Annotated in this window: 434 protein-coding genes, 10 pseudogenes, 1 riboswitch and 1 other annotated feature (2 of these 446 running past the window's edge); of the genes and pseudogenes, 106 read left to right on the top strand and 338 right to left on the bottom strand. The window is 43.7% G+C overall.

From position 1 onward, the window contains the following. Together OKX00_RS04260 and OKX00_RS04255 are read right to left on the bottom strand one after the other, a co-directional pair. A protein-coding gene (locus OKX00_RS04260; protein WP_265409566.1) for a glycohydrolase toxin TNT-related protein crosses the window boundary here: on the bottom strand, positions 1–719 show its 5' portion. The gene continues 490 nt to the left of window position 1, outside the view; only the first 719 of its 1,209 coding nucleotides appear in the window; it begins with the start codon at positions 717–719; its stop codon lies beyond the left edge, outside the window. After that, the gene (locus tag OKX00_RS04255; RefSeq protein ID WP_265409565.1) at positions 700–1,017 is read right to left on the bottom strand and encodes a hypothetical protein; all 318 of its coding nucleotides are present in this window, start codon (positions 1,015–1,017) and stop codon (positions 700–702) included. Before OKX00_RS04255 ends, OKX00_RS04260 begins: the two co-directional genes overlap by 20 nt. 444 nt (positions 1,018–1,461) lie before the next feature. Here OKX00_RS04255 and OKX00_RS04250 point away from each other — a divergent pair, with 444 nt between their 5' ends. Continuing rightward, a complete protein-coding gene (locus OKX00_RS04250) occupies positions 1,462–3,315 on the top strand; it encodes an acyltransferase family protein (RefSeq protein WP_265409564.1) in 1,854 nt (617 codons plus the stop codon). Positions 3,316–3,401: 86 nt separating this feature from the next. On the opposite strand, the gene OKX00_RS04245 is transcribed toward OKX00_RS04250, so the two are convergent. The 5 genes from OKX00_RS04245 to OKX00_RS04225 form a co-directional block, all read right to left on the bottom strand. Then, positions 3,402–3,752 (bottom strand): flagellar protein FliT, encoded by a 351-nt coding sequence (locus tag OKX00_RS04245; RefSeq protein WP_265409563.1) that lies wholly within the window; start codon positions 3,750–3,752, stop codon positions 3,402–3,404. Between the two features lies 1 nt (position 3,753). Then, positions 3,754–4,155, bottom strand: coding sequence for a flagellar export chaperone FliS (fliS, locus tag OKX00_RS04240; RefSeq protein ID WP_265409562.1), 402 nt, complete (start codon positions 4,153–4,155; stop codon positions 3,754–3,756). 30 nt (positions 4,156–4,185) lie between these two features. Then, positions 4,186–5,745: a flagellar hook-associated protein 2 gene (locus OKX00_RS04235; RefSeq protein WP_265409561.1), complete on the bottom strand. Its 1,560-nt coding sequence runs from the start codon at positions 5,743–5,745 to the stop codon at positions 4,186–4,188. Positions 5,746–5,761: 16 nt separating this feature from the next. Further along, complete coding sequence (gene flaG, locus OKX00_RS04230) at positions 5,762–6,097, bottom strand: flagellar protein FlaG (protein ID WP_265409560.1); 336 nt, start codon at positions 6,095–6,097, stop codon at positions 5,762–5,764. A gap of 150 nt (positions 6,098–6,247) precedes the next feature. Further along, positions 6,248–6,598 (bottom strand): hypothetical protein, encoded by a 351-nt coding sequence (locus OKX00_RS04225; protein WP_265409559.1) that lies wholly within the window; start codon positions 6,596–6,598, stop codon positions 6,248–6,250. A gap of 298 nt (positions 6,599–6,896) precedes the next feature. On the opposite strand from OKX00_RS04225, the gene OKX00_RS04220 reads away from it, so the two are divergent. Then, the gene (locus OKX00_RS04220; protein WP_265409558.1) at positions 6,897–7,847 is read left to right on the top strand and encodes an endonuclease; all 951 of its coding nucleotides are present in this window, start codon (positions 6,897–6,899) and stop codon (positions 7,845–7,847) included. A 372-nt stretch (positions 7,848–8,219) separates the two neighbouring features. Here the strand turns inward: OKX00_RS04220 and OKX00_RS04215 are convergent. From OKX00_RS04215 to OKX00_RS04145, 14 genes and pseudogenes are all read right to left on the bottom strand, one after another. Next, a pseudogene (locus OKX00_RS04215) lies at positions 8,220–8,336 on the bottom strand (flagellin); the annotation flags it as partial. 340 nt (positions 8,337–8,676) lie between these two features. Then, on the bottom strand, positions 8,677–10,113 hold the full coding sequence (locus tag OKX00_RS23200) for a flagellin N-terminal helical domain-containing protein (RefSeq protein ID WP_322114348.1): 1,437 nt from the start codon (positions 10,111–10,113) through the stop codon (positions 8,677–8,679). Between the two features lie 147 nt (positions 10,114–10,260). Next, a complete protein-coding gene (gene csrA, locus OKX00_RS04200; RefSeq protein ID WP_265409557.1) occupies positions 10,261–10,485 on the bottom strand; it encodes a carbon storage regulator CsrA in 225 nt (74 codons plus the stop codon). A gap of 3 nt (positions 10,486–10,488) precedes the next feature. Beyond that, complete coding sequence (gene fliW, locus OKX00_RS04195; RefSeq protein ID WP_265409556.1) at positions 10,489–10,932, bottom strand: flagellar assembly protein FliW; 444 nt, start codon at positions 10,930–10,932, stop codon at positions 10,489–10,491. Between the two features lie 12 nt (positions 10,933–10,944). Then, positions 10,945–11,523 carry a DUF6470 family protein gene (locus OKX00_RS04190; RefSeq protein WP_322114347.1) on the bottom strand — a complete coding sequence of 193 codons (579 nt, stop codon included), beginning with the start codon at positions 11,521–11,523 and terminating at the stop codon, positions 10,945–10,947. Between the two features lie 47 nt (positions 11,524–11,570). Further along, a complete protein-coding gene (flgL, locus tag OKX00_RS04185) occupies positions 11,571–12,485 on the bottom strand; it encodes a flagellar hook-associated protein FlgL (RefSeq protein ID WP_265409555.1) in 915 nt (304 codons plus the stop codon). A 10-nt stretch (positions 12,486–12,495) separates the two neighbouring features. Beyond that, a complete protein-coding gene (gene flgK / locus OKX00_RS04180) occupies positions 12,496–14,013 on the bottom strand; it encodes a flagellar hook-associated protein FlgK (protein ID WP_265409554.1) in 1,518 nt (505 codons plus the stop codon). Positions 14,014–14,028: 15 nt separating this feature from the next. Further along, positions 14,029–14,487 (bottom strand): flagellar protein FlgN, encoded by a 459-nt coding sequence (locus tag OKX00_RS04175; protein WP_265409553.1) that lies wholly within the window; start codon positions 14,485–14,487, stop codon positions 14,029–14,031. 9 nt (positions 14,488–14,496) lie between these two features. Then, positions 14,497–14,757 (bottom strand): flagellar biosynthesis anti-sigma factor FlgM, encoded by a 261-nt coding sequence (gene flgM, locus OKX00_RS04170; RefSeq protein ID WP_265409552.1) that lies wholly within the window; start codon positions 14,755–14,757, stop codon positions 14,497–14,499. Positions 14,758–14,860: 103 nt separating this feature from the next. Continuing rightward, positions 14,861–15,253, bottom strand: coding sequence for a TIGR03826 family flagellar region protein (locus tag OKX00_RS04165; RefSeq protein WP_265409551.1), 393 nt, complete (start codon positions 15,251–15,253; stop codon positions 14,861–14,863). Positions 15,254–15,353: 100 nt separating this feature from the next. Next, on the bottom strand, positions 15,354–16,067 hold the full coding sequence (locus OKX00_RS04160; RefSeq protein ID WP_265409550.1) for a ComF family protein: 714 nt from the start codon (positions 16,065–16,067) through the stop codon (positions 15,354–15,356). Next, complete coding sequence (locus tag OKX00_RS04155; protein ID WP_265409549.1) at positions 16,064–17,563, bottom strand: ATP-dependent helicase ComFA; 1,500 nt, start codon at positions 17,561–17,563, stop codon at positions 16,064–16,066. Before OKX00_RS04155 ends, OKX00_RS04160 begins: the two co-directional genes overlap by 4 nt. Positions 17,564–17,868: 305 nt before the next feature. Next, positions 17,869–18,717 (bottom strand): DegV family protein, encoded by an 849-nt coding sequence (locus tag OKX00_RS04150; RefSeq protein WP_265409548.1) that lies wholly within the window; start codon positions 18,715–18,717, stop codon positions 17,869–17,871. Positions 18,718–18,845: 128 nt separating this feature from the next. Continuing rightward, complete coding sequence (locus OKX00_RS04145; protein ID WP_265409547.1) at positions 18,846–19,820, bottom strand: ROK family protein; 975 nt, start codon at positions 19,818–19,820, stop codon at positions 18,846–18,848. Between the two features lie 215 nt (positions 19,821–20,035). Between OKX00_RS04145 and OKX00_RS04140 the strand changes: the two genes are divergently transcribed. Further along, positions 20,036–21,838 (top strand): ATP-binding protein, encoded by a 1,803-nt coding sequence (locus tag OKX00_RS04140; RefSeq protein WP_265409546.1) that lies wholly within the window; start codon positions 20,036–20,038, stop codon positions 21,836–21,838. A 296-nt stretch (positions 21,839–22,134) separates the two neighbouring features. Here OKX00_RS04140 and OKX00_RS04135 read toward each other — a convergent pair whose 3' ends face one another. Both OKX00_RS04135 and OKX00_RS04130 read right to left on the bottom strand, forming a co-directional pair. Further along, positions 22,135–22,875: a response regulator gene (locus tag OKX00_RS04135; RefSeq protein ID WP_053356968.1), complete on the bottom strand. Its 741-nt coding sequence runs from the start codon at positions 22,873–22,875 to the stop codon at positions 22,135–22,137. After that, positions 22,872–24,032 carry a sensor histidine kinase gene (locus tag OKX00_RS04130; protein ID WP_053356967.1) on the bottom strand — a complete coding sequence of 387 codons (1,161 nt, stop codon included), beginning with the start codon at positions 24,030–24,032 and terminating at the stop codon, positions 22,872–22,874. Before OKX00_RS04130 ends, OKX00_RS04135 begins: the two co-directional genes overlap by 4 nt. A 346-nt stretch (positions 24,033–24,378) precedes the next feature. On the opposite strand from OKX00_RS04130, the gene OKX00_RS04125 reads away from it, so the two are divergent. Both OKX00_RS04125 and OKX00_RS04120 read left to right on the top strand, forming a co-directional pair. Next, positions 24,379–25,014, top strand: a complete 636-nt coding sequence (locus tag OKX00_RS04125; protein WP_265409545.1) for a YigZ family protein — start codon at positions 24,379–24,381, stop codon at positions 25,012–25,014. Positions 25,015–25,118: 104 nt separating this feature from the next. Next, positions 25,119–26,201 carry an LCP family protein gene (locus OKX00_RS04120; protein WP_265409544.1) on the top strand — a complete coding sequence of 361 codons (1,083 nt, stop codon included), beginning with the start codon at positions 25,119–25,121 and terminating at the stop codon, positions 26,199–26,201. A 431-nt stretch (positions 26,202–26,632) separates the two neighbouring features. Here OKX00_RS04120 and OKX00_RS04115 read toward each other — a convergent pair whose 3' ends face one another. From OKX00_RS04115 to OKX00_RS04060, 12 genes are all read right to left on the bottom strand, one after another. Further along, positions 26,633–27,715, bottom strand: a complete 1,083-nt coding sequence (locus OKX00_RS04115) for a glycosyltransferase family 4 protein (RefSeq protein WP_265409543.1) — start codon at positions 27,713–27,715, stop codon at positions 26,633–26,635. 224 nt (positions 27,716–27,939) lie between these two features. Beyond that, entirely contained in the window at positions 27,940–28,608 is a 669-nt protein-coding gene (locus OKX00_RS04110; protein ID WP_265409542.1) for a hypothetical protein, read from the bottom strand. Between the two features lie 12 nt (positions 28,609–28,620). Continuing rightward, a complete protein-coding gene (locus OKX00_RS04105) occupies positions 28,621–30,105 on the bottom strand; it encodes an O-antigen ligase family protein (protein ID WP_265409541.1) in 1,485 nt (494 codons plus the stop codon). Positions 30,106–30,176: 71 nt separating this feature from the next. Then, positions 30,177–30,899, bottom strand: coding sequence for an N-acetyltransferase (locus tag OKX00_RS04100; RefSeq protein ID WP_053356961.1), 723 nt, complete (start codon positions 30,897–30,899; stop codon positions 30,177–30,179). Between the two features lie 26 nt (positions 30,900–30,925). Beyond that, entirely contained in the window at positions 30,926–32,074 is a 1,149-nt protein-coding gene (locus OKX00_RS04095; protein ID WP_265409540.1) for a DegT/DnrJ/EryC1/StrS family aminotransferase, read from the bottom strand. A gap of 166 nt (positions 32,075–32,240) precedes the next feature. Beyond that, entirely contained in the window at positions 32,241–33,503 is a 1,263-nt protein-coding gene (locus tag OKX00_RS04090) for a glycosyltransferase family 4 protein (protein WP_265409539.1), read from the bottom strand. Further along, complete coding sequence (locus OKX00_RS04085; RefSeq protein WP_265409538.1) at positions 33,445–34,704, bottom strand: glycosyltransferase family 4 protein; 1,260 nt, start codon at positions 34,702–34,704, stop codon at positions 33,445–33,447. The genes OKX00_RS04090 and OKX00_RS04085 overlap by 59 nt, the downstream gene beginning before the upstream one ends. A 262-nt stretch (positions 34,705–34,966) precedes the next feature. Further along, positions 34,967–36,307, bottom strand: coding sequence for a nucleotide sugar dehydrogenase (locus tag OKX00_RS04080; RefSeq protein ID WP_265409537.1), 1,341 nt, complete (start codon positions 36,305–36,307; stop codon positions 34,967–34,969). Then, the gene (locus tag OKX00_RS04075; RefSeq protein ID WP_265409536.1) at positions 36,307–37,341 is read right to left on the bottom strand and encodes a Gfo/Idh/MocA family protein; all 1,035 of its coding nucleotides are present in this window, start codon (positions 37,339–37,341) and stop codon (positions 36,307–36,309) included. The genes OKX00_RS04080 and OKX00_RS04075 overlap by 1 nt, the downstream gene beginning before the upstream one ends. Positions 37,342–37,951: 610 nt before the next feature. Beyond that, on the bottom strand, positions 37,952–38,869 hold the full coding sequence (locus OKX00_RS04070) for an NAD-dependent epimerase/dehydratase family protein (RefSeq protein ID WP_265409535.1): 918 nt from the start codon (positions 38,867–38,869) through the stop codon (positions 37,952–37,954). 14 nt (positions 38,870–38,883) lie between these two features. Then, entirely contained in the window at positions 38,884–40,212 is a 1,329-nt protein-coding gene (locus tag OKX00_RS04065; RefSeq protein WP_265409534.1) for a flippase, read from the bottom strand. Position 40,213: 1 nt separating this feature from the next. Then, positions 40,214–41,491: a glycosyltransferase gene (locus OKX00_RS04060; protein ID WP_265409533.1), complete on the bottom strand. Its 1,278-nt coding sequence runs from the start codon at positions 41,489–41,491 to the stop codon at positions 40,214–40,216. Positions 41,492–41,944: 453 nt separating this feature from the next. Between OKX00_RS04060 and OKX00_RS04055 the strand changes: the two genes are divergently transcribed. Continuing rightward, complete coding sequence (locus OKX00_RS04055; protein ID WP_265409532.1) at positions 41,945–43,012, top strand: LCP family protein; 1,068 nt, start codon at positions 41,945–41,947, stop codon at positions 43,010–43,012. Between the two features lie 487 nt (positions 43,013–43,499). On the opposite strand, the gene OKX00_RS04050 is transcribed toward OKX00_RS04055, so the two are convergent. From OKX00_RS04050 to tagD, 6 genes and pseudogenes are all read right to left on the bottom strand, one after another. Beyond that, positions 43,500–46,853 carry a CDP-glycerol glycerophosphotransferase family protein gene (locus OKX00_RS04050; RefSeq protein ID WP_265409531.1) on the bottom strand — a complete coding sequence of 1,118 codons (3,354 nt, stop codon included), beginning with the start codon at positions 46,851–46,853 and terminating at the stop codon, positions 43,500–43,502. 216 nt (positions 46,854–47,069) lie between these two features. Beyond that, a pseudogene (gene tagH, locus OKX00_RS04045) lies at positions 47,070–47,858 on the bottom strand (teichoic acids export ABC transporter ATP-binding subunit TagH); the annotation flags it as partial. Between the two features lie 15 nt (positions 47,859–47,873). Beyond that, positions 47,874–48,692 carry an ABC transporter permease gene (locus tag OKX00_RS04040; RefSeq protein ID WP_053356949.1) on the bottom strand — a complete coding sequence of 273 codons (819 nt, stop codon included), beginning with the start codon at positions 48,690–48,692 and terminating at the stop codon, positions 47,874–47,876. Positions 48,693–48,721: 29 nt separating this feature from the next. Then, positions 48,722–51,043 (bottom strand): CDP-glycerol glycerophosphotransferase family protein, encoded by a 2,322-nt coding sequence (locus OKX00_RS04035; protein WP_265409530.1) that lies wholly within the window; start codon positions 51,041–51,043, stop codon positions 48,722–48,724. Continuing rightward, positions 51,027–52,103, bottom strand: coding sequence for a CDP-glycerol glycerophosphotransferase family protein (locus OKX00_RS04030; protein ID WP_234293319.1), 1,077 nt, complete (start codon positions 52,101–52,103; stop codon positions 51,027–51,029). The genes OKX00_RS04035 and OKX00_RS04030 overlap by 17 nt, the downstream gene beginning before the upstream one ends. Before the next feature lie 115 nt (positions 52,104–52,218). After that, positions 52,219–52,617, bottom strand: a complete 399-nt coding sequence (tagD, locus tag OKX00_RS04025) for a glycerol-3-phosphate cytidylyltransferase (protein ID WP_265409529.1) — start codon at positions 52,615–52,617, stop codon at positions 52,219–52,221. 551 nt (positions 52,618–53,168) lie between these two features. Between tagD and OKX00_RS04020 the strand changes: the two genes are divergently transcribed. Continuing rightward, positions 53,169–53,918 carry a WecB/TagA/CpsF family glycosyltransferase gene (locus tag OKX00_RS04020; protein ID WP_256224645.1) on the top strand — a complete coding sequence of 250 codons (750 nt, stop codon included), beginning with the start codon at positions 53,169–53,171 and terminating at the stop codon, positions 53,916–53,918. Positions 53,919–54,175: 257 nt separating this feature from the next. Then, positions 54,176–55,219, top strand: coding sequence for a glycosyltransferase family 4 protein (locus tag OKX00_RS04015; RefSeq protein WP_265409528.1), 1,044 nt, complete (start codon positions 54,176–54,178; stop codon positions 55,217–55,219). Positions 55,220–55,659: 440 nt separating this feature from the next. Here OKX00_RS04015 and OKX00_RS04010 read toward each other — a convergent pair whose 3' ends face one another. From OKX00_RS04010 to OKX00_RS03980, 7 genes are all read right to left on the bottom strand, one after another. Further along, positions 55,660–56,853, bottom strand: a complete 1,194-nt coding sequence (locus OKX00_RS04010) for a DHHW family protein (RefSeq protein ID WP_053356942.1) — start codon at positions 56,851–56,853, stop codon at positions 55,660–55,662. A gap of 32 nt (positions 56,854–56,885) precedes the next feature. Then, complete coding sequence (locus tag OKX00_RS04005; protein ID WP_265409527.1) at positions 56,886–58,310, bottom strand: MBOAT family O-acyltransferase; 1,425 nt, start codon at positions 58,308–58,310, stop codon at positions 56,886–56,888. 322 nt (positions 58,311–58,632) lie between these two features. After that, positions 58,633–60,165, bottom strand: coding sequence for a glycosyltransferase family 2 protein (locus tag OKX00_RS04000; protein ID WP_265409526.1), 1,533 nt, complete (start codon positions 60,163–60,165; stop codon positions 58,633–58,635). A 123-nt stretch (positions 60,166–60,288) separates the two neighbouring features. Beyond that, a complete protein-coding gene (gene wecB / locus OKX00_RS03995) occupies positions 60,289–61,434 on the bottom strand; it encodes a non-hydrolyzing UDP-N-acetylglucosamine 2-epimerase (RefSeq protein WP_265409525.1) in 1,146 nt (381 codons plus the stop codon). Between the two features lie 283 nt (positions 61,435–61,717). Beyond that, complete coding sequence (locus OKX00_RS03990) at positions 61,718–61,852, bottom strand: hypothetical protein (protein ID WP_265409524.1); 135 nt, start codon at positions 61,850–61,852, stop codon at positions 61,718–61,720. Positions 61,853–61,981: 129 nt separating this feature from the next. Continuing rightward, the gene (locus tag OKX00_RS03985) at positions 61,982–63,778 is read right to left on the bottom strand and encodes a SpoIID/LytB domain-containing protein (protein WP_265409523.1); all 1,797 of its coding nucleotides are present in this window, start codon (positions 63,776–63,778) and stop codon (positions 61,982–61,984) included. Positions 63,779–63,872: 94 nt separating this feature from the next. After that, on the bottom strand, positions 63,873–64,241 hold the full coding sequence (locus OKX00_RS03980; RefSeq protein ID WP_265409522.1) for a peptidoglycan-binding domain-containing protein: 369 nt from the start codon (positions 64,239–64,241) through the stop codon (positions 63,873–63,875). A gap of 395 nt (positions 64,242–64,636) precedes the next feature. Between OKX00_RS03980 and secA2 the strand changes: the two genes are divergently transcribed. Then, on the top strand, positions 64,637–67,015 hold the full coding sequence (gene secA2, locus OKX00_RS03975) for an accessory Sec system translocase SecA2 (protein ID WP_265409521.1): 2,379 nt from the start codon (positions 64,637–64,639) through the stop codon (positions 67,013–67,015). Beyond that, positions 67,015–67,920: an accessory Sec system S-layer assembly protein gene (locus tag OKX00_RS03970; protein ID WP_265409520.1), complete on the top strand. Its 906-nt coding sequence runs from the start codon at positions 67,015–67,017 to the stop codon at positions 67,918–67,920. The genes secA2 and OKX00_RS03970 overlap by 1 nt, the downstream gene beginning before the upstream one ends. Positions 67,921–67,960: 40 nt before the next feature. Here the strand turns inward: OKX00_RS03970 and OKX00_RS03965 are convergent, their stop codons facing one another. Next, a complete protein-coding gene (locus OKX00_RS03965; RefSeq protein WP_265409519.1) occupies positions 67,961–68,737 on the bottom strand; it encodes a hypothetical protein in 777 nt (258 codons plus the stop codon). A 310-nt stretch (positions 68,738–69,047) separates the two neighbouring features. Between OKX00_RS03965 and OKX00_RS03960 the strand changes: the two genes are divergently transcribed. Then, positions 69,048–69,752, top strand: a complete 705-nt coding sequence (locus tag OKX00_RS03960; protein ID WP_265409518.1) for a polysaccharide deacetylase family protein — start codon at positions 69,048–69,050, stop codon at positions 69,750–69,752. 86 nt (positions 69,753–69,838) lie between these two features. On the opposite strand, the gene OKX00_RS03955 is transcribed toward OKX00_RS03960, so the two are convergent. Further along, positions 69,839–71,323, bottom strand: coding sequence for a C40 family peptidase (locus tag OKX00_RS03955; protein ID WP_265409517.1), 1,485 nt, complete (start codon positions 71,321–71,323; stop codon positions 69,839–69,841). A gap of 335 nt (positions 71,324–71,658) precedes the next feature. Between OKX00_RS03955 and OKX00_RS03950 the strand changes: the two genes are divergently transcribed. Further along, positions 71,659–72,327 carry a hypothetical protein gene (locus tag OKX00_RS03950; protein ID WP_265409516.1) on the top strand — a complete coding sequence of 223 codons (669 nt, stop codon included), beginning with the start codon at positions 71,659–71,661 and terminating at the stop codon, positions 72,325–72,327. A gap of 150 nt (positions 72,328–72,477) precedes the next feature. Here OKX00_RS03950 and OKX00_RS03945 read toward each other — a convergent pair whose 3' ends face one another. The 5 genes from OKX00_RS03945 to OKX00_RS03925 all read right to left on the bottom strand — a co-directional run bounded on the left by OKX00_RS03945 (position 72,478) and on the right by OKX00_RS03925 (position 82,604). Beyond that, positions 72,478–76,008, bottom strand: a complete 3,531-nt coding sequence (locus OKX00_RS03945; protein WP_265409515.1) for a S8 family serine peptidase — start codon at positions 76,006–76,008, stop codon at positions 72,478–72,480. A gap of 274 nt (positions 76,009–76,282) precedes the next feature. After that, complete coding sequence (locus OKX00_RS03940; protein WP_265409514.1) at positions 76,283–78,169, bottom strand: S8 family serine peptidase; 1,887 nt, start codon at positions 78,167–78,169, stop codon at positions 76,283–76,285. Positions 78,170–78,371: 202 nt separating this feature from the next. Continuing rightward, positions 78,372–78,947, bottom strand: a complete 576-nt coding sequence (locus OKX00_RS03935) for a transposase (RefSeq protein ID WP_265409513.1) — start codon at positions 78,945–78,947, stop codon at positions 78,372–78,374. Between the two features lie 178 nt (positions 78,948–79,125). After that, on the bottom strand, positions 79,126–80,835 hold the full coding sequence (locus OKX00_RS03930) for an N-acetylmuramoyl-L-alanine amidase family protein (protein WP_265409512.1): 1,710 nt from the start codon (positions 80,833–80,835) through the stop codon (positions 79,126–79,128). A gap of 173 nt (positions 80,836–81,008) precedes the next feature. Beyond that, positions 81,009–82,604 carry a S8 family peptidase gene (locus OKX00_RS03925; RefSeq protein ID WP_265409511.1) on the bottom strand — a complete coding sequence of 532 codons (1,596 nt, stop codon included), beginning with the start codon at positions 82,602–82,604 and terminating at the stop codon, positions 81,009–81,011. Positions 82,605–82,897: 293 nt separating this feature from the next. Here OKX00_RS03925 and OKX00_RS03920 point away from each other — a divergent pair, with 293 nt between their 5' ends. Next, a complete protein-coding gene (locus OKX00_RS03920) occupies positions 82,898–83,539 on the top strand; it encodes a LysE family translocator (RefSeq protein ID WP_265409510.1) in 642 nt (213 codons plus the stop codon). Positions 83,540–83,680: 141 nt separating this feature from the next. Then, positions 83,681–83,977 carry a hypothetical protein gene (locus OKX00_RS03915; protein WP_265409509.1) on the top strand — a complete coding sequence of 99 codons (297 nt, stop codon included), beginning with the start codon at positions 83,681–83,683 and terminating at the stop codon, positions 83,975–83,977. 59 nt (positions 83,978–84,036) lie between these two features. Here the strand turns inward: OKX00_RS03915 and OKX00_RS03910 are convergent, their stop codons facing one another. Next, positions 84,037–84,702, bottom strand: a complete 666-nt coding sequence (locus tag OKX00_RS03910; RefSeq protein WP_265409508.1) for a DUF975 family protein — start codon at positions 84,700–84,702, stop codon at positions 84,037–84,039. Positions 84,703–84,769: 67 nt separating this feature from the next. Continuing rightward, positions 84,770–85,678, bottom strand: coding sequence for an alpha/beta fold hydrolase (locus tag OKX00_RS03905; RefSeq protein ID WP_265409507.1), 909 nt, complete (start codon positions 85,676–85,678; stop codon positions 84,770–84,772). Between the two features lie 196 nt (positions 85,679–85,874). On the opposite strand from OKX00_RS03905, the gene OKX00_RS03900 reads away from it, so the two are divergent. The 3 genes from OKX00_RS03900 to OKX00_RS03890 all read left to right on the top strand — a co-directional run bounded on the left by OKX00_RS03900 (position 85,875) and on the right by OKX00_RS03890 (position 89,395). Further along, positions 85,875–86,753 carry an AraC family transcriptional regulator gene (locus tag OKX00_RS03900; RefSeq protein ID WP_265409506.1) on the top strand — a complete coding sequence of 293 codons (879 nt, stop codon included), beginning with the start codon at positions 85,875–85,877 and terminating at the stop codon, positions 86,751–86,753. Positions 86,754–86,953: 200 nt separating this feature from the next. Continuing rightward, positions 86,954–87,985, top strand: coding sequence for an acyltransferase family protein (locus tag OKX00_RS03895; protein ID WP_265409505.1), 1,032 nt, complete (start codon positions 86,954–86,956; stop codon positions 87,983–87,985). 156 nt (positions 87,986–88,141) lie between these two features. After that, a complete protein-coding gene (locus tag OKX00_RS03890; protein WP_265409504.1) occupies positions 88,142–89,395 on the top strand; it encodes a CDP-glycerol glycerophosphotransferase family protein in 1,254 nt (417 codons plus the stop codon). Between the two features lie 93 nt (positions 89,396–89,488). On the opposite strand, the gene OKX00_RS03885 is transcribed toward OKX00_RS03890, so the two are convergent. The 5 genes from OKX00_RS03885 to OKX00_RS03865 form a co-directional block, all read right to left on the bottom strand. After that, entirely contained in the window at positions 89,489–91,498 is a 2,010-nt protein-coding gene (locus OKX00_RS03885; protein ID WP_265409503.1) for a lipoteichoic acid synthase, read from the bottom strand. Between the two features lie 184 nt (positions 91,499–91,682). Continuing rightward, positions 91,683–93,044, bottom strand: coding sequence for a sensor histidine kinase (locus tag OKX00_RS03880; protein ID WP_265409502.1), 1,362 nt, complete (start codon positions 93,042–93,044; stop codon positions 91,683–91,685). Then, positions 93,034–93,705 carry a response regulator transcription factor gene (locus OKX00_RS03875; protein ID WP_265409501.1) on the bottom strand — a complete coding sequence of 224 codons (672 nt, stop codon included), beginning with the start codon at positions 93,703–93,705 and terminating at the stop codon, positions 93,034–93,036. Before OKX00_RS03875 ends, OKX00_RS03880 begins: the two co-directional genes overlap by 11 nt. 278 nt (positions 93,706–93,983) lie before the next feature. Then, positions 93,984–94,814 carry a GNAT family N-acetyltransferase gene (locus OKX00_RS03870; RefSeq protein WP_265409500.1) on the bottom strand — a complete coding sequence of 277 codons (831 nt, stop codon included), beginning with the start codon at positions 94,812–94,814 and terminating at the stop codon, positions 93,984–93,986. A 582-nt stretch (positions 94,815–95,396) separates the two neighbouring features. Continuing rightward, complete coding sequence (locus OKX00_RS03865; RefSeq protein WP_265409499.1) at positions 95,397–96,377, bottom strand: bile acid:sodium symporter family protein; 981 nt, start codon at positions 96,375–96,377, stop codon at positions 95,397–95,399. Between the two features lie 275 nt (positions 96,378–96,652). Next, positions 96,653–96,760: riboswitch (SAM riboswitch) on the top strand. Positions 96,761–96,902: 142 nt separating this feature from the next. On the opposite strand from OKX00_RS03865, the gene OKX00_RS03860 reads away from it, so the two are divergent. Further along, entirely contained in the window at positions 96,903–97,715 is an 813-nt protein-coding gene (locus tag OKX00_RS03860) for an alpha/beta hydrolase (RefSeq protein WP_062237652.1), read from the top strand. 456 nt (positions 97,716–98,171) lie between these two features. After that, entirely contained in the window at positions 98,172–99,050 is an 879-nt protein-coding gene (locus OKX00_RS03855; RefSeq protein ID WP_265409498.1) for a thermonuclease family protein, read from the top strand. Positions 99,051–99,116: 66 nt separating this feature from the next. On the opposite strand, the pseudogene OKX00_RS03850 reads toward OKX00_RS03855, so the two are convergent. From OKX00_RS03850 to OKX00_RS03840, 3 genes and pseudogenes are all read right to left on the bottom strand, one after another. Then, positions 99,117–99,916: pseudogene (locus tag OKX00_RS03850) on the bottom strand (putative protein N(5)-glutamine methyltransferase). Between the two features lie 108 nt (positions 99,917–100,024). Further along, entirely contained in the window at positions 100,025–101,356 is a 1,332-nt protein-coding gene (locus tag OKX00_RS03845) for a TIGR00366 family protein (protein WP_062237646.1), read from the bottom strand. A 179-nt stretch (positions 101,357–101,535) separates the two neighbouring features. Then, complete coding sequence (locus tag OKX00_RS03840) at positions 101,536–102,516, bottom strand: quinone oxidoreductase family protein (RefSeq protein WP_265410463.1); 981 nt, start codon at positions 102,514–102,516, stop codon at positions 101,536–101,538. A gap of 207 nt (positions 102,517–102,723) precedes the next feature. On the opposite strand from OKX00_RS03840, the gene OKX00_RS03835 reads away from it, so the two are divergent. Both OKX00_RS03835 and OKX00_RS03830 read left to right on the top strand, forming a co-directional pair. Next, positions 102,724–103,689: a D-2-hydroxyacid dehydrogenase gene (locus OKX00_RS03835; protein WP_265409497.1), complete on the top strand. Its 966-nt coding sequence runs from the start codon at positions 102,724–102,726 to the stop codon at positions 103,687–103,689. Between the two features lie 137 nt (positions 103,690–103,826). Next, positions 103,827–104,054 (top strand): hypothetical protein, encoded by a 228-nt coding sequence (locus tag OKX00_RS03830; protein WP_265409496.1) that lies wholly within the window; start codon positions 103,827–103,829, stop codon positions 104,052–104,054. Positions 104,055–104,131: 77 nt separating this feature from the next. Here OKX00_RS03830 and OKX00_RS03825 read toward each other — a convergent pair whose 3' ends face one another. Beyond that, complete coding sequence (locus OKX00_RS03825) at positions 104,132–104,485, bottom strand: YkgJ family cysteine cluster protein (protein WP_091002740.1); 354 nt, start codon at positions 104,483–104,485, stop codon at positions 104,132–104,134. Between the two features lie 234 nt (positions 104,486–104,719). Here OKX00_RS03825 and OKX00_RS03820 point away from each other — a divergent pair, with 234 nt between their 5' ends. Continuing rightward, on the top strand, positions 104,720–108,598 hold the full coding sequence (locus OKX00_RS03820) for a bifunctional 2',3'-cyclic-nucleotide 2'-phosphodiesterase/3'-nucleotidase (RefSeq protein WP_265409495.1): 3,879 nt from the start codon (positions 104,720–104,722) through the stop codon (positions 108,596–108,598). A 79-nt stretch (positions 108,599–108,677) separates the two neighbouring features. On the opposite strand, the gene OKX00_RS03815 is transcribed toward OKX00_RS03820, so the two are convergent. Beyond that, positions 108,678–109,157 carry a hypothetical protein gene (locus tag OKX00_RS03815; RefSeq protein WP_265409494.1) on the bottom strand — a complete coding sequence of 160 codons (480 nt, stop codon included), beginning with the start codon at positions 109,155–109,157 and terminating at the stop codon, positions 108,678–108,680. 338 nt (positions 109,158–109,495) lie between these two features. Beyond that, complete coding sequence (locus OKX00_RS03810; RefSeq protein ID WP_265409493.1) at positions 109,496–109,660, bottom strand: hypothetical protein; 165 nt, start codon at positions 109,658–109,660, stop codon at positions 109,496–109,498. 198 nt (positions 109,661–109,858) lie between these two features. Here OKX00_RS03810 and OKX00_RS03805 point away from each other — a divergent pair, with 198 nt between their 5' ends. Beyond that, positions 109,859–110,296, top strand: a complete 438-nt coding sequence (locus OKX00_RS03805) for a dual specificity protein phosphatase family protein (RefSeq protein ID WP_265409492.1) — start codon at positions 109,859–109,861, stop codon at positions 110,294–110,296. Between the two features lie 245 nt (positions 110,297–110,541). Here OKX00_RS03805 and OKX00_RS03800 read toward each other — a convergent pair whose 3' ends face one another. The 6 genes from OKX00_RS03800 to OKX00_RS03775 form a co-directional block, all read right to left on the bottom strand. Further along, entirely contained in the window at positions 110,542–111,561 is a 1,020-nt protein-coding gene (locus OKX00_RS03800) for an HD-GYP domain-containing protein (RefSeq protein ID WP_265409491.1), read from the bottom strand. A gap of 35 nt (positions 111,562–111,596) precedes the next feature. Next, complete coding sequence (locus tag OKX00_RS03795; RefSeq protein WP_265409490.1) at positions 111,597–112,667, bottom strand: GGDEF domain-containing protein; 1,071 nt, start codon at positions 112,665–112,667, stop codon at positions 111,597–111,599. Between the two features lie 36 nt (positions 112,668–112,703). Then, positions 112,704–115,139 (bottom strand): bifunctional diguanylate cyclase/phosphodiesterase, encoded by a 2,436-nt coding sequence (locus tag OKX00_RS03790; protein ID WP_265409489.1) that lies wholly within the window; start codon positions 115,137–115,139, stop codon positions 112,704–112,706. 162 nt (positions 115,140–115,301) lie between these two features. Next, the gene (locus OKX00_RS03785; protein WP_265409488.1) at positions 115,302–116,951 is read right to left on the bottom strand and encodes a methyl-accepting chemotaxis protein; all 1,650 of its coding nucleotides are present in this window, start codon (positions 116,949–116,951) and stop codon (positions 115,302–115,304) included. Between the two features lie 21 nt (positions 116,952–116,972). Then, positions 116,973–117,956 (bottom strand): BMP family lipoprotein, encoded by a 984-nt coding sequence (locus OKX00_RS03780; RefSeq protein ID WP_265409487.1) that lies wholly within the window; start codon positions 117,954–117,956, stop codon positions 116,973–116,975. A gap of 362 nt (positions 117,957–118,318) precedes the next feature. Continuing rightward, positions 118,319–118,771: a hypothetical protein gene (locus OKX00_RS03775; RefSeq protein WP_265409486.1), complete on the bottom strand. Its 453-nt coding sequence runs from the start codon at positions 118,769–118,771 to the stop codon at positions 118,319–118,321. A 62-nt stretch (positions 118,772–118,833) separates the two neighbouring features. Here OKX00_RS03775 and OKX00_RS03770 point away from each other — a divergent pair, with 62 nt between their 5' ends. Then, positions 118,834–119,844 (top strand): trypsin-like serine peptidase, encoded by a 1,011-nt coding sequence (locus OKX00_RS03770; protein WP_265409485.1) that lies wholly within the window; start codon positions 118,834–118,836, stop codon positions 119,842–119,844. Positions 119,845–120,063: 219 nt separating this feature from the next. Here the strand turns inward: OKX00_RS03770 and OKX00_RS03765 are convergent, their stop codons facing one another. From OKX00_RS03765 to rfbA, 6 genes are all read right to left on the bottom strand, one after another. Next, the gene (locus tag OKX00_RS03765; protein WP_265409484.1) at positions 120,064–121,911 is read right to left on the bottom strand and encodes a glycosyltransferase family 2 protein; all 1,848 of its coding nucleotides are present in this window, start codon (positions 121,909–121,911) and stop codon (positions 120,064–120,066) included. Next, positions 121,908–123,032, bottom strand: a complete 1,125-nt coding sequence (locus OKX00_RS03760; protein WP_265409483.1) for a DegT/DnrJ/EryC1/StrS family aminotransferase — start codon at positions 123,030–123,032, stop codon at positions 121,908–121,910. Before OKX00_RS03760 ends, OKX00_RS03765 begins: the two co-directional genes overlap by 4 nt. A gap of 1 nt (position 123,033) precedes the next feature. Continuing rightward, on the bottom strand, positions 123,034–124,320 hold the full coding sequence (locus tag OKX00_RS03755; RefSeq protein WP_265409482.1) for an ATP-grasp domain-containing protein: 1,287 nt from the start codon (positions 124,318–124,320) through the stop codon (positions 123,034–123,036). Between the two features lie 242 nt (positions 124,321–124,562). Next, on the bottom strand, positions 124,563–126,569 hold the full coding sequence (locus tag OKX00_RS03750) for a CDP-glycerol glycerophosphotransferase family protein (protein ID WP_265409481.1): 2,007 nt from the start codon (positions 126,567–126,569) through the stop codon (positions 124,563–124,565). A gap of 91 nt (positions 126,570–126,660) precedes the next feature. Next, the gene (gene rfbB / locus OKX00_RS03745) at positions 126,661–127,713 is read right to left on the bottom strand and encodes a dTDP-glucose 4,6-dehydratase (RefSeq protein WP_265409480.1); all 1,053 of its coding nucleotides are present in this window, start codon (positions 127,711–127,713) and stop codon (positions 126,661–126,663) included. A gap of 16 nt (positions 127,714–127,729) precedes the next feature. Beyond that, a complete protein-coding gene (gene rfbA, locus OKX00_RS03740; RefSeq protein ID WP_265409479.1) occupies positions 127,730–128,620 on the bottom strand; it encodes a glucose-1-phosphate thymidylyltransferase RfbA in 891 nt (296 codons plus the stop codon). 613 nt (positions 128,621–129,233) lie between these two features. Between rfbA and OKX00_RS03735 the strand changes: the two genes are divergently transcribed. The 3 genes from OKX00_RS03735 to OKX00_RS03725 all read left to right on the top strand — a co-directional run bounded on the left by OKX00_RS03735 (position 129,234) and on the right by OKX00_RS03725 (position 131,149). Continuing rightward, entirely contained in the window at positions 129,234–129,569 is a 336-nt protein-coding gene (locus tag OKX00_RS03735) for a hypothetical protein (protein WP_053356895.1), read from the top strand. 77 nt (positions 129,570–129,646) lie between these two features. Next, positions 129,647–130,594 carry an O-antigen ligase family protein gene (locus OKX00_RS03730; protein WP_265409478.1) on the top strand — a complete coding sequence of 316 codons (948 nt, stop codon included), beginning with the start codon at positions 129,647–129,649 and terminating at the stop codon, positions 130,592–130,594. Positions 130,595–130,618: 24 nt separating this feature from the next. Further along, on the top strand, positions 130,619–131,149 hold the full coding sequence (locus OKX00_RS03725; RefSeq protein WP_265409477.1) for an SH3 domain-containing protein: 531 nt from the start codon (positions 130,619–130,621) through the stop codon (positions 131,147–131,149). A 71-nt stretch (positions 131,150–131,220) separates the two neighbouring features. Here the strand turns inward: OKX00_RS03725 and OKX00_RS03720 are convergent, their stop codons facing one another. Both OKX00_RS03720 and OKX00_RS03715 read right to left on the bottom strand, forming a co-directional pair. Further along, positions 131,221–132,504 carry a glycoside hydrolase family 3 N-terminal domain-containing protein gene (locus OKX00_RS03720; protein WP_265409476.1) on the bottom strand — a complete coding sequence of 428 codons (1,284 nt, stop codon included), beginning with the start codon at positions 132,502–132,504 and terminating at the stop codon, positions 131,221–131,223. Then, positions 132,501–132,638 (bottom strand): hypothetical protein, encoded by a 138-nt coding sequence (locus OKX00_RS03715; protein WP_265409475.1) that lies wholly within the window; start codon positions 132,636–132,638, stop codon positions 132,501–132,503. Before OKX00_RS03715 ends, OKX00_RS03720 begins: the two co-directional genes overlap by 4 nt. 210 nt (positions 132,639–132,848) lie before the next feature. On the opposite strand from OKX00_RS03715, the gene OKX00_RS03710 reads away from it, so the two are divergent. Both OKX00_RS03710 and OKX00_RS03705 read left to right on the top strand, forming a co-directional pair. Next, a complete protein-coding gene (locus tag OKX00_RS03710; RefSeq protein ID WP_265409474.1) occupies positions 132,849–133,070 on the top strand; it encodes a hypothetical protein in 222 nt (73 codons plus the stop codon). A 213-nt stretch (positions 133,071–133,283) separates the two neighbouring features. After that, positions 133,284–134,705 (top strand): hypothetical protein, encoded by a 1,422-nt coding sequence (locus OKX00_RS03705; RefSeq protein WP_265409473.1) that lies wholly within the window; start codon positions 133,284–133,286, stop codon positions 134,703–134,705. Between the two features lie 111 nt (positions 134,706–134,816). On the opposite strand, the gene gvpA is transcribed toward OKX00_RS03705, so the two are convergent. From gvpA to gvpO, 9 genes are read right to left on the bottom strand one after another with little or no spacing between them, the layout of a single operon-like run. Next, on the bottom strand, positions 134,817–135,080 hold the full coding sequence (gene gvpA / locus OKX00_RS03700; RefSeq protein WP_265409472.1) for a gas vesicle structural protein GvpA: 264 nt from the start codon (positions 135,078–135,080) through the stop codon (positions 134,817–134,819). Between the two features lie 27 nt (positions 135,081–135,107). Continuing rightward, a complete protein-coding gene (gvpU, locus tag OKX00_RS03695; protein WP_265409471.1) occupies positions 135,108–135,461 on the bottom strand; it encodes a gas vesicle accessory protein GvpU in 354 nt (117 codons plus the stop codon). An 18-nt stretch (positions 135,462–135,479) separates the two neighbouring features. Beyond that, positions 135,480–135,770 carry a gas vesicle protein gene (locus tag OKX00_RS03690; RefSeq protein WP_265409470.1) on the bottom strand — a complete coding sequence of 97 codons (291 nt, stop codon included), beginning with the start codon at positions 135,768–135,770 and terminating at the stop codon, positions 135,480–135,482. A gap of 35 nt (positions 135,771–135,805) precedes the next feature. Further along, on the bottom strand, positions 135,806–136,090 hold the full coding sequence (locus OKX00_RS03685; RefSeq protein ID WP_265409469.1) for a gas vesicle protein K: 285 nt from the start codon (positions 136,088–136,090) through the stop codon (positions 135,806–135,808). Beyond that, a complete protein-coding gene (locus tag OKX00_RS03680; protein WP_265409468.1) occupies positions 136,062–136,331 on the bottom strand; it encodes a gas vesicle protein in 270 nt (89 codons plus the stop codon). The genes OKX00_RS03685 and OKX00_RS03680 overlap by 29 nt, the downstream gene beginning before the upstream one ends. Before the next feature lie 19 nt (positions 136,332–136,350). Next, complete coding sequence (locus OKX00_RS03675; protein ID WP_265409467.1) at positions 136,351–137,160, bottom strand: GvpL/GvpF family gas vesicle protein; 810 nt, start codon at positions 137,158–137,160, stop codon at positions 136,351–136,353. A 57-nt stretch (positions 137,161–137,217) separates the two neighbouring features. Beyond that, positions 137,218–137,493 carry a gas vesicle protein GvpG gene (locus OKX00_RS03670; RefSeq protein WP_265409466.1) on the bottom strand — a complete coding sequence of 92 codons (276 nt, stop codon included), beginning with the start codon at positions 137,491–137,493 and terminating at the stop codon, positions 137,218–137,220. Further along, on the bottom strand, positions 137,490–138,224 hold the full coding sequence (locus OKX00_RS03665) for a GvpL/GvpF family gas vesicle protein (protein ID WP_265409465.1): 735 nt from the start codon (positions 138,222–138,224) through the stop codon (positions 137,490–137,492). The genes OKX00_RS03670 and OKX00_RS03665 overlap by 4 nt, the downstream gene beginning before the upstream one ends. Then, the gene (gene gvpO, locus OKX00_RS03660; RefSeq protein ID WP_062237593.1) at positions 138,224–138,481 is read right to left on the bottom strand and encodes a gas vesicle protein GvpO; all 258 of its coding nucleotides are present in this window, start codon (positions 138,479–138,481) and stop codon (positions 138,224–138,226) included. Before gvpO ends, OKX00_RS03665 begins: the two co-directional genes overlap by 1 nt. A gap of 437 nt (positions 138,482–138,918) precedes the next feature. Between gvpO and OKX00_RS03655 the strand changes: the two genes are divergently transcribed. Both OKX00_RS03655 and OKX00_RS03650 read left to right on the top strand, forming a co-directional pair. Beyond that, entirely contained in the window at positions 138,919–139,110 is a 192-nt protein-coding gene (locus OKX00_RS03655) for an MBL fold metallo-hydrolase (RefSeq protein ID WP_265409464.1), read from the top strand. Between the two features lie 222 nt (positions 139,111–139,332). Further along, positions 139,333–139,485 carry a DUF3006 domain-containing protein gene (locus OKX00_RS03650; RefSeq protein WP_265409463.1) on the top strand — a complete coding sequence of 51 codons (153 nt, stop codon included), beginning with the start codon at positions 139,333–139,335 and terminating at the stop codon, positions 139,483–139,485. Between the two features lie 315 nt (positions 139,486–139,800). Here the strand turns inward: OKX00_RS03650 and OKX00_RS03645 are convergent. Continuing rightward, positions 139,801–140,148: pseudogene (locus OKX00_RS03645) on the bottom strand (IS21 family transposase); the annotation flags it as partial. A gap of 201 nt (positions 140,149–140,349) precedes the next feature. Here OKX00_RS03645 and lepB point away from each other — a divergent pair. Both lepB and OKX00_RS03635 read left to right on the top strand, forming a co-directional pair. Next, positions 140,350–140,754 (top strand): signal peptidase I, encoded by a 405-nt coding sequence (gene lepB, locus OKX00_RS03640; RefSeq protein WP_265409462.1) that lies wholly within the window; start codon positions 140,350–140,352, stop codon positions 140,752–140,754. A gap of 319 nt (positions 140,755–141,073) precedes the next feature. Next, positions 141,074–141,820, top strand: coding sequence for a glycoside hydrolase family 16 protein (locus tag OKX00_RS03635; protein ID WP_265409461.1), 747 nt, complete (start codon positions 141,074–141,076; stop codon positions 141,818–141,820). 26 nt (positions 141,821–141,846) lie between these two features. Here OKX00_RS03635 and OKX00_RS03630 read toward each other — a convergent pair whose 3' ends face one another. The 5 genes from OKX00_RS03630 to OKX00_RS03610 all read right to left on the bottom strand — a co-directional run bounded on the left by OKX00_RS03630 (position 141,847) and on the right by OKX00_RS03610 (position 146,790). Beyond that, a complete protein-coding gene (locus tag OKX00_RS03630) occupies positions 141,847–143,169 on the bottom strand; it encodes a nucleotide sugar dehydrogenase (protein ID WP_416054328.1) in 1,323 nt (440 codons plus the stop codon). Positions 143,170–143,184: 15 nt separating this feature from the next. Continuing rightward, on the bottom strand, positions 143,185–144,486 hold the full coding sequence (locus OKX00_RS03625; protein WP_322114346.1) for a glycosyltransferase: 1,302 nt from the start codon (positions 144,484–144,486) through the stop codon (positions 143,185–143,187). Between the two features lie 951 nt (positions 144,487–145,437). Further along, complete coding sequence (locus tag OKX00_RS03620) at positions 145,438–145,710, bottom strand: immunoglobulin-like domain-containing protein (RefSeq protein WP_265409459.1); 273 nt, start codon at positions 145,708–145,710, stop codon at positions 145,438–145,440. 237 nt (positions 145,711–145,947) lie between these two features. After that, on the bottom strand, positions 145,948–146,226 hold the full coding sequence (locus OKX00_RS03615; RefSeq protein WP_265409458.1) for a hypothetical protein: 279 nt from the start codon (positions 146,224–146,226) through the stop codon (positions 145,948–145,950). A gap of 321 nt (positions 146,227–146,547) precedes the next feature. Then, positions 146,548–146,790: a hypothetical protein gene (locus OKX00_RS03610; RefSeq protein WP_265409457.1), complete on the bottom strand. Its 243-nt coding sequence runs from the start codon at positions 146,788–146,790 to the stop codon at positions 146,548–146,550. A 139-nt stretch (positions 146,791–146,929) separates the two neighbouring features. Between OKX00_RS03610 and OKX00_RS03605 the strand changes: the two genes are divergently transcribed. Further along, complete coding sequence (locus tag OKX00_RS03605; RefSeq protein ID WP_265409456.1) at positions 146,930–147,904, top strand: hypothetical protein; 975 nt, start codon at positions 146,930–146,932, stop codon at positions 147,902–147,904. Between the two features lie 301 nt (positions 147,905–148,205). On the opposite strand, the pseudogene OKX00_RS03600 reads toward OKX00_RS03605, so the two are convergent. The 3 genes and pseudogenes from OKX00_RS03600 to OKX00_RS03590 form a co-directional block, all read right to left on the bottom strand. Continuing rightward, a pseudogene (locus OKX00_RS03600) lies at positions 148,206–148,439 on the bottom strand (IS21 family transposase); the annotation flags it as partial. A 229-nt stretch (positions 148,440–148,668) separates the two neighbouring features. Beyond that, the gene (locus tag OKX00_RS03595; protein ID WP_265409455.1) at positions 148,669–149,034 is read right to left on the bottom strand and encodes a hypothetical protein; all 366 of its coding nucleotides are present in this window, start codon (positions 149,032–149,034) and stop codon (positions 148,669–148,671) included. A gap of 431 nt (positions 149,035–149,465) precedes the next feature. Next, positions 149,466–150,146, bottom strand: coding sequence for a hypothetical protein (locus OKX00_RS03590; RefSeq protein ID WP_265409454.1), 681 nt, complete (start codon positions 150,144–150,146; stop codon positions 149,466–149,468). 52 nt (positions 150,147–150,198) lie between these two features. On the opposite strand from OKX00_RS03590, the gene OKX00_RS03585 reads away from it, so the two are divergent. Continuing rightward, complete coding sequence (locus OKX00_RS03585; RefSeq protein ID WP_265409453.1) at positions 150,199–150,477, top strand: hypothetical protein; 279 nt, start codon at positions 150,199–150,201, stop codon at positions 150,475–150,477. Positions 150,478–150,702: 225 nt separating this feature from the next. On the opposite strand, the gene OKX00_RS03580 is transcribed toward OKX00_RS03585, so the two are convergent. Further along, a complete protein-coding gene (locus OKX00_RS03580; protein ID WP_265409452.1) occupies positions 150,703–151,095 on the bottom strand; it encodes a hypothetical protein in 393 nt (130 codons plus the stop codon). A 153-nt stretch (positions 151,096–151,248) separates the two neighbouring features. On the opposite strand from OKX00_RS03580, the gene OKX00_RS03575 reads away from it, so the two are divergent. Continuing rightward, entirely contained in the window at positions 151,249–151,755 is a 507-nt protein-coding gene (locus OKX00_RS03575; protein WP_265409451.1) for a hypothetical protein, read from the top strand. A gap of 205 nt (positions 151,756–151,960) precedes the next feature. Here the strand turns inward: OKX00_RS03575 and OKX00_RS03570 are convergent, their stop codons facing one another. The 8 genes from OKX00_RS03570 to OKX00_RS03530 form a co-directional block, all read right to left on the bottom strand. Continuing rightward, complete coding sequence (locus OKX00_RS03570) at positions 151,961–154,147, bottom strand: hypothetical protein (RefSeq protein WP_265409450.1); 2,187 nt, start codon at positions 154,145–154,147, stop codon at positions 151,961–151,963. A 1,064-nt stretch (positions 154,148–155,211) separates the two neighbouring features. After that, positions 155,212–155,310, bottom strand: a complete 99-nt coding sequence (locus OKX00_RS03565; RefSeq protein ID WP_416054327.1) for a flagellin — start codon at positions 155,308–155,310, stop codon at positions 155,212–155,214. 358 nt (positions 155,311–155,668) lie between these two features. Further along, positions 155,669–156,937: a flagellin N-terminal helical domain-containing protein gene (locus OKX00_RS23195; RefSeq protein ID WP_322114345.1), complete on the bottom strand. Its 1,269-nt coding sequence runs from the start codon at positions 156,935–156,937 to the stop codon at positions 155,669–155,671. Positions 156,938–157,005: 68 nt separating this feature from the next. Further along, on the bottom strand, positions 157,006–157,170 hold the full coding sequence (locus OKX00_RS03550) for a carbon storage regulator (RefSeq protein ID WP_265409449.1): 165 nt from the start codon (positions 157,168–157,170) through the stop codon (positions 157,006–157,008). A 287-nt stretch (positions 157,171–157,457) separates the two neighbouring features. Next, the gene (locus OKX00_RS03545; RefSeq protein WP_265409448.1) at positions 157,458–158,297 is read right to left on the bottom strand and encodes a tyrosine-type recombinase/integrase; all 840 of its coding nucleotides are present in this window, start codon (positions 158,295–158,297) and stop codon (positions 157,458–157,460) included. A 14-nt stretch (positions 158,298–158,311) separates the two neighbouring features. Further along, complete coding sequence (xerA, locus tag OKX00_RS03540) at positions 158,312–159,202, bottom strand: site-specific tyrosine recombinase/integron integrase (protein WP_265409447.1); 891 nt, start codon at positions 159,200–159,202, stop codon at positions 158,312–158,314. A 77-nt stretch (positions 159,203–159,279) separates the two neighbouring features. Beyond that, positions 159,280–160,116: a site-specific tyrosine recombinase/integron integrase gene (xerA, locus tag OKX00_RS03535; RefSeq protein ID WP_265409446.1), complete on the bottom strand. Its 837-nt coding sequence runs from the start codon at positions 160,114–160,116 to the stop codon at positions 159,280–159,282. A gap of 12 nt (positions 160,117–160,128) precedes the next feature. Beyond that, positions 160,129–161,016, bottom strand: coding sequence for a tyrosine-type recombinase/integrase (locus OKX00_RS03530; protein ID WP_265409445.1), 888 nt, complete (start codon positions 161,014–161,016; stop codon positions 160,129–160,131). A gap of 883 nt (positions 161,017–161,899) precedes the next feature. On the opposite strand from OKX00_RS03530, the gene OKX00_RS03525 reads away from it, so the two are divergent. Then, the gene (locus OKX00_RS03525) at positions 161,900–162,736 is read left to right on the top strand and encodes a helix-turn-helix domain-containing protein (protein ID WP_265409444.1); all 837 of its coding nucleotides are present in this window, start codon (positions 161,900–161,902) and stop codon (positions 162,734–162,736) included. Positions 162,737–163,100: 364 nt separating this feature from the next. Here OKX00_RS03525 and OKX00_RS03520 read toward each other — a convergent pair whose 3' ends face one another. The 7 genes from OKX00_RS03520 to OKX00_RS03490 form a co-directional block, all read right to left on the bottom strand. After that, entirely contained in the window at positions 163,101–163,967 is an 867-nt protein-coding gene (locus OKX00_RS03520; RefSeq protein WP_265409443.1) for an HNH endonuclease, read from the bottom strand. Then, entirely contained in the window at positions 163,967–165,529 is a 1,563-nt protein-coding gene (locus tag OKX00_RS03515) for an AAA family ATPase (RefSeq protein ID WP_265409442.1), read from the bottom strand. The genes OKX00_RS03520 and OKX00_RS03515 overlap by 1 nt, the downstream gene beginning before the upstream one ends. Before the next feature lie 391 nt (positions 165,530–165,920). Then, the gene (locus OKX00_RS03510) at positions 165,921–166,238 is read right to left on the bottom strand and encodes a hypothetical protein (protein WP_265409441.1); all 318 of its coding nucleotides are present in this window, start codon (positions 166,236–166,238) and stop codon (positions 165,921–165,923) included. Between the two features lie 275 nt (positions 166,239–166,513). Next, positions 166,514–166,789 (bottom strand): hypothetical protein, encoded by a 276-nt coding sequence (locus tag OKX00_RS03505; protein ID WP_265409440.1) that lies wholly within the window; start codon positions 166,787–166,789, stop codon positions 166,514–166,516. A gap of 267 nt (positions 166,790–167,056) precedes the next feature. Further along, the gene (locus OKX00_RS03500) at positions 167,057–170,371 is read right to left on the bottom strand and encodes a hypothetical protein (protein WP_265409439.1); all 3,315 of its coding nucleotides are present in this window, start codon (positions 170,369–170,371) and stop codon (positions 167,057–167,059) included. Between the two features lie 468 nt (positions 170,372–170,839). After that, on the bottom strand, positions 170,840–172,447 hold the full coding sequence (locus OKX00_RS03495; RefSeq protein ID WP_265409438.1) for a M14 family metallopeptidase: 1,608 nt from the start codon (positions 172,445–172,447) through the stop codon (positions 170,840–170,842). A 388-nt stretch (positions 172,448–172,835) separates the two neighbouring features. Beyond that, positions 172,836–174,212, bottom strand: coding sequence for a M14 family metallopeptidase (locus OKX00_RS03490; RefSeq protein WP_265409437.1), 1,377 nt, complete (start codon positions 174,210–174,212; stop codon positions 172,836–172,838). Between the two features lie 76 nt (positions 174,213–174,288). Here OKX00_RS03490 and OKX00_RS03485 point away from each other — a divergent pair, with 76 nt between their 5' ends. After that, positions 174,289–174,999, top strand: a complete 711-nt coding sequence (locus tag OKX00_RS03485) for a L,D-transpeptidase family protein (RefSeq protein ID WP_265409436.1) — start codon at positions 174,289–174,291, stop codon at positions 174,997–174,999. A 76-nt stretch (positions 175,000–175,075) separates the two neighbouring features. Further along, positions 175,076–175,510, top strand: coding sequence for a hypothetical protein (locus OKX00_RS03480; protein WP_265409435.1), 435 nt, complete (start codon positions 175,076–175,078; stop codon positions 175,508–175,510). A 50-nt stretch (positions 175,511–175,560) separates the two neighbouring features. Here OKX00_RS03480 and OKX00_RS03475 read toward each other — a convergent pair whose 3' ends face one another. Both OKX00_RS03475 and OKX00_RS03470 read right to left on the bottom strand, forming a co-directional pair. Beyond that, the gene (locus OKX00_RS03475) at positions 175,561–175,701 is read right to left on the bottom strand and encodes a hypothetical protein (RefSeq protein ID WP_265409434.1); all 141 of its coding nucleotides are present in this window, start codon (positions 175,699–175,701) and stop codon (positions 175,561–175,563) included. 84 nt (positions 175,702–175,785) lie between these two features. Next, positions 175,786–176,286, bottom strand: coding sequence for a VanZ family protein (locus OKX00_RS03470; protein ID WP_265409433.1), 501 nt, complete (start codon positions 176,284–176,286; stop codon positions 175,786–175,788). 160 nt (positions 176,287–176,446) lie between these two features. On the opposite strand from OKX00_RS03470, the gene cls reads away from it, so the two are divergent. Beyond that, a complete protein-coding gene (gene cls, locus OKX00_RS03465) occupies positions 176,447–177,646 on the top strand; it encodes a cardiolipin synthase (RefSeq protein WP_265409432.1) in 1,200 nt (399 codons plus the stop codon). 28 nt (positions 177,647–177,674) lie between these two features. On the opposite strand, the gene OKX00_RS03460 is transcribed toward cls, so the two are convergent. Further along, positions 177,675–178,022, bottom strand: coding sequence for a hypothetical protein (locus OKX00_RS03460; protein ID WP_265409431.1), 348 nt, complete (start codon positions 178,020–178,022; stop codon positions 177,675–177,677). 295 nt (positions 178,023–178,317) lie between these two features. Here OKX00_RS03460 and OKX00_RS03455 point away from each other — a divergent pair, with 295 nt between their 5' ends. Beyond that, positions 178,318–178,848 (top strand): DUF2179 domain-containing protein, encoded by a 531-nt coding sequence (locus OKX00_RS03455; protein WP_062237578.1) that lies wholly within the window; start codon positions 178,318–178,320, stop codon positions 178,846–178,848. A gap of 60 nt (positions 178,849–178,908) precedes the next feature. Here the strand turns inward: OKX00_RS03455 and OKX00_RS03450 are convergent, their stop codons facing one another. The 17 genes from OKX00_RS03450 to OKX00_RS03370 form a co-directional block, all read right to left on the bottom strand. After that, positions 178,909–180,330 carry a zinc ribbon domain-containing protein gene (locus OKX00_RS03450; protein ID WP_265409430.1) on the bottom strand — a complete coding sequence of 474 codons (1,422 nt, stop codon included), beginning with the start codon at positions 180,328–180,330 and terminating at the stop codon, positions 178,909–178,911. 33 nt (positions 180,331–180,363) lie between these two features. Then, on the bottom strand, positions 180,364–182,001 hold the full coding sequence (locus OKX00_RS03445) for a zinc ribbon domain-containing protein (RefSeq protein WP_265409429.1): 1,638 nt from the start codon (positions 181,999–182,001) through the stop codon (positions 180,364–180,366). 12 nt (positions 182,002–182,013) lie between these two features. Then, positions 182,014–182,502, bottom strand: coding sequence for a zinc ribbon domain-containing protein (locus OKX00_RS03440; protein ID WP_256224735.1), 489 nt, complete (start codon positions 182,500–182,502; stop codon positions 182,014–182,016). Positions 182,503–182,745: 243 nt separating this feature from the next. Continuing rightward, on the bottom strand, positions 182,746–184,311 hold the full coding sequence (locus OKX00_RS03435) for a hypothetical protein (protein ID WP_265409428.1): 1,566 nt from the start codon (positions 184,309–184,311) through the stop codon (positions 182,746–182,748). A 140-nt stretch (positions 184,312–184,451) separates the two neighbouring features. Further along, positions 184,452–185,600, bottom strand: coding sequence for a DegT/DnrJ/EryC1/StrS family aminotransferase (locus OKX00_RS03430; RefSeq protein WP_265409427.1), 1,149 nt, complete (start codon positions 185,598–185,600; stop codon positions 184,452–184,454). Positions 185,601–185,616: 16 nt separating this feature from the next. Beyond that, the gene (locus tag OKX00_RS03425; RefSeq protein ID WP_265409426.1) at positions 185,617–186,261 is read right to left on the bottom strand and encodes an acetyltransferase; all 645 of its coding nucleotides are present in this window, start codon (positions 186,259–186,261) and stop codon (positions 185,617–185,619) included. Then, positions 186,258–186,848, bottom strand: a complete 591-nt coding sequence (locus OKX00_RS03420; protein WP_265409425.1) for a sugar transferase — start codon at positions 186,846–186,848, stop codon at positions 186,258–186,260. The genes OKX00_RS03425 and OKX00_RS03420 overlap by 4 nt, the downstream gene beginning before the upstream one ends. Further along, positions 186,832–188,031 carry a glycosyltransferase family 4 protein gene (locus OKX00_RS03415; protein WP_265409424.1) on the bottom strand — a complete coding sequence of 400 codons (1,200 nt, stop codon included), beginning with the start codon at positions 188,029–188,031 and terminating at the stop codon, positions 186,832–186,834. Before OKX00_RS03415 ends, OKX00_RS03420 begins: the two co-directional genes overlap by 17 nt. Continuing rightward, complete coding sequence (locus OKX00_RS03410; RefSeq protein ID WP_265409423.1) at positions 188,032–189,177, bottom strand: glycosyltransferase family 4 protein; 1,146 nt, start codon at positions 189,175–189,177, stop codon at positions 188,032–188,034. Between the two features lie 32 nt (positions 189,178–189,209). Beyond that, a complete protein-coding gene (locus tag OKX00_RS03405) occupies positions 189,210–190,538 on the bottom strand; it encodes a hypothetical protein (RefSeq protein ID WP_265409422.1) in 1,329 nt (442 codons plus the stop codon). A 5-nt stretch (positions 190,539–190,543) separates the two neighbouring features. Beyond that, positions 190,544–191,854 (bottom strand): lipopolysaccharide biosynthesis protein, encoded by a 1,311-nt coding sequence (locus tag OKX00_RS03400; RefSeq protein WP_265409421.1) that lies wholly within the window; start codon positions 191,852–191,854, stop codon positions 190,544–190,546. Positions 191,855–191,867: 13 nt separating this feature from the next. Then, a complete protein-coding gene (locus OKX00_RS03395; RefSeq protein ID WP_265409420.1) occupies positions 191,868–193,694 on the bottom strand; it encodes a polysaccharide biosynthesis protein in 1,827 nt (608 codons plus the stop codon). A gap of 50 nt (positions 193,695–193,744) precedes the next feature. Beyond that, on the bottom strand, positions 193,745–194,506 hold the full coding sequence (locus tag OKX00_RS03390) for a tyrosine-protein phosphatase (protein ID WP_265409419.1): 762 nt from the start codon (positions 194,504–194,506) through the stop codon (positions 193,745–193,747). Between the two features lie 22 nt (positions 194,507–194,528). Further along, the gene (locus tag OKX00_RS03385; protein WP_265409418.1) at positions 194,529–195,218 is read right to left on the bottom strand and encodes a CpsD/CapB family tyrosine-protein kinase; all 690 of its coding nucleotides are present in this window, start codon (positions 195,216–195,218) and stop codon (positions 194,529–194,531) included. Beyond that, on the bottom strand, positions 195,208–195,945 hold the full coding sequence (locus OKX00_RS03380) for a YveK family protein (protein WP_248254066.1): 738 nt from the start codon (positions 195,943–195,945) through the stop codon (positions 195,208–195,210). Before OKX00_RS03380 ends, OKX00_RS03385 begins: the two co-directional genes overlap by 11 nt. Positions 195,946–196,420: 475 nt before the next feature. Then, on the bottom strand, positions 196,421–197,185 hold the full coding sequence (locus OKX00_RS03375; RefSeq protein ID WP_265409417.1) for an alpha/beta hydrolase: 765 nt from the start codon (positions 197,183–197,185) through the stop codon (positions 196,421–196,423). A 69-nt stretch (positions 197,186–197,254) separates the two neighbouring features. Next, positions 197,255–198,466: an FtsW/RodA/SpoVE family cell cycle protein gene (locus tag OKX00_RS03370; RefSeq protein WP_265409416.1), complete on the bottom strand. Its 1,212-nt coding sequence runs from the start codon at positions 198,464–198,466 to the stop codon at positions 197,255–197,257. 259 nt (positions 198,467–198,725) lie between these two features. On the opposite strand from OKX00_RS03370, the gene OKX00_RS03365 reads away from it, so the two are divergent. Together OKX00_RS03365 and OKX00_RS03360 are read left to right on the top strand one after the other, a co-directional pair. Then, a complete protein-coding gene (locus OKX00_RS03365) occupies positions 198,726–198,926 on the top strand; it encodes a hypothetical protein (RefSeq protein ID WP_248254069.1) in 201 nt (66 codons plus the stop codon). A 154-nt stretch (positions 198,927–199,080) separates the two neighbouring features. Next, positions 199,081–199,527 carry a hypothetical protein gene (locus OKX00_RS03360; RefSeq protein WP_062237568.1) on the top strand — a complete coding sequence of 149 codons (447 nt, stop codon included), beginning with the start codon at positions 199,081–199,083 and terminating at the stop codon, positions 199,525–199,527. A 27-nt stretch (positions 199,528–199,554) separates the two neighbouring features. Here the strand turns inward: OKX00_RS03360 and OKX00_RS03355 are convergent, their stop codons facing one another. Further along, the gene (locus tag OKX00_RS03355; protein WP_265409415.1) at positions 199,555–199,935 is read right to left on the bottom strand and encodes an avidin-fold protein; all 381 of its coding nucleotides are present in this window, start codon (positions 199,933–199,935) and stop codon (positions 199,555–199,557) included. A gap of 796 nt (positions 199,936–200,731) precedes the next feature. Here OKX00_RS03355 and OKX00_RS03350 point away from each other — a divergent pair. After that, positions 200,732–202,273 carry an MFS transporter gene (locus tag OKX00_RS03350; RefSeq protein ID WP_265409414.1) on the top strand — a complete coding sequence of 514 codons (1,542 nt, stop codon included), beginning with the start codon at positions 200,732–200,734 and terminating at the stop codon, positions 202,271–202,273. Positions 202,274–202,689: 416 nt separating this feature from the next. On the opposite strand, the gene OKX00_RS03345 is transcribed toward OKX00_RS03350, so the two are convergent. The 3 genes from OKX00_RS03345 to OKX00_RS03335 are packed head-to-tail and all read right to left on the bottom strand — an operon-like array spanning position 202,690 to position 205,179. Next, a complete protein-coding gene (locus OKX00_RS03345) occupies positions 202,690–204,066 on the bottom strand; it encodes a dipeptidase (protein WP_265409413.1) in 1,377 nt (458 codons plus the stop codon). Between the two features lie 26 nt (positions 204,067–204,092). Further along, positions 204,093–204,476 (bottom strand): MmcQ/YjbR family DNA-binding protein, encoded by a 384-nt coding sequence (locus OKX00_RS03340; protein ID WP_322114344.1) that lies wholly within the window; start codon positions 204,474–204,476, stop codon positions 204,093–204,095. 1 nt (position 204,477) lies between these two features. Then, a complete protein-coding gene (locus OKX00_RS03335; protein WP_265409412.1) occupies positions 204,478–205,179 on the bottom strand; it encodes an ArsR/SmtB family transcription factor in 702 nt (233 codons plus the stop codon). 92 nt (positions 205,180–205,271) lie between these two features. Between OKX00_RS03335 and OKX00_RS03330 the strand changes: the two genes are divergently transcribed. Then, entirely contained in the window at positions 205,272–205,883 is a 612-nt protein-coding gene (locus OKX00_RS03330; protein WP_265409411.1) for a flavin reductase family protein, read from the top strand. A 1-nt stretch (position 205,884) separates the two neighbouring features. On the opposite strand, the gene OKX00_RS03325 is transcribed toward OKX00_RS03330, so the two are convergent. The 3 genes from OKX00_RS03325 to OKX00_RS03315 all read right to left on the bottom strand — a co-directional run bounded on the left by OKX00_RS03325 (position 205,885) and on the right by OKX00_RS03315 (position 207,982). Then, positions 205,885–206,235, bottom strand: coding sequence for a DUF3147 family protein (locus OKX00_RS03325; RefSeq protein WP_053356850.1), 351 nt, complete (start codon positions 206,233–206,235; stop codon positions 205,885–205,887). Continuing rightward, a complete protein-coding gene (locus tag OKX00_RS03320; protein ID WP_265409410.1) occupies positions 206,219–206,635 on the bottom strand; it encodes a MarR family winged helix-turn-helix transcriptional regulator in 417 nt (138 codons plus the stop codon). The genes OKX00_RS03325 and OKX00_RS03320 overlap by 17 nt, the downstream gene beginning before the upstream one ends. 78 nt (positions 206,636–206,713) lie before the next feature. Continuing rightward, positions 206,714–207,982: an MDR family MFS transporter gene (locus OKX00_RS03315; RefSeq protein WP_416054326.1), complete on the bottom strand. Its 1,269-nt coding sequence runs from the start codon at positions 207,980–207,982 to the stop codon at positions 206,714–206,716. 112 nt (positions 207,983–208,094) lie between these two features. On the opposite strand from OKX00_RS03315, the gene OKX00_RS03310 reads away from it, so the two are divergent. Beyond that, entirely contained in the window at positions 208,095–209,861 is a 1,767-nt protein-coding gene (locus OKX00_RS03310) for an ABC transporter substrate-binding protein (RefSeq protein ID WP_265409408.1), read from the top strand. 41 nt (positions 209,862–209,902) lie between these two features. On the opposite strand, the gene OKX00_RS03305 is transcribed toward OKX00_RS03310, so the two are convergent. Then, a complete protein-coding gene (locus OKX00_RS03305; RefSeq protein ID WP_265409407.1) occupies positions 209,903–211,345 on the bottom strand; it encodes an amino acid permease in 1,443 nt (480 codons plus the stop codon). Between the two features lie 244 nt (positions 211,346–211,589). Here OKX00_RS03305 and OKX00_RS03300 point away from each other — a divergent pair, with 244 nt between their 5' ends. Further along, positions 211,590–212,861 carry an ATP-binding protein gene (locus OKX00_RS03300; protein ID WP_322114343.1) on the top strand — a complete coding sequence of 424 codons (1,272 nt, stop codon included), beginning with the start codon at positions 211,590–211,592 and terminating at the stop codon, positions 212,859–212,861. Between the two features lie 155 nt (positions 212,862–213,016). On the opposite strand, the gene glpX is transcribed toward OKX00_RS03300, so the two are convergent. The 6 genes from glpX to OKX00_RS03270 all read right to left on the bottom strand — a co-directional run bounded on the left by glpX (position 213,017) and on the right by OKX00_RS03270 (position 218,862). Next, positions 213,017–213,982: a class II fructose-bisphosphatase gene (gene glpX, locus OKX00_RS03295; RefSeq protein ID WP_416054296.1), complete on the bottom strand. Its 966-nt coding sequence runs from the start codon at positions 213,980–213,982 to the stop codon at positions 213,017–213,019. Between the two features lie 91 nt (positions 213,983–214,073). Further along, entirely contained in the window at positions 214,074–214,724 is a 651-nt protein-coding gene (dhaL, locus tag OKX00_RS03290; RefSeq protein ID WP_265409406.1) for a dihydroxyacetone kinase subunit DhaL, read from the bottom strand. Between the two features lie 12 nt (positions 214,725–214,736). Next, entirely contained in the window at positions 214,737–215,741 is a 1,005-nt protein-coding gene (locus tag OKX00_RS03285; protein WP_265409405.1) for a dihydroxyacetone kinase subunit DhaK, read from the bottom strand. After that, entirely contained in the window at positions 215,722–216,204 is a 483-nt protein-coding gene (gene rpiB / locus OKX00_RS03280) for a ribose 5-phosphate isomerase B (RefSeq protein WP_265409404.1), read from the bottom strand. Before rpiB ends, OKX00_RS03285 begins: the two co-directional genes overlap by 20 nt. Before the next feature lie 204 nt (positions 216,205–216,408). After that, positions 216,409–217,656 carry an MFS transporter gene (locus tag OKX00_RS03275; RefSeq protein ID WP_062238009.1) on the bottom strand — a complete coding sequence of 416 codons (1,248 nt, stop codon included), beginning with the start codon at positions 217,654–217,656 and terminating at the stop codon, positions 216,409–216,411. A 96-nt stretch (positions 217,657–217,752) separates the two neighbouring features. Further along, positions 217,753–218,862: an MDR/zinc-dependent alcohol dehydrogenase-like family protein gene (locus OKX00_RS03270; protein WP_062238007.1), complete on the bottom strand. Its 1,110-nt coding sequence runs from the start codon at positions 218,860–218,862 to the stop codon at positions 217,753–217,755. Positions 218,863–219,188: 326 nt separating this feature from the next. Here OKX00_RS03270 and OKX00_RS03265 point away from each other — a divergent pair, with 326 nt between their 5' ends. Further along, positions 219,189–219,962 carry a DeoR/GlpR family DNA-binding transcription regulator gene (locus OKX00_RS03265; RefSeq protein WP_265410457.1) on the top strand — a complete coding sequence of 258 codons (774 nt, stop codon included), beginning with the start codon at positions 219,189–219,191 and terminating at the stop codon, positions 219,960–219,962. A gap of 41 nt (positions 219,963–220,003) precedes the next feature. Here OKX00_RS03265 and OKX00_RS03260 read toward each other — a convergent pair whose 3' ends face one another. The 4 genes and pseudogenes from OKX00_RS03260 to OKX00_RS03245 form a co-directional block, all read right to left on the bottom strand. After that, a complete protein-coding gene (locus tag OKX00_RS03260; RefSeq protein ID WP_062237540.1) occupies positions 220,004–220,774 on the bottom strand; it encodes an SDR family NAD(P)-dependent oxidoreductase in 771 nt (256 codons plus the stop codon). A gap of 62 nt (positions 220,775–220,836) precedes the next feature. Then, positions 220,837–221,823, bottom strand: coding sequence for a nuclease-related domain-containing protein (locus tag OKX00_RS03255; RefSeq protein WP_265409403.1), 987 nt, complete (start codon positions 221,821–221,823; stop codon positions 220,837–220,839). 250 nt (positions 221,824–222,073) lie between these two features. Continuing rightward, positions 222,074–223,770: pseudogene (locus OKX00_RS03250) on the bottom strand (ribulokinase). A gap of 78 nt (positions 223,771–223,848) precedes the next feature. Continuing rightward, complete coding sequence (locus OKX00_RS03245) at positions 223,849–224,721, bottom strand: LysR family transcriptional regulator (protein ID WP_265409402.1); 873 nt, start codon at positions 224,719–224,721, stop codon at positions 223,849–223,851. 144 nt (positions 224,722–224,865) lie between these two features. Between OKX00_RS03245 and OKX00_RS03240 the strand changes: the two genes are divergently transcribed. The 3 genes from OKX00_RS03240 to OKX00_RS03230 all read left to right on the top strand — a co-directional run bounded on the left by OKX00_RS03240 (position 224,866) and on the right by OKX00_RS03230 (position 228,721). Further along, positions 224,866–225,891, top strand: coding sequence for a YeiH family protein (locus OKX00_RS03240; RefSeq protein WP_265409401.1), 1,026 nt, complete (start codon positions 224,866–224,868; stop codon positions 225,889–225,891). Positions 225,892–226,119: 228 nt separating this feature from the next. Beyond that, entirely contained in the window at positions 226,120–227,322 is a 1,203-nt protein-coding gene (locus OKX00_RS03235; protein WP_265409400.1) for an MFS transporter, read from the top strand. A gap of 619 nt (positions 227,323–227,941) precedes the next feature. After that, the gene (locus tag OKX00_RS03230) at positions 227,942–228,721 is read left to right on the top strand and encodes an HAD-IIA family hydrolase (RefSeq protein WP_265409399.1); all 780 of its coding nucleotides are present in this window, start codon (positions 227,942–227,944) and stop codon (positions 228,719–228,721) included. Between the two features lie 67 nt (positions 228,722–228,788). Here OKX00_RS03230 and OKX00_RS03225 read toward each other — a convergent pair whose 3' ends face one another. Continuing rightward, positions 228,789–229,733, bottom strand: coding sequence for a nucleoside hydrolase (locus OKX00_RS03225; RefSeq protein WP_265409398.1), 945 nt, complete (start codon positions 229,731–229,733; stop codon positions 228,789–228,791). A gap of 563 nt (positions 229,734–230,296) precedes the next feature. On the opposite strand from OKX00_RS03225, the gene OKX00_RS03220 reads away from it, so the two are divergent. Both OKX00_RS03220 and OKX00_RS03215 read left to right on the top strand, forming a co-directional pair. Next, positions 230,297–230,425 (top strand): hypothetical protein, encoded by a 129-nt coding sequence (locus OKX00_RS03220; protein WP_265409397.1) that lies wholly within the window; start codon positions 230,297–230,299, stop codon positions 230,423–230,425. Between the two features lie 340 nt (positions 230,426–230,765). Further along, positions 230,766–231,239 carry a hypothetical protein gene (locus OKX00_RS03215; RefSeq protein WP_265409396.1) on the top strand — a complete coding sequence of 158 codons (474 nt, stop codon included), beginning with the start codon at positions 230,766–230,768 and terminating at the stop codon, positions 231,237–231,239. On the opposite strand, the gene OKX00_RS03210 is transcribed toward OKX00_RS03215, so the two are convergent. Next, on the bottom strand, positions 231,218–232,183 hold the full coding sequence (locus tag OKX00_RS03210; protein ID WP_062237518.1) for a nuclease-related domain-containing protein: 966 nt from the start codon (positions 232,181–232,183) through the stop codon (positions 231,218–231,220). The two genes, OKX00_RS03215 and OKX00_RS03210, sit on opposite strands and share 22 nt — an antisense overlap. Before the next feature lie 246 nt (positions 232,184–232,429). Next, positions 232,430–233,287: a tryptophan 2,3-dioxygenase gene (gene kynA / locus OKX00_RS03205; RefSeq protein ID WP_265409395.1), complete on the bottom strand. Its 858-nt coding sequence runs from the start codon at positions 233,285–233,287 to the stop codon at positions 232,430–232,432. A gap of 149 nt (positions 233,288–233,436) precedes the next feature. On the opposite strand from kynA, the gene larC reads away from it, so the two are divergent. Then, a complete protein-coding gene (gene larC, locus OKX00_RS03200; protein WP_265409394.1) occupies positions 233,437–233,919 on the top strand; it encodes a nickel pincer cofactor biosynthesis protein LarC2 in 483 nt (160 codons plus the stop codon). A gap of 15 nt (positions 233,920–233,934) precedes the next feature. Here larC and OKX00_RS03195 read toward each other — a convergent pair whose 3' ends face one another. From OKX00_RS03195 to OKX00_RS03070, 26 genes are all read right to left on the bottom strand, one after another. Then, positions 233,935–234,561 (bottom strand): urease accessory protein UreH domain-containing protein, encoded by a 627-nt coding sequence (locus OKX00_RS03195; protein ID WP_265409393.1) that lies wholly within the window; start codon positions 234,559–234,561, stop codon positions 233,935–233,937. A 26-nt stretch (positions 234,562–234,587) separates the two neighbouring features. Beyond that, positions 234,588–235,481, bottom strand: a complete 894-nt coding sequence (locus tag OKX00_RS03190; RefSeq protein ID WP_265409392.1) for a fumarylacetoacetate hydrolase family protein — start codon at positions 235,479–235,481, stop codon at positions 234,588–234,590. A gap of 100 nt (positions 235,482–235,581) precedes the next feature. Continuing rightward, positions 235,582–235,731, bottom strand: coding sequence for a hypothetical protein (locus OKX00_RS03185; RefSeq protein WP_265409391.1), 150 nt, complete (start codon positions 235,729–235,731; stop codon positions 235,582–235,584). Between the two features lie 114 nt (positions 235,732–235,845). Further along, entirely contained in the window at positions 235,846–237,312 is a 1,467-nt protein-coding gene (gene gucD, locus OKX00_RS03180; RefSeq protein WP_265409390.1) for an alpha-ketoglutaric semialdehyde dehydrogenase GucD, read from the bottom strand. Between the two features lie 276 nt (positions 237,313–237,588). Next, entirely contained in the window at positions 237,589–238,764 is a 1,176-nt protein-coding gene (locus tag OKX00_RS03175) for a UxaA family hydrolase (protein ID WP_265409389.1), read from the bottom strand. After that, entirely contained in the window at positions 238,748–239,056 is a 309-nt protein-coding gene (locus OKX00_RS03170; protein ID WP_265409388.1) for a UxaA family hydrolase, read from the bottom strand. The genes OKX00_RS03175 and OKX00_RS03170 overlap by 17 nt, the downstream gene beginning before the upstream one ends. 163 nt (positions 239,057–239,219) lie before the next feature. Continuing rightward, positions 239,220–240,122 (bottom strand): fumarylacetoacetate hydrolase family protein, encoded by a 903-nt coding sequence (locus tag OKX00_RS03165; protein ID WP_265409387.1) that lies wholly within the window; start codon positions 240,120–240,122, stop codon positions 239,220–239,222. Between the two features lie 82 nt (positions 240,123–240,204). Beyond that, complete coding sequence (locus tag OKX00_RS03160) at positions 240,205–240,978, bottom strand: IclR family transcriptional regulator (protein WP_265409386.1); 774 nt, start codon at positions 240,976–240,978, stop codon at positions 240,205–240,207. Positions 240,979–241,059: 81 nt separating this feature from the next. Further along, positions 241,060–241,734, bottom strand: coding sequence for a bifunctional 4-hydroxy-2-oxoglutarate aldolase/2-dehydro-3-deoxy-phosphogluconate aldolase (locus OKX00_RS03155; RefSeq protein ID WP_265409385.1), 675 nt, complete (start codon positions 241,732–241,734; stop codon positions 241,060–241,062). A gap of 18 nt (positions 241,735–241,752) precedes the next feature. Continuing rightward, positions 241,753–242,691, bottom strand: coding sequence for a sugar kinase (locus tag OKX00_RS03150; RefSeq protein WP_265409384.1), 939 nt, complete (start codon positions 242,689–242,691; stop codon positions 241,753–241,755). Then, on the bottom strand, positions 242,679–243,629 hold the full coding sequence (locus OKX00_RS03145) for a U32 family peptidase (protein WP_053356817.1): 951 nt from the start codon (positions 243,627–243,629) through the stop codon (positions 242,679–242,681). Before OKX00_RS03145 ends, OKX00_RS03150 begins: the two co-directional genes overlap by 13 nt. Positions 243,630–243,952: 323 nt before the next feature. Next, on the bottom strand, positions 243,953–246,142 hold the full coding sequence (locus tag OKX00_RS03140; protein ID WP_265409383.1) for a dihydroxy-acid dehydratase domain-containing protein: 2,190 nt from the start codon (positions 246,140–246,142) through the stop codon (positions 243,953–243,955). A gap of 25 nt (positions 246,143–246,167) precedes the next feature. Beyond that, entirely contained in the window at positions 246,168–247,319 is a 1,152-nt protein-coding gene (gene dgoD, locus OKX00_RS03135; protein ID WP_091002594.1) for a galactonate dehydratase, read from the bottom strand. Between the two features lie 30 nt (positions 247,320–247,349). Further along, positions 247,350–248,696, bottom strand: coding sequence for a hypothetical protein (locus OKX00_RS03130; protein ID WP_265409382.1), 1,347 nt, complete (start codon positions 248,694–248,696; stop codon positions 247,350–247,352). Then, positions 248,693–249,955, bottom strand: coding sequence for a nickel pincer cofactor-dependent isomerase, group 22 (locus tag OKX00_RS03125; RefSeq protein ID WP_265409381.1), 1,263 nt, complete (start codon positions 249,953–249,955; stop codon positions 248,693–248,695). Before OKX00_RS03125 ends, OKX00_RS03130 begins: the two co-directional genes overlap by 4 nt. Positions 249,956–249,984: 29 nt before the next feature. Then, positions 249,985–251,037, bottom strand: a complete 1,053-nt coding sequence (locus OKX00_RS03120; protein WP_062237486.1) for a TRAP transporter substrate-binding protein — start codon at positions 251,035–251,037, stop codon at positions 249,985–249,987. A 25-nt stretch (positions 251,038–251,062) separates the two neighbouring features. Further along, a complete protein-coding gene (locus OKX00_RS03115) occupies positions 251,063–252,088 on the bottom strand; it encodes a C-terminal binding protein (protein ID WP_265409380.1) in 1,026 nt (341 codons plus the stop codon). 19 nt (positions 252,089–252,107) lie between these two features. Next, the gene (locus OKX00_RS03110; protein ID WP_265409379.1) at positions 252,108–253,382 is read right to left on the bottom strand and encodes a TRAP transporter large permease subunit; all 1,275 of its coding nucleotides are present in this window, start codon (positions 253,380–253,382) and stop codon (positions 252,108–252,110) included. Next, positions 253,379–253,933 carry a TRAP transporter small permease gene (locus OKX00_RS03105; RefSeq protein ID WP_265409378.1) on the bottom strand — a complete coding sequence of 185 codons (555 nt, stop codon included), beginning with the start codon at positions 253,931–253,933 and terminating at the stop codon, positions 253,379–253,381. Before OKX00_RS03105 ends, OKX00_RS03110 begins: the two co-directional genes overlap by 4 nt. A gap of 38 nt (positions 253,934–253,971) precedes the next feature. Then, on the bottom strand, positions 253,972–254,997 hold the full coding sequence (locus OKX00_RS03100; protein ID WP_265409377.1) for a TRAP transporter substrate-binding protein: 1,026 nt from the start codon (positions 254,995–254,997) through the stop codon (positions 253,972–253,974). A 432-nt stretch (positions 254,998–255,429) separates the two neighbouring features. Next, positions 255,430–256,305: a nickel pincer cofactor biosynthesis protein LarC gene (locus OKX00_RS03095; protein ID WP_265409376.1), complete on the bottom strand. Its 876-nt coding sequence runs from the start codon at positions 256,303–256,305 to the stop codon at positions 255,430–255,432. Then, positions 256,286–256,981: a nickel pincer cofactor biosynthesis protein LarB gene (gene larB / locus OKX00_RS03090; protein ID WP_053356806.1), complete on the bottom strand. Its 696-nt coding sequence runs from the start codon at positions 256,979–256,981 to the stop codon at positions 256,286–256,288. The genes OKX00_RS03095 and larB overlap by 20 nt, the downstream gene beginning before the upstream one ends. Before the next feature lie 15 nt (positions 256,982–256,996). Next, positions 256,997–257,767 (bottom strand): ATP-dependent sacrificial sulfur transferase LarE, encoded by a 771-nt coding sequence (larE, locus tag OKX00_RS03085; RefSeq protein ID WP_416054325.1) that lies wholly within the window; start codon positions 257,765–257,767, stop codon positions 256,997–256,999. 31 nt (positions 257,768–257,798) lie between these two features. Further along, a complete protein-coding gene (gene larA / locus OKX00_RS03080; protein ID WP_265409374.1) occupies positions 257,799–259,085 on the bottom strand; it encodes a nickel-dependent lactate racemase in 1,287 nt (428 codons plus the stop codon). A 35-nt stretch (positions 259,086–259,120) separates the two neighbouring features. Next, positions 259,121–260,251: a 2-keto-3-deoxygluconate permease gene (locus OKX00_RS03075; RefSeq protein ID WP_053356803.1), complete on the bottom strand. Its 1,131-nt coding sequence runs from the start codon at positions 260,249–260,251 to the stop codon at positions 259,121–259,123. Further along, the gene (locus tag OKX00_RS03070) at positions 260,241–261,410 is read right to left on the bottom strand and encodes a glycerate kinase (RefSeq protein WP_265410456.1); all 1,170 of its coding nucleotides are present in this window, start codon (positions 261,408–261,410) and stop codon (positions 260,241–260,243) included. The genes OKX00_RS03075 and OKX00_RS03070 overlap by 11 nt, the downstream gene beginning before the upstream one ends. A gap of 147 nt (positions 261,411–261,557) precedes the next feature. Between OKX00_RS03070 and OKX00_RS03065 the strand changes: the two genes are divergently transcribed. Beyond that, complete coding sequence (locus OKX00_RS03065; RefSeq protein ID WP_265409373.1) at positions 261,558–262,664, top strand: CdaR family transcriptional regulator; 1,107 nt, start codon at positions 261,558–261,560, stop codon at positions 262,662–262,664. Positions 262,665–262,964: 300 nt separating this feature from the next. Beyond that, a complete protein-coding gene (locus OKX00_RS03060) occupies positions 262,965–263,426 on the top strand; it encodes a universal stress protein (RefSeq protein WP_265409372.1) in 462 nt (153 codons plus the stop codon). A gap of 63 nt (positions 263,427–263,489) precedes the next feature. Here the strand turns inward: OKX00_RS03060 and OKX00_RS03055 are convergent, their stop codons facing one another. Continuing rightward, positions 263,490–264,053, bottom strand: a complete 564-nt coding sequence (locus tag OKX00_RS03055) for a peptidoglycan-binding domain-containing protein (protein WP_053356800.1) — start codon at positions 264,051–264,053, stop codon at positions 263,490–263,492. A gap of 163 nt (positions 264,054–264,216) precedes the next feature. Here OKX00_RS03055 and OKX00_RS03050 point away from each other — a divergent pair, with 163 nt between their 5' ends. Continuing rightward, positions 264,217–264,735 (top strand): hypothetical protein, encoded by a 519-nt coding sequence (locus tag OKX00_RS03050; protein WP_265409371.1) that lies wholly within the window; start codon positions 264,217–264,219, stop codon positions 264,733–264,735. Positions 264,736–264,955: 220 nt separating this feature from the next. Here OKX00_RS03050 and OKX00_RS03045 read toward each other — a convergent pair whose 3' ends face one another. After that, entirely contained in the window at positions 264,956–266,713 is a 1,758-nt protein-coding gene (locus OKX00_RS03045; RefSeq protein ID WP_265409370.1) for a glycoside hydrolase family 3 protein, read from the bottom strand. 20 nt (positions 266,714–266,733) lie between these two features. Next, entirely contained in the window at positions 266,734–267,582 is an 849-nt protein-coding gene (locus tag OKX00_RS03040; RefSeq protein WP_265409369.1) for an endonuclease/exonuclease/phosphatase family protein, read from the bottom strand. Between the two features lie 359 nt (positions 267,583–267,941). Between OKX00_RS03040 and OKX00_RS03035 the strand changes: the two genes are divergently transcribed. Beyond that, the gene (locus tag OKX00_RS03035) at positions 267,942–268,073 is read left to right on the top strand and encodes a hypothetical protein (RefSeq protein WP_265409368.1); all 132 of its coding nucleotides are present in this window, start codon (positions 267,942–267,944) and stop codon (positions 268,071–268,073) included. A 239-nt stretch (positions 268,074–268,312) separates the two neighbouring features. Then, positions 268,313–269,419: a response regulator aspartate phosphatase gene (locus OKX00_RS03030; RefSeq protein WP_265409367.1), complete on the top strand. Its 1,107-nt coding sequence runs from the start codon at positions 268,313–268,315 to the stop codon at positions 269,417–269,419. Positions 269,420–269,448: 29 nt separating this feature from the next. On the opposite strand, the gene OKX00_RS03025 is transcribed toward OKX00_RS03030, so the two are convergent. From OKX00_RS03025 to OKX00_RS02960, 14 genes are all read right to left on the bottom strand, one after another. After that, positions 269,449–269,763 (bottom strand): hypothetical protein, encoded by a 315-nt coding sequence (locus tag OKX00_RS03025; protein WP_265409366.1) that lies wholly within the window; start codon positions 269,761–269,763, stop codon positions 269,449–269,451. Positions 269,764–270,318: 555 nt separating this feature from the next. Next, entirely contained in the window at positions 270,319–271,671 is a 1,353-nt protein-coding gene (locus tag OKX00_RS03020) for an amino acid permease (protein ID WP_265409365.1), read from the bottom strand. A 122-nt stretch (positions 271,672–271,793) separates the two neighbouring features. Next, positions 271,794–273,383, bottom strand: a complete 1,590-nt coding sequence (locus OKX00_RS03015; RefSeq protein WP_265409364.1) for a long-chain-fatty-acid--CoA ligase — start codon at positions 273,381–273,383, stop codon at positions 271,794–271,796. Between the two features lie 578 nt (positions 273,384–273,961). Beyond that, complete coding sequence (locus OKX00_RS03010) at positions 273,962–274,141, bottom strand: 2-hydroxymuconate tautomerase family protein (protein WP_265409363.1); 180 nt, start codon at positions 274,139–274,141, stop codon at positions 273,962–273,964. A 2-nt stretch (positions 274,142–274,143) separates the two neighbouring features. After that, a complete protein-coding gene (locus tag OKX00_RS03005; RefSeq protein WP_265410455.1) occupies positions 274,144–274,902 on the bottom strand; it encodes a 2-keto-4-pentenoate hydratase in 759 nt (252 codons plus the stop codon). 33 nt (positions 274,903–274,935) lie between these two features. Then, the gene (dmpG, locus tag OKX00_RS03000) at positions 274,936–275,961 is read right to left on the bottom strand and encodes a 4-hydroxy-2-oxovalerate aldolase (protein ID WP_265409362.1); all 1,026 of its coding nucleotides are present in this window, start codon (positions 275,959–275,961) and stop codon (positions 274,936–274,938) included. After that, on the bottom strand, positions 275,948–276,856 hold the full coding sequence (locus tag OKX00_RS02995) for an acetaldehyde dehydrogenase (acetylating) (protein WP_091002532.1): 909 nt from the start codon (positions 276,854–276,856) through the stop codon (positions 275,948–275,950). The genes dmpG and OKX00_RS02995 overlap by 14 nt, the downstream gene beginning before the upstream one ends. 15 nt (positions 276,857–276,871) lie before the next feature. After that, positions 276,872–277,651, bottom strand: a complete 780-nt coding sequence (locus OKX00_RS02990; protein WP_265409361.1) for a 2-keto-4-pentenoate hydratase — start codon at positions 277,649–277,651, stop codon at positions 276,872–276,874. Positions 277,652–278,009: 358 nt separating this feature from the next. After that, positions 278,010–279,479 (bottom strand): aldehyde dehydrogenase, encoded by a 1,470-nt coding sequence (locus OKX00_RS02985; protein WP_265409360.1) that lies wholly within the window; start codon positions 279,477–279,479, stop codon positions 278,010–278,012. Between the two features lie 12 nt (positions 279,480–279,491). Continuing rightward, positions 279,492–279,950 carry a RidA family protein gene (locus OKX00_RS02980; protein ID WP_053356786.1) on the bottom strand — a complete coding sequence of 153 codons (459 nt, stop codon included), beginning with the start codon at positions 279,948–279,950 and terminating at the stop codon, positions 279,492–279,494. Beyond that, positions 279,922–280,965, bottom strand: a complete 1,044-nt coding sequence (locus OKX00_RS02975; RefSeq protein ID WP_091002523.1) for an amidohydrolase family protein — start codon at positions 280,963–280,965, stop codon at positions 279,922–279,924. The genes OKX00_RS02980 and OKX00_RS02975 overlap by 29 nt, the downstream gene beginning before the upstream one ends. After that, positions 280,950–281,498, bottom strand: coding sequence for a 3-hydroxyanthranilate 3,4-dioxygenase (gene nbaC / locus OKX00_RS02970; RefSeq protein ID WP_053356784.1), 549 nt, complete (start codon positions 281,496–281,498; stop codon positions 280,950–280,952). The genes OKX00_RS02975 and nbaC overlap by 16 nt, the downstream gene beginning before the upstream one ends. Positions 281,499–281,530: 32 nt before the next feature. Next, positions 281,531–282,277, bottom strand: a complete 747-nt coding sequence (locus tag OKX00_RS02965) for an IclR family transcriptional regulator (protein ID WP_062237431.1) — start codon at positions 282,275–282,277, stop codon at positions 281,531–281,533. A 55-nt stretch (positions 282,278–282,332) separates the two neighbouring features. Then, positions 282,333–283,862, bottom strand: a complete 1,530-nt coding sequence (locus OKX00_RS02960) for a 4-hydroxyphenylacetate 3-hydroxylase family protein (protein ID WP_265409359.1) — start codon at positions 283,860–283,862, stop codon at positions 282,333–282,335. A 463-nt stretch (positions 283,863–284,325) separates the two neighbouring features. Here OKX00_RS02960 and OKX00_RS02955 point away from each other — a divergent pair, with 463 nt between their 5' ends. Beyond that, positions 284,326–285,054: a Bax inhibitor-1/YccA family protein gene (locus tag OKX00_RS02955; RefSeq protein ID WP_265409358.1), complete on the top strand. Its 729-nt coding sequence runs from the start codon at positions 284,326–284,328 to the stop codon at positions 285,052–285,054. Positions 285,055–285,153: 99 nt separating this feature from the next. Continuing rightward, positions 285,154–285,336, top strand: a complete 183-nt coding sequence (locus OKX00_RS02950; RefSeq protein ID WP_265409357.1) for a hypothetical protein — start codon at positions 285,154–285,156, stop codon at positions 285,334–285,336. Positions 285,337–285,379: 43 nt separating this feature from the next. Here OKX00_RS02950 and OKX00_RS02945 read toward each other — a convergent pair whose 3' ends face one another. The 5 genes from OKX00_RS02945 to OKX00_RS02925 all read right to left on the bottom strand — a co-directional run bounded on the left by OKX00_RS02945 (position 285,380) and on the right by OKX00_RS02925 (position 290,660). Further along, positions 285,380–288,427: an efflux RND transporter permease subunit gene (locus OKX00_RS02945; RefSeq protein ID WP_265409356.1), complete on the bottom strand. Its 3,048-nt coding sequence runs from the start codon at positions 288,425–288,427 to the stop codon at positions 285,380–285,382. Positions 288,428–289,047: 620 nt separating this feature from the next. Continuing rightward, positions 289,048–289,242: a hypothetical protein gene (locus tag OKX00_RS02940; RefSeq protein WP_265409355.1), complete on the bottom strand. Its 195-nt coding sequence runs from the start codon at positions 289,240–289,242 to the stop codon at positions 289,048–289,050. Positions 289,243–289,263: 21 nt separating this feature from the next. Beyond that, a complete protein-coding gene (locus tag OKX00_RS02935) occupies positions 289,264–289,965 on the bottom strand; it encodes a Cof-type HAD-IIB family hydrolase (protein ID WP_265410454.1) in 702 nt (233 codons plus the stop codon). A 289-nt stretch (positions 289,966–290,254) separates the two neighbouring features. After that, the gene (locus OKX00_RS02930) at positions 290,255–290,404 is read right to left on the bottom strand and encodes a hypothetical protein (protein WP_265409354.1); all 150 of its coding nucleotides are present in this window, start codon (positions 290,402–290,404) and stop codon (positions 290,255–290,257) included. Between the two features lie 73 nt (positions 290,405–290,477). Then, on the bottom strand, positions 290,478–290,660 hold the full coding sequence (locus tag OKX00_RS02925; protein ID WP_265409353.1) for a hypothetical protein: 183 nt from the start codon (positions 290,658–290,660) through the stop codon (positions 290,478–290,480). 207 nt (positions 290,661–290,867) lie between these two features. On the opposite strand from OKX00_RS02925, the gene OKX00_RS02920 reads away from it, so the two are divergent. The 5 genes from OKX00_RS02920 (at position 290,868) to OKX00_RS02900 (ending at position 297,247) form a co-directional block, all read left to right on the top strand. Beyond that, complete coding sequence (locus OKX00_RS02920; RefSeq protein ID WP_265409352.1) at positions 290,868–292,265, top strand: sigma-54 interaction domain-containing protein; 1,398 nt, start codon at positions 290,868–290,870, stop codon at positions 292,263–292,265. Between the two features lie 153 nt (positions 292,266–292,418). Further along, positions 292,419–293,759 (top strand): aminotransferase family protein, encoded by a 1,341-nt coding sequence (locus tag OKX00_RS02915; RefSeq protein WP_265409351.1) that lies wholly within the window; start codon positions 292,419–292,421, stop codon positions 293,757–293,759. An 18-nt stretch (positions 293,760–293,777) separates the two neighbouring features. Beyond that, entirely contained in the window at positions 293,778–295,154 is a 1,377-nt protein-coding gene (locus OKX00_RS02910) for an NAD-dependent succinate-semialdehyde dehydrogenase (protein WP_265409350.1), read from the top strand. 99 nt (positions 295,155–295,253) lie between these two features. Beyond that, a complete protein-coding gene (locus OKX00_RS02905; protein WP_265410453.1) occupies positions 295,254–296,600 on the top strand; it encodes an amino acid permease in 1,347 nt (448 codons plus the stop codon). Positions 296,601–296,719: 119 nt separating this feature from the next. Further along, entirely contained in the window at positions 296,720–297,247 is a 528-nt protein-coding gene (locus OKX00_RS02900) for a DinB family protein (protein ID WP_265409349.1), read from the top strand. Between the two features lie 185 nt (positions 297,248–297,432). On the opposite strand, the gene OKX00_RS02895 is transcribed toward OKX00_RS02900, so the two are convergent. The 9 genes from OKX00_RS02895 to OKX00_RS23300 all read right to left on the bottom strand — a co-directional run bounded on the left by OKX00_RS02895 (position 297,433) and on the right by OKX00_RS23300 (position 305,125). Beyond that, on the bottom strand, positions 297,433–297,966 hold the full coding sequence (locus OKX00_RS02895) for a helix-turn-helix domain-containing protein (protein ID WP_062237413.1): 534 nt from the start codon (positions 297,964–297,966) through the stop codon (positions 297,433–297,435). 12 nt (positions 297,967–297,978) lie between these two features. Next, complete coding sequence (locus OKX00_RS02890) at positions 297,979–298,920, bottom strand: oligopeptide/dipeptide ABC transporter ATP-binding protein (RefSeq protein WP_265409348.1); 942 nt, start codon at positions 298,918–298,920, stop codon at positions 297,979–297,981. Next, positions 298,917–299,882: an ABC transporter ATP-binding protein gene (locus tag OKX00_RS02885; RefSeq protein ID WP_265409347.1), complete on the bottom strand. Its 966-nt coding sequence runs from the start codon at positions 299,880–299,882 to the stop codon at positions 298,917–298,919. Before OKX00_RS02885 ends, OKX00_RS02890 begins: the two co-directional genes overlap by 4 nt. Before the next feature lie 12 nt (positions 299,883–299,894). Next, entirely contained in the window at positions 299,895–300,776 is an 882-nt protein-coding gene (locus OKX00_RS02880; protein WP_053356772.1) for an ABC transporter permease, read from the bottom strand. 10 nt (positions 300,777–300,786) lie between these two features. After that, the gene (locus OKX00_RS02875; protein WP_265409346.1) at positions 300,787–301,791 is read right to left on the bottom strand and encodes an ABC transporter permease; all 1,005 of its coding nucleotides are present in this window, start codon (positions 301,789–301,791) and stop codon (positions 300,787–300,789) included. Between the two features lie 22 nt (positions 301,792–301,813). After that, positions 301,814–303,403 carry an ABC transporter substrate-binding protein gene (locus OKX00_RS02870; RefSeq protein ID WP_265409345.1) on the bottom strand — a complete coding sequence of 530 codons (1,590 nt, stop codon included), beginning with the start codon at positions 303,401–303,403 and terminating at the stop codon, positions 301,814–301,816. Between the two features lie 57 nt (positions 303,404–303,460). Continuing rightward, entirely contained in the window at positions 303,461–304,126 is a 666-nt protein-coding gene (locus tag OKX00_RS02865) for a M15 family metallopeptidase (protein WP_265409344.1), read from the bottom strand. A gap of 298 nt (positions 304,127–304,424) precedes the next feature. Continuing rightward, positions 304,425–304,994: a DEAD/DEAH box helicase family protein gene (locus tag OKX00_RS02860; RefSeq protein WP_265409343.1), complete on the bottom strand. Its 570-nt coding sequence runs from the start codon at positions 304,992–304,994 to the stop codon at positions 304,425–304,427. 80 nt (positions 304,995–305,074) lie between these two features. Next, a complete protein-coding gene (locus OKX00_RS23300) occupies positions 305,075–305,125 on the bottom strand; it encodes a hypothetical protein (RefSeq protein ID WP_416054324.1) in 51 nt (16 codons plus the stop codon). A 219-nt stretch (positions 305,126–305,344) separates the two neighbouring features. Between OKX00_RS23300 and OKX00_RS02855 the strand changes: the two genes are divergently transcribed. Continuing rightward, entirely contained in the window at positions 305,345–306,088 is a 744-nt protein-coding gene (locus OKX00_RS02855) for a DUF4145 domain-containing protein (protein ID WP_265409342.1), read from the top strand. A gap of 12 nt (positions 306,089–306,100) precedes the next feature. Then, positions 306,101–306,628: a hypothetical protein gene (locus OKX00_RS02850; RefSeq protein ID WP_265409341.1), complete on the top strand. Its 528-nt coding sequence runs from the start codon at positions 306,101–306,103 to the stop codon at positions 306,626–306,628. Between the two features lie 38 nt (positions 306,629–306,666). Here the strand turns inward: OKX00_RS02850 and OKX00_RS02845 are convergent, their stop codons facing one another. Together OKX00_RS02845 and OKX00_RS02840 are read right to left on the bottom strand one after the other, a co-directional pair. Then, positions 306,667–308,142 (bottom strand): recombinase family protein, encoded by a 1,476-nt coding sequence (locus OKX00_RS02845; protein WP_265409340.1) that lies wholly within the window; start codon positions 308,140–308,142, stop codon positions 306,667–306,669. 93 nt (positions 308,143–308,235) lie between these two features. Beyond that, complete coding sequence (locus OKX00_RS02840) at positions 308,236–308,451, bottom strand: acyl-CoA thioester hydrolase (protein WP_265409339.1); 216 nt, start codon at positions 308,449–308,451, stop codon at positions 308,236–308,238. A gap of 201 nt (positions 308,452–308,652) precedes the next feature. Here OKX00_RS02840 and OKX00_RS02835 point away from each other — a divergent pair, with 201 nt between their 5' ends. Beyond that, positions 308,653–309,486: a hypothetical protein gene (locus tag OKX00_RS02835; protein WP_265409338.1), complete on the top strand. Its 834-nt coding sequence runs from the start codon at positions 308,653–308,655 to the stop codon at positions 309,484–309,486. A gap of 66 nt (positions 309,487–309,552) precedes the next feature. Beyond that, complete coding sequence (locus OKX00_RS02830; protein ID WP_265409337.1) at positions 309,553–309,903, top strand: hypothetical protein; 351 nt, start codon at positions 309,553–309,555, stop codon at positions 309,901–309,903. 39 nt (positions 309,904–309,942) lie between these two features. On the opposite strand, the gene OKX00_RS02825 is transcribed toward OKX00_RS02830, so the two are convergent. From OKX00_RS02825 to OKX00_RS02735, 19 genes are all read right to left on the bottom strand, one after another. After that, positions 309,943–311,634 (bottom strand): phage major capsid protein, encoded by a 1,692-nt coding sequence (locus OKX00_RS02825; RefSeq protein WP_265409336.1) that lies wholly within the window; start codon positions 311,632–311,634, stop codon positions 309,943–309,945. Beyond that, positions 311,634–312,875, bottom strand: a complete 1,242-nt coding sequence (locus OKX00_RS02820; protein ID WP_265409335.1) for a phage portal protein — start codon at positions 312,873–312,875, stop codon at positions 311,634–311,636. The genes OKX00_RS02825 and OKX00_RS02820 overlap by 1 nt, the downstream gene beginning before the upstream one ends. A gap of 19 nt (positions 312,876–312,894) precedes the next feature. Then, a complete protein-coding gene (locus tag OKX00_RS02815; RefSeq protein WP_265409334.1) occupies positions 312,895–313,158 on the bottom strand; it encodes a hypothetical protein in 264 nt (87 codons plus the stop codon). Next, positions 313,155–313,700, bottom strand: coding sequence for a P27 family phage terminase small subunit (locus tag OKX00_RS02810; protein WP_265409333.1), 546 nt, complete (start codon positions 313,698–313,700; stop codon positions 313,155–313,157). The genes OKX00_RS02815 and OKX00_RS02810 overlap by 4 nt, the downstream gene beginning before the upstream one ends. 130 nt (positions 313,701–313,830) lie before the next feature. Next, the gene (locus tag OKX00_RS02805; protein WP_265409332.1) at positions 313,831–314,118 is read right to left on the bottom strand and encodes a peptidase M23; all 288 of its coding nucleotides are present in this window, start codon (positions 314,116–314,118) and stop codon (positions 313,831–313,833) included. 343 nt (positions 314,119–314,461) lie between these two features. Beyond that, the gene (locus OKX00_RS02800) at positions 314,462–315,511 is read right to left on the bottom strand and encodes a short-chain dehydrogenase (RefSeq protein ID WP_265409331.1); all 1,050 of its coding nucleotides are present in this window, start codon (positions 315,509–315,511) and stop codon (positions 314,462–314,464) included. A 360-nt stretch (positions 315,512–315,871) separates the two neighbouring features. Beyond that, positions 315,872–316,072, bottom strand: a complete 201-nt coding sequence (locus tag OKX00_RS02795; protein ID WP_265409330.1) for a peptide ABC transporter substrate-binding protein — start codon at positions 316,070–316,072, stop codon at positions 315,872–315,874. A gap of 95 nt (positions 316,073–316,167) precedes the next feature. Further along, a complete protein-coding gene (locus OKX00_RS02790; protein ID WP_265409329.1) occupies positions 316,168–317,949 on the bottom strand; it encodes a DEAD/DEAH box helicase family protein in 1,782 nt (593 codons plus the stop codon). Positions 317,950–317,972: 23 nt separating this feature from the next. Further along, positions 317,973–318,149, bottom strand: coding sequence for a DUF5659 domain-containing protein (locus OKX00_RS02785; protein ID WP_265409328.1), 177 nt, complete (start codon positions 318,147–318,149; stop codon positions 317,973–317,975). 159 nt (positions 318,150–318,308) lie between these two features. Beyond that, the gene (locus OKX00_RS02780; RefSeq protein ID WP_265409327.1) at positions 318,309–318,626 is read right to left on the bottom strand and encodes a hypothetical protein; all 318 of its coding nucleotides are present in this window, start codon (positions 318,624–318,626) and stop codon (positions 318,309–318,311) included. A 178-nt stretch (positions 318,627–318,804) separates the two neighbouring features. After that, on the bottom strand, positions 318,805–319,311 hold the full coding sequence (locus OKX00_RS02775; RefSeq protein WP_265409326.1) for a hypothetical protein: 507 nt from the start codon (positions 319,309–319,311) through the stop codon (positions 318,805–318,807). Between the two features lie 208 nt (positions 319,312–319,519). Then, entirely contained in the window at positions 319,520–319,786 is a 267-nt protein-coding gene (locus tag OKX00_RS02770; protein WP_265409325.1) for a hypothetical protein, read from the bottom strand. A 506-nt stretch (positions 319,787–320,292) separates the two neighbouring features. Then, positions 320,293–320,841, bottom strand: a complete 549-nt coding sequence (hxlB, locus tag OKX00_RS02765; RefSeq protein WP_091002495.1) for a 6-phospho-3-hexuloisomerase — start codon at positions 320,839–320,841, stop codon at positions 320,293–320,295. Continuing rightward, complete coding sequence (gene hxlA / locus OKX00_RS02760) at positions 320,834–321,475, bottom strand: 3-hexulose-6-phosphate synthase (RefSeq protein ID WP_265409324.1); 642 nt, start codon at positions 321,473–321,475, stop codon at positions 320,834–320,836. The genes hxlB and hxlA overlap by 8 nt, the downstream gene beginning before the upstream one ends. Further along, positions 321,472–322,761, bottom strand: coding sequence for an MFS transporter (locus OKX00_RS02755; RefSeq protein ID WP_265409323.1), 1,290 nt, complete (start codon positions 322,759–322,761; stop codon positions 321,472–321,474). The genes hxlA and OKX00_RS02755 overlap by 4 nt, the downstream gene beginning before the upstream one ends. A gap of 38 nt (positions 322,762–322,799) precedes the next feature. Further along, on the bottom strand, positions 322,800–323,558 hold the full coding sequence (locus OKX00_RS02750) for a sugar phosphate isomerase/epimerase family protein (protein ID WP_265409322.1): 759 nt from the start codon (positions 323,556–323,558) through the stop codon (positions 322,800–322,802). 22 nt (positions 323,559–323,580) lie between these two features. Then, the gene (locus tag OKX00_RS02745) at positions 323,581–324,582 is read right to left on the bottom strand and encodes a LacI family DNA-binding transcriptional regulator (protein WP_265409321.1); all 1,002 of its coding nucleotides are present in this window, start codon (positions 324,580–324,582) and stop codon (positions 323,581–323,583) included. Between the two features lie 82 nt (positions 324,583–324,664). Continuing rightward, positions 324,665–325,312, bottom strand: coding sequence for a bifunctional 2-keto-4-hydroxyglutarate aldolase/2-keto-3-deoxy-6-phosphogluconate aldolase (locus tag OKX00_RS02740; protein WP_265409320.1), 648 nt, complete (start codon positions 325,310–325,312; stop codon positions 324,665–324,667). 21 nt (positions 325,313–325,333) lie between these two features. Continuing rightward, positions 325,334–326,290, bottom strand: coding sequence for a sugar kinase (locus OKX00_RS02735; RefSeq protein ID WP_265409319.1), 957 nt, complete (start codon positions 326,288–326,290; stop codon positions 325,334–325,336). Positions 326,291–326,463: 173 nt separating this feature from the next. Here OKX00_RS02735 and OKX00_RS02730 point away from each other — a divergent pair, with 173 nt between their 5' ends. Then, positions 326,464–326,691 (top strand): hypothetical protein, encoded by a 228-nt coding sequence (locus OKX00_RS02730; protein ID WP_265409318.1) that lies wholly within the window; start codon positions 326,464–326,466, stop codon positions 326,689–326,691. 83 nt (positions 326,692–326,774) lie between these two features. On the opposite strand, the gene OKX00_RS02725 is transcribed toward OKX00_RS02730, so the two are convergent. After that, entirely contained in the window at positions 326,775–327,167 is a 393-nt protein-coding gene (locus OKX00_RS02725) for a hotdog fold thioesterase (RefSeq protein ID WP_265409317.1), read from the bottom strand. Positions 327,168–327,409: 242 nt separating this feature from the next. Between OKX00_RS02725 and OKX00_RS02720 the strand changes: the two genes are divergently transcribed. The 3 genes from OKX00_RS02720 (at position 327,410) to OKX00_RS02710 (ending at position 330,067) form a co-directional block, all read left to right on the top strand. Continuing rightward, the gene (locus OKX00_RS02720; protein ID WP_265409316.1) at positions 327,410–329,152 is read left to right on the top strand and encodes an ABC transporter ATP-binding protein; all 1,743 of its coding nucleotides are present in this window, start codon (positions 327,410–327,412) and stop codon (positions 329,150–329,152) included. A gap of 107 nt (positions 329,153–329,259) precedes the next feature. After that, positions 329,260–329,709 carry a hypothetical protein gene (locus tag OKX00_RS02715; protein WP_265409315.1) on the top strand — a complete coding sequence of 150 codons (450 nt, stop codon included), beginning with the start codon at positions 329,260–329,262 and terminating at the stop codon, positions 329,707–329,709. Between the two features lie 34 nt (positions 329,710–329,743). Next, positions 329,744–330,067 (top strand): hypothetical protein, encoded by a 324-nt coding sequence (locus OKX00_RS02710; protein ID WP_265409314.1) that lies wholly within the window; start codon positions 329,744–329,746, stop codon positions 330,065–330,067. Here the strand turns inward: OKX00_RS02710 and OKX00_RS02705 are convergent. After that, positions 330,052–330,698: pseudogene (locus OKX00_RS02705) on the bottom strand (polysaccharide deacetylase family protein). The gene OKX00_RS02710 and the pseudogene OKX00_RS02705 overlap by 16 nt on opposite strands. A gap of 483 nt (positions 330,699–331,181) precedes the next feature. Beyond that, complete coding sequence (poxB, locus tag OKX00_RS02700; protein WP_265409313.1) at positions 331,182–332,906, bottom strand: ubiquinone-dependent pyruvate dehydrogenase; 1,725 nt, start codon at positions 332,904–332,906, stop codon at positions 331,182–331,184. Between the two features lie 319 nt (positions 332,907–333,225). Here poxB and OKX00_RS02695 point away from each other — a divergent pair, with 319 nt between their 5' ends. The 3 genes from OKX00_RS02695 (at position 333,226) to OKX00_RS02685 (ending at position 335,397) form a co-directional block, all read left to right on the top strand. Then, positions 333,226–334,119: a PdaC/SigV domain-containing protein gene (locus tag OKX00_RS02695; RefSeq protein ID WP_265409312.1), complete on the top strand. Its 894-nt coding sequence runs from the start codon at positions 333,226–333,228 to the stop codon at positions 334,117–334,119. A gap of 226 nt (positions 334,120–334,345) precedes the next feature. Further along, positions 334,346–334,567: a hypothetical protein gene (locus OKX00_RS02690; RefSeq protein WP_265409311.1), complete on the top strand. Its 222-nt coding sequence runs from the start codon at positions 334,346–334,348 to the stop codon at positions 334,565–334,567. A gap of 275 nt (positions 334,568–334,842) precedes the next feature. Continuing rightward, entirely contained in the window at positions 334,843–335,397 is a 555-nt protein-coding gene (locus OKX00_RS02685) for an MEDS domain-containing protein (protein WP_265409310.1), read from the top strand. A gap of 112 nt (positions 335,398–335,509) precedes the next feature. Here OKX00_RS02685 and ilvA read toward each other — a convergent pair whose 3' ends face one another. Then, positions 335,510–336,778, bottom strand: a complete 1,269-nt coding sequence (gene ilvA, locus OKX00_RS02680; RefSeq protein WP_091002470.1) for a threonine ammonia-lyase IlvA — start codon at positions 336,776–336,778, stop codon at positions 335,510–335,512. A gap of 75 nt (positions 336,779–336,853) precedes the next feature. Continuing rightward, positions 336,854–337,076, bottom strand: a binding site (T-box leader). 198 nt (positions 337,077–337,274) lie between these two features. Beyond that, on the bottom strand, positions 337,275–338,621 hold the full coding sequence (locus tag OKX00_RS02675; protein ID WP_265409309.1) for an MFS transporter: 1,347 nt from the start codon (positions 338,619–338,621) through the stop codon (positions 337,275–337,277). Positions 338,622–339,059: 438 nt separating this feature from the next. Here OKX00_RS02675 and OKX00_RS02670 point away from each other — a divergent pair, with 438 nt between their 5' ends. Beyond that, the gene (locus tag OKX00_RS02670; protein ID WP_265409308.1) at positions 339,060–339,530 is read left to right on the top strand and encodes a DinB family protein; all 471 of its coding nucleotides are present in this window, start codon (positions 339,060–339,062) and stop codon (positions 339,528–339,530) included. 167 nt (positions 339,531–339,697) lie between these two features. On the opposite strand, the gene OKX00_RS23295 is transcribed toward OKX00_RS02670, so the two are convergent. After that, positions 339,698–339,814 carry a hypothetical protein gene (locus tag OKX00_RS23295; protein WP_416054293.1) on the bottom strand — a complete coding sequence of 39 codons (117 nt, stop codon included), beginning with the start codon at positions 339,812–339,814 and terminating at the stop codon, positions 339,698–339,700. A 172-nt stretch (positions 339,815–339,986) separates the two neighbouring features. Between OKX00_RS23295 and OKX00_RS02665 the strand changes: the two genes are divergently transcribed. Beyond that, positions 339,987–340,346: a GNAT family N-acetyltransferase gene (locus OKX00_RS02665; RefSeq protein ID WP_265409307.1), complete on the top strand. Its 360-nt coding sequence runs from the start codon at positions 339,987–339,989 to the stop codon at positions 340,344–340,346. Positions 340,347–340,727: 381 nt separating this feature from the next. On the opposite strand, the gene OKX00_RS02660 is transcribed toward OKX00_RS02665, so the two are convergent. From OKX00_RS02660 to OKX00_RS02630, 7 genes are all read right to left on the bottom strand, one after another. Beyond that, positions 340,728–341,099 carry a cyclic-phosphate processing receiver domain-containing protein gene (locus OKX00_RS02660; RefSeq protein ID WP_265409306.1) on the bottom strand — a complete coding sequence of 124 codons (372 nt, stop codon included), beginning with the start codon at positions 341,097–341,099 and terminating at the stop codon, positions 340,728–340,730. Positions 341,100–341,467: 368 nt separating this feature from the next. Continuing rightward, positions 341,468–341,848: a VOC family protein gene (locus tag OKX00_RS02655; RefSeq protein WP_265409305.1), complete on the bottom strand. Its 381-nt coding sequence runs from the start codon at positions 341,846–341,848 to the stop codon at positions 341,468–341,470. A 375-nt stretch (positions 341,849–342,223) separates the two neighbouring features. After that, a complete protein-coding gene (locus OKX00_RS02650; protein ID WP_265409304.1) occupies positions 342,224–343,192 on the bottom strand; it encodes a Gfo/Idh/MocA family protein in 969 nt (322 codons plus the stop codon). After that, complete coding sequence (locus OKX00_RS02645) at positions 343,189–344,145, bottom strand: Gfo/Idh/MocA family protein (protein WP_265409303.1); 957 nt, start codon at positions 344,143–344,145, stop codon at positions 343,189–343,191. The genes OKX00_RS02650 and OKX00_RS02645 overlap by 4 nt, the downstream gene beginning before the upstream one ends. 238 nt (positions 344,146–344,383) lie before the next feature. Continuing rightward, positions 344,384–345,352, bottom strand: coding sequence for a nuclease-related domain-containing protein (locus OKX00_RS02640; RefSeq protein ID WP_265409302.1), 969 nt, complete (start codon positions 345,350–345,352; stop codon positions 344,384–344,386). A gap of 436 nt (positions 345,353–345,788) precedes the next feature. Continuing rightward, positions 345,789–346,355: a GNAT family N-acetyltransferase gene (locus OKX00_RS02635; protein ID WP_265409301.1), complete on the bottom strand. Its 567-nt coding sequence runs from the start codon at positions 346,353–346,355 to the stop codon at positions 345,789–345,791. A gap of 139 nt (positions 346,356–346,494) precedes the next feature. Then, on the bottom strand, positions 346,495–347,412 hold the full coding sequence (locus tag OKX00_RS02630; protein ID WP_265409300.1) for a phytanoyl-CoA dioxygenase family protein: 918 nt from the start codon (positions 347,410–347,412) through the stop codon (positions 346,495–346,497). A gap of 282 nt (positions 347,413–347,694) precedes the next feature. Between OKX00_RS02630 and OKX00_RS02625 the strand changes: the two genes are divergently transcribed. Together OKX00_RS02625 and OKX00_RS02620 are read left to right on the top strand one after the other, a co-directional pair. Further along, positions 347,695–348,567 carry an AraC family transcriptional regulator gene (locus OKX00_RS02625; RefSeq protein ID WP_265409299.1) on the top strand — a complete coding sequence of 291 codons (873 nt, stop codon included), beginning with the start codon at positions 347,695–347,697 and terminating at the stop codon, positions 348,565–348,567. A gap of 28 nt (positions 348,568–348,595) precedes the next feature. Then, positions 348,596–348,817 carry a hypothetical protein gene (locus OKX00_RS02620; protein ID WP_265409298.1) on the top strand — a complete coding sequence of 74 codons (222 nt, stop codon included), beginning with the start codon at positions 348,596–348,598 and terminating at the stop codon, positions 348,815–348,817. On the opposite strand, the gene OKX00_RS23290 is transcribed toward OKX00_RS02620, so the two are convergent. The 12 genes from OKX00_RS23290 to fdhF all read right to left on the bottom strand — a co-directional run bounded on the left by OKX00_RS23290 (position 348,755) and on the right by fdhF (position 360,336). Further along, positions 348,755–349,201, bottom strand: coding sequence for a DUF2690 domain-containing protein (locus tag OKX00_RS23290; RefSeq protein WP_416054292.1), 447 nt, complete (start codon positions 349,199–349,201; stop codon positions 348,755–348,757). The genes OKX00_RS02620 and OKX00_RS23290 overlap by 63 nt on opposite strands. Positions 349,202–349,372: 171 nt before the next feature. Beyond that, positions 349,373–349,801 (bottom strand): ASCH domain-containing protein, encoded by a 429-nt coding sequence (locus tag OKX00_RS02615; RefSeq protein ID WP_265409297.1) that lies wholly within the window; start codon positions 349,799–349,801, stop codon positions 349,373–349,375. A gap of 243 nt (positions 349,802–350,044) precedes the next feature. Further along, the gene (locus tag OKX00_RS02610) at positions 350,045–350,437 is read right to left on the bottom strand and encodes a hypothetical protein (protein ID WP_265409296.1); all 393 of its coding nucleotides are present in this window, start codon (positions 350,435–350,437) and stop codon (positions 350,045–350,047) included. Beyond that, entirely contained in the window at positions 350,427–351,941 is a 1,515-nt protein-coding gene (locus OKX00_RS02605; protein WP_416054291.1) for an FTR1 family iron permease, read from the bottom strand. Before OKX00_RS02605 ends, OKX00_RS02610 begins: the two co-directional genes overlap by 11 nt. Before the next feature lie 216 nt (positions 351,942–352,157). Then, positions 352,158–353,237, bottom strand: a complete 1,080-nt coding sequence (locus tag OKX00_RS02600) for a Ger(x)C family spore germination protein (RefSeq protein WP_265409295.1) — start codon at positions 353,235–353,237, stop codon at positions 352,158–352,160. Between the two features lies 1 nt (position 353,238). Beyond that, positions 353,239–354,360 carry a GerAB/ArcD/ProY family transporter gene (locus OKX00_RS02595; protein ID WP_265409294.1) on the bottom strand — a complete coding sequence of 374 codons (1,122 nt, stop codon included), beginning with the start codon at positions 354,358–354,360 and terminating at the stop codon, positions 353,239–353,241. Next, positions 354,350–355,852, bottom strand: coding sequence for a spore germination protein (locus OKX00_RS02590; protein WP_265410451.1), 1,503 nt, complete (start codon positions 355,850–355,852; stop codon positions 354,350–354,352). Before OKX00_RS02590 ends, OKX00_RS02595 begins: the two co-directional genes overlap by 11 nt. A gap of 472 nt (positions 355,853–356,324) precedes the next feature. Beyond that, positions 356,325–356,447 (bottom strand): hypothetical protein, encoded by a 123-nt coding sequence (locus OKX00_RS02585; protein ID WP_265409293.1) that lies wholly within the window; start codon positions 356,445–356,447, stop codon positions 356,325–356,327. Positions 356,448–356,487: 40 nt separating this feature from the next. Next, positions 356,488–356,622: a hypothetical protein gene (locus OKX00_RS02580; protein ID WP_256224861.1), complete on the bottom strand. Its 135-nt coding sequence runs from the start codon at positions 356,620–356,622 to the stop codon at positions 356,488–356,490. 29 nt (positions 356,623–356,651) lie between these two features. Further along, complete coding sequence (locus tag OKX00_RS02575; protein WP_265409292.1) at positions 356,652–356,873, bottom strand: heavy-metal-associated domain-containing protein; 222 nt, start codon at positions 356,871–356,873, stop codon at positions 356,652–356,654. Positions 356,874–356,888: 15 nt separating this feature from the next. Next, on the bottom strand, positions 356,889–357,386 hold the full coding sequence (locus OKX00_RS02570) for a helical membrane plugin domain-containing protein (RefSeq protein WP_265409291.1): 498 nt from the start codon (positions 357,384–357,386) through the stop codon (positions 356,889–356,891). Continuing rightward, entirely contained in the window at positions 357,361–360,336 is a 2,976-nt protein-coding gene (gene fdhF, locus OKX00_RS02565) for a formate dehydrogenase subunit alpha (protein WP_265409290.1), read from the bottom strand. Before fdhF ends, OKX00_RS02570 begins: the two co-directional genes overlap by 26 nt. Positions 360,337–360,480: 144 nt before the next feature. Between fdhF and OKX00_RS02560 the strand changes: the two genes are divergently transcribed. Next, positions 360,481–360,699, top strand: coding sequence for a hypothetical protein (locus tag OKX00_RS02560; protein ID WP_265409289.1), 219 nt, complete (start codon positions 360,481–360,483; stop codon positions 360,697–360,699). Positions 360,700–360,776: 77 nt separating this feature from the next. Here the strand turns inward: OKX00_RS02560 and OKX00_RS02555 are convergent, their stop codons facing one another. The 3 genes from OKX00_RS02555 to OKX00_RS02545 all read right to left on the bottom strand — a co-directional run bounded on the left by OKX00_RS02555 (position 360,777) and on the right by OKX00_RS02545 (position 363,270). Then, positions 360,777–362,024: a CynX/NimT family MFS transporter gene (locus OKX00_RS02555; RefSeq protein WP_265409288.1), complete on the bottom strand. Its 1,248-nt coding sequence runs from the start codon at positions 362,022–362,024 to the stop codon at positions 360,777–360,779. Between the two features lie 258 nt (positions 362,025–362,282). Next, on the bottom strand, positions 362,283–362,663 hold the full coding sequence (locus tag OKX00_RS02550) for a PaaI family thioesterase (RefSeq protein WP_053356717.1): 381 nt from the start codon (positions 362,661–362,663) through the stop codon (positions 362,283–362,285). Between the two features lie 139 nt (positions 362,664–362,802). Then, positions 362,803–363,270 carry a hypothetical protein gene (locus tag OKX00_RS02545; protein ID WP_265409287.1) on the bottom strand — a complete coding sequence of 156 codons (468 nt, stop codon included), beginning with the start codon at positions 363,268–363,270 and terminating at the stop codon, positions 362,803–362,805. Between the two features lie 285 nt (positions 363,271–363,555). Here OKX00_RS02545 and OKX00_RS02540 point away from each other — a divergent pair, with 285 nt between their 5' ends. After that, entirely contained in the window at positions 363,556–363,933 is a 378-nt protein-coding gene (locus OKX00_RS02540) for a VOC family protein (RefSeq protein ID WP_265409286.1), read from the top strand. A gap of 250 nt (positions 363,934–364,183) precedes the next feature. Here OKX00_RS02540 and OKX00_RS02535 read toward each other — a convergent pair whose 3' ends face one another. The 11 genes from OKX00_RS02535 to OKX00_RS02485 all read right to left on the bottom strand — a co-directional run bounded on the left by OKX00_RS02535 (position 364,184) and on the right by OKX00_RS02485 (position 375,943). Then, a complete protein-coding gene (locus OKX00_RS02535; RefSeq protein WP_322114341.1) occupies positions 364,184–364,456 on the bottom strand; it encodes a helix-turn-helix domain-containing protein in 273 nt (90 codons plus the stop codon). Positions 364,457–364,543: 87 nt separating this feature from the next. Then, the gene (locus OKX00_RS02530; RefSeq protein WP_265409284.1) at positions 364,544–365,917 is read right to left on the bottom strand and encodes a sugar transferase; all 1,374 of its coding nucleotides are present in this window, start codon (positions 365,915–365,917) and stop codon (positions 364,544–364,546) included. Positions 365,918–366,014: 97 nt separating this feature from the next. Then, entirely contained in the window at positions 366,015–367,070 is a 1,056-nt protein-coding gene (locus OKX00_RS02525; RefSeq protein WP_265409283.1) for a glycosyltransferase family 4 protein, read from the bottom strand. Beyond that, a complete protein-coding gene (locus tag OKX00_RS02520) occupies positions 367,067–368,302 on the bottom strand; it encodes an O-antigen ligase family protein (RefSeq protein WP_265409282.1) in 1,236 nt (411 codons plus the stop codon). The genes OKX00_RS02525 and OKX00_RS02520 overlap by 4 nt, the downstream gene beginning before the upstream one ends. Then, positions 368,292–369,743: an oligosaccharide flippase family protein gene (locus OKX00_RS02515; protein WP_265409281.1), complete on the bottom strand. Its 1,452-nt coding sequence runs from the start codon at positions 369,741–369,743 to the stop codon at positions 368,292–368,294. Before OKX00_RS02515 ends, OKX00_RS02520 begins: the two co-directional genes overlap by 11 nt. 25 nt (positions 369,744–369,768) lie before the next feature. Next, positions 369,769–370,416, bottom strand: a complete 648-nt coding sequence (locus tag OKX00_RS02510) for a CpsD/CapB family tyrosine-protein kinase (RefSeq protein WP_265409280.1) — start codon at positions 370,414–370,416, stop codon at positions 369,769–369,771. After that, positions 370,409–371,146, bottom strand: a complete 738-nt coding sequence (locus OKX00_RS02505; protein WP_265409279.1) for a YveK family protein — start codon at positions 371,144–371,146, stop codon at positions 370,409–370,411. Before OKX00_RS02505 ends, OKX00_RS02510 begins: the two co-directional genes overlap by 8 nt. 354 nt (positions 371,147–371,500) lie before the next feature. Continuing rightward, a complete protein-coding gene (locus OKX00_RS02500; RefSeq protein WP_265409278.1) occupies positions 371,501–372,433 on the bottom strand; it encodes a glycosyl hydrolase family 28-related protein in 933 nt (310 codons plus the stop codon). A 9-nt stretch (positions 372,434–372,442) separates the two neighbouring features. Next, complete coding sequence (locus OKX00_RS02495; RefSeq protein WP_265409277.1) at positions 372,443–373,246, bottom strand: hypothetical protein; 804 nt, start codon at positions 373,244–373,246, stop codon at positions 372,443–372,445. 70 nt (positions 373,247–373,316) lie between these two features. Continuing rightward, positions 373,317–374,699, bottom strand: coding sequence for a sugar phosphate nucleotidyltransferase (locus OKX00_RS02490; protein WP_265409276.1), 1,383 nt, complete (start codon positions 374,697–374,699; stop codon positions 373,317–373,319). A 32-nt stretch (positions 374,700–374,731) separates the two neighbouring features. Then, positions 374,732–375,943, bottom strand: coding sequence for a glycosyltransferase (locus tag OKX00_RS02485; RefSeq protein ID WP_265409275.1), 1,212 nt, complete (start codon positions 375,941–375,943; stop codon positions 374,732–374,734). A gap of 564 nt (positions 375,944–376,507) precedes the next feature. Between OKX00_RS02485 and OKX00_RS02480 the strand changes: the two genes are divergently transcribed. After that, positions 376,508–376,687 (top strand): hypothetical protein, encoded by a 180-nt coding sequence (locus tag OKX00_RS02480; RefSeq protein WP_265409274.1) that lies wholly within the window; start codon positions 376,508–376,510, stop codon positions 376,685–376,687. 313 nt (positions 376,688–377,000) lie between these two features. Next, on the top strand, positions 377,001–377,432 hold the full coding sequence (locus OKX00_RS02475; RefSeq protein ID WP_265409273.1) for a hypothetical protein: 432 nt from the start codon (positions 377,001–377,003) through the stop codon (positions 377,430–377,432). A 172-nt stretch (positions 377,433–377,604) separates the two neighbouring features. On the opposite strand, the gene OKX00_RS02470 is transcribed toward OKX00_RS02475, so the two are convergent. The 7 genes from OKX00_RS02470 to OKX00_RS02440 all read right to left on the bottom strand — a co-directional run bounded on the left by OKX00_RS02470 (position 377,605) and on the right by OKX00_RS02440 (position 384,316). Continuing rightward, positions 377,605–378,423 (bottom strand): M23 family metallopeptidase, encoded by an 819-nt coding sequence (locus tag OKX00_RS02470; protein ID WP_265410450.1) that lies wholly within the window; start codon positions 378,421–378,423, stop codon positions 377,605–377,607. A gap of 269 nt (positions 378,424–378,692) precedes the next feature. Continuing rightward, on the bottom strand, positions 378,693–378,839 hold the full coding sequence (locus OKX00_RS02465) for a hypothetical protein (RefSeq protein WP_156418804.1): 147 nt from the start codon (positions 378,837–378,839) through the stop codon (positions 378,693–378,695). 128 nt (positions 378,840–378,967) lie between these two features. After that, on the bottom strand, positions 378,968–380,725 hold the full coding sequence (locus OKX00_RS02460; protein ID WP_265409272.1) for a glycoside hydrolase family 2 protein: 1,758 nt from the start codon (positions 380,723–380,725) through the stop codon (positions 378,968–378,970). Positions 380,726–380,746: 21 nt separating this feature from the next. Further along, the gene (locus OKX00_RS02455) at positions 380,747–381,166 is read right to left on the bottom strand and encodes a hypothetical protein (protein WP_265409271.1); all 420 of its coding nucleotides are present in this window, start codon (positions 381,164–381,166) and stop codon (positions 380,747–380,749) included. 12 nt (positions 381,167–381,178) lie between these two features. After that, positions 381,179–382,015, bottom strand: coding sequence for a carbohydrate ABC transporter permease (locus tag OKX00_RS02450; RefSeq protein ID WP_322114340.1), 837 nt, complete (start codon positions 382,013–382,015; stop codon positions 381,179–381,181). Positions 382,016–382,028: 13 nt separating this feature from the next. After that, a complete protein-coding gene (locus tag OKX00_RS02445; protein WP_234293333.1) occupies positions 382,029–382,874 on the bottom strand; it encodes a carbohydrate ABC transporter permease in 846 nt (281 codons plus the stop codon). Positions 382,875–383,050: 176 nt separating this feature from the next. Next, positions 383,051–384,316, bottom strand: a complete 1,266-nt coding sequence (locus tag OKX00_RS02440) for an extracellular solute-binding protein (RefSeq protein WP_265409270.1) — start codon at positions 384,314–384,316, stop codon at positions 383,051–383,053. Positions 384,317–384,660: 344 nt separating this feature from the next. On the opposite strand from OKX00_RS02440, the gene OKX00_RS02435 reads away from it, so the two are divergent. Then, positions 384,661–385,587 carry an ArsR/SmtB family transcription factor gene (locus tag OKX00_RS02435; protein WP_265409269.1) on the top strand — a complete coding sequence of 309 codons (927 nt, stop codon included), beginning with the start codon at positions 384,661–384,663 and terminating at the stop codon, positions 385,585–385,587. A 250-nt stretch (positions 385,588–385,837) separates the two neighbouring features. On the opposite strand, the gene OKX00_RS02430 is transcribed toward OKX00_RS02435, so the two are convergent. The 10 genes from OKX00_RS02430 to hpaI form a co-directional block, all read right to left on the bottom strand. Then, positions 385,838–386,224, bottom strand: coding sequence for a 5-carboxymethyl-2-hydroxymuconate Delta-isomerase (locus OKX00_RS02430; protein ID WP_265409268.1), 387 nt, complete (start codon positions 386,222–386,224; stop codon positions 385,838–385,840). 61 nt (positions 386,225–386,285) lie between these two features. After that, entirely contained in the window at positions 386,286–387,083 is a 798-nt protein-coding gene (locus tag OKX00_RS02425) for a fumarylacetoacetate hydrolase family protein (protein WP_265409267.1), read from the bottom strand. Continuing rightward, positions 387,080–387,751, bottom strand: coding sequence for a fumarylacetoacetate hydrolase family protein (locus OKX00_RS02420; protein ID WP_265410448.1), 672 nt, complete (start codon positions 387,749–387,751; stop codon positions 387,080–387,082). Before OKX00_RS02420 ends, OKX00_RS02425 begins: the two co-directional genes overlap by 4 nt. Before the next feature lie 43 nt (positions 387,752–387,794). Further along, positions 387,795–389,345 (bottom strand): solute symporter family protein, encoded by a 1,551-nt coding sequence (locus OKX00_RS02415; protein WP_265409266.1) that lies wholly within the window; start codon positions 389,343–389,345, stop codon positions 387,795–387,797. A gap of 4 nt (positions 389,346–389,349) precedes the next feature. Then, positions 389,350–389,688 (bottom strand): DUF485 domain-containing protein, encoded by a 339-nt coding sequence (locus tag OKX00_RS02410; protein WP_265409265.1) that lies wholly within the window; start codon positions 389,686–389,688, stop codon positions 389,350–389,352. A gap of 26 nt (positions 389,689–389,714) precedes the next feature. Then, the gene (locus OKX00_RS02405; RefSeq protein WP_265409264.1) at positions 389,715–390,602 is read right to left on the bottom strand and encodes an FAD synthetase family protein; all 888 of its coding nucleotides are present in this window, start codon (positions 390,600–390,602) and stop codon (positions 389,715–389,717) included. Positions 390,603–390,875: 273 nt separating this feature from the next. After that, positions 390,876–391,859 (bottom strand): 3,4-dihydroxyphenylacetate 2,3-dioxygenase, encoded by a 984-nt coding sequence (hpaD, locus tag OKX00_RS02400; protein WP_265409263.1) that lies wholly within the window; start codon positions 391,857–391,859, stop codon positions 390,876–390,878. A 153-nt stretch (positions 391,860–392,012) separates the two neighbouring features. Beyond that, positions 392,013–393,488, bottom strand: coding sequence for a 4-hydroxyphenylacetate 3-monooxygenase, oxygenase component (gene hpaB / locus OKX00_RS02395; RefSeq protein ID WP_265409262.1), 1,476 nt, complete (start codon positions 393,486–393,488; stop codon positions 392,013–392,015). Between the two features lie 25 nt (positions 393,489–393,513). After that, positions 393,514–395,031 (bottom strand): 5-carboxymethyl-2-hydroxymuconate semialdehyde dehydrogenase, encoded by a 1,518-nt coding sequence (gene hpaE, locus OKX00_RS02390; RefSeq protein WP_265409261.1) that lies wholly within the window; start codon positions 395,029–395,031, stop codon positions 393,514–393,516. Positions 395,032–395,052: 21 nt separating this feature from the next. Continuing rightward, on the bottom strand, positions 395,053–395,979 hold the full coding sequence (hpaI, locus tag OKX00_RS02385) for a 2,4-dihydroxyhept-2-ene-1,7-dioic acid aldolase (protein ID WP_265409260.1): 927 nt from the start codon (positions 395,977–395,979) through the stop codon (positions 395,053–395,055). A 150-nt stretch (positions 395,980–396,129) separates the two neighbouring features. Between hpaI and OKX00_RS02380 the strand changes: the two genes are divergently transcribed. Beyond that, entirely contained in the window at positions 396,130–397,002 is an 873-nt protein-coding gene (locus OKX00_RS02380; protein WP_265409259.1) for a LysR family transcriptional regulator, read from the top strand. Positions 397,003–397,091: 89 nt separating this feature from the next. Here OKX00_RS02380 and OKX00_RS02375 read toward each other — a convergent pair whose 3' ends face one another. The 4 genes and pseudogenes from OKX00_RS02375 to OKX00_RS02360 all read right to left on the bottom strand — a co-directional run bounded on the left by OKX00_RS02375 (position 397,092) and on the right by OKX00_RS02360 (position 400,542). Further along, complete coding sequence (locus tag OKX00_RS02375) at positions 397,092–397,457, bottom strand: DUF805 domain-containing protein (RefSeq protein WP_265409258.1); 366 nt, start codon at positions 397,455–397,457, stop codon at positions 397,092–397,094. Between the two features lie 951 nt (positions 397,458–398,408). Then, positions 398,409–398,840, bottom strand: a complete 432-nt coding sequence (locus OKX00_RS02370; protein WP_265409257.1) for an SMI1/KNR4 family protein — start codon at positions 398,838–398,840, stop codon at positions 398,409–398,411. A 3-nt stretch (positions 398,841–398,843) separates the two neighbouring features. Then, positions 398,844–399,502 (bottom strand): annotated as a pseudogene (locus OKX00_RS02365) (pre-toxin TG domain-containing protein); the annotation flags it as partial. Positions 399,503–399,693: 191 nt separating this feature from the next. Next, positions 399,694–400,542, bottom strand: coding sequence for a hypothetical protein (locus OKX00_RS02360; protein ID WP_265409256.1), 849 nt, complete (start codon positions 400,540–400,542; stop codon positions 399,694–399,696). 425 nt (positions 400,543–400,967) lie between these two features. Here OKX00_RS02360 and OKX00_RS02355 point away from each other — a divergent pair, with 425 nt between their 5' ends. After that, positions 400,968–401,813: a hypothetical protein gene (locus OKX00_RS02355; protein ID WP_265409255.1), complete on the top strand. Its 846-nt coding sequence runs from the start codon at positions 400,968–400,970 to the stop codon at positions 401,811–401,813. Between the two features lie 3 nt (positions 401,814–401,816). On the opposite strand, the gene OKX00_RS02350 is transcribed toward OKX00_RS02355, so the two are convergent. From OKX00_RS02350 to OKX00_RS02255, 20 genes and pseudogenes are all read right to left on the bottom strand, one after another. Beyond that, positions 401,817–402,248, bottom strand: coding sequence for a YkyB family protein (locus tag OKX00_RS02350; protein ID WP_265409254.1), 432 nt, complete (start codon positions 402,246–402,248; stop codon positions 401,817–401,819). Between the two features lie 42 nt (positions 402,249–402,290). Beyond that, positions 402,291–402,722: a VanZ family protein gene (locus OKX00_RS02345; RefSeq protein WP_265409253.1), complete on the bottom strand. Its 432-nt coding sequence runs from the start codon at positions 402,720–402,722 to the stop codon at positions 402,291–402,293. 24 nt (positions 402,723–402,746) lie between these two features. Beyond that, positions 402,747–403,772 (bottom strand): annotated as a pseudogene (gene galE, locus OKX00_RS02340) (UDP-glucose 4-epimerase GalE). Continuing rightward, positions 403,760–404,875: a glycosyltransferase gene (locus OKX00_RS02335; protein ID WP_265409252.1), complete on the bottom strand. Its 1,116-nt coding sequence runs from the start codon at positions 404,873–404,875 to the stop codon at positions 403,760–403,762. The pseudogene galE and the gene OKX00_RS02335 overlap by 13 nt, the downstream one beginning before the upstream one ends. Before the next feature lie 51 nt (positions 404,876–404,926). After that, positions 404,927–406,312: a sugar phosphate nucleotidyltransferase gene (locus OKX00_RS02330; RefSeq protein ID WP_265409251.1), complete on the bottom strand. Its 1,386-nt coding sequence runs from the start codon at positions 406,310–406,312 to the stop codon at positions 404,927–404,929. A 41-nt stretch (positions 406,313–406,353) separates the two neighbouring features. Further along, the gene (locus tag OKX00_RS02325) at positions 406,354–407,685 is read right to left on the bottom strand and encodes a UDP-glucose dehydrogenase family protein (RefSeq protein WP_265409250.1); all 1,332 of its coding nucleotides are present in this window, start codon (positions 407,683–407,685) and stop codon (positions 406,354–406,356) included. 29 nt (positions 407,686–407,714) lie between these two features. Then, entirely contained in the window at positions 407,715–408,962 is a 1,248-nt protein-coding gene (locus tag OKX00_RS02320; RefSeq protein WP_265409249.1) for a glycosyltransferase family 4 protein, read from the bottom strand. 28 nt (positions 408,963–408,990) lie between these two features. After that, the gene (locus tag OKX00_RS02315) at positions 408,991–410,076 is read right to left on the bottom strand and encodes a glycosyltransferase (protein ID WP_265409248.1); all 1,086 of its coding nucleotides are present in this window, start codon (positions 410,074–410,076) and stop codon (positions 408,991–408,993) included. Between the two features lie 3 nt (positions 410,077–410,079). Then, positions 410,080–411,012 (bottom strand): glycosyltransferase family protein, encoded by a 933-nt coding sequence (locus tag OKX00_RS02310; protein ID WP_265409247.1) that lies wholly within the window; start codon positions 411,010–411,012, stop codon positions 410,080–410,082. Positions 411,013–411,029: 17 nt separating this feature from the next. Next, complete coding sequence (locus OKX00_RS02305) at positions 411,030–412,157, bottom strand: glycosyltransferase (RefSeq protein WP_265409246.1); 1,128 nt, start codon at positions 412,155–412,157, stop codon at positions 411,030–411,032. A 147-nt stretch (positions 412,158–412,304) separates the two neighbouring features. Then, entirely contained in the window at positions 412,305–413,537 is a 1,233-nt protein-coding gene (locus tag OKX00_RS02300; protein ID WP_265409245.1) for a hypothetical protein, read from the bottom strand. A 78-nt stretch (positions 413,538–413,615) separates the two neighbouring features. Beyond that, a complete protein-coding gene (locus OKX00_RS02295) occupies positions 413,616–415,064 on the bottom strand; it encodes an oligosaccharide flippase family protein (RefSeq protein WP_265409244.1) in 1,449 nt (482 codons plus the stop codon). Continuing rightward, a complete protein-coding gene (locus tag OKX00_RS02290; RefSeq protein ID WP_265409243.1) occupies positions 415,061–415,870 on the bottom strand; it encodes a hypothetical protein in 810 nt (269 codons plus the stop codon). The genes OKX00_RS02295 and OKX00_RS02290 overlap by 4 nt, the downstream gene beginning before the upstream one ends. Before the next feature lie 61 nt (positions 415,871–415,931). Next, on the bottom strand, positions 415,932–417,011 hold the full coding sequence (gene gmd / locus OKX00_RS02285; RefSeq protein ID WP_265409242.1) for a GDP-mannose 4,6-dehydratase: 1,080 nt from the start codon (positions 417,009–417,011) through the stop codon (positions 415,932–415,934). A 13-nt stretch (positions 417,012–417,024) separates the two neighbouring features. Then, a complete protein-coding gene (gene fcl, locus OKX00_RS02280; protein ID WP_265409241.1) occupies positions 417,025–417,981 on the bottom strand; it encodes a GDP-L-fucose synthase in 957 nt (318 codons plus the stop codon). A 15-nt stretch (positions 417,982–417,996) separates the two neighbouring features. Then, entirely contained in the window at positions 417,997–418,641 is a 645-nt protein-coding gene (locus OKX00_RS02275; protein ID WP_265410447.1) for a sugar transferase, read from the bottom strand. 212 nt (positions 418,642–418,853) lie between these two features. Next, positions 418,854–419,738, bottom strand: coding sequence for a UTP--glucose-1-phosphate uridylyltransferase GalU (galU, locus tag OKX00_RS02270; protein ID WP_265409240.1), 885 nt, complete (start codon positions 419,736–419,738; stop codon positions 418,854–418,856). Positions 419,739–419,765: 27 nt separating this feature from the next. Continuing rightward, a complete protein-coding gene (locus OKX00_RS02265; protein ID WP_265409239.1) occupies positions 419,766–420,530 on the bottom strand; it encodes a tyrosine-protein phosphatase in 765 nt (254 codons plus the stop codon). Between the two features lie 149 nt (positions 420,531–420,679). After that, positions 420,680–421,381 (bottom strand): CpsD/CapB family tyrosine-protein kinase, encoded by a 702-nt coding sequence (locus OKX00_RS02260; protein WP_265409238.1) that lies wholly within the window; start codon positions 421,379–421,381, stop codon positions 420,680–420,682. A gap of 20 nt (positions 421,382–421,401) precedes the next feature. Then, a complete protein-coding gene (locus OKX00_RS02255; RefSeq protein WP_265409237.1) occupies positions 421,402–422,115 on the bottom strand; it encodes a YveK family protein in 714 nt (237 codons plus the stop codon). A 355-nt stretch (positions 422,116–422,470) separates the two neighbouring features. Between OKX00_RS02255 and OKX00_RS02250 the strand changes: the two genes are divergently transcribed. Further along, on the top strand, positions 422,471–422,773 hold the full coding sequence (locus OKX00_RS02250; RefSeq protein ID WP_265409236.1) for a DUF3846 domain-containing protein: 303 nt from the start codon (positions 422,471–422,473) through the stop codon (positions 422,771–422,773). A gap of 75 nt (positions 422,774–422,848) precedes the next feature. Here the strand turns inward: OKX00_RS02250 and OKX00_RS02245 are convergent, their stop codons facing one another. Next, the gene (locus OKX00_RS02245) at positions 422,849–423,073 is read right to left on the bottom strand and encodes a hypothetical protein (protein WP_265409235.1); all 225 of its coding nucleotides are present in this window, start codon (positions 423,071–423,073) and stop codon (positions 422,849–422,851) included. Between the two features lie 702 nt (positions 423,074–423,775). On the opposite strand from OKX00_RS02245, the gene OKX00_RS02240 reads away from it, so the two are divergent. Together OKX00_RS02240 and OKX00_RS02235 are read left to right on the top strand one after the other, a co-directional pair. Further along, positions 423,776–424,246 carry a DinB family protein gene (locus OKX00_RS02240; RefSeq protein ID WP_265409234.1) on the top strand — a complete coding sequence of 157 codons (471 nt, stop codon included), beginning with the start codon at positions 423,776–423,778 and terminating at the stop codon, positions 424,244–424,246. Positions 424,247–424,515: 269 nt separating this feature from the next. Beyond that, positions 424,516–425,991 carry a protein adenylyltransferase SelO gene (locus OKX00_RS02235; RefSeq protein ID WP_265409233.1) on the top strand — a complete coding sequence of 492 codons (1,476 nt, stop codon included), beginning with the start codon at positions 424,516–424,518 and terminating at the stop codon, positions 425,989–425,991. Positions 425,992–426,090: 99 nt separating this feature from the next. On the opposite strand, the gene OKX00_RS02230 is transcribed toward OKX00_RS02235, so the two are convergent. Next, on the bottom strand, positions 426,091–427,095 hold the full coding sequence (locus tag OKX00_RS02230) for a Slp family lipoprotein (protein WP_265409232.1): 1,005 nt from the start codon (positions 427,093–427,095) through the stop codon (positions 426,091–426,093). 507 nt (positions 427,096–427,602) lie between these two features. After that, positions 427,603–427,788 (bottom strand): annotated as a pseudogene (locus OKX00_RS23285) (glycosidase); the annotation flags it as partial. Between the two features lie 555 nt (positions 427,789–428,343). Between OKX00_RS23285 and OKX00_RS02220 the strand changes: the two are divergent. Then, positions 428,344–429,531 (top strand): Ig-like domain-containing protein, encoded by a 1,188-nt coding sequence (locus tag OKX00_RS02220; RefSeq protein ID WP_265409231.1) that lies wholly within the window; start codon positions 428,344–428,346, stop codon positions 429,529–429,531. 210 nt (positions 429,532–429,741) lie between these two features. Here the strand turns inward: OKX00_RS02220 and OKX00_RS02215 are convergent, their stop codons facing one another. The 6 genes from OKX00_RS02215 to OKX00_RS02190 all read right to left on the bottom strand — a co-directional run bounded on the left by OKX00_RS02215 (position 429,742) and on the right by OKX00_RS02190 (position 435,054). Then, the gene (locus OKX00_RS02215; protein WP_265409230.1) at positions 429,742–429,945 is read right to left on the bottom strand and encodes a hypothetical protein; all 204 of its coding nucleotides are present in this window, start codon (positions 429,943–429,945) and stop codon (positions 429,742–429,744) included. 61 nt (positions 429,946–430,006) lie between these two features. Further along, a complete protein-coding gene (locus tag OKX00_RS02210) occupies positions 430,007–431,065 on the bottom strand; it encodes a BtaManbiosPhlase (protein ID WP_265409229.1) in 1,059 nt (352 codons plus the stop codon). Between the two features lie 12 nt (positions 431,066–431,077). Beyond that, a complete protein-coding gene (locus tag OKX00_RS02205; RefSeq protein WP_265409228.1) occupies positions 431,078–432,019 on the bottom strand; it encodes an MTP-1 family protein in 942 nt (313 codons plus the stop codon). A 14-nt stretch (positions 432,020–432,033) separates the two neighbouring features. Then, positions 432,034–432,864: a carbohydrate ABC transporter permease gene (locus tag OKX00_RS02200; protein WP_053356626.1), complete on the bottom strand. Its 831-nt coding sequence runs from the start codon at positions 432,862–432,864 to the stop codon at positions 432,034–432,036. Continuing rightward, positions 432,851–433,732 carry a carbohydrate ABC transporter permease gene (locus tag OKX00_RS02195; RefSeq protein WP_053356625.1) on the bottom strand — a complete coding sequence of 294 codons (882 nt, stop codon included), beginning with the start codon at positions 433,730–433,732 and terminating at the stop codon, positions 432,851–432,853. The genes OKX00_RS02200 and OKX00_RS02195 overlap by 14 nt, the downstream gene beginning before the upstream one ends. After that, the gene (locus OKX00_RS02190; protein ID WP_265409227.1) at positions 433,732–435,054 is read right to left on the bottom strand and encodes an ABC transporter substrate-binding protein; all 1,323 of its coding nucleotides are present in this window, start codon (positions 435,052–435,054) and stop codon (positions 433,732–433,734) included. The genes OKX00_RS02195 and OKX00_RS02190 overlap by 1 nt, the downstream gene beginning before the upstream one ends. A 310-nt stretch (positions 435,055–435,364) precedes the next feature. On the opposite strand from OKX00_RS02190, the gene OKX00_RS02185 reads away from it, so the two are divergent. Together OKX00_RS02185 and OKX00_RS02180 are read left to right on the top strand one after the other, a co-directional pair. Beyond that, positions 435,365–436,378: a substrate-binding domain-containing protein gene (locus tag OKX00_RS02185; protein ID WP_265409226.1), complete on the top strand. Its 1,014-nt coding sequence runs from the start codon at positions 435,365–435,367 to the stop codon at positions 436,376–436,378. A gap of 70 nt (positions 436,379–436,448) precedes the next feature. Beyond that, positions 436,449–436,607, top strand: coding sequence for a hypothetical protein (locus OKX00_RS02180; RefSeq protein WP_265409225.1), 159 nt, complete (start codon positions 436,449–436,451; stop codon positions 436,605–436,607). Here the strand turns inward: OKX00_RS02180 and OKX00_RS02175 are convergent. From OKX00_RS02175 to OKX00_RS02140, 8 genes are all read right to left on the bottom strand, one after another. Beyond that, positions 436,604–437,344, bottom strand: coding sequence for an STAS domain-containing protein (locus OKX00_RS02175; protein WP_062237202.1), 741 nt, complete (start codon positions 437,342–437,344; stop codon positions 436,604–436,606). The two genes, OKX00_RS02180 and OKX00_RS02175, sit on opposite strands and share 4 nt — an antisense overlap. A 318-nt stretch (positions 437,345–437,662) precedes the next feature. Further along, positions 437,663–438,883 (bottom strand): NO-inducible flavohemoprotein, encoded by a 1,221-nt coding sequence (hmpA, locus tag OKX00_RS02170; RefSeq protein ID WP_265409224.1) that lies wholly within the window; start codon positions 438,881–438,883, stop codon positions 437,663–437,665. A gap of 413 nt (positions 438,884–439,296) precedes the next feature. Beyond that, positions 439,297–440,223, bottom strand: a complete 927-nt coding sequence (gene rbsB, locus OKX00_RS02165; RefSeq protein WP_416054288.1) for a ribose ABC transporter substrate-binding protein RbsB — start codon at positions 440,221–440,223, stop codon at positions 439,297–439,299. A gap of 102 nt (positions 440,224–440,325) precedes the next feature. Continuing rightward, positions 440,326–441,270 carry a ribose ABC transporter permease gene (gene rbsC, locus OKX00_RS02160; protein ID WP_265409223.1) on the bottom strand — a complete coding sequence of 315 codons (945 nt, stop codon included), beginning with the start codon at positions 441,268–441,270 and terminating at the stop codon, positions 440,326–440,328. Position 441,271: 1 nt separating this feature from the next. Further along, entirely contained in the window at positions 441,272–442,768 is a 1,497-nt protein-coding gene (locus OKX00_RS02155; RefSeq protein ID WP_265409222.1) for a sugar ABC transporter ATP-binding protein, read from the bottom strand. Continuing rightward, complete coding sequence (gene rbsD / locus OKX00_RS02150; RefSeq protein WP_062237193.1) at positions 442,768–443,160, bottom strand: D-ribose pyranase; 393 nt, start codon at positions 443,158–443,160, stop codon at positions 442,768–442,770. The genes OKX00_RS02155 and rbsD overlap by 1 nt, the downstream gene beginning before the upstream one ends. A gap of 48 nt (positions 443,161–443,208) precedes the next feature. Beyond that, complete coding sequence (gene rbsK, locus OKX00_RS02145) at positions 443,209–444,087, bottom strand: ribokinase (protein ID WP_265409221.1); 879 nt, start codon at positions 444,085–444,087, stop codon at positions 443,209–443,211. 130 nt (positions 444,088–444,217) lie between these two features. After that, positions 444,218–445,201 carry a LacI family DNA-binding transcriptional regulator gene (locus OKX00_RS02140; RefSeq protein ID WP_265409220.1) on the bottom strand — a complete coding sequence of 328 codons (984 nt, stop codon included), beginning with the start codon at positions 445,199–445,201 and terminating at the stop codon, positions 444,218–444,220. Positions 445,202–445,700: 499 nt separating this feature from the next. Here OKX00_RS02140 and OKX00_RS02135 point away from each other — a divergent pair, with 499 nt between their 5' ends. The 4 genes from OKX00_RS02135 (at position 445,701) to OKX00_RS02120 (ending at position 450,421) form a co-directional block, all read left to right on the top strand. Continuing rightward, the gene (locus tag OKX00_RS02135; protein ID WP_265409219.1) at positions 445,701–446,999 is read left to right on the top strand and encodes an MFS transporter; all 1,299 of its coding nucleotides are present in this window, start codon (positions 445,701–445,703) and stop codon (positions 446,997–446,999) included. Between the two features lie 18 nt (positions 447,000–447,017). Beyond that, positions 447,018–448,001 carry a 2-hydroxyacid dehydrogenase gene (locus OKX00_RS02130; protein ID WP_265409218.1) on the top strand — a complete coding sequence of 328 codons (984 nt, stop codon included), beginning with the start codon at positions 447,018–447,020 and terminating at the stop codon, positions 447,999–448,001. A gap of 182 nt (positions 448,002–448,183) precedes the next feature. After that, positions 448,184–448,801, top strand: coding sequence for a cell wall hydrolase (locus OKX00_RS02125; RefSeq protein WP_265409217.1), 618 nt, complete (start codon positions 448,184–448,186; stop codon positions 448,799–448,801). A gap of 186 nt (positions 448,802–448,987) precedes the next feature. Next, on the top strand, positions 448,988–450,421 hold the full coding sequence (locus OKX00_RS02120) for a S8 family serine peptidase (RefSeq protein WP_265409216.1): 1,434 nt from the start codon (positions 448,988–448,990) through the stop codon (positions 450,419–450,421). A gap of 72 nt (positions 450,422–450,493) precedes the next feature. Here OKX00_RS02120 and OKX00_RS02115 read toward each other — a convergent pair whose 3' ends face one another. After that, positions 450,494–450,829, bottom strand: a complete 336-nt coding sequence (locus OKX00_RS02115) for a YolD-like family protein (RefSeq protein WP_265409215.1) — start codon at positions 450,827–450,829, stop codon at positions 450,494–450,496. A gap of 270 nt (positions 450,830–451,099) precedes the next feature. On the opposite strand from OKX00_RS02115, the gene OKX00_RS02110 reads away from it, so the two are divergent. The 5 genes from OKX00_RS02110 to OKX00_RS02090 all read left to right on the top strand — a co-directional run bounded on the left by OKX00_RS02110 (position 451,100) and on the right by OKX00_RS02090 (position 454,865). Next, positions 451,100–452,041: an LCP family glycopolymer transferase gene (locus tag OKX00_RS02110; RefSeq protein WP_265409214.1), complete on the top strand. Its 942-nt coding sequence runs from the start codon at positions 451,100–451,102 to the stop codon at positions 452,039–452,041. 88 nt (positions 452,042–452,129) lie between these two features. Continuing rightward, positions 452,130–452,345 carry a hypothetical protein gene (locus tag OKX00_RS02105; RefSeq protein WP_265409213.1) on the top strand — a complete coding sequence of 72 codons (216 nt, stop codon included), beginning with the start codon at positions 452,130–452,132 and terminating at the stop codon, positions 452,343–452,345. A 129-nt stretch (positions 452,346–452,474) separates the two neighbouring features. Beyond that, positions 452,475–452,903 carry a hypothetical protein gene (locus OKX00_RS02100; protein WP_265409212.1) on the top strand — a complete coding sequence of 143 codons (429 nt, stop codon included), beginning with the start codon at positions 452,475–452,477 and terminating at the stop codon, positions 452,901–452,903. 58 nt (positions 452,904–452,961) lie between these two features. Next, positions 452,962–454,569 carry an ABC transporter permease subunit gene (locus OKX00_RS02095; RefSeq protein WP_265409211.1) on the top strand — a complete coding sequence of 536 codons (1,608 nt, stop codon included), beginning with the start codon at positions 452,962–452,964 and terminating at the stop codon, positions 454,567–454,569. Beyond that, positions 454,551–454,865 (top strand): hypothetical protein, encoded by a 315-nt coding sequence (locus tag OKX00_RS02090; protein ID WP_265409210.1) that lies wholly within the window; start codon positions 454,551–454,553, stop codon positions 454,863–454,865. Before OKX00_RS02095 ends, OKX00_RS02090 begins: the two co-directional genes overlap by 19 nt. A gap of 460 nt (positions 454,866–455,325) precedes the next feature. Here OKX00_RS02090 and OKX00_RS02085 read toward each other — a convergent pair whose 3' ends face one another. The 4 genes from OKX00_RS02085 to OKX00_RS02070 form a co-directional block, all read right to left on the bottom strand. Beyond that, a complete protein-coding gene (locus OKX00_RS02085) occupies positions 455,326–455,604 on the bottom strand; it encodes a DUF4176 domain-containing protein (RefSeq protein ID WP_053356604.1) in 279 nt (92 codons plus the stop codon). Positions 455,605–455,760: 156 nt separating this feature from the next. Then, positions 455,761–456,306 carry a GNAT family N-acetyltransferase gene (locus OKX00_RS02080; RefSeq protein WP_265409209.1) on the bottom strand — a complete coding sequence of 182 codons (546 nt, stop codon included), beginning with the start codon at positions 456,304–456,306 and terminating at the stop codon, positions 455,761–455,763. Positions 456,307–456,415: 109 nt separating this feature from the next. Continuing rightward, on the bottom strand, positions 456,416–457,132 hold the full coding sequence (locus OKX00_RS02075) for an SH3 domain-containing protein (protein ID WP_265409208.1): 717 nt from the start codon (positions 457,130–457,132) through the stop codon (positions 456,416–456,418). A 173-nt stretch (positions 457,133–457,305) separates the two neighbouring features. Beyond that, positions 457,306–457,767, bottom strand: a complete 462-nt coding sequence (locus OKX00_RS02070) for a hypothetical protein (protein WP_062237177.1) — start codon at positions 457,765–457,767, stop codon at positions 457,306–457,308. A 161-nt stretch (positions 457,768–457,928) separates the two neighbouring features. Between OKX00_RS02070 and OKX00_RS02065 the strand changes: the two genes are divergently transcribed. Both OKX00_RS02065 and OKX00_RS02060 read left to right on the top strand, forming a co-directional pair. Continuing rightward, positions 457,929–458,495 carry a DUF2238 domain-containing protein gene (locus tag OKX00_RS02065; protein ID WP_265409207.1) on the top strand — a complete coding sequence of 189 codons (567 nt, stop codon included), beginning with the start codon at positions 457,929–457,931 and terminating at the stop codon, positions 458,493–458,495. 111 nt (positions 458,496–458,606) lie between these two features. Further along, complete coding sequence (locus OKX00_RS02060; protein ID WP_265409206.1) at positions 458,607–459,338, top strand: ZIP family metal transporter; 732 nt, start codon at positions 458,607–458,609, stop codon at positions 459,336–459,338. Between the two features lie 44 nt (positions 459,339–459,382). Here OKX00_RS02060 and OKX00_RS02055 read toward each other — a convergent pair whose 3' ends face one another. Beyond that, positions 459,383–460,045 carry a TerC family protein gene (locus OKX00_RS02055; protein WP_265409205.1) on the bottom strand — a complete coding sequence of 221 codons (663 nt, stop codon included), beginning with the start codon at positions 460,043–460,045 and terminating at the stop codon, positions 459,383–459,385. 796 nt (positions 460,046–460,841) lie between these two features. On the opposite strand from OKX00_RS02055, the gene OKX00_RS02050 reads away from it, so the two are divergent. Further along, on the top strand, positions 460,842–461,373 hold the 5' portion of the coding sequence (locus OKX00_RS02050) for a hypothetical protein (protein WP_265409204.1). The gene runs 20 nt beyond the window's last position; 532 of the gene's 552 nt are visible here — the first part of the coding sequence; it begins with the start codon at positions 460,842–460,844; its stop codon lies off the right edge, out of view.

The following is a 461,373-nucleotide window of genomic DNA, read 5'->3' as shown; positions in this document are numbered from 1 at the left end:
GAAATTTTTCTATCCACTGTACCAGCAAGCTTTGAAAATTGCGTCCCAAAATCCTTCACCCGGAAAGGCTCTTCTGCCACCCTTTGGATACCCACTGATGAAACCACCGCTCTGCTGAATCGCGGGAACAGAGGGAATTCTTTAATTCCAGCCAGTGCACTTTTAAATGCATTCCTTATGACGTTGGGATGCAGCACTTTCATCATACCCCGAAATACTTCGGCTGCTTTATCCCCCATATGTAAAACCTTCGCGCCTTTGATGACGGCTTTCCCGCCCATGCCTAATACTTTAGCTGGCGGAAAAATGGTTAGGGCAGTCCACCCGACGGCCTTTAATCGATCCCAGCCGTCAAGCTTTTCTCCTGTCACCGGGTCATATTCGGCAAAGATTCGGATGACATCATTGACGCCCACAACTTCCATTCCAAATTCTTTTGCCTTGCCAAACCAACCCTGATCCGCTTCACGGAACTTGGCTTCTGTCCTTTTCACCACTTCCTGCGCACTGTCCAGCAGTTTTTCATAGTGTTCCAGTTTTTGAATAAGACTGTGGTAAAGGCTTCCGGCACTGGTGTGATCAATGTCCCAAACGGCCGCATGGAGAGCGAGATAATCCCATTTTAACGCACCTTTAATCTCACTGCACTGGCTCTCCAGTTTACCGATATCCGAGGCCAGCGCTTCCAGTTCATCCGGCTTAACGCTTATTTGACTCATCCAGCTTTTCCTGCCTCTCGATATCGTTCGCCTTTTCCCTAAGCCTTGTCGCTTCTCTTTTCAACGCATCCTTCAATTGTTCCCCTGTACTGGCTGACGAAAAGTGGGTGCTTGCCGCTTCTGACATGATCTGTTTGTAGCTCGCTTTGCTTTTGCTCTCCCAGTCTTGAGCTTTGGTCAATACGTGTGCGCGGTCTCGTCCGAGTCGATCCAGCTTATGCATCGACTCCGTTACCTTGCCGGAATACCAATCCAGCATTTCCGCCTGCATCCTGTATTTTTGCTTGTCAAAAAACATCCGATCACCGCCTGCTTATTCTCTCTCTTCCTATTGTAAAGAAGGCACACGTGCAGAGGTACTAGCCGTTTTTACTAAAATCAGGTAATTACTCGGCCTTTTATCCCCATTCCACTGCGACATATTTCCTATTCCCGCCTCATTAGCCATTTATTCCTTGATTCGGCAAATCCAATTGCACTATAGTAGACTCTAGGCTAAATTCCCCTGTCAGCAGGGATTTTTTAACATAAAAATTTGTCGAAAATAGTAGAATTGTTTTGTTTCCAATACCCTTGAAAACCACTAAACTATTATGGGAGATAAAAAGATCTGCTTTATGCGAAGGGAGAACGACCATGTTTTACATCGCATGCTGCCAGCAGCAAGAATTCACTGCGGGTTATGAGGCGGCAACGTTACAATATAATAAGAAGAAAAATTTCAGGGTAAGGGGGGAGCTGGATGCCTGAACCTACCCAGAAAAACAAGCGGTATATGCCCGGGATTGACGGGCTGCGGGCGTTCGCTGTTCTCGCTGTCATCGCTTATCACTTAAATCTTGGATGGGCACCTGGCGGATTATTGGGCGTAGGCATCTTTTTCGTTCTATCCGGCTACCTGATCACAGATTTAATCATAACGGAATACCATCGAACCGGAGAAATCGACTTTAAACAGTTCTGGATCAGACGGGCACGCAGACTCCTGCCGGCTTTACTGTCCATGCTGGCTCTTGTCATTCTTTGGGTCCTTCTTTTTGAACGATCGTTTTTACTGGACCTCTGGGGCAATGTGCTTTCTGTCCTAACGTACGTAAGCAACTGGTGGCTCATTTTTCACAAAGTGTCTTATTTCGCGCAGTTCGGTCCTCCCTCTCCGCTCAACCATCTATGGTCGCTGGCGGTGGAGGAACAGTTCTATCTCATATGGCCGCTTTTGCTGTTACTCGGCCTTCGCTACATAAAAAATAAAAGATTGATTCTCGGGAGCATACTCGTTGCAGCCCTCCTTTCCGCTATTGCGATGGCTATGATTTACTCACCGGGAGAAGATCCGAGCCGTGTGTATTACGGAACAGACACAAGAGCCTTTTCCCTGCTGATCGGAGCCGGACTTGCGATCATTTGGCCAAGCCGAAAGCTGTCCATCCGCCTGCCGAAAGAACAGCGAAAAGCACTCGATATCGTTGGAACGCTCAGTCTCTTTGGGATTTTGCTCTTAATCGGATTCACCAGACAATTTGATAGCTTCTTATATCGCGGCGGTATGGTCATTCTGTCGATTTTCACCTTATTTGTGGTGGCGGCGCTTGCCCATCCGTCCAGCCGGCTCGGCATGGCGATGGGATGGAAGCCGCTTCGCTGGATCGGTGTACGGTCGTACGGCATCTATTTATGGCATTTTCCGGTCATCGTCTTCACTAACCCTGCACAGGAAAACGCCCATCCATCCGTATGGCTCAGAATCGCTCAGTTTGCTTTAATCCTTATTCTGGCCACGCTGTCCTGGCACTTTATCGAGGAGCCTATCCGTCAAGGAGCACTGAAACGATGGAGAGCGAAACTGAACATGACGGCACATTCCTGGAAACGCGCGACACTCGTGCAAAAATCGATCCTTGGCTGCTCAGCAGCAGTGATCGTCGTCATCTTTTTCACGGTTGTCATCCCGGAGCTTCACAAGCTTGAAGCAGGACAGAAAAAGAAAGCCGAGCAGGCCATCATGCACCCTGAGCCTGTAAAACCGAAAGAGAAACCGAAGCATGAACAACCTAAACCGGAAGATAAACCAAAACCGAAGCCTGACCAAAAGCCAGACTCGAAACCGTCACCTGTCCCGCCGCCTAAACCGGCGGACGAACGAATCTCAGTGATCGGTGACTCGGTCATGGTGAACGTGGCACCTTATATCAAAGAAAAATTCCCTAAGGCAACGGTTGACGCCAAGATCGGCCGCCAGCTGAAGGATGCTTCAAGTGTCATCGATCACATGAAAGCAAACGGCCAACTCGGCCACACAATCGTCATCGGGCTTGGAACGAACGGTCCTTTCTCAAAAGACCAGCTCGTAAACGTGCTCGATAAAGTTGGTAAAGACAAAGAAATCGTACTGATCAACAGCCAGGTTCCCCGTTCGTGGGAAAAAGAAGTGAACCGGACGCTCGCGGAAGTGGCATCTTCACATCCTCACACGAAGCTTGTAAACTGGAACCAGGCAAGCAATGGACAAACCTCGTATTTTTATAATGACGGCGTCCATCTCAAGCCAAAAGGCGCTTCTGCCTATGCGAAGCTTGTAGAAAGTGCAGTGAACTAGAATAATAGAAGGAAAAAGAGAGCAACGGCTTAGTGGCCGTTGCTTTTTTATGGCAAAAAAACTCCGGCTCATATAGGCCAGAGTTCTTAATTCTTCTTATCAAAAAACATGCCGTCACCCGAAACTGCTGCGTACGGATTCGCGTACTGCGCAGAATGGGTTTTCTTTTGGTTCATCAAAGTAATGTCACGCTTAATTTCAGCGAGCTGGCGATCGAGCAAAGGCTGAACGACTTCATTCAGCTGGAGGATGGCGAGTCCCATCCGCTTCTCTTCATCAGTAAAAGTAACAGGAATTTCGCCCAGCAATGATTCCCGCTGATCCAACAGCTCGTTCAACCGCTCAATGTAGGGTTCGCGCTCTTCTTTCGGAAGACCGCTCGTCACATGACCGTGCAAGTTATGTGTGATCTCAAGTAAAACGCTGACCGCTCCCATCCTATACTCGTCCTCCCTGTCCATACTGCTGACGACGATTGATCTGGATAACTTCCTTCCAAGTATCACGGAACTCCGTCACAAAGCTCTCCACCTCATCCAGAATCTCAACACTGCTTTGGATGTTTGCCTCAATCAGGCGGCGATTCAAGTAATCGTACATCGGCATCAATGTCTGTGAAACCGGAGCATCCATGTTCAATGTGACCATAAGCTCCTGGATGATCTTCTGAGCTTTCAGCAAGTTGGTATTTTTATCTTGAATATTTTTATTTTGAATGGCTTGTTTTGCCTGTGTAATAAACTTCAGACAGCCATTATATAGCATCAACGTCAGTTCACCGGGCGATGCCGTCTGAACCGAGTTATTTTGGTACGACTGGTACGGGTTTGGTAAAGACATCATGTCACTCCCTTAGGTTTTGTTGCTTGGTTATTGTCCGCCGCCAAATTGTTGGGACAAGTACATACTTTGTTGATTGGAACGTGAGATCGCTTGTTCCATGGCGGTGAATTGTCGGTAATAGCGGTCTTCTACTTGCGTTAATCTTGTATTGAAATTTGTAATACGTGTATCCATGTCTATTAACTGCTTGCCGATCGCAAACTGATTGTTTGTACGAAGAGCATTACCAGCTTTCACTTCTACCTTATCCATGATTGAGTCAATGGAATCACGAAGGCGGTAGGCAATGCCTTTTGTATCCGTTGTCGTTCCGTTATTCGCAAACAGCTTCATAACTGCTTCAGGATCCTTGGCAATTGCATCCTTCAACTTGTTTTGATCCGTGATGATGAGCTTTCCTTTATCAAGGTAGTTACTGGAGGTTTGAATACCAATCTTCGCTAGCTGGTCATAGTCTGATTTTCCTGTACTTACACTGGCATACATATTGCTTCGCAGCTGATTTAAACCACTTGATAAAATGGTATCTCCTTTAAGCATCCCGCTCTTCGCTTTGCCATCCCATAGTTCAGCTTCTTTATCAGATAGTCCCTTTCGCTGTTCATCGGTAAGTGGAGTATACGTGCGATAGCGTTCTTCCGAAATCTTATCGTTGATTTTTCCAATGGTGGTATTGTACTGATCCACAAACTTTACAATAGAATCAAATATCCCCTGTGAGTCAGTGGACGTTGAAATAGTAACAGGTCCTGTTGTATCGCTTGAGTTGGATTTCAAATTGAACGTTACACCAGAAATAGTAAAAGAGTTGGAGGAACGGGAGGTTTCTAATCCATTTAATGTGAAATATGCGTTAGATCCCGCTTTAGATTTATCTGTTCCTGTTAAATCATCTAAAGTTCCATCAAACCCTAAATTTCCGAATAAATTCTTTGTTTCTGTACTTGCAAAAGTAATTTTAGAATCTTCACCAGTCTCTTTATTTGTAATAACCATCTGTCCTGTATTGTTGTCATAAAAAGCACTTATTCCAAGTTCTGAATTAGAGAGCTTCTGTGTAAGCGAATCTATAGTTTCTTTGGTAGGATCAATTGTTACCTCAAAAATTTTATCACTAGTACCATCTTTTACGTAATCCGAAGTACCAGGCTTAGTTAATTTAAATTTAAGCTTATTATCTGAAGGTAAAGAAGTACCTAAGGAAGATAACAAGGTATCTGCTGGCTTAGGGGTGCTTCCTGATTTAACAGGATTTCCTATCCAGGTTCTCGGTGTTGCTAAGGTTATATTTTCAATCGTCGTACTGATATTACCCGATGAACCATTAGAAGTAGCAGTAACTGCAGATTCATTAGTACTTGTAACAGTTTTCTTTAAAAAAGTACTCTGTTTTCCTACTCCGTCGAAAATCAACTGATCAAAGTCTTTCAATAGCTTATTCATATCTCTGTAGTCATCACGCTGCCATTCCAAAAGCTGTTTCTTTTGGGTCAGCTTATCCAAAGGTACACGCTCTGCCTTCATTAAATCTTTAACCATGGAATCGATGTCCATTCCACTGGCCAGTCCGCTAATTCGTGTCGTCATTCACATCACCTCTCATTTAAATTTTTTTATCAATAAACAATCCTACATTTTCAAGCATGGAAGCATACATGTCCAGAAATTTTTTGGAAGGCAGTTCTTTAATGACTTCCTGTGTTTTATCATCAATAATTTGAATGTAATAATCATTTAACTTTTCATGGAGTACAAACTTGGATGACGTATGAGTTGGGATAAGTAAATCGTTAATTCCCTTAACCATTTCTTTTAGTTCTTTTGGATTCGGTTGGTATTCATTCTGCTTATTACCGTTAGTTGGAAGCTCTTGAACTTTTTCTGATGGATCCGCTGGTGTAGTTAGTGGTACAGATGAAGTGATACGCGTCAATTCCACAATAATCTCTCCCGAATTTGAAAAGTTGATCTACTAGTTTTATCGGTTAGGAGTTATAAAAATCAAGGTAAAATCAAAAAAAGAGAGTTTTACAACTCCCTTTTCAAACCTTATACTATATTTTTTTATTCTGACCTTCTTACAAGTCTTTCAACATGCTTTCCATCTGTTTCCCATATAATTTTTGATATTTTTGAACTTCCTTCCCTTTGCGCAGCCTTTGTACTTATCTATCGTAACTGCATCCAATGTTTTAATCATTTCATCCGTTACAGCCAAATACTGATTTTCAGCATCGATAATCTTATTTATATCATTCTTATTATTCACCTGACCGTCCAAGCCCGATTTAGAACCTTTGGCTTGCTGCTGAAGAACACCCTTCATCTCGTCGATCTGATCTTGTGTCATATTTTCAGTGAGTAAATATTCTGCGTTGCCAATCGCATTATCATAAATAACCGTCACTCGATTAAGGATAACCATAACTGTAGTAGACAATTGAAGTTCTGGATCCAGCTTTTGAAACCATACATCTCTTTCCTCAGCATCAGTCTCTGATTTTACTTTTGGCTTAATCGGCTGAAACCGGTTTGTTTTTAACCGCTTCGCTTGTCTTCTCAGTAGAGCACCCTATTAGGAAGAAAATTGCTACAACAACAATTAACAATTTTGCTTTCAAGATTTTGTACTCCTTTAATGTTTTTTTGTTATCTTATAAATCTGTTAATAAATCCCCTTTAAATGTAAAAATTAAACATTTATGGTATTTTAAAATAAAGGAGGTGGTAAACAGATTATGGAGTATAAAAGCTGGAAAGACATACCAAATGAAGCATTGGAGTTGATTACTGGAAAATTGTTGGGGGACGGTAACTTGACGGTTCAGCCCGGAAGAAAGACACGTCTGCGTTTTTCACATAAGGTAGTCGATCAGAATTGGTGTGAGCATTGTTATAACGAATTGCTTCCTTACCTCCCCATAAATCCGCCTGTTTATCGAAAAGTGTTTGATCCAAGAATAAAGGCTGGATTTACAGAACACTTTTATGTTCAATCAAAGACAAGCCAGATGTTAGAAGTATTAAAGGACTGCTGGTACAAGGGCAATGTAAAAGTCCTTCCTAAAGAGATAATTGAAAAGGCAATAAGTCCTTTGTGCTTAGCTTGGTGGTACCAGGATGACGGACATCTAAAAATCACCAACAATAAAGTAAAAAAGTTAATATTATCAACAGACTATTTTACAAGGGAAGAAAATCAATTTTTAATAAACACTCTTTATTCCAAATTTAATTTTTCCTTCAAATTGGACAAGCAAAATCGCATCATCCTCTATAACCAACCCCAAATCTTTCATTTTCTATCCATAGTAGAACCCTATATCATTATGGAGAGGAAAAAATTTTCTAATGAAATAAGCTCTAAACAAACTTTCATTTCAAAAAGAACTACAATATATCTGCCTAGCTGTTTTACTATTGAAAAGCCTACCAAGGATATAATAAATTCCATGAATGTACTTCCACAACTAATGAAGATAACCATTGAAGAAATTCAATCGCTATATAAGAAGTCTTCACTAATGCGTACAGATATTTCTAATCGCTCATATCAAATCACTATTCCATCAGAAAGAATTCAACAACTACACTATCTTCAACAAAAGACCGGCCTTAGAAAAAGCAAAATTATAGAGCTTTGTTTCCAAATAAAAAATGGTCATCCCCTGAGAGATGACCATCAATAATATTAACGAAGAAGTTGTAGAACTCCTTGTGGTTGTTGGTTGGCTTGCTTTGCCGCTGTGCTTTTCAGCCACAGAATAGACTATATCTTCACCCTTAACATATAAGGGGCTGGGCACTTCGAATGATTTCTCACCCTACGAATCTCATCGTCATAGCATTAGCCTTAGACAGTACATTCTAGTCGTTGAACCTTCTCCACTCTTTCGAGACAGGAGCTTGGCTGCTGATTATCCATTGTATCATCTTTCTCATTTTCAAACCGTTACGCTTATTGTTTCCAATTACGCTGTGGTTGAGAAAGCTTTAGGAAGTTCCAGCAATTCACCCAGTAATCCTCTAGTTCGTTACCAAACTAGACGCCCTTTTAATCATTACTTCAAGAGTTGTAAAACTCCTTGAGGCATTTGATTGGATTGAGCCAGCATTGCTTGTGCTGCTTGAGAAAGAATTGAATTCTTTGTTTGGTTCATCATTTCTTTCGCCATCGTGCGAACATTTACTTTCATAAATGACCAGACTATATCTTCACCCTCCAACTATTTGGTAGGGGTCGGGCACTTCGGATCAACAATGCTGAACCACATTGTCTCACCTACGGATTTCATCATCATAGCGTTTCGCCTTAGATGGTCTATCCTAGTCGTTGAACCTTCTCCACTCTTTCGAAACAGGAGCTTGGCTGCTGATTGCCCAATCTTTTCTTTTTTGAACCGTCACGCTTGTCGTTTCCAACTACGTTGTGGCAAGAAAAGCTTAAGGGGTTTCCAGCAATTCACCCGATAATAATCACTGACCGTTACCAGCCAGGACGACTGTGCTTATTACTGCCTAGGCAGCTAAAGCATAATCTACGTCACGAACACGTGATTCTGCAGCAGTTAAGTTTTCAGAAGAAGTGTTTAAGTTGTTAATTGAATGTTCTAAGCGATTTTGATAAGCACCTAACTTAGATCTTTCAGCTGATACTTTTTTAATAGAATTGTCAAGGACAGATACCGCTGCTTCAGCCCCTTGTTTTGAAGTCACATCAACACCAGTTAGGGATAAAGTTTTAGTGCTCATTTCTTTAATTCCCACAGACATAGTCTGGTCTTTATTTGCACCAATGTGGAATGAAAGTGACGAATCAGCTTTAGCATCTTGAGCATTTTGGGTTTCAGTAAATGCTGAGAAAGTATTATTAAAATTAGTTGCTCCACTTACTGTAAATGATAAACCTGTAATTGAATTTGCTAAGCCATTAGCCCCAGTAAATTCAATGGTTCCTTTATTTGTGACAGTTCCTGTAATGCCTAGGTCGGAATTCACATCTGCCAACCATGTACTCACATCAAGAGTAGTTGAGTTTGCAGTAGCACCAGAAGTATTAACGGTTCCATTTTTAGTTAAAGATGAAGTTAAGGATCCGCTTGAAACACCAATAGCATTACCATTACTATCAGCAAGATCTTGTAGTAGAGTAGTGCCTGAAACTGCAGAAGCAGCTGTAAAAGTCGTTGCTGGACCTGTACCGAAAATTTTATCTAAATCTGTGGCAGATCCAGTTACAGTAACATCTTGTCCAGCTTGTTTTCCAACTAGTACAAGTTTATTAGCCCCATCTACAGAAGCTGTTACACCAATACCTGCAGTATTATTAATTGCATCACGAACTGCAGCTGCATTCGTTGCAGCTGATCCACCACCAATTGCACCTCCGGTAGTTACAGTAACACCATTAATTACAAAGCTTTTCCCTTGAATATCAGAATTTGTAGCTGAAGTTGCCCCAGCTCCAGTGCTTCTTGCAAAAGCTTTAAGTGCAGCAGATTCAACCTTACTTCCTTGAGAAGTTAATGCTTCAGTAGCATCGCCATTTAGTAATTTCTTTGTATTAAATTCAGTAGTATTAGAAATTCTATCTACTTCACTTTTTAATTGGGCAACTTCTTTTTGAATTTCAGCACGATCATCAGATGTGTTTGTGTCATTTGAGGATTGTACAGCTAATTCACGCATACGTTGAAGAATGTCATGAGTTTCATTTAGTGCGCCTTCAGCAGTTTGAATTAAAGAAATACCGTCTTGAGCATTTCTAGATGCTTGATCTAAACCACGAATTTGACCACGCATTTTTTCAGATATTGCCAGACCAGCGGCATCATCTCCTGCACGGTTAATGCGCAGTCCAGAAGATAATTTTTCCATTGATTTACCCTGTGCTGTTGAAGCACTAGATAGCTGACGGTACGTGTTAAGTGCCGCGATGTTGTGATTGATTCTCATTTTAATTTCCTCCTTGAAATGTGTCCGCCCACATCCTTGTGGTTGGATTATTATTCAAACAAAAAAGACGATTGCGGCCGCCAAACATCTTGATTGCTTGCTCACCACTAATATCGTCTTATTCATGAGATTGTTTATAGTAAATTTCTACTTAATTAATGTTTTTAATTGATCTATCAGGCTGATCGAAGTATTTGAGGCTGCATTGTTTTCTTCTTTAATCGCTAGATAAATTTCCTTGCGGTGAATTTCTACTTGTTTCGGTGCGTTAATGCCTAATTTCACTTGGTCGCCTTCAACGCCAAGGATCGTGATTTCGATATCGTCACCAATTTGAATGCCTTCTTTACTTTTGCGTGTCAGTACAAGCATCTTTTACACACCCCGCTCTTCAGCAGCTGCTGTAAAGATAAGATGCCTTGATGTATAGTGATTATCATTAAATACAACTTGTTTCCCAATATTCTTTACTTTGTTAATGATTACAGGGGCCTGCAAGTTGGCTGTAGATTCTTTTAATTCATCCCGCAGCGTGACGATTACTTGAATGAAAATATCCTGCTGATCTTTGATTTCCAATTCACTTACAACAGAGTCTGGCAAGGTAAAATCATATTCTGGAAAATACATAAAAGGATCCGCTGTTACAAAGGCAAGTCCTGGTGCAGCAATAGACTGCATGATAGAAAACGGTGTATCTTCAAACGGAAGAATAACAAATTCTCTTTCCTCTTCAAATCCCGGAATTCCGTGTTCAAAGGTAATCACATTTTTTTGCTCAACTTTTATATCTCCATGAAATTTCGTTTTCAGTTCCATGTTTTCACCACTTTACTTTTTTTGATCAATCTCCTGACCGGTTACATCAATCATTAGAGAAGGCCACTGCTTCATACTAATATGCACCTCACCAGGCTTATAGCTATGACGAGGTTTGTTAATCCTTGCTTCAATAACAGGTTTATTTACCTGCCAGTCGATGTTTACTTTTGTTGGTTCATAGTTGGTTCTTACACTGTTTGCGGAAGGGACAAACCCGATATTGAACTCAAACATCGGACTTTCTCCATTTTCTTTTGCCTGTTCGGCAATGGGCTGGCCGCCATTTTCGATTTTCATCAGTTCATCACCCTGCTGAGCCATACGTGCTAATCCATCAAGCCAATCGCTGTATCCTTTTTGAGCAAACTCTTCAATTCTCCTGCCGATGGATTTTAAATCCATATCTGCCCTAGCCTGTGACTGGTCAATAGTCAATTTTCCTGGTGTGGTTTCAATGCTTAGGTCAGCTTTCGGCTGCTGAATTTCAAGATCAGCCGGCTGCTGTTCAATCTCCTGTACCGGCTGGATGGTCGTTATCCCGATTTGTCCTTTTGTGGATTCCATTCTAAGCTGAGGAACGCTCATCATAATTCCTCCCTAAAAAAGATAGAGCTATCACATTGGATAGCTCCATTTTAACGTAAAAAGTCCAATAATGACGGCTGAATAATACGGGAACCAACTCCCATGGCAGCCCGAAGAACGCTTTCCTGAGATTTCATGTCAGTGATGACACGCTCCACGTCAGCATCTTCATTGTCAGATAGGATACGGTTCGCAATGACTTCCTGTTCATCCACTCGATCTTCCATCAGTTCAAGGCGGTTGTTTTTTGCACCAAGCTCTGCTCTTTGAGACACAATTTTATTAATATGACCGTCGAGCAATCCAAGAAAGTTGCCGATCTCTTTTGTGTACCCTGCTGGTGTAGTTTGGTTATCCAATGCTTTTTCCAGTGCAGATAGATCACTGAACAAACCGTCCCCTGGATTCGTACTCGTTGTGAAAATATCCGAACCTTTCACATTTACTCCAAGCTGAATGCCTTTAGAGAGTTCGATTTTCACATCATTGGTGTTCGTCGAGACTTGTGTGACATCTCCGTTCACGATGGTTACCGGAGCATTCGTCGTGTCATTTCCGTTGAAGATATATTTTCCGGCAACCTGTGTGTTGGCGATGGTGACCAGATGTTCTTTCAGCTGTTTGATTTCTTCACCAATCGCTGCCTTCTGGTTGTCTTCATAGGTTCCATTGGAAGCCTGAACAGTCAGCTCACGGATACGCTGCAGAGCGCTGGTCGCTTTATCGAGGGCATCATCCGAGCTTTCTACCCAGTTATAGCCTTCTCCAAAGTTACGTTTAAACTGTTCAACCTCACTCAAGTTTGTACGATAGGCCATCCCTTTCATCGCGACGACCGGATCCTGTGATGGTCTTGTAATCTTCTTTCCTGTGGAAAGCTGATCCTGGTATTCTCCCATTTTTGCATAGCTGCTGCTAAGGTTACGCAGCATGTTTCCTGATAGCATGCTTTGTGTTACGCGCATGACTTGTCACCTACCTTCCTCCAACACCCATACCGTTAATAATTTTATCCAGTATCTGATCGACCATTGTAATCATTCGTGCAGATGCGTTGTAAGCATGCTGGAATTGAATCATATTGGTCATCTCTTCATCCAGTGAGACGCCGCTTACCGATTGGCGGCGCTGATCGACGGAATGTGCGAGTGTATCCGAGTTGGCAGCCATACGGTTCGCCTGCTGGGCATCAACTGCCATTTTTCCAATCGCACCTTCATATTTTGACTTTAGATTGGTAGAGTCTTTTACACCTGCCAGATTCAAAGCATTGCTTCCATCACCTGCTGCTTTGCTTGTAGCCGCAGCGATGTTTTTCAAATCGCTTGTAATATCGGAAGAAACTTTAAGAAGCTTGGCGGCTCCCTTTGCAGGAGTGGTACCATCGATCTTCACTTGATCACTTGCAGTTGTGGCTGGATTCTCCAATGCAAAAAAGTCGTGTGTTGTTTGAGTTCCAGTCGGACTATTAATATCATTCAAGCTCCATCCACTGCTATGAACAGTATTAAACGCTTTCGCAAAATCAAGTGCCAGATTGTCCAGCTGATCCAGCATAGCTGGGTAATCATTATTGTAAGCCGAAGTCAGTCCTTCAAGCTTTCCTCCAAATGAAGTGGAAGACAACGCTGTACCACCTAAAGAAAATCCGGAAATATTCCCGTTACTCTCATTAACAGACAGTGTTTTAAAAGAGATCGGAGTGCTCGCGCCATCTACCAGTTTCCCTAATGAGGTTCCGGACGGATCCATCAGCTCGATCGAGTACTTTCCTTCAGCAAGCGGCGAATCGGTAGGGCTGCTCGACGATTTAGTAACTTTTACATTCACAAGCTGGGAAAGGCGGTCCACCAGCTGGTCTCTTTCATCATACAGATCATTCGGAAGATAGCCGTGCGGCTCGATCTCACTGATCTGCTGGTTGATGTTATTGATCTGTTCAGCGATGGAGTTGATCTCTTTTACAGAAATATCCACCTGACTCTTAATATCATCTCGGATGGTAGATAACGAGGTTGATAGATAGTTAAAGGTCTCAGCGACTGCTACTCCGCGCTGGCGAACGACAGAACGGGCACCATCGTCTTCAGGATTTACCGCTAAATCCTGAAGTGATTGCCAGAACTGATCGAGGGTCTTGGACAAGCCGTTATCACTTGGCTCATTCATGATATCTTCCATTTTCTCCAGAGATTCGCTTCTGGCTCCCCAATATCCGGACTTTGTGTTCTCACCGCGGAACTGCACATCCAAGAAGCTTTCCCTCACACGTTGAATCGACCCAGCTTGTACACCAGTTCCCATCTGTCCAGGGACTTGCGGGCGGTTCATAGCTGGTGCGGGATAAGGCTCCGTCTGGGTAAAATTGACCCGTTGGCGGGAGTATCCGGTTGTGTTGGCATTGGCGATGTTCTGCCCGGTCACTTGAAGGGCATATTGCTGGGTTGTCATTCCGCGGCGGGCGGTCTCTAACCCGTGAAACGTTGATACCATGAATGTTCCTCCGTTCTAGGCTTTTGAATCAAACAGGGAAAAGCTCCCTGCTCCCGCATATTCCTTTGCCTGCGGACGGCTGTATGTTACTTTTTCAGGCTCTGGCATGAACATGTTCAATGACATGTTCACAAACTGCAGCGACTGATGGATCAGCTGCTGGTTCAGCTCATTGCGTTCCTTTAAAAGCATGTATTCTTTTGAAAGCTCATATTGAAGATCTTCAAGCTGTCCCTTTTCAGTTGGCGCAGCCTGTTCAATCAGTTCAGACATTGTGATGTCGCTTGTTTTGTTACGAACTTCTTCAAGCTCCATCAAGGTTTTAACATGTTCATTCTCTTTAAGTATCAAGGCATCGAGCACTTTGACGTCACCTGTTTTTAAGATCGCTGTTTTCTGTTCAGCGATGCTGTTAAGCTCACGGTGGACGTCGAGCAGCTTGTTTAATAAAGATTTCATGTCCGTTAGCGCCATGAGATCCTCCTAGTTATTCCAGAACTGATAGAACTTCCGGGCGACCTCTCTTGCATCTGACTGGTACTGGCCGGAATCAATCTGGGTTTTAATTTCATGTATTTTATCCTGACGGCTTACTGAAAATTGCTGTGATAATTGAAGTTCTTTCGCTTCGGCTGAGATTTGAATTTCGTCGCTCTGCTTCATCTTTTCCTCGTTTTTGGAATATTGTGGGCTTTGTTTAGTGTAAGGGTTAATATTGACATGATTAAAGCTATTGATCTTCATAGGATTCACCTCTATTAAGCAGGATCGCTCCTGCATTTCCTATTTCTTATATCGGTTTGAAATATAAAGACTGAAGTTCTTCACGTAAAAATAGGACTTTTGATTAATCGGTATAGTAAGACCTTCCTAGATCAACAAGCTTCTTTTGCGCTTCGAATTCATTGGTTTTGAGATCACCCATGATTTTCTTTTTACATGAGCTGCAAAGTCGCCCTTCCTGGGTCGGCCCTTCACATGTTTCACATGGATAATAAAAGTTCGGAAACCCGACCACACGGATTCTGCCCTGGCGGATAAACTTTGTGATTTTCTCTTCATCCACCCCTGTTTGCTGATGAACATCAAGCAAGGTTGCCTGCCGGTTCTCCCGCTTCCTCATATACTTAAACACCTTTTCAAACATCAGCTCTTCTTCCGTGTAGCACGAATCACATACTGAACGAAGGTGCTGAACATACAAATTTCCACAGCTTGGGCAATTTTTCAATTCTCCCATTCCGATCACTCCTCTAGTATCTCTACCGTAATTATCGGAAGGAAGATTGGAATGTTGATAGACCCTCATCCTAACTAAACAAAAAAAGTGAAAACCTTCCTCATCGGCCGAGAGTGATGGACGAAACCTGCAAAGCACTTGCTTCCTTCAGCACCCTTGCAGCCTGTCTGAGCGTTGCCCCCGTTGTATATACGTCATCAATAAGGACAACCTTTCTTCCTTTTATCAAATCACAACCATCTGCCAGCTCAAAAATCGTTTCCTTCATCTCCAGCCGCTCCTGCCTCGACTTCTTACTCTGCTTCTTTTCATGCAAGACCCTTTTCAGTGCATGCACGACATCTAAACCCAATAATTCCGCCAGCAACTGTGCCTGGTTAAATCCCCGCTCATAATGCCGCTCCTGGCTCAATGGCACAGGTACAACTACATATCCTTTAATCTCGTGCCGAAAAATGTTTTGAAGGTCCTTCCTAAACCCCTTCACCAGCTCGGCATCACCTCTATATTTCAGCCGGCTGATCAGTTCCTTCAAAAAATCGTTGTAGACATACAATGACCGGTTCTTAACAAGAACACCGCGCCAATTGTCGTCTTCTTCCCAACGTATACAGTCGTTACAACGGTTATCTTGTCGATATTGCTCGGGAAATAAAGAAAAAGAGCGTCCGCAGATCTCACATATTTCCCCTTCAATTCTCTCTAAGGAAGAGCTGCATTCCTCGCAAAAGTGCATATCACCAGCAATGCCAAGCACAAAGCTCCAGCTCACCGTCTCGTAAAAGCCTTCATCACAATACAGGCAATAATTCATAAACCAGCCTCCTGATTCATCCCTTCAATGTGCCGTCTAGCATTCACCATCGCATTCGTTTTTCCATAATGAAAAAACACAACCTCTCCTGCCGGGTCATCCTTGCTTCGTCCGGCACGGCCGGAAATCTGCACGAGTGCACTCTCCGTAAAAATATCCTCTTCTGCACCGAGCACTGCTACATCCGTATAGGGAACTGTAACACCGCGCTCTAGAATCGTCGTTGTCACCAATATGGATATCTCACCATTCCGGAACTTCATGACCTTTTCTTTACGATCAGGATCTTCTGCATGCACACCCTCAATACCCGGGAAAACTGCCTGCAATAACGCCGCCACCTGATGAAGAGCCGAAACAGACGGAACAAACAGAAACCCCTGCCTCTTCATCTCTAACTGACGCCCCACCCAGTTCATCACGTTGCTCGGCAATCTGCCTTTCTTCAATCTCTTCTTCCAATTCCCGCACCATACAAACTGAGGAGCAGGCAGCGGGTAGCCATGGAACCGAAGCGGAATCTTCACATGAGGAAGCACTCCTGCCACTGCTCTTTTTTTCATCTTCCTTCCTGGAGTTGCACTCAAATATACGAGCAGGGCATCCTCCTTCTTTGCCTGAAGAACCGCATGCTCCAGTGACGAGTCATACGAATACGGAAAAGCATCCACTTCATCAACCACCACGAGATCAAACGCATCCCGATAACGATATAATTGGTGTGTTGTTGAAACCACAAGCTGTGCACCTTCCAGCTTTTCCTCGCTTCCTCCATACAAACCTGCCAAAGTAATACCAGGAAACACTTTGCGCAGCCGAGGCAGCAGTTCGAGCACAACATCGGTTCTTGGCGTGGCAATACAAACCCGCAAACCAGCCTTCAACGCTTTTTCCATACCATGAAAAAGCACCTCTGTTTTCCCTGCACCGCACACCGCCCAGATCAGCAACTCGCCTTTACCCCCAACCCGGGAAACCAACTCATCCGAAGCCTTCCCCTGAGCAGCCGACAACTTACCCGTCCACGTCAAAGCAACTTCATCCTGCTTCCATTCCAGCTCAGGACCGCACCAGCGGACAAGCGGTGTACACTGGCTCACCCGACCCATCACAAGGCACTTCCGGCAGTATACACATTCCTTCTCCTTACAACGAAAACAGGAAAAAGACGAAAACAAACGCGGCTTATCGTTGCCACAACGCTTGCATACAAACGAACCGCCAGCTTCTTCAATTCCTTTTTCATAGGTTAGGCCCCCATTAAGATAATGCTCATGAATCACATCAATCGAGTAGGGAAGTTCTTCAAACAAGAGGAGTTTGCCTGATAAAGAGGCTTGTAGTTCAGCAGAAAAGGGGTCTACCTCACTAAAATCGGGGGTATCAAGGACTTGAAGCTTGTGAAAGGAAACAGGCACAGCACTGACAACTGGCGGCTTCAGCACTTCAGGAACCGCCACGCTTTTTCCATCAACAAAAAAAGAGACGAACCTCATGGTGTCGTCTCCTGTTGAATAGGAATTTTCATATAAAATCCCTCCGTATGTTTATTTAGACTTTGATTCTTTTCTAAACGCTCTTTTCTAAAAGATTGTTGCTTTGGGAAGACTTCTGTAAGAATCCTTCATTGCCAAGTTGATTGGAGTGCAAGGTGCGAGACTCCTGCGGGGGTAGCGTGACAGGTAAGACCCAAAGGCGCTTGCGCCGTGGGGCTTAACGCACGCCCCGCGGAAAGCGAGCAGCCTGTAACGGAAATCAACCACTCTCAGTAAGCAACAAAGATTACGAAAACAGCCTTTATTTAATTTTTCATCCACGTAATTCCAATCGATCCCTCACCAAGGTGAGTCCCAATAACAGGGCCAAAATAATCTACCGAGACAACAGCATTGGGATATCTCCCCTGAATATCGGCTGCGATTTCCTTCGCTTCCTCTTCACGCTGGGCATGGATCACACTGACTTTGAAACTCTCATCCGGCTTTACCGATTGCTCCATGAGCTGATGAATGCGGGAGATCGCTTTTTTCTTTGTACGGATTTTTTCGAAAGGAACTATTCTTTTATCCTGAAAATGAAGCACAGGCTTGATCTGCAGAAGATTCCCGACGAGAAGCTGGGCCGCGTTCATACGTCCGCCGCGATGCAAGTGATTGAGATCATCGACCACGAAATAGGCGGGAATGCCTCGCTCTTTAATGGAGTTCAGTTTCTCCATGATTTCCGTTGCATTTGCTCCCTCTTTCGCCATATCGACTGCTTTGTATGTATAAAAGGCTTGCGGGGCGCAGCTGATCTCAGAATCAAACACATGGAACTTGATGCCTTCCACCATGTCTGCGGCGCTTAGAGCGCTTTGGTATGTACCGCTGATGCCGCTCGATAGGGTGATCATGATCGCCTCATCATAATTCTTTGACAATCGTTCGAGCGTGTCTGCGAGTTCGCCGATGGATGGCTGTGACGTTTTAGGAAGGGCTCCTCCCTTGCCAACCATCTCGTAAAAATCATCCTTGTTAAGCTCCACTTCTTCCTTATACGATTCATTGCCAAAAATAACGTTGAGCGGAATCATTACAATGTTTTTTTCGTTTCTGATGTGTTCCGGTATATATGCCGTGCTGTCTGTCATTATCGCTACCTTGCTCATTGTAATTTCCTTTCCTGACAATATTTCGTCCATCGTCTCATCTACGTTAGTAGTTTACACGAAACAGGCACCGTTTTCATTAAAACGGCGCATTTCTTTATCTCTGTTTTTCTTTCCTTCTCCATCTTTCATCCATTTCCTGCCTGAACCTTTTCCTCTTTATCCATGAACTGACAAAGAGCCAGCGCCCCATAGAGCGGTGATTGATCCTTTAATCCCGCAAGGACAACCTCGGTCGGGCACGGCACAAACTCTTCAAGCATGCTTTTTATTTTTCCGAGGAACCAATTTCCCGACTGAGCAACGCCTCCGCCGATGACGATCGTTTCAGGATTGATAAGGGCAGCAGCATTGACGATGGCCATCCCCATATGAAGGATGCCTTCCCGTATAATGCCCTGGGCGAGCTTGTCTCCCTCCTCCGCGAACTGAAACACATCTGATGCTTTCAATCTATTTAGCTCTTCTCCAGAAACCTCACCGTCCAGCCGCTTTGCCTCCCGGTAATGGTGTGCGATGGCCACACCGCCCATTTTGCTGCTTAAAAAGCCATATCCATCCCTGATTGGAATAAATGAACCCGCAGCCGCTTCAGGATCGCTGATCATATGGCCCACCTCCCCTGATGCCCAATGGGCTCCGCGGTAGATTTCACCGTTGATCAATAACCCTGCCCCGATGCTCGTTCCGATCATGAATAGCAGGACATTTTTCTTTCCCTTTGCGGCTCCGTAATAGACCTCGCCCAACAATCCGCCATTTACGTCATTATCGATATGAACAGGTACGCCCAGCATTTCTTCTGCTTCTTTTTTCAGCTCATAATCCTGCCACTTTAGATTAGGGGCATGAAACACTACGCCCTTATCCGGATCAATGACACCTGGTGCCACGATCCCTGCCGAAACAATATCCTCCCAGCTGACATTCTTTTCTTCAGCCATCTCTTTAGCTTGTTTCGCCAATTCTATTAAAACACCGGAATCCACAAATTCCTGTGTCGGAAATTCTCTGTTTGCCAGCATTGTACCATCTGCTTCAAAAAGGGCTGCTTCCACACTGGTACCGCCAATATCTGTTGTTAAGTAATATTTATCTCCCATGTATGCCACCACTCCTGTTTTTCTTACTATTACCCCTGGCAGGATAGAAAAAAACGGTTTAAAAACAGGACATGGTTCTATGGTAAGAGTCCTTCTTAAAGAGGGTTCAATGGACCTAATAATTTTTTTGTAAAAATTTGAGAGTAAAAGAAGGAAAACGTCGAAATTGTAAGAAATTAGTAAAATATATTCATGAATTGGAGGTACTTCATACTATGCAGCATAATCTATATATCGTGGCACTATCTGTCGTCGTTTCCATTGTCTACACATTCGTCGCCCTAGATTTTGTCCGCAGAAGTAACCGTAAAACGATGTCATCCCGCCGTTTGTGGCTGTTCAGTGCTTCATTGACCATGGGGATTGGAATATGGGGTACGCATTTCGTCGGGATGATGTCTGTGAACATGTCTTTGACTGCAGCCCATCATATTCCCGCCATAAGCCAATGTATGCTGATCGCTGTTGCCGGAACATATGGGGCCTTTTATTTCACCAAATCCTTTCATAAAAAAAGCAGTGTCTTTCTTTCTGCCTTCTTCATGGGCTCCTGCATCATCGCCCTTCATTATTTCGGAATGAAAACAGCAGCAATAAACTCCAATCTCCACTATGACTTTTTTATGTCTATGCTTGCTGCTGCAGCCGCTTATCTATTTTCAGGCATCGCGCTCTACCGCCAATTTTCTGCCTCTCAGCCCTCATTATTCACCCAATTCATCAATAGTCTGTTTATGGTTTTGGCATTGACGGGATTACATTATATCGGTGAAAAAGCGATGCTTATGAAGTCTCATCACATTTTTCTTGTCATGCACGATCCACGCCTCGGAAGTCTTTCTTTGATCGCTACGGCTATTGTAATCGTTGCTTCGCTGTTCATCGCACTTCTGTATGTACTGGGGGCAATGAGTGATCAGCAGCTGAAGCTGAAATCATTGCAGCTGGATGAAAGCGAACAGCGCAACCATTCCTTAATCGCACTGAATCCAGATGGCGTTTATATGATCGGCAAGGACAGAAAGATTACAGGCGGCAATGATTCTTTAGAAAAGATCACTGGCTATTCTGCAGATGAACTGCAGGGCTCTCTCTATACCTTTCTCCTGGCCCCATCAGAAGCAGAGAGAACAGAAGAGTTTTTTCAGCGTACACTTGCCGGTGAACCGATCAAACGCGAGACACGCATCAAACATAAAAACGGAACAGAGTTCGAGGCAGAAATTACAAATATCCCTTATTTTGTTGAGAACAAACTGATCGGCATTATCGGTACGATCAAGGACCTGACAGAATTCAGGCGCATGGAAAAGAAATTACGCCTGTCGGAAAAACTAGCCGTTGTCGGAGAACTTGCTGCCGGGGTTGCCCATGAGATCCGCAATCCCCTCACCTCGCTTAAAGGTTTTACACAGATGTTCAAAGATCATCCCAACATTCCTGGCCGTGAAGAATATTTAAATATCATGCTGGAAGAGATTGAATCCATTAATCTCATTACCAATGAATTTATGGTGCTGGCTAAGCCTCATTTGACGATGACAAAGCGGATCGACCTGCTCCCCTTGATCAAACAGGTTACCCTGCTTTTGACCGGGCAGGCAAGCCTCAACAATACACAGATTGAGACGCAGTTTTACATTGACAGCGGAACAGTTAAAGGCGAAGAAAACCAGTTAAAGAAAGTGTTTGTTAATGTGATCAAGAACGCGATCGAAGCTATGCCTGATGGCGGCAAGGTAACAATAACCGTTACAGGCATTCAAAACGAAAATCTGCTCATTCAGATCAAGGACGAAGGGGTGGGAATATCTGAAGTCCACTTAAGACAGCTCTTTCATCCTTTTTTCACGACGAAAGAGAACGGCAAGGGACTCGGATTGATGGTCAGCCAAAAGATTCTGGATAACCATATGGGGCATTTACGTTTCACGAGTACGCTCGGCGAGGGGACGCTTGCAGAGATCACGCTCCCGGCTGAAAGTGTGACAGAACTTCCAAGCCCGACAGCAAGCTGAAGGGTTTTAAATGAAGGCTGTTTTCTAAAAGATTGTTGTTTTGGAACATTTCTGTAAAGTGCCCTCATTGACAAGTTGATTGGAGTGCAAGGTGCGAGACTCCAGCGGGACGGGTGTGACAGGTGAAACCCGCAGGCGCTTGCGCCGAGGGGTTCAGCGCACGCCCTGCGAAAGGAGGCGTTTACGCCGGTAAAAGCGAGCATCCTGGAACGGAGATCAACCGCCCTCAAGAGCTGCAAAGGTTAACAAATAAAAAAAGCCTGGCTCAAACAGAACCGGGCTTCCACAAGCATTTACTATTTTACCTTTACCCAGCCGTTTTTAATGGCTTCAACAACCGCCTGGGTTCGGTCGTTCACATTCATTTTTTGAAGAATATTGCTCACATGGTTTTTAACTGTTTTCTCAGAAATGAACAGGTCTTCCCCGATACCGCGGTTGCTTTTTCCGTCTGCCAGCAATTGCAGTACTTCACATTCACGGCGTGTCAGGATATGAAGCGGTTTGCGGTACTCAATTTCGTTAAGGCCGATGTTGTTCGGATTGTTGGCATTGTTCTTCGTTGTTGTAGACAAACGGCGGAACTCATTTAATAGATTGTACGTAATCTTCGGGTGAAGATACGCTCCGCCATCTGCTACGACTTTCACTGCTTCAATCAGGGAGTCAGCATCCATTTCTTTTAACAGATAGCCGGAAGCCCCTGTCTGAACCGCATGCGTCACATAGGTCTCGTCATCATGGATGGAGAGAATGATCACTTTCGTATCGGGAGCCTTTTCAACCAAACGGCGTGTTGCTTCTACACCATTGATATGCGGCATGTTGATATCCATCAGCACAACATCAGGATGGTGCTCGTTCACGATATCCTCGGCTTCTGAACCGTCATCTCCTTCGGCTACAACAGAGAATTCGTCCTCCATATCCAGGATGCGCTTTACGCCTTCCCGGAACAATCGATGGTCATCAATAATTGCAATTCTTGTTTTGTCCGGTGCAGAGGCACTGGATTCATAAACATCTACACTTCTCATTCTGAACCCTCCCGATCTCGTATAGGTATTTGAATATAAACGTTGGTTCCAATGTTGAGACGCGAATTGATTTTCAGAGTGCCTTCCAGCAGCTCCACGCGTTCTCTCATGCCGATCAGCCCAAATGAATTGGTCTTTTGCGGTACTGTGGCATCGAAACCTTTACCGTCATCTTTTACAAATAAGGATACATTGCGGTCCGTGAATTCAATTTTCACCGAGATGTTCTTCGGCTCTGCATGCTTGCAAGAATTCTGGACAGCTTCTTGAATCAATCGAAATAACGCTATTTCCATCTTCGTATGAAATCTCCGCTCATTCCCCATCGGAACAAGTTCGATCTCAATACCGGTACTTTCCTGGACGTTGCGCAAGTATTTTTTTAATGTAGGGACGAGCCCAAGGTCATCAAGCGCCATTGGCCGGAGATCATAGATAATTCTCCTGACTTCCCTTAAGGAGGCTCTGACCATCTCTCTTAAGTCTCTAATTTCAGTTACTGCTGCTTTTGTACCTTTTTCATTAAACACCTTTTCGACCAGCTCGGAACGAATCAACACATTAGCCATAAGCTGGGCCGGACCGTCATGGATCTCACGTGATACCCGGCGGCGTTCTTCCTCTTGAGCTTCAATGATCTGAAGGCCAAATTCCTGCTTTTGCTTGGCATCTTCCACAAGCTCATTAATTTTCAGTAAATCTCCGCTTAAATAGTTCAGGACAACCGATATCTGGCCGACGAGTGATTCTGCTTTAGACACCGTCTCTTTCAGGCCATTTAAGCGCCTTTCCAAATCGTTTCGTTTTTCCCGCAGCTGTTTTTCCGTCTGGCGGGCAATGGACATTTCGATCTGAATGGCGTTCGCGCTTTCGTATGCGTCGCGAATATCGCCCTCACTGTACTTTTGAAAATGTTTGCTTACTTGAGCGAGCTTTGACCTGGCAATCTTGGACCTTTCTTCAAGCAGGTCCGACCGGTCAATGGCCTCGAGCGCTTTTTCCTTCACATCTTCAAGCTCTTTATTCAGCCGAAGAAACTCCTGCCGAGATTCCTCGCTGATATCAAACACTTGAGTCTGGCTTACTTTAACGGTATTGATGGTTTCTGTAAGAATGCCATCTAAAAGCTTTGGATCGATTTGTGTTTTAGCTGCCATCTTGTAAATATCCTCCAATTAAAACGATAAAGAAGAACAGACTTTAGTTCTAGAACCATCCTACCTAATTTAAGCTTGGGTCTTTCTTACCATGAATCCAAATAAAAACATTTATTCCATAAATCTTTCGTATGAAAAAGGAAGTTTATGTCTATTCTGCAAAGAAATTTGTAGGAAGGTGGCTCGCGCCTTATAATGAAGGATAGCACTAAATCCCCTGAATTTGTAGTTTTTTCGGGATAATTTTTATAAGAACTTTACATTTTTCCATTACCATTTATCTTATTGAAATTTGTTACTAATTAAAGGTTTTTACTTAAATCCATTAGTAAGGAGCACGTTAAAAATGTTATCCAATTATTTTACTGTCAAAGAAACCGGCGAGCATGAGATTGTCATCGAGCGGTCAAGGTTCATCGCTCATTTCGCCAGGGCAACGACTGAGGCTGAAGCGATAGAATTTATTCAAAGCATCAAAAAAATGCATCATAGCGCCAACCATAACTGTTCCGCCTATCTGATCGGGGAGCATGACCATATCCAAAAGGCAAATGATGATGGAGAGCCGAGCGGTACAGCCGGTGTTCCGATGTTAGAAGTTCTGAAAAAAAGGAAATTAAAAGATGTAGTCGTTGTGGTTACCCGTTACTTCGGCGGCATTAAACTCGGAGCAGGAGGATTGATACGCGCTTACGGGAAGAGTGTGAGCGAAGGATTGAACGCCATCGGGGTCGTCGAACGGAAACTCATGCAAATTGTGCATACTAAAATCGACTACACTCTTCTCGGCAAAGTAGAAAACGATATAAGGTCCTCTCCCTATATGATCAAAGAGATCAATTACCTCGAACAGGTCGAAATTTTAACGTATGTTGCGGTAAAAGACTTACAAAACTTTAAAGAATACTTAATAAACCTCACGAATGCACATGCTACAATAGAAGACGGTTCATTGGAATATCTGGAAGAAAAAATCTTGTGATTCTATCCCCATTTATCTCAGATATTGTCGAAACCTATGGACTGTAGGGTTGAATTATTGAGAGATCAATTAGGGAACTTTTCCGTTAAAGTGAGGAATAAAACATGAATTATTATAATGAAGAAAGGCAGCCTACACGGCTTGTCAGAAGGAGAGTCAAGAAAAGGAAACGCCGTCCTTTTCGGCGCTTGATCCGTATTATTCTCGTTCTCCTTGTGCTTTGTATGCTGGGCGGAGTCGCGTATGCCGGCTATTTAGCGTATAAGGTTAAATCAACGGCAGACAACAGCTATAAAGGACTTGCCCATGGCAACAAATCCGATCTTCGCATGGATAAAGTCACAATGGGTAAAGACCCTGTCAACATTCTCCTGATGGGTGTCGAAGACTATAAAGGCTCACCAGGCCATTCCGATGCGCTGATGGTACTGACCATCAACCCGGATACCAAGGAAGCATCGATTGTAAGTATCCCAAGGGATACTAGAACGTACTTGCCTGATGTGGGACGCAAAGACAAAATCACCCACGCTTATGCTTACGGCAAAAAAGGCCATAAAGAGCAGGCTACGATTGATGCGGTAGAGCATTTCCTTGATGTTCCGATCGATTACTATGTACGTACAAACTTCCAGGGCTTCAAAGAAGTTGTTGACTCTGTCGGTGGAATTACAGTAGACGTACCATTTGACTTCTATCAGAAGAACTTGAAAGGCCACAAGATCTACTTCCATAAAGGAAAAATGGATCTGAACGGCGACGAAGCACTAACCTACGTACAAATGCGTAAACAGGATAAACGCGGGGACTTTGGACGCCAGGAACGCCAGCAGCAGGCAATGAAAGCTGTAGCGGACAAAGCGCTGTCCATCAAGTCAATCGGACGAGCTGACGACCTATTGAATTCTGTAGGAGACAACGTTCAAACGAATATCTCCTTAAAAGAAATGTTCGGCATGAGAAACTTCTACAAACAAATTCAAAGTAAAGAACTTGAACGCATGAACATCGGTGGACAGGATGAATACATTAACGGTATTTACTACTTCAGCCCTGATGAGCAAGTCGTTCAAAAAGTAAGAGACCGTATTAGAGAGATCCTTAATTATAAAGGAAAAGACTCCGCTTCGGCTGACAGCAGCAGTTCTGATGGGACTAGCGAGCAAAGTCAGGGAACAGGAGAATAAGATAAATGAAGAAACCCGCCGATTGGCGGGTTTCTTTTTGTGCATTTTTTTGAAAAATGCTTTAGTTTGCAAGTAAAGTTTAGGTTTTCGCAAGTAATTGGATAAGTTTCGCAAGTATTCTGTGTCGAACCGCAAGTAATCCGACTAATTTCGCAAGTAAAACAGTTATTTTTGAAGCATCACTGGCTGCGCAGTAATGCCTTTAAATGAGAGCCAACTACCCTAGTGATAGAGGATAGAGTATAAAAGGAGAGTAATCCCCCTTCTGTAAGCCTCACATATCCCCTATTTAACGCTTTTTGAACAAGTTTAAGGGGAAGAGTTTTCTACTTGAACAAATTCCTATACAAGCCTGTGAGACAAACAAAAAAGGTGCCAGGCACCGGCTTTTGACATATGTCAAAAACGGGTGCCTGGCACCTTATATTTAGCTACTCCTTGTCCGGACTGTTGACCTGCATGGTGCCGATGAACTTCTTGTAGAGGAAGAGCACCGGGCGGTATTTGTGATGCACGAGTCCGATGATCTCTGCGATGACTTCAAGCATCAGCAGAAGTCCGATGATGATCACGACAGAGCCCCACAATGTACTGGATTCAAACACGACGGCAGCGACGCTGAACACGATGCTGAGCGCGTAGATCACGAGTACGGTCTTGCGGTGGGACCATCCCAAGTTGATCAGACGGTGATGCAGATGTCCTTTATCCGGTGCAGAAATCGGCTTTTTGTTGGCCATTCTGCGGATGATGGCAAAGGAAGTATCGAAAACCGGGACGCCAAGGATGATGATCGGTACAACGAAACTGAACAGAGTAACGCTTTTATACAGTCCGAGCAGTGACAGAATCGATATGGAGTAGCCCAGGAACAGAGATCCTGCATCACCCATAAAGATTTTGGCCGGATTAAAGTTGTACATCAGGAAGCCGGCAGTAGAAGCTGCAATGATGAGGGCAAGGGAAAGAATCATCATGTTTCCGTTTAATCCCGCCATGATCGCGATGGTCACCATCACGATCACCGATACACCCGCTGCCAGGCCATCCAGGCCGTCAATCAGATTGATCGCATTGGTGATGGCGATAATCCAGAAGATGGTCGTGATGAATGCCCATGGACCTAAATGAAATGTACCAACAAAAGGTATGGTGATCAAATCAATGGTTAATCCTGTAGAAGCCACGAGAAGGGCCGCAAAAATCTGGCCGACAAGCTTAACTCTCGCACTTAATTCGTATTTATCGTCAATCATGCCGATCACGACAATAAGAACTGCACCTACAATAATCCCGGTTAGCTGCATTTCATACAGGCCCGAGACAAAATATCCGACAACTACACCAAGGAAGATACCGACTCCGCCCCAGCGAGGCATTAATTTTTGATGTACTTTTCGTTGATTTGGTTTGTCGGTCACATTCAGGCGGACCGCCAGCTTAATGATAAAAGGTATGGCGACCACGACAACCGCGAACGACACAACCGCAGCAATGATCAATTGAACATTCATGTTATCCCTCTTTTTCCAACTCTTCAATGGATTTAAGCAAGGGTCCTCCTGCTTATGTTGCCCAACAACGCCCCATGAAAATTCGGATTCATCTTCTTCAGAAATTATATCTCGAAACCGTGATAAACAAAAGTAAAACTATGCTTGTCCGCCGAAGAACCGGAATTTCCGCTTCATAATTGCTGATCATCTCTACTCTTTACCACTAAATCAGAGGTTTGAAGCTACTTTTTAAAAATTTCCGGCAGCAGCAGAATGGAGGCGCTAAGCATCAGTCCCACCAGGAGACCAAGCACAGCCTTCCTTTTCGGATCCCCGGCCATGTCTGCCGTATCTACTTTTTCAAGAAGCTTTGGTTCTTTTACTTTCAGCATTCTTGTTTTCAGGTCAAATAAATATTCTTCCTTCTTAATGGTACCTTCACCAGAGACTTGTGTTCCTTCTACCTTCTTGATTTGATCCTCCAGTGTTGTTTTCCATTTTTCAGTTTGGTGGTTGCTTTCTTTCATGAATTCTTTCACCACTGGCTTCAATTGGGACTTTGCTTTGCTTTTATCCTCATCCATCAATGACAGCGTGATGATCGTATCTGTTTCAGGAACGACCTGAAGCTTGTCTTTCATCGCCTTTTCTTCATCCTTGTTCAAACCTTTGACAGAACGTAAAAAATCTTCGCTCGTAAGGTACTCTTTCGCACTGTCCGGCGTGTTCAGGATGGAGTTTTCAGCTTGTCCCAGCTTCACTTTCGCAGTCGCCTGGGACGTGCTCGGCGCTTTTGAAGCCATAAAGTAGGCGATCACTGTCGTTAAAACAGGTATCAGCAGCAATAGAATGAAGAATTTTTTGAATCGCTGCCAGATACTTTCCGTGATTTCTTTCATTTGCTTGTCCATACACTTACTCCCTTACTTCATTGGTCGATATTGAGCCTCATTTTGTTTCACTCTCCAAAAATTAATATAGCTGATGGAGAATGCGAAAAGCAGCCAGAGGTAGTTTAGAGAAATTTGTGAGCTTGGGCTGATGCAGGATAGCGAGAAAGCAATCATGCCGCCAAGCAGCCCTTCACTGATCATTTTTTCATAAAGGGTATCACTTTGCCTGAAGATGCGGAAAAGCTGCAGGATGACCCAGAGATACAGGAGGACATAACCGGCAAAAATAACAGCTCCGTAATTGACGAGAATCTCGATCCACCAGTTATGGACGTTGATGATTCCCTTCGTCGGAAATTCCGCAAAATGCATGAGATAGTATTTAGAGTTCCCCGAACCGATGCCGAATCCAAAGCTTTTTTCAAAAAAAAGCAGTCCGTTCTTAATAAGGTTGGACCGGATATCGACCGAGGCGATCTCGGCTTGCGAACCACTGGACATCAAGCTGTGGAGCATGCCCTCAACCTTTCCGATGACCGCTGCAAACTTTTCTTTAAACATAACAATACCAGCCGCCAGACCGACGAAACCAAGAACAACAAGGCTTCTTTTCACTTTCTTGTTCGTTAAAAAAACAAACCAGAAAGCAAGTCCCAATGGGATCGCGATGAAATTCGCCCTGGATGACGTAAAGACCATCACATAAAGCGAGAGAAGCATCAAAGCAGTCCCCGCGGCCTTTAACAGCCAGGATCTTGTACGGTGGACAAAGGCTAAAACGAGAAAGAAACTGACCGAAATAAAGCTGGCAAAATCATTCTCGTTCACAAAAACGGATGTCGGAATACCCTTTTGATACTCTGCCACTTTATTGATTCTTGAGATGGCAAGATGTTGATGCGTCACATGGTTCCACAGCCCGATCACGGTCAGCACGGCGAACATGCCAAGCCAGATCCAGTACACATGCTTAAACTCCTCTTCCTTTTTCATGAGAAAGACCATAAAAAAGATGAGAGAAATCCCGATGATCAAGAAGATCAGGTCAACCGCACCCATTGAAAGGGAACGGCTCCAGCTCAGGGAGAAGAGGGCGTACAGCACCCAGAACAGGTGGAAGTACAGCACAGGTTTGACCTTTACCTTCTCCCAATCCAGCACGTCTCTTCTAAAAAGGGCGAGATAAAGAACGGCTGGAACCATCAAAACGTAAATCATCCTGTACGGAAACATCGAGATCGGCCCTACGGGAATGCTCATGATTCCCGCGCCCAGGAATGATGAAAAAATCAGGAGATAAAGCAGCAAGTTCATCATCGGAATCTGCTGCACAACCGGTTTGATAGCGATAAAAACAGCCATTAAAGCGACGTATCCTGCAAGTGCCGCTGTCAGAAGCAGCGGTGACTGGACTGGCACTCTGTCGATCAGCCAGCTGCCCGTAATGGCCGCAAAGCATAACGCCAGAATGAGCTGTGTAATTTTCGATTGAAAAAGACTCCGCAAATCAGGCATGTACTTCCCTCCCTTCGCCTTTCCTTCATAGATGCAAGTTTCATCGCTGTTTTCAAGGGAAACACGGGAAATTACGCCTCTTGATTTTTCAGCAGCTGGTCGTCTGGAACGCTTTTGAATTTTCTAGCCGGATGGCCGGCCACGAGATCTTGGCTTTCTACATCCTTTGTAACAAGGCTTCCGGCTGCCACCGCTGCTTCTTGTTCAATGACTTTGCCGGGAAGAATGGTGGAGTTGGCACCGATCCTCCCGCCTCTTTTTACGGTAACTCCTTTAAAATGTTTAAACCGTTCTTTGGACCGGGCCATATAGTTGTCATTGGTCGTAACAACACCCGGTGCGATGAACACGAGGTCTTCAAGCTCGGAATACGCCGTAATGTAAGCATTTGTTTCAATCTTGCATTTTACTCCGATGACGCAGTCGTTCTCGACCGCAGCGCCACGTCCGATAATCGTTTTATGGCCAATCGTCACCCGCTCGCGGATGGTCGCAAGGTCAGCGACGAAGACATCGTCAGCCAGCTCTGCGCTGGCGTAGATGATCGAATTGGTTCCAATCGTTACCCCTGAACCGATTTTTGCGGGCGGCAGTGTTTTTAATTCCGGCAGCGCTGAATTCTTTGCTCTTGCCGGCTGCTTGCCGATGACCGCATTATCCTGGATGATGCAGTTATCTCCGATGGAGACTCCGTCGTAAATGACCACATTATGCCCGATGATCACGTTTGAACCGAGCTGTACGTCTTTTCCTAATACTACATTACTCCCCTGGCTGACCGTCAATGAGAACACCCTTTCTTCCTAAAAGCTGAATGCGTTTATGCGAATGATTTTTCTTTCGATTCGTTTACAGGATTTTTGCTGAAATAAGCGGCGATCAGTTCAACGACATACTCCTGCTGCTCCCTCTTCAGTTCAGGGAACATAGGAAGTGAAAGTACTCGGTCTGCCGCTTTTTCAGTTTCAGGCAGGTCACCTTCCTTGTAGCCGAGTTCTTTGAATACCGGCTGAAGGTGAAGCGGTTTTGGATAGTAAATCATAGATCCAATTCCTTGCTCTTTCAAAAACTCCTGCAAACCGCTGCGGTCTGGCACTTGAATCGTGTATTGGTGGAACACATGATAGTTGTGTTCTTCCACAAACGGAGTGATAACAAGATCACCCAGCTTTTCCTTCAACAGTTCCGTGTAAATCGCAGCTTTTTCACGTCGTGCTTCGCTCCATGTGTTCAGATGAGGAAACTTAACGTTTAAGATTCCAGCCTGCAGCTCGTCCAGACGGCTGTTGTACCCCAGGATGTGATGATAGTATTTTGGCTTGCTGCCGTGAACACGGATCACACGCATCGTTTCAGCAATGTCTTCATCATTCGTGATGATCATGCCGCCGTCACCGTACCCTCCAAGGTTTTTCGTCGGGAAGAAGCTGTAGGTTGCTGTCGTGCCAAGCTCACCGACATTTTTCCCTTTGTATTTGGAACCGATGGCTTGAGCTGCATCCTCAATGATCGCCAGGTTATGCTTCTTCGCGATTTCAGCGATCGGCTCCATGTCTGCCATCTGGCCGTACAAGTGAACCGGGATGATTGCTTTCGTTTTTTCTGTTACCGCTGCTTCAATTTTTGCAGGATCAATATTGTACGTTTTAGGATCGATGTCGACAAAAACAGGAACAGCTCCTGCACGAGCCACCGCACCTGCAGTTGCAAAGAACGTAAAAGAAGGAACGATGACCTCATCCCCCTGTTTCACTCCGCATCCAAGCAAAGAAATGTGCAGAGCGTCACTGCCGTTCGCTACGCCCACACCATGCTTTGCCGCGCTGTATTCTGCTACATCCTGCTCCAGTTTCTTAACGTTATCTCCCAAAATAAAGCGAGATCCTGACATGATATCTTCCAAGCTTGCAAAAATCTCCTCTTTCAATGATTGGTACTGTTCTGATAGATCAAGCATAGGCACTTTCATCTATGATCCCTCTTTCTTCCTCTATATTTGTATTGCATACTTTTGTTAAAACCTTTTGCTACCGATGTTTAGTCGGGTTGGCCTAGGCGGGGCCCGCTTTGCGAACCCCAGCCGCGCGCTGAAGGGGAGACTTCGAGGGTCTCTTTTAGCGGCAGTATGCTATGACCTAATTCTCTTTAACACTGAGCTGATACGTCTTAGAAGTTTTCCCGGTTTCCTGGAAGGCGCAGATATCAAGGAAGCGGTCAGCAAGCTTCGTGATGTTGTGCTTCTCGTTCACATACCGATAGCTGTTCCTTGAAATCTCTGCTTTTTCTTCTTCACTTAAATTCAATAACTCTTCCAATCCTTCAGCAAACTCTCCCGGCTTTTCAGGAGCAACCGACTTGCCGGCTTTCGCTTCTGCCACAATGTCGTTGGACACATTGCCGGCAAACAGGATCGGTTTTCCGATCAGAAGGTAATCGTTCAGTTTATTTAACGAAATTCCGTATTTATAAAGCTGGGTATCCAGCATGGAAACTAACAATACATCTGCAAGAGCAAGTGTTGGCATCACTTCTTTTTTCGGAATGCCATCAAAGAAATACACGTGCTCATATTCACTGGCGAGATTTTTGAGATTGTCTTTTTCAGGACCGTCTCCGACAAGGACATAGGCTGTTTTCCCCGGAGAGACAAACTTTGCGCTGTTCACGACCGTTTCCAGTGAGTTGGCTACACCGTGGGAGCCGACATACATCGCGACCTTTCCGTGCTTTTCCTTAATCTTGCTGATCTCATCCTCAAGCGAGCTTTTGCCCTCTTTTTCTTTCATACGGTCCATGTTGATGCCGTTCGGGATGACGTGGATGATCTTTTCATCCACTCCCATCTCCTTAATGTACTGTGCCGCACCCGGCAGCGTAACGATGATCTGGTCCGCACGTTTATACACGAACTTCTCGATTGCACCGAACATAAGAACTGCGGGATGGTGCTTCGACATCGAACCGAGCTCGATCAGCGTCCGCGGCCATAGATCCCGGATCTCCACAATGTAAGCAGCCTTCTTCCATTTGCTTAAAAAGTAGGCAGCCAGGCAGGCAAACAAGTGAACCGATGAGCCTACGATGGCATCAGGACGCTCTTTTTTCATCATCCCGCGCCACATCGCCATGAAAAAGAAGGAAATCATGTTCAGGATCCGCATGACCCCGTTCCCTTTGTAAGGCAGGGTCCAGAGCCATTCAAAAATAACGCCGTTCACGTTTTCCTTGTAATTCTTCTTCTGCTTGTTTCTCCAGACAAAGCGATAAGCCAGAAAGCTGCTTGCGAAAATCCGAATCTTATGGTCTTTTTTTACGAGTTCATGGGCAATGTCATAGTGTCTAGTTATTCCTGTTTCCGACGGTTTTAACGCTACGTGATTTAAAATCCATACCTTCATCTGCTTGTTCACCCCGTTTTAAAGACCTGTTGTCAGCTATGGCCAACCATTCGTATAACGCAACCAGCTCTTGGCTTTCTTTTTCCCAGTTGTACTTCTCAATGACGGCCTTCCTGCCGTTTTCACCCATCTGTTTCGCTTCCTCCGGATGTTCCATGATCCATCTCATGGCATCGGCTACCGCATCAGGATCGAGCGGGTCCACACATAGTCCGCAGTGGTTCCCGATGACGAAATCCTCCCAGAGCGGGAAGTTGGAAGCGATGGATGGAAGTCCGGCTGCCATGTATTCAAACAATTTGATCGGGTAGGAGACCATGTATCTCGGTTCCGGCCGGATCAGTACGAGCCCGGCGGTGGACTCGTCAAGCACGTCCTTTACTTCGTTTCGGCTGAGCCAGCCTTTATGGTCGACATGGCTCCAGCCTTTCTGCTGCTTCATTTCCTGTTCCAGCTGTTCCGGAGCAAATTTGCCGGCGAGAACGAGCTCGCCTTGTTTTCCTTGTCCGTTCAGAACTTCGATCGCCGAAACCATCTCTTTGATGCCGCGAAGTTCCGTGATTCCCCCGATATAAAGGAAGCTGTTTTCTTTCCGTTTCGCAGTATGGCTCTCTGACGGATTTCCCATCAGTTCTTGCAGGATCGGAAAATTGTGAACCGTCACCGTGCTGGCGTTATACGTTTTAAAACGCTTCGTGATCGTCGGTGTGGCCGTCACAACGGCATCAAACCTGCTGGCTGCGTATTTCTCCATCTTTTTTACCGAGACCGAGATGTTCCTTCTGAGCAGTTTCGGAATCCACTGTTTGGAGAGGACCTGCTCAGGCACATCTTCATGAACATCATAGATGACTTTCTTGCCTTTCCTTTTTAAGAGAAGGCCGATGATCATCAGCTCGGGATCATGGAAATGGTATACATCGGCGTCTACTTCAATCGCCGCCTGATACACACTTTTTGCAGCAGCAATCATCCGAGAATAGCGGTTGCTTGCCGTTGAGGACACACCAACAACTTTTACGCCGTCTATTATTTTATTTTCGGTATTTGGTGCTATTAAATATACATCGTGTCCCGCAAGAGCTAGTGACCGGCATTCTTTCACAAAAATACGGATGTCGTCAGCGGGATGTACTGAAGTTAAATGACAGATTTTCACGGCAACGTTCACTACCTTTGGTTTGGGAGTTACCATTCGCATGGAAAACCAGACCTTGGCTGGCCTGGTTTTTTATTTTTTGGCTGTTTCGTAATGTTGCTCTTGGAAGTGGTTGATTTCCGTTCCAGGCTGCTCGCTTTTACCGGCGTAAACGCCTACTTTCGCGGGGCGTGCTCTAAGCCCCAAGGCGCAAGCGCCTTTGGGTCTTACCTGTCACGCTACCCCCGCAGGAGTCTCGCATCTTGCACTCCAATCAACTTGTCAATGAAGGCTTTTTACAAAAATCATCCAAAGCAGAAATCTTTTATAGAAGGTGATACTTTTTCACTTTCGCTGACAGATCTTTCATCGCGTTTCGTGTATCGAACAATACCGGGCTGTGTTCAGCGATCAGTTCATAGTCAAACGCTGTATGATCGGTTGTTAATAGAACAAGGTCGGCACTTTCAAGTACTTCTTTGGAAAGGTTATGAGTTTCCACGATACCGCCCATGTAGCGGAACGTGTTAACGTGCGGATCAACAACCGTGTAATTGGCTCCCGCTGCATCCAGCTTTTCAAGAATCGGAATGACCGGTGATTCCCTCATGTCCTCGATGTCTTTTTTATAAGCGACTCCTAGAATAACGACTTTCGCGCCGTTCATCGCTTTCTTTTCCTCATTTAAAATTTTCATGCTGCGTTCGATCACGAAGTCAGCCATGCTGTTGTTGATTTCCCCCGCTGTTTCGATCAGGCGGGTATGGTAGTTGTACTCACGTGCTTTCCAAGTGAGGTAGAATGGATCGATCGGAATGCAGTGTCCGCCAAGCCCAGGTCCTGGATAGAATGCCATGAATCCGTATGGCTTCGTTTTGGCTGCATCAATCACTTCCCAAACATTAATGTTCATCTTGTCGCAGAGGATGGCCATTTCGTTCGCCAGCCCGATGTTAATGTTTCGGAAGGTATTCTCAAGAATTTTTTCCATCTCAGCCACTGAAGGACTGGAAACTTCATGCACTTCTCCTTCAAGTACAGCACGGTAGAGAGCAGAAGCCACTTTCGTGCACTCTGGCGTCACTCCGCCTACCACTTTCGGGGTGTTCTTCGTGTTGAACACTTTGTTTCCCGGATCGACACGCTCTGGCGAGTATGCGAGGTGAAAGTCTTTTCCGCACGTGAAGCCTGAAGATTCAAGGATCGGGCGAAGCAGCTCTTCCGTCGTCCCTGGATACGTTGTGCTTTCAAGGACGATCAGCATGCCCTCATGCAGGAACTGTGCGATTTCTTTACCTGAGCTCTCTACATAGGATGTATCCGGCTGGCGGTAAATATCCAATGGAGTCGGCACGCAGATCGCAACGGCATCCACTTCTGAGATCAGAGAGTAATCCGTTGTCGCACGAATCTGTTTTGAAGAAGTAAGCATCGCCAGCTCTTCGTCCACAACGTCTCCGATATAATTGATTCCGTCATTCACCATTTCAACACGGTTTTCCTGAACGTCAAAGCCAATTACCTTGTAGCCTGCTTTTGCTTTTTCAACGGCAAGCGGCAGTCCGACATAGCCAAGGCCAACCACTCCGATGACAGCCTCTTTCGTTTCGATCTTGTTCAATAGTTGCTTTGTGAAATCTCGCTGTGTAGTCTGTAGAGTTTCCATTAGTTTAAAACCTCCTGAGGTTGCATTTTGACAGGCTGATTGGTTTCTGCTGATTCGTACATGGCAAGGACCAGTTCTAACGCTTTTTTGCCATCCTCACCTGTTACGATCGGCTCCCGGTTCTCTTTTATTGCCTCGACCATGTCTTCGATGATGCATTGATGACCGGGCTTTCCAAATGGATCTTCTTCTATCATTTTCTTAAGTTCGGCCGTTTCTTCTTCACTCGTGCCTTCAACGTTCCAGTGTTCCACGTTGACTGCAGTAGGACCGCCGATCTTAATCGTTCCTTTTTCACCAAAAATGCTAAGTGATTCTTCAAAGTTTTTCGGGTAGATGGTGGTCGCTGTTTCAACCACTCCAAGGGCTCCGCTCGTAAACTTCACGAGCCCGGTGCAGACATCTTCTGCTTCGATGTCACGGATGCGAGTGGCGCTCATGCTGAACACCTCGTTCACATCACCCATCATCCAGAGCATGAGGTCCAGGTTATGAATGGCCTGGTTCATGAGTACTCCGCCGTCCAATCCTTTCGTTCCTCTCCATGGCGCCTGATCGTAATACGCCTGGTTTCTGTTCCAGCGGACCGTTGCGTTAATGTGGCTGATCTTTCCCAGCTTGCCGCTCCCAACCACTTCTTTCAGCTTTTTCATCGCCGGTCGGAATCGGTTCGGGTGAACGACCGCCAGCTTCACATCGTTGCGTTCACACGCTTCGATGATGGCATTTGTATCATCCATCAAAAGAGCAATCGGCTTTTCTACGACTATATGCTTTTTCGCTTCCGCACCCTGTACGGCAAGCGTTGCATGAAAGCCGCTCGGGGTACAAATATTGATAACGTCTATATCCTTGTCAGCCAGCAGCTCCGCATAATCTGTATACGTTTTGGCGTTATACGTTTCCTTATAGAACTCCATGTTTTCCGGGATCATGTCACATACAGCAGCAAGTGCTGCGCCTTCTGCCCGGTCAATGGCTTCTGCATGTTTCTTCGCAATATGTCCGCATCCTACAATCGCAAAATTAAGCATCGACAAAACTCCTTTTGATTAAAAACAATAACTTGCTGTTCACTAGATATCTTCGTTCATTCTATATTATTTCCAAGGAATTTCAGGTAAATTCTCGGTTAAGAGATTGTTAAGGTCATTTACAAAAAGGCGCTGCGGGACGGGGCTTTTTCCGATAAGGCTTGTCGTGCCATGCGGTATGGGATTTACATTTTCTTAATAAAAGGGTCTTTTCAAAAAGCTGTTTTCTAAAAGATTGTTGCTTTTGGGTGGGTCATTATTGTAAAAAGACATCATCGACAAGTTGATTGGAGTGCAAGGTGCGAGACTCCTCGAAAATGAACGTCACATTTTCTTCGTGCGATATAACGCTGCCGAAGACTTCCTTGTCCTGCGGGACGCGCGTGACAGGTGAAACCCGCAGGCGCTTACGCCGAGGGGTTCAGCGCACGCCCCGCGAAAGTAGGCGTTTACGCCGGTAAAAGCGAGCATCCTGGAGCGGAAATCAACCACTTCCAAGAGCAACAATGGTTGCGAAAACAGTATTTCAAAAAGAGAAGCCCAAAAGAAAAGCACCCCTCTGTAAAAAGAAGAGTGCTATATATATATTCTTATTGTCCGTGCATTTATGTTAAATTCTCTGTGCTTGCATCTGATCCACCGTCTGTTTGATGCCTTCTGCAAGGGGCACCTCAGGCTTCCAGTTCACAAGAGCCATGAACTTGCGGTTGTCGAGGCAGCTGCGGTAGATATCACCTTCACGCGGCTCTCCGTAAACAGGCTCCAGGCCGCTGCCTATTTCCTTCGCCATCACACGGTACAGCTCGTTCACCGTGATCTCTTCGTTCGTGCTCACGTTAAAGATGCCGTCCTTACATAACAAAGCAGCGGTATTGGCCCGGGCCACGTCCTCAACAAAGATAAAATCACGGGTCTGATTGCCGTCGCCATAAATGGAGACCGGCTGTCCGCTCAGCAGCTTATCAAGGAAAATCTTGATAACGCCGCCTTCTCCGTCCTTCGTCTGCTTCGGTCCATAGATGTTGGAATAGCGAAGTATCGAGTAGCCGATGCTGTGTGTTTCGCAAAAGTTAGCGATATACATTTCACATGCAGCTTTTGAAATCCCGTATGGAGCAGTTGGCTGAAAATGCTCACCCTCTTTGAGCGGCGCGTTTTCATTTTCGCCATAGATGGCCGCTGTTGATGCGAAGACAAACTTCTTCACATCTAAGGCTTTCGCCAGCTCCAGCATTCTGACCGTCCCTTCAATGTTCATCCTCATATCGTTAAGCGGGTCTGCTACGGAAGAAGGCACACTTGTCTGGGCCGCCAGATGGATGATCGCGTCAATTTCATAAGGCTGCAGCCGTTCCGGCAGAGAAGGATCAAGAATATCACTCTGGATGATCACATCCTCCGTGTTTACATTGCTTTCGCTTCCCGTCAGAAAGTTATCCACCAAAATCGGGGTATGCCCTTCCTTCATCAGTGCGTTTTTCGTAAATGTCCCGACGAATCCTGCTCCGCCCGTTACTAATACATTCATGCTGAATCCTCCCGTCAGTACCTGAGTTTTAGTTTTCGAATAACCGTTCTATAGAGCCGCAGGTCGCTTTTCTTGATCAGCAAAAAGCGGTGGTACGGCTCGTTTGTCACTTTTTTGTATAAGACGACCTTTACGAGGAAGCTGACAAAATACGTGATCGTCGCAGAAAATGCGGCTCCGGTCACTCCATACCTCGGAATGAGCACCACGTTCAGCACCAGGTTAAACAGCACATTGAAGATGGAAAGATACATGTTTAACTCGGGCTTTCCGCGGCCGGCAATGTCATTGGACAGAATCTTCTCGACCGACAGAAGCGCCACACCGGGCAGAGTGATTTGAAGCAGGCTCGCACTGTTCTCATACTGATGTCCAAAAAGCGTAACGATCAGATCCTTTGCGACAATAGTCCCAATCAGCGCAATGACTAACGTAATCGCCATAATGTTTCTTGATACGAGAGAAGTGAGATGGTTTCTCTCTTCATCGGTTTCAATGGCTGCGATTTTTGGGTATAGGACATTGGATATAGAAGCAGCAAAAATAGTCAGCCTCTCCCCAATATTCATTGCGGTTACGTAAATCCCTACCGCTGAATCCACCATGAAAAACCCAATGAGGAAAACAACGATACGATAGTTCAAAAAGCTCGCAAAGTTGCTGATATGCGCTTTAAGCCCGTAATTGACAGATTTGCGGAAATACTCCCAAGAGAATCCCCTGATATTAAAACGCAGTCTATGCTTTTTCTTCAGCTGATAGACCATGTAGGCGACGTTGATCAAGTTCCCGGCGATGAACGCCATAATCGCCCCTGGAAGGCCGAGCCTGAAAATAAGGACGAAAACAGCGACAAAGCCGAGAATTCCCACCTGGTTCACGACCATGGCCGTATTGAACAGTTTAAAATCCTGCAAGCCCTGAAAGACCGTCTGAAAATACTCGCGCAAAAACATGAACGGCAGTGCCAATAAGCAAAGGTACAGCAGCGTATGAGGGGTGTGATTGAAAAACTTTTCCGAGAAAAAGAAGATCACAATCGCCCCGATCCCCATACTGACCAGGCTAAGCAGCGTACCGATTATGATGTTATTGTTGTAGACCGTATTCAGCTTCACGTCTCCCCTGCTGATGTAATAGATCGTCGACGTGTTGATGCCGAGCGTCAAAAAGGTCAGCAGAACTGTCGGCAGCAGGGTGATCAGTGCATACTTACCTTGTCCGGCAGGTCCCAGAATCCTGGCCAGCACGACAAGCAGCAATATGCCGATGACGATATTGGTCACCTGTCTTGAAAAGGTCATGAAACTGTTTCTGACGAAGCTTCGATTGCCGTCGCTCATATCACGATCCGCTCCCTTTCTTTACACTTTTTAAAAAGTCTGTGTAATTTTTCTTTGCATCATATTCCTTTTCCCATTTTGCAAAGGCGTTCGAACGGTACTTCATTTTCTTTTCATCCGGCAGCGCGGCGAATCGCTCGATATCATCCGCCAGCTCAGCAGACGATACCTCTGACGGAACCAAGAAACCATTGCTTTCATCAACGAGTTCCCTTACACCGCCGACATCTGTCGCTATGACCGGAATAGAAGTACTGAACGCTTCCATAATGGTCACGGGAATTCCTTCACTCTCGCTCACGTTCACAAAAAGATCAACCGGCTGTGACTGATAAAATTCAAAGATCTGCTGCTGCGTCCAATGTCCTTTAAAATCGATGGTAACATGTTCCGGCAGCTCATTTTTCGCTTTGTTTTCGATCTCTTCCCGCTGTTCACCGTCTCCAATATGCGTCCAGTGGATCGGAGATGCCGTTTGTTTTAACGCCTGCACCAACAGATCCAGCCGTTTTACCGGCTTTACGTATGAACAGGAAACAATCCTGAGAATTCCGTCTTGTGAAGGGGCTGCGGTAAAGCCAGGTTTTTCAGTCCCGAGCCGGTTCACGAGAAGATGAGCATTCGCGTTTGGATATTTCGATTCAAAATAGTTCTTTCCGTCATCAGAAATCATCCGCACCGAATCGAGTGACGAGATCACTCTTTCCTGAAACGGCAGATAAGGCAGTGAATGCCGGTAATCGTACACGTCCCCTCCGTGGGCGCGGGATACCGCCAAAAGATCCCGGTGCGTTTCCTTCAGCATCGCAAGAGCTACCGCTGAAGGCGTCAGCCAGTACGAATAAAAAACGGAATTGCTTATATCAAAATTCGGATCATCCAGCCACTTTCTCTTGATTTCATCACGGATCCGAATTGCATGGCTCAGCCAGTTAGCCACCTGCATCAACCCTCTGCTGCCAAACATACGGGCTTTTGGAAGCTCTCTTGAAAGCCAGCGGCGTCCCTGAGGATCTGCCGTCACACTGTAAAACGTATGAATGTATTTTTTTGTGCCCCCAGGCCTCCCCGGCAGCTGGTGGACTTGCACTTTTTCAGGAACAGGCCGCTGCTCTCCGGTTCCGTTTACAGCAGCAACTTCAATCTTTTCAAATAAGTGTTCCATGTATTTCATTTCGGTTTCTAAAAACTGCTCCCCGGGCAGGTAAGGATAACGGTTGGTTATCAGGATCATGTGCTCTCTTGCTGTTTTTATGCCATTCTGCAATGTGTTCACCATCCTTTGAATCCTGAAGCTCTTAATCATTCTTGCCAAAAAGAGCATGTATAAGGCTGTTCTCTTAATCTTTCGCAGGCCGATTTTTATTTTTGCAATTCCGTTTTTCGCATAAAAAGCCTAACGGAGGCCTGAACTATCATGATAGGGGTCATTTATTAACTCAACTTAAATTTCTCATGAAGCTTTTGTAAATCTTTGTCCAAATTGTCTTTACAGTTACCGAATTCTTCATTAAACTGTAATATTCTTTATATGATTTTTATTGTATTTACACAACTTTAAAGGTATCTTTATTGTATGCTTCCATAAATTTACGTTCCTTATGTCGAGCCAATTCGACAAGGATTACGAAGTTGCATTGTCTGTACGATCCTATTCTGTCACCAGAAAAGAAAATAACAGACCAACAAAACCATAGATATAGATGTAGAGAAGAAAAGGAGATTACTATAGATGGACCGTCAACAAATGCGGAAAAAGAAGAAGAAAAAGAGACGTATAAAGTTTGTCGTCTTCCCATTGATTCTGATTCTTTTAGGAACAGTCGGTTTCGGATCTTATTTAACCTATAAATTAGCCAACGCATCATCAAAAGCGCAGGAAACCCTATCACGGGGAGGAAAATCAGAGCTGCGCCTGAATGAAGTTGACCCTGGCAAGGATAACTTTTCCGTCCTTATTGCAGGGATCGATGACAGCAAGCACCGTAAAGGGGAAAAGGGATTTGCAGGCAACCGGACAGATGCCCTCATTCTCGCCACCTTCAACCGTGATAAAAAATCCGTGAAAATGGTGAGCATCCCGCGTGACTCCTACGTTACGATTCCGGGGCGCATCAACAAGGACAAGATCACCCACGCCCACGCGTTCGGCGGCATGGATCTTACCGTGGATACAGTGGAACATCTGTTCAACATCCCGGTCGACTACTATGTAAGAGTAAACTTTGATGCATTCTTGCAGATTGTAGATACACTTGGCGGCGTTAATGTCGACGTACAGAAGAAAATCGTCGAACAGGACAGCAAGGACCGTCCTAGAGCCATCACAATCGAGCCAGGCCAGCAAAGGCTAAACGCTGAGGAAGCTCTCGCATACGCGCGTACGCGTCATGCCGACTCAGACATCATGCGCGGCGACAGGCAAAAACAGATTGTCGAAGCTATCCTTAAAGAATCAACACAGATCAAATCGATTCCTAAATACGGCAAGCTTATCGAGAACGTCGGCGACAACATGTCCACCAACTTTACGTTCGGCAACATGCTCGCACTTCTCAAATACGCGAAATCCGTAGGAGATGTCGAATCGCTTAAATTAGAAGGAACAGACGCAAGAATCAATAATATTTATTACTATTCCTTAAACGAACAATCAGTACAAAATGTGTCTGCCCAGCTGAAAGAGCATCTTGCTTATGACGGCTCAGGCACACAGGACAGCGGAACGGGTACCGGAACAGATTCCAGCAGTACCGATTCCACTACAGATAGTACTTCGGAAGCAAGCAACGGAAATTAAGTTTAAGCCGGCCATCGGGGCCGGCTTTTTTCTTTTGGGTGGTTGTTGTGAGTGTGACTGGGAGCGGTTTCGCCTTGATTTTACGTCATTTTTATAAAAATAAGGACTAATTAGGATTTGTAATTTTATCACAGCTTGCTGTCAGCTATAATTGAGCGTTTTAAGGAGTTATTTTGGCCAAAACCAGAGATGTCAGTGGAAAATCAGCTGTCGATGTTGATGGCGTTCTCTTTTATTCTCGAAAAAAATGCTGTATTTATTCTCGAAAAACGGATTTTATTCTCGAAACGAACCCATTTATTCTCGAAAACTGCTCTTTTATTCTCGAACGGAATAGGCTCGACATCATTCGATAAGTTTTGACACATTCATTTTGTCGAAACACCTCCGCCGCCATCGCGCTCCAAAAATCAACACAAAAAAGCCCGAACCTGAACACTGCCCTCAAGCAGCACCCAGATCCGGGCTCCAATCCTCTTAAATCCACTTAATCAAAAAACCGATCCACTACACGGCTTGCCGCATGCCCGTCTTCCAGTGAACAAAACTTCTCATGAAAGGCTTGATAACGGCCTTCATAGTTATGCTTCACCTGATCAATGTTCTTGATCGCCGCTGTTACTTCATCAGATGTGCGCAGCAGCGGGCCGGGCGCTTCATTTTCAAAGTCCATATAAAAGCCGCGGAGCTGATCACGATACATCTCGAAATCATAGGTGAAGAACAGAATCGGGCGGTTCATGTTCGCAAAGTCAAACATGACCGAAGAATAGTCAGTGATCAAAACATCAGTCACAAGATAAAGCTCCTGAATATCTGGATAGTTCGATACATTGTACACAAAGTCTCGATATTCTTCAGGAATGTACACTTTATTGCTGACAACGACGTGCATCCTAAGCAGCAGCACATACTCATCGCCGAGTTCTCGCTGCATCTGTTCAAAATCAAACTGCAGCTCGAACGTAAACTTATTGTTTTTCGACGTCTGGTTATCCCGGAAGGTCGGCGCGTAGAGAATAACCTTTTTTCCCTCTGGGATGTTCAGGCGCTGGCGGATCCTTTCGGCCAGCTGCTCGCGGTCATCGCGGTAAAAGATATCGTTGCGCGGATAGCCGATCTCCAGCAACTCGCCTTCATAGCGGAAAGCACTGCGGAAGGCTTTTGTTGCATAGGCACTTGGTGAGATGAGATAATCCCATGTCTTCGTCGCCCGATGCACACGCTCAACATAACCTTCATCACGGCCTTCAACCTTTTCGATATCAAACAGCATTTTCTTGAGCGGTGTTCCGTGCCATGTCTGGATATACGTCGTTTGCGGGCGTTTCCCAAGATAGGTCGGGAAGTTCTGATTGTTCACCCAGTAGCGTGCTTTAGCGAGATAGTAATAATAGCTCGGGCTGAGCCGCTTAACAATCTTCGTATCCTCATCGGAAAATCTAATATTCTTGTTATAGATCCATACCTTCTTATAGTTCAATCCACGGCTGACGATCTCTTCATAAATCGCCCGCGGGCTGTCGGCATACTGCTTGCCTACCCCGCTTTCAAAAACGATCAGGTTTGGGTCAACAGGCATCAACCGCCGCGCAGCATTATAGAACAAACGCATGGTAGGAAAATAATATTTGCTCTTTCGGTACCGTTTAAACAACACCTGAAAAAGCTCACTTTCTTTAAGCTTCACAAACCAGTTCTTACGGGGTTCAAATTCTTGAATCGCTTCATAGATCCGATCATTATGATGCCGATCGCGGTATTTTAAAAACTTAGCCGAACGCTGAATATACTCTTCTTCAGCTTTAAATTGCTGATTCGCATACTTTTCTACTTCATCAAGAATGTCATCCAATTCATAGACAATCTGACCGGGTAAATCGTTTTCAAGATCAAGGTGTGAGCGTCTTTTCCCGATAAAACGGTTCTTGTCAAACTGATAATACAAAATGGGCTTATGAAGAAAACTGAAGTCGAAACCGACCGATGAATAATCGGTAATCATCATAGCCGATTCTTTCAAAAGCCGCTGGACATCCACTTCTCCTTGGCTGATGATGCGCACGCGCGTACCTGTAAAATAGGAAGTGAATTTCTGCATGTTAGGATGAAGGCAGAAGATCAATTCAAAACCCAGTTTGTCGGCCAGTTCATGCAGTTTTGGATGATTGATCAGTTCCCGGTATCTTTCAAAATACTCACTTTCCAAAAAGATATCGTCATTGATGATCCAGTCCCGCCATGTAGGGATGATGAGAATCTGGCGTTTCGTCTCCACGTCTCCTGCAAGTAGGCTGTCAAACCTTGAGAGCCCCGTAACTTTAACCTCATCGTAAGGGTAGCCAAAGTCACGGACAATCATATTTTTTTCAAAATCAGAACTGACAAGAAATAGATCTGTATCAAATCCCGGTGCTCTCTTTCCATAATTGGCGACCATGTTCTTTGTTCCCATAATACCGTGCTGCAAAAAGACTTTTGTTGCTTTAATCGCCTTTTTATAGCTTTTCGTGCGTAATGGAAACAGGTAATCAGGATGATGGGACCCAATCACTTTTCTTGCCATAAATGCATGGAATATATGCTCCTTGGACTTATAATAGAGAACATTGCCAAGCGGTTTCACATGATTTAATTCAGGCGACGTTTCTTCGATCACGTAATACGCTTTTCTTTTCGGATGCTTCTCCCTGATATATTTAAAGAAATGAAATCCTGTATCTTGTGCTTTATAAGGCCGCTCACCGACAAGCCATATGTTTTGGCTGCGGTAAAAGGGGCGCAGGAGCCATGACCATCGCTTAATTTTCTTCATATACCAGTAAGCCTCGTGAGAGAATTCATCTGCCTGAAGGGATAGATTAAATCCTTTAAACGTGAAATACGGGGTCAAAGCATAGATATTCTGTCCTCTTTCAACATAGCCATCTTTTAAGAAGTTCCTCGCTCTAAATCGTGGTTTTCCTATACGGATCAGCAGGGGTTCTTCAGCAAAATCAAAGGTTAGTTCAAAGAAGAAATCATAGATGTCCTGTCCGAACGCCAAATCTTCATAAATCCTTTGAAAGTCAGCTTCCACTTCGTATTTATAACGGTGCATCCCGTATTTATTCAACGTCTGTTCACTTAATTTTTCCGTAGTAACATCTATTCTTACTTCATTATTTGTATCGCGCCCTTTCAGCAGCAATACAGCTTTCTTGATGCTTGCATCCCTTGTAAATAGCTTTCCGTTAAAGAATAGCTGGTGATTACGGATGACGATCTCATCGATCTGCACCTTTGGCTTGAGCCTGACCGTAGCATTGGCAGCAAGCGACACGTTGCCTTTCTTTGTTACGTAAATGAACGTCTGCAGACCTTGATCCTCATAAGGAACGTAATGCAGTACCTCCATTTCGTTAAAACGGCCGAGGCGGACGGGGTAGATGACATCTGTACCTTCATCGTCTCTCGTTTGCAAAACCGCCCGTTCTTCAATCTTTGTAAAGGATTCCTCGGTAAAGTGTTCTTTAGGTCGCTGTATATTTAGATACAGATCAAAATTGCTCTTTTCCCCTTCTTTAAAATAGGGAAGAATCTGCTGAATGGAGAATTCAAAAGTGAAATCTGGCGAAGTGCCTCCTTCTGCTACTTTAATCATCTCTCCATCTTCCCTCGAGGAAAGAAGCAGTTCTTTTGCAATAATATCTGCTTTACCCAACCGGCCGGTCAGCCTAATAATTTCGTTGTCCTGATGGATCGTCAAGGCTTGTTTATACGAGTTTCTTTTTTTTATCTTGGGTTGTGGTGTAAAAGGCTTAATCATACGATTGAGGAAATCCCCTTGTCTCTTCATCATTACTTCTCCTTTTTCTAAATGAACCTTTGTGTTGCCGTAGATCATTATCTATTTTTTCATTTTCGTTTAAAGAAAAATTATGGTTAGAAACTGTATCAAGTTCCCTTATCTTGTCTAAAAAAAATAGGATGCATTCTCTTTTTCAAGAGCAGCACCCAATTTATTTTCAGTTATATATTATTTCGTTGATTGCAACTCTTTTTTATCCACTGGCGGCTGTCCGCTTTGCTTTCTTTGCACTTGTTCTTTAAATCGTTTCTTCTCTTCTTTTGTCATCGCCTTATATTCTTTTAAAAATGCCTGATACTTCGGAAGTACGTCCTTCATTGGTCCGTAATCCCTGACTTCTCCGTATTCTAGCCAAAGAATCTTTTCACAGAACTTCTTTACCTGCCCCATGGAGTGGCTGATAAAAAAGATCGTTTTTCCGCGCTCTTTGAATTCGTTCATCTTATCGAGACACTTATCGGCAAACGTCTGGTCACCGACAGAAAGCGCTTCGTCAATCACGAGGATGTCAGGATCAACCGTCACAGAAATAGCAAACCCGAGACGCGACTTCATCCCGCTCGAATATTTTTTAACCGGCTGATCGATAAACTTTCCGATTTCAGCAAACTCAATGATCTCCGGTTCAAGCTTTTTGATATCCTGCTTGCTGAAGCCAAGCATCAAGCATTTCAGCTCAATGTTTTCACGGCCGGTCAGCTCGTTGTTCAGGCCAGAGGCAATCGCAATAAGTGATACCTCTCCCTTTAGATCGATCGTACCCGACGTCGGCGGGATAATCCCGGAGATCAAGTTGGAAAGCGTGGATTTTCCTGATCCATTGACCCCGACGATGCCGATGACATCGCCTTGATCTGCCTCAAAGCTTATATTTTGAATCGCATAAAAATCTTCGCCATATCCGTTGGGCAGAATGATGTCCAGCAGCTTTTCAGCGGGCTTTTTATACATTTTAAATTTTTTCGTTACATTGCGTACTACAACAGTTTTACTCATGTCCATCTCTCCGCATCATAAGTAATCCACGAATCGGTTTCTTAATTTCACATGCAGCGTGGAACCAATAAGGAACAGAACCAGCACCAGTCCCCAGAAATACAGCGTGTATTCGAGTTTATCACCGAAAAACCAGCCTTTGCTTAAGAGGGCATCCCGGTACCCTTCTACAATATAAGTAAAAGGATTGGCTTCTACAATCAATTTTAGAAAATGCGGCAATTTTGGATTGTTAAATGGATCCCAAAGAATTGGAGTCACATAAAACAGCATCCGCATGATGGATTGCACAAACATCTGTACATCGCGTACGATCGTTGACAGTGTCGAGGTGATCAATGACAGTGAAAAAACGAGTGCTACCGCAGCTAGCATGTAATAAGGAAGCTGCAAATAATATAATGAGATCTTTCCTTTTTCAGTAAATTGAAAGATAACTGCTATGATTCCCAATAATATAGCATTAGGATATAGAATCGAAAATATAACATAGCTTGGAATAACACTTAATGGAAAGTTCATCTTCGCGATAATTTTAATTCGTGTATAAATTGATTTTGACCCTTGCAGGATGGCCGGGCTGATAAAAAACCAGATGACAATCCCTGCAACAAGCCATTGAAGGAAAGGCACACCATCGACCGAACGGTTGCTTCGCATTCCCATCCCAAAGACGATCCAATACACACTGATCTGGATGGCAGGATTCAGGATCTCCCAAAGCATCCCCAAATAGTTATTGTTGTTTTTAATTTTAAGCTCATACATGGATAAACGCATCATCAGGTAAAAGCTGTTAAGTTGTTCTGTTAGTACTTTAAAAGCTGAAATCATTTTCGTAATCCTCTCCCAAAGAGATTGGTTTAGAATACTTTTTGAACGGCTTTGTGAGAAGATTGTCCATTTTCCAGGTAGCAAAATCGTTCATAAAAGTCATCAAAGATCTCTGAATGAATCGTAAATCCGTCTGACTCAAATTTCTCTATTGCTGCAATGACTTCATCTGTTGTCTTCACGAGCGGACCAGGAGCAAGCTGTTCAAAGTCAAAATAGAAGCCCCTCAGCTTATCGCGGTACGATTCGATGTCATAAACAAAGAAAATCATCGGCCGCTTCAGGTTCGCATAATCGAAGAACACAGAAGAATAGTCGGTAATCATGACGTCAGATACGAGATAAAGCTCATTGATGTCCCCATGGTAAGAGAAATCATAAGCGAAACCTTCGTATGGCGACAGATCAAAGTTCTCCGCAACAAGATAATGCATCCTTAACACTATAACATAATCTTCCCCAAATTTTTCCTTCAATTGCAGAAGGTCCAGCTCAAGATCAAACTTATATCGTCCTTTGCCGTAGAACTGGTCATCACGCCATGTTGGCGCATAAAGGATAATCTTTTTATCTTGAGGAAGCTCAAGTTTTTCTCTAAGTTCCTTGATGGCCGCAGGATTGTTCTTCGTGTAGAGTACATCGTTCCGCGGATAGCCGACCTCCACTACTTCTTTATTGAAATTAAACGCGCGGCGGAAAATCTCGGTCGAATAAGCGTTAGGTGATAGAAGATAGTCCCATTTGCTTGATTCTTTATGGAAGTTCGCTTTGTATTTCTTTGTGTTCGTTCCAGGCATATGAACTTCCTCCATATCAGCGGCCAGACGCTTAAGCGGTGTTCCATGCCACGTTTGGAAATAAACCGTATGTTTGGCTTTTGGAATCCATAGCGGCATTCTGCTGTTGGTCACCCAATAGCGGGCACGTGCCATCTTAAAGAGCCATTTTATTGAGAAGCGTTTGGCATAAGGGATGCCGGCATTCTCAAACTTGCTGATACTTCTTCCGTCAACACTCCAGGCAAGCTCAAGTTCAGGACGGTTCTCTTTTAAATATTCGTAGATCGCACGCGGATTACAGCTGTACTGCTTGCCGAGAAAACTTTCAAACATGACCAGGTTCTTCTTAACAGGCAGATAGCCAGCCATCTTAAAGGCAACCATATAAGCTTTTTTCGTCTTTTTGTGCTGTTTTACCTTTGTTATCGTGCGGCGAACTTTCTTTTTCAGCTCTTGCACAAAGCTGTAATGAACCACCTTAATGAGCATCGATCTCGTTTTCTTCCTTGCTATTAGTGAGACCTTCTTCTTTCCGCTGTTCGTATTGAGAATAATATACTTGTTGATCCTTCTTTTGAAAGAAACCAGCTGAAGCGGAATTGCCAAATCTCCTTGATCCGGCCCTGCAGTGTCCTCATCCTCCCACTTGAAATAGAGGCGGAATGTCAATGAATTCTCATCTGTATTGCAGAGATCCTTTACATGGAGGTGCACCTTAAAGCCAGTTGCCTTATATGGCTGCTGCTCCTCCTGATAGTACGGATTAAGATCTTCCCGTATAACGCTCTCGAACGGAATCACACGTTCTTCAAAGCCTTCAGGGCCTCCGATGACTAACGTTTTTTCCAGTTCTTCATTTTCGTATGGAAAAGGAGAAAAATAGAACCCTTCCAGCGTCACATTTCCTCTTTTATCAAGCTCCGCATTTTCCACTTTAACAACTGGACCGCGGTCATGGACTTTAAAGGAAAGGTTTCCTTTGTTCGTCGTATAAGGTGTAATCGCCTGCTTCGTTTCAGGATCGACTATAGAACCAAGTTCAAGATATGAATGCTTCGTCCTCATACGGTATTTCTTTTCGATAACTCCAAACTCTTCAATAGTTTCTTCCGGTTCGGGATCATCTTCACTGTCATTTTCGTTTACGCTGTCATTGTCAGCATCTGTTGCTGTTTCTTCTTCAGCAGCTTCCCCTTCGTCTGCGTCATCCTCTGCATTAACGTCTCCTGGCTGTTCCTGTTCCTCAGGAGACACTGCTTGTTCCGCATGAATGATGAGGTAAACGTCCCAAACAAGCCCTTTTACCATTTCAGTCTGATCCAGCCTGGATTCAAGGACATAATATTGTTCATTAGCCTCTAACACCATAAAAGGAATCTGCCATTCACGGCCTGACATACGCTCAACAAATAGAAGGTGCCCGGCTAAAGGCTCCTGAAAGACTGAATTGTATTTCAAAAGATATTTTACGATAGCAATATCTTGTTTGAATTCAATATTATGAAGAATACATTTTCTTCTTTTGGTGGGTGCAAAACCTTCTTGGATCTGTAAGTTAGCTTCCGCTTGCATTTACGTTTCTCTCTCTTTCTGTTTCAAGAATATATTCAGCCAATAACCGGCTCGAGTGCCCGAAGTGATATTGGTTCCACATGGCCGAAAATTGCTGAACCTTATTCATGTCATAACCCTTTTCTTTAATTACCTTTACCATTTCGAGGCTGTCAAACACGATCGGCCCCGGGACGAGTTTTTCATAGCTGTCCCAAAGCCCCCTTGTTTTACTATACTCTTTTAGATCGTACGGGTAAAAAATCATCGGTCTGTTTAATAATGAAAATTCATAAGGAATGGAAGAATAATCACTAATTAAAATATCGGTAATCAATAAAATTTCATTAATATCAGAACCGGTGGAATAATCAAATGCAAAGCCGGGATACTGCTCTTCAACATTTATTTTATTCTTAAGTACTGGATGGCTGCGGATCAGAAGCACATATTCTGCTCCAAGTTCACGCTGAAGCATATCAAGATCAAGCTGCAGTTCAAACTCATCCAACTGGTCATCCCGATAGGTCGGTGCGTACAAAATCACTTTTTTGTCTTTCAGAACAGTATTTTCCCGATATAGTTTTTCTTTAACAGCTTTCGTCCGATTTCCACTAAAAAAAAGATCGGTTCTTGGTACACCGGTCCGTAAAAAATTGGCGGATGAAAGTTGAAAAGCCTCTTTAAATATATCAGCCATCGCGTCCGATCCAACAACGACTTTGTGAAAGTTTTTGTAAACATGTAAAAACCGCTTATGCGCACGCCGGCTTCTAAAGGAAATGGATTCATCCTTCAGTCCAAACGTTTTAATAGCGCCCGCGGCATGCCAAAGCTGTATGCATTCTGTTTCTTTCTTAAAATTGGTGACTGACAGGAAACCAAAATAATTATCTACCAGGACCACTCTGGAAGTTGCCAGGTGATACGCCGACCTGGCCATGCTCATTATCGAATTTTCAAAGGTGATAAGTTTTGCACTGTTTTGGTAGGGCTGCAATTTAGGAATCGCTTTTTTCGCCGCCAAAAAAACAATATGGCTATCCGGCTGCAACTTCTTCAATTCTTCATAAAGAAACACGGAGTTATCCCCAAAAGAGACAACAAAGGTTACCTTATTCTTCCGCACAGGAAACAGTTTACAAAATGTAAACTGAAGTTTGAAGTAAAACAGATACAGCCAGATAGCTATTTCTTTAACCATTTTTAACAGTAAATAGATCTTTTTTGATCTGAGAAGTCGAGATTCCGATCGTACGCGGCAAATAAACCACTTCACAATACTCTTTCAAGAAGTCAAATTTCCCTTCCCAATCGTCACCCATTACAAAAATATCGATGTTGTTATCCACGACATCAGAGATTTTTTGGTCCCAGGTCCTTTCCGCAATGACTTCATCCACATAACGGATGGACTCCAAAATCATTTTGCGGTTCTCAAAGCTGTGGTATGATTTTTTATTTTTGATCGCATTGAACTCATCTGCTGATAAACCAACAGTCAGATGGTCACCAAGATCTTTTGCTCTACTTAATAAGTTGATATGCCCCCAATGAAGCAGGTCAAATGTACCATATGTTAATACCTTTTTCATCTTACAATCCTCTCCTTAAATTGTTCTAGTTGTATTTACCCTATTTCCAATAAATTAATAACAGGTAAATATTTTGTAAATTATATCGATGCTTGTCTCTCTCGCTATTAATCTCTTCGCATGGAATTGACGTTTTATTAACTTATTGTAAATGTTTTATGAATAATATAAAGGGAATACAAATTACAAGCTTCTTTATATAATAGCGTTAAAGCACTGCGCGGCCGACAATAAGCTCATTTCAGCCTTACGTTAACGAAATCTTAATATACTTTTTACAAACTTAGAAGTTTCATGGTATACTAGGTTTTAAAAGATGTTCCCCTTTGGAACGTCAATACTTATAATATAATCTTTAAGGTCTTTTTACAAGGTCTTAATAAACAATGACATTTATTTCTTGCTCACTCGATTCATTCGGAATAAATGCAACTCACATATAAAACAGCTGTTGAATGCTCTAGGCATTTAGCTGCAGACAGGACGTCGGACAAACCTAGTCCTACTGCAGAGGCTGTGTTTGACTTAATCACTAAAAGTGGGGAATTAATATGAACAATACAGTGAACATATTAGGAATTGACTTTCTAAATACAACGATTAACAACTTTATAAATACACTTCAATCTCACCTTGAGGACCGTAAGAAGGCATTCGTCGTAACGGCGAACCCTGAAGTCGTGATGAAGGCGCGTAAAGAAGAAGATTTTATGAGTGTCATCAAAAACGCGGACTACGTGACAGCAGATGGAATCGGCATCATTAAATCAGCAGGTCTTCTCGGACTTCCGCTCCCTGAACGCGTGACTGGTTTTGATCTGACCCTTCGCCTGCTAAGCCTTGCGAATGAGAAAAACTACAGTGTTTATCTGCTTGGCGGTCAGGACAAGGTGATTGAAAAAGCTGCAGAAGCGATTGAAGCGGAATATCCAAACGTGACCGTCGCCGGTTATCATCATGGATTCTTTGATCTGAACGATGATAAAATCCCGAGCACGATCGAGCACATTAAACCGGACATCGTTCTCGTTGCTCTCGGTGCCGGCCGCCAGGAAGCCTGGATCAGCCAGCATCTTTCCCGCTTCGAACACGGTATCTTCATGGGAGTCGGCGGCACATTTGATGTTCTTGCCGGAGAAGTGCAGCGTGCACCAGAAGTTTGGCAGAAGATGAACCTGGAGTGGTTCTACCGCCTAGTGAAGCAGCCATCCCGTTGGAAACGGCAGATCGCTCTTCCGCAATTTGCTTTTAAAGTTCTTCAACTCAAAATGCAGCAGATGACGAAAGTTCCAGTCCGATAAAATTTCATCAAACCATCCCTGGAAAGGAAAGCATTCTTGCTTCTCCTGCCGGGGATTTTTTATTGGACTGTGCAGTATTTCCAAATATTTATATTTTTATACATTAGATTGGAATTTCTATGATATAATTCGATAGACAAAAATAAAAATTTTGACAATAGCCATGTTGTTTCTGTTGCAACCTACAAGAATAGACAATTCTTTTCGACCCTTATGAGAGTATACAGAAACATATCTTGAAATTGATGAGGTGTCATATGCTTTACGTTACACTGTTCGTATGTTTTCTAGCATCGATCATACTAACACCTTTAGTAAAAAAAGCCGCCTTCTTCATCGGAGCGGTCGATAATCCCAACAACCGAAAAGTACATGCGAAAGTGATGCCTCGTGCAGGCGGATTCGCTATTTTTATCAGCTTTTTAATCGGCTTCTGGATTTTACACCCGGAAAGCCCATATACCATGCCCATCCTAATGGGGTCAGCTATCATTATTATGACCGGTTTACTCGATGATATTTACGAATTATCACCAAAAGTAAAACTGGCTGGCCAGATCGCAGCTGCTCTCTGTGTTGTCGTTTCCGGAGGCATTCAGGTACATTTCATCAACCTTCCCTTCGATGGGCGCCTGGAGCTGGGCTGGTTCAGCATTCCGCTAACGGTTCTGTGGATCCTGGCAATCACTAACGCGATCAACCTGATTGACGGTTTGGACGGGCTTGCTGCAGGTGTTTCTTCTATAGTACTGTTTACGATTGCCGCAATGGCCTTTATCATGGGCAACGTCCTTGTTATGGCTATTGCAGGTATCGTTCTAGCTGGAACTCTTGGATTTTTGTTCTACAACTTTCATCCCGCTAAAATTTTCATGGGGGATACGGGAGCATTGTTCTTAGGATTTATCATCTCGGTCGTATCACTCCTCGGGTTTAAAAACGTTACGTTGTTTTCCCTTGTGGTCCCGGTGATCATCCTTGGTGTTCCCATATCTGATACGATCTTTGCGATCATCAGACGGATTCTGCATAAGCAGCCGCTGTCCGCACCAGATAAATCGCATCTGCATCACTGCCTGCTGCGCCTGGGATACTCCCACCGCACAACCGTATTGCTCATCTATGCGATGAGCGCAGTATTCGGAATTGCAGCGATCCTCTTCTCTACATCAACGCTTTGGGGCTCATTGTTCATTATCGCCATACTTACCCTAGGCATTGAGCTTGTTGTCGAGGGAGTCGGACTGGTTGGCCAAAATTACAGACCCGTATTGAACGCCATCAGGCGGCCTAATAAATAGGAAGAAAGTGAAACCCCCTCTCCTTGGCGGAGAGGGGGTTTTTTGGCGAGTATGGCTGGAGGTTTTTTTTTGAATACCCCTGCCCCTGGCCGTATGTTAGTTTCCATAATGTCCGTTTGGCTTGTATTTCTTCAATTTCGGCTTGTATTTCCTTATTTTGGACAGTATTTTCTCTGTTTTGGCGGGTAAATCATGTGTTTTGGACAGTAAATGAGAATCTTAGCTCCAAAAAGCAGCTTTAGTTGCCCCTGAGTAAGCTTTAAAACCCCTAATTAGTCCTTTTTTAAAAAAACTGCTGCCCAAGCCGTCCTTTTTCGCTTTTAAAAAGAAAAAAAACCATCCACTCCCAGGAGGCTGTCCTCCCGGTATGGATGGTTTTCTCAATTTGTCTATTAGCGGTGCCTGACACCGCGACAACTGGTACCGCGCCATTAACACGGTTATTGGTTCTCTCCGCCGCCTGGGTGTTTGAAGTCTACAAAGGCTGGCGTGATGTTGATGGAGTTAATATTGTGCACGAATAAGACGGCATCAATATCATGCTGGTCAATGTATTCATAGACGCTCTTCTGTTTGTAGTGGCGCATATCTATGATCCGTGTCTCGCTAAAGTTGCGGGACACGAACTGAATCATCGGGTTCACATACGAATCCTTCAGAATCAGCACTTTAGGTCCTTTTGGCTTGTTCGGGTTCTTGATGACAGCCTCCGATACATCTCCAGAGAAATAAGTCTCATAACGGTTGGCATATGTCCCTTCTGACTTTAACTTGGACATGTCATAAAATTTATGGCCGCACGTTTTTCGATAACAGATGGAAATCGGCTTTTCTTTGAACTTCGGCTTAGCAATCGTAATCGTATCCGATTTGGAAGCATACGACTTCGTTGTTTTCCGTGCGTCGGATCCATAAAATGTCTCAGGAGCCTCTTTCCATGTAAACTGGCTTTTCGGAATCGGCTTGCCGACACCAGGATGCTGTTTGCTCATTTCATCAATAACCTTTTCATACGCATAATGAGCTGCACGCGGTTTCCAGTGATGGTCGGTATGGAAATACATATTGTCCTCTTGAAGATGAGGCTGAATAGTCGGTCTTAAATCCATCGCATGAACATCCTTTGAGAAACCTGCCATCAGCTTGTCCGACAGTTCATTGCCGTGAGCCTCGATGTAATCCGGGAGTTTTTTCTCCATAATGGTGGATTTATTCGGCGGCAATGCAAAATATACATCAATGTTTTTCTTTTTCAGCGTATGAGCGAAGGAATTGACCTTATCGTTTACTTCCTTCGTCTTATCTTTCGGATGCACCGGATTGATCAGGTAGCCATTCTTGAGAGAATACACATCCCGTATCTCATCCTTCTGCATGATGTATTTATCAACCGATGCATTGGCTTCAATAAAGGCCTGTCTGCCCGGGAATTGATCATTAAAATAGGCTTCAAATTGTTTAAAATAATCCCCGGAAAGCAGCCTCTGAACCGTCGCATCCGGGCGCATTTTCAAATCCCTGTTCTCCAAGGCTGACACGTGCTGATCATCCTTCAGCCATGTCCATAATCCAAAGCCAAAGATGAACAGCAGCAAAAATCCAACCAAAACAATATCAGCAGCTTTTTTCTTCATGATTTGATCCTCTCCTTTCTCTATGAAATCTTTTAGAAACGGAAATAAATGAATGGGTTAAACGAATTAGACACCATGTAAACGACGGTAATGACGAGGATGACAGCATAATAGCTTGTCACCGCGATATCCCGGCCGAAAATACGGATTCCTTGGGATATTTCCGCTTTGTCCTCGACCTTGTCGATCAAGAGCTTTAATAATGGCGTTGATCCAATGATGGCGAGCAGGATGACTACTCCATACTGGGTAAGATAATAAGAAACATGTGTGTCCCAAAGACCTGTACCATTGAATCCAAACATGGTCTGAATGTAAGCATAAGCGTAACTGAACGTTTCAGAACGGAAGAACACCCAGCCGATAATCACGATAAAAACAGCATAAGAGTGCTGGATAAAACGCGGCAGCTGTTTGAGCAGCTTTCCGAGGAACGCCTTTTCAAGCATGATGAATGCTCCATAATACAGACCCCATGCGATAAAGGTCCAGCTCGCACCGTGCCAGATGCCAGTTGCCATCCATACGATGAACAGGTTCCAGTAGGTTCTCATCTCCCCTTTTCGGTTTCCGCCAAGTGGGATGTACACATAATCACGGAACCAGGAGCCAAGCGAGATATGCCAGCGGCGCCAGAACTCACTGATGGAACGTGAGATGTATGGATAGTTGAAGTTTTCAAGAAAGTCAAAGCCAAACATCTTGGCCAGCCCGATGGCCATATCGGAATACCCCGAAAAATCAAAGTAAATCTGTAGGGAGTAGGCGATGATTCCAATCCAGGCAAGGCTTGTCGACATGCTCCCCGGGCTCTGTGCGAAAATATGGTCAGCCACATAGGCACAGCCGTTGGCGAGGATCATTTTCTTTCCCAGCCCCATAATGAATCGCTTTGTTCCGTAGGCGAAGCGCTGGAACGTCTCATAACGCATTTTAAGCTGGTCAGAAATCGTATGATATCGGACGATTGGCCCTGCGATCAGCTGTGGAAAAAACGCGATATAAAGCGCCAGGTTGATCGGGTTTTTCTGCGCTTTTTCTTTATGGTAAACATCGATCACATAGCTTATGGCGTGAAACGTAAAGAAGGAGATTCCCAACGGCAGCGGAATCTTAGGAATATCGATGCCCGTCCCCAACATTGCGTTAATATTATCCACGATAAAGTTCGAATACTTAAACACGCCAAGTAAAAGCAGGTTGGAAACAACCATGGCTCCCATGATCCACTTCACCTTCGTTGTGTCCTCACGCTTCGCATCGACGATCAGTGCAAACACATAGTTCATAGCGACGGAAAATAGCATGATAATGGCAAACCGCGGTTCACCCCATGCATAAAAAAACAAACTAGCACCGAGCAAGACCGTATTCTTAAACGGGCGCGGAGAAAGGAAATAAAGCACCAATACGATTGGCAAGAATAAAAACAAGAATACAGTTGAACTAAAAAGCATAAAAAAAGTCCTTTCGTTTGTACTTTATTTTGTAAACATTTTTTAAAGAAACCGTAAATGCCCCCAAAAATTCGACAAATTTCTTTCCACTCATAGTATTCTTAGAGATAATTGGTTTTTTGACAACCGGTTTCCATCTTTTTAGTTCAAACTTCTGGAAATTACGAAAAGCTGAAGCGCCCTGCAAAGCTCCGACAAGCGCTGGAGCTCTTACACAGCAACACGTTTTTTGTGTTGAGAGGTAAGAGTGAAGCGTCTCGAGGAACTGTGCTGAAGCTAGAAAAAAAAAGCCAAGGACCGCTAAAGTCCTTGGCTTGCTAGGTTATTCCGTTATTTTCAGCCCGATATTATTTGCTTTTGTAGAGTAAAAATCAAATTTGCGGTCCTTATAGTTGATTTCGTTTTTTAAGATACGTTTGATATTGATCAGTTCATAATCGTTGTACCGGATGAAAACCGTAAAGAATGCTGTCTTCAATTCGTTCAGCTTCTCATATTGGATACGGAATTCTCCTTTATTGCCGCTGATCTTGAAATCCGCTTGAATTTCATTAACATAGTTTTTTCTGTCCCTGATCAACACCGTGTTTACATGGGCAAGGTAATCGCCGTAAATTTCGAAGGTCTGCACATACTCTTCATTTTCGGTATAGGAATCGATAGCCCGTGCAAGCATCGGGATCCGGATGTGCTGAAACTTGTCTTTTAAAAAAGGAAGCTCATAATACGGAAGCCCTTCTTTGATCACGTATTTTTTGTTCTTTTCTCTTTTCAGCCACGTGAACAGCCTGATGAAATCATCGATCCGGTCCTCCAGAAAAAGATCAGCCGCCGCTCGGTATAACGGAACCTGGAAAGTCTCCCTGATGTCATAGCGAAGGTCTTTGGCTATTGCCATCGCCTCGCGGAGCACGTCAACAAACGCCTCTTTTTCATCCGATTTTACAAACACCTGGCTGTCAAAGGTCTTGAACATATCGATTTCGTAAAGACGTGTTAACGCTGCTCTCTCTTTTTCAACAGGCAGATTCTGCGCTTTAATATGCTGTATGACCTTCAGATCGCAGCGCCGTTTATCCAGCACAGAAGTGACCTTTGTGAGTGAACCAGGATTTTCGTCAGTCCGGTTGACGAAAAACACCGGCTTTGTTGTCGTAGAAATCGTATCTACATGGAAAAAGACATCACAGAAAAACTGCTTGTCCTCTCCAAACTTCATATCCGGGAAGCCGATATCATGCTCTTTGAGAAGATCCAGCTTTACCGCCCTCGCCCGTGGTCCCATATGGTAAAACATGCGGGGAATCTCGTACGGTGTGATGCTGCGCCTCTCTTTTACCGATTCATGCTCGCCGATCACAGTCTCAGAATCCGAAGTGACTTTGATCGTTTTCCCGACCGCATAATCATCACCGGTTTCCTCGAGGATGTTCACGAGCGTCTCCAGCCCATCTGGCTCAAGCCAATCGTCGCCGTCTAAAAACGTGATATACATTCCCGTTGCGAGCTCAATCCCAATGTTACGCGGAGTACCAGGTGTTCCTGTGTTTTCTTTCAAGGAAACCACACATATGTTTTTATGCATAGACGCATACTGATGAAGAATTTCCTTCGTCTTATCCGTGGAACAGTCGTCCACGATAATATATTCTATGTCATCGAAGTCCATGGTTTGTTGGATGACTGAATCAATGGTCTTCTGAATAAACGTCTCTACATTGTAAGCCGCTGTAACGACGGTTATTTTCTTTTTGCGGCCAAACCACTTGGCCAGCCTCCTCAAAGGGTGATTCACGATTTCGATTTTATCACTCTGAAGTATTTCTCTGGCTGTCTGGCGAAAAGGTGAAGACATACGATCCCTCCAATAAAATATTGTATACATACGGCCTTATGTTCCCCAGATGGCTCCTTAATAAAACATAAAAACCTTCATGAAAAAATTCATGAAGGCATGGCGGACTAAATAGTAAAAGTATTAAGCATGAAAGGAATCCGGCCGCTCGGTACGCAAACCGAAATGGTAGAGTATAGCCTCGACGATCCGGCGTGATGCCTGTCCATCTCCGTATGGATTGGACGCTTTCGCCATTTCCTCATAGGCCTGGCTGTTGGTTAACAATTCTTTTGTGATCGTATAGATGTTTTCTTCTTCTGTTCCTGCAAGCCTTAACGTTCCTGCTCCGATTCCTTCCGGACGTTCCGTGTTGTTGCGGAGCACGAGCACCGGAACACCGAGTGACGGTGCTTCTTCCTGCACACCGCCGCTGTCTGTCAAAATCAAATGGGAACGTGAAGCGAAGTTATGAAAATCGATGACGCCGAGCGGTTCGATCAAGTGAATTCTTGGATCGTCACCTAAAATTTCGTTAGCCAGCTCTTGAACGGCTGGGTTCAAGTGAACAGGATAGACGACCTGCACATCAGAGAAGTCTTCCACCATTCTTTTAATGGCGCGGAAAATATTTCGCATTGGTTCTCCGAGATTTTCCCTGCGGTGAGCCGTGACAAGAATGAGGCGGTCATTTCCCACCTTTTCAAGGACTTCATGCGTGTAGACGTCCTGAATGGTCGTGGCTAACGCATCAATCGCGGTATTTCCGGTTACGAAGATACTGTCTCCCTGTTTATTTTCATCCAGCAGGTTGCGGGCAGCAGCCGGCGTCGGTGAAAAATGGAGGTCAGCGATCACACCGGTAAGCTGGCGGTTCAGCTCCTCAGGAAACGGTGAGAACTTGTTATGCGTCCGCAATCCTGCCTCAACATGGCCCACCGTGATCTGCTGATAATAAGCGGCCAAGCTCGCCACAAACGTCGTCGTTGTATCCCCATGGACCAGCACAAGGTCCGGTTTGACATCGATCAGGATCCCTTCCAGTCCGGTAAGTGCCTTCGTCGTAATCTGGCTTAGCGTCTGCCGGTCCTGCATGATATTAAGATCGTAGTCGGGTGTGATGTTAAACGTATCGAGCACCGAATCAAGCATCTGTCTATGCTGAGCCGTTACTGTCACAACAGGCTCGATCTCTTCCTTGTACTTTTTCAGCTCCATGACGAGCGGAGCCATTTTAACGGCTTCAGGCCGAGTGCCGAAAATCGTCATTACTTTAATTTTCTTCTTCATATTTATACCTCGCTCAGTACAACTGTGTAGGCTGTATGTATTCATTAATGATTCATGCTACCTTTATTTTACGCTGTAGTCAATCAAGCCACAATCAGTATTTCAATTTTTTGTAAATCCGGTGTGATTGAACCGCCAGCTATCACCCCCTATTATTGAAAAAAAAGACTTGAGGGTCTCTTTTAAGCGTCAGTAAGCGATTTATAAATAAGTTTTCGCCGCATCTTAAAAAAAGGCTCGTTTCTAAAAGATTGTTGCTTTGGGAACATTTTTGTAAAGAGCTTCAATTGACAAGTTGATTGGAGTGGAAGGTGCGAGACTCTGCGGGACGAGCGTGACAGGTGAAACCCGCAGGCGCCTGCGCAGAGGGGTTCAGCGCACGCCCCGCGGAAAGGGAGCAGCCTGAAACGGAAATCAACCACTCCCAAGGGCAACAAAGGTTACGAAAACAGCTTAAAAAAATTTGTTCAATTAGGTTTAGATGAGAGACAGGCGGGGTACATAGCTAATATAACCACCACCTAACCCCTAACCCCTGAAAAGAGAGTTATCCTTTTGGATAACTCTCTTTTTTTACTGGTTCATTTTTAACGAGATCTGCTGAATAAATGGCCGATTTCATGGCGTCTCCGTTCATTAGTTTTCGGAACGCAGAACCTGATACTTCAATTGTTCCATTAAACCCTGTGATCCTTACCTTCGTAGGCCGGGTGTACTTTTTTTCCACGATCTTGATATCGACTACCTCGCCAATATTGAACGAAGCAGTCCTTTTGCTGATCTCTTCAAAACTTAGTTCGTACGTCCACCAGTTTTTCGCGTATTTCGACTGATCATAAGGATCTGGCTTACCGACCAAATAAGGAAGATCCGTACTCCAGACGAATCCAGAACTCACCGTGTACCCGCCGGCTGAGGCAGAAAAGTAAGCATTGATCAAGGCACCTTTGTAGGTGATGACCTCGCCTTTTGTCTCCCCATTGATGATGGCATTGACGTTGGCTGCTTCCTGGCCCACACCTTTATAAACCTGTGAATCGACGGTGTCGTAAACGTCCCATTTGCCTGCTGGACTAAGGTGCTTTAATGCATAGGTTCTAGCAGCAAGTGTTTGGGCCTTGATGGCTTCAGGATGCCATTTGGAACTGACCTCTGATGGCACCACTCCCTGCAGATACGTTTCCACGTTTAGGCGGTTTATGACATTGATTCGTTTCTTTTTATTGTCGGAAAACGACACTTCCAGCACACCATTGTAATTCATTTTCTTATGAGACAAATATTTTCCTTTTAGAGAAACCACTTTAAAAGGCTGATCAATATAGGCTGTTTCGTCCCCGTTAGTAAGTAGAAACTCCCCGTCTTCCACGGTAACGTTCGTTGGGGTTTGAGCAGCCGGTTCAAATAATACATTGCCCTGCATGTCCTGGATGGAATAGCTCCCTGTTCCGTTCAAGTCAACCGATGTTTTTTCTTTTGAGAGGCAGACACGAATATTCTGTTTCAACGTGTCGATTTTTTTAAAATCAACCCCGGTGTAATAATACTTCAGGATATCATGATAACCGAAGCCTTTTTGCGCCATGCCGAGTGCTCCCCATTGCGTCATTCCAACGGCGTGGCCCCACCCTTTTCCGGAGAAAAAATACCCTTTGTAGGCAGGCGAAACAGTGGCTTTCAGCACGAGCCTCGTCAGCGTTTTCGGTCCTGCAATCCCGTTGTCTTTATACTTGATGGACTGCTGGAATTTACGAAGGGCTTCAAACGTATTTTTCCCAAACACTTCGTCAACACCTACCCTGTATCCCGCTTTCGTCAGGTAAGCCTGAAGCAGCCGGACATCAGGTCCCTGGTGGCCAGATTTTAGTGTCCGCTTAAAGCCTTCCGGGTAAGGCACCGGTACAGCTGGAGCCAGGGGCTTTGCCGCTGATGCTGTTGTATTTGCCTTTACGATGGCGTTTAATGTTTTGAGATCTGCTGTTCCAGTAGCGTTCAGCTTATTCTTTTTCTGAAAGCTGACCACCGCATTATAGGTTTGAGTTCCGAATTTCTTGTCCGCCTTAATGGTTTGTCCAAGCTTAATCAGATAGGACTGGAGCTTGCCGACATCATTTCCGCTCATCCCCTTTTTTAGATCCCTGCTGAAGCCTGATGGATAGGCAGCTTTTTGTACTTTTTTGGGGGCGGTTTCTTTCTTCAGGTCCAGCTGGAGCTGTTTCAAACTTGTGCCCTTGCTCCCCATTTTTAAAGCAGGCGAATCCGCTGCCGCTGCCTCGGCAGACGGAAAGGCAATGGAAATGGCCATGGTTAAAACCAGTAAACTCTGAAACTTCTTTTTCTTCATCTTCTCCCCCTGCATAAGTCCTTATAAATTGTATAAATATGTATTTAATTGCGACTAATTACATAGTAAGGAAAAATAACCCATTTTTCTACAATTATTTTAAATTTTGTGAAATTTTCATTCGACATAGATAGAGCGAGGGCCATCTATCCCCCGCCAAATCTATTACTCTTTCTTTTTGAAGTGTAAAAGGAGCCGGAATGCTGACCTGTCCTGCAGGCTCAGCATACACGGCATTCTGCGATAAAGCTGGCTGGGCTGCAGTTTGCTTTTTGTGCAGCTCCAGTAACTTGCTTGCCAGCAAAAATCGGGTGCTGGCATCCAGTATTCCTGTTTCATTAAGTCTGTGTTTCTTTTGAAATAACTTCACAGCGGTTTTTGTAAGGATCTCCAGATTTACAGACTTCTTCTCAGGAATTGGACGAATAAGTATATTCAGCTTTGAACGCAATGGATCTCTCACTGCCTTTCTATCCTCATCCGAATGCAAGACGGCTAATATGGCCGCAAGCACTGCCTTTCTATCAACTTGGTGTGCTGATCGTTTTCCAGGAGGTTTTTATCTTGAAATAAAAAGGCTGATTGGATGATGAATCTTGCTGGATGAAAAGACAGACTTAAACGCCAAGGCATTTGCAGAGATTCATAGTAGTTATATCGGCTGGTTTTCTCTATTTTTGAATACCTTTAAGACAAAAAAGTGGTGCCTGGCACCTCTTTTTGACAATTGTCAAAACAGGGTGCCAGGCACCGATAAATTCTGTTAATATATTATTGATTTGGAATAGACATCCAATAAATAGTTTTATATGATAGAAATGCCATATATATGCAAGTGACAAAGGGAGCAAATTTATTATGCTGGGAATAGTAAAAAAGGTTATGGAAGGATACTCTTCCGCAGATATTAAACGATTTAACAAGCAAGTACAGCAAATCAATGAGCTGGAAGCCCAAATTTCACTCTTATCGGATGAGGAGCTGCAGCAGAAGACACCTTATTTTAAAGAATTGCTGAACAGCGGAAAGACGCTGGAGGATATCAAGCTGGAAGCTTTCGCGGTTGTTCGTGAAGCCGGCAAACGGATCCTGGGCCAGCGCCACTATGACGTACAGCTTCTCGGAGGACTCGTCCTCCATGAGGGCTCGATCGCCGAAATGCAGACAGGTGAAGGGAAAACACTCGTTGCCTCACTGCCAAGCTATCTGAACGCGCTTGAAGGAAAAGGCGTTCACGTTATCACAGTCAATGAATATCTCGCAAGCCGTGACTTTGAAACCATTGGGAAGATCCATCTTTTCCTTGGCCTTGAGGTCGGTTTGAACACATCACAGATCTCTAAAGAAGAGAAGCAAAGAGCCTATGCCGCCGACATTACATACGGAACGGGCAATGAGTTCGGTTTTGACTATTTGCGCGATCATATGGTTCTCCACTCCTCTGAAAAGGTGCAGCGCCCGCTTCAATATGCGATCGTCGATGAAATTGATTCTATTTTAATCGATGAAGCAAGAACTCCGCTGATCATCGCCAATAAATCACAGCTGTCAGCTGATCTTTTCTATATTACAAACCAGATCGTCTCCATGTTTAAAAGAGATGATCATTATGAACTTGTTGCGGATACGAAGCAGCTCTTCCTTACCGAGAAAGGTGTCCAGACGATCGAGCGTTCTTTCGGCATCTCCAACCTCTTTGATGAAGAGCATCAGCTGCTGTTCCATTTTGTTCTTCAATCTCTTCGTGCCCACGCAGTCATGAAACGCGATGTGGATTACATCGTAAGAGACGGGGAAGTAATGCTTGTTGATTCGTTCACTGGACGCGTTATGGAAGGACGAAGCTACAGTGACGGGCTGCAGCAGGCGATCGAAGCTAAAGAAGGGCTTGAGATCAAAGACGAGAACGAGACCCAGGCGACCATTACCATCCAGAACTATTTTAGAATCTACAGCAAACTGTCCGGCATGACAGGTACAGCGTCTACGGAAAAACAGGAATTTTACAACACGTATCATTTGAATGTCGTTGAGATTCCTACGAACCGCCCGAGACAGCGTGTTGATCTGCCAGATGTTGTCTACCGCACACTTGCTGATAAGTTCAAACGAATCGTGACCGATATCAAATCATTTCACGCGACCGAACGTCCGATCCTTGTTGGAACGACCTCCATCGAGCAATCCGAACACCTGGCTTCCCTACTCGACAAGGAGAGCCTGCCTTACCTGATCCTGAACGCAAAAAGCGAAGAACAGGAAGCGCGCATCATCTCCATGGCCGGGCAAAAAGGAACGATCATGATTGCGACGAACATGGCCGGACGCGGTACGGATATCCTGCTTGGTGAAGACGTATCAGATCTCGGCGGTCTCCATATTATCGGAACGGAACGCCATGAAAGCCGCCGTATCGATAACCAGCTGCGCGGACGTGCCGGACGCCAGGGAGACCCAGGTTCCTCCCAGTTCATTCTGTCTCTTGAGGACGAGCTCTTCAGCAAGATGGATAAAGAAGAAATTGAAAAATGGATCAAAAAAGCCGAAACAAACAGGACAGGGGAAGTTATCAAACCTGACCCTCTTAAGTTTGTGAACAAAGTACAGCTTTCCATTGAGGGAATCTTCTATTCCGCACGTGAACACCTGCTGAAGGTGGATAACGTTTCCGATCAGCAGCGCAAGGTCATTTATGCGCTCCGCAACCGAATCCTGGACGAACCATCCGTTTACCCTCTCATCCAGGACAGCACGAAGGAATATGCCACACATGTGGTCGACACCTATTGTGTGGAAGAACTGCCTTTTGAGGATTGGGATCTTAATGATTTACGTGCTGACCTTCAAAAGATTTTTCCAGAACAGACGTTGACCGATTCTATGTTTAACGATATGGAAAAAGATGAGATCCAGGATGTTGTTGATGGGTTTTTGGCTGAGAGGAACACCCTGATGGAACGCCTGGCTGCAGAGGAGAATATGGAGCGTGACCATGAGGTGAAAGGCTTTATCCTCCGGTCTCTCGATACCCTCTGGCTGCGCCACCTCGAAACGATGAATTTTATAAAAGAAGGCATGCACCTGAAGAGCTATTCTCAGGAAGATCCTTACCGCATGTTTGAAAAAGACGCGTACGAAGCCTTTTTGGACATGCATAGAGAATGGAACCAAGAAATTACCATCCAGTTTGCGCCTGTTGTTCAATACAGCCAAACGGAATTAACCGGAGGACAGTAATGCTATCCTTTTTCAAAAAAAGCACAAATAGTAAAGATACAAACGAGGCACCCGTGGCGGTCGTAGAGCCGGTTCAAGATACGGATGCCAGTCAGGATCCCGTTGCTGAAGAGGCTGAAACTTTACTGCACATCCATCCGGAATGGGATATCACCGTTCAGGAGCGCTACGTGTATCAGTTTCATCATGCCCAGCTGCCTAAATTAAAACCGAACCAGATTTCGATCTCCAAAATTGATGTTGTATCCGATGACGACAGTTTTATGGTGAACGCGTTTATCCGCAACACCCTGTCAAAGAGCATCCGTTTTGAGGAAGTCACATTGCTCCTTCTTGATACTGAAGGAACCGTCTTCGCACGGAAAACCTTTGACCTCGAGCTCATGGGCGATCTGCCGGCTAACACTTGCCAGCCGTGGATCTTCCTGTTTTCTGAAGAAGACCTGCTCGGAAACGGCTTTCCAGCCGAAGAAGAGTGGAGAATTGCATTTGAACTTAAGAAGAAAGCACCGTCTGAGCACCAGCTCATGCTCCATGAAAGCTGGGAGAACAGCTTGAATGACATGCAGAAAACGAGGCTCTATGAGATGGTGAATAACCTTCCTCCTCTTACAGCCGGTGAGATCAACTTTATGGGAATCGAAGCCCGTATCGGTGAAAACAGCGATCTGTCTGTTACCCTGCTCATCCGCAACGGAAGCGACAAGGACATCAAGGTGGAGCAGCTGCCGTTATGCTTTGAAGACGCAAGCGGCGAGCTGACTGCCAAAGGAGCATTCCAGCTTACCGAATTTGAAGTGAAGGCCAATACGAGCAAGCCATGGACCTTCATTTTTCCGGAGGCGCTGCTTCTTAACAAAACACCTGATCTATCGGCGTGGAAGGTCTATCCTCCACAATCATAAAACAAAAGGAGAAACCCCGGCTGGGTTTCTCCTTTTTCATTTATTGCGTATGCAGTTCCATCTTGTGCTTCATCTGAGGCTGTCCTAAAAGACGAAGCGCACTGTTCACACTTTTACCCAGCTTTTGCCCCGGTATTAATTCCTTTACCGTAAGCTGGCCGCTGTTTATAAATGTATACAAGAACCATTTTCGTTCAAAGCCTTCATGGGAATGGCGGTACCCGCTTATCAATTTTTGAGTATTGCGGTCAAACAGAAATTCCTCCAGTTTATACGAAAAACGCGAGCCAGAGAACATCATTGAATTCATTGGCAGGATCGGCAGCACCTGATGGCGCAAAACATGTTCCGGCAGATAAAGATCAAGCAGCTGATGAGGATAGTCATTCAATTTATGCAGGTTTGTGATGCTTTGCAGGGCAGGCAGAATAGAGATCCTTCCATAGAAAGTCGTAACGATCATGCTGTCGTTCTCGACTTTAAAGGTAAAGACGATCTCATTGTCAATAATGGCGGTATTCCGTCCGACGATCACCATCCGTTCCGGTTCACACCATAACGTATTCATAAATGATTGCAGGGAAACAAGACTCATGTTCGGACCAATGCGTATGTTCCATCGGTAAGCCGCATGCTTCGTGATATATAATGTTCGAATGTTTTTTTTATATAGAGAAAAGTAATTACGATGGCGGTTTTGATATCCTTTTATCCTCAATCCAAGCAAGGTTTTAAAAGAATGATAGTACCATTCGTTTGTTTGATGAGGAACAATATTACTTTTCCAGTCATGGACTTCAATTGCCCCTGCCTTCATGGTGTGGACCCTTCCCTCAATTACATATTCCAGTAGTATATTAATATAATATTACCATTTATTATCCAAAAATAGAGTACTATATTCCTATTATGGTAACGAATGGGTAAAAAGTCAATAACTCTCCAACCGATTTTTCAAAGATTTCATGAATTTATTTGGACAATGAAACCTTTCGGAAAATCCGCCGTCTAATCTTATAAATGCAGCTCATTTCTTATGAAGGGACGAATGATGGTAAACACGGACAGCACGTACCTATAAGGCCTGCTGTCCATTGCAGCTCATTAGAGAAAAGGGAGATCAAAACATGAAAAAGGGGATATTTTTCTTAGGGTTATTTGCTTTATTGCTCGCAAGCTCCTTCATCCTTCCTAATCAATCCGTTACAGCCTCAAAATCATCTGATGTATACACTTCCGGTCCAAAAACGAAAAAGGTAGCGGCCCTTACCTTCGATGACGGCCCAGATGGAAAAACAACCGATCAAATTCTCTACATTTTAAAGAAATATCATGTGAAAGCCACCTTTTTTGTTGTCGGAAAACAGGTGAAAGCCTATCCGACAGTTATTAAACGGATCCACAAAGACGGCCATTATATCGGCAACCACACCTACAGCCACCCTTCCCTTACCAAGTCAAACCGTACCAAAATCCGATCTGAACTAACCAGGACCAATCAGCTCCTGCACCCCCTCATCGGCTATCAGCCGGCCGTGATGAGACCCCCATACGGAAGCTATAACAATCTCGTCATCTCTGAAGCGAAGCGTGCCCACATGAAAGTCGTCATCTGGTCAGTGGATACCCGCGACTGGTCTGGTGTTTCTACAGGCACCATCCTGAACACGGTAAAAAAAGAGACCCGTCCTGGAGCGATCATCCTCCAGCACACCATCCCCCATAAAAATATGAGCAACACAACAGCAGCCTTGCCCAAAATCATCGAGCGTCTCAAAAAGCAAGGATACACCTTTGTCACCGTTCCCGAAATGCTCAGGATGAAGAAATAAAAAGCAAGTTCAAGTTCAAAAAAGGGTGCCAGGCACCACGTTTTGACATATGTCAAAAGGCGGTGCCTGGCACCCAATTTTATAGATTAATAAAGTTGTTTAGCCCCTAGATAGCGGTCGGTCCAGTAGGACAGCCTAATGTCGCTGACTGCTACCCCGCGAGAGCCGCTGTGGACAAAATTATTATTGCCGATATAGATGCCCGCATGGGATGGCCCTTTTTTATAGGTTTCAAAAAATACGATGTCTCCCACTTTCGGCTGGCTTACCGTTTTTCCAGCATCCCAAATAGAAGCTACCGTTCTTGGCAGCTGTACATTTTGCTTTTTAAACAGATATACAAGGAATCCGCTGCAGTCAAAGCCTTCTTCCACCGTTTCGCCGCCCCAAGTATAAGGCGTTCCGACAAGCTCTGCTGCATCACCTACTAGATTAATAACGCTGAATGGCTTGGCCGTTGTTTGCGGTTTAGCCGGTTCAATCCCCTTCTTTTTTACTTCAGCTTTGATTTTTTCAATGGTCTTGCTGTCGGCTACTCCCGTAACGGAAAGCTTATAGGCTTTTTGAAATGATTTGACACTCATCTCTGTCATCTTTCCAAAAATGTTATCTACCTTATATGTATAAAAACCAAGCACTTTTAAGTCGGATTGAAGCTGATAAACCTTGGGACCTACCGAATGCAGCCGCAGATCTGCAGATGGCGGAGGTGCCGTTTCATCTTCTTTTTTCTTTGCTTCAGCACTGATTATCGTGAGGGTCTTGCTGTCCGCCACTCCTGTAACCGGTAGCTTATACGCTTTTTGGAATGACTTGACGCTTGCCTCTGTCTTTTTTCCGAAAATCCTGTCCAGGCTATAATTGTAAAAACCAAGAGCTTTCAAATCAGATTGGAGCTCCTGGACTTCGGAACCTACCGAATTCAAGCGAAGGATGAACGAAGACTCGTTAGCCGGCTTCGGCTTAGCTGGGACAGGCTTTTGGCTTTTCACGGGAGATGCTGATGATGCCTTAAAGAGTAATCTTTGTGTCTTATCATCCGCTATTCCCGATGCCGGAATTTTCTTTTCCTTCTGATAAGCCTTTACAGCATCGGCTGTCACTCTGCCGAAATAACCTGTGATCTTAGGGTATTTAAAGTACTTAAGCTCCTTCAGCTTTTGCTGGAGCCGCTCTACCTCATTCCCTTGAGAGCCTTGTTTCAGCGTTTTATAGGTGGCTTTCACCGTTTTTGGAGTACTGGCAGGCGGTTTGACCACTGGTTTCTGTGTGATCGCCCGGACGGTCATCTTGCCTGTTATGCCATCGATCACAAGATGGTGCTTTTTCTGAAACTCTTTTACCGCGTTTGTGGTAACCGGTCCGTAATAACCTGTAACATGTGAAGACTTTAAATAGCCCTGATGCAAAAGCGCCCGCTGCAGTTCCTCAACATCCGGATGCTTCATCCCGTTCCGTAACACTTGATCTCCTAATGCTGCCTCTCCTTTGGACGGAAGAAGCAGAATTGCCCCCGCACAAGCAGAGGAAATGACCAGAGTTTTAACCGCGTTCGTGTTACCCTTTTTCAAATGCGTAGCCCTCCTTATTCGACCATAAGTGCCATATACTACTAAATATATCGGAAGAAACTGGCGGATGACAAGTAAATTTTTTAACTTTTTTGTATATTTGGGTAGAACGAAGGAGACTTAGGTCTAATTGATTATAATGGTGCCAGGCACCACCGTTACACAAGTGTGTAATTGCGGTGCCTGGCACCCTTTCTTTGACACTTTTTTATATTATAATACTTTCTTACTATTTAACTAGTTCCTTATACTTGTTATAGTTAAAAAGTCTTATACTAGAATTTATTGGATAGTATTATTTTTGGTTAATTTTAACTACCAGGAGGAGAACTGAAATGAATAAAAAGCTTAAAATTTCGCTGGCGGTGGTTTTCGTTGCCCTGCTTTCTTTTAGTACAGGTGCTTATGCGGCGACCAAATACTACCTGAACTTTAATGATAGGACGACCAAAACCGATGTAAGGATGATTAACAAAAAAGCATATGTCCCGTTGAATGACATCTCAAAACTGTTTGGCGGAAAGGTCAGCTACAACAGTAAAAAACATACGTATTATGTGAAAGCCAAAGATTATCATCCTGCAAACAGCCAAGTTAAGACATTCAATGTAAAAGCAACCGGTACTTCAGGGCCAATGAAAATCACCATTTCAAAGGTTACTTTGCATCCGAGCTTCAAAAAGGACAGCTACTCTTCACCGGTCCGTGCTGTTGTGATGGATGTTGCCGTTGAGAACACCAGCAAACAAACTGTTGAATGGTATCCTGCCCAAGGGGCACTCAACCTGAACACGAAGGAACAAGTGGAATTTTCACATCCTGATTCAGACCTTGTTGAGGGGACATTTAACGGACAAGTGATCAAAAAAGGAAAAGTCATTTATGAAGTTAAAAGCTCTTTAAGCAGTATTAAAAATCTAAAGTGGTCGATCAGCCAGCCGTTTGATAACGATTTAAATGGACTTGGACCTGATATTGTTGTTCCCATCACACTTATTAAATAACTTTAAAAAAAGCAAAGGATGGACACACGCGTGTCCATCCTTTGTTTTTTTTTGGTGCCATTTTTTTTGGTGCCAGGCACCGTTTTTTCGATTTTTTACACACTTGTGTAATCGCGGTGCCTGGCACCAATCAACCAACCAAAAAATCTTTTATCGAATCTCAGCTTTAAGCTTGTAGGAATGGACAGAGGCGTTGCCGTACCGGTCTTTTACTTGGATGTGATACGTGCCTTTGCCCAGTGTTTTGTAAAGCACTTCTGAGTCGCCATTACCATAGTAATTGCTCTTGGCCACTTCCTTGCCGTTCTTGTAAACAGTGATCACACCGTCAATGTCTGCAGACGTTTCAAGCGTAAGTTTCACGTTTGCTTTTTTGCTGAGGGACCATTTGTACCAGTCTGCATCAGTTTTGTTCTTGACCATATTGAAATAGCCTGTGCCGCTGTACGATTTGCTGCTGACTTTTTTCAGGCTGATCGGCTTGGATGGTTTATTTCCTTTGACGACTGATTTTGCATCTTCATCCTTGCGATTCACAGACTCAACTTTTAATGTGTAAGGGATAAATGACAGCTCAGGTTTATAATCGAAGAATCCGATTCCTACGATAAAGTAGCCTTTGCCTTTTTTCGTTGTGAAGGAACCTCTTGTTTCAGATCCTTCAATTCCCTTATACACTTCCTTCAGCTTGCCTAGCTCTGACTCATCTACCCTGCGGTTGCCGTTCGTGTCTTCTCCCACAAGAACAAGACCATAATAATCGTTCAGCAGTTCACTAGGATACTTTGCTTTCAACTCTTTCGTAACTGCTCCTTTAGTCAAAGAAACATTAGAGATGCCCGTCTCTTTGGCTTTCATATAGAAAGCGTCCATGTCTCCAGGCATTGAGAACATGCCGGTTGCTTTGTTATTTTTAAGGTCCTTGAAACGGTCCATCATATCATTCGGCTCATTGGCGTCATCAGGATTGGACGCCAATAGCTTGGAGCTGAACTCATACGGATCATAGAGTGTAGATCCGTTCATTTTATTATTGGCGATTCTGACAAAATATTTTTGGCCTTTTCTCAAGCCAGCAATCGCATGGTCTTCCAATGTTCCATCGAACCAGTCATTGCTGTAGTTGTCTCCAACTCTTCCAAGGTCCAGCTGCCATTCACCGTCTTCATCTTTATACTTCTCCAGCTGATAAATTTGAATCGCCGGCTTTTGGCCTTTTCCAAGATTGAAATCATAGATGCCGTCCTGTTTTGGAGAGAAGGAGAACCAGTCTTCATCCATCTGCTTTTGCAGAACTCCTGTTTCCTTTGACCCAAGAACATAAGGGTTGGCGTTGTCCACGATATCCTGCGGATCAATATCATTTTCTTGATTACTGATGATGATGATGATCTCTACATCCTGCTCGTGGGCTCTCTTGCGCTCTATTTGTTTCAAAGCTACATAATCTTTAACCGTAATTTCTTTGTTTTCCAGTTTTCCTTCTGGTGAATCCTCTTCAAAAGGAAGTCCGTCCTCATCTGGAGGAGTGACCTTGCTTTCGACATCAAGGCTGTAGGAAATCGCAGAAGGTTCGGGAGACTCTTCATTGATCATATTGAAGTCCATGAAGAAGTCAAATAGACCGTCAACGATCTCAGACTTATTCGTCGTGCTGATCAAGTAGTCAACGTTCGGAACCGCTTCAAAGACCATCGTCTCGCCTTCACCATAGCCGTTGGCGTTTTGATAAAACATTGGTTCAGGTCCGTCCATTTCCTCACCTGTGTCCTCATCACCCGCCACTTGGCTTACCGCTTTTGCATCACCAGGATCTTCATCCGTGACCTGCTCCTCCGCGTAAACCTTCAGCGTGCTGTTGACGCCAGGAACTCCAGTCGTTTTCACTTTAACGAGCTGAGGCTTGTCCACTTTGAATGTATAGAAGTCTTCATCCTCATTTTCACCAGTAAAGGTTCCTTTTGTGTGATACGGGAACGTACTGATGTTTTCAGGCTTATCCATCGTATTTTTATCAACCGGAAGCTCTTGAAGACGTTTGATTTTAAGCGTATATCGGGATGCAGCAGCCTTGGAATCATCAAAGTTTCCGTTGACGTCCTTCACTCCGATCGTCATATAGCCGCTGAAAGGCACTTGGAACAGTTTGCCTTCCGTTCCGTTAGCCTGAAGCTTATTAACGTCAAGCATTGTTGTGCTGTCCGTTCCGTAAAGGTTAAGCTTCAGCTTCAGGTCATAGTTTTTTGATCCTTTTAGAGAAGTCTGAATGTACTCCCCTTTGTTCACGTAAAACTTGACCCATTTTTCTTCATTGGCCTTCGTGATTTTTCCTTCTTTTACAAAGTCTTTGTTGTTTACCGGGAAAATCTCAGTCGCTGCGTCTTTAATTTCTTTTTCCGTTTGGAGCGGTTTAACCGATGCAGGAATGTTTTTGACATTAAACTCAAGGGCAGAGACAGGCTGGACAAGTCCGTGCGCGTACTTTGTATCATAGCCCTTGGAACCAAGGTCTTTTGCTGTATGTTCAAGTACGTATTCGACCTGTGCCGGTTTGAGCGACGGATACTTGGAAAGCAGCAGTGAAGCTGTACCCGCAACAACCGGAGAGGCCATGCTCGTTCCGCTCATTTTCTCAAACGTTGATTTTTTTTCATAATCATAAAGCGGTGCATAAATAGCCTCCCCTGGTGCTACTATGTCAACAGATGGCCCATAGTTGGAATACCAGGACAGCTTGTTTTTTGCGTTTGTAGAACCAACACTAATGACGCCTTCAAAAGCGGCTGGGTAAAACGCCGCATCTGTAGCATTATTGCCTGCTGCAGCCACAACCGTAACGTTCGCTTTGATGGCTGTTTTCACCGCATCTTCAATTAACGGAGAAGGCGCAGAGCTGCCAAGGCTCATGTTGATCACTTTTGCGCCGTCATGAACCGCTTTTAAAATGGCATCGGCAATCGTATAATCGCTCGCACCCATACCGCGGTCAAAGACGTCATAAGACATGATTTTAGCATGAGGATTCACACCATATCCGCCAACCCCATTGCCTTTTTTAGCAGCAATAATCCCGCTGACATGCGTGCCGTGGAAATCAGGCATCGCCTGGTTCATCGGATCGTTCGCGTTATAGCTGGAAATGACCTGTCCTTTTAACTCTGGATGGTTTCTGTCCACTCCCTGGTCGATCACCGCAACCTTAACCGCATGTTTGCCGGCAAGCTCCTGGGCTTTCGCGATCTGTAAAAGTGACAGATGATACTGCTTGCCCGTTTTCGGGTCTGGCGCAGAGAGCGTTTTAGAAAGAATGCTTGGTGAAACAGACGCTACCTTCCCCATTTTTTGATAGATTTTCATTGCTTGCTCAAATTTTTTCTTGTTGTTGACTCGAACGACTGTATATTTATATTGGCTGTACGATCGGATCACTGTCGCTCCCGCGTTCTTGTGATCTGTGGACGTCAGCGGTTTTGTGTACTTGATGACGAGCGTATCGTCACTGAATAAAGGCTTGTTGCTTTTTGTTGTGCTTTCTTTTGTGACGTTTTCAAGTTCAGTCATCCCCAGCGATTTCTTTGAAACTGACGGGACTTTGACTTCCGCGTGAACGGCAGAATATCCGCTGGCCAGCATGCTGGCAGACAGACCTACAGCCGCAATCTGCTTTTTCCAATTTTTCATGTGTTATCCTCCAAATTCAGCATAAAAAACAGTAAAACGATGTCGTGCTGCCTGTTTCTTCTTTTCTCACCCCACTTTTGCATAGAGCATACCTTACGATTCGACGGCATTTACTAAACTCCTCTATTTTTTACAAAAATTGGTTGAATGGTGCCAGGCACCGTCGTTACACAAGTGTGTAATTGCGGTGCCTGGCACCCAATCATTTGCACCACATACAAAAAGCTCTCCGGATACTAACCGGAGAGCTTTTTAAGCTGATGATTGGATTTCGCTATTTTACAGTAATTTTAGTAGATTTGCTTTTGTTGCCTGCTGCATCAGTCGCGGTCACATAGAGAACCGTTCCGCGTTTTTGGGCTTTGATCGGAGCTTTGTAGGCACCTGAAGAGCTCGCCGCCGCTTTTCCGATAACAGTCTTCCCTTTTTTAACCTCTATTTTTGATTTTTTTTCTGCTTTTCCGGTAACGTATTTATCGTTACTATCGACTTTGTTTACCTTGGGAGCAGCCGGAGCAACAGCTTCGAATGTAGTGAATTTAACGCTGTAAGGCTTTGCTGACCAGTGGTTATTCGCTTCATAAACGGTCACATAATTAATGCCCGGTTTCAGTTTGGCATACCATGTTTCTGCTTTGCCCACACCGCTTTTATCAGCAATTTTTTCATACGTCAGCTTTCCGTCAGCTGAGATTCTGTCTACGGCAACGACCGGATCCATGCCTGCTGTGGCTGATACTTCAATCTTCACATTGTATTCTTTCGTTAATTTAAAACGGTACATGTCCCCATCAAACGGAACATCAAACTTATCTTTGTAAACCGTTCCCTTGCTCATCCACTTGGCTTTTGCCGGAATATCCGTTGTATCTCCAGCAAGAGAAGGAAATTTCGTCTCTAAAGCTTTGGCTGCATCAATTCTTCCGTATCCATAAAAGTCAGTCAGGCCGGCAGCGTTTTTATAGCCCGCACGATCAGGCTTGAATGCTGATTTTTCAATCATATATTCGACTTGCTGAGGTGTCAGCGCTGGATTTTTCGTTAGTAAAAGAGATGCCAGTCCTGAAACCATCGGCGCGGAAAATGATGTCCCTGAAACATCCTGTGAGCCGTATTTTCCGTTCATAAGCGTCGTCATGATGTTTGTTCCTGGAGCGACAACATCGAGTTCAGGCCCTCTGCTCGAGAACGGAGCGATAACATCATTGTATCTCGTCGCACCGACACTGATGACCTGCGGATAGGCAGCCGGATAGTTCACACCGTACACTGGATTCTCGTTACCTGAAGCCGCTACCAGAATAATTCCTTTGTGGACAGCTTCCATGATGGCATCATATTCTGCCTGGCTCGGTTCGGCAGATCCAAAGCTCATATTAATGACTTTCGCACCGTGGTCTATAGCGTAATGAAGACCGGCGATCGCGCTTGAATTAGGAATGCTTACTTTCCCGCCAACCCGTACAGGAAGAATCTGAACATGATTGTTTAAACCGCTGATGCCGATCTTGTTGTCAGTCGCTGCGGCTATGATTCCGGAGACCTCTGTCCCGTGGCCGACCGTATCGTTTGCCGTTTTAAGGTTGTTCACAAAGTCTTTGCCCTTGAGCACCTTCCCTTTTAGGTCGGGATGAGCAGCATTAACTCCTGTGTCCAAAACAGCAACGATGACCGGTTTCTGTCCTGCTGGCGGATTCACTAGATCTTTTGCCCAGTTGATCTTTTTTAATGCCCACTGCTGGTCATACAGTTTATCGTTTGGCTTTACCGTCTCAGCTGTTCTTTTTGAAAGGTAGTTCGGTTCAGCATATTCCACAGCTTGATCAGCTTTGATCTGTGACAGTGTTCTTTCATAGTTTTTGTCGTTAGGAACCTGGTAAACACTGATTCCTTCTTCTTTCAGGATAGAAGGCGCCGAGGTGGTTTCCAGGCCGTATGAAGAAGGTGTAAACGCGTTTCCTTCTTTCGTTTTTACAATAATTTCTCTTTTATTAACATTAGCCAGATCTACGGATTCGGACGGCTGTTCTATCGTTTGTGTGCTAAAGAATAGGTTTCTTTTAGCAAGCTCTGTTCCTTGCGCATGGACAGCTGTTCCTAATAGGCTTGTACCTACCAATCCAGCGGTTAAAATGGACATCGTTCGTTTAAATGTATTCATTCTCTTCCCCATCTTTTGTCTAATTTTATGCAAGCTTTATTATATCATTTTTCTTTTCTAGTAAAATGAAATATCTTAAAAATATTGGAAATTTTGTTGGTGTGCGGTGTTGGTGTGCGGTGCCATGATGTGCGGTGCCAGGCACCGCGATTACACAAGTGTCAAAAGCCGGTGCCTGGCACCAAACTCAAATCACTAAAAGTTACAGCACCGGTGTCCTTCTCACGATCTCGCCATATTCTGCTCCTTCTATGAAACTCTTATAATTGTCCTGCTTAGGGGTTGGGAATTGAGAGAGGATGTAATCGGTTTTCACTTTTACTCCTTGGTCTATTCCCACGGAGATATAGTGCCTGTAACTTGTCCACTCGTAATCTTCTGCATTGCATACCATCTTAGCCGCTACAGGGTTTTGATGAATGTACCGGCTGACATCAATTAAATACATCATGGAATCAATGAGAGAAGCGCCATAACGGCCCTGAAACACATGTCCCACCTGATCGTATTTTCGATTAATGTACTTTGCATATTGTGTATTCAGGTATCCCATAGCTTCACCAGGGGGGCTTACGGTTGTTTCCAGAAGGAGATGGGTGTGGTTGGGCATGAGGCAATAAGCATGAAGGTTAAAAGGATGGCGCCTGTTTGTCTTTCTCAGCAAATATAAGTAATAGAGGTAATCTTCACGTTCATGAAAAATAGGTGTTTTACGGTTTCCTCTGCAGGTAATGTGGTAGATCGCGCCCGGAAACCAGGTTCGTTGTTTGCGCGGCATTACGGGGCTCCTTTCAGGAATTGGGGGATAAATGATGGGGAGAGATTGATGCAAAACGAAGAGGTAAAATATTATGTTCTACAGCCTGTCTCACTTCCCTGCCTAAGGCAAGAAAAAAATATATGGTGCCAGGCACCGCGATTACACAAGTGTGTAAAGGCGGTGCCTGGCACCATAGTTATCTAAAGTAGCTGTTCAGTCCTTCGGCTATGCCGGCGGCTGCTTTTTGCTGATGAGCAGATGTTCGGACGATCTGCTCTTCACTTTTATTGGATAAGAACCCGAGCTCGACAAGAACACATGGACGCTTGTTGGTACGCAGAACTTGAAGGTTTTTCCCGGCAATCCCACGGCTCTTAAATCCTGTATATTTCACAACGCCCTGCTGTACAAGGGAAGCCAGTCCGCTGTATACAGAACCGGGCTGATAGAACGTTTCAATTCCTGTTCCGGCAAAAGGCCCTGAATTATAGTGAATGCTTACAAACGCATCGACCAAATAATTATTGCTTAATTGCGGGCGTGAAGTTAACGCGATGGCTGTATCGGTGGAGCGTGTCATGTAGACCTTGGCTCCTGCCGCTCGCAGCTTCTGAGCTAAAATAAGCGCGGTGGATAACGTTACATTTTTTTCATATGTGCCGTAGCCCGCACCTACAGCCCCTACGTCATAGCCGCCGTGCCCGGGGTCAATCATGATTTTCTTCCCTCTTAGGCTGGGGAAACTTGAAGGGAGAGATAGGTTATTGTCATTAATTTTGGTAAAGGTGATGTAGGCTTTATGTACCCAGCCTTTTATTCCGCTGGATGTTTTGATGTTCAGCCAGTCTCCTTTGCTTGAGTACACTTGCACTTCGGCTCCGGTATTCAGCTTAGCCAAGACCTTGTAAGATGTACCCGCGTTTTCTCTTACATTTAAATCATTCGTCGTGACGTATCCTTTTTTAACAGAAGGCTGTACGGTTACCGGAGCAGTCGCTGATAAGTACTTTTTAGACAACCATCCTTTTGTGCCGTTTGAAGCCTGGATATAGCTCCATGTGCTTCCCGGGTCCAAAACCTTTACCTGCTGGCCTTTTTTCAAGGTCATCAACGACTTGCTTGAGGTTGTTGCCTTCTCTCTTAGGTTCAAAGAGTCAGTATTAACATAGGCATAAACCGTTTTAGCCGGTGCAGGGGCAGGGGCCTTGCTGGCTACATAGCTTTTAAGAACCCAGCCTGTTTTACCATTGGGAGCCTTTGCATTGTGCCAGGAACCTGATGTTTTCAGGATGGTAATCTTTGTTCCTCTCTTCAGCTGCATCAGAGATTTGCTTGTCGTTGATGCCTTCTCTCTCAGCGTTAAAAAAGAAGAAGCGTTCACATAGCCATACACTGTTTTTGCTTTTGGTGCTGAAGATGGCACAGGAGCTTTCGTAGAGATGAAGCTCTTGGACACATAGCCTTTCTTGCTTCCGGCTGCCTGAATATAATACCAAGAACCTGACGTTTTTAAGATGGTAACCTTGTTTCCTTTTTTCAATAGCAAAACGGATTTACTGGAGATCGTGGCCTTTTCCCTCAGATTGAGAGAGGAAGCCGTCACGTATCCTGTTTTTGTTGCAGAGGATGCGGATACGCTGATTTTTTTCAGATATTTTGATGATACCCAGCCTGTCCCCTTTTTCAAAGTCACCTGAGACCATCCGTTAGACTCTGCCTTAATCGTAACGGCTGCATCCTTTTTCAGTTTATCGATAATACTGCTGCTGGTACTAGGCTTCGATCTGACATTTAGAATCGATGCTGTAACTTTTGCTTTTGTTTGGCTCGCTGCAGCGTCTGCATGTGTGATAAAAAGAGATAAAATAAATGCCAGGATGAGAGCCAGTGAAGTGAACTTTCTCAAAAGCTGTAATCCCCTTTCTTACTTTCTATCTTTTCTACTAATCTTTTTCTACTATTTCTATCGGCAAATCGACGGAAAAATCCACCAAAATTCTACTAAAAATTCAGGTGCCTAAATTCAGGTGCCAGGCACCGCGTTTTGACATATGTGTAATCGCGGTGCCTGGCACCAGTTTATTTCACTGCTGTTACTTTTAAGGAATAAGGGTCTTTAGCCCAATGGTAGTTGTTGTCGTAAACAGTGAGATAATACGTTCCGGCAGTCAATGAAGCCGTGAACGACTCTTTTCCATTTAATCCTCGGGCATCATGGGGTTTTTCATTGATGACCTTGCCGTTGCTGTATTTATCAATCCATACCGTACTGTTTATGCCGGCTACCCCGCTGACATCGACTCTGACATTGGTTTTCTTGGAAACTTTGAATGTAAACCAATCGACGTCGCTCGGGGTATCGAACTTATCGCTGTATAGCTTGCCAACAGTCACTTTTTTCGCTTTTGAGCGCCGATCACCCACATCATTCTTTAAACTAGGATGCTTCGTATAGAACGGTTTGAGAGCATCTGCCCGGCCATATCCATAATATTGATTCCATTTTCCTTTATATTTGGCAGGCAAATAGGCAGAGCTCTCAAGCAGATACTCCACATCATCAGGATATAAAGAAGGTTCTTCAGCAAGAATTAGCGAAGCAAGGCCGCTGACAATCGGTGCGGAAAAAGATGTACCATCAAAATAGTCATACTCTCCATCGATTGCCGCGGTTAAAACATCTGTTCCTGGAGCTACGATGTCCAGTAATTCTCCGTAATTGGAAAAATCAGCGATACCGTCGTTGGGAGTGGACGCCCCTACACTTAGAACCTCTGGATAGGCTGCAGGATAACCTAAAGCATCATCTTCATTTCCTGATGCCGCAACAAGCACAATTCCTTTTTCATAAGCAGAACGGATAGCATCATATTCAATGTCCTCATACTCACTTCCGCCATAGCTCATGTTGATCACATCAGCTTTTTGTGAAATGGCATAATAGATTCCCTCGACGCAATCACTCGTTGATATTCCTTCTTCATCCCCTACACGGACTGGAAGTATATCAGCATACGGATTAATTCCAGCCATGCCTATACCATTGTTTACAGTAGCCGCAATGACACCTGCAACAGCTGTTCCATGGCCGTCATAATCCATGGGATCGCTGTCTTCATCGTATGTATCGTAGCCAGATAACACTCTTCCTTCTAAATCCGGATGAGTGTAGTCAACACCTGAGTCGATAACAGCCACCTTTATCCTCGCCTTTGGTGATAGTCCAAGCCATGCGTTTGGAACTTTCATTTTGGGAAGCGGCCACTGATAAGAATAAAAAGGATCGTTCGACATTTTCTTGACCATATAATCTGGCTCGGCTGATTCTATGCGAGCTGACCGCTTTAATTTTCTTAGAGTTCCTTCATAATTTAGCTTTTTCGGAATTCGAACCACCTTAAGATTCTCTTTTCCTAAAATTGAAGAAGAGTCCGCGATCGTAACACCGAACCCCTTTACAAGTTCCTCATTCGAAAGCGTGGTCTTCACGATGGCCTGTCTGTTTTTTACGTGATCATTAGAATGATTACTCATTAAATGGATCTTGCTGCTCGGTTGAAAAGACTTCTTTCTTCGCTGCCAGTTCTCATCATCCGCTGAAGCTGACGTACTAAAAGAACTTAATAAAATACTGCCCAACGCAACTCCAGCCATAAAACGACTGTACTTTTTCACACTGCTGCCCCTCTTCATCTTGTTTGATTTAATGGTGGTACCCTTTTTATATCGGGTACCAGCCTCCATGATTTAGAAAATATAGGTAAATCATCATACTTGAACTTTAAAAACACCTGCGCAACCGAACACTTAGAACCTGATAATTTACTATTAATTACAATTATACAATATATTACAAATATGGTGCCAGGCACCGCGATTACACACTTGTGTAATTGGGGTGCCTGGCACCAGATATTAGGGTGTGGTACATTGGAATAAAATTTAACAGGGGAAGGCGGTATAAAACGATGGAGCATTTTCTTCTTTTTGTGGTCATGGCGGTTTGCCTGATTATTCTTCCCGGCCCTGATACAGCCATTGCCACGAAAAACACGTTATCTCTAGGAAAGACTGGCGGTTTTAAAACCATGCTTGGAACATGCGGCGCCTTGCTCATTCACACCGTAGCAGCTGTTGTAGGCCTGTCTGCCATCATTGTGAAATCGGCAATGCTTTTTTCTATTTTCAAGTATGCTGGGGCGGTCTATCTGATCTACATCGGAATAAAGTCGCTCTGGTCATTAAAGGACGGGAATATTGAAACAGCCTATTCTGCGGAACCTGCAGATCAAACACCCGGAATCCGAAAGTCCTCATCTTGTTTCAGACAGGGATTCCTTACAAATCTTCTAAACCCAAAGGTCGCACTTTTCTTCTTAACGTTCCTTCCGCAATTTCTTGAACGCGGCAGCAACGCCTTTGTGCAATTTTCCATTATGGGCCTCACCTACACACTTCTGACAGCGGCCTGGTTTTTCTTTTACGTCTATTTGATCAACCAGATCAGTGTCTTTATGAAAAGGCCGGCGACTCAGCGTGCCATGCAGGGAGTAACGGGTGTGGTACTCATCGGCTTCGGCATGAAACTCGCTTTAGAAAAGCAGAACTAAACAACGCTCACCAGTCCTCTTGAAGCTGCCAAGAGGATTTTTTTTGTGACATAATGTTACAAATTGAAGCATTACGGGTATTGATTGGAAAGTTATTTTCATCATTTAAATATTTCACACTTGTAAGGGAGGGGAAGAAAAATGTTTAAGGTAGTTGGTGTTTATAAGACAGAACAAGAAGCAGTGGAAGAACGGAATCAACTGAAACCGAAAAATGAAAACAGCACATTTTTAGTCGTTGGGCCTTATGAGACCATTGAAGAAAAAGAAGATAACGAGCAGATCATACAGCATTTTTTGGACCAATCCGACAACTCATCCTTCTCACAGAATCTCTCAGGAAATGAGAGACTCGTCTTTCTAGGAGTAGATCATAAAGAAGCGGAACATTACGGAAACCACCTCGAGACAGGGGAATTTTTATTATTGAGAGAGTAAGGCTCAATTTCATCACAAAAAAGGCATCCGTGCTTCGTTGCACAGATGCCTTTCTTATTTTAAGCCTCTAAAGAATCATTGTTTTTAGCCTGGCGGATTTCATTGTAAAATTCAGCTGAAGATGCGGACATATAAGGCGTCAGCCATAGAAACCCGATAAACAGTGTCATAACCGCCAGGATCACCCAGCCGATAAAACTAAGCTGAAGAAGGAAGTACTTCCACTTGTAGCCGTCCATTAATCTGCGGCTTTCGGTGATGGCACCCGTAATCGAAATCCCCGGGTTGTCTTTCAAGACATAGAATGTTTGCGAATATGCAAGCCCTTTGATAATACCCGGAACAATCAATAGCAGGGTCCAAAGAACTGTGAAAATCCATACCAGAATCGTTGTTCCAATAATCTTTAAGAACGTACCGATGTCCAAGAAAGGCTGAAACATGTTCTTCACTTCTTGAGGCTCACGCCTTATAAGGCTCAGAAAGACCCAGCTAAAGCCAATCGTGATTGGGTAAACAAAACCGTTAATAATCCAAGAAAAGATATATGCTGATAGATTTCGTTCAGCTCCATTAAATTCGTCCTTTCCTCCCAATAGAAAAAAATCAATCAAGTTAGGAAGAAAAAACGTAAAGATTCCCAAAAGGAACGTCAATAGAACCGCAAAGCCCCATTTGTTTTCCAGGGCAACCCTTGCTTCCTTTTTTATTTCTCCGATTCTCATGCCTCTTTCACCTTACCTTTTTTGTTTCAATTCTTTTTGCAAAATAGTTATTCTTTGGAAAAAGCCATTAATGCTCTTTTTTTAGGTGAAGGGCTTCTTCTGATCGGTCCAGCCAGTCGGCAACTAAAGCATTGAAGACTTCGGGCTGTTCAATCTGCAGGTTGTGCCCCGCCCGGTCCAATACAGCAAAAGATGCACGAGGAAATTGATCCATGATGGCCCAATGATCTTTGAAGCCGACAACAGCATCCTGCCTGCCAGTAAAAAACAGCACAGGCTTCTCAAAGGGTTTCTGTAAGTTGATAGAAAAGGTAAAAGCGTAGTTCTGCTTTATTTTTTCCAGAAAAACAGGATCTGCCAGCATCACACCTGGTATGATTTCTTCCCTCGTTCGTTTCAGTACATATTCATCCTGTACAACTGCTATAGACGCAAACTCCCTGGCTTCTTCCAACGGAAGGGATGCGATTAGCTGCTCATCTGTTTTAATGACCGTATGCTCCGGCAGCTCTCTTTTTTCATGTTCTGCGTAGATCGGTGAACAAATCGTGAGCAAGCCTTCTACCCTATCCCCCATTTTAGTCATGACGCCTCTCGCAAGATAGCCTCCATAGGATTCACCAGCAAGTAAAAAAGATTGTTCGGGTATTACTTTTTCAATAAAACGCAACACAACATCCAGCATATCATCCGTCCCGGTCAGCCAATACTCCCCTTTGGTCCGGCCCATCCCCGGCAGATCCAAATAGATTCGCTGAAACCCGCTTCGGTCTTTAAAAACCGGCTCCATACAGCCTTCCATCAACCGGTAATCCGGCGAGAAACCATGAATCATGATGATGGGCTTCCCTTCCCCATGTACCTCATAATGAACCTGAATATCTCCAAGATCGCAAAACATGTACATCGCCCTTTCATTGACGGTGCCATCGCGTGGTGCCTGGCACCCAATTTTGTCTTCTATTCTTATCCTCATTTTAACATTACTTCCTGAAAAGAAGGCCTCATTCACCCATTTGCCGAATAAGAAATTGGTGCCAGGCACCACGATTACACACATGTCAAAACGCGGGTGCCTGGCACCAAAATAACAAAACTCCGAAACACAGCAAAAAAGGTTAAGAATTAATATCTGCTGCACATTAAGATAGGGTCATGAGGGAGGCGGACGTATGGATTACTTCAACAGCATTCAGAATACGATTGACTATATTGAGGAGAACTTGGAAGAACCCTTGACGCTTCCGGACCTCGCCAGGATTGCCTGCTTTTCGCCTTTTCACTTTCACCGCGTCTTTTTGATGCTGGTCGGCCACCCGGTGATGGACTACATCCGGAAAAGAAGACTTGCGCACGCAGCGGACCTGCTTGTCCATTCAGAGCTTAAGATTGTGGACATTGCCTTCAGCTGCGGGTTTTCTTCCCACGAATCCTTTAACCGGGCTTTCAAAAAGCTATTCGCGGTGACACCCACACAGTTCCGAAAAGAGAAGCTGTACACCTATACGCTTCCTGAAAAAGCCGCCCTCATCAAAAAACCTATTGTAGGAGGACCATTTATGCAGCCGAAAATTTATATGAAGCCTGAATTTAACGTCATCGGTTATGAACTCAAAACCACTTCTGAAGATGGTAAAAATCTAAAGGAAATCCCTGTCTTTTGGCAGACCTATTTAAAAAACAATAAGATGAGAGAAGCTATCCCCAACAAGAAGGACCCTTCAGTGGAACTCGGCATCTGCACAGATTTTAACCAGGAAAACGGCTCGTTCAGTTACCTGATCTGCTCTGAAGTTACGGATTTCAATAATGTTCCTGAAGGCCTTGTGGCCAGGACGTTCCCAGAAACCAAGTATGCCGTGTTCACTACCCCGAAAGTTGCAGAAAACGAGTTTTCCGACAGCATTCAGGCGACATGGCAGTACATTTTCAAAGAATGGTTCCCTTCTTCCGGCTACGAACATGCCGGCGGAGTTGAGATCGAGCTGTACGATGAACGAAGCATAAGCCCTGAATCCAAACAGATGGACATTCTGGTCCCTATAAAATAACATGCAAAGAAGACGGCAATCTCCTGAACCATCAAGGAACTGCCGTCTTTTCAGTACGTTTCTTTTTAAATATTTTATAAAGTTTCTATAAATAATTATTAAGAATGTCGAATTCTGTTGCTCTCTTTCCTTCTTCATTGTTATGGTGTTCATGAATTGCTTTGGAACGCCACATTTTTCCGGAAAGGGGGAAAATACCCTTGATTAAAGAATGGAACCTGTTACGCACCCTAGCCTGTTTAAGCATTGTATTTCTGCACAGTACATCGCTGACAGCTGTCTCTGTCGGAGGTTATCCTGCGTCCGGGGTTTACAGCCTGCTGCGTATCGCTCTATGTTATGCCACACCGACGTTTGTCATCCTGTCTGAGATCATCCTTGCGAACCGCTATCCCGATCAGCTTCCGAAAAACTTTTGGAAAAAGCGTGTGAAATGGATTTTTGCTCCGTTTCTCGCCTTTGCCGTGATCGATGCACTGGTCAGCTATCATCTCAACCCGAATATCGATATCGCTTTAATGATTAAAAACAATCTATTAGGAAATTACGAAGGATACTTCGTTCTGATCATTTTTCAATTTTATATCCTGCATTATTTTGTCACGAAATACAACATCAAGATGAACTGGCTGATCCCTATCAGCATTCTTGTGATGAGCCTTCATTTTAAAGTGATGGAAGGCGAGCATCCTTGGATCAAAGAGAATTTATCGTATTTAAAAATTCCGTTTACGGCATGGTTTGCGTATTTTACCATTGCTTATGCGATCGGAAAAAATTACACAGCGATCGCTGCCAAGCTGCAAGAATACCGATACCAAACGCTCTTTGGGGTAGTTCTGAGTCTCGCTATTGTCTTGATTTTTTACAAATCAGGTTATGTCAGCGTCGGGTCGAAGCGATTAGATCTGTTTCCATTAACCGTATCGATTAGTCTCCTCGTTCTGGCTTGGGGCCAATTGCTGCCGAATATTAAAATCGTGAACTTGATCAGCAATTACTCTTTTGGCATTTATCTCATCCACTGGCAGGTTCAGCGCTATCTTGCACCCTATACGGCTCAATGGTTCGACCAAACCCACCTGCAAGTGTTTTCGCTCTTCTTTATTACGCTTTTAATTTCAATGGCAATCATTAAAGTAATATCCTTACTGCCGTTTGGATCGTATGTGGTAGGCAATACTAACCGTAAAATAAAAACGATATCTCCGAAACTGGTCAAAACAGCATAGCTTCTCCCAAAAGCAGATGTCCCCTTCAAGACATCTGTTTTTTTACGGCCATTCATCCCTCGAACACTTCGTTGGCGGATGTTTAGGCTTACTGTATAATAGGTAAAAGATAACAATGGATAAAAATGTTTTTCAAATGCCACTGGAGGTGGAGAAATGAAAACTGATTCTTTGGATTTAAACCCCTTTGTATTGGACTATTTTTCGACTATTTCTCAAGATGACTTAAAGAAGGATGTATTCCCCAAATATCCTGAAGTCTTTAATTTAATTGCGCAGTCACGCGGATTCGGAATACCTTGGCAATACAAAAAAGCCGCAGAGTCCAATAAAGTTGATCAGCGCATGTTCTTCTTTGAAAGTAACTTAGGCAAACAGTATACCGGGAATCCAAGGTACATTTATGAACGCATGATCGAACGTTATCCGAATTATACATATGTCTGGTGCTATGCCGGCAACGAAACGATTCCCGGAGATCCAATCATTGTTGATAGAGCATCCGCTGAATACTATAACTTTCTTGCCAGATCACGGTTTATCATTAATAACACAACATTTCCGCTTTGGTACCACCGGCCTGAGACCTTCTACTTTCAAACATGGCACGGCACACCGTTCAAAAGACTGCACTGGGACATTTCATCACGTCCATTAGAAAAACGGTCGACGCCTGAATTTTATGTGAAATCAACCAAATGGGATGCCTTATTATCTCCCAATCATTATTCTACAGAGATATTCCAATCTGCTTTTAGATACGAAGGAGAAATCGTTGAATATGGTTATCCTTCCAATGATATTTTCTATGACAAAAGAAGGTACTCAAACGTCAGAGAAAAAATAAGAGCAAAACTCGGAGTGCAAAATAACAATGCTCCCATCTACCTTTATGCGCCAACATGGCGGGACGGTAAACACCTTGGGAACTCCATGTTTGAATTCAATTTAATGCTAGATCCATTTAAATTTATAGAGCATGCTCCTGAAGACGCTATCCTGCTTATCCGCTCTCATCATATGAGCAGCTCTGATGATAAATTAACAAGTCTCGCTGGCCGTGTAATTGACGTCAGTGGCTGGGACGATGCCATTGAACTTATGTGCGCAGCTGATGTTCTCATTACAGATTACTCATCGATCGTGTTTGACTGGTACTGCAGCCTAAAACCCGTTATTTATTATGTTCCTGATTACGACCAATATGTCGGCTCAGTACGAGGAGCTTATTTTGAATTAAGTGAGCAGCGAGCAGGAGAGATTTGCTACACTGAAGAAGAATTGCTGCAAACACTGCCTAAAGTCTTAAAAGACAACTCTCCTGAATATAAGGATTTTTATAAAACATTCTGCAGCATGCATGACGGCAATTCCTCAGACCGAGTCATTGATTACCTGCTATCCAGATAAAAATGTAAAAATCAGCAAAGCACCCTATTTGAAGGGTGCTTTTTTTATTTAATAAAAAAAGCACTGCCTGTTTCCAGGCAGTGCTTTCCTTGTTTAGTTTTGTTCTTGTTGTTGACCAGCAGGTGCTTCTTCCTGATTGGTCTGCTTTTGCGTATTAGCATTATTTTTTTTATCATCACGGTTATTGTAGTCGTACTTCGACCGTTCAATCGGCTTGAAGTCACGAGGAGTATAGAAACGAAGAAGATCTCCGTAAACAACCTTGTCAGACAGATGAAGAGTGTTTTCAACAAATTGTTGTTCTTTCTGAATTTCTTTATTCTTTTTAACCGGCTGGCCTGTTTTTGCATCAAAGTATTTACCGTTAATTGCGGTAACCTTAGGACTCACAAAGCTTCCGTTTCGGAAAGGAATAACCTGCTGATGCTGCTTAGACAATAAGTCCGTACCAAACTGGACATACTCTTTTGTATCAACACCAAGCAAGTGAAGCAAGGTTGGAAGCACGTCGACTTGTCCGCCATATTGATGCTGTACTCCACCCTTCACGCCAGGGACATGAATCATTAATGGTACACGCTGCAGCTGAGCATTATCATATGGAGTGATTTGATCTTTGCCTAGAACTTTAGCCATCGACTCGTTATGGTTTTCAGAAATACCATAATGGTCACCGTACATAACAATGACAGAGCGGTCATAAAGCCCTGAAGATTTTAAGTAATCCATAAACCCTTTAACAGACTCATCAAGATAGCGTGCCGTCTGGAAATAACGGTCGACTGAACCATCACCTGTATCATCCGGAGCGATAGAAGCTTCTGCATCATCAATCGGGTAAGGGAAATGGTTAGAGAGCGTAATAAATTTTGTATAGAACGGTTCCTTCAATGTTTTCAGCATTGGAATGGACTCTCTAAAGAATGGTTTATCCTTTAGGCCATAGTTCACTACATCTTCATCCCTCATTTGATAATGGCTTGCATCAAAGAACTTGTCAAATCCAAATGACTTGTAGATTTCATCACGGTTCCAGAACGTTTTGTAGTTCCCGTGGAATACTGCGGATGTATATCCTTTTTGTCCTAAAATAGCAGGTGCCGCCTGAAATGTGTTCGATCCATTTGTTGTGAATACAGATCCTTGCGGAAGCCCGTAAATGGAGTTTTCCAGCATGAATTCTGCATCCGATGTTTTACCTTGGCCCGTTTGGTGGAAAAAGTTATCAAAGTAAAAGGTATTCTTATCTTTTGTAAACGAGTTTAAATACGGAGTGACTTCTTCACCCTTCAGTTTGTAGTTAATCATAAAGTTCTGGAAAGATTCCAGGTGAATGTAGATTACATTCATGCCTTTTGCCTTCGCAAAGTAGGCAGGATTAGGCTTTGCATAATTAGCGTCTTTGTAATTGAGGACGTCACCCATATCGCTGGAATCTGCTGACGCTTTTTGCGCGGAGATCCGCATGCTTTGGATCGCATCATAAATGACGTAGTTGTAAGTTCCAAGATATTTCACCAAGTAGTTGCGGTCAAACGTACGCGTTAAAAGCTGCGGACGATCCGTTTCTGCCAAGCCAATGTTAATAACAAGCAAAGCAATCGCTGAAACCAGCACAAGCTGCACTTTCTTGCGAGCCATGCGAACCGGCTCGGGCTTGATGAATTTTGCAGCGACAAGAACAGTTAGAATGATGGTATCAATAAAATACAGCGGATCATAAGGCTTAAGCAGTTCCCAGATGCTTCCTCCAAGATCTCCAAAGTTTTTCGTTTGAGTCAGGGTCGGCATCGTAATGAAATCGTTAAAGAAACGGTAATACACGATGTTTGCATATAGAACAAAAGAAAGGAGTAAGTTAAGGACAATCGTCCAGATGTAGGCTCTTTTCCCCTTTGCAAATAGTGCCAACCCAAAAAAGAAGATAGCTGAACTGATCGGGTTGATCAGCAGCAGGAACTTCTGCATTCCATTTTCTATACCAAGATTAAATTCAACAAGATAGCCTGTATACGTTTTTAGCCAAAAAAGAACAACAGCTAAAATGAAGAAACCAAGATGCTTTTGGACAACATTTTGGCCAGCTTTTAAAAGACCTTTCAATTCTTTCACCTCTTCTAGTACCTCTATAACATATGATTGTCTAATTACTTTTTTTCGCACCTGTAAATTTTAGTCTATTTTATTATAAATAGCAAAAGTGAAAATATGATGAAAAGCTAAGATTTAATTTTATTTTTATATATTTTTCCTTAAAATTACGCCCTCTAGCCATCATTTTCGTTTATTATTGCGGTATTTTAATTGTAAAAACGCTTCCTTTCCCGGACTTGCCCTCAACATGGATCCAGCCGCCGTGAGATTCGACAATCCATTTTGCAATCGCAAGCCCTAAACCATGGCCTCCAAGCTGTTTTGACCGGGATTTATCCGTCCGGTAAAAACGCTCAAATATCCGTTCGCGTTCTTCAGGCTTTATCCCTATACCCTGATCTTCAACCAAAATAACCAGCAATTTATTTTTTTCTTCTTTTTTCAGCGAAAGTTCAAGGTTAACCTCAGCATTTTCAGGAGAATACTTGATGGCATTCTCCAGCAGAATATAAAGAAGCTGATCCAAACGTTCACGGTTTCCATACACAAAAAGCTGGGCAGGCGTATTCAGCCTAATTGTTATACGTTTCTCATCCGCAATTGTTTCAAGAGAATGAACCGCTTTTTCAGCCAGCTGATGAAAATCAAACACTTCTTTTTGCAATTCCGTTTTTTCAGCATCTGAACGGGCCAGTGTGAGCAAATCTCCTACAAGCTTAATCATCCGCTTTACTTCATATTTCATATTAGATAGAACAGAGTGTGAAAATTCATCTTCCTGCACTTGTTTTTCCATCTCCAGCGCATTAATAGAAGATAATATGACACTCAGCGGGGTTCGAAGCTCATGTGAGGCATCGGCGGCAAATTCACGCTGCTTCATATACGATCTGATAATAGGTGACATAGCTCGCTTCGACATGAAATAGCTGATAAAAAAAGAAACAAAGGAAAAGACGAAAAGCAGTATGGCAAAAATGTTCAATAGCCAGTCAAATAGCTCCACCCTATTAGATATGCTTTTCCCAACATATAAAATGCCAATGAATTGATTTCCTTTATAAATTTTGCGTCCTGCCATCATGAGATCGATATTTCTTTTATTTAAATCCTCTTGCCACGGAACAAAATAAGAGACGTTTAAGTTTTCATACCGGACCTCTTTTGGATTTGGATTCCAGCCCTCTAGTTTCTTATACAGCTTTGGACGGAGATGATGGTAAAGTTCATCACCCGTTATAAGCTTTCCTTTGGCATCGACGACGTAATAGAAGAACTGTTCGTCAGAAAGCATGACAAAGTTTTGTATGGAGGGCTTTTTGCCTTTTATCATTTTTTCTTTGATCACACTTACTTCCTGGTCCACGAGCTTCTTCAGCTGATCCTCCTGGCTGCTGACAATCACTCCGTATAGCAAAAAATAAACGATGACCATAAAAAGAATTAAGAACAGCATCAGAATGCCTGTATAAATCATTGTCAGCCGCCACTGTGTACGGCTGATCAGGTTTAAGTTTTTTAAAAGATTCCAGCGGGAAAAGAGGCTAGTTTTCAAGGCGATACCCCACCCCGCGCACACTTTCAATAATTTCTTTTTTGGTGAGCTTTCCAAGTTTTTTCCGAAGCAATTTAACAGTGGCATCCACTGTCTTTGCCGAGACATCTGCATCGAAACCCCAGATCCGGTCAAGGATGGTTTCCCTCGGCAGTACTTGGCCTTTATTGCGAACAAGAAGATCAAACAGCTGAAATTCCCTTGGGGTCAGCTGTATCTCACCCTTAGCTGAATTTACTATATAACTGGTACGATTCAACACAATATCATAAAGTACGACCTTTTCTTCAACAATAGGAGCAAAGTTCCTTCGTGATAGAGCCCGAAGCCTGGCAAGAAGTTCGTCAATTTCAAAGGGTTTGACCAGGTAGTCATCGGCTCCTGCATCCAGTCCATGAATCCTGTCCTGAACTGAATCTTTTGCTGTCAGCATCAGAATGGCTTGGGAATAGCCCCCAGACCGTAATCGCCTGCAAACTTCCAATCCCGTTTGCCCCGGCATCATCCAATCCAGGATCACAATATCAAAATCAGATGCTATCGCGGTCTCATAGGCATCTTCTCCATTTGACACCCACTCTACATGATGTTGATTCTTTTTCAGCATATGGACAATCAACTTTCCAAGATGCAAATCGTCTTCCGCTACCAGAATATTCATGTAAAAGCAGGCTCCCTTCAGCTTGATCACTGACTTCAACAATTGATGATAGCACAATTACTGCAAAGAGGATTGAAATTCCTGCTGATTTCACACAATTTCCTAATAATTTATGTATGGGTTTAAGAAGTGAAGATGGAAATTTTTTTTAAGAGACTTTACAAAGGAGAGATTCTGAGGAATAATGAGAGTAGTTCACCGAACATTTGTTCTTATATTGAGTATAGCTTATATCTCAATCTTTTGTCTATAAAAAAAGCCAGCATTAAATACTGACTTTACTTAAAATCATGAAAAGGAAGAAAGTATACTTGATAATTGGGAAGTCTTTCAAAACCAAGTTTTTCTGCGATTACAACCGAATCATGCCTAAAGGTTTCTGTTGTCCAATGGGGTTTCCTGCCACTTTTTAAGCAGTCATTGATAAAACCACGGGCCATTCTCGTTGCAAGCCCTCTGCCTCGATGTTCTGTTTCATAAACATTTATGCCAATCTCCACGTCATCCCCACACGCAAACACACTGATGCACGTTCCGATGACTTTATTTTTATGCATGGCACACCAGCCTAGACCGCGTTCTAAAAAGCTTTCCTCCGAGTCCCAGAATTTCTTAATCTCTTTATTGATCGTATGGAGTGGATCCTTCAAAAGCAAATCTTGAGAAATTCTCGATACTATGTACTCTTCAGGTATAGCATTGTTTAATTTTGAAGATAAAAAATGTTCACGTTTAAACTTAAAAGGCACTCGTTCACCCATTTTTAATCCTGCAGGAAAAAGCGAGGATATTACTTCATGCCAGCCTTGAGGAGGATATACTTCAAGATTAAAATCATTTTCGCCGAGTTCAAGGGCTTCAGGTTTTATTCTTTCTATTATGAATGGCTGCAGAAAGGAGTTGAATGTGTGGTTCGTATGGTCTCCTCCCAAATAAAACATTTCATTAACCGCCCAGATTAATGCAGTTGAAGGAGATTCAACATCATCAACAAAGATCTTTCCGCGATTTATCCCTGAAATGACTCCTTGTATGACTGGATGATCGTTTTGTTCTTTAAAAAGTTTTCTTACCTTATCGTATCGTTTTAGAGGCAATTCATAAATCATATTGATCCATTCTCCCTTGTTTTAAGATTTTTGCACTCTGCATAATCTCTTAAAACAGAAAGACTGCACGACGTTTACTTATAAGTGCCGTTTCAAACCAACCCCCTCGCCATTTACAATTATTGTATAATCCAAGTTTATCATGATTTTTATCAAAGAGTAAACGAAGGGATTCAATTTCCCCTTTATACGAACAGAATTTTCGTTTTATTGCCAATTCCACGTTTCAATCTGCTAAAATCCGGAAATATTATCAAGCAAGCATGGTAATAAAATCATAAAAATCTGGCCCATTACATATAGCGCATAAGACATATTACCCCTTCTTTCGACAACTAGCAGGTATAATCTTCAAAGGAAAGAAAAAAGTAGGAAAACAAAGAGGAAAGGAGAATGGTGATGAGCAGTGAAGTGCTAAAAAAACGCATTCACCAGCATTTCAACACAAAGAAGATAAAGGATGAGCAGCTGGAAACATTGCTGGTACGTTTCATCCTGTCCGTAAAAAAAGGAAAGTAAGAAAAAGGAGCCTTCATGGAGGGCTCCTTTTTTCTCAATTAAGCGTGCCTGGCACCAAAACTATTAAACAGGAACTTTTTCGTTATTTTCCGAAGTAAGTTGTTCATGTCTGCCGTAGTGTTTAGCTATCAGATGGCCGTATATAGACGCCAGAATCTGCTGAAACAGCATTCCAACCACGACGGGAACAGCTGTCGCCGGCGAAAAGTACGTTAACGCAAGAACAGATCCAGCGCTGATATTCCGCATGCTTCCACTGAAGACGAGAGCTACAACCCTTTCTCTCTCCCATCCAAAAAGCATGCCGGTCAGCCAGCATATTAAGTAACCACTGGCCGCGATCAACAGGACGAACAAACCAATCAATAAAAGTTTCGCGTTCACATGAACCAAATACGGGGTGGCAACCGAAGCATTGATGGCGACCACAGCACTCATGCAAATTTTAGAAACTGGAGAGATTCTTTTCCCGAGCGTGTTCTTTATTTCTCCCTTCGTCCAATGATTAAGCAGCATGCCAATGACAGATGGGATCACGATCATATTCAACAAGTCCTTCACCATGGACCATTCATCAATGGAGACGGTTTCTCCGACAAACAGTGATAGGCTGTAAGGAACGACGATCGGCGATAATAGCGTATCAATCAATATTATGGAAAGCGCGAGGGTGCTGTTCCCACGATAGATGGATACCCAGATGCTGCTCGTCACGCCGCACGGTATGACCATCGCCAATACGAGTCCGGTTATGGTAAGGGAATCCGAGGAAAACGCAATGTGCCCGACTCCCCACGCCCAGATCGGCATTATGATATGCAGGATGATGAGTGCTGTCAGGATGGGCACTGGCCGGGACAGTGTATTTCGCAGATGGGTAAAATTAGACCCTAAACTACCTGAAAACGTCATGAATGCAAAAATCCAAGGAACTAAAAAAAGCAAACCCTTTAGTTCGCTCGTAAGCAAAATTCCAAGGATCACACTTGCGGGTGTAATAAATGGCATGAATTTTTCCAGCTGGTGGTTTAACTTTTCTAACACGATTAGCCTTCTTCCGTCTGAGTCTATTACTCTAATAGTATATTAATTTATATTATAAAATATTTAAGTTTGCGGTGCCAGGCACCGCAATTATATACTTGTGTAATTCAGGTGCCTGGCACCCTACAAAAAAGGCGCAGGCTATTGTATATTTTTGAATCCCTCTCCCCGCCAGGTGCATAGGATGTATGCATACCCATTTGAGATAGCTGTCCAAAACAGATTTTTTAATTGACAAACTATCAATTCTATTTTACATTAAATGAAATTAAATATTCTTATCCAGAGAGGTGGAGGGAATTGACCCTGAGAAACCTCGGCAACAGACTCTTTTATGAGCACTGTGCCAATTTCAACAAGCTTCTTTGCTTGGAAGATAAGAATTGTGTTGATCATTCTTCGGTCTCTTCAACCCCTTCTTATGTTTCCATAAACATAGGAAGGGGTTTTTTATCGAATCAATTCCTACTAAATAGATATGAATAGTTATTTTAAATAATAAACGTTAAATGAGGAGTTGGTGATATGGAAAAACACGACTGTATACACTGGAAGGGAAAAAGGCTTACCGCAACCGTGCATTATCCGAAATCCATGCTAAGCAAAAATAAGATATCCCCTGCCGTTATTATTTGCCATGGATTTACAAGCAACCGGATTGGTGTGGACCGATTGTTTGTTAAAACGGCACAGCAGCTTTCTTCGAACGGATTTGTTGTAGTTCGCTTTGATTATTCGGGCTGCGGGGAAAGTGAGGGAAATTATGGGGAAAACAGCTTTGAAGACCTAATCGACCAAACATACGCTGCCGTTAGCTTTGCCTTGGAGCTTCCTAACGTTGATTCTGACCAGATTACCCTGCTTGGCCATAGCCTTGGAGGAGCAGTTGCTGTACACTCTGCGGCCCGTGACGAAAGGGTTAAACAGTTAATCCTCTGGTCTGCGGTAGGACGGCCGTTTGATGACATCGTAAATATCGTGGGTGAAGAAGAATATAGCCATCTATTCATTAAAGGATTCGTGGATCATTTAGGTTATTCCCTGACCACAAAATTTCTGCAGTCCCTCAAGAATTCCAATCCGTTAGACCAGCTATCACAGTTTTCCGGTGATGTGCTGCTCGTTCACGGAACGGACGACAAAGAAATTCCAGCCCATTATTGCGGGGAATTCTTTGAGAATACCCAAAAAAGATCATGTGGAAAAAGCAAGATTCGGCTTATTAAAGGCGCCAACCATACCTTCTCATCCATCATGCACTTCAATGAACTGATCACTGTAACCTCCGATTGGCTCATAAATGATTCTAATTTGAAGGTGCCAGGCACCGGCTTTTGACACTTGTGTAAAAGCGGTGCCTGGCACCTGTATTGATAGCGATGGTATTCCAATGAAAACTGACCCGGTTTTTCGCATTTACCGAAAATCTGTCCATATACAATGTTTTTTGTGTGAGCCGCGCTAACACATATACTAAACTTGCCAACAACAGGATGACTGCCGCAACTAATTTTTTCACTTCTTCATCTTCCTTTTTTAAAAAAATCTGCACCTTCGTGGTCTTTAAGCTGCTGCGGAATCTCTTTCCACTTTGAAAGATACAGCAAATGGGCTTGGTCTTTTTTGATCATTCAATTAAGCAAGCCGCATAAAACTTGTTCACATTGTCCCCTTCTGCATTCCATATCGTAGTATAATAGCTTTTGTATTTTTATTATGGACGCGTCGCCGTAAACTTCATTACCCTTACCAGACAGCCAACTTGAACGTTCTAAAAATTAAGGGGAGATCAACTTGAGAGAAAAACGCAGAAAAAGTCTGACTAGCCTGATTGTATTGCTGTTAACGGCTTTGCTCATCACAGGGTGTGCACATGCACCTAGCACAGGCCAAACAAGCACGGATTCCGGACAAAAAACGGGTTCACCTGCTGCAAAACAAGAAGATTCATCTTCAAATGATGTCAAAACCACTCCATCCAGAGATCAGACATCTGCCGTTAAAGGCATGCCGGCTACTGTTACGTATGTGGTCGATGGCGATACACTGGATGTGAAATTTAAGAACGGAAAAACGGAGCGAATCCGCATGCTCCTTATCGACACACCCGAGACAAAACATCCGAGGCTCGGTGTTCAGCCGTTCGGGCCGGAAAGCTCCAAATTTACAAAAACCCAGTTAACGGGCAAAAAAGTCGGGGTCGAGCTGGATGTGTCCGAACGCGATAAATACGGCAGGCTGCTCGCGTACATATGGATCGGAAAGCAAAACTTTAACCAGCTTCTTCTGGAAAAAGGCCTTGCCCGTGTGGCCTATGTGTATCCGCCTAACACCAAATACGTCGATCAGTTCCGCGCCACACAAGAAAAAGCTCAAAAGGCAGGTGTCGGCATTTGGTCGATTGAGAACTATGCCCAGCAAGACGGATTCCATGCCAATTCGAAAGCCAGCACAGCAAACAGAACAGTTTCCGGAGGGACTTCACCAGCCAGCAAGCAAAATAATCAGGTGAAAACGCCAGAGAAACCAAAGGGAAGCTGCAACATCAAAGGTAACCAATCCGGAATCTATCACATGCCTGGGGGCCAATATTACGATCGGACGAAAGCCGAGGTCATGTTCTGCTCAGAGGCTGAAGCCCAAAAAGCAGGCTACCGAAAGTCTCAGCGATAGATAGTGGAGATAAAACTAAAAGCCGAATCAGCAGTTTTTGCTGGTCCGGCTTTTCTTTTGGCTTTTTTAGATAGCGGTTCTAGTGCCAATAACGATGGTTGCGTCCAGTTCACTGGAACGGACTACACGTGATAACAATCGTTAGCATTAAAAATTTCGAGAGTCTGCAGTGCCTGCCGTTCGCTGGTCTAAACAAGCAGATGGCCTCCCGGCACCGGCCCAATCCGACGCACCAGCAGCTATCCTCCGCTGGAGATCAAGTCCATCCTCCCCGCCGTCCAGTGCCACTCGATCCTCGTGAAGGCGAGCTTCCGCAGGAAGCATCCCGATCGCATCAGTGGGGACGTAAGGTGCGTTAGCGACTAGGAGGTTGACGCGCCCGAGAAGTGTTTGGGCAGAGGCTTGTACAGGTCACCTTCGTAGACACGGCCGCCGAGAGCTGTCACATTACGGCTAGCGCATTGTACCGCTTTCAGATCGATGTCAGCAGCATACAGCTTAATACTTTCTTGGGTTGAAGCCAGCACGGCGCCAACCGCACCTGAACCGCAACAGAGATCAACGGCGATGTCTCCCGGCCGTATGATATTTACCGCTTGGGAGACAAGAAACTCAGTACGTCGGCGGGGAACAAAAACCTCCGGGTCCACCTCGATCCGGAAGCCGCAGAATTCCGCCCATCCGATGATTTGTTCGAGGGGAAAACCGGCAGCCCGCTGGTCTATCATAGCAGCCAGCTGTGCAGGCGGTTTCGCCTCAGCCATCAGCAAACGAGCCTCATCCTCCGCATAAACACAGCCAGCTGCCCTAAGCCTCGTGACAACAGTTGAAAAATTCCAATCCTGCTGAATATCAACATTCACCATGATTTTACCTCTGAATGAATTTTTTGGTGCCTTTTTTTGAGGTGCCAGGCACCACGATTACATACATGTGTAACGGAGGTGCCTGGCACCCCTCTCTACTCCACCCCTCTAAAAAAACGACAACCCAACTGCGAAGATGACACCCGACACTAGCAGGGTGGTGACGCAGTATCCCATGATGTCCCGTGCGCCGAGTCCGGCAATAGCGAGAGCCGGCAAAGCCCAAAACGGCTGGGCCATGTTCATCCATGCTTCACCGTAGGCGATGGCCATCGCTGCGATGCCGGGTTCTACGCCGAGCTGCTGTGCAGCAGGCATGATGAACGGCCCCTGTACGACCCAGTGTCCTCCGCCGGACGGAACGAAGAAGTTGACGAATCCTGAGCTCAAGAACGCAAAGAACGGAAACGTCGATGGGTTGGAAATGGAGATAAATGCGTTGGTGATCATCCCGCCAAGGCCGGACAGCTCCATCATTCCTTGAATCCCCGCATAGAACGGGAATTGAATCAAGATGCCAGCTGTTCCTTTTGCCGCATTGGAGACAGCGTTCATATAAGACAGCGGCGTTCCGTGCAGCAGAAGTCCCGTCGTAAAGAACAGCAAATTGACTGTATTGATATCGATTTTAAAACCGTTTGTGGCTATGTAATAGATGATGTACGAATAGCCGAGCACCGCAATTGCCAGGCTGAGGAATCTGCTGTTTTCCATCGTAACGGCAAACGTTCGTTTAACCTCAGTTGGGTCGACCGCTATCGCTGCAGAGGCTTCGTCTTCCGCCAGGATCTTTGGATCAATCCCAATCACGTCTTTTCCCGTAGGCATCATCAGCCTGGCCATGATAGGCAGGATAATAAGCAGCGCGACCGTAATGAACAGGTTATAGCTGGTGAAGATGGTATCAGTCAGCGGAATCAGCCCAGCTGTTTTTTCCATCGGATTTCCTGGAGTGGCAGCCACGAGGGGAATAGAACCTGACAGTCCGCCGTGCCATGTAAGAAAACCGATATACGCACACGCGATCAGAAAACGGTAATCCGAGCCAGGAATCCGTTTGGCTACTTCCTTTGCGAACAGGGCACCAACGATCAGCCCGAACCCCCAGTTGATAAAACAAGCAAGCCCAGAACCTACCGTAACTAAAATGACCCCTTGAGCTGGCGTTTTAGCAATTCCGGCCAGCTTCACCATCCATTTTTTGATCAATGGTGAACTGGCTAGGGCATGCCCCGTCACCAGGACGAGAGCCATCTGCATCGCAAAGGCCAGAAGGTTCCAGAATCCCGATCCCCAGAAACCTACCATTTCGATGGGGCTGTGATGCGTAAAAATAACACCGGATAAAAAGAGGATAATCGTCAGGATTAATGCAAACACAAATGGATCAGGCAAGAATCTCTGCACAAGGGCAGTGAAGAAATTAGATAGCGCTTTCATTTTATTCTCCTTCTCTGTTAATCTATTTACTTTTTTAAAAGTACACTGAATAAATATTCATCTTAACGAAGTAAAAATCCTGTCTGTCTTTTATCCTATTTTGTAAAATTTCATCACTATTCGGCGGAAAATATCAAAAAAAGCAAGAATGATATTTGGCCTCATTCTCGCTCTTCTTACTACTCTCCCACCATCAGCACTACTTTTCCCGTGCTTTTTCTGCTTTCCACCCATTCGTGGGCACGGGCTGCACCTTTTAAAGAAAACTGCTGTCCGATATTGATTTCCACTCGGCCATCCTCCAGCAACGGAAACACTTTAGGAGCGATTCTTTGCAGTACATCTGGCCTCTCCTTTCTTGTCGTACCAAGGCTGAAGCCGAGCACCGAACGGCAGCTTGAATGGAGCTCACCCGCCGGAATATTGCCATAGCTTCCACTGGAATTTCCGAAAACAACGAGGCGGCCGTATTTGGCCAGACAGCTGAAACTCGCTGCAGTCAGGTCCCGGCCGACCGAATCAAGTATGATGTCAGCACCCCTTCCATTAGTCAGCTCATTCACTCTTTGAGCAACATTATCCTGCTCATAACAAACGACATGATGAGCGCCGGAATCCTTGGCCGTTTGTATTTTGTTTTCATTCCCCACCGTGCCGATCACAATGCCCGCACCAAGAGCGAGGGCCATCTGCACTGCTGTCGTTCCAACACCGCCGGCCGCTGAATGAATGACAATAGTCTCTTCTTCCTCTATCTGCGCCAAATTGGCGAGTAAATGGTATGAAAGAAACGAAACGATTCCGCAAGCCCCTGCTGTTTCAAAGCTCATGCTGTCCGGTATCGCGAATGTCAGATTTTCGTCTGCTGCTATGTATTCTGCATAGGAACCGTTATGAGGAAAGGCAAGAACCCGCTGCCCCACTTGAAGGCTCTGTACGTCTTCACCCACCAGCTCCACTACCCCAGCCGCTTCCAAACCCGGAATAAATGGCAGAGTTCCCTTTCCCTTATTCCTATGCCTCGCTTTAATATCTGCGTAGTTTACAGAAGTAGCCTTCACCTTAATTAACACCTGTTTGGATTTGATAGAAGGCACATCCATATCCAGATATTCCAGGTTCTCCGGCCCGCCAAATTTCGTCACCGCAATTGCCTTCATCGTTCCATTGATCGTCCCCTTCATCCCATTTCCTCCTTTTTCCTTTTATTATGGTGCCAGGCACCACAATTACACAAGTGTCAAAACGCGGTGCCTGGCACCATCAAGGCCATCAAAGTGGACCCTCACAGGTCTTGGCACCACAAAAATCTCCTTTCTTCTGGTAAACTTAATGAAAATGAAAATACATAGATAGGATGGGATACGATGACTGCTCGAAAACTGCTGATCGCTCAAAATGTTAATGCTGCTTATGTTGAAAAAGTGCAGGAAGTGATACCGGAATGGACCATTGTGACCGGCAAGGATAAGGAAATATGGCAAAAGGAAGCTCCCGATGCTGAAGTGATCGCCGGATGGAAAAAAGGGATGGAGGATTACACCCTTGACAGTGAAAATTCATCTTTAAAATGGGTGCAAACGTGGAGTGCCGGGGTAAACAGTCTCCCATTAGACAAGCTATCCAGCAAAAATGTGCTTCTGACCAGTGCCAACGGGGTTCATGCCTTCCCGATTTCCGAGACCATTTTCGCTCTCATGCTCGGGATGACCCGCAAAATTCATACGTATGTCCGCAACCAGCAGTCCAAAACATGGGATCATTCCAATCTTAAGCTTGAAATTCACGGAAAGACGATCGGCATCCTTGGTACAGGTGCGATCGGAAAAGAAACGGCAAAGATTGCAAAAGCGTTTGGCATGAGAGTTCTAGGTATGCGCCACTCCGGAAAACCCGAAGAATATATCGATAAAATGTATACATCTGATAAGTTGCATGATCTGCTGCCTGAATGTGATTATGTGGCAGTGACGCTCCCGCTTACAGAAAAGACCCATCACCTTCTTGGCCAAAAAGCGTTTCAACTCATGAAGAAATCTGCTTTCTTCATTAATATAGGACGCGGTGATATCGTGGTCGAAGAAGAGATGATTGAAGCGCTGAAGAGCGGTGAAATTGCCGGAGCCGGGCTTGATGTGTTCGAGACCGAACCGCTCGGAGATAACAGCCCGCTTTGGGAGATGGAAAATGTCATCATTACTCCCCATACCGCCGGATCCACACAATATTACGACCAGCGTGTGATCGAGGACATCTTGATTCCTAACTTAAAGGAATATGTAAACGGAAAGACACCTTCCATTAACGCTGTTGATTACAAGAAAGGCTATTAATCCATCACTAAAGAGGTCCTAATCAAAAGGACCTCTTTCCACATTGACAATTATGTAACTGGCCCCTCAACGGCGGAATCCATTAACTTAGCCCCCCCATAAATAAAAAAGGGGCTGTCCAAGAAGTCTGTAAGCTGTTGATTTTCGTTCCAGGCTGCTCGCTTTTACCGGCGCGAGCTCCTACTTTCGCGGGGCGTGCGGTGAGCCTTACCGGCGTGAACGCCTACTTTTTGGTGCAAGCACCGGCGGGAGTCTCACCTGTCACGCTAGTCCCGCAGGACAAGGAAGGCTTCGGCAGCTTTTTATCGCACGAGGAAAATGTGAAATTCATTTTCGAGGAGTCTCGCATCTTCCACTTCAATTAACTTTTCATTGAAGATTTTTCAAGCCAAAAAGGGGCTGCCTGAAGGTCAATTTTCGACTTTCTGGACAGCCCCTTTCTTCATTTAAAATCCTTCCACGTATAATCAACTGACAGCACACCCGCTGGCACCCTTCTATTCAGCGAAGGATCCTCCTTTACCGCCAGCTCCGGCTTCTTAAAGCAAACGAGGCTTTTATGAAAGCCAAACTTTTGGCATACTTCTGGCCTTGCCGAATAGATGCCGCACTTGTCCTGCTCCAGATCATAAAAGATGCACGTTCCGTAGTAGCGTTTCTGGTTCTCCAGCTCGCTCCGCAGTTTCCGCGGCATGGTCTTCACTTTCTTTTTTATTTTTTTGAGCTCTGCTTCTGTTATGGCAACCGGTCCGCAGCATAGTCCTCTGCATCCCTTGCATGGCAGCGTGTTCTCCATCCGCATCCTCCTCCTCAGCCAGTTACCCCGTTAGGCCGAACTTTCTTTCAGCCCATTAATTTCCACAAAAATCTGTCGAATCCTTTTTTGATTTGTTTTTTTGTGTTTTTGGTGCCTGGCACCACTCCCCGCACTTTCTTTTATCTTCAAAATAATTCAAAAAAATCATTAAATTTCTAGGTCTTTCGTGATATATTAATCTAGCAGTGCAAAAAATTGAAAGGCTGTGAATCTATGTCGTTTACACGCTCGTTCAAGAAGTTATTGGCATCATCACTTGCAGTCGGACTTGTATCATCCCAATTAGCCAGTCCAACGCTCGCCGCTTCTAAACCTGCTAAAAAACCTGTTCCAAAAGTACCATTTGAAATATCTGCACCATATGTGGATTTCTCAAAAGGCACGAAAGCTTCTGTAACGGTTACCCCTAAAAAAGGGAACCCGGGTAAAGAAGCTGTCGTTTTTCAGCTTATGAAAGGCAAAACACCCGTTTCACAAGCAGCAGTAGAAACAGACATCAAGAAAAGCTCCAATTTTTCTGCTTATTTCGATTCAACAAACCCAACCTACTGGGTACAGGTATTTGTCGTTAAGAATTACAACGGCAAAACCAGCAAGTTTGGCTCGAACCTCGCAACACCGGTATCAACATCACCTACGACACTTCGCATCATGGAAACAACAGATATCCATACCAATCTAGTAGCTTATGATTATTACAAATCCGCTCCATCTGACGTCGTCGGCCTTTCCAAAACGGCAACTCTCGTCCAGGAAGCACGCGATGAAGTAAAGAATAACGTTCTTGTCGACAATGGAGACTTGATCCAAGGAACTCCACTCGGAACGTATGCAGCGAAAGTCAACCCACTTAAAAAGGGTGCAGTCCACCCAGTCTATAAAGCTATGAATCTCATGGGCTATGACATTGCTACGTTTGGAAACCATGAGTTCAACTACGGCTTGGATTTCCTGCAAAATGCGGTCAGGGGTGCGAAATTCCCTTACATCAATGCCAACATCTATAAAAAAGACAAAGACAGCAACCCGAATAATGATAAAAACGAATTCACTCCATATAAAATCGTTACGAAAAAAGTGAAAGACCAAACCGGTAAGACAACCACTGTGAAAATCGGTTACCTTGGCCTTGTAACGCCGCAGATTATGGACTGGGATAAAAACAACCTCGAAGGCAAAGTAACGGCCCGAGGAGTCGTCGAAACTGCACAAAAATTTGTACCGCAAATGAAAAAAGCCGGTGCAGACGTTGTGGTTGTTATGGCTCACTCTGGTTTCAATGGCGACATCAAGAACAGCGAAGATACGATTTATGCCTTGAGCAAAGTGTCTGGAGTCGATGCAATTACATTCTCTCATACGCACAAAGTTTTCCCTGCAGCCGATGAAAAATCGCTGGATGCGCTTTTTAAAGACGCACAAGGAAATGTCCTTCCTGGCGTGGATAACGCAAAAGGAACGATTAACGGTGTAGCTGCTGTTCAAGCCGGCTATGGCGGAAGCAACCTTGGAATTATCGATCTTAATCTGCAAAAAGTAAAAGGAAAATGGAAGATCAACAATACGCAATCCTCCACAAAAGCCATTTTCAATAAAAACACAGGGTACAAAGCTGACGAAGATCCGGAAATCGTTGACGCGGTAAGAAAAGATGTCAGCGCAACAATCAAATACGTCAACACACCAATCGGTAAAACAACGGATGATATCTACAGCTACTTCGCGCTTGTAAAAGACGATCCTTCCGTACAGGTCGTAACGAACGCACAAAAATGGTATGCGGAAAAATACATCGCAGCCAACAAACCGCAATACAAAGACCTGCCAATTCTATCTGTAGGTGCACCATTTAAAGCAGGACGAAACGGTGTGGAAGAATATACAGAGATCAACAAAGGCGACTTGACGATCCGCAGCGCCGCTGACCTGTATCTTTATGACAACACCATTAAAGCAATTAAAGTAAAAGGGTCTGACATCAAGCAATGGCTTGAAATGTCGGCAGGCAAGTTCAACACGATCGATCCGAACAAAGCAGGAGAGCAAAAGCTGCTTAATGATACTTTCCCTGTTTACAACTTCGATGTGATCGACGGTGTAACGTACCAAATCGATGTTACAAAACCAGCTCGCTATGACGTAAGAGGCGTGAAAATTTCGGATTCCAGCCGTATCAAGAACCTGAAATTCAACGGCAAGTCGATCGATCCGGATCAAGACTTCATCGTTGTGACAAACAACTACCGCGCATCAGGCGGTGGAAACTTCCCTGGTATTAAAGGTGCGGAGTATGTCATTGACTCTACAGAAGAAAACCGTCAAATCTTGATGGACTATATCACAGAGAAAAAGGAGATCACTCCTACGGCTGACAGCAACTGGTCAATCGCACCGATCCAAGGAGACGCAGACGTTACGTTTACTTCTTCTCCAAACGGAGCAAAGTACCTTACTCCGGACAGCAAGATCTCATACACTGGAAAAACGGATGATAAAGGCTTCGGCATCTACAAGTACGACCTAAAAGGTGAAAAACCTGAGGACTTCAAATTGTCCATCATGCACACGAACGATACACACGCTCACATTGATAACGTGGCAAAACGCATCACGGCGATCAAAGACGTGCGTGCTGCAAAGCCTAACTCTTTATTGATTGATGCAGGCGATGTTTTCTCAGGTACCCTGTATTTTAACGAGTTCAAAGGACAAGCGGACCTTGATTTCATGAACCTTGCAAAATACGATGTAATGACATTCGGGAACCATGAATTCGATCTGGGCGCAAGCCAGGATGGTCATAAAGCATTATCTGAATTCGTGAAAAAAGCAAACTTTCCTTTTGTCAGCGCGAACGTGGACTTTTCGCAGGACAGCCTGTTTAATGGCCTGCAAACGAAAAAGATCAGTGCAGCGCCGCAAAACGGAAACATCTACACAGGAATTGTTAAAGAAGTAAACGGTGAGGAAGTCGGGATCTTCGGTCTGACCACTGAAGAAACGAAAGACATCTCCAGCCCTGGAAAAGTTCAGTTCCAAAACTATTTGGAACAAGCACAAAAGGCAGTACAATCATTTGAAGACCGAGGTATCGACAAGATCATCGCAGTAACTCATATCGGCTATGACGACAACCCTGCGTACGATAATGACCTTGAGCTTGCTAAAAGAGTGGATGGCATTGACGTGATCGTAGGCGGACACAGCCATACACAGCTTAATGCACCAGTTGTTGTATCCAAAGACGAAGACGGCAAGGATAAAGACTCCACCGTTATCGTTCAAACGGGCCAATACAGCGATAACCTTGGTACGTTGGATGTTGATTTTGACCAAGACGGAAAAGTAGTAAAAGAAGAAGGCAAACTAATTAAACTCGCTGACCAGAAGGATGATCCTGAGGCAGCAGAAATGCTTCAGAAGTACTCTGATAAAATTAAAGAATTGAAAAACACACCAACAGGCGGAACTGCGTTACATGAGCTTCCGAATCCTCGAACTGATGGAGACAGTGTACGCAGCAACGAAACAGCACTGGGTAACTTGATCACAGACGCTATGCTGGATAAAGCGAAGCAATTCAACTCCAAAACCGTTATCGCATTCCAAAACGGCGGCGGAATCCGTGCTCCGATCGATGCTGGCGACATCACGCTAGGAGAAGTACTTACGACTCTCCCTTTCGGCAACACACTGGCAACGATGAAACTGACTGGTGCTGAAATCAAGCAAGCGCTTGAGCACAGCGTAGACCAGTCACCAAAAGAGAGCGGCGCATTCCTTCATATGTCAGGAATGAAGCTGAAATTCGACAGCAGCAAACCTGCTGGACAGCGCGTCGTTTCTGTTGAAGTCGAAGAAACTAAAGGTCAATTCACTGCTCTTGACCCAGCAAAAGAATATGTCGTGGCTACCAATGCCTTTACCGCAAAAGGCGGAGACAACTTCGAAGTGTTCAAAAAAGCCTACGAAGCCGGTAAAGTTACCGACCTAGGATTCTCTGATTGGGAAAACCTAAGAGATTATGTAGCTAAACTCAAAACAGTGGACCCTAAAGTTGAGGGCCGTATCGTAGACATAGCGAAGAAATAATTAAAAATAAGTGCCTGGCACCGTCATTACACACTTGTGTAATGAGTGGTGCCTGGCACCTTTTAATTTAACCACCTTTTTAATGATGGCTTCGAGCATCAACAACGGTGCACTGTGGTACGCCTCTCCTGATCATTTTTTTCGCCTCATCCAAAGGAATTCTCACAAATACCGCCCGGTCAAAATCATCTTCTACATCAAACAAAGCAAACGCCTGGTTTTTATTGATAAAAATGCATTGAAACTCTACATTTACACCCTCTGTTGCTACCGGAATACTTTTTTGAATCTGACAGAATTCCAATCCAGCATCGTGGAGCTGCATAGCGGTTTGCTGATCTATACGGATGATCACATACACTGAAAGCTCAACACTTGGAACCGCCGACTCTATTTCTACTACTGCAAAAAAGCGGTTTTTGAGTACTAACAGGCAATTGGCGCCAATTTCAAATACCTCTTCATTTGTCATAGTGCCCATAGTTTCCGTATTGCCACTATTGCATGAATTGCACGTATTGCTCATCACATTCATATCGCCAATTTGATAATCGAACATCTATATCCCTAACTTTCTATAAAAATTTTTAATTTCCGAATGGATGCACGCTTGTCCAACCGGCCTGTTCTGAAAATGAAAAGGGCCGTAGAAAAACCACCTTGCATCCTTCACTGTCTAGCATATTCAGATATAGGACAAGTGCTACTAAAATAGTATGATCACCTATTAAGTGTTGCAAAAACAGTACTGTATCCCCTTTATGACCGCCATAGATCTATAATCATAGTGGCAGCTGCTATACTCATACTTTGAGAACACATAAAGGGGCTGTCCAGAAAGTCGAAAATTGACCTTCAGGCGGCCCCATTTTGGCTTGAAAAATCTTCAATGAAAAGTTAATTGAAGTGGAAGATGCGAGACTCCTCGAAAATGAACTTCACATTTTCTTCGTGCGATAAAAAGCTGCCGGAGCCTTCCTTGTCCTGCGGGACTAGCGTGACAGGTGAGACTCCCGCCAGTGCTTGCACCAAAAAGTAGGCGTTCACGCCGGTAAGGCTCACCGCACGCCCCGCGAAAGTAGGCGTTTACGCCGGTAAAAGCGAGCAGCCTGGAACGGAAATCAACAGCTTACAGACTTCTTGGACAGCCCCTAAGTTTTTATTTAATAATATCGTTGCAATCCCTAAATAAAACTTTGTTCCCTAAGACCGCCGCCTGCAATATAAATACATTAAAAGGACTGAACCAGGAGATGAATAATGGTAGAAATGATTCCAGGTAAACTGTATATTGGTGGTCTAATCAGGAGTGAAGATTGGGGATTTATTCAACAGAATATCACAGCCATCATTAACTTAAGAACAACTCCGGATGATCCTCCGTTTGACTTTTCTGGACGTGTAATGATTTGGGCTCCGTTGACGGTATATTATGCTCCGGATATCCCTTGGGTGGTAAAAATGATGAACCAAATGAACCAATTGCTTGATTCAGGGTACCGTATTCTCGTTCACGATACAGCTGGCTATCAGCGTTTGGGATTTTTTATAACCGCCTTTTTTATGCAGAGATTTAACCTAGAGCATGATCAGGCACTTGCAATGGTGAGGCAAAGAAAACCTGATTTAGATCCCCCTCCAAATTACATGGAGCTATTAAAAACATATGGTGTTTATCTAAAGCAACATTTAGTCTAGCAAATAGAGTGCCAGGCACCCCCATTACACACTTGTGTAATGAGTGGTGCCTGGCACCTTTAAATGTGGCACCTTTAAATGGCACCTTTGCACTCACCATTGTATAGCTCTTATTATTGGAGAAAAAGATTTGAGGGTCTCTTTTAAGCATCAGTATGCGAGGCTCAATATGATAGAAAATCAACATTATGCTTTAACAAAACCAAATAAAAAAAGCCCTCGCAAAACGCAAGAGCAATCAAATGTTATACACTCGCCACCTGCAAAAGGGTCAGCCCCGACTCCTTCAAGTTCAGCGGCAGGTAGCCTTCTACCTCGAGGATCGGCTGGTTCGGCCTATCCGGGAACACATGGCGGATCTCCGCTGTTTTCCCATTGCGCAGCGGAATTTTTCTTTCTTTCAGAGCTTCCATCAAGTAGTTGGCAAAGGGTATGACCACATCAATATCCAGCCGATTTCCCCGTGCATCCTTAATGAGCTCATCCACGGCAAAAAAGATCGACCGATTGTCTTTATAAACTCTTCTGGAGCAGATAGCATCAAACGTATCCGCCACAGACAGGATCCGGACTAAAAATGGAATGTGCGAAGACACTTTATTCGGATACCCCGTTCCATCCAGCCGTTCATGATGCATCAGTGTACCAAGTAGAATTTCCTGAGGGATACCCGCTTCTTTTAAAAGATTGTAGCCATACTGCGGATGCCTTTTCATGATCTCAAATTCCTCGTCCGTCAATCGTCCTGGTTTGTTCAGAATCGCCGGGTCGATCTTGAATTTGCCGACATCATGAAAGATACCCATCTGTGCCAGCATGTTTTGTTCATTCTTGCTCAGATACAGCACCTGGCCTATTTTTCTTGCGACCAAACCAACATTCAGACTGTGCTGATACAAATATTCATCCTGGCTGAGCTGTTCCTTAAGCTGAATGAGTGAGATGTTGTCCTTGGTGACCAACCCTGAGAAGGCCTCTTTTATACTGGTGGCATCTTCATTCGTTAAGACTTCCTTTTTATAAATGGACGCATACTGCTCTTTCAGCTTTGAAAGGGTCTCTTGGTATACCTTTTTCACTTTTTCTTCCTCTGACAGAGGTTTCTGCCTGATGCTGTCTCTTTTGATCGTTTTCACATCATACTTGGCCAGCAGACGCATATGAATTTCATTTATGACTGTACCTTTTCTAAGAAGCAAGATATTGCTAGAGGAATACAGATCGTCTAACAGTTCTTGTCCAATTTCAATCTTTACCTGATCCACGTCTCATTTCCCTTCCATTCTTGTTCTATTTGTTTTTATGTAAACCGAACCTGATTTCGTCCGTTTTGTTTTGCCAAGTATAAAGCTTCATCTGCTTTTTTTAGTAAAGGCTTCTCCTGATTGGTTGGATAGTGGGCAACACCGAGAGAGACCGTCACACAGATCGCCTCGCCTGTACTTAAAGTGAACGGGTGCAGCTCAACAGCCTTCCGTACCCTTTCTGCAACTTCAACAGCTTTTGGCAGCGTACAGTCCGGAAGAATAACGCTGAATTCCTCCCCTCCATTCCGGCAGACGATATCATAGGACCTCGTGGACTGAAGCAGCACCCTTCCCATTTCCCGAAGGACTCGGTCACCCTCCTGATGGCCGTATGTATCGTTCACCTTTTTAAAAAAATCGATATCGAGATAGATGAGTGACAGTTCTTCTCCCTTCTCTTCCGCCTGCTGGACCCGCTCGTTAAACACTTGTTTAAAGTAGCGGACATTTCCGAGCTTCGTTAAGAAATCTGTGTAGGATTCTTTTTCATACCGTTTAAATAAGGAGTGGGCCTTCCGGAAATACTCACATAAATAAACGGCCAGCCAGCCTCCTGCAAAACACATCACCCAGTAGACCGGCAGGATAATTCCAATGATCTGTTTATCCTGCACTATCATTAGAAAAATGAGGGAAAACATCATGTTTGCATACCAGAGCATGGCGGCCACTTTTGCAGTAAAAGCCCATTTCTTCCGGCAAAAAATCAGAAAACCAAGGTACGTTACAATGATGATGATCGCTGCCATATTGGACGCTTCGTTTACCCCGTATAAAAAACGGCCGCCAGCAATCAAGACTGTACAAATGAATCCCGGCAGCCATCCCCCATAAACCATGGCAATCAACAGCGGAATGTAACGAAGGTCAGCACGGATCTCATCTGTCACATGGATGGAATAAAGCATTAATATATTGCCGAGCAAACCGCCCGACACACCGGCGACAACCTTCGTCGAAAATGGAGCCGCTGCATTGAGCGGCCTGTCCTTTGCCCACTGGCAATACAAAAACAGCAGGGCAATCAAAATGGTTATGTTTACAAAGAAATCTTTTATGATCATTTCTGTTCGGAATGTCTCCTCACTTATGCGAATGAACTATTGCGGCAAAACCGTGGCTTTATCATCAAAAATAACAGCGATCTCCTCAGGGGAAATCGGGCGGCTGAATAAATAGCCCTGTGCCTCATTGCAAAGTCCCTGCTGCAAAAACTGGAGCTGTTCCTGTGTTTCAACTCCTTCCGCAATAACCTTAAGCTCAAGGTTATGAGCCATAGCAATGATGGTGCTGACGAGCGCCATATCCTTCATATCAGCAAAAATATTGCTCGTGAACGACCGATCAATCTTTAAGCTGTCGATCGGAAACAGTTTGAGATAGCTTAAGGAGGAGTACCCGGTTCCAAAATCATCAATGGAAAGATGAACACCCATCGCTTTCAGATTATTCATCATGGAAATGGCATGCTTTGAATCCTGGAGGATACTCTCTGTCAGCTCGAGTTCAAGGTATTGAGGATCCAGGCCGGTTTCTTCCAGCGTTCTGCGGATGGCCTCAACCAGGCTCGTCTGCTGAAACTGCCGGGATGAAACGTTGACAGCGACCCGGATGAAAGGATAACCCGCTTCCTGCCAAGCTTTGTTCTGGCGGCAGGCTTCATACAGCACCCATTCCCCGAGAGGAACGATCAATCCTGATTCTTCCGCCAGCGGAATGAATTCAGCCGGAGAAATGTTTCCAAATTCGGGATGCTCCCAGCGTAATAGGGCTTCCACACCGACCAGCTCATCGGAATGAATGTTAAACTGAGGCTGATAGTATACGGTGAATTCTCCGTTCTTCAATCCCCTGCGAAGACCGATCTCCAGCCTGATTTTCCGGGATAGCGCCTCGTTCATTCCTGGCGTATAGAACTGAAAATGATTCTTTCCGTCCTCCTTCACCCGGTACATGGCGGTATCGGCATTCTTAATGAGTGTTTCTTTGTCTTTGCCGTCTGAGGGGTAAACGCTGATCCCGATCGAAGGCGTTATATACAGCTCCTGCTCATCGATGACAATAGGATCGCTGAACGCCTGAAGAATCCTCGCTGCCTTTTGGGTAATCTCTCCTGACGCCGTATTGGGAAGAAGAACAAGAAACTCGTCCCCTCCCTGCCTTGAAACGGTATCGGTCTTATCCGTACAGCCCTCAAGCCGTTTTGCCGTTTCAATCAATAATTGATCTCCCGTCGCATGCCCAAGTGTGTCGTTAATAATTTTAAAGCGGTCAAGGTCAATGAACAGCATGCCGATCATCTGCTGGTTGATTTCTGCATACTCGAGCGCTTTTTCCATACGGTCCATCAGCAGCAAGCGGTTCGGCAAACCTGTCAGTGAATCGCGGTACACCATCTGATTGATTTTCTGTTCCGCTTTTTTCCGGTCCGTAATGTCCCGGATGATGCTGCTGAAATAGATCTCGTTCTCTTCTGTCCATGCTGCGAGTGAAAGCTCGATCGGAAACTCGCACCCGTCTTTCCTGCGGCCTTCAAGCTCTACTGTTTTTCCGATCACATACGGCTTGTTTGTTTCCAGGTAGCGTTCCATGCCCATCTGATGTGCGGTTCTGAAACGCTCGGGTATGATCATTTGAAGGTTTTGTCCGATCACTTCACTCTTCTCAAATCCAAAGATATGTTGTGCTCCCTGATTCCAGGAGATAATGATTCCTTCACTGCTCGCCAGAATGATCGCATCGTTCGCCGACTCGATGACCGATCGGAATTTCCGTTCGGATTTCAGCACCTGAGACTCGAACCGTTGATCAATAAAAAGACTGATAAATACCAGCCCTAAAGCGAACAGCATGCCAATTCCGATGGCATATGCCAAATAGACCGGATTAAATGAGGTGCCTGGCACCGCCAAATGATGATCATGGTGAATGAAGGAAGCGGATGACATTCCGGTATAGTGCATACCGGCGATGGCAAACCCCATGATCAGGGCGCTCACAGTTTTTCTCATCCACAATTCCCCCTTGCCGCTATCCTGCTGAATAGAAAAGAGCAGGTACAGAGCGGCAAGTGACGTGACAAACGCGATAACTGCGGACAGCCACCATAGCCAGGGATTATAGATGATGTCGCCCTGCACAATCATCGCTTTCATCCCGATATAGTGCATGGATACGATCCCCGCCGCCATCAAAAGAGCCCCGAAGATCACCTGGAACACTTTTAAGGACGAGCGGCTGACCATCCAAAATGCGAGTCCGGATGCAAGGATGGCCGGAAAAATCGACACGATGACGAGGGGCAGATGGTAGGTCACCGGAACCGTTAGATGAAAGGCGAGCATTCCGATAAAATGCATCGACCAAATGCCCATTCCCATCGTAAAGGCTCCGCCCCAATGCCATAAATAGCGCAGTCTTCCTTTTGTTTTATCTATTCGAATTCCTAAATCGAGTGCAGCATAGGACGCTGTACAGGCAATAAATATAGAAAGCAGTAATAATGGCAGCTGATAGTAGCCAGTAATCATGTTCATGTTGATAGTAAGTCTCCCAGTTAGTCGTTTGCATAAAAAAGATAGTTATATACCTATTATCGGTCTAATGACCTATACGATTAGTAGATTTTTACTTTTTTGAAGAACTCTCTAATTTTTACAGAAAAAATACCAGGGGCTCCAGCCCCCGGTATTTTCAAACTACAATTTAAATTTCGAAACAACATCCTGCAGCTCTTCAGCAAGATTGGTAAGAGATGTGGCTGCTGCGTTTACTTCTTCCATGGAGGCGAGCTGTTCTTCTGAAGCCGCGACCACTTCCATGGCGCTTGCGGACGTTGTGCCCGCTACGTTCGACATCTCGGCAACATGGCCGGAAACCTGGCTCACTTCCTCATTGATCTTCTGGGAGGTAGCGGAGATTTCCTTGATCTGCTGCGTTACCTGAACGATTGCATTTAAAATGGCAGTAAACGATTCATTTGTCTTTTGAGCGATTTCTAATCCTGAATCTACTTTTTCCTTCACATCATTGATGGATGTGACCGTATTCTTTGTTTCTTCCTGAATGTGTTTCGTCATGGCTGAGATATCAAGTACAGATTTCCGTGTCTGGTCAGCAAGCTTGCGGACCTCATTGGCCACTACGGCAAACCCTTTACCCGCATCTCCCGCGCGTGCCGCTTCAATGGCTGCATTCAGCGCAAGAAGATTAGTCTGTTCAGCGATATCATTGATAATGTTCAGGATCGAACCGATCTCCACGGAACGCTGGCTTAAGTCATTCAATGCCTGGTCGGTTCCTGCCACCGAGTGATGAATGGAATCCATCTGCTGAAGTGTATCGTGTACAAGCGCCGAGCCCTGCTGCGTCTGTTCGCTCGCATTCTCCGCCAGTTCAAGCACCAATGCTGCGTTTTCGGAGATCTGCTCAACAGCGTTCTTGCTGTGCTCAACAGACCGGACGGATTCATCCGACATTTTCGTCTGGTTTTCTGCCCCTTCTGAGACCTGCTGAATGGAGGCGGTAATCAATTCGCTTCCTTTCATCGTCTCATCCGCACTCGCCATAAGCTGTTCTGCCGAGGCAGCGACTTGTCCGGACCCGTTTCCGACTTGGGTAATGACCGCTCTTAAGTTATCAATCATCTGCCCAAATGACTGATTTAATTCATACACTTCATCTTTCGTTCGCACCGTTACGACTTCCACTGCCAGATTCCCATTTGCCACTTCCCCGGCATTTTCGGTAATCCTTTTCAGAGGATCGACAATTCTGCGGGTCATGATAATGGATAGGACAAGGCTTCCGAGAACCAAAATGATAAGAGCAACCATTGAGAAAGTAATCATGCCCTTAATCTTTTCCTTCAGATCCGCCTGCATCCATTCGTACTGATCATTGATCTGCTGCTTCAGCTGATACACATCATTGATTAATCCTTTTGTCCTGAGGGACTGGCGTTTGATCTCTGCCTGGTCACCTTCTTTAACAGCAACATCAGACTCGCTTTTCAGCTCATCGAATTTACTGCCGATCCTTTCAATCAGCTGTATTTGTTTTTTATCTGTCAGCCCTTTTTTCATCTTACTGTAATCAGAATTAAGTGTCTGAAAATCATTGGCCATATCATTCGTATTGCTCGCTGAAATGTTCAGGGAGTAGGCACTTAATGATTTTTCAAGGCTCTTGGCGGAGCTGTTCAGCTCTTCCACCTCTACTAAAGCCTTTACTATCTTTTCCGTCGAAGAATTCAGTTTCGTCATTCCAAAAATGTCATAGCCGATGATGATCACTGACAGCAGCAGCGGCACAATCGATATCATTAAAATTTTTGTTTTCAATTTCATGGTGTAAACTCCTTCTGGCCTCTACAGCTCGATGTGAATCGTTCCCCGTGAGATGCCTTCCTTTAACTCATTCAATTTGGCTTGCTGCTTGGCGTTTAGATGGATCACACGGATCGGGGCGATGTCGATGCCGCCCTCTTTGATGCCGAGCACGCTGTCTTTTTCTTTTAGATGTCCTGTTTTGGCCATCTGTTTTGCTGCTTGATAGATCGCAACATCCACTTTTTTCACCATCGATGTGGCAATCGCTTTTTCTGCAAGGTAGAACTGGTCCGTATCCACGCCTAAGGCATAAACTCCTGCTTTTTGCGCTTCCAGCAAGGCCCCGACTCCTGTAAATCCAGCCGGCGGATAAATATAGTCCGCTTCTTTAGCGATCATCTTTTTGGCGATTTTTTCGCCGAGTTTGTCATCATCAAACGTTCCCGCAAATTCCGAAATCACTTTCGCCTTAGGATTCAAAGCTTTCATTCCTTGGATAAATCCCTTCTCAAACTTGCGGATCAATGGAACATCCACACCTCCGATGAATCCTGCCACATTGCTTTTCGTCTTCATTCCGGCAATCGCCCCGACGAGGTAGGATCCTTCTTCTTCCTTAAAGGTAATGGAATAGACATTCGAAAGCTTGGATTGAGAATCAATCAATAAAAATTTCTGTTTTGGATACTTTTGAGCAACCTTTTCCAAGTCCTTCTGCATGGAGAATCCAAGTCCGATCACCAGGTCGTTTCCTTCCTTTACAAGTGACTCAATCCCGGCTTCATAGCTCTTGCTTGTGGCAAGCTCGCGATAGTTGAAGACGATGTCCTGTTCGTCACGTGCTTTTTCCAGACCGGCAAACCCCGCATCCGAAAACGACTGGTCGCCAAGCCCCGCATCCGAAAGCATGATGCCGATCTTCACTCTCTTTTTTGCGGCAGCGGATTGCGCTTTTTCCATCGAACAGCCGCTGTTGATCAGAAGAGCGGCCAATATTACAAAAAGTACGGTATATCGTTTCATGTGGTTTCATCCTTATTCGTTAAATTTATTACTCTAGTATTAACGGCAAAAATTGTCGAATGTTAACAGCACGAATAAATGTTGAAATTTTCTTGCAATAACAAAACAAAAAAGCAACCAATTATGCTTTTACTAATTCGGATCGGGGCGCTTACATAAAATAGAGGTTTATTCCCTATAAAAAATAGCATCTCGCGGGATGCTATTTTTGCGTTTTCCAGTAAGGGCCTTTTTTTCAATAGTAATCAACTTGTCCGTATCCACTTCTCTGCTATATGCATTTAATAGAGTAGGAGGGAGATGTACTAAATGGGAAAAATATGTCCCTCGCCGTTTAAGCCGCTATTTGCGCTCTGAGCGAATCATTCGCTATTTGGCAATTCGGGTACTTTTTTATGATTATCGTTATTTATTTTTATTTTCAATGTGTCTGAATGTTTGGTAGGTGTGAATTCAACATTTGCTAAAAGGCGACCTGCCACTTTTTGTCCACTCTTTTTCTTATTTTGGAGTTCATCAATGTTTTTCACAGGGGTCTTCGCTACTTTAATGGTGTATTTAGTTCTCAAATTCAACTTAACTTTGGCTTTTTTATTTTCATTTGTAATGATGATAAAACTTTTTGGAAATTTTGCGGCGGCCTGATTTGTTTCTTTTCCATCCGTTATAACCGTAAGTAAGAAATGCTGATTTTTTTCCTGTGTATTAACAATTTGCAAGGTGATCTCCTTTGACCTCAAATGGTCCTTTCCTCCTGTTGAAGAACAACTTGCTAACAAAATGATAAGCAAGATACGTATAAGGTATTTCAGCATTACTCCTCCTTTTTTCCCATTTTTAGATGGTTACATTAAAGTATTAGGAGGTGATGTGAAATATGAAGAAACTTAGCTTTTTTTTGTTATGTTTATTCATTGTTGCTCCTCTGTTAACTCCCCTTAAGATATCCCCTTTACAACAAGAAAAATTAGGAAGCCCGAGTCAGCTCTATGATAACATCGATATGTCAAAACTGGAAAAAGACCAAGTTTCGCGATTAAATGAAAAACTTAAAAGCGCTAAACTGAAGCCCATAAAAGAATTTAGTGCAAGTGAACGAAATAAAATAAAAAATATGAAAAATAAATTTGCTTCTGTTAGTTCTCAAGGAGACATTATACAAGGAAAGGATAGATCAGTTTTTAATAGCGGGATATCTTTTACCAATTCTGATGTTACTGCACTTGCTGAAGATCATAGAGTGAAAGTGACGAACACGACTACAAGTCCTTACAACGCTATGGCACAAATTGATTTTAAAGATGCAAGCGGCGATTGGTATGTATGTTCTGGAACCTTTTTAAACAGAACCACCGTACTTACTGCAGCTCACTGTGTATTTGATTCATATACTCATAAATTCCATTCCTATTGGTCTGTCTATCCAGGCGATAATGGTACAGCCCTCCCTTATGGCGGATGGTCATCCACCAAAGCTTATGCTCCGATCGGATGGATAAACTCGACTGCTCCTAACGAAGGTGAAATTTATTTAAGAGATGTACAATATGATTACGCAGTCATAAAAATTGACTCCAGCCATTCCTATCATCTGCCTATAAGTTCGTCTTCCGGGATTGGAAACTCTATCATTTCATATGGGTACCCCACTGATAAAGGAGAGGGTTCCGGATATTATTATTTATATAAAAGTGCTGGATCCATAACTGATTTTCAATACAATGCAATCATTCATTCTTCGTATGTGACAAGTGGAATGAGTGGTGGGCCAATTTTAAAATCGAGCTCAATTATATCGGTTAATAGTACGTACAATTGGAGTGCCAAGTTCGGTTCAATTCATGTTCATACAATAAATGAATGGAAATCCCTTCCGTACTATAAATAACCCAGGGAAAAGTAAGAAAGAGCTGCCTCGCTTTTTATGAGTCAGCTCTTTCGCTATTCCAAACAATCGAAAACGTACTTCCATTCGGTTACAAGAAATACTGCAATTCAACACGTGATCGAAAGAATGACCCCGGAACAATACCGAGGTCATGTCTCAATTAAACTTTCTATTTTTAAGCATACAGTTCACCATGAGTTGGTTTGCTTCATTTATGCATTACTTCTTCATTTTTATTAGCTTTTTCAATTTCCCTGTAATCCGGTTGATCATTGTAAACGACATGAGGGATACGTTGTTATTGCCCGTTTTATACAGATCAATGTATCGGTCATCGATACGGATGAGCTGAGGTTCAAAACGGTCAAACTGGGCGGCACTGATCCTTACATTGTCGTTGATCAGCCGGTAGTACAAATCATATGAGCCATGCTTCTCAAGAAAATACTTCCATGGAAGCTGGAACTGTGAATCATCGAGCTTCTGAAAAAAGATCTTTTCCTTTGATCGCCTGTCCCTCATAAAGAAACCGATATTGGTATTCCACCCTTTCGCATCAAGGAGGATCCTTTGTTCATCACAAGTGACTTGAGAGATTCGAAGATTAGAAATCAGCAGTGATAAGTTCCCCTTGCCCGTGAAATAAATCCTGTTATTGGCTTTCTGGTCTTCAATCGTGCTCTCCACCATCTTGCTGGAAACACGGAACATACTCTCGGTCCCATTGATATCAATAAACTCAACATAGATATCAAAGATACTTGATTCGTTTCGCCGGTCCACTTCTCCAGCAGCAGAAAAGCTTCCATCGCCGTTTTCCTCCAGCGGCATCACAATACGATCCGTGACGTCTGTTCTTGATCTGAGTATAACAGTAGCCGTTTCAACGTCAAAGACGTTCGGAATTCTTAACCCGCTTACGGTTAAGTGATGATCCGAATACTGAATGCTTCTGATTTTAACAAAATTCGCCAGCAGCACTTTAATACGATAAAATTCATCGGGAATTCGTTCTGAGCCATCCCTAAAAAAAGGCAGTGCCCAATAATAGTGATTGTTCTCCTCAACGATGGGGCCAGTCGGTTCCTCAGAGAGATAAAACAGCAATTCCTCTGTCAGGTCGTTTAAAATCATGTAGATATAAAGATTTCTCAGGACACCCAAGTCATTGTCATATACATCTTTTATGCTGCTTAACACGGCTTTTACTTCACGCAGATATACTTCTCTGAATTCCTCATCTTCTGCGATCCCTTTGATCGGAAAGAATAACCTGTCGATGTTTCTTTTCAGAAAAGCGGTTCTTAGTTCTTCATCCTGCAGGCTGTCGAAGTAATTCAATTGATGGTGAAGAGAGCTCATGCGGTCCAGAAAATTTTTAATATCATTCTTCATCTGGGTAATGGATTTGTTATCCGTCTCTTCCTCACGTTTTCTCCACAAATACACCGTGTCTGTAATGATATTGATCTTCTTCGCCTTTGTGAAGGCTTTATGAACCATCGGCCGGTCGGCATAAAGCATCCCCGGAGGCATAAAGCATTCATTATCAATCATGAAGTCGCGCTTATAGATCTTGTTCCAATAGAAACCATCGTAAAAGATATCGGGAAACTCAAGCAAATCGTTCATTTCCCGGCTGCTCTTCCAAACATCCCGTTCCCTTTTATAGATAATCTCCTTTTGAATGCCGTTCACAAGGATGTTCGGCTTTCCGATCACGATATCGGATTCTGTTTCTTTCGCTTTTTTATATAGTTTTTCATACGCATCCAATGGAACGATATCATCGGAATCCATAACAGTCACATACTCGCCGGTCGCACGCTTCATCCCGTTGTTGCCGGCAACCGCACCTCCGCTGTTCTCCTGATGAATGACCGTGATGTTATCGTATTTTTCTCGGTATTCTTCAAGGATCAGGTGGCTGTTGTCCGGGCTGCTGTCATTGACTAAAATAATCTCGATTCCTTTTAGTGTTTGATTGACCAGGGATTCCAGACAATCTCTTAAAAATTCTTCCGTATTATAGACCAGTACGACGACACTCAGTTTGTAGTTATTCATCTTCCTTCACCTAACTCGTATCTGATTATGCTGCAAATTTGATGGACAATCTCTGTTTCCAGTTCCGTATACATCGGCAAACATAAGATGCGTTCACTGACGGAAGAAGCTATAGGCATATCCTGCTTATACTCCGCATAACAGCTGAATTCTGTACACAATGGATAAAAATATTTTCTGGTAAATACGTTATAGTTCTTTAAAGACTCATGCAGCTGATCTCTTGTCTCCTGATCGTGCAGCAGAATAGGAAAGTACGAATAATTATGCTTCACATTCTCCATGGAATTCGGCAGATGCCTAATCCCTTCAACCGAACTCAAATGCTCGATGTAGGTATCGTGAACGAGTTTTCGTTTATGGATATCTTCATCAATGGTCTGAAGGTTGCTTAACCCCATCGCCGCCTGGAACTCATTCATCTTGGCATTCGTCCCCACATAGTCAACAGAATCAGGAGAAGTAATCCCAAAGTTTTTCAGCGCTTTTAGCTTTGGCGCCAAATCACCATCCCGGAACGACAGCAAACCTCCTTCAATCGAATGAAACACCTTCGTCGAATGAAAGCTGAACATGGATACATCTCCGTAATCGGCGATGCTTCTGCCGTTCACTTCGACCCCGAATGTATGCGCCGCGTCATAGATCACGGCCAGTTTATGCTTTTGAGCCAATTCTTCAATTCTCTCAAGATTGCATGGCAGCCCAAAAACATGAACTGCCATGATCGCACTCGTACGGCTCGTAATGTGCTTTTCGATCTGATCGGTATCGATCGTGAAGTTTTCCATCTCAATATCACAGAAAACAGGGGTCAATCCGCAGTTGACGATCGAATGGACCGTGGACGCAAACGTAAACGGCGTCGTGATTACTTCTCCTGTTATATTCAGTGCCTTGATCGCTGTTTCCAGCGCAAGATGGCCGTTCGTGAACAGCTCAAGGTGATTAATACCCAGGTATCCTCTTAAGCTCTCTTTAAAACGTTCATGCAGCGGTCCGTCATTCGTGAGCCACTGGTTCTCCCAGATTCCCTTAATATACTCCTGATAGATTTCGAAGTCCGGAAGCTTTGGCTTTGTCACATGGATCGGTTTCTCAATTTTTAATTCAGTAATCATATTAGTTTCTCCAGTCAATGAGACATTCAATGGCATCCAGGTCGAAAACAGGCATCCCTGTCACCTCTTTCATCATCTTCCGCTCGCTGTACGAGTCATCAATAAAAATAGATGGCTTATCATTCTTGATGTATTTATGTTTGTCATCCTCTTTGGTGATATGGACGATCTCACTGAATATGCTGTGATCTACTTTTAAATGAGTCAGGGTTTCCCTAATGTCCCTTGCATGCTTGGTGATGAGGACGAGTTCAATGTCCTTGTTAATGCACTGGTAGATGTACATCATGACCATCGGATTAATCTTCTCATCCTTCGTGATGGCATCATCAAAATCAATAAATACCCGTTCATACTCAAAATCCAGCGTGAAACGGTTAATCAGGGCACGGTCGACTTCAATTCTAAAATTGTTCTCAATTACATCCAGCTTGTACTCCTGACGGTCGAACAGGCTTAACAATGGAAAGTTGATTCCTTTGTTTCGGTACAAACTCATCGTGCCGGCGATTCTTGGCGAGATTTCCAAAAGTTTAAATTCTCCGTTTTTGTCTTCTTTCACCTGAAAGAACCATACACCGCGGAAGTTCAGCTTCTTGTTGATCTCTTCTGCCATCTTCCGGATGACAGCAGTCGGTTCCAGTGAAGCCGAGTTCACACTGATCCCGCTTTTGATCCTTTTTCTTTCGCGCATTCCGACGAACCGGAGTTCACGGTTAAAATCGGAAAAGCAGTCAATCGTATATTCCTTGCCCGGCAGATACTCAAGCGTAAGCAGATCTGCGTTTTTCTCTATATGGTACTCCAGTTCGCTGCGGTTTTTAGCAAGCGCAACGCCTTTTGAGCCTTGTCCAACATCCGGCTTCAAAAAGACCGGGTATTCTGGAATGTCGCCGACCGAACAATACATTCCGGGTACAAACGCAGAATCTGCAAAATACTCGTATGTTTTCTTTTTCGAACGACAGATTTCACATGTTTCTTTTGGAGAGGTAATCACTTCCGCCCCCAGTACATCCTGATGCTGAGCGAGCTTCAGGACCGCACTGTCATGGGCAGGAAAAATATAATCGATCTGATACTTCTTCACGACTTCATTGATGTAATCGATGAAATCTGGTGCATCAATGTTTGGAATTCCATCAATATAATTCTGATAAACATATTTCCCGTGATCAGAAACGCTCGAACCTCCAAATAGCTTATACCCCTTTACAAACTTTAGGGCATTGTTGATCTCCAGACCGATTTCTGACCCACAAGGGAAAACCAAGATATTCTTCTTCAAAACCGCCGACACCTCTTTTTTACGTCCGTTTTCTTAACCTTTGCTGCTCTTGAAAGTGGTTGATTTACGTTCCAGGCTGCTCGCTTTTACCGGCGTAAACGCCTACTTTCGCGGGGCGTGCGCTGAGCCACTCGGCGTAAACGCCTTCGTGTCTCATCTGTCACGCTACTCCCGCAGGAGTCTCGCACCTTGCACTCCAATCAACTTTCCAAGGAATATTATGGAAAAATGTTCCCGTTCACTTACTTGAAAACGAGTTCTGCTATTTTTTTCGCGGCATTCCCGTCTTCAAGGGAACAGTATTCATTATAGAAGTCCTCATATTTCTGTCCGTATTGCCTTTTCACGGAATTAATGTTTTGAATCGCCTGAATGAGCTCCGGCCCCGTACGGATGACCGGCCCCGGAAGATCCTTAGCCATATCCAGATAGAATCCGCGGATGTTGTCTTTGTACATTTCATAGTCATACGCAAAGAACAGAATCGGTTTCTTTGAATTGGCATAATCAAAGAACACGGAAGAATAGTCCGTAATCAACAAATCTGATAGGGTGTACAGCTCCTGGATGTCATCATATTTGGAAAGATCATAGACAAAATCTTTATACTTCGGATCAATTTCCAGCATATCTGATACAAGGTGATGCATGCGCAGAACGAGAACATACTCATCACTCAGCTTGTTATACAGATCATCGAGGTTAAACGGCAGTGTAAATGTATGGTCCCATGAATTCGCCATCTCATTGTCACGCCAGGTTGGTGCATAAAGGATGACCTTTTTGGAAGCCGGAATATTAAGCTTTTCCTTGAGCGACTGTGCATTGGATGGAGTATCCTCCTGATAAAAAATATCGTTCGCCGGATACCCTGCCTCTAGTACTTTCTTATCAAACTTAAACGCCCGTTTAAAAATATCGCTGGAATACTTGTTGGCTGCAACGAGATAATCCCAGTTTCGAGACTCGATATAGAAGTTTTCACGAGCGAGTGTTTCCGGTCCTTCAATCTCAATATCAAAGCCCAATTTCTTCAGCGGGGTACCGTGCCACGTCTGCAAATAAACGTTGCCTTCGCGCTTCCGGTGGATCGGCAGGATGATGTTGCTGACCCAGTACTTCGCACGCGCCAAAAACTTGTAATAGTCCTCGGAGCTGCGGTCCACGATGATTGGATTGCCTGGAATGCATTCCGGATTCGGACCCGAATAGGACCAAACGAAAATAAAGTCTTTGAACCTGCTGTTCCGAAGCATCTCTTCATAGATGTACTTTGGGTTTCCGGAATAGTTTTTCCCCAGGAAGCTCTCAAAGAAAACCATCTTGGTGTTCAGCTTTTCTCTTTCGCTCACTTCATTAAAGATGCTTTTTCCTTTGGCGATCTGATAGGTTCTCGCATACTGGTTCTTATCGGTATACCAGAGGGCCAGGCTGTTTTTCCCCATCGTCGCGTAAAGGACCGCCACATGCTGATCGTTCAGCTGTGCCGTTTCAAGGTATCGGTACTCTTCCCGTTCGTAGCTTCTGAAGCCCTGCGTGTTCATGATTTCACGGTGGATCAGGTTATTTTTATCATCTCTCAGCTGGAAAAAGACATCCCATCGCGAGTTCATCGCGAGGGCGCTTCTCAGCTTTTCAATAAACACCATGCCATTGAATGTGTACAAGTTGTCACTGCCTGGTTTTTTGAGTTCAAACTTATATCCGAAGCCTTGCCGTGTATCCCTTCTTACCAGCACCATTTCAACCGAAGCCGGCTTTATATCTTCCAAAGGTTCAACTTCTCCTGAAAGATAGAAGTTGCTTCCCATCGGCTTGATCTCATGAACGGTGCATCGGAACGACGTTCTTTCCGTCATCAATGAAATATTATTTCTGATCGTCTTGTAAAAACGGAACTTCTTCTTTCGTTCTTCATCGATATGTTCAAACAATGGAACGTCATGGTTGTGCGCGATCCTTGTCTGCAGCGTACGGTTGAACAGATAGCTCTTAAGGTAAAAATCAATCTTGCCGGTGTCGGACATTTCATGCAGCTCTGTCAGATCGATAGATGTCTTGTTCTGCTCGATTTTGCTCTGAAGCCTTCTGCCCGTTGCTTTATCCTTTAACACCAAATATTTTTTTCCCGAGAGCTGGCTTAACTGATCAAACGTAACATTCAGCTTGCTGTTGTCTTCTATTTCAATATGTCTGATTCGATGGCCAAGCATTAACTTTTTAATGGCCTTTTTTACAAAGACTTTCAATCATTCTTCCTCCCCTATACCGTTTCAATCGTTAAGACGGCGATACGTTAGAAGGAGCTACCCTGTAAGACAGAATACCCCCTTCACCTTTTTATTCCTGCACGTTTACATAGGTTTGCTGCTGATAGCTGCCGTCCTCTATGTTCTTGATCCAGTCTTGATTCGTTAAGTACCATTCAATGGTTTTAACAATGCCGTCCTCAAAGTTCGTATCCGGTACCCAGCCAAGTTCCCTTTTGATTTTTTCAGGATTGATGCCGTACCTGCGATCGTGCCCTTTGCGGTCGGTCACATACGTGATCAGCTTTTCCGAGATATTATCATCCACATGGGTTTGAAGATAGTGAATAATGGTCTTCATGATGTCAATGTTGGTGCGTTCATTGTGTCCCCCGACATTGTACACCTCACCCAGATTTCCTTTGTTAATCACCATATCAATCGCTTTGCAATGATCCTCTACATAAAGCCAATCCCTGATGTTCAGTCCATCTCCGTACAGAGGGAGGTCCTTCCCTTTAAGACAGTTATTGATGATTAGCGGAATAAGTTTCTCAGGGAACTGATACGGCCCATAGTTATTGGAACACCTGGTGATATTCACAGGCAATTTGTACGTATCGAAATAAGCTTTGACCATCAGATCAGAAGATGCCTTGCTGGACGAATACGGGCTATGCGGGTCGATCGGTGTACTCTCTTCAAAGAATCCGGCATCCCCTAAAGAACCGTACACCTCATCGGTGGAAACATGAAGAAACTTCTTTCCTTCTTTATAGAGATCATCACCCACAGACCAGCTTTTCTTTGCAAGATTTAAAAGATTCAAAGTACCCAGGACGTTCGTTTTCACAAAGACTTCCGGATCTTCAATGCTTCGGTCTACATGGGACTCAGCCGCAAAGTTTACGACATAATCGATATCATACTTGTTAAAAACGTCCTCCAGACTCTTATCGCATATGTCAGCCTGTACAAAATGGTAGTTAGGATTTCCCTCAAACTCTTTTACATTTTCTAAATTCCCGGCATACGTGAGTTTATCTACATTGATGATCTTAATGCTGTCATACCTGTTCAGCATATAATGGATAAAGTTAGCGCCGATAAACCCGGCACCGCCGGTAACTAAATACGTTTTCATCTGTTCACACAACCCCTTACTGTATTTCCGACAAGTGTCTGCTTCGATCGGTAAGACGAATTAAATATTTTCCGTAATCGGTCTTTTTTAAAGGCTCTGCAAGGGCAAGAAGCTGAGCTTCATTGATGTAGCCCATTCGGTAAGAGATCTCTTCAATACACGCGATATAGAGCCCCTGCCGGTTCTGTACAGCTTCTACAAAATTGCTCGCCTTCAGCAAGCTGCTGTGTGTGCCTGTATCGAGCCATGCCATACCCCGGCCGAGCACCTGCACTTTTAATCGGCCCTGTTTAAGATACTCCTCATTAATCGAAGTGATCTCCAATTCACCGCGGTGGGAGGGTTCTACCTTTTTTGCAATATTCACAACATCATTGTCATAGAAATACAGCCCCGGTACGGCATAATTCGACCGCGGATTAATTGGCTTTTCTTCTAATGCTACCGCATTGCCGTTGCTGTCAAACTCAACCACGCCATAGTCTTCTGGATTCATAACATAATAGCCGAAAACAAGCGCTCCATCATCGACCGATACGGCTCGTGACAGTGTCTCAGAGAACCCCTGCCCGTAAAAGATATTATCTCCCAGGACTAGCGCAACCTTATCTGAACCGATAAAATCTTCTCCTATAATGAATGCCTCAGCAAGCCCTCTTGGTTCTTCCTGGACAGCATAGGAAAGGGTTAGACCCAAGCCGCTTCCATCCGAAAGCAGCTCCCTGAACTGCCGTATGTCCTGAGGAGTGGAAATGATCAGGATCTCTTTGATCCCCGCCAGCATCAATACCGACAGCGGATAGTAGATCATAGGTTTATCATATATTGGAACAAGCTGCTTCGATATCGATTTTGTAATTGGATACAATCTCGTGCCTGAACCTCCGGCTAATATAATACCTTTCAATACTGCCACCTCTTTACGAATTTGAATTTTCAAACGAGATTAGAACCGAGCCCTGTGTTATTGACAGATATCGCTAAATCATTCGATATATTTACTAAAATTTTGAGGTTTTTCCATGAAAAAATATACCATATTTTCTGTTTTTTATATAGAAATAACTATTTTATGGTAATTTCGTACTAGTTTTATAGATCAGACGGCGTTATGTCAAAAAGCCATAAAATCGATTTAATGTGGTTCAGCAGCTTTGACTAGTTCGTCAGCAGCTAATTTGGTTTCCAAAGAATACTTGGCCATGAAAAAACTGCACCTCCCATTGTTAGTTGTGTCTAACATTGGGGGTGCAAACTTTCACATCGTAATTGTAAATATTAGGAGCGTATATAGGGACAATTTACTCGTTTAAACATTACTTAATATTTATGTTTATTTATAAAATAGTGTTATTTTTTTCCTATATATCTTGCGAGTAATAATTTCGATAGGAAATTGTTATATTTTACACTTATTTAAAATAAAGCAAATTATTTTCCATGTAAAATACTTCATATTTTTTATTATAGTGGTATAATCAATTAGTAATTTATACATGGGTCAAAAGGGGGATGCTTTAATGCATGCAAGATTAAAAAATGAAGCAGGGGTAGTAAAAGAAGTAAAAATTGGTTTTAGCTGGACAACTTTCTTTTTCGGATTCTTTCCAGCTCTTTTCAGAGGAGATTTGAAATGGGCAGCCATCATGTTCATTACTGGAGCATTAGCTGCAGTATTTACCTTTGGGTTTGGAGCTTGGATTCCTGGAATTATCTTTTCTTTCGTTTATAACAAAATCAATATAAAAGATCTGCTGGAAAAAGGATACCGTCCTTCAGATGAGCAAACACAGTCTGAGCTGCAAGCTCGAGGAATTATTACTTCTGCTCCAGCCGGGCAGAACGTTGGAGCGTAAAAAAGCTTTAGCTAATCACTTTATGTGATTAGCTTTTCTTATGGTATTAAAATGGAAGTTAAAAAGGGAGATCAAAAATGGGGATGTTTTTTGGGTTTACTAGTTTAATTGCTCTTTTTGTTTTTATAATATTAGCTCTTATTAGCCTGGTGAAGAAGAACGGAAAAGCTAAAAAGAATTTTGTAATTGCCGGAATCTGTGCTGTGATTTTCATAGTAGCTGTGTCTACAAGTGGAGCAGGTGATACAACACAGACCGCCAGTACAGATGACAAGGCAGTAAAAAAAGAGGCTTCAAAGAAAGATACTAAAGAAGAAAAAGCGAAGAAAGCGGAAGCTAAGGCTAAGGACGAAGCTAAACAGAAGGCTGCAGCAGAACAAAAAGCCAAAGAAGAAGCTAAGGCAAAAGCTGAAGCTAAACAAAAAGCCAAGGCTGCTGCTGAAGCTAAGAAAAAAGCTGAAGCTGCAGCAAAAGCCAAGGCGGCGGCAGCAGCAAAGCGTAAAGCTGATGCACTAAAAATGTCAGGTACGGGAGATACGGCCACAAAACAGTTTGAACTTGAACCCGGTTTTGTAGTATTCCAGGCTAAACATTCAGGCTCGGAAAACTTCATTGTTAAACTTTTGGACGAGAACGGCAATGATGTTGATCTCTTGGTCAATGCGATCGGCTCTTACCAGGGTAAACGGCTGGTTGCTATTCCGGACGGCGGCAAGTACATGCTTAACGTCAAAGCCAACGGACCTTGGACGATCCAGGGCAGTCAAGAGATTCCTAAAAAGGAAAAAGGCACAATTAGCGGTTCTGGAGATGATGTACGATTTGTACAAATGGATTCTGGAGCGCGTACCTTTACTCTCTCCCATTCTGGAAGTGAAAATTTCATCGTCAAGATCAACGACTCGGTACTGCTAGCCAACGAAATTGGCAATTATCATGGTTCCACTGTTGAAAACATACCAGAGGATTCCGTTTACGCCATCGGTATTCAAGCCAACGGGCCTTGGAAAATCAATATTAAATAAATTGTTACGAAGGGATAGAGAAAGATGAATATAAAGAAAATAGCATTAACCATTTTGTTAGCTTTTTCCTTGGGGACAATTTCAGAAGGGATTGTACTTCCAAATAATCTTAGTGCTGAAGCAGCAAATAAAACTGGAACGGTAACCTCTACAGTGAATGTACGCTCAAGTGCAACCGTTCACTCTAAAAAGATCGGTACAAAGAAAAAAGGAAGCAAAGTAACCATCCTTTCCACAAAAAATAAATTCTATAAAATCAGTTTTGGCAAGAACGGCGGCTGGGTTTCCGCGAAATATGTAAAGGTTAACAGCAGTAAAAAGAAAAAAAATCCGCCGGCCTGTTCACTAAGTGAATATAAAAAAATCAAGCTGGGTATGACGCTTAAACAAGTCCAATCTATCATCGGAAGTAAAGGCAAGCAGGATTTCCACTACAGTGATGGTGATTACACTTACAGCGATTATGAATTTAAAGGAAATGCCGAATATAGTCTTGCTTATATCTCGTTTGAAAACGGGAAAGTAGAATCAAAAATGCAAACAGGATTAAAATAAAAAGGAAGGAAGCCGGGCTTATGGCCTGCTTCCTTCCTTTTTGTATTCCATCGATTATGATCTGCATTCCTCTATTTCTTCAGTTCCTGCATTCCGCTTTGCTTCAACGTTTCATTTTTCAGCTTAAAACGCAAGATACGCTCGACAGCTTCATCAATCCGCTTTTCTGAGAGCTTGTGAGATTGTACAGCCGATAAGATCCCATTGTACACTTCTTTCTGGCTTTGCAGCGTATGGCAGACAAGCAGCAGGTCGGCCCCTGTTTCGACCGCTTTATAACCCAGATCTTCATTGCTGTAATATTTATGTACGGCTCCCATCTCCAAGTCATCCGTCACAACAATCCCTTTAAAGCCGAGCTGCTTGCGCAATAGGTCAATTTTGATTTTGGAAGACAAGCTCGCTGGATTCTCCTGATCATAGGCAGGATACTTGATGTGTGTCACCATTACAAAAAACTTATCATTATCCATTTGGTCAATCATGGACTTAAACGGGTAGATATCGCTGCTTTCAAGTTCTTTCTTATCCGCTTGCACCGAAGACGTATCCTTATGAGGGTCAATGCTGCTTCTCCCATTACCGGGAAAATGCTTGACCGTGGCTGTTATGCCCCCATCCGTAAGACCTTTAATGACCTGCGCCCCATAACTGCTGACAAGCTTTGGATCTGATCCGAATGATCGAGAATCCTTATCCGAAATATCCAGAACAGGCGCAAAGTTTACATTCACTCCCATGTTCAGCAGCTCTTTGGCAGTAGTGGATGCTTGATGATAGACCGCTTGCGGGTTCCTTTTCACTCCCAAATCATGCTGAGAAGCTTTAGGTGCCACCTGGTCTCTCATGCGGACAATCAGGCCGCCTTCCTGATCAATACTCACCATGAGTGGAATCTGCAGAGGATTTTTCATAGCCAGGTTTTGCAGCTGGCTGTTCAATTCTCCCACTTGCTGCTGGTTCTTCATGTTCCTGTCGAACAGAATGATCCCGCCGGCATGATAGTCTTTGATCATCTCGGTAACTCCGCTGTCAACTTCCTGCCCAGGAAGCCCTACCACAATCAGCTGGCCGATTTTCTCTTTCAATGTCATGTTCTTAATCAGATGATTTACTTTTTCATCAAGATTTTCTTGTGTAAAAAAAGTAACCTCTGGCTTTTCTCTTTGTTGATCTGCTGGTTTATCGTCAGTTTTAATTGGTTTCATGGAAGGCATCGCCTCATCCCGCTGTTTTTCAGGCTGAGCCTTCTGTTCATCCTGCCCATTTAATAAGTAGACAGCACCTGCCAGGCAGACCAAGATGATTAAAATACTCCAGGCAAGTCTTCTGCTTTTCCTTTTTCGCCTTCTCATTGTACGTTGGAATCCCGCTTTTCAAGATGGGCCTGATCGAGTTTCCATTCGCCATCTTCATAGACAAGATCCCATTCCCCGCCCCATTTCTGTAGTAATGTATGTCCGTTCTTCATTTTATCATAGGATGTCATTTCTACATATGCTGTTGCGGTATCTCCGTCCGTAAATACATCTTAATTTATTAACCATTACAAAAGTCCCTCACAAAGTGGTCAAACAAGGTATATATACTCATTAAAATAGATAATATATCCAGTTAAATCTAAAGAACTGTAAAAGGTAAACCGATAAAGATAAAGGGACGAAAAGTTAATGGGGCTGTCCAAGAAGTCTGGTAGCTGTTGATCTCCGCTCCAGGCTGCTCGCTTTCCGCGGGGCGTGCGGTGAGCCTTACCGGTGTGAACGCCTACTTTTTGGCGCAAGCGCCTGCGAGAGTCTCACCTGTCACACTAGTCCCGCAGGAGTCTCGCACCTTGCACTCCAATCAACTTTTCATTGAAGATTTTTCACGTCAAAGGAGCTACCTGAAGGTCAATTTTCGACTTTCAGGACAGCCCCCCTAAATATAGAGGGGAAGTTTTTTATGAAAAGGTCGCTAATCACTGTTTTCACATTTGTTCTGGGTCTATGTTTGTTTTTCCCTTATACGATTTGTAACAGTTAGATTTACATCAACCCACATACTTAAGAACTACCTTATAGAAAATATTTACATTCAGACAAGACGCTTATATACTTAAATAATAGGTATAAATAACCACGAAGGGGAATGATCGATGAAAAAAACAGTACATAGTATAATAATGCTAACGGCTTTAGTGCTAAGCGTTATTCATTTTACTACCATTAAAGCCTCTGCCTCTGATTCAGTACAAAATGCAACACCCATTGATTTAAACAAAGAATACCTATTCTCAGGCTCACAGGAAGATAATTTTTACAAGATAACGGTCCCTCAAAACGGGAGGCTGCAAATAAAAATTAGCAACGAAACAGATTATTACAGAGAGTTTTCTTTAATAAATTCAAAAGGAGTTAAATTGTTTACCGGCAGTACAGATTATAGTGAATACGCTGATGGATATGCCTCTCATACTATTGGAGTTACTCCAGGAGTATATTACATAAATGTTTATAATGATGAGCCTGATAGTGTTTCTTACAAACTAGGAGCCTATTTTACGCCTAGTGAGAACTGGGAGAAGGAACCTGATAATGATGAGAAAAAAGGGGCAACTGCTATTCCGGTCAATACATCATTCAACGGAGCTGTTGACAGCTACGAGGATTCTGATTTTTATACATTTACTACTACCAATGATGGAGTTGTAAATATTAAACTTAGCAACAATTCCGGTATTCCTTTGGAGTATGAGCTTTTTAATGACAAAGGCGTTTCTCTTCAAGAGACATGGACAGATTACAGTGATTATGCAACTGGATACAGTAATGTTACACAAGGCCTTCCTAAGGGGAAATATTACATTCAAATCGTAAACGACGACGACGCGTATAACAACAAAAATAATCATGTGTACTCGTTTAGAATTGATTTCAACGCTAATAACTTTTGGGAAAAAGAGAGTAATGATACTGCTCAAGAAGCAACAAATTTAGAGTTGGATCAGTATTATCAAGGGGTGACACCTAATGAATATGATGAGGACTTTTATACCTTTAACCTATCTAAAGGAACGACCATACAGCTAAATGCTCTTAACTTAAAAGAAGACTACACAAGGTACACTATTATTGACAGCCATGGCAATGAAAAAGCATACCTGGAAACCAACAGCGGCGCCTATGCTAACGGCTATAAAACAAGCCGGCTTTATTTACCAGCAGGTTCATATTTCTTAAATATGCATAGCTATGATAGTGATAACCACTTAAATTTAGTTTACAAATTTGCCATAAAAACCGTTTCGCCGTCAGTTAAAAGTTCAGACGTTAAAATAACTAATAACAAAGGAAAAAGCGATAAAGTTTATGTGAAAAACCTTCTAAAAAACGATATCATTAAAATTTACAGCAGTAAGAGTAAACTGCTTGCTTCTAAGAAGTCTGAGGGTTCTTCCACTACAGCTTATATTAAACAGCTTGGTAAATCTGCCGGGTCGGTATATGTTACACTAACAAGAGATGGTCGTTTGGAAAGTAGTAAGGTAAAGGTGAATTATAAGGCTGAGAAAAAGTAATTGTTTTTAATATGTGACCACGGGTAATTCCGTGGTCTTATTGTCCCTTTGATGTGTTAGCATCCTACTTTAATTATTGCAGTTTTTCCATTTTTCGAGAGTGAAACTTCATCAGATGGGAAATAACAATCGATCCAATAGTTCCTTTGGTTCACGCTCCGTATGGTCTTCTTCTCCATTTTTAAGAAGATCAACTGCATCTGCATATCTTAGCCACGTTTCAATACTTGAGACAACAATTCTCGCATCTACTGTAATGAGTTCTAATCCAAGCACCGATATCTTTGCGTATATATCGATGACAATGCCTTTATCCAAAATTCGGTCCACTACTTCAACAAGGCTGGAACCATCACTGCATTTTTTGACATGCATTCCTTATCCCTTCTCTCATTAGTATTTTCAGTTGCCGATTACAAATCCGCTCACATCTTCTATTCTGCATCTCCAATAGGAAGAAGGAGGAACCTGATTGCCTTTAATTTGTACATTTTTTAGATGAATATAGGCAGCAGCTTTGTGGTCTCCCGCCCCTTTACTTGCCTCATAAAATTTCTGACTCAGTAATTTTGCTTCATCGTCCTCATTTTTTTCAAATCGCTTCCCGCATTCCATTAAGTATTCCTTTGCAGAAATAATTGTCCCAGAGACTAGCACCCCATCGACGGTCAAATGTAGATTTACTTTTATATCATGGTGATTTGCTGTTATCACGAGGGTTTCGAGAACGGGATCCTCACGATTTTCGTGACGCACATCCAGTCACTCCCTTCCTTAAATTAACCTTTCTAAGTCAAGAACATCTAGCGGATTGTCTATTCCATCCACGTGTTTTCGCTCCAGCAGCGCAGCTCTTGAACTAAAATAAGGATCTGTTTCCCACCAGTCGAGTCCAACTTCTTTTGCCTTATCTATAGATGCAACGATGAGTCTGATTTTTATGGTTAATAACTCAACATCTGCAAGGTTGATACGTATGTCTCCAGCAATTACGACACCTTTGTCCAAGACTCTTTCAAAAACATCTACAATGGAACCTGCCTGCAGAGAATGTTCTGACAGCATGCTGTTCTCCTCCTTAACACGCACAATATTTAACCCTAAAGCAAACTTCCAAATGGACCGAGATCTATATTCAAATCTTCAGCGTCAAGGCCAAAGCCTTCTTTCAATTCTTCCATTTTTTCTTCCAGGTTCATCAAGGCTATACCAAGATTTTCAATTTGCTCGTCCGTCAGCGTTCCACCCTCCACCCGCCTCATCGCATGACGTTCGACAATTTGCCTGAGAAGCTCAACGACGGTCAGGACTAGCTGCGCAAGTCCGTGTTCGGCATTGTCAGGATCAAGCTGAATCCTACCATTTGTTCCGCTTGCCTGTTGCATCGACTAACTCCTCCCTCTGCCTATCGAATTGATCAGATGTGACGGGCTTTCGGTTGCCTGCTTTTGATTGGACAAGCGTTTCAACTGAAGCAATCAGAACCCTTAGATCCAAATACACTAGATCTACACCTGCAATCGAAATAATCAAATCACCTTTAATTGCCACACCCTTATCCAGGATGACATCTAAAATATCAATAAGTGCTATATCCTTATTTTTAACTGATTCTCTAAGAGACATCTGTCAGATCCCTCACTTTTTATGAAAAACTGGAGAAATGGTACGCCGGCCATGGGCCTGTAGCTTCGAATCTCCAGCCAGTGCCGCCAAGTTCCTGGTTAAACTGCTTCATTTCTTCCAAGAAGCTTTCCACTTTCGGAATCGGAAGAAAAAACACGCTGTTCCAGGCCATATTTTCTTTTAGACCTGTGACATCTTTGCTCCAATTTTTCTTAATAGCTGCGTGAAGCGAGTGCTCCTTCAGCTTCTCATGCACTTGTTCACAAACTCGATTCTTCTCATTTTCAAGCTCATCCTCAATCAGCTTATCGATCTTTTTCTTTTCGAAAAATTGTCTTCCGCGAGGCAGCTCGCTTATTTCCTGTTTCTTCGCTTCAATTGCGGAATTGTTTTCACTTACCTGCTTTTTCAGTTCATGATCGTCAGAATAGATTTTCACATTCCATTCTTCATTTCCCTGAAGCGTGGAAAGTGTCTCTTCAATCCTCGTTTCATTGGATTGAATGGTTTGCTTCAGGCTATCTTCATTCTTATAGATCGTGCAAAACTTAAGCGGAATGATTGTGAAGCTCTTATAAAGGGCGGCAACCGTTTCATGATGATGGAACGCTTTTTCCTGCAGCCAGTCCATATCCCTATCGATCTTGTCTTTAATGGCTTCTTCTGAATAATGATCAGAATCCAGTTTGCAAACAACTGCGGTGACATTGTTGATCGGAATGGTGTATAGCTTGCGTTCACCATCAAAGCCTGTGAAAGATGGGAACGATTGATGTGCTGCCGCTTCTTTAGTCGGTATCAATCCATATAAATAAATCAAGTCGCCCATCTTGTACCCCTCGTTTCACCAATTCTGTCAGTTGTCCATTTATTCTGATCTTGTCTTTTATTCAATCGCATTCTCTGAATTGGATGTACATTCAATCCAATCAGTCCATGCATTTCGTTCCTTTTCTCTGGCATCTTCGTACCTGCACAACCATTGTAAGTATTGCTGGTCAAACTCTTCCTTAGCCAGTTCTCCGTTTTCATAACTAACTTCCAGCATCAGTAGCTTTTTTTGTATTATTCCAACATCGTAAAGTTCCCGGTCTGCCTCCTCCTTTACTTTTTCAGCTGTCATCAGTAAAAGCTTTAAAGGAAATAAAAGAATGGAAATCATGAGCTCTGTTCAGCCTGAAGCCGGATTTCAACAAAATTATAAGCAGGCCATGGACCAGTATAGACAAAATCAGCTTGATCCCTCCAAGGTTCACACAGACTATCCACTAGAAGATCGAAGGCTTCTTCCTCCTCTTTTTTGATTAAGTAAGAAGCATTCAGCAGCATCGTTTCGGTTAAAATGCTGTTCAGCCGGGATTGATCAGCAGCAGAGGAGAGTTTTTTATGAAGATTCTCGTCAAACTCTTTCCTTAATGTGAGAAAAAACTGTTCAGCCCTTTCACCTTGTTTAATACGGTCTTTAGGGCTTATTGATCGTTTGTGAAAACCGGATTCGGCCTCCCCAAGCTTTTTTAAGAGCCACTTCTTTTTTCCAATCACTTTCAGCCCAACTTCTATTTTCCCGCGGATTGAAGGAAACATATTTTTTAGCTGAGGATAAAGCCGCTGAAGCATAGAGACTGCTTCCTGATATGATCTGACAACGTGCCCGAAGCTAAACGGAAAGACCGCTTCACTTGTTTCTAAAAAAGAGCCAATAATCTTCTGGTGTATAAGCAGGTTTTCCTTTGATGGACGAAGATTAAGAGGAACTTCCACTGCAGCAAGAACCATGTCCTGATAAGGAACAAAAATCAACTCTCGTTCCCTTGAGGCAAAATAAATACTCTCGGATTTACTGCTCTTATACTGAGCAATACAAAATACATACAATCCCTTTTTTTCTGCCATTACTCCCAATGTCCTGTCTCTCCCCTGTTCTTTAAATAGATGCGCGAATACGAAATAACTTCATTCTCGCTGTTCAATTTCACCTCATAAACTCCTACTATTTCATCTCTTGCATATTTTCTCATATATTCTTTTTCCTCTATAATTTCAACCACAGCCCTAAAGCCTCCATCTTCGGGTTCAACTGAAGGAATTTTATGGGGCGGAGAAAGATGTTCAGTAAAAAAATGTTCAATAATCTCCAGTGTTTTTTGCATAGATCAAACCCCTTTCTTTACATCCTATTAATGTTAGATTTACCATTTTTATCTTTTTTATTAATAATATGCTGCAATCAAATAGATCTTGGATTAATAGTGCTTATGAGAAGCTTAAATCATGCAGAAATAGAGAAAAACATTTTGTATATTTGTGGAGTGTAGATTATATGCTCCAGCTGATTGACTATAAGTTTAATTTATTAAAGATGACACTAGGCAGCATTGATAACCATTTCTTATTCATGGTTTAATTCATCCTTCCTACTATTTCCTGCTGTGACAAATATTATGTGGATTTCCGCTTTTCTTATAGCTGGATGTGCTACTAATGATGATAGGATCCGGCACCCCAAGAGAAAGAGCAAAATAATAAAAATTAAAGTTGATCAAAGGATTTAAATTATCCAGCAATCTGATGAATGGAAGGTATTAAAGTGCCCCTCAAAGGAGCTTCAGCCACGTTTGTTGCTCCTGTTAAAACATACAACAAAAGTGACTTGAACAACTGGAGTGCAGTTGTTCGTTTGGTACATGGGAAGAAATCATTCCTTTTCACAGGGGATACGAAGTTCAAATCAGAAACCGACATGATCAACTCTAAGCAGAACTGCAAGCTAACGTTTTAAAAGTAGGACATCATGGAGCGAAAACGTCAACCAGCTCGGCTTTTGTTAAAAAGGTGAAACCGCAATATGCGGTTATTTCTGGGGTAAAAACCATTATGGCCGCCCTACGCAAGAAGTGTTGAACCGTTTAAAGCCTGCGAAAATCTTACGCACCGATCAAAAGGGATCTATCGTATTTACAACAAACGGCAGCACGTTATCAGTAAAAACGGAGAAAAAGTAATGAAGAAAGTTAAGGGGATTATTGACCGCTTTGAAGGCGAGTATGCTATCATCGAGTTCGGCAATAAAACCGAAGACATCCTCCGCACCTCTCTCCCCAAACAGGCAACTTACAAGAGTGAGAGTACCACAAGCCTAAACATACGGTTATGACTGATTAAATAATCCTGTAATCCAACCAAATACATTGCTATTTGAAAAGATATAAAAAACGGCAGCAACGCTGCCGTTTTAGTCATCCCAAACTTCATCCATTAGGTCTTCGATTTCTTTTCTCAATTTTTCAATTTCCTCTTTATCAACGACGATCTTATCATTCTTAATATAGATTACATCACCGACCTCTTTTCAGATATTCTTCTGTAAAGCCATTAACCGTATGCGGTTCTTTAATTAAATTGCTTGCAGTAATAATCAGTTCTCCGATAGTTTCCAACCTTTTAGCGTAATGAACATGTTCAGGTTTTTGGTTTCATACCTGATTGTGTATTTCTTTCTAGAATTGTCACGAAAGGGCTTCAGGTAATCTTTCAGGATTGTTTTTCCTCCTTGATAGCCAAGTTGGCGAATTTCATCAAGCAAACGCTCTCCATTAAAAACATGATCTTCCATCATACGCCTATGTAAGTACTCTTTATAAGAGTCGAGCTTGCTTTTTTTTCTTTCGTTTCTGCTTCGAAGGAGCAGTTGTCGAGTGGATGTGTTTTCTAATTGTTTCCCGGTCCATCTGCAGCTCCCTCGAGATGTCTGATATGCTCATTTCATTCCTTTGTTGTACATATCTTTAATCATAAAAAAGTCCCCTTTACTAATCATGAACCATAGCTCCTCTCAAACCTATGGTTCTATTTTAGATGGGGAATTTTATTCCGGCTATATTGGGGATTTTAACATCGGCTTTAACAGTCTTACACCTATCAAAAAAAGGAAGAAAAATCCTCACTTTTGGGTTAGATCAAGTTTATCTTACTTCTTCTTTTCTTTGTGATCCTAACACGTTTTGTCATAGGAATTGAATTGATTTCAGGCAACTCCATGAATCCTACAATTAAAGATCATAATCTAATATTTATCAGCAAATTATTCTATACTCCGGAAAGGGAAAACATTATCCTTGTAGAAAATAACGATGGCATGACGATTATTAAACGATTAATAGGCATGCCAAATGATATAATCGAAATTAAAGATCACACTATTTATGTTAATAATAAGCCTCTAAAAGAAAATTATACAAAAGGGCTCACAGAAGATATGAAGAAAGTAACACTTAAAGCCGGCCAATACTTTGTCATTGGGGACAACCGTAGTCCAGTAGAAAGCCTTGAGTGCAGAGATCCCGCACTGGGACCTATTTATAGATCTCAAATGAAAGGTGAGGCTTTGTTTTCATTGCTTCCATTCGGTAAATTAAACCATTAATTTAAGACGAACTTCTTTTCTCCCAATAAGAAAAACACCCGACCAGGGGGTGTTTTTTCTTTTGTCTCTTTTAATAGTTGACTCGATTTTTTAATCATAATAATTTAAACTCCCTCGTTAAATCCGGCTACATTGTTTCTTGCACTGCGTAAAATTTATGTGAAGACGAAAATTAAATGTTGAATCATTTCTCGCAATATTGACACAAAAAGAACATACAAGACAAGAGCGTTCTAAGTTTTCGAATATTTATTCCTATTTTCCCCTGTATAAAAATCATTGGTATGGCCGATATAAAAGGCAAAAGGGGGGAAATATTATGAAAAGAATCCTTATTATTCTTGGAGTGGTGATGATGGCGATGACTGTACCGGTCCATTCTGCCAAACAGGATATATTAAGATTCAGTGGCTATGACTGGATCATCAAAGAAAGTGGAGACCGTACGATCGGTCCGGGGCCAAATTACTGGTCCCGGGACAACGCATGGGTTGACAAAAATGGGAAGCTGCATTTGATAATTACGAAACGAAACGGCATTTGGTATTGTCCGCAAGTCGTTAACACGAAGGCGCTTGGCTACGGAACATACCGATTCTATGTAGAAGGCCGAATTGATCAGATTGATCCGAATGCAGTGATCGGATTATACACCTACGATAGCAAATCAATTGATGCTAAAGCAAACAACTACAGAGAAATTGACATTGAATTCTCTGATTGGGGAAATCCACAGCCGGCCCGTGCACAATACACGATTCAACCGTCAGCCATAAAAGGAAACTCGTATTTGAAGCCTTTTAGCCTTAAGGGAGGCAACACCACTCACAGCTTTACATGGGAACCAAAACTGATTACGTTCTCATCCATTCATGGCCATTACAAAACACCGCCATCTAATAAATACGTTATCTCCTCATGGACCTATAAAGGAGCAAACGTACCAAATCCTAGCCAGGAACGAGCGAGTATCAACTACTGGCTATTCCGAGGAAACGCTCCCCAAAATAAGAAAGAAACCGAGATTGTCATCAAAAATTTCGAGTTTATTCCTTATAAAAAATAGCATCCCTCGGGATGCTATTTTTACGACTACAACTTATAATATCGTGCTTTCATGGAAGAAACATTCTTGAATGCATTGCGTGTATCAAAAATGACCTTTGCCACGCCTGCAATTCGCTCATAATCAAATATGGAATGATTGGTTGCCAGCAGCACGAGGTCAGCTTCTTGAATCATTTCATCGGAGTATGGATAGGAGGTTATAATCTCCCCATCAAGAACAAAAGATTCTACGTACGGGTCGATAATAGACAACCGTGCCCCATTATCCTGCAGTTTGGAAAGTAGCGGCAGAACTGGTGATTCTCTCAAGTCTCCTATATCAGGCTTATACGCAGCTCCTAGAACTGCAATCGTACTGCCCTTTACCGCTTTAGATTCCTCATTTAAAGCTTCTGATAACCTTTGATAAATATATGTTACCATTCCATCATTGATCTCACCGGCGAGTTCAATCATTTTTGTCGATTGCATTACTTCCTGTGCTTTATAAGTTAAATAATATGGATCAACAGGAATACAATGTCCACCTACTCCCGGACCTGGATAAAAGGGCATGAACCCATAAGGCTTAGAACCGCTTGCGTCTACAACTTCCCAAATATCAATGCCAGATTTTGAGCAAAATTGCGCTGTTTCATTGACCAGAGCGATGTTTATATAACGGAAGGTATTTTCAAAGACTTTTGCCATCTCCGCAACCTCAAGTGAAGAAACTGGATGAGCATTCTCACCGATAAAAGCTGCGGCAAGACTCGTACAAACGGGCGTTGTTCCACCCACGATTTTTGGTGTGTTGGAAATGCCAAACGACTTATTACCAGGATCCACGCGTTCCGGTGAATACGCTAAAAAGAAGTTTTCACCCATGATAAAGCCTTTCTCGGCAAGACGGCTTCTTAGGTATTCGTCGGTTGTCCCTGGATAGGTCGTGCTTTCCAAAATGACAAGCATCCCCTCGTGCCCATAGCGATCGATCTGGTCCGCGGCACTTTTTATATACGACAGATCAGGCTGTTTATGTTCATCGACAGGAGTCGGCACACAAATAACCGCTACATCGGCATGTTCAAGCATTGAAAAATCAGTGCTTGCCGATAATTTCTTAGAAGTCACGGCATCTGCAAAAGATACAGGTTCTATATCTGAAATATAGGTAATCCCTGTATTAACAAGATTTACTTTTTCCTCTGAGATATCTAGACCAATGACCTCGTAACCCTTTTTCGCTTTTTCGTAAGCTGTCGGAAGACCTACATAACCCAATCCAATGACAGCCACTTTCGCCTGCCTACTTCTTATTTTATCCTCAAGCATCTCAGCGCATGTATATGATAACGCTAAACCCATCATTTCATCCCCCTATTATCTCGTTCCCCAGCCAGTTGATTTTAATGTGAATAAAGCATAGATCCGCAACGGAAACAGCAAACATAAATGAATGAGCCCATATAGCGGAGCCATTAAGAATACGAGCGGACGTTTTAATATATAGAATACATTCCTTGCATAAGCAGAGATCGACAAATACGCGAGATAGTAAACCAATAAAATAAACCCTAATGTGTGTATTTTGAAACAAAGAGCTATAATGATTGCAAAACCGAACAAAATCCATAGAGACAGTTCCAAAAGCACCCATATAAGCGTGACCGGTTTTTTTAAACCGATGCGAAAAGCGATCAAACTTTCCCTGAAGAATGACTTGTTCCATCGGATCTGTTGCTTCAAAAATTGACGCAGCGAGGACGGAACATCAGTAATACATTTGGCGGTTGATTGATAGACCGTTTTCCCTTTAAGGATGGCATAATTCGTTAAACAACGGTCGTCCCCGAATTGAACCATCTCCCCCAAAAATGTTTGTGATCCGTAAATCTCCAGGTTATCCAGGACAACCTCACTCCGGTAGGCGCTGATCGGTCCGGAACAAACGAGAATGTTGCCCGTCACGCTCTGGGCAGCCCGCTCAACACGAAATGCGTTGTCATACCTCATATCAATCAATCTTGTAAACCAGTTTTCATCCCGGTTCCGGGCGTTAATGTGACCCGTCACAGCCATCACCTTGGAATCGTTAAAAGGAATTAACAATTCACGGACAGCATTGGGATATAGATAGCCGTCGGAATCCACTGTCACAAAGATATCTCCGGTTGCTCGTTCAAACGCCCAAATCTGGGCATGCCGCTTGCCGGAATTCTTATGTAGCCGATGCACAACCAAGTTTTGGAATGGATGTACGGACCCTCCTGATTTCCCGGAAGCTGCTACTTCTCTCCATGCAGTTTCCATCTCTTTTTTCAGTTGAATAATTGCCTCATACCCGGACTGATCCGGACTCCCATCATCCACAAAAAAGATCTCATGAATGGGGTAATCCTGATCCAAAATACTTTTTACCGTCTCAAGAACAGCTTTAGGCTTTTCATTGTAAGACGGAATGAAAACCGAAACCTTCAAATCGGCTGGGTCTCCCAAAAAGGGCTTATATTTAAAGGATAGAAGCATCTTAACGATAAGGTACGTCACCATAATGGATCCATAAACGCCCATAAAAAGATTAATCTTTCCCTTAACCTCAAAATTAATCCAGCATAATGCCGCCAAGGTCACAACAAAAAGAAAAAATACCCAGGCTTTTTTCAATAAATTTTCATTCGACACCTTTTCACATCCCTTTTAATTATCATTTACTTTTTCTGTAGATAAATAGATATTATTGTAAAATAACAAATTGAATTCTAGCATAAGAAAAAATTCCAAGCAATCACCGTTTTGGATAATATTGAATAAATCTGTTATAAACATTCTATTTTTATAGGTTCTTACTACTACAAAACATCCATTTTATGTTTTAATTAACTGTAATTACAAAATGATCAATCCTTAATTTAATTATTTTAAAAAAATACTATATATAAAAAATAAATAGGTAAATAGTCTTTTCATTATCTGATTAATCGCTTTCAAAGTGATACAATAGACCCATTTTTCGAATGAATTACAGAATAAATGAACTGATTAAAAGACTTATCGAGACGAAAATCGTTTAAAATTTAGTTTTAATGAGTGGGTCTTTATTACCTTTTTTCTTTATAGAGATAAAAGACAAGATTCTCATCGGAAAGATAAAATCTATTTAAAATTTAAAATAAATATAACACCATACTTAAAGGGAATTTACGTCGAGCGATAATGGATAAATCTAGGGGATTAGTTGAATAGGGGAACACTTTATGATTTTTTACCTATCATTACTTTGAGGATCGATTGGATTTTTTCAAGAAAGTTTATGTCATATTGGATTACAGGTTGGAATTAAGAATACCAAGAGTAAATGTTGAAATTTTCTTACTATAATAAACATTGGTAATACAAAAAAATAACTCCACAGTGTGTTCTTTAGACGCATCAAGTGATAGACCAGAAATATCTTGAGAAACACCAGCTTCAGTTACAGCAACTTTAACACCATCAATTTTGATTGCAGCACTAGCTTTAACTGGGGAAAAGTAAGAAACTTTAACAGATTAAGTACATCGTTGTTTTACAAAAAAAAACCCAAAGAGTATTACACTCTTCGGGATTTTTCACTTTTATTATCAATTTTATTGATTAAGGAGTAACTGTTGTTGCGTTATCAAATGTTCCATCAGCACCTGTATCTACATCATTATCAACTGTTACAGTGAAAGTTTTAGTGTCTGTAGCGGCACCTTTAGTAATAGTTGCAGTTAATACTACTGGATGACAGTTGCAGTACGAGCTGGAGTAGTATATGTTCCAGATGTAATAGAACCAAGTTACGTTAGCACCACTTTGAGTTGCTGGTAATGCAATTGTTGAAGTAGCTGCAGCTGGTGTTACCACAGTACCTGTTAATGCCAAAGCGCCTTTAGCGTGAAATCGTGACTTCTTGGTTTAATTTTTCTCCAGTAGCATTGATTGTTACTGATAATGGTAATTTAACTTGAGTTTCACCTGTTGCGTAAGTATATGAAGTCGCAGCAGAAGCTGTATTTACATCTAAGATGCCATCTCCATTAACGTCTGCATTTAATACATCATTTGTAGATGAAACAGTGTAATCAGTTCCATTTGTTAAACGAACTTTGCTTCCATCGTTTAATACTCCATAAACTTTAACAGTTTTGTCATATGCAAGAGCATATCTTTATTCAAATCAGCATCACTATTAGATGAGTCAAAAAGCGGAGCGGAAGTAAACAAGATTTCAATTTTTGTTACTTTTTCATCTTCAACAGTTACAGAGCCAGTCAACGCAGGATTTGTTCCTTGTGCAACAGTTACTGTGTAATCACCTTTAGTGAACTTGCTTGTTAACTCAACAGTTGCAGATTTCTTATCGTCGCTAATAGTTACTTTCGCAACGTTGGCTTTCATAGTGCCTTTTTTAACAGAGAAGTCTGCTTCTGTTACAGTTACAGCTTTGCTAAAAGTTACTTTAAGTGATTTAGCAGTAATCGCACTTACATCCCATTAACACATTACTATATTTATAAGATATACCCCATTGGTTACAAGGTTTTTATCTGCCATGTTTACTCTTAGGTTAAATAATAGAATGACTTAATTTGGGCTGTGAAAATAAAAGAGAAAACAAGCAAGTAAAAACTAAGATGTTACAACTCTACGGGAAGAATCCTTTTTCTCCTCAAGGAAAAAAATCAAGAGACTCCCAGGTCTAACTGAGAATCCCTTAATTTATCTAGCTTTTAATGTAGAGTCCATAGCGAAAGTTTGTTCTTGATTTTGAGGTGTTGCTTTTACAGTGGGTATTTCAATTCTTTGCGTTATTCTTTCACTTTTTAAGGTTTTTTGCCATTCCGATTTGAGTAATCTCGTCTCTGCCATTTGATGTAAATGCTGCATTAAATCTTTTTTTGCAGCTGGGAATCTATTTAAATCAATTTCCTTTAGGTTTTCAACATTATTTACAGCGAGCATTTGAGGATATCTTGTTCCGCTCCCTTAATTAATATCAAATCTGTATTCCTCTCTTTCTAACAAATAAAGGGCCTTATAATAGGCTCTTTATTTATCCTCTTATGGTAAAATATAACTAGTAGATAAGGGGGATATAGAGTTGAGAGCATTGTGGGATTGGATAATGTTTTTTTTCGGTTTAATTTTATTTCTTATTTGTATTGGCATTTTGGGATATATTTTCGGCAGTATAGCAGGTGAGTTTTTAGGTTTTGGAAAAGATCTTTCATTTAAGGTGAAATCGCATTATATAACAAGTAATGCAAGAGTAATCGAATTAGAGATAGAAAATTCCTCTCAATGGTGGCAAGAGTATAATTTTTTTGGTGGTGACATCTCGGTAGATGGAAGTGAGTTTTCCTTACTTAACTCTTCAGGTGATGAATTAACACCGGATGGAAGATCGGAAATTAATGCTGAGGATATAAGGTCTGGGAGGCATAAAACAGTTAGTCTTGTATTTATTAACCCGGACGAACAAATAGAAAATTATGATAGACTTGATTTTTATCTTAAAAGAGAAAGAATTGAAAAAGAAATTAAACTTCCTGAAGCTGAATACGTAAAAAGTAATTTAGAACAACTTTGGGATTTGTTTTTTAATAAAGATAAAGAAACCAGTGAATTAAAAAAACAACTTCTTGAAAAAGAAAAAACAACGCCCGGACCTGCAAGGCAAACGGACAAGATAGCTGATAGTAACTCTAAACAAACAACGCAAACAAATTGGAGGAATTATGAAGGGAATTGGGGAGAAACTAATATTGTAGAAAAAGGCGGCTCCTCTGTTACGCTTCACTTTACATCTAACAATATAGCTGAACTGCAACTCATTACTGCTCAAAGCCCTCCATCAAGTCGAATTGCAGATGTTGAAACTAATCTTGAGTTCAATAATGATGGTATAGCATCCTTCCAATTTGCTGAGGATGGATGGGGTGGACAAGGGCAAGGAACTGTAACCTTACAAAACAATAGTGTTAGTGTTGAGGTGAAATATAATTCAAAAGCTGATGATTGGAATTTATATGAGGGAAATATGATATTTGGAAGAAACACTGTCGATTTAAAATAAAAGGTCTTTTTTGTAATTCTAACGAAAATTATTAAAAGAACCTTTTAATTTGGCCTTTCTTTGGCTGCTTATATCCCACCTCATCAGGCAAAATCATGTTAATTCGCGGATACGATGAAGTTCAATAGTTTTTCATAAAACTCCGCTGCCTAAATGAATAAAAGGAGAACTGCAAGCATTTATTATTGGGTTCTCTCGATTCTAATCTGTCTGTAATGTGGTGACTCTCTCCTAAGAACAGTACAAATATGACGATAGTGTGGTAAGTTGAGTTCTTTTGCTGCTTCCATTGAAGAGATAGATAGCCCAGTTGGCGAATTTCATCACGCAAACGCTCTCCATTAAATACATTGTCTTCCATCATACGCCTCTGTAAGTATTCTTTATAAGGATCGAGCTTCGAAGAAGCAGTTGCAGAGTGGATGTATTTTCTAACGGTTTCCCGATCCATCTGCAGCTCCCTTGAGATATCTGATATGATCATTCCTTTATTGTACATCTCTTTAATCATAAAAAAGCCCCCTCTAATTATCATGAACCATGGCTCCTCTCAAACCTATGGTTCTATTTTAGATGGGGAATTTTATTCCGGCTATATTGGGGATTTTAACATCGGCTTTAACATTCAGAGGCTGACAAACGTTATAGACATCCTGCATAGTGACTAGGGTGCTCCATACACTTTGTATGCTATTCAGGAAAGGCAAAAAAAAGGCATCATCACAAGCATATCGAGAAAATGCCTTCAAGAATTCAGTTGGTCGTTACATATATAAATAAGGAGGAAATGCCGCTGTTTTTATGTCTATGTTTTCTCCTTTTTTCAAATAGCTAATATACCAATCATAAGTTTCATGTATTGAATTTAAAACTTCTGAAATATTCAACTCAGGCTGCCTTTTAAGGTAATGTATAATAGTCCCTATTAGGGAATTGACATATTTATTTAAGCGGATTGTAAAGATATCTACATTAAATAATATATTATTACCTGAGTGCACTAATTTGTTTCTTACTCTATATATCCGAGTTAAATCGTGTTCAATAACTTCATTTAAAATTTCAATATGATCCGCAATTTGACTTATTTTAGTTAATGTTTCCCTTGCTAGTGCTATTTCCCGACTCAAAACCACCTCTTGTACTAAACTAATAAACTCTTTATTTTTTCCTCATCACTTAAAAAATCTATTAAATCATTTTTCTCATACTTCTCTTCTTCTTTTGAGCAACTTTTAAGTAATTCTTCTATTATTGGTACTCCAGAATGAATTTTACTTCTTTAAATAATTTTATCCCATAAAATATTCATGTTGTCTTTAACGTAATACATACATATTACTTTAGGATAATCAACTAAGCGCGTATGTGATATTACTGCACCTAATTTTTATAAGAAGAAAAAAACCCAAAGACAATTGTCTTTGGGGTTTTTTCAGGAAAGGGGTGCCAAATTAAGATTATAATTAATCCTTAATTCAGCACAGCCTTTCTCACGTGTAAAAAAAGAGCTCTTTGAAGAATAAATTCTCTCAAAGAGCTCTCCAGTTATTCTAGGTGATTATTTAACTAAAGTAACTGTGATGGAAACAGGAGCAGCTAACAAGTCAGCATTTACAGTTGTGCTAGAATCCTTAGTTACAACAGCTGGAAGGACAATAGTTACACTTCCGGATTTGGAATCATCAACCAAGGAAAGTGTGCCTGAGCTGTTAGAAACATTGTTTAGGTTTGTTACAACTGGTGTTCCTGCATCTACAGTAAGACCATTCTTCAATACATCAAGTCCAGCAGCAAAATCATATCCCATAGTCTTACCAGCTTGGTCTTGAATAGTTAGTACAGGATTAAGAATATATTTATTGTTAGTACTGTTTAATTTACCAAACAATAGTTCTTCAACCGTTACAGAAGTACTACCTGTAGCAAGGCTAGACAAATCGATTGTACGGTTTGCAGCATTAACTACAGCCTTAGATGCTACAGAATCAGTATTCTTATAGGCAACATCTAAAGTATCAACAGTAACTCCACCTACAGTTGCTGTAACTTTTAATGAACCAGAATTAACAAGTTTAAGAACAGCATCAGATGCAAAATCAATTGTAGCTGATGCGTCTCCAGCAGAGTAAGCTACGGCGTTAAAGAAATCTTGGTCTTTGGAATTAGAAGCAGTGAATGTTAATCTTGCATCAGTACCATTTAACTCTTCAGTACCAATAACATTCCCGTTTTTATCCAATTGTTTAAGTACTAGAATTACTGCATCATCAACATCTGCGTGAGTTTCATTTGTGTCATCGTCAGCATCAAGTACAGTATTTTCAGAAGTTACGTCTAATTCATACTTTGCAACTTCAGTACCAAAATCAGTTGCTGTTACAGCGATTGATTTTGTAAATACAACTTTACCAGTAGTATCTTTAAATTCTACTGTTACTGTTGTAGAACCTTTAATAGCATTTAAGGCAGGTTTAGAAATAGTAACGGTACCATCGGCAGCTACCGTTGCTTCTGCAACACGGGTGTTACCAGACTTAACACTTAAATTACTACAGCGTCAGTATCATTAGTTGTGCTTGTAGTATTATCTGGGAAAGCAATAACATCACCATACTGGTCTTTCAAAGTAACAGCTGCATCTTCTGAAGTTTTAGTTCCATTTGCAGCAGTGAGTTGCATCAGCAATCTTTTCGTTAGCAGTCACTTCAAAAGTTACAGTAGTTTCAAAGCTTCCAACTTTAATTTTAGCTTGAGCTTTTCCAGCAGCAATTGTCTTAACAACGAACTTTCCTCCATCAACAGTTACATTGGCAACTTGGAGTTAAGTTAGTAATTTTGAAGTTGGTTTCGTCTACAGTAGTAGTAGAAGCGTCATCTTCAATTGGAGAAAGAAGAACGATATTGCCTTCAACATCCTTAGCAAAAAGGTTCAAAGTTTTTCCAGTTGCATTTACTTTAAGTGAAGTAACTACATCGTTGCTTGCTTTCAAGTCTTCATAATCAGCAACTTCTGTAGAAGCATTTAAATCACCAAGATGAATTCCTTCAAAAGAAGAAACTTCTAGTTCTGGAGCTACAGTTACTTTAACTGCACCAGTTGTAGCCAATACTTCAGAACCGTCTTTTACCTTAACTTCTACATAGAAGGATTTTTCTGATGAAGTAGAAACATCACCATCTGAATCCACAGCAGCTGAATCAGTAGAAGAAACTTCAATATCTAATGCGCATTATCTAGTACTAGACCATTTTCGTCTTTAACAACAACTGAATCTAAGATGTTATCTCCATCATAGAATCTTGTTTGGGATAAAGAAACAGATTTAGCTGCAATTTCATATGTGAATTCAACAGAAGCTGCTTCTGTCATTTCTACACCTGTAGCATTGACTTTCAATACTTCTTTTGTTAATAAAGATACTTACAACGGCACAGGTGAAGGGGAAAGGGAAAAAGATTCGATATTTATGAATCTGAAAGGTCGCCGTCTTCTACCCAAAGGAATCTATGAAATGATTACAAGATTCGGGAGAGATCGCGCACTTATTCTAAGGTCAATCGTCTTCGCTTTTTTATCTACTGAAAAGTCGTTCAACCATTTTAGAACATCCTCAGAAGTTAGAGTATCTAAAGGAATAGAACACTCACAAAAAAACCGTTCTAATATCCAAAGATATTTTGTTTTGGTGGCTTCTGCTTTATTCGCAAGTTTTAAACTTAACAAGTATTCATTTAAGATCCTTCTGGTTTCTATAGATATGTTTTCATTGGAACTTTCCCAATATTTCCTTATCTTCCATCTATTTATATATTTATTTTTCTATTGGATTCGGGAAAATCAATCTTAGTAAACTTATTTAGCCTTTTCAAAGGCTATCCGATTCGTGTGATAAATTTTATAAATATAAAAAAAGAAGAGGATTATTGGGATACCAGATCAATAATCCTCTTCGATATATAGTAGTAGGGTGACCTCAAACTAATTATTTAACGCATATAAAAAAGAAGAATCTGAAAGTAGATTCTCCTTTTTTTATAAGAACAATTTTTTTATTAATGAGCAGTATGGTTGATAACAACTTTTACCCAAGCATTGTTGGTCTTCTGTACGAAGAAAGTATAAGCGCCTGTAGCTTTATCAGCCTTAAAGCTTAAACGAGCACTTGCAGCATCATCATCTGTTGGTACAGAAACGAATGAACCATCAGGTAATTTAGCTAGGATTTCATTTGTAGCAGATTCAGTTAAGCTAACTGGATTTCCAGCTGCATCAACAAATGCATAACGGTCCCAACCAGTGTAACCAGCTTCGTCAGTTTTTAAAACTGCTGCACCAGTAATTACAGGAGTAACTGCTGAATTGAATTCTACTACTGTGTTTCCAGCTAAGTCTGCAACATTTTTGATTGTTACAGTCGGAGTAGTTTCTACAGTTCCTTCAACTCCTGTTTTCGGAGATACTGTTAACTTTATTACAGCATCATTTCCAGCAGCTTCTGCTTTTGTTACATCAAATCCTTCAACAGTTGCAAAGTTGCCAGCTGAAGTAGATGCAGCAAATGCTTCAATGTTTTCAGACATTGTTACATAAACATGGTCAATGATACCATCGTTGCCAGTTTCATCAGTTGCAACAATGTTTTTAGCATTTGCTGTAGAAGCATTTGCATCATGGTCAAATGTAGCGACAACTGGAGCCACTGCATCAGTTGGAGTTACAGCAGAGAATCCTACTTTGATTCCTTGTAAGTTCTCAGCAGTTACGCCAGTAGCTGCTGTCTTTACAGTTGGAACTGCATTAGTTGCTACTGGTGTACCAAGTGTTAGAACAATTGTCGTTTTTCCATTTTCAGTTCTGTCAGAAATGCTTGCAACTGTGTTGCCTGTTACTTCAAAGTCAGAAGCTTTGTAGTTACGAATTGTTTCATCAAACTTAAGTTCAATCTTATCTGTAGCAACGACTTTAGCTCCACCAGTTGCTGAAGGACGTACAGTTGATACTGCTCCAGGAACAGTAACTGTAGTGGTTTGTCTAGCTACATAGTTACCAGCTGTGTCTTTCACACGACCTACAGAGAATGTATCTGTGCCAGCAGAACTTAATGCTGTAAATCCAGTTACATTTGTAAAATCAACAATTACTGCTTTGTTATTATCTACAGCTGTAAGTGTTGTACCTGTTGGTAATGCTGCACCGTTAAAGAAGTAGTTGGTTTTATCAGTGATAGAAGCCGCATCCATTGCTTCAGAGAAAAGAATTTTAGCTTTAGTATCACTAATACGCTGTGAAGCACTTGTAACAAGTGGAGCTTTTTTGTCAGCAACAGTTACAGATTTAACAACTTCTACCAATTTGTTTTCGTTAGTATCAACTACACCGTTCTTAACTTTAAGAGTGTACGCTCCACCCTCTAATTGAGAAGTTAGGTTAATATCGTAAGATTTAGTTTTTCCATCTACAGGAGTTACACTTGCAATAGATACAAGGTTACCATCTGCATCTTTAAGTTCGTAGTTAGATTTTGTAGTAGCGTTGTTAACTAATTCGCTGTAAGTTACGCGTAAAGTATCAGCATCTACAGTTTCAATTTCATCTGAAAGTGTAGGAGCAGTTCTGTCAACTGCAGCAGTTAAAGCAAACTCAGTAGCTGCTAATTTATTGCCCCAAGCATCTTCAATCTTAGTTCCAGTTTCACTACCATAAGATAAGAATAACTTGTTAGCACCTTCTGGAAGTGGTGTGCTGAAAGTTAAAGTGATTTCTTTTGCATCAGCAGATACTTCTACAGAACCTTTATATGCAGATGAACCTTTAACTGTATGATAGAACTCAACGTTAGAGTTGTTAGCATTTACAAGTGGCTCGTCTGATACTAACACAACTTTCTTGTCAGTTGCAGACTTAACTGTTAATACAGGAGCTGCAACATCGTTAGCAAATGCGAATTCTTTTTCTACTTTATCAACTGAGAAGTTTGCATAGTCTTTACCACCAGAAACCTCAACTTTGTGGTTTCCAACAGATGGCTGAGAACCTAAAGTTAATGTGATTTCTTTAGAACCTGCAACAAAATCAGTTGTAACAACTGTGTTTGTACCTCCATCAAATTTAAATGTTGGTACTGCAGATAAAGGCTCAGAGAACTGTACAGTTACCTTTTTAGGTCCAGCAACTTTAACTCCAAGCACTTGAGGAGGAGCAACGTCGATAAATTTAACAGTTTTAGTGTCTTTAGCCACTACTTTACCAGAAGCAGATTTAACATTTTCAATTGATAAGTCTGTAACTTGTTGTTGTGTTGCACCTGAAACGGTTAAAGTAACAGTTTTACCATCTACATCCGCATCAGTTACAGTTACTCCGCTAGCAGTTGCAAATGTATAGTTACTTGTAGTTCCAGCAGTCGTTGAATCAACATCCTGGTTGAAAGTAACAACTACTTCTTTAAGGTTAATCGCACTTACAGACTCAACTAGAAATATAAAAAAACGCCATCAATCCATATATATCAAGGATTGATGGCGTTTTATTTTTTTAATTTAGTTTGGGTAAAACCAGAATTCTAGACAACTCATCTTTTAAACGAGACAATTTTAAAACAAATTCAATATAAATAATACCATAAATCCCAATATACTTCGACAATAACCTACACCCTTTTCACTTAATAGCTTGTCAAAAAAAACAATATAACATACCTGGATTTCACCTATTTGTTTAAATTAAAAATAAGGTACGTATATGACTTCCTTGTGATAGACATTAAAAAAGAAAACCATTCAAATCAGTAAAATATTTTTTCTCTAATAATTTGCCTATTGTCTAGTTTTACGTTCTTCTTTTAACAATTGTAAAGAAGCTCTTTTAAAATTACGTCCGTATAATAATTAAAAAGGACCCTGATAACAGGATCCTTCTTAAAAAAAGTAATATTAACGTAGTAATTGAAGAACACCTTGCGGTTGTTGGTTGGCTTGCTTTGCCACTGTTCCTTTCGGATACAGAATAGACTATATCTTCACCCTTATTATAAGGGGCTGGGCACTTCGAACAGCATTATACTGTCCTACGAGATTCATAGTCATAGCTTTTGCCTTAGACCGTGTTCTCTAGTCGTTGAACCTTCTCCAGAGTTTCTTCACAGGAGCTTGGCTGCTGATTATCCATTGTTTTATCTTCATCATTTTCAAACCCTTACGCTTACCGTTTCCAGTTACGCTGTGGTTGATGAAGCTTTAGGAAGTTCCAGCAATTCACCCAGTTATACTCCAGTTCGTTGCCAAACTGGACGCCCTTCTAATCATTACTTCAAGAGTTGTAAAACCCCTTGAGGCATTTGATTGGATTGAGCCAGCATTGCTTGTGCTGCTTGAGAAAGAATAGAATTCTTAGTTTGGTTCATCATTTCTTTCGCCATCGTGCGAACATTTACTTTCATAAATGACCAGACTATATCTTCACCCTCTAAACTTCAGTAGGGGTCGGGCACTTCGGATCTACAATGCTGAACTGACATTGTGTCACCTACGGATTTCATCATCATAGCTTTCGCCTTAGATGGTATATCCTAGTCGTTGAACCTTCTCCACTCTTTCGAGACAGGAGCTTGGCTGCTGATTGCCCAATCTTTTCTTTTTTTAAGCCTTCACGGTTGTCGTTTCCAACTACGTTGTGGCAAGAAAAGCTTAAGGGGTTTCCAGCAATTCACCCGATTATAATCACTGGCCGTTACCAGCCAGGACGACTGTACTTGTCACTGCTTAGGCAGCTAAAGTATAATCTACGTCACGAACACGTGATTCTGCAGCAGTTAAGTTTTCAGAAGATGTTCCAAGGTTATTAATTGTGTGCTCTAATCGGTTTTGGAACGCACCAAGCTTAGAGCGTTCGCCTGAAACTAATTGAATTGCTTTATCAAGTGTCTTGATAGCATTATTAGCTCCATCTTGAGTTTGAAGATTAATATCTTTTACAAGTCCTACTGTTGAATCACCAAGGGTTTTAGTACTCATTTCATTAATATCAATTGACATGTTTTGATCTTTATTAGCACCAATTTGTAGGGTTGCTCCACTATTTGACACAGTTAGAGTTGCACTACCAGTTCCAGAAGCTAGAGTAGCAGTTAGTTGAGAACCTCTATAGCTCACTGCTTGTCCATTTCCTGTGATTGTTTCAGCAACATCATTTTCATCTGTAATAGTGACTACTGCATCATCACCACCGGATATAGCACCACCAAATTCAGCAGCATCCGCTCCACCTAAAACTAATTTAGCATCTGAACCAAATGCCTCAGTTGATAAACTAATAGCATCACTACTATTTGAAGCAGTTACACCAGTTTGAGCTGAGTATGAATTGATTTTTGTAACAATTGCATCTGCATCATCAGTGTCAGCCATATCACTAAAGTCAATTGCAACACCATTTATTGTTAACTCTAATCCGGTTAAACCATTATCAGATCCATCAAAAGTTGTAGAACCATCATCTGCTGTTTTTACAGTAGCTGCAGTTGAAACTGCTACTGTGTAATCACCCTTTTTTAATCCTGAAGCTGTTTCTAATTTTACTACAGAATTGTCAGAAGATGAGCCAACTGCTCCCAGACTACCATTTAATAGTTTTTGAGTATTAAATTCGGTAGTATCAGAAATACGGTTAATTTCTGATTTTAATTGTTCAACTTCTTTTTGAATTTCTTTACGATCATCCAGTGTGTTAGTATCGTTTGATGACTGAACTGAAAGTTCCCTCATGCGTTGCAGGATGTCATGAGTCTCGTTCAATGCACCTTCAGCTGTTTGAATCATAGAGATACCGTCTTGAGCATTACGTGAAGCTTGATCCAATCCACGGATTTGCCCGCGCATTTTTTCAGAGATTGCAAGACCTGCTGCATCGTCACCAGCACGATTAATACGAAGTCCTGATGATAATTTCTCCATTGACTTTGACTGTGCTTCAGAAGCACCGTTCAGTTGGCGGTACGTGTTAAGTGCCGCAATGTTGTGATTGATTCTCATTAGAATCTACCTCCATGTTTTGTTTTTTTGGGATCCACATCCATATGTACCCATTTATCAATAATTCCCTATTCGGGATTATCGCCAAGTAATTCTTCCCTAACAATACTTACTTCTTTTGGTGCGTCGATTTTTAACCGAAGCATGTTATCATCTGTTTTAATAACTGTAACTTTAATATTGTCATTAATGATTATACTTTCCCCAGGTTTTCTTCCCACGACTAATGCCATGTAAATCATCCTCCTTGATGTATTCATAGTTAATATCGGACAAGCATGTTACAAAGTTTAGTCCACTTTCAATTTTTTATTAGAACTTATCAAACTAAAAATTAACCAAGATTATTTTTTTAAATAACCATTTAAATATTTAAGAATTGTTGAGGAGCTTGCTTAATTTGTTTTGTTAATTAATAAGACGGAAAAACGTGTCGTTTTTCCGTCCTGCTTTTTATTTTAGGGACTTATTGGACAGCCCCTTCCTTTAGACTGTAAACCCCACTTCAAAAAGAATGATTTCACATCCATTGGTCATACATTTCTTTTTGAGCTTTTTGATGCAAACGAGCATATATTTGGGTAGTTTGAAAATCTGTATGGCCTAGTAAAACTTGAATACACGACAATGACATTCCTTTCATCGCCAAATTTGCCGCAAAAGTATGACGTAATGTATGTGCTGTCAAATAAAAATCTAGGTTTTCCCTAAAGGTTCTAAACCAATGTACAATTGAATATCTAGAGAATGGCTCTGTACCATTACGATTCAAAAAAACAAAAGGTAAATCATCATTACGACTTCCCAAATATACTTTTAAATGTTCAGCGCACTCTTTTGTAAAAAAAACCAGACGTTCTTTTTCGCCTTTTCCCATCGGAATCCTAATTTTCCGTTCAGGCCAATTAATATCCTTAAGTTTCATGCTGGTTAGTTCACTTACTCGAACCCCCGTCGAATACAGGACTTCTACAACCGCCCTTTGTTTCAAGTTCCCTTTACAAAGGTCCCTCAGTCGCAACAATTGCTCGGAAGTTAAATAATAAGGAAGCTTCCTTTCTTCTTTAGGATATGGAACACCTTCAATAGGATTATCCTTAATAAACCCTTCCTCAACACAATAATAATAAAACAAACGCAAACCCTTAACTTTATTTATTATTGTGCCTACCTTCAAACCATTTTCTCCTAAATAAATGAGCCAATGTCGGATTTCAACAGAAGATATCTCGTTAAAAGGTTTTTCATAAAATGTCAATAGTTGTTTGATTGTCGTTTCATATCCCTCCATCGTTCGTTTTGCAAAACGAGTTTTATGATCTTGGAGAAATTGATGTATGCATCCTTCTGATAAATGCATGAATTTACCCTCCCCTAACCCATAAATTTTCTATATAGAAGTAAAATCAGGTGGTTGGGAATCCTTGCATAGATTTGAGTAGTACTTAAACTAGCATGGCCCAACTCATCACTAATAAAGGAAAGCTCTGCTCCTTTGGACAATAGTTCAGTTGCGAAGGTATGTCGATAGCGATGTGGATGCAAATTTGAGTCTAAACCTGCCTTTCTTCCGAGTCTGGTTAACATCGTTTGTAACCCATTAATACTAAGACGCTGCCCTGTCCATCTTGTCACAATGAGCGGTGAGGAAAAATTTAAAATATGACGTGTACCCAAATACTTCTCAAGGAGTACTGCACATCTCTCCGAAAAATGGATAGAACGTATCTTTTTTCCTTTACCCAAAACTCTCGCCGTGCGATTTTCTAAATCTACGTCTTCAAGATTTAACCGGTGTAGTTCACCAACCCGGCACCCTGAAGATAACAAAAATTCAACTATGAATTGGTCACGGATTGATAATTGCTCGCTCACTTGCCGAACTTTGGCAACTTCATCTTTTTCAAGATACTTCGGAAGAGATTGCGGTAGCCGAGGGAACCATCTTCTTTTGATTGGGGATTTCTCCATTAAAGATTCCTGGACACAAAAGCTATAAAACGATGAAAGGACAGCTAAAACTGACTTGTAGCTCGTTTTTTTTAAATGGCTTTTATTTTTCTGAAGCCAATCTAAAATTTGTTCAGACGAAATAGATGAATATGCATCTTCCATATCCCTAAAAAAATTTTCTAGACTTCGTCTATAGTTAATAATTGTCACATCGCTACGGTTTGCTAATTTTAGATGCATTAAAAAGTTCTCAACTCCTTTTTGATTTTCTTTATTAGGTAGATCCATGGTTAGTTTCCAATATGGTTCCAAAACAATTCCTCCTTTAATTTTACATACATATAAAGCCTGATCTTATAGAATTTCCGGGTTATAAATAGGGTTTTATTTCATCCATGAAAACGGTCATATATTTTTTTACGGGCGTGTTCCATTAACCGGGTATAAATACGGGTGCTGTTAATATCTGCATGGCCAAGCAATTCTTGAATGTAGCTTTGCGGCATGCTTTTTTCAGCAAGGTGTGCTGCAAACGTATGACGCATGGTATGAGGAACCACCCTAAATCCCAATTCTTTTGAAAATATTTGAAACCGCTGTTCAACAAAAGTTCGGCTTAAGCACCCTCCTCTATTGTTAGGAAACAAATAGATACTCTTACGCTTTTGCTGCTGGATATAAGCTTTTAGCCTTTCAGAACAGTCATGCGTAAAAAATACGAACCGTTCTTTGTTTCCTTTTCCTTTACGTATCCATATTTGCCGTGTATCCCACTTGATGTCCTCATGCCGGATTTGCAAAAGTTCACTAATCCTCACACCAGTTGCAAACAAAGCTTCAACAATGGCTCGATCCCGTGGATTTTCCTTTGTCAGCTCTTTCAGAAGTTCGACCTGCCGTTTGCTAAGGTAGTAAGGAAGAGAATCATCCTTTTGAGGTGTTTGAACGCTAACCGCAGGATTCTTTTTAATGATATTTTCTTCAAGACAATATCGATAAAAAGACTTAACGGCACTCAATTTCAAATGGATTGTTCGAGGTTTCAGGCCTTGTTCTTCCAAAGAAGCGAGCCAAGCTCGAATATCCATTGCTTTTATCTCCTCGTATTTTTTTTCATCACAATAAGAGAAGAATTGAGTAAGTGCTATTTTGTAACTCCTTATGGTTTCTGGGCTGAAACGAACTTGATGATCATCAAAGAAATTCTGTTGAATTTCAAGTTTCATAAACTCACCAACCTATCCCATTTTATTTTGATAAGCTATCATCATATCTTCTGTAGGAACCCGCGCATAAACTCGAGTCGTATTTATGTTGGCATGCCCCATTTCATCGGCGATAAATTCAATCTCAGCTCCCCTTGCCATCATGTTTGTCGCAAATGTATGGCGAAAACAATGGGGATGTAAGGATAGTTCTATCTTTTTTCCAAATCTACTAATCATTTCATAGATTCCTTTGGATTGAAGACGAAGACCCTTTGGAGTTACAAATAAAGCATCCGTTTCTTGAAAGGAACGTGATTTTAAATATTCATTTAAAACCATTGAACATTCTTCCGAAAAATGGACTTTTCGAATTTTACCGCCTTTTCCTTTCACTTCAGCAGTCCGCTTGTTAACGTCCACATCTTGAATGTTTAAGTTCGATACTTCGGTCTTCCGGCATCCTGAAGACAGGAAAAACAATACAATGGCTCGATTTCGAAGAGAAAGATCTTCCGCAGCCAATTTGACCCGAGCATATTCTTCCTGACTTAAATACTTAGGAAGTGCTTGCGGAATTTTTGGCCGCCATCTCTTTTTCATAACCTGATTTTCCATGTGATCTTCCTCTATACAAAAATTAAAGAAAGAAGTAAAACAGGAATGAAAGAGATCGAGCGTTTTACTTTTTTTACCGGGTGAATAGTCATTGAACCATTGCAGAACGTCATCTGAAGTAAGATCTGCCAATGGAGTACGACACTCCATTAGGAAGCGTTCCAATACCCAGCAGTATTTTGTAATTGTTGCTTCCGCTTTATTAGCAAGTTTTAAACTAAGCAAGTATTCGTTTAAAACTTTTTTAGTTTGAAGCAGAATAGCCTCGTTGGTGCTTTGCCAATATTTTTGTGAAGAAGCCAACTCATTAACCTCCTTTCCTTCGTTCTCAGCTTCCAACATCGATATGATGGCTCTATTGTTAACAGAAAAAAACGTTTTAATCACGAGCCCACGGCAAAAAGAGCTACCACTTCCGACCGTGATAACTCAGTGTTTTATTCATATGAAGACTCTTTCAACTAATCCGGTATTATGTTGAAAGAGTAGGAGTTCAATTTCTTCGCACTCCTATTAATGATTTCTGGAAAAATACTCACTCTTTCAACTAAATTCGAATTATGTTGAAAGACTCTTACTTTCATAATAGACACCATAAAATTTTTTATTCAGTCAAAAAATATTTTTTTGAATAGGCTATAAAACAAAAAAAGAGACCCAATTCTGTACATTACAGACAGAATGGATCTCTTTTTTAGATTATCAATTTGTAAAGCAGCCGTCCTTCTACATCTTAGTTTATGCAAAAGGCTCTTATAGTAAACCTACTGAATGATTTAGTTTTATTTTCTTCAAACTTCTAATTAAAGCTTTATGTAATATTTATAAGCTATATCTTCACAGTTTTTTTTGGTTCAACTAAGTACGCTTGATAATAAGGATTCGAATTTGCCTTATACCGATAACAAGTTAACTTTTTGTTGCAGGATTTGTTATCGAACATCATAATATCTGTCATAGGACATTTCCCTCCTTGCATCTTCAATCAGCAGTCACTACTACTAATCATTATATCCAAACCGAATTGCTGTTGTTCATATTTTAAAAGTAATGAATAGAACATATTAAAAGGCCTGCAAAATGTGCTGCAGGCCTTTTTCTTCGTGGTTTACTCTGTTTAAAAACTATCTTCCTGGATATAACTGTTAGGTGTATAAATTCTTATTTAAAGAGGAGATGAAGTCATATGAAAGATTTAAAGATTCAAGGTGAAAAAGTTGAGGAAAACACCTTAGGATACCATCTTAAACAGCTGAGAAAACAGCATAAACTTACCAGGAAAGATTTAGCGGCTCAATTAGAAGTTAGTTCTTCCTATATTGGCTTGATTGAGACAAACAAACGGCTACCAAAAAAGAAAAAGTTGCAAAGATACGCCAGCACTTTTAACGAAGATATCCATTTGTTAGAAGAGTTGCTGGAAAAGCAAAAAGCAGATGACGAGAGTGTTGACTCTTCAAATGCACCTGCACCATTAGAAAATGATTCTTTGTTGAAGGACTTTATAAGCCATATCAAAAAAGTCCAAACGCCCTTTCAGGAATCTATCCTGAAGCAATGTCTTGAAATCATCAATGAACATTGGAAAGCCTCTCTTGTGAAGTACTCCCTCACAGATCTAATAGAATCAATTAAGAAAGAACTTTCCTTTCAAATTGGTACCAACCATCGTTGTGTTGAAGGTTTACTTCAAGTATCTGAGGAAAACAATATTTTCTTTCGTCTATTCCGAAACAATCATATATTAACTTTAGAACTGCCGAAGAAACACAGAGATAAGATTGACCTGTTTGAACGTTGGGTCGGACCTCATGATTACAGCTTTGCATGTGACCTGGATGTTCCGCACCTCATTGAAAAACAAGCCGGTGCAGTTTATACCTGGTTTTCTCCTCAGACAACGCTTCAGCAACAGTTTGAACACATTTGCAATTCAAAAGTTAGCTTGAATGACGTCCTCCCAAATTCATCACAGTTGGCTTGGTTCATACAACAAAATTCAGAAGCATTAGTAGCAGTTTAATAAAAAGGCATTATAACTTAATTGTTTACCCTTTGTCTGCTTGCTATCAGCAGACATTTTTCTGAACTGCTCTTTCAACTAAAATAGCATTTAGTTGAAAGAGTGATACTATCATAATGGTCACTTCAATAAAGCTATATTCATGATTAATGACATAAATGTATTGTCCTTTTTGGTGACCGAAATTAAAAAAGACAGCCAACCTAATCCATATTGAACAAATCCAGAATGACAACACATACTTAACAAATCATAATTAATAAGTGGAATAATAAATGAAAAAGATTGCTTATTAGATTTGTCTTAGAAACTTACTATTAAAAAAACAAAGAATCCAAGTGGGATTCTTTGTTTTTTAAGTAACTTATTTAATATTTGACCTGCTAACTTCTGTATTAAAGTAATTGTTAAGATACCAATTACTATCTTCAAGAGCTCGAAACATTGCTGATTGCCAAGAATTTAGGTGTACTGCTTCTGCACTTTCAGCATAGTCCTGAAGTTGTATTTTCAGACCCTCTGAGCCAGCCTTACTATAAATTCTTTTCAGCGTTAATTCTCTCATTGTATACTCTTCGGCTGCATTTATGCTAAAGAGTCTCCCTAATTCAAATATTTTCAAGTGATTTTTTGCTCTCATGTATTTTAAATCATCCCAATTCTCTGGTTGAGTGACAAAAAATATAAATGCAATAGGTTTTACTTCTAAAATTTTTGCTTTTAACCACAAGTCTTCCTCAACATCATCAAAGTATGGATGTAATGTTTCTTCTTCTGCCGATAAAGGTCTAGCTGCTGTTTTTGTTTTATTACAATCAAAACAACTTGGAATTAAGTTTATCGGAGTAACCGATAAAGCTGGGAATTTTGCCTTGGGCAGATGGTGATCTAATGTAGAAACAACTCTATGTCCACATATTGGACACTTATTGAGTTTTGGGGCATTTAAAATTCTATCATATATATCTCGGCCAGGTTGGCCTTTTTTTGCCAACTTATCATTATATACATTTTTCATTTCCTGAGTGCTTACAATGCCTGAAACTCCTTCATGAGGTTCAAACGTGTGAAGAGTTTTAGAAGTAACCTTTTCCTCAAACAAGTCTGATGCTGCTACTATATGGCGTGCTGCAGATTCCATTCTGGTAATCAAGTCTTCATCCTGGTAATTACTGATACAAGTTAATAAAACATCTTTTGGTAAATCACTAGGTTTCTTTACTTTTCGCATTAGCCTAACATTCCTTCTTCATCTTTATATAACAAGAGGGCCCTTATAATACCACGAGCTTCCATGCCAAGCTCATCTTTAAAATATTCTAGTACAGAATCGAAATCACCCAGATTATCAACGGCTTCCTCTAACAATTTATGGAATCCTGATTGAGTTACTTCAAGACCAAATACCTCCCTAGTTAATGTACCGATGTTTTCACCAAACGTCTCTATTTCAGGTGGATCTATAGAAATGTCTTTATTTCTTCTATTTATTATATTTACACAGCTTTTAGGGACTTCTTGAAGTACTACAGGTGAATGCGTGGCAATTATTCCTACACCATTTCTAGTTTTTAATAAGTTAGATAATGCACGAGTGAACGCCGAAAGTAGTGGTGGATGTAAATGACCTTCTGGCTCGTCTATTATAACTAAAGTACGCTCTTCCACCGTTTCAACAAGCTTTGTAATAGTTAATAATACTATTTTATGTCCCGAACTTAAATTCCTGAAAACTTTTCTTGCCTTCCTAATATTTTTTTTATGAACTATATGAGAAATTCCTATATCTTTAAATATTGGATCGGCTTCAAGTGTACGTAAAGCCATAATTAGTCTAGTCTTTTTTGATGCCCTTATTACTGCACTTAAACTTGTTTTGAACTCATCACTTAACATATTTATATCTTTCGGAAAGTGCTGTTCTCCTTCTTCGTCACTAATTGTTTCTTCCTTAATAATTTCATCATCTGTTGAGTATTGTTGCTGTAAGCCAACATATGAATATTTCAGACCCTTAGAATTATCCTCTTGTTGAGGAAGAGGTCTAGTCTGATCGAAAGCACTAAATGATACTGATACCAAACTGGCGAATATTTCTTCCTCATCTTCTATTTCGGAATAAAATTTCCCGTACTTATCAGATGTGTCAGATAATACTAACGATTTAATCATATTATTAAGCATATGAGTTTTTCCAACTCCATTACGGCCAATCAACACATGGACATTTGAAGGTGGGTGGGAATCTGGCTTAACCTCAAATAATAATTCAGAAACGTTATTATCTGGGGGAAGGTAAGAAAATTTATATGGAGTTAAACTTGAGTCGCCATTAGCGAGTCTGTTAAATTGCCCTCGTACTGAAGTTCTACTTACTGATCTTAACAAAGAACGTCCCATAACATCTTCATATAAAAATTTATCAAAGAGTCTATTATTTAAAGAAACATCTCTAAGCTTAACCAAAATTTCAAAACGAAGATCTTCATTTAGTTTATTTAGATTTTTATAATAACTTACATCTTGTCCTAAAGAAAAAAACTGATCATCCAACTTTTTAAATGACTCTGTTAAGTTAGGAGAAACGTAAAATTTTTCATCAGGTTCCATTCCTACTTCTCCAATTTTTACTTCTCCAATTTCTTTTGTAACATTTTTGTCTTTATAAATAACTCTATACAAGGTACGATAATCATACCAATCATTCCAATTGTCTTTGATAATATATACCGTTTCCTCAACAGTATCATCACTGCTAGGATAAAACCCCGGTTCTTTAACTATAAATTCCAATTTAATTATCCCCTTTGAAAACTTTCTGAATTTCACTCAATTAACATTAAAAAAATCTTAATATTTTCATTGATCTTATTATAAAAAACAGTATCAATTATGTTTTATTAAAGGATAAATAACAAAAATACTGTCAATCACTTTTATGTACTAGCCAGAAATCCGGATACTAATAGATATTATCAAAGCGCCAAAAAAATGAAGTCGAGTAATATTCTTCACAAATCTCATTATATCTAAAGTCAAAGCTGTGTTTTGTCCAAATATCTTCATTATAATCTCTTCCTAAAAAGTCCTGTTTAACAACATATTTTAAATCATCAGTTTTGTTAGTTCTTTTTGTTTTTTAGATATAACCAATCCAATCTACCGGTTGTTGAACAATGCATGTTTAAATATTTCTTAAAAACAGGATTTTATATGAATAAACTCCCGATATCAAGGTTCTTTTTTCATCATTACCCTTTTTCTCAATATTAAAGGTATATCTAAGATTTTCATTTTGTTGAGTTTTATAATCAATTATAACCCTGTCTACTGTAAACGTTTCCGCAAGAGCTTCCTTGAAATCTGTAGGAATAAATATTGTTTCATTAGTCTCCATGATAAGAAGATCGGCTTTGAGTTCCCAACTCCTTATATCTGAACTCATATGCAATTCCGCAGTTGAATTTAAAACTAATCCCGGCCCACGTTTTTTATTTTCCAAAAGCCAAACCAGGTATTTTTAGTAAATTCACTATTATTAACAAGGCCCAGACCCTTTAAGAAGCTTGAGTATTCCTCATATTCTTTAGTAATAATTAACTTGGTGTTATCTTTTAATTTCATATTTTCAAGATTGTACTGAGCATTAATAAATTCAGTTTTTTAAAAAAATAAAGCCCCCATGATCCCAAAAGTAGGACCAAAATCAGAAATAAAATCTTTCACACCCTTCTCCCCTTCCGCTTACATAATTCTTCAAAAGGGAATGATTTCCTTTTAATAAAATGCAACTTCAGTTAGGGTTAAAATTGCACGATCAAGTTTTCCGTTTGCATCATTATCAGCTAATGCAACTGTAGAAATTTCAGTATTAATTTTAACTGAAACTTTTGTCAAATCATAAATATTGATTGCTGAGTTAGTAACTCCGAATTCATTAGTGAATGCACCAACAGCAAAGTCAATATCACTGAGATCAGATAGACCAGTATTAACTTTTTGTGCTGTAGGCAATTCAACTTTAACAGTAATCATACCATCAGTGTTTACCATATTAACTCCTTAGAACAGAGGTTATAAATTGGAAACATCTGATCTGTGGTTTTGAATATAGCCCTGTACTGTCTGTATAACTTGGTGAGCTGTGTACCTACTTTTCTATATAGAAAAAACCACAAAGACCTAATGTCTCCGTGGTTTTTCTAGGAAAGGGGTGCCAAAAAAAGATTGTAGAAATCCTAAATTCAGCACAAGCATACGCATGTTTCTAAAAAAGCTCTGAAGACCATTATCTTCAGAGCTTCGTACTTACTAACTTAATTAGTTACCTACTTTTACATTCAAGAATGTAGAAGCACCTGATTTAGATGTAGCAATTACACGGAATGTACCAGCTGATTTGGTTGCAGCAATTGAATTGCCAGTAAAGTTAGCAAAATCTAATTTACCACCAGCAACTGTTACTACATCGTCCCCAGATGTATCAGTATAATCCATTTTGTTTGAAATTGTTAGTTTAATATCATCATAAGTATTAGCTGGATCATCAAGTCCTGGAACTACAAATCCACCGAATTGATCTTCTACATAAATGTAAGCTTCTTTAGCATCCAATGCTGTAAAATCAGCTACATTGATTGTTGACAATTCTTTAGCAGTAGAATCTGTGTAAACTTTATCAAGAACATGGATTTTTGATGCAGTAAGGGCTTGTGAAGAAACTGTTACTTGTTTAGTTAGAGTTTTCACTCCATCTTCTGCATTGTAGATTACAGAAATCGTAGCAGTTGCATTTTCACTTAGAGTTGCGTTACCAGCTACATAGTATTTTCCAGCTACATTTTCAATAACAACTTTGTCAGAAGTAGTGGTTACATCAACGATTTTGTTAGCTGGGATAGAAACTGTATTTCCAGTAGCATCTTTAGCAGTAAGCTTAACTTCTTTCGCATAACCAGCACTGATATCGGATGGATCAATGACAGCATCGTCTCCAGAACCAGCTTTGTATAAAGTTGGGATATCAGCGATTGAGTAAGTTAATTTATCGCTAGCATTCGCTACAACATTAAATGAAACTTCTTTAGTAGCGATAACTTCGCTATCTCCTTTAACCAACTTAGCAACCAAAGTAGCAGTTCCTGCTTTAGCTGCGTTAACTTCTACTGATGTAGCTGCTTCTGAAGCATCTTCAACTACTCCATCCTCGTCAGCACCAGTAAGAGTAATTGCTTCATTTGCATCCTTAACAGAATATACTACTTTGTAGTCATCTGCATTTCCAACTGCATTTGCATATTGATCTAACACTTCAAAATCAACTGTAGTAGCAGCCCCAACTGCAAGAGAAGTAGAATGTTCGCTATCAGCATGTACTCTGATTGAAGAAGCTACAGCTGGCTCACCAATTGTAACATTTAGTTTAAATGTTTCACCAGTCGAGTTAACAGTTACAGTAATTACAGCTTTTTGACCTTTTGTACCATGAGTACTAACAACTAACTTACCATAGTTGTCTTCATTAGCATCATTTTCAATTTGTGCAGTTGCTACAGAGTTGTTCGTAGAAGAAATTGTGAATGCAGGAGCATTAACATAGTTTTTAGCTTCGATTGCAGTTCCATAATTGTCAGTTACATTCATAGCAACTGCTCCAGAACCACCTTGCGCAACTTCTAAAGAAGACTGATCAAGAGATACTTTGCTAATAACACCAGCTTGTTGTTTTACTTCTAAAGGTAAACGATACACATCACCTGTAACTTTATTAACGAATGATAATGTTACCTTACCGTATCCACCAAATCCACTAATTCTCACCTTTTTAACAGCAGGTGTTCCTTCAGAAATGAAAGTTACATCATCAGAAGCAATGATATTTTCATCAGAAGATACAACTGCAATGTTATCACTTGATAGCGTTAGAGAATTTCCATACTGGTCAGCTGCATTGTAAGCAACTTTAACACCTTCAAGGTCTTCAGTTAAAAGAGTTTTTCCAGTTGGAAGCTCTGTAGAACCAAAAGTTAAACTACTTAATTGAGAACCAGCTACAACAGTTAATTCTTTAGAAGTAGACAAGCCAGTAGCTTTGTGTAGGAAAGAAACTTTAACTACATCGCCCACTTTAAAATCATCAGCATCATTATCTGAATCAATTGTAAATACTTTGTTTGTGCTGTCAAAACCTAATTCAATTGCATGAGACTGAGTTACATTGTAAGCAGTAACATTGTAGTCCGCTTCATTAATAGTAAGTGCTTCACCATATTGATCTTTTAATTCAAGAGCAACAGAAGATGCATTAGCATTATCTACAACATTTGTTGTTTTAACAGCTAAAGAAGCCGCTTTTTGTGCTTCAACTGTAAATGTCTTAGCTTGATCTTCTTTTAAACCTTTAACGGTTACTTCATATGAGCCCGCTTCTAATACTAGTCCACTTGTACGAACCAATTTCACAGAAGTTCCAGCAGCACTTTCAACTTTGAAAGGAGCTACAGTTCCATTAACTTTTACTTCATAAGTAACTTTAGACTGCTCATCGGCTGTAAGTGCTTTATCAAACTTAACTTCAACAGTTTTTGTGTTAATCGCACTTACAGACTCAACTTTAGGAACTGCAAGTTCAGCTTTTTTAGCTTCGATTGCTTTACCAGCGTCTTCGATGCGTTTTCCAAGATCAGCTTTTGCAGACTCAGTGTCAACTTTTGTGTAAGAAGCTTTTGCAGTTGCAAGAGCGTCTTCAGCAGCTTTTACAGTAGCGTCATCTTTAAGAGCTTTAACAGCTTCTTCAAGTTTTACAACGTCAGCTGTAGCTGTTTTTACTTCGTTCCACTCAGTTTTGAAATCGCCAAGTGTTTTTTCAGCTGCAGAGATTCTTTTAGAAAGATCAGTTTTTACAGAAGCTGTGTCAACTTTAGCGAAAGAAGCTTTAGCAGCTGTAAGAAGGTTTTCAGCAGTTGCTACAGTAGCTTCATCTTTAAGGCCTTTTACAGCAGACTCAAGAGCTACTACATCAGCAGTTGCAATTCTAACATCGCTAAGTTCAGCTTCAACAGCTTTGATTTTTTTGTCTACTGCAGTTGCAGCAGTTTTAGCTGGAGTAAGGTATTTAGCAGTGAATTGTGCACGTGGGCTTTCACCGTATACAGTACCTTTTACTACATGCTTAGAGAAGTTAGTTGTAGCTGTTTTAAGAGCAGCTTGATCTTTTTTAGCTCCAGCAAGATCGAAAGAAGCTTTTTTAAGCTCGTCGTTTACGTTCTTAGTAGCTGTTGCAAGAGCAGCACCAAGGTCTAGAGCTTTGTTGTAGTTAGCAGCATAAGTGTGAATGCCTTTAACTGCTTTAAGTTTGCTTTCTAGAGCAGACTTAGTTTTGCCTTTGCTAAGCTTTTTAACTTCAGCAACCGCTTTGTTATAAGAGCTTACAGCAGCTTTAGTGTCGATTTTTTTGAATGCAAGTTTCTTTGCATTGTATTGATCTTTTACTTTCTTAGCATCTGCCTCTGCTTTTGTTACTGCCTTGCTTGCCGTTGATGTAGAAGCAGCGAATGTTGCTGGTGCTACAGAAACGAATGCACTTGCTGCAACAGTCGTTGCTGTCGCGATCTTAAGAGCTTTCTTTTTGTCCATTACCTGAAATTCCCCTTCCTAAATCACAATTATTTTATAAAAACTAATCAGAGAGCAAAATCTTCCGGACAAGGAAGCTATGTAACTATCTACCTATTGCCAGCTCCAACTAATTTTTAAAACCAAAAGCCTTTGTCGGACAAGATCACCTATTAGGTATTTAGTATATTAAAATAGGAATAATCTTCCAACTGTGTAATACATTTCATATGATATAACAAATTACGATAAAAAGCTAGTATTTTTTGTAAACTTAATGTTATTTTTTTACTACCTATTAACATAAATTACAATATTAATAGTACATTAAGTACAAGACTATTTTCTTATCCTTACTTGCTACAAAAGTATTATCGACAGTTTTTGTCAGATATTAATAGTTTTCTTAAAAAATAATATTCTTTTTTTTCATTTGTCGAAAAAAAGAAATAAGGACTGCCAATTGGCAGTCCTTATTAAGTCCTAATACTATTGAATCTGTTGTATCCAGCCTTTGCCTTCTGTTCCTTCTACATAGAGCCAGTTGCTCCATTTTTTCGTAGCTTTCACCGTTTGCGGCTTAAGGGTGGTTGTCGTTTTCTTTGCTTCGATCGGCAGGGAATACAGCGGTGTATCGGCTTTTAGCTCAACTTGCTGGTTCACAGCTGTCGGATTGAAATCTACTGTATTGCTGTCCTTCTTGATCCAGAGGTCATAATTGAACTTTGTCTTGACCGCGTAATAGCTGCCATACGATTTAATGGCTTGAACTTCACCTGCATAAAGTTTGCTTGTTGTTTTCTTGGATGCAATCGGAGAATAATAAAGCGGTGTTGCTTCTTTTACGAGAAATGTCTTTGGTTGTGTATGAAAATCAGTGACGGTGCCTGTTACATAGTTATCTTTTAAAATCCACTTTTTGCCGTAATCTTTCGTGCTGATTCTAAAATAGCCGCCTTTTGTACCGATTGCCGTCAGCTTTTGCGCTTTTAGCTTTGTATTCGTTTTGTAAGTGGAACTTGGACGGTCGTACAGGTTAAATGGCGCGAACGTTGTGATCGTTGTGTTCGTTTTTGTAAACTTCTTCTCCCACAGCTTCTTTCCTTCATTTGCTACATAAAGAGCTGCTTTACGGTTTCGGTTCCACTCCTCATTGATCACGGATACCGGAGGATTGGTCTCACCAACATGATAGCTCAGTTCCGGTGTTAAGCCTGGACGGCCATATTGCGTGATGAACCAGTCTTTGTAGCCTCCACCCTTTTCGTCGTTGTTCGCTTTAACGAGCTTATATTTGGTCATGGCTGCGAATTCCTTGGCCATCGCGTAATCACGGTTATAGTTTGCCTTTTTATTTAGATAGTGCCAGTAAAGGATGCGTCCGGATGTATGATAAGAAATGGTCGCTTCCGGATTAACATAGGACGTGAAGTTATAGAGAAGCTTTACTTCAGGTGCCTCAAGCGGTTTTGTTCCTTTGTACATTTGATAGGAAGGCTTTGGTGCTTCGCTGCGCGGAATCTGAGACCAGCCGGCTGGATACTGGCGGTTAAGGTCAATTCCCTGCGCGTTGGCTTTCCAGCGCTTGAAGTTTTTGCTCCCTTTGTTCATTTTGATGAGGCCAGCATGTGCTGACTTCGGAAACTCTTTTAAGCCTGATTGCTGAAGGGTGACCCCGTCCGGATTAACCATAGGTACGATCCAGATCGATACATCATTTAAGAGATTGCGAACGTTGTAGCCTTGGTAGGTTGTATTCTTCTTGTAAGCATCACTGTAGGCATCCACCATTTCCATGGCGATGTTCGTCGTGATCCATTCGCGTGCGTGGTGAGAGGCATTGTAGAATACCGTGGCATCCCCTTTTCCCAGCTTAATCGCATAGACGGTTCGGCCGTACTTTGTTTTGCCGAGTGCACGGTATTGAACAAGATCCGGATAAGCTTTTGCAAGCTGCTTCATATCCGTTGTCATTTCGGAGTATGTATACGTCTGAATCGGGTTAACATAGCTGGCTGCCGAAGCGGATGGCGTAATGCTGAAGCCAGACAGGCCGACAAGAACAGCCAGTACTAGAGCAAATAATGTTTTTTTCATCCTTTTCCCCCTGTTTTATGGAGTTTTTGTTTTTTCCCTAACTCTCTAATTATACTAGAAAAGGAATAATTCAGAACATAAGGATAATTACGTATCTTTTTGTCAAATAAAGGTGCCAGGCACTGCAATTACATACTTGTGTAATCGCGGTGCCTGGCACCAAAGCGCTCAAATTATTTTTTAATCCAGCCTTTGTATGCTGGGGAACTTACGTATTGCCAGCTGTTCCATTCTTTTGTGATGGTAATAGCAGTTCCTTGAGGGATAGTGACTGTTGAGTTGCTTGAATCCAATGGTAAGAAATACACTGCCGTGTCAGCTTCTGTTGTTTTTTCCACAGAAACGGTCTTTGGGTTAAAGTCCGCTGTTTTGCCTTTTGGAATCCACTTTAAGCCGTATTTTTTTGTACGCCGTACCAGTTTCCGGTTTCTTTAATTGCTTTTACTTCACCTGCCGGAAAAGTTTTTGCGTATTTCTTGCTGATGGACGGCAGATTGTACAGTTGTGTCTTTTCTTTTAATAGAAGAGCTTTTGGTTTTTTTACAAGGTCAATGAGGTTATAGGACCCTTTTAAGTAGTGATCCTGTGGGATCCACTTTTTACCCGATGCTGTGTTCAGCCTGAAATAGTTTCCTTTCACGGCAATCACCGTTACCTTTCGCGGCTTTAATACTGCTTTTGTTTTATAGACTGCTCCTGGGCGGTCATACAAATTGATAGAATCAAAGGTTGTGATCGGCATGTTTACTTTCTTAATTTTCTTTTCCCACAGCTTTCGTCCTTCATTTGCAACGTATAGACCCACCTTTTTGTTTCGGCGCCATTCTTCGGATATCATCTTAACCGGCACATTGGTCTCCCCGACGTGATAGCTGAGTTCAGGTGTAAACCCCGGGCGGCCGAATGATGACACAAACCAGTCTTTATAGCCCCCTCCGCTGTCCGAATTGCTTGGAGCTACAAGGCGATAGCCGGTCATCGAACCAATCGCTTTTGCCATCGTATAATCGCGGCTGTAGTTTTCTTTTTTCGTACGATAGTGCCAGTAGAGAATTCTCCCCGATGTATGATAGGAAATGGTAGCCTCCGGATCGACATAATAGGTAAAGTCATACATTAGCTTTGTTTCAATCGTTTCAAGCGGCTTCTTTCCATTGTAATTCTGGGAAGCTGGCCCGCTGATGCGCTTGGAGAGGAGGTTCCATCCTGCAGGATATTGGCGATTTAGATCAATGCCCTGGCCGTTCGCTTTCCAATGCTTAAAGTTTCTGCTTCCTTTATTCATTTTGATCAGCTTGCTTTGTACGGATTTCGGAAAAGCAGTGACTCCCTGCTGCTGTAATGTAACTCCATCCGGGTTTACCATTGGCACAAACCAGATGGAAACATCATTTAATAGAGTTCGAACATCATAGCCATCAAACTTTTTCTTGCTGGCATACGAGCTGCTGTATTGGTCGATCATTTCCATGACGATGTTGGTGCCGAGCCATTCCCTGGCATGGTGGGAAGCATTGTAGAAAACAGTGGCATCTCCCTTTCCAAGTTTAACGGCCCAGATTTCCCGGCCATACGAACTTTTGCCAAGTGAACGGTATTGAATCAGATCTGGATATTTTTTGGCAAGAGCTTTTATGTCCCTCGTCATTTCTGTGTATGTATACGTTTGAATCGGATTCACCATGCTTGCTGCTGAAGCCTCTGGCGCAATGCCGGATAGGAAAATAAGCATAGCCAGCATGAAAATCACTAGGTTCTTTTTCATAATTACCTCCTAAACACTTTTATGCCATAGCAAAGATTGTATAATAAAAGAAAAACGGTAAAGAAAGGAAAGAATAATGAAGAAATTTCTGAGTTTACTAGTTTTAGGAATCTTTGCGTTCTGTTCGTTCACTCCTTCGTATGCAGTTTCCATGCCTTCTCATCAAAAAGCCTTGCTTAAAAAAGTGTATAAAGATAAGAAGGCAAAACAGGCAGTATTTGTGACAGCGGACAAGGCAGACAAATTCACGGCCAAAATCACGGCATATGAGTATATAAAAGGCAAATGGGTGAAGAAATACTCCATGCCCGCTGTAATCGGGAAAAACGGCATCAGTCCGAAGAAAAAAGAAGGTGATGGAAAGTCCCCCGCTGGCATCTTTTATATCGGCCGAAGCTTTGGAACAGTTAAGAAACCTTCCGGAGTAGATCTTCCTTACACAAAAACTGATCAGTATGACTACTGGGTCGATGATGTGACATCCAGGGATTACAACAAATGGATCGTGTACAAAGGTGATCCTGAAAAGCGCTGGAAGTCCTTTGAACGCATGAAGCTTGAGCCGCTTTATCATTACGGAGCGATCATCGAGTACAATACGCATCCGATTGTAAAAGGAGCTGGAAGTGCGATATTCTTCCATGTTTGGAGAGCGTCGGATAAACCGACAGCCGGCTGTACGGCAGTGTCTCAAGATAATGTGGTCAAGCTGCTTAAATGGATGGATCCAGCCAAGAAGCCAGTGTTCATTCAAGGAACCGTAGAGCTAATGAAGGATATGTATTAATAGAAGGTTTAGATTTGGTGCCAGGCACCGATAATCGCGGGCCTGGCACCAAAAAAACAACACGGGGGCTTTTTCGATGATGAAATGGGTTGTGGTGTTTTTACTGCTTATCGGAACAATCGGTTATTTTGCCTATAATACAATCGTCAACTTCGGAGCCAACAAACTGGTGGATCAGGTAGCAGCACAGATTGTCGACAGCAAAGATGTGGATAAATTAATGGACGACCCTGAAGTAGAACACTACGTTAAGGACGGCGGGGATCTTGATGCGTTAGCCAAACAGAAGGACCTGCCGTTTCATACAAAAGAAGAAGCACTAAAGACCGTCATTAAAAAAGTGGGTATGAAAGATTTAAAAGACATGAAGAACAAAGCGCTGGATGGCGTATCACCCGAAGAGCGCCGGGAGATTGAAGCCACGTTAAACGAAAAGCTTTCCCCAAAAGAAATGGAAGCCTTAAAGCTGGTCGCACTGAAGGAGATCAAGAAACGACAGCAGCAGGGTTAATAGACGAAAAGGTGCCAGGCACCGGGATTACCGGTGCCTGGCACCTTGTTTTAAGTATCTTTATCTTTATTTTCATTTTCCCGATACTGCCGCTCACTCGCTTCATCTGCTCGCTTTGACATAAACATCAAGCTCATGATGAAGATCGTCATAATGGATCCGACGAAACAGCCTATGATGAACATCAGCATGATTGACCCTCCAGTACTTCTTTCGTTGTCTTTTCTCTATATATCGTCATTCCATCCAAAATGAACAGGAAATTAAACCCTCGTTTACATTTTACCTATGGGTCTTCTTCTAAAATGTCTCCAGTAAATCAGCACTGCTATGATCAGCCCTACGAATCCACCCGTTGCATCAATCATAACATCTTCCACATGCGGTGAACGTCCGGCGGTAAAATGCTGATGAATTTCATCAGATGCAGCATAGGCTACCGTCAGGATAAACGACAGAACGAACGTTTTTCCTCTATTAAAAGTAAAGCGGAGCACCCTAAACAAAAGAAAGGCTAATAAAAGATAAACAGAGAAGTGAGCAAGCTTCCGTATCAAAAATTCTACAAATCCCGCTGGTCCTAACGCCTGTACACTGACTTCGTCCCCGGCATACTGAAACACAGTGGAGGAGAAAAAGTTTGCGATCATTTTGTGGTCCAAATAATGCGATAGCGTCGGCCGCATGTCCTGTTTTTGATAAGGTGTAGCCGAAGAGTAAAAAATACCTCCGGCTGTTAAAAGGACCGGCAGCCAGTAAAAGATGAAGCGTTTCATGAATCCACCTGGCTTTCCCCTGACTTACTTACATATATAAGCCAATATACTATGGAAAGCCTCATATTTCTAGAGCCATCTATTGAATGAATCCACGCATATTGAGCAAAACTGTGAAGGATACGTCAAGATTTTGAAACCTTGGAGGTTATCCCATATCATGTTTGCCCTCATTACAATCGTACTCATCCTTATATTTATCGTATTTTTACTATGGCTCAGCTATTACCTTGGTTACAAGAAGCACCTGAACCAGCATGGGGTGAAGCGGTATCCGAAACGTACGGGTGAGCTCACTCTTTTTATCGACGGAAGTGAGCTGTATACCAGCTATTTTGAAGACATTCGTAACGCAAAAGGATCATTGGAGATTCAGTTTTATACCGTGTGTGACGACAAAATCTGCAACGAATTCCTTGGGATCCTGCGGCAGAAAGCCAAAGAAGGCCTTATTGTTCGCCTGCTGCTCGATCATTATGGCTCAAAGGATGTAAAGAAAGCAGAGATCAAACGATGCCGGGATGCAGGAGTGAAGGTCGCTTTTTCCCACAAACCTTCCATGCCCTGCCTGCTCTTCACTTCCCTTACCCATAACCACCGGAAAATCAGTGTGGTCGACGGGAAGATCGGCTATATCGGCGGGTTTAACCTGGGAGAAGATTATCTCGGAAACAACCCGAAGCTCGGCTATTGGAGAGATCATCACTTGAAGGTTCAGGGAAAAAGCGTGGATGATTTAAGGAATCAGTTTTACCGGGATTGGAATGTCGCGACAAATGAGAAGCAAACGTACGTGCCTCAGGAGCATGTCACGGAAGCCGGCGGGATCGAGCATCATTTTGAAAGTACGAACGGAGCTCATCTGCAGGAAACCTTCCTGGCGATGGTAAGGCGTGCAAAGAGAGAGCTTTACATCTGCACACCGTATTTCATACCTGGAAAAGTATTGACCGACGAACTCGTTCGGGCATTAAAAAGAGGAGTGGATGTAACGGTTCTTGTCCCGTTCAATGGCGATTATCCTCTCGTAAAAGAAGCGGCTTTCCGCTATTACGGCCTGCTTTTGCCGCACGGATGCAAGATCTACCGTTTCTACCAGGGATTTTACCATTCCAAAGTCATTGTCGTGGATGATCAGCTGTGTGACATCGGTTCGGGAAACTTTAACAAAAGAAGCTTTTATTTAAATGACGAAATGAACGGTTTCATCTACACCGCTTCCTTCATTAATAGGGTGAAAGAAACGATCAAGGAGGACATCCAGCGTTCAGAGCTTCTTACGTATGAAAGCTACCAGAAGAGACCGCTCCTTCAAAAAGGAAGAGAACAAGTGGCCAATCTGTTCTCCCGCTTCTTATAAGACAGACGGTGAATTCCTTTGTCTGTTTTTATTTGTTGGCTTCGTCTTTTTCATACGGTAAGCGCATGAAAAGCAGAGGGGACTGTCCTGAAACTCGAAAATTAACCTTCAGCAGCTCCTTTTTGGCTTGAAAATCTTCAATGAAAAGTTGATTGAAGTGGAAGGTGCGAGACTCCTCGAAAATGAACTTCACATTTTCTTCGTGCGATAAAAAGCTGCCGGAGCCTTCCTTGTCCTGCGGAACTAGCGTGACAGGTGAGACTCCCGCAGGCGCTAGCGCCAAAAAGTAGGCGTTCACGCCGGTAAGGCTCACCGCACGCCCCGCGAAAGTAGGAGCTCGCGCCGGTAAAAGCGAGCACCCTGGAACGGAAATCAACAGCTTACAGACTTCTTGGACAGCCCCTACTGCTTTTCAGAAGGCGGTTCAATCACACCCCACTAATAAACCACAGCATGGATGAACAGAGTTTACTTGTTTGAAAAACTTTGTTTATGAAAGCGTTTACTTTCACATATCGTGTTTCACTGCTTCTATTTAAGGTAAAACATAATGCGACACCGTGTGACAATTTTGCTAGAAAAGAAATAGGCACACAGCAACAAGAAAAGATTGCCGTGCTGTGTTACACTGTCACGAATAACAGAACTACGTTCAAGGAGGTCCAACTCACATGTGGCAACCCCTCATTATTTTCCTAATGCAGCTATCTCTACTTCCGATTGTGACCGTCCGTACCATTTTGCTTGTTAAAGGGGAAACACGAAAAGCGAGTGTCATCGGGGTGGTTGAAGCAGCCATCAACGTCTTGTCCCTCGGGATCGTGTTTCAGGATATGTCGAACATTTGGAACATTGTCGCCTACGCTCTCGGATTTGGAGTAGGACTCCTGCTGGGCGGGGTACTTGAAAATAAATTGGCCATCGGCTACGTGACCCACCAGATCAACCTGCTGGATCGGTCAGAAAAACTGGTGAACCGCCTTCGCGAAGAAGGATTCGGCGTAACGGTGTATCAAGGCGAAGGGCGTGAAGAAAATGCGCGGTTTCGTCTGGACGTACTGGCGAAGAGAAGCCGTGAAAAAGAACTCCTGCGCATCATTGACGAGATCGCCCCAAAAGCCTTCCTCGTCTCCTTCGAGATCCGCAGCTTCAAAGGCGGCTACCTTACAAAGAGCATGAAGAAAGATAAACATGCAAAATAAATTGAAAAGGTGCCAGGCACCCGCATATTTGCGGTGCCTGGCACCTTTTTCTGTACGATATTATTTCACTTCTTTGGTTTCGAGCAGCTTGTTAATATAGTAGCCTCCATCGTATGGAGCATATACTGCATAGCGGGATTTGAATTTCTTTCTCTTTGTTTCTCCATCGCCATACGTAATATCAAAGGTTTCGTATGCTGAAACATGGATCATTTCTTCATCGAACTGCTCAACGTCAATCACTTCATAATCCACCAATTTTTCTGTGATTCCCTTTTCGTTCACATAATCGATGTACTTGCTCGTTTCATCGTATGCATCTCCGCTTTCATCGAGATAATCGGAGATCAGCGAGAAATCATGGGTGTTCATCGCTTCTACAGACAGTTTGACGTACTCACTCATAAAGTTCTTAACTTCATCTTTATAAAATCCACTATCGTCATCCATTGTTTCGTCTCCTGCGGCCATAGCGGATTCGTCATAGTCAATGTCCAGGCTCACGTCTTCATCGCTTTTGACCACAACCGATTCACTTTTCATTTTTCCGACGTCAAAGTTTTTTTCGGCGTGAAGCGTAATAGAACCGTCTGTAGCCACCGGCCCGAATTTATCGATGTCATCGATCGTTTTGCCGGTGTCCTTGCCGTTGACAAACAGGTTGGCATCACCATAGTTGGAACTGATGTAAACGTATTTCCCTTCAAGAGGAACCTCCACTTCAAGCAGGTTTTTTTCCGCTTCTGACACATCAACGTCCACGTTATCGGAGAGGGTTGCGTATTCTCCTTTGTATTCCACTTTTACATTATGGCTTCCCGGCAGGATTTCCCCTGCTTTTACAATGCCGTCCTCTTTATCCAGAATCCCTTTTTTCTTGCCGTCCAGGTAAACGGATGAATCTTCAAAGTTAGAAGTCACTTTAACAGTTACCGGTTTGACCTCTACCACATAGTGGTCAAAGAACAGCCATTGTTTGCCGTCTCTTTTCAATTGAAGCCATTCATTGTCATGATCGTCGGTAATTGGACGGGCAAGTTCCCCGCCGTCCATCCCGTTCGCCTGTTTTTCCAGAGAATCGATAGCTGATGAAAACGCGTTGTTTTTACTGGCGTATTCAATAAAGTCTTTCACAGTCTTGTCATCAGCTTCAATTTCAGACTGCCCTTCGTTAACATAGCCTTTTACAGCTTCCGTGTCTTTGTTTTCAATGGCTTGTTTAAAATTCTTCACGGTGGCAGTTGGTCCGGTTTTGCCCTCTATCAATTTATATGCTGTAAATCCGGCAATAAGAAGAAGCACCAAGGCAGCCACCGAAAGGATCAGCGGCTTGTTGGGACGTTTGCTCTTTTCTGAAGAACGGGTCCCTATCGGCTCAGCTGGGTCTGGTGTTGGTTCCTGTCCTTTGTACGGAGTTCCGCAGTTTTTGCAGAAGCCGCTGCCCGCAGGCAGCTGGTTTCCGCATTCCTTGCAAAAGTTCATGGTTTACCCTCTTTCTTTTCTATCAAACTCTTTTTAATGTTGTCTTAAACGTGCAATATAGCTTCCCGCATAAGCAAGGAGCGCCGAGAAAATCAGGCTGGCAAACAACGTGCCGAAGAAGGAGAAACCGAGAGAAAAATGTATGCCTCCCATATCGTCCATACCCATTTGGTTCATCAAGTCACCTGATACCGTAATCGCTAAACGTGTTGCCGTAATAATAAACGTGAGCAGCACACTGTATACCGCACTGAAAATGAGTAAATCTTTGTTGAAATTCTGTGATTTTAAATAAATGCGGTAGCCGGCATAGAGAAACAGTACAACCGGAATGAGCAGCCCAAGATACATGTAAGCATCAAGGTTCAGTGTTTCTTCAATCGCATAGCGAAAACCGGATACAATAGAGTTATCTGTAGCTGTGCCGCCTGCCCCTGAAAACAGTGACAAATGCAAGGACCCGGAATCACCGTCAGCTGTGCCCTGGAACTTGAATGTAGAGAAGTTAAGAATGTTCCAAACATATAAACCCAGCTGCGTTACGAAAACGAAAACGGCCGTCCAAGGTACATCTTCAGAAGGAGCTGCCTGATCGTTTATCTTGATTACACTGACGATAAAGAGCACCAAGGTTGTTAAAATCACACCACGTACAAGTGTGCTTGCCGCCTGATGGATCGGCTCTCCATAGGAAAGGCGTGAAGATAGATGCCCTGTCGTTTTGAAAGCTCCGAGCTGGAGCAAAGTCCCAAGGAAGCTGAACAATGTTCCGATGACAAAGCCATTGAACAATGAGCCCCAGAATGAATAATCCGTATCGATGGAAAGATGCATTTTCATAAATTCTTCCTTAACAGAAAGGTCATAGGAGAATCCTGCAAAAAAGGACAGGATGGCAAGGACCAGTGCATATACAGCACCAATAATTAAAGCGGCGCTAAAGCGGTTTGCCAATGCTTCACTTTTGTTTTTCGCAGCATAAAAATATCCCCCAGCCACAAGACCGATGAACGGAATGAGAAGCAGAATAAGCACACCGGACTTTGTTTCAAAATCAGCGCTGCTTGAATGCGTTTCTTCTCCTGCACTTCCCTTGATCCCAGCGTGAATGGTCGAATCCACCATATGCGAAGCAAGAATCCAGTCTGTCACACCTACCAGCGAATCAGGCTCGGGGGCATCGACCCCGTCTCCAAGGGAGCCCATCTCTGACAGAATGGAACCTACATTAAATTCACTAATTTCATCATTTTCTAAAAGCGTTTCTACCTTTTTGTTCAAAATCCCGTTAATTGCAAATGAAAGAATAAGTACAACTAAAAAAGAAATCAGTGCTCCGCCAAGGGCGAATTTTACTTTTTTTGAATTCAAAACCGTTTGTTTCACGTTTTGGAGGGTTTGGCTGTTCACCGTGTTTTTCAGCGTATCACGAGCTGCCCCTGTAATGGCTGTTAAATCTTCTTTACCTTTGGTTAATGCAAACAAGCTCGCTGAACATGACCGGCAATAGTTTTGCTGCCTGTCATTTTCTGTTCCGCAGGATGAGCAGAACCTGGAGTCCCGGCTTGTGAAAAGGCCGTTCGGTTTTTTGGGAAGGTTAAGTGCCGCACCGTCTTTGGCGCAATAATTCATGTTCGGATCATTTAAATGTCCACAACTGCTGCAATACACGCAAGTCCCCCCTTAAACCGTTTTATTTCCGCAGCATCCGCAATACTCGGATCCGCTTGGAATCATTTCACTGCATGTACGGCATTGAAGCGTATATTGCTCGCTATTCTGGTTTGGAATCACAACTGGTTTTCCGCAGCTGCCGCAAAATTTGTCAGCGGAACTGACAGGTGCTCCGCATGAGCATGAATATCCGCCGTCCGTATTTTTACGGTTCAGCTCTTCAATGGTTCTGTTCACTTGGAAAATCGCCGTATCCTGAGCTTGAATCTCTTCTGCCATACGTGATAAATGAGCAGGAACAAACTCCCCTTTGCGGATCAAAGAATAGACTTCTTCCCCTAATCCCACGATAAGCTCTAGCCGTTTAGCCGATGCTTCTGCTCCCGTTTTCCTGAGCTGTCCTACTTCTTGGGCAGTATGCAGCTTCTGCTTCCCCTGCTGGAGGCTGCCCTGAATTTTGGTAAGTCCATCGCCTAACTTAGCCTGCAAATCTGACATAAAATTTTTCTCCCCTTTTTCACCTTTAAAATATATAGAATAGCGTCCTAAAGACGATGTTCCCTTATGTATCGGCCCAAAGTCTTCCTTTTTTACTACTTTTTTATTATACCGATATATGACTAAAAGACTACCTTTTATTTACTATATTTCTCATTTTTTCTTTTTATGAGGAAAACAAAAACAAGTGCCAGGCACCCGCATTACACAAGTGTGTAATTGCGGTGCCTGGCACCGATCATTTTATTCCCACTTCATCAGCTGGGAGAGTGTGAGGAAGTCGTTTGCGGTTGTTGGTGTATAGTTTCGGAATTGGCCGGCGGTGACTCCTGAGATGCTTGGATCGAACTCAGCCAGTTCGATCCAGTTTAACAGAGTCTTCGTATAGATAAAGCCAACGGGGGTGTTTCTGCCGCTTACATAATTAGCCACTTGATATGGTTTTACTGAAGGATCGACCATGAGCTTTGAAAAGGTATTGGCAAACCGCCGCATGTCCTCTCTCGTATAAAGCAATCCTTGCCTGTGCATCTCCAGAACGGAGGAGATATCGATCTGTCCGTGGCTCGTGTCTTCCAGTCCGTTGTTATCTGGCCTGTACCTCCAAATATACGCATTGCTTTTCGGCACATACTCCAGTTTGCTTTTAAATTGGAGGTGAATGTTCATAGCCCGGTTTAAATATTGCTGATTCTTTGTGATGCTGTAGACATCGGCAAGCAGCTGGGCATAAGCAAGCGACATGTTGTAGGGCAGCACGGCTCCCGGCTTGCTCGACAGCTTTTCATAGGATGGGAAGTTGGGAGAATCCCGATACAGACCTAAGACAGGATCCCATGTGTTGCCAATAAAATAACTTTTCTCCCATTTAGGAATCATGTCACCTGTCAAAAACGCAAGATACTTATCCGCTTTTTGCTTGTACGCAGTTTGCAGCTCCGGCCTCTCACCTACTAATCTGACAAACTCGGCCATCGGGATACCGACCATCGCATCATGTGCCAAATACGGCAGACTTGCGTTTAGCCTTACCTCATCCACATAAAGAAGCGCTTTATTGATGTTGTACTTTTCATGGCCAAGCCAGATTTCGAGGTCATGTCCGGCATCCGGCATCGTTACAAATTGCCGGTAATAGGTCCATTCCTTATTGTTGATGGTGATTTTTGAAAGAATTCTTCTATCCGTTTTATCATAGATATACGCCTCCCCGTTCACTGCCCCGTTCGTCTTGCCGAAGAAATTGAAAAAGTATTTTGTGTTAGGCGCGTAATTTCTGATTTTCTGATATAGCTTTTGCCATGACTTGCCGTTGGACTTCAGCACCACACCGTATCGGCCATAAACCTTTCCATTGTAGACAGCAGGGCTTTTATTTTTAAACGCGGTCAGGCTGTTGGACTGGTACCTTCTCCAATTATTGGCGTCCGCCTGCTTCTGTTCGAGATCCATTTCAAACCCGCCGTTGCCGATAATGTTCGGCGAGTACACATGAGTCGTCCACCCCAGATAACCGTCCTGATCATCATCTCTGCTGTTGGACAGCATAGTATCGATATGGTTTGTAAACTTATCAAGCCACTTTGTTTCACCCGATTTCTTATACACTTCAATATAACTTCGCAGCAGATAGCTCTCCCCCCATCCAAGAGTTGAACTATCAGAAGAACGAAAATAAGCATTCCCTTTTTCTTTCTCAAAAGCCGTATATTTTTCATACCATTCTCCTCGAAAAGCTTTCACTCTATCAGGAAACAAGAAAAAAAATATACATAAACACACCATTCCTATTGCCTGTTTTCTTACCATCCCAAAAAATCCCCTTTTGTTTCTGTGAAGTTGATGACTGTTATATCGGTCAAATTTCACAAATCAAAAGGAGAAAAATTTTATACTAAAAAAGCAGTCGGAAACGGCATCGTCTCCTCCTGCTTTTTGCATCCTGTATTTTAAACCGGCTGCTTCACCAGTTTACTGAAGGTATTCAATATTATTTCCTGCTGCTCTAATGTTAAATTCGAACCGGACGGCAGACAAAGCCCGTTTAAAAACAGCTCATCCGATACGCTTACCTGTTCTTCGTGAGGATAATATTTGTTTCCTTTGAACAGCGGCTGAAGGTGAAGCGGTTTCCATACCGGACGGCTTTCAATGTTTTCATTTGCCAGTTCACTGATCACTTCTGCTGATGAAACACCCGTCTGATCGGGGCTGAGGGTTAAGGTCGTCAGCCACCTCGTATGTAATCCATAATCTGCTTCCGGCATGAAATCTATCCCATCGAAACGGTGCAAGGCCTCGTAATAACATTGAAACCGTTCCCGCCTGGCATTGACTCTGTCGGATAGCAGTTCAAGCTGGGCGCGGCCGACCCCTGCCAGAATATTGCTTAACCTGTAGTTGAAACCCAAAACACTGTGCTCATAATGAACAGCCTGATCTCTCGCCTGCGTCGCAAGAAACTTCGCACGCTCAATCCTCTCCGGATCGTTGGAAACAAGCATACCCCCGCCGGATGAGGTGATGATTTTATTGCCGTTAAACGAGAAGATACCAAACGTCCCCAATGTCCCGCTCTTTTTATGTTTATAATGCGCACCAAGCGATTCAGCAGCATCCTCAATAATAGGGACGTTATAATGGCTGCAGATTTCAAGGATGGGATCATAGTCCGCACTCTGTCCGTAGAGATTGACGACGATGACGGCTTTAGGCAGCTTCCTTTCGCGAACGGCATCTTGAAACGCACGTTGAAGCGCCTGCGGAGACATGTTCCATGAATCAGGTTCAGAATCAATAAAAACAGGCTCTGCTTTTTCATACAGTACCGGATTAGCACTGGCAATGAACGTCAAGGAGGAGCAAAAAACCGTGTCCCCCTGCTGGATGTTTAACAGTTTAAGGGCAAGGTGAATGGCTGCTGTTCCTGAGCTGGTCGCCAGTGCAGCCCCGGCACCAGTTACTCCGCACATTTCTTTTTCAAAAGCATCGACATTCGGCCCTAGCGGAGCGATCCAATTCGTCTCAAAGGCCTCATTAATATACGTCTGTTCATTGCCGCTCATATGCGGAGGTGAAAGGAATATACGTTCTTTCATAAGAGTCACCAGCTTTCTAAAGGGATTTGATGTGTTTCATGGGTGATGCAGGAACACCTATGGCTGTACAGCAGGGAGGAATATCCTTGATTACGACGGCTCCTGCTCCTACCGTTGACCACTCTCCTGCCGATACAGACGGGATCATCTTTGCCCCAATGCCAATACTGGCTCCTTCTAACACCGTGACATTTCCCGCAAGGATGGCTCCAGGGGAAAGATGCACATAAGAGTAAAGGATACAATCATGTTCCACCACAGCATTCGTGTTAATGATGCAGTGCGTGTGTATGGAGGCAGACGAATTTACAATCGCCCCAGGCATGACAACCGTTCCGGGCATAAAATTTACATTTGAGCCAATAATTGCAGAGGGATGAACGAGAACAGCATACTTCACATCATAGATCTCAAGCTGTTCAGCGACCGCCTTCCTTATCCGGTTGGAACCAATCGCAATCACAAAATAGACCTGGCTGCCGAAACGCTCCAGGATTCTGTCGACCGTGTGGATAGGTCCTGAAAATCTCCCATCCTTTTCTATGAAAGAAGCGTACTTATCATCCAGTGTCCCAACCCATTCATACTCATTGCCTGCAAGGACAATATCCCTGACTACCTTGCTGTGGCCGCCGTCTCCGATTACAACGAGCTTTTTCATAGCGATCCCCTGAACTTCTGAACGGTAGCCTGGCCTTGCTGGCTGATTCCCTCAGACTTCACAACCTTTGCAAAGGTAAGAAAGATGATCTTCAAATCAAGCCAGAACGAGCGATGATCAACATACCAGACGTCCAGGATAAATTTCTCCTCCCACGAAATGGCGTTCCTTCCGTTCACTTGCGCCCAGCCCGTAATTCCCGGCTTTACGTTCTGCCTTCTTGCCTGTTCAGCTGTATACAACGGCAAATATTCCATTAATAACGGCCTCGGCCCCACCAGACTGATATCCCCTTTTAATACGTTAAACAGCTGAGGAATCTCGTCGATGCTCAGTGCTCTCAGTCTTTTTCCAAAAGAGGTCAGGCGGACAGCGTCCGGCAGCAATTCACCGTCTTCGTCCCGATCATCGGACATGGTTCGGAATTTATACAGATTAAAGGGCTTTCCGTGCAGTCCAGGCCTTTCTTGTTTAAAAAACACGGGAGAGCCAAGTTTTTTTCGAATCCATACATAAAAGATTCCGATAAAAGGAAGAAGAACAAGAAGAGCAACGAAGGATACAGCGATATCAAACAGCCTCTTCATTCATAAAGTCCTCCTTTACCACATCTTCAAAAACGCCGAGCAGCTCGTTTGCGAGTTTTTTAGAATCAAAGGAATGAACAGCGAGCTGCTTCGCTCGTTCGCCATATTTTTTTTGCATCGTTTCATTGCTTTGCATCGCTTTAATAAATTGAAAGCTCTCTTCATAGCTTCCGTACGGAAATCCCTTTCCTGCTCCATGCTGCTCCAGAAGCCTTTTCTGCCAGCCTTCATAGTTGAGCAGGATCGGTTTTCCTGCAGCCAGAAAATCAAAAAACTTATTGGCGCTGTTGTCTTCCAGTATTTTAAAGCCCGTCACGGTCATAATGCCCAAACCGCTGTACTTCACGAGCTTTAGCACATCTTCTTTCGGCATGTTATCCCAGATCAGCACATTGTCCAAGTGAAGCGTTTCTTTTACCGACTTCAGCTTCTCTTTCTCTTTGCCTTCCCCGATCAGTACGTACAGGATGTCGGGATCGGGAAATCGAACAGCCAGTTCCAGAATGAAGTCGAGGCCGTTTACGAATCCCATCGTGCCAGGGTGGATGCAGAGAAACTTCCCTGTTAATTCGGGATACTTTGCTTCCATCTCTTCACGGTCCGCCACGATCCTGTCTGTCAGCTGATTGTTTGCGAGATTGGTAATCACTTTCAGCTTTTCTTCGGGTACTCCTTTTCCCAGCAGGTTCTCTTTCATTCCCGTTGAGAGGACAATAATAAAATCCGCGTGCTTGTAGATGACATGTTCAAGACGCTTTAACAGCAGGATCACAAGCTTGGATTTAATAAATCCGAGCTGGATCGGAATATCAGGCCAAACGTCCCTGACTTCAAAAACAAATTTTTGCCGTTTAACCTTCGCAATAAAAAGTCCAGTGACTCCCACCGTCAGCGGAGTGGATGTGGCAAAAACAAGATCGGAGTTCTTCTCCCGCAAACCGATCCAGATACTTTTCAGCATAAAATGCAAAAAAGCCATGATGCGCTGTACGAAACTGAAGCTGTTCTTATACTTTGTTTTTGTCGACTTGACGGTAAAGCCGCAGCCATGGTCTGCCTTGGCATCGGTTCCCGTCACGATCGTCACCTCATGCCCCTTTTCTGACAGGTGTTTCGCAAATTCATACGACCTGGTGCCTCCGGAATGGACAGAAAAATATTGATGGATATAGGTGATCTTCAATCAGACCACCTCTTCTTCTAGCACTGGTACGGCCCGTCTTCCCAACTGCTCATACAAAGCGACCAGCTTTCGGCTTTCCTTTTCCCAGTTAAACTGCTGTTCAACAGCCTTCCTTCCGTTTCGGCCCATCGCTAGCGCTTCATCAGGATTAGAAAGCATCCAGGCAATGGCGTTCTTGACATCGTTCACATCCAGCGGATTCACGCACAGTCCGCATCTGCTCGTGTAAACGATGTCTTCCCATAGTTCAAAATTAGAGACGATGACCGGCAGGCCGGCTGACATGTATTCAAAAAGCTTCACAGGATAGGCCACTTTATACCGCGGTTCGGGATGGATCAGGACCATGCCAAGACTGGATTTCGCAAGGGTATCCTTCACCTGTTCCCGCTGCAGCACGCCCATATAATTTGTATGCTTCCAGCCCGGCAGTTTCCTCATCTCGTCCAGCAGGGTTTCCGGAAAAAATTTGCCGCCAAGCTCAAGCGATACCCGCTGTTCCTTGTTAACCTCATATATGGCCTCGATCATTTCTTTAATCCCTCTGGCGGCTGTAATCGAACCGACATAGGCGATCGAATGATCAGAATCTGTTTTTCGCTCTCCTCGTTCAGCCAGTTCGTTCATGATCGGAAAGTTTTGTACAGTGACCGTATTCTCGTTATAGGTTTTGAATCGATCCGTAATCGCAGGCGTGGCTGTGATCACGGCATCAAACCGCTTGGAACAAAACTTTTCCACAGCTTTCACCATAAAATGAAGCGGTCTTTTTATGGGCTTCGGGATCCAATGCTTTGATAAGATCTGCTCTGGTACATCCTCATGTACATCATAGATCACCGCTTTGCCGGCCCCTTTCAGGAGAAGGCCGGACAGCAGAAGCTCCGGATCATGAAAATGGTAGACATCCGAATCGAGCGCCTTGCACTTCTTGTAAACCTGATACGTCGTGGACAGCATGCGGAGCAGCCGGTTCTTTGCTTTTGCATTGATACCGATGACGTTTACCCCATTTTTTTGATAGCTTTTTGCAGAAGGAACCACATAGGAAACCTCATAATGCTCCGCGAGCGAGCTGCATTCCTTTATAAAAATTCTTGTGTCATTCTCAGGATGAACCGAGGTAAAATGGGTCACTTTCATCATGTTGATCACCCTCCGTTTCATAATTCATGTCCTTACGCAGATTTATCCCATTGCCTGTTCTCCAGGGAGCCGGCAGACAAAACGGTTTCTGTTTCTCTTTTTCCAGGAATAAGGTAGGCGATCACCAAAGCCAAGCCCAATCCGTGCGTTAATAATCCGGTCAGCAGTGCCGTATTGGTCAATGAAAAAGCCGGGATCCCAATCAGCAGGCATGCCACCCTCAGATCCTTTTGCTCGGAAACACTGTCATACAGCAGCAGGATGAACCCAAGTAATAAGGGGAAAATGAACAGTCCCCAAAACCCGAAGTTCGCGAAGCCGTCTGCCCATATGTTAGCGTTCGCCGACATTTCCTGGCTGTGAAAATAGTAAGAGCCGATCAGATATGGCGGGTTCAGGCTGTATGGATAATCGATAAACGATTTAAAGATGCTGTGCGCCAGATGCACCTGTTCATGGGAAGAAAAGAAATCATAATACAGACCGGTCAGGAATCCAGGAGTGATCAAAATTCGACGAACAAAAAGTGAAGAAAAAATGAGAGAGCCGAAACCGGCTTTCGCGATCCAGCCGATGATGATCAGCCCCACTGCCCCTGCCATCGTAAAGTATCCAAACCGCTTGCCATGCTTGTACATGGCCATCAGGATGGCCATGATGAGGACGCCCGAGAAGAACACACTTTTATAGCCAGTGATCGAAAAGATGGCTCCCTGTCCCAATAGTGCGGCTGCGGTCATCCACAGCTTCTTCTTTTTCAGTCCATACCCGAGAATTAACGGATTGAGCACGTTGGCTTGCCAGGAGATCAGATAGGCTGCGAGCCCTGAGCTTTGCTGAGCTGCTTCCTTGTAATCCGAACGCACATCATAAACGTTCAAGAGTGAAACAAAGCTCAAGGACATGCCAAACGCTTTAAAAATAAATACATAAGAGATGAGACTCAGCGAAAAAATGAATCCCCAAAAGCAGGCTGCCGGCATTTTTACAGATGGAATGGACAGCAAAGGCACCTTATAAATGAGGCCAAGCATGCCGAACGATAGGAAAAGGCTGGCGTGAAACCTTAAAATTTGCTCAAGAGGCAAAGGCAGGGTATGAACCGTTACGAGAATGGCAGGTACATATACCATCACAAACAGCAGCCAGTAAACGACCTGCGATGGCCTCGTAATTATGACAGGCATCCAAAGTGCTGGGATGACCGCAAACGTGTAGGCAAATAGCAGCTGCATCATACTGACCGGCAGATACACATAGCCCATGTACGAAAAATTAATCGAGATGACATGGCTGTAGATTAACTGCAGCACCACGCCGTAAAGCAGTGTCAGCGTCAGGATATTCAGCTTTTTCATCATATTGATCAGCTCCCTGCTCTATCCATTTGCTTAATCGCGGCGACCGTTAGAAGATAATGCGCCGCATACATCGCAAACATGAACATTCCATAGATCATGACTGCCGTCCCTGCTGACATCCCCATATCTTTGACGACCATAAAAATAGCCAGAATAATGCCAACTCTTCCCAGGTCCCAATAAAACTGCCAGCTTTGTTTCTCGATGATATACAGTGTCTGGGACAAGGGAACGACGACAAAGTGCCCCAGAAACATGAGAGACAGCGATTGGACATAGAGCCCCGCTTCTCTCCACTCAGTGCCAAAAAACAGACTGAACAAATAGGGCGAACCGACAAACAGAACGGCGATCGGCAGCACTCCGATAAGAAATAACTTACCCGCTGTTTTTTGGTACAGGTCCATTATCCCCTCATTCTTCTTCAGACGGTCGGAGGCTTCACCAAAATACACCTGTGAAACCGATTTTCCGATCAGCAGCATTGGCATTCCAATCACTCTCTGGCCAAGCGCAAACCAGCCGCCCGTCGCCGCTCCAAAAAAGGAAATGATCAAAAGCGGCGCCAACTGCTGTCCGATCCCGTTCAATAAAGCCGACCAGCTTGAAATGAGAGGAAATGATCTGTATCGTTTGGCTGACTCTATGATGCTTTTAACCGTAATCTCCTTTAGAACCTTTGAATCTTCCTTCAATAAAGACAGACTCAGCCTGCCGCTGCCCATCACTCTTCCGGCCGCATCTCCAAGCAGAAGACCAGACGGCCGAAACATGAGAAGACCGAAAACAACCTGGATAGCAATCTGTCCGAAGCTTTGCGTCACTTTTGTTCTCGCAATATCTTTAAAGGCGCCTTTACGCACCGCCCAATAATTCAGCGACTGGTAGATGCCGACTCCCAAAAAGCTGAGCAGCAGTAGCCACAAATAATCGATAAGGCTTTGGAATGTTTGAAATCTCTCAAGCTCATGTTGAAAAAGAAAGAAGATGACTGCCATGACACCTCCCATAAAGAAGGTGATCATCATCGATAAAACGAGCAGACTGGCTGCGGTACGGTCGCTTTTGGGCAAAGGGATCGTCATCTCATATCTCCATGAAGCAATAACAGCAGCTATGGAAAGTACAGAAACGTAGGTTTGGAGCAGTCCAAAATCCGCTGGTGTATACAGTCTTGTCAGGACCGGGGAACAAAGAGCAAGCAGCCCTTGAGCAAAGGCGGTCCCTCCCGCCAAAACAAGGATATTTTTTAAGAACCGGCTTTTTACATTTGTGTTTCCAAGTTTTTTTAATGGCTGTACTACCTTCGCGATCAAAGCAGGCCCCCTTTTAGACGTATTCTACTTCTTTGGATTCATAGCTTTGTTGGTTCGTCATGAACAGAAGCATTTTCTTCAGCTCCGCGTCACTGATGTCCATGGACCGGTTGATCAGCCTTTTAATCTGCGCCAGTTCGGCCTTCACAGATTTCCCGACGTAAATTTTCGGATAGATCTGTTCCGGATGTACTTCATCCTCATTGAGCAATTCCTCGTACAGCTTTTCTCCTGGACGGATGCCGGAATATTCAATGGCGATCTCTTCATTTTCAAACCCGGAATAGCGGATTAGATTTTTTGCCAGATCCACAATCTTTACCGGTTCCCCCATATCCAATACAAAGATTTCACCTCCGTTTGCCAGTGCACTTGCCTGGATCACAAGACGGGAAGCTTCCGGGATCGTCATAAAATATCGCACCATCTCAGGGTGAGTTACGGTAACCGGGCCTCCGTTCTTAATCTGCTCTTTAAACAGAGGGATCACGCTTCCCCTGCTGCCTAATACGTTTCCAAACCTCACCGCGACAAACCGGGTGGAGCTGATGGTATCCATATGCTGGACGATCTGCTCAGCTATTCGTTTGGTCGCTCCCATCACACTTGTAGGATTAACGGCTTTGTCCGTGGAAATCATGACAAACGTTTTCACATGGGCGACCGAGGCAGCTTCGGCCACGTTTTTTGTCCCGATAATGTTATTCTTCACAGCCGCTTCAGGATTCCGCTCCATGAGAGGGACATGCTTATGGGCCGCAGCATGGTAGACGACCTCCGGCTGAAATTGTTCCATGACCTCCACCATTTTTCCGTAGTCCTGAATGTCTGCAATCACGGTTGGAAAATCGATATGTTTAAACCGTTGTTTAAGTTCCCGCTCGATCTTATAGATGCTGTACTCTCCATGACCGAGCAATACAATCTGTGATGGATTGAACTGTGCAGCCTGGCGGCAGATCTCAGAGCCTATGGATCCGCCCGCACCTGTCACGAGCACTGTTCTCCCATTGATTTTGTCAGCGATGGCATTCACATCAAGCTCGACCTCTTCCCTGCCGAGCAGGTCCTCGACGGAGACATCCTTTATGGAGCTGATGGATAGTTTCCCGAGCACCAGGTCTTCAATTTTAGGAAGAATCTGTACGTTTTCACATACAAGCTTTGCCTGTGTAATCACTTCCTTGGTCCTTTTGGGACAAGCAGATGGCATGGCGATAATGATATGCTCGATTTTGTTTTCCTTCACGATCGAGGATAGATCATCGACTGTTCCTTTCACATCGATTCCCGAGATCGCAAGGTTTTTTAGCTGAAGATTATCGTCAGCAAACGCTACAGGGATCAGATCTGTCTGCTCTGTCGCTTTTAATTGCCGTGCCAGTATTCGTCCAGAATCCCCAGCGCCTATGATCAGTGTCCTTTTTCCGGGAGTCCGCAGTTTGTTGTTCATCCTTTTCAGGCCTAAGGTAAAACGGCAGGCAAACCTGACACCGCCAAGAAAAAGAATATGCAGCATCCACGCAATGATTAAGGCGCGCTCGTAGACTGTGTGAAAAAATACAAGCTGGGTCATGACAGTCATCAGGACGGAAGATGTGACGATAGTAAAGATCCCTGCTAATTCTTCCATACTGGTATATCTCCAGGCACTCCGATAGATTCTGAAAACGTACGAAAATAAATGATGGCTTCCCAACAGAACTAAAGAACTTACAGCAATGATTAAATTGACCTTTGCGGCATAGGGATTGAGGAAAAAGTGAGACAAATAAATGGAAAGGAGAACGATAAGCGAGTCAATAGTAATCAAGAAAGTGAATCGGCTTTTATAACTCATTTCAATTTCCCCCTGTTATTAAATTTTTTCTTCCTTAAAATTTATATTGTTTAAAAAATACCCATAAGCCTTCTCTTCCTGATCGGAACAGGCAACTCGGAATTGATCGCACTGCCTTCCGTTAATGAATAGGCATTCTCCTGGAAATACAGGACTTTGCTGCTGCCAAACTGCCTGGATATTTCATCGTACGCCTCACTTAGGCAAAACCTTCTTGAAGAAATGTTATGGGCATCAGATGCAATGAAATGTGTAAGGTCGTGGCTGATCAGTTCCTGCGTGTACGATTTGGTCTTTTTACCGAAATCTCCCAACAGACTTCCGGCAGTAACCTGAGTCAATGCCCCTTGTTCCACAAACTCATAAAGCAATTCGGGATTTTCCAGCAGTTCTGTGTTCCGCTCTGGATGAACGATGACAGGTACATAACCTTTGACCAGCATTTCATGGAACAGCTCGTTCGAATAGTTAGGCACCCTTGTGAAAGAAAACTCGATGAACAGATATCGCCCTGTATGATTTAAAGACAGAAGCTGCTCAAAATCCTGTACCATGCTGCGATAGATTCTGATCTCCTGGCCTGGCAGGACTGTTAATGGGAGTCCTTCCTCTGTTAAACGAGTGTTTAAGCGGTACACCTGTTCCAATATGGAAGTTTTTTCGTTTTCAAAGGTCCCGTTTCGGTGATGAGGTGTGGCGATCACATGTGTGATGCCCTGGTCCAAAGCGTCTCGGGCCATATCAAGACTTGCTTCGATATCAGGTGCTCCGTCATCAATTCCCGGCAGTATGTGTGAATGGATATCAATCATGGTGCCCTCCTCTAGCTGCAGTTTATCCTCCGTAATAATACATCTGTTCTTTTCTTTGCTGACCATTGAGCACGGCGCCAAGCATTCTGGATTTGGCTTTTTTCAGCTGCTCGTTGGCTTTTGCTGCTGCATCTTTTTCAGTGATACCGCTGGCCACCACCAGAAGGCAGCCATCACATTTACTCGCAAGAATCTGAGCATCTGTCACTAAGAGAACAGGGGGTGTGTCGAAAATAATATAGTCAAAGCTTTCTTTTACGTCGGCAATCAAAGACTCCATCGCGAGAGATGCCAGCAATTCAGACGGATTGGGCGGAATCGGTCCGCATGTCAGCACCGAAAGTCCGGGAATAGCTGATTCCTGAAATGCGCGTTCTAAGGCTATTTCCTTCGTTAGGACGGTGGTTAGCCCATGGAGGTTAGAAAGCTGAAAGGTATAATGGACCGTTGGCTTTCTGAGATCGGTATCAACAAGCAATACTTTTTTTCCTTGCTGTGCAAGCACCACTGCTAAATTAGCTGCAGTTGTCGACTTCCCTTCTTCCTTTCCAGGAGAAGTAAGCATGATCGTCTGGCACTTCTGATCGATAGACGAAAACTGAATGTTGCTTCGGATTGTCCGATATTGTTCAGAAACAGGGGATTTCGGGTTTTGCTGCGTGATCAGGCTGCGTGACAGGTTCTTTAGGCTGCTCTTCAGTTTACGACTCAACCGTCTCACTCCTTACTCCGTTTGGCGTGACTGGTGCTGAAGCCTTCGTTTCTTTGACGGTATCCATCTTCGGTATGGCCCCAAGCACCGGCAGTCCGGTTACGATTTGAACATCCTCTTCCGTTTTGATGGTGTTGTCCAGATATTCAAGAAGGAATGCCAAGCCTGCTCCGATCATTAACCCGATGACCAAGCCGATCGCAATGTTCAAAATTGGACGGGGAGCGACAGGCACTGGATTTTCATCAGCTTTGGATAAGATACTGACATTATCAACATTCATGATATGCGGTATTTCTTTTTGGAAGATACCGGCGATCGTATTGGAGATTTTAGCTGCCTCTGCAGGATCACTGTCTTTAACTGTAATTGAAAACACTTGAGAATTTTCCTGGCTGTTCACACTGACTTTGTTGTTCAGCTCATTGATGCCTCCGTCAATGTTCAGCTCATCCGCTGCTTTTTCAAGGATCGCCGGACTTTTAATAATGACGCTGTACGTATTGATCATTTCCACATTGGTGCGTACGGCGTTAACATCAAACGGCTTGGCATCCTGCTTCTCTTCATTCACTAAAATTTGTGCAGATGACTGATAGGTTGGATCCATCACATAATATGAAACAGCCCCTGCAATTCCGGCAAGAACCAGTGCAGACAAAATAATAAGCATATACCTTCTTTTCAAGATAAGCATGATATCTCGTAAACTGATTGTCTCTTCCATCTAGACCTCCTATTTTTCAATCGTTGAAAATTTCAAATTGAGTATAGCAGGAAAAGATGTCGATAAAACGGGACTATAGTTGAACTCTGGCGAACATTTACAATTATTTAATAACATGACATTTTATGCACTTTTATTCCACTAACTTCCAATTTGGTTCAGTGTATATAGGATGTTTTTATGTGAGGAGGTTTGGATAGATTTGAGGTTGTCTTTGATTAAACGCAGTAAGGGAAAAAGGGGTTTTAAGAGGAGGGTCATAGGAGCAAAACGCACAGTTTTTTTAGGAAACAACAATCATTCCCTGCATTTTGAAGTAAACCCTCTTAATGTATACTTTACAAATTTTACATAAACCGGTTCTAACTGCCTGTATCTTTTTAACTAAAACTTTTTTGTTTCTTGTTGAATCGTGGAATAAAAGAGAAAAAAAAGTGGTGCCAGGCACCCGCAAATTGCGGTGCCCTGGCACCATTTATAAAAACATATACCCCAAAATCTCCGGCAGGCGTTTTCTCCAATCGGCTTCGTTATGTATGCCGCCTTCGACTACGTCATAGCGGCAGTCACTCACCTTATCCTTAATGATCTCGTAAACCCGGTCGCTAGAATCGATATACATGTGGTTATTTACGTTCCCGGAGTCTTCCTTTGTACCAACGTCCATGTAGAATTTTTTCACGCTGGAAAGGTCGCTGTCCCGGATCAGCTCTTCAATCTCCTGCTGGCTGAACCAATAGGCAGACGAAACAGAAGCTACCCGAGTGAAAATGAGCGGATAGGCGCAGGCCGCGTATGTCGAAATCAGACCGCCCATCGAGCTTCCCGCCATCAGCGTGTCATTGCGCTGGGTACGGTATTTTTGATCGATCAGGGGCTTGAGTTCATGTACGATATAATCGATGTATTTTTCACCCCCGCCGCCGTAAGCATTTTTATCCAGGTTCAGCTTGTCTGCAATGTCGGCATTCTCCCATGGACCGTACTCATCCAGACGGTCAGTTCCATCCGCACAATCAATCCCGACGACAATCAGCTCAAGACCGCTTTCTTCTATATAATCCTTTACACCCCAGGATGTGCCGAAGCTCGCATCCTCATCACGGTACAGGTTCTGTCCGTCATGCATAAACAGGACTGGATATGTTTTTCCGCTTGTTTCATAATCATTCGGCAGGCAGACCCTTATCTTCCGTTTCCTCTGAAATGGCGTGATGACAACTTCGAACGTATCGATCATTTTCCACTCTCCCATTCTATCGGTTTTCTTACATCATGACGGAACGAGAGCGGAGATTGCAAACCTTTTTTAGTGGGCTGGTTTCTTTTTGTTTTGATAAGGAAACGCAGCAACCGTGTTTTTGTGAAGAGGTGTTAAAGGCTTATCTTTATCCAAAGCATCTTCATGAACCGGGTTTCGCTTCATGTTCACAAACGCGGAAACGTTCGTCAGAATCCCCATTGAGAACATGATGACCAGAAGTGATGACCCGCCATAGCTTAGAAAAGGCAGTGGAACACCGGTAACTGGCAGGAGCCCGGTGGCAGCGCCAAGATTAATGAACGATTGGATCCCGATCATACTGGCCACTCCGAACGCCAGCAGCCGGCCGAACGTATCTTTACAGCGCAGGCCAATGATAAATCCTCTGATCACGATGTAAAATAATCCTGTGATTGAGGCCAGAACACCGGCAAATCCAAACTCCTCCGAGACGTTGGCGATGATGAAATCTGTCTGTCCCTCTGGCAGGTATCCATACTTTGTACGCCCGTTCCCGAGCCCTACCCCTTCCATTCCTCCAGCAGAAATGGCGACATAGGAATTGATGAGCTGATAACCCTCTTTCTGGTGTTCAAATGGTGAGTAGGCTCCCTTAAAACGGGAAAGCTGTTCATCACTCGCCACAAACATGAAGAAAACAATCATCAGTACTGCCGACGATACCGAAAGAATCGCAACATGGCGAAAGCGTATCTTCGAACAAACCAGGATACATGCCGCAATGGAAACCAGGATGAGCATCGAACCGAAGTCAGGCTGCATGAGAATGAGGAAGGCAATAAATCCAACGACAACTAACGGTGGTGCAATGGCCTTGTTAAAGTCGGAAATGTAGGATTGTTTCTTCGATAATATCGATGCCAGGTAGATGATGATCGCGATTTTTGCCGCTTCAGCCGGCTGAAGGTTAAACCCTCCCAGACTGATCCACGATTGCGCATTATTAACAACCTTTCCCAAAACAAAAACAAGAATTAATAGAAAGACCGTCACCGTAATTAATAGCTTGGTTAGTTTCATATACGCTTTGTATGGAAAGATAGAGGAGAGACAAAAAATCATAAAACCTCCGAGTACAAAAATGAGCTGCCGATTAAAGAAGAAATCAGCTTCTCTACCATAATTAAATGCGACCCAATAGCTGCTGCTATAGATCATGACTAAACCAAATATACATAAGCCAACCGTGGCCGCTACTAAACTATAATCCATATTCTTTATTAATTTTTTCAGCATAATTTGATCACCTACTCTTATTCTACTCTATATTGGAACATCTTGGATGATAAATTATGCGACAAAATCGCGACATTATCCTCCGAACCGGACAAAAACAGACAGCGTTCACTGCTGCCTGTTTTTTAACTATCCATTTAATAGAAGCTATTTTACAACTCCTCTATTAATTTTACTTTTTTGTAACAGCCCCTCCACAAGCAGGACTCTCAATACTATTGCAGAAAATAATAACTATAAAGCTATGGGGGTGCGATTCTTGAACAAAGACACGTTTGATCTCTTTTTAGTAGAAGCTTCAACAGACCAAAAACGGCAGCGGGCGGTTTACACGGTCTCCTCTGTCCAGGAAGCCTATGATAAATTCATGGGAGAACTCAAAGCCAACCCAGAGATAAACCAAAAACTAAAATCACTCACCATCAAAAGCGGAACCGTCTCGTATGATATTTTCAAGTAATAGATTTAAATTTAAGAAGCCCTCTCCTTATTTAGCAGGAGGGGCTTTTTGTTTTAAAGATAGCGTTGGGTGTCCTCTGGTTTTTTGGTTATGAGTACTATTCCTATGACATATTTTTATATAAATAAGAGCCACTAAAGGAGTAATGGAATCGATGCCTAACGGACTAAATTATAAAATGAGAACCCAGTTTCTATTAATAGCAGATGATCGGACCCTTGCAAAATTACTAAAGCACTTTGCACTGAACGGTATAAACATCAATGGCTTCCAACAATTGAAACCAGATCCCAACAGTCCTCAAAATGTCGTTAGATTTGTAGTCGGAAGTACAGAAGGTGAGATTCCGAACGAAATTCAGGCCGTCAGGAATACTCTTTATCCTTTGCATTTGCATTGGACAGAAAAGCAAGTCATTCAAATCCTTGATATTGCTTCAGGTGCACCCGGACAGATCGGAATGATCCATGGGGCATTGTGGTGTAGAGTGACAATCGAAGCGATCTATCTGGGAGAGAAGACAAAAATCTTTTTGGATGTATCAAACAATAAGGAAGCCATAAGAATTCTTTCTCAGCCACAGCTTCAGCTATGCCGTTAAAAAAAGAAACGGTGCCAGGCACCACGATTACACACTTGTGTAATTGAGGTGCCTGGCACCTTGAAAAGAGCCTTGAAAGGAATGGCACTGCATTTTCTCTTGTTGTAAGCCGTCCATTCCCTGCCAGGTTCCAGTCAGCGTTAAGCGGCCATCTGGCAGCCATTCAGGCACCAGCCTCCCCACTCCGCTCCGCAGCTCATTGTTCTTGTTCACATGATGGTATTTAAAATGAAGCTCTCCTTCATTATCAACCATGCCGACTAATGTCCCGCATTGTATGCCCTCTCCGATATAAGCGGCACGCACGATCAAACCTTCCTGAATGCAGGTAAAGTAAATAGGTGAACATTTATCACGGACTTCGTGTTCCGGCACAGACACAAATACTTGATTGTGATAGGTAGCCATTGGTTTACACGCCTCTCCTTTTTATTCAACAGGCTTGTAGTACATATCTTTATGCAACTATACGGAAAAATGGCTATATAAAATAGAAATTCGTAATATTTTCTAACAGGAAATTTTGTTTTGGTTCCTTCTTTGGTTTAGGTTAGTCTATTTTTATTAAAAAAGTTGTCGTAGATGGCTGCATTATATGTCTACATTTATTTTTCCATCGCCTACTCTTATGTGTATCCGCCAAACATTGAATCTAAACGACATATCACATCATATTTCCCGGAAAATAATCGACAGCATCCTAATCATTCTTCTTAACGTGAACAGCCTGAGCAACCTTTACCACCAAACGTAATAACGGTTATCGGTTTACGCAATTCCTGCTGTTTTTGCGCATCGCTGCATCTAATTCGCAACAATTTTATCACCCCCATGTAAACTATGATGATTTCAAAGGAATGCCTGTACTTGAGGCTTATTTTTCTTTATAAAAGGCTGTTGTCGTAACCTTTGTTACTCTTGAGTGTTTGATTTCAGCTTCAGGAGGCTCGCTTTCCGCGGGGCGTGCGCTGAGCCCCTCGGCGCAAGCGCCTACGTGTCTCACCTGACCTGTCCCGCTGCTCCCGCTGGAGTCTCGCACCTTGCACTCCAATCAACTTGTCAATGAAGACTTTTTATAAAAAATCTTCTCAATGCAACAATTTGTTAGAATAGAGCTATATAAAAATTTAACTGTTCAGCCCTCCATGATGATGGTATTCTAATTAATGGTATTTATTGAATATAAAGGGGAAGTGGTGAGGGTATGGCTCAAGATAAAAGAATGGGATTCGTCGTGCTGGCAATGGCATTGGGGCTTTTCATGTCTTCATTGGATAACACCATTGTTTCAGCCAGTATTAGTCAAGTGATCAAAGACATCGGCGGCTTTGACAAAATGAGCTGGATTTTCACAGCCTATATGCTGTCAGCGACCAGTACAATGCTCGTTTTTGGGAAGATGAGCGATTTATTTGGACGAAAGCTGTTCTATTTAATTGGTATCAGCATGTTTCTGATTGGGTCAGCTCTCTGCGGAACCGCACAGAACATCGACCAGCTGATCTTTTACCGTGTCATTCAGGGTATCGGGTCAGGTGCTATTTTTCCTATTTCTTTTACGATTATCTATTCAGTCTCAACCGATCCGAAGCAAGCAGCTAAAATGTCGGGTATCTTTGCGGGTATCTTTGGAATCTCCTCCGTTTTGGGGCCGCAGATCGGCACATGGATTTCCGAGTCTTCCTTATTAGGCTGGAGATGGTGCTTTTACGTGAACGTTCCTTTTGGTTTGCTTTCGATTGTTACGCTGGCCATCGCTCTAAAAGAATCCAAATCTGACTTTAAACCTAAGGTTGATTACTTAGGAACATTGCTGCTCGTTTCCTCTACCGTCCTGCTTCTGCTTGGACTGGAGTGGGGAGGAAAAGATTATGCATGGGATTCAGCACAGATCATCGGACTGTTTTCCGGAGCCGCAGTATCCATTGCGCTGTTCCTATTGGTAGAACGAAAAGCGCAGGAACCGATCCTTCCGCTTTCCATCTTTAAGAATAAAATGGTCCTCGGAACAAGCATCGTCGTGTTTTGCCAAGGTGCGATCATGTTCTCGGCCATCACCTACTTGCCTATTCTTTCTGTGGCGGTCATCGGGAACGAAAACTCGAACAGCGTACTGACGCCGATGATGTTTCCGATCATGGTTGGGGCTATTACAGCTGGCTTCCTTTGTACCAAAATACGCTTCCGCACAATCATGGCGTTTGCGATGGGTGTAGGGATCATAGAAGCTTACTTGCTCGGAACCATTACGCACGAAACGGCGAACTGGGTCGTAACGGGAGTCATGATCGGACTCGGCCTCCTCGTTCTTGGACCGCTCATGAGTGTTTCGCAAAATGCCGTTGCTCAGTCTGTAGATAGTAAATACATTGGGATCGCCTCTTCGGTCGTCGGCTTCTGGCGGAGCATCGGAGGTGTGATGGGAGCAGCGATCACCGCTACAATCGTTAACAATGATTTAAAAGACAAGATGAAGGAGTTTGCGGCCTCCTCTCAGCTTCCAGCAGATAAAGTGGAGCAGATGGCTAAGCCGGAAATCCTGATGCAAAAGAACATTCAGCTTCCCCCTCAAGTCGTCAGCTTTTTAAGAGATGCGGTCGAAAAGGCTTTGCACCACGGGTTTTACCTCGCGTTAATCGCTTGTGTCATTGGTTTTATCGTTGCCCTGTTCGTCGGAGGCGATCGCTATGTGATGGGCAACCGCGAACAGAAAGCAGAAGCGAAAGAAGAAGTGCCGGCAAGTTGATGGATTTAAAGAAGGGGCTGTCCAAGAAGCCGTTAGCATAAAAAAAGAAAAAGGATGTCTATCTGGCTGCAGTTGATTTCCGTTCCAGGCTGCTCGCTTTTACCGGCGTAAACGCCTACTTTCGCAGGGCGTACGGTGAGCCTTACCGGCGTGAACGCCTACTTTTTGGTGCAAGCACCGGCCGGAGTCTCACCTGTCACGCTCGTCCCGTAGGAGACTCGCACCTTGCACACCAATCAACTTTTCATTGAAGATTTTTCACGCCAAAAAGGAGCTGCCCAAAGGTCAAATTTTGACTTTCAGGATAGCTCCTTTTTTATTGGAGTATGATTGTTTTTACCTGCCGCCCGATTCCGTCTGCCCCAAACCCACGAAAAAAACCAGGCTCAACACCAGCCTGGGTACTATACTCTCTCTTACAGCTCCATTTTCGCGATATCTTCCCAATAATGGCACAGAACGCGCATCCCTTTATCAAAATTCTCAAGATGGAAGTGCTCATTTGGTGCGTGGAAGTTTTCATTCGGCAGGCCGAATCCCATCAATACGATCGGCAGGTTAAACAACTGTTTAAATGTTGCGATGATTGGAATGGAACCGCCGCTTCTTATATAGGAAGTCTTCACATCATACACTTTTTCATAAGCCTCGCCGGCTGCCTGAACATAAGGATGATCGATCGGCGTCAAGTAAGGATGGCCTTGATCAAAGCGAGACATTTCTACTTCAACTCCAGCTGGGAGATGCTTCGTGATATGCTGTTTGAGCTGTTCAACAATCTTATCAGGATCCTGATTGGGTACAAGGCGGCACGAAATTTTCGCATGGGCTTCTGACGGCAGTACGGTTTTCAAACCTCCGCCTTGATAGCCGCCATAGATCCCGTTCACCTCAAGAGTCGGACGGGTCCATGTGCGCTCAAGGTAAGAGTAGCCTTCTTCACCGTATAACTCATTCACACCTAATTCCTTCTTCACTTCCTCCTCATTAAACTGAAGGGAAGCAAACTCTTCCTTCTCCTGTTCGGTAACCGTCAAAACATCATCATAGAAACCATCCACCAAAATATGTCCGTCCTCACTATGGAAGGAGTCTACGATTTTAACGAGTGCATGAATCGGATTCTGAATCACCCCGCCATACAGTCCGGAGTGAACATCTCCGCTCGGTCCCTTCAAGTCGATCTGCAGGCCGCACAATCCTCTAAGTCCGTAAGTGATAGCGGGTTTTCCTTTTTCGATCATGCCTGTATCCGAAACCACGATCAGGTCAGCAGCTAATAAGTCCTTGTGTTCCTCCGCAAAAGCAGGCAGGTTGGGGCTTCCCATCTCTTCCTCGCCCTCAATACAGAACTTGAAGTTCAACGGCAGTGTACCTGTTGTTTCTAAAAAAGCTTCCAGTGCTTTAAAGTGCATAAAGGTCTGGCCTTTATCATCACTCGCCCCACGGGCATAGAGCTTTTCATCACGAATCTCAGCAGAAAAAGGCGGGCTGTTCCATAGCTCGACCGGGTCGACAGGCTGGACATCATAATGGCCATAGATGAGGGCAGTCGGCTTTCCTTCTGCCTTAAGCCATTCACCATACACGACCGGGTGGCCTTTTGTCTCATATACCTTTACATTATCCATGCCAAGCTGGCGCAAAGATTCTGCGGTCCATTCCGCTGCTTTTTCCATATCTCCCTTGTGCTCTGTCTGCGTCGATATGCTCGGAATGGCGAGAAAATCTTTCAGCTGGCTCAAATGTGTATCTCTGTTGCTTGCAAGGTACTCTTCTATTTTATCGTTCATGGTATGTACTTCCTTTCCTCTTCGCATTATTGGTTTTCTTCCAGCAATTTTACCAAACGCTTAGGCGCCGTCCGCTGATAGGCTTCAAGAATCAGGCTATGAATCTCTTTCCAGTTCATCTCGCCTGAATGGTAGATGGAGATCCAGCCGTGCTGGCCGATGTAAGCAGGTCTGAAAAACCGCTCTTCTTGAAGAAGAATTTCCTGCGTCTCCGGCAGTGTTTTTATCGCCAATGAAGTGCCCTGTTCATTCTCTCCCATGATGACGAAGGGCTTGTCCTTCACACGGAACGATGTATGGCCAAAACCGTTGACATGCTCCGTGACTTCCGGAAAGCCTATACAAATTCCCCGGACCTGCTGCAGCATTTGCTTGCCTGTCTCTGAAACGATTTCTTTATGGCTTGCCACCTCACTTTCCCTCCTTTAAAATGTCCATTCCGAACGTTTCCTTCAGTCCTTTTTTCCCCTCTTCTGTTACCTTAACCGCCCGGTGCTGCGGAACTCGCTCAATCCATCCCCGCTCCAATAATTGTTCCAAAAGGGCAGTGCCCAGCGCTCCTGCCAGATGATGGCGGCGCTCACTCCAATCCAGGCACCGATGGGAGAAGGACCGGCGTTTCTTGCTGATTGTTTCAAGGTCGATGCCCAATCCATTGTAAAAATGAACGCCTTCTTCCGTTACGATAAAATTCTCCTCATCTTCGTCCAAAAAACCTGCGTCCAGCAATGCATCGGTCAGCTGAACTCCGACGCTGCCCGCCAGATGGTCATAGCACGTTCTCGCAAACCTCATCGCCTTGTCCTGTGAGGACTGTTTCAGTGATTTGATTTTGACAGGCGGTGCAATTAAAAGAAAGGACTCCATCACCTTAGCGACCTCTTCGTTATGAATGCCATAATAGCGGTGCCTCCCTTGTTTTTCCTGAGCAATCACACCAGCCTCCTGCATTTTTGACAGGTGAAAGCTTGCGGTCTGCGGTTTGATGCCGGCCATAAAAGCGAGTTCGCTCGCCGTATGAAACCGGCCGTCCATCAAGACCGTTAATATGGCCGCGCGTGAAGACTCGCTTACGATCGAAGCAATTTCAGCCACATTCGATTGTGCCATCAATCTCATCGCCTCCTTTTACATCCATACTTCGATGAACATCGAAGAATTCCTGCTTTATACTGAATCCGAATCCAATATAAAGGAGAATACAAATGAAGACTCTGCCAAACACCTCAATTATCACACCGAAAATTTTATACTACGGAACACCTGTCGTTCTGCTGACCACATTAAATGAGGATCGCACGGTCAACATCAGCCCCATATCGTCCTCCTGGGCACTCGGCAACTGCATCCTATTAGGCATCGGACTCGGCGGAAAAGCCATAGAAAACCTGGAGAGAACACCGGAATGTGTGCTGAATATACCGGACGCTTCGCTTTGGGAACAAGTTGAAAGACTTGCTCCTTATACAGGAAAAGATCCGGTTCCACCATACAAACAAGAGCTTGGCTTCACCTACAAAAAAGATAAGTTTGAAGCAGCAGGGTTCACTTCCACTTCATCCATTTCAGTCCAGCCTGAAAGAATCACAGAATGCCCTCTGCAGATTGAAGCCGAAGTAAAGCAGATCCGGATTCCCGAGTACTCACCGTTCTTTGCGATTGTGGAGACCCAGGCTGTCAGCGTTCATGCCCACACCGACATCATCAAGGGGGGAAATCACATCGATCCTGCTAAATGGAATCCTTTAATCTATAATTTCCGCCATTACTTCAGTCTGGGAGAAGAGCTCGGAAAAACATACCGTTCGGAGACGTAAACTACCGCAGATTCAATAAAGCCCCTGAAAGAAGGAGCTTTTGAAGGACCAAACACAACCCCCATCCGCCGATCCCGAGTACAATCGACAGAAAAAAAGGCATGGAATGCTTAAGGGAAAAAGCGACAACAAAAATCAAGACGATGGTGCTCGGCAGCCCGTACAGAACACCATATAAAAACTGGCTCAGGTGATCGGTCCGCTCTCCTTGTGTATAGAGCCAAAACAGACTTAACAGGCTGACCAGCGGAAGAGCCGCGATAATTCCTCCATAACGAGGGGAATGTTTGGCAAGGGCGGTAATCATACCGATCACCAGCGCCGAAATTGTAATTTTAACGACTGTATACATACTTTGCCTCCGTTCTTAGCTTCTCAAACGCGTCCAAAATCTCTTGTTGTTCTTTTTTGCTCAAACGGCCCAGAACGTTCTGCAGCTTTTCTTCGTCCAGTTCGGTGTTCCGTTTGAGTACTTCCTCTCCTAACCCGGTCAGCTTCACATATACCGCTCTCTTATCCGTCGCCGATCGTTCTTTTTGAGCATAGCCTTTATCGATCAGCCTCTTCACATGCTCGGATGCGGAATGATGCGTAATCTGCAGGACATCTGCCAAAAAGGCAACCGTGGCATCCTTATTCTTTTTCACCGCCTGCATGCACCTCACATTTTGGTGGGTCAACCGTTCTTCGTGTTTGTAATGCAATAAATAATACAGATCGGTCCATATCTCATTTATGAATTGAACATTCATCCTCTTCACCTCTTTTTATATCGTACAATACGATATATTTTTTATCAAGAAGGAGACGCACATTAAACGCCTCCTTTTTTATATTGCTGCCACTTTTTTCGTTTCTTTTTTAACCGCCTTTTTAAGCGGCCCCGTTACTTTTGTAAAACAGTAGATTCCGAGCATTCCGGACAAGAGATAGGATAAAGCCATGCCCCAGGAAGGAACGAAGGAACCGATCGTGATTCCCGCAGCTCCCAGGATTTTTGCCATCTGGAAGGTTAATCCATGCACCGCCATATAGGAACTCCGTGCATCGTCATTTACGATATCAGCCATCATGGACTGTTTGACTGGAACGTACATGAGCTCTCCGATTGTTGCGATAAAGATGGAAACAAGCAGCAATCCCGCTGAATTGCTGTAACCCAGTACCGCATAGCCTGCAGCATACATCCAAAAGCCAGTATAAATGACTTTCTGGTCCGAATACCGGCTCATCCAGCGTGTGACAAGAACCGTTCCTGCAACAACAAGCACCGTATTGAACGTCCGGATCCAGCTGATCATCCGCAGACCGTCAAGATGGTAGGAAAACAGATCGCCGAACGTTACAAGCCGGGACGTGAATTCTTCCTCAAGACGTACGGAAATATAATTCCCTGTTTGAAATTCAATACTGACGATCAGTGTGGATGCTAGACAGAACCATAAAAACATTTTATCTTTCATGACCGTTTTGTAGTTGCCTGCCATATCCTTGAACACATTCACTTTTTGCGGAACAGCCGTCTGAGTATAGGATTCTTTCATCACATAAGCCACCAGATAAAGCGTGAAGATGCTGACAAGAGTTATGGCAGTGAACAGCTCAAACCGGTGAGACTTAAACAGGAATCCTCCGACAATGGAACCGAGCGCAATCGACAGGTTCACGGCCCAATAGTTAATGCTGTACATGAACTTCCGGTTTTCCTTCGTACTGACGTCGATCAGCATTGCCTCAGCCGCCGGATTCATCAGCCCCGAGCTGATGCTTTGTATGAGCATCATGAACGAAGTGAGCCAAGCTGAATCGTACCACGGGGAATTTGCTGCTGTCATGAACACGAACGCCACAACCGTAATCAGCTGGGCAACGACCATCACCTTTTTCCGCCCGACCCGGTCCGAAATATAGCCTCCGTAAAATCCGACCAGGATGGATACGAACACGTTGATCAGCAGGATGATTCCCGCAAGCGCCTGCCCGAGCTTGGCAGACAAGTAGATCGCCATAAACGGAAAAATCATCGTTCCGACCACGCGTGTCATAAATGATGTAATAATCCTTATCTTTATATTAGGATGCAAATCCCGAAACATAATTTATCCCTCCTTTTTCCATTTCTTCTATCTGCTGTTTATTTTCCTCTAGTAAAAGGGGAAGAAAAAGTGTAAAATTCAGAAAAGAATTTCACCTTTTATGGAGGAAACCGGCATGGAAATCCTTGATTACTACATCACCCTTCATCTGCAGCATCCCGAAAAGATCGATGAAACCCCGGCAGAAGTCACCGTCAGCCAGCTGGAAACCTTATTCTTCTGTACGAAACGAAACGTCAACCTTCTCTTAAAACGGATGGGCGAGGAAAAATGGCTTACGTGGATTCCTGGAAAAGGCCGCGGCAACCGTTCAAAGGTCCTTTTTCATTACAGCCTGGAAGAAGCGGTTGAGGCTCACTTTGCAAAACTGCTGGCGAAGAACCAAATTACAGAAGCCGCAGAATTTCTGAACCGGCCGCTTCTGCCTGAACACTTGGCGAAAAAGCTTCAAGCCCGTATTCAGGACAACTTCGGCCTTCAGGTCAAACAGACGGTCTCAAGCCGGGTTGATCTGCTGAAGATTCCGATGAGGCGCCCGCTTGCCGCCCTTGATCCCGCTCATTCTTATACAGCAGCAGAAGCACATTTTGTACGGCAGATCTTTGATACGCTCGTGAACTACAACTCAGTGACCGGAAAGTTCGAACCGCACCTTGCCCACCATTGGGACATTAACCCGGATAAAACGGAATGGACTTTTTATTTGCGGAAAAGCGTGCGGTTTCATCACGGCAGGACCCTTACTGCCCAGGATGTAAAATATACACTGGACCGGCTGCAGGATCCTTCGGTGCAATCACCGTACCGCCACCTGTTTTCCGAGATCCAATCCATCCAAACATTCAATGATTACGCAGTGAGGATTATTCTAAAACGGCCGAATGTGTTCTTTTTGCATTACCTCAGCTCCTACCACGCGCCGATTTTGCCGCATGATGTTCCAATCGTCACTGGCAAAGAACTCATCGGGACCGGGCCGTTCAAAGTGATACAGTATAACGATAAGGTGTTTATCCTTGAAGCATTCGATGAGCACTTCAACGGACGGGCACTGCTCGACCGAGTGGAGCTGTGGTTCGTGGAACTGAACGCTGACCGGATTGTCCACTATGAGCTGCCTGGCAGTGAGGCGACAGAAAACCGCCACATGAAGGTGAACAACAACGGCTCTCACTATTTAGTCTTTAATTTTCAAAAGGAAGGTCCACACCACGACCTGTACTTCCGGCAAGCGGTTGATGAACTCATCGATCGGAACCGGATGATCGCCGAGCTTGGCGGACGGCGGAACAGCCCGGCGAGCAGCCTGTGGCCAGAGCGCAGCCAGCATTCATCGTATCCATCAACATCATTGGATCGCGCCATTGCATTGTTAAGCAAAAGTTCCTATCAGGGAGAGACTCTTACCTTTAAGTATTTGGATTATACGTGCGAGGGATTGAGAGAAGCGGAATGGCTGCAGAAAAGATTCTTGGAAGCAGGTATTTCTGTGGAGCTGTCGCCTTATTCTCTGCTGGATCCGCAGCCCCTTGACGCAGAGATCCTCTCCAAAGGCGAAGTGCTTGAGAGGGATACCCAATACGGCTTCCTTTCCTTTATAAAAAGTGAAAGAAGCATGCGCACCCTGCTGTCTGAAGAGCAGGTCATAGTTCTGGACAAATACCTGGGACGTTTTATACGTGAAGAAAGCTATGAAAAACGCGATTTGATATTAGAGGAAATCGAAAAATATATGGAGGACGAAAAGATCCTCCTCCACATGTATCATATCGCCAAAGAGTGGAACTATCCTGTATTGCTGAAGGGTATTCGGCTGAATGACTTTGGATGGGCGGATTTTCGGAAGCTGTGGGTGAAGCCTGAGGTCGGGAGCACAATATAACAAAAAAAGACCAACTCATCGGCGAGTTGGTCTTTTGTTATTTAGTTGTTCTCCACAGAAACCGAGGATACATCACTTTTTCGACGCTGCTTATTTATCAACGGATAGATGATAAAGCCTGCAAGGAACAAACCGATTCCGAGGCCAAACGTCTTAAGGTCCGCAGTTCCCGTTTTGATCACCCATACGGAGTAAATAAGTGCCAATACCGCAATGATGATATCCTTGACTCGCGAGCCTTTTGATCCTTCCATGGCTTCCCCTTTTAAGGTGAGCTTCAGGAAAAAGGCTGCTGAAACAAGGTAAGGAATCAGATAAGCAAGCGTTGCTGCTGTCGTCAGGAATGTATACGCCTGACTGATGGTTCCTGAAATCGTAGAGAAAATTAAGATCTGTGACATCACATTTGTAACAGTAAGAGATCTGGTTGGACTTCCTTTTTTGTTCACTTTTGCAAAATACGCGGGAAAAGTTCCCGATTTTGCCGCTTGATAAGGAACCTCTGCGCTTAAAAGGATCCAGCCGATCGTTGCCCCAAATAAGGAAACGAGTGCGAGAATAGCCATAACATTTGCACCTGCACTGCCGATTATGGCAGAAAGAGCATCAACGAAAGGTTTATCAGAGGCTTTTAAGACTTCCGGAGGCAAGATTCCCATCGTCAGAAGCGTAATGGCCATGTAAATCACAAGAGCAACAATGAGTCCGAAGATCGTAGCGCGGCTCACATCCCGCTGTGATTTCGCACGTCCTGATAAGATTACAGCTGATTCAATACCGATGAACGCCCATAGCGTAGAAATGGCTGCCATTTGCACCTGGCTGAACAGTCCGTGTGACGTCCCGCCTTCATCAACGACAGGTGTATAGAACTCACCGAAATTGGATGACTGGAATGCAAAAAGTGCTGCGACAATAAAGAGTGCAAAACCGGCCACTTTTGATGCTGTTGCAACAAAATTCAATTTTCCAGCTCTGTTCATGCTGCTCACCAAAATAAAGTGAATTCCCCACAGCAAAACCGTACAAACTCCAAACGTAATGATTTTACCGAGTTGAATATCCTGTGATCCTATAGAAAAAACAACATGCTGTGCTTTCATAATGGGTAAGAACGTAGACAGGTAACCAGCAAAGCTTGTGACCATCGCCACATTGCTGATCCAGTTGGCTACCCAGTATCCCCATACCATGCTAAAGCTTGCTACATTCCCTGCTCTTTTTGATTTAAACATCGCGCGTGCATAGCTTTGCGGTCCAGCAGTTAAGTCCGGACGGCGGATGGACAGCTTACTGAAGATCAGCGCAATCATCATGACACCAAAGCCCGTGACAAGCCAGGCAACGGTTACTCCAAGCGGGCTGGCTGTTTGAGCCAATGAACTTGGAAGCATGAATATGCCTGAGCCAACCATATTTCCGATAACGAAGGCGGCTAAAAGCCAGAACCCCCATTTTTTTGTTGTATTCGTAGGTGTATTCATCTAAACCTTTCCCCTCTAAATATAAAAAAACGCATGGTGAGCCACCACCGCGTTTCATATCGAAACTTATTTTATTACTTTACCATGCTAATATATCAGATAGATAAAGAAAATGTCAATCCGGCAAATCATTTTACTCAATTGTAATATTTTACCTCACTCTATCGATTACAAAATGTCCTCAATCTTATTTACTAAAAAATCTTTAAAAGGTAAAATATACCTAAAATTAACAGGATGTGAAATGCAGATGGAGATCACTGTGCATTTCTGGTTTAACCTCTCACTGCTCATTGTTTTGCTCTTTTTTTGCCTGCTGGGAACTGGAAGATTTCATGCACAGCAGCGGTACCGAATGATGTTCTATGCTTATTTCATTGTGTCCTTGGTGATTTGTTATCTGTTTTCATATAAACTCAGCAGCAGTATGTATCTGGATCTGCGCAATATACCAGTCATCATCGCTGGATTTTATACAGGGTATGCTCCACTCTTTTGTTTGATCGCTGTTCTTTTAAGAGCCTTTTACGGATTCGACAGCGGGTTTTTCCTAAATATTGTGCTCTATGCAGTGCTCGGAATATCCCTATGGCGCCTCTCACCGTGGTTCCTTAAGCTTTCTTCTAACCGCCGCGTCGGTTTGGCCAGTCTCTTTACGCTGCTGATCAGCTTTTTAACCATGATATTTACCCAGATGATGTTCTCTTCCAAGGAGCTGCTTGATGTCTGGTTTGCCTATATGGTTATTCCTCCATTAGGTGCCGGAATGATTGTTTATTTTATGGAGCTCATTGATAAAAACCTGGTGCTGCAGGAACATATCGTAAGAACCAAAAGACTGGAAGCCGTAGAACAGATGGGGGCTGCCATTTCTCATGAAATCCGCAATCCCCTGACCACTGCCATAGGCTTTGTTCAATTGCTGCAGGAAAATGATGCCCCTCAGGAAAAACAAACGGAATATTTGACCCTTATTAAAAGTGAGCTGGAATCTGCTGAACAAGTGATACAGGATTATCTGACGTTTTCCAAACCATCTCTAGTAACCTTAAGTGATATCTTCCTTCACGAGGAACTTCATCACGTCCTTAAAATTCTTCAGCCGCTCGCTAACCAATATTCAGTAGAAATCACAGAAAAACTTGAACCCGTATCTTCCATTCATGGAGACCGCCAAAAGATTCGCCAGTGCTTTTTAAATATCGTAAAAAATGCCATTGAGTCGATGCCAAACGGTGGAGTACTGACCATAGAATCAACAGCTTCTCCCATAAATGCCATCGTCAAAATTGAAGATTCAGGAGTAGGCATGACAAAACAGCAGATCGACCGCCTTGGTGAACCTTATTATTCTACAAAAGGATCAAAAGGCACAGGCCTCGGAATGATGGTCGTCTACAGCATTGTTCGCGCGCTGCGGGGAACCATCAAGGTCCAGAGCAAGGTAGGGAAAGGAACCGTATTCTTACTTACCTTTCCCATTAAGCCCGAATCCTCACAGCCCCCCAACCCATAATTTTTTATCCAATAAGAAGGGGTGATAAGCGCCAGAAAAGAGCAGATGGGAAAAAGCTTGCATATTCCCTTCTTCTTTTCTGATGGCGCTTCAATCACCCCCTACCAAAAATCAACAACATGGACCAACAGAACTTATATTAAAAACCCGCCATTTCAGTGGCGAGTCTCGATAAATTGAAAATAGTTTCCTTTCCCTCCGATGGTGATGAACGAGTGGGTAAGCATAGCCCCGCCTTCCTTCTTGCGGACACCGTCCAGGAGGATGCCGTCCGTGATGCCCGCCGCGACAAAGAAACAGCTGTCACTTTTCACAAGATCATCCATTCTTAGGATTTTACCCGGATCGCTCAATCCCATCGTCACACAGCGATTAAACTCTTCATCATTTTGGCAGACCAGCTGTGCCTGAAAATCACCGCCCAGGCTTCGCAAAGCTGCAGCCGCTATTACTCCCTCTGGCGCTCCGCCTGTTCCCACGAGCAGATCGACGTCAATCTCATCGATTCCTGTAGCTATGGCTCCTGTCACATCCCCATCGGAAAACAACTTCACTTTTGCTCCGGCTTCAAACACTTGCTGAATAAGATCATGATGGCGGGTTCGGTCTTGGATCATGACCGTAACCTCACTCACATCTTTACCCAATGCATCAGCAACAGCCAAAATATTCTCCGTCAAAGGGGCCTCAATGTAAATTCGCCCCTTTGCTTTTGGTCCCACCGCAATTTTCCTCATATACATATCAGGCGCGTGCAGCAAATGGCCGCGTTCAGCAACAGCAATAACCGTTAAGGAATTGTCCTGTCCCTTAGACATAAGGGTCGTGCCTTCCACCGGATCGACCGCAATGTCCACAGCAGGGCCAACTCCTGTACCAACCTTTTCTCCGATATACAGCATAGGTGCCTCATCCAGTTCTCCCTCACCAATAACGATTGTTCCATCCATCCCGATCGTGTTCATCCGGGTACGCATCGCTTCTGTACCTGCCCCGTCAGCTTCGTTTTTCTTTCCCTTGCCGACCCACGGGTAAGAAGCAATAGCTGCCTGCTGGGCAACTGCTAGAAAATCCAGCGCCAGCGTCTGAATGTCTTCTTTTTTATCCAAGCTCATATTCATGTAAGATCCCTCCCCTTCTGATTTTGGACATAGAAAAAGAGGGCCGCCTTCCTGGTTGTTTTCAGTTCAGCGGCCCTCCGGCATATAGCTATTACACGGTTTGTACAGATGTGATGACGCTTTCAAAGGCGGATAAGATAAGATAGGAAGAAGTGGCGCCCGGATCCTGGTTGCCGAGTGACCGCTCTCCCAGCCGGCTGGACCGCCCTTTTTTAGAAAGAAGATCTTTCGTCGATTCCATGCCTTCTTTTGCCGAAGCAACCGCTTTCGTGAATGCGCCAGTAAAGTCCCCGGATTTTTCGTACTCCAGCTTCAGCGTAACCAGAGCCGGCTGAAGAGTATCGACCATCGTTTTATCGCCGACTTCCGCCTGTCCTCTTTCTTTAATTCCTTCAATAAAAGCAGTCCAGAAGCTGTATAGGTCCTCCCCTGAAAGTTCGGTCTTGCCTTGAACTTCCTTACCGCCTCTCAAAAATCCTGTCGCATAAAGAGGGCCGACCGTTGAACCGACCGCGCTTAAAAACGTACGGCCTGCTGTGATGCTGATCTTTCCGCAATCTTCTTCCTCATGCAGTTCACCCTGGAGCTTTTCCTGAACAGCCTGCCAGCCGATCGACATCGTGACACCATGGTCTCCGTCGCCCAATTTGCGGTCAAGCTCGGATAAGTAATCTTTATTTTCCTCGACTGTCTCCACAACACTCTGTAAAAAGCCTTTCAATTCTTTCGCTGTAAATGACATGTGGTCTCCTCCTTATCGTTGAACATACATCGGGCAATCTGCCGCTGCATCCACAAATTCTGCAAGTTCATCATCAAGCTTGATCAGTGTGACCGAACAGCCGCCCATCTCTAGTGACGTACTGTAATCGCCTACAAAAGAACGGTGGATCTGAATCCCTTTTTCATTTAAAATCTGTTCCACTCTGCGGAAAACGATATAGAGTTCCATCTTGGTGGTTGAACCCAAGCCGTTTACAAGAACAGCTACTTTTTCCCCTTCACCTAATGGCATATCGGCTAGAATATCTTGAACCAATCGGTCTGCTACCTGATCAGCCGGCTGCAGATCGCCTTTTTCTACTCCTGGCTCACCATGGTGTCCGAGGCCGATTTCCATCTCATTTTCTTCAAGCTCAAAACTGGGCTTTCCAGTCTGAGGAAGAGAACAAGGAGAAAGTCCGACACCCATCGTACGGGTTTGATCGTTTGCCTTATTGGCGACTCTGACGACATCCTCTAAGCTGTAGCCTTTTTCAGAAGCCGCACCGGCCACCTTTGTTACGAAAAATTCTCCAGCAATCCCTCTTCGTTTTTCCTTTTCCTCTTTCGGAGCGGATGCGACGTCATCGGTGACGATAACTTTGCCGACCTGAATGTCAGCCTCCAATTCTGCCAGTTCAGCCGCCATCCCAAAATTCATCAGATCTCCGGCATAGTTGCCGTATACATAAATGACTCCTGCCCCTTTATCAATAGCCTTCGTCGCTTCCAGAATCGGATCCGGTGGTGGTGAAGCAAAAATGTTTCCTACCGCTACCCCGTCTGCCATTCCTGGTCCGACATAACCCATAAAAGCAGGTTCATGCCCAGATCCTCCGCCGATTAATACGCCGACTTTGCCTTCTGCTGTTTCCAGGGCCGTTACAATCGATCGGCTGTTTTCTGACAGCACTCTGACATGCTGCGGGTGGGCTTTTGCGTAACCATCGATCATTTCTTCTACAACACGATTCGGATCATTTATAAGTTTTTTCATGATGAACGCCATCCCCTTTCAGAAATTCTTGTTCTTTATCTGTGATCTGCTGTACTTTTCTTCCGGAATTTCCTCCTGAGAAATGAGATTCGAGATAAGTTTTAACCACCTGTTTGGCGAGCTCAATCCCGATAACCTTCGATCCCATCGTCAGCACCTGAGCATTGTTGCTTTTCTGGGCACGTTCTGCAGAATACGTATCATGGCAGAGGGCTGCGCGGATGCCTGGCACTTTTCCTGCTGCGATCGCCACTCCGATTCCTGTTCCGCAGCACAGGATTCCTCTGTCCAGTTTGTTTTGAATGATTCCTTCTCCTACCTCAAACGCCACTTCCGGATAATCGACCTCAGAACACGAATGGCAGCCGTAATCTACTACCTCGTGGCCCAGCTCTTGTATATAGCTTTTAAGACTTTCTTTCATATCAAAGGCATTATGGTCAGAACCCAATCCTATCCTCATTATACAACTCCCTTTCTCTCTATTTTAGTCTTATAACGAAATTTTCTAATTATTGTTTTCTTTCGTTTATTTTTTCATTTATTTCGTTTTATGTCAATTGTTTATTGTTATTTATTTTCATTTATTTTCGTTTTATGTTTTGGGGTAAAAAGAAGAACGCCTCGCAAAAGACGTTCTTTTCATCTTTTTAAATTCCAAACTCTCTTATGCCTTTTGTGCTGTTTTAAATTCCTCTATTGAGATCCGTTCTGCTTCTTCCGCTTCCTCTTTGGAAAGAGTTACAAATTTCATTAGAACAGCACTCACAAGATACAAGCCTGTGTAGATCCAAATAATGCCTACCGTATCTACCATTCCAATGAAAGCCCCTACGATTGCCGGACCGACGAATGTACTCAGTCCTGCTCCAAGGTTAAGAATAGACATCGCTGCACCCCTGTTTTCTGGGGCTAGCGAAGGAATTAGTGCTGATAAGGGTACGAATCCTGCAAGACATGCGCCATAGCAGGCAGCTACTGCTGTTGCCACAAAGTAATTAGGACCGGCCGCGAGCGGTACATAATAGAAGGCTGCTGTAAAAATAGCGCAGCCGACGCCGCCGAACCACATGACCGTGTTCCGCCACCCCAGCTTGTCACCAACAATGCCGAAAATAAGGTTAAAGATGATGTTGCTCGTCCAGAGAGAGCCGTAGATTTGCAGCCACTCCGATCGAGTAAACCCAAGATCCATCATGAACGCCGGCATGAAGACTACAAAACCGTAGGCAGCGGATGTGTTAATCGTCCGTACGATTCCACCCATGCCGATTTTCGGATTTTCAAATGCGATGGTCACGCCTTTTAATAGATATCTCAAAGCGTCGCCTTTATTTTCAAATTTCTTTTTGTGTTCTTTGTCTTTGTTCAGAAAAATTGCAACAGTCGCTCCCAATAGTACGAAAACAAGTGCGCTCCATAACGTTTTCATTTCACCCAGCACCGGCAGTGCAAAGCTTGAATAGTACGCGCCAAGTACGTTTAATCCGCCGCTGAAAGCAAACCAGAACCAGCCTACTGCTGTTCCAAGCTTGTCAGCCGGGGCATAATAAGTCACCCATACGAGGAAAGAATAGGCGAAAAGCGGATATCCCAGTCCCCGTAAAGCATAGGTTGGGAGCATAATAGCAAGATTCATGCTCGTAATTCCGAACGTCAGGAAAACTACCGAACCAGCTATAAACAGCGTCAGCCCCAGCATCATCGCTTTCCTCGGTCCGAGCACTTCGGCCAGGACACCTGACAGCCACGCTGCTATCGCAACAGCAAAGCCATAAACACTAAAAATAAGAGCGGATTCCTGCATCGTTAGGCCATGGTCTGTTAAATAAGAAGAAAGCCAGCCTAACTCAAGGCCATCACCCATCATAAAAATCAAAACCCCGAAATAACCGAGAGCCATTTTCCGATCCATTCCGATTCTGTCCAAAAGACGATCCACTTGTATTCCTCCTTTGCCTGATGGTTTTTAATAAGAAGGCTGCCAGCTTCCAACCAGCAGCCATTGTTTTTATAGATTCGGATCAAGCACAACTTTCAAGGACTCTGCCCCGTTTTTCACAAGCTGGAAGCCCTTTTCGAATTCTTCCAGCGGCAGTGTATGCGTCACGACACCGTCTGTCGGAAGGTCGCCGTTGGAGATTCCTTTAATCACATGCTCGTAGCAGTATGGGCCTAGGTGGGAACCAAGCACATCCAGTTCTTTGCGATCGCTGATGATGCTCCAGTCTACCGTTACCGGCTCCTTAAATACGCTGAATTCCACGAAACGTCCAAGCTTGCGGATCATGGTCAGTCCTTGCTCCACCGACTTCTGTGCGCCTGTTGCTTCAATATAAATGTCACAGCCATAACCGTCCGTTAATTCTTTGACAATGGCATTCACGTCATCCTTTGCCGGGTTGAGCACCATGTCAGCTCCGAATTTTTTGGCAAGCTCTAAACGCTCTTCGAAAAGGTCAAGCACGATTAGTTTCCCAGGGCCTGATTTCTTGATGGCACCAATCATCCCAAGACCGAGTGTTCCCGCACCTGCAAGAACAACCACATCTCCAAGCTGAATCTGTGCACGCTGTACAGCATGGAAAGAACATGCATATGGCTCGATCAAGATAGCTTTTTCAATCGGAAGGTTCTCAGGCACTTTATAATTGATGGCTTCCTTCGTAAACTTCATGTACTCTGCCATGGCACCGTTTACATTATTCTGAAATCCGTAGAGATCATGCTTTTCACACATCCAGTATTGTCCGCGATTACAAAATCGGCAATCCCAGCAAGGAACGATCTGTTCTGAAATCACACGTTCGCCCAGCTCAAACCCGGTTACCCCTTCACCCAGACCTACTACATGACCGATAAATTCATGGCCTGGAATCATTGGAGCTTTAATATAAGCAGGCTGCTTTTCATCTCCCCAGAAGCTTGGTGCACCGTCAAACGCTTTTAAATCTCCGGCACAAATTCCGCACGCTTCAACTTTTACAAGAATCTCCCCTTCTCCGATCTCAGGGACAGGAACCGTTTCAAACCGGTAATCTCCTGGCGCATATGCTACAACCGCCTTCATGGTCTTCGGAATACTCACATTCTTCGTCTCTTGTTCAGCAACCGTCTTCATGCTCATCAATATCTCTCCCTTTGTATGATAGTTATAGAGAACGCTTTCATTTTCTCAAAAAATAACTGACTTTCCTCCTTTTTGTTTTTATATTCTTTCTTTTTTTATCGTTTATTTTCGTAATTGCGAGGTATTGGGTTCATTATAGTACCTTTATGTTTGAATAGTCAATTAATTTTTGGTTTTTTTATATTTTATTTTCGTTTTATTTTGTTTTATTATTGATTTACAATGTTTATGAAAGATGGTGTAATAGAATAATAAAAGTAAAACAGCCAAAACGATAAACATAACTAATCGATTTGTAGGTGATTTTATTGGGAAAAATGTTTGTGCCAGAACGACGCAAAGCCATACTTGATAGATTGAATGAAAGCCAGAGAGTCTCCATCAAAGAACTTGCCCAAGAGATTCAAGTATCTGAAGCCACCCTCCGGACAGATCTAACACGCATGGAAGAAGAGGGACTGCTGAAACGAACCCATGGCGGAGCTGTCTTGGCAGAATCAAATGACAATGAAACGAGCTTTTCCATCCGTGAAAAGAAAAACAAAACCGAAAAGTCAGTGATTGCCAAAGAGGCCGCCGCATTGATCGAGAACGGACAGTGCATCATGCTCGATGCCAGCTCCACCGCCCTCGAACTTGCCCGTGTCTTGAAGGAAAAGCAAATCAGGCTCACTGTTGTTACCAGCGGAATCAACACCGCTCTCGAGCTGAATGAACATCCGGACATTACCGTCATTTTATTGGGCGGCATCGTAAAACGAGGATCACACTCCCTAGAAGGTACACTCGGGGTCAACATTCTAAGCCAGATTAATATTGATCTGCTGTTTACCTCATCCAACGGGTTCTCCATTAAATCCGGACTTACCGACTTCAGCGTCTATGAAGTCGAGCTGAAAAAAGCGATGGTAAAGGCAAGCAAGAAAGTAGTAGCCTTGCTCGATCACTCCAAATTTCACAAAAACTCCATCGCATCCTTCGCCGCTCTCGATGACCTTGACATCATCATTACGGACAGCAGTGAAGCAGAAAGCGATAAATCCGTTCTCGAGCAGCATGGTGTTGAATTGATAACGGTAGAAACGGAATAAAGAAAAGCAGCCTGACACAATTATGTCGGCTGCTTATTTTATTACCAAATGGTATAACCTCCATCGACAATAAAGGTCGATCCTGTTGCAAAGGTGGAAGCGTCCGATGCCAAATAGATCGCTAACCCGCCAAGTTCATGCGGTTCTCCCAGCCTCTTCATCGGTACAAGATCAAGCACATGCGCGAGTTCTCCTCCCGGCGCAAAGATTGGCTTCGTCATCTCCGTTTTCATATAGCCTGGCGCGATGGCGTTCACCCTGATGTTATAGGGTGCCCACTCGGAGGCAAGACACTTTGTCATCATGGCTACTGCCGCTTTAGAAGCATTGTACGCGCACTGCGCTTCTGTGTTGGCGATAAAACTCGACATGGAAGCAACATTAATAACCGAGCCTCCTCCATTTTCTTTCATAACCTTTCCCGCATATTTGGAAAGCAGAAAGACACCATTCACGTTCACGTCCATTGTTTTCTTCCAATCTTCTAAACTCTGTTCTTCCACCGTGATCTTCTGGCAGATTCCCGCGTTGTTAACAAGAATATCGATGGCACCGAAATCGCTTACAATTTCGTTGATACAGCTTTTCACTTCATCCTCTAGGGTCACATCCAGTTTAAGACCTAGCGTTTTTACCTGATGAGCTTTGAGTTCTTCGGCACTCTGCTTTGCCGTACCCTCGTCCATATCGGCGATTACTACGTTCGCGCCTGCCTGCGCGAGCGCTTCAGCCATCGCTTTCCCCAATCCTCTTCCTCCGCCTGTAACAAGAGCTGTCTTCCCTTTTAAACTAAAAAGCTGCTGATAGTCCATACATATCCTCCCTAAACTAAAAGTTATGTAGAATTCTATCATTTACTTTTGTTTTGTCAATTTTATTTTTGTTTTATTTCGTTTTCTGAAGTTAGATGGTAGGAACGGTTTCGATAACCTCCTGAAAATGGGAGATTCATAGAATGGAGGATTTTCGCTGCAATAGAAGGCGAGGCTATGTTAAGAAAGTTGCGCAACTCGCGGTTTGTTATAGTACTTCCGAACAGCGCTACATAATCATTGAGCGCTGGAAGGTAAGCCGTTTTAGAAAAATGGGAGCAGCTTGTGCAAAACCACTTTCCGTAAAACCTTGTCATCGGTAAGTGCTTGCAGTTTGGACAGTGCACACCGTTTAGAATTTCATTGGGCGAAATTTCATAGAGCGAGAGAATGTCGGGGGTAAAAGGGCTGTGGGCTTTGAGTAGCTGACGGGAAATTCTATTCATCTCTTTTTGGGGAATTTCTTTTGTATATTGGCGTTGGAAGGCTGCAATTCTGAAGGGAATGTCTTTGTTCTGGGTTACTTTTTTTGAGGATTCTGGGGATAGCTTCATAAGAGAGTTTTTAATTACTGTTTTGGGATGGCTGATGACTACCAGGGTTTCAACGGGGAATGCAGTCAGCTTTTGTTGTGAGAACCAAGAGAGCAGCTGTACTTTTTGCAGTTCAGCTTGAAGGATTGGATCCGCGAACGCCTCCTCTTTTTCATTGGAAATTCTGATCAATTGTCTGAAGTCTTCATCAAAAATGAGGGTACCTGCAATGTTCTTCACTTCCAAAATTAGAGCAAAACGTTGAGAAAGTATGAGAGTATCGAGTTGAAAGTGCCGTTTTCGGTCAGGAAGCCTAAGATCATGGAAAATGTTGAACTCCTTTTCCTGCAAAAAGCCCAGCGGATAGTCCAACGCCTGTTCGCCCCGATAACCAGCCAGCCTTTTGGCATAATCCAGCTCAATTTCCCGCCGTTTAGGATGATTTTGGGGAATTCTCCGCAATAATGCCTCCAAAGCGGTTATATATTGCGGGTATGCCCGTTCTTTTATGATCAAATTATTACTCTCCTTTCTTTTTGGTAGTTATTCCCGTTGATTGAGAGCGATTCCTGCTACGGTGAGTGAAATAATTGGGGTGCGTTATTTTGGTTACGTGCGGGTTTTGTTGGTTTACTGTCCACTTAAGGGAACTTACTGTCCACTTTTTCTTGTTTACGTGCGACTTTTCGCAGCTTACATGCCAAACACAGCACGTTACATGCCAAACACCCCATCCGCATCCACCCACAAAAAAACGCCCCGCTCATCAAAGCGGGACACCATTTTGCAGCACTTCTTCTGCCTCTCCACTCTTCAGCCGCTTCAGTCCATGCATCAACGCACGCTTCTCCTGTCCGAAAAAATCATGCAGCTCCAAATAATAGCGGTACAGCTCTTCATACAGCCTCACGTTTTCAGGAATTGGCTTGAATGTTTCTTCCTTCACTCTTGCCATCTTGTCAGCTGCTTCAAAAATAGAATCATAGCCTCCTGCCTCACGCCCTGCCGCTACTGCCGCATACATCGCAGCGCCAAGTGCGGTCGTCTGGCGTGAGTCGGCGATTTTAATCTCTCGGTTCGTCACATCCGCATAGATCTGCATCAACAGGTGATTCCGTTCAGGCAGTCCGCCAACCGCAAAGATTTCATCAACAGCCACGCCGGCATCAACGAAACTTTCAATGATTTTTTTGTGCCAAAAGCCGTTGATTCCAACAAAGCCCGGTAGATTTCTTCCGGTTTTGTTGCCAGTGTGAGACCAACAATCGCCCCGGACAAATGAGCATCCACAAGAACAGAACGATTGCCATTCCACCAGTCGAGCGCTACAAGCCCAGACTGACCCGGCCTGCAGGCTGCTGCCTTCTTCTCCAGTAGTTGATGGACGTTCATTCCGGCATCGGCCGCTTCTTTTTTCACATAATCGGAAACAGCCTGGTCAACATACCAGGCAAAGGAATCACCGACAGCAACCTGCCCGGTTTCGTAGCTGATGCAGCCTGGAATAATGCCGTCTTCTACAATCCCGCACACACCTTTAATCGGTTCTTCCACATCAGAAATCAGCATATGGCAAGTTGAGGTTCCCATCGCCATTACAAGCTGGCCAGGGTTTACAGCGCCAACTGCCGGAACTCCTGCATGAGCGTCAATAATCCCTACCGCCACGGCAATCCCGGGTTTTAATCCTATTAGCCTTGCCATTTCTTCTGTAAGTTCTCCCGCTTTTTCACCAATGGATAAAACAGGCCCTCGCATTTTCGTTTCTAAAATGTTTTCAAGGCGTGTGTCGAGCGTGCTGAAAAATTCAGCGGAAGGATAACCCTCTTCTTTATTCCAAAAGGCTTTATAGCCGCATGTGTTGCTGCTGCGTACCATGTTTCCGGCAAGCCGTGAGGTAACCCAGTCACCCGCTTCCATAAACAGATCTGTTTCTTCAAAAACGTCGGGTGCCTCCCTCAAGATCTGCAATATTTTTGGAAACATCCATTCTGACGAAGCCTTTCCTCCATATCGTTTCAGAAAACCTTCATTCCTCTCTTCTGCAAGCCTTGTAAGCTCGTCCGCTTCAGGCTGTGCGGCATGATGCTTCCATAGCTTGACCCAGCTGTGCGGATTATCTTCCCAGTCTGGCTGCAGGCAGAGCGGTTCACCCTCTTCAGTTAGCGGCATAATCGTAGACGCAGTAAAATCGATCCCGAGGCCGATAACATCTTCTGCGCTTACCTTAGCCTGTTGAAGGACAGCAGGCACCGATTCACGCAGAACATCAAAATAATCCCCGGGATGCTGCAAGGCCCAGTCTGCTTCAAGGGCTGTACCTCCAGGAAGTTTCTCATCCATCACACCATGTCTGTAAGCGGTGACACTTGTGGCAATTTCTTCTCCGGAAGCAGCATCCACAAGCAAAACCCGCCCGGATTCCGTTCCATAATCAATTCCGATCACATATTTTTTCTGCAAAACAGTATCCCCCTTTGGTCTATCGCTCTTTTGTAGAATAGTACTACACTTTTTCGGGAAACGCACAAAAAATTAATCTCACCCCTGCTTCAAAACCCTCAAAAACACTTCCATTGCCTTCGTCTGAAATTCCGTATCCTGTGTCACGAGAGTGAACTGCCGCTGGACCGGAAAGCCCGGCAGATCAAGGACCTTAAGCGTTCCTAAAGCAAGCTCCTTCCGTATCGTCCATGTGGAAAGAAACGAAACACCGAGACCCGCCTCGACCGACTCTTTAATGATCTGCGTGCTCCCGAACTCCATCACTGAACCTGGAGTAAATCGATGGTCAGCAAACATCTGCTCTGTTGCTTCACGCGTTCCGGATCCCTGCTCCCGTACGATCCACGTTTCATCCTCAAGATCAGAAAACGAAACCACCTTCTGAGCCAGCGGATGTCCAGCTGAAACAACGACCACGAGACTATCCACAGAAAAACGCTCCATCGCCACGTGCTCATCTGTCATCTTTCCTTCAATGATTCCCACATCGATATGCCGGGATGCCACTTGGTGAACAATTTCGCGGGTGTTGCCGATCATGATGGACGGGTTGATCTGCGGGAACTCCGCACGGATCGTAGCAATGATGTGAGGCAGAATATACTCACCAAATGTGTAACTGGCCCCGATGCTCAGCTTCCCGCTCGGCTCGCTCATCAAGTCAGCGACAAGCACATTCATCTTTTCGTAGAGCGACAGGATTTCCTTGGCATGATGGTAGACAATTTCTCCAGCCTTCGTCATCTGCACCATCTTGTTATTCCGTTCAAGCAGTTTCGCATTCATTTTACTCTCTAAGTTTTTGATATAACGGCTCACAGCCGGCTGGGTGATATGCAAAACTTCCGCCGCATGCGAAAAGTTGGCTTTTTCCACGACCGTCACAAATACATGCAGTTCCTGATCCACTGTCTTTCCCTCCGGTTTTTAAACATCTGTTTAAATCCTAGTTTGGCACATTTATAACAAATTAGTTATCATCACTATCCAAAAGAGTGATTTTACTTATACTACCACCAAGAGTAACATGGAAGTACACAGGAGGAAAGATTTATGGAATACACTGAAACTTCAGCTCACATCGTAAAAAGTCCGCGCCTTCAATGGCTTGCCGGCATCGCTTTTACCTTTTTTATCGCATTGCTGGGATTAGGCTTATCCAAACTGCCCGGATTCGATCAAATCGGACCGCTTGCCAGTGCCATCCTGATTGCCGTTGTTTACCGGCAAGTTTCCGGCTATCCTGAAAAACTCCGATCAGGCATTGAGTTTTCAGCGAAAAAGCTGCTGCGTTTTGCGATTATTTTATATGGATTAAAACTGAACATCGACGTTATTTTTCATCAAGGACTGCCTCTGTTAGTCCGGGGTATCGGAACCGTTGCCTTCTCCATCCTTGTGATGTATGCATTGTCCAAATGGCTGAAAGCGGACGCTTCCATTTCCCTGCTGCTCGGCATCGGTACAGGAGTATGCGGAGCAGCGGCTATCGCAGCCATTTCCCCAATCGTAAAATCAAAGGAAGAAGACACGGCAATCAGCGTCGGGATCATTGCCTTAATGGGAACACTATTTTCCATTCTTTATACCGTACTCCGGCCCATGCTTCCCTTGTCGGACAGCGATTATGGAATGTGGGCGGGCATCTCTTTGCATGAGATTGCCCATGTGGCATTAGCGGGAGCACCTGCCGGACAGGATGCTCTCGAAGTGGCCCTGCTTGCCAAACTGGGGCGCGTCTTCCTGCTCGTCCCGCTCTGCTTCATCTTTATGTATTGGATGAAAAAGAGCTCACCGGAAAAACAGAAAAACTCCGCAAAGGTAGAGTTTCCGTGGTTTCTCATCGGATTCATCATCACGAGTCTGATCGGCAGCTATATAGTGGGAGACATCATCCCCGTCTCTTCACAAGTGCAGGATGACATCTCAAACCTCAGCACGTTTATCCTCACGATGGCGATGGTCGGTCTTGGTTTGAACGTCAGCTTTAGCGCAATTAAAAGCCGCGCGCTGCGTCCGCTGATCGCGATGACATTGACCTCAATTTTTTTGTCAGTGCTTACTTTTTTCACTTTTTAAACCTTCTTGAAATCTCCATTTCCAGAAGGTTTTTTTATGCTTGAAAAGATCTGTCTGTTATATTTAATAATGTGTAATAATTCAATCTGATAAGGTTTGTCAGCGAAAAGATATTCAAGGAAACAAACGACGACTCATCGGAGTGTACCTAGACGTACATGAGGAAGAGGAGGAGGGTACTTTCGAAGAAGATCCCGTTGATCCAAACCATACAAGGAGTTATCATCTATGAAAAAACCCTGGATCCGGCAAGTTACCGTCGTTGTGCTTGTCTGGATGACGTATATGTTTTCGTTTGTGGACAGGCTGTCGTGGCCGCCCGTCATTCCGCTCGCTTCAAAAGAGATGGGACTGACGGCCGCGCATGCCGGCAGTTACATGACCGCTTTTTACATCGGGTATGTCATTACCCAGTTCCCGGGCGGCGTGCTGACCGACCGGTTCGGCTATCGAAAAGTACTGCTCAGTTCCTATTTTATGATGGGAATCTTTACCCTCACCATGTCGACGGTACAATCCTTTGAGCAGGGATTTGTCTTCCGCCTGCTGGCAGGGCTCGGCTCAGGCGCCATCTTTTCCGCATCACTGGCTGCTATATTCGATCACATCTCACCTAAAAGAAGAGGTGTGGCGATCGGCTTTTTTATGACGGCAACGTCTCTTGGCGTCACGGTCGTTAACTTGTTTGTTCCGACAGTCGCTGCCGATCATGGCTGGCGTTCTGCCTTTATTGTTGCGGGTCTCCTGCCGATTGCCGGCATCGTGCTCAGCTTCTTTTTCCTAAAAGAGAGCAAGAGGGATCATGGAACAAAGAAATCCGTATCCTCCATGAGTGAGATCCTCACTGTACTGAAAAATAAAAACCTCATTCTCGCAGGAATAGCGGGGTTTGGAGGTCTTTGGGCCACATGGGGAACCGCAACCTGGGCCAATGCTTACTTGAACCATTCGCTTCATCTTTCGCTCGTTTCAGCAGGCCGGATGATGGCGGTTTATGGCATGGCAGGTCTTTTGTGCAAACCGCTGATCGGATTCGTGTCGGACTACGTGAACAAAAAGACGATCGCGTTTTGGGCTTTATTCTTGTTCGCGCCGGTTTTGGTCTGGTTCGGCGTGAATACACACACAGGAATTCTCTTTACGCTGACTGCTGTACTTGGCGTTACTGCGTTTATCTACAGTCCGGTGATGACTGCCATTATCGGTGAACTGGTGGAGGAAAGACTCGTCGGCACGGCGATGGGCCTCGTTAACGCGATCTGGCAGCTTGGCTCGCTCATCTCTCCGCTTGTCGTCGGCATGATTGTAGATGCTACATCAAGCTACTTTTACGGATTCCTGGCACTTGCCGCCGGTCCGTTAATGGGCGCCATCGTTATGCTGTTTGTTAAAATCAAGTCTAAACAGGCAGAGAAGCTGAAGGCCGCTTAAGCAAATCGAAGAGTTAATGATGCAATCGGGCGGCTGGAAGGAATAATGTGGCGGCTGAACCGGATATTCTGGCGGCATCCATTTCGTGCCTTCTATCCACGATCAAACATCATCTTTTCACTCATAAAACAGAGGGTGTCGCCTAAGTAAATGGGACATCCTCTTTTCTATTTCCCATCCCCTTTTATTTAAACTTCAAAATTCGACATAAAACATTTATGTATAATAAAACCTCACTATCTTTAAAACTTCTTAGGATAGTGAGTTGAAATTTAAAACAAAGCTATTAATTTGTCACTTACAACGACCAACCCCAGTAGAAAAACAAATTCTACGATGTGAACATAGAATGGCCGTTCCTTAAAATTCTTAACACCCTCAAATAGATAGTGAGTAAACATAAGGCCGATGGTTAATCCTATGTATCCCAAGATGCTCATTCAATCACCACACTACAAATATTACATATTTCTTCGATATGGTTAGGGTTTTATCCTTTTTATGGTAAATAAAATTCTCCGATGCCAGAAATTCTTTTTTCCAGTCTTACTAACATCTGCCCTTTGCATATACTATTCCAAGTCTGATGAGGAAAATTTGCGGCAGGAAGGTGATAGCCATGGTGAGAGGCTATATTTTTGACTTGGATGGCACAGTGTATCTCGGTGACCGCCTCATTCCCGGTTCGGCAGAAGCCATTCATCACCTGAAAACACGGGGCGACAAAGTTTTGTTCGTAACCAATAAATCGATCGCGACACGTCAGGATTATGTGAGGAAGCTTAGGAAACTCGGCATTGAGGTTTCGTTGCAGGAAGTCATCAATTCCAATTACATTGCCGCTATGTATTTAAATGAAGTACTTGTTCCCGGAGAGAAGGTCCTTGCTCTCGGGGAAGCTCCCCTCCTATCAGAACTTCAGGAGTTCGTCATCCCTTTGACCGAAAATCCTGCAGAGGCAGCTTATGTAGTGCTGGGCTGGGACCGGGAATTTAACTATGAAAAATTGAATCTTGCATTTCAGGCCTGTCTTCATCAGGCAAAGGTGATCGCGACCAATTCTGACCGGACATGTCCCATGGAAAATAACCAGCAGCTGCCTGACTGCGGTGCCATGATCGGCGCATTGGAAGGAGCCACAGGAAAACCTATTGATCTGGTTATCGGCAAGCCGTCCAGCTATCTGGCGGAGGTGGCCGTGAAAAAGATACTATTACTTGAATACGAGGATTGTTACATGATCGGTGACCGGCTGGAAACGGACATTAAGATGGCCAATGAAAGCGGAATGAACAGCGTCCTCGTCTTAACCGGCATTTCCCACAGAGAGATGGCAGCCACCTCCCCCTACAAACCAAAGTATATACTGGAAAGCATTAAGGACATTACCAGCTTGTAGTCAAACAGAAAACCTCAAACCCTGTAAGCTCTTGACTACCAGTGTTCAGGAGCTATTTTTATGTTCTTCAAGACCGCATAACGGTATAAACATCCTTTAAAAACGCATCGTAGTCCATATCATAAGCAATAATGGAAAAATCATTTTCACTCGGATTAATGACCGGATGCTCCCTAAAATCAGCAACGGTGATACCTTTTCCGAAAATGGACGAGTTTTCAACAATCTGGACATTCCGTTCGACATACTTAAAAATCGACGGATTGACAAGAGCACTGACGGGTACCAGGTCATGAATAGGAGCTCCCCTCAGACCAGGGCGTTCCTTTTTATAAAAGGTATAATAAAACTCATAAATCCGGCGAAGAAAATGTCCCGTAGAGTCTTCAGAGCCTTTTATCAAAGATTGAACAAATTGGGGAGTAGCAATTGCTTTTTCCGTCACGTTAAGTGGAAATAATCTTACGGCTAAAGGACTCGTATGATTGATCACGATACTTGCTGAGGTGGGGTCGCCAAAAATATTGGCTTCGGCATATGGTGTGACATTGCCCCGTACAAGAAAGGCACCGCCCATCACATAGATGTTTTGAACCAGATTCAATAACTCCGGATGTAAAATAAAGGCCATCGCCAGCGAAGTAAGCCGGCCAATATTGACGATCGAGACAGGCTCCGTTGATTCATTAATAACGGTAAAAATATTGCTGAAATTATATAAGGCTTTAGGCATCTCCTCAGGTATAACCGTACCCAGGCCTTCCGTTCCATGAACATAAGGAAAAAATTCAGGCTCCGTACCCAGCACAGGCCGGCTTGCTCCAGAAATAATCGGGATATGATCTGAGTTCGTCATCGTTAAAATGTATTGGGCATTTCGGATCGCCCTGTCCCTTGAAACATTCCCATAGTCCGCAACAATACCGATCACCTTGATCTGGGGATGCTTCAACGCATAAATAAGAGCAAACGCATCATCTATCCCTAAATCGGTAAAAAACAAGACATTCATGGTACTCCCCCTAACGCCCTGATACTTAACCATTTTTATCTTATGTATCGATACAGCCAACAGTTACTGCACACAAAAACACCCATTTTCTCTGGTTGCAACAGGATAATGGGCATAGTGCAAAATGAAAGGCGGGCGCAGGTTTTAAACGATTGTTTAAATATTAGGAAGGGAAAAGCAGCTAGCTGAACAACAATGCCTCCAGTAACCAGATGAAGTACATTTATGATGTAAAAAAGGAAGGAATAAAAAATAATCCGATGCAACAGCCTCTTCTTCTTATGAAGAAACATGTCCACCACAACAAATAAAAGCAAAAACACAGACCCGAGCCAGGCCAAATCCACTACCCTGTACACCACAACACGTCCCTTTCTAATCTGATCCCCATGTCAGTTTAGCCTATTTTTACAAATACTTGATTACTCTTTAAACACTCGTTTAAAATACAACAAAATACCGTGGTCGTTGCCAGTACAAAAAGTGTCGGCTTGTCCTTGGTACTAACCTTTCTATTCGGCTCTCTCGGCATGTTTTATTCTACAATAGCAGGCGCCGTTATCATGCTGATTATTGAAGGAGTTGTCGGTGTCCTCACACTGGGATTCGGCTTGTTGATCACCCATCCCATCTGCATGATCTGGGGAGCCGTCGCAGGCCATGACTACAATAAACGGCTTCTGAATCATTAAGTTTTTTATTTTTGATCTATCGGTTACAGGCAGCACATTGCTGCGCTGCCCCCCGTTCTCCTGACTACTGCAGCTCATCACTCGCTTTAGGCTGTGTGAAGAAAAAGATAAAGATAATTAAGGGCAGGGCCAGTAGGAAAACACCCGTCGCAGAGGGTTTAACTGTTGGAATATCCGTTAATGAAAGAGCCACCTTATCACTCCTTTTTGGGAGATTCTATACCACTATATTGCGCAGACAAGTTATCCGTACACTTTTTCAAAGAAATGTTCACTTCAGGTTGTCTCGAATTCCCATCGCCTAGTTGCTTGAATAGGATAGTGGGTGAGGTGTGACGACATGGGGAAAACAGCTGAACAGATTGAAAACGAGCTGCAAATTATAGGGGCGCTTCAGCGGGGATTGAATTTGGCAACAGCGGCCTTGCTGCTGACTGGACAAATTACAATCATCGGGGTATTTGTGACACCAGGTGGTTTTCGCCCATCTTTAGCGGGCCCATTAACCGGAGACACACGCCTGGAGGGTATTAATGGCAACCAGGCTGCCACCACTCTTATTGATGTGATTGACATCGGCCTCGCCATCCTCCTGATTGCCGACCAGATCCGTGTGACCGGAAGCTTCATCGGTTCCGCGCGCTTCACCATCAACGTCAGCGGACCCATCTTCGGCGTTCCTAAACCTGTCCCCACCCTTCCCTCCATCAGGCGTGAGTCCGCGTTCTTCCAAAAGGTCGTTTCCAGGCATTTTGATGTGAATCCGGAGGTGTTTAGGCAGGGAATGCCCTTTCATAAAGGGAGTGACAAATAATATTTCCTATCCTTAAAGCTTCCTGAATGCGGAACGTTAAGGGACAAAAGTAACCGTTTTGCAGCACTTGTAGAGGATAATTGAAGAAACTCTTTTAGTTTTCTATTCGTAATCTCAGATCCTAATAAAAGGAAATAATCTTCAAGCGCGGTATAATGCACTAATTTGTCATAATGATCACAATTCATACATTTCCATCCTTGTCTGGACCTGGACATGGAAAAGCTCAAGCAGACAGGGCATAGTATACCTTTGAGAATCTCCTGATAGGAAATTTGAAAGCGGTTAAGGATATCGGCGTCATGCGGATATTCATTTTTGATAAGCAGATTTGTTAAATACTGAATTTCTGTTTCCGTGACAGCATCCTTTTTGTATCGTTTTTCAAGATCTTTAATGAGTTCAATGAGGTTAGAAAGGTGAGTAACTTTTCGTGAGACTCCAGTTGAGGAAGATCTGATGAGGGTATGCGGGCTGCTTACTACAACGATGGTTTCAATTGGGATTTGATGGCGAAATCCCATGGAGGAAAGCCATGTTTGAAGCTGGGTTTTATGACGTGCAACCTGAAGGATCGGGTCAGGAAATGCTTCCTCTTTATCCATTGAGGTTCGTATAAGCTGTTTAAATTCCTGATCAAACTGGAGAGTACCAGAGAAGTTCTTTACTTCTAAAATAAGAAGGAAATGCGGGGAGATCAGCAGGGTGTCTATTTGAAAAAAATGAGAGCTGTCATAAAGTCTAAGATCAAACAAAATAATATACTTATTTGGGGGCAGATAACTTAATGAATATTCTACAGACTGCTCTCCTCGATATCCAGCCTTTCTCCTGGCCAGCTGCCGTTCGATCTCACTTCGTTGAGGATGATTGGATGGCAATCTTCGAAGTAAAGCCTCTAGCTTTCTTATAATCAGTGGTACTTTTAGCTCCTTTACAATCAAGCCAATCACATCCTTTTACATAATTTTAGAGAAGGCCTCTCTTCTGTAAAGAGTGGCCAATGTATTTTTTAGGCTTACTGGCGCGTTTGGACTTTTTACTGGCGCAGTCAAGGAAAATACTGGCGTATATGCGATATTTACTGGCGCGTTCACCAAAATTGCTGGCGCATAAGCGATATTTACTGGCGGCACTGAATTCCGACCTCAATGAGGCGCCTCATTTCTCCTTCAATTCTCCCTAAACTCCTACAACTCCGTCCGAATATCCCACAGTTCCGGGAAGAACCGCTGGTCGAGCACCTTCTTCAAATAACCGACACCAGATGAACCGCCAGTGCCCATCTTAAACCCTATGATTCTCTCAACCGTCTTCATGTGGCGGAATCGCCATTGCTGAAGCCAGTCTTCAATATCTACGAGTTTCTCAGCGAGCTCGTACAGATCCCAATATTGATTTGGATTACGGTAGACGGAGATCCATGCCCGATGGACCGAGTCATTCTCTTGATACGTGCGCGTCACGTCACGATTCAGCACTTCCTCATCAATCGCCAATCCCGCTTTGTTCAGCGCCCGAATCGCCACATCATACAATCCCGGAGCTTCATAAGCCTTCTTCAACTCAACTAACAGCTCAGGATCCTTTTCATAGATCTTCAGCACATGCGGCGTCTTATAACCGAGTGCGAACTCGATCATCCGATATTGATACGACTGGAAGCCGGACGCCTGGCCAAGCGAATCACGGAACTCCATGTACTCTGAAGGTGTCATTGTGGAAAGCACGTCCCACGCCTGAATGATCTGCGACTGGGTTTTTGATACTCTTGCCAGCTTTTTGAACGCACTGGACAAGTCATCGTTCGTGATCGATTCAATCGCCGAGTGCATTTCGTGCAGAATGAGCTTCATCCACAGCTCGCTCACCTGGTGAATAACGATGAACAGCACCTCGTCATGATGGCCGGACAGCCGGCGCTGTGCCGATAAGATTTTATCGAGCTGCAAATATTCGCCGTATGTCATATTATTTTTAAAATCCGTATGGATGTTTGTCTCCGAGCTTGTTGCATTTACATCTGGCTGATCATTTTTGTTCAGCATGCAAAATCCCCCTTTGTCATGTTAACGCTTTCATTTATCCCTTCTCATCATACCTTATCCTGCCAGAACATGACCACATGCTTTTATTAAACAGTCGTTTAATTGCTATAATAAAAACAACAGTACATAGAGAAAAGGAGCCAGGCCATATGAATAATTTTTTGTCCCAGCACGCTCATGAACAGCTCGATCACGAAATGGTCATGATCGAAGTGAATTTAGATGACTGCAGCAGTGAAGTTCTCGCTTATACGATGGACCAGCTGCTCGCTGCCGGTGCCAATGATGTGTATTATACGTCCATCTATATGAAAAAAAACCGCCCTGCGTATAAACTCTCTGTGCTTACCACCCCAACCAAACAGCAAGAACTCGAAGAGATTATTTTTAAAGAAACGACCAGCTTTGGCCTTCGATTTTTTCCAGTATCCTGCCACCGTCTCGGAAGGGAATTCTGCAAAGCAAAAACACAATGGGGAGAGGTTTCTGTCAAGATCGGAATCTATCAAGGAGAGCGCATTAAGTTTTCACCCGAATTTGAGGAGTGCAGGGCTCTTGCTGAAAAACACAACCTCCCTCTGCAACTGATTTATGACGAGGCGAAATCCATCGCGGTCAGCCAAAACAAATAAAAAAATCCCGCCCTTTTAAGAAAGGAACAGGATCTCACAGAGATAATAGATTCCAAAGATGACGCTCAGTATACCGGTGCTTCGCGTTAATAACAGATTAAGCTTCTTATGGTCTGAAGCCCAGGAATAAGGCATGCCGATCAGCAGTGTAGCGAGCACCATGCTAAAGAGTGTTCCGACACCAAAAATAAGTAGATACAAAAAGCCCATATACTTGTCCTCAATCGTGCTCAGGAATAAATAAGCGACACCGGTACTCCCTGCAAGGCCATGCAATAAACCAACAATAAGCGGCCTCAGCATCCATCTGTTTTTTTCACGGGATGCAGCATGTTCATGTGTCTTTCCCAAGCTCAAGGAGTAGAACGCCTTTACTCCGAGGTAAATGATCATGACGCCTACAATGCCCTCAAGGAGCTTTTCAACAGAATGAGAGATTAGGAGGTTTAAATAAATAATAGCGCTGCCAATCACAAGGATGGTCGTCATATGCCCGACACCCCACCAGGCACCAACAAGTGCGGAAAACCGAGCTTTCTTCTTTTCACTGACAATCGTCGTCACCGCCACAATGTGGTCCGGATCAAGGGCATGCTTTAATCCGAGCAGCAGCGCCATGACTAAAATGGTTGTAAACTCCATATGTAATCTCCTATTCTCTTTTTTGCTTATTTTCTCATAATTGTCGTTAATTTACCAAGCCCTTCTACCTCCACGGTAACCTCATCTCCGTCCTTGAGCCAGAATCTTTCGCCCTCCGGTTCACCCATAATCACGCCTTCAGGGGTACCCGTTAAAATAAGATCGCCGGGATAGAGGGTCATATGCTGCGAAACATAGCTGATGATCTCTTCACAGGAAAAAACCATATCAGCCGTATTGGAATCTTGGCGTACCGTTCCATTTAAGACCGTTTTCAACCCTAATTGATTAGGATCCTCTATCTCATCACTGCTCACAAGATAAGGCCCGGTTGGACTGAAGCCATCACACGTTTTACCGAGCAGCCATTGTCCTGTTTTAAACTGAAGATCCCTTGCCGACAGGTCATTGGCCGTGCAATAGCCATAAACATAATTTATCGCTTCGTCCACTTCCACCTTACTGGCTGTTTTCCCAATCACCAGGCCCAGTTCAACTTCGTAATCTACCTGAAGAGAGCGCTCTGGTATTTTCACTTCCTGAAGATGTCCCGCCAGGGCGTTGCTGAACTTGCTGAAAAGGATAGGTGTTTCAGGCAATGCCATGTTGGACTCTTCGGCATGCTTTTTATAATTCAGTCCGACACAAATGATCTTCTGCGGAGAAACAACACAAGGGCCGAGCGTAAGGGAATCCTCGGGATAAAACACGCCTTCACGAGACGCAAGCTCCGTATCTGCCAGTCTTTGAAGAGCCTCTTTCCCCTTTTCTCCCTGTAAAATCAGCTCATCAACGGTAACTGGAATGCCTTCAGTATCCGCCATCCTCAAACGAACGGCTTCCTTTACGTCCAATATGCCTCCCTCGGTTTTAACCCCAAGCGTCCATTCTCCATCCTTTTTAAACGTTAATGTTTTCATTTGCAATGCTCCTTTTTAAATGAAATAGGAGGCTGTCCGGAAAGTCGAAAATTGACCTTCAGGCAGCCCCTTTTTGGCTTGAAAAATCTTCAATGAAAAGTTAATTAAAGTGGAAGATGCGGGACTCCTCGAAAATGAACTTCACATTTTCTTCGTGCGATAAAAAGCTGCCGGAGCCTTCCTTGTCCTGCGGGACTAGCGTGACAGGTGAGACTCCCGCCGGTGCTTGCACCAAAAAGTAGGCGTTCACGCGCCGGTAAGGCTCACCGCACGCCCCGCGAAAGTAGGCGTTTACGCCGGTAAAAGCGAGCAGCCTGGAACGGAAGTCAACAGCTTACAGACTTCTTGGACAGCCCCCTCTTTATTATCCTTTGACAAACACGGTTTTGATCGATGTGTAGAATTCAATGGCTGCCTGTCCTTGTTCTCTGGAATGAGAGCTTGACTGCTTCATGCCGCCGAATGGCGCCTGCAGTTCCACACCAGCCGTTTCTGCGTTAATCCGTACAAGCCCCGCATCCATATCATTGATGAAAGAGAGCATGTGGCTGATGTTGGTCGTGTAGATGGAAGCACTTAGGCCATATTCCACATCGTTCGCAAGCTCGATGGCTTCTTCCAGCGTACTTACTTTAATTAATGCAAGTACAGGTCCAAAGATTTCTTCCTGAGAGATGGCCATGCCCGTTTCTACATTTTCAAAGATAGCCGGTTCCACATAAAAGCCGTCTTTTGTATCAGCTTCGGTAAGCTGACGTCCGCCATAAACGAGCGAAGCCCCTTCTGCCTGGCCTTTTTCAATATATGACAATACGGTTTCAAGCTGTTTTTCGCTCGCACAAGGGCCCATCCATGTTTCTCCGTCAAGTCCAGGACCCACCTTGAGCTCTCTAACTTTAGCCAGCAGTTTTTCTTTGAAAGATTCATAGACATCCTCGTGGATGATGACCCTGCTCGTCGCTGTGCATTTTTGTCCCGTTGAGCGAAGTCCGCCGCTGATCGTACCGTCTACGGCAAGATCAAGGTCTGCATCAGCTGCAATAATAACCGGGTTCTTTCCGCCCATTTCAAGCTGATATTTGGCTCCGCGTGAGAGCGCGGCCTGTCCGATCGCTTTACCTGTAGCATTTGAACCGGTAAAAGTAATCCCATTCACATCAGGGTGATCCACGATCGCCTGTCCGACCACAGAGCCGGTGCCTGTCACCATGTTTACAACTCCGGCAGGAATTCCCGCTTCAGCGAGGCATTCGATGACCTTAACGGCGGTTACCGCTGCTTCCTGCGCCGGTTTAATCACAATCGCGTTTCCGTAGATGAGGGCTGGCGCCATTTTCCAGATGGGAATCGCGACCGGGAAGTTCCATGGCGAGATGACGCCAACAACTCCGAGAGGCACTCTCGTCGTAAACATGAGTGCTTCACTGTCGCTTGAAGGAATCACATCACCGGTCTTGCGCATCCCTTCACCCGCATAATAGCGAAGGATGGCAACGCCTCTTAACGTTTCCCCTTTTGCCTCAGCTAGGGTTTTTCCCATCTCGTTCGTCATCGTCTCTGCGATTTCATCCGCCCGGCTTTCCATGATGCTTGCGGCTTTATACAGGAATTCTCCGCGTGCCGCTCCGGAAAGCTTCTTCCACGCCGCTTGTGCGCGTTTGGCAGCAGCTACGGCTTGATCGACATCTTCCTGCCCCGAACGCTGAACGCGGCCAACTGTTTCATTTTTATTGGCGGGGTTGATGCAAGGGATCGTTTCATTCGTGGACGCTTCCACCCATTCACCGTTCACATAGTTCAGAAAGGTTTTCACTTGTGTTTGTACCGTCATTGTTCATCTCTCCCTTTTATTATTTAAGCTTGGTTAAAACATGTAGCTGAATTTCTTTTATTTTGGACATCGCATACTGATGCTTGAAAGAGACCCTCAAGTTTTTTCTTCTTAGTAAGGGGGGTGACAGCTGGCGATGATAAGAGCCGGCTGATTGGTGAAACAAATGAATCGCTTGAAAAGCAGATGGGAAAAAGCTTGCTTATGTCCTTCTGCTTTTCAAAAGGCGGTTCAATCACCCCTTCCTAAAAACAACACCATTGACTAGCAGCCCTATTAAAACGTCGGCCCGATTCTCCAAATACCAAAGTCATGCTGTTTCAGCACTTCCGATTTTGTCAGTTTCCCTGAAGAAACCTCTTTAATTTCATCAAAGATTCGTCTGCCGGCCGCTTGAATTGTTTCTTCTCCTTCAATGATGGTTCCTGCATTAAGGTCCATGTTGTCCCTCATCTTTTCAAACATGGCCGTGTTCGTTGAAATCTTAATAACTGGAGCAATCGGCGATCCTGTCGGCGTGCCGCGTCCGCTCGTAAAAAGAACGACCTGTGCTCCTCCAGCGACCATTCCTGTCAGCTGCTCAATGTCATGTCCGGGGGTATCCATCCAAACAAGGCCCTTTTTTGTCGGGTACTCTGCATAATCAATGAGTTCCTGAAGTGGCCTGCTGCCGGATTTATTGGACGCTCCAAGTGACTTTTCTTCAAGTGAACTGAGGCCGCCTTCAATGTTTCCGGGACTAGGATTACCGGTTCGGATATCGACTCCCATCAGGATGGCTCTGCTTTCCATCTTTTCAATCACTTCATACACCCGCTTGGCTACCTTTTCATTTACGGCTCTTTTCGCCAATAAATGTTCTGCCCCGATCAGTTCGGTCGTCTCTGCCAGAATGGCTGTTCCGCCGGCATCCACAACGAGGTCACTGACCACCCCGACTGCAGGGTTTGCTGAAAGGCCGGAGCAGGCGTCCGATCCTCCGCACTCGGTTCCGATGATCAATTCACTGAAATCAAAGGGTTCCCTGCGCTGTGCGGAGGCGTCCTGAACCATTTTTGCCGCTGCCCTTGCTCCCTCAGCGATCGTCATCAAAGTTCCGCCATGATCCTGAATGGAAACAACCTCCACCGGTTTGCCGCTCTTGGCAATTTCGCCGGCAACACTTCTTGCCTGATGGGTCTCACAGCCAAGTCCAAGGACCACCACGCCATAAACGTTCGGGTTCAGCCCCATCCCGACATACGTGCGAAACGTCTGATCATAATCCTCCCCCACCTGTGCGCAGCCGTGCTGATGGATAAAGCTCACCGTTCCCTGCACCAGTTCCGTAATTTGTTTTGCCGCCTGAGTGGCGCACGTAATCGTAGGCAAGATCAGCACATGGTTGCGTACGCCTACTTTTCCGTCCGGCCGCCTGTATCCAAGCAGTTCCGTGTTAAGCTCCGGATTCAACTTTATCTCCCCTTCCTCTTATGCCTTCCAGATTATGAACGTGAACATGCTCTCCTATTTCAATATCAGCAACCGCTCGGCCGATGACTTCGCCGTATTTCAAGATCTCTTCGCCTTGTCCAATCGCCTTTACCGCGAATTTGTGGCCAAAGCGAATGTCCTGTTTCAGTTCCACCTCTTGCTCCGTGTCTTCACATCGGACAAGGAGCAGTGCCCCTTGCGGAAGATCCATTAAGGCGATCGCCACATGATCAAGCGGCTTCATCATGATCGTTCTATAGTTCATAGCCATATACCTCCTTTTAAGAAAAACCCAAGCCCCGGCTAAGCGCTGGAACTCTTTACGCGCGGGTTCATGGTATTTACGCGCTGCTTTGGGAAAAATACGCGCCACTCACATTGAAATACGCGCCAATTACAATGGGACCTCCCTGAAAATTCAGTCTTTTTAAGGTCTAGCGAGCTGCTGCAATCTTGCTTTCCTGCTTTTTCACAGGGTTGTTCAGTACACCAATCGATGAAATCTCAATCTCAATCCGGTCGCCGTCCTTTAAGGTAAAGTCGTTAGGAGGCACAATGCATGTACCTGTCAGTAAAACCGTTCCGTCAAATAAGTCGTTGTCACGGGCAAGAAACTCTACCAGCTCATCAAATCGTCTCTTCAGCTGCTTCGTATTCGCCGTTCCATCCACTATCTTTTCCTCCGCCCTGTAGATTCGGCACGCGAGATCAAAGGAATACGGATCGTCTACCGCATCAGCCAGTAAGATGACCGGACCGATGGCACACGAATGCTTCCAAACCTTTGCCTGGGGTAAATACAGAGGATTTTCACCTTCAATGTCCCGGCAGCTCATATCGTTCCCGGCCGTATACCCGAGCACCTTTCCGCTCTTGCTCAGCACAAGCCCAAGCTCCGGTTCGGGAATCTGCCAGTCGGAATCACTGCGCAAATAGACGGGCTGTCCAGGGCCAACCGTTCTTGCTGCCGTTGACTTAAAGAAGATTTCCGGGCGTTCTGCTTCGTATACTTTGTCGTAAAACGTGTCTGCATCCAATTTTCCTGCGGTGGCTTCATAATTTCTGGCGTCCTTGCTCTTCTCATACGTCACACCAGATGCCCATACTTCCGGTGCCGTAATCGGAACGGCCAGCTGGAGCTGCTCCAGTGTTTCTTCGATCGGCTCCTGCCCTGCGATCAGATCTTGAACATAGTGAAGCGGAGTTTTCCCTGATTGTTCAGAGGCATAGATCATATCCATAAAGTCAGGATAAGGGAGATCATAGATTCTTTCATCATTTGCCAGCGCCGCCAGAGTGTAAGTCCCTTTTTCTCTTTCGTAACGTAAAATTCGCATTGGTCGCTCTCCTTTTGTTTTATATTATAAAACCTTGTTCTCGTTATTAGGCACACTCCTGCAATACGGAGTGCCAACAGGATCAGCTGGAAGAGGCTTTTACACCGAACCCGAGCTCATGTGAGATTTTATCTGCCGTATCCTTCAGCATACTGACAACCTCGTTTACCGTTTTTTTATTGATCCGGTGAACCGGCTGTGACATGCTGATAGCGGCAATGACGTTCCCCGAGTGATCCCTGACCGGTACGGCAATGCAGGATACTCCCGGTTCATTTTCCTGGTTATCGACGGCATAGCCTTCTTCTTTAACTTTATCAAGTTCTACCAAAAAATCTTTTTCATTCGTAATCGTTTTGGGAGTCTGGCTGATGTACTCATAATCTTTCAGGATAGATGCCAGCTCGTCCTGGCCTTTAAAAGCGACGAGCGCTTTTCCGACAGCACTGCAGTGAACAGGAATCCTGCGCCCGATTCTGGAGTATAGAATAGTAGCCGCAGAACCTTCTACCTTATCAATGTAAACGCCTTCTTTTCCGTCTAAAATAACGAGATGGATCGTGTTCCCCGTTTGCATTGAAAGTTCCATTAAATGCTTTTTAGCGACAGAACGGATGTCCAGATTATGAATGACAAAGTTCCCGCGTTCGAACAGCTTCATCCCTAGCTTGTATTTTCCGTTTTCCAGGTTTTGTTCAATATATCGATAGTGCTGCAATGTTTTTAATAGCGAATGGACGGTGCTTTTATGGAGATTCATTCTTGAACTGATATCCGTAATCTTCAATTCGGTCTCATATTCATCAAAAAGATCCAGGATTCGAAGTGCACGGTCTACGGACTGAATAATTGGCATTTTTCAATCACCCTTTAAAAGAAGTTTAGTAGGTTTGTCTTTTTCCTAATAGTAACATACCTCATATTGGAAAGACTCTAATTAACGCATATTGTCAGAGAGGGAGAGTGATTGGCGTGCACCATTAACGATGGAAACAAATTGCTCAGCGGTTCGCTGAATACGGGTATAATCTTTTGTTTGAACAGCTTCAGCATGGACGAGGCTGCCTCCTGCCCCAACTGCAGCAGCACCCGCCTCGATATAGGAAGCTGCATTATCAAGGTGGATTCCCCCTGTTGGAACAACTGGTACGTGCGGAAAAGGAGCTTTGACGTCTTTTACATATTGAGCACCTAAAACAGAGGCAGGGAACAGCTTCACCATATCAGCTCCCCATTCAATGGCTTGAATCATTTCTGAAGGGGTCATAACTCCCGGCATCACCACTTTTCCATAGCGGAGCGCCATTCGGATAACCTCCTCATGCAAGGATGGACTAAATAAGAACTCTGCACCGCTTTGAATGGCGAGTCTCGCAGATTCACTGTCAATCACCGTACCCGCCCCAACGATCGCACGTCCTTTCAGCTGATCAGACAACTCCTCTATCACAAGGAAGGCGTCTGGAGAATCGACCGTTACTTCAATGGCACTGACTCCTCCGTCTACTAGACTTTCAGCGATAGGAATGATTTGTCCTCTCGGCATTCGGCGTATCACTGCTATAATGCCGCTTTCCGTTAATTCCTGAAGCAATTTCACTTTTGGCAGCATGCGATGCCTCCTTTTTCCTCATCTAAGGATTTCCTCATTATCCCGTATGATTTGTTCAAAATACGGGTAGCCTTCCACATCTCCAGAAACGGTTACAGCATAGGCACCTACACGATTCCCCAGCCTCACAGCCTCCTGATACGTCCATCCTCTTAACAGACCCGAAAGAAAACCTGCAGCAAAACCGTCTCCCGCCCCAATGGGATCCACCATGCGTGAAACAGGGAAACCTTCTACATATCCCCTTTCACTGCCATTATCATAATAGGCTCCTTCAGCTCCTAATTTCACAACAACGGCTTTGCTTCCATTCTTCAAAAGCATCCGGGCAACTTCTTCAGGCTGAGATTTGCCGGTCATTAAAATCCCTTCTTCTATTCCTGGAAGAACAATATCACATAGAGAAGCGATTTCCATTAAGGTTTCTTTTGCCTGTTCCTTACTCCAAAGCTTCAACCGGATATTAGGGTCAAAAACAACCATAACTCCGTGCCGTTTTGCCATCGCAATGGCATGGAAAACCAAATCTCGGCAGCTGTCGCTTAACGCCGGAGTAATTCCCGTTACATGCAGATACTTTGCCTTGGATAGATAGTCTTCGTCCAAGTCTTCCGGAGACATTCTGCTGGCAGCGGAACCTGAACGGTAATAGTAGACCTTTGGTTCTTGTTCTGTACGTTTTCCTTTAAAAAAAATGGCTGTTGATCTTGTTTGGTCAAACACTACTCTGGAGGTGTCCACTCCTTCCCCTCTGATAAAATTCCGGACATATATTCCAAAGTCATCATTCCCCAGTCTGCTTATCCATCCTGCCTGATGTCCCAGCCTCGAGAGAGCGATGGCAACATTGGATTCTGCTCCTCCGATCGTTTTTTCAAATTGTCCCGCAAAGCGGAGAGGGACAGCTGATGATGGATGGAAGAGCACCATCGTTTCGCCAAACGTTACGACGTCCATACTTTTTCACCGTGCACTGGGGTGGCAATGCCTTCTGCTCCCCTTTTTGAAACCTTTAAATGAGGAGCATACCGCTTAATCATTTCAAGTCCGAGCTTGGCTCTTCTTACTCGCTCTTTTGATAGAGCGATTGAGGTCGATTCAAGGTGGGAACCTGAAGGATAAATGTTCGGTGCGTTCCGCAAGCCGAATTTGATATAAACGGGAGCTGCTACACGGATGATTTCTGGTATTTCATAGTGCCGGATAAACCCGCCTACATCGTCCGGTACCTCTACATAAATATCAATCGGAAGATCAACAGCCTGCCTGATCGCAGCTAACCTGGACAACGTGAGATCGGTAGGAACATTGTAGGTTCCGGCCCCGATCTGTTCCATTAGCCGGATGGAAACGGGGTTAGCCTGGGCGACCTGGACCGAAACCTTCACAATAAGGTCTCCCGGCAGTTCACCCATTTTCTTAAACTCGTTCACCAGCCAAAGCAATCCTTCATCCGCCACCAGGATGCTCCTGATTCCGGCGTTGCATGCTCTCTTTATATCCTCAATGGAATAAACGAGCTGGTCCATTCCCTGAACGCGCAGGCCGGCTATTTTTCCGGCGCTTGCCCATTGCATAGCTGATACATCCCACGTTCCCCTCGGCCCTACAAACAAACTGACCTCAAGGTTTTCCCGCTTGCCGATGGCTGACATCTGTTCGAGTTCTTCATCCGTCAGCAGCATGATGCCGCTTCCCTGTGAAATCCGGTGAATGTCCACCTCATATTGCTCACAAGCTTCAACGACTGCTTCAAAAGAAGCCGGCCCTTCCACACTTGGAATCTCCACCCGATACTGTGCGCCATCAGGGAAAGTTTTTGTTGAATCCGGCAGTTCATGACAGTCTCGTCCTGGAAACCCCAGTTTCTCAATCGCGTTTCTTGTCTGTTCCAACCTGCATTCCACCTTTCCGTTTTTAGTAAAGGCTGTTTTCGTAACCTTTGTTGCCTTTGAGAGTGGTTAATTTCCGTTTCAGGCCGCTCCCTTTCCGCGGGGCGTGCGCTGAACCCCTCGGCGCAAGCGCCTGCGAGTTTCACCTGTCACGCTCGTCCCGCAGGACAAGGAAGGCTTCGGCAGCGTTATATCGCACGATGAAAATGTGAAATTCATTTTCGAGGAGTGTCGCACCTTCCACTCCAATCAACTTGTCAACGAAGCTCTTTACAAAAATGTTCCCAAAGCAACAATCTTTTAGAAAAGAGCCTTAGTAAAAGGACTTAACGTTTAGCCAGTTTCAGGGAGACTACATCTTTGGTGTAATCAAGGTCAGCTTCTTCAAACACTTGCAGCGGGACAACTCCGTGCGCTGCATCTGTATGGCTAGTCAGTCGATTGCTCGCCGCAACCATTCGCTGGCGTTTGCGGATTGCTGCCATCCTGCTTTCAGCCAGGGCTTTCCGATGCTGCCGTATGTGATCAAACTCAAAGACCAGCTCACCTTTTTGAAAAGAAGCTTCCTCCATGAACTGAATGTTTCGTTCTCGAAAATCGAGGAACAGAACATCTCCTGTCTGGAGGTAAAGAATCCCGCCGTCTTCCTTCGCTTCAGGCGTCATGTGGCCGACAGCAGCTCCATATGTTACGCCTGAGTAGCGTCCATCACTGATGAGCGTCGCCAGCTTTTTCAGCTTCCTGCTGGCGTTAATATGCTGCATCGGAGTAAACATCTCCGGCATGCCGAAAGCCACAGGGCCTTGACCCGATACGACAACAGCGAGTTTTAAAATACTTTCTTCCACCAGGGCATCAAACAATGGGTCATAGGAAAGGTCTGCATAAGCTGAATAACGCTCTGGAGCGTTCTGCTTCAGAACCGCAATCAAGTTTTCATGGGAAAACAGCCGGTCCTTTTGGAGCTTTTCAATCAATTCATCATCAAGCAGACCTTGATTCGCATCCTCTTCATTTTCATAATAAAGAACAAAAGCTGCCTTTTTATCAAACTCATCGAGCTGCCGGGTGGTCATCCCGCTGATTTTCACGACGGCACTTTCGAAAAAATTCCCGGTCAGTACATCCACTCCGCTGTATGGGCGGCGCGGCTTAGAAAGGATGACAGGGTTCTGCGCAATCCTTTCGATCGGGCTCTTCCCTTCCTTCTCCAGCCGGTCGCGCCAGCTTGTTCCGGTTACAGTCGGCGCATCCACATCCATCGGAACTCCGTTCTGGAGCAGTTCATAAAACAGCGACTCCATTCCCCGGCTGTTGCCTGAGCAGCATTGCATCGCCAGGGCAAAAATATCCCTGCCCTGAGTAAGGCTGTAATCAAACAAATCGGGTACCGGCACTTCATGGTGGATCCTGTCCAGTTCATGAAGACTGAACGTGTAGCCGCCATACAGCATGCCCGCTACAATATGCATCATCAGGTTGGTAGATCCTCCTGAAGCACTGTGAATACGAACTGCGTTTTTGATATTTGCCGCCAAGATATTCGAAACACCAAAGGCCGGCTGATTGATCATCGCAGAAAGTGCATCCAATGCCGTATTAATCTGCTCCTGCGAAGGCGGATCGGTCAGAAGCTCCAGTTCTGGATGGACCAGACCCATCCCGGCTACTAAATGACGGGAGCTGTTTCCTGTTCCATTAAAGGCGCATACGCCGCCGAGCCCGTCACACGTATTGACCGCAAGGCGCTTTTCATAATCATCGTGGGCCGCCTGGGTTATGAACCCTCTTTCTTTCGCCCGCTGAAGCACTCCTTGAAAAGCAGTGTTGGATGAGCATTGAAGGATGTAGGCCATGGCATCCCGAAGATCAAAGGCAATATCCTCAGCCCCCCTTTCCTCTGCAGTTTTTGCCACTGATTCAAGCTCCTCAAATAAATCTGCAGGAATTGTTCCCCCCTGCAAGACATGAGCCGGTGCGAATGTCGCAAAAAAAGGAGCCTCTCCCCTGTAATTACGGATGCGGTCCAGATGAGCCAGGGCGCTTACAACCCCAAGCGGCTGTTTATCACAGCCCTGAATAACAAAGGCGCCATGATAGCTATGTGCCTCAATCTGATTCACTACCATTTCCGCCACCGCATTTCTGCTTTGAAGTGAATAGCTCATCCCCTGGTTGCTTTGAGCCGTTCCATCACACATGACGGGGGTTGAGAAATAGAAGGGAACACCGCCGTTCTGCCATATCCGCAAAGCTGCTCTGGAAGACGTCTGAAAGTCCATGATATGTGCCGGATGGTCTGAAGAACCTCCAATGATAGCTATCCTCGGCGCATTCTCATGAAGACGATTGTAGATCTCCTCCAGGGTCCAGTCCGGCGCTTCTCCTTCATAAGAGTGTCCGATGATCTGCTTTGACCGGTCCAGGAGGCCTGCAACACAGATCGGCTCATTGGCCTTTCCCTGAACATTGTCACGATAAGGGTTATATGTATTGTGAATGTAAGGATATTTCATTTTATTTCACCGCCTCTTTTTTCTTTTACCACTCAGCCACACTGCCGTCTGCATTTCTCCATACCGGGTTTCTCCATTCATGACCCCGTTCAGCAGCCTCTTTCACACTCTCCTCACATACTTCAATTCCAAGACCAGGACCCTCAGGGATCTCGACAAAGCCATCGTCGTACTTAAATACAGAGGGATCAACAAGATAATCCAATAAATCACTGCCCGCGTTGTAATGAATGCCCAGGCTCTGTTCCTGAATGATTGCGTTAGGAGTACATGCATCCAGCTGTAATGAAGAAGCCAATGCAATAGGTCCAAGCGGACAATGCGGGGCAACAGAAACGTCATAAGCTTCAGCCATGGCAGCTATTTTTTTACATTCCAGTATACCGCCTGCATGTGAAAGGTCAGGCTGAATAATGTCGACATACCCGTCTGTCAGCAGCTGCTTGAACCCCCATCTTGTATACTGCCTCTCTCCTGTTGCGATAGGAACGGTGGTATATCTGGCAATTTCTCTTAACGCTTCATTGTTTTCAGGCAGCACTGGCTCTTCAATAAACATCGGGCGGTAGGGTTCCAGTTCTTTGGCAAGAATCTTAGCCATAGACTTGTGGACTCTTCCATGAAAATCGATTCCGATGCCAAAATCCTTTCCTACCGCATCACGAACGGCCCCTATCCGGTTTATGGCTTCTTCAACCTTTGAAAAAGAATCAATATAATCCATTTCTTCTGTTGCATTCATTTTTACAGCGGTAAAGCCCTGCTCTGATTTTATTTTTGCTTCAGCCGCTACATCACTTGGCCTGTCTCCGCCGATCCATGAATACACTCTAATCTTTTCACGGGCTTTGCCGCCCAGCATTTCGTAAACAGGAAGGTTATATAATTTCCCCTTGATGTCCCATAAGGCCTGTTCAATCCCAGAGATCGCACTCATAAAGACTGGTCCGCCCCGGTAGAAGCCCCCACGGTACATGACCTGCCAATGATCCTCTATACGGCGAGGATCCTTACCCAAAAAATAAAACTTGAGTTCATTAACACATGCTTCCACTGTATTCGCTTTTCCCTCAACGATGGGTTCTCCCCAGCCCGAAATACCTTCGTCTGTTTCAATTTTTAAAAACAGCCAGCGGGGTGCGACTTTATACAGCTGAAATCCTGTAATCCTTGTCATATGACCTCCTTCTTTGGCACTGCTCTATTTTCACAGCAGCAGCAAGGCTATTATTGTGCCTACGCTGCTGTATAGAAAGGCAAAGCCAATGTTCCAGAATGTAATGCGATAGGGATTCTGATTTAACAAACTTCCGGTTAAGGAAACGGTAATGTTATATGGCCCTGCCATAACGGTAGACAGCCCAGATGTAATAAGGACGATCGCAAAGCTCAAAGGGTTAACCTGTCCTAACAAAGGCTGAATGACTTCACCCAGAATGCTGATAGTCACGAGGGGATGAAATCCAATCATGGCGAGCCCCAGAAAAATGATCTGAATCATAACGAACATATAAAAGGGCATATGCTGCACGGAAGCAAAAGGCTGCTGCAGATAGTCCAGAAAAGGCGTTTCTTTCAAGGTGCTAATTAAAAAACCGGCCGCCAAAAACAGAACGATGTAATTTTGCTGCGACCCGGCCCTGCGCCGCCATTCTCTTAAACTATAAGATGCATATGATTTAGCCCTCTTAATCAGCAGCGCCCAGATGATGGAATAGGGAAGGATCACGAGAGCGACGGACATGAGAAAATTCACGCCCAGCCATCTCTTGGCCAAAATGACCGCTGCAATAAATACGCTCAGATACAGAAGAAGGACAGCTACCTTTTTGACGGTTCTGGCATCCAGCGGCACGTCCTCAGCCGCTGCAGACTGCTCCACCCGGAACTTTCGATACCGCAAGCCGATCAGCCAGTCAACGAATAAGAGAATCGTAGAAAACAAGAAAAGCCACGGCAGCAAGTGAACATAGTCAGAGTGTGTGATATCCACACTGATCGCAACCAGGATTTCCATCGGGCTCCATGCCAGGCAAAGGGCATATCCCCTGAGCATCGCCCGGCTGATGAAAAGGTCTCTGACATGGTGTTCTACCTTTTGAAGATTGCGCCGCAGCACCGATTCTACGAGCGGGATGGTCGCTATATTTAAAAAAGAGCCGAGCAGAAAACTGGCAAGAGAGCTTCTGTAATAGAGCTGCCCAAGATGGCCTACGCGCCGCTTGAGCAGTTTATTGACACTCTTATCGTACCGCCCGACGATAATAATACTGTTGATAAAAGGAAGAACATAAAAGATAACGAGCAGGACCACCGTTGAATTCATGTAATGCGGAAGCTCAAGGAGCGGCTTCTGCAAATAGAGATACAGAGAGAAGCCGATCACCATGAAAACCGTTCCAGTGATTTTGTATAAGCCTGACGCCTTGGGAAAGGAAAGAATGAGAGAAAACAGGGCAAGAATACCCGTCACTTCATCAAGCATGACGCTGTCCAAAAACAGATTCACTGTATAGGAAAAAACCATCATGCTGTAAACAGCGAGTAATATCACCCTTTTTCGCCAGCTATATTCATTGCCGCCGGTTCAGACAGCACTTCTATTTCCTTTTGTCCCGCCGCTTCCTCCATCAGGCTTTCCGAGATCCAGATATGCTCTAATTCAAGCGTATTTTTAATGCGGACGACCCTGGCTTTTGTAAGATCATACGCATTGCAGGTTTTAATGGCAGCTTTGATCGCCATTTCCTCACTTTCGAGAACCATCGGCACTTTGATGACGTTGATCACCGTACTCGTTAAGGCATTGGCATACCCTTTTTCCCAATGGATACTGTCAACCAATGCTCTTGTCGTCATGTCCGCCATGCCTATCCCGTTTGCGTTTCCATGCGTCTTCTCTGTCAGGCCGAGTACGGCGATCCTGGACACTTTAGGTCCGCCAAAAGCATACGGGGTAGCATATCTTCCAGTAATGTTTGGATCCATTCCGTCACCCGAAATGTCTTTTCCGATCTCGTCGACGATCAGCACATCGATCGGATCAAACATGATCTTTGGCATAAGCTGCTTGGCTTCGAGCAAGAGTCCGGGCTCCGTCTGTTCGAGTTCTTCGGCTGGAACCGCCACGATTTTGGCTGGACGGTCATAGGCATTTTCAATCGTTCCAAGCCCAAAAATGACAGGAACCTTGGAGAGGACGATCTTGGCCATCTCAGGAACATGCTCGGCCATGTGTTTAAAACTGTAGGCATGGGCGGCTTCTGCTCCTTTTTGCTTTCCAAGGCCGATCGTGATCATCTTCATCAGTCCGCTTTCAACAGGACCGCGAAACGCAGTATGAGGCTTGATCCGGTTAATGACGATGACCTTATCTGCTTCATAGGCATGTTTATCGGTATACACCGGAAGTCCGTTTGGCAGAGTGCCGGTCTGCACGACTTCCATGCTCGACAGAATAGGTGCACCTGTTGACGCTTCCGTTACACCAAGCTGTTCGAGAACCTCCTGCTGCCCTTCAGCGGTCGCTCCACCATGGCTTCCCATGGCAGGAACAATGAATGGAGAGCCTCCAACGGATTCGACCGCCGCTGCTGTCTCCCTGACAAGGATGGGAAGGTCAGCAACTCCCCGGCTTCCTACCGCAATGGCTACCCGGTCTCCCGGAGATATTCTCGATAAAAGGCCGGTATCCTTAAGGGTTTTCCGAACCTCCTTTGCTGTGTCTTCCAGCACAGGGGCATGGAAGACCTGCTTTACTTTCATCATCTTTGGCAAGGGTATGTCATGAAGAAGCTGTGATATGATTTCCATCCATCTTCCTCCTCAATTGGTGCTTCTCTTTATTGGTTTCTTACTTTGTCTACTTCATCCATCATTTGTTTGACCAGGTCTTCACCAAACTTCTTGGCGTATTTATCGGTGACCGGCTTAATGATTTCTTTCATCTTTTCTTTTTCAGCATCAGATACTTCATTGACCTTCATGCCTGCTTTTTCAAGATCTTTCAACGCTTTTTCATTTTCTTTACGGTTTAAGTCGCGCTGATATTTACCGGCTTCCACCGCAGAATCCTTCATGATCTTCTGTTCTTCTTTAGACAGCCCGTCCCAGAATTTTTTGCTGACGAGAAAAACAAACGGTGTGTAGACGTGCTTTGTCATGCTTAAGTAAGACTGAACTTCATCGTATTTGCTTGATTTAATGGTTGCGAGCGGGTTTTCCTGGCCATCTACCGTTTTACCTTCCAAGGCCGTAAACACTTCTGAAAAAGCCATTGGTGAAGGATTGGCACCCAGCTGTTTAAAGGCATCCAGGTGAACCTCGTTTTGCATCGTTCTGATTTTCAGCCCTTTAAAGTCTGCCGCGGTTTTCACCGGATGTTTACTGTTCGTCAGGTTACGGAAGCCATTCTCCCAGTATCCGAGTCCAACCAGACCGTGTTCAGGCAGTTTTTTCAAAAGCTCCTGCCCCACTTTTCCATCAAGGACGGCATAAGCCTCTTTCTCGGTATTAAATACGAAAGGAAAATCAAAAATACCGTATTCCTTGATCATTCCAACAAGTGGAGACGTAGAAGGAACCGTAACCTCCTGAAGCCCGCCCTGCAATGCTTCTGTCATCTTCTGATCATCACCGAGAGTGGCACTGAAGAAGTTTTGGACTTTCATTTTCCCTCCGCTCTTCTTCTCCACAAGCTCTTTGAACTTAATCATTCCTTGTCCTTCTGGATGATCTTCATTTAAACCGATTCCTGCTTTAATCGTCCGCTGATGAATTCCGCTCTTCCCCGAACCCGAAGCTGTTCCTCCCGATTTGGAAGCACCGCAGCCCCCTAGAACCAACATTCCCGGAATGACAATCCCTATCGCCAACTTTTTCACCCATTTTTTCATTTTCTTTCCCCCTTGAATAATTTGGCTAACTCATCACATAACGGTTTTCAGGCTGACTGGACTTAAGCTGCGATTGCTCTTTGACTTGAACATTGACAAGATATTTCGGTAATTCCTTGCAGATCAGCACATCCACTGCTCCGAGCGCAGCTTTTGTTCTCATCTCCTTCGCCGCTTCCTCGGAATACCAGGCGACATGCGGTGTTAAAATCACATTCTCCATGGAGAGGAACGGGTGGCTGACGGAAATCGGTTCATCCTCAATCACGTCCAGAGCCGCCCCGCCGATTTTTCCTGATTCCAATGCATCAATTAAGTCTTGTTCATCCACAACCGGGCCCCTTGAAGTGTTGATCAGAAGGGCGGTGCTTTTCATCACAGAGAACAGTGAGGCATTGATCATTCCTCTTGTTCCCTCAGTCAATGGAGCATGCACGGAGATGACGTCTGATATCCGGCATAGTTCCTCAAGGCTTGCGAGCTGTACGCCTTTTTTCTCAGCTTCTTCCCCAGGATAATACGGATCATAAGCCACCACCTTAAACCCTAGAGGCTTGACCTTTTCCGCGAGGCTTTGGGGGATTTTTCCGAATCCCACAAGTCCAAGCACCTGCCCGCGCAGCCGGTGGATCGGCTGGGTGACTTTAAAATCCCACAGCCCCTTCTTCACGTTTTGGTTGGCGACTACGACTTTACGTTTCGCAGAAAGCAGAAGGGCCAGCGCGTGGTCAGCCACTTCATCCATGCAATAATCCGGCACATTGGCGACACAGATTCCCTTCGCTGTTGCCGCTTCCAGGTCAATCGTGTTGACGCCCACTCCATAACGGGTGATGACTTTGCATTTTTCGAGCTTCTCAATAACGGCTTTGCTGAGAGGCGCGTACTGATTAATCAATGCGTCCGCATCCCAACAGGCCTCAATAACCTCTTCCTCTGTACGGCACTGAGCCGCAATCAATTCTATTTCGGGATATTGATGAAAAACGGCTTCTTCAAACCGCAGATCATCATATTCCCAGTCTGTTACCACAACTTTAAACTTGCTCATCTCTTTCACTCCTTATTTATCAGGTAAACCATCCAAGCGGAACCATGACAATGGACGGGAAGAATATCAGCAGAATCAGCACGACCACTTCCACCAGGAGAAACGGCCATATTCCTTTCATAATGTCTTCCATACTGATCTTGCTGATTCCGCATACTACGTTCAATACTGTACCCACCGGAGGAGTCAGAAGACCGATGGCGTTATTGATAATAAACAGGACTCCGAAATAAACCGGGTCAATTCCCGCTTGCTGAATAACAGGCATTAAAACAGGGGTAAGGATAAGAATCGTTGGTGTCATATCCATAGCCGTTCCGATCAGAATGACCAAAAGGTTAATCATGAGCAGAATGAGCAGCGGATGACCCATAAGCGGCTCGAGCAATCCAATGACTTGAGCAGGCAGATTGGCTACCGTAATTAACCAGGAAGAGACTAAAGCAGCAGCTACAAGAAACATGACAACACTCGTCATCTTGGCCGCCCTTACCAAGATGGTAAAGAGCTCAGACACCTTCAGTTCGCGGTAGATCACCAATCCGACGAACAGCGCATAAACTGCCGCAACTACCGCCGCTTCAGTCGGTGTGAAGATTCCTCCGCGCAGGCCGCCGATAATAATGACCGGCAATAAAAGAGCCCAGAATCCTTTTCTGACAGAAATCATAATCTCTTTCATGGATTTACGAGGCTGAACCTGGACCTTATCTTTGTGGGCAACAATACCCCATGTGACACAGAGCCCTACTGCCAGCATCACGCCAGGTACAATCCCAGCCATGAAAAGTTTAGTGATGGAGACACCGCTCGTGACCCCGAATATGATAAAGCCAATACTCGGCGGGATAATCGGAGCAATAATTCCCCCAGAAGCAATTAGACCGCTCGAACGGTTAATATCGTAGCCGCTCTTCACCATCATCGGGATCAAGATGGCTCCCAGTGCAGCGGTATCAGCTACAGCGGAGCCAGACAGACTTGCAAACAAGACACTCGCAATGATGGCTACATAACCAAGGCCGCCTCTGATATGTCCGACCATGGACATGGCCATCTGGACGATACGCTGAGAGAGGCCGCCGGCATTCATGGCTTCACCAGCCAGCATAAAAAACGGGATGGCCATCAATGGAAAATTGTCTGCTCCGTTGATTAAATTTTGCGCAATGATCTGACTGTCGAAGATACCGAGAAAGAACATAAGAGCAACCCCGCTTAACAGCAGAGCAAACGCTATAGGCATACCAAGTGCCATCGTTCCAAGGAGAGACCCTATAAACACTCCAATCATGCTTGTTTTTCCTCCTTTCCTAAATCGCTTTCCTGATAATCTACCAATTCTTCTGAATCACTGATCAAGATCAAATCTTCATCTTTTATCTTGTTGAATAGAACTTTATACAGATTGTTGAAAAGTATTAGCCCCATGGCTAAACTGACTAAAATCCCCGTTCCATAAACGAACGATAGCGGCAGGCCTGTAGCAGGTGCTTTACTGTCCATATTGATAACGGTCATCTTCCAGCTTCCTTCCATCACCAGAAAGAGTACAAACAGCATAAGCAGATCACTGACCACAAGGACAGCTTTCTTTGCTCCCCTGGGCAGCCGCCTGACCAGCATGTCCACCCCAAGGTGCTCCTTGCTTTTAAAGGCACCAATAGCTCCCAGAAATGTAAGCCAGACAAATAAGTAACGCGACATCTCCTCTGACCATGTAATTCCTGAGTTGAAAAGGTAGCGCAGAACCACGTTTCCAAATACAAGAATGACCATTAACCCCAGTGCTGCGGCCATAAAAATATTCAGCAGTTTTTCCAAGAACCTTGAGACCTTCTCCATCTTTTTCTCCCGCCTTTCATCCCGATTTACCGCCTGTATTATTGTTCAGCTTTTATCCTTTTAACGAGATCCTCGGCCCAGTCATACTGCTTGTAGAATTCGTCGTACATAGGCTTTGCTGAATCTTCCATTTTCTTCTCAAATGCGGCATCAGGCGTTGTAAATTTCACCTTTTTCCCTGACAGGAACTTTTTATCAGCATCATAGCTTTTTTCCATCAGATCAAATTCATAATCTGCAGCGGTTTTGGATGCTTTTTCAATGATTTTTTGCTGTTTCTTGGACAGCCCGTTGAAAAATTTGCTGTTGATGATGTAAATATTCGGACTGAACATGTGCTTGGATTCAAGTACATTGCTTTGAACCTCATACCAGCCGGACGCCCGCAAAGTAGCTACCGGGTTATCCTGGCCATCCACCACTTTTTGTTCGAGAGCCGAAAACACTTCAGAAATCGGCATTGGTGTTACATTCATTCCCAGCAGCTTCCCAAGCTTGATATAGTTAGGGATGTTTGGCATTCTCATCCTCAATCCCTTAAGGTCATCCATGCCTTGAAGCGTCCTGTTACTGGAGAACATCCTGAACCCGTTCGCGCTCCATGCCAGCGGCTTCACTCCATGCTTCTTTTCCAGGTCCTCCGTAAGCTCCTTGCCGATTGGTCCGTTCAGAACCTTTTTGACATGCTCATAATCCTTAAACAGGAACGGCCACTCAGGCACCGCCATCTTCTCAATGTCCGATTGCATGATCAGACCGGGTATCCCCATTTCAATCGTGCCGTTTCGCACCCCGTCATAAAATTCCTTTTCAGCACCAAGCGTGCTGTTGTCGTAGATCTGAACCTTCAGCGTACCTCCCGATTCCTTTTCTACCATCGGCTTGAACTTTTCTCTCAGCGCTACGTTCTGAGGATGGTCTTTAGCAAAATAGTTGGCTATTTTGATCGTCTTTGTCTTTTCTCCCGAGGAGGAAGACGAAGACTGGCTGCCGCAGCCTGTTAATAATACGGATGACAATAAAGCCGTACCCATTAAAATCCCTAAACTTTTTTTCAATTTCATCGAGTCCACCCTTTCTTTTCGTTTAGTTTTGAAAGCGGTAACATTCTTGCCGAAAAAATTTTGTATGTAAAGATGGAGAAACCGATTTTGTTTTACATTATAAAACTCTGTTCTTGTTATTAGCCGTAGAAAAGACATTGCTCCCTTAATGAATGTGCGTTGGACGTTCTTCTCTGGGTGCAATGCCTTAGTTGTTTTATAATATAAAACTCTGTTCTTTATTTTCATTTCTGTAAATATCATAGTACATGGTGTCAAAGCATGTCAATTCGTTTTTTAATTTTTCTGAAAACTAATGATAATCTATTTTTAGTAAGGGGGGTGATAGCCGGCGATGATAAGAGCGGTTCAATCACACCTCACTAGAAAACAACAACATTGACTAACAGAGACTAACAGAGCTTTTAGTTTAAAAGTAAGTCTCAGCCACAATCAAGCAAACTGAAACTCAAATAAAATAGCACGAAGCACGTTCGGATGTTCGAAGTCTTTCCGGCCGGCGCCATAGCCGATCCTATCGATCGCAAGCGCTGGCATGTAGCCATAATCATCCGCCAATGCCTTTAGAAAGCCAGCCCCAGTAGGTGTCGTTAATTCACCTCTTACATGGAAATCTTCAAGAGGAACCCCTCTCAGGATTTCCGCAGTGGCAGGAGCTGGAATCGGATAGAGACCGTGAGCCATCTTCACTTTTCCGTGGCCTGTTGGTACCGGTGAAGCTGTTATTCTATCAATCTCAAGACTTTCAAGGGCAAGGCACACGCCAATAATATCAATAATAGAGTCCATCGCACCGACTTCATGAAAATGAACCTCTCTCGGATCCATCCCATGAATCTTTCCTTCTGCCTCGGCGATCACTTCAAAGACCCTTCTGCTCCTGTCTTTTACACGTAAAGGCAGATCACTCGTTTCAATCATCTCTAAAATGGTGGATGCCTTGCGATGTTCATGGTCATGATGATGGTGATTATGTACGTGATGATGGGAATGGTGGTGCTCATGATGAGAGTGGGCATGTTGGTGGGAATGGCCCTCTTCTTCATGTTCATGATCGTGTTCATGGTGATGGTCTGTGTCAGCTTGTGCCCCTACAGCCGCCAATTCAGCTTCCGCAAACTGAAGGTCCAGCAGGTTGGAGGATATGCCCCGCTTATTGACCCGCTTGACCGCCATAGAAAACGGATCGATCGGCAAGCACTTTAGATGCCCGGTAATATAAGCAAGATCTGCCCCCAGGTCAATGAGCGCAGACAAGGTCATATCACCCGAAATGCCATACTGGCAATCAAGATAGAGCTGTTTCATGATGAACCCCCTCTGTGGCAAGTTTAAGAATCAGCGCAGCTTGGTAGGCAGCCCCGAATCCGTTATCGATATTGACGACACTCATCCCTGAAGCGCAGGAAGTCAGCATGGCGAGGAGCGGTGTCAGTCCTTGCAGATGAGCGCCATAGCCGACAGAAGTCGGAACAGCAATGACAGGCCGCTGGACCATACCTCCTACAACACTGGGCAACGCTCCTTCCATGCCCGCCACGACAATCAGCACACTGGCCTTTTTAATTTCCTCGCGATAAGCGAGCAGACGGTCAATACCTGCGACTCCGACATCATACAGGCGGTTCACCTTGCAGCCCATCCAGTCCGCCGTGACTGCGGCTTCTTCAGCAACAGGAAGATCCGATGTTCCGGCGCATAGCACCATCACATCACCGCCGTATTTTTCCCTCGGTGAGCCGTAGAGCAAAATACGTGAGACCGCGTGATAACGTGCGTCAGGGTAGGCTTTCGTCAAGCTCTCTGCTTTTTCTTCTGAAAGCCTCGTCACCATCACCTTGCCATGGGTCTCAATGAGCGGTTCCATGATCAGGCGGATCTGCTCCGCCGTCTTTCCTTCTCCATAGATCACTTCCGGATAGCCTGTTCGCGTCTCCCGATCCAGATCCACTTTACTGAAGCCTAAATCTTCAAACTTTTTCATCCCATTCGCCTCTCCTCACGTCGTTTTTGTTTCTGCAAGGACTTTGTTCATGCTCCCGCTCTTATAGCCGGTAAGATCCATCGTCACATAGGAATAGCCGAACTCCTGCAGCTTGGAGGTAATCTCCTCATGATGCTGAAGAAGCCGCTGCATCTCATGAGGCTCCACTTCGATCCGTGCCATGTCGCCATGAGTACGCACTCTCACCTGGCGGATGCCGAGCGCACGGATGGCCTGCTCAGAACGGTCGATCTTCCGGAGTTTTTCCATCGTAATCTCTTCACCATATGCAATCCGTGATGAAAGGCAGGCGAAAGAAGGCTTATCCCAGGTGGGCAGACCCATCTCTTGAGAAAGCTCACGGATTTCGCTCTTATACAGGTCAGCTTCCTGAATCGGACCCCGTATGTTATATTCTCTTGCTGCTCTAGTGCCCGGCCGGTGTTCACCCATATCATCGGCAATAAGACCGAACGCAATATTCTCATAGCTGTGCTCATGCATGATCGGTATCAAATGCTCAAACAGGCTCTTTTTACAAAAGTAACAGCGATTGGAGGTATTCTCAGAGTAGCCTGGAATGCTCAGTTCTGACGTTTCAATGACCTGGTGCCTGGCACCGAGAATGGCGGCAAAACGTTTGGCCTCCTCCAGCTCCTCAAAGGGATAGGTTTCACTGTCGGCGGTCACCGCAAGCACGTTTTCAGTGCCAAGTGTATCAAGAGCCACTTTCAGCAGGAAGGTACTGTCGACCCCTCCTGAAAAAGCAACAACGACTGTCTTCATCTCGGTTAGAATCTCTTGCAGTTTCTCATACTTAGCCTGCAGCAACTGGATCCCTCCGTTCTTCTACATAGGGAATGGTAAGCGGACCGAGCGGCAATACCGCAACAGTCATATCCTGCCCGTACTTCTCCTTCAGCTCCTCAAGCGTCCCTTCGATATCATGGGTAGGCTTAAGAATAGCCCCTTTAACCTGTTCATCTGAGAGTTTTGAATAGACATACACATCCGCCCATACCTGGGTCACCGCCTGTTTTTGCACCTGCCATTGATCAAACATCTTAAACTCCGGATCATTGATCAGATCTAGCAGTGCTTGAGGCGTTTGGGCAAACTGAAAGATCTTCGAATAGTTCCCATGATCCGGCAATCCGTCTGAACACTCTGAAGCAATAATAATCGTGCCGCCTTCTTTTACAATCTTATGGGCAGCACTCATCCCCTTCACAGCCTGATACAGATTTTGATCAAGCGGATAGCCCGAATTGGAGGTAATGACGACATCAAACCGTTCTTCGCATTGGATCATGGCATGCTCTTTTGCAAACGCACACCCCTGGTCATGCGCTTCATACAGCTCACCGGCGAACACATTCGTGATTTCCTTCTCCCGGTTTAACGTCACGTTCAGCATGAAATGCGGTTTGCACATGCGGTTGATTTCCCGTGTCATATCCTGAACAGGATTGTCCTCCATGTTTCCCCATGTGGAACGCGGGTCTCCGATCATCCTTGCATTATGGAACGTCATGATGGTCTCGATCCCGGCAATGCCAGGCATGATTCCTTTGGGACCGCCTGAAAAACCGGCAAAAAAGTGTGGTTCAATAAAGCCTGTAACAATGCGGAAATCAGCTTCCACATACTCCTTGTTCAAATACACATCACAACCGAACTGGCTTCTTCCCAAATTTACAAGAGAGTCTTTATCATGGCATTGGTTGTTGATGATTCTAACATTATCCACGACCCATTCTCCAAGCATCTGAACAAATTCTTCCCTCGTCTGGTCCCTGTGCGTTCCTGTTCCGTTAATAATGACAAAGTTCTCAAGCGGCACATGCTCCAGTTCCCTGATCAGCAAAGGAACAAGCTTGTCATTCGGAGTTGGTCTGGTAATGTCGCTGATTACAATCGCCACTTTATCTGATGCTTTTACCATCTCCTTTAATGGAGGTGTACCGATCGGATGCCGCAGTGCCTCCATTAAAGCCTGCTCATCATTTTCAAGTCCCGGCAAATTGTTTGGTTCCACGATAAAAGCGGAATCAGGCAAACGAAGCGTCAGCCCTTCTTTTCCATATAACAAGGTCGATTCCATTTACGCTCTCTCCTTTTGTATAGGAATGTTCTGTATCAGACAGTAGTTGAAGGAACACGTTCTTCCTGGCTCGAGCCGCTCTCCAACTCAAACTTCTCCAGCCGGCCATTGATTCCTTTTCTTCTTTGATACTTGTCCACCAAAATGACTGCGATCGGGCATAATAGAGCCGTTGTTAGTGTGGCAATCGAGATCTGTGCGGTGGCGATGTTCACAATATCCTGGTAGGACTGTGCTTCAGCGGCACTCATCATTCCCGACCCTGCGGCAACGGACGCCGCAGCAGCTATGGCTGCAGGCGTACCGGCTGCGTTCCCGGCTGTGGAAGCTTCGGATACCGGTGCGATATAGCTCTTTTCCCTGAATAATTTAAACACGAGAATGCCAGTGAATCCTGTAAGAACTGTCGTTAGAATTCCTATTGTAAGACCTGCAGTAACGACTGAAGGGTTAAAGAAACTCGCCAGGTTCATACCGGCTCCGAGTGCGAAGGCAAAGAACGGAACAGGCAGAATTTCTCCCGCCTTGAGAAAATCGCGAATATCTTCGTCCAAATTTCCGAGAATCATCCCGATCGCAATCGGCAAGAGAACAGCAATGAAAGCAATGACTGGAAAACTGGATCCCAAAAGGCCCAATGACATTAACGTGAAAAAAGGTCCGTCGTTCAAGGAGAGCACTGCTACTGCCCCAACGTCAGAACGGTTGCCGTACTGGCCCGTGAGCGCGGCATACATTCCGCCGTTTCCATTCGTCATCGCCGCGATAATCGCCAGAGTCGATAAGCCGAACAAACCATCCATTGGATCAAAGAAGTAGCCGAACAGCAATCCCACAGCAAGCCCGGTCAGATACTTGGAAGTAGTGAGCAGCACACCTTTTTTTAGGGCGGCGCCTCCTACACGCAAATTCATCTGGCTGCCCGCGCAAAAAAGAAAGAGGGCAATCAAGACAAGGGCACTGTCTTTAAACAGTTCCTGAGAGAATCCCCCAATCCTCAAAAACTCGTAATAGCCTTCGGGTGTCTTTGCCACACCAAGTGATTTTAAAAATTTCATCACAGGTTGAAGATGAAGCTGATCCACCGTATTAAGCAACGCACCGAACAATAAAGGCACGACCATCAGACCGCCTGGCACTCTTTCAATCGTTTGTTTAAGTTTCATAGTGTAAAACCCCGCTTTCCGTTTTTTTATTGCACTGTATAAACGTTCTTACGAGCTGTTCTGCACTATACTCCAGTAATTGAGGCGCACGCTGCATCGCCTCCTCGAGTGTTAATGGCTGCTGGATCATACTTGTAATACTGATCACTCCGTATTGATAGAGAATTTCAATCCCTTCTCCGACAGAACCGGCAAGAATCATCGTTGGAACTCCGCTTTGTTTGGCCCGCTGTGCCACACCCATCGGCGTTTTTCCTGAAGCGGTCTGAAAATCAACTCTTCCTTCACCCGTAATGACGAGGTCCGCTCCATCCAGAGCCTGCGGCAAACCGGCATACTCTGTGACAACGTCCACTCCCCTTTTCATCTGTGCCGGAAAGAAAGCCTGGAACGCGCCGCCGATCCCGCCTGCTGCTCCGGCACCGGGCATATCGTGAAGCCTGATTCCTGTCGCTTGCTCCACCATATCTCCCCAGTGGACCATATTTTTATCGAGTAGTTTCACCATCTCTTCTGTCGCCCCCTTTTGCGGGCCGAAAACAGCAGATGCGCCTTCCTTGCCGACCAGCGGATTTTGCACGTCTGAGGCAATCAGAAAGGTGCATTCTTTCACTCTCGGGTCGAACCCGGACAGGTCTATTTCTTTTATGTTATGAAGCTCACCGCCTCCGAACGGGACACGTTGTCCGCTCTCATCCAGCAGCTCTAAACCTAAAGCTTGCAGCATTCCCGCTCCGCCGTCATTTGTAGCGGATCCTCCGATCGCCAATACAAAAGAACGAAAACCATCATCGAGCCCCTGTTTGATCAATTGCCCCGTGCCATATGTGGTCGCTGTCAGAGGATTAAGCTCTTCAGGAGAAACAAGGCATAGGCCTGAGGCAGATGCCATCTCAATCACACAAGTCTTTTTATCTCCCAATATGCCGTATTCAGCACTGATCTCACTGTGAAGAGGACCGGTTACCCGAACCGATTTTTTCCTTCCACCCGTTGCAGCAACCAAGGTATCCATCGTTCCTTCACCCCCGTCAGCTGCCGGCACGAGAATGGTCTGGATCATGGAATCGGCTTTCTTCACTCCCCTTTCTATGGCTTCCGCTGCCTCTACCGCTGTCAAGCTTCCTTTATAGGAATCGGGAGCGATCACAATTTTCATCATTAGAACCCCTTCCTGAGAAAACGCTTTCAGTTTCCAGTTTTTTATATTATACTTGTCTGAAAATTAGAAATCTATGGTCGAAACAACTATAATATCAGGTTAATAACTTTATTTTTTTGTAGGATTCTAACAATGGAGGCCCTAATGCTTACAACAGAGATGGCTGAGATGATTGTAAAAGAAACATCTGCCCGCTTAAACCGAAACGTCAATATCATGAGCAATAAAGGAATCATTATCGCTTCCTGTGACTCTTCGCGCCTGTATCACATGCATGAAGGTGCATTAGAGGTATTGCGAACCGAACAGCCTTTTACCATTCCGATTAATCACAAAGGAAAATGGAAAGGAGCTCAATCCGGCATTAACCTGCCGATTGTTTTTGATCATAAAATTGTCGGTGTGATCGGAATTACTGGAGATCCAGAAGAAATGAGGGACTTTGGGGGACTGGTAAAAATGACAACCGAACTGCTGATCAAGCAGGCTTACATTGCCACACAGGCGGAGTGGCAGCAGCGAACGAAGGAAATGATCATTGAAAACCTGCTTAAAGAGGAGCCCGCCATGGAACATATCGAGCGCCGGCTAAGCCTCCTTCACATCAGCCTTGGTCCTCCCTTTTATACCGTTGTGATCCAGCTGGAAGACCGTTCTCTTTCCGATACGATGATTCTTCAGCAGCTTGAAAAAGCAGCTGGTGCATCCAGCTGCCTGATTGGCTTTGTGAACACCAACCGCTTATGCATTGTCCTTTCCGGCATCGGGGATGAAATGATCCAAAAGAAGGTAGAAGCGATCGATCAGGTGCTGAATTTTCTAAGACTGACTTTCCGGTTGGCTTACAGCACGCTTTTTATGGACCTTAAAATGTTTAATCAATCATATGAAGATTGCTCTCTTGCACTTGAAATCAGTGATGTTCATCAGAAAGTGGTCTCGTTTGCCGAGCTTGAAGCAAAAGCGCTCATCCACCAAACGGAAACGGCAGCTGGCAATAGACTGATTAAGCGCGTGCTCCATCGATCATTGCGTCCATTGATTGAAACCCTGCAGGTATTTTTTGAACATCATCTCAACATGCAGAAAACCGCAGATCACCTTCACATTCACCGTAATACGCTGATCTACAGGCTCAATAAGTTAAAAGAAGAAACAGGGTATGACCCCAGGAATTTCAAGGATGCCCTTACCCTGCAAATGGCAATATGGATCTTGGAGAAAAAGGAAAAGGAAAAGGAATTGAATTAACTATTTGCTGTGGCCCAAAATATGCCCTTTTTCATATACGGGCGCGTTTGGGAGATTTTCTGGCGCGTTCGTGAAAAATACGGGCGCGTTCCACAAATTTACGGGCGCATTCGAACAAAATACAGGCGCGTTTCCCAAATTTACGGGCGCCACCTACTTCCCCCCTCACAAAAGGGTTTAAAACCTCTAGCATTAGGTTATTGAAAAGTATAAACACTACTTTTAACACTAAGCCATTGAGCAGAACATACACTATGCTTCTCGCTGCTATTTTCACTTGAAAAAAGGAGGAGAATGATCATGAAGTATGGAAAAATTCTCGTGGCCATGGATGGATCGGAAGGAAGCAAACAGGCGCTGGAATACGGAATTGAGCTGGCAAATAGCATGGGCAGCGAATTGACGCTGGCTCATGTCCTGAATGAGCCTGCCTACCCGCTTTATGGAGAAGGGTATTCGATGGCGGCTTATCAAGATTCGATCGAACAGGAAGTCAGACAGGCAGCCACCCTGGAAAAAAGTCATGGGGAAGAGCTTTTAGCTCAAGCGAGCGACGCTGTTCCGAAGGCTTTCATCAACGTAAAAACAGAACTGCTCGAAGGAGAAGCAGCTCGCTCCATCTGTGCCTATGCCAGCACAAATAACATCGACCTGATCATCATGGGAAGCCGCGGCCTAAGCGGATTAAAGCGTTTGGTGCTCGGAAGCGTCAGCCAAAGAGTGCTTTCCGAAGCGAACTGCCCGGTATTAGTGACGAAATAGGACAACAAGCAAAAAGCTTGCCGGATTCTAATGAGACTGGCAAGCTATTTCTGTGAACAGGAATCAGTCATGCAGAACTTTATCAAGAAGGATTCTTGTGTCTGCATCAAATACACCCGTATCCTTTACCTCAGGGTATTTCTTTTGAAACGTAAGAACAGCTGCTTTTGTTTTAGGGCCATAGATTCCGTCAACTGTAAGAGCAGACCCAATTTCATTTAGCGCTTTCTGGAGAATGCGGACCGCTTCCCCCTTGCTGCCTTCCTTCAAAACAATTTCCGGAAAACCAGAGGAATTGATTTTTTCCGAAAGGGCAGCATGTGTTTTCTTCCCATAAATGCCATCGGCAGCTAAATTTTTAGTACTCTTTTGAAATTTAATAACGGCATTTTTTGTTTTTGAACCGTAGATTCCGTCTGTTTTCAAACCGGCATCCACTACTTTATTTAACGCCCATTGTAAAACTTTAACGTTTTCTCCTCTGTCTCCCGCTTTCAGCACGCCTGATTTTGGCAGCTGAAAAATAGAATAATCGGGCTTTTCTTGTGCTCCCGCAATTGAAGGTGCTCCCATAAGCAAGGCTGATGCTGTCAATACTGAAGCCGTAACTTTTTTCCATGGTTTCATAATAAGACCCTCTCCTTTAGACTCTCATTTTTTTATAAATCATTTGTGATTTACAATTCATTAGTCGTCACCGCACTTCAGAAGTTACAAAGAAAAAATACTTTTATCGCCCAAATTATGGTATAATATTCGGAATAATTAGAAAATAAAAGGAAGTGATTTCATGAGCATATTCGTTAGGCAAAAGAAAACCCTCACTGTCCTTGCCCTTCTATTGTTCACCATTGCTGGATCGGCCTGGTACTATATCTCAACCACTTCCGTAACCGAACAGGTGGAAGCCTCCGGGACAGGACAAGCCTCTGCTGAATCCTACTCAACGATTATTGCTTCTTACCATCATTATTACAACAAGACCCTTTGCTTTGATGCCGATAACCACATCAACTGGAATGATCAGCAGGAACATGCACGCCAGCTCGTATCCAGAATTGAAACGCTCCAGGTAAAAAATGAAAACGTAGAGAAGGATTTGCAGAACGCCAAAGACCTGGCGCAGGATGTGGCAGCCTCAAAAGACAGAACAGCCCTGCTCTATCTGCACCGGATCTTCCATGACCTGGATAAAGCCGTAAATCATTACAAACAAAAAGACAGCTTCGGCTATACCTACACTGGAACCGGAAAACGCTGGTTCGGTGGCGGAGTCAATAAAGTAGAAGGATATATTGCAAAAAATTAAACGACCGTTTAAATGAAAAGAGCTTGGGAATCTATCGATCCCAAGCTCTTTTTCGATGGCTCTTTTCTAAAAGATTGCTGCTTTGGGAACATTTTTGCAAGGAACCTTTATTGCTAAGTTGATTGGAGTGCAAGGTACGAGACTACGGCATCCTGAAACGGAAATCAACCACTCCTAAAAGCAGCAAAGGTTACGAAAACAGCCTTTTCGATTCAAAAAATTAGTAACTCAGCCCAAACCCAAACTCGTACTTCCCGGGAATCGTAACCGGCAGCTTTCCGCTCGGGTTGATCTCGCCGACAAGCGCTTTGGCAAGCGACCTAACAGATACATTTTGATTTCCATAGGTTAAGATATTGGACATAACGTCCGGGAGTGTCATAATGTCGTACGGATTGCGCATGGAGGCAAGCACCACTGGTTTACCCGCCGCTTGCAGGGCCTTTACGAATTTCTGCTGAGCACTGTTCGTGTTAGCCGTATAAGCGGTAACCACCACGAGATCCGTGCTGGACGCTTGGTTCACAGCACTCGCCAGCTCGGCTGCAGTCGGACTGGCTGAGGTCGCATACCCGCTCGCCGCTATTCCTTTTTCGTTCAAAGCTGCGGCCAGCTCTGCCGGCTTACCGAGAGACGGCCCGGTCACGAGCACCTTGCTTCCCTCTTTTAAAGGCAGCGTATGGTTGTCATTTTTGATCAGGGTAATCGAGCGATCCGTCATATTTTCCGCTTTCTGAAGATTCTCTGAAAGTCCGATCTGGTTGATCGCACTTGGATCTACTAACGGCTGGCGGAACAAGCCGCGTTTAATTTTGGCTTTTAGAATTCGAATCACAGACTGATCCAGACGTTTTTCAGAGATTTCTCCGCTCTTCACCGCATTCAGCAGCCCATTATACGCAACATCCACATCCGGCGGATTTAAGAGAATGTCTGCCCCCGCTTTAAACGCTTCTACCGGCACGCGGTCAGGCGGTACGATATTGGCACCCGACATACCCAGGCTGTCCGTGATGATCAGCCCTTTGAATTTCATTTTTTCACGAAGCAGGCCGGTCAGGATTGGCTTCGATAACGTAGCCGGCATACCGGAATCATCAAGCGCAGGAACGACAAGATGGCCGGACATGATCGCATCGATGCCTGATTTAATGGCAGCCTTAAACGGCTTGAGGTCAACTTCATTCAATGTCTTCAGATCATGGTTGATAATGGGAAGACCAGAATGCGAATCCACATCTGTGTCACCGTGGCCCGGAAAATGCTTGGCGGTCGCCATCATGTTCTGTTCCTGATAGCCCTTCACCTGGGCGACTCCCATACGCGCGACAACATCCGGATTTTCAGAAAATGAACGGACACCGATGACCGGATTGTTAGGATTCACGTTCACATCCAGATCAGGAGCAAAGTTCAGATTGATTCCGAGGCTTTTCAGCTCAAGTCCCATGATGCTTGCCGACTGTCTGGCATAGTCTGTGGATTGAGCAGCAGCCAGCGCCATGTTCCCAGGGAAAACGGTACCTGGCTCCGTCACCCGTGCCACAACTCCCCCTTCCTGGTCAGTGGAAACGAACAGCGGAATCGGAATCCTTTGTTTCATCGCCGCTTTTTGAATTCCATTAGACAGGGCGTTTACTTGAGCTTTATCCACCGGCATCCCGATATTATCGGTCCAGTTAAAATAAATGACGCCTCCCAAGTGGTACTTCTCAATCGCTTCTGCGAAGTTTTTCGCTCCTCGTTTTTGCTTGATATTGATTGGTTCATACGCAGGATCCTCAGCTGTTTTTCCATACACATGAATGATAAACACTTGGCCAGCCTTTTCTTCAACCGTCATGTGTTTCACAATACGCTTCAGCCAGGCATCATCCTTCTCCTTTTTCACCGGGCTTGAAGCGGCGAGTGACGATTGAGGAAAGACCAGCATAACGGCCATAATAATGAACAACGCTCGAATAAACTTGCTCGTCATTTTACTCCCTCCTTAATGTTTTATCTGCGCGGAATGGTCAGGTCCGCAATAATAGGACGGTGATCGGAAGCGAGTGTGTCGGTAATAAACGAAGATCTTGATTCAATCCGCGGTGAGGTGAAAATGAAGTCGATCTTGGATGAAGGTTTGTTCGCTGGAAACGTGCTCCCTGGTTCTCCGCTTCTCCATGTATCTTGGAGAGTGCTGAAAAGCGGCTTTAGTTCCGGTGCATTCGGCTGGGCGTTCATGTCTCCGAATAAAATCTTTTGGCGGGAGCTCTCGGAAAAGATAGAGAGCATATCGTTCACTTGCATGGACCGGACGGCTGGATCCGCTCGGTAATCGAGGTGCGTGGAATAGACATGAAGCTTGATCCCTTTAACATTGATCAAGGTTTGAGCAAAACCTGGTGCAGGAGCTGGAACCGGGTTGGGAACTTGCGTAGACAGTCTTGTGATCTCACGGTTCTCTGCCTTCAGAATGGGATACTTGCTTAAAACAGCGACCCCAAACTGGCGGTTCGGTTCTCCGGCATTCAGCGGCGGCAGATCATAGATTGGTGCGAAAAAATAATTCATTTGAAGCTTTTCAGCAAGGAGTTTAATATCATCCTCAAACAAACTCCGGCTGCTCCAATGAACATCCACTTCCTGCAGCCCGATGATCTCGGCACCCGACTGACGGATCACTTCAGCCTGAGCATTCAGGTCATACACGTTCCCCATGCTGTTTCCGTAGTGCAGGTTATAGCTCATCACGCGGATATTGGCTCTGTGCCCATTTCCCTGATCAGCCGCACTGGCGGCTAAAGGAGCAGAGAGCCCGGCGAAGAGTATAACCAGCAGCATACAGGCTACTAGCTTTTTCATTTTCCTTCCTCCTCTCATTTCGCATTCCTTTCCTTCCCTAAGATGTCATTTAAAGGGTATTATTCTGCCGACAGGTTGTCTATACCACTATGAGCCTATCTTTCAGAGCGTTTTTTCAACGATCAATACTGATAAAATTAAGAAAGGAAAAATTAGTAAAAAAGTTATGTGGGAAAATTGTGTAAATTGCGACATTTTACCCAATGCAAAACTATTAATATTTGCTATTATTGTTGTAAATTGTAAGATATTGTTGAAGGAAAAGGAGGCCGGGAGCTTTAATTATTCGAAGTCCTGCACCTGGGAAACTTCAGCAGAAACAAAAACATAGAAAAAAATAAATATTGAGGGGTGTCAATATGAAGAAAATGGCAAGTGCTCTTGTAGGTATTGCGTTGGCTGGTGCTTTGTTGATTGGCGGCTATATCGCGGATCATTCAGCGGTAACGAATGCGGAACACGGAAAGACATTTTCTACGACAAATGGGTAACTGGTTGCAGATTTGTACACCCAGACATTCACATAAACAGCAAAGAGGGAAAGAGAGCAATCTCCTTTCCTCTTTTTTTATGGGTTGCCAAACTATTCTCTCTTGTATAGTAAAAAATTAGTAGAAAAGTTACCCTTAAGTTTTCAGGTAATTACGACAATTTACTCAATCGTTAAGTTGACTGGTTATGCTAACATTGTGTTAAATTGTAAATTTATGCTAAAAGGTGGGCGTACGTTATGGAAGCAGAGCTGACGAGCACGGAACAGATGATTCAACTATTAAACGGCTGGTATCGTGAAATTCTCTCCCAAAACCTCGTAGAATCCCGCAGATTAAAGCTGGAAATCGATGAAAAGATTGAAACCATGGAAATGGACCCCACACAGACTCTCTTTATCTACTACTCTTTGTTAAGCTTCAGGTACCAGCTCCTTGTCAATGACCTTTGGGAAGCACGGTACACCCTGAACAAACTGGATGTGGAGAAAAAAAGAGAAACAGACGATTTCTTATCCTATTACTTTCACTTCTTCAAAGCCATCTATGCTACCGATACTGGAAACTATCTCGAAGCCAAGCTGCACTATCAGCTGGCCGAAAAGATGTTAAACCAGTTTCCTGATGATATCGAAAAAGCAGAATTCAACTACAAAGTCGCTACCTTTTATTATCACACCCGTCAGCCTCTGCTTGCCGTCCGCCACGCCATAAAGGCAAAAGAATACTTTGAAGACAAATCCGGCTATGAAGTGAAACTCGCCGGCTGCGAAAATATCATCGGTCTTGCCTCAACATCATTAAAACAGTTCCGGGAAGCCGAGCATCATTTTCTAACCGCCCTGGACATTCTTCGTGTATACAATTTGAAAAAAGAACCGTTCGAACTTAAGATCCGCTACAATCTGGGCCTTTTATATGCCGAACAAAACCTTTCGGAAAAAGCGATTGCCCAGCTCACCGAGGTGTTTGAAGACAAAGCAACCGACTACAAAACGACCTTCCTGATTGCCCGGGAACACGTCAAGCTCAGGAATCATGACATTGCCGACGACTGGATCATTCAGGGACTGAAAATAGCAAGAGATGCACAAAACGAGGAATACATTCACCATTTCTCCATCCTGAGCGAGTACAACCAGTCCTCCTCAGCTGAACAATTGGAACAAACAGCAGCCGCTGCCATTCCATACTTTCAATCCGTCCAGCTCTGGGGATTTGTCCAGGACTACGCGGAAAAACTCGCCTCCGAGTTCTACAACACCGAGAACGACCAAAAAGCGAGCAAATACTTCCACATGGCGTATACAGCCAAGCAAAAGCTAATGTATGAGACAAGCAGCTGACGAGTGTCAGCTGCTTTTTTGTGGTTAGATCAAGGGCCCGTTCCGGCAGAGTCCACATAATATCCCTTATCATTTTTCTTCACATAGAAAATGATTGGGGTCATTCCGGTCTCGCTGTTGAAATCGTTCCAGGCAACCTCATATCTTTCCCCGTATTTTTTATCCTGTCCATTGCTTGTAATACGGGCGAGGAAGCTTTGATAGGGATGGCCCTCATTGACCAAGTATTCTCGTATCGCCGATTTTTGAGAAGAACCATCATGGATGGAAGGAGCCAGAATCGGTGGAAGAACAAATAAAAGAACGGCAATCATCAATCCCCATAAGTAATGCTTTCTTTTCACGGGATAACCCCCTTACCCTTCTCATTATAAACAAATATTGGAAAATATCGTGGTAAATAAATCTCTTCGTATCTCCATTCGCTGACAATCCGCTGCTGAAAAGATATAACGGAAGGAAAAGCTGGTGGTGGTGAGTTTTTCATGGGATTCGCATTATTTGCGATCGTTTTAGGAGCGGGCATCTTATTTTCCGATGCCGGCGGCGACATTAAAACATTGGCGATTATTGTTCTTTTCACAGGGAATGTTTTACTTTTCGAGCCAAAAAGAAGCAGACTAAAGGAAAAAGCAGCTAGCCAAAAGGCCAGCTGCTTCTTTTTATATGGCTGTTTTCGTAACCTTTGTTGCTCTTGGGGGTGGTTGATTTCCGTTTCAGGTTGCTCGCTTTCCGCGGGGCGGGCGGTGAGCCTCCTCGGCGCATGCGCCTGTGGGTCTCACCTGTCCCGCTGCTCCCGCAGGAGTCTCGCACCTTACACTCCAATCAACTTGTCGATGAAGTCTTTTTACAAAAAAATGAGCCAAAAGCAACAATCTTTTAGAAAAGAGCCTTTTATATTAATCCATCGAATCTCTTTTTGGCACTTTACTCAAGAAAGCCAGTAAAGTGATCACGCCCACAATCACGAGACAGACCGTTGTACCGATAATGTTATCTTTATTGAAGATGAAGAAAATAAAAATTACGGATAATAGCACCGCACCGAGAATCGTCGTAAAAGGAAAACCCCTCACTTGGAAGAATGGCTTTTCCTCATAATGGCGGCGCAGCTTTAACTGGGCCAGACAAATGGCGATCCAGATGAGAAGGATCGTGAATCCAGGAATCGACATCATATATCCAATAATCTTTTCCGGAGTCCTATAGGCAAGATACACCCCAAATAAAATACAGATGGACGTAATGATGATACCGTTGATCGGAATACCGTTTTTGGACACCCTAAGAAATTTTTTAGGCGCCTCTCCGCTTTGTGCCATTGAGAACAGGGTTCTTGACGTCGCATAGATCCCTGAGTTTGCCGCTGATAGCACAGCTGTTAAAAGAACAAAGTTCATGATGTGCCCGGCTCCAGGGATTCCTGTAATATCGAAAACCTGGACGAAAGGACTTTCAACAAGGGATACTTTATTCCAAGGCATCAGACCACAGATGATCAAAATCGGAAGAATATAAAAAATAACAACTCTCCCTACCGTTCCTTTGATCACTTTCGGCAGTACCTTTTGTGCATCCTTCGTTTCGGTTACCGCAACTCCGATCAGCTCGGCTCCGCCATAGGAGAACATAACGATTAAGAACGCGCTGAGCATACCGCCGATCCCGTTAGGAAAGAAACCGCCATGAGCTGTGTAATTATTTAATGGCTGATCAATCGAGCTCGGAATCACACCGAACAAGATGCAAGCCCCCAAAATGATAAAGGCCGTCAGCGCAACGATTTTAATTCCAGCAAACCAAAACTCGATCTCACCATAGTACTTTACTTGAAACAGATTGATTCCAATAATGAAGATGGCACAGAAAAGAGCCAGCAGCCATAGCGGCGTGGAGGAAAACCAGTATTTCAAAAAGCTTCCCGCAGCCAAGATCTCAACAATCGTAACGATCCCCCACTGCACCCAGTAAAGCCAGCCGACGATAAATGAAACCCGATGGCCAAACGCTTTGTGAACGAGATTCTGAACATTTAAATTTGGATAGACAATGGCCATCTCCGCCAATGCCGTCATAACAATGAATAATAATGCCCCGCCTAATAAATAAGCCAATGCGACACTAGGCCCTGCCAAACTGAGCGTGTCTGAGCTTCCTTTAAATATCCCCGTTCCAATCATCCCTGCCAAGGCGATAAATTGAACATGACGCGGCAATAACCCCTTTTTTAAATCCTGATGATCTTTTTCCATGCTGTCCCTGCCTTCCTCTAGCATTGTTAACCATGAAACGCTTTAAACGCTTAAAGTGCCATTATACATATTTTCAGAGAAATACACCATTTGTATTTATAACCAGCCACGGTCATAGCCCGCTAGTTAACAAGCCGCCCTTGGTCCTTCCAGTAGGCTTTCCTCAAATGCACCTTTTGGATCTTTCCGGAGCCGGTCTTCGGCAATTCTTCCACGAAAACGATAATGGTCGGCGCCTTAAAGTGTGCAAGCCGGCTGCGGGCAAACGTGATCAGCTCGTCCTCACTAGCCTCGTACCCTTCCCGGAGCACGACGATGGCTTGCGGTGTTTCTCCCCATTTATCATGAGGGACTGCGATAACGGCTGCTTCCAGAACAGCTGGGTGATCATACAGCACACCCTCGACTTCGATGGAGGAGATGTTTTCCCCGCCAGAAATGATGATGTCTTTTTTCCGGTCGGCAATCTCAATATTGCCTTCCTTATCGACCACCGCCATATCTCCCGTATGGTACCAGCCGTTTCGGAGGACATGGTTCGTTTCCTCCGGGTTGTTCCAGTACCCTTCCATAACAGTGTTGCTGCGCACAACAATCTCGCCGATTTCATGGCTGTCATGGGCTACTTCGTCTCCGTACTCATTGACGACCTTCACTTCACTACCAATAAATTCGTATCCCGCTTTCGATTTCAATCGGTATTTTTCATCATTCGTCAAATGATCCTGTGTGTCCCGGATGATGGACGTCGTAATGAGCGGCGAGGCTTCCGTCATGCCGTACACCTGGATAAACTCCCACTGCAGTTCTTCCTCAACCCGCTTCACGAAGGCTGGCGGCGGTGCCGAACCAGCAATGACAATACGGACGTTGCTAACCTCTTTAACGGTCTCTTTCTTGTCCGCATACTGCAGAAGTCCATTCAGGACGGTCGGAGCCATATGCATGACTGAAACTCCATGATCGTTCACTTTTCTAAAAATCTCTTCAGGTACTACCTTTTTGAGGAAGACCTGTGTCGCTCCGTTCGCCGTAAAGTAAAAAGGCGAGCCCCAGCCGTTCACATGGAACATCGGAAGCACATGAAGCAGGACATCACGATCGGAAACCCGCAGATGATGCATAGATGTAAGCGCATGCAAAAAATTGCTCCGATGTGACAGCATGACCCCTTTCGGTTTGCCAGTCGTCCCGCTCGTATACAAAAGCGTAGCCAAGTCATTCTCATCCATCTCCGGACGTTCAACAGGGGCTGTGTCGAACTGATCCAGCCAGTTTTCATAGGGAATTAAACCGTTCCCTGCCCGTTCAAGACCATGCACTATAATGGCTTCAACCGTCGTTAACTGTTCTCGAATTGGCTCGATTTGGTTCACCAGTTCATGGTCAACAAAGAGTACTTTTGATCCGCTGTGATTCAGTATGTATAAATAATCTTCCGGCTTTAGCCTTGTGTTGAGCGGTACCATAACAGCCCCAAGCTGCAGCACGCCGTAAAATCCTTCATACATCTCGGACGTGTTTGGAGCTAGATAAGCGACACGATCTCCTTTTCCAACTCCAGTTTCAATTAACCCACGTGAAAGCTGGTTGACCCGGTTATTCACTTCACTGTATGTATAGGTTTGCTTTTCACCGATTATCGCAGCTTTCTTTCCATACAACTTTACCGCACGATCAAGAAATTGAGGCAACAGCATTGGCACATTCAACGAGTGATCCCTCCACAAATAATTAGAAATTTTAGTCTATTATAACATAGTCTGTTATATAACAAGTAGGGTTAAGATATCTCTTAGAATACGATATTCCTTTTTCTTTTCATAAAATATTAAGTAATACTAGGTGTTACTTAATAGAACTCTGCATTTACATTGATCAGAAAATCTCGAAGAACAAATAATCTTTTTGCTCAACAGCTCTCCCCTGCAAGCGGTACTTATGGGATTTGGCTTCGTAACGAACGATAAAAAATAAATTTAGACATATAAATTTACCTGCGGAAGCGTTGAAAAAGAGATCAACTTGTCAAAACCTTCATCAATAACCCTCTTCTGTGGTTAGGAAGCACTCCAGCCAGACCGTTACTTGCTATTCGACACGCTTTACTTGCGGAAACGGGGCTGTTACTTGCGGTTCGACAGAGTTTACTTGCGAAAATGCTCCTGTTACTTGCGGTTCGACAAGGTTTACTTGCAAAACACATCATTTTCCATAAATGCGCAAACCTGATCCAACCAACCACACAAAAAAACCACCCAGCACCGCTGAATGGCTCCCTGCTAATCTATTACTCTTTCGCTTTTCCCCCAACTGCCCAGTGCTTCCCTTCAACCTCAGTAACAAGCACTCTGACCTGCTCCGGCTTCACGTTCAGCGTACCGGCTGCCGATTCAGTCACACTCGCAATCATGTTCTGAATCTGCTCGTCGGATCGGCCTTTAATGATCTGCACCTGAATGATCGGCATCTCTATTTACAGGAGAACGATACGCTGCCGAGCTCGTCAAACGTGGCAATAATGGCGTCGCCCGGCTCAAAGGCAATGGCTTCTGATAAAGCGCCGCTCAGGACGATGTCGCCTTTTTTAAGGCCTTCGTTCCTCTCTCCCATCTTATTCACGCACCAGGCAACCGCTGCTGCCGGATGCCCGAGCACGGCCGCTCCAGCCCCTGTTGTGGCCACTTCGCCGTTTTTGGACATGACCATGCCGATATGGGCAAGATCCAACTTGTCAGGCGAGATCCACTTGCTTCCGGCTATGAACTTCGCAGACGAGCAATTATCCGCTACCACATCAACAAGCGTGAATTTAAAGTCCTTGTATCGGCTGTCAATGATCTCGATGGCAGGTGCTATGTACTTGGTCGCCTTCAGTACATCCTCAGCCGTAACGTTCGTTCCCTGCAGATACTCACCCATTAAAAAGGCGATTTCAGGCTCGGCCTTTGGATGAATAAGCTGGTTGAACCGAACAGGCTCCCATTCGTACGCGAGCATATCCGTGAGCAGAAAACCATAGATTGCCTCGTGAACGCCCATCATCTCCTGCTTCGCTTTGCTCGTTAAGCCAAGCTTGATCCCCGCTCTTCCTGCTCCCTGTTCCATCTTTTTTTCGATCAAAAGCTGCTGGATATCATACGCCTCATCTATGGCAAGGTCCGGATTCTGGTCCGTCAGCTTGATGACTTCCCGGATATCGCGTTCTGCGCCCAAAAGATAGTCTACCATTTCATTTTGTCCTCTTTTTGTTACTGTCACGAATCACACCTCCTGTTTGGTCTTGGCCAGCTCGGCCGCTACATCAAGTATCATATCTTCCTGTCCCCCGACTGCCTTTCGCTTGCCAAGCTCTACTAAAATATCCCGTGAATCCAGTCCGAAACGAGCAGCTGCCCGTTCAGCGTGCAGAAGGAAGCTCGAGTAGACACCGGCATGCCCCATCACAAGACTGCCTTTACTGATCTCCTGCGGACGCGGCAGCATCGGTGCTACGATATCCTCCGAAAGGTCCTGCATTTTATAAAGATCGATCCCCACATCAAGACCGAGGCGGTCAAGCACAGCCAGCAATACCTCTGTCTGCGTATTCCCCGCTCCTGCCCCCAGACAGCGGACACTGCCATCAATCCGGGTCGCTCCTTCTTCAATAGCCACCAGTGTATTGGCCACGGCGACCGAGAGATTGTTATGGGCATGAAACCCGATTTCGATATCCAGCGACTGGCGAAGAGCGCTGATTCGTTCACGGACTTCGTGAGGCAGCAGGGCACCCGCGGAATCCGTCACATACACGGCCTGCGCGCCATAGCTTTCCATCAGCCTGGCCTGTTCGACCAGCTTTTCGACGGGAGCAGAGTGAGCCATCATCAAAAATCCGAAGGCTTCCATCCCAAGCTCTCTTGCCAGGTGAATATGCTGAGCAGAAACATCAGCCTCTGTAACATGAGTCGCCACACGAACGAGGCCTGCCCCTAGGTCACGAGCCTGTTTCAATTCATGAACCGTACCGATTCCAGGAATTAAGAGGACCGCAACTGTTGACGACTTACACGCCTCGACCGCTGTTTCAATCAGTGTCATCTCATCCACTAGAGAACGTCCGTATTGCAGGGTTGAACCGCCGAGTCCATCCCCATGGCTTACCTCAATGTAATGCATGCCAGCCTCATCCAGCGCTTTTGCTGCCTTCCACACCTGTTCTGCCGTGAACTGGTGCTTCATGACATGGCTGCCGTCACGAAGGCAAACTTCGGTCAATTTTATGGGCTTTTCGCTATTTCGTTTCATAGGTACCCATCCTTTCCGGCGACTTCCCTTGTTCCATCCGGTGTTTGGCGTATTGCTCCGCGACCCGGACTGCAGCTGCCGTCATGATATCAAGATTGCCGGCATACGGAGGGAAGTAATCTCCTGCCCCTTCCACCTCAAGAAAAACAGTGACCCGGTTGTCTTCAAACAACGGCTCTTGTTTTAAAAGATAGCCAGGCACATACGCTTGAACTTGAGAAACCATGTCATAGATGGACTGCCGGATTGCTTCTTCGTCCATATTTTTAACCTCACAATACACCGTGTCTCTCATCAGAATCGGGGGATCGGCTGGGTTCATGATAATCAAAGCTTTTCCGCGGTCTGCCCCGCCTGCCTCTTCAATCCCTCTGCGGGTCGTAATCGTAAATTCATCAATGTTGGCCCGTGTTCCAGGTCCGGCGCTCTTGCTGGCGATCGTCGCTACGATTTCCCCATACTCCACATCTGCCACCCTGTTGATCGCGTGAATGATAGGAATCGTCGCCTGTCCCCCGCACGTGATCATATTTACATTTGATTCATCAAGATAACTGCCAAGGTTTACCGCAGGGCATACGAACGGTCCGCGTGCTGCCGGAGTGAGATCGACTGCAAACTTCCCCAGATCCTTCAGCACTTCTGCATGGCGCACATGAGCCTTGGCAGACGTTGCATCAAAAACGATGTCCGCAAGCTCAGGGTTTTCCAACAACCCCTGAATTCCGTTATCAAACGTGGTGTACCCCGCATCTTTAGCCCGCTTCAAACCATCTGATTCCGCATCAATACCAATGACAGCCGTCAGTTCGAGCCATTCACTTCGTGCAAGCTTGTACATGAGGTCCGTTCCGATGTTCCCCGAACCGATGATTGCTGCTTTTACCTTCTCCATAGCCTTTCTCCTTTCTTATGCAAAATGGACGGAAACCCAGCCCAATGGACCGAATTCTGCCGTCACTGTATCTCCTGGCAAAACGTCAATGGCGGCCGATAAAGCACCTGGCAGAATGAGCTCGCTTGCTTTTAACGGAATGCCGAACTCGTAAAGCTTGTTGGCAAGCCAGGCGACCGCGTGAGCCGGGTGTCCAAGTGCTGCCGCTCCGGCCCCGGTTGCAATCAGCTCTTCATTTTTGAATAAAACCATGCTGGCACTTCTAAAATCAACCTCATCAATGGTTTTCTTCTTGTCACTGAGGACGACCTTTGCCGATGATCCGTTGTCCGCAACCGTATCCACGAGCTTGATTTTCCAGTCGGCGATGCGGCTGTCGATGATCTCAAGTGCTGGAACCACATAATCGGTTGCCATAAGTACATCTAAAAACGTCACGTTGGGCTGAAACAGCTCTTCTCGCAGCACAAAGCCGATTTCTGCTTCGACCCTCGGCTTGATCATGGAGTCAATTCTAACGGTCTCTCCATTTTTCACAGCCATATCATCAAACAAGTGGCCATAATCCGGTTCTGTCACACCGAGCATGTTCTGCATTGCTTTGCTCGTCAGGCCGACCTTCTTCCCGATCACTTTTCGGCCTTCTTCTGTCTTGCTTTTGGCGATCGCAAGCTGAATCTGATAGGCGTCCTCCACGGTAAGGTTCTCAAATCGTTCCGTCAGTGGAGCCACCGGCACGGTCGTGCGTTCAGCCTCAAGCAGTTCCCCTGCGAGCTGATCTATGAATTTTTGCATTGGCGTTTCATCCCTTCTCTATAAAATAAGGAACGAAAGGCATTTAGCACCTTTCGTCTCTAAAATTACTTTTGTTGCTCTTGGAAGTGGTTGATTTCCGTTCCAGGCCGCTCGCTTTCCGCGGGGCGTGCGGTGAGCCTTACCGGCGTGAACGCCTACTTTTTGGCGTAAGCGCCTGCGCGAGTCTCACCTGTCACGCTAGTCCCGCAGGACAAGGAAGGCTCCGGCAGCTTTTTATCGCACGAAGAAAATGTGAAGTTCATTTTCGAGGAGTCTCGCACCTTCCACTCCAATCAACCTGGCAATGAAGTAATTTGAACAAAAGCCTTAACAAAGCAAAATCTTTTAGAAAACAGCCTTATAATTTCATCGTGACCGTTTTTGCCTCAGTATAAAATTCGAAGCTGTGCCGGCCGCCTTCACGCCCGATCCCGCTTGCTTTCGAGCCGCCAAAAGGCGTTCTTAGGTCGCGAATATACCAGCAATTGATCCAGAGCAGTCCTGAATCCACACCTGCCGTCACCCGCTGTGCCCGGCGGATATCGTTCGTCCAGACGACTCCTGCAAGGCCGTACATTGAATCATTGGCGATCCGAATGGCATCTTCTTCGGTTTTAAATGGAATAACCACAAGAACCGGACCGAAAATCTCTTCCTGGGCGACCCGCATGCTGTTGTCCACATCATAAAGGACCGTCGGCTCGTAAAAGTTACCATGCTCCAGCGCTTTCACCCGCTTGCCGCCGCATGCCAGCTTCGCCCCCTCAGTTAGCCCGATCTCTACATAGTTATGTACCGTTTCGAGATGGCTCTTTGAGACAACTGCGCCCATATCTGTCGTTTCATCGGTCGGATCGCCGACTTTAATTTTCTGAACAGCCGCCGTAAACTTTTCCAAAAACTGATCATAGATGCTTTCCTGCAATAACAGGCGCGAACCCGCTAAGCAGATCTCCCCCTGGTTGCGGTAGATCGCATCAAGTGATCCTTGTACCGCTTCATCCAGGTCGGCATCTTCAAACACGATATTCGCTGATTTTCCGCCAAGCTCCAATGAAACAGGGATCAGGTTTTCTGCGGCATTGCGCATGATCGTTTTGCCTGTATTCGATTCACCGACAAATGAGATCCTGCGGACAGACGGATTGGTCGTCATCGCTGTGCCCATCGTGCTGCCCGGACCGGTAATAATGTTCAATACTCCCGGCGGCAGCCCGGCTTCGTTCGCAATCTCACCGAGCATGACTGCACTCAGCGGTGTATAGGAGGCCGGCTTTACAACGACCGTATTGCCTGCAGCAAGAGCAGCCGACGCTTTCCACGTCATCTGCATGAACGGAAGGTTCCACGGGATGATGAGGCTCGTAACCCCGGCTGGAGCATATTTAGCGTAGGACATGATGTTCTGTTTATCGTAATGTTCATGAACCATGTATTTGGACATCTCGGCAAAAAAGCGGAAGTTGGAAGCGGCCCGCGGAATATCAAATCCACGGCTTTCTTTGATCGGCTTGCCAACATCAAGCGTTTCGACCATCGCGAGCTCGTCCACGTTCTCCATGATCAGGCCGGACATCCGGCATAGAATATCAGAGCGTTCCTCTACCGGCATCTTGCTCCAAACACCGCTGTCAAAAGCTTTCTTGGCCGATTCGATCGCACGCTCCGCATCTTCCGGACTTCCGTTCGCAACAGCTGCGAGCTTTTCATTGGTCGCCGGATTGATGGAGTCGAACGTGCTGCCGGAACGGGCCTCTACGTACTCGCCGTCAATAAAAAGAAGCGCGTCTTTCAGTGTTTTTTTATCAGCCGTCATTTCTTTCGTCATATCTGAACCTCCTTACTCTTCGATCTCCAGAATCATCTCGATCTCAATCGCCGTATTGTTCGGAAGCTGTGCCATCCCGACTGCTGAACGCGCGTGTTTTCCTTTTTCGCCAAACACTTGAACGAGCAGATCCGACGCCCCGTTCATCACTTGGGGAGTGGCAGTAAAATCCTCTGTACAGTTCACCATGCCAAGTATCTTCACGACACGCTTCACTCTGCTCAACTCACCAAGCTCCTGCTTCACGACACTGAGAAGATTCAGCATCGACTGCTGGGCGGCCAAATATCCTTCTTCAATCGTTAGTTCCCGGCCCAGTTTGCCATGATACTGATCAACACCCTGACCGGATGTAAAAAGAAGGCTTCCGGTTCTTACACAGCTCACATAGTTTCCGACTGCCGTCCGGACAGGAGCGAGGGTCAGCCCGAGCTCTTCCAGCTTACTCTCCGGATTTTGCACTGTTTGCAAGGACTGCACCCCGTTTCCCGAGTTCCAAATTTAAAAACCGTGCTGCATTCTCACCAAGCATGCCGCGTTTCTGCTCAGCTGTTAACTCGAGCGTTTCATCGATCACCTTGCCAGGATTGATTTCACGCAGCAAAAACGGATAATCAGAACCCATGAAAATTTTCTCGAAGCCAAACCGCTCCATCATATATTTGATGTTCAGCGGATCGTAGTTTAACGAATCAAAATAAAACTGTTTGGCATAATGGCTCGGCGGATGAGTCGTCAGCCTGAGGTGCGGCCAGACGTTCCAGCCTTGATCCAGTCTTGGAATGAGGTAAGGAAACGAACCGCCTCCATGCGCAAAACAGATCTTCAGACGCGGATGCTTCTCCATAATGCCGCTCCAGATGAGCGAGGCCGCTGCAAGCGCCGTCTCACTCGGCATGCCTACCGTATACATGAAGTTATGGTTCGGCATCCGATCCCGTCCGAGCGTCTCCCACGGGTGGATGAAGATTGGCACTTCCCATTTTTCTGCCATCTCAAAAAATAGCAGAAATGACGGATCATCCAAGTTCTTGCCGTTGACGTTCGTTCCGATCTCAATGCCATGCAGCCCAAGTTCATTGATGCAGCGTTCCATCTCCCGGACGGCGGTTACACTCTCCTGCATCGGAACCGTCCCTAAGCCGACAAAACGGTCCGGGTGCTTTGCGGCCGTTTCTGCAATAAAATCGTTCTGAATCTTTGCCATCTCGGTTGCAGCTTCCGGATTCGCCCAGTACGAGAACGTGACCGGAATCGGGGACAGCACCTGAATATCAACGCCTTCCCGGTCCATGTCCTGAATTCGTTTTTCCGGCGACCATACCTGGTCCGTCACATCCCGAAAATTTTTGCCACCCACCATGATGGACGCACCGCACGCACACGTCCGGTTCAGCACCGGCCAGCGCTCTCCGCCGTATTTTTCCGTAAAATCCGGAAAGCTCTCCGGAATGATATGGGTGTGAAAATCTATTCGCACTTCCATTCCTCCACGTTTTCCGGCATGTGGTGGCCGCAATTCTTGCACAAGCGGACTTCCGCATCTGAATTAAAGCTATGGATTGCCTCTTTCACTTGTTTTTCAATATCGTTCAGCTGTACGGTCACCCGGTGCATCTCATGGTTGCACTCATCACAGAACCAGACGAAATCCTCTAGTTCTCCTTCCGCACGCTTGCGCTCGATGACGAGTCCGTACGTGTCCGCTACACGGTGAGGAGAATGTGGAACCATCGCAGGCAGCATGAACACTTCACCTTCTTTTACTGTAACGACCTTTCTTGCCCCGTCTTCCGTAATGCACTCGACATAGCAGTCGCCTTTGATCTGGTAAAAGAACTCGTCTGAAGGGTCGACGTGAAAATCGCGCCGGCGGTTCGGTCCGCCGATGATCATGCAGATGAACTCAGAATCCTGCCAGAGCACTTTGTTGTTCACAGGCGGTTTTAACGCATCCTTATTTTCCTCGATCCATTTAAGCAGATTAAAAGAAAACAGTCGTTCAGCCGTCTTTGTCATTTGGTATTCCTCCCGAATTTTTAATAGAAATACTAGACTTCGATATATCCAAGCTCTTTTGATAGAGTGTTAGCCGTGAGCAGTAGATGCTCCAGAATCCCTTTGCTGTCGCGGCCCTGCATATAAAATGGCTCCCCGACAATGTTCAGTGACGCAATGGTATGGCCGGAGTAGGAGCGGATGGGGGCAGCCACCCCGTACAAACCAAGTTCATTTTCGTTATCGCTCACGGAATAGCCGCGCTTTTTCACTTCCTGAAGCTCGGTTTGCAGCTGAGCCGCACATGTGATGGTATTCGGAGCCCGCTGCACAAGCCCCTTCTCCACGGTGACCTTCACCATGGGAGGGTTTGAGGATAATAGAATCTTTCCTGAGCTCGTGCAGTAGGCAGGCTTTCTTGAACCGACATACGTCGGAATTTCCCGGCTTTCTTTAGGGCTGGCTTTCAGGACGAACACGACCTCTCCTTGATCAAACATGCCGATATGAACCGCCCCGTTAAAACGGCGGATGAGCCCTTCCACAATTGGGAAAGCTCCGCTCAGCATTTCCTTCTGATACATGACCCGGTTGCCCCATTCGAGCAGCTTCCATCCTAGCCTGTATTTTTTCTGGCTGTCCTTGATGAGCATCCCTTCCTGGCACAGGGTATGCAGCAGATGGTGGACAGAACTCGGGTTTAAATCAAGCTTTGTAGCAATGTCGAGGTTCCCCAGCACCGGTTCTTCATCCGTAAAACAGTTCAAGATTCTAGCAATCTTCTGAACAGATCCAATCACATCTCTTCCCCCTTCGCTTCTTTAAAACGGTAAGCTCTGGGCTGCCGGCCATTTCTTATTGCATTACTGTATCAGCGTCAGCGATCCCCTCCTCTTTTTCAGAATGGATAGCCTTTGCCGCTTCCATGGCCCGGTCTGCCTCATATAAAGCCTGGTCCACCAATGGGAATGCGTTCTTGCGTTTATGGTTGTTGTAAAAGATGGCCCGCTTTCGGATCGGGTCTCCCGTGTAATAACGTTCATACTGCAGTGCACGCTGTCCAAACGCTTCTCCTGACAGATCCCATGCGAGTTTAAAGATGCGCACACGGTCAATGGACGAAACGCCTTCACGTCCAACATAGTAACGATCCATATCCTCTCTTAACTCCGGATTTTCAAAATCATAACCTGACGGTGACATAAGCAATCCCCCGGCACCAATGATCTGGATGACTTCGATGGCACGCGGGTAAAAGGTTGGCAGCAAGCCGCGGATGGTCTCCAGCGGAGCGGCTGCCGGCATGTACTCGCCAGAAGGCGTAACCTCACATTCATATTCAGAAACACGCAGCAAGGCACGAATCGTTTCCACGCTTTGAATGAGTTCCCCAAGATCGTTCTGTACGTTCAAATACACATCAACCCCGATGGAATCCGCTAAACGGCAGGCGACATCCACAGCAAACGACAGCTTGGCGAGCCCACGAACGCCTGACTGATGTGCAGGCTGCTGGGCGATCCCTGTTTTCGGATAAAGCAAGTTCGCAGCTTCCACGTTATTGTGGATAAACACACGGTCCCAAGGAACAAGCACATCATTAAACACAAGGAGTGCATCCATTTCCTCAAAACGGGAAGCCAGCGGATGGTCGAACAGTGAACGTTTGCCGTCCTGCATCGGCTCGCGGCAGATGATGCGGAGTCCCGGTGTATCAATCGGAAGCGCAAATGCCAGTGCATACCGCTCATCTCCCGGTTTGAAGCCCGGGAACGAATACACGATGACTTCATCTGTAATTGGAGCAAGTGTCGCAAGCATTTTCGCTCCCCGAACAAGCAGGCCGTCCGGCGTCTCCTCCACTGCTCCAAGGTGAGTGAATGTATCTTTTTGTTCATGCGATGTTTTGCTTCGGTCATTTTGCGGGTTGATGATCGCATGCGTAAGGAACAAGTCGTTATCCCGGATGTATCGGTAGTAATTTTGAATGTTAACGGACCATTCCGGATTGTACTTGTCCAGGAACCAGGAGTTGCTCGCCATCCCGGTGACCACGACGTTCAAAAAGTCCGGTGTTCTTCCCATCAGACCGTACGTAGCGTTAGCATATGCTTCAAACAAGCTGCGCCTTGCCATAACGTCCTCAAGCTTGCGCGGCACGAGAAACGCGTTGGATACACGCTCGCCCGTCTCTTCACAAACATGCGTGATCTTTTCCTGCTGATCAGGATCATGCTGCATATCATACAGCTTCGCGATCTCCAGGATTGGCTGGCGCAAAACAGGCTCGTTGACAATATCCGTCACTTTCCTGCCCTCCAGCCAAATCTCAGGCTGACGGGACTTTAACCCGTCGATATACTGAGCTCCTGTTCGGATTCCCATAGCACTTCCTCCTTCATTTCCTATAGCCTGTCCACACTATAGATGAAAGCGCTTTCTAAACTCAATGAGGTAATTTCATATTATGAAAGTCTAAGATATTTTTTCGCTAAATTTGAATCGTAGAATGGGTGGAATTGAAGTTTTTTAATGTAGAAAATAGAGGTGTTGTGTAAATTTTAGCACACGATTCTGGAAGTTTTGGGTGGAACCGTTCGACAACTTTTGGCGAAATGGCGTGGTTCTGGAGGGTATGAGAAAGCCTGTAGGGTGTGCGGTATTGAATTACTTGCGATTATACCCTGTTTACTTGCGAAAACCGCTCCGTTACTTGCGACTTTACATAGTTTACTTGCAAAACACATCATTTTCATAAAATATGCCCCCTTATTACAAAGATGCAAAAGGTACAGATTGAACCCATTCCCCACGTCTAGTATAGTTTAAATAAAAAGGAGGCTGTGTGATGAGGAGTTCTAACCCTAGTTTAAAAGATTCCACGTTTTCCAAGCTGAGAGGGCAAGGGATCGACCGCCCGATGACCCTTCAGGGGACAGTGAATAAAACGTTCATCCTGCTCGTCCTGTTATGTGCGGGTGCTTTTTATACATGGAATCAATATTTTGATGGAAAACAAGTGGCACCGCTTTTGCTCGCAGGAGTGATCGGGGCTTTCATCGTTTCACTGATCACCATTTTTGTTCCAAAGGCATCACCTTTTCTAGCACCACTTTACGCAATGCTGGAAGGCCTTGCCCTTGGCGGCATCAGTGCCATGTATGAAGCGAAGTTTTCAGGTATTACGACGCAAGCCGTACTACTCACATTCAGCGTGCTCTTTGCGCTTTTGATCGTGTACAAATTAGGCTTGATTAAAGTCACGAAAAATTTCAGGCTTGGCGTCATGTCCGCCACCCTTGGCGTTGCCCTCGTTTATCTGGTTGATCTTGTTCTGCGCCTTTTCGGTCTGAATGTTCCATTTATCCATGAAACCGGTGTATTCGGCATTATCATCAGCCTGGTCATCGTCGGAGTGGCTGCCCTCAATCTTGTCCTTGATTTTGATTTTATTGAACGAGGCGTTGAACAGCGGGCACCCAAATATATGGAATGGTATGCAGGATTCGGCCTCATGCTTACACTCGTCTGGCTGTATCTTGAGATGCTCCGCCTGCTGTCCAAAATTAAGAACTAAAAAAACCTGCTGCGGCAGGTTTTTTTTGTGTCATTAGCTAAGACATTTAGTGATAGTGTATCCTTAGAGGATAACCCCTTCAGAAAAGAGGCGATAATCTTGTTTTCCAGCGACTCATTCAACCGGTACGTGCTGCCTCATTTCCCGATCCTCATCATCGGGGTATCACTTGTCTTGCTTTATGCCGGTTTTCTATATTACCGCGCCAAGGCTACCGGGATGGCGTTTGTGTTTCTCATTCTTGCGGTTGCCGGTGTGGTCATCGCGAATATTTACAAGTAAGCAAAAAGCCAGCGCCTCATTGGGCACTGGCTTTTTCACATTATTACATACTCTCTCTCAACGGCAAGGTATCTTGAGACACTTGAACTCGCTGGCGTTTTGATTTTCTGAAATGAAGCAGCTCGTAGAAGACCGGGACGATGACAAGCGTTAAAATGGTTGCACCTGTCAGTCCACCGATAACAACGACAGCAAGTGATTTTGAAACGAGGCTGCCGTCTTCGGATTGAGAGAACAGAAGCGGAAGCATCGCAAAAATCGTAGCGACCGCTGTCATGATAACTGGGCGTAAGCGTGTACCGCACGCCTCGATGATCGCGTCGCGAATGATCATGGTTTCTTCGTTCTGCTTCACGCGGTCGATAAGTACGATCGCGTTCGTGATGACGATACCGATCAGCATGAGTCCGCCGATTAATGCAGTCGGATCAGCTGGAACGCCTGAAATCAGGAGGCCGAGAACCGCACCGATGGAAGCTAGCGGAAGCGTCATTAAAATAGCGAGCGGCGCACGGAACGTTTTAAACGTAATGACCATAATGAGGTACACGATTAAAATGGAAGCGAGCATCGTCAAACCAAGATCAGCAAAATCGCTGGACTGCTGCTGTGCCGCTCCGCCCTGCTCCAGGCTGACGCCTTTTGGCAAGTCGACTTTTTTCACTTTCTTATCAATAGCTGCGGATACAACTGACAGCTTTTCAGGCTTCACTTCCGCAGAAATGCGGATGAACGGTTTGCCGTCTTTATGAAGCTCGGTGCTTGGTTTATCTTCCTCTGTAATCTGAGCAACTTTGGAAAGAGGCAGAATACCCTGGGCTGTCTGGATGGAAAGATCCTTCAGGTCAGATGCCTTTGAAGGGTTGATTCCTGCGTTCAGCAGCACCGGTGTTGATTTCCCATCCAGCGTAATGGATCCGATCGGCATTGGCTGAATAAGAGAAGCCACCTGCTGTGCAGCCTGCTGGGTGTTCATTTTTTCAGTGTCTACTTTGACGGTATAGACAGGAGCAGTTTTTTCCTGGTTGCTTGAGACCTTATTTACACCTTTCACATCTTTCATTTTGCTCATCAGTTCTTTTGATGTGCTCAAAAGCTCATCAGGATCATTTCCGCTGATGTCATAGGTGATGGCAGAACCGCCACCGCCGCCACCGAATATGGATCCCGCTGAGGCAGTAATGTTTACTCCATTTTCATCTTTCTTCAATTCATTTACTTTCTTGATAAAGGCATCTGCACCGCCTTTTTCTTTCATAACAACGGTGAATTTAACCGTATCTGGAGTGCTGACCTGCCCGTATTTCGCCTCGTCTTCACTGGCTCCATACTGGGTGATCAAATAATCATAGCCCTTGATATCGGAAAGCTTCTCTTCAAAGCCAACCATGCGCTCTTTAATGTCGTCCACTGGCGTGTTGCTTGGGAACACCATATCGACAGCGACCATGCTGGCATCCTCTGCACTGACAGCGCCCTTTGGCAAGGAAACATACAATCCAAGCGAGCCCACAAGTACAACAATTGCAACAATGATCGGAACATATTTATGGTTAAGCGACCATTTTAATACATTTAAATAACGCTTTGGCTGCGAATGCGAAGGAAGCTTCATATTTTTCAGCATGCCCTGGCTCAATAACGGGACGACCGCCAATGCAACTAAAAGGGAAGCAAGCAGCGAATACGTCACCGTAAGTCCGAACGGTAATAAGAATTCTTTCAAGGATCCGTTCACAAGCCCCATCGGAAGGAACACAGCCACCGTAATCAAGGTTGATGACGTAATCGCCCTCGAAACTTCAGCGGTTGCCGCCATCACGTTTTCTTTCGTAAATGCTTTGCTTTGGCTTCTTCGGAAGATATTTTCAACAACAACGATACTGTCATCCACAAGCCGTCCGACAGCTACAGCTACCCCTCCGAGCGTCAGGATGTTCAGCGTAACGCCTGACAGCCAGAGCAGAAGTAGGGTGATCGCGAGTGAAAGCGGGATCGAAACAATCGTTACAAGCGTCGGCTTTACTCTTCGCAGGAACACCAGGATCACGATCGTTGCGAACAGAGCACCGAGAAGAACTTCCTTCATCATGCTGTTCACGGAGTTTTCAACCATGTCACCGGTCGTAAATATCGTGCTGGCCTTTACTCCCGGATTGTCTTTATTGATTTCTTTTACAACAGTCTTCACATCTTTACTGGCAGTCACGGCACTTGAACGGTTTTCCTTAAAGACCGTGATGGCCATGCTTTCTTTTCCGTTGATGCGAAGCACTGTATTTTCCGTGTTTTTGCGCTTAACAGACGCGATATCTTTCAGATGGATCACTGGAGCCTTTGGATTCATCGCCTGAACCGGCACGGCCAGGTTCTCCAGGGCACTAATGGATGTGAGGTTATCCGTCACATTGATCGTGCTCTTCTTTCCGTCAATCGTCGCCCCTCCGGCAGCAACGGATGCATTCTGTCCTTGAAGAACAGTCATCACGCTGTTGACGGGAATCTGCATTTTTTTCATTTTCTTCGTATCGAGCTTCAAGGTCACGCGAGGGGTGTTCTCACCGAAAATACTCGCTTGAGCCAGGCTCTTTTTATTTTCAAAAAGCGGAACGAGGTTCTTTTTCGCTTTTTCCATGTTTTCCTTTGTCAGACCGTCCGCAAAGGTTAAAGAAACCTGGCCGATCGGAATCATGGAAGTGTTCAGCTGCGATACTTGCGGTTTGCCGACGGTTTCAGGAAATTGCAGGCCGCTGACCGCCTCCTGAACCTCTCTTTTTGCATCTTTCATATCCGTTTTTGAATCAAAATTGATCGTAATCTGTGAAAAACCGTCCCCAGTGGTCGACAGTACCGACGACTTTCCTTTAACACCGGCAACGGCTTGCTCCACCGGCTCGGTTACTTTGTCTGTCATCGATCCTGCGTCATATCCCTGCCCGAGCGTTACGACGCTCACCTGCGGATTATCTGCTTCCGGCAGAAATTCCATCGGCAGACGGAAATAGCTGACCGCTCCGATGATTAGCGCGATAATGACCAGCAAAGTCACCGGCGCTTTATTGCGAAAAGCCCATTTTGTTATAAACTGCATACGTTTCCCACCATTCCCCATTTAATTTGTTATAGAGCTGTTAGAACAAACTACCCCTTTGTTTGTTCATCCTCCCCTATGTATGACGGACTGTCTGCCTCATTTGTCCACAATCTTCAAGCAGACTAAAATGCCCATATACAGTATACTTACATTTTAAGGATATATAAACCAAAAAAAGTAAATATATCTTTAAGATCTCATAACATTAGTTTACTTGCTGGCCGATTTTTCCATAATGTCCTCCGGCTGTATTTCCACATACGACTTGAGGCGTATTTTACCTTTCTTATGTGTAAAAGGCTGTTTTCGTAATCTTTGCTGCTCTTGGGAGTGGTTGATTTCCGTTTCAGGCTGCTCGCTTTTACCGGCGCGAGCTCCTACTTTCGCGGAGCGTGCGGTGAGCCTTACCGGCGCCAGCGCCTACTTTCTCGGCGCATAACGCCTGCAGGTCTCACCTGCCACGCTTCCCCCGCAGGACATGGAAGGCTTCAGCAGCGTATTATGCACGAAGAAAATGTGAAGTTCATTTTCGAGGAGTCTCGCTCCTTGCACTCCAATCAACAATCAATTAAGGTTTTTTACAAAATGTTGCCTAGCAACAAGCTTTTAGAAAAGAGCTATGTAAAAAAACCATCCGGGCGGCTTGCCGGATGGTTTTGAATACGGGCGCGTTCTACCTTTTTTCGGGCGCGTTCGCCGAATTTACGGGCGCATATTGAATATTTACTGGCGCGTTCGCTAAATTTACGGGCGCGTTCAGTCCTTTTACGGGCGCCGCCTTTTTTACCGTCATGCGGCAGCATCCCCTTCAAGTCAGTCTCTGCTTACAAGCTCTATAATACCCAATGCCTGATCGCCTGGGCGACACCATCTTCCACGTTGGTGCCTGTCACCCAGTCGGCCGCTTGTTTTACAACGTCCTGAGCATTGCCCATCGCCACGCCAACCCCGGCTTCCGTAATCATTGCGATATCGTTCAGGCTGTCGCCCATCGCGATCACATGACCCATCGTGATGCCAAGCTCCTGGCACACTCGGTTGAGCGCCCGTGCTTTGTTGATTCCAACTGCGTTAACCTCGATGTTCGTGAGACTTGAGTTACTGATCTCGAGCTCCTTGTTCTTCGAGAGTTCCTCGAGTACGAGCTTCCGAACCTCATCATCGGCAATGTTGAAGCCGAATTTCAGCCACTCCATCTCAGCGCAGTTTTCCGGAAAATTTTCGCGCCATACCTTATCCGTCGACACGGCCCAAAACTGTGCACCATGTTTTTTCGTTAACTCCATCATTGCCTCGATATGGTCGTTATGAAGCAGAGTTCGCTCGACAAGGCTGCCTTTGCTGTCCCATACCTCACTGCCGTTTACCGTTACAAGATAAGAATTAAGTTCTAACGATTTCGCATAGTCCCGGCACGTCAAAAGCGAACGGCCTGTGCTGAGGACAACATGCACGCCCTTTGCCTGAGCCTCCCGAATCGCCTGCCGGTTCCCTTCAGAGATCTCCAGCTGTTCATTCAATAATGTTCCGTCCATATCCAGGGCAATAAGCTTAATTTCCTTTTGTTCCACTCCCACTCATAACATCCCTTTCTTCGTTTCGCTACCCACAGATTAGCATAAAATGCACAATATTTCTTACGTTAGGGCTTTTCAGCCAGACCCCTGCTACTTATACCTATGAATGAATGGGAGGAACCATTCTGGTTAAACACTTGTTTAAACAGCTGCTGCTCCAGGAACAGATAAAAAAAGGGGCTGTCCGGAAAGTTGAAAATTGACCTTCAGCAGCACCTTTTTGGCTTGAAAAATCTTCAATGAAAAGTTAATTGAAGTGGAAGATGCGAGACTCCTCGAAAATGAATTTCACATTTTCTTCGTGCGATATAACGCTGCCGAAGCCTTTCTTGTCCTGCGGGACTAGCGGGACAGGTGAGACTCCCGCCGGTGCTTGCACCAAAAAGTAGGCGTTCACGCCGGTAAGATCACCGCACGCCCCCCGAAAGTAGGAGCTCGCGCCGGTAAAAGCGAGCAGCCTGGAACGTAAATCAACAGCTTACAGACTTCTTGGACAGCCCCTTTTCGCTCAACATTCTTATAAGCTCTTCTTGATTTTCACGAACAGAAATCATCTCCTTTTCCAGCACGTCCAATTGCTGTTTTAAAGGAAGCAAGGCTTCATCAAGCACGTGCTGCAGCCTTTCTGCTTTTTCATTTTTAGTCATTTCCATAATTATCACTCCATCTCTATTTTTATCCTGCTTCTAAGTTTAAATCATGTACTCAAAGGAAGTTGTGAGCCAAGTCACATATATCGTTACTTTTATGAAATTACAGGTGCAAAAGCCTGGTAATTAAAGCCACTCTTCGCTCATTTCTTCCGATCTATGTTATCCTAATTATCAGAATTATGTTGCGATAGTTAGGGAGATGTGGGTATGACAGATCAGCGAGAACTGCTTGAGCTTGAAATCGAAGGAATCATCAACGAATCTGGCGAGAATATCATCGTTACCGACAGCGAGGGATATATTTTGCGTGCGGTCAAAAACAGCGAGGAGATGTACGGCATCTCGTCCGAGGAGCTTGTCGGAACGTCCGTCAGAGAGCTCGAGCAGAAGAAAATCTTTAATCCGTCCGTGACGCTAAGGGTAATCCAGCAGAAAAAGCCGGTCACCTTCATGCAGAAAACGGGCACCGGTAAGATCATCATGACCCGCGGTGTACCCATCTTTAATGAAGAAAACGAGATTAAGAGGATCATCAGTTTTTCACATGATATGACGGAAATTGAAGAACTGAAAAGCGAATACGAGAAACTGCAGCTGAAGATGATGCGTTATGAAAACGAAATTGAACAGCTTCGCGGCCGTGAAATTGTGCCATCCGATGTGGTCATCAACAGCAAAGCGATGCAAACCGTGTGGGGACTTGTCCACAAAGTCGCAAAAAGTGACGCCACTGTCGTACTTCAAGGAGAATCCGGTGTCGGTAAAACGGTATTCGCTAAAGCGCTTCATAACGGAAGTGACCGGAAAGACAAGCCGATGATCGAGGTAAACTGCGGGGCGATCCCTGAGAGCCTCTTTGAATCGGAGATGTTTGGATATGAAGCGGGCGCCTTTACCGGGGCGGCCAGCAAAGGAAAAATGGGGCTCATCGAACTCGCCGATCAAGGAACACTCTTTTTAGATGAAGTCGGAGAACTGCCGCTTTCCATTCAGGTCAAACTTCTCAAAGTGCTGCAGGAAAAGAAGGTAACCAGAATGGGAAGCACGAAGAGCCGCACCGTAAACTTCCGGCTCGTAGCGGCAACAAACCGTGATCTCCAAGCGATGGTGAAGGCCGGTACCTTCCGGGATGACCTTTTTTACCGATTGAATGTGGTGCCGATCAGCATTCCCCCGCTTCGGGAACGAAAAGAAGACATCCATCAGCTGACTGAAACCTTCCTGGACAAATTCAACGAAAAGTATGATACCGATAAAACGATGCACCCATCTGCGCTTAAAGCCTTCTGGCAGTATGATTGGCCGGGCAATGTGAGAGAGCTGGAGAACTTAATGGAACGGCTCGTCGTTACGCTCGAAAACAAGACGATCCTGCCTGACCATCTGCCGTTTACGCAAAAAGTGGAGGAAGATGGCGTTCCAGAATACGATGCACAGAGTTCTTCCCTGCGGGAGGCGTTGGAACATGTGGAAAGAAACTGGCTGCTTCGTGCCTGCCGAGACTGCAAGTCCACCTATGAAATGGCTGACTATCTGGGGCTGAGCCAGCCGACTGTCGTTCGCCGTCTTAAAAAATACAATATCGATTCAAAAACGAATCATTGATTCTGAAACGAATCAAGATACGTAATGTTTAATTCACAAGTGAATTAAACACTTGTTCAAAACCTTACATCACTGTTTGGCACGGAACTTGCAACTATCTTTTGAAAGCGCTTATAAATCTGAAAAGTGCAAACATACTGGCAAAGGGTGGTTATGATGGAAACTCAAAAATCCTATGAACAATTGGCAGAACTTGATAAAAAGCATTTTTTGCATCCAACAACAGCAATCAAGCAGCAGCAGGCAACTGGGCCTGATTTTATTTTAACGAAGGGCGAAGGCATCCGCCTTTATGATCTAAAAGGAAGAAGCGCCATCGACGGCCTCTCCTCTCTTTGGAACGTGAACATCGGGCATGGGCGCGAGGAAATCGGTCAAGTGGCTTACGAGCAGATGAAAACACTCGGCTACAGCTCTTGCTTTGCGACCTTCAGCAACGAGCCCGCGATCAAACTGGCCGCAAAACTGGCTGAGATCGCACCAGGCAATCTGACCGCGACCTTCTTTACGTCAGGCGGATCTGAATCCAACGACACGGCCTATAAGCTCGCACGCCACTATTGGATCTTAAAGGGCCAGCCGGAGCGCAAGAAAATCATCTCCAGATCGCAGTCCTACCACGGGGTAGCGATGGGAGCGACAAGCGCGACTGGCCTCAAGCCGTTCCGTGATTTCACGAACTCCTTGGCTCCGGACTTTTATTATGTGGATCATTTTTCACCGCAAGCACTCAGAGACAAGATTCAGGAAGAGGGCCCTGAAACGGTTGCTGCTTATATCGCGGAACCGGTTCAAGGAGCAGGCGGCGTTCATATCGCACCGGATGGTTATTTTAAAGAAATCAGAAGCATCTGTGACGAGTTTGGCATCCTTTTTATCACGGACGAAGTGATTACTGCATTCGGCCGTACCGGTACGTATTTCGGAATTGACCATTATGATGTTGCGCCTGACATGATGTGCTTCGCAAAAGGGATCACAAGCGGCTATGCCCAGCTCGGCGGTGTCATGATCTCAGAAACGATGCACAACGATTTTATCGAGCTGTCAGAAGGAACGCTTCTTCACGGCTACACGTACAGCGGACATCCGATGGCCTGTGCCGTTGCATTGAAGAATCTGGAGATCCTTGAACGAGAGAACTTAATCGATAATGCCCGTGTGATGGGTGAAGAATTACTGAAAGGCTTTAAACAGATCCAGTCAGAACGCTCGATTGTCGGTGACGTCAGAGCACTCGGCCTCATAGGAGCGGTTGAACTCGTGAAGAACAAAGATACCAACGAACGATTCCCGGAGCCACTCGCTCCAAAAGTATTGGCAGAAGCGGCGAAACGCGGGCTCATCATGCGTTCTGTTACGTTCGATAACCAGGATACGCTCGTATTCGCACCGCCGCTGATCATCAATAAACAGGAAATCAGCGAACTCATCCAGATTTTAAACGAAGCGATCGAAGCGGTAGAAAGCAAAGCCGTTTCAACATTCAACTAGAAACACAGGAGGGATCTCATGCTATCACTGATCGAGGTAACCAACCCGGCAACAAACGCCGTAGTCGATACCGTACCGAACGGAGGACGAGAAGAAGCCCGTGCGTCAGCGGATGCTGCTTATATTGCGTTTAAAAGCTGGTCGAAACGGACCGCTGAAGACCGCGCTGCCCTGCTTATGAAATGGCACCAGCTCATTGAAGAATCCAAGCTGGAACTGGCCGAACTCATGACAAGTGAACAAGGAAAACCGTTAAAAGAAGCGATCGGCGAGATCACCTACGCCAACAGCTTCATTTCCTGGTATGCGGAGGAAGGAAGACGGGTGTACGGGCAAACTATTCCCGCTTCCCATCCAGACAAGCGAATCCTCGTGCAGAAGCAGCCCGTCGGTGTGATCGCCGCGATTACGCCATGGAACTTCCCGGCCGCCATGATTACGAGAAAAGTGGCTCCTGCTCTTGCTGCAGGATGTACGGCGGTCGTCAAGCCAGCGGAACAAACACCCTTAACGGCCATCCGGCTGGCTGAACTTGCTGTGGAAGCCGGCATACCAAAAGGCGTGCTGCAGGTCGTAACCGGAGAAGCAGCTGAAATCTCGGACGCCTGGATGGAAGACACACGCGTGCGAAAGATCTCGTTTACAGGTTCTACTGAAGTCGGCAAGCTGCTCATGCGGAAAGCTGCCGATACGGTGAAAAAGATTTCCCTGGAACTTGGCGGACACGCTCCCTTTATCGTGATGGAGGATGCCAATATTGAAAAAGCCGTACAGGGATTGCTCGCTTCCAAGTACCGAAACGCTGGCCAAACGTGCGTATGTACAAACCGCGTGTATGTTCAGGATTCGATCGCAGAGGAGTTCAGCACCGCTTTTGTAAAAGCTGTTTCAGCGCTAAAAGTAGGAAACGGCCTGGAAGACGGAACGGACATCGGGCCGTTAATTGATCTAAACGCTGTTGAAAAAGTACAGCAGCATGTGCAGGACGCTCTGGAGAAAGGCGGAACGCTTGCTTGCGGCGGATCATCTCATGAGGGCTCCCTGTTCATGGAGCCGACCGTCATCACAAGCGCAACCGACGACATGCTCTGCATGAACGAAGAAACGTTTGGACCGCTGGCACCAATCGCCACGTTCAAAACGGCAGAGGAAGTCATCGAGCGGGCCAACAACACACCTTATGGCCTTGCAGCTTATGTTTATACAGAAAACCTAAGCCACGCACTCACCCTTTCCGAAGAGCTCGAGTATGGCATCGTCGGATTGAACGATGCCTTGCCGTCCGTCGCTCAGGCACCATTTGGCGGAACGAAGCAAAGCGGATTGGGCCGGGAAGGCGGCCATTTTGGAATCGAGGAGTATTTGGAAGTGAAATACGTTTCCATCGGCTTATAGCATTTTGAACCATACTTTCACTATAAAAGGTCAGGGAGGCGAAAACGATTGAAGAATAAAGAAGGACTGCAGAAACAACTGAAAACAAGGCACATCACCATGATCTCCTTGGGAGGCATTATCGGAGCAGGGCTGTTTGTCGGCGCAGGCTCCGTCATCAACTCTACCGGACCGGCCGCCGTCATGTCGTATGCATTTGCCGGCATACTCGTCGTGTTCCTTATGCGGATGCTTGGCGAGATGGCCGCCCGCAATCCGGACAGCGGCTCATTTGCCACCTACGCCCGTGAAGCCATCGGGCCATGGGCAGGATACACCATCGGCTGGCTCTACTGGTTCTTCTGGGTCATCGTCATCGCCATCGAGGCTGTAGCCGGCGGAGCGATTGTTCACGGATGGATTCCTTCCATTCCGATCTGGACATGGAGCCTCATCTTAACCGTCTTGCTCACCATGACCAACATCTTCTCCGTTAAATCATTCGGAGAGTTCGAATATTGGTTCGCATTAATCAAAATTGTCGCCATCACGCTCTTTATGGGAATCGGATTGGCGATCATCTTCCATCTGTTCCCGGGCATTAAATCTCCGGACACAGCCAACCTGGTCGGAAGAGGCGGTTTTGCTCCGAACGGATTAAGCTCTATTTTCCTTGGAGTAGCAACCGTCATCTTCGCCTACTTTGGAGCTGAGATTGCGGCCATTGCGGCAGGCGAATCAGAAGATCCGAAAAAGACGATCCGGATCGCCATCAAAAGTGTTGTCTGGCGTATTCTCATTTTCTACATCGGTTCCGTCGCCATTCTCGTTACCTTGCTGCCGTGGAACTCAACAACTGCGCTGGAAAGCCCATATGTAACGATGCTGAAGATGGTCAACATTCCAGGTGCAGGCCTGATCATGAACATTGTTGTCTTGACGTCTGTGCTTTCCTGTTTGAACTCAGCACTCTATACGAACTCACGCATGATTTATTCTCTCGCTCAGCGTGGAGATGCACCAAAAGGATTCCTTAAGCTGAGCAAGCAAGGCGTTCCGGTCCGGGCGGTTTGGGCAGGAACCATCGTTGCCTTTATCGCTGCCATCTTTAACTTTGTATCACCGGACAAGCTGTTTCAGTTCCTCGTCAACGCATCCGGTGCCATCGCCTTGATCGTATACCTGGCGATTGCCATCTCGCACATCGTGATCCGGCGTCGAGCAGAAGCTAAAGGCGAAGCCCTTGAATTGAAAATGTGGCTCTTCCCGGGCTTATCGTACTTTGTGATCGCAAGCATCGTCGTCATTCTTGTGTCGATGGCATTTATCAGCTCCATGCGCTCACAGCTGCTCCTTACCTTGCTCGTAACAGCAGCGGTCATCGCTTCCTATTTCTTATTGAAAAAGAGAAATGAAGCCGAGAGAAGCCGTTATGAAGAAAAAACGGCAAGCCCGATGATTGATTAAATAAGGAAGCCCCGCCCTTTTGCTGGTTTGCTGGCTGGAGGGTGGGGTTTTTGCGGTTTTATGGCTGGAGGATTTTCTGATCGTTTAGTTGAATTTCATTTACAGAAAGGAGTGGCATGATGAATTTTAGTATGACAGAAGCGATAGAAATTCTGGAACGCACCCCGCAATCATTAGCGTATTTTTTGTCCGATTTATCCCCTGGCTGGCTGCAATGCAATGAAGGCGAAGGAACGTGGAATGCAGATGAAGTAATCGATCATCTCATTGAGGGAGAGAAAAGCAACTGGATCCCAAGGCTGGAGATGATTCTTCAGGACGGTGAAAGTAAACCTTTTCCCCCGTTTGATCGCTATGCTCATATAAATGATGAACCTGAGACGCCGATTGAACAAAAGCTGGCTGAATTCAAATCTCTTAGAACAGAAAATATCAATAAACTAAAAACGCTGATGGATGATGACGGAGCGCTTCTTGAAAAGAAAGGAACCCACCCTGCATTTGGACCAGTAAAAGGGCGAGAACTCATTTCTACGTGGGTCGTTCATGATATGACGCACATCGCTCAAATCGTCCGTGTGATGGCGGAAAGGTACAGGACAGATGTTGGGCCGTGGATTGAATATTTGGGGATATTGAAGAAGTAAGACGGCTGGTAGTTTACCATAATTGCAGTTTGGACAGTAAATGTGGGAGATTGGACAGTATTTCCTTCACTTTGGACAGTATTTCTATCATTCTGGACAGTAAATTCTGCATTTCGGACAGTATTTTCCCTCACACATCACAAAACAACCCACACGGCCTATGCCGGGTGGGTTTCCTAATTTGCTTACATCGACGTCATCGCCCAAATCGACACCGACACACCCTCTCCAGAATTAATATACCGATGAGGCGTCGTGCTAGAGAAATGTATGCTGTCTCCTTCATGAAGATGAATCTCTTTTTCTCCCAAAATAACCTTCAGTTCACCCTTCAGCACAATCCCGCACTCTTCACCCTGGTGAGAAACAAGCTCTGCTTCACTCATTTCCCCCGGCTCGATCTCGACCATCAGAAAATCGAGTTTCCCACCGCGGTTTGGCGTCAGCTCATGGTACTTTACCTTTTCATCAGAAAGCTGGATCAACCGGCGCTGCTGTTTCCGTACGACGAGCTCATCTTCTTCCACACCTTCAAAAAAGTAATGCAGAGGAACACTCAGACTGCTGCAGATTTTCCAAAACGTGCTGACCGTGGGATCGACCAGTCCTCGCTCAATCTGAGACAGCAGGCTGGGGCTTAATCCGGTTTGCAATGCGAATTCCTGCAGCGTGAAGTTGCGCTGCTTCCGCAGTTCTCGAAGCCGCTCTCCCTGAATCAAAGCTACTCCTCCTTATTCTTGGAGATGACAGGCAAAGCCATGCTCCTCTGTCTTATTTTCAAACGGGGGAGCCTTCAGGCAAACTTCCATCCGGAAAGGACAGCGATCATAAAACACACACGCCTCATTCCCCGCTTTCACTTCAGCAGGCTGTGCAAAACTTAACTTTTCCGCATCCTCTGACTCAAAAATACTCGGCAAAGACGAAAGCAATATTTTTGTATATGGATGGCCCGGCCGTTCAAAGAGCTCAGCTGAAGGGCCCAGCTCCACAATTCTGCCTTTGTACATGACCGCTATCTGATCACACATGTATCGAATCACAGACATGTTGTGGGAAATGAACAGATACGTTAATTGACGTTCTCTCTTCAGTTCCTTCAGCAAGTTCAGCACCTGGGCCTGAACCGAGACATCCAGTGCAGAGGTTGGTTCATCCAGCACGATAAACGAAGGATCAGTGATGAGTGCACGGGCAATCGCAATCCTCTGACGCTGCCCGCCGCTGAATTCATGCGGATAGCGGTCAAGGTGCTCCGCTTTTAATCCGACCCGTTTCATCAGAGAAATAAGGCGCAAGCGCTCTCCTTTTTCTTTTCGCTGCTTGCTGTCCAGTGCCAGCAGCGGCTCGAGAATAATATCCTTCACCCGCATCCGCGGATCGAGTGAAGACTGCGGATCCTGAAACACGGTTTGGATTTCGCCCGGCCGGGGACGCTTAAATTTGTTCTTTTTCCATAAAGGATTCCCTTGGTAATGAATTATTCCATCTGATGGCACTTCCAGGCCGATCAGCATCTTTCCGATCGTGCTCTTCCCGGAGCCTGATTCACCGACAAGTCCGAGAACACTTCCTTTTTTAACACGAAGATTAGCGTCACTGACCGCCTGAATCACATGCTTCCCTTTAGAAAACGACTTCTCCACTTTTTCAAATTGAATGAGTGTACTCAATGGCTTGTCCCCCTCAACCAGCAGGCTGCTGAACGGTTATCTGATACCGGTTCAAGAGCAGGCGCAGAAACACCGCATATATCGATAGCTTTGCTGCACCTCGAAGCAAAGGCACAGCCAGCCGGCCGGTTCTGAAGATCTGGAACTTCACCTGGAATCGCTTTTAACGGCTGGCCGGGATCCGCCAGATCAGGAAGGGCGTGCAGCAGTGCTTCCGTATACGGATGAGAAGGCGCGTTCAAGACCTCTTCTGTCTTCCCTTCCTCCACCACCTCTCCGGCATACATGACCATGACTCGGTCGCACACCCTGGACACAACACCTAAATCATGCGTGATCAATAGGACGGACGTCCCTCTTTTGGCATTCAGCTCTTTGATCAACTGTAAAATTTCCTGCTGAATGGTAACATCAAGGGCAGTTGTTGGCTCATCGGCGATCAGCAGATCGGGTGGTGCAGACATCGCAAGTGCAATCACAATCCGCTGGCGCATGCCTCCGCTCAATTCAAACGGATACTTTTTAGCCACAAACTCAGGATCATGGATATGCACTTCACGCAAGGCTTGAACGGCCAGCCGGTACGCTTCTTTTTTCGAGACGCCGCGATGGCGCTTCATCACTTCTGCGAGCTGATTCCCAACTTTCATCGTTGGATGCAGGGCGGTCATCGGCTCCTGAAACACCATGCCGATCTTCTTGCCCCGAAGGCTCTGCATCTCTTTTTTTCCAAGCCTCATAAGGTTCTGTCCCAGATAGGAGATCTCGCCGTTTGAGATGTGAGCGTTGGAGCCGAGCAGCCCTAAAATGGATAGAGCGGTCACCGATTTACCTGAACCCGACTCCCCCACAACCCCTAAAATTTCTCCTTTATCAATCGAAAGGCTGACATTGCGAAGGGCCTGAACCTTACCTCTCATGCCTGTAAAATCCACACATAAATCTTTCATCTCCAATACCATAATGCACCCCTCCTAACGTCCGGCCTTGGGATCCAGAATGTCACGGATCCCGTCACCAATTAAATTTAACGAACCTGCAGACAGGAAGAGGAACAATCCAGGAAATGCCGGGTACCACCAATAATCCAATAAGTATTTCCAGCCAATGCTGATCATCGCGCCCCATTCCGGTGTGGGCGGCTGAGCTCCCAAACCGAGAAAACCGAGCGTAGCGATCATGAGGATGGCATCGCCGACATCAAGAGTCGCTTGAATGATGACCGGTGACACGGAGTTTGGAACGATGTGTTTCACAATGATCCGCCATGGGTTAATCCCGAACGATTCTGCAGATTTCACGAACAATTTTTCCTTAATAACGAGCGACTCCCCCCGAGCAAGCCGGACATAGACTGGTATCTTCACGATTGCTATGGCGAGCATCGCGTTTTGCAGGCTCGGTCCAAGAGCAGCAGCAAGAGCCATCGCCAGGATCAGCGTCGGAAAGGCCATCACCATATCCATGATCCGCATGATGATCAAGTCCAGCACGCCGCCAAAATAACCTGAAACCGTTCCTATTAGAATTCCGATGATACTCGCAATGATGATAACGGTGATCCCGACACCAAGCGAGATCCTTGCTCCGTACAAGATCCTCGTTAGAATATCCCTTCCTACTTCATCCGTACCAAACCAGTGATGAAGCGACGGTGCCTGAAACTTTTGGGAGATATCAATTTGCGTTGGGTCATAGGAAGTCAAGACCGGCGCGAGCAGCGAACAGAGGACGATGAATGCCAGAATGCCTATGCCCACCCACGTCATCTGGTTTTGTTTCAGCTTGTACCAGAAAGGGTGAACCGCCTTAATCGGCTGGGGCTGATTGGTTTCCCTGTGCAGAGGTGTCTCCATGTCCTCCCTCCTATCCTTTAATTTGCGGATCCAAAACGTAATACGTCAGATCCACAATGAGATTGATGATGACGTATCCGACCGCGATCAGCAGGGTAAAGCCCATCATGGCCGGAAAATCAAGATAGGCAATCGAGTCGACCACGTATTTTCCCATACCCGGCCAGCCAAAAATCGTTTCAGTCACCACGGCTCCCCCTAAGAGTGAGCCAAAGGAAATGCCGACGACGGTAATAGTGGGAATCAACGCATTTCTTAGTGCGTAACGGAAGAACAAGAAGGGCCCATGAATGCCATTGGCAATCGCTGTACGAATGTATTCCTGCTCCATAATTTCAAGCATGCTTGCCCGCACCTGCCGCGTAATGACCGCTAATTGCGCGTAAGACAGCACGATGGCCGGCAGCAGAATATGATGAAGACTGCTTTTCAGTGCGACCATATCTCCGCTCAGCAGACTGTCCAAAATATAAAAGCCTGTGATGTGAGTCGGCGGATGGATATTGATGTCCAAACGTCCGTTGGCTGGAAACCATCCCAAATAGCCGTAAAAAATTAAGATCATAACAAGCCCGCTCCAAAATACAGGCGTGGAAACTCCGCTGATGGAAAAGATCCGGCTGGCATGATCCCAGATGCTGTTCTTTTTCACTGCCGCCAGCACGCCGAGAGGAATGCCGATGCCTAAGGCAAAGAGAAAAGCAATCACCGCCAGTTCCATCGTGGCAGGAAAAAAGGCTTCCAGATCATCCAGGACCGGCTTTTGCGTACGGATAGACGTTCCAAGATCACCACTAACTATTCCTTTCATGTACGTTTCATATTGAATCCAAAGGGGCTGGTCCAACCCGAGCTGCTGGCGTACCTGCTGCAGGGTTTCCTGATTGGCCCGCTGCCCGACCATCATCCGGGCAGGATCACCCGGAATGACGTGTGACAGCAGAAAGGAGACCAAAGTGACGCCGAACACGACGAAGAGAAGGAGGCCCATTCGGTTTAGAATCATCTTCTTCATGTTTCAACACTCCACTTGTCTGTTATTTGGACATATCTGCAAGGTTATACATGCTCTCGAGCATCGGATTGTACACGAAACCTTTTACGTTTTTGTTCATCGGAAGGAGGAAGTCCTTCTGATACAGCAGAATGTAAGGTGCATCATCAATGACCATGTTCTGAGCCTCCTGATACAGGGCCTCACGCTTCTTTTCATCGTTTAACGTGGCCGCTTTCCTCAGCTTCTGATCGACGGCATCACTTTTGTAAAACGCACGGTTACCGGCGAGTCCGAAGTTCTTGGAATCAAACCAGTAGTTCATGAACGCGTACGGATCACCGAAGTCCGGGCTCCACATTCCAAGCGCCAGATCAAAATCGCCTTTGTCGATCATTTCCCTTGAAGTCGCGTATGCTACTTTTTTCAGGTTCACTTTTACACCAATGTCCTTCAGGTTCGACTGAATGGTTAACGCCTCCGTTTCCCACCAGGTTTTGTTGTCCGAATACAGAAGGTCCAGGCTCAAATTGGATACGCCTGCTTCTTTCAAAAGCGATTTTGCTTTTGCTTTGTCATACTTGTACTGCTGTGCTTGGTCGTCATGGCCCCATAAACCTTTAGGAATCGGTCCGCGCATCTGTGTTCCGTACCCTTGCTGTACCGCGTCGATCAATTTATTGTAGTCGATAGCATAGTTCAAAGCCTGACGTACTTTCTTGTTCTGAAGGGCTTTATTGCCTTTGCTGGAGTTGACGTACACATATTCCACGAGCAGACTTGGTTCCTGAAGCAGCTTGGCGTTTTTCATCTTCTTCACGCTGTTGACCTGATCTACAGGAATGCCTTCCGCAACATCAATCTCGCCTTTTTCCAGCTGAAGACGCTGTGCAGATGGATCGGCAACAATTTTAAAATAAACCTTCTTAAACGCTGGTTTTTTAGCGGCATACTTGTTCTGATCCAGTCTCACATACTCGCCTTTCTTCCATTTTGCGAGTTTATAAGGGCCGCTTCCCATCGTTGTTGTCGCAAGATAGTTTTGCCCTGAGTCACCGTTCTGTTCATGATCCATGACTTTAGGATTTACGATGCTTCCGTAGTTCGCTGCCAATGTTGATAGAAAAGGCGGGAAGTTTTCTTTGAGTTTAAACGTAATGGTTGCAGGATTTTCAGCCTTAATTTCGGAAACGAGGCTGTATACTTCTGAGGGGCCTTTTGCAATTTTCTTGAGGCGCTCAAAGCTTTTTTGGACGGCTTGTGCGTCCACAGGGGTTCCGTCAGCAAACTTGTGTCCTTCGTTCAGGGTAAACGTCCAAGTCTTGCCGTCTTTGCTTACTTTCCATTCCTTCGCGAGTCCGGGTTTTACTTTCGTGCTTCCTCCGTCGTACTCCACAAGGCGTTCATATGCCGGATATGTAAGTTTCCATGCGGAATTATCCATTGTTACTGCGGGATCAATGGTACCTTGGTCAGCAGTCGTCGCAATCGTCAGGACATCCTTTCCGCTTGCCGCTTTTGAGTCCTTTGAACCTTCGCCGTTAGATGGTGTTGCGTTCGAATTCTTCACACAGGCCGATAACAAAGCAAGAATCATTACAGCAATGAGTAACAAACTAAGTTTCTTTTTCATCGTTCTCCTCCATAACCCTTAATAGTTTTGTGAAAAAGTTATGCCGATTCTAGGAGCCTATTTCGAAATACCAAAATAGAGAATGCTGTTGCCTGTTGCGTTCGCCCACCTTCGATTTCCGTAATCATAGTGCCACCATTCTTCCGAGTTGGAAATGAAGCCCGCCTCCTCCATCACCTTCCGCAGCAGTCTGCGGTTGTCCCTGATGGTTTCTTCCTGCTGAGTCAGCTGATGCTTTTTTTCATACCATTCAAGCTCTGCCTTTTCGGTAAAATCGTCAAAGTCTGTCCCCATGTCGAGCCAGCTCTTCTCGTCTGCAATCGTCAGGTCCACTGCTCCACCCGTAAGGTGCGGAGAAGGCTTCGTAAGATCACGCGTCGGAATCGCTACATATTTTGAGATTTCTTCCTGGATTTTTTCCGGGGTGAGGTTTTTGGCTTCAAGGTCTGCTTTAATGGCTTGATAGAGAGCAAGCTGAGTTTCATAGGATCGCCAGCCGTCAAGAATGACCAGCTTCAGGCCATTCGGGAGCTTTTCTGCTGCTTTGATGAGTTTTTCAACCGTGCCCTTTCGCAAAAAACAATCGTTTTCTGATCCTGGCAGATTCATGCGGTAATAGTAAGGATACACATCAATTCTAGGCGAGATGTTGGATAGGGAGAGTAAGGGGTCTTGCTGATCAGTCGCATTTGCGGCGGAATCCGAGTGGGTTTCGTCTGACAAATAATTACACCTCTTTTCAATAAATTGAATTTTCTAACAATATATTAAATATAATGATATATTCACTGACATAATATTGCAATCCTCTGTTGGAATATATTCCTGGGTAAAAGGGAGGGTTTTGGGATGAGGATTGGGGATTGGACAGTAAATGCGGGAGATTGGACAGTATTTTCCTCACTTCGGACAGTATTTTTCCCACATTGGACAGTAAATCCTGCACATCGGACAGTATTCCGCTCCCAGACACAAAAAACAACCCACACTGCCTATGCCGGGTGGGTTGGTAACTCGTTTTTTAAAGAATAAACTTCTCTTTAATCATCCGTGCCGTCTCTTCCGCACTCAGATGCGTGTTATTAATCCTCAAATAATTCTTCCTCTTAATCTCGTTAATCTCGCCATCCAGAGAGTTCAGCCGGTATTTATCCCTGGAAGTGATAAGTTCGTTATCCGACCACTCCAGATTGCGTTTCGTCGGCTTCTGCTCAAGCCGGAATTCGCTCTTGTTCCGCTCCAATCGTTCTTCCACATCGGCCTCCAGCTCGACAAAATAAACCTCGGCGCCCCTGGACTCGAATATCCTGCAAACCTTCTCTACATAGTCCCAGTCACCCTGCTCGTTAAACGCCCACACATAGGTGAAAATCAACCCGTAAAGGTCACTTTTGGCTATTTCTTCAAAGATCTGCTCCCGAAAGGAGTGAACGAGACGGCTCCCAGCTTTCGATCCGTAATCGAAAAAGTGATGAACCAATTCAATCGTCATATGATTGTGAAACAGCTTTAAATCTGTTAATTTAGTTAATTCGTGTCCAACGGTCATCTTCCCGACCGCCTGCGGACCAAATAGTAATACGAATTTCATAGTTCCTCCTGCGCTGTATGGTTTCATCCTATTATTCCATAAAGCAAGGCTTATCTCCTGTTGTAACAGACCTTTCCTTACTAGGACTTCTTATCATGGTTATGAAAATCGAGAACAGCGATAACAAACATTCCAAAACTAAGCATTAATGTGATGTAATTATACGAAACTTATATTTCATTATCTTAGTCCAAACGCTAGGAATAACCTAAAGGCCCAGTACATGCTAGTTCCCTTCTTATGAAATCAAAATTCAAAAAATACTAAATAGTTTCTGTGGTTATTTGTAGAAATATGGTAATATATTCATGTTGTAAGAACTTTAAAGAAATGGTTGTGATGAAGTAAAAATGGATATACATTCATTTTCAACAGCTGTAGATTTGTTTTCTAAAAATGAAGTAGAAAAAGTAAAATTAATTTCATTTTATTATCAATCCATGGAAAAAGAATTTCAGTTTACCATTGATGAAATGAGTGATTTGTTTGATAACCTCGGAATGCACAGACCCAATAAATCCAGACTCCAAAAAAAATTAATATATTTAAAAGATTTTGTTCGAGGAACCAGCAAAAACCATTTTCGATTACATATTAAGGTTTTAGCATCCCTTAAAGCTGAACAATCTTTTGTCTTTGATGATGTGAAAAGTGAAGAAATTAAGCTTAATTCAGATGGTTTAGTGATACCAAAAGAACTTTATCAAAACACTAGAAGATATCTTATAAATTTATCTGACCAAATTAATGCTTCATATGAAAACAATATTTTTGACGGCTGCGCAGTATTAATGAGGAGATTATTTGAAATATTGCTAATCCATTCATATGAACATAAAGAGTTAGATTCCGAGATTAAGGATGTCTTGGGAAATTATCGTATGTTAGTGGATATTGTTAACAATGCAAAAACAAATAGTAAATTAGGGCTTTCAAGGAATACAAAAGATTCTCTAGATGATTTCAGAGAATTGGGTAATTTCTCGGCTCATAAAGTATTTTTTAATGCAAGAAAAACTGATATTGATAGAGTTGTTCTTAACTATAGAGCTACAATAGAAGAACTTTTATATAAATCAGGAATAAGAAAATAAGGGGGAAATGCTGTGAGTTCTGCAAAAGTTAAAATTAACGTTCATACTGGTGAATTAGAATTTGAAGATTCAGAGAATTTTGTTAAAGAACAAATGGATAATCTTGAATCTATAGTGGATATTATTGCTCAACTATATGTTGATGAAACTGAAGATGAGTATGAAGAAACAATAGACGAAGAACAAAAAGAAGTGGAAGAGCACAAGTTACGAGTAATAGTAGAAAAAGATAAAGATAATTTTGAAGTATCAAGTACATTCGGTGAGTGGAAACATAAATTTAATGACGAACTTACAGACGCAGATAAAGCTTTATTAACTGCTTATTTTGTACAGATAAGTTCTGGAGAAAATGAATTTAAGACAAAAGAAGTTAATGATACATTAAAAGAACACGGCATAAAATTAACGAATCCATCTCGGACACTTGATCGGTTAACAGAAAAGAAACTTACATTCCAAGTTCGTAAAGCCGGAAAAATAAAGTTTTTAAGGGTGTCCGCAGATGGCATAGCACACTTAAAAACTCTAATTAGATAAAACTAAAAGCCATCTATTTTTGATGGCTTTAGTCTTTACTATAGAAATTTAATATTAATCTTTATGTAATTGCCATCTCGACTCATTTCAATTCGATCAATAATCTCTTTTGCAAGTTTATTCAATTCCTTATTACTGATTCCTTTAGTATCCCAAGCTTTCTTAAACTCGTTAATCAATACCACTCGTTCTTCGTTTGTTTTTGTGTTTTCAACATCAGCAAGGGACTGATTAATCAATCGGATTTCTTCACGCTTGGCTTGTATTTGAATCAGCAACTTTTCAGACTTCAACTTCATTTCATTTTTATCAAGCAAACCTTCAATATATAAATCTCTTATTCGGTCGTTTCCATTTTCCAATCGTTCCAGTTCTTCGTGTTTTAGACTTAAGGCGAGATTTAATGAACTATTATCTGTAGATTGTTTTTTTGGTTCTTTACTTAGCAACTGACTTTGGAACACCTTTAAATCAAACATTAACTGAGCAAATATTACTTCAGCACTAACACCTCTGTTCTTGCAGCGGTTACCCAAACGATCGGCTCTCCCGCAAGGTTTTACAAATACTCTTCCAGTTGGACTTACTGTAAACGCTAATGTGCTTTTACATTTACCACAGAACAGTATTTTGGATAGTACCTGAACGTTAGTTCTTGAACCTTTAGGCATTATTTTTCTTGCCTCTAAAATATTTAAGATTTTTTGATGTTCTTCATCAGTTTTAAGCTTTTCATGAGTTCCTTCGGAGAATATCCATTCAGACTTCGGTTTACTTTTATGTCCATTACCAGTTGTTTTTCCATATGTAATCAGACCTAAATGAATTTCACTGATAAGAATTCTTCGAACCGAATTTTCATGCCAATCAGCATTCCTATTAGTTTTAAAACCTAATTTATTCAGTTCCCATGCTATTTCATGCGGAGGCATCATCTTGTCTAAGAAAAGTGATTTCATTAGATTGTAGACCTTTGATTTTTCTTCATCAACCTCAAGTTCTTTTGTAATTCGGTTATAAATGTATGGATAGGGAGGAGTTCCATTAGTCCACTTTCCAGCCTTAGCACCTTGCTTTTTACCTCGCATCATCCTTTTCTTAATCATCCTATACTCGTGGTTTGCAAAGACCATCTCAATATCAGTCATTACAGATTCATCTTCATTGTTAAAGTCATATGCTTTGTTTGGTGTTAAAACAAGTGTATTGGAAGTTCGAAAGATTCGTTTAATACGCCCCATCTCTTCAAAATCTCCACGAGATAGTCGATCAAGATCAACCACTAAAACAGCATCATATAAATCCTGTTCAACATCTTTTAACAGTTGAATCATTTGTGGACGAGAATCAATAAATTCGGAACTACCAATTTCCTTATATACTTTAAATTTCAAATCCCTCTTTTTTGCATATTCCAATAAAAGTGACTCATGTTTTGCAAGTACATCTTCCTTTCCATCAGACTCATCTCGAGATTTCCTTAAATATATTGCTATTTCTTTAACTGTTTCCAATACGTTTCACGTCCTTTTGTGATGTTTTGTATATAATATAATTTTAACAAAAACTGGAAATAATTAAATGGATTTGTTTTCTAAGTGAAATACTTAAGCTATTTGAGTATCAATTTCATTTATGTGATTTTCAGCAATTACATTGATTTCGTCTGCAACTCTATTAAGTGATTCAGAAGATGGTCTATTGCTATGGCCAACCACGTATAATTTTCCGAATTTAAATGTTGTTTTAGTTGAGCCGTTGTTTAATTTTTCTTGATTAATAAGTTCAACATATTGAGTTATTTGTCCAAAAATAGTTTTCATTTATATATCACTCCATGTGCATTTTTGTATTTACACATGTGTTATGCATAGAAAATTTGGGATTGTAACCTAACACGAGGGGAAATTTTCTTTATTTTAATTTTGGTTTACAAACAAAAAAGAATTATGTAGTAGTGAAAAAGAACCAATTACTGGATTGAACGTGGTAAAATATTCAAAAAGAGATTTGGAGTCTGAGAAATGTTTAGCACGAGGGAAATAGCAACTTTAATATGGATTTCCATATTTGCAATCTATGCACTTAGAGGTTTCAAGAAAAATAAACAATTAGGAACTGTTAGTAATATTTTTAGAACGGCCGGAGAATTAATCAAGCACCCATTAATGGTGATAACAATCATATATATATTCCTAATCTTTTTACTGCTAAATCACTTTAAAATCATTACTGGTTTGGGACTTATCAAAGATTATTGGAAAGTTATTTTATTTGGTCTATTTCCAATGATCGCTACAGTAGCCACAGATTACGAAAAAATCAATGTACCTAAGATGTTTTTAGGTTTATTAAAACTTAGTATTATCCCCTTATTTATTATTGGTGAGTACACCTTTAATATTTTTATTGAATTAGTTCTGGTACCTGTAATAACAGCAATGGCCATAATGATTACTTATATTGACTACCATTCAGAATATAATGCAGCAAAAAAGTGGTTAGGATGGCTTATGGCTGGAATTGGTGTCTGGATTTTGGCTTATGCATTTAAAACGTTTGTTGCAAATATAAATGATTTAAAACAGTTGGTTTTTTGGGAAAAGATGTTTTTAGAATTATTCCTTTTTCTACATCTGCCTTTGCTCATCTTTTTAAAGGCAACACGTTATTATGAGGAGATTTGGGCCCGACTTTATATATTTTCCGGGTTCGAATTAAATAAAAAACAAAAATACATGAGCTTATGGATTATTTTCAAACATTGCTTTCTAAATACGAGGAAACTTGCTGCGGTTCAGAAATCTGTTATTAAACAAAGGGTCAATTCTATTGAGAAATTAAAGAAGGTGGTCTAAAGAGGAATAGAATAAAATAGGAATTTTATGAATATTTTAAATTACTATTTATAAAAGGAGGATTTTATGGCACTTAAAAATCATAACAAAAATGATGAATATCTAAAAAATTTAAATGATAAGTATCAAAAAAGACTAGTGAGTGATAAATATGGATTAAGAACAGTAAGCACAGACCTAGCACAACTCCGTTTCATTGATTATTATATTGTTTATCTTAGTGAAATAACAAATGAAGATGTAAGAATTGTAATAGCAAAATATAGGAATAAAAAGTTTAAGGTACGAGTTGATAAAGGCGCTAATGGTGATTATGTGATAAATAAGCGTCATAAAAAAGATGATGCACTCCCTCAATTTTTAGAAGGAATGAAATTGCCCGCCGAGAAAAGACAAGCTGTCCCCGCCGGACAATAAAGAGAGAGGGAACGGTAAATTAATACCGTTCTCTATTTATTAGGACGCTTTAATTTGCAGGAATCGAACAGCTTGGTCGTTAATAACCTTACCATCAAGATAGATATCTGCGACGATCAACTGGGAACCACGAAGAGCTTGAGTTGTATCTGCAACGATATGCTTAACATCAATGCCTTTCTTGATTAGAGTTCCATATGCTTTGTTCATGTTAATTAGAGCAATTGTTTTATTTCCAACTGCCATATCTGGCATTACATCAGAAATTAGTACTGGCAAACCGAGCATTGTGTAATATTTTGCTCCACTACCATTCTTAAAATCAACAAGGTAATAGTGATTGTTTGCATCCTTAAGTTTAGAAACAAGGTTAAAAGTTGAACGGTTCATAACAAACACTGCACCTTCAACAAGTTCTGGATTCATTGAGTTGAATAGATCAAGAACATCATCAGTACCGATTGAACCAACCGTTGCTGTTTGTACCACTGCGTTTGATAAAGTTGCATTAAGGAATCCTTCCATTTGATTAGAACCTGTTCCATTTACAATCGCACGGTTAACTGAGTTAGCAATACGTTGAGCCAATAAATCTACAACATAAGTTACAATATCAAAGCCAGCATCATTTACTAGGTTTTGTGATAACTCAATAGCAGCTGTCAAACGTTTCTGTTCTAGAGTAACCTTTTCCATAGAGAAATCTTGAACTGTAGCATTTTCCATCTCATCTAACCATTGAGCACCGCCAATTGAAGTTTCTTTCAATACATCAAGTTTTCCACTGACACTTGGAAACTGTTTTGATAGACCAAATAGTGGAGCAACCTCTTCAAGTTTCTTAATGATTTCATCAGCAATGGATGATGGTACTGTTAATTGACCAGGTGTTGCACTTGTTGTAATTGCACGAACCTCATCAGAATTAAATTGAGACTTTAGAAATGCTTCAAACCCACGTTTTTCTACTGCATTGTCAGTTACACTTAATACTTCCATCATATTTCTTTCCTCATTTCCATTGATTTTTTTATTTAACAGTTCAATCTCATTTTTCAAAGATGAAGATTGAATTTCTTCATCAGCAGTTACACCACGTGCTTCAATCGAGTTTGCAAGTGTTTCTAACTCCGAAAGCAAATCATTTCTCTTTTCAATGAGTGCCTTTTTATTCATTTCTTGAGTACCTCCATCATTCACATCAACAGGAATTTCAATTTCTTCAATAACATCAATTCCTCGTGCAGAAATTGTAGAGCTTGAGTATGCTGGATCACGAACAACTGAAACCTCAAACAGCTCTAAATCTTGAACGGTTCTTTCAAAATAACCTTGAACAGATTTCTTCCAACTATCTTTGATTGCTCGAAAACCGAAAGACATATTTCTCAAAATGCCTGATTTAATCAGTTCGTAATAGTCTTTGCCCCAAGATGTTGGACTGATTGTTGCGGACATATAAAGTCCTTTTTCATCTTCATGAAGTTGTAGCGAACCATTTCTTGTTGAAGATAAAATCCGTTTAGAATCATGCTCTGCAAGGAAATGTATTTCTTTTGCTTTTTGGATTGCATTAGAAAAGGCACCCTTAGCAATTTTTTCTTTAAATCGCTGTGAGTGCCCTAACATTTCACTAAACTGTTCTGTTTTATTTACATATCCACTCACTGTCATTGAACCATCTTCATGCGTTTGAATGTCAGAATCATTGAACCTAAGTTCCATTTCCATTAGTTATCACCTTCTTTGGCCTTGCCATCTTCGATAGTTCCCATCATATTTGGGACGATCATTTCATCTTTCTTAGCGTCATAAAGAACATGACCTAATGACCACATGAAGTAATCTTTATTGATGGCATTTCTATCAAGAACAGCTCGTCCTTCATTAACACTTAACAAGCCTTTTTCTACAGCAATTCCAACTGATTCAATTTGTTCTTTTGGAGTTCCACGAAGAATCTCAGAAGTATCAAAACGGAAGTAATAACCATTATCCTTCTCACTTTCTAACAACATTGATTTATCAAAAGCACTTTCAATAGCAGCGATAATTGGAGCCAAAGTATATTGAAGGTATGCCAAGTTCTGTTGTGAATTTGCACTGTATTTATTGAACTCTGCATTTATCAAAGATTCATCAACACCAAATAGTTTGCATATATCAGCGTTAGTTGCCTTTCTAGAGTTGGTAAGTTGCAGCTGCTCTGGATTTAAAGCAATTGGCTTATATTCTACACCTTCCTCAAGAATAACTGTTTTTCCAGAATTCTTTGAGCCACCATAAAGTGATTCCCAACCTGCTCGTAAACGTTTGATAGCAGTATCAGATAACCTATTCATTGTCTGAATTACACCAATAGGTAATGCTCCATTTTTTAATAAATTACTTGAGTAAGTATTTTGTTCAAGAGCCAATTCTAAAGTATCGACTCCATACTTCAAAATTCCTTCATTACCCGAATCAATAATGATTAGATCTTCATAATTCAACTGAACAGATGTGGCTAAACCGTTATAAGTCACTTCGATATTAGAAAGGGTAATTCCATCCCCTGTATACTGTTTAAATTGAACATCTTTAGCATTAAGAGCATTCAAAGAAACAATAGTGTTGCCTTTTCTCTCTACATAGATAATGGCTTTGCCATAGAATAAGTAATCTTTAACAATCTTTCTTTTAAAGCTTTGACTGTTTGTAAAATAATTGGCTTCAACGTTTAGAAGTCTGTTTCTCTTGTCAGGTACTTTCACAACATCTTGACCGTTTTCTTGATATAAATAAATCGGAAGTTGAGAAATTGTGCCTTCAATCAAGTTCATACAAGCAACAACTGATGGAATTTTCATGGCTTGTTCTTCAGTAATATGCGAACCGCCAAGTAATGAAATAATTGCTAAATTTTGTCCGTTACTTGAGTAAAACGATCGTTCCTCAATATCTTTTTGATTAAAAAAATTAAAGAAACCCATATACCTATCTGTTCACCTCCTACATTGATAGTTTTGATAATAAAGTTAGATATTTTTTTGCATAGTGTTTAGTCCACCTGTTTTCAAATAGAGCATTTTTACCAAACGCATTAAGATAATCAACAATGTACTTTACATTATTTTGGAGTTCTTCTTGATCAGCAAAAAATCGTCTATCACCTTTAAGAAGTAACAATTCAAGACCAAACAATACGAGCCAAATCTGCATATTATCAATACCTAGGGTTATATCATTTTCATTGAAAGTGGGCATTGTTCTCAAAGTTGAATATCCTCCTCTGCTGATTCAAAAAATTGATTTAAACCATTTGATAATCCATCTAAATTAATAGTATCAATAAAGACTGATTCATTTGCACTCTGTGCAAGCGCCGCTCTACTTGAAGGAGTTAATCCAAATTCAGATGCAATCGAATAGAATGTTTTTAAAGATTGTCTTTTCTCGTTTAGCGCTGGATTTGGTTTCTTTGTAGAACCGACAGCAGTATCAATAAACATCCCATATCTCTCAATTTCTTTGTTACACTCATCAATCATTTTGAGAGAATCAGCCATCATAAATAAAGATATTGCATCTATGCTTGATAATACTGAATATAATCCAGCATCCTTTAGCCATTGCAAAATGAAGAAATAATACTGTTGAGTTCGAGAATCCATTTCGTAAAGTACTGATGGATTATCAAGAGCTTCTTTACACTTTGCCATTGCTATTTCTTGTTCTTGAGCATTTGTTTTTTCATCTTTCGTAAGACCTGTTTTATTTCCTTTTCTTAAATGAATTGGTACTGGTTTTCTTGACAATTTTCAGACCTCCTTTACAAAATTCTCTAAACTACTAACCCAAAAGATAAGAAGAGAGAGAGCGTACGTGGACAAGTTATACCTGTGACCATGCATCCTTTTTTCCAGGACTATACGGGGATATGTTTGCTTAGACTCTCTTTACTTTGCTTAATAAAATATTTTTTTCTTGAACAGTTAATTTATTAGTCATTGCATACTTTGTCATTAAAACAAACATTATTCTATTGTCTTTTAACTGTTGTACTTGTTGGTCTAACTGTCTTAATACTTCGACATCTTCGGTCTGTTCTTCAACCTCACTGAGTTGTTGCAGCTGCATATCGATCAATCTCAATACAGTGTTAACATTCATTAATATAAGTTCATCTATTTGAGCCAATTGTTTATTAGTTTTATTCAGCACCTCATAAATCACTGTTCCACCACCTTTACTATCTGATATGTATTTGAGCTAAAAGAAAATGCTCCATCAACATAATTGTTAATGGAACGAATAAGTAGTGCTACCCGTAAAACCACTAAACGAGTAGCTGTGTGCAAAAGGAGGCAACACACTTGAAAATCAAAAGGAGCAACGTTCTGTGTACGTTGACATATTGCCTTAACGAATGCGAGTAAGTTAAAGCTATGTATCACTACCCATGTGCGGAAGATGAGTAGTGGGTAAAATTAAAGCTATGATTGAAAAACGCAACAATGTGCTCAAACATCGTTACATAATATATTGGAGATTTTCTCTCCGAATTTGAACCAAAATACTATTCACTAAGTAAGAAATTTTCATAAACATAATCATTGACTAAAACTAGTTTTTGAATCAATTTCTCAAACCGTTTTTTACTACCATTATAAGAAAGGTTAACATCAGATTTTAAACACTCGAACAAGTCTCCGCAATAATGTTCTTGGAGTATTTCGATCATCTCAATGTTAGATTCTGTTAACTGCAATTTTTTTGGAAGTTCATTATCATTCATTGCATAATCTATAACCATCTCTAAATCAATAATGTTATCCAACTCAGTATTTATTTTTGTGATAGAACTTTTATCCGTAGTAAGTGCTCTAAAAATATCATAATGCTTATTACCAAATGAGCAATCCTCTCCGAGTTCAATTGATTGTTTCTTATTAGTTTTGATACCATTTCGTTTCTGAACTGGATCAAGTTTTGTATAAGACTGAACAATTGAGTATATATCTCCAAAGAGCAATTCCTTTATCTTCTTTCTATTAACCTGTTGTTTCCTCATATTTCGAGTATTTTTCAATTGTGATAGGTAATATTGGATTAGTCCAAAAACATCCTTAACGAGCCTTCTAGACTCTTCACATCGGAGTGTTTGATAGCACCATAAATCAAATACAGAAGCACCGTCATTGATTAATTCATAATCACCTTGCAGCAGTTTATAAACTGTATCTTGGTGCTTGATTAGCCTTTCTTTATTAACTATCGCATTAGTTAACTCACCTTCAGCTTTAGCACTTGTTTCTTCATCATCACTTTTGTATGAAGGTAAGCCTTGCTCATTTATTTCAATATCCTTCAGCCGTTTAGCATCCAGAATGTTATATTCATTTTTCTTTGTTGTAAGGTTCTCACTTTCTAAAATGTAATCCGCTAAACCTTCAAGTTTTAAATGTACTTCTTTGGTTGTCACAGTATCGTTTGTTACCTTAAGACTGTTTGCTTTTTCGAAACTGTCAGCCAGGCCATGGACGGTTATTTTTTCATTTACCTCTTTAATTCTATTATCAGTACCTTTGGCATAGCTTAACTCAAATTCTCGCATTATGTTTTTCATATCTGTTGCTCCTTAATTGTATTCTTTCAAAAGAAAAGGACTCGCGATTTATCTCGCGAATCCTTAGATTTACATTTCAAATTGTCTAATAAAATAACCACAACCAAAGCATAAAGATCGTTGCCACACTCATACTCCTCGAACCAACCATTTGTTTAATTTTTAATCGTTCCAATTTCCACTCTCTCCCTTAAACTCATGTATACAAGTGTATGAGGATGTAATAAAGGATAAATAAACATTAATCTAGCAATAACCTTCATACACTAAATTGGCATAAAAATAAACTCTTAGGAGTTTACCAAGAGTTTTGATTCGTTATATGATATTTGTTTGTATTAACTAAAGCTCAAGGATTAATCACACCTTGTTTCCTCTTTTCAAATTGTTATAAGTAACTTTAGAATAATGGTTACTAATTTCTTTAAGATTTTGTTTTTTTAACTCCTCATTAAGTTTTTTATCAATTTGTTCAAATGTTAGTCCTTCAACATCTCTAAGCCTAACAACAAACTCTTTTTTCCATAATACTTCCTTTTGCCGTTTTGTTAAATATTCCATAATACCTTAACCTCCAAATGTTTTGAATATTAACCTTACAGTATATATGTCCTTTTATGACCCACCGGTAAACCAATATTTACCAAATACTGAAATTAAATTGCCGAACTAAACAATTCCTCAAATGCCAAAGGCTTTCTAATACTTTTAGTTGGTGGAACATCTGGAATAATGATAATATTCCCCTCAATTTTTTTACCGTTAACCCATTCATCATCTTTATAATTTTCCCACTTCTGAGTTTGCTCATTAAAGACGATTGTTTGCCCAGTAAACGGATCTTCTTCTAATTTTAATACCATGTCTACAACTTCCATTTCCTCAACCTCAATTTCATTAATTTGTAGTTCTTCAATAATATCCTTCTGTGCAGTTTTCGGACATGGTTGTATATATACAACACCATCCGATTTGTGCACACTTTCAATAATCCAAATGGTAACTTGTTTGCCATTAACCCTGATACGTTTTTGCACAATCTTATAGCTTATATTAATTTGTTCAAGAATTTTATTAATTTCTTTCGGTTTTCTAACTTCTCTACCCTGACTTCGCCTAATTTTATGGTTGTCTTTAAGTGTTTTAATAAAAATTTCTTGCTCCTCATCAAACATTTTCACGTTAGTTAAGGATTCAAGATACTCAATTAATTTCTGTCTTTTAAGTTGTGCGCTTACATCAATTACTTCAACATCCTCGTAGTATTGACTTAATAGTTTTAGATATCCATGCTCCATTATGAAATCACACTGCCAAATCATATCTTTCAGTTTCATAACATAAACTTCATTTATTTGAAAAGAGATTGTTACAAAAGCTCCGTTAAAATCAATTTTTGCAGTTATCCAAGCTGGACAATCATCACTGTTAAAGTTCAATCGGTTAATTTTCATGTAATCAGAAACACTGTAGCTTTTTGATATATGATTGATAAGTTCTAACTCGGCCTCGGCTCCAGTTTTCCAATTTGTGATCGCTTGATAATGTGGTTCAACAACTGCACCAATTACCTTAGTTTTACGAATTCGAGCAAATTGTTGGACTATACTATGAACACTATATGGTCTTATAGAAGCCACTAACTTTACATCTTCATCTTCAATGTTAATTCCTGCTTCAAGAACCGAAGTTGTACAAAGGATTTGAGAATTAAATTTAATTTTTTCAATAATGCTATCTAATTCTTCATTATTAGAATTGTGGTTCAAGTCGTGTGTTTTAGAACATATAAAAGCTCCGTTATTAAATTTGTTCTCTACGTCATTCCAAGCATGAAAACCGTTACCGTAAAACATTAAAGCTTTGTTGCTTTTTTCCTTTAACAATGGGTTAAAATACTTGTCAAAAGTTTCAATGTTTTTGAAGAACAACAACTGGTTTAAATTGTGAATCGATCTGTTCGGTGTATCAAAAATTTGAACATTTAATACTTTGTTTAAACAAGCTAGTGGTTTTGGAGTACCTGTTAAGAACAATTTAATGGCATTACTATAGCGTAAAAACGCTAGAGACAGATGACTTTGTTTGTTCCAAGCATCAGAAACAAAATAGTGAGCTTCATCACAAATTATAAATTGATAATCAAAGTATTTTCTTATTGCTTCAACATCTAGTTTCCTCACAAGACTCTCTATAGCTTGATAGTTCATAATAGTAACGGTATTAGGGTTTTCATCCATAAAACCACCAATATCATATTTAACCTGTGCTTTTAATGTGTTTCTGTGAGTTAAAAACAAAACTTTCCACCCTTGCTCCTTACAATAAGGCAGGATTAAGTTTTTTGCTGTAAAAGTTTTTCCGGCACCTGGTTCTCGATAGATTGCGTAGAACTTGTCAAACTGCATTTCTTTTAATTGTTTTTCTGTTAGTAACATTTGTAAATCCCCTTTGTAAAATATTAGTTTTTGTAATCTTGCTTTTTGAATGATTGAACAGCAGTTTCAATAGATTTATGCTGTTCAAAGTAGAACATTAAAAATCCTGGTGATTGTTTGTTAGGTTTAACACGTTTCATCTTAAATCCTTTCAGCATGAGATAGTTTGCTACATCTATAGAAAAAACAGGATAGTCCATAAATAACTCCTCCATTTGTGATAATTGTTTATAAATACTGGCATAATATATGTCCATCCAGAGAGAAATGGTAAACCAACATTTACCGTAAATTCAAAAAAAGTTTAAAAACTTATGATAAATATAGAAATATGAGCCCCGTTAGGAGCTCATAATTTTTCAGGCTAAACATTTCATCAGAAGTTCTTCTTTCGCTTCATTGCTATAAAAATTTTCTATAGCAATTAAAGTACTTTTCTCAATTTTTTCTGCATCTAAAAGTTCTTTATCGCAATATTCCTTGAAAGTACCACCATTTGTATCAAAGGGGTTAGAAGAACTTTTCTCTTTATTGTAAAGACAACGATAACGTTCAGCTTTTGCAAACCAATATTCTTTTTTAAGAGTTAGTTTTTGAATCGTCTTGTGCATATCATGAATTTGACACTCGAGGGATAGAATTTCATTGTGAAGGACTTCTTTGGTTTTTTTTGACATATTAATTTCTCCTTTTAGGTGTTTTTTAAATTTAACGTTGAGATTATATATACGAATTTTGGAAGTGTAAACTAAACTCTAAAATGAACATACAGGTTTTTGTTCATTTTCTTTCAAAAAACAATGGGCCGGTTGATTGGTTAAACTAAAAAAAGGACAAAAAAAAAGAAACAAGGCTTTACGCACCTTGTTCCTCTACATTCTTATCCTCATTTTTCTTAGTAACTGTATCGTTCTTTTTCTTTGCTATATGAAGGTCATCCTCATTTTCAAATTTGAAAGAGTACTCGTTCCAATCCACACCTTGACGAACAGACTTCATAATCGGTGTGAAAGGCATTGACTTTAATTCTAACAATTCTTTAAAGTGAGTGGCACAGGCCTTAATGGAAGGGAAGGTGTTATATTCATGACCATTCTTATAGGTAATTAGAGTTTTGCCTTTAACACGTTTCTTTGGTTGTTCCTCAACTGCTTCAGTTTTAATTTCATCCATAATTTCCAAAGCTTTGAAAGTGTCATAGATGACATCATCTTTATTAATTGCCTTTGCAAGTTTTCCTTCAATTGTTTTAATTGAGTTATCAGTGATGTTCAATGACTGAATGTATTCTGCTACCGATTTACGAATTGGGAAAGCATTGACCTCTTGTGTTTTTACATTAATTAATTGTACTTGCTTCATTTTAATTACCTCCATTTTTTTCCATATATTCGGTACATATGTATATTAATCTAATGGAGTAGATACTGTAAATAGTTTTTATCTGAATATTCAGTTAAATTAAAACAAAAAAGACCCTTTGTGAGCCTTTATATCATAACTTTTTTTACTTTCCAAACGATCTCTTCAAATTTATATTTATTATCTTCTAATATATCATCAATTACTTCTACTTTAATTTTAGCTTGGTTAATAAATGTTGTGCCTTAGAGTGATCTTCTTCCTTAACATAAAATTCATACATAGCTGGTGTCTTATAATCATGTGCCACAAAATCTCTGCCTGGCGTAGAACTGTGATTAGACAGCCTTTTTACTCTATAAGCAACATTGTTGTTTTTTAATACATTAACAGCCGCGAAATAAATTTCCTTGCCAGTGGCAGTATAAGCTAAACATTTCTTTCTACCTGAAAATAGCTTTTTAAAGAATGACACATGATTCCTCCTTACCGTTTATGGAGTTACAGAAGTTCTAAAATTATTAGAAATGGCATTCTTCGTTTTTTAAGATAATAAATCTTGCATTTCTTTAGTTTCAAGTACATCTTTAGACAAATTTACACCTCATCTGTATTGATTTGAAATTATTACCATTATATCATACAAATGACCTATAATTAATTGAATTTAAAGATAATTTCGTATTTCACCAAGTTACATTACATTAACGAGATGACTTCGAATGTGTTCATTAACATCGCCTCCTTTATTTTCAGTCTCCCCGGCACCAAATTTGTCCTATACCGTTTTTTTGGAAAATTTCAGCTGAATCTGGAGCGGTTTGAGGACGGAATTGAGCCTAACTGGCAACTAATTGATTTGGTCTGAAAATTCAGACTTCCCCACACAAGCAATAATCCCTCCTTACAAAAAAGAACCCCGAAGTCACCAAGACTTCGAGGTTCAAAACACTCACTAAATCGATTTAGTTTTAATCAGCACTATTCCAAATTACTATGACGCATAAAAGCCGATTCATTATCTTCTGTTTGCCTTGCTCCATAGCTCAAGCAAACCGCGTCGCAAAAAACGTGTACACATTGATCGAAAAGAGAACCCAAAGGCTGAATGCTTGCTGCTTCGTTATCTCCTCTGTACTTTGTAGCTGCAGGAAGGTACGCCACAAGGGTTGCATGCCCAGCTAATTCAGAATCCGTTTTTGTTGTAATGGCAATGACCGGGCATCCAAGCTCTCTTGCCTTTTCAGCCGTATTCACAACACTTTTGGTTGTTCCTGATCCGGACACTGCTACAACCACATCACCCGATTCCAAAGCCGGAGTAATCGTCTCCCCCACCACGAAAACGGATGCGCCTAAATGCATTAATCTCATAGCGAAAGATTTCGCCATAAATCCTGATCTGCCCTCACCTGTTACAAAAATACGTTCCCCCAATCCTATCTGCTCCGAAACAGACTCTACGAGATTGGGCTCAACCTGGTTCAACACACCTTGTATCTCAAGCAATATGCTGTTCAAATCATTCATGAGCATTCTCCTTATGCTGTTTTGCCATCTCATAAAAGGTTTTAGCAGCAAGTGCTGGATCCTCAGCCTTTGTGATGCCAGACCCGATAATGACAACGTGAGGATCATATTTTGCTGTGTCAGAAAAGGAATCAATCGAAATCCCGCCGGCGACCGCTGTATTTACTTGCTGGCCAGAAAAAGACGGGACATGCAAACGGCCTTGATCTTCTCCGCTTTCCTGCTGATCTTTACTTACATGTGTACAAAGGATAGCATCCTCCAATTGACTGCACATCTTTACTTGTTCCTCTGATGTGTTAAGCAGATCAATCATGACCTGTTTGCCATGTCTCTTAGCCGTCTCCATACAGGCTTCAATAGAGACAAGAGGGGCTGTTCCGAGCACCGTTGCCACATCGGCACCTGCTGCAAAACAAAGCTCAAATTCATAAACGGCATTATCAAACGTCTTACTGTCTGCCACGATCGTTTTATGAGGAAAAGCTTCCTTTAAATTCCGTACACTTTCCATACCGAATTCTTTAATCAACGAAGTGCCTACCTCAATCCAGTCGATATACGGCTCCACTTTTTCAGCGATGGACAAAGCTTCTTCAATCGATAACCGATCCAGAGCAAGTTGAATATTCACAGGGACTGAGCCTCCATTTTTTGAACGCTATGCTCATTGTTGATTTTCACAAGCAACGTAAAGATGACCGATAGCACAAGGGAACCTGCCATAAAGATATAGGATGCGCTTGGTCCGCCCGTCGCTCCGTTCAGGTAGCCTACAAAATAACTGCCTACAAATGATCCTAAAGCACCCATGCTATTGATCAAGGCCATGGCTCCTCCCGCAACGTTTCGCGGCAGAATCTCTGGAATGATGGCAAAGAACGGCCCATATGGTGCATACATTGCCCCGCCAGCGATCACTAAGAGACCAAATGATACCCAGAAGTTTGACGTGCCTACTGCATAGGAACCATAAAATGCGAGGGCACCGATCAGCAGTGAAACCCATACAAAGCTTTTACGATTGAGGGTTTTATCAGAGTAATAGGAAACGAGCAGCATTCCAATTACCGCAAGAACATAAGGGGCAGCTGAAAGCCAGCCTGTGGCCACGATGTCCATTTTGGACGCTTTTGAAATAATGGAAGGAAGCCACATCACAAAACCATAAACACCAATGCTCCAGAAGAAATATTGAAGAGAAAGATAAATGACTTTCTTTGTTTTAAAGGCTTCAAGGTAATTTTTCACAGGTTTCATCCCTGTTTGTTCTTTTTGAAGCTCAGTTTCCAGGTTCTTTTTCTGCTCAGCCGTCAGCCATTTCGCTTCCTTAGGACGGTCATTCACAAGTTTCCACCAGATAAACGCCCATAGAATGGCAGGAGCCCCTTCAAAAATAAACATTGTACGCCAATCGAACGCTTTTAACAAATAACCGGATAAAATAGACATCCATAAAACCGTAACCGGGTTTCCTAAAATTAGAAATGTGTTGGCACGAGAACGCTCAGCCTTTAAGAACCAGCCGCTTAAAAAGACGAGCATCGCCGGCATAACAGCGCTTTCAACAACCCCCAGAAAGAAACGGATAGGATAAAGCCAGGTGACATGGGTTGCAAAACCAGTAGCTGTTGCAAGACCTCCCCAAAGAATCAATGACCAGAAGACGAGCTTCTTTGCACTTTTCTTTTCAGCATAGATCGCTCCGGGAATCTGAAAAAAGAAATAACCTAAAAAGAATAAGGAAGCCAGGAGGGATGAAACAGAGGTCGTAATATTTAAATCTTCACCCATTCCACCTGCAACACCAAAACCATAGTTCGCACGATCAAGATACGCTAAGCTATAGGTAATAAAAGCGATTGGAATTAAGATCATCCAGCGCTTTCTGCTTGCTAATGGATCACTATTCTTCATCATTGGAAACACTCCCTTATCGTCATTTTTTGTTGAGCTCCTCACGCTTCAGCAAGAAGAGAAGTATAAATTAACGCTTCATCACCATCCGTTAAAGGAAACTCAATGGCTCTCGGAATATCAGTTGAAAAATACCGAATGAGGTTCCTCCATTCCGAAGCATCATCCTTGGGCAATGGCAAGGTTACAAGTCTATCATTCCGTTGGTCTACGTATTTAAAATGCAGATAGACTACATATTCAGATAGTACTTTTGCGGCAGACAAAACGTCTTCCCCTGTAAACGCCCAATTCCCAATATCAAATGTCATTTTTACAGGAACCTGCAGTGTCTTTGATTCCTTAAGGAAATGGTGGATTTTTTTAATGGAACCGCCATGTGCCGTCTGATCATTTTCAATCGTAATTTGCAAATCGAGATTCTCTATTTTTAATGAAGCAAGCCATACTTTTAACTCCATTACGCTTGATGTTTGCATGTTGTAATGGCCGAGTGAGAATTTCACAATGGAAGCACCGATTGTAATCGCTTCCATAATAGTCAATGCAGCCGCCTCTTTATCTAACGATCCTGACTCATTAAATAATTCAACAGGTGCCGAATAAACGGAGGTTAAATGATACTCCTCCAATTGGGTGCGAAGTTCTTGCAAAGAGAACGAATCGCCAGTAAAAAGTTCTCTTCTGATCTCCGCACCTTGTGCCCCTGCATGAGTTATCTGAGGAAGAAAATGCTCCTGTCCCTTCTCTAAGACTTCTTCTGCCTGAAACGAATTTAATGTAATAAAGATATTCTGCATATACTCCCCCTTACCCTAGGTATCAGTCTGAATCTCTTTCGATAAGACTTGGCTTATAGCGAAAGACCCCTAAATCCCGCTCGTCTTTGTTTTTGATCTGGCTCAGCAGCAGGTCAACGGCTTTTTCAGCCATTTCAACCGCTGGCTGCGCTACTGTTGTAATAGGAGGCGTAAAAAAGCTTGCGAACGGCACTTCATCAATGCCAATCACTGCTGCGTCGTCCGGGATGCTAAAGTTCCGCTCCTTCATAAATCTCAGCACTTCATTGAGGACAATATCATTTCCGGCCAAGATCGCGTCCGGGGGTGCAGGAAGGTTAAACATTTCCTCCAGTACCGCCGGCAGCTGATCGGCAGCTGCACTCTTCACATACTCTTCTTTTACCGGAAAGCCGTGGGCATTCAAAGCATTCCTATACCCCTCAAGCCGTTCAACTCGCGGACTGATGTTGCGAATAATCGATGTGGTAACCAGCGCGATTCGCTTGCGGCCATTTTTCACAAATTGATCAACAGCCAGTTTTGCTGCCATATGGTTATCAAGCATAACCGTGGCAATATTCATATCCCTGATTGTCCTGTCAACAAACACAACCGGAAATTGCATTTGTTTCATACGTTCATACAGATCAAGATTGCTTCCTGTCGGGAAAATCATGATTCCATCCACTTGCTTGGCCAGAAGCATCTCAATATACTTCTTTTCTTTTTCCGGCTCGTCGTCTGCATTGCACACGATGATCTGATAGCCTTGTTCGTGAAACGCATCTTCCATTGCCCTTATAATTTGCGTGGAAAAGGTGTGAAGAATATTGGCAACTACTACTCCGACAGTGAACGTTGCTTTTTGCTTTAAACTTCGCGCTACAATATTAGGCTGATAGTTTAATTCTTCAATGGTTGCTTCAATTTTTCTTTTTGTTTTTTCACTCATATAATCAAATCTGTTATTTAAGAATTGAGATACGGTGCTTTTTGATACTCCCGCATGTTTGGCTACATCAGCTATCGTAATGTTTTTCATGTCATCATCCCCGTCTTATTCATTCAATCCAAACATTATAAGACACTTGAAAGTGCTTTACAATCGGGGATTTAGAGGGGCCTCAGCGATCAGCCGCCACCTCCGGGGATTGATTCAATGTATGGATATACTTCCTGCTTAACGACACAGCTTCTTCATAGCCGCCCTTTTGGTAGGCTTTGGTCAGGTCGCTTCCAACCCCGACAGCAACTGCTCCTGCATCGAGCCATTCATTCATGTTGTTCAGCGAGATTCCACCGGTCGGCATGATGCGCACATTCGGCAGAGGACCATTAACCGAGCGGATAAAAGAAGGATCAAAAGCATTGGCCGGAAACAGCTTTAGCACGTCACACCCAGCTTCAAGCGCCTTTGCCATATCTCCAATGTTCATGCAGCCTGGCAGATATGGAACACTGTACCGGTTACAGAGTGCTGCAATTTCTTTCACGAAATGGGAACTGACAATAAACTGAGCTCCCGAGAGAATGGCATGGCGAGCTGTTTCTGAATCCATGACAGAGCCTGCTCCCAATAGAACATTCAACTGTCTTAGTTCCTTAAATACTTCTTCTACTTGAGGGGTCGTATAGGTAAGCTCAATAGCCCTAATTCCTCCCTCGATGGCCGCTTTAGACACTTGTACAGCTTCATGGCTATCTTTGCCGCGGATGACTGCAACGACCTGTGATTCCATCAGCTTCTGAAAAACTGAGTATTTTGGCAGCATCTTTTCTCCTCCTTTCGTCATTTAGCGTTCAACCACTGCTTCCTTGTTGATAAAAGAAAAAACTTCTTCCAATAGCGGCAAGCCTTCATTATCACCGGAAACCGTGGTGACAAGAGCTCCCACAGCATTGGCAAATTCCAGTCGTCTTTCCGGTTCAAGTCCATGAAGAAGAGCGTACAAATATCCGGCATCAAATCCGTCCCCAGCCCCAACTGTATCGACAGGATTTACCGGGAATGCCTCCTGATGCAGCCATTGATGATGGGAATAAAGCGCCGAACCCTGGGCTCCGTCCTTAATGACAAGCTGGCTGATGGAATAACGTTCAGCAAATGATGTTAATTCCTCTTCCTCATCACTTCCGATAATACTCTTGATCTCATCCCGGCCTGTCAGCAAAATATCGATGGCTGGAAATAGCGTTTGATACGCCGCTCTTGCTTCATCTATGCTCCACAGCTTTAACCGTATGTTCGGATCAAAAGAAATCAGTAGGCCTTTTTCTTTGGCTATAGCGATCACCTTTTGGACAATATCCATATTTTTTCGGTGAATCGCCAGAAAGACACCTGTCAGGTGAACAACATCAATGCGTTCAAACATCTCCTCCTTTATATCATCAGGTTCAAGGGTTAAAACAGGTGATTGATGGCGGTAGTAAAAGGTTTTTCCTGAACCATCTTCACGGATTTCCTTTACATTTAAAGAAGTGGGATACCCTTCCACAAAGGCAACATCATCCACATCCACCCCCTCACCTTTGGCAAAGTTATAAATAACTCTTCCAAACTCATCTTTTCCGAGCCGGCTGATCCATTTTGAACGAAGATCCAGTCTGGCACAGCCGATGGCAAAGTTCAGTTCTGCTCCTCCTACTTTTCTTTCAAAGGTCGAAACAAATCGTAATGGTCCAGTGCTTGCTGGATTCAAGGTGATCATTGCGTCACCTAAAGTTAGGATTCCATAGTTCAATGACAAATTCATACCCCTTTCTTTTTCTAATTACGGCAAGAAGAGCTTGCTGCAAGGGTATTAGAAAATTACTAAATCGGTTTGGTAAACCGGTTTAGTAGAATTCTAAATGAAAACCCTTTCAAATGCAATACATAATTGCAAGAATTAAAGGGGCTGTCCAAGAAGTCTGTAAGCTGTTGATTTCCGTTCCAGGCTGCTCGCTTTTACCGGCGCGAGCTCCTACTTTCTCGGGGCGTGCGGCGAGCCTTACCGGCGTGAACGCCTACTTTTTGGTGCAAGCACCGGCGGGAGTCTCACCTGTCACGCTAGTCCCGCAGGACAAGGAAGGCTTCGGCGGCGTTATATCGCACGAAGAAAATGTGAAGTTCCTTTTCGAGGAGTCTCGCATCTTCCACTTCAATTAACTTTTCATTGAAGATTTTTCAAGCCAAAAAGGGGCTGCCTGAAGGTCAATTTTCGACTTTCTGGACAGCCCCTTTATTCCAATCTATCTCTTCTTCATAATCGCCATCGTACACCGGGAAACACAAACAAGCTTCCCTTCCTCATCCGTAATTTTGATGTCCCAGACCATGGACGTTCTGCCTTTATGCAACGGTGTGGCTGTAGCTGTAACGATCCCGTCCCTCTTGCCTCGCAGATGGTTGGCGTTGATCTCCATTCCGACTGCCATCTCCGTTTCCTCATCGATAAAATGATAGGTTCCGATACTGGCGATCGTTTCTGCCAGTGCGACAGACGCCCCGCCGTGCAGCAAACCAAACGGCTGATGGGTCGCTGAGTGAACCGGCATGGTGGCTACCGCTTGGTGGTCGGACAGTTCCACAATTTCAATTCCCAGTGCTCCCAGCATCGTATCTTTTAAATTTTTCATCTCCATACCAAATACACCCCTTATGTAAATTGACTATATTTTCAGAATAAACGACTGCAGGCTGGCAGACAAGCTATTTCACTTTTTCAGGAAATCGCTTACAATAGAAGCAACTAAGAACAAGGAGGAATTCAAATGAAAAACATGAGAACTCAAACACTCCAAACATATAAGGGTGGAACACGTTCTTAAATGTAAACGGCGTGCCCCCTAATGTGTGCCTAGCTAAAAACACAAAGGGGTAAATCATGCATTTTCCAATAAAAAAATTTCTCTCCTATTACAGACCGTATTTACGTTTGTTTCTTTCGGTATTGGCTTGTGCCTTTATCGCGTCCGCTGTGACTCTGATTCTTCCGTTGCTCGTTCGGTACATTACGAAGGATATTCTCGAAGGAGACTTGTCCATTGCGCTGAGTAAAGTGTACTGGATCGGCGGGCTGATGCTCTTTTTAGCCGCCATTCAGAATATCGGAAACTACTTTGTGGACTACAAGGGCCATGAAGTCGGCGGCCGGATGGAACGTGATATGCGCAGTGAGCTGTTCGCGCATATGCAAAAGCTTTCGTTCAGCTTTTACGATAAGGAAAAGACAGGACAGCTCATGTCCCGCATAACGAATGACCTGCTGCTGCTTTCCGAGCTTTATCACCATGGACCCGAAGACTACATGAAGTATCTCGTCCGCTTTCTTGGGGCCTTTGTGATCCTGTTTATGATCAATGCGCCGTTAACGCTCGCTGTTTTCTGTTTCTTGCCGGTCATCGGTATCTTTTCTTTGGTTCTCAATAAAAAGCTTAACCGGTTATTTAAAAGAAACAAAGAGCGGATCGCAGACGTGAACGCACAGGTTGAGGATAGCCTTTCCGGAATCCGGGTCGTCAAATCGTTTGCCAATGAACATGTAGAAGTCAGGAAGTTCAACCAGGAAAATCAGCGGTTTTTCGAAAGCCGAAAGAGTACGTACAAAGCTGAGGCCATCTATTACGATGGCGTTGAGACGCTCATTCAGCTGATTACGATCACGGTAATCGTCTTCGGCAGTGCCAGTATCGTCCACCACACGCTGGATCTGGCGGATTTGATCACGTTTCTTCTCTATATCGGTTATATGGTCGAACCGATTCAAAAGCTGACCCATATGAGTACCCAGTTACAAGAAGGAATAACCGGCTTCCAGCGCTTTATGGAAATCATGAACATACAACCGGCGATTGAAAGCAAGCCGGATGCCGTGAAACTAACAAAGGTACATGGCGATATTGAGTTCAAACACGTTTCTTTCCGTTACGAAGACCATCTGGACCCTGTCTTCGTTAATCTGTCGCTTCATGTACGTCCGGGAGAATATGTTGCATTGGTCGGTCCCTCCGGCGCGGGAAAAACGACATTATGCTCGCTCATCCCCCGCTTTTATGATGTGACGGACGGCGATGTGCTGCTCGACGGATGGAGTGTCCGGGAACTTGACCTGAAGTGGTTACGTAATCAGATTGGTATCGTTCAGCAGGATGTATATCTCTTTGCGGGAACCGTGATGGATAATATCCGCTACGGCAGTCCAGAAGCGAGTGATGAGGAAATTATGGCGGCAGCCAAACATGCCAATGCCCATGACTTTATCATGAGTCTGCCCAACGGCTACCACTCCGAAATCGGACAGCGGGGTGTCATGCTTTCCGGAGGCCAAAAGCAGCGGCTAAGCATCGCTCGGGTATTCTTAAAGAACCCGCCCGTTCTCATTTTGGATGAGGCAACGAGTGCACTGGATAACGAGAGTGAGAGCATCATTAAAGACTCACTGGAATACTTGGCAAAAGGGCGCACAACGATTGTCATCGCCCACCGCCTTTCCACCATTCGCAATGCAGAGCGGATTATCGTCTTAACAGAGGATGGCATTGAGGAAGAAGGCACACACGAGGCGTTGCTTGCCCGCGGTGGCGCGTATGCGCACCTGTATTCCAAGCAGTTTGAATTACAAGCATAATTGAAAAATCGGCTCCCATCTCCGGGGCCGATTTTCTTTAGTTGATCTGTCCTAGGACAAGTTCTGAATGCTGGCATATACTATAGCATCCTAGGGGGGACAACAAAATGTTTAATTATCAATTGAGGGAACAGTTCCTTTTTGCCGCCAGTGACGAAACCGTTGCTTGTATGTTAAGTGCACTCGCTGACAAAGGCGGAAACATCACGGCTTTTGAACAGGCACGTGCGGCAGGAAACCGGACATTCCTGAATACGGTGAGGCTGGTCATTGGAAATGATGAAGGTGAAAACAGCGATGATCTCCGCACCTTGAAAAAGATACTAAAAAAGCTTGGTGTATATTATAAGCAGAAAACCGTCATTCAGTTTATTTTCACACCAGACGTACCCGGCCAGTTTAGCGCTGTATATAATCTACTGTGGTGCAGGGTGACCATTAATACTTTTTATATCGGAGAAGACAACACCTTATATATGGACGTGTCAAATATCGAGAAGGCACAGCGCATCTTATCCAATCCAAACAGTAAACCTTGCCATAAAAATGCTGAATAAATAGAAAGGGGCTGTCCAAGAAGTCTGTAAGCTGTTGATTTCCGTTCCAGGGTGCTCGCTTTTACCGGCGCGAGCTCCTGCTTTCGCGGGGCTTGCGGTGAGCCTTACCGGCGTGAACGCCTACTTTTTTGCGCTAGCGCCTGCGGGAGTCTCACCTGTCACGCTAGTCCCGCAGGACAAGGAAGGCTTCGGCAGCGTTATATCGCACGAAGAAAATGTGAAATTCATTTTCGAGGAGTCTCGCACCTTCCACTTCAATCAACTTTTCATTGAAGATTTTCAAGCCAAAAAGGAACTGCTGAAGGTCAATTTTCGACTTTCAGAACAGCCCCTTATTGCTCTTTACTCGTATTTTTGAAGTTCGTTTACCGTCACGAACTTGTAGCCTTTTTTGCTCAGAGCAGACAGTGTTTTATCAATCGACTCCAGCTCATTGCCGGTTTTGTCATACATCGGATGGAACAGAATGATCGAGCCCGGTTTTACATTTTTCGTAACATAACGAACCTTATCCGAAACAGACGTATAGTACGTATCTGGTTCGAGGCTCCACGTGATCGTATCCATGTGCAATTTATTAGTATAGTAAGGCAGTCCGATTAGCTTCTTACCGTTAGGCGGCCGGAAGTCGATCGTCCCTTCATAACCCGTCTGGCTGATCAGCGCATTCGTTTTCTTCAGTTCCTGCTTGATAAAGGAAGGCGACTTGAACACCATCCGCTTATGGGAATAGGTATGATTGCCGATCTGATGGCCAGCTTGTGCAAGCTTCTTCCCTTCCGCCATGTTCTTCCGAAGTTCGTTTCCAATCAGAAAAAAGGTCCTTTGGCGTGGTATCGTTCCAGTACCGGCAACAGCTTATCCACAACATGGCTTGTCAGCCCGCCGAACAACTGGAAATTGCGGGCGTTCATTAATTTATAGGTGCCGAATACTATAAAAATGATAACGAGAAGTACAGACACGGTGATTCCTATTCGTTTTTTCATGATGATCCTCTGTGTTTTTGCTTTTATTATAGCAAACTGCAAAAAAGACCTCTCAGGACCCTCTTTCCCGGTGATTGATATACCCTGATGGAATTTTACTTGCTGTTCGACACCAATTACTTGCGGAAATGCTTCCGTTACTTGCGATTCGACAAGATTTACTTGCAAAACATGTCATTTTCAAAAAAAAAGTATCACCTGAACAAAGCCAACAAACAAAGCACCCATTTGCTTCATCCAGACGGGTGCTTTTTGATTTGATAGTAAAGCTTTTCTGCTTTGTAATGGCATCGGCCGAGGTTTGAATATAAAAAAGAAAAAGAACAGTAAGACAGAAAACTGCAACTCCAACATAATTAATAACGTTGGATTACACTCTCTATTTTCCGGATATTTCTACCTGTTCTATTGATGGGGAATCTTTTTCATGAAATTAAAAGAAGTGACATGCACTAACACCGCATGTCACTTCTTTTCATATAGCTATCTAAATAGATTCGTCTTTGCCAGATCGATCAGATCGTCTCCCTTGCCGTTGAGCACGGTTTTGAGCATCCAGAGCGTAAATCCGTGCGCCTGTTCGAACTCGATTTTTGGCGGCAGAGCTAATTCCTGACGGTTGACGACCACATCAAGCAGCACGGGGCCGTTATGTTTAAACGCTTGTTTAACGGCACCCTCCAAGTCACCCGGGTCCTCAACACGTATACCCTGGATCCCCATGCCTTCGGCAATTGCGGCATAGTTGGTTTGTCCAAGGCCCGTACCGGTTTCCAAGTATCCCGCCGCTTTCATTTCCAGCTCCACAAAGGCAAGTGCCTCATTGTTGAACACGACAACTTTTACCGGCAATTGATGCTGCTTGATGGTCAAAAGATCACCCATCAGCATCGAGAGCCCGCCATCCCCCGAAAGGGCAATGACTTGATTATTTCTTTTTGAAACCTGGGCCCCTATCGCTTGAGGCATCGCATTGGCCATCGTGCCATGATTGAACGATCCCAACAGCCGGCGTTTGCCGTTCATCTCCAAATAACGCGCCGCCCATAAGGTTGGGCTTCCCACATCACAGGTGAAGATGGCATCCTCAGCTGCGAGGTCACTGACCACTTTTGTTAAATACTGCGGATGGATGGGTGCCTTCCCTTTTTTTCCGGTGGCCAGTTTGTCCAAATCCTTCCGTACTTTCGCATAGTCCTTCACATGTTTGTCCAGATGACTCGTGCTTTTCTTCACTTTTATTAATGGAAGCAGCGACTCCACCGTATGCTTCACATCCCCGCATAGCCCATACGTTAACGCAGCCCGGCGGCCAAGGTGCTCGGCCCGGATATCAACCTGTAAAATAACCGCTTTCTCCGGGAAGAACTGGCGGTACGGGAAATCTGTCCCGAGCATGAGCAGCACATCGCAGTCCATCATGGCATGATAACCGGACGAATAGCCGATGAGCCCCGTCAGTCCGACAGAGTAAGGATTGTCGTACTCCAGATGCTCCTTCCCTCTAAGCGCGATGACCATCGGTGATTTGAGCGCATCACAAAGAGCCATCACCTCGGTATGTGCTCCTTCACACCCCGCTCCGCACAACAGCGTTACTTTTTTTCCTTTATTCAAGTAATCAGCAAGCTTTTGCAGCTCGTTTTCCGATGGACGGATGACTGGCTCTGTCACGTGTATGACTTGTTCCGGCACAGTCTGTTCATCATGAAGAGAAGCCACATCACCCGGCAATACAATCACTGAAACGCCTTTGCGGCCGATCGCATGCTGCATCGCCATCGTAACCATGCGCGGCATCTGCTCCGGACGAGTCAGTACCTCGCAATAATGGCTGCAATCCCTGAACAGCATCTCCGGACGGGTCTGCTGAAAGTATTCTCCGCCGAGCTCATTGCTTGGAATGTGCGCCGCAATGGCCAGCACCGGAATCCGATTGCGATGGCAGTCGTACAATCCATTGATCAGATGCAGGTTCCCTGGACCGCTGCTCCCCGCACAGACGGCGATACTATTGCTTAAAATCGCATCCGAACCTGCAGCAAAGGCCGCTACCTCTTCATGGCGGACCGAGATCCATTCAATTTTTCCGGAACGGCGGATGGAATCCAGCACCGCGTTCAGTGAATCGCCCACAATCCCGTAGATCCGCTGAATTCCAGCATGTCTCAACGAATCGACCAGTAGATCAGCAACGGTTTTCTTCATTATGTAGTCTCCTTTTTAGTTATTGCCTCAATCAAATAAACTCTTCCATATTATCCCTTGTGTTAGTGGGAATATTCGAAGGTTTGAGCATAAAGCTTCCCTAAAAGAGGTCTACCCTGACGTTTGCTTAAGGAAACCTTCGTTAAGGTGTTCTATTGTGACAAATGACCGAGTAATAATGGATCATGCCATTCTGGAAAATGAACCCAAAATACTTATTGTAATTTTAATGTAATCAATGTAACATAAATGTAACAAGTATCGATGACCGACTAAAGTTCGCATTCTATCATTAATCAAAAAAAGAAAAGGAGTCTTTATGAAAAAATCAATTTTCCGCCTAACCATGGTTACCATTGCTATTGCCTTGATTGCTTCCGTATTTTTTGTGAATAGTGAAGCAAAGGCCGCATCCGTACAGACAGCTTTTGTAAATGTTAAAACATCGCTGAATGTCAGAAATGCCCCAAGTGAGAAAGCCACCATCATCGGCTCTTTAAAATCCGGCGCCACCGTATCCGTTTATTCAAAAACCAAATCCGGCTGGTCTGAAATCCGCTACAAAAGCAAGAAGGCTTATGTCTCTACCAAGTATCTTAAATTTTTCACGGGTGTAACGATCAGTAAGCATCAGTATAAAAATACAAAGGCTGTGTCCTATCCTCAAGTGAAGGGACTAAAAAGCAAAAAAGCTCAGGATAAAATCAACGCCGCTCTGCTGAGCCATGCGAAACAATCGTATAATGAATATTTACAATTGCTGAAAGATGAAAAGGAAATTCAGGGAGATAAAATGTGCAAGGAATATCCTTTTTCCTGTGATTATGATTACTCATCCAGTTATTCCGTAAAATACAATGATGGCAAGCAGCTGAGTATCCTTTTTCAAGACTATGAATATACCGGCGGTGCACACGGAATGTCATCCCTCGAAGGGTATAACTTTACGATCAGCGACGGCAAAGAATTGAAACTGAACAATATTCTTACAAGTGATGCGAAATACAAAGCCGTACAAAAATATGCGTATAACTATATGAAAAAGCATAAAGATATTTTTTATGTAACCAGCCAAAGTGATGTGAACATAAAACGTGATGCCCAGTTTTATTTTAACTTTAACGGCATTACCTTAAAATTCGGGGAGTATTCTGTAGCCCCTTATGCAGCAGGAACTCCAGCAGTAGACATACCCAGGTCTGTGTACAAATAAAAAATTCTTAGGAGAAGGGATATGCCCTTCTCCTTTTTTAATTTCTTTAGGTCCAGCAGGTGAGTCCTAAAGCTGATTGATTGTACCAGTGACTCATCAACAGTCTGGCCATAGGAAGCGAATCAGACTAATCACTATAATATAATTGATAATACTCCATGTTTGTCCATTGCGGTTCTTCAGCTCACCGCATCCTATAATGTATCAACTATAAGGAGGTAAGCTATTGTCACCTCGAACAAATGATGTAGTCCTTATTGTGTTTGAAAGCGTTCCAAGAACGAGACGATTTCGAATTTCTGATTTTGCCGTTATCGGCAGTGCAGGCCGATGTAAGGAGTTTCTAAAAATAGGGGAAGATGTAGTACATGCTGAAAGCTGTCTTTTAAGAAATAACTTTCGGGTCGTTTTTGAAAGTTCAAATATTCTGCTTTTCGTTCGTAAATAAACATGGCAGCTTTTACGGAAAGTGACTACGTCCCATTTATTTAGGCCAATCAAGAGAAATCTGTACAGTGGTAATATTATTTCTTTAACTACTGGTCGCGATTCTTTAATCAGAATCGCTTTTCTTCTTGAATTAAAGAATATCAATGGTCTGATTGGTCGGCCCAAGTATCGCAATCCACCGCTGGCCGCTATGGGTGCTTCTCATTCTTGAAACAGTACGAATTTATTTACCTTTGATTTAATGTTTGATAAGTTTAAACTTAGAGGTGACTTATGAACTATTCAGATGAAAAAATTACCGAAGGACATATTTTTTATAGTTTTAATGACGAAGATACTTATCTAGAAAATTTAATATCTTATATACTCTCTGGTTTAGAGAACCATCAAATTATTCTAGTTATTGAAAACATGAAAGTTCTTCCCAAATTAAAAGAGAAGATTAACGTGTTATTCACCAAAGAACAGCTAACATATGTGCGAATGGTTAATAATTTTGATTATTACCTTTCAAACGGAGATTTTAAAACAACTACAATAGTGAACCACTTTGAAAGTGATTTATCCGCTTTAAAGAATCGCAATTTACCTATTCGGACTTGGGCACATGTTGAATGGTATTCCTCTGAACCGGATGCTGAGTTGCTCAACGATTTTGAAACAATCGCAGATGAATTTGTCTTACAGAAAAATACACTGTCGGTATGCGCATACCCTTCTGAACGTTTAACTTCTGAATTGAGCATTCTTTTAAGACAAGCACATAAATATTTTATGACAGATAACAATTTCTCGCTGTCCTCTTTGTATAATAGAACATCTTCTTAAAAAAACAGTATTAAATTTTAACTTAATTATGTTATTTGTGGCTTATTGCTAAAGGGGTTGCTGAGGCAACTCGAAAAAAAACGACGTGCCCACTCGCACATCGTCTTTACCATTAAATCAACAGCTGAAACAGTGTCTTGTCTTTATTCACTTCCTGATACGCAAAGCCCTTTCGGTTCATGCGCTGGATCAGCTCCGGATAATCCTCTTTATGCTTCAGCTCGATGCCGACCAGCACCGGCCCGGTTTCTTTGTTATTTTTCTTCGTATATTCAAACCGGTTGATGTCATCTTCCGGTCCGAGCACTTCATCCAAAAACTCACGAAGTGCACCGGCACGCTGAGGAAAATGAACGATGAAATAATGCTGCAAACCCTCGTAGATCATGGAACGTTCCTTGATCTCCTGCATACGGCCGATATCATTGTTGCCGCCGCTCACGATACATACTACTGTTTTTCCCTTAATTTGATCGGCATACTCATCAAGAGCAGCAAGAGAAAGAGAGCCGGTCGGCTCAGCGACAATCGCGTTTTGATTGTACAGCGACAACAGCGTTGAACATACTTTTCCTTCTGGTACAACAACAATGTCATCCAGAATCTCCTGACAGATCTGGTACGTGATCGCCCCGACATTTTTTACAGCCGCGCCGTCGACGAACGGGTCGATGCGGTCGAGACATACATGTTTTCCCTGGAGCATGCATTCATTCATCGCCGGTGCACCCGCCGGTTCAGCACCAATCACCTTCGTTTGCGGAGAAACACTCTTCAAATACGTTCCGATTCCGGCAGCAAGTCCCCCGCCTCCGATCGGAACAAACACATAATCAATGTTCTCGTCGCAGTCGTTTAAAATCTCCACTGCCACAGTGCCTTGACCCGCGATCACATCCTCATTATCATATGGATGGATGAACGTCCGATTTTCGGCTTGGCTGCAAACGATCGCTTCTTCATACGCATCATCAAATGTATCCCCGACTAAAACGATCTCCACATGTTCTCCGCCAAAAAACTTCACCTGATTCACTTTTTGCTTTGGTGTTGTCGTAGGCATAAAGATCTTCCCTTTGCTTTTCAGCAGATGGCAGGAATAAGCGACACCTTGTGCGTGGTTTCCTGCACTCGCACACGTGATGCCGTTCTCAAGTTCCTGCTGGCTCAGCTTTTTGATCCGATTGTACGCACCGCGGATCTTAAAGGAACGGACGACCTGCAAGTCCTCCCGTTTCAAATAGAGTTTACAGTCATACTGCGCGGACAAAAGCGGATTAAACTGCAGCGGCGTATGGAGGACCACATCTTTGATTCGTTGATTGGCGATCATGATGTCTTCGACGAGCACCGTTTTTTGCTGTTGCTGTACCTGTTCCATATTCCTCTTCCTTCCTACAATCGGTTTTTTCAGTAAAAAAACTACGATTTTTTTCAATAAAAAAACTCCTCCCATAATAGGGACGAGTCAGCTCGCGTTACCACCCTAGTTCCGAAGCAAAAAGCTCCGGCACTTTAGTCAAAAAGACTTGTTAACGGACTACCCGACAAAGCTTACTCTCATTTCAGCTTTGTATCTCAGAGATGATTTTCAGATAATGTTTGTTCATCGGCTCCCACCACATCCGACTCTCTTTGGAACAAAGATATTATCCTACTGTTCTCGTCATCGACTTTCGTGTTAGATTTTAAAACTAAGATTAACAGCTTCAAAATGCCACGTCAACAAATTTATTGTAAATTTAGAATATTCTTTTTATGAAAGCGCAACCAATAGAAATCCAATAAAAAAAGCCACCTAAAAAGGCAGCTGGGTCTTAAAGTATTGAGCTAAACGAATTCATTTAAATTATGCTTTTCCATTGTACTCATGATACTTAAGAGTGCTGTGATCTGCCCTTCACGGACAGCTGGTCATTTTCAGCGACCAGCTCGGCTTCGATGTGAGAGACCTTCGAAGACTCACCCATACGCCAGTAGGTGATGAAGCTTACGGCAATGCAAGCAGCTACGTAGAAGTAGAAGAGCGACTCGGCTCCAATGCTCTTCAGCCATAACGCGATGAACTCCGCCGTCCCGCCGAACACAGCGACAGTGAGTGCGTAGGGGAAACCCACGCCAAGGGCACGGATTTCTGTCGGGAATAACTCGGCTTTCACGATCGCATTGATGGAGGTGTAACCGGTGACAATGATGAGACCCACCATCATGAGCAAGAAAGCAATGATAGGGTTCTTCATCTGCTCCATGATCATAAACAGCGGCACAGTCAGCAATGTACCAAGGATACCGAAACTGATCAATAGAGGGCGCCGTCCTATACGGTCAGACAGCATGCCGGCGAGCGGTTGAAGCACGACGAATACTAGCAGAGCAATAAAGTTGATCCAGCTGACGACCTCCTTTTGGAGGCCCACAGTATTCACCATGAATTTCTGTAAATACGTCGTGTAGGTATAGAAGGCTACGGTTCCGCCGAGCGTTAGTCCGACCACTGTCAGCACCGCCTTGGGGTGTTTCATTAAAGCCTTAACGGTCCCTGCGTTCGCCCGGTTTTCAGAACCCATTTTTTCGAACTGCTCCGATTCGTCCATCGTGCGGCGCAGCCACAATACAGCCAATGCTCCCATTGCTCCAATGACGAACGGAATACGCCAGCCCCAGGACATCATATCGGATTCGCTGAGCACTTGCTGGAGGATGATCTGAACACCCAGAGCCACTAACTGTCCGGCAACAAGTGTCACGTACTGGAAGCTCGAGTAGAAGCCGCGGCGACCGGAGCTGGCCATCTCGGACAGATAGGTTGCCGAGGTTCCATACTCTCCACCTAACGACAACCCTTGTAGCAGGCGGGCGAGAATCAGAATAATAGGTGCTAGTATACCAATGGCGCTATAACCTGGGGTACAGGCAATGATCAGAGACCCACCGGCCATGATGGTGATGGAAAGCGTCAGCGCTGCACGCCGGCCATGTCGATCGGCGTAGCGGCCCATCAGCAGACTCCCAATCGGCCGCATCAGGAATCCGACGGCGAAGATCGCCGCAGTGTTGAGCAGTTGGCTGGTCGGGTCTCCCTTAGGGAAGAAATTTGCAGAGAAATACACGGCAAAAGCAGAATAGACGTACCAGTCGTACCATTCGATCAGATTTCCAACCGAACCCTTGAAGATGTTTCCCGTAATGCGCCGCGTCTTTGCGCGATCAATAGATTGAGACATTGTTAAATCCTCCTCACGATGTGCCAGTGTTAGACACTCCTTTATTGACTCCGTCAACACTCACAAGCTTTGAAATTACCTGAAACCGCTTTCTTTTTTGGCTTTGCTAAAACATATTGTTGATTTTCTTTCCAAGTGGGCATCGCATACTGAAGATTGAAAGAGGCCCTCGAGTTTTTCACAAGGCGTTTCAATCACACCTCACTAGAAAACAACAACATTGACTAACAGAGCTTCTTTTTTAAAACTATACCATTTATCATTCGACAGCAACAGACAGATTTGAATGTAAAACCTGTTAATTTACATCGATAAGAGAAAAGACCCCCACAGCTAAATCGCCTCTCTCCCATGAAAATATTGCCAAATTCTTTTATGTAATGATACACTTCCCATGTAACAATAAATTTCGATTATATATTCGAGGAGGAGATGACTTTGAATCGAATTGGCTTGCTCCTAAACGTGCTGGATACAACCTTCGACAAGGAGAGTTGGTATGCACCGTTCAAGCATGCATTAGAAGGAATCACGGCAGAACAGGCTAACTGGCGACCAACTGGAGAGGCAACTAAAACAATCTGGGAGAACGTTAATCATCTCATTTATTACAAAGAGAGACTTGCAGCAAACATGGAAGGCCGTGAATGGCCACATAATCTCGACGGTAATGAAACCTTCTATCTCACCGAACAATCAAATGACGATAAGGAATGGAAGAAAGTCGTTGAACGTGCCGAAAACGTACAACGCAGTTTAAGACAGATACTGAGTAAAACTTCCGTCGAAGAGCTTGACCATAATTCCCTTGAGGGAAAGTTACTGGACATAATGCTTCATGACGCTTACCATACAGGCCAAATTATTCAAATCAGAAAAATGCAAGGATCCTGGCCTTCCCACCGCTGACCCGAACGAAAAAACAAAAAGACTCAAGCTTTGAGATTTGGATATATCGAGTACAAAAAAGTAACACAAAGGACTAAGTCTTTAGTGTTACTTTTTTTGTGAATATGTAATTTTGCTGTACATGCAACATGCAGGAACTTTACTTGTTTCCTGGATTTTCACTATTGTTAAAGAAGGTTGGTTATAATGTCAGCTATAAGCGTAAATCCAGCTGCAATAAAGAATAAATTTCCCATTCCTTTTCTTTTTTCTCTTTTATAAGTTACTCCTAATAAAAAAAGCATGCACCCCGAAAAAAATTGAGAATACGGCATAACCTTGAAATCGTGTGAAATTGCGGTATAAATTGTTAGAATAAAAACTATTCCAGCACACCTTCATGGGCGGCTTTATGATGAAACTTATAAGTTTGGACGGATGTTTGAATATTACGTAATGAAGGGATTAACGGAATTTATGAATAATAACAATGGGGGAAATCTATGGGTTGCTGAAGTAAATGGGCAAATCGTTGGTTCCATTGCTATTACTAAATCCTCTGATACAATGGCTCAGCTGCGATGGTTTATTTTAGATGAACATTATCAAGGGATGGGCATAGGAAAGAAACTTATGGAAACAGCCATCAAGTTTTGTAAGGAACAACACTATCAACATATTTTCTTATGGACAGTAAATATACTTGCCGCAGCTCGCTACCTTTACCAAAAATACAATTTTAAATTAACGGAAGAGAAACCAAATGAAGATTGGACCGAAACGTTATTGATGGAAGAACGATGGGATTTGGACCTCGATGAAGAGCAAACATCGTAAAGAGAGAGAACATTCCTGAAAAAAAGGGTTTTTAATGCATTACTTATGGGAAAAGGATACATATTCCTTTATTATCCAAAATAAAGAAGCACCCTATTAATTGGATGCCTCTAGATAAAACTTAATAAGATTCATTTCATTCTTCTTATTTATTAATTCTCCTCTTTTAATAAAATAAACATAACTGTTTATATATAAAGTTTGTCCTATTGTAATATCTTCGCTGGAAACAAATAATGACAGGGCTTGTCCATTTCCTTCAAAAATTCTTTGGTTCTCAAACATTAGTTCATAGTTGTAGTCATTAATAACCATCAACTCCCCAATTTGAGATTTATACCCTAAATATTCTGGAACCTCACCCTTTGTAATAAACTGAACCTACTGTACGTCTAAATAATGCTGCAGAACCCTTGGCGGGAAATATTTCAGGGGCAGGGGTCTTAAGGATACAATAGTGGAGGGAGAAAGGATCGAATCCTGTTGTGCCTGTTTTAGACAGTTGTACATCGCTTTGCCGCCAACTGAATTGGCAGAATGAATAGTGATGCGGTTAGCAAATCGTTTTTCTTCCACCATTATTTGAACAAGCATTAATCCATTCCTGTCTTTATTTACTAAATCGTGATCCAAAGAAAGATGTTCGATAGTGCAATTTCGCAGCAGCTCTAAACACTCGTCAATCGTCTCCGTTAAAACATAGCCTTCAGGTGCAGTCCGGTAGTCATCTAAGAAAACGCTAATATTACCCATTTCAGACTCCTTCCCTTATAAAGGGGTGACTAAGAGAAGTCGAAAATCCCTAGATAAATAGATCTTAAATAGATCTTGAATCAACCTTAACATAGATCCTATTTGAATGGGACATAAACGACTTTTAAAGCTAATATTTGACAAACATTTCATGATTAAGAGGGTGAGTTATGTTTAATTGAGAAATATCGATGACTTTGCTAGAGAACTTTTGATGTGATCCAGTCCCTCTTTAAGAGGGCCTTTTTTATGTGATAAAAAGAAGCATATGGAAACTTGATAAAGTATTGTCTTCTTCAACTAACCAGGAAATTAAAATATTAAACACCATCCAACAACGGATGGTGTTTAAACTGCATGATTGGCATTTACTTTTTTTCCATTACTGCAAAGTAATTATCTTCACTATCTGCAAAGTTAAATACTCTGCCAGAAGGCATATTTACAATTTCTCCGACAGTAACATTTTTATTTGATAAGTCGCTACGTAATTGATCGAAATTTTCCGAGAAAAACATTAAAGAAGGTGTACCAAGATTTAATTCAGGCGACATTTTTGCAACGAATTCCTTACTGTGCAGAATAATACTTGTTTCTGCATCCTTTGTTGGAGCAATTTCAATCCATCTCATTCCCTGACCGTTATCTTCTTCAGAAATTACACTAAATCCTACTTTTTCTGTCCAAAAATCCACTGCCTCATCTTGGTTATTTACATACAGCATAATTTGACCGACTTTATTAATCATTTATTTCACTCCCTTGTCCACTTTCTTAATAATAAATTATCATATCTTGCACTTGCATTACCCCCCTGATTTCAAATAATTTTTTTCGTTTTGAACCCTTATGATTTCAACTACTCTTTCAACACGAACTGTGGTATACTATTTAAGCGATGAGCTAATTTGCATAAGACGAGATTGACGCGCCTTTAAGGCAATGCACTATGTGGAGTGCTGTCTCTCGCCGCAAAACGCACAAAAAAGATGTCCTGTTGGGCATCTTTTTTTAATGGACAAGGTGCACTCAAGAAAATGAAATTTACGTTCAAAAAGAAAAGCTTATACCTTTATATTCTTTAATAAAAAAGCAAGCCCCCTCTGAGGACTTACTCATTCCCTTCAAATTTCTACGACCTCATGCTCCCTCGCCGAAAGATAAGCCGCTTCAACAATCTTTGTCGCCGCCACCCCGTCCCAAGCAGTGGCAAGCTCTGTCGGATTTTTCCGTATCGTCTCAACAAATGCATTCATCATATGAAGATATTCAAAGTCACCAAAGTTATGGTGGACCGTTTTCGTGCTGTTATGCTGGATGATGTTCTGGGCATACGCTTTTAAGTCGATGGCCCCTTCCGTTCCTGTCGCCCGAAGATCAATGCCACCCCACGTCGGATAGCCCTCGGGCCGTGACCAGCTCGGGTCGATGTCAGCGATGATTCCATTCTCAAACTCCAGCTGCACGTGGCCAACGTCATCAATGGTGATGCACGGTACCAAGAAGGAATCAGCTTCTGCAAACACCCTCGTCACTTCAGCTCCAGTCAGCCATCGCATCAAATCTGCGAGATGAACGATATGATCCATCAAAGCGCCCCCGCCGGACAGGTTCTTATCAATAAACCATCCTTTCGGGCATTGCCCCGGATTCTTGCCGTGAAAAGCCAGAACATCACCAATTTGTTTTTGATCGATGACCCGTTTCATTTGAACAGCCGGCGTATTGAACCTCAACGGAAAAGCAGTGGCCAAAACAACATCCTGCTCAACAGCCTTTTGCGCCATGATGGTGGCACTTTTTGTTGATACAGCCAACGGTTTTTCACAAAGGACATGCTTGTTCGCCTCTAAAGCTGCCAGTACCAACTCATCATGTTTGACATTCTCCGAGCAGACGATCACCGCTTCACATTCGTTCAACGCCACTCCCAAATCATGATAAAAAATAGTGGAATGCTCTGCCGCTTTCTTCTTCCCGCGATAAGCATCATCGTCATAGAAGCCCGCCAGTTCTGTGCCTGGACACAGTTTTACGGCAGCTGCAAACGCCTCTAAATGAACATGAGCTGCTGATAAAATGGAGATTCTCATCGTGTGTACAGCTCCTTTTCTAAGGAAATCGGCCGCTTTTCCTCTGCAGACTGCAATGCCAGAAGTCCAAGTTTCGTACTCTCATAGGCATCCTGCAGCGTGACAGGAGCCGGCTCATTATTTCGAATGCTATCAATAAAATCTCTCAATTCGAGAGACCAAGGGTCATCCCGCAGCAGGACTGGCGGAACCTCTGTGGAATCTTTTTTAAGCGAAATATTCTGGTGAACAGAGAGCGGAGAAACCTCCTGACTGTTAAACGTAAACAGTTCATTTTCCTGCGCGATCTCCACTTCCTGCGCGAATCCGCCGTCATATCTCCAGCTGCCTTCAATACGGCTGATAGACCCATTCTCGTGGCGCAATGTGATGAGGGCATAGTAATGATCGGGATCCGTCTGTGCAAAAACACGCGTTACCGGCCCGAACGCCCACCGAGCGAAGTCGATATCATGCAGGCTGAGATCCAAAATAACCCCGCCGCTGTTGCTGCGGTCGAGAGACCAGTTTTTCGCGCCCACAGGTAATTGAGAGCGCCTTGAAAGTAAGGTGGACGCAGGCTTATCCGGATCAATGCATTCCTTCAGCTTACAGTACTCAGGAAAATAGCGCAGCACCTGCCCGACCATCACTTTTGAGCTGCAGCGCTTTTCCAGCTCCAGCATGCGCCGGCAGTCTTCATCGGTATGCGCCATCGGTTTTTCGAGAAAAACATGCTTGCCTTTCTCCACCGCTTTTTCAAAAACATCCCGGTGCATAAATGTAGGAAGACAAACGTCAACCACATCCCCGATCTCCAGGCACTTCTCTAAATCGTTATAAACGGGAATCCCTTGTATATCCCCGGTTTGGGTCGTTGAATAAATCCCTGCTACTTCCACATCCTTCATCTGCAGATACGCGTTCAGATGGATGTTTCCGATAAAGCCGTAACCTAAAATAACAATTTTCACAGCAGCCACTCCTTTCAAAGTACTTTTTATATAGATTCCCTGTTTTAACGGGGAGACCTGCATGATTTTTGTTACTTGTCTGGAGTTTACTTACGAATTCCTTGTGGTTACTCCCGGAAACTTAGACTTTACTTGCGGTTCTATACTCGTTACTTGCGAAAACTCTGACTTTACTTGCGGTTCGACAAAGCTTACTTACACAACAAATCATTTTCAAAAAAACGAGCCTAATAAATCGTCATTCATCTAATGTCATCAAATAATTTCGATTTCTATATGTGCCAGTATAAGAGAGATTCATGGATTGAAGGATACGAGAGGAAACAGAAACAGATGACAGATGCAAAAAGGATCTAAGCTCGGAATTTGAGACGGAGAGACCGATAAGCAGTTTATAATCGGTAATGGCAGCAAAATGAGCATCCTTTGAAAAGGAGCCACACTGGGTGCAAACCCACTTCGCATGCAGTCGGATCATCGGGAGAGCGGAACATTCCGGGCACTCTACACCGGTCAAAATTTCTTCTTTATGGATTTGCTGAAGGATTTGAGGGTCAGATGGAGTGTGGCTGTTCACAAGTTTACGGGAGAGCTTCTTTATTTGCTGGGGATTCAGCTGTTCTTTGACATGCATCTTTTCATACATTTTTATTTTCAAGAGGAGATTTGCACCGTGAATGACTCGTTTGGAAGTGGAGGGATCCAGATTCAGGAGGGTATTTTTAATTACCGTGTTTGGATTGCTCATGACAACAAGCATTTCAATGGGAACCTGTGGGAGTTTTTGTGCGGATAGCCAATCCTGCAGCTGTACACGATGACGTTCGACCTGCAAAACTGGGTCTGCGAAGCCTTCCTCTTTTTCACCAGACACACGAATGAGCTGTTTATAATTATGATCAAAAACAAGTGTTCCTGAGATGTTTTTCACTTCTAAAATGAGAAAGTAATGAGGAGAAAGGATGAGCGTATCTATCTGGAAAAAGCGTTCGCCATCTGTAAGCCGGAGATCATTGAAAATGAGGTAGTCTTTCTTGAGGAGATAGCCCAAATGATAGTCTATGGCAAGCTCCCCTCTGTAACCCGCCATCCGCCTTGCTAATTGGTCACTAATATCGGGCCGTTTCCGGTGATCCGGCGGCAGCCTTCTCAGCAAAGCCTCCAATTTGCGTACCGTAATAGGAACTTTTCGTTCTTTTACAATCAAATTCTATCAACTCCCTTTCTTAATAAGAAGGAAATTCGAATTGTGAGAAGAATTTCCTTCTCATGGTGCAAAATGAGTTGAAAATATGTATCCTAGCCCTCGATTGCTCATGCATTTGACTAATTATATTGGTCTCTCGGGCTTCGCCGGCCCACAGCTTGTCCAAACCTTCATCAATAACCTGTTTTTGGGGTATTGAGACCCTCCTGTTGGCTGTTACTTGTGATTCGACATGAATTACTTGCGGAAATGCTCTCTTTACTTGCGATTCTGCATGCATTACTTGCGAAAACTCCGACTTTACTTGCGGTTCGACACCACTTACTTGCAAAACACATCATTTTCATAAAATCGCAGGCCAGTGAACCCCCTGGAGTATGCTTCGTCCAAAACCCTCACCCCAAAAAAAAACGCCGTCTCTCAACGGCATTTTCTATCAAGATGCATCCGTAACATTCTTTCCATTCTGATACTCCGACTTCAAAATACTATAGTACAGACAGACAACTTCCTGCCCATCCAATCGCTCTAATATCTTATTTTCACTAAATCTGTAGTTGAATCCGCACTTCTCATTCACTCTCTTGGAATTATGATTAAAATCATAGTGTCCACACCAAACGATATCTAAATTCAGATCTTCAAAACCATGCTCCAGCACTCGGTTTACCGCTTCAGGAACATAACCTTTCCCCCAGTAGGCTGGATTGAGAACATAGCCGATTTCCTTTTGGTTCAAATGGGACAAGGTTTCATCCGGTTTTCGATCATGCAGTCCGATGCTGCCGATCACCTTATGTTCAGAGAGCAGTTCAATGGCATACAACATATCAGTGCTCTCAAGGAACATTTGAATGATCTCTTTGCTTTCTTCCTCATCTTTATGCGGTTTCCAGCCGGCATTCGGGCCCACTAAATCACTTTTCGCGTATTCGTACAAGTCTTTGACATCTGATTTCTTCCAAGGTCTCAATAATAATCTCTCAGTCTGCAATTCTTGCATGTAGTAGCCCCCCTTATTTTTAACCATTATAGGCTAAAAAGGAATAAAAAGGAACATGGGTGCCAGGCACCGAGATTACACAAGTGTGTAAAACCGGTGCCTGGCACCCTTTCAAAAAGGAACTGCCCTTCCTATCACTCTACCATTTCTTCAACCCCAACAGCTTCTCCCCTAACTCAGTCAACTGCGCGGTATCATATCTTTCGTGCTCCAGGTTGCGCGGATCGCCAGGGAAGGCCTTGCCGCTTGGCGGAATTCTCTCTTTCCATGACTCCACCCTTGTCTCGACCAGCTGCTCATTCCCCTCCTGCGCCGGGAACATGGAGATGTATTGGGCAAGGCGCGGCTTATCCGAATAATTTGGACGGATGCCATGCGGCTGCATGCTGTTAAAGATGAGCAAATCGCCTGCTTTGGTTACCACTTTTGTAGGTGTGTAGCCCGTCGTATCCGGCTTGTGCGGATTACGGTCAGCCGGCTGATCTTTTACCCATTCATCAAAGTCACGGTACAATTCAGGAATACACTGAAATCCTCCCATGTCCACGTCCGTATCAACAAGCGAGAGAACGCCCTGAACGTTTACCGGAATCGGATCAAGCGATGTGTCCACATCCCAATGGATAAAGCTGTTATATTCATGCCCAGGCTTCATCGGAAGGTTGAGATTGCACCGGTCAATGCTTGCCCACAATTTTTCCGTTCCCCAAATGTCCACAAAGGCATCATACACCCTCTGATGCATGCGGTTATCCCAAAGATACTGATGGTTGTAAAGCTCGACCATCCCTGTATTCTTCAATTCTTCCATCTGAATTTCACGCCGTGCTGCTGTATACCAAGTAGAGGAATCGTTCGGATCTTTTTCTTCAAAGTCCCAAATCAGCTTCGCCAAGCGATCGACATGGTCTTGTGGAATGGCGTCACGAACAATCACATAACCGTTCTCTTTCCAAAACTTCCAATCTTCCTCACTAAGCACACGCAACGGTTCATTGTTTTTCCTCTCATTCAACGGAACAGCAATCTCAAGAATATTATTCAGCTTCTGGTTCATATTCCTTCCTCCTTTTGTATAGTAGCTTTTCTTGATTTCCATGTTAGGCCCCACGAGCTTCCAATACAATAAACGATGTTGCTGTCTCTTTAATAAAACTAAAATATCTTGCTGTTCCATCCAGAATAAACAATGCTTCTTACTGTCATGTATCCGTTTCCAATCATGCAGTATCAATATCTTGTTTATTTTCCATAAAAACTATCATATCTTGCTCTGAACTATGGTTATCAACTATCAAATCCTTTACACTTAAAGGAACCATACCAGGGAGGTCATCGTATGAAGTTTTCAATGAATCAGAATGCAGCTTCCCCAGAAACTCTGAATATAAAAAAAGCCCCGCAGCTTTTATATGCCGGGCAGATCAGTGACAATCCGCATTGGAAATTTTCGAGCCATAAACATGATAATCTGAGTGAAATCGTCTATATCAGTGGTGGACAAGGGACGTTCATTATTGATGGAATAACATATGAAGCTTCACAAGGAGATATCCTGGTCTACAATAAAGACGTGCTCCATGAGGAATGGTCCAACCCTGACCACCCACTACAAACGTATTTTTGCGGGATCACCAACCTATCCATCCAGGGCTTGAAGGATCTTCATGTCATCCCTTCTGACATCGAGCCCGTTATTCGCCGCAATAAATACTCTTCTAAAATAGAAACATACCTGTCCGAAATCTTTGATGAGGCGGCGCTTCAAGCAAAAGGATATGAGATGATCTGCCAGAACCTGCTTACGTCACTCATTATGGTCATCCATCGCATCATCCATCTGCATCATCAAGATGCGTCTGCAGAAAAGCAAGACTCCCTCTCTCATCGGATAAAAGAATATATTGATAAACACTATACAAGGAACCTCTCATTGGATGACTTGGCCGAAGTATTCTTCATCAGCCCTTACTACCTATCGCATGTATTTAAAGAAGACATGAACCTGTCGCCTATTCACTACCTCATTACAAGGAGAATGGGTGAGGCCAAACGGCTGCTCGTCTCAACTAACCTGAAAATAAGAGAAGTCGCCCAGCTGGTCGGGTATGACAACCCGAATTATTTTACGATGCTGTTTAAAAAGTTTACGGGAGAGTCGCCTAAGAAGTTTAAGGAGAAGCATATGGAGAGGCTGTATTATCAGAAATAGAGGGGCTGTCCAAGAAGTCTGTAAGCTGTTGATTTCCGTTCCAGGCTGCTCGCTTTTACCGGCGCGAGCTCCTACTTTCGCGGGGCGTGCGGTGAGCCTTACCGGCGTGAAGTTTTTGGTGCAAGCACCGGCGGGAGTCTCACCTGTCACGCTAGTCCCGCAGGACAAGGAAGGCTCCGGCAGCTTTTTATCGCACGAAGAAAATGTGAAGTTCATTTTCGAGGAGTCTCGCATCTTCCACTTCAATTAACTTTTCAATTTTCGACTTTCTGGACAGACCCTTAATAATAACTTGTGTTGCCAAAACCCCAAAAGCAGATGCCGTTTTTAGACCAAACACCTGGGCTCTGGCATAGTTTCCTGCGGGATTATTGACAATCCCAGAATAGCAGCTGAGTTGTCCCGGACGGACTTTTCCGTTTCCGCCTGGACTTGCACAGTCATATAATCTCATGAACAAAGGGAATCCAAAGTAAACCTGCGCCCATGAGGCATGGCACTTGTTACTATGACGAATATAAACTTCTCCTATCACTAAATCAGTTTCTTCACGTACGATGTCAGCTGAACGAACGTTTCTAGCGTCCTTTGAACATCCGGTGGAAATAGGGTTCTTACCGTTATAAGAAGCCATCGAGGAATTTATTTTCTCATAAAAAAGCTCCACCTCATCGTAGAGCCAGAGCTGGAAGCAAGTTGAAAGTTAGGTTATATGATTTTATTCAAGAGCTCGTAATGCCTTCTGCAGAAATAAAAAATGATAACCAGTTTTTTTGCACCCGAATCATTTCTTATTCTTTGTCCATCATTCTAAATCATGCTCCCATAATCCAAGCTTTCCTTTCGCTGGTATAAAGACATCCAGCTGCTGCATGTCCTGCACTTCCCAAGCGTATCCTCCCACTTGAAAGTCTCCTAAAAAATAAGTATTGCCTGTTACCACTTGTCCATTTTCCAGTATTGCCTGTGTCCCGTTATTTTCCTTTACCTTCAAACAATTTTCAAGGTTGCATACACCAATGATCATACCAGTTGGAAGATTATCCTTTGAGTAACCATGCTTACCCAGCAATAACTCAATTAACGGATGGCTGCAGAAAGTCTTATCCATTTTCTTACTTGTATGAATCGCCAGCGGACCACGATAATTCGTTCTCCATGACCTTGTTTCATATTTGACCTCCCCCAGGACAAATAGACTTGCCCAAGGCTGGATCATTGATAAAACCTTCATTCTCGCGGCCTCCAACCTATGAAAGTTTACTATGTCTATAGAGTGTCCATGTTAAAGAATAATATAAGTATTTAAGCCACCTTCCATTTAGAGAAAGTGGCTTAAAATCGTTACTTGCTTCTGTCCAAAACGTTGTTAAGGGTTGCTTCAATACTTTCGGCTATGCTTTTTAACTCTTTATCTTCAATAAAACCAACCATGAAAAAAGCCCGAGAATGTATCCACATTCTTGGGCTTTTTGTTTTACTTCAGTTTTTCAACTTTTGATAAAACACTATTTAATTCATCAGATGCCTTAGTTAAAGTCTTTGCATCCAGAGGCTTTGATTTTGCACCCGCTTCAATGGTGTGCAGCGGTGTTTCTACTTTTTCATAAAGATCGGCGTCTTTTTCTTTAACACCGTCTTCGAATGTTTCCCAGGATTTCTCTAACTGTTCTCCAGATTCCTTCACTTTATCTGCTTCGTTCGCTTTTAACTGAGATTTGAGGTCGGTCAGTGTTTGTTTCATTTCTTTGGATCCTTCAGCGATTGTTGGTTCTTTCGCTTTATCTGATCCGTTATCTTTTGTTCCACAAGCTGATAATGTAAGAGAAGCTGCCAGTACGATAGGTACGATGTATTTTTTAGTTTGCATTTCGAAGTTCCCCCTGATGTTTTTTGAGTTCGATTTTTAATTTGATATCTTTTTTTCTATTCATAATGGCTGCCACTATGGCGACCAAAATAAGAAAAGCCTGTGGAATCATGCTTTCGAGCGTTGGGTAAAACGCAAGAAAATCAATAGTTGTTAAAGAATTTACTTGTGTCACAGGCAATAATCCAGCAAGTTGCAATCCGTGAATCCCCATACCTGTAAACTTGAAGCAGAGGTAAAACATGAGAACACTGGATACTAAGAAGAACGGGCGCATCGGAATTCTTAACCCTAGCTTAAGAATGAAATAAGAAAGGATAACAAGAACCAAAATTCCTATACCAATACCTGTTAATAACGAAGGCAGCTTGATTGAATTCGCCATTCCTATGAAAAACAATACCGTTTCTGTTCCTTCACGGAAAACGGCAAGGAAAGACAGGGCCGCTAGTGAAAATAAACTTCCAGTGTTCAGTGCATTTGTACTTTTTGTGCGAATGTATCGCTGCCATTCCGCAAGACTGGATTTACTGTGAAGCCAATAACTCATGTATAGCAGCATCACAGCCGCAAAAACACCTGTCCAGCCTGCAATCAAGAAATTGTTGCTTCCGAATGCTCCTGCTGAAAAGAGGAGATTCACAATGACACCCAGGATAATACTGACGCCAATTCCTGAACCTACACCCATCCAGATCCATTGTTTTTTGTCTTCGTGCCCTGCTTTTTTCAAGAAACCAAGCAGTGCTACTACGACAAGCAAAGCCTCAAGTCCTTCACGAAGCAGAATGGTTGTGGCATCCATCATGTTATAGCTTGTTTTCATGGCGATGGGAGCCAGATAATCCCGCATATCCTGAATGGTTTTTTTAGCACCGTCTATATTGTTTGATGATAGCTGGGCATAAGAAGTAACCATATCCCGTTCAGCGCTGCTATAAACTTTTGAAGATTGGGTAAGTACAGTACCTTCAGCATTTAACCAGGATTTTCTAAACTTTTCAATGTCGGCTTTAGCCCCTTGAATATTGTTTTGATCGATATTCTTCAAAGAGTGGTCCAGTAAGGAAACAAGGCCAGCCACGTCTCCCTCTTTACTTGAACCGCTTTTTTTATCCTTGGATGCGGCAGGAAACTTCCCATCGATGAATTTTTGGTTCATTTGCTTTAATTGTTCCAGCCCAGCGGTTACATTTTTCTTGTTTACTGGCTGTTGAGCGAGAGCGAACTGAACTTGTCCCATCGCATCCTCAATATCATGATAAGCAGTTGTCGATTGATCCTTTACTCCATCCTCAATGGACAGCCAAGTGCTTGAAAACTTTTTGAACTTGCTGGATGCCTTGGTGATATCCCCTTGCTGAGATGCATTCATAGCTTGTGATACGAGCTTGTTTGCTTCTGCCATATCACCCTTTGCATTCCCCTTCGCAAAGCTATGTATAGGTAAAATCATGACACCGATTAGTAGTATTGCAAAAATGATCTGAACCTTATTCTTCAATGTAATCCCCTCACTTCTCAATAAACTAACTTTTATCTATCTTTAGTTAATGAAATTCATTATCAGTACTCACTTTCAAATTATATTGTTAATGATAATCATTGTCAATTACCATTTTCCTAAGATTTTTGATGCAAAAAAGAGAAATCCTTAAAAATCAAAGAATTTCTCTTAATAATAAGGGTTTTTTTGATAAGCCCGCCTCTTCCTGTTGCTTTATAAACTCAACGGTTCAATTTTCACAATATAATCTACTTTGACTTTCATGTTCTCATAATAATTCAGCCATTCTTTTCGGCTCATCGGCTGCAGCAATGGAGAAAGAGTATGTGCTCCTACTTCAAGAGGCTCTGCCTTTAATTTTTGTGTTTTCTTCACCAAATCCATTGATTGTCCTTCCAAATAGGATTCGATGTCTTTGTTAAGCTTTCTCATTTCACTGCTGCTGAGTATATTTCGATGTCCTCTGTATTCATTTATTCTTCCTTTCACATGTACCTTGATGGATAACGTTTTATAATTCCTGTCCACCTTCATATGAACCCTGGAACGTACTTGGCCCAAGGAAACCTTCAAAGGAGAAAGAGGAAGATTTTTTAAGTAATGGTCGTTGGCTAACAGCTGGAACATCTGATCTTCCATATCCTTAACGGAGCCCACATAATCCTTATGTTTAAAAAAGGCTGTTCCTTCGTAAGTGAATTTTTTTTCATTCACTTTAAATATCGGCAGCACAGGATCCGAATAAGAAGAATAGACCTTTTCCATAAACTCATGAATATTGACAATCGTCATTTCTCCCTGATTTCTTCTTTCATAATGCCTGAACATCCGATATAGAAAATAATCCAAGTTCTCGTGTTCGTTCTTTTCCTTCTCTAAGTACTTCTCAAAGTTCCCTTTGACCAGCACAAGATAAAGACGAGGGGATACATCCGGATCTGAAAGAGTGGTGTTAATTAAAGATATGATTTCTTTCTTCGCCAGATTTTCATTGATAAACAGCATTCGGAGCTGACCAAGCTTTAGTTCCCGGTAAAACTTTAAGTTGAAATCCTTTTTTACCTGCTTTAATAAATCCACATTCAGTTTTGTAAATAGCCGCTTTTTCTCATCCAAAACGGGAGGATTAAGTGTAGTAATTTCCAATGAGCCATTTTCCCCTTTATTCAGCGACCAAAAGGTTACCGGAGCAACTTCTTCAACCGTATTATCCTCAACAAATGGTGAGGAGCAGCCCGAAAGAACCAGTACACAACAAAGCAGCGGCAAAAGAACCCTCTTTATATATCTCATACTAGGAGCTACCTCTCTTCCATTTCATTGCAATAAGAAGGAATGAAGGCACGAGAAAATAAGTAATCGCACCCAGCCAGAGCTGCAGTGTTGTCAATATATTCAGCTCTTTCCCTTCCCTCCAGTACCAGCCATCAATAATCAGCATGCAAATAAAAATGGCGGCAGCGCTTCCCAAAAAGCCTTTACGATTCGTGGGAACTTTTATTCTCCCTGCTGCAATTCTTACTGCACCATAGAAATACAATAATAAGAGAGCGATCAAAAATAAAACGTAAATCATGATGAGAGAAATTATTATCAGATCAATGCGCTCAAACACCGGTGACTGCAAATAGCGGAGCATGTTTACAACAGGAAAACTGATTTTCTCGAGATAATTAGAACCAAAATATAAAAGACAAGCGACAAATAGAATGAGATATTCAATGACAGAGAGAGCATTCCCAATACTTAACCCTTTTAAAATCTTTTCCTTCGGTCCAATCCATGGGCCTAAACAGACTAAATATTCCGGTCCGGAAAGAGCTGACCAAATCATTAGAAACCCATACCAGGAATGAATCGAAATCTCTCCAGGTACCAATGGATACAGATGATGTATCTGGGCAAGGGGAGGCAGGAAATAAGGGACATAAAGGACAATAATCCAGATCGTTGCTAAAAAAGCAATAAGGCCAAGCCGGATGGTCTTCTCCATTCCTTGAGAGGCAATGTAAAAGCTTGTGGCCATCAAGAAGAAAATGAGCCAGCTCGTCTTCATGGAGGGAAACATAAATTGGTGAATAATCTCAACATAGCCCAATGCTGTTACAATTACTTTTACTAAAATGACAAAAAGACCAAAAAATGCAAACAAACGGACGAGCCTCTCACCAAATAACTGTACAAAGCCAAGATAACCTTGAGAGGAATAATTTGATTTTAAATAGTAAGACAAGATCAAAAGGTTAATCTGCGAAAGGATCCCCACTCCGATAATTCCTAAAATCATATAGGGATGCATTAAGTGTTTCGGCAAAATGAGAATATAATACAGCATTTGCATCCGGTTCACCATGGCAAATATATAGCCGGTTCCCGTGATGGCCGTATTATCGAATAAGACAAACCTACTGCTCATTCGATCCCCTCCTTCTTTTCACCCTCCATTTTTGCAGTGGCTGTAAATATTGCGGCCGCTGCTTTATCCAGGGTAACGGCATTCTAACAAAAAGGTCATTCCAATCCTTCCAATGAAGAGGTGCAACGGGAGCAAAAAAAGGCTGTTTAAGGGAAGATAGTCCATTCAGATGGGCCAATAGGAGAATTAACCCGAGCCCAATTCCCAAAATACCGATAAACGACGATAAAATTAGAAATAGGAATTGTATGACCGTTGTAGCTTTTGTTAATAAATAATTTGGCACCAAAAAGGAAGCAATCGCAGATATTCCCACAAGAACAATCAATACCTTACTTGCAAACCCTGCTTCTACTGCAGCCTGTCCGATAACAATACCGCCAATGATCCCGATCGTCTGGCTCGTTTTGGTCGGCATCCGCAAACTGGCTTCTTTAATGATTTCAATGATAACCATCATGATCAACGCTTCCCAAAACGGAGTAAACGGCAATTTGCTCCGCGATTCCATCAGCACATATAGAATTTGGAGCGGGATCATCTGATAATGATGGGTCGCTAACGCTACATAAAGCGGGATGAGTAAAATGGCGATAAGGAAACTTAAATAGCGAAGGGTTCTTAAAAAACTAGCAATGACCCAGCGATGAACATAATCTTCTGGTGATTGGAAAAGATGAAAAAAAGTAATGGGAGCAATGAGGGCAAATGGTGTATTGCCAAGCAAAATGACGAGTTTACCAAGCCCGAGAGAATACGCACATGCATCTGGACGGTCCGTCTGCATAAACTGAGGAAACAAGCTATTTGTATGATCATCCATAAAAGCTGAAAGGTTCGATGACTCCAGAATAAGATCAAAATTCACTTCCGAAATATTTTTCCTTGCAATATCTACAATATCCGGATTGGCAATCCCCTCTATGTACAACAATTGAACTTGTGTTTTTGTCAGGGAACCCACTTGAAATTTTTCTGTCTTCAGTTCAGCCAGAGGCAGCCGCCTGCGGATCATGTATAGATTATGCTCAACTCTTTCCGTAAAACTGTCTCTCGGTCCATACACGATCGTTTCAGTTTCCGAATTTTCGATGGCCCTGCTTAACGGGTTCTCCAGTTTAATGGCCCACCACTCGTTCTTCTCCACATCCTGGACAAGGACACACCCATTCAGCAAATGATCCTTTGCTTCTTCCATCGAACTCATCTTTATTACTTTGCACGTAGCGATACATTGGACAAATTGTTTGTTCGTGCTATGAATGATCGGATTGACGATTGATTCATTCAACCTCTCACGATCGATTAAGGTTTGTATGTAGACAAGAGAAAAGGTAATGCCACTGTTGGTTTGCCGTTGAACGATTACGGCATCATCCATTTTTGCCGTAATTTTTTTAAATGCTTCCAGTGTAACGGCTTCATGTGGAACACTCGTCTTCTGTTCTTTTTCTTCTTGGCTGGTTGCTGCCTTCTTCTTTTTCCATAACATCATTAAATCCCACCTGCCAAATCCCTCGGATAGTTTCTGCTTTTTATTATGTTCCGGAGATGCAGTTTTATCCAAATGGTTTTAAATTAGGTTAGTATTAGGTTGAAAATAAAAAAAGCCTTAACTTAGGTCCGTTTTGCGTGAACAGCTAAGCGGTAGAAATCCATGAAAAGATCAGTACGTATATGACAGCAAAGGGATACTATCCTCCTTATCATTTGAATGAACAAATCAATACATGGATGATGTAAATACGGCGTTAAGTTTGGAAGAATAAAAAACGTATGGTACATGCTAAAAAAAACGGGGCTGTCCAGAAAGTCGAAAATTGACCTTCAGGCAGCCCCTTTTTGGCTTGAAAAATCTTCAATGAAAAGTTAATTGAAGTGGAAGATGCGAGACTCCTCAAAAATGAACTTCACATTTTCTTCGTGCGATAAAAAGCTGCCGGAGCCTTCCTTGTCCTGCGGGACTAGCGTGAAGGGTGAGCTGCTTGCACCAAAAAGTAGGCGTTCACGCCGGTAAGGCTCACCGCACGCCCCGCGAAAGTAGGAGCTCGCGCCGGTAAAAGCGAGCAGCCTGGAACGGAAATCAACAGCTTACAGACTTCTTGGACAGCCCCTTTTATCGCGCTCTTATACGATTCCATCGTACATATCCAGCTTACGGTCATTTTGGCAGTTTTCACAGATGTGCAGGATTTTAGCAGGAATACTAGTTTGGTCGTTTTCCCTCTGTTCTTCCATTCCACAGATTTCACATTTCTTCATGATGCGCCTTCTCCTTTAGCCTATCAGAATTATTGAAGCTCACCATCTTCAACAGCATAGCCGTTTTCATGGATGGCTTGAACAAAGTCCTCATAGGAAGCCATATTTTTATCAAAACTTATGGTTGCCTCTCCCCGTTTTAGATTTACATCAAGCTGTCCAAACCCCCACACGTGCTGAAGCGCATGTGCAATTTTATCGGCATCCTGTTCATTTACGATATCTTTGATTTTTATGATTTTTGTTTCCAATCCTGGCTTCACCCTTTATTTATTATGTCTTGGTACATCCGAAATACCTTTACCCATGCCCTGCAAAAACTCTGTCATCATCGACATCGTTGCCCTCGTTTCAGGGTTTCTCATCCTTTTGCCTAATTCCCAGAGGCTTGGCTTTTCCTGTTTTTCAACGGATTCGGCCGCCCGTTCCAGCCCTTTGCTTAGTCCCGACAGCATGGTTTTCAGTTGATCAGGGTTTAAGGTGCCTAAGAAGTTAAAAGCGTTGATTCCGTTTTTTATCGTCTTGTGCATCTCAGGCTTATTCAATTGTTGAACGGCGATCACTCCCACATCATTGCGTTTTTCAATCAGTGCCGAAAGCGTATCCAGGGCACCCATTTCATGGAGGTTTTTCACGATTCCTATCATGGTCAGAATGGCCTCGCGGTTGTTTGCAAGCTCATTGACAATGCCTGAAACCGCTTCTGCCTGCACTTCTTCCCGGGTGTGAATTTGCTTTTTAATTTGCTTGATTGCTTTCGCCATATTCGTCCCCCCTTATTAAATCTTCTATTGGCGTAAAATCCGAACGCTTCCACTTGCCTTCTACACGAACACTGATTTGAGGAATGCGGTTGCCAAAACGGTGATTCACTTTTGGAAGCGGCGGTTCACCTGACGCCTCCAGTACTTCCATCCTCACATCCATTTCTTTGTAGGCCGGTGTATGTGTAACAATGTCATGGTAGCTGCTCGTTAGCTTATTGACCGCTTCAATGTCTTCCCTTGTGTTCATCGTTAAATAAAGCTCATTGCCTTTTACCCGGTCGGTAACCATAGCCCGTACTTCCACATTTCCATACGGAGAGGTCAGGCTGACTAACGCACCGTCCTCGATCTTTCGCTCAAGAGCAAGCTGAGGAGAAACTTCCACCCAAGGATGTGGAACTTTGTGTGTCAGGCCATCCGATTTATACGTCATGTTTCCTTCGTGGAAGTGCTCCAGCAAACGGCCGTTGTTTAAATGCAGGTCATACTCTTCTCCCGGTTTAAAGGGCTCTGTCCACTCAACAGCGACCAGTCTCGCCTTGCCGTCAGGAAATGCAAACCGTTCCTGGTATAACAGAGGAGAATCTGTTCCGTCTGCCGCCACAGGCCAAAGCTGGCTTTTCCACCCTTCCAGTCTTTCATAGCTTACACCCGCGAACATTTTCGCAAGGCTCGCTGCCTCTGCCATAATTTCACCTGGATGAGTATAGTTCCAATTCGCCCCTAAAACGTTGGCAAGATCCCGAAAGATTTCCCAATCCGCCTTTGACTGTCCAAGCGGTTCCAATACTTTATAAAACCGCTGGATGCGGCGTTCGGTATTCACGAAGGTTCCATCCTTTTCAAGACTTGGCGCGGCAGGCAAGATGACATCTGCGAATTGTGCCGTTTTACTGAAGAAAATATCCTGTACCACAAAAAAGTCCAGTTTTTCAAATCCGGCATCCACGAAGTTCGAATTGGAATCGACCAATGACATATCCTCTCCAAACAAATAGAGCGCTTTTAGTTTGCCTTTATGAATCGCCTCTACCATTTGATGATTGTCCAATCCAGGCTCTTCGGACAGTGTAACTCCCCATGCTTGTTCATAGCGTTCACGCACTTGCTTGTCCTGTACAGGCTCATACCCAGGAAACCATGCGGGCATGGTTCCGAAATCACAAGCACCCTGCACATTGTTATGTCCTCTTAATGGATAGGCGCCGGTCCCTGTTCGTCCATAGTTCCCTGTGATCAACAAAAGATTGGAGATCGCTGTACTCGTGTCCGTCGCTCCCATGTGCTGGGTCACACCCATTGCCCATAATGCACAAACGGATTTCGCCTCATGAATCGTGGCCGCGATTCGAATTAATTCATCTTTATTTATGCCTGTTTTTTCTTCGGCATATTCCAGCGTGAATTTTTGCAGGGATGATCGATAATCGTCCAGCCCATTCACCCGGTTTTTCAAGAACTCTTTATCTTCCCATCCTTGATCGATGATATATTTCGTAATCGCTGAAAGCCAAATCAAATCGGTACCCGGTTTTGGATGAAAGTGTATATCAGCCCGCTCTGCCAGTTCATTTTTCCTCAGGTCGGCTACAATCAATTTTTGGCCGTGCAGTTTATGCGCTCTCTTGATCCTTGTAGCCAGCACAGGATGAGATTCAGCTGGATTAGCCCCGACAACGATCACAAGCTCTGCGGCCGCGATATCTTTTATTGTCCCGGCATCACCGCCAATACCCACCGTCCGCATTAAACCAGCTGTGGCTGGGGACTGGCAGTATCTTGAGCAGTTGTCCACATTATTGGATCCCATGATGGCACGCACAAATTTTTGAAAAAGGAAATTCTCTTCATTGGAGCATTTGGAAGAGGCGATATAGCCAATGGAATTTGGACCATGCTGATCTTTAATCTCTGTCAGCTTGCTCGCGATTAATTTGAGTGCCTCATCCCAGGTCGCTTCAACAAATTCTTCTCCCTGACGGATTAAAGGTTTTGTCAATCGTTCTTCACTGTTGACAAAATCCCAGCCCCATTTCCCTTTTACACAAGTTGAAATGCCATTGACAGGAGCTTCCTCACTTGGTTCAATTTTTAGAATATCCCTTCCTTTGGTCCATACTTCAAAGCTGCAGCCTACTCCACAATACGTACAAACCGTTTTGGTCCTTTTGATCCGGGCTTTCCGCATGGCTGCTTCCATTTCAGAAATCGCGAAAATTTCCTTATACCCCGGTTCTACTTCCTTCGTAAGATCAATCATCGGCCCCAGCATGTTTGCTGGAATCCCTGTCAGATAACCCGCTTCTCCCAGCATGGATTTCTCCATCAGCGCATTGCATGGACAAACCGTCACACAATGACCGCAAGAAACACATGAAGATTCATCGATCGGTACATCGTTATCCCAAATCACACGCGGAGCTTCACGTTCCCAATCGATCGTCAGCGTCTCATTTACCTGCAGATCCTGGCATGCTTCGACGCATCTCCCGCATAAAATGCACTGATCTGGTTCATAGCGGTAGAAGGGATGAGAGTTATCCGGCGGATAGGGCTTTGCTTCGAATTTATATTTTTGATGTTCAATCTCCAAATATTCCGCGGTGTTATGAACCACGCAATTACCATTGTTGTTATCGCAGACGGTGCAATAGAGCTCATGGTTTTTCAAGATCCGCGACATCGCTTCATATTGCGCATCCTTTACCGTCTTCGATAACGTATCTACTTCCATTCCTGGCTTGGCTTTTGTTGAACAAGCCCGTACAAGCTCTCCTTCTACTTGAACAAAGCAGGTATCGCATGTTTGAATGGTGCCAAGATCAGGATGGTAACAAATACTCGGTATCTCGTAATCCTGAGATTTGGCAACTTCAAGAATGGTTTTTCCCTCAGTGGCAGCAAAGTCTTTTCCATTGATCTTGATTGAAAACTGTTTTTCTTCCATTGAATGCGCTTCCCTCTTTTCATTATTTCATTTCCTTTGCATAGCATTTCCAAAAATGAAAGTAATTAAAAGGAAACTGCATATGAGATAGCAGGATTGGTTACTATTTTTATTAGACAGGATTCAAGAAGGAGTGTTAGATGGATGGAGAATGACGCATTGTTTTCGCATGTCAAATCGATGATTGTTTCATCTGCGAAAGTGCCGAAATGTATGGCGGTATCCACAGTGAAGGTTGCTGATCTGTATGGGGTAAAGCCAATGGAAATTGAACAGGGACTGAATGCACTGGTGGATGAAGGGAGATTAAAACGGGAGAAATTGAACGATTATCCACATTATGAGGTGTATTTATTGCCATAAGATTTTGCCGAAGAAATTATATATAAAAACAGGCTGTTGAACTTGTGAGGTCAACAGCCTGTTTTTTTACCCATCGCTTATAGGGCTTTCTGTTTAAGCTGGGAATTGTCATTATCATTTTCATTTTCTTCTCTAACAAAGCTGTTGCTTCCTGCACCCATCCCTACTACATAGAGAAGTATGGCCGCAACGACTAAAATGATAAGCGGAACCGTCCAGCTATGGGTCTGATCATGCAGGAAGCCGAAAAGAGCCGGTCCTATGGCAGCCAGCAAATACCCGACAGATTGTGCCATCCCTGAAAGCTCTGCAGCTTGATGAGCATTCTGCGTTCGCAGTACAAAAAACATGGTAGCAAGGCCGAATCCTGATCCGATTCCAATTCCAATCAGGATGACATAAACAGGTGCGAGCCATGTCATTCCACTAAGAATACCCGCATAGCCCAAGAGCAAAAAGATGACAGTGAAAGCTACTAACTTGCGCTGGTTAGCACTTCTTCCCGCTAAAATCGGCACAATAAAAGTAGGCGGAAGGCTTGCAAATTGAGTTAATGATAAAAGCCAGCCTGCTTTTGTCGGGTTAACCCCCTGTTGATGCAAAATAGCCGGGAGCCAGGTAATGATGGCATAAAAGACGGTGGATTGCAGCCCCATAAACAAGGTAACCTTCCATGCAAGCCCGGAACCCCAAAGGTTCGTCCCTGAAGAAGAAGATTTAGGAATATGCTGTTTTTGAAGCAGCTGAGGGATCCACACAATGATGGATACGAGAGAAATGAGTGCCCAGCATACGAGGGAAAAGCGCCAGCCATACCCCAACCCTTTTGTAATCGGAATACTGACGCCAGAGGCAATAGCAGCCCACATATTCATTGAAACGGAATAGGTGCCAGTCATCATCCCGACTTTGTTTGGAAATTCTCTTTTGATTAAGCTTGGCAACAATACGTTACACACCGCAATGGCAATTCCGAGCAAAATCGTCCCGCTGAACAAACCTGGTGTAAAAGGAACAGAACGCAAAAGAATACCTGCTCCCAATAAAAGTAAAGCTCCAAACAGGGTATGCTCCAATCCAAACCTCCGGGCGATTTTTGGGGCGACCGGTGAGATCAGGGCAAAGGCAAGCAGTGGCAGCGTAGTCAGCATTCCTGCTAATGTATTGGACATTCCAGTATTTTTACGAATGATTTCGATGATTGGACCTACACAGGTTAACGGTGCCCTTAAATTTGCACCTGCAAAAACGATGCCCAGGATGAGCAGCCATACTCCAGGCTTAGAAACGGATTGAGTATGATAAATCTGTTTTTTTGAAATCACATTGCATCCTCCTCAAAATTCTTGGTGCAGCTTTCTTCTATGATGAAACTCCTGAAAAACAACAGAACACAGCGGTGCTTTCTAAAAAAGAAAATGCCCGACTCCTCCACAAACGCTACTCGTGTGGGGGTGTCTGGCACTATGTAGTCAGCCTATTTGTGTAGAAAGCAGCTGCCTGAAAAAGCGTCATAATTCCATTATAACACAAATCCCTGTCCTTTACAGGGATAAAGGGTAAAAGGATGTTGAATGAACATGTTATGCCCCTTCAACATTAAAAAGGACGGCACTTGCTTTAGCAACCATTTCCTTTTGATCATTAAAGACTTGGCATTCGGTATGGGTCAGTGTTCTACCCTCTTTTACAACCTGTGCATGGGCAACTAATAAATCACCTTTTCCTCCTTTCAAAAAGGAAACATTTAGGTCGACAGTTACCACCTTTTGCTGATTGTTTTCATTGGGTTCAATCGTATTGCACATGGCTACATCCGCCAATGAAGAGATAATGCCCCCATGAACGACTCCCAGACTATTACGATACATCGATTTTACGGGTAAGCTCACTTTAACCGTTTTCTGATCCACTCTTTCATACTCAAGCTCCAAAAATTGATCAAACGCTTGTTTTATGAACATGAACACCCCTCCTGCCTCTTCTATTTATTAGTTAAAAGTATAGGGCTCAATAGGAAAAGCTGTCAAAAATGACAGCTTCGGCTTTATATCAATAATAGAATTGCCGGACGCCGTAATCAAGCAATGCAAAGCGTCCTAACTAGTCCACTCTATCCTTCTCAAGAACCGTAAAGTCCTTGTCTACCAACCAAACTTGGTTCACTCGGCTCCCCGGATTACTTTCTGTACCACTGAAGTGCTGCGCCACACATACATCAAAAAAGCTCTTTACCTGTTGATTATAGGCAGCCTTTTTTGATTGAATGATAAAGAACTTTTCTTCCTTCGCGATAATGGCTTGCGTATCAAGAACGGCTTGATACCGATTTAAGTCGCCGAAGTTGTAGGACATATACTTATTAAACGCTGACTCTATCTCCTTTTTCGTTTGGTTTCTGGCTTCTCTTTGCTGGCTGACTGAATCATAGGGCTTTGCTTGTCCGAGATTTGATGAAACCGGTGCCGCCTGCACGTATTTTGCAAACAGCGCATCATTCACTTTAAAACCAACATATAAACCCGTCACGACCATCAACATGAAAATGATTATAGGCTCTCTTTTACCCATAGATCCCTCCACACTCTACCAATAATCCTTTCTCTCTTTACATCCTATGTTTACTAGGGGGAAAAATAGTCTACTAATTTTATTCTTTCAAATAAAATGTTTAGAGGGTGGCTCACTTTCCTCTTTCTGAGGCATTACTTGCGATTCGACAAGGTTTACTTGCAAAACACATCATTTTCATAAAACCTCTGCTGGCTGAACTACAGGATGTATAAACTCTCTTGAATATTCTAAAAATGTTGATAAACTCAATTTATATAACGATTTGATAAAAGGGAGATTTATATGATTAATAAAATTGGGAAAATAACGGTGTATGTCCAAGATCAAGAAGAAGCTAAGGATTTTTGGCTAAATAAAATGAACTTTGTTTTAAAAGCGGACCAGCCTATGGGGCCAGACGCATCTTGGATCGAAGTGGGACCAAGTGAAGACGAATTTACCACCTTAGTTCTCTATTCAAAGGCAGCAATGGAACAGCAAAAACCATCTAAAGTTGCACATCCGTCCGTTTTATTCAGTACGACTGATATAGAATCCGCTTATGAAGAAATGAAACAACGTGGTGTGGAAGTAGATGAAATGCTAAGATTGCCTTATGGGAACATGTTTTCATTCAAAGATCAAGATGGCAATGATTATTTATTAAGGGAAGACAAATAAAGGATACACGAGAAAAGGGGGCTGTCCAAGAGTCTGTAAGCTGTTGAAGTGTAGGGTAGAATGTTTAAAACTACAAGAGAAAACAACAATACCATCCAAAAGAGTCCGTCCCCGTTCATTCCAACCTCCAATAACATAATATAAAAAATTCCTTTTATTTGATTTTACTAGCTAATGTAAAAATATCCACAAAAAAAGCCCCAGAGACATATCCCCAGAGCTCACTCGCAATCCCACACTCACTCCCTATTCACTTCCCCGCCCTAATCCGCTCCCAGTGCAGATACCGCTCGAACTGTTCCTTGGTGATGCCCGAGTCAATCGCCTGGTTGACGAGGGAGACCCATTCTTCATCCAGACGGCCGTGTTTTTCATGATAGATGAGCGTCTGGCCGGGAACACCTAGCGCCTGGGCAATCCGCTCGATGATTTGAACGGAAGGATTGACCTTCAGGTTCCGTTCGATGGAACTCAAATACGATTTCGCGATGCCTGCTTTTTCAGCCAGCTGGGATATGGACATCTTTCTCTCTTTGCGTAATCTTTTTATCCGGTCTCCAATCAAAAGGATCACCCTTCCTGTCGTTTATCGCCCCTTATCTTGAAACATTTACGAATCCGAACCCATCGACCTCATCGGCTGCTGTGCTTCAACTTCCTTCACCCCTTGGGCCTGATCACGCTGCAGCACAACCCGGATCGTCTGAAGCAAAATTTTGAGGTCCATCGTAAATGAGAGATTGCGCACATACATGAGGTCATAGCGCAGCTTGTCCTCTACGGTTGTCGTGTAGTTCGCCATCACTTGCGCGAGACCGGTGATTCCAGGCTTCACACTCAAACGGTGAAAATAGTTCGGTACCTGTTTGGAAAACTGGCGGATGAAAAATTCACGCTCCGGCCTCGGACCCACGATGCTCATCTCGCCCTTCAGCACATTGATGATCTGCGGAAGCTCATCCATTCGTGTCGCCCGGAGCAAGTGTCCGATTTTCGTAATCCGGGGATCATGGTCGGCGGCCAAAGTAGGGCCGGTCAGCTTTTCCGCATCCTGTTTCATGCTTCTAAACTTGTAGATTTGATACGCTTTTCCGTGCAGTCCGAGCCTCTCTTGTTTATAGAACGCCGGCCCTTTGGACGTGGCTGGAATCAAAAAGTAGAATAGCAGAAAGATCGGGCTCGTCATCACAAGAATAATCCCGGAGACCAGCACATCAAACAGCCGTTTCGCCATTTCCGAGCTCCGTGACAGCTTTGGCGGTTCAATCGAAAAGACGAGCATGTCATCAATCTGCTGGGTGTTGGCCGTAGAGATGAACAGCTCATACATTTCAGGCACAATGAGAATCTCCTTGCCGTTTTCCGTGCACAGGCTCACGATCTCATCGGTCGCCTCCTTGCTGACACCAGGTCCGAGAAGAACGGCATGAACATTAGCCAGATCCTTTTCCAGCTGACTTCTTTGAGCCACCGGCAGAAATCCGATCAACGTGAACCATCCCCGGTCATGGTTTAGGAATTTAATCGCCAGCTGCAGACTTTCATTCTCGTTTTTACCGACAATCAGCACATTTTTCCGGCCGGAATACAAGCGGATCAAATACCAGATACATAGCCGGAACGACACCAGCAGCACCGACTGCAGGACAAAGGCTTTAAAGATCAGACTGTGCTCCTGCAGCATGGGAAAGCTCCCGCCCCAGAAACCGGCACACAGCAGGACAAAGCTGTAAGCCAAAAGAGAAATGACTACAAGATAGACCAGGTGCTGCGCTTTTTTCCTTTTGAAATCGCTGTACAGATCAAACAAGTAAAAGGAAAGCAAACCTGCTGCAGAAAGCAGATAAAGGGAAACATTGACACTGCTCTCAGGAACAAAGCCGTCATGCAGCCAGTAGGCGATAAGAAAACCAACGTGCAGCAATGCCAGATCAATGCATGCGATGAACAACTGATAAAATCGGCCATTATGGTTTCTGCTCATACGTACCATTCTCCTTATTCCAAGGTACTCTCCAATCCCCTATAACGAATCAAATGTTCTTAATTAAGAACCTCAACTCCTAAAAAAATACCCACCTCTACATCTTCATTAAATACTCATTTGCCGTGTGGTCCACCATCTTCTGAAGCGAAAACTCCTGCTCCACCTTTTTTCTTGCTCTATAAACGATACGCCGCTTCAAATCTCCATCTCCAATCACGGTCAGGATCTTTTCGCAAAACTCTTCTACTATAAAATCTGAAATGAGGAACCCCGTTTCACTTTGGCGAATCGCCTCGTTTATCCCTCCCTTGTCGATCGAGATCATCGGCGTTCCAACCGCCATCGCCTCAATGACCACCATCGGAAACACCTCCCGCTTGGAGGTCAGAAGCAGCAGATCCATGTCCCGGATGAAGGTTTCCGGCCGATCCACATGGCCGATCATCTTCACTTGAGATGCCAGTCCGAGTGATTCAATCTCATCGGCAATCCTGCTGAACTGAGGACCATCACCACCGATAAAAAACTGCAGATGTGGAACGTTGCGCAAGCGGTGAGCCACCCTCAGGAAGAACTCATGATTCTTTTCCTCCGCCAGCCTGGCGAGAATGCCCACCTTCCAAACCTTCTGTACATCTTCCTTCTGTTTGAGCCTAAACTCATTCACGTCCACTCCGTTGTAGATGGTCGTCACTCTATTTCCGTCTACACCGAGACCGATGAGATTGTTCCGCTCAAATTCGCTCACCGTGATCGTTTTATCAACATAGGAATTAACCACCCCGGCAAACCGCTTCGGAAATTTCTGCTCAAGAATCGTCACATTATGCTTCGTATAGAGGAGTTTAATCGAAGTCCTCAACAGACGTTTCAGCACGATCGCATAAAGGACGAGACGCAGACTGTTGGCGTGAAGAACTTCAATCTTCTTCTCCTTTACAAACCTCCTCAGCCTCAACACGTTCATGAAATGTTTTTTCCGGCTGAGCTCGAGGAACTTGTCTTTATTTTTTATCCTGCTGGCCAGGTCACCCGTAGCTGCCGCAGTATAGAGCGTGATGTTCTCGTGGCTGATTTCGTTTTCCAGCTTGCAAAAGTACATCTCTGCGCCACCCGTCACCAGCTTGTCTGTCATCAAAAGCACGTTCATACGTTTACACCTCCTTGTACTTTTATGGGATGGGGAGCCAAAGCCCCCTGCTGATTCAGGTATACCGAGAGAATGGCGAGATACAGGAAAAACATGTCGTTGATGATCACCGACAGTGACGCCATCTGCAGGATATAGGCGACAAACGTCAGGAACAGGTAAGGCTTTTGCCGCAGCACATCAAACTGATACATCTGATAGAGTACGAGGAACACAAATAATAGAAAGCAGGAAATGCCGATCAGACCCGACTCGGCCAAAATTTCGAGAAACGTATTGTGCACATGGAGCGTGTCGCCGTACTGATATTGGTTATAGTCGAGAAAGTTGTTCGCCCCGATTCCGGTCCACATGTGCGTGGAAAAAAAGTTCAGCGCCCTTCCCCACAGTTCAAACCGCCCGCTGCCCCCGTCACTTGAAAAGTCATTCATCCTTGACTCCAGGATGCCTACGAGATCAAACTTCAAGAACGTGACCAATACGTACGCCCCGAGCAAGAGGGTGAAAAGTGAACCAAGCGCCAGCTTCAGCTGTTTGAGCGGCTGGTTCAGCAGCAGGATATAAAGGCCAAAGATCAATAGCAGGACAAGCAATCCTCCCCGGGAAAACGTCAGAACACTTGTCAGGACGCAAAGCGCGAGCCCGAAGCGGTTTTTATGAGACGAGGTGTGGCATAAATAGTACGTAAAGAAAAGACTGTTATAAAAAACAAAGTAGTTCGGGTCCTCCACAAGTCCGATCAGCCGCGGATAGTCCCGGTCCATCAGCACACCGAATGCCGTCAGCCGGTCACCTGCCATCACAAAATTCAAGCTCTTCAAGCCAATCACATAAAGCAGCAGGCTCAGTACGTTAAACAGGATTCCAACCGTTGAGATGACTCTCTCCACCATGCCTTGCTCCGCATTGCCGATGATCGCCTTGCTTAAAAAATAGCAGAGCAGGTACAATGCAATGCCGATAATAATCCGGATGCTGGAGGCTGGGTACAGCGAAAACGCACCGCTGAAGCTGTACATCAGGTAGAACAGCAGCATGCCTGCTTCGAACAAATGCAGCCGTTGCAGATAAAATCCTGAAAATTTCACCAGGAAGTAGACGATGAGGAACAGCATGTACGGCTTTAACGCGAACCCGATATAGAGGTTGTATTTGCCAAGTGTGACGAGCACGATCAGGAAAAACAGCGGCCACAGGAGAGAACGTTTAGTGCTGCTTTCTCTACAGTCCATCCTGAATCCCCCGCTTCCCTCCGGTTCTGCCTTTCTTCAAAAACTGAAGCTTTTCAGCTGCCTTCTCGCTCAGATCCCGGTCAAACAAAAGAAACAGACTCATCAGCGCCAGATGAAGCGCGGCCGCCACATACGGCTGCTCACTCAGGAACAGCGTCACTCCCCCAAGACTGATGAAAAAGACCAAAAGGTAAAGAAAAAGCACCTTCTTTGCAAGCATCCACCGATTCGGAAAAAACGCCCAATAACCGATCAGCGCCACAGCCTCGATGAGCATTCCGGCATATGCCGCTCCCAAAATACCGTTGGATAAGCTCAACCCCGTATAGAGGGCGATCCCTGACAGGACGGCGATGGACTGAATCAGCGTGCGGCAATGCTGCAGTCCGCGTGTGGTCAGTCCGTCGGCAAGCGCGATATTCACGGCTTGCAGGGTCAGCAGCACCGATAGAATTTTCAGCGGATGTGACGCATGCATCCACTCCAGTCCGAACAAGAGCGAGATCACCACGTCTGATCCGTAATAGAACGGGATCGTCATCAGCATGCCAAACAGGGCCATGATTTTGATGAGCATGATGTGTTCTTTCGTATGCCGGCCGAGCTCCTCCTGATGATAATGGCGGAAAAGCACCGGCCGATACGCTCCAGCGACGATAAAAGGAATCTGCTGCAGGGCCTGCGGGATCCGGTACGCGACGGCAAACAATCCAACCTGCTCCAGCGTCAGCGTCTTCTCCAGCACGATTGGCCCAAGCTGCGGAAGCACCATGAACAGCAGCCCGCTCAGCGTGAAGAACCCGAGATGCTTCATCATGCCTCTATGAAACGGCAGGCTCCATTTCAGCTTTACGTGCCTGGCTACGAAATACAGCGCAGCCACCCCGGCGAGCAGATACGACGATCCGTACAGCACGCACATCACCAGCGGATCCAGCGACAGCAGCATTCCCGCCGAGATCGTCCCTACGAGCAGCACGGCGGACAGCATGCGGATGATGCCGATATACTGCATCTTTTCGATCATCTGGAAAAAGGTCGTGCCGATGCTCTGCAGTGCGATCCCCGTTACCATTGGAACCGCCAAGTAATGCGAGGTCTGCAGCAGCTCCTGCTGTCCGTTATGCAAGTAGTGGATGATCAGGAATCCGAACAAAAAGGTAAGAACTAAGAGTATGGTTCTTACTTTGATGTAAGACATGAGCACGACGGGTACTTCGGAATCCCGTTTTGATCCCTCCCTCAACGCAATCTCACTCAGTCCCGCATCCGTAAAATAACCCATGATCATGGCCAGCGCGAGGGAGACACTGAACAAACCGTAATGATAGGAATGCAGATAGGACGCCAGCACGATGAGCGCCAGGGCGTTCAGCCCGCTGGATAAGGCGGTGCTGTAAAAAAGGTGAAAAATATTCTTCGCAATACTGTTCTGCTTCATACCGCTGATCACCTGACCCTTTACATTACCTCGTTTGGTAAACCACACCATAGATCTCTTTATTGGCACGTTCCAGATGGCTTTTCGTGAGTAATACCTCTTCTTTTTTCGTCTGTCTTTCCTTAATCACAAGGACCACTCCGTCACAAAATCCGGCGAGCAGCTGAGAATCGGAATACATGAGCAGAGGCGGTGCGTCGAACAGAACGACATCATAATCCTGCCTTAACCCTTCACCGACCTTTTCCAGCTTTCCGCTGCCCCAGATCTCGGCATACGGCTCGGATGCTGTACCCGCAGGAAGAACAGAGAGGTTGGATACAAAGGAAGGACGGGTGTACAGCCGGATGCTCTCATCCTGCAGCATGACATTCGCCAGGCCCCTCGAATGATTCAGGTGAAAAAAGTTATGCAGTGTAGGCTGCCGGAATTTCGCGTCGATCAAGAGGGTCTTCTTTCCCTGTTCTGCAAACCCGATCGCCAGTTTCGCCGTAATCATGCTGTGCTCCACGTTAAAGCAGGGAGATGTGACCATGATCAGGGTACCCTCTTTCCTCAGCTTGGGTTCAAGGTTCGCGCAGACCATCCGGAAGTGCTCGCTGTTTTTATTCTGTTCACGCAGCATGAGCCGCTTCTCAAATTGGTTGATGTCTTCAGGTGCGAGGCTACGCATTCACTTCGCCTCCTTTTTTGTGATGGGCAACGGTTGTCCTGCCCTTTCGTCTGAAAAATGTCCGCTTTTCCTTAAGGTGCACCTGGCCAAGAACCGCAAGCCCGAGTTCAAGCTCTACTTCCTTCGCGCTATTCACGGAGTCATCGAAGTATTCTCTCAGCATCGCCAATCCGAGACCGAGAAACAGTCCGACAAACAGCCCGATCGCGATATTGAGCAGCGGGCTCCCGATCCGCTTGACCGCCACTTCGTCCTCCGAGCTGCTCAGCAGCTGCACCTCTTTTATTTTCAAGAGTCCATTGATCTTGTTCACCGAAGTGGACGCAACCGTATGGGCAAGCCGCTTGGCATACTGTGGATCTGTATCTTTGACAACGATGTTGATGATCTGCGAATCCTTGTTGTTCTGCAGCGCGATTTTATCCTGAAGCGACTTCAGGTCCTCCTGCTGCAGATTCAGTTCGCCCCTCACACTATTCAACACGATCGGGCTCTTCATCACATCGATGGATGAAGCCAGGGTCCGGCTGAACTCCTGTGACTCGGTATACGCGTCTTTATTTCCCTGCTTGCCGATCATGATGTACTCTGTCGCCTCATACGTCGGTTTGATTACAAACAAAGTGATGAGAGCGGTAAGCACCGAAACAAGAACTGCCGTGATCAGGATCGTAAACGCTCTGCGCCTCATGATCCGAAGAAACGATTTCAAGTCCATTCTGTCGTCCATAGTAACCTCCCCTGCCGTGATTGGTTAAACCCATAACATGGTCCGTCGTTCTTGATACAGAACATTCAACTTACAAGACAGCCTTACCCGGAATCCCTTTATGGTTTTATGCAGCAACGTTACTTGCGGTTTTGCACGGTTTACTTGCGAAAATGGCTCTTTTACTTGCGGTTCGACACGATTTACTTGCGATTTTGGCCCTTTTACTTGCGGTTCGACAAGGTTTACTATCATACCCCGTCATTTTTCATAAAAGTACATACCAGCACGGGATAGGTGTTACCTCTTCGCTATTGAGCACCACCAAATGCAAGGCACCGAGCACGCCCTAGGCGGCGCAGGTGCAGACCTGACCTATGGGGATAAGCTGTTTCTTGTTCCTTCATCTTTTACAAAAGAGCCCTCCAGATTAAGATGCAGCTCATTCTGAGACGACTGCTTAGAAAGCTCAACCAGACCTTCAGGATTCCTGACCGTTTGTACGTCCCACACCATCCCCTCAAAGGTATTATTCATTCCGCTTACCTGTAAAATCTGTTGAGAGACTGGGGTCAGCTGGATCTGCAGCCCTTGAAACTGGTTGCCGGAACCTTCGTTCGGCACGGTTACAGAGCTGTTGATCGTGATATACCGGACACAGTCGTCCATCGTCATGTTCACAAAGCGGTTGCCGTTGATCCAGCTCTTCTTTTCAGCAGGTTTTTCTGCCGTCAGCTCCACTCCTTGATGAAACCCGATGATCGAAAGCCCTGTAAAGTTAACAAAACTGATGTACCGTTCGCGACCGCCTGTATAAAGCTTGACTGCCGTCCCTTTATGACTGCCGCTGGAATTAAGGATGGTCACATTGTCGACACGCGTACGGTCGGCAGACCAAAATTTCTCTTTGCCGTCGAGGTAGATCACCTCTGAGTGGAACTTCGGACTTGTCACCTCCAGGATGCCATTGATGAGTGAAGCATTTTTATGTAGAGTGAAGGCCCGGAAGTTTCCTTCAATCCATACCTTCGTGTTTTGTCCGAACTCCAGCTCCACTCCCTCTTTGACCGTAATACCCGATGACAGGACATAATGCTTGTTGCCGGATAGCATGACTTTTCCAATCTTAGTTGAAGCCGCGCTGTTAATTGCTTTTTGGATCGCTTTTGAGTCGTCCTTCGCATCCGTCCCATCAGCTCCATAGTCTTCCACCGCCACGGCTTGCTTAGGCTGTCCTTCATAAAATCTTGTAAGCATCACTGCAGCAAGTCCAAGAATAAAAATGGCCAACAGGCATCTTTTTTTCATGGCAGCACACTACCCTTTTTGATTGAATTGCCCCTGATCGTTGATTCTTGAGATTGGAATGGTTCGAAACGACAGCGTGTTATAAGAACTCGCTGCGAGAAAATCGACGATCGGCTTGGTCGCAGGAATGATCTGAAGATCCCACGCCATGCCATCCAGACGGTTATACTGCCCCGTAATGGTAAACAATTTCACGGTAATGTCAGAAGGCTGAAGCTGCATGTTTGTGAATTGGTTGCCGGTACATTCGTTTGGAACCGATTCTCCGGATGAAAAAGTCACCATATTAACGCAGTCTTCGACGGAAAAATCCATGAACCGGTTACCGTTGATCCAGCTGTTTCCGCTGGATGGCTTTATGGCCTGCAGCTTCACGCCTGTATTGAATCCGGAAATCTTGATCTTTTCAAAATCGATGAACGTGATATTATGGCCGGAGCCGTTGGCGTACAGGTAAACCGCTGTTCCTTTATGGCTGCCTGTCCAGTTGACGATGTTGCAGTCCTTGATGATGGTCCGCTGCCAAATGTTATAGTACTTATATTTTCCGTCGAGATAGATGACAGAAGAGGCAAACGCGGTGTCGTCAATCGCGATGTACGCGCCTACGAGCGAGGCGCCCTGCTGCAGTTCAATAACCTTATAGTTGCCTTTCACAATCAATCTCGTATTGTAGCTTCCGACGAGCTTAACTCCCTGCTTGATCACGATACCTGCAGTAAGATTATAGTCTCGATTCTCAAGCTGAACTTCTTTATTACTGCCAGTAAACGCCGCATCAATGGCGGCTTGAATCAGGGCTGAATCTCCCATCTACCTTCATGCCTTTCTATAAATCCGTATTGAATATAGTATATTCAGCGGCATGATATTGGTACTAGATTCAGAGGGTTTCAGCAGTCTTCAGACTGTGGAAATTTGCCGCATTTTCGTCAGGCGTCGCCACCAGATTGAGCTTGCCATCCACTTTGCGCACCTTCCCTTTTTGGACCGCGATCAGCTCCATCTCGGTCAGGGCATGAAGCTCAGATGCGGCACCTTGGGGAAACTCAAACACCTCTCCAGCTTCCAAATAATGAAGCTCCTCATTCACGATCAGTTCTCCCTTGCCGCTGATGACCGTCCATACCTCACTCCTGAGTGGCGGCAGCTGTTCGTGCCAAAAGGATTCGGCGTTCATCTTCATCCTTTTGGTCAGTACAACCTGGCCGTCTTCACCGATCGTATCGTCAAGCACCTTGTACCAGCCCCAGCTTCGTTCCTCATACCTCGGCTGCTGCTCATACTGCTTGACCAATTCTTTAATCTTTGGACTCTGTTCTTTATCCGAAACGAGGATGCCATCCGGACTGGCCGCGACAATGAGATTTGAGGCTCCGACGACCGTCACCGGGATGTCCAGCTCATTGATCAGGTGGGTGTTCACACAATCATGATGGAGGATGCCTTTTCCCATCTGCGTGATTCCCATCTCATCGGTCAGCGTGTTCCATGTCCCGAGATCTTTCCAGTACCCGTCATAGCTGAGGGCAGCGATATTACTCTCCTTTTCCACCACCTCATAATCAAAACTGATCTTCGGAAGGCTGGAATAGTGAAGCAGCAGCTGATCATACTCGATCGGAAACCCTTTCTCCTCCAACAAAGAAAGTACGTAGCCGAGCTTAAAGGCAAATACTCCGCTGTTCCACAGCGCGTTCTTCTTCAGCAGCGCTTCCGCCTGCTCCACGTTTGGCTTTTCCTGAAAATGCGAGACCTGGATCCATTCACCCTCTTCTTCCTCGGGAACAATATAACCGTATTTTTCCGATGGATACGTCGGCTGGATGCCTAACAATGCGAGATTGGCACCGGACTGATGAAGCAGCATCTCCAAATCCTTCACTTTTGAAAAGAAATCTCGCTCCACGTAAGGATCGACGGGTAAAATGGCAACTACTTCGTTCAGGTTCGTGTTCATGACCGAGAACAGGTAGCTTGCCGCCAGCGCAATGGCCGGGAACGTATCCCGCCGCTCCGGTTCGATGACAAGCGGTACGTCATTCCCGATCTGGTTCTGGATCATCTCAACTTGTGAACCGTTCGTTGCGATCAGCGACGAGCTTGCCAGATGCACCGACTTCAGCTGGCTCCACACCCGCTGGACCATGGATTCACTCTCATTGAACGAGTTGTTCAGCACCTTCAAAAACTGTTTGGAACGTGCGTCATTCGATAAAGGCCATAACCGTTTTCCTGATCCGCCGGACAACAACACTAGTTTCATAGACTCACCTCGTATAAGAAGTCATATACCCATCAGCAATGAATAGATTCTTTTCCAAATACGTTGTTCCGCTTGTACATCGTTTCTCTATAAAATTGTTCCAGCTTCTGATTCAGCCTGTCCCATTCGTAATTCTCTTCTACAAAGGACCGGGCGGACTGCCGCAAGTCTTCGAGCTTATTTTGATCAGACAGCAGGTCTACAGCTGCATCGGCAAATTCCTGGTCCTGATTGCGGACCACGACGGACTCCGACTCGACCGCTCCAATCGGATCATTGACGATCGAGGTTGTGAGGACGGGGATCCCGGCTGACATCGCTTCGAGCACCTTGTTCTGAACACCGGCACCGGTTTTTAGCGGGCAGATGAACAGTTTCGCCTTTGCCAGATAGTCCCGGATATCATCAACCTCTCCTGTCACAGTGATATTCGGCTTATCCCGGCAAAGCTGGATCAAGTCCGGTGTGGGATCTCGTCCTACCACATAGAAGGTAAAATCCTTCGTCTTTCGCATGATGTGCGGGTAGATATTTTCAATAAAGTACTTCACGCCTTGGCGGTTCGGCTCGTACGACATGTTGCCGACGAAGATGAGATTGTTTTGTTCAGTGAGTTTCTTTTGATATGAAAAGTAGTGAAGATCGACACCGTTGCTGATGGTAGCGACGTGCTGCGCTTCGTCTCCTACATAGTTCCGGTCCACATTGGATATGAAGATCGAGCCGTCAAAGCATTCCATGGCTTGTCTCTCCATGAGGTGAATGGTTCTGGCTTCGTGTTTAATGAGAGGGTTCGTGATCGACTTCTTAAAAGCGATTCTTCGGGAAAGGTTTAAGGAAATGGAATCGACAAAATCCAGGACATTCGGCAGTTCCTTCAGCTCTTCAAAGTACGGATAGGTCCTTACAAGCTGGGTGTGCACGACATCATACGAATGGGTGCTCACCGCTTCTTTTATGGCCTGCCTGAACGCATTGGATTCATAGTAGGACACTTGTACTGGTGTGTTCGTCATCATGCCTGCCGCGATCTTCATCATGGCAGCTGACTTTTTAAACTTCACCGTCATGATGCGGGAACAGAGATTATTCAGTTCATCGGGAACCTCCTCCTCATCGGAATAACAGATCAGATGAAGATCATGGCCGAGCTTCTTCAAGCCTTTTAGCTGATGAAACGCCCGCAGCTGATCCCCTTTTCGAGGGGGGAAAGGAATTCTTGGAGCAATGAATAGAATACGCATGTAAGCACCTGCCTTTGTCATCTTATACTATCAAGAACAATTCGCCCTTATTAACGAATGTGATAGGTAAAAAAATAACCTCTGTGCAGAGTTCTTCAGTTAATTGCTACATTACCCAAATATTTACAACATAAAACGCAATAACGAATGATTTTGTTCTATTTAGTGAACATCAATAAATCCTTATTATAAGCAGATTGAGAACAAAGTAAATCGCCCAAAAGTCCTGTTCTAAAACTATTACCATATAATGTAAAATAGGAAAAAACACCCTGCCGGCGAGGTGCTGGTGGGGTGTTTTATGGAGGAAAAACGACTATTTAGTAATCTAACCCTTACAATTTCCCCTTTGATTTAGACCTAGTTTTTTTAGGTAAAGAAAATTACTTAAATTTCCATTTAGTAAAAAGTACGGATTAAATGCGCCGCCAACAATTCCAAATCATTAATTTTATTGGAAAACGTTTGAAAATAATCGTTGTAGCCGTTCACAGCAAACAAAAGACAACTCAATGGAACTACCGATCGGGCCAAAATGGTAATTGAGGGATGGAGAATCAGTGAATGAAAATCTTAATACTCATTGCAAGTTTATCGTTGCTTTTGTTTACAGGGTGCAGTAAGGAGGATGAACACGGTTTGGATGATAAAGAACGTAAAGCAGTTGCTGCTCAAGTCGCTAAAAATTTTGTAGAAAGAAATCAGAAACGGGTGCTTGTGGTTAAAGACGAGTATTTCGTTTGAGTTTTTCTTGTCCGGATTATCTGTAGACTTAAGAAAATTTATTAAATTAACGACTTTTACAACATTTAGAGCAATAGCTTCATTAGGCAATTATGTAAGTAATTTCCCTGCAGCTCCACCTGCTGCTGCACCTAAAATCCCACTCCCTCCAACAAGAACTGTCAATCCACCGACCATACCTAGGCCACCAGCTTTATAACCTTTAGTATGACTTAAGGTGATCCTGATTGAGAATAAACAAGGAAAAAGAAAATATTTATTTACTGGTATATAGATTATATGAAGAGGTTGAAAGCATAAAAAGGGAAAATGTATGCGTAAAAGCGTGAATCTTCTGCTCGGTTTCTTATCATTGGGTTTTGCTGCACTATTTGTCTATAAAGCTGTTGTCACTCATGAGGGCATTCTGCCGGTTCTGTTGAGGATCTTAGCTGCTTTGGTATGGTTAGGCGTGGGCATTTTAAGTTTTGTAGAAAGTAATATTTCTTCAGAAAACCATGTGCGCAAATGGTTTAATCAACAAAGAGTGAAAGGAAAGGTCCATTATAGTGTGGTGTATGGAATTATTTCATGGGGTTTAATTGTCGGCTATGTTACCTGGATTTTCCCGGCCGACTTTCAGGACAAACACCTATTTAAATCAGCATTAACCCATATTGCGCTGTTCATGCTGGTTGGTATTTATGTTGGTTGGCAAGGATGGAGAAGAAATGTGAAAGATGCCCAAAAAATGGGGTTATTTTAAGATTAACAACTGACACGAGAAGGATATAGCCAGCAATGGATTTATAAAAAGCGCAAAAACACATGCAGCTGTATCGCAATTTATAGTACTCGCTACTGTTTTTTTCAACCAAACTTTTAACTGCTCCTTACAAAAAAAAGCCTGTCTCATCAAAGAGATAGGCTTTTGATTCTTATTCATACCAAACTTTGTAGTAGACCCTGGTTGTATCAGAGTTCTTTAAAAGAAGCCGGTATTGAGTATATGGAGATAATGCCTTGCTGCTGTTTTCCTGTGTGAAAGTAACTGTTTGTGCCCCGGTTTTAGGAGCATCAGCTTGTCCAACACTTGTCCAGACTCCATTTATGGCTTTTTGCAGATATACTTTGTATTTCCCGACCGTTGTACTTGTGGAATCTACTTTTACAATAATATCATTGTCGCCATTATATGAGATTGGATAGATGGTATCCGTTCCTACATTATACAAGAAACTGCCCGTTCTATATTTCCCTTCCCAAGTAGGGATAAAGTTCATCGGGTTCATCGCATATGTTTTTGCAGATGTCCAGTAGGGTTGGTGAACTTCAAAATGCAAATGCTGTCCGGACGAAGTCCCCGTGTTCCCCATTGACCCTATCACTTGACCCTGGTAGACAGTAGCACCAACACCTACATTTCTAGTATTTAAATGAGCGTAAACCGTTTCGTATGGCACGCTGTTAATCGTATGTTTAATAAAAATTACATTTCCATAGGAACTAGATAGGTAGGATCTGCTGACCGTTCCTGGAGCTGATGCAACGACTTTAACATATCCGCTTTTAGCCATATCTACACCATAGTGATATTCACCGTTTCTAAGTCCGAAATTAGAAGTAAACGTTCCTTCTGCCGGCTTAATAAATGTGTTATCCCCTGCCGCGGCCTGGGCCTCAATACCTATAAAGAATACCGAAAATAAAAAAGCAAAAACCGTTGATAGAATAAAACTCTTTCTCTTTATGAACATACTTCTCAAGCTGTAATCCCCCAAATATTAGACTTAATTACATAATATAGAATTCTATACTAATATAGTAATTCTTTTCCCCCATACAAAAAAGGTAAAAAAGACCTAAAAATAAAATTAAAATAAGAGGATTAAAACTTTGTGACTATTAAACTTTAGATAAGGTAGGGAAATAGTTGGTTCTAAATAAAGAAAAAGGGGCTGTCCAGAAAGTCGAAAATTGACCTTCAGGCAGCCCCTTTTTGGCTTGAAAAATCTTCAATGAAAAGTTAATTGAAGTGGAAGATGCGAGACTCCTGCGGGACTAGCGTGACAGGTGAGACTCCCGCCGGTGCTTGCACCAAAAAGTAGGCGTTCACGCCGGTAAGGCTCACCGCACGCCCCGCGGAAAGCGAGCAGCCTGGAACGGAAATCAACAGCTTACAGACTTCTTGGACAGCCCCATTTCTTAATGACTAACCTAAACATGAGTGATCTTCCGAACCCCGTTCCGATCCTGAACGAGGGGCCCGCTAGGAAGACAATTTCCAACTGTCATTTAATCTTAGTTATCATTAATTCGTTTAATTTCAGATAGATTCACTTTAGGTTTTCTGCTTTCGGTCAGCAGTCCGTTGACTTCTTGCTGAACATCGGTAATTTGGGTATAGCAAAAGCCGCAAATGTAGTCCAGACTCATGATCGCTTTTGTAATGGATTCATAACGGTCTAAAAATTCCTGCTCGTCTTTTACCTGGTTCCCATATCCCCAGCCTTCTTCTGAGTTAAAGGCAATTCCCCCGTATTCACTTATAATAATCGGCTGGCCTTTATACTCATATCCTTGTGCCATGGCATGCTTAAAATTATTAAAGGCAATCTCATTATCCACGACTTTTTCTTTTTCCTTATAGCGGCTTAGGAATTCGTCACCATATTCCACATAGTCATGAAGGGTAATGATATCCGAAACGGTATGCTCCCAACCATCGTTTACGATGACAGGCCTCATAGGATCCATTGATTTTGTCAGATGATAGATTCCTTCCGTAAATTTTTGCTGCTGTTCGTTCGTGTAAATATTCTTTACTCCCCAAGATTCATTGAATGGTGTCCACGTAATAATACTTGGGTGATTATAGTGCTGCTGGACAACGGTCATCCATTCCTCCGTGAAATTTTGGATCGCCTCATCCGAAAATTGATAGGCTGCGGCCATTTCAGACCAAACTAACAGGCCTTTCTTATCCGCCCAATATAGAAAACGCTGATCTTCAACTTTCATATGTTTCCTTACCCCGTTAAAGCCCATTTCGAATGTCTTCTCGATATCTAAAATGATCGCCTCTTCTGAAGGCGGTGTAAGATGGGAGTCTTCCCAATATCCTTGATCCAAAAGCAGTTTTTGATAAATGGGTACATTATTCAATAAAATATTGCCATTCTTGATCGATATTTTTCTCATACCGAAATAGGACTGAACGCGATCGAGCTCTTGTTCCCCATGGTAAAGGGTGAATTCCACATCGTACAAATGAGGATGCTGCGGACTCCATTGCATGACTTTCCATTCGTGGATCTCACTAGCCAGATTTACTTTCATCCGTGCATTTTCACGGTCCACCTTCAAACTAAATTCCTTTACAGGCTGACCATCAAATGTAATCGAAGTTCTTAACGAAAGCTCCTTTTGATCTTGTTGAACATTCGTCAATTTATAGTCGAACTCTACAGACTCCGTATCCAGATCTGGAGTTATTTTAACCGAATGAATACTCGTTTGATTTAAGAATTCCAGCCATACGGTCTGCCATATACCGGTGGATTGTACATACCAGCAGCCAAAGTTCTTATCGATCCATCGTTGCTTTCCTCTTGGTTGATATTCATTATGGCTATCCTCTATTTTGACGACTACGTTATTTTCTTTTCCTGCATTGATATAGTTGGTAATGTCAAAGGAAAATGCCGTATATCCACCTTTATGCAGGCCGGCAAAAATACCATTCACCCATAGTTTGGTCACATAATCGGCTGCCTGGAAGTGCAGAATGGTTCTTTTATGGGAATACTCTTCAGGCACAGTAACTAACCTTTGATACCAAATATAGGGGCAAAAGGTTTCCTCATGAATTCCGCTGGCCTTCGTTTCATACGTAAAGGGAACCCTTATTTTTTGATTTAATTTGGTTTGTTTGTACCATTGCTCTTTTTCACCGACATTCGTCTGATCGAACTGAAAATTCCATTCTCCATTGAGATTCAACCATTCTTTTCTTTCAAATTGCGGTCTGGGATATTCCTTGCGAATGTTCACTTCCATGATCAACAGCTCCTTGATAAATTAGTGGGTTGGCTCTGCCTGACTATGTAACTTCGAAATCGTTTTATTTTTTGCCAAGGCCAATATTCCGCCCGAAAGAAAAAGAACAGTACTTAAGAAATCCATAAAAAAGTAGGATGCAGCACCTAATAAAATAAACCAGAATGATAGTTTTACTTCGACCTTGTCATCTTTAAGGTTTCTTGCCAGATAAAGATTCAATAACCCTATCGCTACAAAAAAGAGGCCGAATGTTACAGCAAAGCTATATAAACTGCCAAACAAAGATTCCATCGCTTTCATTTGTGCAAATTGCGTTTCATGAATACCGTTACTTTGTGATTTGATATACGATCCATAGACAAAGATGGTAAGCAGACCAGAAAGCATCTGCCATACCGATCCAATGATGATCAGTTTTCTTTCCAGTTTTCTATTCAAAGCATTTCCCCCCTATCCTTTTACTCCAGAAGATAAAGACATCGATTGTAAGAAATAACGCTGAGTAAACAAATACAAAATAAAGGTTGGGACGATCGCAATAATAGCGGCAGCCATCGCATGTCCGATATCTGTGACATACATTCCTTGCAGAAGCTGCAGCCCTGGTGTGATCGGCATTTTATCAATATCGTTGAATACGATGGAAGGCCACAAAAAGTCATTCCATGAACTCGTAAATGTAAATAACGCCACGACGGTTAATACGGGTTTGATGAGCGGAAGGGTAACCTTCGTATAAATTTGAAAATCGTTGGCTCCGTCGATCCGCGCTGATTCATCCAGTTCAATCGGAATTCCGATCATAAACTGTCTTACTAAAAAAACATTAAACACCGCTGCAGCTCCTGGAACGATCGCAGCCCAATAACTATTGACCCAGCCGAGGGTATCAACAATTTTATACAACGGAATCAGGTTCACAACGGCAGGGAACATCATGGTTGCGAGTAAAAAGGAAAAAAGCCAGTCCCTTCCCTTAAACCGCAGCCGGGTATATCCATAGGCTGCCATTGAAACAACCACCAATACAAGAATGGTCTGTGTGACAGAAATGATCATGGAATTCATAAACCACTTGGCTACAGGAGCACTTGTGTTATTAAACAGAACGTCCTGGTAATTGGCCATTACCCAGTGAATGGGCAGCATTGTAAAACCAAAGGTTTGGATATCGATCTCATCTTTAAAGGATGTGAAAAGTGACCAGGCAAGAGGGAATATCCAAATTAAAGTCATACATAACAGAAAAATGAATGAAATCAAGGTGGAGATGTTTACTTTTTTCAATGGTACCCGCCTCCTACTTCCTCTCTCTTAACAAGAAAAATTGAATAACCGAGACAGCCATGATGCACAGACCAAGGATAACCGCCATTGCGGATGCAATTCCTGCGATGGATTGACCCGATCCAAAGGCATTCTGCTGGATATACATAAGAAGCACGGTGGTTGAACTGGAAGGACCTCCCTTTGTGAGCATGAGCGCCTGTCCATAGATATTAAACTGGGCGATGGTTGTAATGACGATTGTGAACAGCAGCTGATTCTTTATACTTGGAAGAGTGATGTGGAAAAACTTTTGCAGCCTGCCCGCCCCGTCCAGTGACGCAGCTTCATAGTATTCTTTGGATACTCCGTTTAATGCTGCCTGGTAAATGATCATGTTCCCGCCGATCCCCCACCAGACTGTTACAACGACGAGTGCGATCCATGCGTAAGGCTGTGTGCCCAGCCAGTTGGGTGAGGAAGTGAAATAATGGTTAATCGGTCCAAACGAAACGTTAAACATCATGGACCAGATGATCATGACAGCTGAAATGGAAAACAATACGGGCAAGTAGAAAATCGCTTGAAAGATCTTCATCCCTTTTGGTTTCACATGGAGTGCAGCAGCTAAAAGCAAGGGGATAATGATGCAGGCAGGAACCGTAAAAGCCACAAATTTAAAGGTATTTCCCAGTCCGGTATGCAGCTGGGTGTAGAACGTTGATTCTTTATTGAATAAAATTTCCTTATAGTTATCCAACCCGACAAACTCGGGAGTATTGACCAAATCCCAGTTCGTAAAAGAAATGTACACACCAAAAAATATAGGGATAAGAAAAAATAGAGCAAACAACAAAAGATGCGGCCCGATAAAAATCATGGGCGAAAAATTGATTCCTTTACGATGCGGCTTGCCCATGGCTGGTGAAAGCACGTCTATTCTCTTTTTTTCAGTCAGCTTAAGATCCATATTTTTTCTCCTTCTCTTTTAGTAGAAGGCAATAGAAGAAATCCTCCCATTGCCTTCTATCCATTCTGCTGGAGACCTGGTTCCTCTTACTTATCCTGTGCAATCTTATCCTCTACGGTTTTCTGGGAATCCTTTAGAGCCTTCTTAATATCGAGCTTTCCAAATACCGTATCATTGCCGATTTTGTCCAGTTGTTCAGAGATATAGCCATTGTACTTGTAGTCAAAGATTTTTAACGATTTTTGTTCTGTTGCATCTTTAATCAAGAAGGATTGAGGCATCTTGTGATATTTAGGATTATCCAATGTAGCTAATGCTGCCGGGTTTTGACCCGCTTCTGCCCATGGAAGGGAGTTATCCCTTACCCAGTCAATAAACTTTATGACGCCTTCAGTTTTCTTCTTGTTTCTTTCAGGATTTTTAAGAAGTACAAATTGGTGGGAAGAACTCCAGTTCACCATTTTGTTCTTGTCATCACTTAGCTGAGGGAAGTTTGTCATTCCCCAATTTAAATTCTTTGCCTTCTTAATATCATTTTGCATCCAGATTCCTTCGGGGTAGAAGATCGCTTTTCCAGATTTAAAGACTTGACCCGCATCCTGGCCATCTTTATTGGTGATGCCTGACTTTACAAAACCATTGTAGAGTTTTAACGTGTCTACAGCTTGTTCCGTGTTTAAAGTCGGCTTCGTGCCATCACTCGTAATGCTTCCACCCATTTGGCTGTACACCGACAAGAAGGCAGGCTTCATCCAAGTAACAGGGGTCGCTATAATACCATCTTTTTTCGCTTTTAAGCCTGCTTCTTTTATTTCATCAAATGTAACGATATTATCATCAAGGGCATGAGGCGCATATTTGGCTGCCAGATCTTTGTTGTAGTACATAACAAAGCTATGCACATCCAAAGGGACGCTATATCGCTTATTGTCCAGGCCGCCAATATCCCAGCCCGCTTTTACATAATTTTCAGCTTTAATTTCAGGATATTTTGCAAGGGAATCATCCATTGGAACCAGCATGTCTTTGTCCACAAATTGTTTGATCCGCTCAGCATGAACAATGTTTAAATCCGGGATGTTTCTGCCTGAATTGACAACGGTAGGAATCTTTGCGTACATATCGGCTTCTTTTAGTGAGATATTTCTCACTTTAAACTTCGGATTCGTTTTGTTATAGGCATCGACCATCATCTGCATGTTTTTACCATCTGGACCTACAAACGGATTCCAAAACACAATTTCATTTTTTCCCACCTTATCAGACGATGAACTTTGGCTGCACGCCCCCAAGGAAAGAATAAAAATAACGATGATCAAACAGTTAATCATTACCTTGATTTTCTTATTCATCTTGAATTTCCCCCTCGTTAATTAGTTAAGACAGTTGGAAAAACAGCAAATAGAAGACCTCCATCATCCCTTCGGACCGATCGTTCCCCCTTCCTGTTAAAAAGATTTAAAATTCAGAAAATTTATGTTAAAAATCACCGATGCGCTAAGAAAAATACTGTTTTTTTCGAAACAAATACTGTAGTATTTAATACAAATATTATGTTTGAAACAGTATTGTTGTATTAATTGTTAAGATAACGCTTTCATTTTGATAAGTCAATATCTTTTTACATTTCCAGTTATTCCTTTATTATGGAGCTATATGGTTCTCCTCATAAAAATAAGATAGGGGTTGCATTTTCTTGCTAGAACTCACAATTGATGAATCAGACGCTTTGATTAAGGTAGCTCACGCGCTCTCTTCAAAGGTAAGAATCGATATTCTAAAATTACTAAATACGAAAAAAATGAACATCAATGAAATGGCAGAACAATTAAATCTGCCAGTTTCCACTATTGCTTTAAACATACGGGTTCTAGAGACAGCTGGGATCATCTATACTGAACTGCTTCCTGCAACGAGGGGGACAATGAAGGTTTGTTCGCGGGTTTTTGAAGATATTCATATGGATTTAAGGATGGATATGGGTTATGGCAATAAAGAAAATATGTATCAGCTGGAAATGCCGATTGGTCATTACTTTGATGCTAATATTTCGCCAACCTGCGGAATCATTACGAAGACTGGTGTACTCGATCCCTTGGATGAACCTGCATTATTTTACCATCCGGAAAGAATGAATGCTCAAATGATCTGGTTCCGCAAGGGGTATATCGACTATCGATTCCCATTGCAGCTTCCGTCCAATGCAAAAATTCAATCTGTTCAATTTTCAATGGAGCTCTGTTCAGAGGCACCGCACTATGACCATAATTGGCCTTCAGATATTACGATATGGATCAATGATCAAGAAATTTGTACGTGGACATGTCCCGGTGATTTTGGTGAAAGGAAAGGGGATTTAAACCCTGTGTGGTTTCCGAAAGAGGGGCACACTCAGTATGGTCTTTTAAAATCATGGAAAATTACCGAGGATGGAAGCTATTTAGATGAAATAAAGGTTTCTAACACTTCGTTAAAAGATATACTTGTCGATAAACAAAAACATCTGAATTTCAGGATCGGTATTAAATCCGATGCTCCGAACATTGGGGGGATCAACCTGTTTGGAAATCAATTTGGTGATTATCCACAAGATATTTTAATGAGGATTATTTATTCTCAATGAATATAAAAAAGATCCAATGAAAGACACAATCTTTCGGAGGATAAACAAAAAGAGGTTGAATCTGGATATTAAGCATTATTGAGAAAGCTATGGGAAAACAGATCGCACGAACAAATCTTAATGAATCATTTCAACAACCCCTTTCAAGATGATAGGGATTGTTAATACAGTTACGTTTGATTTCCCCATAAAAAAACAACAGCCGCCAATTCCTCCTTGGCGGCTGTTGTTTTACCTGAAAAATAGTAGATTATTTCTTAAACCTCCCATGAATATTATTCTGCTTATACGTCCCCGCGTCACTAAACTCCTTCAGCTCCATGGACAGCGCTAGATACCTTGAAGCAAACAGCTCCGCAAAATGACTCTTGATCACCTCAAAAAGCTCATCACAAACAGCCTTTTTATCCGCCTCCGATCTCCCTGCCCCGATCTTCAGCACTCCGTGAACAAAGGCATCGTCCTCTTTCCCGTCTGCCACACGATAGTCCTTCAGTTCAATGGCTCTTGAACGGATGCCGCCAATCGGGAAGATATCGCTGCGGGAGATCAGTACAGCGTTAATTTTTTCAAGAAGAGCCGGAATGTCCGCCTGATCCTTAATATTGTCGGTATACTCTATAATAAAATGCGGCATGATTATACTCCTTTCAACGTGAAGAGCGGGAAAACCCATGAAGTTCCCCCGCCGTCATCCCTTATTCAGCTTTCTCTTGTACACTAACTCTCATCGGCTGAACACCTAAAAACGTATCATCGCCCACAATGGTGTTCATCAGACGGCCGATTCCTTCGATTTCCGTAACCACTTCGTCCCCAACCGCTGTATTCACCGTTCCTTGAGGAGTACCTGTTAAAATGATGTCACCCTTATTCAGTGTCATAAAGATGCTCAAATATTCGATGAGTGCAGGAATATCAAAGATCATATCCCGGGTGTTTCCTTCTTGCGTCAGTTTTCCGTTCACGTAGGTTTTCAGCGCTAGATTCATAGGGTCATCAATATCCTGAGCATCAACAAGCCACGGACCGATTGGTGTGCAGGTGTCTCGGTTTTTTACTCTTAGGTTCGGGCGGTAATAGTTTTCAAGATAGTCCCGAATGGCATAGTCGTTGGCGACCGTATAACCCGCAACATATTGATAGGCGTCTTCACGTTTTACTTTACGGGCAGGACGGCCGATGACGACAGCAAGCTCGCATTCATAGTGCATGTACGTAACATCTGCCGGCCGGCGCGTCTGGGCACGGTGGCCGACGAACGTGTTCGGACCCTTTAAAAAGACAAGCGGTTCGGTTGGCGGTGCTTTAAAATCCAGTTCCTTCGCGTGATCTGCGTAGTTCAAACCGAGCGCAAACACGGTACGGGGCAGCACCGGCGGAAGCCAGACAACATCGTGCTCGGAAACAATTCGTCCATCATTCAGCTGAAGGCAGCCGTCCACTTCAACCGCGTCATGGATGGCGCCTGAATAGGCGACTCGTCCTCGTTTCATAGGGCACCTCCAAATACGGTTTCATGTTCAGGCACAATGGTGTTCTCAAGTGAACCCACACCTTCTATTTCTATTCGTACCGCATCCCTAGCTTTAGCTAGAGGCGCCTTCTCTGGTACGCCGACCATAAGGACATCCCCCGCGTTCAGTGTCATAAATTCCGTCACATCCGCAATCAGTCGGGAAACCGAACGAACGAGGTTAGCCGTCGTATTCTCCTGCTTCAGCTCTCCGTTGATCCACACTTTTACAGAGAGAGAATCCGGATTCGCCACCGCATCCCGCTCGATGACCCACGGACCAACAGGACAAAACCCATCCCGCGCTTTTTGTTTAATGGCAGGGCGATAAACACTTTCATGCGGGACGCTGACATCGTTCACTACCGTATAGCCCGCTACATAGTCCAACGCTTCATCCATGCTCACACGAGTTGCCGTACTTCCAATCACAACCCCTAATGCTGCACCAATTTCCAGCTCCTCCACATCTTCAGGAAGCGGGATCGCACTGCCGTGGCCATTGATTGTATTCACCGGCTTAATGTAGAGAATCGGACCTTTTGGCGCCTCTGTGTAAGGAGCTTCGTTAACCGCATCCCCAAGCGCGGCCATTGCTCCTTTATAGTTAAGAAGCGTCCCATATACGGTGCCAGGCACCGGATCCATTTTTGCTTTGTTCACATCATTCACTCCTTACTGCATCAAGTTATTAATGCTGGGTGACTCCTTTTACATCACTTCCGGTATTCGATTTAACCAATATTTCCTGGAAGTTGCCGGTTTCACTTTTACGGGAAGACAGGATGGTTCCAAGATATGCGCCCAAGAAGCCTAACGGAATAGACACGATTCCCGGTGAGGCTAGCGGGAAGAGTGGAGTTCCGACAAAGAGAGCTTTCCCCGCTTCCGGACTCCACACGTTCGGACTGATCGCAACAAGGAGGATGGTTCCAAATAATCCTACAAGCATTCCTGTGATCGCACCGTTCACATTAAAGCGCTTCCAATAGACGGTGAACAAAATAACGGGCAAGTTGGAGCTGGCTGCGACAGTCAGTGCGAGCGATGCAAGGAATGCCACATTTACTTTTTGCACGAACAACGCCAATACAATAGAAAGAATCGTGATCCCGATCGAGGCCAGCCTCGCCATGCGGACTTGTTCTTTTTCGGTGGCCTTTCCGCCTTTCATGATCTCGTTATAGAAGTCATGGGAGAAAGCGGTGGCTCCTGTCAGCACGATTCCCGCTACGACGGCAAGAATCGTTGCAAACGAAACGGCAGAAATAAGGGCGAATAACGTGTCGCCGCCAAGCATTTTTGCCAGGAGCGGAGCGGCCATATTTCCAGCCGGGTTAGCGGCCATAATGTCCGTCATTCCCACGTATTTGGCAGCTGCAAATCCTAGGAAAATAACCATCACATAAAACAAGCCGATGATCCAAATGGAATAAACGACAGATTTACGCGCCACCTTCGCGTTCGGAACCGTTAGGAAACGGCTGAGAACGTGAGGAAGCCCTGCCGTACCCAGGACTAAACCGAGAGTCAGCGATATCGCATCGAGTCCATTTGTATATTTCGCTCCTGGATTTAAATACGCCGCTTTCAAAGGAGTGGCAGTTTTCATATCCTCAAACACACGCATAAAGTTAAAGTCGAATTTCATCATGACCATGATAAAAATAAGAAGCGTGCCGCCGAGAAGTAGTATGGCTTTTGTAATCTGCACCCAGCTCGTAGCCGTCATTCCTCCGAAAATCACAAACGTGAGCATCACAAGACCGACGAGCACAACGGAGATTTCATAGTTAATATTCAATAAAAGCTTAAACAGAGCACCGGCGGCTACAAGCTGAGCGAGCATATAAAACACCGAAATGGTCAGCGCGTTAAACGCGGTGACTCCACGCACTTTTTTGGCTTTGAAGCGCTCGGCAATCATATCGGCCAACGTGTACTTTCCAAGGTTTCGAAGAGGTTCGGCCACTAACAGGAGAACGACCAAGTAGGAGACGAGCGCGCCATACATTAAAAAGTAACCATCATAGCCGACGAGGGCGATGGCCCCGATCAATCCCAAGAAAGAAGAGGCTGACATAAAATCTCCCGCGATGGCGAAACCATTCTGCCAGCCGGATAAACCGCCGCCTGCTGTATAGAACGTACTGGCATTTCTCGTTCTTTTCGATGCGTAGTATGTTATCAGAAGCGTGACCACCACAATCAATGCAAAAAGGCTAACTACTTTGACGTCCATCCCGTTACCTTCCCTTCACTTCTTGATTCAGTACTTGGGCGGCCATGTCATCAAACTCAGCCGCTTTTTTCACATATAAATGGCAGATGATCCATGTCATCGCAAATTGCGCAAACGCAAAAACCCAGCCCCACGAAATGGCACCGACCGCAGGCTTGATTAAGAGATCTGTATAGAAGGCCAAAACAGGAAGCAGCAAAGCAAAACAGAGAAAGAAAAGTGTAACGGAAATCGTAAAACGTTTTTTGGAGCGCAGCAGGCGTTTAAACTTCTCCGATGCTGCAATTTCCTCGTAATTTAAGGACTCACCTGGTGCAACAGTCTGTTCATTCAATTCCAACATAACAACTGTCCCCCTATACCTTTTTATTAAATAACCATTCTATTGACTTCCATATAGTGATGGATCTGATGTGTTTCCTGCGGCTTTCCGGAAACAAAATCGATCCACATGATGCTAATCCGCTTTTGATGAGAATCTATGAAACCATCTTTCAATTGAAGAAGCACTGAAGTATCATGACCAGATTGCGAGATTTCGTGGCAAACACCGTCATAGCGCTCCCCATCAATTTCAGCCTGGATTCTATAAACACCTGGTATCGGTACCCGGTAAAGGGCATCCACCGCGACTTTCAGGAATTGATTCCTATAAAATAAAGGCGTTTGCTTCACTACCCCTCTTACCTCATAAAAATCACCCAGATAATCCGGAACGGCTTTCATATTTCCGGCTGACAGCAAGTGACGGATCGCCGTAGAACTGATCTTCTCCTGGCCATGTTCCACTTTCTGGACCATCGTGACGCCAAACCGGCCATCAGCCGCAAGGGTTTCCATGTTTCCTTTACCTTTGCAGCCATAGTGGTAATCAAACCCCGCAATAACATGTCTGCAGCGGAGTCCGAGGATATAGTGCTGTACAAAATCTTCAGGGGTAAGGCGGGCAAATTCAGGAGTAAATTTCACTACAAATAACTTTTCCACACCAAGCGCTTGAAACCTTTCTTCCTTTAGAGGCAATGGTGTTAAATAGGTCATTGGTTCCTCATCAGGCTGAATCACGGTTTTTGGATGAGGGTAGAATGTCATTACACCAAAGGTCAACCCTTTTTGCTTTGCGATCCTTCTGGCGTTTTCAAGAATCTCTTGGTGCCCGATATGGACGCCGTCGAAGAACCCAAGCGCCAAGACACAGGAATCCATCTCAGCTTTAACTGCTTCTGAAACCGGGTGATGAATGTAGATTGTCTCCATCACTGCTCCTCCCCTTTCGATTTGTTCAAAAATAAAAGCTGTTCTCGTAACCGTTGTTGCTCTTGGAAGTGGTTGATTTCCGTTTCAGGTTGCTCGCCTTTACCGGCGTAAACGCCTACTTTCGCAGGGCGTGCGCTGAGCCTTACCGGCGCCAGCGCCTACTTTCTCGGCGCAAGCGCCTGCGGGTTTCACCTGTCACGCTCATCCCGCTGGAGTCTCGCACCTTGCACTCCAGTCAACTTGTCAATGAAGGCTTTTAGAGTAGAGCCATCATTAAAGAACAAACTCAGGCTTGATTTGCTTTAACCTCGCACTGGAAACGGCCAGCTCCTCACCTGTTTCAATATCTAAAAACGGTGAAGTTTCGTTGAACCAGCTCTCAGGTGCTTTATGTCCCCAGAACGTCTGGCGTCTTGGGTCGTCCAAGTCCCAGCGGATCGGCTTAAAGTCCGGATCGCTTGTTAAATAGTCTCCATTATAGAGCTCAATGCGGTAGCCGTCCGGATCCCTCAAGTAAAGGAAGAACGCGTTGGAAAGCCCGTGGCGGCCTGGCCCCCGCTCGATGCTGTCTCCATATCCGAGAGACGCCAGCACATCACAGCAATGGATGAGCGCCATCGGATCCGGCAGCCAGAACCCGATATGGTGCAGGCGAGGTCCTTCTCCATTCATGAACGCTTGATCGTGAACACCTTGTTTGCGGTGCAGCCATGCAGCCCAGATGCGGTCATCCTCGGTTGCAGTGTACTCAGAGCAAGCAAATCCCAGTTCATTCGTGAAAAAGTCATACGCTTTTTCCACATCCGAAACCGCACAGTTCACGTGGTCGATCCGCTGAATCCTTGCCCCTCGATACTGGTCGTACCGCTGAAGCATGCGTTCCACCCGATCCATTTTGCAGAAGAACTCGAGCGGCATTCCTGATACATCATGCACGTGCAGTGCACGGCCGAGCGCATGCTGCGTACCTTCTTCCAACCATTTCGTCTTTAAGCCTTTGGATTGGAAAAACAAAGCCAGTTCATCGAGATGCTCTTCTTTTTCGACTTTATAGCCAAGCGCATGAACACCGGGCTTTTCCGATTTCTTTAAAACCAGGCTATGGTGGGTATGCTCTTCCAATCCTCGTAAGTAAATATGTTCATCATCACTTTCGGTTTCGATAAAACCTAAAGCGTTTACATAAAAGTCCCTGGAACGATCTAAATCCTTCACATTGATGATCGTTCTCGCGATTCGGATGATATTAAAATCCATGAGTCTCCCCCTTTTATTTTGTCCACGTAAAATGTACATTTTGGGAACTTGCCCGGAAACTTGGATAAGTTGCCCGAATAAGAGTCAGAGTTGCCCGCAATCCAAAAGTTGCCCGTATCCTCCACGAACCAAACTTAAAACTGCAGATGTCACTTACACCTTTTCCGAAGCCAGCTCCTCAGAACGTGTCAAAAACTCCTTCACGCGGTCCACGTATTCCTGCTTGTCGTAGCCGTTGTACAGTGCGCTTGCCATTCGAATCGGATCACCGAAGAAGAAGCGCTCATATAGCGTTTGTCTGGAACCGAAAGCGCTCATGCAGACGTCCCAAGCCAGGCGATACAGCTTCACACGGTTGTATGCATCCCCTGTTGCTGACTGCAGATATTTATCCAGGTCCGGGCGAATGTCGGAGTTGAAGTCCGCTTCTGATGGAATCGCCATTAAGCCGCTTGCTCCGAGCAGCTGCATGATCTCCCCAAAGCGCGGATAGATCTTCGGATAATAGTTTCGAGCGATGTTTAACGGCGTAAAGTCCGGCGTCATAATGCCCCATTTATCAATTTTCGCGTTGGCTTCTGCTGCCGTCACATATGCTTTAACCGTCTCCAAAGCCATAATGACTTCTGACATTTTATCCTGCACGTGCTGGTATTGGCCGATATTAATGGTTTCCACCATGAGTTGAAGGATCCCCAGCACAAATTCCGTTTTGGCCACGTTTTTTGATACGACCTGATGGGTCATATGTACAACAGCATTGCTCTCGTTGTACGCCCGGTTACAGACGCCAACATCACTGAGTGCAAACACACGGTTCCAAGGCACAACAACATCATCGAACACCACGATTGTATCCATTTCTTCAAAACGGGAGCCGAGCGGATGATCAAAATGAGACTTGCCGTAATCAAACGACTCGCGGCAGATGAATTTCAAGCCCGGTGTGTTGTTCGGGATAGAAAAAGCATAAGCATACGGATTTTCCTCTTCAGATTGCTTCAACAATGTAGAAGGGAACACCATGATTTCATCCGTGATTCCACCCTGCGTCGCCAGCAATCTCGCCCCGCGGATCACAACTCCCTCCGACGTTTTTTCCACAATGCGTGCGGCAATGTACGGATCAGGCAGCTGCGCGGCATTCACCCCGCGGTTCACCTGCGGCTGGATGAGTGTATGCGTTAAGGAAAGGTCATTCTCTCGGCAGTACTCATAGTACTCCGCCATGTTTTTCGCATAAAACGGGTCCTGCACGCCGAACATGTCCGACGCGGTTCCGTACGCCATCATCCCCGCATTGATGTAGTCCGGGGAACGTCCCATCATTCCGCCGTTATGCTTTGCCCATTCCTGCATCATGAGGCGGCGCTTCTCCAAATCTTCCTTTGAGCGCGGCTGCATGAACGAGGTTCCGACGCGGTCTCCTGAAGATGGGGAGATATAGGTCATCAAATCCCTTTTCTTCGGATCGTGCTGCATGTCATACAGCTCAGCCTGCGTTTTCATCACTCCCTTAAACGCAGGATGCTCGGAAGCCTTCCCTTTTACCTGTTCTCCGTTGATCCACACGTTCGCTTGAGCCTGGTCGACTCGATCGATATATTGCTGTCCTGTTTTAGCTGGCATGTTGTTCTCTCCTTTCAGATTCTGCTTATTTCTTCATCCCGAACTGAGGGATATGGTGGTCGCCGATTGCTACATGAATGACTTTCGGCTCGGTATAAAATTCAAAGGCATAATGTCCGCCTTCTCTGCCGATTCCGCTGTCTTTGCTTCCGCCAAACGGGATGCGGAGGTCACGCACGTTTTGGGCGTTGACCCAGATCATTCCTGCTTCCACTGCCTGTGCCACGCGATGTCCTCTTTTCAGATCCTTCGTCCACACATATCCTGCAAGACCGTATCGGACATCGTTGGCCACTGCGATCGCTTCTTCATCGGTTTCAAACTCGATGACCGACATGACCGGACCGAAAATTTCCTCCTGACACACCCTCATATCGTTTGTCGCATTCAGCAATAAGGTCGGCGGAACAAAGTTGCCGGCTTTCACGTCTTCCGGAACGGTTCCCTGGACGACTTCACAGCCTTCCTCTTTCGCCAGCTCGATATACTGCTTTACTTTGTTGTAGTGTTCTTTTTCCACGAGCGGACCGAGTTGTGTGGATGGATCGAGCGGATCACCAATCTTGATGTTGGCCACACGTTCCTTCAATGCTTCCACAAACCGGTCTTTGATGTTTTTTTGAAGAAGAACGCGGGAGTTCGCCGTACAGCGTTCCCCGTTAAAGGAGAAAATCCCCCACACCGTCGCATCAAGGGCACGGTCAAAGTCTGCATCATCAAAAACGATCAGTGGAGACTTTCCGCCTAGCTCCATTGATGTTTTCTTTAAGCTGTCCGCGGAGTTTTTAATGATGATCGATCCTGTGGTCGTTTCACCGGTAAACGAAATGGCTTTCACATCAGGATGGGCAACGAGCGACGCACCTGCCGTCTCACCAAAGCCATGGACCACGTTAAAAACGCCTTCCGGAAGTCCGGCTTTGTGGATGATTTCTGCCAGTTTGTTAGCGGATAAAGGAGACAGCTCTGCCGGTTTTAAAACCACGGTGTTCCCGGTTGCAAGTGCCGGCGCGACCTTCCATGTTTCCAGCATGAACGGCGCATTCCACGGCGTGATCAATCCCACGACACCAAGGGGATTATAGACCGTGTAATTGATGAACTCATCATCCACCGGATACGATTCACCGTGCAGTTTCGTTTGAACCATACGGGCGTAAAAACGGAAATTTTCTGCCGCACGAGCCGTCATCTTTCTCGTCTGGGCGATCGGAAGCCCGGTATCCAGCGCTTCCAAATACGCAATCTCCTCCACCTCTTCATCAATCAGGTCGGCAATGCGGTTGATATACTTCATGCGTGCGGATAGTTTCATCGATCCCCATGATCCTTCAAACGCACGTTTTGCCGCTGTAACCGCCTGATCGACCTCTTCACTGCGGCCTTCCGCTATACTGTTGATGACTTCGTTTGTAAAAGGGTTTCTATTTTCAAAAGTTAAACCTGACGTTCCTTCCACAAATCTGCCGTTAATATAGAGCTTTATGTCTTCTTGCCGATCATGAACGCGTTTTTCTTGAGTATCTTGTACTTGCGTAGACATATTTTCCACTCCCTTTATCATTTATCTCGCTGCCGTACCCTCTGGCAGTTCCACATATTGCTTCAGCACTTCGCGGATCTCATCCTGCAGTTTTTGAGTTGGCAGATCCATCGGCAAACGCAGAACCGGCTTGATTTTTCCCATCATTCCCAGTGCTGCTTTTAAAGGCGCCGGATTGGTATCTTTAAAAAGAACGTCATTCAGCGGCATCAATTCATAGTGAAGATTTAACGCTCGTTCCGTATCTCCTGCGTTCCAGGCATCATACACTTCGGCTACTTTCTTCGGTTCCACGTTCGCCGTGGCGCTGATGTAACCGGCACCGCCGATCGCAAGCATCGGGTAGCACAACAGCTCGATTCCTGAATACAGAAGAAAGTCTCTTCCGCACTCCAGCAATACACGGTTAATGTGTTCAAAATCTTTGTTGGATTCCTTCACACCGATGATGTTCGGGCAGTCTTTGCTTAGTCGGGAGAGCGTTTTGACTTCAAGATTGACGGACGTTCTTCCTGGGATGTTATAGACGATGATGGGGATATCGACGGAGTCTGCTACGGCTTTGAAGTGTTTATACAGCGCATGCTGAGAAGGTTTGTTGTAGTACGGCACGATGACCATCGCAGCATCGACACCCAATTCCTGAGCTTTTTTCGTTAGGTAAAGCGTTTCTTCGTGATTCGTTGAACCTGTCCCCGGTACGAAAGGAACACGGCCATTTACTGCTTTTGCTGCCGCTTCCATCACTTGAACGCGCTCTTCGAGGGTTAGAGAGCTCGGCTCACCTGTTGTTCCTGTTACTGAGATCCCGTGGCTGCCGCTCTCAATGTGCCAGTTGATCAAGCTCTCAAGCGTTTCGAAATCTATGGAACCGCTTTCATTAAATGGCGTAATAATAGGGGCAATCGATCCTCTTATTCGTTGTTTTACCTCTTGAAACGAAGACATGTACGTCACTCCTCATTATTTTTTTTCGAATTCATAAACTAATCTGAAAAAATAGACAAATAAAACTTACCATATGCTACACTATATGAAAAATACTAAAATCATTGGTTTCCGATATGATTTTCATATACCAAAAAAGGAGATGTTCCAGTGGATCTCAAACAGCTTCGTTACTTTACCGCTATTGCTCAGGAAGGCCAGATTACGCGTGCCGCAAAAAGATTGAACATGTCTCAGCCGCCGTTAAGCCAGCAGCTCCAATTGATGGAACAGGAGCTTGGTGTTCTTTTGATGGAGAGAAACGGCAGAAATATGGAGTTAACAGAAGCCGGAAAAGTACTTTATGAAAAAGCGAATAAGCTATTGGATCAGATGGATGAAACGATCACTGAGGTAAAAGAAATAGGAGAAGGGTTAAAAGGAGAACTGTCGATCGGTTCGGTAAAAACCTGTTTCTCGTACATACCTGAACGGCTCCGGCACTTCCGGGAACACTATCCGCAAGTGACATTCCGCCTGCAGGAAGGCGATTCCTTCCGCTTGGCCCAATCTTTACGGAAGCGGGAAATTGAACTCGCCATCGTCCGGCTTCCCCTGGAGCTGAACGACTTCTCTTCCATTGAGCTGCCGACCGACAACTTTGTCGTGGTCGTCCCTGAAAACAGCAGCATGGAATCTACCATTCCCATGAAAGAACTGGCCCCAATGCCACTCATGCTCCTGCATCGTGTGAGCGGTGTCGGCTTATATGAACTCGTTATTAACGCCTGGAAATCCCACGGCTACGAACCGACCGTCGTCTGCCAATGTCCGGATGCCGCGATGCTTCTATCTCTAGTAAAAGCAGGAGTTGGTGTTGCACTTCTGCCGTCATCTACCTTACTAGCATTTCCTGCCAAGGGGTTAAAAGTCGTAGAGCTGGAAGATTGTAAGATTGAGTCGAAGTCGGCGGTGATTTGGTTGAAGGATCGGTATCTATCAAGGGCGGCGGTGAGGTTTTTGGAGATGTTTGAGGATAGATGAATTTCGAGTTGATTATGTATCCTCTTTTTTGTAAGACCTTCCATGTATAGAAAAAAGGAGGCACTTGGCCTCCTTTTATTAAACAAAACTTATATTGCCGTTCTGTCCTCTTCCAGTATTGGATTCTTGCCGTAAAAGTTTTCGTTTTCTTCCCCTTTTTGAGCAAAGAATACAATGAGAATGATGCTTCCGATTAAAGGGATCAAGTTAAGTAACTGCCACCAGCCACTTCTTCCCGTGTCATGAAGCCTTCGTGCTCCAACAGCCAGAGAAGGTATAAGAACAATGAAAGAATAAATACCCGTTAACATCTCCTCAAGATGTGCAGCTTTTTCGATAATGTTTAAAATCAATAACAAGATCAGGTTGAACAATGTAAACATCCAGTATTCTTTTCGTCTGGCTCTTCCTTTGAAACCAATATAGTTTTTAAAAACCTTTAAATACCAGTTCATATTTAAACCTCCTTTCTCTAATAACAATAATACGGAAAGAAACTTTGTTTTTCCATAAGGCGGTTGGATGTATCCCTTTTGTTCTATTAATACCTGGTATAAATAGTAATGTGGCCCGAACCATAGATAGATTGTCCTCATAGAATAATAATAACTTTTTAGTTGGTTATTTTGATTTATGGGGGAAATGATATGTCAATAAAAAAAGGGAATTGTCGTTGTTCGAAGTCTAGAATAAATCCTAATATTAAAAAGCGTATTTTCGAGAGAAAACAATGTCCTGCTCGTAGAGGAAAATTACTTCCAACTGAAACTCGATGTGAGTGTCGTTCGGAGTTTGCTGGTTTAAAAGCCCCACAAGGAGAGTTCATAGAAGGAATCATCTGCGACAATTGCCAATTTGGTATAGGTTTCGGTTATACTGCACCGGGACTTGACTTTCAAGCACTACTCTTACAATCGGTTACCTGTCCTCTCAACAATACAGTGACAGCTATTGGAATTGGTAAGTTATCTGAACGATTTGTCGACTTTGAACTCGTATTGACACGGAATCCTAATACTATTAAGCTAAGAGTTTTTAAGTGCCAGGAGACTTTTATTAATACAATATTCAGAGGATCTGAAGTGGCACGCATTTCACTCATTCGTTGCCCTCGATAAATAACAGCATACAGCAAATGAACAGCAGCAGCCTTTGAGAGCTGCTGTTTTAGTTTAATCCAGGAATAAAAATTCTATCGCTTTTTTCATTTTAGATTTTTGTATTCAAGAATCTTGACTTCTACTAGGTGTAAATTTATTGAGTGGTTAAGCTTGAAAAAGGAAAAAAGTACACTTCTAAGAATCCGATCTTTCCCACCTACAAGTAAGTGTTTCTTTCTCTCTCTTGAGTTAAGAAAAACGATGGCTCACAAGTCCATCGTCCTCTAATACTCTTCTTCTTATAAATTACTCCATGTTAATGTAATAGTTATCGTCGTCCATCATTTTTCTTAAAAACTCTTCTAAAGAATTAGCTATTTTTATCTCATCATAATAAATACCATTATTTCCTTCACCTAATTCAATAAGTAACAAGGCACTTTCATTTGCTTCAAAGAAAATTAATTTGTCTTTTTCATGTTCTTCATACGATTCTATATCTGGATAAAATTCAAAATCAATAACTTTCAATCTAGCATCTCTTATTGAAGCCGGTCCCATAATACGATTGATATTATTATCTGATTTTTTAAGGAAACCATATCCAACCTCTAAAAGAAACTCTCTTAAATCGTTAGGGAACTTCAAACCCAAATTAGATTCAGCTTCTTCAATTTCTTTTTCACTTACTGGATAAAACTCATTACCTACTTGTTCCTTTATAGAATCAAATCTCATTTATTACTTACCACCTTTGAATAATTTATTAGCTGGAGAACCAGTGCCATGGATTCAGATTGGTGTTCGTTCGGAAATCTTGCGGGATGTATATTCCACCATTCATGTTCTCCTTGGAAACTATTTTCAATTATATGGTGAGCATCATACTTATCTCCCTTTCTCCGAACAATTTCACCGGTCTTCTCTGATATAACTTCTTCAGTGTAAGTTGGCCATTTTTGCCCAGATTCTATCTCCCACTCTTCAATAAGCTTATCTTTAACTCTATTAAATGACCGTCTATGTTTTCTTGTTTCTGCAGGAGTTAACTTTTTATATTCTTTATTCCTTAACGCTTCTTTCAATTTTTCTATCTGATTTTTCGGTAACACTCTGTTTGTACGTGATTCAATATCCCTGACATAATTTTTTATTAAATCATTATCAATTTTCACAGGAATATCTGTACTTTTGACCCTAGTTGCAGCACCAACAACCCTTTTCGCGGCCTGCCCTTCCTTCGCCACCCCTATCACTTTATCAGCCGTTCTCACAACCTTGAATGCCTTAACACCCTTCCCAATTGGGGTAAGCCCAAAGACAAACATTCCTCCAGCCAAAACCCTGCCCCATCCAGAGATTTCTTCTCCGGTGGCTGGGTCAATGCCTGTTAATGCTCGCTGGGCATGTTCCAGTTCTGAAAGCATTTTCGGTCCGTGGATAAATTGGATTCCTTCATTTTCTTTTTTTTACTATATAAGTATAAGGGATATTTTATAGCTAAAAAAAGGAAAAAACCGCCAAACAGCGACGGTTTAAGCACAAGTTCGTTTAACCGTGGTTCTGTATCAATGGCTTGCAGCAGCTGGGATCAATTATTTTTTGCTGCACTTTTTACGGCATCGAATAATCTGCCAAGCTCACATAGCCAAGGGTAAGCTTTTATTTTGCTTTGAATGGAATCCATATCCGTTCTTCCATTAACCAAATCAAAGGAAAGATCATTAGGGTGAATTTCAGATGCCAAAACAAAGATCTGCTTCGTAGGACGGGGTAATGCATCAACCTGAGAAAAGTATTGTTCGTTGAACTTCTTTACCAAGGTGTGGTCATTGAGGAAATCGGATGTAGCCGTAAAAGATTGGTCCAGTACCTTTTCAACATAGGATTTATTAATTCCGTTTTTTACTGTGCCAATGATGAAGAACATATTTCCCGGTTCCACTCCAAAGGTGGCTGCGGTGTGTGTGTACTCTTTAGCCGCTTGGAAAAAATCTTCACTTCTTGCAAACCCCAGATCAGTGATCAGTTTAACGGCTGCAAGTGGAGTATCGCGTACTTTGAAAAGAATGAACCCTTCTTTTATGCGCTCCACATGAATATGAGTGTCTCCAAGATACTTTTCAAAGAATTCCTTTAAAGATTGATTCAACTGAATGGAAACGCGTCTAGGGGCTTTTCGTTGATTTCCACTTGCGATCCGTATCTGCTCTTCCTCTAAATACGTCAGAATTAACCGCTCAAACAACTCAGCTTCGGGGTTGTCTTTAATATGTGGCTCTTTGGCAAATAAGGTTATTTCTTCAAGGGTTGTATTTTGGTTATGTTCAACGTTGAGGGTATGCTTTGAAAGGTCCTGTAATAATTCATTAGTGGTTTTAATTTCGGTGTGAATGTCTAGTAACAACTCATAAATTTTTTCAGACATATCGCTGCTCATATTCAACACTCCTTAATTTTCTCCAGATATAAAATTTATATCTTTGTGTATTAAATTTATTCTAATTTTATTCATGAGTCAAGATTAATTTTTATAAAATGTGGTTAATTTTACATAGACAGAATTACGACCCTCTCATGCTTTACCAATCATGCAAAAACGCAAAAGATCCATGGGAAAATTAGAAAAGGATTGTCTTTTTTTACGGTGGAGGCAACCACTAACCTCTCTCACACAATAAAATTGCCTTAATTATTGGGGCAGCTAAAATTTAATTAATGATTAAGTTTTTCCTTCGTACCACTCTTAACAATTCTCATCATTCACTTTCTACTCCCCAAAAAAAATGTACAAAGTGATGCCTCTTTTTCTCTTCTTTTCTCTATTTAAAGAGTGAAGAGCTTTTTATAGAGAGGAAGAGCTGCATGGTGCCTGGAAAGATTACGAATTTTAAAGAGTTGAGTGAGTTTCAAACCGTGAAGGAGTTCAATGAATCGAACAAACGATTCTTGGAGGTACATAAGGAGAAGTTTACGAAGGGGGAGCTGATCGCCTTTCATCAGTTAACAAGATATAGTGTCAAGGTTATTGGGGTGTGCAATGCCAAGATTTGCACGCTTGTTTCTGCCTGTTATAAAAAAGGAGGGATTTCCCGTTCCACAGTAGAACGCATGCTGCACAAAGCAAAAAAGCTTGGGATCATCTCCATCCATCACACCCTCCGAAACAAAGGCGGCTATGCGCACAACGTTTTTGTTTTTCGTCGTTTTGACAGACCGCCGGCTGAAAATTTGACAGGGCGTTCAGCCCCTAAAAGTCCTGATACACCTAAGAAAGAACCGATCAAAACCGAACCGGAAACTACATCTTTAAAAACAAAAACACAAACAAATAAAACCAAAACCTTACGTAAAGAGACCGTATCGGCCAGCACATTGGATTATTCCTATCTTCCCGACTACATTCCAAGAAACTTCATCACCGCAGTCAAACCTTTTTTCACCACCGCTGCAGAAATCTGCTCCCTCTGGCAAAAGGCACGGATGGCTTACATGAAATTGAATTTTGACAAACCTCTGGAGCTGCTTGTCCCGGAAGTGATCCAGGGATTCAGGATCACTGTCTACCAGTACAAACTGCGAAAGATCAAGACAAGCTTTGCTCAATATTTTTATGGAGTGATTTATGGAATGCTGACGGTGGAGAGAAGAAGAGAAAGCTATTCCAATGTTCTGGGGTATGATTGGCTGAATGAAGGGTTTGGAGAATAACGATTACTTACTTGTACCATTCAAATAGGTAGAGATCCCAATATATTTTGGCCTTTGCTTTGGACGGGAACGCTTGACAGCAGGGGGCTTTGGCAAAGGCGAATACGTCTCCAGTATCTGCTTGGCCTGCTTTAAAGGCATACTCACTTTGGGATTGCGATAATCAGAATCATAGGTGAGGATTTCCAAATTTTTTCGATCATCTTTCGTGGAGGGGAGGTGAAATAAGAAATCTTCAACCTTTACGAGTACATCTAATCGCTGCAGTGCTTTACCCGGGTTCGGCGAGTAGTTTAAACCGATTTTCTCTGCTTTTCCTTCCCTCAACAGCCGATGAAGAGCCCTCTCCTTCATCGAATAGAGTGCCGGGGCATTCTTCGCATGTTTGTTGATCATATAAATGGCTTTCGCTATTTCTTGAGTTTTCGTTTTCATCAAGTCCAATCTTAGGTAAATTTAGATCTATTAAGAAAGCATCTATTCGTAGGGAATCGATGCTTTCTCACTCTTACTTAAGTGCTTTAACATTTGATATACCATAACGATGCCAAACGAGTCAATGATCACATCATACAATCGGCCATCCCGGCCAAAGTACAACTGCAGGACTTCCGTAAATACGGCAAAACTAAAAGTAAGCAGTATGGATTTTCGATGGCTGGTTAACCAAAGAAAAATGAAAAGGTCCAGAATGCCGAAACCAATAAAGTGGCCGAACTTGATAAGATAGAAGTTTGGATGAATCCATGTGATGTCGGATACATTAAAAAAATTGTGATAGCTTGGTGAGGAATGCCACATAAAGTTAATAGACTGATGGTTTAACAGGTTTTCCAGATTGTCTGTAAAGGTGTGCAGCCCTAGGAAAAGTGCCCAAACAATAACGATGAATAGTTTCATGTTTTTCATACTTCAGTTATTTCCAGCGGGGCATTACTTTATAACTTCCTCTTTGAAGCCATAGACATTGTTCTTCTGCCAGTTCCACGCATCACGGCACATGTCATCGAGATCCTTTTCTGCTTCCCACCCAAGTTCTTTTTTCGCTTTCGTCGGATCTGCATAGCTTACCGCCACATCACCAGGACGGCGGTCCACCACACGGTAAGGGATGGTTTTACCGATAGCTTTTTCAAAAGCATTCAGAACTTGAAGAACACTGTATCCCTTTCCTGTTCAAAGGTTATAAGCTTCCACTCCCTCACTGTTCATCACTTTGTCCAGCGCTTTTAAATGGCCTTTTGCCAAATCCACAACATGGATATAATCCCTAACACCGGTTCCGTCCTCTGTCTCATAATCGTTTCCAAATACCTGAAGCTCCTTTAGCTTCCCAACGGCAACCTGGGTGATGTATGGGGTTAAGTTATTCGGTATACCGTTCGGATCCTCACCAATTCGTCCACTCTCATGAGCTCCAACAGGGTTAAAGTAACGAAGGAGGGCAAAGCTCCACTCCTTATCGGATATGTAAAGATCGCGAAGAATTTCTTCTATTAGTAGTTTCGTACGACCATACGGATTAGTAGTACTCAACGATACTCCTTCTGAGATCGGTACCTGATCCGTCAATCCATAAACCGTGGCCGATGAGCTAAATACCATGTTCTTTACACCAAACTGCTGCATTACGTCACATAAAACAATCGTTCCCGTGACATTGTTATGATAGTAGTAAAGAGGTTTAGCTACCGATTCACCAACTGCCTTCAAACCGGCAAAATGAATGACTGCGTCAATATTTTGCTCCGTAAACACGCGTTCCACTTCGCTTTTATTCAATAGATCAGCTTGTTCAATAGCGAAGGACTTGCCTGTGATATCACGGACCCGGTTCAACGATTCCACATGACTGTTGGACAGGTTATCAAGAACCACAATCTCATATCCCGCATTCAAGAGCTCCACACATGTATGGGTGCCGATGTAGCCGGCGCCTCCGGTAACTAATACGGCCATAACACTTCCTCCACGTTTTTCATCTTTTTATTTCTATCGATGACTTCCAATAGGGATTCTGCGATAACATCCACTTCATTAAAATATTGTTTATAGAACGGTACAGCTGGGAACTTCTCTCGTACATTCAGGTCCTTAAGCTGCCCCCAATCTGCCACCTGGCACAGCTTATTCTTTTCTAAAAAGCGAACCGTGTTGCGGTCTTCATTCATTTCCGAACGGTTAATAACGATCAAAGGCTTTTGGTGAAGAACGGCTTCACTCACCGTTCCCCAGCCAGCTTTTGTGATGACCATGTCACTTGCTGCTACATAATTTTGCGATTCTGTATAGTTGGCAGGAATGTGAAAAACGTTCGGGTGATGAATGGCCATATTACTGGAAACTACAAATACACAGTCTGGCTGATTCCACAGCTCCCATTCCGACATGTCCCCTAACTGAATCTTCATCCCTACCGGCACAAAGATGATTTTCTTCGTACCCGTGGGATCTAAAATTTTTCTGATTCGTTCGGTCTCGCGCTGATCACTCGGCCGGCAGTAAAAATGAAAAGACTCTCTTCCTCTTCTCCCCCACCCAGGTTCACTTTCACCAGCCAGCGAAAAGAAGTAGTCCATTTTGGCATACATGCTTTCCAACTTATCTAACAGTGCTTGTTCCAAAACACCTTCATACGCAGACCACCACGTGAAGTTAGAAATTCCCAACGTCGGAACCGATAGAGCCTCACCAATTTCAAAAGCAGCCGGTACAATATCGGAGACGATACAATCCACATCAAAGGACCGCAAAAACTGGCATTCATCACTAATCAAGCCGGAAATTGACTCGAGATGATTTTTTACATTCTGCTGAAGAGCTTCATTATCCAGCTGCAAAGATCCCGGCTTTAGAACATAGCCTACATCCGTCACTACATCATGGAATACCACACGTTCATTAAAGCTTACGAGAGAATCCTTAATAAATCCTAAAGAAAAATGATTGCACACGAGGATCCGAACGCCTTCGTCAGTGCTTAATAGTCTTCTGATTATGGCCATGCATCGGGATGCATGGCCATAACCATACTCTGAGATATAAAAACAAATGGTTTTCATTCTTTTCTCCATAAGCAAATAAGCCCACTGGCTGAACCAGTGGGCTTAGCATTAAACAATGACTTGCGCTTTCGATTGATAAAAGTGTTCCATGATTTCGTTCCAGTCCATAAATAGACGGACAAAATCATAGTCGACAATTTCTCTTCCGGTTTGAACTTCTATGAATTCCAATTCTTTATACGCACGGATGGCGTGTTTCTTTCCGGCTGAGATGTGGATGATGTCCCCGGCTTTTACACGTCGGACATGTTCATCCAGGATCAGTTCGCCTTCCCCACGGATAATCGTCCATACTTCATCACGCAGATGATGATAATGATAGGTCGAATTTTTGTCCTGGTGGATACAGATCCGCTTCGTTACCATTTCTTCGTTCGTATATTTGGCGTAATCCAGTACCTTTGACCAGCCCCACAGCCGCTCTTCATACATTGGCGGGTTGTCGAAGCCAGCGATCAAATCTTTAATTTTTGGGCTGGATGCTTTGTCTGCCACGAGTATGCCATCGGGGCTTGCAGCCACCACTACATCGGAAACACCAAGCACCGTCACCGGAATTTCCAGCTCATTGACAAGGTGGGTGTTCAGGGCATCATCAGAAATAACACCCTTCCCGATTTGGGTCGTCGCCATCTCCTCTGTTAGCGTATTCCACGTCCCAAGATCCTTCCAATACCCATCATAAGGAACAGCAACGATATGCCCCGCCTTTTCAACCACCTCATAATCAAAGCTGATTTTCGGTAAGAGTGAATATTTGCGGGAGAGCTCCCGATAGCTTAACGGCATTCCCTTTTCCTGAAGTAGATTAATGATATACCGGAGCTTAAAGGCAAACACACCGGTATTCCAAAGGGCTTGCTGGGCAATCAGCGTCTTCGCTTTTTCCTCACTCGGCTTTTCCGTAAACCTCTCGACTTTAAAATAGTCATTGGAAGTGACTATCTCATCAGGAACAATATAGCCATACTTTTCAGAAGGATACGTCGGGCGGACACCCATCAACGCCAGATCAGCATTTGATTGCTGAAGAGCGAGCTCAACATCCTTTACTTTCTCAAAAAAGCTTTCTTCCACATACGGATCGACCGGCAGCACAACAACCGTCTCATCCAGATCCGTCTCTTTTTCGGCAAATAAAAAAGCCGACGCTAATGCGATGGCTGGAAAGGTATCCCGACGTTCGGGCTCTATGACAAGAGGAACATGCTCCCCTAACTGGCTGTGAATCATTTCCGTCTGCGATTTGGATGTAGCAATCACCGTAGAATCTGCCAGGCCTACATTTTCAATCTGACTCCACACCCGCTGCACCATCGATTGCTTGGCACCAATGGCGTTTTCAAGCACCTTCAAAAACTGCTTCGAGCGCGTATCATTTGAAAGCGGCCATAACCTTTTACCAGAACCACCGGAAAGCAAAATGAGTTTCATGGTTTTCCTCCATTAAAAAAAGACTTATTGGACTCTATTTATTATTGAATGGCAGCAACTCTTGGCTTAGCCTGCACGCTTTTGCGGCCAACAGAATGATACTCGATGTTATACTTCTCAACCTCTTTAGGATCGTAGCAATTCCTGCCGTCAAAAATAACAGGAAATTTCATTGTCTCTTCGTAGATATTTAGAGGAAGCTCCTTTATTTCATTCCATTCTGTAACAATAAATGCTAAATTACTGTTTTCAAGCGCTTCATAAAGATTCTCAGTATATTGGACTTGATCACCTATAATCTTCCTGGCATTAGATACAGCAATTGGATCATAAGCGATGACCTGAGCTTCTTCCTCCAATAGCTTCTTACATATAACAATAGAAGCGGCTTCACGCATGTCATCAGTGTTGGGTTTAAAAGAAAGGCCCAGCAGGGCAACCCTCTTTCCTTTTAAACTCCGAAACCGAGCTTTAGCTTTCTCAATTAATAAACGCTGCTGGTTGTTATTCACCTTGATTACAGATTCCAATAGTTCAAACTGGTGGTCGATATTTGAAGCAATCTGAGTGAGGGCTTTCGTATCTTTTGGAAAGCAAGAGCCGCCGTATCCAATCCCCGCATTCAAAAACATGGAGCCGATACGCTTGTCCAAACCCATTCCATAAGCAACACTCTCGATATCTGCCCCTAGTTTCTCGCAAATTTTTCCTATTTCATTAATAAAACTGATTTTTGTTGCAAGAAAGGCATTTGAAGCATACTTGATCATTTCAGCACTTTGGACATCTGTAACGTAAACCGGAATCCCAAATGGTTCATTGATCTTCTTGATGACTTGAGCTGCCTCTTCACTGTCTGCACCTACAACAATTCGGTCACCGTTAAACGTGTCATAAACGGAAGAACCTTCCCTAAGAAACTCAGGATTGGATACCACTTCTACCTTTACATTCCGTGCTAAGTGTTGATTGATGAGGTCTTTTATATAATGGTTCGTTCCAACAGGTACCGTGCTTTTGGTAACAACAATAACATCCTCTTTAATATTATGGGCTATGTCTTTCGCCACTTGTTCAATAAAGGATAAATCAGCCGAACCATCTGATTTTTCTGGAGTGCCTACTGCAATGTAGATGACCTTGGAACCTTCAAAGCCTTCCTGGTGGTTGGTACTAAAAAAGAGCCGTCCTTGATTAATGTTTTCTACCATTAATTCTTCAAGGCCCGGCTCATAGATCGGTGACTTTCCACTATTCATTTGGCTTACTTTTTCTTCGTCGATATCAATACACGTTACAGTATGGCCAATGTGTGATAATGCTACTCCGGTAACGAGGCCAACGTAGCCGGTGCCCACAACGGAAATCCTCATAGATTAACTTCCTCTCCTGGATTTCATATTTAACTTTCTAATACTTCATTTATTACTTCTCTATACTTATTGATGGAGATTTCTCTTTTTAAATGTTGATCTAAGTATTCTCTACCATTATGCCCGATCTCGGTTAACGTCTCTTTGTTCAACTTATATAAATATTTGATGGCTTGAATAATGCCATCATAATCTTGCGGCTCAACAACCAACCCGCTATCACTTTTCTCGATCAGCATTTGAGCTTCACTACCTTGTTCCAGTACTCCTAAAATGGGCTTGCCTGCGGCCATAACGCCATAAATCTTACTTGGTACAGATACACCTTTTATACCTTTTTGGTTCACAACAAGATGAACATCCGCAGCATTTAAAGAGTATTTAATGAAATCTTTTGGCTGATAAGGTAAAAAGTGAACATTGTTGACTGCTTCTTTTTCTATAAAAGACTGCATTGTACTCTTCACAGCACCATCACCAATAAATACAAAAGCTAGATCGTTATTGTCCTTAAAACTCTTCGTAACTTTTATGATGTTTTCTAAATCGTAGTAGAGGCCAACATTGCCGGAGTACATAATAATAAATTTATCTTCTAAATTATTTTCTTTTAGAAACTGTTGGATAGTAGAATTGCTCTTATCTAATGGAACAATCTCATCCTCATTGGTCCAGTTATTAATGACCTCGTGACTTGGTACATCTTTATTCAAAAACCTGTTTTTCAGTGTCTCACTCATATCATTTCCAACGACAATTACCTTATCAGCATACCGGCAGTTCAGCTTATCTACCTTCTTAGCTAGTTTAAAAATAGATTGTTTGTTTGTATAACTAATAGCAGCAGCCTGTTCGGGGTTAAAATCCTGTATGTTGTAAACATGCTTTGAACGTTTAAACCATTTTCCAATTGTGCCGATTAAACCGCCTAAAACAGGTGGCTGTGAAATGGTATAGATAAGATTAACATTGCGTTCTTTCAACAAAGCAATTTGTGCTAAAACAAAATATGAGAATATGTATCTCACCCGACTCCATTTCGACCGCTTGTCTACTTCTGGCAACTGAATACGGATGATTTTCATATTCTCCATTTTTTCTATTTCAAACTTTTTATTTGTTTCCACTTTTTCTCCAGCATATCCTGGCTGTGCAGCGATAACAGTAATATTAAAATCGTGCTGTAGACTTTGACAAAGTTCTGTCATCAACTGACCTGTGGATGCTAAGTCAGGATAAAAGTAATTAATAACAAATGAGATTTTTTTCTTTTTCATTTTCTTTCTTCATCCTCAAATCTTTAATTTAACTTTTCGCTATATCAAAGAATTTACCCCAACCTTCTTCCTCAACTTCATTAAATAAGCCAATATTACCTTCTACTCCTAATGACTTAATTATTTCAGTCATCCAATCAATCGAATTGTGGGTTGGAACATATGAAACGTAATTGTAATTACATAACATTTCATGAGCGAATTCTTCATCGGAGCAAATAATATACTTTTTTAATTGAGCTGATTCTAATAATGGTAGTCCTACCGTTTCGATATAGCTAGGAAATAAAATTGCTTGCGAATTTAAATAATATTGAAGGACTTCTTCTTTTTCTAAATGGCCTACAAACGAAATTTGGTCATTTACTTCTAATTTAATCGCTTCTTTATAAACCCAGCTACTCTCATCTAAAGTAAATATAATTTTTATCTCTCTATATAATTCTTTATCTGATATTTTTAATTGCCTCATTGCTTTTAAAATTATTAAATGGTTTTTATAAACATAATCTGCTGCAGGATAAAAGAACAAACGGTAATCTATATCACTTTTTTCTACTTTAATATCTGTTATAGTTAATTTCGAATTAGGTTTCACAACAAATATTCTATCGGGATTAACCTTCATTTTTTTTGTGACAATATTTTTGAACCAATTTGCTTGGACAATAATTTTACAATTATCATTTAAAAATATTTTTATAAAAAAAGGATAAATATTTTTATAAAACCATAGGATTCTTTCTTTGTTATTGAATAAACGCCACTTATAAGAAAGAAACGGAACAGTTGTGTGAATGTAAACAATTTGTTTAATAGTAGGATAATTGACTGGTGTATTCTGTAATGAAATAATTTTATCAGGTTTTATTTTATGTTTAGTACTCCATTTTTTTATCCCGAAAGTATCCCATAAAAATCTGTTCACCCACTTTTTTGCATTTACTTTAATAATTTTCCTGGTTTCACATTTATAATGGTCGAATTTATTATTACTAACAAAAATGTAATATATATTCTTTTGATCGTAGAGTTTTACTGATTGTATGAATTGATCGGTAATTGTAAATGCTCCTCCTACATCTGCTGATGTAGCATTAACAAAAATATTCATCACTTACCTCATTATTAGCTTGTAATATTTTTTTGCATATTTAAATAACCCAACTTTTTTAAAAAGTATACTTATATAATTTATGAATCTTAAATTATATATCTTAGAAAAGGCATCAAGAACTCTATAATCTACTTTTACATGTTCAAATTTTATTTTCTCCTTATGACTTAAATGAGTTTCAAACCTATTACTTATTGATCCGTGAGTAGATTCTCCTTTAGTTCCTATATTTTTCACAAGGGCTTCCGTTGGATATACAGTAAAAGATTGATTTTTAAACTGATTATAACACCATCTAATTGCCCAAGAATTTATATGACCATTTACCTGATCATTCAACATTTGAACCATATCATTACCTGGTATATTAAATAATTTTTTTTCGAGTTTACTATGTTTAAAATCTTTAAAATCCGAAATATTCCAATCAATATTCTCCCAACGATTTTTCCATGTAGCCCATCCCCAAGAACAAGCTCGAGGTGTTAAATAGATATCTGAAGTGTAATCTTGAGGTAATTTAATGTTGGGTGTATAACCCGATATAGACCAAATATTTTCAGTGTTTTTAAAGTAATCCAATGCTTCATTCATATATTTTAAAAAAAATGGAGATGTTATCAAATCATCTTCCAATACAATTATTTTTTCATGTCCATTTATAATTTTTGTGACGCCGTCAATAATAGAAGCAGCCAATCCTTTATTTCTTTTTTCCTCTTTTATATAAATATTTCGAAATCCATTAACATCTTTTATTATTTTTCTGACATTATTTACGTTCTCTTCTTGAGAACTATTTTTTGGGCCATCCGAAAAAATATATAAGTCACTAGACTTAGCAAGATCATTATTTTTTAAAGAATTTATTGTTTTAAGAGTATGGTTTGGACGATTATAAACAAATAATACAATAGGGGCTGTTACGATCATAAGTTTCACCTATCTCATTAATTTAAAAGTGATTTTTTATAACTTTTTACAAAGGATTCTACTGTTAAAAAACTTTGATAATTATACTGATTTATTTTAATTTCTTTTTTTAGTACTTCTAAATTTCTAATTGTATCTGTTATGCAATAAGATAGATCAATAACATTTTCTGCCTCAAACGTTGTACCGAGTTTGTAGTTTTTTATTGTATACCCTATTTCTCCATTATTCGGACCAATAATGGGTTTGAATCTGGTTACTCCTTCTGTTAATGGGCCACTTTGTCCAGAAAAATACTTTCTATAGGGCAATACAACTATATCTGTAAAATTAAAATACAAGGGTAATTCTTCATCTGGAATAAACTTTATATTTGTAAACACCTTATCACTCAGCTTGTATTTATTAATCATGTTCTTTATATCCTCTTTGGAAAAGTAATCCTCTTTTCCAGCAACAATTAATGTAAAATTCCCTTTAACTAAAGATAAAGATTTTAGTAATATGTCAATACCCTTATCATGCCTTAACCCACCAAAAGACAACAAGATAGGTTTTTTGATTCCTTCCAGTCTTCTATTGAATTTTTCTAATAAGATCATATCAAGTCGTTTTTCCGGATGTAGGTTTGGATATATGATTGAAATCACTTTATTTCCATTCTTATAGCCAATTAATTCAATTACTCTATCCTTTGTATAATTACCATGAACAATTATTTTTTTTAATAAACCTAACCTAACTATACTTTTTAATATAAATTGTTTACTTTTTCGCTGAGGGAGCCAATGTAAAGTAGCGGTAATCTTTATATTTAAAATCATTAATAAAGGAAGTAAAATCATGAAACAAAGAAATAAACTATCTAAATACAGCAAATGTATGTGACTGATTTTATTTTTTTTTGCCCATGTTAAGGAAGAAAAAAGCAAAAACAGCCTATCCAAATTACTATTTTCTTTGAATATTCTCTTTGGAATAGCAGTTTTATTTAAGTGAAAAGCTTTTTGTTCAACATTTTGTAACGGGCAATAGTAAAAAGGATTAATATCTCCTGATTTACCTAATCCTTTTATCACAGCTTTGTTATATAAAAAATGATGTCCTTGATTAGACGTATCAAAAAATAAAATGTTTTGCACCATCATCCTACCCTCTATTATTACCTTTTTGTACTTTTGTACCATACATTTCCCTAATCCAGTTGTTGATTTAGTGCGTAAAAAAAGACACCCAGGGTGTCTTTTTTATAAAAACAACTTAAATTTTAATTGAAAGTAACAATTACCCAGTTAGCTTATATTCCTTAAATACCCGTCACGTTCTTTTGTTATATCAGACTTTACTTTAATATCATTTTCAAAGCTAGTTAAAGAACCATAATCAGCCATAAACATTAAATATATAAATGGCGCGTCTAAAATTGGTTGAGAAATTAGAAATGTAATAAAAAATGGAATTACTCCAACTAAGTAGCTCCTTTTAAAAGCATACCCATATATAGGTAAGAAGTAAGTAACTAAAATTATTATTAATCCAATTATTCCCACTGTATACGACATAGCGAGTAGATTGATTCCTTCGTTTGCCACTTTAGATGACTCTGTATTATATAACCCTATACCAACAGGATTTTCTATTAACCGTTCTAAGCCGGTCTTTGTTGCAAAGGATCTATCTGAGATTGAAGTACTGTGTGTTACAGACTTGGATTTTAGTCCAATATAAGGTGCATAAAATAAAACAAAAATACTTAACGACACAAGTATTAAGCTCCAAAACCTTCTTTTAGTTAGAAATAATTTGATAGCAAATACCGTAAAAAAGGTAACTATCCCAGTTGTAGAAAATGTTCCTACAATTCCTAAAAACAAAAGCACTTTGTTCTTCTTATTATCTAATCTATAATTATTTAGATTAAAAAATGCCCATATTAAAAATGCTTGAAAAATGCCTGACTCTCTGAAAAAACCTAATCCTCTTGGCAACTGCAAACTTCCTACTGTCATAAAACCATATAGCTGTGTAAAAGGAAAATACACTTCCCCAGCTTGTTCATAACCTTCTACAGGAAGATTAAACAGTTTAAGTCTGTCAAAACTAATGCCAAGGAACATTCCTAATATAAATGTTAGGGTGTATGTTATTGAGAAGAAAATAAAAATTTTCATTAAATGTCTAAAAAACATGTAATTTGATTTTTGGTGACTCAATATTACAGCTGCACATGAAATAACAATTATATGGGCTATACTTGCTTTAATTACAAAGTCTAAATGGTTAGAACCAGCTACTAACGCATGAGACAAAAGATATGTCCAAAGTAATACAGAAGTTAGAATAATAATAAAGTTTTTTCTAGTAACAAAATAGCTTTTTCTATTTTTAAGACACTCCAACATGTGAATTCCAAAAGCAAATAAAACCAAAATAACTCCAAAGGTTGTATATTGCTGGCCTAAGGCGGTTGGCCTTAATAAAAAAACGCCTATTACTAGTGTAATGCTTTTAATATAAATAGACATTACTTTCCAATACCTTCCTTTCGAATCGGAAGTTTGAATAATGATCAATACACAATTAAATTTAAGTTACTAAAATGATTACCTTTTTCCTAGAGTTAGATATTTAACTAGTTTTAGTCTCTTAATATATATATATACTCTTAATGTAATCATTTCTTTAAACATTAACAAAGCAAATATATAGACCATACTTCCTATGATAATATTTAAAAATATATTCTCTTTAATACTCATTATTGTAATTAACATTATTATTCCAGAAGATAAAATCTTAAGTATATTTTTATTAAATATAATAGGTGCAATTGCAATCTGTTTTTTTATTTTGTAAGAACAAGCTATTAATAAAAATAATTCACTAAAGACATACGATATCATTGCAGCATAAATCCCGTACTTATTTAATGAAATTAATAACATTACTAATCTTAATACAGTTGCAGAAACTAATGCCTTTAAATATATTCCTTCTTGCATTTTAGGAAATATCACTTGATTTATAACAATATTAGAAATAGTTCCTGTAAGTATTAATATACAACCGATTTTAAATACAAGGATATATTCTATAAACTCTGGACCAAAATATAGATGTACAAATTGTCTCGATATAGACAATAAACCAAAAAATATTGGAATACCTAAAATAATAATAGTATTACTACTCAAAAAAATAATTTTCTCTAAGTTTTTTTTACTATTGTGATAATTTAAATTTGACACATATGGCATTAAGATTGTCCCAAATGCGGTTATTGGTGAAAGAAATACATTAAAACTTTTGATGATTTGACTATATACACCTAATTCTTTTGTTAATCCAAAACATTCTAATACTATTTTGTCCAAGTTCATATAAATTTGTATTATTACTGTTAATAAAAAAAAGGGAATTAAATTTTTCAATAAAGAAATAGTGTTTATAAAAGAAAAATAAGACCTTTTTGGAAAACCTAACTCTCTAATTAAAACTTTAAGGAAATAAACATTTGGAACTAATAAAGTAATCCCATTAATAAAAACATAAATATCTAAATCATTTGAATCCTTTACTAAAGTAATAGTTAGCATAAAACCAATTATCTTCATAAATAGATTTCGAGTAGTTATTTCCCTAAAACGCTCTTTTCCAGTAAAGTACCAGCTAAAGTCTAATACAGTAGAAGCCAATAAAAAAATAAGTTGCAAAGCAAGTATAAATCTATACTCTAAATTGAGTGCCAATAAAAGAAATAGTATTATTACTATAATTGATATAGAACATCTTAAAAAAATAAGATTATATACACTCTTTATTAATTCAAAAGGATTATCCCTAATGTTTGCGACCATTCTAGTTGCATAAATATTAGTCCCAGCAGTTGCAAATGCAATAAATATTGAAGTGACAGATGTTGTATATGCTTCTATTCCTAAATTATCCGATCCCAATACTCTAGTTATATAAGGTATGGTTAGAAAAGGTAATACCATTGTTAACAACTGATAACTTAAATTATAAAAGTAATTTTGCAATATTTTTTTCATTGCCTTAATTTTACTCCTATTAAGTCCTTTATCCGCTCTTTTATCAGCACTTTATACCAATTATCTTTTCTATATAAATTAACTATTTGAGGATAATTGGAATTCCTATATTTCTTTATATTAAAATCTAGGTTTGGATTAATATATTGCCATGGTCTTGTGCCATATTGGGATATATCTCTGAATAATTCTAAACTTGCTTTTTTGGCTAATAAGCTTAAGATTGATTGATCATGTCGATGATCAATCAAATCCCGGTTAATGTCCTTATTCCAATCGTCATTAATGTTACTATAGTCGACACAAACTGAAATATATTTTTCAAAAAACTCAATAGAACTTTTAGTTTTTTTGATTAGTATAAAGCCCGATTGAACCTGATTTGAGTATAAATATTTATTATCTAGGCAATTAAGTTTTTTAAAACATTCGTATTTTGTCCATTGGTATTCAATTAATGGTATCTCAGTTAAAAAAATGTCCTGGTGAGACTTTTCTAATTCTACTATTAAATAATCTATAGTATTTATAAACATTGAACCCGAATCACAATAAAATATAAAATCTCCAAAATCGGCAACTTCTTTTAGGGTTTTAAGTATAATAAATGGTTTCCAAATCCAATAGCCTCCACCCCTTTTATTATTACTAATAAAAGAAGAGTGCTGCTCTAAAAAGTCTTGGTCTAATTTTTCCGGGCTAAATTCAATAACTTTATCGAAACCCCCATTCTTAATTCCGGTATATGAGTTTCTTTTTTGCTCATTCTTATAATTTTCATCTGCATAGTTTATTAATATTTTCAACGTGACTTACCCCTAATTAAAAAATAGTAAAAGGCTCCAGTAAAAATTAAAGCCTTATAATTTAATCAAACATCCTCTTAACCTTATCTTCCTTATCAACCTTCTTCATATCTGCATGAACCATAATTCGAACTAACTCTTCAAAAGGGGTCTTAGTTGGATTCCAACCTAACAGCGTTTTTGATTTACTTGGATCTCCTAACAACTGATCTACCTCAGCTGGACGGAAGAACTTCAGATCAACTTCGACAATGACTTCACCTGTTGCTTTGTTGATTCCTTTCTCTTCTACACCAGATCCTACCCATTCAATTTGAATTCCAGCGTGTCTAAATGCCAAATCAGCAAACTCTCTTACTGAATGCATTTCTCCTGTTGCAATAACGAAATCTTCCGGTTTGTCGTGCTGGAGAATCAACCACATGCATTCCACGTAGTCTTTTGCATAACCCCAATCACGTAGAGAGTCTAAATTACCAAGCATTAATTTTTTTTGTTTTCCTTGAGCAATCCGGGAAGCAGCTAATGTAATTTTACGGGTAACGAATGTTTCACCGCGGCGCTCGGACTCATGGTTGAACAAAATACCGTTTACGGCGAAAATGTTATAGGACTCACGATAATTTTTTGTAATCCAGAATCCGTAAATTTTTGCTACTCCATATGGAGAACGCGGATAAAATGGAGTGGTTTCTTTTTGCGGTACTTCTTGTACTTTTCCATATAACTCAGAAGTGGAGGCCTGGTATACTCTTGTTTTTTCTGTTAGTCCTAAAATCCGTACAGCCTCAAGGATGTTTAGCGTCCCTTTTCCATCTACATCTAGTGTATATGCTGGCATGTCAAAAGAAACACGCACGTGGGATTGAGCTGCCAGGTTATATATTTCATTCGGTCGTACTTGGCTGATTAAGTTAATAATGTTGGTAGCATCCGTTACATCTCCATAATGAAGATGAAAGTTTGAATTGTTCAGTAAGGCATTGGCCTCTTCTTCGGTCAAAAGATCTTCCAGACGCTCTTGGTTATAAGAAGAACTACGGCGTATCACCCCGTGTACTTCATAACCTTTCTCTAAAAGAAATTCTGCTAAAAATGATCCGTCTTGCCCTGTTACCCCTGTGATTAATGCCTTTTTCATGTCGTTCCCCCGCTTACCGAACTGAAGTGGTTTCTTTTTCAGTTTCCAAATAGTTTAAAAATCCTTCGTACGCTTTTCGTAAACCTTCATTTAAAGAAGTGCTGGCTTTCCATCCTAAACCGTTTAGCTTTGTGACATCGACAAGCTTTCTTGGTGTTCCGTCAGGCTTGGATGTATCGAACTGCAGTTCACCTTCATAACCAACAACTTCTTTAATCTTGTAAGCCAGCTCTTTAATCTCAAGGTCTTCACCGACTCCGATGTTGACGATGTCGTTTCCTTCGTAGTTCTTCATAAGGAAGAGACACGCATCGGCCAGATCATCGGAGTATAGGAACTCTCGCTTAGGGGTTCCAGTTCCCCAGATTTCTACTGAAGGTTTGTTGTTTTCTTTAGCCTCATGAAACTTGCGGAGCAGTGCCGGCAGTACATGAGAGGTTTCAAGGTCAAAGTTATCGTTCACGCCATAAAGGTTGGTTGGCATGACTGAGATATACTTTGTGCCATATTGGAGGTTGTACGATTGGCACATTTTTATGCCGGCAATTTTGGCAATGGCATAAGGTTCATTCGTTGGCTCCAGTTCACCGGTTAGCAAATATTCTTCCTTTAAAGGCTGCGGTGCCATCTTTGGATAGATGCATGTGCTTCCCAGGAACATGAGCTTTTCCACTCCGGCCCGGTAAGCCGCATCAATGACGTTCGTCTGGATGAGCAGGTTGTCCCGGATAAAGTCTGCCGGATAGTCATTGTTGGCGACGATGCCACCGACCTTTGCAGCTGCAAGAAATACATAATCGATGTCTTCTTTTTCAAAAAAAGAATGAACTTGAAGTGGATCCCGCAAATCAAGTTCACTGCTTGTTCTGTATACTAGATTGGTATAGCCTTCATCTTCTAATTTTCGTAGAATGGCTGAACCGACCAAACCCCGATGGCCGGCAACATAAATTCTGTTGTCTTTTTTCATCGTTTTTTCACCCGCTTAGTACGCATTATCCGAACCGAATAATACGGTTATTGTTTTGAATATGATCCTTATATCAAACAGCAAGCTTCGGTTGCTGATGTATTCCAAATCCAGTTCCACCATCTCGTGGAATCCTACATGATTTCTTCCGCTCACCTGCCAAAGACCGGTGCAGCCCGGAGTAACCAGCAAACGCTGTCTGTCATGGTTTGTATATTCCTGTACTTCTCGTGGAAGCGGCGGGCGGGGACCGACCAGGCTCATATCACCCTTCAGCACGTTAATCAGCTGTGGAAGTTCATCAATGCTTGTTTTACGGATAAACTTTCCGATTCTCGTAATTCTCGGATCGTCCTTCATCTTGAACATCGCACCCGATATTTCATTGTGCTTCAACAGCTCATTCAACCGGCTTTCGGCATCCGTTACCATTGAACGGAATTTGTACATATAGAATTTCTTGCCGTTTTTTCCAACACGAATCTGTTTAAAGAACACAGGTCCTTTTGCGTCTTCCTTTTTGATCAAGATTGCAATCATAATAAATAACCATGAAAGTAATATGAGTCCAACTAATGCTCCGGCTATGTCCATGATTCGTTTTGATGCGTCATACCACTGCTGCTTTTGATAATGGAATGCATGATCTGATTTACTCATCAGGTTGTCTTCCATCAACCTGGCTTGTGAATGATCGGCCACTTTTTTCCTCCCCACCCTTCCATCTAGAATAAATATGTAAATCGGGCATCTAACCCGGCCTCACATCATGCTATCGACAACGAACGCGTCTAAGGTGCTGTAAGACACCCACAGCATAATCGAGTGCCTCCGTTGCTAAAGGTTAGGAGGCATCACCTTTTGAAAACTTCTTAGTTTACTGCTTTGTATTGCATCATCAGCCGCTCAAGTTCCTGCAGCAGGCTGTCATGAATGTCTTTATCTTTTAACGCAAACTTAAGTGTTGTTGAGATGAAGCCGAGCTTTTCTCCGACGTCGTAACGGATACCTTCAAAGTCATAGGCGAATACGCGCTGGAAGGTGTTGAGCTTTTGGATGGCATCGGTCAGCTGGATCTCGCCGCCGGAGCCTTTTTCGTGCTTGTCCAGGTAGTTGAAGATCTCAGGACTGAGCACATAGCGGCCCATGATGGCCAGGTTGGATGGTGCTTCGCCAGGTGCCGGTTTTTCCACAAAGTTCTGTACACCGTACAGTCTTCCGATCTGGGTGGTTGGATCGACGATGCCGTATCGGCTTGTCTGATCATCCGGAACCGTTTGCACTCCGATGACCGAAGAGCCTGTTTCTTCGTACTGCTCGATCAGCTGCTTTAAGCACGGCTTGTCCGACTGCACGATATCGTCCCCGAGAAGAACGGCGAACGGCTCGTCACCGATGAACTTGCGGGCGCACCAGACCGCATGTCCCAGGCCTTTTGGTTCTTTTTGGCGTATGTAATGGATGTCTGCCATCCGGGAGGATTGCTGTACTTTGTTTAGTAAATCGATTTTGCCTTTTTCAAAAAGATTTTGTTCCAGTTCGAACGCATGGTCGAAATGGTCCTCAATGGCACGCTTGCCTTTACCGGTTACGATGATGATGTCTTCGATGCCGGATGCGATCGCTTCCTCCACGATGTATTGAATGGTCGGCTTATCGACAATTGGCAGCATCTCTTTTGGCATGGCTTTGGTGGCCGGCAGGAATCGGGTCCCTAATCCCGCTGCCGGTATGATCGCTTTGCGTACTTTTTTCATCCCTATCAACCCTCTCTTAAAAACTTTTTAAAAGATTCCCAGCAGCTTTTTCCTGGCCGGTTTTGGTTCATCCCTGTAAATACTATGATTGTTAACTATTAGCTGGGCGTTTTCCCGAAGATAGTACGTGATATGGGTTCCGTGCTTTTTTCCAATTTCTTCATAGGCCTCCCCTAAATGGAACCCTCGAGTCGAAGTATTATGAGCGTCGGATGCTACAAAGTGTGTCCAATGATTTCGGATAATTTTATGAGAAAAAGACTTAACATTCCTGCCGAACCTGCCGATAATACTACTAGCCGTAATTTGAGTTAATGCTCCCTCTTTGACGAGGTCATATAAAACGTGAGGATTTTCCATCAGCTCGCTGTTGCGTTCCGGGTGGACGATGATCGGCGTGATGTCTTTCAGCATGCATTCGTAAACAATGTGATTGGTGTATGAAGGTACTGTATGGAATGGAAGTTCGATTAGTATGTATTTGCCAAGGTCATTTAACGTGAGTAATTGATTATTTTCCAAATCTTCCAAAAACTCAGCGTAGATTCTGATCTCCTGGCCGGGTAAAATGGTTAGAGGGATTTTGCTATGTATGAGTGCTTCGTTTAGTTGTTTTGTCTTATGCAGAATGGCTTGTTTGCTATTTTCATATTTTCCGTTTCTGTGATGCGGAGTTGCAAATAATGTTGTAATACCGCCGTGGACGGCGCTCTTTGCCATCTCCAGGCTGGCTGCCAGATCAGGCGCCCCATCATCGGCCTGTGGTAAGATGTGACTATGGACATCAATCAATAGTCCTACTCCCTTTCTAAAAAAAGGGCAAAAGAACCAAACTCTTTTTTGAAAATGGTTCCTTTTACCATAAAATCAATCTGCTTCCTATGTTAGCATAATTATCCAGTCTAACAAGAGGGTTATTTTGTCGAACTCTTTATTTTTTGTTATTCCCCCCCGTAATAATAGTAGTAATTTGTCGAATTCGACTCTTTTCCGTTTAGGACGACACCTAAAATCTTCGCATTCGCGTTCTCCAGCAATTCCTTCGCCTTTAACGCTTCATCTTTTTCCGTTTGCCCGCTGCTCGTGACCAGAACCACTCCATCACAATGACTCGAAAGAACCTGTGCATCCGTTACAGCCAATACTGGCGGTGAATCAAATAGGACATAATCATACTTTTGGCTTGCATCCTCGACCATCATTTCCATTGCCTTTGAATTGAGGAGTTCGGACGGATTGGGCGGGATCGGACCGCTCGGCAGCACGAACAGCTCCTCCACTTTTGTTCTCTGGACAGCATCATCCAGCGAGAGCTGTCTTGTTAAAACGTTGGTGATTCCATGGATGTTGCTCACTTTGAACGTATAGTGAACTGTCGGTTTTCTTAAGTCTCCATCCACAAGCAATACACTTTTCCCTTGCTGAGCCAGCACGACAGCCAGATTGGCGACGGTAGTCGATTTCCCTTCCGCCGGGCCTGCTGATGTAACCATGAGAACACGGTTTTCGTGATCGACTGACGAAAATTGAATGTTCGTGCGAATCGTCCGGTATTGTTCCGAGATCGGCGACTTTGGATTGTTGTGCGTAATTAAGCTTCTTTGTGTGAGATTACTGATCGCTTTGCGCAGTTTACGGCTCAATGGTAGTTCCTCCTACAGCGTTATACGGCTTTTCTTTGATAAGCGTTGTCTTTTTCATCAACCAGTGTCATTTTCGGGATGGTTCCCAATACAGGAAGACCAAGGAAATGTTCGATATCCTGTTCGGATTTCAATGTGTTATCCAGGTATTCCAGCAAGAATGCGAGGCCAACTCCGGTCATCAATCCGACAACGAGGGCGATCGCCATGTTCAGCTTGGCATTCGGTTTGACCGGTGAATCGGATAGATCGGCAGGTGACAGAATACTGACGTTGTCGATATCCATGATGTTGGGAATTTCTGTTTTAAACGTGTGTGAAATACCGTTCGCGATTCTTGCGGCTAGTGCCGGATCAGGATCCTGAACCGTTACGTTCATGATTTGCGTGTCCTGTTCGCTGTTGATGGTGAGCTGGTTGTTCAGATCGGCTACGGATTGTTTGAGGTCTAAATGCTGGATGACTTTTGAAAGAATGGCAGGACTTTTTATAATCACACTATAGGTATTGACCATTTGTACGTTGGTTTGTACTTGATTGTAATCCAGGGCTTGTTGTTTATCGGGCTTTTGCTGGTTTACAAGAATTTGCGTGGAAGATTGGTAGATTGGGGTTAATACGAAATATGAAACTGCACCGCTTATGGCAACGGCCACGATTGTAATAAGAGCAATAAGCCGTATCCTCTTACGAATCGTCTGGTAGATCTCTTTTAAACTTATCGTTTCCTCCATAACGCCCTCCAAATGAACTATGTAGAATTTTCAGATAAGATGTATTATAGCACAGCGCTTTGGAATTTAAATACATATTTTATTGATTACGGAAATTAATTGTAAAAATATGTTTTAACTTAATGATTTTACAAGATAGTAAATTACCGTATTATCAGTGTATTTTCGTGCTTGTTAATCTCTTGTTTAAGTTTTAGAAAATAGTTTTAGAACAGCTAATTTTCATTCGATAAATATTTCACTAACTGTAACCTTTTGTCTACTTTTGGTGAATCTATTTCCCTTTAATAGGAAATATGATTTAATTATGTTTACATTTTATTACCAAATTTTAGGTCAATTGGAGGACGAAGCAATGCCTGACATCCAAGTCGTCATGGTCATGCCCAAAAAAAGACCGCACATCACAGAGATCCTCAATACTTCGAAAGAGTTTGAGGAAATCGTAGGCGGTCCGGTCGACATCTTAAGTTTTCACCAGCAGCATTACAAGATTGTATGTAACATTGAGGAAGGATACGACCTTACATACAATAAAAAAGCACCATCCAGCACGTTCTTTATCGCCAAATACCAAGGGCAATTCGAAAGTCTGAGTGATGCGGAAACCGAAGAAATAAAGGATGTACTAAAATTCAAGATGAAGAAATGGAAGTAACAGCAGTCCTGCCTATGATTAATCTGCTTATAAGTATTGAAGAAGGTGCCGGTCCGCGCCTTCTTTTCCTTTTGGCTACTTAGCTTTTTGCTGTCTCAGTAACTGCCTCCTTATTCTCCGGTAATGCTTTTCACAGCTCCCTTTGCAGAAGTGCGGCTTGCCGCAGCCTTCCACTTGGCAAACCCGGGTGATCATCGTGACCGCCGGATTACCGTGCCTGGCCCACCGCTTATAGTGCATGTGGCAGAGGCTCCTCGCTTTGGCTTCCTTCTCACAATCTTTCATGACGCAGATCTTCATCCTGGTTATCACCCTATTTCTTCGTTGATAACCTTAATATCGGTCGTTGTTACTACTTTTTTACCAATATATCCTATTATTTTTTAATTATTTAAATGATTAAAATAATGGATGACAAAGAACACCAACGCCCACAAAGGTAGGGATAATCCCAGTCCCCACATACATCCTTTAATAAAACCCATCTCTTCTCTCATAGCTGCACTTCCGATCCTTTTGTACTACCTTCATGGTAACCCATCTAGTAAAAAAGATGTATTGGGAAAATCCATGTCTTCTGGTGTTGAATAGTGGATGGTATGCGGGTATACTTTCCCAAGTGATTGAGAGATTAGTGCCAGGCACCGACGTTACACAAGTGTGTAATTGCGGTGCCTGGCACCATATTTTGTTTAAAACCATTTTTTTATAGACATTCTTTAGCACGGCTAAATCTTTTCCCATTCGCCAACAACCATGTACAAGGCTCCGCGCTTCCTATGACAGAACTCTCAACAATTGTACGGTGAGCACTTTATAAAGTATGCAGACAAGCAATGAGTGCTTGTGTAAGTGCCACCGATTCTATCAATTTCTCTATTAAATTTTGATAGATTACTGACAGAGCGTAACAGGGCTTAAACCTTTAGGGCACGGAGCGTTTGGTGGTAAACTTAAAATAGATTCAGTTTTTAAAAACTCGTTCCATGAGGAGGCGTTTGTATGAGTTCTTACCTTTTTGATCAACTGCGTTTTGTCAGATCCAGCACACTGAAATTGGTTGACGGTCTGGAGAATGAACGTTCCGAAATCATTCCAGCTCCCTTAAACAACCATATCAAATGGAATCTTGGACATATTTATTTCATCCACGAGAGAAATGCGTTTCAATTCGTAAAGGAAAAGGAAGATTGGATCATGCCTGAGTCCTTTCCGTCGCTATTCAGCCCTGGCACGAAGCCGGCAAACAGACAAAAGATGCCGGTAGACTTTTCAGAGATCGTGCATTTAATGGAAAATCAGATCGACCGGATAGAAACCACATTCAAGGAACGGTTAAAAGAAAAGACAGAACCCTATACTACTTCCATGGGACTGCACCTTTCCACCGTCGAAGAATTTTTAAGCTGCTGCCTGTATCATGAGGGCATGCATTTGGAGAGAATTAATGTGATTAGAAAGCTTCTAACTTAGCATAATGGACCTGAACAGGTTCAGGTCCACTTTATATAAAAATGCTCTCTAAAAGATTGTTGCTGTGAGAACTTTTTTTAAAAAGCTTCATTGACAAGTTGATTGGAGTGGAAGGTGCGAGACTCCTGCGGGACGCGCGTGACAGGTGAAACCCGCAAGCGCTTGCGCTGAGGGGTTCAGCGCACGCCCCGCGGAAAGCGAGCAGCCTGAAACGGAAATCAACCCTTCCAAGAACAACAAAGGTTAACCCTATAAAAAAGGAGATTGAAATGATAAATCAAACAGGATCTAAGGAAGCAGGATGGAACTTGGATAATAGTTATGCCCGTCTGCCGGAGCTGTTTTTTTCCGTGATCGAGCCGAACCCCGTCCAGTCGCCAAAGCTGGTCATTCTGAATCGGACGCTGGCAAAATCATTGGGACTGGATGCTGAAGCCCTTGAAACAAAAGAGGGAGTTGATGTATTGGCCGGCAAACGGGTTCCGAAAGGCTCTTCGCCTTTGGCCCAGGCTTATGCGGGCCATCAGTTTGGAAACTTTACCATGCTGGGGGACGGCCGCGCCTTGCTGATCGGTGAGCAGCTGACCCCGAATGGTGAGCGGTTCGATATCCAGCTTAAAGGATCCGGCAGAACACCGTACTCCCGCGGGGGCGATGGCCGGGCTGCACTTGGACCGATGCTGCGGGAATACATCATCAGTGAAGCCATGCACGGGCTTGGCATCCCTACCACCCGCAGTCTGGCTGTAGTAACAACCGGTGAGCCCATCTATCGCGAGACCGAACTGCCAGGTGCGATCATGACCCGTGTGGCTTCGAGCCATCTGCGTGTAGGCACTTTTGAATACGCTTATCAATGGGGTACAGCCTCAGACCTCAAGGCTTTGGCGGACTATGCCCTTGATCGTCACTTTTCAGACGTCGAGAAAAAAGAAAATCCTTACCTTACTCTGCTTGAAGAAGTGATCAAACGCCAGGCCAAGCTGATCGCTCAATGGCAATTGGCCGGCTTCATCCATGGAGTGATGAACACCGACAACATGTCTATCTGCGGAGAAACGATCGATTATGGCCCTTGCGCCTTTATGGATGATTTTGCTTCGGATACGGTCTTCAGCTCGATCGACATTCAGGGCCGCTATGCTTATGGCAATCAGCCGAGCATTGGCGTATGGAACCTTGCACGTTTTGCAGAAACTCTGCTTCCCCTGCTTGATAAAGAACAGGAGAAGGCGATCGAGCTGGCAGAGAATGCCCTTTCGACATTTAAAGAGTGGTTTCATAACCACTGGCAGAGCGGCATGAGGTCCAAGCTCGGATTGTTTGGTGAAGAGAAGCAGGATGAAGCTTTGATTGGTGAATTGCTTCATCTGATGGAAAAGCACCGTGCGGACTACACCAATACGTTCCTTGCTTTAACGTTCGATCGAAAGGAAGATCATGCTCTTTTTGATGACCAGGAGTTTACTAAGTGGCGGGAAAAATGGCAGGCGAGGCGGGAAAAGCAGTCTGAATCAATGGCTGATTCCGTGCAGCTGATGAAAAACAGCAATCCTGCGGTCATTCCCCGTAACCACCGAGTAGAAGAGGCGTTGGAGGCTGCTGTAGAACAGGAAGATTACAGCGTGATGGAAAAGCTTCTTAATGTTCTTACAAACCCGTTCGCGCACACAGCGGAACAGGCTGAATACTCGACTCTGCCACCAGAAGACGGGCAGTGCTATAAGACGTATTGCGGGACTTGATTTAGTTTAAAGCTAAATAGACATCCTTAAAAGGAGGCTGACACCCGAAACTCATTTAATGTGAGCATCAGGATCAGCCTCCTTCATTTTTTAAGTAATTTATTCAACCGTTTCCGCTTCTAAATGAGGGACGGTAATTTCAAAGCCAGCCTGGGATTTATAAGATAATGAACCTTCAATCGTCCCATACACTGTAACTGTATCATCTTTTATAAAAGGTGTTGTGCCTGAGTAGGTTACATAGACTATATCGTTAATATCATAACCATAAGAGGCTTTCGTAACGGCTAAACGGATATCAGTGGAGCCATCTTTCTCCATTATTTGAACGATCTGACCTTGGAATTTAACAAAATCCCCTTTAAAGGTATCAGGATTCTTCTCCAGTTCGCCGTACCGTATCGTTTTGGCACTTTGCTTTCTTTCTTGCTCTTCCTGCTTTTTAAGGCTTTCATCATACTTTTCTACTTCTTCTTTCGTATGGGCATTTGTAATTTTTATTTTACCCAAGTGATAAAACCCCATATTATAATGCTTGCCATCAGGGACAATCTCACCCTTTAATACTTTGTAATTTTGATGAAATGTATTGTAATGACCGTATTTTTCAGGAAACTTCAGGTTGTTTGCTGTATCAACATAAACAGTTGCGGATACTTCATAGTTTCCATTTTCGATAAGGTAATATTCTTCTCCCATTTTTACAGTGAATTTTCCGTCTTTAACTTTTCCCCCGCCACCATACGTTTCATCCGTATCTTTGTCTTCAATACCTACACCGACCTCGGTACCGTCATTCAAATTCGTTTTTCCAGAAAACACAACGGTATCTTTAGCTTTATCATAGGTCACCTGCTCTTGCTTTATATATAAGGTTTTCTTTTTCACAGGCTTCACCTCTTTCTTGGAAGCCTGTTTATGATCTGTTCCACTTACCGGCACTGTATTGATGCTCATACATGAAAAAATGAAGGCAATAACAAAGGATAGAATCATATAACCTACCCATTTCATAAACTCATTGTCACCCATATAAGCTTTAATAGCTAAAAATAAGAAAAATATTCCAACCATAACACTAATGGTTGTAAAAAAAGTAAACATCGTCTGTATTCCCCCTGATGACTATTAAATTGTATCTGAATAATTTTACACCTAAACTATCATTTGCGAATATATTTTTGAAGAATTACCTTATATTAATAAAATTTCTTTTTATTTACTTTTGTTTATTTCCTGAAGCCCACGAAAGTATAGTAATACGGCGTTGCCGAAGAACCGTTCACTTCTGCTTCAGGTTCGACAGTGCAGGAAAGTGTTCCTCTCACAATATAAAAGTAAGTGAAAATCATTCTTGTAAGCGATTTTACTCCTATAAAACATTATTAGGAGGAGCGTTTTCACCAAGATAAATATAATTGATGGGTAATACAGTTGAATACATCTACAACAAAAAAACGGCCCTGAACATCATCGGGACCGTTCTTATTATTATTTTTTTATTTTTCAGTTAATGAATCCAACATCTCACTCAAACATAGTTCCGCACACGCCATCGATGTCATCTTAACGATATCTCCCTCTACTAGCGCGCCATATGAGAATTCGACGACGGTGAAAGGCATAGTATTCTCCGTTCACTTTTACCGGGAAGATAAGGACATCCTTATTTTCAGGCGCGGAGATCATGCTGTGGTGTTCAATGGTTTTGAAGGTTTTTGTGGAAATCATCGACTCTTCCACCCCAACCGGTAAGCAGGCACTGAAGTAGATATAATACGTCTCATCGATCTTGGTAAATGGCATTTAAGGAGAGGAAAGCAGTCTAAATGTCATTCTTTGAAGAACAGCAACCCCACTGTCATTCTACACAACCACCAGGTGAAAGAATTACTCGTAGCTGCCGTTAATTAGGATAATTATATCGCGATGAAGAAGTTACTTTTTATCCTTTCAAATCCTTACGCAGATACCTCTAAGCAAGTGGAATACTCCATACTGACTAAAGACGACAGGCAGTGTTATAAGACGTAATGCAGGACTTGATTTTGTAACTTTTATCATCATGGAGGACCTTTATGCTGAAACATTCATCATGCCGCCATTCTTTATTCAGACTATGCGAAATCCGAGCATTTTTATGTCGAAGTACTCGCCTTGACGTTATCAAGAAATATATAGGGCTGTACGGGATTGGTTAATTCTTTTAAAATATCCGATTCCTTTAGGAGTCGGATTTTGTTTTGTCAAAAACTTTTTTTGTATAGTTTTGTAGAAAAGTATTTGTGGAAATTATTGGAGCATTCAGGTTACTATGGTAATAGTTTTAATTACCTAAAAGGGAGAGTTGAGATGAATAAAAAAGGGATATTTTCACTAGTAGGTGCAGGATTATTAGCTTCTTCACTTTCGGTAAACTCCGTACACGCGCAAACCAATCAATATGAGGGAACAAAACAGGCACTAACTAACCAAATCCTGAATCAACCATCCATGAAACAAGGATACCTTCATTCTCACACACTGGCTTCATTCAAAAGGCAGGCTTCCCATCGGTTAGACGGCATGAAATCCCTTCAATCGCTCAAAGGTATACAGACAAACCGCAGCCATTCGATCAGTCTGAAAGGTGAAGGCGATGTGGATTTTGTGCTGGAGTCTGAGCCTAACGATGATTTTCCACTAGCCAACACGATGTCATTAAACGAAGGCATGGCTGGCCAGTTGCTCCCTGACTATGATGTTGACGTTTATTCTATAAAATTACCAAAAGGAATATTCCTAACAGCAGGCGCAGCCGTATCTGCAACGTCAGATTACTCCAACATCGATCTGCTGTACGCTGCAGCCGAATATAATTTTGAAGAGAACGGTAACCTGAAACCCTTAGACGCAGCGTATGAAGACGGTGTTCTCTATGAAGCTTATCAAGTGAATAAAGCTGGAACCTACTACATAGGTGCTCTAGATAACGATGAGGGGGCGTTCATGAACACTTCCGATGACGCTTATGTCTTATTGGGTCAGATGGCAGATACGACGGCACCGGCTAAGCCAATCGTGAACAAAATAGACAATAACGACAAGGTCATTACAGGAAAAGCTGAAGCGAATTCAGCTGTAACCGTGAAAGCCGGCAGTAAAACGCTTAAATCGGCAAAAGTTTCATCCAAGGGAACCTTCTCTGTTAGCATTCCTGTTCAAAAAGCAGGGACGAAATTATCAGTTACAGCTACTGATGCCGCAGGAAACGTTAGTGCAGCCACAACGGTAACCGTAATCGATGTCGTTCCGCCAGGCAAGCCAAAAATTAACAGAGTGGATGACAACGATAAGGTGGTAAAAGGTACTGCGGAGAGCAATTCAACAGTTTATGTGAAAGTTAAAGGTAAAACGATTGGATCCGCAAAAGCCGACGCTAAAGGACATTATTCAGTGAAGATCAAGGCGCAGAAGAAAGGCACCAAGATCTCTGCAGTCGCAAAAGACAAGGCTGGGAATGTGAGCGCAGCTGCCACGACTACTGTTGTAAAACACTAAACTTATTAAAAGTACCCACTTTCCGTTTGTAATCGGCTTGAGTATATAAAAAACCTTCAAGAATTTATAAAAAAGGCTGTCCAGAAAATCAGTAGAAACTGACCTTCTGGCAGGCTTTTTCATGCAAATTCTTTTAGTAGCTTGTTGCTTTTGGGAGAATTTCTTTAATGAACCTTCATTGACAAGTTGATTGGAGTGCAAGGTGCGAGACTACTCCTCGAAAATGAATTTCACATTTTCTTCGTGCGATATAACGCTGCCGAAGCCTTCCTTGTCCTGCGGGACGAGCGTGACAGGTGAGACCCGCAGGCGCTGGCGCCGGTAAGGCTCAGCGCACGCCCCGCGAAAGTAGGCGTTTACGCCGGTAAAAGCGGGCATCCTGAAACGGAAATCAACCACTCCCAAGAGCAGCAAAAGTTACGAAAACAGCCTAAAGAAAAGAACGGCCCTGAACTTTTCAGGACCGTTCTTTTTATTATTTTTCAGTTAATGATGCCAAAATCTCACTCAAACTGAGCTCCGCACACGCCATCGACGTATCCGACACACCGTAATACATCTTCACGGTATCACCTTCCACCAACGCACCGCAGGAGAACACGACGTTGCCGAAGAAGCCGTTCACTTCGTAGTCTGCTTCTGGCTCAAGGATCGGAGTCTCCGAACGGGCGATAACTTTGGACGGGTCGTTGAGGTCGAGCAGGACAGCACCCATGCAATAGCGGTTGTCTGTTGTGGCACCATGGTACAGCTCGAGCCAGCCTTTTTCCGTCTTGATCGGAACGGCGCCTCCGCCGATTCGTCCATCATCCCACATGCCATCACGCAATCCGAGCAAGTATTTATGGTTGCCCCAGTGAAAGAGATCTGGCGACTCAGCGATCCAAATCTCCGGCGCGCCCGTGCTTTTTGGTACCGGGCGATGAAGAGCGTAGTATTTTCCGTTCACTTTTTCCGGGAAGATGAGGACATCCTTATTTTCCGGCGCAAAGATCATGCCATGGTGCTCCACGTTTTTAAAATCTTTCGTTGAGACGAGCGATTCTCCTACTCCGACAGGTGAAACCGCACTGTAATAGATATAGTACGTGTCCTCGATCTTTGTGATCCTCGGGTCTTCAATGCCGAACGTTTCGAGGTCGTTGGACGGATAGATGAACGGCTCGGGATCTATGGTGAACTCCCGCCCGTCCTTACTCCTTGCAATCCTTAGATAGGATAAAGAAGTTAAGTAGACAAATTGCTCCGAGCCGGCTTTCCGAATCACACGCGGATCTTCGAAATCATACCTTTCATCAGACAGCTGAAGCTCCAGGATCTCGAGTTCATTTTTTTCCACATTAAAAACGGGAGCCTTCACGATCTCAGGGTCCTCGCTCACCGGGCGTTCGGCTACACGCAGAAGCATGATGACTTCATCCTTGTACTGGGCGATGCCGGCGTTAAAGGCACCGATCACTTCAAAGTCCAGACGGTGAGGTTTAACATCACTAGGTGTTACTAAGGGGTTCTGATCATATCGATATACATTCATGCTGCAGTCTCCTTATCTCTCATAGGGTAGGAACGGGTCTTGAATCGTCAGCTTATGGGCCTCTGCGTCACTGATGCCGGCGTACAAGTCGGCGGTGCCGTCTTCCTTCCGCACCAAGCCGCCGCTGAACACCACATCCACCAAGTCAGGGCGCTTTGACGCTCCTTCCAAAAAGTCATCTCTTACGGCGATCAGTTCGATATCCGAGTGCTCTCCTGTTTTCGGGTCCAAGATAAACCGCATCGGGTAATAATGGCGGTTGCCTTCCGAATCAAAGCTCGCGATGTGGCCAAGCACGCCAATTAATCCGCTGGAGAGGATATGCAGCTCGTTTGCCCCTCCCCACTCCTCGTCTGTAAACTGATTTTCCAAGAGCGGTGCGTTTTCGACGGCCGCAAGCGTCAGGTCATCCAAGGAAGGAACCAGCGTGAAGCCGATCTTCCCTCTTCCGCCTTTTTCGCCTTGAGGCCTTGTGAAAACAGCGATGGATCCGTTCAACAGCTCGGCAATCCGCAAGTCCTTCATGCCATCCGGCCCTTTGAAGAACTCTTGAAGAGTATTGATGCTGCTTCCTTTATAAAAAACAGTCCGCCAGCCGAGGGCGTTTTCGATACTTGGATGCGGAAAGGTCTGCACGCCGCCTAGGACGAGATCGCCAGCGATGCGTGTAATGAATGGATCCTGAAGCTGATAGATTGTTGCTCCCTCTCTCGGAACCCATGTCTCCCCTGCTTTTATGAAAAAATAAACTTCCGATTTCTCACTGTCACGCGCCTCTACTCTGCCAGCGATGACCAGCTCGCCATCGTCTTCAAACGGTGCGGTAATGTTGTATACGTCATTGTTGCCGACGCCCTCAAACAGCAGTTTTTCGGGATCTCCGGGCTTATCTTTTTTCTCGTAGCCGGAAAGCAGTTCGCTGCATGTTTTTACGTTGGATTTAACTAATTCCAAAGGATTGTCCCTCCTTATTTCAGTGTGAATTGCATGCCTTCTTTAAACTTTTTGGCAAAGAACAGGAACAGGATGATGATCGGCACGGTAAGGATCACGGATGCCGCATACATCGGTCCCGGATAGCCGCCGTATGGCCCGAACATCTGCGACAGAAGCACGTTCAGGGTCAGCATGTTGTCGCTTTTGACCACGAGCATATCCCAGAGGAGCTCGGTCCAGCGTTCCATGAACAGGAAGAGAAAGACAACGATCGTGATCGACTTCGACATCGGCAGGATGATCCGGAAGATGATTTGCCAGTCGGACGCGCCGTCCAGTTTAGCCGCTTCAATAAACGTGTCGGGTATTGCCCGGAAAAAGTTCGTGTACATGAAGACGGCCCACAGACTCAGTGCTTTCGGAAGGATCATCGCCCAGTAGGAGTCGTACAGCCCCAAGCGCTGGATGATGAGGAACGTCGGCACGAGCAGGATGATCGCCGGGAAAAACATTTGAAACAGGATGGCGTTGTTCAGGAAATTCCGCCCGCGGAACTGAAGCTTGGCGAGCGAGTAAGCCACGATGATACCGGTCACCATCATGAGAGCCGTGGACCCGGTTGAAACGATCAAACTGTTGAAAAAGGCACGGATCCATGGCCGCGGTTCAGCGGACTGGCCCCCGCTCAGCAGCCATTCATATGACCGGAGCGAGAAGTGAGACGGAATAAGGGTTCGGTCCACCTGGTTCCAGTCGGCGAACGAGTTCAGGACCATATAGAGGTACGGAAAAACCATGACGAACAGCAGCAGAAACGCGATGATATAACGGATGATGAGCGTATTTTTCTTATGTCCAACCATTTCGTTTCCCCCACATTTCTAAAAATTTTCGAATGATAAAGATCGAGATGAACGTAACGACGGACGCGATGAGCGCAACGGCGGATGCATAGCCGGCGGACAGGTTCTGGAACGCCTGCTTGTAGATCTCCATCTGCCACGTGTTGGTCGCGAAGTTCGGCCCTCCGCCTGTCAGCTGGTATACCTCGGTAAAAATCCCGAAGGTCACGCCGATCGAAAGGATGAGTGTCGTAAAAAGAGCCGGGTACAGCAGCGGCAAGGTAATTCTCCAAAAGCGCTGCCAGCCGTTTACGCCATCGATGGCTGCCGCTTCGTAAATTTCTTTGGAAATTGATTCAAAGCCTGACGTTAAGATGAGCGCGTAGTAGCCGGTAAACTTCCAGGCCATGATTATGGAAACGACCAGGAGGGCTGAAAACGGTGTTCCGAGCCAGTTCACGTCAAGTCCGAACGAGCTGCGCAAGAATGTGTTGACCGGGCTGTTGTACGAAAGAAATCCTTTTACGATAAAGGAAGATACAACGCCGGATGCCAGGTACGGCAGGAAGAAGCCGATCAGGAACAAGCCTTTGAACCGCGGCAAACCGTGAACTACGAGCGCCACGATCAGTGAGGACGCGATGACCATCGGCACGAACACGATCATGAACTTGAACGTGACAATAAATGCGGCATGAACGCCCGGGCTTTGCAGTGCTTTAATGAAGTTGTCAAAGCCGACATGATGAAAAACAGGAGCGATCAAATTCCAGTCGGTGATCGACAGATAGAACGACCAGCCGAGCGGAATCAGGAAAAAGATCAGCCCATATAAAAGGTAAGGACTGGCGAATAGCCAGCCCAATCTGTTATTATGCTTGGTTCTCATTACTTGAGATCCCCCTCAATGGCCTGCTTCATCTTTTCCCAGCCTTTCTTCGGCTGTACTTCCCCTTTTACTACAGGGTTGACGGCATATTGGCCAATATAGGTTTGAAGTTCGTTGTATTTCGCGTTATCAATGGACGGCACGGCGTTCGGAATGGCCTCTGCGTAGGGCTTGAGCGCAGGATTCTTGTCAAAGATCGCTTTGAACGAATCGTTGGACGCCAAATCGTCGCGTGCAGGCGGAAGGTTCGTTTTCTCCATCCATTTCACATCATTTTCAGGTTTTGAATACACCCATTTCATGAATTCCATCGCTGCTTTTTTCTCGTTTTCAGGAGCGGAGGAATAGATCACAAGACCTTTTGTATCAGCAAATGTGGATACATCTTTTGTGCTGGCTCCGTCCGGCACTGGCGGTGTTGACAAGGCGAACGTTTCATTGAATTTCATCTCCGGGAACTTCTCTGCCCAGTAAGAAAGTGTCCACGGTCCGATGTCAGTGAAGATGCCGAGTCCTGTTTCGAACGGATCCTTCGACTGCTTGGTAAGGATGCCTTTTTCCTTGCGGATGTCATTCATGAAGTTCAGCACATCCACTCCGGCTTTATCGTCAGCCACAAGCTTGCTTCCTTCTATAAAATTGTTGCCTTGTGACGCAGCGTCATAAAGCATGAAGAAGTCAAACCAGCGCTTCCAGGCGGTCGGATCGGCAAGGTCAGGCTTTGCCCACAAGTATTTATCCGGGTATTTCGCTTTTAGTTTTTTCGTTACATCGAGTACTTCGCTGTATGTTTTTGGCGGCTCGTTGTACCCCAGTTTTTTCAGGATATCGAGTCTCCAGCCGAACAGCATGGCGTTGGAGTAGATCGGCAATACGTATTGGTTGCCGTCAGAGAACTTCCAGCCTTTGATCGTGTTGTTCATATTGCGTGATTTGATGATGTCATTGTAGCCATCAAGCTTGTTCAGAGGTTCGATCGCTTTGCTTTCCGCCAGCTGTGCCGCGAATCCGCGGTTGATGTTCTCGGACATCGTCGGTGCTTCCTTACCTGCGATTGCGGATTGGATGCTCGCTTCTGAAGTCGGGCTTTCCTTGATCGGGCTTACTTTTATCTTGATTTTCGGGTGATCTTTTTCAAACGCTTTGGCTGTTTCTTTCCAGTACGCTTGCTGCGGCGGGTTTGGTGCTGCCCAGAACTCAATCGTGGTGGTGCCGTTCTTTGATGAATCTTCACTTGCCGGGTTTCCGGTCGAACAGGCTGACAGTGCAGAAACCGTTAATGACGCTCCAAGCAAAAGTGATGCGGCCTTCTTCATTTTCATCACAATATCCCCCAATACGATAGTTTGAGTAAGCGCTGTCATTTCCTATGAAAAAATTTTGCGCTTGCTCGGTCGAAAAAACATTACTTTTTATTCTATTTGTAACTTTGTAATGTGATTAATAACCTTACAATTACAGTTTTACATCATTACAAAAGTTCTGTCAATTCTTTTTATCTGAAAATTAATTGGATGAATTTGCTTATTGCAGTTTACGAGAGTGCTTGATTAGGTTATAGTAAATTTGTAACGTGACAAAATGAATTTGTGTAATCCTTATGATGATTTTATTTGAAAGGTTTGAATAACAATGGCGAAAAAGGTCTCCATGCAGGACATTGCAGATGCATTGAATATATCGAAAAACTCCGTCTCCCAAGCGCTGTCGGGGAAACCGGGTGTAAGTGAAGCAACTCGGCAACTTGTTGAAAAAACAGCTCAAGAGATGGGATACAGTGTGAGGAAGCCGTCAGTGTCTGCTGGTGTGGTTGGGAGCGGCACAGGCAGCATCGGGCTGATCGCTTCGGATTATGCCTTCTCGCTGAAAAGCTTTTTCGGGGAAATTTATTTGAGTGTGGAAAAAGAAGTGACCGAACGCGGGATGAACCTGCTCATTCAGTCGATCAATACCCGGGCGCGTGACAATCTAGTCCTTCCTTCCTTTATAGCAGAGGGCAAGGTCGATGGTGTCTTGATTCTCTCGCACATCAGCACAGAGTATAGTAACGCCGTCATCGCGACCGGTATTCCGACGGTCATTATTGATCATCACCATCCCTTGATTCAGGCGGATGCCATCCTGACGAACAACCGGTTCGGCGCCTATACCGCGGTCAAGCATCTGATCGAGCTTGGCCACCGGGACATCGCCTATGTTGGAAACGTCAGACTGTCCCCGAGTTATCAGGAGCGTTTGGAGGGCTACAGGCTCGCGCTTCAGGAGCATGGGATCGAGCTGAATGAGGGGTTTGTGTTTAGTGACGTTCTTGAGGATGATCAGGATGTGACCGGGCTCGTGCAGGGACTGGATGTTCAGCCAAGTGCCTGGTTTTGCGTGAATGACGGGTTTGGCTTTTTTGTGAGATCTGCCCTGCAGCAGCACGGCATTGCTGTTCCGGGTGAGGCTTCTGTGTGCAGTTTTGACAACGGGATGCTTTCTCGCTTGTCTACCCCGAAGATCACCACGATGAATATTGATTTGGAGCTGTATGGCCGGAAAGCCGTAGAGCAGCTCACATGGCGCATGCATTATAAGGATGAACCGATTATTGAGCTGCTGCTTCCGGCGGAGTTGATTGTGCGGGAGTCGACGGCAAAAAGGTAGTTCTTTTTGGTGCCAGGCACCGGCGTTACACAAGTGTGTAATTGCGGTGCCTGGCACCAAGAGGATGATTATGAAAACTGCAAGAATGCTTTTACCTATTGTTTTGATGTTTTGCTTTATGACGCCGGCTTATGCGGCGGCACCGGTAAAGGAAAAATCAACGGTTAACCTGGAACACTGGCCACAACAAAAGAGCACCCGCCTGGATGCTCTTACCTCAATGATTTAATTATTATTTTCAAAAGAAATAATATATTTTAAGCCAGCATGAGCATCTTTAAATGTTGGGATCTGATTTAACTCCTGTATGCTCATTGCTAATTCAGGATTAATGCCAACTATAACACACTCTACCCCAATCAGATTTAGACAGTCATATAGTTTGGTTAGATTATATCTAACACTATCATCAAATGTGGTTATACCTCTTAAACTGACCATTACAAACCTGACACCATTTTTTACGCATTCTTCCAGAACTGTGGTTATAATATGTTCTCCGCGATCTATTTCCAGGCTTCCTATGAGCGTTAGAGCGATCGTTCTATCCCAAATATTCAGGATCGGCACAGAAAGATCTTTAATTAATCTTTCTTTTCTCTTGTCCTCTTCAACCTTTGAGGTAACGTCCATCAACATAACCATAAAACCTTGTTCTTTTCGAATGGGGGTAATTACGATATCTGCAATCACTTTGTCTTTAATATTAATCCTTGCCCTATGTCCACCCTCGAGCCGTCCCATTACTCTGCGTTGATGATCAGGCTTGTTGTGAAAATAGTCCATATTCAAACCTATAAAATCATCTGAACTGGAAAGGCCATAATACGGAGCAATCGTTCCCAAAATCTCCTTCGCCTTTATATTCATCCATATAATTTTATACTCTTTATCTGCAAGAATGATGACTTCACCAATACTGTTCAAAACATCGGTACTAGATAGATCAAATGGTACTTGATGCATGCAAGCATCTCCTTAAACTGGCATAGGTTTATTATAAAACAAAACACTATTTTTTTACACCAAGACAGCGCGGCTCAAGAAACAAGAAGTTCGAGGAGCAGGAGATTCCGAGGAACGGAGTTTGGCATGAACCAAATGAGGTTCTGAGGATATCAAGGCAACAAAGAAATTCGCAGTTTTATGGAAGGCGCAAGAGAAAACGGAGCGTCTTCATGCTCCGCCATTTATCAAAGTATACTTTAGGTGCATTTCTTGAAAAGCCAACTTCCTACAGGCTCATATTTTTAAATTCTTAATGTAAATGCACTCAATAAAATTCTACTCTTCTCCCAATATTGCCACCGGACGAAAAACCTCGTAATGGATATGTTCCTTGGGAACTTCCCATTCATTCAAGGTTTTAATAATCGCTTCCATAAACGGAATGGAACCGCAGAAGTAAAAATTAGCCTCTTTTGTAGGGAGGATGGATTGGAGGAAGTCCAAATCAATATATCCTTCTTTCTCATAATTTTTGGCTTTTTTATCCTCTTCAGTTGGTGAATTATAACAAATATATGACTTTACATTTTCACAATCATTTTCCAATTGCTTCACATGTTCTTTAAATGCATGTGTTTTGCTGTTCCTTGTTGCATGAATGAACGTAACTTGGTTTGGTGCTTTTTCTTCGACGATTGTATTTAACATACTTAATAAAGGAGTAATTCCAATTCCTCCGCTAATCAGCACAATTGGTAAATGATCATTGTTGAGAACAAAATCACCAGCAGGGGCAGAAAATTGAAGTGCATCACTAGATTGAATGTGATGATGCAGATAGTTTGAAACAATTCCATCTGGAGAACCACCATGCTCATCTTCACGCTTAACGCTGATGCGGTAGTAATCTTTACCAGGTGCTTCAGATAAGCTGTAATGGCGAATATGCGTGTATTTCTCACCAGGAATTTCTGCCTTAACGGTAAGATATTGACCAGCTTTATATGAAGCAATTGCTTTCCCGTCCTTAGGCTTAAAATAAAATGAAGTGACCTCTTCACTTTCCTTTACTTTCTTATCTACGTAAAAAGCCCGGTATCCTTCCCAGCCTCCTGGCTGTTGTTCTGTTTCTTCGTAAAGTTTTTTCTCGAGATTTATAAAAGCGTCAGAAATATATCCATATGCTTTACCCCACGCTTCAATAATTTCATCTGTTGCAGTATCACCAAGAACATCTTTTACTGCTTGAAGCAATGTTTCACCTACAACAGGATATTGTTCAGGTTTTATTCCAATGGCCCGATGTTTCTGTGAAATCCTTTCAATAACTGGTTTAAGAGTATCCAGATTTGTAATGTATTCTCCAGCTGCATAAACCGCATATCCTAATGCTTCCTGCTGGAGACCTCTTTTTTGATTGGTTTGATTGAAGATGTTAAGTAAGTCAGGAGCTTTTTCAAATAATAGTTTGTAAAATCTTTTTCCTATTTCTTTACTGTGCTCTTTTAAAACAGGAGCTGTTGATTGTACGATATTAATGGTTTTTTCATCAAGCATGTAAGGTATCCTCCATGTTAAAATTTTTATCGGATTTTACTAATATGCCCCACTAATTTACCGATAGACGACTTCTTTCCTGTCTTCTCTTTGGTTTTACCTTTATAAAAAATTTCGTAATACTTTCAAAAATAGAATTTAGCAGCACCCGGATTGTCATAAAGCCATGCATAGGACTTCCTTTTATGCCGGGATCAAATTCCAGAAAAAATTTTAGCATTAGTAAAACATAGGTTTAATTTTGCGTTGTGTTTTGGTGGAATTTGAATCGTAGAACGTATCAAACATCTCCGAGCTGCTCATTCTTTTTGTTATTTTCATGCAAAAATTGTGGAATTTCCCCGGAAATAGAAATGGTGCCAGGCACCTCTATTACACACTTGTGTAATTGGAGTGCCTGGCACCGTTTTTTGTTATTTCGTAATTAGATCCAAATCGACCGGAACGAACTTCTCTACCTTTTCGTCCTTGTTCACTTTGACCGCTGTTTGAACCGCCTCGGAACCGATCATCTCAGGCTTCTGTGCAACAGTGGCCGCCATCTTGCCTTCTTTGATTGCTTTTTGCGCATCGTCCGTTGCATCAAATCCGACAACAACGACGTCTTTCAAACCGGCTGCTTCCAATGCCTGAAGCGCTCCGAGCGCCATCTCATCGTTATGAGCAAACACCGCATCTACTTTTTTGTTGCCCTGCAGGATGTTTTCCATAACGTTCAATCCTTTAGCACGGTCAAAGCTTGCTGTTTGTTTCGCTACGATTTTAATGCCTTTTTCTTTATCGACTGCTTTATGGAAGCCTTCTCCACGCTCGCGCGCTGCAGAAGATCCAGAGATTCCTTCAAGCTCTACTACATTACCTTTTCCTTTAAGCTGTTTCGCGATATAGTCGCCGGCCATTTGGCCGCCTTTAACGTTATCTGATGCAATGTGAGAAACGACTTTTCCGCCTTCTGCACTGCGGTCAACCGTGATGACCGGAATGTTGGCACTGTTCGCTGATTCAATCGCTGAAGAGATCGCTGCTGAATCTGTTGGGTTCACTAGAAGCACATCCACGCCTTGCTGGATCAAATCTTCGATGTCATTGACCTGCTTGGCAGAATCATCCTGTGCATCTACTGTTTTCAGCTGTACGCCAGCTTTCTTTGCTTCTTTTTCAGCCCCTTCTTTTAACGTAACAAAGAATGGGTTATTTAATGTTGAAACGGAAAGACCAATCTTTAGATCACCCTTGCCCTTTTTCTTGCTGTCATCTGTTCCCGGCGCTTTTGTGGAACAAGCCGTAAGCATCAAAGCCCCTATGACTAGAATAATTAAACTCTTAAACATATTTTTCATCGTAAATCCTCCCTTTTTTTGTTTGCAGTTTGTTTGGTGCCAGGCACCGACGTTACACAAGTGTGTAATTGCGGTGCCTGGCACCGAACCTTCTCGAATAATCTAAGCCGCCTTCTTCCGATCGATCAGCACTGCGAGCAGAATTACTCCGCCTTTAACCACCTGCTGGTAGAAGGATGAAACGTTTAATAGGTTCAAGCCGTTGTTCAGTACACCAATGATGAGGGCACCGACTAATGTACCGAAAATCCAGCCCTTACCACCGGAAAGGCTTGTCCCGCCAAGCACGACAGCTGCGATGGCATCGAGTTCATACGCTGTACCTGCCGTTGGCTGTGCAGAATTCAGACGTGACGTTAAAATGATGCCGGCAAACGCGGACAGCAACCCGGTCAGCGAGTAGATCATGACTTTGATTCGGCCGACTTTAATACCTGAAAGCAATGATGCTTCCTCGTTTCCACCGATTGCATACGTTCTTCTTCCAAAGGTCGTCTTTTTCAGGATGAACCAGAGGACCGCGAACGCGAGCAGCATCCAGATGACCGGGAAAGGAATTCCAAGGAAATACCCACGTCCCATCCAGACAAAGCTCGTATCATCCGAGAGGCCGGTGATCGGTTTTCCCTCGGTATAAACGAGCGTCAAACCTCGGAAAATGGTCATCGTCGCAAGTGTCGCGATGAACGGCGCCACTTTCCCTTTGCTGATAATGATTCCGTTGATGGCTCCCATTACAGTACCCGCAGCCAGACCTGCCAGCATTGCGATAACTGGGTCTGTTCCGCCAGCCATCAGTCCGGCTGTGATCGCTCCGGACAGTGCCAGCATCGAACCAACGGAAAGGTCGATGCCTCCCGTTAAGATGACGAATGTCAGTCCAAACGCAATGAGCGCGTTAATGGAGACCTGCCGAAGCACGTTGAGGATATTCGTTAACGTGAAGAACTCCGGACTTAAGATGGATAGAACAATCAAGATAATGACGAGTCCGATGAGCGGACCGAGCTTCTGAAATATACTAATCTTTCGTGTTGAGGCTGACATGTTACATCCCTCCTGTTGCAGCATGCATGATTTTTTCCTGATCCGCTTCTTCGCGGTTGAGAATCCTGCTGATTTTTCCTTCATGAATGACGAGGATCCGGTCACTCATTCCTAAAATTTCCAGGAGCTCGGAGGATACCATAATGATGGACACTCCCTGCTCCGTCAGTTCATTCATAATCTGATAGATTTCTTTTTTCGCACCAACGTCCACGCCACGGGTCGGCTCGTCCAATATCAACACTTTCGGCTGATTGTTCACCCATTTTCCGATGACAATCTTTTGCTGATTTCCACCACTCAGTGATTTGACGATCTGTTCCCCGCCGGACGTTTTCACGTGGAGTTTTTTAATGAGCCGCTCCGTTTCTTTCTGTTCGGCACTTGCGGAGATCACACCGCCGTTTGACACCGCTTTCAAATTGGTTAGCGTGAAATTTTCACGAACGGTCATCCCTACAACAAGCCCTTTATCTTTGCGGTCCTCTGTGACAAAGGCCAATCCGGCCTCAATCGCATCTGATGGCTTCGAGATATTCATCGGTTTGCCGTCGAGATAAACGCTGCCGCCATCCTTTTTCTTATAGCCGAAGATAGCTTCCATGATCTCGGTCCGGCCCGCACCCATCAAGCCTGCTACACCCAAAATTTCTCCCTGCTTGACATCAAAGTGAATGTCTTCGAAGTGCTCTTTTCTAGAAAGTCCTTCCACTCTCAGCCGTTCCGGGCCGATCTTCGCCTTCCGCTCAGGAAACCGCTCGCCAAGCTGTCGGCCGACCATCATTGAAACAATCTCATCAAAATTCGTTTCCTTAACGATTTTCGTACCGATAAAATCACCGTCACGAAGAACTGAGATCCGGTCACACATCTGGAAGATTTCCTCCATCCGGTGGGAGATGTAGACGATGCCGACGCCTTGCTTTTTCAGCTTTTCAATCACGGTAAAAAGCGCTTCGATTTCACGGTCGGTAAGGGCGGCTGTCGGTTCGTCCATGATGATGCAGTCCGAATTTGTTTCAAGAACTTTGGCGATCTCGATCATCTGCTGATGTCCGACCGAAAGCTCGCCGGCAACCGCATCAGGATTGATTTCCACTCCGAGCTGCTGCAGTGCTTTTTTCGTTCGTTTTCGCATATCGGACGTCCGTAAAATGCCAGTCTTGCCGTACGTCAGCTCTTTTCCCAGGAAAAGATTTTCCGTCACGGTCAGGTAAGGAATAATATTCAGCTCCTGGTGCACGACGCCGATCCCCATCTCCTCTGCCTCTTTCGGATTGGAGAAATGTACGTCCTTCCCTTTTACTGTGATTGTCCCTTTGTCTCGTTCATAGATGCCGGCCATGATTTTCATCAGTGTCGATTTCCCCGCGCCGTTTTCTCCCATGAGAGCATGAACTTCGCCAGTCTGCACGTCAAAGCTCACATTTTTCAGCACATGAACATCTGAAAATGATTTATAGATACCTGTTAAATGAACAAGTGTCTTGTCACTCATTAAAAAATCACCCCCGCATGTAAAATGATGTTGGCATAAGGCGTTGTTTCACCCGTACGGATGACCGCTTTCGCATTCTTCGTTAATTCCTTGAACGTTTCATGAGAGACCATATTTTGCGCGGTGCCAGGCACCGCTTCGAGGACCTTGCTGAGATACGCTTCGTTCTCCTTCAATTCCTGAGCCAGCGTTACTTCCTCCACCTGCATGTCATCCGCGACCGCCTGCAGCGTTTCCAAAAAGCCTGGTGTACCCATCGTCAGGGCGATGTCGATGCGTTTAACATCGTCCGGAATCGGTAAGCCGCAGTCTGCGATGACAATCGTATCTGTGTGGCCCATTCGTGCGAGAACCGAAGCAATCTCGCTGTTCAATATCCCTTGTTTTTTCATCTGCACCACCTCTTTCTCATGCTGTCTATTGGTTAAGTAAATGTTGGATCAGCCGTTAACCGCGATGAACTGCTCAACTTCTTCTTTCGTTGGCATTCCTGTCTGCGCCCCGAGCTTTGTCGTCGAGAGGGCCGCAACCGCGTTGCCAAATTTACAGGCCGCTTTCAGCGACAGCCCCTGGCTTAAACCAACGGCAAGCCCGCCGTTGAAGGAATCGCCGGCCCCTGTCGTATCTTTTACATCCACCTTGTAAGAACGGACGTTGATTTCCTCGCCGTCTTTATAAAAAGTAAGGCCTTTTGAGCCCTTCGTGACAATCACCTTTTCCTTGATAAACTGGTCACCACGGTCTTTCAGCAGCATTTCCAGTTCATGTTCATTCGGTGTGATGTAGTCGGTTTGCTGAAGGAGTTCTTCAGGCAACTCCTGAATAGGAGCAGGATTCAGGACTACCTTTACGCCGTTTTCCTTGGCGATGCTCACTGCTTTCTGAACGCTTTCCAGCGGTATTTCAAGCTGCACAAGGAGAAAATCACTGCCGGCGATTATCTCACGCTTCTTCTCGACAAATTCAGGTGTCACTTGATGATTGGCGGCCGGCACGACGATGATGCTGTTATCACCTTCTGATACAAGGATGGTGGCTGTTCCCGTGGATCCGGAGACCTGCTCTACATCTGTTACGTCTACACCCTGCTTATTAAGGTGATTCACAAGCTCAGAGCCGAAAACATCGTCGCCGACACAGCCTACCATGCGGACATCAGCTCCCAGTCTTGCAGCAGCCACCGCCTGGTTTGCCCCTTTTCCGCCGGGGATTGTCTTAAACTCCTGTCCGAGGAGCGTCTCCCCCATCTTCGGAACCTTGTCCGAGATCGTCACAAGATCCATGTTGATGCTTCCCACTACCGTAATCTTAGCTGCCATCGCCAGCCCTCCTTTTTGTTTGATTGTGTTTGTTTCGATGTCATTGATTCGGTGCCTGGCACCGTCGTTACACAAGTGTGTAATTGCGGTGCCGAGTTCCCGCCGCTCTTTACGGGATTTTGGCACCATCCTAGACCTTCCGCGTTGATTCTCGTTCGATCAGTTCTACATCCAATTCATAAAAGGTGTTTTCCACCTGTTTTTTCTCGATCAGTTTCACAAGCATTTCTGCAACAATCGTTCCCATTTTGTAGATCGGCTGGCCAACGGTGGTCAGCTCCGGTGTTGTTGCTTCAGAAAGTACGATGCCGTCAAACCCGATAATCGCCAGCTCCTCCGGTACCTTCTTTCCGAACTGATGGGCCGCTTTGATCGCGCCGATGGCCATCACATCGTTTCCGGCAAATATGCCGTCAATCTCAGGGTGGCGGTTCAGCAATTCAAGTGTTGCCTTGATGGCTGTCTTCATCTCATAGTTGCCATCCTCAATATAGGTGGCGTCAAACCACGGTTCACTTCCCACTTCTTCGAGATAACCGGCACGCCGCTCCATCGCATTATCAATATGCTCTGGGCCGCTAAGGTGGGCTATTCGTTTACAGCCTATTTCTTTTAAAAAACTCGCCGCTTTTTGTGCACCGCTCTTATTTTTTACAACGACAGTAGGAATGTCTGCATTGATTTTCCGGTCAATACTGACAACCGGAATGTTCAACTGCTTTACTTTCGCGGCCGTCAATGTATTGGAAGCTACAATGAGCCCGTCAACATACTTTTGAAGCAGGATCCCAAGATAGTCTTCTTCTTTTTCCACGTCTTCATCGGTATTGCAGAAGACGACGTTATAGCCCAGCTTATGTGCCGTGTCTTCCACCGCCCTTGCCAGCTCGGGGAAAAAGGGGTTAACGATATCAGGGACCATCAGTCCGATCGTCTTTGAAGTCTTTTTATAAAGACTGCGGGCCACGGCATTGGGCTTGTAGTTCAGCTTCAGAATCGCTTCTTCTACCTTTTTCTTTGTATCTTCGTTCACGTATCCATTGCTGTTCAGTACCCTTGATACCGTAGCAACGGAAACACCCGCCTGTTTCGCCACGTCTTTAATGGTCGCCATAATCAAACAACTCCGATAAACTGCTATTTTAAAAAGTTAGTTAAGAATTCACTATAACATCATGATGTGTAACCGGTTACATACCGTTGAAATAAAAATCGGCTATAGCTTATGTAACCGGTTACACACAGTATAATCTCCTCCCTTTGAGTTGTCAAAGAAAAAAATATAGATATTTGTAGAAAGCTTTTTTTGGTGCCAGGCACCGGCTTTTGACATCTATCAAAAAGCGGTGCCTGGCACCATTGTTAGAAAAACTTTTACAGCCAAACTTTATCCCTATTGACAAGAGCTCATCACCATAATAAGATAACTGACAGAATAGATAGAATTATCTGTTTATTTTTTATTCCTATTCCAAAACTTAGTTTTATATTATAAAACAAATAAATCATTTACCTCTTTGTTTATACATAAAAGACAGATTTAACGCTCTACTTTTCATCTTTTGAAAGCGCTGCCATTTTGGCGTTTTATAAAAAACAAGGAGGGATTGGGTATGGAAGCAAGACTTGAGACAAAGCAAGCTAAGCCGGTTAATTTCGCACGGAAATTTCGCTGGACGGTTGTTGTTTGGTTGTTGATCGGGGGTATCATCAACTATCTTGACCGGGCGAACCTTTCCATCGCGGCTCCAGAAATGATGAAAGAACTTGGGCTCACTGCTACAGATATTGGTTTGCTGGGAACTGTTTTTTCTTGGAGTTATGCACTGATGCAGCTTCCATCCGGATGGCTGATCGACCGATTTGGAACAAGAAAGGTTTATACAATCGCATTGATTTGGTGGAGCGGTGCGACCATGCTGACTGGGGCAGTAAATAAAATGTCTACCTTTATAGCAGCTCGGGTTTTGCTTGGTGTCGGTGAAGCTCCATGTTTTCCTACAATGGCCAAAATCACTTCCTATTGGTTTCCGAAAAAGGAACGGGGGCTGGCAACAGGCATATGGGACTCTTCTTCCAAATGGGGGCCGGCTTTAGCACCGCCACTGCTTGTTTTCCTCATGGTGACGTTTGGCTGGAGAGCTCTCTTTTATATCACAGGTGTGATCGGCATCATTTTTGCCATCGGCTTTTTCATCTTTTATAAAAATCCGGACAAAAGCCGCAAGCTTACCGAAATGGAGCTGGAATATATCAAGTCAGAAGGAGCCGGCTCGGAACAAAACATTCAAACATCCAAAATTAAATGGGGAGAATTATTTAAGTATCGCAGTGTATGGGGTATGATTCTTGGCTTTTTCTGTACGATTTGGATCTGGAATATCTTTCTAGTTTTCCTTCCGCTCTTTTTAACAAACGTCCATCATGTCTCATTGAAAGAACTGGGGATCTATGCTGGAATTCCATGGCTTGGCGGGATCTTCGGAAATATTTTTGGTGGATATCTTACGAAAAAGCTCGTGGATAAGGAAGTCACTACACCGATCAAAGCAAAGCGTGCGCTTATAAGTATCTGTGCCATCTCTGCGGCCGTCGTGGTTTGTGCCGTTCCGTTCGTGACAGGACTTGCGATTACACTCACACTGTTGACGCTTGCTCTATGCTTTATTTCAGCAATGACGGGAAGCGCCTGGGCGCTTGCGGGGGATATCGCACCGCCTTCCATGGTTGCATCAGTTGGTGCCATTCAGAATTTTGGCGGCTATTTTGGAGGAGCCTTTTCTCCTGTTGTAGCCGGAATAATCGTGGATACTACAGGTTCCTACTCCCTTGCTTTTATCTCCGGCGGTCTGATCGCAGGCTGTGCGGCATTATGTTATTGGTTTATCGTCAAGAATCCTATTCAAGAATAAGGATAAGGAGGAGCGCTATTGAAACCGAAAGTTTTTCTCGCAAGACCTACCCCTGCTGAGGCAGAAGCGTATATTTCAGAGCATTGCATATACGAAAAATGGCAAGGTTCTGCACCGATAACGAGAAGTGAACTGCTAGAAAGGTTGGAGGATGCAGAAGGGCTGCTCATTACCGGGGAAAAGATTGATGATGAACTGCTGGATCATGCCCCAAAGCTAAGAGTCGTCAGTAATATTTCCGTCGGTTATAACAATTTTGACCTTGAGGCCATGAAAAGAAGGAACATTATGGGTACGAATACCCCTGATGTTCTCAATGAAACGGTGGCTGATCTGGCTCTGGCCTTAATGCTTTCCGCAGCACGGCGCATCCCCGAGCTGGACAAGCTGGTGAAGGACGGGAAGTGGGAGGATCAAGACGATGAACCGCTCTTCGGTGTCGATGTTCACGGAAAAACATTGGGTATCATCGGCATGGGCAGAATTGGCGAGGCTATTGGAAAGCGCGCCAAATTCGGCTTTAATATGGATATATTGTATCATAACCGGCGAAGGAGACCGAAAACAGAAGAGGTTCTCGGCGCGGAATATGTCCCGCTGGAGGAATTGCTGCAGTCCTCGGACTTTGTACTGTTAATGGTTCCTTTTACTCAGGAGACGAGGCACCTTATGGGTCAAGAGCAATTTGCACTCATGAAGAAATCCGCCATCTTCATCAACACTTCACGCGGACAGACGGTCGATGAAAATGCCCTGATTCAAGCTCTGCAAAACAAAGAAATCCTGGCTGCAGGTCTCGACGTATTTGACCAGGAACCCGTCTCAACCGGCAATCCGCTGTTGAAGCTTCCAAACGTGGTGACCCTGCCTCATATCGGTTCAGCGACTCACCAGACGAGGTTTGATATGGCCATGCTCGCTGCCAAAAACCTGGTCGCTGCAGTTACCGGAAACGAGCCGCCAAACATTGTCCAGGAACTAAAAAGCGGCATCAAGCTGTAAACGGTAAACGGTGCCAGGCACCCCAATTACACACTTGTGTAATTTGTGGTGCCTGGCACCGATTTTTTAAAAAGCATACTTCTTGCTTACTATAAAATAAACCCATTGATGGATAATATTTTCCTATTTGTTTGTTACTGTAAAATGGTAGTGCAAAAAATAGCGAGAGGTGATGTGTTTTGATGAAGATGGTAAAAAAAATGCTGATTCTGATTGTTATGGTATTCACGCTAGCCGCAACACCAAGTTTATCGTACGCACAAACGCTGGGTAAGGGAAGTACAGGCAATGAGGTTAAGACTCTGCAGAGCCGCATGAAGAATGCAGGCTACTTTCATGGTCCTGTTACCGGCTATTATGGACCTCTCACAAAGTATGCTGTTGCTAATTTTCAGCTGGCCACTGGCATTGTTCCTGACGGAGTTGCCGGCCCGCGTACATTCGTTAAGTTAAACGATGTCGAAATTATGGCAAGGGTAGTCAACGGAGAAGCGCGCGGGGAATCCTACCTCGGGAAAGTCGCCGTAGCTGCGGTCATCCTAAACCGCCTTGAAGATTCACGTTTTCCAAAAGATACGTTTAATGTCGTCTACCAGACCAACGCTTTCACTGCCGTCCATGATGGACAGTATAATATCTCTCCTAACTCTTCCGCCTATCGTGCTGCCATTGATGCCATGAAAGGCTGGGACCCTACACACGGTTCTATTTTCTATTACAATCCTCACCTTGCATCGAACAACTGGATCTTTTCACGCCCAAGCGTTACCCGAATCGGCAATCATATATTTGCTAAATAATATTTTGGTGCCAGGCACCCGCTTTTGACATATGTCAAAGAGCGGTGCCTGGCACCAAATTTGTAACTCCACTTTTCGTATTGTCGAAATAAAATTTTTTATTACAAAGTATTTCGACATAATTTTCTGATATTTTTTGATAAATTATTAACTGCAGTCTAATATTGATGAAAAGGGGATAGAAATTTGAAGAAAAAGCTTGCTGTACTTTCAATGTGCTCAGCCCTGTCATTCTCACTGTTTTCGGGACTTGTTTCCCAGCCTGCCAGCGCTGAGGAATCAGCCTCACAAGTGCATTATCTTTTAACGTATAAAGGCAACAACGTCCCTTCCAACCTTTCTGCAAAAATTGAACAAGCCGGCGGTTCTGTGGAACGTGTCGTTGAGGAAATTGGTGTTGTAGAAGCCAAATCATCCGCCCCTGATTTTCTTGCCAAAGTGAAGGCAGATTCAAATGTACAAGCAGCGGACAAAGAATTGGAAGTTTATTTGGAAGACGATCCAAATCCAGCTGACGGACAACCCATTATATCCATTCCGCAGCCCGACTGGAACGATCCGAACCAAAACTACCATGAACTCCAGTGGGATATAAAGAAGATCACGAACAATTTTAAATCCTATAACATCAACAAAGGAAACCATAATACCGTCGTAGGGATCATTGACACTGGTATGGACTTTAATCACCCTGATTTAAAAGCAAATGCCGATCTTGCCGGCAGTAAGACCTTCGTTCCTGGCACAAAAGATGCTTGGGACCAAAACGGCCATGGAACACATGTAGCCGGTTCCATTGCTGGTAACGGTAAGGTATACGGCGTCGGCCCGAACTTAACCGTACGCTCGTACCGGGTTTTCGGTGCTACAGGCGGTGCACAGCAATCATGGATTACCGATGCGATCGTGTCTGCAGCGAACGATGGAGTTGAGGTCATCAACATGAGCCTTGGCGGATGGCGCTGGATGGCAAACAATCTTGGCGACAAAGGCGATTCCGCTTCCATGGTGGCTTATCACCGTGCCATGCAATACGCTACGCAAAAAGGTGTGACGGTAGTCGTTTCTGCCGGCAATGACTCCCGCAACTTGAACGACATCCATGACATGCAAGCTTACTGGAAGGAAACGTACGGATTGGATATTAAAGGACCTTCCCGTGTAGCACCTGCACAGGTTCCTGGAGTCGTTACGGTATCCTCTTCCAATAAGTGGTCCAAGGATAAAATTGCGTTCTATTCCAACTACGGAAGCGTGATTGATGTAGCTGCTCCTGGCGGCGACAACGGCCCGACATACGATGCCCTATACCGCCAGGATCCAAAAGGAAACTATCTTGATAAGCGAGACTTTATGTACCGCGCGTTATCAACCTGGCCAACCTATCTTGCACCATATGTGACTGGCAACCTAAGAGGCTATGCCCTTCTACACGGTACGTCCATGGCTGCACCGAAAGTAGCCGGTATCGCAGCGGTCATCAAATCACAGCATCCTGAATATTCGCCAGCACAAGTTCAGGCCAAGCTGCGCCAGACAGCTGTCGATCTCGGAAAAGTGGGACAAGATCCACTATTCGGGTCTGGGGAAGCCAACATCTATAATGCATTAACGAAATAAAAAATTGGTGCCAGGCACCCGCTTTTGACATATGTCAAAGAGCGGTGCCTGGCACCAATTTTACTCTCCTCCTTATTTTATTTTCACATCCACCAGATCAGACATCTTCACTCGATGGATCTCATGGTGGAAATCTACGACGCGCAGCTCTTTTTTATAGGAATCTACATAATGGACCCTCCCGATCAGTAAATGAAAGTCCCCTTTTTCAAAAACGGTCATACACAGATCCAAATCCTCAGCCATCGCTTCACAGATCGTCTCTTCCATCAGCTCGTATTGCTGTTCATCCAGTTCCGGTTTTGTCTTCTTTTTATGATCCCAGTCAAACTCCCTTAAACCCTTCACATGCTCAGGCATAAACATCCCTTGCCATTTCATCTTTCCGCGGTCACGAAGCATATTCATCACCTTCCTCACCCTATTATATGCGAATATATGTTCGGTTTACACTGAAAATAAATGACAAATAATGCATGTCATTTGCGGAAACGTGTAAATTGAAGGCAACCAGTCTAATGAGTGCCCAACATTGGGCTCCAGCCAATCATGAGGAATATATAAATTTTAAAATATTTTTAAACAAACCTGTCATTTTCTGTTATATTAAAAAAGATATTGAAATTGGATAAAATACGATCATTAATGGCTTTTTATTATAAAGAAGAGGTTGATGAAATGGACAGACGTTCAGCTAAAAAGCAGCGCAGGAAGAAACGCAGTGGACTAAAGATTACCCTCATTATTCTAGGCGTGTTATTGCTCATTGGAGCAGGCGGTTTCTATTATGTTTATGGCTCGGTGAAAAATACGGCCAACAAAATGCATGATAGTTCTGCATGGGACGGTTCCTCTAAACGAAAGAAAGAGCCTACTCCCTCTAAAGGCGACCCGCTTTCTATCTTGATTTTGGGTGTTGATGAGCGGCAAGGTGACCGCGGCCGATCCGATACGCTAATTCTTGTCACCGTTAACCCGAATACAAACAAAATGGTAATGACCAGCATCCCGCGTGATACGCGCACAGAAATCGTTGGTAAAGGCAAGGAAGATAAAATTAACCATGCGTACGCATTCGGTGGTACGAAAATGGCGATCAAAACGGTAGAAAACTTCCTCGACGTACCAGTCGATTACTTCTTGAAAGTAAACATGGAAAGCTTCAAAGGAATCGTGGATGCCCTTGGAGGCGTCACTGTGGATAACGAACGTCTGGCGTTTAATTACGATGGCTACTCGTTCCCTAAAGGCGAGCTGAAGCTGTCCGGAAAAGAAGCGCTTGCTTACACCCGTATGAGAAAACAGGATCCACAGGGTGACTTCGGCCGTAACGAACGCCAGCGCCAGGTGATCAGCGCAATCATCAACGAAGGAGCTCAAATTTCTTCGGTTACAAAAATGGGCGACATTCTGGACGTAGTCGGCACTAACGTAAAAACAAACATGACGTTTGACGAAATGAAAGACATTCAATCGAAGTATAAAGGCGCTCGCAAAAATGTAGAAAACATCGAGATTAAAGGCCAAGGCCAGCGAATCGGCGGCATTTACTACCTCATCGTGCCGGAAGACGAAAAAACCAAGATTCAAACCACGTTAAAAGAACAGCTTGAACTTTAAGATGACAGCAGTGATCCTTGCACGAGGGTCGCTGCTTTTTTATGCTAAACCATTTATATAGAAATATTTTACAAAAGGGGTGTCTCTCATGCATTTAAACTATGACTACAAACAAAAAGAAAAACGTAACGGAACCAGCTACATTGAAGTCCGGGATAAAGGAGAAAATGCCTTATTTGAAGCTGAACGCAAAGGCAATCAAGTGGTTTTGACGACGTACTGGCGAAATGAAAAAACGACTCGCTTTTCCATGCCTGTTGAGCTGTTTGAGAAACTGTATCGTGATCTAGGTATTTCGGGATAGGTCTTTCCCTAAAAAACTTCCTGTCAAAAGAAGGATTTACATGTAAATTTATGGTATAAATTGTAGTAATGAGGTACCAGATGTGCCTCCTTATTTATTCTTCTTTTGATCGGAGGCCATTGAAAACGGATGAAACGTATTTTCATAACTTTATTCACGTCCCTTCTCGGCATTTTGCTGATGGGCGCCATCCCGTTTGCTTTTAACGGGACATCGTTTAAGATCTCGTCATACAGCGAGGGGTTGAAGATGCTGCTCAGCAGCCTGACCCATCCCTTTAATATCATGTATACAGCCGAAGCCACATCACGAGCCCTCTTCCCAGATATTTTAGAACCCTACATTTACTCGATGATTGTCCTTTTTTCAGCGCTTTTTCTCGCCATTATTGTGGCGCTCGCCCTCAGCATCCTGATCTCACTGCTTCCAAAGCCACTGTATAAAGCATCTAAAGCTGTTTTGTTTGTCTTTGAATCTTTGCCCGATGTTCTGATTGCAGTCCTTGTACAGTTCTTGATCATCTGGTTTTACAAAAAAAACGAATATCCTGCTGTTTAATATTGCTTCCTGGGGCAATGAACAGCCTTATGCCCTGCCTATTCTCTGTCTGAGCGTATTGCCGGTCATCCTCTCTTTGCGGATCTTGCTGTTTCATATGGAGGAGGAATGGGAGGAGCCTTATATTGAAAACGCAAAGTCAAAAGGTCTGACAAGGCTATACATACTGCTGCATCACGTCCTTCCGAACACATGGATTCACTTTTTTCATCAGTCCAGGATGATTCTTTGGTTTATGCTCTCCAACCTGCTTGTCATTGAGATATTATTTAACATCTACGGCATCACAAACTTTGTCTATCGTCATGGAGATCCTCCGGTGTTTACGGTTGCTGCCATGCTGGTATTCATCCCGATGTTTGCCTTTTTTGTCCTCGGCTCCCTGTGGACGAACAAATGGACGGTGCAAAATGAAATGGCCGCAGCCGCCGCAGCACAATCTTCTTTCAGCTTCCAGCCCTACTGGCTGATCATTAAGCGCTTTTTATTGAAATTGGTGAGCCCGCTTCGATTTGTGGGTGCCCAGCCCTTGTTTGTTGCCGGTTTTTGCATCATTGGGTGCTTGCTCGCCCTGAGTCTGATCCACAATTATGCGTTTGACAACGAGATTCCAAAAACACCGATACTGTATGCGAAGGACGGATTTACGGCTCTTGGAAGATCACCCTTTGAGCCTTCTTCCCGCTTTTGGTTCGGCACCGATCAATTCGGCAACGAACTTCTGTATAAAATCGTGTCAGGCGCGAAGTACACGATCGGGCTTGCCTTTTTCATCAGTCTGACCCGGCTCTTGTTCTCGTTTGCTGGCGGCTATCTGTTTTTTGCGATGAATCCCAGGTTTAAAGAGTGGCTGAAAGGTATAGTCGATTCCACCCACTATGTACCTGTTGCCCTGCTCTGCTACTTCATTTTGTTTCCGGTCGTACTTTCTGAAGGACTGACATTTTGGCAAAAAGGCATGTTCCATATCATGATTCTTACTCTGGTGGCAGTACCTGCTATTTCAGTCATGATCGGTTCAGAAATGGAGCTGACCTCCAATAAAGAATTTGTTTCAAGTGCGCGTGTTTTGGGCGGGGGCCGTTTTCATGTTTTTTACAAGCATCTCCTCCCGCATATGCTGCCAAAGCTCTCTTTCATCTACATCCAGCAGATCATGTACGTCTTGATCTTGTTCGCACATCTTGGGCTTCTGCAAATGTTCTTCGGGGGAACGGTTCTGGAAGAATATACGATGCAGGGCGGCGACTATATCCCGATTTCCATGTCCAACGAATGGTCGGGACTGATCGGCTCCTATTACCGGCAGATGCTGCTGCGTCCGTATCTTATCATTATCCCTGTTGTGTTTTTTGCCGTTGCCATTATTGGGGTCAACCTCATGCTGGAAGGGCTGAAAAAGGCAATCGAAGATCTTCAGTGGGGACGAAAGAAATTTTTCCATCCCGCTTCTATCGTGATTGTAGCTGTTGCTGTCGTCTTTTGTTACTTTGCCGTCCACAAGTTTTCTGATGATTTTACAGAAAAAAAAGCAATCGCTGCCGCACAGAAAAAGCCGGTCGTGAAGATTCCAATTGTGGAATTGGACAAAGAAACTCTGGACAGGTTTGAAGACGGAGAAATGAATGGTGTAAAGGATTTACATTTTTGGATCGCGACACGCTAAAGTGGGGATATGGCAAACCCATAAAAACAAAAGAATATGAGAAGCGAACAGACTACTATTATAAAGAAGACGGTTACCAGATTATCCTTTCTTCCGGCTTCAATCGCCGGGCTTCAAGGATTCAGGTCCAGTACGACAGCACGCGTGAGGATATTCTAAAGGCTATGAAAAAAAAGCCAAACGAGCAATCGAAAAAAACATTGGATTATCTTAGAGGAGACTACCTCGTACGTTTTACCGAGCCCTCCCCCGATCACTGGTGGATCAGTTTCCAGGATCAGTACTATTTTAGATAATGACGAAAGCCGCTCCGGAAAGATCTCCGTGGCGGCCTTTTTCAGTTAAACCGTTGCTTTTCGAAGGAGTAAATAGGACAGGACTGTAAGACTGGAGAGCTTTACTGGCTCCACAGTTCTTTTGAATTAAATGGGGCGAATCCTTCGCATGTAAAAAGAGCCGATTAAGTGCTCGCTTTCGCCGCAAGAGTGACCACTGCGGTAAAATTTACTCAAAATCATTCAAAAAAGACCCTATTGCTCCCCGGTTGCGTGGATTTCCACAAAAAACTTAGGCAGAATGCTCTGCCAGATCTTTTTATTATCGAAAACAGGAATTTATTATCGAAATTCTGATTTTATTATTGAAAACGCCAATATTTATCGAAAAGTCCACTTTTATTATCGAACGGTTTATCAACGACACCCCGAAACATAAAAAAAGCCTACAGCCCTTTTGATTCGGGACTGCAAGCTTCATTTATTCAGGAAACTCGCTTTTCTTCTCCGCCAGCTTTCTGTGCAGCTCCTCTTCTTCCTCTGAAACATAGCCTTTATGAAGGAGGGAGTTGATTTTATGGTGCTGAAAATAGATGGTGTTGTTGCCGTCGATATGTCCGCCAGGGTAAAAACAACCGATGTAATCAAAAAGCACTTCACCTTCTCCGGCGGATTGAAGCCTTCCGTAGATCATCACCGGCCGGTCGGTGTTTTCCAGGGTGATCACTGATCCGATGGGCAATGGGAAATTCTCTGTCATGGGTCGGCCTCCTTCTTTATGGGCTACTTTCCTCTTCTATCCTTTGTTTAATCCTAAAAACGAAAATGCTTACGATTTTTACAAAGTCGCTGTGAAAAAGGGTGAAAGGAAACGGAATAAGATAAAAGAAACCGTACAACACTGGGTTGTACGAAATCAGCCATTAAATCTTCCCATCATAATGGTGTTATAGTATTTACCATCAGAAAGGATCTTGTCATTTTTTAATACTCCTTCTATTTCAAAGCCAAGTTTTTCATAAAGATGAATGGCGTTCTCATTTGTTTCTAATACATTCAATGTGATTTTTTTAATTTCATTGGAGTCCGCCCAGGCTATCGATTCTTTTAAAAGATTTTTCCCAATACCATATCCCCAAAACTCTTTTAAAATGCATATTCCAAATTCGACTTTATGGGAGAAACGAGTTAACGGATTTCCCTCGCACCTTGAAAACCCGACGATTCGATCATCAACTGCCGCAACTAAAAATAAGTTCGTTTTATTTTCATGATCTGTTTGAATGATTTGTTCAAAGCCTGAGGCATCGATGAACGCCTCTCCTTTTTCTCTGTCTAAATTTTCGGTCTCTCCATCAATCTGCACTCTTAAATCAGAGAGTTCTTTTGCATCCTTATCCATTGCAGACCTGATCGTGTAATCTAACCCCTTAACATGAAATTCTTTTTTGCTAACGATCATGATACGTATTACCCCCCGTACTTAATTAACTTGTTTACCAATTAATTACACTCCAACAAGAATAACTAATAATGAAAAAAGCCGCAAGCACTGATGCTCGCGGTTTCTTTTACCACTTATAATTGTAAATTTTCCAAGCGGCTTTGGAACTGGATTTTGAGAGATAGAGAGTTTGGTGGTAGGTGTACATATCATCTTTGTGATTTTGATAGACTTTCAAATACCACTTGCCGTTCTTCGAATAATACGTAACGGAAGGCTTTTTAGGCGCCTCTTTCCCGCTCCAGTCAAATCCCCAGATTCTGTACGCCGGAAAGTCTGTCGCGAGCCACTCATAGAGTTTGTTGCCTTTTTTATCTTTTTTGTAGGACGCCATGTCATATTTTATGAGTTTGTCGATGTAGGCTGACGTGTGGGTGGGTGACAGTATCTGATGAACCTGCTTTTTCGTATACGCTTTGTTGCTTGCTATCTTGTTCTGCAGGCTGATGGCTTTGTCTGTAATCGATTTTGCTTCTGTACGGGACATCGTGTGGTAGAACCTCAAGTATTTTGTCGCAACATAGCCGTTTTTCTTGTTGTATTTGATCTTGGACCATCCGCTTTTCGTTTGGGAATAGATGGTCAGCCTGGTGTTGTCTTTATGGGACCCGATCACTTTATACTGTGTTCCCGGTCCGCTTCTGACGTTTAGCTTGCCTGATGTAACATCCACATAGGCGATTTTTGCAGGTGAGGCTTGCGCAATTTGGGACGGAAAAAGAGAAGTGACGAGCCCGATGGCCAGCAATAGAATCACTACGATTTTCAGAAAGCCCTTTTTCATGCCGGATTTTTCCTCCCTTAGGGTTTGGTATGGACATGCCTTATCGTTCCATCGTATGCTGGATGACTTTTTATTATGTAAAAATATAGAAACAATAACTAGCTTTTTCATTCCCTATTTTTTGATATTATAGTCCACAAAAAAAAACGACGAAATTTAATCAATTCGCCGCTCTACTTGTTTAGGATTTGGCTGACTCTGTTTTGCATGGATGCGATGACGGTTTTCTTGTACTTGACAGCAAGCAGCAAAACTTTGATCTGCTGGGGCCGCGACAGTTTTTTAAAGCGAGGTTCCTTCATTAAAAAAGATCGGACGATGGACCAGCTTTTCGGATGCATTGGAAAATCATCAATCGGCTGCCGCCCGCTGAAACGTGTGAGCCACGTTTTGAGGCTGGATGGTTCATCGACAATGCACGGAGCGTATTTGTTTTTCGTATGTTTTTTCAGATAATCCAGCCGGTCCTGTCCGCTAACCACTACATAATGGCCGTCTTTTTTACATTTTTGAACCACGAGCACATGCATGCAGTCCCACATGATCGTACGGAGCTTCTTTAAATGCTCCGTTATTTTTATGGAGATGCCGGGTTTGATGCTGCTCAGAGGGATGTATTGCACGGTAAACTTCATGTTCTGCCTCCTCCAATGGATGAGTGAGCGTAATGTTTCTTAGGCAGTATATGAAAAGACTGGGCGGATGATACTTTGACTTTGGATGACAGAAGCGAATGGTTCGCCGCCCTTCTCTTTGGCCATAATGGTAAGGATTCTAGAGATGAGGGGGTGAGGTTGTGAGGCGAAAAACTATCTGGGTGTTAAGCATACTCTTTATGATCTTCATGCTTGTCCTGTTCATCGTTTACCTCATCAAGGGAGATTCGTCTCGCTGGCAGGTCGCTTTAGGTGGTGTCGCGGTTAGTGCGCTGCCGCTTTTGCTGCTGCGGTTAAAACCGGTTCCTTTTAATACCGCCCTTATTATTGGATATTATCTGTTTCTTTTTTGTACTACGTATTTGGGCTCTATTGAGAGTTTTTATCTGCATTTCAAATGGTGGGATTCGACGCTTCATCTCTATAAGGGAGGCTTTGTCGGGTTCGCCGGAATTCCATTATATAAAATGATTGTGCCAGCACGTGTAAGGAATGAAGTTTCCCCCTGGCTGATCTTCCTCTTCGTCTTCTCTCTTCCTGTTATCGCCACGGTATTTTGGGAGACCTATGAGTTCGTGGGCGATCAGTTCTTCACCCACACGATGCAGATGGGCGGAAACAAAGACACGATGCTCGATATCATCTTCGGCATGGCGGGCGGTCTGATCGTGGCGGTTTATGCAAGGGTGCGGCGGGGTAGAGATTGAATGAGTTGTTAACCAGTGCCAGGCACCGGCGTTACATACTTGTGTAATTGCGGTGCCGAGTTCCCGTTGCTTTTTACGGGAATATTGGCACCGTTTAAGGGAGGTTGTTGTATGTGGAGTGCAGCCATGTGGGGAGGCATTTCCGGCTCTGCTGTTTTACTGGGTGCTATAGCAGCTATGGCATTCCCCATCAAAAAGAGAATCATCGGCTTCATCATGGCGTTTGGGACGGGTGTGTTGATCGGCGCAGCCACATATGAACTGCTAGGAGAATCCGTTCATTCTGGAGGTTTGTTTCCAACATCGATGGGATTTGTAACCGGTGCGGTTGTGTTTACTGTGCTGGATCTCATTGTTTCCCGGAAAGGGGCACACAAAAGGAAACGGTCTGCCGGCCAGGATGGAGCACCCAGCGGCTCTGGCCTTGCGATCTTTATCGGAACCGTGATGGACGCCATACCCGAATCCATTATTATCGGGGCCAGTCTCATTGAAAACAACAGTGTCAGCTGGCTGCTCGTCATCGCCATCTTTATCAGTAATATACCTGAGGGGCTGTCGAGTACGTCCGGGATGCTGAATAGCAATGTGAGCAAACAGAAGATCCTCGTCCTCTGGATTACGGTGCTGGTGATCTCAGCCTTCTGTTCATGGGCGGGATATCTATTTCTGGAAGGTGCTTCTGAAGAACTGATGGCTATCATCGCTTCCTTTGCAGCAGGCGGCATCATCACCATGGTCGGCTCGACAATGCTGCCCGAAGCTTTTGAAGAAGGAGGATCCCTCGTCGGTTTGCTCGCCTCCATCGGTTTGCTCGCTTCTCTCATTTTGACAAAAATCTGATAAAAAACGAAAAAAAGGTGCCAGAAAAATGGCACCTTTTTATGTTATTTATGACTGATCGCACGCCGTCCACTGAACTTGCCTACCGCTACAACAAGAATAGCGAGTGCAATCGGCAAGACGAGATGAAGGTTAAAATGAACTCCCTCCAAGTAATGACCGACAGCCTTGTCCTTTAACATCATTTCGCCAGCTGTGTAGCCTAACAGCGCGGCCCCGATGATGATGATAATTGGGAATTTTGCCATGATCTTCATAAGCAGCTGGCTTCCCCAAATGATTAACGGAATACTGATGATCAAACCTAGAATGATGAGCACAATGTTTCCGTTCGCAGCGCCTGCCACTGCCACAATGTTATCCAGACTCATAACCAAGTCGGCGATAATAATCGTTTTAATGGCTCCAGAAAGGCTGGAATTCGCCTCGATGTCTCCATCTTCTTCTCCCTTCAAAAGACTGATGGCGATCCATAAAAGCAGCAGTCCGCCAACAAAATTCAAGAAAGGAATTTTCAGTAAGTAGACTGCAGCAAATGTTAAAACTACCCTTAGAAATACCGCCCCGAACGTTCCGAAGAAAATCGCTTTGTTCCTGTGCCGCTCCTCCAGGTTCCGGCAGGCAAGCGCGATGACGACCGCATTATCTCCGCTCAATACAATATTAATGAGGAGGATTTCCAAGAGATTTACCAATAAATTATCCATGAAACCACCTTATCTATAACAATTAATTTTTCTATTACCACATTATAATAGTTTACCATTTTTTATTCTATATCATAACTGTTTTGTTCATAAAAACTATTTTTGAGGCTTTGGACTGCGGTGCCTGGCACCACACAAATGAAATTTCATCATATCTCAACATTATTAAACACAACTTAATAACACCTTGTAATACTAATGAATAAGTGATTTAATTTGCTCCCCTCCCCTTTAACACTTTGTTTAAGAAAAAATAGCTCCACGAACTAGAGTTAAAAATGAACACACTGCAAGGCTGCAGCAAAAACGGCGGTTTATGCAATCTTTTCATAGGTTTTTCATTATACTTTACAACCCTGCACGCTTGTAGTGGCATGAGGCGTCTCTGCAGGATGCTTATGTCTATAATTTCGACATATTTCCCGGGAAAAGCACATTGATCTCGCTTTATGGAAATGATTAACATTCTATTCATAATCTAACCGTAAACTAGCTTTATTTCTAGCCTTTCAATCGTGCATTAGAGTTTATCTTTTCACTAGGGATTGTCCCCAGCGGATTATGCCTGTCCGCATATACTGCTGGAAACACGCACACCATGTGTTTAGTTTCATAATGTATGGGAGAAATTTATGAGTAAAAAAATGAGAGCAGCAGCTCAAGCTCTAGTTTTAGCAGTTCTAGCCAGAACAAGCCTGGGATCAACTGCAACCTACCAGGCCCAATTATTCCGTTGAACCCTGGACCGCCAGGATTCACATATTTTCAAACTTTAAAGACAACGCCGCAGCCATTCATGGCGAATTTTATCGATGTCGTCACGTTTAATGACGTAATTTTTGACCGCAACAACGAATTCAACGTATTTGCTTCTGAATTCACAGCAACGCGAACAGGTTTCTATACGTTTTGTGCTCAAGTCAAATTACGCGGTTCTCAGCCTGGCGGCGGGAACGGTCAGTTATTTTTATTTAAAAACCGGTCATCTCAAGGATTTATTGCTGAATTAGGTTCAGTTACAATCCAAGGAAACCAGTGCGTCCAATTTCAGGATGCACCACCCTGGTCTTTCTTTAGCAAGGAGAAACAGTGCAGGCTTTGTTTCAGTATACTGTTCCGGCTACGGTCTTCAGTGGATGTTTTGAAGGAATCCGCACCCAATATTTTTTTACAAAGAAAAAAGAGCCTTTCTGCGATCAGCAGAAAAGCTCTCTTTTTTATTCCGGCAAACGGGACCGGGATGTGTCTACGTCAGTATCTACAGGTGAATGATGCTGCACCTCTGCAGTTTCCACTTTCACTGGACGCTCCCTCTCCAGGCGTTTTAC

It is taken from the genome of Fictibacillus sp. KU28468, from assembly GCF_026153615.1.
Taxonomy (GTDB): Bacteria; Bacillota; Bacilli; order Bacillales; family Fictibacillaceae; genus Fictibacillus_C; species Fictibacillus_C marinisediminis.
This window is presented reverse-complemented; position numbering and strand designations above follow the sequence as displayed.

Coding starts and splice junctions, on each gene's coding strand:
- OKX00_RS04255 (WP_265409565.1), bottom strand. CDS start 1,017: ATGTTTTTTGACAAGCAAAAATACAGGATGCAGGCGGAAATGCTGGAT.
- OKX00_RS04250 (WP_265409564.1), top strand. CDS start 1,462: ATGCCTGAACCTACCCAGAAAAACAAGCGGTATATGCCCGGGATTGAC.
- OKX00_RS04245 (WP_265409563.1), bottom strand. CDS start 3,752: ATGGGAGCGGTCAGCGTTTTACTTGAGATCACACATAACTTGCACGGT.
- fliS (WP_265409562.1), bottom strand. CDS start 4,155: ATGTCTTTACCAAACCCGTACCAGTCGTACCAAAATAACTCGGTTCAG.
- OKX00_RS04235 (WP_265409561.1), bottom strand. CDS start 5,745: ATGACGACACGAATTAGCGGACTGGCCAGTGGAATGGACATCGATTCC.
- OKX00_RS04220 (WP_265409558.1), top strand. CDS start 6,897: ATGGAGTATAAAAGCTGGAAAGACATACCAAATGAAGCATTGGAGTTG.
- OKX00_RS23200 (WP_322114348.1), bottom strand. CDS start 10,113: ATGAGAATCAATCACAACATCGCGGCACTTAACACGTACCGTCAGCTA.
- csrA (WP_265409557.1), bottom strand. CDS start 10,485: ATGCTTGTACTGACACGCAAAAGTAAAGAAGGCATTCAAATTGGTGAC.
- fliW (WP_265409556.1), bottom strand. CDS start 10,932: ATGGAACTGAAAACGAAATTTCATGGAGATATAAAAGTTGAGCAAAAA.
- OKX00_RS04190 (WP_322114347.1), bottom strand. CDS start 11,523: ATGATGAGCGTTCCTCAGCTTAGAATGGAATCCACAAAAGGACAAATC.
- flgL (WP_265409555.1), bottom strand. CDS start 12,485: ATGCGCGTAACACAAAGCATGCTATCAGGAAACATGCTGCGTAACCTT.
- flgK (WP_265409554.1), bottom strand. CDS start 14,013: ATGGTATCAACGTTTCACGGGTTAGAGACCGCCCGCCGCGGAATGACA.
- OKX00_RS04175 (WP_265409553.1), bottom strand. CDS start 14,487: ATGGCGCTAACGGACATGAAATCTTTATTAAACAAGCTGCTCGACGTC.
- flgM (WP_265409552.1), bottom strand. CDS start 14,757: ATGAAGATCAATAGCTTTAATCATGTCAATATTAACCCTTACACTAAA.
- OKX00_RS04165 (WP_265409551.1), bottom strand. CDS start 15,253: ATGGGAGAATTGAAAAATTGCCCAAGCTGTGGAAATTTGTATGTTCAG.
- OKX00_RS04160 (WP_265409550.1), bottom strand. CDS start 16,067: ATGAATTATTGCCTGTATTGTGATGAAGGCTTTTACGAGACGGTGAGC.
- OKX00_RS04155 (WP_265409549.1), bottom strand. CDS start 17,563: ATGAGGTTCGTCTCTTTTTTTGTTGATGGAAAAAGCGTGGCGGTTCCT.
- OKX00_RS04150 (WP_265409548.1), bottom strand. CDS start 18,717: ATGAGCAAGGTAGCGATAATGACAGACAGCACGGCATATATACCGGAA.
- OKX00_RS04145 (WP_265409547.1), bottom strand. CDS start 19,820: ATGGGAGATAAATATTACTTAACAACAGATATTGGCGGTACCAGTGTG.
- OKX00_RS04140 (WP_265409546.1), top strand. CDS start 20,036: ATGCAGCATAATCTATATATCGTGGCACTATCTGTCGTCGTTTCCATT.
- OKX00_RS04135 (WP_053356968.1), bottom strand. CDS start 22,875: ATGAGAAGTGTAGATGTTTATGAATCCAGTGCCTCTGCACCGGACAAA.
- OKX00_RS04130 (WP_053356967.1), bottom strand. CDS start 24,032: ATGGCAGCTAAAACACAAATCGATCCAAAGCTTTTAGATGGCATTCTT.
- OKX00_RS04125 (WP_265409545.1), top strand. CDS start 24,379: ATGTTATCCAATTATTTTACTGTCAAAGAAACCGGCGAGCATGAGATT.
- OKX00_RS04120 (WP_265409544.1), top strand. CDS start 25,119: ATGAATTATTATAATGAAGAAAGGCAGCCTACACGGCTTGTCAGAAGG.
- OKX00_RS04115 (WP_265409543.1), bottom strand. CDS start 27,715: ATGAATGTTCAATTGATCATTGCTGCGGTTGTGTCGTTCGCGGTTGTC.
- OKX00_RS04110 (WP_265409542.1), bottom strand. CDS start 28,608: ATGGACAAGCAAATGAAAGAAATCACGGAAAGTATCTGGCAGCGATTC.
- OKX00_RS04105 (WP_265409541.1), bottom strand. CDS start 30,105: ATGCCTGATTTGCGGAGTCTTTTTCAATCGAAAATTACACAGCTCATT.
- OKX00_RS04095 (WP_265409540.1), bottom strand. CDS start 32,074: ATGAAAGTGCCTATGCTTGATCTATCAGAACAGTACCAATCATTGAAA.
- OKX00_RS04090 (WP_265409539.1), bottom strand. CDS start 33,503: ATGAAGGTATGGATTTTAAATCACGTAGCGTTAAAACCGTCGGAAACA.
- OKX00_RS04085 (WP_265409538.1), bottom strand. CDS start 34,704: ATGCGAATGGTAACTCCCAAACCAAAGGTAGTGAACGTTGCCGTGAAA.
- OKX00_RS04080 (WP_265409537.1), bottom strand. CDS start 36,307: ATGGAAACTCTACAGACTACACAGCGAGATTTCACAAAGCAACTATTG.
- OKX00_RS04075 (WP_265409536.1), bottom strand. CDS start 37,341: ATGCTTAATTTTGCGATTGTAGGATGCGGACATATTGCGAAGAAACAT.
- OKX00_RS04070 (WP_265409535.1), bottom strand. CDS start 38,869: ATGAATGTATTAGTAACGGGCGGAGCAGGATTCGTCGGGACATTTACG.
- OKX00_RS04065 (WP_265409534.1), bottom strand. CDS start 40,212: ATGAGCGACGGCAATCGAAGCTTCGTCAGAAACAGTTTCATGACCTTT.
- OKX00_RS04060 (WP_265409533.1), bottom strand. CDS start 41,491: ATGGTGAACACATTGCAGAATGGCATAAAAACAGCAAGAGAGCACATG.
- OKX00_RS04055 (WP_265409532.1), top strand. CDS start 41,945: ATGGACCGTCAACAAATGCGGAAAAAGAAGAAGAAAAAGAGACGTATA.
- OKX00_RS04050 (WP_265409531.1), bottom strand. CDS start 46,853: ATGATGAAGAGACAAGGGGATTTCCTCAATCGTATGATTAAGCCTTTT.
- OKX00_RS04040 (WP_053356949.1), bottom strand. CDS start 48,692: ATGATTTCAGCTTTTAAAGTACTAACAGAACAACTTAACAGCTTTTAC.
- OKX00_RS04035 (WP_265409530.1), bottom strand. CDS start 51,043: ATGCAAGCGGAAGCTAACTTACAGATCCAAGAAGGTTTTGCACCCACC.
- tagD (WP_265409529.1), bottom strand. CDS start 52,617: ATGAAAAAGGTATTAACATATGGTACATTTGACCTGCTTCATTGGGGG.
- OKX00_RS04020 (WP_256224645.1), top strand. CDS start 53,169: ATGAACAATACAGTGAACATATTAGGAATTGACTTTCTAAATACAACG.
- OKX00_RS04015 (WP_265409528.1), top strand. CDS start 54,176: ATGCTTTACGTTACACTGTTCGTATGTTTTCTAGCATCGATCATACTA.
- OKX00_RS04010 (WP_053356942.1), bottom strand. CDS start 56,853: ATGAAGAAAAAAGCTGCTGATATTGTTTTGGTTGGATTTTTGCTGCTG.
- OKX00_RS04005 (WP_265409527.1), bottom strand. CDS start 58,310: ATGCTTTTTAGTTCAACTGTATTCTTGTTTTTATTCTTGCCAATCGTA.
- OKX00_RS04000 (WP_265409526.1), bottom strand. CDS start 60,165: ATGTCTTCACCTTTTCGCCAGACAGCCAGAGAAATACTTCAGAGTGAT.
- wecB (WP_265409525.1), bottom strand. CDS start 61,434: ATGAAGAAGAAAATTAAAGTAATGACGATTTTCGGCACTCGGCCTGAA.
- OKX00_RS03985 (WP_265409523.1), bottom strand. CDS start 63,778: ATGAAGAAAAAGAAGTTTCAGAGTTTACTGGTTTTAACCATGGCCATT.
- secA2 (WP_265409521.1), top strand. CDS start 64,637: ATGCTGGGAATAGTAAAAAAGGTTATGGAAGGATACTCTTCCGCAGAT.
- OKX00_RS03970 (WP_265409520.1), top strand. CDS start 67,015: ATGCTATCCTTTTTCAAAAAAAGCACAAATAGTAAAGATACAAACGAG.
- OKX00_RS03965 (WP_265409519.1), bottom strand. CDS start 68,737: ATGAAGGCAGGGGCAATTGAAGTCCATGACTGGAAAAGTAATATTGTT.
- OKX00_RS03960 (WP_265409518.1), top strand. CDS start 69,048: ATGAAAAAGGGGATATTTTTCTTAGGGTTATTTGCTTTATTGCTCGCA.
- OKX00_RS03950 (WP_265409516.1), top strand. CDS start 71,659: ATGAATAAAAAGCTTAAAATTTCGCTGGCGGTGGTTTTCGTTGCCCTG.
- OKX00_RS03945 (WP_265409515.1), bottom strand. CDS start 76,008: ATGAAAAATTGGAAAAAGCAGATTGCGGCTGTAGGTCTGTCTGCCAGC.
- OKX00_RS03940 (WP_265409514.1), bottom strand. CDS start 78,169: ATGAATACATTTAAACGAACGATGTCCATTTTAACCGCTGGATTGGTA.
- OKX00_RS03935 (WP_265409513.1), bottom strand. CDS start 78,947: ATGCCGCGCAAACAACGAACCTGGTTTCCGGGCGCGATCTACCACATT.
- OKX00_RS03920 (WP_265409510.1), top strand. CDS start 82,898: ATGGAGCATTTTCTTCTTTTTGTGGTCATGGCGGTTTGCCTGATTATT.
- OKX00_RS03915 (WP_265409509.1), top strand. CDS start 83,681: ATGTTTAAGGTAGTTGGTGTTTATAAGACAGAACAAGAAGCAGTGGAA.
- OKX00_RS03910 (WP_265409508.1), bottom strand. CDS start 84,702: ATGAGAATCGGAGAAATAAAAAAGGAAGCAAGGGTTGCCCTGGAAAAC.
- OKX00_RS03905 (WP_265409507.1), bottom strand. CDS start 85,678: ATGAGGATAAGAATAGAAGACAAAATTGGGTGCCAGGCACCACGCGAT.
- OKX00_RS03900 (WP_265409506.1), top strand. CDS start 85,875: ATGGATTACTTCAACAGCATTCAGAATACGATTGACTATATTGAGGAG.
- OKX00_RS03890 (WP_265409504.1), top strand. CDS start 88,142: ATGAAAACTGATTCTTTGGATTTAAACCCCTTTGTATTGGACTATTTT.
- OKX00_RS03875 (WP_265409501.1), bottom strand. CDS start 93,705: ATGAATATTCTGGTAGCGGAAGACGATTTGCATCTTGGAAAGTTGATT.
- OKX00_RS03870 (WP_265409500.1), bottom strand. CDS start 94,814: ATGATTTATGAATTGCCTCTAAAACGATACGATAAGGTAAGAAAACTT.
- OKX00_RS03860 (WP_062237652.1), top strand. CDS start 96,903: ATGGAAAAACACGACTGTATACACTGGAAGGGAAAAAGGCTTACCGCA.
- OKX00_RS03845 (WP_062237646.1), bottom strand. CDS start 101,356: ATGAAAGCGCTATCTAATTTCTTCACTGCCCTTGTGCAGAGATTCTTG.
- OKX00_RS03840 (WP_265410463.1), bottom strand. CDS start 102,516: ATGAAGGCAATTGCGGTGACGAAATTTGGCGGGCCGGAGAACCTGGAA.
- OKX00_RS03835 (WP_265409497.1), top strand. CDS start 102,724: ATGACTGCTCGAAAACTGCTGATCGCTCAAAATGTTAATGCTGCTTAT.
- OKX00_RS03825 (WP_091002740.1), bottom strand. CDS start 104,485: ATGGAGAACACGCTGCCATGCAAGGGATGCAGAGGACTATGCTGCGGA.
- OKX00_RS03820 (WP_265409495.1), top strand. CDS start 104,720: ATGTCGTTTACACGCTCGTTCAAGAAGTTATTGGCATCATCACTTGCA.
- OKX00_RS03815 (WP_265409494.1), bottom strand. CDS start 109,157: ATGTTCGATTATCAAATTGGCGATATGAATGTGATGAGCAATACGTGC.
- OKX00_RS03805 (WP_265409492.1), top strand. CDS start 109,859: ATGGTAGAAATGATTCCAGGTAAACTGTATATTGGTGGTCTAATCAGG.
- OKX00_RS03795 (WP_265409490.1), bottom strand. CDS start 112,667: ATGATCATAAAAGATTTCTTTGTAAACATAACCATTTTGATTGCCCTG.
- OKX00_RS03790 (WP_265409489.1), bottom strand. CDS start 115,139: ATGAACATGATTACTGGCTACTATCAGCTGCCATTATTACTGCTTTCT.
- OKX00_RS03785 (WP_265409488.1), bottom strand. CDS start 116,951: ATGAAATTGAAAACAAAAATTTTAATGATATCGATTGTGCCGCTGCTG.
- OKX00_RS03780 (WP_265409487.1), bottom strand. CDS start 117,956: ATGAAACGATATACCGTACTTTTTGTAATATTGGCCGCTCTTCTGATC.
- OKX00_RS03775 (WP_265409486.1), bottom strand. CDS start 118,771: ATGCTGAAATACCTTATACGTATCTTGCTTATCATTTTGTTAGCAAGT.
- OKX00_RS03770 (WP_265409485.1), top strand. CDS start 118,834: ATGAAGAAACTTAGCTTTTTTTTGTTATGTTTATTCATTGTTGCTCCT.
- OKX00_RS03765 (WP_265409484.1), bottom strand. CDS start 121,911: ATGAATAACTACAAACTGAGTGTCGTCGTACTGGTCTATAATACGGAA.
- OKX00_RS03760 (WP_265409483.1), bottom strand. CDS start 123,032: ATGATTACTGAATTAAAAATTGAGAAACCGATCCATGTGACAAAGCCA.
- rfbB (WP_265409480.1), bottom strand. CDS start 127,713: ATGAAAACGTATTTAGTTACCGGCGGTGCCGGGTTTATCGGCGCTAAC.
- OKX00_RS03735 (WP_053356895.1), top strand. CDS start 129,234: ATGCATGCAAGATTAAAAAATGAAGCAGGGGTAGTAAAAGAAGTAAAA.
- OKX00_RS03730 (WP_265409478.1), top strand. CDS start 129,647: ATGGGGATGTTTTTTGGGTTTACTAGTTTAATTGCTCTTTTTGTTTTT.
- OKX00_RS03725 (WP_265409477.1), top strand. CDS start 130,619: ATGAATATAAAGAAAATAGCATTAACCATTTTGTTAGCTTTTTCCTTG.
- OKX00_RS03720 (WP_265409476.1), bottom strand. CDS start 132,504: ATGAGAAGGCGAAAAAGGAAAAGCAGAAGACTTGCCTGGAGTATTTTA.
- OKX00_RS03715 (WP_265409475.1), bottom strand. CDS start 132,638: ATGACATCCTATGATAAAATGAAGAACGGACATACATTACTACAGAAA.
- OKX00_RS03705 (WP_265409473.1), top strand. CDS start 133,284: ATGAAAAAAACAGTACATAGTATAATAATGCTAACGGCTTTAGTGCTA.
- gvpA (WP_265409472.1), bottom strand. CDS start 135,080: ATGCATGTCAAAAAATGCAGTGATGGTTCCAGCCTTGTTGAAGTAGTG.
- OKX00_RS03690 (WP_265409470.1), bottom strand. CDS start 135,770: ATGCTGTCAGAACATTCTCTGCAGGCAGGTTCCATTGTAGATGTTTTT.
- OKX00_RS03685 (WP_265409469.1), bottom strand. CDS start 136,090: ATGCAACAGGCAAGCGGAACAAATGGTAGGATTCAGCTTGATCCTGAC.
- OKX00_RS03680 (WP_265409468.1), bottom strand. CDS start 136,331: ATGTCTCTTAGAGAATCAGTTAAAAATAAGGATATAGCACTTATTGAT.
- OKX00_RS03675 (WP_265409467.1), bottom strand. CDS start 137,160: ATGGGCGACTTGATTTATTTATATGGATTGATACCGACTAAAGAAGCG.
- OKX00_RS03670 (WP_265409466.1), bottom strand. CDS start 137,493: ATGATTTCCATTCTTTTATTTCCTTTAAAGCTTTTACTGATGACAGCT.
- OKX00_RS03665 (WP_265409465.1), bottom strand. CDS start 138,224: ATGGCAGAAAAAAAGGGATTGTATGTATTTTGTATTGCTCAGTATAAG.
- gvpO (WP_062237593.1), bottom strand. CDS start 138,481: ATGCAAAAAACACTGGAGATTATTGAACATTTTTTTACTGAACATCTT.
- OKX00_RS03650 (WP_265409463.1), top strand. CDS start 139,333: ATGAAGAAAGTTAAGGGGATTATTGACCGCTTTGAAGGCGAGTATGCT.
- OKX00_RS03635 (WP_265409461.1), top strand. CDS start 141,074: ATGAAAAGAATCCTTATTATTCTTGGAGTGGTGATGATGGCGATGACT.
- OKX00_RS03630 (WP_416054328.1), bottom strand. CDS start 143,169: ATGGGTTTAGCGTTATCATATACATGCGCTGAGATGCTTGAGGATAAA.
- OKX00_RS03615 (WP_265409458.1), bottom strand. CDS start 146,226: ATGAAAGCCAACGTTGCGAAAGTAACTATTAGCGACGATAAGAAATCT.
- OKX00_RS03610 (WP_265409457.1), bottom strand. CDS start 146,790: ATGCTCGCTGTAAATAATGTTGAAAACCTAAAGGAAATTGATTTAAAT.
- OKX00_RS03565 (WP_416054327.1), bottom strand. CDS start 155,310: ATGAACCAAACTAAGAATTCTATTCTTTCTCAAGCAGCACAAGCAATG.
- OKX00_RS23195 (WP_322114345.1), bottom strand. CDS start 156,937: ATGAGAATCAATCACAACATTGCGGCACTTAACACGTACCGCCAACTG.
- OKX00_RS03550 (WP_265409449.1), bottom strand. CDS start 157,170: ATGGCATTAGTCGTGGGAAGAAAACCTGGGGAAAGTATAATCATTAAT.
- OKX00_RS03545 (WP_265409448.1), bottom strand. CDS start 158,297: ATGCATTTATCAGAAGGATGCATACATCAATTTCTCCAAGATCATAAA.
- xerA (WP_265409446.1), bottom strand. CDS start 160,116: ATGAAACTTGAAATTCAACAGAATTTCTTTGATGATCATCAAGTTCGT.
- OKX00_RS03525 (WP_265409444.1), top strand. CDS start 161,900: ATGAAAGATTTAAAGATTCAAGGTGAAAAAGTTGAGGAAAACACCTTA.
- OKX00_RS03520 (WP_265409443.1), bottom strand. CDS start 163,967: ATGCGAAAAGTAAAGAAACCTAGTGATTTACCAAAAGATGTTTTATTA.
- OKX00_RS03505 (WP_265409440.1), bottom strand. CDS start 166,789: ATGGTAAACACTGATGGTATGATTACTGTTAAAGTTGAATTGCCTACA.
- OKX00_RS03500 (WP_265409439.1), bottom strand. CDS start 170,371: ATGGACAAAAAGAAAGCTCTTAAGATCGCGACAGCAACGACTGTTGCA.
- OKX00_RS03495 (WP_265409438.1), bottom strand. CDS start 172,447: ATGAAAAAAACATTATTTGCTCTAGTACTGGCTGTTCTTGTCGGCCTG.
- OKX00_RS03490 (WP_265409437.1), bottom strand. CDS start 174,212: ATGAAAAAGAACCTAGTGATTTTCATGCTGGCTATGCTTATTTTCCTA.
- OKX00_RS03485 (WP_265409436.1), top strand. CDS start 174,289: ATGAAGAAATTTCTGAGTTTACTAGTTTTAGGAATCTTTGCGTTCTGT.
- OKX00_RS03480 (WP_265409435.1), top strand. CDS start 175,076: ATGATGAAATGGGTTGTGGTGTTTTTACTGCTTATCGGAACAATCGGT.
- OKX00_RS03475 (WP_265409434.1), bottom strand. CDS start 175,701: ATGCTGATGTTCATCATAGGCTGTTTCGTCGGATCCATTATGACGATC.
- OKX00_RS03470 (WP_265409433.1), bottom strand. CDS start 176,286: ATGAAACGCTTCATCTTTTACTGGCTGCCGGTCCTTTTAACAGCCGGA.
- cls (WP_265409432.1), top strand. CDS start 176,447: ATGTTTGCCCTCATTACAATCGTACTCATCCTTATATTTATCGTATTT.
- OKX00_RS03455 (WP_062237578.1), top strand. CDS start 178,318: ATGTGGCAACCCCTCATTATTTTCCTAATGCAGCTATCTCTACTTCCG.
- OKX00_RS03450 (WP_265409430.1), bottom strand. CDS start 180,330: ATGAACTTTTGCAAGGAATGCGGAAACCAGCTGCCTGCGGGCAGCGGC.
- OKX00_RS03440 (WP_256224735.1), bottom strand. CDS start 182,502: ATGTCAGATTTGCAGGCTAAGTTAGGCGATGGACTTACCAAAATTCAG.
- OKX00_RS03435 (WP_265409428.1), bottom strand. CDS start 184,311: ATGGTAAGAAAACAGGCAATAGGAATGGTGTGTTTATGTATATTTTTT.
- OKX00_RS03430 (WP_265409427.1), bottom strand. CDS start 185,600: ATGAAAGAACGTATATTCCTTTCACCTCCGCATATGAGCGGCAATGAA.
- OKX00_RS03425 (WP_265409426.1), bottom strand. CDS start 186,261: ATGAAAAAGCTCGTTGTAATCGGAGACGGCGGCCACAGCAAGGTAGTC.
- OKX00_RS03420 (WP_265409425.1), bottom strand. CDS start 186,848: ATGAAGAGGCTGTTTGATATCGCTGTATCCTTCGTTGCTCTTCTTGTT.
- OKX00_RS03410 (WP_265409423.1), bottom strand. CDS start 189,177: ATGATGAAAGTGACCCATTTTACCTCGGTTCATCCTGAGAATGACACA.
- OKX00_RS03405 (WP_265409422.1), bottom strand. CDS start 190,538: ATGATGAAAAAGCTGAATATCCTGACGCTGACACTGCTTTACGGCGTG.
- OKX00_RS03395 (WP_265409420.1), bottom strand. CDS start 193,694: ATGAGTTATAAAAGCCGATTCACTTTCTTGATTACTATTGACTCGCTT.
- OKX00_RS03390 (WP_265409419.1), bottom strand. CDS start 194,506: ATGATTGATATCCATTCACACATACTGCCGGGAATTGATGACGGAGCA.
- OKX00_RS03380 (WP_248254066.1), bottom strand. CDS start 195,945: ATGGAAGAGACAATCAGTTTACGAGATATCATGCTTATCTTGAAAAGA.
- OKX00_RS03375 (WP_265409417.1), bottom strand. CDS start 197,185: ATGATCGATACGTTCGAAGTTGTCATCACGCCATTTCAGAGGAAACGG.
- OKX00_RS03370 (WP_265409416.1), bottom strand. CDS start 198,466: ATGCTGAAAAAATTAATAAAGAATATGGATTATAGTTTAGTAGCGGCC.
- OKX00_RS03360 (WP_062237568.1), top strand. CDS start 199,081: ATGCCTAACGGACTAAATTATAAAATGAGAACCCAGTTTCTATTAATA.
- OKX00_RS03355 (WP_265409415.1), bottom strand. CDS start 199,935: ATGGCTACCTATCACAATCAAGTATTTGTGTCTGTGCCGGAACACGAA.
- OKX00_RS03350 (WP_265409414.1), top strand. CDS start 200,732: ATGGCTCAAGATAAAAGAATGGGATTCGTCGTGCTGGCAATGGCATTG.
- OKX00_RS03345 (WP_265409413.1), bottom strand. CDS start 204,066: ATGAACGATAAAATAGAAGAGTACCTTGCAAGCAACAGAGATACACAT.
- OKX00_RS03330 (WP_265409411.1), top strand. CDS start 205,272: ATGAAGACTCTGCCAAACACCTCAATTATCACACCGAAAATTTTATAC.
- OKX00_RS03325 (WP_053356850.1), bottom strand. CDS start 206,235: ATGTATACAGTCGTTAAAATTACAATTTCGGCGCTGGTGATCGGTATG.
- OKX00_RS03320 (WP_265409410.1), bottom strand. CDS start 206,635: ATGAATGTTCAATTCATAAATGAGATATGGACCGATCTGTATTATTTA.
- OKX00_RS03310 (WP_265409408.1), top strand. CDS start 208,095: ATGGAAATCCTTGATTACTACATCACCCTTCATCTGCAGCATCCCGAA.
- OKX00_RS03305 (WP_265409407.1), bottom strand. CDS start 211,345: ATGAATACACCTACGAATACAACAAAAAAATGGGGGTTCTGGCTTTTA.
- OKX00_RS03300 (WP_322114343.1), top strand. CDS start 211,590: ATGCAGATGGAGATCACTGTGCATTTCTGGTTTAACCTCTCACTGCTC.
- glpX (WP_416054296.1), bottom strand. CDS start 213,982: ATGAATATGAGCTTGGATAAAAAAGAAGACATTCAGACGCTGGCGCTG.
- dhaL (WP_265409406.1), bottom strand. CDS start 214,724: ATGTCATTTACAGCGAAAGAATTGAAAGGCTTTTTACAGAGTGTTGTG.
- OKX00_RS03285 (WP_265409405.1), bottom strand. CDS start 215,741: ATGAAAAAACTTATAAATGATCCGAATCGTGTTGTAGAAGAAATGATC.
- rpiB (WP_265409404.1), bottom strand. CDS start 216,204: ATGAGGATAGGATTGGGTTCTGACCATAATGCCTTTGATATGAAAGAA.
- OKX00_RS03275 (WP_062238009.1), bottom strand. CDS start 217,656: ATGGATCGGAAAATGGCTCTCGGTTATTTCGGGGTTTTGATTTTTATG.
- OKX00_RS03270 (WP_062238007.1), bottom strand. CDS start 218,862: ATGAAGACGGTTGCTGAACAAGAGACGAAGAATGTGAGTATTCCGAAG.
- OKX00_RS03265 (WP_265410457.1), top strand. CDS start 219,189: ATGTTTGTGCCAGAACGACGCAAAGCCATACTTGATAGATTGAATGAA.
- OKX00_RS03260 (WP_062237540.1), bottom strand. CDS start 220,774: ATGGACTATCAGCAGCTTTTTAGTTTAAAAGGGAAGACAGCTCTTGTT.
- OKX00_RS03240 (WP_265409401.1), top strand. CDS start 224,866: ATGGAATACACTGAAACTTCAGCTCACATCGTAAAAAGTCCGCGCCTT.
- OKX00_RS03235 (WP_265409400.1), top strand. CDS start 226,120: ATGAAAAAACCCTGGATCCGGCAAGTTACCGTCGTTGTGCTTGTCTGG.
- OKX00_RS03230 (WP_265409399.1), top strand. CDS start 227,942: ATGGTGAGAGGCTATATTTTTGACTTGGATGGCACAGTGTATCTCGGT.
- OKX00_RS03225 (WP_265409398.1), bottom strand. CDS start 229,733: ATGAATGTCTTGTTTTTTACCGATTTAGGGATAGATGATGCGTTTGCT.
- OKX00_RS03220 (WP_265409397.1), top strand. CDS start 230,297: ATGCTGATTATTGAAGGAGTTGTCGGTGTCCTCACACTGGGATTCGGC.
- OKX00_RS03215 (WP_265409396.1), top strand. CDS start 230,766: ATGGGGAAAACAGCTGAACAGATTGAAAACGAGCTGCAAATTATAGGG.
- kynA (WP_265409395.1), bottom strand. CDS start 233,287: ATGCTGAACAAAAATGATCAGCCAGATGTAAATGCAACAAGCTCGGAG.
- larC (WP_265409394.1), top strand. CDS start 233,437: ATGAATAATTTTTTGTCCCAGCACGCTCATGAACAGCTCGATCACGAA.
- OKX00_RS03195 (WP_265409393.1), bottom strand. CDS start 234,561: ATGGAGTTTACAACCATTTTAGTCATGGCGCTGCTGCTCGGATTAAAG.
- OKX00_RS03190 (WP_265409392.1), bottom strand. CDS start 235,481: ATGAAAACATTAACGTTTAAAAAGGATGGAGAATGGACGCTTGGGGTT.
- gucD (WP_265409390.1), bottom strand. CDS start 237,312: ATGACGGTACAAACACAAGTGAAAACCTTTCTGAACTATGTGAACGGT.
- OKX00_RS03170 (WP_265409388.1), bottom strand. CDS start 239,056: ATGGCTATGAACTATAGAACGATCATGATGAAGCCGCTTGATCATGTG.
- OKX00_RS03165 (WP_265409387.1), bottom strand. CDS start 240,122: ATGCGAATTTTACGTTACGAAAGAGAAAAAGGGACTTACACTCTGGCG.
- OKX00_RS03160 (WP_265409386.1), bottom strand. CDS start 240,978: ATGCCAATTATTCAGTCCGTAGACCGTGCACTTCGAATCCTGGATCTT.
- OKX00_RS03155 (WP_265409385.1), bottom strand. CDS start 241,734: ATGCTGCCAAAAGTGAAATTGCTTCAGGAATTAACGGAAAGCGGCATT.
- OKX00_RS03150 (WP_265409384.1), bottom strand. CDS start 242,691: ATGGACGTCGTAACGTTTGGCGAAACGATGGTGCTCTTCCATCCATCA.
- OKX00_RS03140 (WP_265409383.1), bottom strand. CDS start 246,142: ATGAAATATCCTTACATTCACAATACATATAACCCTTATCGTGACAAT.
- dgoD (WP_091002594.1), bottom strand. CDS start 247,319: ATGACAAGGATTACAGGATTTCAGCTGTATAAAGTCGCACCCCGCTGG.
- OKX00_RS03125 (WP_265409381.1), bottom strand. CDS start 249,955: ATGGAAATCATATCACAGCTTCTTCATGACATACCCTTGCCAAAGATG.
- OKX00_RS03120 (WP_062237486.1), bottom strand. CDS start 251,037: ATGAAAAAATGGGTGAAAAAGTTGGCGATAGGGATTGTCATTCCGGGA.
- OKX00_RS03115 (WP_265409380.1), bottom strand. CDS start 252,088: ATGAGCAAGTTTAAAGTTGTGGTAACAGACTGGGAATATGATGATCTG.
- OKX00_RS03110 (WP_265409379.1), bottom strand. CDS start 253,382: ATGATTGGAGTGTTTATAGGGTCTCTCCTTGGAACGATGGCACTTGGT.
- OKX00_RS03105 (WP_265409378.1), bottom strand. CDS start 253,933: ATGGAGAAGGTCTCAAGGTTCTTGGAAAAACTGCTGAATATTTTTATG.
- OKX00_RS03100 (WP_265409377.1), bottom strand. CDS start 254,997: ATGAAATTGAAAAAAAGTTTAGGGATTTTAATGGGTACGGCTTTATTG.
- OKX00_RS03095 (WP_265409376.1), bottom strand. CDS start 256,305: ATGAAACAGCTCTATCTTGATTGCCAGTATGGCATTTCGGGTGATATG.
- larB (WP_053356806.1), bottom strand. CDS start 256,981: ATGAAAAAGTTTGAAGATTTAGGCTTCAGTAAAGTGGATCTGGATCGG.
- larE (WP_416054325.1), bottom strand. CDS start 257,767: ATGAAGACAGTCGTTGTTGCTTTTTCAGGAGGGGTCGACAGTACCTTC.
- larA (WP_265409374.1), bottom strand. CDS start 259,085: ATGGAATCGACCTTGTTATATGGAAAAGAAGGGCTGACGCTTCGTTTG.
- OKX00_RS03075 (WP_053356803.1), bottom strand. CDS start 260,251: ATGAAACTTAAACAAACGATTGAAAGAGTGCCAGGCGGTCTGATGGTC.
- OKX00_RS03070 (WP_265410456.1), bottom strand. CDS start 261,410: ATGAAAATTGTGATCGCTCCCGATTCCTATAAAGGAAGCTTGACAGCG.
- OKX00_RS03065 (WP_265409373.1), top strand. CDS start 261,558: ATGCTTACAACAGAGATGGCTGAGATGATTGTAAAAGAAACATCTGCC.
- OKX00_RS03060 (WP_265409372.1), top strand. CDS start 262,965: ATGAAGTATGGAAAAATTCTCGTGGCCATGGATGGATCGGAAGGAAGC.
- OKX00_RS03055 (WP_053356800.1), bottom strand. CDS start 264,053: ATGAAACCATGGAAAAAAGTTACGGCTTCAGTATTGACAGCATCAGCC.
- OKX00_RS03050 (WP_265409371.1), top strand. CDS start 264,217: ATGAGCATATTCGTTAGGCAAAAGAAAACCCTCACTGTCCTTGCCCTT.
- OKX00_RS03045 (WP_265409370.1), bottom strand. CDS start 266,713: ATGACGAGCAAGTTTATTCGAGCGTTGTTCATTATTATGGCCGTTATG.
- OKX00_RS03040 (WP_265409369.1), bottom strand. CDS start 267,582: ATGAAAAAGCTAGTAGCCTGTATGCTGCTGGTTATACTCTTCGCCGGG.
- OKX00_RS03035 (WP_265409368.1), top strand. CDS start 267,942: ATGAAGAAAATGGCAAGTGCTCTTGTAGGTATTGCGTTGGCTGGTGCT.
- OKX00_RS03030 (WP_265409367.1), top strand. CDS start 268,313: ATGGAAGCAGAGCTGACGAGCACGGAACAGATGATTCAACTATTAAAC.
- OKX00_RS03020 (WP_265409365.1), bottom strand. CDS start 271,671: ATGGAAAAAGATCATCAGGATTTAAAAAAGGGGTTATTGCCGCGTCAT.
- OKX00_RS03010 (WP_265409363.1), bottom strand. CDS start 274,141: ATGCCGATCATTCAGGTGCAGATCATTAAAGGCCGATCCGACGAGCAG.
- OKX00_RS03005 (WP_265410455.1), bottom strand. CDS start 274,902: ATGGTAGACTATCTTTTGGGCGCAGAACGCGATATCCGGGAAGTCATC.
- dmpG (WP_265409362.1), bottom strand. CDS start 275,961: ATGAAACGAAATAGCGAAAAGCCCATAAAATTGACCGAAGTTTGCCTT.
- OKX00_RS02995 (WP_091002532.1), bottom strand. CDS start 276,856: ATGGAGAAGGTAAAAGCAGCAATCATCGGTTCGGGGAACATCGGAACG.
- OKX00_RS02990 (WP_265409361.1), bottom strand. CDS start 277,651: ATGCAAAAATTCATAGATCAGCTCGCAGGGGAACTGCTTGAGGCTGAA.
- OKX00_RS02985 (WP_265409360.1), bottom strand. CDS start 279,479: ATGACGAAAGAAATGACGGCTGATAAAAAAACACTGAAAGACGCGCTT.
- OKX00_RS02975 (WP_091002523.1), bottom strand. CDS start 280,965: ATGGAAGTGCGAATAGATTTTCACACCCATATCATTCCGGAGAGCTTT.
- nbaC (WP_053356784.1), bottom strand. CDS start 281,498: ATGACAAAGACGGCTGAACGACTGTTTTCTTTTAATCTGCTTAAATGG.
- OKX00_RS02960 (WP_265409359.1), bottom strand. CDS start 283,862: ATGGGAATCCGAACAGGAGCTCAGTATATCGACGGGTTAAAGTCCCGT.
- OKX00_RS02955 (WP_265409358.1), top strand. CDS start 284,326: ATGAGGAGTTCTAACCCTAGTTTAAAAGATTCCACGTTTTCCAAGCTG.
- OKX00_RS02945 (WP_265409356.1), bottom strand. CDS start 288,427: ATGCAGTTTATAACAAAATGGGCTTTTCGCAATAAAGCGCCGGTGACT.
- OKX00_RS02935 (WP_265410454.1), bottom strand. CDS start 289,965: ATGGACGGAACATTATTGAATGAACAGCTGGAGATCTCTGAAGGGAAC.
- OKX00_RS02925 (WP_265409353.1), bottom strand. CDS start 290,660: ATGGAAATGACTAAAAATGAAAAAGCAGAAAGGCTGCAGCACGTGCTT.
- OKX00_RS02920 (WP_265409352.1), top strand. CDS start 290,868: ATGACAGATCAGCGAGAACTGCTTGAGCTTGAAATCGAAGGAATCATC.
- OKX00_RS02915 (WP_265409351.1), top strand. CDS start 292,419: ATGATGGAAACTCAAAAATCCTATGAACAATTGGCAGAACTTGATAAA.
- OKX00_RS02910 (WP_265409350.1), top strand. CDS start 293,778: ATGCTATCACTGATCGAGGTAACCAACCCGGCAACAAACGCCGTAGTC.
- OKX00_RS02905 (WP_265410453.1), top strand. CDS start 295,254: ATGATCTCCTTGGGAGGCATTATCGGAGCAGGGCTGTTTGTCGGCGCA.
- OKX00_RS02900 (WP_265409349.1), top strand. CDS start 296,720: ATGAATTTTAGTATGACAGAAGCGATAGAAATTCTGGAACGCACCCCG.
- OKX00_RS02885 (WP_265409347.1), bottom strand. CDS start 299,882: ATGGTATTGGAGATGAAAGATTTATGTGTGGATTTTACAGGCATGAGA.
- OKX00_RS02880 (WP_053356772.1), bottom strand. CDS start 300,776: ATGGAGACACCTCTGCACAGGGAAACCAATCAGCCCCAGCCGATTAAG.
- OKX00_RS02875 (WP_265409346.1), bottom strand. CDS start 301,791: ATGAAGAAGATGATTCTAAACCGAATGGGCCTCCTTCTCTTCGTCGTG.
- OKX00_RS02870 (WP_265409345.1), bottom strand. CDS start 303,403: ATGAAAAAGAAACTTAGTTTGTTACTCATTGCTGTAATGATTCTTGCT.
- OKX00_RS02860 (WP_265409343.1), bottom strand. CDS start 304,994: ATGAAATTCGTATTACTATTTGGTCCGCAGGCGGTCGGGAAGATGACC.
- OKX00_RS02855 (WP_265409342.1), top strand. CDS start 305,345: ATGGATATACATTCATTTTCAACAGCTGTAGATTTGTTTTCTAAAAAT.
- OKX00_RS02840 (WP_265409339.1), bottom strand. CDS start 308,451: ATGAAAACTATTTTTGGACAAATAACTCAATATGTTGAACTTATTAAT.
- OKX00_RS02835 (WP_265409338.1), top strand. CDS start 308,653: ATGTTTAGCACGAGGGAAATAGCAACTTTAATATGGATTTCCATATTT.
- OKX00_RS02830 (WP_265409337.1), top strand. CDS start 309,553: ATGGCACTTAAAAATCATAACAAAAATGATGAATATCTAAAAAATTTA.
- OKX00_RS02825 (WP_265409336.1), bottom strand. CDS start 311,634: ATGGAAATGGAACTTAGGTTCAATGATTCTGACATTCAAACGCATGAA.
- OKX00_RS02820 (WP_265409335.1), bottom strand. CDS start 312,875: ATGGGTTTCTTTAATTTTTTTAATCAAAAAGATATTGAGGAACGATCG.
- OKX00_RS02800 (WP_265409331.1), bottom strand. CDS start 315,511: ATGAAAAACATAATGCGAGAATTTGAGTTAAGCTATGCCAAAGGTACT.
- OKX00_RS02795 (WP_265409330.1), bottom strand. CDS start 316,072: ATGGAATATTTAACAAAACGGCAAAAGGAAGTATTATGGAAAAAAGAG.
- OKX00_RS02790 (WP_265409329.1), bottom strand. CDS start 317,949: ATGTTACTAACAGAAAAACAATTAAAAGAAATGCAGTTTGACAAGTTC.
- OKX00_RS02785 (WP_265409328.1), bottom strand. CDS start 318,149: ATGGACTATCCTGTTTTTTCTATAGATGTAGCAAACTATCTCATGCTG.
- OKX00_RS02780 (WP_265409327.1), bottom strand. CDS start 318,626: ATGTCAAAAAAAACCAAAGAAGTCCTTCACAATGAAATTCTATCCCTC.
- OKX00_RS02775 (WP_265409326.1), bottom strand. CDS start 319,311: ATGAAGCAAGTACAATTAATTAATGTAAAAACACAAGAGGTCAATGCT.
- hxlB (WP_091002495.1), bottom strand. CDS start 320,841: ATGAATGATTTGAACAGCATATTGCTTGAGATACAAGGTGTGTTGAAC.
- OKX00_RS02755 (WP_265409323.1), bottom strand. CDS start 322,761: ATGATGAAGAATAGTGATCCATTAGCAAGCAGAAAGCGCTGGATGATC.
- OKX00_RS02750 (WP_265409322.1), bottom strand. CDS start 323,558: ATGCAGAATATCTTTATTACATTAAATTCGTTTCAGGCAGAAGAAGTC.
- OKX00_RS02745 (WP_265409321.1), bottom strand. CDS start 324,582: ATGAAAAACATTACGATAGCTGATGTAGCCAAACATGCGGGAGTATCA.
- OKX00_RS02740 (WP_265409320.1), bottom strand. CDS start 325,312: ATGCTGCCAAAATACTCAGTTTTTCAGAAGCTGATGGAATCACAGGTC.
- OKX00_RS02725 (WP_265409317.1), bottom strand. CDS start 327,167: ATGGAGATGAAAAATTTAAAAGATACGATGCTGGGAGCACTGGGAATT.
- OKX00_RS02720 (WP_265409316.1), top strand. CDS start 327,410: ATGCATTTTCCAATAAAAAAATTTCTCTCCTATTACAGACCGTATTTA.
- OKX00_RS02715 (WP_265409315.1), top strand. CDS start 329,260: ATGTTTAATTATCAATTGAGGGAACAGTTCCTTTTTGCCGCCAGTGAC.
- poxB (WP_265409313.1), bottom strand. CDS start 332,906: ATGAAGAAAACCGTTGCTGATCTACTGGTCGATTCGTTGAGACATGCT.
- OKX00_RS02695 (WP_265409312.1), top strand. CDS start 333,226: ATGAAAAAATCAATTTTCCGCCTAACCATGGTTACCATTGCTATTGCC.
- OKX00_RS02685 (WP_265409310.1), top strand. CDS start 334,843: ATGAACTATTCAGATGAAAAAATTACCGAAGGACATATTTTTTATAGT.
- ilvA (WP_091002470.1), bottom strand. CDS start 336,778: ATGGAACAGGTACAGCAACAGCAAAAAACGGTGCTCGTCGAAGACATC.
- OKX00_RS02675 (WP_265409309.1), bottom strand. CDS start 338,621: ATGTCTCAATCTATTGATCGCGCAAAGACGCGGCGCATTACGGGAAAC.
- OKX00_RS23295 (WP_416054293.1), bottom strand. CDS start 339,814: ATGCTTTTTTTATTAGGAGTAACTTATAAAAGAGAAAAAAGAAAAGGA.
- OKX00_RS02665 (WP_265409307.1), top strand. CDS start 339,987: ATGAATAATAACAATGGGGGAAATCTATGGGTTGCTGAAGTAAATGGG.
- OKX00_RS02660 (WP_265409306.1), bottom strand. CDS start 341,099: ATGGGTAATATTAGCGTTTTCTTAGATGACTACCGGACTGCACCTGAA.
- OKX00_RS02655 (WP_265409305.1), bottom strand. CDS start 341,848: ATGATTAATAAAGTCGGTCAAATTATGCTGTATGTAAATAACCAAGAT.
- OKX00_RS02650 (WP_265409304.1), bottom strand. CDS start 343,192: ATGAGAATCTCCATTTTATCAGCAGCTCATGTTCATTTAGAGGCGTTT.
- OKX00_RS02635 (WP_265409301.1), bottom strand. CDS start 346,355: ATGCAAGAATTGCAGACTGAGAGATTATTATTGAGACCTTGGAAGAAA.
- OKX00_RS02630 (WP_265409300.1), bottom strand. CDS start 347,412: ATGAACCAGAAGCTGAATAATATTCTTGAGATTGCTGTTCCGTTGAAT.
- OKX00_RS02625 (WP_265409299.1), top strand. CDS start 347,695: ATGAAGTTTTCAATGAATCAGAATGCAGCTTCCCCAGAAACTCTGAAT.
- OKX00_RS23290 (WP_416054292.1), bottom strand. CDS start 349,201: ATGGCTTCTTATAACGGTAAGAACCCTATTTCCACCGGATGTTCAAAG.
- OKX00_RS02615 (WP_265409297.1), bottom strand. CDS start 349,801: ATGAAGGTTTTATCAATGATCCAGCCTTGGGCAAGTCTATTTGTCCTG.
- OKX00_RS02610 (WP_265409296.1), bottom strand. CDS start 350,437: ATGCAAACTAAAAAATACATCGTACCTATCGTACTGGCAGCTTCTCTT.
- OKX00_RS02600 (WP_265409295.1), bottom strand. CDS start 353,237: ATGAGATATATAAAGAGGGTTCTTTTGCCGCTGCTTTGTTGTGTACTG.
- OKX00_RS02595 (WP_265409294.1), bottom strand. CDS start 354,360: ATGAGCAGTAGGTTTGTCTTATTCGATAATACGGCCATCACGGGAACC.
- OKX00_RS02590 (WP_265410451.1), bottom strand. CDS start 355,852: ATGTTATGGAAAAAGAAGAAGGCAGCAACCAGCCAAGAAGAAAAAGAA.
- OKX00_RS02580 (WP_256224861.1), bottom strand. CDS start 356,622: ATGAAGAAATGTGAAATCTGTGGAATGGAAGAACAGAGGGAAAACGAC.
- OKX00_RS02570 (WP_265409291.1), bottom strand. CDS start 357,386: ATGGCGAAAGCAATCAAGCAAATTAAAAAGCAAATTCACACCCGGGAA.
- fdhF (WP_265409290.1), bottom strand. CDS start 360,336: ATGGAAGAAAAACAGTTTTCAATCAAGATCAATGGAAAAGACTTTGCT.
- OKX00_RS02560 (WP_265409289.1), top strand. CDS start 360,481: ATGGAGAATGACGCATTGTTTTCGCATGTCAAATCGATGATTGTTTCA.
- OKX00_RS02550 (WP_053356717.1), bottom strand. CDS start 362,663: ATGTTCATAAAACAAGCGTTTGATCAATTTTTGGAGCTTGAGTATGAA.
- OKX00_RS02545 (WP_265409287.1), bottom strand. CDS start 363,270: ATGGGTAAAAGAGAGCCTATAATCATTTTCATGTTGATGGTCGTGACG.
- OKX00_RS02540 (WP_265409286.1), top strand. CDS start 363,556: ATGATTAATAAAATTGGGAAAATAACGGTGTATGTCCAAGATCAAGAA.
- OKX00_RS02535 (WP_322114341.1), bottom strand. CDS start 364,456: ATGTCCATATCCCAGCTGGCTGAAAAAGCAGGCATCGCGAAATCGTAT.
- OKX00_RS02530 (WP_265409284.1), bottom strand. CDS start 365,917: ATGAGCAGAAACCATAATGGCCGATTTTATCAGTTGTTCATCGCATGC.
- OKX00_RS02525 (WP_265409283.1), bottom strand. CDS start 367,070: ATGAACGTGCTTTTGATGACAGACAAGCTGGTGACGGGTGGCGCAGAG.
- OKX00_RS02520 (WP_265409282.1), bottom strand. CDS start 368,302: ATGGACTGTAGAGAAAGCAGCACTAAACGTTCTCTCCTGTGGCCGCTG.
- OKX00_RS02515 (WP_265409281.1), bottom strand. CDS start 369,743: ATGAAGCAGAACAGTATTGCGAAGAATATTTTTCACCTTTTTTACAGC.
- OKX00_RS02510 (WP_265409280.1), bottom strand. CDS start 370,416: ATGCGTAGCCTCGCACCTGAAGACATCAACCAATTTGAGAAGCGGCTC.
- OKX00_RS02505 (WP_265409279.1), bottom strand. CDS start 371,146: ATGGACGACAGAATGGACTTGAAATCGTTTCTTCGGATCATGAGGCGC.
- OKX00_RS02500 (WP_265409278.1), bottom strand. CDS start 372,433: ATGAAAAAAAGATGCCTGTTGGCCATTTTTATTCTTGGACTTGCTGCA.
- OKX00_RS02495 (WP_265409277.1), bottom strand. CDS start 373,246: ATGGGAGATTCAGCCCTGATTCAAGCCGCCATTGATGCGGCGTTTACT.
- OKX00_RS02490 (WP_265409276.1), bottom strand. CDS start 374,699: ATGAAACTAGTGTTGTTGTCCGGCGGATCAGGAAAACGGTTATGGCCT.
- OKX00_RS02485 (WP_265409275.1), bottom strand. CDS start 375,943: ATGCGTATTCTATTCATTGCTCCAAGAATTCCTTTCCCCCCTCGAAAA.
- OKX00_RS02480 (WP_265409274.1), top strand. CDS start 376,508: ATGAAAATCTTAATACTCATTGCAAGTTTATCGTTGCTTTTGTTTACA.
- OKX00_RS02475 (WP_265409273.1), top strand. CDS start 377,001: ATGCGTAAAAGCGTGAATCTTCTGCTCGGTTTCTTATCATTGGGTTTT.
- OKX00_RS02470 (WP_265410450.1), bottom strand. CDS start 378,423: ATGTTCATAAAGAGAAAGAGTTTTATTCTATCAACGGTTTTTGCTTTT.
- OKX00_RS02460 (WP_265409272.1), bottom strand. CDS start 380,725: ATGGAAGTGAACATTCGCAAGGAATATCCCAGACCGCAATTTGAAAGA.
- OKX00_RS02445 (WP_234293333.1), bottom strand. CDS start 382,874: ATGATTTTTATCGGGCCGCATCTTTTGTTGTTTGCTCTATTTTTTCTT.
- OKX00_RS02440 (WP_265409270.1), bottom strand. CDS start 384,316: ATGAATAAGAAAATCAAGGTAATGATTAACTGTTTGATCATCGTTATT.
- OKX00_RS02430 (WP_265409268.1), bottom strand. CDS start 386,224: ATGCCGCATTTTATTATAGAGTATACCGACAATATTAAGGATCAGGCG.
- OKX00_RS02425 (WP_265409267.1), bottom strand. CDS start 387,083: ATGAAACGAGGACGAGTCGCCTATTCAGGCGCCATCCATGACGCGGTT.
- OKX00_RS02420 (WP_265410448.1), bottom strand. CDS start 387,751: ATGGATCCGGTGCCTGGCACCGTATATGGGACGCTTCTTAACTATAAA.
- OKX00_RS02415 (WP_265409266.1), bottom strand. CDS start 389,345: ATGGACGTCAAAGTAGTTAGCCTTTTTGCATTGATTGTGGTGGTCACG.
- OKX00_RS02410 (WP_265409265.1), bottom strand. CDS start 389,688: ATGTTGGAATTGAATGAACAGACTGTTGCACCAGGTGAGTCCTTAAAT.
- OKX00_RS02405 (WP_265409264.1), bottom strand. CDS start 390,602: ATGGAGACAATCTACATTCATCACCCGGTTTCAGAAGCAGTTAAAGCT.
- hpaD (WP_265409263.1), bottom strand. CDS start 391,859: ATGGATTTTAATATCATCCGAATCGCGAGAACGATCATCAATGTGAAG.
- hpaB (WP_265409262.1), bottom strand. CDS start 393,488: ATGCCAGCTAAAACAGGACAGCAATATATCGATCGAGTCGACCAGGCT.
- hpaE (WP_265409261.1), bottom strand. CDS start 395,031: ATGTCTACGCAAGTACAAGATACTCAAGAAAAACGCGTTCATGATCGG.
- hpaI (WP_265409260.1), bottom strand. CDS start 395,979: ATGTCTTCGTTTCAAGAGGTAAAACAACGAATAAGAGGATCGATTGCC.
- OKX00_RS02375 (WP_265409258.1), bottom strand. CDS start 397,457: ATGAACTGGTATTTAAAGGTTTTTAAAAACTATATTGGTTTCAAAGGA.
- OKX00_RS02370 (WP_265409257.1), bottom strand. CDS start 398,840: ATGAGATTTGATTCTATAAAGGAACAAGTAGGTAATGAGTTTTATCCA.
- OKX00_RS02360 (WP_265409256.1), bottom strand. CDS start 400,542: ATGAGCAGCGATATGTCTGAAAAAATTTATGAGTTGTTACTAGACATT.
- OKX00_RS02355 (WP_265409255.1), top strand. CDS start 400,968: ATGGTGCCTGGAAAGATTACGAATTTTAAAGAGTTGAGTGAGTTTCAA.
- OKX00_RS02350 (WP_265409254.1), bottom strand. CDS start 402,248: ATGAAAACGAAAACTCAAGAAATAGCGAAAGCCATTTATATGATCAAC.
- OKX00_RS02345 (WP_265409253.1), bottom strand. CDS start 402,722: ATGAAAAACATGAAACTATTCATCGTTATTGTTTGGGCACTTTTCCTA.
- OKX00_RS02335 (WP_265409252.1), bottom strand. CDS start 404,875: ATGAAAACCATTTGTTTTTATATCTCAGAGTATGGTTATGGCCATGCA.
- OKX00_RS02330 (WP_265409251.1), bottom strand. CDS start 406,312: ATGAAACTCATTTTGCTTTCCGGTGGTTCTGGTAAAAGGTTATGGCCG.
- OKX00_RS02325 (WP_265409250.1), bottom strand. CDS start 407,685: ATGAGGATTTCCGTTGTGGGCACCGGCTACGTTGGCCTCGTTACCGGA.
- OKX00_RS02320 (WP_265409249.1), bottom strand. CDS start 408,962: ATGAAAAAGAAAAAAATCTCATTTGTTATTAATTACTTTTATCCTGAC.
- OKX00_RS02315 (WP_265409248.1), bottom strand. CDS start 410,076: ATGAATATTTTTGTTAATGCTACATCAGCAGATGTAGGAGGAGCATTT.
- OKX00_RS02310 (WP_265409247.1), bottom strand. CDS start 411,012: ATGATCGTAACAGCCCCTATTGTATTATTTGTTTATAATCGTCCAAAC.
- OKX00_RS02305 (WP_265409246.1), bottom strand. CDS start 412,157: ATGGTGCAAAACATTTTATTTTTTGATACGTCTAATCAAGGACATCAT.
- OKX00_RS02300 (WP_265409245.1), bottom strand. CDS start 413,537: ATGTCTATTTATATTAAAAGCATTACACTAGTAATAGGCGTTTTTTTA.
- OKX00_RS02295 (WP_265409244.1), bottom strand. CDS start 415,064: ATGAAAAAAATATTGCAAAATTACTTTTATAATTTAAGTTATCAGTTG.
- gmd (WP_265409242.1), bottom strand. CDS start 417,011: ATGAAAAAGGCATTAATCACAGGGGTAACAGGGCAAGACGGATCATTT.
- fcl (WP_265409241.1), bottom strand. CDS start 417,981: ATGAAAAAAGACAACAGAATTTATGTTGCCGGCCATCGGGGTTTGGTC.
- OKX00_RS02275 (WP_265410447.1), bottom strand. CDS start 418,641: ATGAGTAAATCAGATCATGCATTCCATTATCAAAAGCAGCAGTGGTAT.
- galU (WP_265409240.1), bottom strand. CDS start 419,738: ATGAAAAAAGTACGCAAAGCGATCATACCGGCAGCGGGATTAGGGACC.
- OKX00_RS02255 (WP_265409237.1), bottom strand. CDS start 422,115: ATGGAGGAAACGATAAGTTTAAAAGAGATCTACCAGACGATTCGTAAG.
- OKX00_RS02250 (WP_265409236.1), top strand. CDS start 422,471: ATGCCTGACATCCAAGTCGTCATGGTCATGCCCAAAAAAAGACCGCAC.
- OKX00_RS02245 (WP_265409235.1), bottom strand. CDS start 423,073: ATGAAGATCTGCGTCATGAAAGATTGTGAGAAGGAAGCCAAAGCGAGG.
- OKX00_RS02240 (WP_265409234.1), top strand. CDS start 423,776: ATGAGTTCTTACCTTTTTGATCAACTGCGTTTTGTCAGATCCAGCACA.
- OKX00_RS02235 (WP_265409233.1), top strand. CDS start 424,516: ATGATAAATCAAACAGGATCTAAGGAAGCAGGATGGAACTTGGATAAT.
- OKX00_RS02230 (WP_265409232.1), bottom strand. CDS start 427,095: ATGTTTACTTTTTTTACAACCATTAGTGTTATGGTTGGAATATTTTTC.
- OKX00_RS02220 (WP_265409231.1), top strand. CDS start 428,344: ATGAATAAAAAAGGGATATTTTCACTAGTAGGTGCAGGATTATTAGCT.
- OKX00_RS02210 (WP_265409229.1), bottom strand. CDS start 431,065: ATGAATGTATATCGATATGATCAGAACCCCTTAGTAACACCTAGTGAT.
- OKX00_RS02200 (WP_053356626.1), bottom strand. CDS start 432,864: ATGGTTGGACATAAGAAAAATACGCTCATCATCCGTTATATCATCGCG.
- OKX00_RS02195 (WP_053356625.1), bottom strand. CDS start 433,732: ATGAGAACCAAGCATAATAACAGATTGGGCTGGCTATTCGCCAGTCCT.
- OKX00_RS02190 (WP_265409227.1), bottom strand. CDS start 435,054: ATGAAAATGAAGAAGGCCGCATCACTTTTGCTTGGAGCGTCATTAACG.
- OKX00_RS02185 (WP_265409226.1), top strand. CDS start 435,365: ATGGCGAAAAAGGTCTCCATGCAGGACATTGCAGATGCATTGAATATA.
- OKX00_RS02180 (WP_265409225.1), top strand. CDS start 436,449: ATGAAAACTGCAAGAATGCTTTTACCTATTGTTTTGATGTTTTGCTTT.
- OKX00_RS02175 (WP_062237202.1), bottom strand. CDS start 437,344: ATGCATCAAGTACCATTTGATCTATCTAGTACCGATGTTTTGAACAGT.
- hmpA (WP_265409224.1), bottom strand. CDS start 438,883: ATGCTTGATGAAAAAACCATTAATATCGTACAATCAACAGCTCCTGTT.
- rbsB (WP_416054288.1), bottom strand. CDS start 440,223: ATGAAAAATATGTTTAAGAGTTTAATTATTCTAGTCATAGGGGCTTTG.
- rbsC (WP_265409223.1), bottom strand. CDS start 441,270: ATGTCAGCCTCAACACGAAAGATTAGTATATTTCAGAAGCTCGGTCCG.
- OKX00_RS02155 (WP_265409222.1), bottom strand. CDS start 442,768: ATGAGTGACAAGACACTTGTTCATTTAACAGGTATCTATAAATCATTT.
- rbsD (WP_062237193.1), bottom strand. CDS start 443,160: ATGAAAAAACAAGGGATATTGAACAGCGAGATTGCTTCGGTTCTCGCA.
- rbsK (WP_265409221.1), bottom strand. CDS start 444,087: ATGGCAGCTAAGATTACGGTAGTGGGAAGCATCAACATGGATCTTGTG.
- OKX00_RS02140 (WP_265409220.1), bottom strand. CDS start 445,201: ATGGCGACCATTAAAGACGTGGCGAAACAGGCGGGTGTTTCCGTTGCT.
- OKX00_RS02135 (WP_265409219.1), top strand. CDS start 445,701: ATGGAAGCAAGACTTGAGACAAAGCAAGCTAAGCCGGTTAATTTCGCA.
- OKX00_RS02125 (WP_265409217.1), top strand. CDS start 448,184: ATGAAGATGGTAAAAAAAATGCTGATTCTGATTGTTATGGTATTCACG.
- OKX00_RS02115 (WP_265409215.1), bottom strand. CDS start 450,829: ATGAATATGCTTCGTGACCGCGGAAAGATGAAATGGCAAGGGATGTTT.
- OKX00_RS02110 (WP_265409214.1), top strand. CDS start 451,100: ATGGACAGACGTTCAGCTAAAAAGCAGCGCAGGAAGAAACGCAGTGGA.
- OKX00_RS02105 (WP_265409213.1), top strand. CDS start 452,130: ATGCATTTAAACTATGACTACAAACAAAAAGAAAAACGTAACGGAACC.
- OKX00_RS02100 (WP_265409212.1), top strand. CDS start 452,475: ATGAAACGTATTTTCATAACTTTATTCACGTCCCTTCTCGGCATTTTG.
- OKX00_RS02085 (WP_053356604.1), bottom strand. CDS start 455,604: ATGACAGAGAATTTCCCATTGCCCATCGGATCAGTGATCACCCTGGAA.
- OKX00_RS02080 (WP_265409209.1), bottom strand. CDS start 456,306: ATGATCGTTAGCAAAAAAGAATTTCATGTTAAGGGGTTAGATTACACG.
- OKX00_RS02075 (WP_265409208.1), bottom strand. CDS start 457,132: ATGAAAAAGGGCTTTCTGAAAATCGTAGTGATTCTATTGCTGGCCATC.
- OKX00_RS02070 (WP_062237177.1), bottom strand. CDS start 457,767: ATGAAGTTTACCGTGCAATACATCCCTCTGAGCAGCATCAAACCCGGC.
- OKX00_RS02060 (WP_265409206.1), top strand. CDS start 458,607: ATGTGGAGTGCAGCCATGTGGGGAGGCATTTCCGGCTCTGCTGTTTTA.
- OKX00_RS02055 (WP_265409205.1), bottom strand. CDS start 460,045: ATGGATAATTTATTGGTAAATCTCTTGGAAATCCTCCTCATTAATATT.